Below are 461373 nucleotides of genomic sequence, written 5' to 3'. Positions count from 1 at the left end.
TAACCGCTCCTTTTCGAGGGTGAAGCGCTCTTTTTATCAGGATAACCGCTCCTTTTCGAGGGTGAAGCGCTCTTTTTATTAGGTCATGCCCCCTATCCAAAGAAATAGTTCATGTGTTTTTCTTAAGGTACTACGATTAATTCCATATCCAATAGCCAGCGATCAATGGCTTGCTTCGGATAATAGACTTTGTCTCCTACCTTCACATGAGGGATTTCGCTTATGTAACTATTTGATCCATCTGGCACTTCTGTTAATTTTAGCACTTCCACTACACTGATTCCTAAATAATCAGCAGCCTCTTCTTGTGACAAAAGCTGGTGTCGCACGGATTCCTTTGGCTGCTCTTTTAAACTAGTGGCGATGAGCCAGCTTCCTATTAAAAACGACACGGCTAAGGAGAAAATCGCCATTGCTATGCTATATTGTTTCAATTCTATCCTCCCTTTCTCATCAAATTTTACCATTAATTCAATAAAAAAAGATGCTCTATAAGCCTTTAAAGACTTGTAGAGCATCTTTCTATTCATAAATGATTATTTTTGGATAAATTGTTGTGTCCAGTAGTTACCTGATTTCACATAACCTACACCGATGTGTGTAAATTTACCGTTTAAAATGTTCGCACGGTGTCCTGGTGAATCCATCCATGCTTGTACTACTTCTTGTGGTGAACGTTGACCTTGAGCAATGTTTTCACCTGCAGCTTTATAAGCGATGCCTAAAGCTTTCATACGATCAAATGGTGAACCAAATGTTGGGCTCGTATGTGAGAAATAGTTTTTACTTTGCATATCTTGTGATTTTTCACGAGCTGCAAGCCATTAATTTTGCATCTGTTTGAAGTGGTGATAAACCAGCTTTTGTACGCTCAGCGTTTGTTAATTTTACTACTTCTTGTTCAAATGCGTTCACATCTGAAGTTGTTGTTGATGGTGTTGAAGTAGTTGGTGGTGTTGCTGGCTTTTCATTTTGTGATGATTGATTATTATTTGGCTTTGTTGGTGTTGTATTATTTGTTGTTGGCGTCTCATTAGATGGTGTAGATGCCTGTGGAAGCTTAATCGTCCACTTATGATTATTGTTTGACCATTTATAATAATAAACATTACAGTTTGTTGATTGCTGTACGGAATTCCCCTCTGTTGTATTGGCAGCAGCAGAAGCTATTTGAATTGGAGCTGCTAAAAGAAATGTTGCACAAATTGCAGTTAGTGTTTTTTTCATGTTTGCAATTCCTCCTTCTCTGCCACTAATCGTAAGGGATGATTTTCATTAAAATCTTACCAACATCTGCTAACTGCACCAACGAAGAAGAAAATGCGCGAAAAACCACGTTTTTTTTGCGTTATTTTTTAGCAGGTTTCACCAATCTATGAAATACTTACGTTTGAAAGAGGGTTGACACCCCTCCTAAACTCGTAAATATTTTAGAAAATAAACAGCTAATATGAATAAAAAATGTATGTTTTATACACTCATTTTTTAACCGCCTTGCTTCATTTTTCTCTTTGCATCACCCTAGAGATGGCTAGTGTCGTAGCCTAATATTACAATCGTGTTACAAAATCGTTACATTCCGTTTACATAAAAATAAAACAACCTGTGTAAAGCTACACGGGTTGTTCCGGTGCAAAATTCACAGGTTGCTTTATTCTTCAATTGGTCCCAATAACAGGTAAAGAAACGACATTCTCTCCAATAATAACAAGTTTTGCTGGCATTTTTAGATATTCTGGGAGCCATTGCACCATTCCATAAGCATATTGGAACAACATTGGGTTTTTGATGCCCTTAATTGGTACATAGCCTTTCATACGATAAATCGTTTCAGGTAATGCACGCACCCAATCTTCAAACTGCTCCTGTGTAAATTCCTGATCTGTGAAATCTATTAAGCGAGAGCCTAGCTGCATTGAGGCTATTGGTGCTTTAACTATATCTGCTTTATCGACCTGTGTCGTTGCCTTCAGCCCCTCTAATAAGCTGAGTGGTACACGTCCATTTGTTGTTTGCAGTATAAAGGCATGGGGGTTTAAGCCCTGCAGTTCATAGACCACCTGACCTTGCTCTGCCTCTGTTAATAAGTCTGTTTTATTTGCTAATAATAGATGTGCATGGCGAATTTGCTCTAGAAATAAAGAGCGCACTTGAGGTGTTAACGTATCACGGTGTAGCCAGAGCTTAGAATCCGCCACCGTAATAATACCTTTCACATTGAGCTGATCTGCAAAAAGCGGTGAAAAAACGGCATCCAAAGCTTCTACAGGATGTGCTGCACCTGTTGTTTCGATAATGAGCACATCAAAATCACTATCTAATAGAAGAGATTGAATTTGTGCCTCTGTTTTTTCAGCACCTGAACAGCAAATACAGCCCTCTAGCATCTCCTTGAGCGGGATATCTTTTTCCACTGCCTGTGAGTCAAATGGTAGCTTCCCGAGCTCATTCATAATAACAGCAGGCTTTAAATTCTTTTCTTTTAGCTGGCGAATGACATCTGTCAGCATGGATGTTTTGCCACTCCCTAAAAAGCCACTAAATAGGTACACATCTTTCATGTTAGCTCCTCCTATAAAAAAAGCTGTCGCAGATGCCGTGAAAGACAACTGTTGCGACAGCTACATTGTTAGTTTGTTGTTTCCTCTGTTTTTTCGGCTGTTCCTACAAGAAGCTCTTTCGCTTTTAGTAACTGAGGATCATCAGCTTTCATTTTTGCACGTAACGCATCCATTAATGCATACGTTGTATTACCTGTTAGAATGCCTGTTTCTTCAAGGTTGTTCGCTGCTTGTAGTTTTTCAACTGCCTGTGCGGTATTGTCATCAAAGATCCCATCTACTTCACCAGGCTCATACCCTAGCACCTGAAGCATCTCCTCTGCTGCTTTCACAGATTCAGATTGTAGGCCTGTCTTCATTTCTAAAGAGGCATTCAAGTATGGTAAAGAGGCATAGGATGGATACGCAACTTTGACATCAGGCACAATTCCTTTTTCATTAATCCAGTTGCCCTTCGGTGTTAACCATTTACCTGTCGTAAATTTCAAATTAGAGCCGTCTTTTAATGGTGTAACATTTTGGACAGTTCCTTTACCGAATGAGGTTTCACCAACAACTTTAGCACCAACTGACTCTTTTAATGCTCCTGCCAAAATCTCAGAGGCTGAAGCACTGCCACTATCAACTAGTACCGTAATCGGTAGGTTATATTTTTTACCTGCAATGGCATTTGTAATTTGAGGCTCCGCATCTTTTTCTTGTACCTGCACAATCGCCTTTCCTTCTGGTACAAAGAAATTAGAGATATCGACTGCAGCCTTTAGGTAGCCACCAGGATTTTGACGTAAATCTAATACAATGCCCTTCATTCTTTTGCCTTCATACTCAGTAAGGATTTTTTCAAGCTCTTGGGCAGTTTGTTCACTAAATGATGTAACTTGAATATGGGCAATATTGCCATCCAGCATTTCACCATAAACGGTTTCGACTGGGATGTCATCACGAACAATCGTCATTTGAATAGGTTCCGTATTTTCGCCACGTTTTACCGTTAATTTTACGGGTGTTCCTTTTTCGCCACGAATGAGTGCAACTGCCTCTGTTGCACTTAAGCCCTGAATACTTTTCCCATCAACTGTTAAGATAATATCTTTTGGTAATAAGCCTGCCTTTTCAGCAGGAGAATTTTTGATAGGTGACACAACTGTAATATAACCATTACGTTCTTGGATTTCTGCACCAATTCCTTGGAAGCTCGAAGATAAGCCAGAATTAAATTGATCCGCTTCTTCCTTTACCATGAAATCGGAATAAGGATCGCCTAATGCATCAAACATACCATTGATCGCACCATCGACCACTTTTTCATCGTCAATATCTTGGTAATAGTTATTTTTCAGTAAATCAAATGCTTCATATAATTTTGTAAATTCCTCTCGTTCAATCGGAACTTTCACTTCTACTACTTTCTTATCACCAAAGGTTAACGCAAATATTGTTAAACCTGCCGTAATAAGAATTGTAAAGAACATTAGCATGATAAATTTAAACGGTTTCAGTTGTATAAATTGTCCTGCTGGCTTTATTTCAGCTGGAGTCGGCTCCTGCTGCTGTTCTGTACTTTCTTTTTTCTGTTCATCCATCTTGATTGTCACCACTCTCATTTACACTAACTTGTTGTCACACTACTACCATCTTAACAGGTTATCCAGAAGACGAAAAGAAAAAGACTGTCAAAATTTCATGACAGACCTTGTCCGATCATGCTTCATTCTAACTAGCATTCCAACACCTATTCAGCCATCATACTACTAAGTTTAGGCATATTATGGTACTGCCTTTTAATTTTACTCATTTCCTAGTAGCAGTCAACAAAAAACTCAAAGAATCATAGAAATGCTATAAGAATATAACGTGCCAGTGTCCAAAAAAGTTGCATCCTATCAGGAATTATTCATGAGTTTTTGCAGTTTTTTATATACGGAATGCACGGTTAATCATAGCCTTTTGTTTTTTTCTTGCTTCATAAACAAAAGCTGCCCTTCCCCTCTAACAGCTCACTATTCATTTCAATCAGCTCTATATGTTGTGTCAATGCTAGTCCCCCCATCCGTTGATTGTACTAATTTTACCATTTTAAGTGAATCATTCAACGATCATCGGAATCGCCTTTTCACTTGTTGTCGCATATGATGCAAGTAATGACAAATGTAAGGAGGAAGAATAATGGGGAGAAATAATAAACCGAGCCAAGGCAATGAATCCATAGAAATTTATGCGGCTAAGCTAGCCTATATTGGCACAGCCATTTCAACATTAGGGGATGGTTTACAAACCATTGCAGCGGGACTCGCATTAGAAGCGCTCCAAAACGCGAACAATGATTCTTCTCAACCTAATAATGGCAATGGAAATGGGAATCAAACAGTTAAAATAGATAATATGCAGAAACAAATTGATTATTTAATTGCTGAGCTTAAAGAAATCAAAAAAATGCTTAAATAACCTTTACATAAAGAAAAGTGTTGAAGACGTTTCAGCTTCAACACTACTGTTTTTTTTCCATTTTCTTATGTGTCCTTTGGATTTCCAATAATTCAGAAACTGTCACAAACTGATAGCCCTGTTTTTCAAGCTCTGGTATGATTTGTTGCATTGCCTGAACCGTTTGTGCTCGATTTCCCCACCGTCATGAAATAGGACAATATTACCTGCCTTCACACCTTTTAAAACCGTATTCACGATGCGATGAACACCAGGGCTTTTCCAGTCAAGCGTATCTAAATGCCAAGACCACATAACAACCTTATAGCCTTTTTTTGAAATTGCATCAATCATCGCATCTGTATATTGTCCTTCAACTGGTCTAAATAATGTTGGCTGATAGCCTGTAATCCCTGCAATCACTTCATCTGTTTGCTGTATTTCTTTCATTAAATTGGTAACATTTGTTCTTAAAGGGTGTGTATAAGTATGATTGGCCAATTCATGTCCTTCGTCATACATTCTTGTAATCAGCTCAGGATTTTTTTCTGCATTTTGACCGACAATAAAAAAGGTTGCTTTTGCATTATACTTGTCTAAAACATCAAGAATTTCCGCTGTATATTTACGATGTGGCCCATCATCAAAAGTTAAGGCAATGATTTTTTCATCTGTCTGAATTTCCCAAAGAATTTGACCTGCTTCCTCATAATACTTTCTTCCTTTATTTTCAGAAGAACTCACTTTTACATAAAAAAGCGACACCGTGATTAGACTAAGTGGTAGTAAAAGCAATAAAAACTTTTTCAAATTTTCACGTCCCCAAATAATTATTTTCGTACTTTATTATTTGAGGATTTCCTAAAAAAATGCTTATGTTTCGCATTCATTCATTAAAAATTTGATGATGGATATGATGGGCCAGATGTTGCATATACTCCTCTATCAACCATCTCAACGTTGTTTGTTGTTGATTCAACACACATGGTTGGGCCAATGTCTCTTCAGCAAGGTGGTCCAGTACATACATGATTTTTTTATTGATGCTTGTCCACAACATTAAAATATCTTCTATTGGTAATTCCTGATAGCCCTGTAACGCGACCCATTGTACTTGGTCGTATGTAGTCACTACATAGGGTGAAGCTTCATACTGCATTTGAAGAAATCGTTCGAGATTGACAATAGCCGAATCACATAAATGACCAATTACTTCTTTTTGGACCATTTATTTGGAGCAGGTCGTTGTGTTATTTCCGCTTCCAACATCACACGAAATACTTCTGGTACTTTTATAAGCCAATAATGTAATTGTTCAACTGTCTTTTGCATGAAGGTCACTCCCTTCGGAAACAATTGTTACGTAATATTCTAATAATGCAATCACTGCCTGCACCCGCTTATGTTCGATTTCAATTTTAAAGGAAATCCATATAATGGCGACATTAAAACTCAAGACGGCTAATGCAACGATTTGGACAAGTGACATGCCGATCATGAGCTTGCTATTCATGGTTGTAGCTAGCAATGTTAGCACGGATAAAATAACACCACTCATGGTAATAAACATGGGCTTCATGCGGATTATCTCATTTGCCTGTACCTTTAACAAATGGACAATAAATCGCAGCTCTTGCCTTGTATATTGTTGTTGAAGGATAACAAAATAGGACTGATATACATCCTCATCAAGCTGTTTATGCAATATATTTTTATGCATCTTCTGCACAAATTGATCACAGAAATCATGCGCCAACGCTTGCTCTGGCTGTAGCTGTTCTTCTTTGTGTTCTATAAAAGCGACCCTCAAACCTCCTCATCCTCTCATATTAAAACTTTCACTCCATTTATTATATGAAGGAAAGAGAGCCGTGTAGTACGAATTGAAGCAAAGTCGTTTATTTTTGAGTGTCTTTTCGCCGTCCTCTACTTAATCCAAAAATAGCTGTTGCGAAAACAAAAACCGCCGTACAGAGCCACATAGTTAGCCCATTCCAAGTGCCTTTAGCAATCGTAAAATTCACCAATAGCGTTATTTGCATGATACAAATGGCGATATAAAGCATAAATGTGTAATTCAACCAAGAACCTCCATTTTTCTAAGATCCAAAAGCGAATACAAGATCCGTCTCACAAACTATTTCTCCATCTACCAGTGCAATCCCTCTGCCTTTCCCGACAGCGCCCTTCACACGCGTAATCTCCACCTCTAGATGTAGCTGATCACCAGGCTTTACTTGCTTTTTAAAGCGACAATGATCAATTCCTGCCAATAAACCTAATCTTCCCTCATTCCCAGCCTTTGTCAGCATAATCACTGCACTAACCTGTGCTAATGCTTCAACAATTAGCACACCTGGCATCACAGGATACTGTGGAAAATGACCTTTAAAAAACGCTTCATTAATCGTTACATTTTTCAGCCCCACTGCTCGCTTGCCCTCTTCTAACTCCACAATACGGTCTACCAAAAGAAATGGATAACGGTGTGGCAAAATAGCTTGTAATTGTTGACTTGTTAACATATGAATTCCTCCAACGTATTTTTATAATCTTATTCTAACACTAAATATTAGTACTAGGTAATAAAATTTCATTAGTATTATTCATTAGTTTTCTGAATTATTTTTCATTATTTTTTCAATATTTCTTTATCGACAGCCACACAATAGCTAGAATATAATATTCCATGCATTCACCCTAGAATGATTAGTTTATTAGAATAGGATGGTTTCGCATGTTATCTTTTATCGCAATAGTTCTTTTATTATTCTTAATTCCAGGTCCTGCAGTAATTATTACCATTACACAAACATTAAAAAGCGGAAAAAAGAATGGTGTTTATACAGCTTTAGGTATCGGTCTTGGTGACTTGGTTCATACATTAGCGGCTGTTTTAGGTCTCTCTGCTATTTTAATGAAATCAGCCACTGCCTTTGAAGTGGTGAAATATATTGGTGTGGCATACCTTGTTTACTTAGGCATTCAGATGCTCCTCACAAAGCCAAAGAAAATTGAGCAACCGACTGTCGAACAAAGTCCTGCTAGTACTTCATTCCGTCAAGGCTTTTTAGCAGAAATCCTCAATCCAAAGACGGCACTGTTTTTCCTTGCCTTCCTACCGCAATTTGTTCAGCATAACGAGCAATCTGTCACAAGCCAATTGCTAACACTCGGTATAACATTTGTCGTGATGAGTGCTTTATATACAATCCTACTCGCAGTTATTACAAGCTTCATTGGTGAAAAAATCTTTACAAAAACAAGCGGTAGCTCACACTGGCTCGAAAAGACAGTTGGCTTCGTTTATATCGGTCTCGGTGTGCGTTTAGCATTACAGACACAAAGTAGATAATTTGGAGAAGAACACAAAAAGTGTTCTTCTTTTTTTGCAGGAAAATGGAGGATTATAGCCAATAATATTAAAAAGGAGGGTTACATGTGAATCAACGTCAAGAAAATTTATTTCAGCAGCTAGCCAATTATCGTGGCGAGCTGCTTCACTTACTGGAGCATGTGTCAGAAGAAAAAGCGAACATCATCCCAGCTGGATTTCATAATAATATTCGCTGGAATATGGGTCATGTTTATCTCGATCAATATTTATGGATAGAGGCATTAACAAAAGAAAAGAATACAGAACTAGAAGCTCTCAAGAAATGGTTTGGGTTTGGTACATCGCCAAGGCATTTTGACGATGAAACGCCATCCTTTGAGGAGTTAAAAATGTATTTGGCTCAGCAGCCTGCCCAATTAAAGGAGCAGTATGGTCACCGATTGTCAGAGGAATTCCGTCCTATTGATATGGGTATGCAAACCATTGAACAAGTACTGTTACGCACCATCTTTCATGAAGGGATGCATTTACAAGCAATTTTAACCATTCATCGATGCCTAAACGAAGCAACAGACCGAGTTTGATACTGGGTCTGTTGCTTACTTGTTTATTGATAATTTTCAAGATAGTTGCCTTTTTCAAAAATTTCTTTCGGACTTAAAGCAGTCCACTCCTCTATCGATACATCGGGATGCAAATCAAGATAGGATTTTACCATTTTATATCCCTCACTATACCCATATTGATAGGGTAGATCATTTCCACCTCTAATTATATCTAATGCACGATTCAGATCAGGCTTATCCAAATCTGCTGCAACATCTGCCCAGTAGACTTTGTTGTAATCTAAATCAACTCGCGTAAAGTTCAAATCAGGATAAACTAATTTTTCAAACATCACAGCCCTTCCTTCAAATATGAGATGATCTAGCACTTTATCTTCACCACGTGGGCGGTTTTCAGTTGCAACACTATGATGATATTCATGAGCGATAATGGCCCTGATAGATTCATCGGTATAATATTTATTATAGAGGGCTGTTATTTTACCTGCACCTATCGTTACCATATTCGCGTTAACATCTGTGGCTGGAAACACACATACCGTTGTTTCATTATTAGTTGGAAGAAATTCAGAAGATTTGAATAGACCCTCTTTGATACTCTTTTCAGTTGCTTCCCTATCAATTTTTTCGCTTAATAATTGATTTTCTTTCAATTGTTTGGGCGTGATATTCAACACCGTCTCAGCCATATTTATATATTCACCATTCTCAAAACATGCACTATAAACAGGATCAATGACCTCTTCTCGATAGATGTCCAATGGCGAACGATCTGGGTCACTTTCTACCTTTTCTGTATAGTTTTGAAAAAGCTCATAAGCATGAATTATTTTAAATGGTTGCTTTGTTTCAGGATGTTCGAATGAAACTGTGATACTTTCTACATCTGGTTTCTCATGAGAAGGCTTTTCTGTTTGTGCACAGGCACTAAGCATGAAACATAACATTATTAATACGATAAAACCCTTTACATAATTCATCCTTTTCATCCATCCTTTTCATCAATAAATATTTTAACCATGCTAAAGTCATTAACGATATGCCCTGTCGCTCGACTGTTTGTGTTTGCATGATTTAGTATCCTTTCCGTTCAAAAATGGGCTCGCTAGAAGACTAGCATCCGTGCAAATATGCGTAAGACCAAGCTTTTTTGCATGCGCTTCTATTTCCTGTCCCTGAAAGTCCTTATGTACATAAAGGCTGATCCTAATAGCCTCCATTGTCATATCCCCAAAGCCAACAATTTGATGATGCGCCCTTGCGACATAGGTCTTATTACGGTCTTATTATTTCTTAAAGACTGTTGCCAAGCCGCTACATTAACTGGCTGAATTGCTAACGGTGCCCAAGCATCCAATTGTGTCTGCGAATTATCTTGAGCGTTTACATTATGTACGGTTTCGTAAAATAATTGCAAAATTTCTTCTAAATCATCGTCATAATAGTTTGTAAAATCGAGCATTTATACACCACCTCTTCTCACAATCAATTATACCAATGATAGTATATTTATGTAAAATTATAGTAAGCTTATAGATCAAAGTAATCTATAAGCTTTTGTTCTACTGTTTCGGTGTATTGGCTGTCAGCGGATTCGCATTGGCAACTAATTGTACAGGCGTCGTTGTTTGTTGAAAGCTATCCTTCTGTCCTTGATTGGATTTCCCGTAGCCTTTCATCACAGCAAATAATGCCGCACCAACAATGCCCCATGTCAAAAACTTCATTCAATAACCTCCTTTCAGCGTTAGTATTCGAGAACAAATACAGATTATACGCTGTCAAAAAGTAGCTATTAGCGATGGCGACTTTGTGTCATTATACATCTGATAATTAAAACGGTTATTGAATTTAGAGAAAAAATAGTAAGATTTTTATTATATATTGAAGAATATTATGGTAAAATTTCCGATGGTGGTAAATGTTAAAATATAAGGAGGTTATATACCATGAAAAAATTTTTTACAGGGCTATTTTTAACATCTACATTATTTGTAGCAACACCTGCTGATGCAGCAACTCCACAAATCAAAATCGACGATGTTGTGGTAAAATCTGATACAGCACCTGAGCAAAAAAACAATCGAACAATGGTGCCATTACGTGTGATCAGTGAAAATCTTGGTGCACAAGTTCATTGGCAGGATTCACAAATCACCCTTTCAATGGATCAAGCAACCGTTAAATTGAATCTTAATAACCGAACAGTCATTAAAAATGGTGAAAAAGAGCAATTGGATGTACAACCATACATGAAAAACAATCGTACCTATGTACCAATCCGCTTTATTGCTGAAACATTTGGCAGTCAAGTGCATTACAATGAAGGCACAGTGAATATTACGACTGAACCACTGCTAATTGAAGATGAAAAAATTAAGGTACTACGCTATGAATACCATATGACAATGGGTGGTGTCGTTCAGGACATCAAGGGCAATGCCTATCACCAAGCACTTTTCAAAATTTTCCAAGAAAAGAAAGGCGACAAAGTAGAGGCTCCGAAAGATTATTATTGGCACCTCAATCTAGAATCTCCTGGATCTTATTATAAGCTTGGTCAATTTGATTTTATGAGCCATGATCATAACAGTGTCAAACAATATGATATCTATACATTAAATAAACCTTTCCCAGAGGAACTATTACAAGGCTATCCTGAGTATTTACTCCATGATTTCGATGGCGATAACTGGTATATTTTCTCTGAGCAAGCAGTAAAGTCAATACAGCAGCTGATTAATAGTGCATATAATAATGGCTTTAGCAAAATAATTAGTAATACGGTCGCTTAAAAGATTTTTTAATGGCAGCTATACGCAACATATTCTGTAAAAAAATGTGCAAAATATTCATATCAACAATTGATTGATGGAGGTTTGCCTCATGCAGAAATTCCTGTCATTTAGTATAGCGCTACTATTCCTTTTATCTGCTTGTTCGTCGGAAGAAGCTCCGCCCAGCGAGGAAGCAGAAGCCAAAGAACAGACCGTAAATGCACAGCCAAAGGAAAATCTAAACGTTTTGAACGATGATAAAGGTTTGGTAATGGCTGAGTAATGAGAAAAGCGTGTTTTGATATTTTTTATCAAAACACGCTTTTCTACACTATCTTTGTATAATCTGAATAAGGTTGCCACATGTATCATTAAAAACTGCTATTGTGACTTCTCCCGCTTTTGTCGGCTTAAGTGTAAATTCAACGCCTTTCTCCTGTAAACGACTATACTCCTTTTCTAAATCAGCAACTCCAAACATTGTTGCTGGAATGCCTTCAGCGAAGATATTCCTTTGATAGTCCTTTGCTGCAGGATGCTCATCTGGCTCGAGTAATAACTCAGTGCCCTCTAAATCATCAGGCGACACAAGCGTTAGCCATCTATATTTTCCTACTGGGACATCCTCCTTTTTTACAAACCCTAGCTTTTCCGTATAAAATGCTAGTGCCTTTTCCTGATCTTGTACAAAGATACTGTTGACAATAATATTCAATTGCTTTTCCTCCTTTTGAGCGTTTAAGAAGCATCCTTCACACGTAAGCTTTACTCTACCCATCCTTTCAGTAAATCTTTAAGTGGTTCCTTATTGAAGAGAATGACTCGATATTTTCCCTGCCGCTGTGATAGGACGAGTCCAGCACTTTCCAATACAGAGAGATGCTTAGCAATCCCCTGCCTCGAAATTGAAAGTTCATGTTTCATTAGAAGACGCACAGTCAATTCATACAACGTCATCTCATCACACTCAGCCAGTTCATCTAATATCAGTCTCCGAGTCGAGTCCCCTAGTGCTTTAAAAACAGCGTCTGTATCCCAATTCATAGCTTGAGTATAGGCAACTCTATGGTTGTGTGTCAACTATAAGCAACTTATTGGTTGTATGTTTTTTGCGCGTGTGATCTCTTTATTTGAAGCAGAGCTAATCTCTCGTGATTTGGGTTCTACTCATTTAGAGCGGAGTTCTACTCATTTAGAGCGGCTACTATCCTTTTTCAAGCGCTTCTCTACTCATTTGGAGCGGCTGCTATCCTTTTTCGAGCGCTTCTCTACTCATTTAGAGCGGCTGCTATCCCTTTTTCGAGCGCTTCTCTACTCATTTGGAGCGGCTGCTATCCTTTTTCGAGCGCTTCTCTACTCATTTGGAGCGGCTGCTATCCTTTTTCGAGCGCTTCTCTACTCATTTGGAGCGGCTGCTATCCTTTCATGAGTAAAAAAACAGCAAGCCTGAGTTACCTTACTCAGGCTTGCTGTTTTCTTCGATCGGTAACACTGTAGAATATTTAATTTCCCGTAAGGATAAATTCGTTTGAATTCTAGAAACGCCAAGCTTATTTAATTTTCGGATGAATTGGTCTAAGTCTTGGCGGTCTCGAATGACGACCTTTAACAAATAATCATAGGCACCTGTTAAGCAATGACATTCCAAAATTTCGGACATTGTTTTCAAGCGGTTTTCTAATTCCTCTATTTGCTTTTCCTGATGAATATTCGTGCTCATAAAAATATAGCACAATAAATCAAATCCTAGTTTTTCCTGATTTAAAATCGCAACTTGTTGATCAATATAGCCTTCATTTTCTAGACGTTTCACTCTTGTATGAGTTGCTGGTGGGGACAAATTCACCCGTCTAGCTAGTTCCGCATTGCTAATCTGAACCTCTCGCTGCAAAATCGCTAAGATTTGCAGATCCACATTATCTAATCCTTTATTTTTTATATCCTCCATTGTTTTCTCCTCTTTTGATTATTTTTAGACAAGGAAGTTTTTAACACGATTTCAAAACATTATTTTGATATCTGTTAAATAACTTTCGATTATTTCGAATTTATTTAATTACACAAAATATTATACTGACAAATCACTTATAGTGCTATGATTCTTATTATACATAGAAGTAAAAGGAGTGTACCTATACTGTGGTTAAATTTTATATGGGCTTAATGCTTGTCACGAGCTTACTTTGGGGAGGCAATTTTGTTGTGGCTAAGACGCTAGTGGCTCATGCCTCACCGATGACCTTAACGTTGGTCAGATGGCTGATCGCGGTGATCGTCCTGCTACCGTTCGTTTGGTGGAAAGAGAAGAAATTGGTTCCTGCTAAGGCCGCTCTTGTGCCATTATTCCTCATGGGCATTACAGGTGTTGCCTTGTTTAATATATTTCAATTTTTAGCGTTGGAGCGGACAACATCCACGAATGCTGGTCTTATTTCTACAATGAATACCATGTCCATCGCCCTCTTTTCCTTCGCCTTTCTGAAAGAAAAAATAAATGGCTTGCAGCTTCTGGCCATGGTACTCTCTTTCATTGGTGTTTTTCTTGTTCTTTCAAAAGGAGATTGGCAGCTGTTATGGCACTTCCAATTGAATACAGGAGATTTATGGATGATGGCAGCCGTTTGCGTATGGGGACTTTATTCTGTATGTAGTAAGTGGGCTATGCAAACAACCTCTCCATTAATGGCGACATTGTATGCAGGTTTGTTTGGGGTGCTCATCCTAGTCCCATTCACAATCAATGATTTTACCTTCTCTGAAATCGACTCTACTTTCATTCTTTCGCTTTTTTATACAGGGGTCATCTCTACAGTAGTTTGTATGGTATTTTGGAATATAGGCGTTCAACAATTAGGTGCTACAACCTCTGGTATTTTTCTAAACTTTAACCCCATTTTTACAGCATTGCTCGCCTTTTTATTTGTCGGTGAACAGCTAAGCTGGCTGCAAGGCATTGGGGGTATCATCGTGATTTTGGGATGCTACTTATTCACACATTTTAAAACGAAGACGCCTCAGGTTGTGCTCTAAGTCAGCGTGTGATGTTGGAAATCAAAATCTCGTAAATCCATTTGGCAGGGCATGCTTCCCAAACTTTTAGAATAAGTCATTCAGAAAAACTAGTGAAGGCAACGCCACAGGAAGTGGTTATTTTTAATGACGGACCTTTTTAATAGATGGCTGAAAGAAGCAAAGTAGTTTTCTAATCCCTGACCCAATGCTCTCAGTACAAAAAAACACATTATTCGCTTTTGCCTATTTCACCTCCTAGGTCAGCGCCAATAATAACTAACGTATGTTCTGTGAACGCAACCATTGTACCAATCGCACATCTACAAAATCTGAACAATCAATAAATAGATGAGATTAGCCCTAGACTACAGGTATAATGAAAGAAAAATCAAAATTGATTGGAGATGCCATGAATATTCGATTAGAAAAATTAACACAGGGTGATTATGAAAACTTATATGCATTTGAGGTTAAAAATAGGGCCTATTTTGAAAAAACAGTACCAAGTCGAGGGGATGACTATTACCTATTACCAAATTTTATAAGAAAAAATGACATGCTTTTAGAGGAACAGGCACAACAGCAATGCTATTTCTATCTAATAAAAAATGAACTTGAGGAAATTGTAGGAAGGATCAATGTAATCGATATTGATAAGGATCAACGTTTAGGTCATATCGGTTATCGAGTGGGAAAAGAATATAATGGGAAAGGGGTTGCCCATACAGCCTTACAATTAGTATTAGACCTTATGCGCCAGCAAGGCATGCTCATCCTTGAGGCTCAAACAACGACGAACAATATAGCCTCTCAGAAAGTATTAGAAAAAAACGGCTTTAAACAATTGGATAGAAGCGGTGAATCATTTGAAATGAATGGTCAAAACTTCACTTTTACTTATTACCGGTGGATTAATTCCTAGGATGATCTGATAAACCGTATTATCAGATCATCCAATATAAAAGAATGTGTCTAGTCTAATGAAACACCTTTAATCGCTGTTTTCAATTTCTCTAAACTCTTAATCATTTGCAGTAAAGAATGATATTCAGCTGCATTCAAGTGGTCACCATGCACTGTTATGTATCTTTTTATGCTACTTTCCATCGTTTGAATTTCTAGCATAGCATTATCTTGAAGGTCAGGTTCTAGTTGTCTACTCTTCTTTGTATTTTGTTGGTTTCGATTTTGGGGCACTGCGGTTTGATAGCTCCTTTAACATATCGTATACCTCCACAGATATACATATTTTGCATGACAAATCACTAATAACGAAGGGTAATTAGTATAATAGTTACCCTTTTACTCCTTTCTAATTGTAAAAATACAATTATTGAAGCCTATTCTATAATATAGCACTCTACAAATTCTATACAACGCAAAAAAATCAAAATGAGCACCCAGCCATCTTGATTTTTTGCATGTGGAAGCCAATAACTTTCACACCTTTTGTGGTGGAATAATGCCTGTTACAAGTAAAATAAAGAATACCAATCCAATAAGGAAAAATATCAGTGACGCTATAAATACGGGTCCAAGTTTAACTTTGAACCGTTCTCGCTCATGAATGATCCCTGTTTGCGCACTCACTTGGGATGCATAAAGCCTCGACATCGCTCCACCGCTACTCGAAAAGTAAAACGTTCCTAAGGTAAAGGCAATGCCCGTGAAAAACATCACTTCAATAAATCGCACAGAGAACATGGTGGCAACCCAATACGTCAACGATATTTCTACAATCCATGCAATGATGATAATAATAATGTGTTTCCGCGGCATTAAAGGAGCTCCCTTCCTTTTTCTTCAGCTACTTCTACGTATCTTTTTAGAAAAAGTTTCATTTTTCTAACTATATTGTCTATAAGACTTATTTGTTCTTAGAGATTATCAATCAATTGTGTTAATTGTTGTTGAGTGAGTTCGCCTTTCACGCTGTGCTGTAATTTCCCTTCTTCGTCAAAGATAAAGGTACTAGGATAATTCATCACTTCAAACGATTTCTGTAGTACTCCCTCTTCGTCTAGAAAGATAGGAAATGATAAATCATAGGTATCCTTAAATGCTGCCGCCTTTGCATAGCTATCATAGGCTGTAGCATTGATGGCTAGTAGCTCGACATCCTTTGATTTTTGTTGATAGAATGCCTCTAGTTCAGGTGCTTCCTGTTGACAAGGTCCACACCAGGACGCCCAGAAATTCACTACTAAAATTTTGCCCTTATATGCTTCAAACGTTGTGGCGGATTGATCTAGCTTTGTTAAAGCAGTTTCATAATTAATTTGTTTGGTCCCATCCTCCAAAACAGTCATAGAGGGTGTAAGAGATGCTTGAAAAAAAACATTTTTTAATGCCACACCAATAAAAATTGCAATGATAAGGGCTGAGATAATGAAACTTATTTTTTTACGATTCATACTACTTCTCCTTTTAAAATATACAAATATTTGTATATTTTACCACACTATCAACTAACAGGATATAAACTTTTTCTAAAAAATAGCCCCTACTCTAAAAGTAAGGGCTACTCTTTCTTACGTGAAAGATGTTTTATTTTTATAGGCAATCACACTTACGAGAAGTAGCATACTAGCTGAAAGGAAAAAAACAACTCGTATCCCATACCATTCTGACAACATGCCCATCATTAAAGATGAAAGGCCGAATACCCCTGTCACAATGACATTCAACGATGTATACACCGTTGGTAATTTCTCCTTTGAAACACTTGTTTGAATGATGGTTTGCTGTGGAATGTTTTTTAATTGCCCACATAAGCCAATCAGCAAAGAACAGAGTAAAGCCATAAATGATGTGATACTAACCGCAAAGAATAGTGTAAAAATAGCGGACAACAGCGCTCCTCCACTTATGAACATAGCTTTCTTACGCTCAATAAATTTGGTCCATTTTAAACAAATCATACTCCCTAAAATCATGCCGATAAAAAAAATGCCGTTGAGATAACCCCACCATTGAGAAGAAGCCTGCAATGCTTCTTCTACAAAAACAAGTAAAATCGCTGCGACCCACACTGCACCTGCCATCGATTCCAGTAAATCCATACGTGCAGCAATTTTTAGTACAGGCGTTTGATGGATGGTTTGCCACCCTTCCATAATTAACACCCATTTCTTTGTTTGTGGACGTTCCATACGTGCCACATCTGGTAGAAGTTTTAAAAGCAATGTTGCGATGAAAAAAAGGACGACAACACCCCATATAAGCTGTGATGGTGTAAAGAGAAGAAGCAAGGAACTGCCAACAAACCAAGAACCCACCTGAATGGATTGGATAACCGTTTCAGCAATACTATTTGCTCGTAATAAATCCTTTTCTTCCACATAATGAGGCACCAAGGATTGACGAATAGGATTGGCACAACCATCCAAGAACGCAACCATCGCAATCAGTAAAAACACAAAGCCAAACATCGGCTGATCTCCTATCAATTCTACATACAAGGCAAGACCCAAAAGGACAGCTGTTTTAAAGCCCTGAGAAATAGTTAACAATTGATTCAACGACACTTTCGCCGTAATAAGAGGTGTTAGCAGACTGGAAATCAACATACAAGTAGTAATAATAAATGGTACAAAGGAAGTAGCAATCGCCGAGTTGGTTAAACGATAAATTATACTAATCACGCTTACTATATAGAGAATATCACCAATATCCGCTAAAGATTGACCTGTCAATAAAAGTGAAAAAGATCGGTTTTTAAACACGTTTTATCCCCCAAAATTAAGATTTTATTTTTTCTTGGGAGATTTTTAAATTGGACGAACCTGCATGTCTGAACTCCTTTTTACGCCTAGTTGAAAAAACGATGGGGGATTTCATTTTTTTCAATTTCTATGCGTGATTTTAATTAAATTTCAAGAACATTCTAAAGTATTTTTCTTATTTTAGCATTACTTCCACTTTGTTGCCAGCACGCAAAAAGACCAGGTGTTCTCAAAAAAATTTGAGACCTGGTCTTTTTGTGAAAAGTGAAACCTACTAATTTGCTTTAGTGTTTTGTATTCTACTAATACAGTAGTCGTACCAGCTTTACAAAGGTTACACATTTTTGAAGAAAATTTAGGAAAACTTATTTTTCTCGTTGATAGATTTCCGGTTAATGTCTGGTTGTATGGAGCAACTTGCGACAAACGCTTTTGCTTCATCTAGTAAGGTTTTTATAACACTCACATTTTACTTACAATATAATGCTACGGACAATAAATTAAGCTATCCTATTATTTTACAAACAGTTTTGATATTTCTTCAGGTGGGTATGGTTTGGTTAAGTATTTTTTAATTTGAAATTGGTCCACCATTTCTTTTACCTCATCTAATGCTGAGGATATAATAATTGGTATCTCTTTTGTATGCTCTCTTTCTCTTAGTGCACGGACTAAATCCCAGCCGCTCATTTCTTCGCCAAGCATTATGTCAATCACAATACCAAGTAAAGGTGTATTGAGTGTATCTTCAAAAGCTTTTTTGGATCATGATGATGAATCACGGTAAAGCCCTTGCTTTTTAGCTCTTCAGACAACAGTAGAGCTAAGCTTAAGTCATCCTCGACAATCATCATGTTTAAGCCATTGCTATCCTCCATTACATCCTCTTCATCGAAGGTGACAGTGTTATTTGCAAGTGGTAAAGTAAAGTACACAATAGTACCTTGTCCCTCTTCTGACTCTATCCATATTTCTCCCTCATGCTTTAAGATGATTTCTCTACAAATGGAAAGACCCAGTCCAGTCCCTCCTATTTTACGTCTTAAACTATTATCGATTCGTTTGAATTTTTGGAACAACTGAGCAATATCCTGTTTAGATATGCCAATGCCCTCATCTTTTATACTCACTTGGATACTATTATTTTTGTTTTCTAACAAAATCTCCACATCCCCTCCTTGTGGAGAAAATTTAATCGCATTTCCTATTAAATTAATAAATAATTGAACGAGTCTATCTTGATCTGCATTGACATAGACCTCTCTTGCCTTATCAATTAGATGGACATTATGCTTTTGCTCATGTCGGAAGCGATTGACAATTTCAAAGGCTATTTCATTTAATTGTAATGTCTCCATGTTATATTGCTGCTTGCCTGACTCCATTCGCTGTAAATCCAAGAAGTCATTTATAAGATTGGTTAGTCGTACCGCTTCTCTATGGATTGTATCGATATACTTATTTTGCCGTTCGGGTTTTATATTTTTTGTTAACAGAAGCTCTGTAAAGCCAAGTACACTCGATAAAGGGGTTCGCAGTTCATGACTTACCGTACTCACCAATTCGGATTTCATTTGATCTACTTCATATTCTCTTGTAATATCACGATGCACAAAAATTGTGCCTACTTTTTCCTGCCCATCAAAAAGACAAGTTGCATATACCTCGACAAAGATTTCATGTTCAGCCGTCATACAATAGCGGTATTTTCGTGTATCCTCAAAGCTCTCCATAATAGATGCCTCTATAAATTCAATTAATTCATCTGGTTGGGCACTACATTTTTGAAAATGCTGTAGCCAATCCTCTTTAGGGATACTTGTTTCTGTTGTCAAGTTAAAGAAGTTGACAATACCACATAGCGCTCTATTGATAAGAATGGTATCGCCTGTAACAGAAACTAACTGGATACCTTCGTTGACATTATCAATAATCGTTTGATTTAACGTCCTCGATTTTTCTACCTCTTCATACATAAGAATGCGTTCAAATGCGATGGACACACGATTTAATAGTCCATTTAAACTATCTATATCCCGATCATTATGGGGATGCCCCTCTCGTGTGGCCATTAATATAGCGACTAGCTCTCGTTTAGAATTAAACACGGAAGAATACAAGTCATAGGCATAATAAGACTCTTGTGCAATTCCTTTTTCATTTGCTGTCAATTGACGTTTAATAACAAAGGATTTTTCCTGCTTTAATCTTGCTTGTTTATCCATGTCAAAATTTTCAACTAGGGCTGCAGCAGATTGGTGTGATAAACCTTTTGTCGCATACACATTGCCCTCCATCCAATAAAGCACACTCGTATCATATTGATAAATGTCGTTTAAATAATTATGGAGATTATCGATTAGTTTCTGTTTATTTAACGTAAACGTCAGTACATGATTTAATTGATTATACTTTTCTAAATAATTTAATGAATTTTGTAATTGTAATTGATTTTCTTGAAGCTCGTCCTGCTGCGCTAAAAGCTCCTCATTTTGGGTTGTCAGTACCTCTTCCTTATCCTGAATAGAGAGTATCATTTTAAGAAATGAGTTCGCTAAAATGCCTAACTCATCTTCCTTTTGTACAAGATTACCTAAATCAATAGATTTCCCTGACGCCAAAGCGTTTGTCGCAAGTGTTAATTGTTCAATTGGTCGAATCATATTATTCAGCACTCTTCGTAAAATGACGCCAACAAAGAGTAAAATGAGACCGCTGATCATTAACGAAATAAAAGTGAATAATTGCCCCTGCTCCACTGTCTTGCTAAAAATTTGGTTTAAGGAGTGGTCTGTTTTTTTCTTATAGGATTTTGTATAGGTAATAAATTTATTGACAAGGTCATTTGCTCCGCCATTCGAAAGCTCTCTCAAAGCCTCATAATCCCCCATCTTCGCAAAGCTTAACGCTTTTGGGAGAGTAACTGTTTTATAATTATAATGAAAATCAACTAGCTCATTATAGAGCCCTCGTTCTTCGTCCGTTAAATCCAGTTGCGAAAACTGCTGTAATAGAACTTCGAAATTCTCCAAATTTTCATACAATAGCTTTAATTCCTGCTCATTTTGAAAGGCATAGTAGCCCCTTGCTCGAAAAAATATGCCATTAAAATTTTCTTCCAATTCATCCACAAGCATTGATTTTTCATACATTTGCTCTCTCTTCTGCTGTAAGGCATTTTGACTTGCATTGACTACGACAAGAAAAGCAGCAATGATGATTAAAAAGCTAACAACTAGAAAAAGCAGCATTTTAAAGAATTGGCTTCGTATACTTTTATTCAGCAAGGATGTCGACTTAATCATTTAAGATGTCCTCCACCAAATTCATTAGCTTAATGGGACTAAACGGTTTGGACATAAAGTAATCTGCCCCTAAATCAAATACCTTTTGACGATCACTTTCTTGTGATTTAGCTGTCAGCATGAGAATAGGCATCGACATTTTAATCTCTTGTGGGAGAAGCTCGATCACCTCAATTCCTGTTAAATTCGGCATCATATAGTCGAGTATCATTAAATCATAGGAGCTTTCCATCATTTTTTTAAGGGCTTCTTCGCCATCCTCTGCCTCATCAATATCAAATTCTAAATCTTCTAAGGTTTCACGTATTAACATGCGTAATATTTCTTCATCATCCACTACTAAAATTCTAGCCATCCTGTCTTTTCTCCCTTTCCCATTAAAGAAACATCTGATGAATTAAACGAATAATGCGTTCCGATACTTCAACCACATTAAACGGCTTCACAATATAATCGTCCGCCCCATTAATGAAAGCCTTCATGACGTATTCTTCCCCCACACGTGAAGTTAGCATGGAGACGATTACATTACTTGAAGCATGTTGCTCTCTTATCTTACTTAGCACCTCGATGCCGTCCATTTTCGGCAATATCCAATCTAATAAGATAATGTATTTGCACTCAGGGTCATACCAATTGGCTTCCAGAAAACTAATGCCATCAGGGTATGCCAGTGTTTCAATCATATAATCCTCATTTTCCTCCAAATGCTTAAAATGATTGGTAATCAGATCACGAATAATATACACATCATCAATGACAACGATCTTGATTTTCACCTTTCTTTTCTCCACAGCAGCTATGTTATCAAAGATGATCGTTTGATTTCTCCCTAATTGTTTGGCCGTATATAGTGCTTGATCTGCCTCTTCTAGCATCTTTTTAGGATGTAAATTGGTAGAAGTTGCTTCTGCGATTCCACTAGAAAATGTAACATGGAAGCTAGTTCCATTTGCTGTAAATATCTTTTTCTCCATGGAGGTACGAAGTTTTTCAATAAAAATAAATGCCTCTTTTTTAGTAGTACGGGGCATTAAAATCACAAATTCTTCTCCACCAAAGCGACAAGCAATTGCTTCAGCTCCTTTTAGCTCCTTCACCAATGAAGCGAAACCCTTCAGCACCTCATCACCTACTAGGTGACCATATGTATCATTTACTTTTTTAAAATAATCTAAATCGATAATCGCAATTGAAAAATGTTCTTTGTTTTGCTGATGGTGTTTAATGAAAAGCTTTATTTGCGATTCCATAAATTTACGATTATAAATTTGGGTTAATTCGTCAATGACAATAGCCTGCTCTAATTCTCTTTTATAGGCTAAGCGATTGGAAACATAAGCAACTAATAGCTCTTCATCAATGGGCTTTGCCATAAAATCCATAGCACCCATCTCCAATGTGCGAACGCGATTTTCTTTACTATCATTACTACTAATCACTGTCACAAACATGAGCTCTTTTTCGTCTTTTTAATATTGTCTAAAATAGAAAAGCCATTAAAATCTGGAAGCATGATATCTAGAAATACGATGGATGGTTGCAATTCATAAATTAACGCTAATCCTCGTTTACCATTATGAGCTGCAATGACAGAGTAGCCCTTTTTCTCTAAAACATTTTTTAAATAGGAAATAAATACCACATCATCATCTATTATCAGAATAAAATCTTGTTTTGCTGGATTTTTAATGATGGTTGTAGGATGTTCTATATGTTGAGCCATTGAATCATTTTCTTGATAAAAATGAACGCTTTCAATAAACGGAGCAAGGTACTTTTTCCATTCTGATTTGGTCCATTGCTTGTTACGGTCTTCATTCAAAAGCTCTAGCTTTTCACTAGCAATCGAAGTTAATTCATGTAAACCGATTGATCCAGCGGTGCCTTTTAATGTATGTAAAAATGAATAGAGTTCGTCTTCTCTAACAAAGTCACTATTATCCCATTTTTGTAAATTTTCACATATACGTGTATAAACCATTCGGTGATATTTAGCTGTTTCCATCCTCTTTCTCTCCAATCAATCATACTTCTATAAATTATAACTTACTATTTTGTAAAAACCACGGCAGATTTTGAACGTTTATTGTAATGAATTCCTTACGCTAAGCCCCCTTTAGTTGGTTTTAAAAGAAAGGGTTCCAACTTTCCTCTTTTCGATTGACTTATAGAAGCGTTTAATGCTAAATTTACTAAATCAGTAATTTACTAAATTACTAAATTAGAAATGATAAGGAGTACGGATACATGAAAATTCCAACACATTTAAAACATAAACCTGTCATCGTGGCAGAAAATTATGCCAATATTGATGGGCGCACGGCTTATCAAACCGATGCACAAGGACTTTCCCTTGGTCTGGCACAATGGAATGATCGAGGAAAGGTTGATATTTCTGCCAAGGTTTGGCGGCATACAGGTGGCAAGTGGTCTCGCCAATCAGAAGAACTTCCCCTACACCGCGTGCTTGATCTCGCTATTTTAGTGTGTGAAACGGAACTTTATTTTAAGGAGGCTTATCGTCATGAGCATTTATATGATGAAGAAAACCCTGTGATTAATCGTGTAGGCTTACAGGGAGATGCCATGACAGTGGAAGTTTGTACAGAAAATGAACAGATTAAAGAGGATATCCAGCTTTTTCAGCAAGCACTTACTAATGATGGTGAGCTAATTGGAGAACGCCTACGCACACTTTCAAGAATCTTAAAAGAAATGGGTTATTAAAACTCAAGAGGAACTTAATTATGAACGAACAAATGTTACAGGATGATCAACAGCTACGCAAAGCTTTTTTTAATTTCTTAATTCCCGTGATGCTAGCAAATGTGCTGCAATCTGTCGGCCAGGTATTTGCTATGTTTATCGTCGGACGCAATTTAGGGGTCGATGCCCTAGCAGCCATTTCGGCATTTTTTCCATTTTTCTTCTTTTTAATGGCCTTTGCAATTGGCATTGGTTCAGGAAGTTCTATTTTAGTCGGTCAAACATTTGGGGCTGGTAATCATGCCAAAATGAAAGAGGTTGTTGGTGTAACACTCGCCTTTACAACCATTTTATCCATTGCTGTCGCGATTTTTGGTGGCTTTTTCATTGAATGGATATTACGCTTTATGCAGACACCTGCGAATATTTTAGACATGAGTATTAGTTATGCCCAAATACTTTTCTTCACGTTACCGATTATGTTTTGGTATTTGGTGTATACAACCTTTATGCGAGGAGTCGGTGATTCCAAAACCCCATTTTTATTTTTAGTAATTAGTGTCGTGTTAAATATCGTCTTCCTACCACCTTTAGTATTTGGATGGTTGGGGTTGCCTGCGTTCGGCTTAAATGGGGCTGCCTATGCTTCCGTGTTATCAAACCTGGTGACAATGATCCTGTTGTTAGCCTATTTGCATAAAACAAAGCATTTACTACGTTTTGATAAAACGATCTTACAGCATTTTAAATTAAAGAAAGATATTTTAACGTCCTTATTAAAGCTAGCCATTCCAGCCAGTATTAGCATGGTTGCCATTTCAGTGGCCGAAATTGCCGTTATTGGCTTTGTGAATGGCTATGGTTCGGATGCTACTGCCGCTTATGGCGTTGTCAATCAGGTAGCTAGCTATGCTCAAGTCCCAGCTATGAGTATTGCCATTGCTACATCTGTCTTTGTAGCACAGGCGTTAGGGGCTAATTCCACAGAGATGATTAAAAAAATCCGACAAATGGGTGTGCGAATTAATTATTTTCTAGGTGGCGCGATCATCCTCATTATGTATCTGTTTGCAGAGCCTATTTTGGCTTTCTTTATCGATTCACATGAGACTGTGCTTATTGCCAAGAATTATTTATATATTGCCTTTTGGAGCTATTTAATTTTTGGACACACACAAACTGTTTCTGCTACAATGCGTGCCACTGGTGTCGTATTATGGCCAACCATCTTCTTAGTCATTACGATTTGGGTTGTGCAGGTACCATTAGCGTTCCTATTATCTCACCATACATCACTAGAACTAAATGGCGTTTGGTTAGCCTATCCAATCACCTTCTGCGTCCACTTCATTATGCAATATGCATACTTCAAGCTAGGCTGGCAAAAACGAACATTAAAAGCTATGCTGAGCGAATAAAATCGAAGAGGGTATGCCATGTGCGAGCCCTCTTTTTATTATGACAACAAAATAACCAGGCACTCAAAATTGAGCCCTGGTCATTTTGTGAAAAGTGAATGTTACTACTTGCTTTAGTTCTTTTGTATTCTACTAATAGAGTAGTCGTTTCACATTGAAAAAGGTTACAACAAGTTTCAAATTTTTTCTCGCTTTTTCTAATAGGAATAATTACCAAAACAAAAAACTGTTACCTCGAATATAAATCTCCTTCTAAACCGTAACTAGATGTTTAATTCTCCTTGCAAGACTGTAACTGCTGCGCCTGCAATCAATACCTTGTTGTGATGAGGGGTCACATAGAGTACACCACCACGTTTAGAAAGTTGTTTGCTGACAAGCTGTTGTTTAGATAATTTCTCACACCAATAAGGGCCTAGTGCACCATGACTTGAACCATTTACATGATCCTCGTCAATACCTTGTGCTGGAGAAAAAAGCGAGATACGATATCAATGCCTTCTTCCTTCGACTGACTAGTTAGACAAATTCCTCGAACAGAAAACTGCTTCATCGCAAAAAAGTCAGGTTCAAACTGTGCAATTTGATCTTCATTGCCTACTTCCACGATATAATCCAATTCGGTCCTCCCTACAAAGATGGGCTTACATCCTAACCAGTCCTCCAATGCTGAAGGACATTCCATTTCAGCAATTGGATACGTTTTGATGGCGATTTCCACTCGTTCATGTTGCCACTTGGCATGTAAAGGACCACTTGCTGTATGAAATGTAATTGTGTGCTCCTTTGGCACAATTCCTTGCTGCCAAAGCACAAAGGCACTAGCAAGGGTGCCGTGACCACAAATGGGTATTTCCTTATTTGGCGTAAACCATTTCAGCGAAAAATCAACCTGTTTTTTTTCAATAAAGGCTGTTGTCGGGACAGGTATCTCCTGTGCAATTTTTTGCATGGTCTCCTCAGAAATAGCTTCATCTAATAGACATATTGCTGCAGGATTTCCTTTATATAGCTCATTCGTAAATGTATTAATTAGACAATATGAAATACTAGTCACCGTTCTCCCCTCCTTGCCTCATCATACCTGAAAATCGGCTCATTGGATATGATTTTCCAAATACCATTTCCTCAGCAAGCACTTTATAAAAAAGCCATCTTTTGTCTAAGCTAACACTATAAAATACAACTAAAGAGCAATTCGAGTGGAGAAACCATGAAAACTTATTTCAACTTTTTATTGATCATCGGATTGACGACCTTACTCGCTGGATGCTGGGATATTACGGAGCCACAAAGAATGTACTATATAAATGCAGTAGGTGTAGACTACGAAAACGACGAGTATATTGTCTATTTACAAGTGATTAATTTCGCTGATGTCGCGAAATCTATACAACCTAGCGCATCGGTGGCGCCTGCAGAAGTAGGACGTGCCACTGGTAAAACAATAGAAGAGGCCATTTACAAATTATATCGCTCCTCAGATCAGGAAATTTTTTGGGGACATATGCGATATATGATTTTTTCAGAGCAAGCTATGGAAAATGAACACATTATTCCTGTCATCGATACATTCATACGTTTTCGCGATACTAGGTATCAAATCTGGGTGTATTGTACAAAAAACCCAGTAGAAGACATACTGCTTGTCACACCTATCTTAAGAAATTCGTTATCCTCATCAAAATTAAGTAACCCAATCAACCCAACAGAACAAGAAACATTTATTGAACCAAAGGACTTAAGAGATGTTGTCATTGGTTTAAATGAGCCAAGCTATGAAGTAACAATTCCTTATGTGTCCATTAAAGACGATTGGGAAACAGATGAGGAGCAAGTAGAGGAAACCTACTTTTCAGGGGTTGGTGTCCTGTCGAAAGATGGCTTTAAGGGGTTCGTGCAAGACACTGCGGCTCGTGGCAGCCAATGGATGCATAACTATACAAATCGTGGAGAGATTACCTTTCAATTAAACACAGGTGACCAGGAAGAACTAACGGTGAGTATTGAGAAAATACATGTCGATGTGGAACCACTTGTTAAACAAGAGGTTGTTACATTTGAAGTCAAATTGAGAATCAATGCGACCATCAATGGTTTTAAAGGAAAAGTAACCGAACAAGAGCTGAAAGAGCTTATTGTAAAAGAAGTGAAAAAGGAAATCCAGGAAACCTATAAAGAAGGTCTAAAATTAGATGTGGATATCTATCGATTGTCAGAATATCTCTACCGCGATAACGTCAAGGCTTGGAAAAAGCTTGAGAAAGATGGAAAAATCCCTTTATCAGAGGATTCAATTAGCAAAATTGATGTGGATGTAGCCAAAATCAATCCAGGTCGAAAAACTTTTACAGAAACCATCAAAAAATGACCAGATGTCCTTATAGGAATCTGGTCTCCCTATTATTTAATAAGTGAGTATATATAAGTATCATGGGGCACATTATGTTGATGCATATATTTTTTTAATAAGCCTTCTTGTTCGAAGCCTATTTTCTGCAATAGTAGATTGGAAGCTTCATTTTCTTTAAATACAATGGCTCCAATTCGTACTAAATCCATTTCTTCAAAACCATAGGAAATAGCTCGTTTGACAGCTTCCTGAGCATAGCCATTTCCCCAATATTCAGGCAAAAGGGCGTAGCTGATTTCCGCTCTTCGATGCTCTATTGACCACTCTTGAAAGCCGATTGTACCAATAATTCCTTCATGATCCTTTAATGCAATGCCCCATTTAATACCACGTTTTTCGGCAAAATTGTTTGCAAAATTTCGAATGATTTGCTGCACTTGACCTAAGCTCGTTAAGGGCTGTTGTCCATAATGGCGCAAAACTTCAGGATTCGAAAAGCACGCAAGTAGAGCTTGTCCATCAGAACTCGTCAATTCCCTTAACACTAATCGTTCAGTATGTAATATTGGAAACATCATATACCTCTTTTATCGTAGATTTATGAATCAAATTTTACATTTATCCACTGGCTATTGCAATCTCTATTTCCATTTGGTGCTACTTTATTAAAAGGACAAAGCTAGTTGCCCTGCCCCTTTTGTGCGTGTTAGTTTGCTTGTGCACCCCAACAGAGTAAGTCTACCATAGCTATCTATACATTCTCTCAACAAATCCTCAATGATTTCTCAATAAACTACTGCATAAAATTTCCCTATATGTCCACAATAAATTGTCAATGCGAGGTGAACGGAATGGAACACTTTCCACTCATACATACAAATTTTTTGGATGCCGTCGTTGCAGTCCCTGTAGTTAAGATTATTACGCAACTAATTAAGAAAATGTGTCATATAAAGCTTTTTGGGTTCTGACCATTGTACTAGTTGTCGGCTTATTCATTTCTATTTTCATCAGCCACCGACATAATCTTCTTGCAGGACTATTCATGGGCTGGTTTTATGGCTATGCAGCAATTGGAAGTTATGCTTCCTTAAAAACTTCTTATCTTACCTATAAGCAAAATAAACGAAGAAAGCAGAAGTATACTGCTCCTTAATGGTAACTATTGCACCTTCATACACGAGAGTTTATACTACATTTTAACAAAAACACTTAATAAATTTCATACTTGTTAAGTTGCCTTTTGACAAACAATAAATTGGAGAGGAGGAAAAAATATTTCTGAACAAGATCTTACACCTGAAGAAATCGATGCTATTTTATCTAGTCAGAAAAAATTTAATCGCCCTGCAAGCCAATTAGATATACAAAATATGACGACAGCAATCACTCTTGAACTAGAAAAAGAAACAAAAGCTGAAAAACCTAATGAACAAATAATCCAACAATTAAAGCAATTGCTAGAAAATTATACTACTTACACTGTCTATATTAATGATAATTCAGCCGACAGCATTTTCTATTCTTTTTACCCAAAGAAAAAAAGTTTAGTTACTGAAAATATCAACGACATTCAATTTCTTATAATTCGCCCATGAATGTGCCCCCTAGGAAACGGAGGAAAATCAACGTGTCTAAATTCATTACGTTTTCCTTTAATACGAAATATACCGATCAAATTCAGGAAACATTTTCATTTGAACAATTAGGGATTAATGAGCAATTACCTAGCGATGAAATAAACTATGTGATCGTCTCAACCTTTCCTTTAGCACCTTTTTAGAAGAAGATGAATGACCGTTGTATCACCTTTTACTTTAGAATATCTTTACTTGTTCTCGCAAAGTGGTAATGAACACGCGAATTTGTTCCATCGTCACAATAATACATAATGCAGGCCCACATTCTCTTGCACCATAATGATTCTTTTCATAAGCATCTAGTACAAACATTAATTTATAACGTTGCTCTGCTTCCTCCCTCTCCTCTTCAGGAATTTGAAAGATACCGTATCCAGGAAAAAAATATTCGCCATAATGAGGGATATGATAGATGCATAGGCCAGGATCATGCGGCTCCAGCATACTTAAATAAGCAGGCTCCAATTGTGTTATGTCTTCTAATAATTGAAGGAAATCTCTTTTTAAACAGTAAATCTCAGTATTTATCGCTGGGAAAGCTGGCCCAAAGCGAAATTCAATACGAAACTTTACACTTTCCTCATTCACCATTAAAATATCTAGCTCTACCTCACAACTCGGCTGACTCGAATAATCTTTTAAAATTGCCACTATACCGCCCCTTACACTTGCTTAATCGTCGTTCTCTCTACAATATACTACGAAACTATTATTTTACCAAATAAATGAAATTATTCACATTTATGTATGGTATAATAGATTTTATTCATTTTTGGGAGGTGAAGGTGTTGAAAAGATATTTGGTGACAAGCATTTTAGTAGGAGCCATCTTCCTGACAGGCTGTGAAAAGAATGACAAAGCAGCCTCAACACTATCTACATCAGTAGATGAACAAATAATCACAACGGAATCTGTCAGGGTACCTGTTCCATTAGTCTTAACGCTAGCGCAGAAAGAATACTACTATAAAGAATATTCGGCAATTGTCAATAAACTAAATGAAGAGTATGGGACAGGCTTTAAGCTAGATCCCATCACATCATTCTCAGCAAATTATTGGCTAGAATTGAAAGATTTTGAAGACATGTTAAAAGGTAGAATAGACACTTCTTATGTCGTGGTCGATAATAAGGAAGTTTTTTCTCCAGTTAAAGTACCGAAATTCGTTGAATTACATATGGGGGCACATCGAACAATGATTCGAGTGGATGGTTCATTTGACACCCAACTAAGCATGGACATTCCTGGGGGAAGACAGTTATTTTCGGTTATGCATTCCTTGTCTTCTACAATTGAACAGGGTAAAGGCTACTGGACGCAAATGGGGTATGACCCTTCCATTAAAGATCAAGGCAGTGCTTACAATATTGCGATCGGTGGCTACTATTCATATAATGGTGTATCCTCACCTCATATTATTGAGATCGAGTATTATTGTAATATACATGGTGGCATTACTTAATAACTAGCAATAGGCTTGTCTGTAATCTTTTTCACAGACAAGCCCTATTCTTTTATAGGGTAGCCTCTATTCCTTTCATCATATCAAAAGCTCCCTTAGATTTATTGGAACATACGACAACTTTAATGGAAGAAGCAGGATAATAGGCTGAATGGAAGCACACGCCAGGATCATACCCCATTACATGGTATTTCAGTATTGCTTGTTCACTATTCTTCTTAATCCATACACCATAGCCATAACTATCATTTTCATTGAGTTCAACATGTGGCATTAATAGCTGATTCGTTAAATCTTCATTTAAAAGTTCAAAATTCATCAGTGCACTCCAGAACTTTGCCATATCCTTCCCCGTTACGAATGCACCCCCATCAGAACCCCCTTTACAGGTAAAGAATAGATATTTGTTTTCCAGGTTCCATCTGGGTTGTCTATGTACCCTAATGCTGTATTAGCTGGCAAAGAATCTAACGAAAAATAGCCTGATTCCGTCATATGCACCCGATCGAATAGATGTTGTTGAATGTAATCGGAAAAATCCATACCAGTTGCATGCTCTACAATTAACCCTAATACAATATATCCTGCATTATTATAGTGAAATCGCTCACCAGCTTTATATTTCATTGGACGATTCTGAAATAATGGTAAGAAATCTCGCAATGTTCGAAGCTGGTACATCGGATTTTCAACCCATAACGCTTCAAAATTCTCCATTTCTTCCTCATCAAAATAATCGGGTATTCCTGACGTATGTGTTAGCAGATGAGCGATGGTTACTTGCTCATCGAAGTACTTAAAATGTTCAGGCAGACAATCGCATAATTTTGTGTCAAATGCAAGCTTCCCTTTTTCAATAAGCTGACAAATAGCGACTGCAGTAAAAATTTTACAGCCAGATGCAATGCCAAAACGAGTTTTGGCATGATTGTCGATTTGTTCTGAGCGATTCGCATAGCCAAAACTTTGGCTAACTAAGGCAACCTTCTCCTGATTTTCCACTAGCACCGTTCCTGAAAAATTAACCTTCTCTTGTATGTCGATTAGAATATTTTGTAATTTTGTGTGCATAGGTATTCTCCTGATTTTCTTAAAATTACTAAATAATAGCTTTTTTATTTTAACCATATCGTTTTGAACATATTTTTACAAGTCTATTTAGTTTCAATCCTGAAGATCCGCATAATCATGTAACGGAAGGAAACAATAAGAAAAAAAGGATGTGTCGCTGTGGAATTTTTTCATAGTCAAGAATCACTTACTGCTATTCAATGGATTCTGCGAGCCATTGTCGCTTTTTTCTTCCTACTTTTCGCAACAAAAATTATGGGACAGCGCTCTATTTCTCAGTTAAGAATGCTGGATTTTGCAATGGCTATCACACTTGGGAATATTATCGCACATCCCTTATCTGATGAAGGTTTAGGAATGAAGGGTTCCATGATTACCATGACCGTTTTAGTTGTGCTTTACCTCATCGGTGTTTTTTTGAGCCTAAAATGGGTTGCCTTTCGTCATTTGATAGACTCCCCGCCGATTCCCCTGATTAAAAATGGGCAAATTATTAGCGCCAATTTACAAAAGGCTAGAATATCTGTAGATTTACTTTTATCGGAGTTAAGAAAAGAAAAAATTGAAGAGGTTCAAAATGTAGCACTAGCATTATGGGAACCAGACGGATCGATCTCTAGTTTTTTGCACACACCCTACCAAACACCAACACGAGCAGATATGAATTTACAGCCCGAACCCTTTTTTCTTCCCACTGTTCTTATTAAAGAGGGAAAAATTGATTACCATGAGCTTAGCAAGACTAAGCATTCTGAGCAATGGTTGATGAGTCAACTAAAAACAATCTATAACCTAGAAATAAAAGATGTCCTTCTTGCCACAATGGACCAAAAGGACAATTTGCATGTTTTTAGATACTAATTAAAAATAATTGCCAACATAAAAAGCATTAGGCTCTATTTTTAATCCCAATATTGAAGAATAAATTCAAGTCAAGTCGTCTTTGTAACGTATCCTTTGTCTTTAGATGCAAAGAGCTTACGCTGGATATACCATTCCATCACGATTAAATTTGGCACCCAACATAGCCAAGCGATAGAGGCATAACTATACTGAAAATTATCAAAGCCAAATAATACCGTAAACAAAGGTAGCCAGATTCGCAATGTCACAGCTGCAAAGGTTAAAGCATAATTTCTTAGCATCCATTTCTGATGGCCTTGGATATTTCTTTTTTTAATATGGACCAGCGCCTGAAACATGGTGAAGAGCCACCCTATGGATAATAAAGCAAAGCCTAGCTGTGCTACCCATCCTCCTGTTGCGTTCAGTGCTAAATAAAGTCCTGCCAAGCCACCAAACAAAATACTAACCATATATATATTGCCTAGTAGTCTATGGCGTTTCACATTTTTCTCTCGTAACTTTGATGACAACGTAAAAGGACCGATGACGAGAGCTAATATACCGAATACAATATGTATATAGAGCACAATATACCAAAATGAATGCAATGTAGCATTAAGCATAAGCTTTAATTGTACAAATCCAGCCTTCTGTGCATCGAATAGTAAATATTGAACAATTGAATAGCCCGCTATGAACAATGCCAAGCCACATATTATCCACCACAATTTTTGTTTCATTTTTATAGCTCCTTTCAATGTTAGCGTACCATTCAAATCTCCTATCTTTTAACACAGATAAATAAGAGGGCGGAAAAAGCACATAAGTGGACGTTTATCGACAGTACAACGAATTAACCATTAGGTAGTGTAGGTTAATAGACAGCCAAAACGTTCCACTCCAGGGTATTTTTCTCCTAAACTTGTAATATGAAAGCCGTTATTTTTATAAAAAATCACTGCGTCCTGATCTGTTTCTGCGTAAATAGAAGAAAATACATGATGTTCTTCCACATATCGTATCATCTCACGGCCAATGCCTTTTCCCCGATAAGCGGGCGATACGGCTATATGTTTAATTTCACACTGATTTGCCTCTCTTTTAACAATTCCTATACAACCAACAATGTCTTGTTCAAAGGTATAGCCATACAATAATCTTTCTGGACATGCAATGTACAATGAATATTCCTTCTCCACTTTCTTTTCGGAAGTGGCATAGGATAATAATGTTTTCACTTCGGGATGAATTTTGCTTGAATGGATCATTTTCATGGAATTCTACCTTTCTGGGCATCGTCTCAACTTACTAATAATACCTTTAAATTACTATAATTGTAAATAAAGCATTCGTATTATCATTTAAAAATCCCATAATATACCTAAAAATTATCTCTTATGTTATGATGGTTTAAAAATTGAGGAGGGAGTACCTTGCTGGTTAAAGGCTATAAATTTAGTTTACCTCGCTTTTATTGGCTATTGTTCATACCTATCTTTTTGGGGACGAGTTACAAAGCATTATTTTTTGATTGGCATATACAAAAATATACTTTTCATGAGCTAGAAGATTTCGGTCGTTATATAATAATACTAGCTACAAGCTTCATAGAGGCCTTTTTCTATCTACTTATTTTTCGATTGATTGTCTATTTGCTTCAACACGTTTTTCAAAAGTTTACTAGGAATCATAGCGAATGAGCTGGAGAAAGAATTGTGTTTGCGCCGTTGAAAGAATATCCATTGCAGCTAACAGAAGGTATGCTGTTGGCATAATCTTTTATGAAGCAGAAGAAAGAGGTATTATTTTTCCATTGCCATTCAATTTGGACAAAAAAGGGCAGCCAGCTACTCGGCAACCCCTATTTCTCTTCCCACCTCAATTAGTGTTCATGCTAGGATTATGTTGATTCCACGAAATAATTTCCACATCGTCTACGTTGACATTGCCTAAGCTAAAGAGATGCGGAATATACGCAAAAAGCCCAAAGTTCTTCCCTTTTTCGTTCTCCGTTTGGAAATAGTCTACAGTTGCTGATGGTAGCTCTTCTAGTTCTCTATAATCAGGTAATGACAGTAGTTTTATATCCTCTGCAGCAATGGCCCCTGCTGGCCCTTTATAGTGTTCCTTAGAATACAGGTACATCGCATTACGATTAGCCGCTAGTTTTTGGATTGGAATTTGGTAAAACATTAGACTTTCTTTCGTTGCAATACCTAGCTCTGTTAATGCCTTATATAGATGACTAGGATGGATTGGTAGGAAATGAACAACATCATTCCACAAGCAATTTAATTGAGGAATTTCTTTCATGAATAATTTCGGCCTCTCTGGATGATCAAAATATTTTTTCGAATATCGTTCATATAAATGTGGATACATTGCCCCTAACCTATTTAATGGCATGAGCTCCTGACCCACCATTTCCCTTGGAACCATATGATAAACATATCTCTGCATGACAAGCACCTCCACCTAACTAATTCTTCATACATTTGGAAATTCCTGTTACAATCATTGTATAAATAGAAAGTAGGTGCAAGATGGAATTACTAGTTATCATTCTTATTTTTGCGGGGATTTTTGCTATATATGATTCCATTAGACGAGTTAACAAAACTATTTTGGAGCAAACGGAGGAACTAAAGAAATTACGAGAGGCGCTGAAAGGTAAGGATAAAAATTAGAGGGGCTAATACTTTTGCTTTGGATAATCCATCGAATTAGCAATATCAATCAGGACTTCAGCCGTCACTTGATCTGCCACATCTCGATCAATACTAAAGACATATTGCCAATTGTCTCTTTCAAATACAAGTAAATGAAAACCAATTCGTGGATTTTCAATATAGGCTGCCTCACTGCCATTTTTCAGCTTAAATACATCCGTTTTATATTTTTCAAATGACATTTTATGTTGAACTGGTCGAACCTTGATTTTGAAATGATTTTGTGGCAATTGATCACTGATCATTACCACCTCCAGCTGATCATTCATTTCTCCTTCCAAATCACTAAACCTTCCAAAGTGATGCGTAAAGCTGATTGGCGGTACTCGTAGGGGTAGCTTCAGCTCTTTATTATAGTGGTGTTCGAACTCTTTTACGGCTATTTCTACTGTTTTATAGCCGATTTCAGGAAGAAATTCTTCAAGAGGTTGTGGCGAATCACTGTCCTTTGCAGAAACCAAATAAAAAGGGGAAACATACGCAAATAAAGATAGTCCAATAAGAATACGCTTGTTCATATTAACGCTCCTCTATCCTGTTTGAGTATAGATTAACCTTCTGAATCAAAATTATGCTGGCACTGATCACTATCATGGCATAGTCTTATCGTTAAAAATGGACGTAAAATAGCGAAGTGTCGGTACTACTTTATTCGCGTGTAGCATCTTTTCAAGCTCTAGCTTTGTGACCCATTGAACAGCTGTCACTTCCTCCTCTTGAAGCATGGTGTCACAAATTTCAAAGCTTTGTTCAAATAACCAAACATCGTAAAAATCATTGAAACAATCACGACGCTCACTCTTTACTAATTGTCCATTAGTCCTCAATAATGATATCCCGATTTCCTCTTCCACCTCCCGAATAGCCCCGTCCAAACTACTTTCACCCGCGACTATAGAGCCTCCCGGACATTCCCATAAATGAGGATAATGTTTATTGGGATGTCTTTTTGTTAGAAGGAATTTTCCCTTGTTATTGCAAATCCATACGTGCACAACGATATGGTAATCTTCAGCTGCTAATTTTGTCCCACGTACATGATGCTTATTTGTTTTTTTGCGATTTTTATCATAAATATCCCAGACTTCCATTGAGCACCTCATTTCTGAATTTGAACAAGCACATACTGCTTCGTCCACATTTCCGTCGTCACAATGGAACGTTCATCATTTTTTTCGAAAAATAGACCGCTCCCCTCTTTTTCAAGAAATGCCCATCCTTCATTAGCCATCATTTGCTGAATGTCCTCGTCTACCTTCTGTATGCCCCTAGCTGAGAGGGCTGTGAGGTACCAAGTTGCCTTCTTATCATTGGAGAGCGCCACTAAATCGAAGGAGGATGCATTTAATTTTTGTATGGCTTCCTTTGGTGTAAGGGAATCGATTGGCAAAGGAGGATATAATAATTTATTGCTATCAATAAAGACCGCACTTACTACGAAAAGAGCTGCTATTAGTAAACCTATTTTTTTCAAAGCTCACTCTCCTCCTTGTCTGGTTAAGAATCGGCTGCTAAAATTTATCTGTAAAAGAGAGCTTCTATTTTAAAGCGGTCATACGTTTATTTTTTTCATTGCTATTCAAGCTTTTAATAATGAAGAAAAGTTATAGAAAGCGTTTAAAACATCTTCCCCTAATGGATCAGCAAATGCTTGATTTTCAAATGGGAAGATGCCTTCATTCTCTAACTGCTCCAAATATTTTTTGAAGCCTTGATCTATAGCCTCCATATACCCCCTAAGAGAAAATTGATAATTAAAGATTCTTTCGATAGGATAATGACTTTTATGTTCAATTAATATGTATTCACCATCGCAGGAAAAAATATAGTAATCATAGTTTCCGTGACAATCTATCATTACTTCATTTGTATTACCTTGATAAAAACGGGTGAGCGTGGAGAAAAATTGCGGGATGGCTATAAAGGCTAAACCAGATCTAAAACTAAAAAGTTGTTCATCATTTGACACATCAAATTGAATATCTCCACTCTCTAAATTAATTTTAATCGTACACATATACTTATTTTTCAAAAATATACCCCCTCTATAAACCTATACATTTCATATTTTACCTTATTAAGTAAATAAACTATAGAAGATGTTATCATTCTGTTTATAAAGATTTAATAGGAGGTGATAAATTTCATCATTAGAAAGGCAACTATAAAGATGCGAAAGGTATTGGAAAAGTACATGTTGATAGTTGGTGAACAACCTATAAGCATATTGTACCAGCAAAATATTAAAGTAAATTATCCTACGAACAAAAAACGCAATGTTGGACACAACAAATTGCCGACAAAACGAAGTATGTCCTAGTAGCTGAAAATGAATTAGGCGACATTATTGGCTTCACATCTGCAAGTAAAAGAGACTCAACACCTACCCTATTCCAATTATGTAGAAACGCTCTATCTTTTAGAAGACTATCACGGAAAAGGGATAGGAAAACAATTGCTGAAGGAAATCTTTCATTACTTTCATCAAAAAAACTACCAAACTATATTTGTTGAAGTCTTAGCTATAGAATAAAACACGTTATTTTTATGAACATTATGGGGCGTAGCTTATAAAAAGCTTGGAAATTACAATTGGTGGGAAAGTGTTAGAAGAGTTAGTGTACGAATGGAAAGATATCGAAGAAGCTATAGAAAAACTAGTGTAATAAAATTGATTTTTCTAGTCAAAGTAAATAAGGAAAATGTTTTCAGAGATGATTGACAAATATATGTAATTATCTTTCAACAACAAAGGCCATTCATCACAAGTGACTTTTAATTGTATACTTACTATACGGCTCGTATGCTTCCTCTTGCGAAAACTACTAGGTGACAGATGTACATATTTGCTGAACGTTTTTCCCAATTACGAGCCGCCTGCGAATCCTGTTTTCAAAGCAATATCCTGCAACTTGTCATTTGTGCCAAGTAGCATATGCTTTGCTTGAGCAATTCGAATTTGATTAACATATTCTGCATAGCTCCAACCTGTTTCCTTCTTAAACAATGAGGAGAAATAGCTTTCGTTAAAACCAGTGAGGTTGGCCATAAAAGAGCGAGTTAGCGGTGCTTCAAAATGTTGTTTCATATAGGTAACTGCCTGTTGAATCGCTTAATCATGTGTCACAAAACTGATATCGATATTCTTTCTTTCAAAAATCGTATCAAGCAACTCATGCAGTAGCAAATGGAGCTTAGGAGTGGCATTTACCTTTTGTGTTTGCTGAAACTGCTCCAACAAATTTTTCAGCAGTCCTTCTGTATATCGAGGAAATTCCATAACCTGTCTATACCCTGGCAAATGGGCTGTATCAGCCACATAGAGCAGCGTGTTTTGCTCATCCATGAATAAATTCCACTGCTTTACAACAAACCGTATAGCCTCGCAAAACTCTGCTAAAGGGCTGCTTCGGTTTGTTGTAAGTTCCTTCGTAATTGAAACAATTGAGCTTATCTTGCAGCCTACTGTAGCTGAAGTAAACCTTATTTCCTTATTTACCATTTTACTTCCAACTAATACTTTGCTATGTTATGATTTCTTTATAGAGGGTTATTTGGAGGTTATTATATGCGACATTATTTAGTTTACGCTCTATTACTAATGATGATTTTTATTGCAACGCTTAACTCTTGGGGTGATACATCTAAAACAGTATGGTATGTAATTGCATCTATAAGCATTACCTGTTTAATGCTAATGAAAACAATTGAGCGAAAAAAACACTAATTAATAGGCCTATTATTGCCTGCGGTATTAGTAAATCTCAACTTTTATCTACTTACCACCTCTGTACTAACTCATACACCTTACTATGTTACGATAGAGTTTTCAGCTAACCAGGAAAAAAGGTAGTTCTTTTTAGAGAGGATACTTCATGATGAATAGATTAAAAGCAGTAGGATTTGTTTTATGAATACTTATAATTCAGGAGATATTTTAATTAGTGCTTTCTCGATTTTCTGGTTACTATTTTCTCTAGTTCCAATTGTTTTTTCCTTTGGTTTGCTATCCGTACAACTAAGCAATAAAAAAGGCAATCCAGATAATTAGAGGAAATCAATAAAAAATTAAAACGTACATAAGAGATTTCATCAACCATTCGACACTTGAAACAATTTCCCGTCATGCATCAAACTAGGTACTTGTGCTTAAAATTACGCACAAGTCCATTTGTAAATGCCACGTCAATCACTTCGAAAACCTCTAGCATGTCTCTCACAACGTTCCATTTAATCATTCATTAAATTCATATGGCTTGTTTGTGAAAGTTTGACGGGACACTAAAAAAGCCCATTAGGCTCTGATTTATTCAGTCACCTAACAGGCAATTCGTGTAAAGGTTTGTCCTTTGATATTAAATCCAAACCATAAATCCTTGATACGCTTAGTCTTGAATCGCTGCGTCTAAAGCTACCACGATCATGTCATTGAATGTTGTTTGACGTTCTTCAGCAGTCGTTACTTCACCTGTGATGATATGGTCACTTACTGTTAGAACAGCAAGTGCTTTACGGCCGAATTTTGCCGCTAATGTGTAAAGAGCTGCTGATTCCATTTCTACCGCTAGTACGCCGTATTGAGCTAATTTTTCGTTTTGGTGCTCATCTGAGTAGAATAAATCTGCTGTGAAGATATTCCCTACTTGTAAGTTAAGACCTGCATCCTTACCTGCATTGTATGCTTTTAATAAAAGATCAAAGTCAGCGATTGGTGCGAAATCAATAGCACCACCCCAAATGATTTGGTTCATACGTGTATCAGATGTTGCTCCTTGTGCTAAAATCACGTCACGTACTTTTACATCTTTTTGAATTGCACCACAAGTACCTACACGGATTAATTTTTGAACATCATATTCTTGCATTAATTCTGTTGCATAGATTGAAATAGATGGCACACCCATACCAGTTCCTTGTACAGAAATACGTTTTCCTTTATACGTACCAGTGTATCCAAACATATTACGTACTTCGTTGTAGCAAATTACATCTTCTAAAAATGTTTCCGCAATGTATTTTGCACGTAATGGATCTCCTGGAAGTAAAATTGTGTCAGCGATTTCACCTTTTTTTGCATTAATATGAATACTCATACTGCAATCCCTCTTTTCTGTCAGTTATCACTATAAATAATACTGTGTTTCTGTCATTTACGCAATGCTAGACGTCTAGCAACTACAAAATTATTTATAGTTTTCGTACAATTATGCTTGTTCCTCATAAAGTGACCACAAAGTATCAAAGGTCTGGATTGTTAAGTTTTCCGTTGCATAGGTTTCTATATAGTCGGACAACTCATTAAAGTCTGTGCTCTGCTTTGGAAAATTATGCTCATGAAACACTTCCTCTGCAAAGCGTACTTTAGGGTCAGACCAATCGCCACCTCGAAAGGTTAGGACATATAAATAAAAACTTTTCTTCATCGAACAAATTCCCCTTTTTACGCATTGGCTTTTCGCTAGTGTATCAAAAAAAATTGTATTCGTCATAAATTCCACTACTACTATATTTTATCCACTTATGATTTTAGAACTATTTTCATAGTCTATCCTGACTTTTGTCATAGTTATTTTATCTGAAAAATTTTAATTTTTAGAAATAAAGATAGAAAAATCTAGCAAAATAAGATAAAATTGAAATCGATTATTTAAAAAATAGGAAGGTGATGGCGATGAAAAAGACTAAAAAAACCCATGGTACAGCGAAAAAACGCCCGTCTCTCTTTACTTTTAGCTTTTTTAAGAAGAGGAAAGCTTCTACACAAGGGGAAACTGGGAAAAATCCCCTCCTATTAAAGAAAAACGACAACGTTTTTACCATTTAATTCGGGGTAAAGTGCTTATTATGTTTGCACTTCTTATTGTAATTAACGGTATTATGGGTATATTGTCCTATGTTAATATACAAAACTTGCAGCACCAAATGGAAGATTTCACAAAGAAAAATGTGCAGGAGCAACTAACGGTGAATCAACTTGCCTATGAGATTGCTAGACTGACCAATTTAGAGCAATCGTATTTAATTACGGGTAACGGCATTTATTCTACTTCTTATCATTTAAAAATAGATACCATTAATAAAAAGCTAGCCGCTTTGAAAGATCAATTTCAAGATCGACAAGTGGAACTCGGTCATATGCAAGCTATCGAGCAATATTATAAAAATTACCTTGATTATTCAGATAAAGTCATGACAATGCGTGATGAGCTCGGTCTTGAGCAGGCTCGTAAACTGATGATGGGTGCTACTGGGGAAACAATGAAAACGCATATCGATCAAAACATTGAGACCATTAATACTGTCATGGACGATTCCAATAAAACAAAATTAGACAAGCTTAACCAGCAGGTAAATATTTCTATCACTACATTCTTTCTCGTTTCAATCGTTGGCTTTTTAGCGATTGTAATTTTTGGCTTTATGCTATTTAAATCATTAAAACGTAATACACAGGCGATTAATGACTCTATCCTTGATATTGCGCAAGCAGGAGGCGATTTGACAAGACGTGTAAATGTACGTAATCGTGATGAATTTTCGATTATTGCAGCCTCGACAAATACGTTAATTGAGTCGATTTCTAACTTAATTCGACGCGTAAGTGAGTTGGCGGATCATGTATCAAGCAGCAGTCAGGAGCTAATGTCCTTAGCAGATGAAAATGCGCGTACCATTCAGGATATTGCGGATGCGACAGCAGATATTGCGAGTGATAGTGACAATACAATTTCCAGTATGAATAGTGCGCAGCAAAAAATGAGCGACTTAGAGCATTCAATGCATCAATTAAATGAGCAAGCGAGTGCTGTCCATCGTGCCTCTATCGCCATGCAGCAAGCAGCCGATGAGGGTAGCCGCTCTGTTGAGCAATCATCACTCGTCATGCAATCCATTGAAGAAACAATGGCTTCTACAACATCTACTGTGGAGGCGTTGGGTCGTAAATCTGCGGATATTACGTCCATTATTGGTACGATCACGGCCATTTCTGAGCAAACGAATCTCCTCGCTTTAAATGCGGCGATTGAAGCGGCAAGGGCTGGCGAGCATGGACGAGGCTTTGCTGTCGTAGCCGATGAAGTTCGCAAACTAGCAGAGCAATCCCAAAGTGCAGCGAAAGAGGTGACAACGATTGTCACATCCATCCAAGATGAGGTCACATCCATCATTGCTCAAAATCACGAGGGTGTGACAACGGTCATCCGAGGCGTTGAAGTAACAAACGAAACAAATCAATCCTTAGCCAATATTTTATCGCATACCGAAGAAACAACGTCCATCATCGCGGCCATGGTGGATAAAATTGCAACAACGCTTGAAAATAGCAATGCGGTGGCAAGTGACTTCATTCATGTCAATGCCTACGCAGAACAATCCGCGGCCAACACCGTGACATCTGCGGCAGCAGCCACACAAGGCTCCGCATCCATGCAGGAAATCAACGCCGCAGCCACTGAGCTTGCCCAACAAGCAGATAGCCTACGCAACCTCGTGAGCGAGTTTAAAGTTTAAGCGAACTGAAAGAGAGGGAGAACCAATTTTTTATTGGTTCTCCCTTGACTTTGCGGGGCTATCCCTCACTTTGAGCATTCTATCCCCTACTTTTTCAGGTTTATCCTCCACTTTCAGATTTCTATCCAATTATTTGAGAGCTATCCCCCTAATTTGCGGGGGCTATGCGCCACTTTTAGATTTCTATCCTTCTAAACTGCTGTGTCATGACCACAAAAAAACCTAGCAAGGAGCTACCTTGCTAGGTTTTTACTATTTAAATAGTGCTAGGTATTCGCCATAGCCTTCTTTTTCTAAATCTTCTTTTGCGATAAATCGAAGCGCTGCTGAGTTAATGCAGTAGCGTAAGCCGCCTTGCTCACTTGGGCCGTCTGGGAAAACATGTCCTAGATGCGAATCCGCTTCTTTACTGCGTACCTCCACACGACGCATACCGTGAGATGTATCGAAATGCTCGGTTACCTGTTCTTTTTCAATCGGCTTTGTGAAAGCTGGCCAGCCACAGCCTGAATTGTATTTATCGAGTGAGCTGAATAAAGGCTTGCCAGACACAATGTCTACGTAGATGCCTTCTGCAAAATGGTCATCAAATTCATTACGGAATGGTGGCTCTGTGCCATTTTCCTGTGTTACATAGTATTGCATCTCTGTTAATTCTTTTAAACGTTGTTCCTTATTCATGTTTGTTCCCCCAGTGTTGCTCCTGAAACGCTCGACGACCTGATCCAATCGAATAGCGCTCATAGTGCATTGGATTTTTCTTATAATACTGTTGATGATAATCCTCAGCCGTATAAAACGTAGTGGCAGGTAAGATTTTTACCATAATTGGTTTATCAAATTTGCCAGACGCTTGTAAATCCGACTTTGAACGTTCAGCTAGCTCACGCTGTTCTTCGTTATGATAAAAAATAGCCGTTGTGTAGGATTCTCCACGGTCGTAAAATTGCCCGCCTGCATCTGTTGGGTCAATTAAAGTCCAATAAATCGCAAGTAGCTGCTCGTAGCTATATAACTCATCATCAAATTTGATTTGTACAGCTTCCACATGCCCTGTTGTTTCCGAGCAAACCTGTTCATAGGTAGGATTTTCAACATGTCCACCTGTATAGCCTGAGATTACGGAATCAATCCCAGGTGTTTCGTCAAAAGGCTTGACCATACACCAAAAACAGCCTCCCGCAAATGTTGCATATTGCTTTGCCATTCATTTCACTCCTTATTCACCAGGAACAATAATTTCCAATAAGATTTTATCCTTTGGTAAGTCCAACTCTTTAGCACGTACACGTGAACCAGAGGCAATGTTAATACGCGATAAATCAATATATATTTCTGCTTTATTCGGATTCACGGTAATCCAAGAGGGAAATTCCACCGAATCGCGCATGATTTTCATTGTCGTTTCTGGTGGAATGTTTAATAACCCTACATTCATGCCTGTCTGTTTTAAAATAATATTTCCCTTGTCATCCACAATGGGGTCAAAATTCATGGAAATAGGGATTTCCGTATAAAATACCGTTAGTGTGCTACGTAATTGAATATCATCCCCAATTGTGAAATCCAGTGGTAAAGGAGAGCCTTTCGCTGCATCCTTTAGGTATTTTTTTGATATCGATTCTAATTCCTTTGTTGTGGTTTGCACCACGAGTACATTCCCTTTGCTTTCACTTTCACCTGCTGAACTCTTCGCAACATGGACATCATCCACTGGTCTAGTTGCTAAAAAAACGACGAGGAGGATTGCAAAAAGCACTGTGCCCGCTAAGGCGAAAAACGCGACTTTCCATTTATTCATTTTGTCACTCCTCGAAGCCTATTGCCTTGTTAATCTTTTTTCCATACCACACTGCTCCATTGCTGCTAGTATACGCTCTGTCATTTTTTCATACCCCTTTGCATTCGGGTGAAAAAAGTCTGTATGATAGACGAGCTCTTCATTTGAATCAAACAAATCTTCTACTGATACGTAACAAGCATTGGAATCCTTGCTGGCTACTTCCTCAATCACATTATTCCATTCTGTGATAATCGTATCAAATTCATTCGCCTCATTGGTTACAATCGAAAAAGGATTGTAAAAACCAATGAGTAATAAGGGCACTGTCGGATTTTTAGCACGAATGCCTTCTACGATTTTGCTGTAACGTTCCTTGTATGCCAATAATTCCTTATCAAAAGCATCACGTTTCAGGTTAAATAAATCCTGCCTGACGACCTTCATGACATCATTGCCACCCATTGTTAAGGAAATTAGCTGGGCTTCTTGCAGCTCTTCATCATAATGCCCTTTTTTCACTAATTTTAGTAGCTGATCACTGCGTCTACCACGTTTGCCCCGATTATCAACCTCTACATCCGAAATCGAAGGCCATGCGAGCAATGAATCTGCTAATCTTCCAACATAACCGTCTTGACTATACTCATCACCGACACCATCTGTCAACGAATCTCCCAGTGCCAAGTAATGTAGTTGCTTTGCTTGTTCTTCATCAATTTGCGATAAATCCTCTGCTGATGGCTCAAAAAAATGTTCAAAAATTTGCGTCAACATATTCTTAGATGTTTTTTCCTCATCTTCTGTTTGTTGCTCATCCTGCGGTATATCTTGCTCCGTTCCTGCTTGCTCACCTTCAGGTTCTGCTTGCGGATTCGGTTCATCGATTGATATTGCACAACCACTTAGTACTAAGACGGTCAAACATGACAACATAAATCGCCAAATGTCCATTTGACCACCTTCCATCCCTTTCTATTACTTCTATTATAGAATAGTTCATGTCGCAATGAAAAGTGACTTACCCTTAGTTCTCCATAATTTTGTGCTCTTGCCAAATTTCCTCACTCAATAATGATAAATAATTAGGAAGATTTCTGATTATTTTTGGTGGCACCATGATCACTGTTTGATTGAAGCTGCTCTTCTTTGGTGGAAAACGCTCACAATTTGATTGGAGCCGCTCTTTTTTGTTAGCAAAGTGATCACATTTTTATTGAGGACGCTCATAGTTAGTCGAAAACTGCTCATCCCTCTTGTCAAAGTTGCTAGGAGAAGCACGCATAAAAAAAGCCACTACATTTACTTATGTAGTAGCTCCTTCTTATTATTCTGCAAAATAAATAAAACCAATTGCTCCTGGACCTGTGTGTGTCGAGATGATTGGAGATGTAAAGGCAATTTCAACATCGTTAAAGCCGGTTTCTTCGATCAGCGCTTTTAATGGGTTACCCATCGTTACTAGGCCATCTGCATGGGAAATGCCGACTGCCTTCACTGTTTTTCCAGCTGTATCTGCTTGGAATTGTTTAAATAAAAAATTGACTACTTGTTTATGACTACGTACCTTTGACACAGGATTGTATACGCCACCTTCAAGGTTGGCAATGACTTTGATGTTTAGGAGAGAACCGATAAAGCCTTTTCCTTTACCAATTCGACCGCCTTTGATTAAGTTTTCGAGCGTGTCTACAATAACGTATAAATGTGTATTGTCTCGTACCTTTTCTAAACGTGCCACGATATCCTCCACAGTGGCGCCTTCATCTCGCATACGGATTGCCTCTCGTAGTTGGATAGCTAAACCAATCGCGATAAAGCGTGAGTCAATGACTGTCACATCAGCATCTGTCATTTGTGCTGCTTGACGGGCTGATTCTACCGTTCCACTCATACCGCCAGTCATATGGATGGAGATAATTTGATCGCCATCTTTACCGAGCTCATCATATAATTCTTTAAACTTACCTGGTGCTGGTTGTGAACTTTTCGGTAAATTTTTTGCATTTTTCATTAAGCCTAAAAAAGATTGTGGCTCTAAGTCCACTCCATCTGTATATGTTTGACCATCAATTTGAATCGTTAAGGGCACGATATGTATGCCATGTTGTGCTACTTCTTCTTTTGTTAAATCACAAGTTGAGTCCGTTACTATATGAATTCGTCTCACTTCGACACATCCTTTTACTTCATTAAAATTTATTATATAGACTAATGAATCATTATGTAAACATGACATTTGTCATTAGGCAAAGCTCTGTCCTAGCTCGCATGTAAACGCTACCTTGGATACTATAGCGTTTTCACCTACCTCCTGTCTATCAATGCCCCTCAAAGAATATGACAGGCTTATGACATTTTTGATATGAACTATATGACAAATGTAAATGTTCATCTATAAATTATTGGGGTATAGTAAATGTATGAACGAAAGGAGTGTTTCAAATGGTTGATTCATTTGACTATAAATCATGGAGGGAAGAGCTGTGGAATGCCATAACACACGGTATTGGTTTCATTGCTAGTATTCCGGCACTGGTTGTTCTACTGTTAGCAGCCGTACAAACAGGAAATGCCCTACATATTACAACCTTCAGCATTTTCGGTGCGTCTGTCATCATTCTGTTTTTAATGTCTACATTACTACACAGTATGCCAGAAAAATATAAACACTTTTTCGCTATTTTGGACCATTCGTCCATTTATATTTTAATTGCCGGCACCTATACGCCGTTTTTATTAATTGCCGTTGGTGGTACCCTTGGATTGACGCTACTATGTATTATTTGGTCGTTGGCTGTGCTTGGTGTGTTGTTTAAATGTTTCTTTATTAATCGCTTTGAAGTACTTTCCTTAATTTTTTATATTGGCATGGGCTGGTTAATTATATTTGCCATTAAGCCCGTTTATCTGTATTTAGGTTTACATGGCTTTGCTTTACTGTTAGCAGGCGGGCTATTTTATACGATTGGAGCCATCTTTTATGCATGGCGCTCTCTGCCCTTTAATCATGCGATATGGCATCTCTTTGTACTAGCGGGCTGTGCGTCTATGTATGCCTGTGTGTACTTCTATTTATAAAAAAATCGCTCCCATCATATGGAGCGATTTTTTATGTATTCTCTTAAAAACATAATGCCTTCCCTTACCTCTTTTTCATTCTCTTCATGATTCAATTGATTTCGAGCATGAAGTAAAACTGGCCTTAAGGATTCCACGGATCGCCCAAATGCATGCATCCACTCATAGCGTGGCACCATCCAAGTATGGAAGTGATGGGTCGTATCTTCATTGTAAAAATAATAAACGTATTCTATGTCCAATACTTCCCTTTGAGCCTTTCTGATTGTTGTTAAGAGGTTGATATAGTCCATTTTTTCATCATCGTTTAATTCATCAAAGCAATGAATGTGACGCTTGGAGGCTAAAATGACTAATCCCTTGATAGGATACGCTACATCTTGGTGAGCGTGAAAATAATCTGTTTCAATCACTACTCCTCCATTGGGTGCTACCTGTCCACTAGTGATGGCACAGCTCAAACAATCAACATGTGCAATTTCTCCACTCGATAAGGTTATTTTACGCATCAATATTCCCCCTACTTACAGAAGAAGGACGGTCCTACAAAACCGTACTTCTCTCGCTGTTATTTTCGTTCAAATATTTGATATTGGAATGTATAGCCTTCTGGGGCTGTTTCAGGCTCCTCTGAAGAGACTTGAACAAAATCTTGCTCATAGCTCGGGAAATAGGTGTCTCCCTGAAAGGCGTGATTAATTTTTGTGATATACAAGCGATCAGCTATCTCCATCACTAAACGGAAAATTTGCTCGCCGCCAATAATCATCACCTCAGGTACATCTCCAGCTAGCGCTAATGCTTCTTCCAAGCTCGTCACAGTTTCAATGCCTTCTGCCTGATAGTTTTCATCACGTGTAATGACAATGTTGCGTCGCCCTGGAAGTGGTCGACCGATGGATTGAAATGTTTTACGTCCCATAATCATAGGCTTGCCCATTGTTTTTTGTTTAAAATACTGCAGATCCCCAGGTAAATGCCAAGGCATCCCATTGTTATATCCGATGACGTGATTGTCATCATGTGCCACAATTAAAGAAATCATACTGTCCCTCCAAATACTTTCGTCCCTTTTATTATAAACATAATGCGCTTATTTCACCTATTTTTAAATAAATAAACATTTGTTACACCTAAATCCTATTAAAATTATATGAATAGTTTATAATAAGAATAACAAACCTCTCAATAAAGGAATGATGAAGATGATAACTTTAAGAAAAGAAGCTGTTCAATATCTAGAAACTCAGCGTGCTGGTACACCTTATTACAAAGTTTCACCGCAGGAAGCGAGAGCCATGCGGATGGTTACACAATGGCAATCTGCACACAAACCGAAGCTAGCATCCATTGAGGATCACAAAATTACAGTGCGAGATGGCGAACAAATTACAGTTCGGCTTTATACGCCTGTACTCGGTAAAACATTACCTGTTATTGTTTATTATCATGGTGGAGGCTGGGTCTATGGCAATCTAGAATCTGTTGATGCAGGCTGCCAGCTATTAGCAGACCAGGCACAGGCGATTGTGGTATCAGTGGATTACCGCTTAGCACCTGAATATCCTTTCCCAATACCCTTACATGATGCCTACGATAGCTTAGTGTGGGTGCACGATCATATGGAAGCCTTAGGTGGCGATGCAAGTCGATTATCAGTTGCTGGGGACAGTGCTGGCGGAAATTTGGCTACTGTGGTTGCATACTTAGCTACTGCACTAGAGGGACCATCGTTACACGCTCAAACACTCATCTATCCTGTTACAAATGTCGATTTTTCAACAGTATCTTATCTGGCATATGGTGAAGATTACGGCTTAGATACACAAGCCATGCAGTGGTTCTCTCATCACTATACAGAGGAAGCAAACTTCACAAATCCACTTGTGTCCCCTCTTCAGCTAGAGGAAGTCCGTAACATGCCGAAAACGTTTATTATAGCTGCAGAGGCAGATGTACTCTTTGATGAGGGTCTAAGCTATGCACAGAAGTTAAAGGCTGCTGGTGTGGTAGTGGAACATATTACAATGCCAGGTTTAATCCATAGTTATTTCAGTAAAATGAATTATTTTGAAGACGCAACGATTGAAACCGTGACAAAAATTGCGCAATTCCTGAAATAAGTTTGGCTATCCCGTGCAAACAGTGCGATAATAGAGCAAAACGTTTTTTAAAGGATGACACTATGACACAAACAATAGCTCTACAAATACAACAGCCCTTTTCTGATCAATTAAAAAAAGGCTTCCCACTTATTTCAAAAGATGCGGTTGATGCACGACGTTTACCTGCTGAGCAAGGAACACTCAAGCTCATGGATCACCATAACCGTTTTATTGGAACAGGTTACTATGGCGTCCAAAACAAAGGGATTGGCTGGGTACTAACGACCGATCCGAATGAAACAATCGATAAAGCTTTTTTTATAAAAAAATTCAAAAAAGCCATCGACAATCGTGCTGCATTTTTTAGCAATGAAAACACAACAGCCTTTCGTGTGTTTAATGGTGAAGGAGATGGCATTGGCGGTCTCACGATTGATTTTTTTAACAGTTACTATATGGTAAGCTGGTATAGTGAGGGCATTTACTCATTTAAAGAAGTGGTGTATGAGGCGCTTGCTGAGACAGTGGACTACCAAGCTATTTATGAGAAAAAACGCTTTGATACCAAAGGACAGTATATCGAGCAGGATGATTTTGTGATGGGCACGCCAGGAGAATTTCCTATCATGGTGAAGGAAAATGGTATGACCTATGCTGTGCATTTAAACGATGGCGCGATGACAGGGATTTTTCTCGATCAGCGTGAGGTACGATTGGCTATTCGTGAGCGTTATGCCAACAATACAGATATGCTGAATACATTTTCCTATACAGGAGCATTTTCTGTGGCAGCCGCTCTAGGAGGAGCCATCAAGACAACGAGTGTAGATGTGGCAAAGCGTAGTCTAGCCAAAACGATTGAGCAATTTAGTGTCAATCATATTGATTATGAGGCTCAGGATATAAAAGTCATGGATGTCTTCCATTATTTTAAATACGCACAGCGTCATGCTTTACAGTTTGACCTTGTCATATTAGACCCACCTAGCTTTGCACGTACGAAGCAAATGACCTTTTCAACGGCAAAGGACTACCCTAAATTACTAAAGGACACGATTGCCATTACCGCTAAAAACGGCATCATTGTGGCTTCCACAAATAATGCCAGCTTCGGCATGAAAAAGTTCAAAGGCTTTATCGACCAAGCCTTTAAAGAGACTCATACACGCTATAAAATCGTTGAGGAATATGGTTTACCAAAAGATTTCCGTGTACCACGTGAATACCCTGAATTTAATTATCTGAAGGTCGTGTTCATCCAGAAAATCGACTAACCAATCGAGAATCACACCATGCTGTGATTCTTTTTTCTGTATCATTAAATAACGGTTCTTATACAACAATTTATTTATATAATTATAAAGCAAGTAGAGAAGATGTTTGGTACCTTTATAATAAAGGTGAACAAATCCTTTACCATGAGATTTTTCAAAAGATTGAATCGTTATAAACAATCATACAGGGCTTTTCTATTAAAAGTAGCCTAAGAAGATATTCTCTTCTTAGGCCACCCTATTATAGATATTTTACAAACCAATCACGAATATATTCAAGTCGATTAATTCGCAATGTGGGCTTTCCACTTCTTGACAGTTCATGATTCGCCTCAGGGAAACGCACGAATTTTGTTTGTTTTTTACGATACTTTAAGGCGATAAACAATTGCTCTGCCTGCTCAATTGGACAACGATAGTCTTTTTCACCATGTAAAATCAATAATGGTGTCTCCACTTTGTCTACATACTTCAGCGGCGAATGATGCCATAGCTTCTCTATATCATCGAGTCCTGCTTGAATTTGCCAGTCTGTAAAGTAATAGCCGATATCACTGACACCAGCAAAGCTAATCCAGTTCGAAATGGAGCGCTGCGTCACAGCTGCTTTAAAGCGATTTGTATGGCCCACAATCCAGTTAGTCATAAAACCACCGTAGCTTCCACCAGTTACTCCTAGACGATCCTGATCAATAAAATCATAGTGCTCCAGAGCGTAGTCTACCGCTGCCATTAAGTCCGCATAATCATTACCACCATAATCGCCACGTACTGCATCAACAAATTTTTGGCCATAGCCATGACTACCACGCGGATTAGTGTAAAGCACTGCAAAACCTTGTGCAGCAAGGATTTGGAATTCATTAAAGTAGGTATTGCCATACATTGCATGTGGACCACCGTGGATTTCAAGAATGAGAGGATACTTCTTCCCTGCTTCATAGCCAACTGGCTTCATAATCCAGCCATTGACCTTCCAGCCTTCTGCACCTTCAAATTCTATACTCTCTGGAACAGCTAATGTTTTGGTCTTTAAAAATTCTTCATTAATGGACGTCAACTGTTCTGTGTCACCCGTTTTTAGGTTCACATAAAACAGATCGCCTGGATTGGTCGTTGTGCTAATAGCCACAATAGCCTGATCGTTTTGCGCATCAAGTGAGAAGCCATAAACATATTGATCATCATGGATAGCTGGGTAAATTTCGCCATCTACATTTCCGTAATAGATCGCCGCATTGCCGTGATCTGTGACTTGGAAGTAGAAGCTATGATTATCATTCATCCATTGCACACGTGGTGACGCTACACCTTGCAGGAAATCACCGATGACAAAATCACCGACAGGCGCATCAAATTCACTTGTTACACAGTTTAGTAGTTTTTGCTCCATGTCATAAATCCAAAGCTTCGCTTGTGTGGCATTTTCAAATTCACGTTCTCCTCCTACAAAAGAAAGATAGCGACTATTCGGAGACCAAGCCGTTTGGTAATATGCTCCCGAACCTTCTGTTAGCTTGTGACTCTGTTTCGTTTCAAACTCCAATAAATAGATATCCACATTGAATGAGAAATCTAAATCCTCCGCTTTATCTGCTAAATACGTAAGGTATTTGCCATCTGGCGACCAAGTACCCAGATGGAAGTACTCTTTGCCTTCTGTCACTTGTTCTAGCTCTCCTGATTCCACATTGACAATGGCAATATGGGTAAACTGTTCCATATCAATAAATCCACCAGCATCCGATTTGTGTTTCATTTTCTCGATTTCTAGTGGCTTTAGATCTTTATCCTTTTTCTTCTCATCCTCCGCTTTATCTAGGATGGTTTCATCTTTCCCTAGCACGACTGAAAAAGCAATTTTCTTGCCACATGGTGACCAGACAGGGGATGTCGCTCCATTTTTACAATGTGTCACCTGTTTTGCCTCTCCACCTGCTTTCGAAAGAACATAAATTTGTGACTTACCTGTTCTCGTTGACAAAAATGCAATTTGACTGCCATCTGGTGACCAAACAGGGGAACTCGTTCTATCTTCACAAAATGTCCATTGCTGTGGTGTTTTGTCCTTCAAGTTTATGTAAAACAAATTCGATATATAGTCATTTTTCTTCTCGTCCATACGAGTCTCTACATAAACTACCTCTGTCCCATCTGGTGAAAGCTGTGGATCTGCTACTGATTTTAAGCGATAAAGATCTTCTGGTTGAATCCCTTGTTTCGATGTCATGTTCTTGCTCCTTTGTATTGTAATTTTCTGTGCCTTACTACAATACTTCGACACCCTAAGTAATATTCCTGCTATTTAATTGAATTTTTTACTAGTTCCCAATATTCTGCGGACTTTGTTCTGCAATAAAATTTGTAAAAGGGCTCATTTGGGCGAGCATGCTCCTTATATAGGTTGATCAGGTGCAGTAAAAAATCTTCAATTTGTGTGACGTCTACCCTCTTAGCGAATAACGTACCAGCCTGTGCCTTTGCTCCCATCGGTACTGCCCCTAAATAGACATCAAAGCTTTCTTGATGGTAAACGAGTCCAATATCATCATAGACTGCATTGTAGCAAGCTGATGCACAGCCATTAATATTGACACGCACTCTTGCAGGTACCTTCATCCCCGCTATGGCATGATAGAGCTGTTCGGTTATCGGCGCAGCCTCCATTTTCTCCCCATCACAAAAATCGCAGGCCTTCATGGCCATGATTGGACCAGAGGGAGCAACATAGAGACCTGCTTCCTGTAAGGCTTGCACCGCTTCTGTGGCATCGCACGTTGGTATGGATACGAGTATACTATAGGAAGCAGAATATTTTATCGCCCCCTTTTCGCCAGCAATTTCGGCTATTTTTTGAAGTTGTGCAGGCGTATAATGCTTATTAATAATGCCAGGGCTAACGGCTAGACGGGTAAACTCACCATGACGGTTCAGTGTCTCAAATGTTTGATCAGGTACATTTTTTTGAAATGCATTCATTTTTATCGCTCCTTATAAAAAAGGAGCTAGCAAAACGCTAGCTCGAATGGATTAAAAGTTTTCAGGATAGAAGCCCTTGGCTAAAATTTCAATGGCCTCTGCTGCACGAACCCCTTCAGACGCTGCTGAAAGTGGCAGGATGACAAAGCGCTCATTTTTGACCGCTTCCATCTCCTTCAATGCTGGATCATTTTTTAAGAATTGGATCTTTTGGTCTGCCGTTGTTTCACCGTAATCAATCACGACAACTACCTCTGGGTTGCGGTCTACTGCATCTTCCTTCGACACAGTTGTCCATCCTGATTCCACATCACCAAAGATATTTTGACCACCCGCGATTGTCACCAGCTCATTCATAAAGTTTTGACCAGCTGTAAATACATCCTTTTCACCGCTATCAAACACAAGAACACGTAATTTTTCGCTATCTTTTGGTAATTTAGCTTGTACTGCCTCTACATCTTTCGTCATTTGCTCAATTAAAGCTTCGCCACGATCCTCAATACGGAAAATCTTCGCGATATGGCGAATATCAGTGAAAATATCCTCTAATGTTGGCTTTGTCATGTTGGAAGCCGTATGTAAATACGTATGGATGCCTAATTCTTCAAGCTCTTCTGGTGTGCCTACACCCTTTTCGCCAAAGCCACTTTTCCAGCCTGCATATAGGAAATCTGCCTCGGCATCAATGACTTGCTCCTTCGTTGGGTATTGATCGGAAAGCACAGGGACTTTGTCGTATGCCTCTTGCAGTGGCTCATAGATTTTATCATCTAAGTAAGCTGTCCCTACCATAGAATCCTCTAAGCCAAGTGCTAGCATAATTTCTGTCACATGCTGATTTAAGCTAATCGCTTTTGTTGGTGCTTCCGTATATGTTTGACTTGTGTCATTGTTTTCAATGGTTACTTCGGCTGCCGCCTCAGATGGCTCAACCTTTTCACCTTGTGCTGCTGATTCCGTTTTGTCTTTTGCATTACAAGCCCCTAAAACAGCGACCAAGGCAATGATCATCATTAGCCATATACTTTTCCATTTCTTCATGTCCTTTTCTCCTTTGTTGTTAAAATATAGAAAGAAATCAGAGATTTCTTTACTACCCAGGTGTTTGGAAGGGCATAAAAAAACCCTCTTGTCGCCAAGAGAGTAGCATAGTGAAATAACGGTATATTACCTGTATCACTATCCCCATCCTCGTGGTTCTTAGTCAAAAAATACATACTGGCAGGTATCCTGGCTTAGGTTCATCATCTATACGCCTTCCCATAGTTTCACTACAGTGGCATGCTGTATAGACTCCCCATTTACAGTTGCGGGACAGCATCGGAATTGCACCGATTTCCCTTTTAAGCAAATGACAAATGCCATTTGCACCAATACGTTCTATAATGGTCAATACTATTGATAGACTAGCAGAAGAATATTTATCGCGCAATCAGTAGTATGACACTAAAAGTATAATCATCATTATATTAGCACTATTTCGACATAAAGACGAACTATTTTACAAGAAATATAGAAGCTAGTATTCTGTTACAATAAAAAGATAGCATTCTATAGAAACGAGGATTTCTTATGTACAAAACAATTGGTGTACTTGCGCACGTGGATGCAGGGAAAACGACCTTTTCTGAGCAAGTACTTTTTCATACAAATAGTATCCAAGCCCGTGGTCGAGTTGATCATCAGGATACCTTTCTTGATAATCACGAGCTGGAGCGCAGACGAGGCATTACGATATTTGCCGAGCAGGGGCGTATGAGCATTGGCGATGATACATACACATTGATTGATACGCCAGGGCATGTCGATTTCTCCCCTGAGATGGAGCGTGCCATTCGTGTGATGGATTATGCCATTATGATCATTAGCGCTGTCGAAGGGATACAAGGCCATACAGAAACAGTATGGCAACTTTTACGTCAATACCATGTCCCTACCTTCTTCTTTATCAACAAAATAGATCGTGAGGGTGCCAATGTGGAGGCTGTCATCAGCCAGCTTCGCAAAGATTGCTCACAGCATATATTGTTCATCGATGAGCCATTGCGAGCAGACTATGTATCAAATAGCATCATGGAATGGCTAGCGGAGCGCGACGAAAAATTGCTTGATGCCTTTCTGAATGAGTCATTGGAGCATGAACAGTGTCTTGCTCAGTTACAGGGAATGATTAAAAATGAATGTGCCTTCCCTTGCTTTGCTGGCTCTGCCTTAAAGGATGAGGGCATTCAGGAATTTCTTGACCAGCTCCCGCTGTTAACGAGTACCGATTTTGACAAGGTTGCCCCGTTTGAGGGAGAGGTTTTTAAAATTCGTCATGATGGTCACCAGCGTTTAACCTTTATGAAGGCGGTCAAGGGTTCATTGCATGTGCGGGATGAATTTTCATTTAGCGAAGTAACAGAAAAAGTAACTGAAATTCGCCTTTATAACGGCAGTCGCTATGAGACCGTTCAACAGGTAGAGGCGGGAGAAATTTTCGCTGTCAAAGGGCTGAGCCAGGCAAACATTGGGGATCGAATCGGTACAACGATGCTATCCCAGCCCTATGAGCTTGTCCCAACCTTACAGGCAAAGGTTCAATATGAGGGCGATCAGCATATCAAGGAAGTGCTCCAATTTTTCCGTTTACTCGAAGCAGAAGAGCCATCCTTGCGTGTGGTCTGGCAGGAAAAATTTCAGGAAATCCATGTGCATATTATGGGTGTCATTCAATTAGAGGTCCTGACAGAGGTATTCATGACGCGTTTTTCAATAGCTGTCTCCTTTGGTGAGCCGCAAATTTTATATATGGAAACCATTGCGACCCCCGTAACAGGCTATGGTCATTTCGAGCCCCTCAAGCATTATGCCGAAGTTCATTTATTAATGGAGCCAAATCCACGTGGAACAGGTAATACCTTCAGCAATGCCTGTCATGCAGATCATTTATCTTTAGGCAATCAGCGCCTTGTTGAAAAGCATCTGTTTGAGCGTGACCATCATGGGCTACTGACAGGCTTCCCTGTAACAGATATTCATTTTACACTTCTAACAGGTCGCGGGCATAATGAACATACATCGGGGGGAGATTTCCGCGAAGCCAGTTTCCGTGCACTGCGTCAGGGGCTGGAGCAGGCACAAAATGTCCTACTTGAACCCTATTATCGCTTTAAAATGAAGGCTTCAAACGACTTTATCGGCCGTATGATGAATGATATTCAGCAAGCAGCAGGCACATTCGATGACCCGATTTTATCCGAAACGGATGTTATCCTAACAGGTCGTGCGCCTGTTGCCACTTTAATGAGCTACAGTACAACCTTTGCCGCCTATACAAATGGGAAAGGTGCACTCACTCTCCAATTTGATGGCTATGATGTGTGCCATAATACAGAGGATGTGATTGCACAGATTGGCTACGATAAAAATGCAGACCCTGAGTATAGTTCCTCTAGTATCTTTTGTGCAAAGGGCAAAGGATATTCGGTTCCATGGCAAGAAGCACAGGCAGCCATGCATTGCCTGTAGGATGGGGTGATTTTGTTCGCGTGAAGGCATTACTTGCTTTCGCGGGTATTCTTCGCACTAGCGCGGGTATTTCACTTGCTTCCGCAGGTATTCGTCGCACTAGCGCGGGTATTTTTCCTGCTTTCGCGGATATTCCTAGCGCAAGATCAAACCAAGCCCTCCAAAAATGGAGGGCTTGGTTTTATAGTGCACCGACAGCCTTCTTTGTTGGTTTGTCTATCAAATAAGCGGGTTCAACTATCACGTAGTCATGCTTGTTCGTAAAATCAATCAGTACCTTACCTGGCTGACTTTTTAATAGTTGTAGATGATCAATTAATTGCAGTAAAAGCTCGTGACCGTTGCCACGTGGATGCCAGTTGAAATGATAATCATTTAACGCTTGCACTGCTTCAATAAATTGTGCATATTCCTGCTGTACAAATGCGATGAGTTTGTCATGGTGAGGTGCTAAATCGTGTAAATACGTTTCGTAAAAGCGTATAACAATCGAGCATAATAAGTCATTGACACGAGCGGCACTTAAAACAGGCTTTGGCGCCAATGAGAGACGGTCAAGGTTGGGCTTTGCGCGTGTAGAATCAATGCGTGTAATTAAGTGATACGCTTCTCCATTGACCTCATAGACAATCGGATTGGTCGGCATGTACATCATAAAACTATTCGTCTTTGTTTTCAGTTCATCTGCTATGGCTGCTTTCGCTAAAAGATGACCGTCCACATCCCCATTTTGTATCCAAATAATTTCTTTATTATATAAAATTTGCTCAAAGAAGCGATCATTGCGAATCAGCTTCGTTGCTAATAATTGATCGATCAGAGACTCGACCACCATTCTTGTTTTCGCTTTCTTAGCAACTTCTGTGCGTGGTTGCTTACAAATGTTCAGATCTTCAAAAGGCGTTTCCAACATTGTCGTTACATGAATATTTGTCATATGTGCATCCCCTTTGCGTACATATTTTCAAAACAAAAAGGACTCCTACTTTTGAGGAAATCCTTCATTTTATCTTCTTTCATCACACAATGGCAAACAAACCCTAAGTATATGTGAATGAGTTCGATTGTGAACCCTTTCATTTACTATGGGCGTTTGACGTACTGTGACGAACAGAGCATTCTGTTTTGTCAACATGCCACCTCCTATTCCTCGTAGGTTTATGGTGTGTACTCGTAACAGGCAGGTATCCTGACTCATGATCATCGCTTCTTTTCCCCTTCCCGTCCAAAGACAGTGGATACTGAAAAGTCGCTCACATTTACAGTTGCGGGACAGTGTCGGATTCACACCGACTTCCCTTTTAAGCGTTATCAAGAGATAAACGCACCTATTATTTATTAATATTAAATTGTAATTTAACACACTAATACATGTAGAGTAGATATTCTTTTTGTATTTCTGGTTTAAATTGTAATATGTATTCTAGTATTTGTCAAAAGACAAAAAAAGGGCTAACCCAAATTAATGAGATAACCCTATTAATTATACTAATTTACGCAAACCTGACCTCCATAATTGGTCGGTGAGGTCAATTTGCAAGGTTATCATTTGGACAAACTGTAAGGCAAAAATTAACCCTTGTGGGGATCTGCGTACTCGATTTGAGTACGGAGTTTATCTATGCGATTGTTTAGGTTTGAATGAAATATTGTGTCCATCAGATTTTAAGGATATATACACTGGATAGATTGGATGAGAAAAATAAAGGCTGTATTCTCAAAGATTGTTGCTGTAAAACGAAAAAGGCAGATTTAATCTACAATACGTGTAGATTAAATTCTACCTTATTGTTTTTTATTTAGTGAATCGAAATTTAACTAAAGCACTCAATTAGTCTAAGTATAATTCTTCACAAAGTTCGTTCGTTCCTTCCATCCATCAAGAATTAAAGGTAATATAACTCATCAAAATTATGAAGAAAAGTAACGTTTCAAGATTAACTAGAAAATTATTGGCTTTTACCTTTGAAAATAACTTGACTCGCTTTACTAAACTTGTATCCAGTACTATAAATAAATAATAAAAAATTAGTAAACTGGATAAAAACATAATACTTGCCATTAATATTTCTCCACCATTCCAGAAAGTAATTCCTAAAAATAATGCCCAAATACTTTTGAAAACATTTGCCAATCCTTCGAAAGGATTAGATAATGTTGCCATCATATACTCTCCTTGTTTATCTGTAATTGATTTATTACCATTATGTTTTACTATATATGTAATATGACCTGTTTGAAGTGTCATTGTAATCACTAGCAAAATTAAATAAACTAAGCCAAATATTGTCCCCACTTGTAGAAGTTCCGAATTTAATAATTGATACAAAGTCAATGGCAAAGGAAACCACATTGCATACATCAAAGCCATTAAGTTATGTATCAAAGCAAACTCGTTATTTTTAACCAACTTTTGAAATGTAAAAACAATAATTAAAAAAATCACTATTCCTATCCAACCCAAAATTATTGTAGAAATTAACATAAGTTCCCCCTAGACTTAGTTGATTTTTAATGTTTTTGTTAACTTGTTTCTTTACTTTAATACTTAAAAATAAGATATACCAATTTTAAATAAATTTTACATTTAAAACGAACAAAAATCCATTTTGCTTGTTCTACTAAACTGCGACGTTAGCTCAATAACAACAACCTTTACGAAAACAACCAAAATAAAATGGACTACTCAATTAAGAGCAGTCCTAGTTTATTCTTATTTATTTATTCTTTTAACTTCTTCGTATAGGTCATGTTTAAACTTAGCATCTTTCATATCTCGCTTATATTGCTCCCAATCATCTACCTCTTGTTTATTACCATGATTGCGGTAACACATTTCCTCGTCATACAGCAGCCCATCTCGGGATAATTCCTTACAATTAGTCACTTGGATATACTGTTTTGCTGTAAAGTAACCTACAAAGATAAAACCGATTAGACAAACAATAATAGTTACTTTCATTTGATTAGATACTTTCAGTTTCTCCACACCTTTCTCTATAATATATTATATATGGAAACATAATCCTATAATAGAAGAAAATAACCATATCTAATCACCTGATAAGTAGAGTACACATTCTACTATTTTTCACGAGATTGCATTTCGCAATTGAGAAAGGGTCTATACATTGTATATATACTTTTCTCCACCTGAGTGTGAGATGTTTCAATTCCTACTTAGTCAAACAATTGATAAGCAAAAGCCCGTAGTCTTACAGGCATCAGAGGATGGAAAGAATATATACAAACGCTTCGGGTTTAAAGAAGTCGGAGAAATGATTGTCTTTGAATAAGACTTCGGCAAGGCGTTCTTATTCACGCTTATCAGTATTTTCGAGCCTACCGTAATCATGAAGCCGACTTAAAATCCCTTACGCCGTCCTCTTCTGGCACGACAAAAAAGCCTCGCATATTTGCGGGCTTTTGGTTGTGCACATGTACTATTAGCACCTTCATTACGTCCCCAACACATACTGTGCTAAGACGCTTTGCACCTTATAAATATTTGTCGCCTTATTGAAGTTTTTTTGAATCGGTAATGAACTGCCAGACACCCATATTTTGAGCTCTGCATCTAAATCAAATGTTCCAGCTGTTTCTACTGAAAAATGCACGATATTTTTATAGGGAATAGAATGATACTCCGTTTTCTTGCCAGTCACTCCTTGCTTATCGATGAGGATCAATCGTTTATTGGTAAAAATAAACGTGTCTCTAATAATTTTATAGGCGTTCTTGACTGTCTCATTTGGAATTAATAAATCATGGACCTCCTCCTGTAGTTTTTCTAAATTCACCTCACTTGCATTGCCGATCAATCCATCAAATAAGCCCACTATCTGTCCCCTTTCGCTCTCGTTTATTTAATGTATTACAAAGAAGTGAGAGCTACGACAGGAAATGGTGGTATTATTTTGCCTATTGAGGGTGAGTGGTTGCGAATAATGATAGTTGCTTTAGTGTCTCTACTAGCCGTTGTTTTACTAGGATGTAATGAAAAACCAGATGATGATTTAGCTAAGGTCAGCATTTCTAATCGTGCTGAATTTGGCAAGATAAACCGTGATTTTAGTAAAAAATATCAGGATGAAGAATTACTTACACTATTCCAACAAGCCATTGCAACAGCTGTCAAAAACGAGGGTACCGTCAATATGGCTTCACCAGAACATAATGTACAAATAGTGGACAAGGCAGGAAACAAATATGGCTAGCATCATTGGTTAGGTGATAAAGGTCAAAACAGTAGTTTGATGCATGTCGAGGATACGCATACGATCTACACACTATCTGAGGAGTTCACTGGGAAACTAATTGCGCTGGTTCGACCATAAAAACACTTTCCATGTATTCTAGGAAAGTGTTTTTATGGTCCATCATTTCTACTTTGTGGCTTTTCGTAGTATTGATGAAGATGCTTATTTTAGGCTTAAAAAACCTAGAAAAATACTTTTCATTGCCTAAACCTGAAACTGGTTAGTTAACTTTTGTAAGTTATCCGCTTGGACACTTAAATCCTGTGTGACATGATTAACTGCTTGCATTGAGGCTGTTTGCTCGTCCATTGAATGTAACACAGCTTCTGTATAATTCGATAGCTTGCCCATGCCAGCTGCTATGGTTGTCACAGTGGATGCTACTTCATTGGCGCTACTTGAAAGCTGCTCAGCTGTCGTCGAAATATCCTCAAGCTGACTTGTCATCTGACTAACATGCTGTGAAATCGTGCCAAATGATTTTGTCGCTTCGTCAATGACATAAACTCCTTGTTGAACATTTTTCAAATCATCTTCTACTGATGAGGCTACTTGTTTTGTATCACTTTCTATTCCTACAACTAAATCTACAATTTGCGTAGCAGAGTGCTTGGATTGTTCTGCTAATTGACGCACTTCCTCAGCTACAACGGCGAAGCCTTTACCATGCTCTCCAGCACGCGCTGCTTCTATGGCCGCATTTAATGCTAGTAGATTTGTTTGATCTGTAATGGCCGTAATCATATCTGTCATTGATTTAATATCTGACATTTTAAGGGATAATTGCTGCATCAATCCACTTGTTTTTTCTGTTGAAGAGGAAATAAATTGCATTTGCTCTTTTGCCACATGTAAAATATTTGCACCATTTCCTGCTATCTCGCTAGCATCTTTCGCATGCACAAACACATCTTGTGTGGCTACTGTAATTCGCTCAATTCCATCAACGGTTTCTTGCATAGATTTAGCACTATCATTAGCCGATTGTGCTGCTTGCTTCAAGCCCTCAGAAGTCTTATCCATTTGTTGATCTACTTCTTCCACAGCAAGCGTAATTTCATTCGTACTCGCAGATAATTCCTCGATGCTTGCTGATAAATCTGTAGAGCTGTGCGCAATTTTTTGTGTCATTGTTCGTAACTGTTCCTGCATCTCTAAAAAGGATTTTGCTAGTTGAGAAATTTCACTATTGTCACGAACCTCAATGACAACTGTATCTAATTGGCCTGCCGTAATTGCTTGTGCAGCCTCTGTAATTTGTTTGATAGGCTGTATCACTTTGTAGTGGACATACACTGTGTAAGATAGTGTAATAGCGATTCCTACAATTGTTAACACGGTAGAAAACCAATCTAATGTTGTTACATTGGCTAAATCGATAAATAAAATAACGATCATTAAAACATTTAAAGCGGAAAAGCCAAGTAAACTCTTTTTTCGTAAACTCATTCCAAATTCCCCCAACTAAAATATGTATTCCATACCATTATTATAGTTGAATAATCCTAAAACACATAAGGATACGCTCTATTTTTATATGAGGAAAGGTCTACAAAAAAAAGACTATAGACAGCTTTTTAGGGCATGTCTACAGTCCATCATTGCTCGTTTTATTTTAATTTCATGATACTTGAACCCGCAATACCTGGGTGTGTCATTTCATATGGATCTAAAATTAAGTCTAATTGTTCTTTTGTTAGGACGCCTTCTTCAATACAAAGCTCACGAATTGAACGACCTGTTAGAATGGCTTCACGTGCTAGACGAGCAGCTACTTCATAACCGATGTGAGGGTTTACTGCTGTTAGCACCCCTACGCTTTTTTCTACATATTCTTTCATGCGCTCTTCATTTGCCTCAATATCTTTTAAGCAGTTTTCTGTAAACGCACGGAAAACATTATTCATAATGCTAATGGATTGGATTAGGTTGAACACTAATACAGGCTCCATTACGTTTAATTCTAATTGGCCAGCTTCCGATGCAAGAGAAATCGTATGGTCATTCCCAATTACTTGGAAGGCTACTTGGTTCAGCACCTCAGGCATAACTGGGTTGACCTTACCTGGCATAATTGAAGAACCTGGTTGACGAGCTGGTAACAGGATTTCTCCTAAGCCTGCGCGAGGACCAGAAGCCATTAAACGCAAGTCATTAGCAATTTTAGACATATTAATCATACAGATTTTTAAAGCGCCTGATACTTCTGTATAGGCATCTGTATTTTGTGTGGCATCCACTAAATGCGTTGCACCCTTTAATGGTAAACCAGAAATTTCAGCAAGATGCTCATCAACAGATTTAATGTAGTCTGGGAAGGCATTTAAGCCTGTTCCGACAGCCGTTGCACCCATGTTCACATCATATAAATTTGGACGTGTTTGACGAATGCGTACGATGTCACGATTGATCACGCGGCAATAAGCTTCAAACTCTTGTCCTAAGCGGATTGGCACGGCATCCTGTAAATGCGTACGACCCATTTTAATGACATGAGCAAATTGCTCTGCTTTTTGATGGAAAACGGATTGCATATAATCCATTGTTACTAATAATTCATCTATTAAATTTAACACAGCGATATGAATAGCTGTTGGGAAAGCATCATTTGTTGATTGTGACATATTGACATGACTGTTTGGGCTTACTGTGTGATAGTCACCTTTTTCTTTCCCTAAAATTTCTAGGGCACGGTTAGCGATGACTTCATTGGCATTCATATTAATGGAAGTACCTGCTCCACCTTGAATTGGGTCTACGATAAATTCAGCATCCCATTTGCCATCAATCACTTCTTGTGCTGCTTCGACAATTGCCTCACCAATTTCTTTTGATAATAGGTGTACTTCCATATTACTTAATGCAGCTGCCTTCTTCACAATCCCCATTGCTTTAATAAGTGAAGAGTGAATTGTGTAGCCTGTAATCGGGAAGTTTTCCGTAGCACGTAGTGTTTGAATTCCGTAATACGCCTCTGCTGGTAATACGCGCTCACCTAAAAAATCTTTTTCTATTCGTTGTGTTGACATTATTGTCGTCTCCTTTTATGTAATACTCACACTTGATAGTAGCTAATAAAAGTCGTATTGTAAACAGTCATTTTTCTGTAAACGAAAAAAATCCTTCAAAAAAGCAAAAAAATCACAAAAAACCGAGCGCATTTTATCTTGATTCAGCAAATGTTTTGTGCAATGAAAGCCAATGTAAGGTCCTTATGATTTGCTCATAGTATTTGCTCAAAATTCCACTGAAATAGAAGAACACCGTCAAAAGCGCCACGTCCTGTGGCATTGACGGTGTGACCAACTTCGTGTTGCCCCAAAGCCTCCGGCGAATGTCACAGATTTTGCAGAGGAGCTTTTCGAGCAAGCTCGAAAAAATCTGGATGCAATTACGCCGAGGCGAAATTGATAGAAACGCTCAGTTGCATATTATTTATTCGACGTTACTGTGAAACGGCTATTAACGTGCTGTGGGTTTTCTAATTCATCGACGACAGCCACTGCGTAATCGGCATAGCTGACATAGCTTTCCCCCGCATCATTTACTAGTAAGTGGTCGACTCCTGCTGTATAGCGCCCTGTACGTGGTCCTTCTGGATCGAAAAATGCAGATGGACTAATAAATGTCCAAGTAATGGATGATTGTTGTAAATCCAAGAGGTTTTGTCCTTGATTTTGTGCCGTTGCTAAATACATGGCTGGGAAATCTGGTGTATCCATCACACGCACTTTTTTCTCTTGGTCCACAAATAGACTACCCGCTCCGCCTACAACCACTAATTTTGTAGGAATACCTTGGAAAATCGAGATCAAATGACGACCAGCTTTGACATGTAAATCTTCTTGTCCAGCTGGAGCACCGAATGCATTGACAACGACATCGAAGCCTTTTACATCATCTTGCGTCACATCAAACACATCTTTTTCAATTACTGGAATAGTAGCTGTCACTTTTGCTGCTGAACGAACGATGGCTGTGACCTCATGACCACGTTGTATCGCTTCCTCTATTATTTTTTGTCCTGCTTTCCCTGTTGCACCAATTACGGCCATTTTCATGATTTGTTCCTCCTAAGGTTTAGTTGTAACTATTTTAGTTACAGGTTAGATACAAGAAGACCATCTTCGTCTAAGTACGAAGCTGATCTAGCACACCCTGTAGCGTCTGTGCTTGTAATTGCTCTTTTATTGCCAGCCAAACAGATGTATAGACACCCTCCAATGTATGCTGGATTTTTTGACCTACTGCACACGCTGGATTTGGCTCATCATGAATGGCAAATAGCTGTTCTGGCCCATCAATTGCCTGATAAATAGCTAACAGTGTTAAATCCTTTGGCTCTACTAATAGCTCATAGCCAGCCATGCCAGAATGAGAAGAAAGTAAGCCTGCTTTTTTTAGCACACCAATCATTCTTCTTACGACTACTGGATTGGTATTCACACTTCCAGCTATAAAATCGGACGAAAGGAGACTTTTATCAGATGTTGTAGCAATGAGCGAAAGAATATGGATCGCCACCGAAAATCGACTGTTCACCATATATATCACCACCTGTTGTAACTATTATAGTTACAGGTGCAGAAAAAAGTCAAGCACTGTCACCTGTATATATTGTTTCCCGATATGCTGTTGCTAATGTATCGCTTATATTTTTTTTACGTAAATGACTAATTCCTGTCGTATTTGACCGTTGTCCTCATAAAAATCTAAATTATGAAATTCATATTTAAAGTGACCTACAGGAAATGTCACACTTTCTCCTTGTGCTGCTGCCAAAATGCCTGCTACATCTTGTGACACCATATGTAGCAGCTCTTCCCCAGAATAAGAATCGATAAAAATAACGTTCATAAAAAACACCTCCATAGTCATTATAGCTTAGGGGGCGCTTACATTTATAGTGTATCTTTATAACCTTTCAAGCGAATCTCTTCAATGATTTGCATCATTTCTTGAATTTGCTGCTGTGACAATTCGATCTTGTTACAAGAATATGCATGTTGCACAGAACCCATGCTTTGTTCTGGCTCTCTTTGCTGTCGATCATATTCATCTACTAGAAGCACCATTGTATTTTTCACAACTATCACCCCTACAATATAATGAACTATTCCTATTATACCAAATAATGCTAATTATACCATAATAACTATAATGATTTTTTTCATCCAGTCATCCAACTACTTACCTATTTAACAAAAAGTTAGACCTAGCTATTCGTTTGAAAAAACAGCAACCAAAATGGCTGCTGTTAGCATTATACGGCAATCGGTGCTTTAATCGCAGGATGTGGATCATATCCTTCAATCGATAAATCCTCAAGCTCTATATCAAAGATGGATGCTTTATTGGGATTGATGTGCAATGTTGGTAGGTTTCTTGGCTCACGTGATAGCTGTTCTTTCACTTGCTCCACATGATTCGCATAAATATGCGCATCTCCAATGCTATGAATAAATTCGCCAACCTCTAGGCCACACTCATGTGCGATCAAATGTGTTAATAAGGCGTAAGACGCAATATTGAATGGACAGCCTAATAATGTATCAAGGCTTCTTTGCATTAACTGGCAGCTTAATTTACCATCTGCTACATAAAATTGGAACATCACATGGCACGGTGGTAATGCAGCTTTACTGCCCTTTGCGCCCGCATTAATGACATCCTCAGGATTCCATGCATTGACAATGATACGGCGTGAATCAGGTTGATGCTTAATTTGATGAATAACATCCTGTAGCTGATCAAGGCTTTCGCCATCAGAGGTTGTCCAATGGCGCCATTGTTTGCCATAGACATTTCCGAGATCTCCATATTGCTGTGCAAAGTCATCATCTGTTAAGACACGTTCACAAAATGAGGCAAGCTCCTTTTGATACAATGCGTTAAATGACTCGTCTACTAAACAGCGTCGACCAAAATCTGTCATATCAGGGCCTGTATACTCATCAGATTCCACCCATTTTTTAAATGCCCATTCATCCCAGATGTGGTTGTTATGCTGCAATAGGTAACGGATATTGGTATCCCCTTTAATGAACCATAATAATTCACTTGCTACAAGCTTAAAGGGCACACGCTTTGTCGTTAGAAGAGGAAAACCTTTGCTTAAATCAAAACGCATTTGATACCCAAAGACACTGTATGTACCTGTCCCCGTTCGATCCTCTTTCTTTGTGCCATTTTCTAATATATGTTGTAGTAAATTTAAGTACGCGAATTCTGGATGCGTCATTTTTCTTCAACAGCTCCTTCAAGTTTGCTGTTGATCATTATACCATTTCACAACGAATTATTGTTGAGCTCCCTTGAAATTTCACTCTCTGTTGTGACGAAAAAAGTGGGCAGCAAGATGATATTTAATAAAACAGGTCCAACGATCACTAATAAATCAATGCCAGGACTAAAGTATAATCCAAATGCTGTAATTAGACCCGATAAAACAAGGAACACGATTTGTGCGACAATAATCAAGATCGGCACCAATTGATACAGGTAATTGAGTTTACGGAACTGATGCATATTGTCTGGATTTTCAATGATTTTCCTTTTTAACCGTCTGGATAAAATAAGACAAGCAAGCAGTTGGATAGCCATAAAGCAAAAATAAATGACACTGTATACAAGCAACTGACTTTTTTGAATGGTGCCATCAAAATGGCCAACTCTTTGGTTTAATAACTCTTGGACTGCTCCCTCATAGACATATTCACGTTCACTTAAAAAAGTAAAGGGCTCCATAAAGCCAAGCGCTGTCCAATCCTTTGTATTGACAGTCCACTTGGATAATTTACTTGCTAAAATACGCAATTGAATAGGATCTTGCTCGCCAAACATCCCTACTAGATGACGATAGGGTATGGCTACTTTTAGCTGACCATCCTGCTTTTCTTGAAATAAATCCTGAATATAAAAGGTATAGGCAACATCGGATTTATTGGCCTCATAACGAGTCTCTCCAATTTTCCAATGATTAGCTAAGGAAGCTTGAATGCCGTTTTTCATTTCTGTATAGGGCATATCCTTATGTAAGTGCTTCGGAATCTTATAGACAAAATGATGATCACTGCCTATGAGACCAATTTCTACCTCGACTTTATCCTGATTCACCGTTTTGGCCTTCGTGGTCAATGGAATGGTGATCATAGCGATGAGAAAAAAAAGTAAAAGTGTTAAAATGCCTTTTTTCACGCAGAAGTCCCCCTATTCGTCACTAATGATTAAATTTACCCTATCATAGCCATGTCCGAAAACACTATTTCGTTATTCCGAAAAAACAATAGTGGTTTTCCGAAACTCGTTATTTCGGTATTCCAAATTTATCAATAATTAGCGATAATATATAGGAGATTATGATCATAAGTAAATTCGAGGTTTTACAATGAAAAAATGGACATATTGTATTTTTCTTACATACCTAATACTCGGTATTTATGTGTTAGGTATTACTATCAAAACACCCTTTGTTAGTCTCACTCTCGATACAACAAACGGTCAGCCTGTTTTTGTGGATAGCTATTACCCTCTATGGGCAGAGCAAAAAAATATTGAAAAAGGGGATATTATTGTGGCTATCGATGGGCAGCCAGCCATGGAGAATCGCTACGTTCAACAGCAAATGATCGTTAGAAGCGCCAATGCAATAACGATCCAAAAGGCTGATAAGAGTATTCAAACCATTACTGTCAAACATCGGGACATACCAGAAGAATTATATCTGCAAATTTTGTTCCCCATCTTTTATTTTTTCCTAGCTTTTGGAGTCGCACTTTATGTTTGGCGACGCAATCAAAATAATCTTTCAACGTTTTTATTGATCCTATTTTTATTAACTTGTTCGACTGCCTATATCAGTACTGGCGCATCAGCTAGAGGAAATATGATTGGGATGTTTGTCATTAGTAGCTGTATTATTTTATGCATGGTTCTCTTTATTCACTTTTTACAACACTTTTTCAAATACCTGCAAATCAAGTGGACCTATCCTCACAGCAAATGGCTGTACTTTTTAATACTTATCATTTTACTGGAGGAAGTGGTGCCAACATTACGTGAGATAATACCTATCTTGAACTTGAGCTTATTTGCTGTCCTAGTGCTCTATGCAATTTTTATTTTAGTAACGAGTTACTTACGTACAAAATTGGCCAAAATTCGTTTAATTGCGCTTGCCTTTATCGTGCCGTTTTTACCCTTTTTATTATTCTTCGTTACACCTGAAATATTAGGACATAAGCCGATATTACACGCTGAAATCGCCGCATTGTTTTTATTATTTATTCCGTTCTCTTTTCTGTTCATTCAGGTGAACGAACGATTATTCGATATTGAATACCAATTATCACGATTACGCTATTATTCAACGCTAGCCTTTTTCAGTGCGCTTCTGTTGACAGCAGGGATTGCCCTGTTATTTATGGGGGAGCTATCCATCGTGCATGTCACAAGTATTTTTTTACTTGTCTTTATGGTGATCATTGCGAGCTTTTATATAAAAGAACGCATTGATTTTAAGTATCGGAAAATTATCTTCTCTTCTACTGGAAATTATGTACATAATTTATATGCAGCCGTTCAGCGCATGGGCAAAGCAAAAAACCAACAAGAATTATTGGATCGTTTTAAATATGAAATCACCGAGAAGCTTGGAACAACAGCGTTTCATATCTGTACAATAACAGACGATTCTCCACAGCAAGTAAGCTACTATCCGCAATTATTGTTACATGATGCTGGTGAGGAAAAGATTATGTTAGAAATACGCCATGCTCTGCAAAAGGAAGAGCTACTTTGGTTAGAATTGCTTGCACTGTATGTGTCGATGTTTATCAATAACTTACAGCAAATTGAGGATTTAGTGCGTGAAATTCAGCATATGAAAAATACCAGTGATACACCGCTTCCTTGGCTCGATAAATTGCTATGGAATATTATTGAGAAGGAAAAGAGTATTTTAGCACAGGAATTACATGACACCATTTTGCAGGAGCAGCTTCATTTAGCCAGAGAGCTTGATGTCCTAGCTGGCTCCCCTACTATTCAAAAGGAGACCGTGCTAGCTATACGCGAGCAGCTATTAAATGCAACGAAGGACTTACGAGAATATTGCGAGAACTTAAGTCCCCCACTATTGGATACCTTTGGTTTACAAATGGCATTAAAAAAACTCATTCAAAAGGTAAAAATAAGGGCTGATTTTTTATTAAGCGCACAAATTGATCGTGTAGAATTTCAGGATGTCACCCTGCATCTCGTAGTCTATCGTCTCGTTCAAGAGCTGTTAAATAATGCAATCAAGCATGCCGAAGCAACAGAGGTTTCGCTTCAATTACAAGTGATTCCTCAAGGCTTTATCCTTCGATACGATGATAATGGTATAGGCTGCGACATTGACGATTTAATACAGTCCTCTGCATCAATGGGCATTAATGGCATTCGTGAACGTGTCCGTGCTTTTAATGGTGACATTACGATTCAATCGAGCCTTAACGAGGGCATGCATATTTATATACAAATACAAGAGGACGGGGATTCATATGATGAACATACTTATTATAGATGACCATCCTGTCGTTTTAGATGGTACGAAAACATTGTTGCAAGATTTAGCCAATGTTCAAATCGAAACAGAACAGGATAGCGCAGCCGTTTTATCAAGAATGGATACAGATACCTTTCAGTTGTTTCTCATTGATATCAATATGAAGCCAATCAACGGTATTCAATTATCAGAGATGATTAAGAAAAAACAAGCTGATGCTTTGATTATACTTTACACAGGCTACGAACTTTCCGATTATTATGAGCTATTGATTGAGAAAAAAATTGACGGTCTATTATCAAAGCTGGCGACAAAGGAGCAAGTGATTCAAACCATTCAAGCAGCCATAAGGGGTGAGATTTTACTTGCAGCCGATTTCTTAGACTTTGTTCAGCAACGCACGAACCTGCCGAATGTGCAGCAGGAGGTTCTACTGAGCGATAAGGAACAGGAAATACTACAGCTCGTTGCCCAAGGCTGTACAAATAAAGCCATCGCCTCTGCAATAGGTGTCACCCAGCGTACGGTGGAGAACTATTTATCCAAGCTATTCGTCAAGCTGAATGTAGAGTCGCGGGCAGAGGCTGTCATCGTTGCTAAGGAAAAAGCATGGATTAAATAATGAGGAAATAGCGTTTCTTTACTATTAGATTACAAATGTAAATTTTTCCTTACTAAAAACGGAATTTACTGGATATACAAACAATTCTGTACTATAATAAGGGTAATAATTACATTACTTCATTGCGATGATTAAAAACACGTATTCAAAAGTAATACGAGCTTTTGAATATGTTTTTTATATGTGATAGAAGCAATTGATTGTTGAATTTTTTTGGGAGGGTGTTTACATGACACAAGGTACAGTAAAATGGTTTAACGCAGAAAAAGGTTTTGGCTTCATCGCAGTTGAAGGTGGCAATGATGTATTCGTACATTTCTCTGCTATCCAATCTGATGGCTTCAAAACTTTAGAAGAGGGCCAAAAAGTTGAATTCGGCGTAGAAGAAGGCAGCCGTGGACCTCAAGCAACGAATGTAGTGAAACTATAATCTTCACTTAACATAGACGTGCATATAAAAAGAGACATTCTTAAATGGATGTCTCTTTTTCCTTTTCAGGATTTATAAATCCGAGTTACTCCTCGTTATACCTTTACGATGATCCTATCAACTTGCGCAGGTAGCCCCTCCGTATGATCCATTCCATCCTGACTAATATAAATGAATTTGATAATACTTTTTTGGGCGTCCACGCGTGGTGGACGTGTTGCTTGGTAATTCGTGTGCTAAATTTTTTTCATGGAGCTGCTTTAAAATGCGGTTTGCAGAGCGTACAGTAATGCCGAGATGTGTGCTGAGCAGTTCCCCACTGACGATCGTTGTCGTTAGTTTTTCCAGCATCGCTTCTATTTTTTGTAATTGTAATAAGGGAATATCATATGTCGTACTTAAATTTTTTAAATGCTGTTGTTTTTCATCGTCAAACTGTAGCATCGTTCCATATAGTAAAGGCCCGATTTCTCGTGAATTTTCAATAATGTATCCCTGTGTTTCCTTTGAAGAGCAGAGGGTTGCGGCTTTTTTAGCAAACTCCTGACTTTCAATTAGAGAGTCACCAATTCCCCACCCTATTCTGACAGGAAACGATAGCTTCTCATTTAAAAAATCAACTAAATGACAATGTGAATAACGATTCGTTGTACTTAAAAATTGCTTATACGTCGTGATAATTGCAATAAAGGATGCCTCACGATGGACGATAAATGAGCTAGCATACAGTTGTTTGAAATCTAATATCGTTTTATATAGGGCAATTTGCCGATATTCTAGGTCTTCTATATTCGATTTATCAATCGGAATTAAAATATGCACTACCACTACTTTATTTTGGTTAAGCTGTCGAATTTGCAGTTGATTGAGAAAATGATCTAATGTTAATTGCATGGCATATGGAGACGGATAAAAAGCAATAAATGGTATATTTTGATCTGCTAAGCGCTCACGTATTTCTGCAATGCGGGTAAAGCTCAAATCAACCTTGTTTTCCTTATGCAATTGTATGTGCCATTCAGCAGCTTTATCGACAATATCGTTACTTGCGTACTCGCTCATCGTTTGGCTAAAAAGATAAGGTTTTTTTCCAATCGACCATTCATGAATGCCCAAATAGCCGTTTTCTTCATAGCAAAAGTCGATGGCAATGCGATTCATAGCAATCTTTTTTTCATAAAAAAGCTCCGTAACGGTACGGTAAAAATCACGCTCTGAAATATCAAAATAATGCATGGGTACCGTTGCTTCTTGAAAATGCTTTTGTGCATAGAAATATGGAATTTGCCCGCTAAAAAGTGCTCCATCTCCCCTTCCAAATACTTTTCTAAAAGCTCCTTCAAATGTTCAAAATCAGTATAAGCATAGTAATGAAATTCACAAAAAGAGGGTTTAATTTTTTCAAGCTGCTGAACCCATGAAAGTGAGCGTTTAGCGGTAAAAACATTAATTTTATACATACATATAGCTCCTTAATAAAAAATAAATATTGAAAATAGTCAGAAAATATGGTTTCTTTGTATAAAGGACATAGATTTTCAGTGTCTTAAAATAAAGACATTGGATTTTTAAAGGTTAAGTCTAATAAAGTATAAAAGGAGATGAAATTTATGCAAGGGAATTCACAAACAATTAAGAAAAAATCTTGGATTGATAACATGTTAGATAAAATCGAGCGTGCAGGTAATAAGCTACCAGACCCGATCACGTTATTTATTATTCTAGCAGGTGTAGTACTAGTTTTATCATGGGTTTTATCCATGCTGGGTATTTCAGCAGTTCAACCTGGGACCGAAGATGTCATTCAAGTAAAAAATCTGCTAAGTCAAGAAGGGCTTATCTTAATATTAACGCAGATGGTTTCAACATTTACAGGCTTCGCTCCATTAGGGCTAGTAATCGTGACAATGATTGGTATTGGTTTAGCTGAGCAAACAGGTTTAATTTCAGCTGTCATGAAGAAAATTGTGATGTCAGCACCTACAAAATTAATTGTACCTTTTATCATTTTTACAGGTTTAGTTGGTAACTTAGCTGCTGACGCGGCATTTATCATTTTACCACCAATTGCTGCCATGATTTTTATGAGTATTGGTCGAAATCCATTAGCAGGCTTAATTATTACATATGCGGCTGTAGCGGGGGCTTCAGTGCGAACATATTAATTAGCTCTCTAGATGTATTATTATTGGGGATTACAGAATCAGCAGCACAAATAGCAGATCCAGCGTACGCTGGTCGCGCAACGATGAACTACTATTTCTTAATTGCTTCGACGTTTTTATTAGTCATTATTGGTACGTGGGTTGCAAAGAAGTTTACAGAGCCTCGCTTTGGTTCGTTCCATGGTGAAATTGAAAAGCTAGAGCCATTGACAGCTTTAGAAAAGAGAGGTTTAAAATGGGCTGGAATCGTAACGCTAGTTTATATTTTAGTCATTGCTTTTACAGTCATACCATCGAACGGTCTTTTACGTGATCCTGCAACAGGTGGCTTTTTAAACTCACCTTTCATGGCAGGCATTGTCCCTATCATGTTATTCTTCTTCCTATTACCAGGCCTTGCCTATGGGATTGCAGCGAAGGAGGTTAAAAACGATAAGGAAGTTGCAGAGAAAATCTTTAAATCCATTGCAGATATGGCACCATTTATAGTATTAGCATTTGCCGCTTCACAAATGATTGCCTTTTTCAATTGGAGCAATATTGGTTCTATTTTAGCCATTAAAGGTGCAGAGCTTTTACAGGCATTAAATTTTACAGGTTTACCAATGATGATAGGTTTTGTTTTAATTTGTGCCTTTGTCAACTTATTAATCGCCAGTGCTTCTGCAAAATGGGCTTTACTTGCACCAATTTTCGTACCAATGTTCTTATACTTGGGCTATTCCCCAGCGGTTACACAAATGGCCTATCGTGTAGGGGATTCGATTACAAATCCAATTACCCCTATGTTACCGTATTTCGCGATTTTACTATCATTTGCAAAGCGCTATGATAAAAATATCGGAATTGGTACGCTTATATCTTCTTTATTGCCGTTCTCGGTGTTTTTCGCAATCGGTTGGATTATCCTCTTCGCCATTTGGTTCCTATTCGGTTTACCGCTTGGTCCTGGAGATTATATTTACTTAAAATAAGGAGTGTTAGTGAATGACAACTTTACAACAACAGTTAGCAGATTTATTAAAACATTATGAAGAAGAGACAATACAGCTTCGTCGTCATTTTCATGAAAATCCTGAGCTTTCCTTTGAGGAAGTAGAAACACCAAAAACCATTGCTGCCTTTCATCGCGCGTTAGGTCATGAGGTTCGTGAAGGTGTAGGTGGCAATGGAGTTGTGGCAAAGCTAATTGGTGGGAAACCAGGGAAAACAGTTGCGTTGCGTGCAGACTTTGATGCTTTAGCCATTACGGAAGAAACTGGCTTACCTTTCCAATCAAAAATTAAAGGGCGTATGCATGCTTGTGGCCATGATGGACACACAGCTTCACTATTAATCTTAGCGAAGGCGTTTAACCAAATGAAGAATGATTTAGAAGGAACAATCGTCTTTATTCATCAACATGCTGAGGAGCTTGCGCCAGGTGGAGCTATTTCGATGATTAGAGATGGCTGCTTAGAAGGTGTAGATGTTATTTTTGGGACACATTTATGGGCACCAACTGATCTTGGTAAAGTGCAAACAGCTAAAGGACCATTAATGGCTGCAGCAGATGGTATCTATATAACGATAAAAGGCAAGGGTGGCCACGGTTCAAACCCAAGTGACACCAAGGATTCCATTGTCCTTGCAGCTCAGTTTATTACAAATTTACAGCAGCTTGTGGCACGTCGCATCAACCCATTACGTCCAGCAGTAGTATCAATTGGGCATATTGAGGCATTAAATCCTTTCAACGTCATTGCTGATCAAGTGTACATGAAGGGTACGGTACGCACTTTTCACGAGGAGGAGCGTAGTTTGTTAGAGCATGAAATCGAAGAGCTTCTAAAGGCAACTTGTTATTTAACAAAAGCCGATTACGAGTATGAGTATGTGCGAGGCTATCCGCCTGTTGTAAACCATGAAGAAGAGACTGAGCATATAATGGCGTCCGCAGAGAAAATTGCAGATGTTGAGACGGTTGAAATAGTTGATCCGAATATGGGCGGTGAGGACTTTGCCTATTTCTTAGAGGAAATCCCCGGTGCGTTTTTCTTCACAGGGGCAAAAAATCCTGATTGGGAGGAAGTCTATCCACACCATCACCCGAAATTTGATATCGACGAGCGCTCATTACGAATTGCCGCCAACGTTTTAGGTCAAGCAACGCTAGACTATTTCTCAAAAAATAATTAATAAAAAGCATTACGAAGTGCTCAATGCATTTCGTAATGCTTTTTTCGGTTGAATATTTTAATAAGAAGAAAAGGATGGCCAAAGCTAAGAGGTTCTCTCACTCGTTGGAGCGATTCACTCATCAGTTTGAGCACTTTTCAGTTATTTTGGAGCTGCTTCCTTGCTGGGTTGAGCGCTTTCTCCTCACTTTGGAGCGGGTTCCTGAATAGTTTGAGCGCTTTCTCCTCACTTTGGAGCGGTCACCTGACTAGTTTGAGCGTTTTCCTCTCACTTTGGAGCGGGCTCCTTCTCACTCAGGATCACTTTGGAGTCACGAATCCCCCTTTTAGCTAGGCATAGGAGTGTAAGCCGGCAATGACTAGATTGACAAATACTTGGTTAAACACAATAATGCCGAAGCCGATAATGGCCAACCAGGCTGTTTTTTCCCCTTCCCAGCCTTTGGATAGGCGGAAATGGAGGAAGGCAGCGTAGAATAAAAAGGTAATTAATGCCCACACCTCTTTCGGGTCCCAGCCCCAATAGCGACTCCAGGCAATTTGCGCCCAAATCATGGCGAATAGCAGGCCACCTAATGCAAATAATGGGAAGCCGATAACAACAGCCCGATAGGAAATTTCATCCATTAATTGTGGCTGTACGCGGCTTGTCCATGGCTTTAATAAGGCACTCACTGATTTTCTTGTGATGAATCGAATGACACCATATAAAATAGTCCCCACGATAAATGCCCAGACAATCGAGTTTAATTTCTTGGCATCTATTTTATTTGTGATTTCCACACCACCGATTGCTTCGCCCTTTTCGGTGACGGCTCCTTTACTTACAATCAGGGGCATCATGGAGTAAGTAGCTTTTTCCTGCTGTCCCTGTGCATTATCGAATTGTACCTGCACCTCTTCTGTGGCAAGGCTGAAAAAAGTAGATACGCCGATAAAGCCAATGACAACCACCAAACAATACAATACAAACTCAAGCCCATATGTACTGATAGATTTTTTGGAAACATCCAGCGTTCTTAATAAATAAATTAAACCTGTAGCAAAGGATACAGATAAAATGGCACTAGAAAAGGCCACAGTCATGACATGAATCGTTAACCAGTGACTTTGTAATGATGGAACAAGCGGCGATACTTCCTTCGCAAAAACGCTTCCATAACCAAGGATGATTAAGGATACAGGAATAGTGAATAAGCCAACCACGATTTGCTTATATAAGAAATGGATAATTAAGTAACTTCCTGTAAGCATGATGCCAAAGAACGTCATAAATTCATACATATTACTGACAGGCGCATGGTCAACCGCCACCCATCTGACAACAAAGTACACGAGCTGTAGGGCAAAGGCTATATAAGTGAGCAATAGGCCTAGCTTACCGAATGTTTTTCTCTTTGATTTGACTGCTAGCCCTAATGGCACAATAGCAATGAGTAGTAGAATAAAGGCAATAAATAAGGCATTGCTACTAATGGATAATAAACTTTCTTGATTCAATAGAATCCCTCCAACGTCTCTTTTTCGGAATATGCTTCCAAATACTAAGAACGTTATAGCGTGTGAGAAGTGCCATGTTTTCCCTTTAAATATATTTATTTTTTCGAATTGTTACATTTTTATGACATAGAAATGAGGATGTGCTTGGTAGGATCAATCATTATGTAGAGGGAACGATAAAATACCCCATTAAATGGAAAACGACTGTATCAAAAAATGGTATGCCTCTATCTACATCTTACAAAAAATTGTAATAAAAGTCTATTTCTTTTTCTATCTACATGGGACAATAATGATGCGCACAAATGACATAACGTTATGTTTCATAAACTGGAGGCTTTTAATGAAACAAAATATTTATGATAATCCGATATTTTTTCATCACTACAAGACATTGAGACAAAAAGAAACTAATTATAACCGTCTTTTGGAGCAGCCCACGATGAAGGCTTTACTTCCACCTTTGACAAATTTACAGGTACTCGATATTGGCTGTGGTATGGGGGATTTCGCCAAGTATTGTATCGACCATCAAGCCAAGCACGTAACCGCATTAGATGTTTCGAGCAATATGCTGTCCGTCGCTAAACAGGAGCATGCCCACCCACAAATTGACTATCAGCTACAGGCAATAGAGGATTATGAAGCTCCTTCGGCTAGCTTTGATTGTATAACCAGCTCCCTATCTCTTCATTATGTCAAAGATTTCGATGCGGTCATTGGTCAAATTGCTCACATGCTTCGTCCTAACGGTGTAATTATTTTCTCGGTGGAGCATCCTATTGCTACAGCTCGTCATACAACGGATGATAATTGGGTATATGACGACAATCTTCAACGTCTACATTACGCTGTGGATCATTATCAGGAAGAAGGCTTGCGTGAGCAAACATGGTTGGTGGATGGTGTTGTTAAATATCATCGCACCATAGCGACGCTGGTCAATACATTGATTGCTCATGGATTAACGATTGATAGTATTGTAGAACCAATTCCAAGCACAGCAGCCATTCAACAGCTTCCTTCTATTGAAAAGGAGCTACGCAGGCCATCCTTTTTATTCATCAAAGCGAAAAAATAAACGAAAGCCTCACCCTATGTTTGTGGTGAGGCTTGTTTCATATAAATAATTTCTGGGTCTCCCTCATCCAAATTGTCGATAAAACCGCTTTTGACAAAGCCTAGGTTATGAAAAAGCTGGTGCATACGCCTATTGGACTGATTTGTAGAGGAGAAAACCTTTGCTGTTTTAGCCATTTGGATATAAGCGATCATTAAGGCAGAAGCGATCCCCTGTCTGCGCTCGGATGGCTTGACAATGACTAAGGAAATAAAGCTATAGCCAAAAAAGTCATTGCTAAATAACAAAAACCCCCCAACGGTATCGGTGGATTGGTATAGCAAACAGCGTTTCTCTTTAATAGCTTGCTGAATTTCTTCCACTCTGGATGAATCTCCAATCACTTCTTGATCGATTGTACAAAGCGCCTGTAAATGCTCCATTCTTGCTTCAATTACATTGTGGCTCAATTTTCAGCCTCCTTCATATAATAGCTCATCACCTTTAGCTCATCTCGAAGTCCCATTGCCTGTCTGCCTTCATCGACAAAGCCACATCGCTTATAAAGTTCTTGAGCAGCTCTATTTGGTACATTGACCCCAAGCACCAGCTCATTGATGTATGGGAAATGCTTGCGAACAAAGTCAGGCAATAATTGGAGTGCTGTCTTGGCATAGCCTTTGCCCTGCTCATAAAAATCAGTGGAAAAGGAACGGATTAATAGCGCCTGTTCATTGGAGGAGTAAGGCATCACCCCTTCTTTTTCATGTAAGACAAAGAACGTGACTAGCTTGTTACTGTCCATTGCTAAAATGGCATGCCGACTATTATCCTGCTTAGCAAGTGCAATGCTTTCTTTTGGAGACTTTGTATAGCGTAGCTGCTCTTTAGTTAGCGTGTATTGTTCTACTAAATTTTGTGCTTTGTCCTCATAGAACATGAGCTGCATAGTCACTCGAATTCCTCCTCGTAAATAGCGGTGAATTCATAGTCTCCCTCTATAAGTTGCTGTAAATAATCCTCAAACGAAGCTGCAATCACCTCAAAGCTATCAGGATCATGTACATAACGAACCACCTGGCCAACTTGTCCCGCTTCATTTGGCGTAAAATCAATATATAGGCTTGATGTTCCCCCATTATTCATACAATCTGCAAAGCAGAGCCGTTCATTTAACGGGACATGCATATTAATCTTTTCATCTACTTCCACATACGCTAAAAATTCCTGATAGCGCTCATAAATTGTTTCACGTTTGTCATGATAATCTTTCACGATTTGCTCCACCGACTTTAAATAATATGGATAATCCCCTAAATCAGAGCCTAGCACTAGAACACAGATCGTTTCTTGCCCATGCTGACAATAATATGTACCATTGACATCCTGTAATAGCTCCACCAAAACTTGTGGGCAGTTCGGAAATACTTCTAACAAGGCCTGAATTTGTGCCTCTGAAGCACCAAAAGCCTGTTGTAATTGTTGCTGCTCTTCTTGTGGTAAGTATTGTAATAAATTCGCAAAATATGTTGTGCGCATCTTAATCCCTCTCTCTCTTTAACTATGACATATTTTAGCATAATTTCTTCCATTCTCTTAGTCCCTCATGCTACTATGGAAGTATGCACAAAAAAGGGGTGGGTTTATGAGTGTGAAAGATGCAGTAGACGTGAAAATATTACCAACAATCGTAGGGTTGTAACGCTACTTGCAGCCCTTATACAAGGGAGAATATAATAATGGAAAACTATTTGACAACATTTTTAACAGGGCAATCGATCACTTTACAGCAAATGACTGCTGCTGACCTAGAGGCTTTTATAGCAATCGAAAGCGAATTCACCTCTTTACTACTTGCTAATGATGAGATTCCCTTTCCACAAACTGTAGAGGATCACACCGCTTTCTTTAACAGTATCAGCGGAAAGAAGGAGGAATACTTTTTCGGTATCTATGAAAAAGCGTCACATCAGTTAATAGGCTCCTGTGGCGTTTATGCAGTGAATTGGCAAAATAGCACTTGCTCAGTGGGCATTTCAATTGGGAAAGAGTGGCACGGCAAGGGCTATGGCACGGATGCAATGAAAACGCTTATTGATTTTATCTTCCAATATATAGCTATTCAGAAAATCAAGCTTCAGGTTTTTAGCTTTAATCCAGCAGCTATTCGCTCCTATGAAAAATGTGGCTTCACAAAAGAAGGCATTTTACGCCAAGAAATCTTCCGCTTCGGTACATTCCATGACGTAGTTTTATTTGGCCTCTTACGCTCGGAATGGGAGAGGAACTAACTAAATAGCACAACAGAGATACTATGATCGCTGTAGTATCTCTTTTTTTGTTCAGTCCTCTTGCCACACGCGTGTTACTTCCTGTAAGGATAGACCTTGAAAGGCTAATCGATAGATATCTGGCATACTTAACGTTTGCCAAAATGCATAATCGTACTGGGCATCAAAATATTGCATCATCAATGCCATGATATTACCATGTGTACCGATAACGACAGACTCCTCTTGATGAGTAAGAAGGATGCGCTGCAAACTTGGAATGGCACGAGCCATCGCCTGTTGATTGGACTCTCCACCTGCCCATGCAAAGCTTGGCTCCTGCCACACCCGTTGCACTGCTGCATGAAAATCCTCCAGCTTCCCAGTAGCAAGTTGTCTTTCTTTTAAAGCATCTATCGTTTGGATGGGTAAATGACGCGCCTGTGCAATCCCCTCCACTGTTTGAATGGCTCTTCGATAGGGACTAGCATAAACGGCATCGATTCGATAATGCTTCAAAAGATTTGTGACACGCTCTGCATCCCTTTGTCCCTGAGCAGATAGTGGACGATGATATTCATCCTCTGAATAATGAGCATGTGCGTGTCTAACAAAATAAATTTCAGTCATCTGTTTCTCCTCTTTAATATTAACTAAATGAATCTACCAAATTTCCTCTTGCTATTGCAGGGTGTATGTTTTGCTGTAGCGCTGACTCCCAACGGAAATTTCCAGTTGAACGACCTGTAAATCAGGGGTGCTCGATTCATTAATAGCTATTCGATCATAAAATCTATAAGAAAATACGTAATTGAATCCGTTAAGTATTGCTTAAACAATTCTTTTGTGGGGAAATGCATCATGGCTATCAGTCATTGCAAATCATGAGGTTCCTCCACTAAATCAAACATAATGAGCAGTATTTCCTCTATTTGAAGAGGTTTGTAAAAGACGAATCTTACCGGCCTTTAAGAAAGCTTAATAGGTCTCTCTTTTTCCAAAGATAAATTCGCTTCATCACCTCTTCTCTTACCCATTATTCCATTAATTTCAAAAATTCTCAACATTTCACCATAGACAATGAAATGTCCCCATTTCTAAACAACAAAAAAGGGAATTTGCTAAAATGTGACAAGATATGAATTCCGCGCTTAATTATCGGAAAATTCAATCTCCAATCACAACTTTTTTCTTAGTATAAAAGACTTAATACCGCTCTGTTTTCCCCTTAATATTTTCTAAAACAAAGAATGTGAATAACCCTATCCAGCGCATGAATAGGGTTTTAAGTCATGTATTAAATTCTATAAAAGGGGAATTACACAGTAATTTTTATCTATAATACATAAAAAATTTCAATCAATCTAAATAGTATGAAGTACCTTATCTATGACTAAATTACGAATTTGAGAAACGATACACAATATGACATTTTTTTTAATATAAGTGATATACAATGAAAAAGTTGAATCGAGGTCATAAAAATTTATTTCAAGAATATGGATAAAAAATTAGGAGGAAAATATCTTGGTTAACTTATTACTTAAACAATTCTTGAAGGCGGAAATTGAGATCAAACGAAGAATTATGTATAAAAAAGCAAAGGATCTTGGTTTCACCCACCCTATTGTAGTAGATTACAGTCAAGAATTGGATGTCTTACTTAATAGATATTTAAAACAAGCACAAGCTTCCTAATCATAACGAGGCATATAATAGAAGAAAGTATAGATATGATAAAGCCAGGCCATGTTTTATTGGCTGGTTTTATCAGGGATGATACATGCATTCACCTAGCCATTTCTCAGAATGTATAGAGAATGAAAAAGTAGGCGATGTTTTTGATAAGAAAACATTTGGAGGTTGAATGATGCACGTATTCATCTTAACTTTTATGGTTGTTTCCAAAATATTAATGCCACCTCAACATTCAGTAGACCATACAACACCCACACTTTGCACACCAACTGAAATAAATACACTATATCAATATCCAAACAACCAATTTCAATCGTTTCGTGATGAGGACAAATTTTATCAGCAGCTTAATCGTGCGATTTATGAGGAATATACCAATGCTTCATTGAATATTCGTCAAAAGATGGCTTTTAAAGATGTAGCAAATGCGACAAAACGTTTTTATTTACAAACAGATGGTAAACAGGAAACAATAGACCTCTCTCAACATACTTTTATTCATCCCAATCGACAAGTTTATTTTTTAGCATCCTTTCAGCACAATACCGATGAATCCTATCGCAAATTTCTTGTCATCGACGCTGAAACACAAGAAGTAATACTGGGACATTCGCATTTTCAAGAAAGTTCCAAGCACCTTTAATTCATTATATGCACACCATGTAGATTCTAGTAGTCATTTCAAAAAAATAGAAGTAAAAATTTCTTAACATTTAAAAAGCTTGCGATGAATGACGAACATGCATCGCAAGCTTTCTTTACTTGAATTAAGCTAAACTTTTTTGTTGAATGGCTGCTGTGACTTCTACTATTAATTGCTGTAGTGACTTATCAGTGGAATTTTGCTGACCATGTCTGCGAACAGCTACAGTTTGGTTGGCAACCTCACGATCACCGATAACCACAATATATGGTATTTTTTGCAATTGGGCTTCTCGTATCTTTTTGCCGAGCTTTTCTTGGCGATCATCTAATTGCACACGGATTTCTGCCTGTTGTAAAGCTTCAACAACTTGCTTGGCATAGCCTTGATGTGCCTCTGCTACCCCAATCACTTGGACTTGCTGTGGTGCCAGCCAAGTTGGAAATGCTCCGCCAAAATGCTCGATTAAAATACCTAAGAAGCGATCAATTGAGCCAAACACTGCACGATGGATGACAACAGGTCTCACCCTTTCATTGTGCTCATTAATATACGTTAAATCAAATTTCTCTGGTAGCTGGAAATCAAGCTGAACCGTTGCGCATTGATGACTGCGCTGAATCGCATCTTTAATATGGATGTCAATTTTCGGTCCATAGAAAGCCCCGTCCCCTGCATTAATTGTATAGGCAATGCCTAAATTGTTTAGGACATTTTCAAGTGCTGCTTCTGCTTGATCCCACAGTGCCAAATCACCCATATAATCATCTGGTCGTGTCGATAATTCAATCGTATACGCAAATCCAAAGACGTTGTACACTTCATCTATAATCTTTAAGGCCAGTGCAATTTCATCCTCAATTTGCTGCGGTGTGGCAAAAATATGGGCATCATCCTGACAAAAAGTTCGTACACGTAACAGACCATTCAAGGCACCACTAAACTCATGTCGGTGCACTTGCCCAAATTCTGCCATACGTATTGGTAAATCTCGATAGGAATGTAAGGCATTTTTGAAAATCAGCATATGCCCAGGACAGTTCATCGGCTTTAAGGCAAAGCTTTGGTCATCTACCTGTGTAAAATACATATTGTCCTTATAATGATCCCAGTGACCTGACTGCTCCCATAAGCGTTGGTTCATCATCAGCGGTGTTCGTACTTCCCTATAATCATATTTTGCTTGTAAATGTCGCAAATACGATTCTAGTTCATTGCGTAAAATTTGACCATTGGCTAAATAGAAGGGCATGCCAGGTGCTTCCTCTGAAAACATAAATAACGATAACTCTTTTCCTAGCTTACGATGATTCCGTTTTTCTGCTTCCTCCAAAAGACAAAATGATCGTGAAGTTCTTCCTTTGTCGCAAAGGCAACGCCATAAATACGCTGAAGCATTTGATTATTGCTATCGCCTCGCCAGTAAGCGCCTGACACATGCATTAATTTAAAATGCTGTAATTTGCCTGTAGACAGGACATGTGGACCACGACATAAATCATAAAACTCTCCCTGCTCATAAATCGTAACTAGCTCATCTGCAGGAATTGCCTCCAACAGTTCGAGCTTTAACGCATCATGGGCGAATAATCGCTTCGCTTCTTCACGTGAAACCTCGCGTCTATGAACCGGTATATTTTCTTGAACAATTTGTTTCATTTTCTTTTCAATTTGCTGCAAATCACTCGGTGTCAGTGTATCGGCAATATCTATATCATAATAAAAGCCATTTTCAATGACTGGTCCTACCCCAAATTGTGCATGTGGGTAAAGTCGTTTAATTGCCTGAGCGAATAAATGGGCCGTAGAATGGCGAATGACCTCGATCCCTTCCTTGGAGCTTGCATCGTACAATGTAATTTGTGCATCTTCCATAATCGGGCGCGTCAAATCAATGATGGTTCCATTAGCACTCCCTGCGACTGCCTTTTTGCGAAGCTCTGGACGAGTCGCTTGTGCAATATCGGTTAGTGTCACACCTTTTGTAAATGCTTGTTGTTGGCCATCTGGAAATTGAATGTGAATACGTTGATTTGACATGTTCTCTACTCCTTTTTAATAATAAAATCAATTACACCTTGGCATAATTGTGTAGATAAAAAAAACACATATCCGTCCCTACTAAGGGACGAGTATGTGTTGTTTACCCGTGGTTCCACCCAAATTCCCACTAGTTTATAAGCTAGTGGCTCATTGAATTTGCAGTAACGCCGCAAAAAACGGTGCAAGTTTCCAAGCACGGCTCCAAGGTAGTAAGATGGGATTACGACATTAGGAAGCTTGCAGCCAAGGCCTCCCTCTCTAAAAATGGTTAATCGCATCTCTTGTCCTTATCATTGCCCATTTCATTTTGTATGAAATTGTTAATTACTATAACGAATAGTGAATTCTTTGTCAAACCCTAAAAATGAAAAAATTTAGCGACGGACTTGCAATGGACGTTCTGGACGTTGTACACAGTAGTGACAATTCGGGTCATCACATGCCGCCTCTTGCCACTCATTACACATCGCACAAAAATAACTATCGAACGTGTCATCATAGATGATGGAATTTTGACAACTCGGGCATTGTTGATTCTTTTGAATCGTACCGCTGATCTCTAGCACATCAATAATCACTATATCTTCGCGCTGTTCAATTCGCATTTTATTATTACCTCCTAATAATTTTTCACTTCTAAGGTCTCATCTTCAGATTGCCATTCTACATGGATCATTGGCTTTGTTTCTCGTTTAAAGATTTTCTCACTTTCTTTTTTTGTGAAGGAATAATAGCCATCTTTATTTAACTGAACATCACTTAAATTTTGGGATTCTTTTGTCCCCTCAATCGTAATTTCTAAAGGCCCCAAATCATCATCATCTCCCAGATAAAATAAGCGTAAGCCCACCTCACCATTACTATGATAGATGGCTTTCCAATGCTCACTTTTGGCGATATAATGTATCTCCTGCTTGGGGCTTTGACAAGCTGTCAATAGGATGATGAGGACAAGTGAAAACATCCATTTTCTCATTAAATATCCCCCTAACCTTGTATGGTGACAGCCCATCCTGTCGGCTTTTCTTCAAAGGCATCCTCGTATTCTGTAAAAACAAAGTGAAGTCCCCTTAAATCATCTGGCAAGGGTGGTGTCACCACATACGTACTGCTTTCATGTCCATTTGAGCCACCTGTACCTTTACTTCGGCATTCATAGGACGCATCAATGTATAGACCAAAATGATTTCGTTGTAATTTTTGCTGAATCGTTAGCTGAGGTTCTTGCTGCTCATCCCAATCGATTAATAATTGTACTACACTTGCATTGTCATATTGACGAACATAAGAAACCGTATACAAACGCTCTCCCTTTTCTACCGTTTTCAATATAGGGATATAGTGACGGAAGCCTGATGGTTCTACCTTTGAAGTATAGTATTTTTCTGATTTAATCAACTGGAAGAACAACGCTAAAAAAGTATCATCGAAACCATATTGCTGTGCCCATTTCGAAATGGTATCATCCGAAGGCAAGCCTGGAGTATGAGCAGCTTGCTCTTTTCGTTGCTGCAAAAGTGCACATATTTGCTCATCTATTGTGACAAGCCTTGAATCATTGTATTTGCTATGTTGTTCGGACATCTATATCCTCCTTCCTCCTGCAAGTCCTTCTTCTTTCTATACGTTATTTTCCTCAATTGGTTCCATAAACAGCCTATTTTTACTTGTAAATACCAAAAAAAGCTATCCAAAACATTGGATAGCTAGTTCGCTAGCATATCATTGTGCCAGCTAGCGGAGTCTGATAATTGATATGTAACCATATTGGCTGTCACAGCGAGAATAACACCCGCTCGGGACATATGAGAGGTATTTGGCTTTTCCAATACAAGGACCACGTAGCCCTCTCCACGTCCTTGCTCATCAAGCGCATTCGTCGCATTGATTTCAAAGGTGGAATACGTTTGCTCATTCGTCGCATACAGAAGTCGTTCTTCATCATACACGCCATGTTCTTTTAAATTATAGCTGACAGGCATCCACCCTTCAGACCATTCAATACTGCCTATCATTTCTCGTTTCCTTCTGGCAAGACGTCCAATGGAATACCTAAAATATATCTTCATAATCGCTTGATTGTCTTCATTTTTCCCTTCACAAGTGGCTGTCACTTCAAGCATAATATCATTTTTCGAAAGCTTTTTCATAAACACTAAAGCCACAGTGATAACACAGATAAATAGTACTATACCCAAGATGATAAATGCCATTAGGTCCCTCCTAGTATCACAATTGCTGTTAATACAATATTACCATGTTCTAGGAGAGATAGGAGCTTTTCACCAAACAATCTTAGGAATTGACACAGGCATAAAGGATAAGACAAAAAGCGATTATTTATTGGCTTGAAGCTCAACTGTAAGCGTAAAAGGTATTTTTAAGTATTCATAGTGTATCGTTACTTTCTGGTTGTTAGACGCTTGAACTTGAACAGCATAATGCTGCGGCTGCTCACCAATAGCTTGTTGATTTATGTATCTTTGAGGTACGATCGTTCGCTGTGCTAATTTATGAAAAGATAGTTGATCATTTCCCTCTAGCTTTGTTTCCGCCTCAAACGGTTCTGACTTACTTATTACAAGCTTCGCGCTATCAGAAGGCTGATCATTCACCAGTATTTGCTTCAGCTTAATTTCACGCAACCCTGTATTTTCAAGTGCGATGATTTTGATTGCTTCATTGCCTTGTTTGCTGGTATAGCTTTGAATAACAAGTGGTGGATTGCTCTTAAGATAAATCATAAAGATTGCTCCGACCACAAGCACACTCAGTAGTAAAATAAATAGTATTTTTTTCATACTTTCCCTCTCTTTCCTCCTCACCAGTATAGCAAAAACAACCTGACTTATTGACAGTCAAGTTGTTTTTGTAAACGTATTTCATCTCGTATTGGAATACCATCATTACCAATGAGCGGGATAGAAGGTTTATAGGCTCTTGCTTTTTCAACTGCATTACGTAGTATTTCTATTAAACAATAGCCACGTTTTTGATAGAATTTTAATGCATGTAAATTATCGTTTGTTGTAATAAGTGATATGCTTGTACAGCCCTGCTCCATTGCTGCTTGCTCTAGCGCATTCACAAGAGCAGAACCGATGCCTTTCCCCTCAACCGTACTATCTAAAGAAATGATTTCACCGTCCTCTTTTCGCACGATATAGGTGATTAAACCGATCATCATTTGTTGCTCATTCATAAAAGCAAAGCCCGCTAAATCACTACAGTCATAAATGCCACTGGAAATGACCATCTCCGTTGAACCCCAATGCTCCTGAAAAAATTCTCTTACAGTTTGTTTTGGTACTTCATGTATGGCAATAATCGTCATGTTATAAACTCCTTCTTAAATGGAAATATGAAAAACCCCTGCAATCGCTTTTTGTATGCCTAAAAATACAGCCCAGGACAGCACACCAAGACCAATAGCTAGTACAATATGTACGGAGGATTTCATCGCCATGTAAATCACAAATAGCATGCACATCGTTGCAGGCAAGCCAACGATAACGCCTACTGTAAAGCGTTGAATATGCTCACTCGACTCACTTTGCACGGTCAGCCAAATAATGCTTAAAATACTCACCAATGGCAACGCAGCAATAATGCCTCCATAGGTAGGGAATCGACGTGCAACCTCTGTCACAACGCCAATGATGGCTGCTGAACTCAAAATTTTAAAGAATGTATACATTATTTTGCCACCTCACTTAGACGTCGAAACGCCTGTAGAATGGCTTGCTGCTCCTGCTCAGTTAGCTGATTAAGGGCTTGCTGTAGCTTATCATCATCTAGCTCCGAGTTTTTCTTCAACACTTGTAGCCCTTCTGCTGTCAAATGTAGCATGACCTTACGCTGATCGTCACTTGCACGCTCCTTCATCACCCAGCCATGACGCTCTAGCTTTTTCACATGCTCTGATGCCGTATTAGGAGAAATATTTAGTAACCCTGCAATATCACGCACCGTCACTTCCGCTTCCTTTTGAATCATTTGCAAAATACGCACACTTTGATGGGAAATAACATCTTCATGGGTTGTATGTAGATGATAGAATATCGTTGTAAAATAATCATTTATATCTTTAATCATTGTAATAGCTCCTTTAATATATCGTTACACACGATTATATCGTATATCACGATATATTAAAAGCTACCTCGTTAAAGTTTATATTTTCAGATTTCGATAACCATCACTACTCACCCCTCCCAAAAATTCTATCTATTTTTCATAAACATCTATCTTTCTACGCTTCTTGCTAAATCGTATCAATGGGTACTTGTGAACACTTACGTTCTACAGTACTATTACTCTATTCTGAATTTAATTGAGGGCATCCTATGTTATACTTTCTCTATTTTTTAGTAGGTGGCACAAAATATGAAAGAAGATACCTTTCATACTGTTCTTCAAAACACGGTATTTGGAGCGGTTGGCATGCTATTATTTACTGCGCTCCCCTTCCTCCTGACAGGCTGGTTTAAACCAAGCATTTCTGTTATGAGCGCGCTCGCTATCTATGCCCTATTTATGCTTTCTGCAAATATATTTTATCCATGTTTGCCTAAAGAAAAGGAGCTGCCTTTTGACAGCTCCTCAATGATTGCCTACCCTTTGATTATTTTCACATAAACACCCTGCTCAAATCTTTCCAAAGCACAGACATTCATTCCTTGAACTTGGTTAGATACCTCGCTCGTCTTCCATAGTCGCTGTTGATGATAAATAGCTGGATCGATGAGTCGTACTTTATTACGAAAATGAATGTCATGATTCTCTTGTTCTTCTCTTACCTCTACATTTTCATGTAATTGTTGTAAAAGAGCTTGAACGTCTCGATCATGTGAATCCTTCACCAGCTGCAATACCTCATGATCAGTCTTTAGGAAATCTTCAAGCGTTAGAATTTGTTTTGCTAGCGACAGTTTTAATACATTCGCTAACGAACTAGTCGCATAGATATTTAAAGGGTGCAAGAAAAAATCTAACACTTCCTGATAATAAATTTTTACAAACCATTCTGCACATTCAATCGTTTTAACACACAATTTCCCCTGAAAAACGAATAAGTCCTGTAAAAATTTTTGGATATCTTCCAAGGCTAAATTTCCATAAAAATACATATCTCTTAATGTATAATCTATACGATCCGCACACAATGCTGGAGCAGGTTGTTCAAGTAACGACCATCTGGATGTATCAAGTATGTTCTCTACCTCGTAGCCATATTTTTCAAGAATCGCAGGTATCGAAGACTGTTTGATAACATCCATGAATATTGCTTCATGATAATCTTCCGCCTCATTTTCAAGGACCACATCCACAACATGGGAAAAAGCGGTATGGGACACATCATGTAATAAACCTGCCACCTGCTCCTGCAATGAACCGCCAAACTGTCGAATAAGCAGCATGACACCTACAGAATGCTCAAATCTTGAAATAGTCCACCTGCTATTTACTAGAAAGCCTGCCCCAGCCTGATGAATTTCCTTTAAGCGTTGAACTGGCTTACTTACAATCAATTCCTCTAACAAACCATCTATTTCGAACTCCCCATATACGGGATCACTAATCAGCATTTATATTCTTCCGACTAATCACAAAAACTCCACCACAATGCGATAGTGGGTAAAAGGTTAACTCACAAATTTCCTGTAAGGCGACCTTTAGCTCCTCATGGACAAAGTAAAATTCATCCTCATCCCAGTATCCCTTGCTATCTTGACGACATTGCTCCAGCTGCTCTCTTGTCTGGAAAGCTACATCGCCAATTAAAATTTTCCCTGTTGGTGATAGGTGCTGTAATAATTGTGTGATATACAAAGCCTTTTGCTCATCTGTAAAATGATGGAGCGCATACGTACTAATAATCGCATCATAGGGCTGCTGCAATAGCTCCTGTGGCAAGCCATTCATTAAATCCCACTCCATTAAGTGAGCCTCTGGCATTTTTTCCTTGGCAATGGCAATCATGTTCGCTGAAAAATCAAAGCCATAAATTGAATGCCCATGTTCATAAAGCTTCGCCGTTAATATCCCTGTACCAAAGCCAATATCTAAAACAGTGGAAGCAGGAACAGCCATCACTTCATTGAAAATTTTATTTAAAATCGCTTTATAGCCTGCAAATGGATATTGATCCTTTTCCTCACTGTGTTGAACCGTTTGATCATATCCTTCGGCCCATAAATCAAAACCTTGTTTATTTAATAGCATAGTGCCTCCTACAATGTATAAATTCTCCAAGCATTCATTAATTTACGTTCAGTCATCTGTTTCATCATAAATCCCCCTTCATTAACCAATTCAGTCCATTATACCAATTTATTACCTTTCCAACAATTCAGAAAATAAACAGTGCTTTATCATTTATCAAATTGTCAAAAGCTGTTTTAATAACGATATTTATTTAAATTACAATAAACATTTTGGATAATGTTTCAATAAAAATTCCCAAAACATTACCACACTCCACTTTCTACGATATAATAATTATATTGGGTAGTTAAAATATAAAAAGGCGATGACTTAATGCAAGGTACAAACAAAAAGGCGTTGTTATGGATTAGCATTATAATGAGCGTATTGTCCATCTTCTTTGCATCTTATGATTCTAACAAATTTGGAGCCCCATTCCCCTTTATAAGTTACATCGGTGAGTATGAGTTATCATCCGCAATTGCTTTATTTACTAAAAATGGCATTACTCAAATTCACTTTAATATACTTTATTTCTTTATAAATGTTACACTAATTTACTTTATCCTTTTTTACGGTAGAAATATAATTAATTCATTAAAATCAATTAAACAATCCTAATTCTTATACATCAAGATTACAAAAATTAGCCTAACAAAAGAAAAATGAATAGTATCCTACATATAATGAAGATGGAAATGATTGATTATAGACAAATAATTTCGTCTAATAAATTTGATGAACCTTTGCATCTTATCCCATTGTAAAGGGAGTAAATTTCAAAACAATTCAAGAGCAATTAGGGCAATCACATGTTACTATATCTATAGACACTTATAATTTTTAACAAATTAATGTAAATTGGTTGTCTGTTTAATTCAACCTATTATAAAATCCATATAAATCAACCTTTCCTTTAAAGGAGGGATCTAAATGATCGCATTCACTTGTAATGCATGCTCTAGAACGACTTCTTTAGGTCAAAGAGGTCAATATTAAGTTATAAACTAACAGAAATTGAATGATCTCTTTAGGCCAAAAAGTAATCAAATAGCCTAATAAACAGGAGAGATTTCAAATGGAACAACAAACAATTCAGCCGTTTTTAACGGTTGCCAACTATCATTTACTAGAACAGCAATTAAATAAAATTTTACATGCACTGACAACAACAAAGGATAAAAACGTTATCCTAGCAGTACGTGGCCTTGTTGATACGGAGGTAACAACAAAATTAGCATTATCAGAAGCAGAAACAATGCTGATTGACCAGCTTTTTGCTGTCACAGATCGTGCACAAGGTGATGCATTTTTAGAGCAATTAAAACCATATGTCATCCCGTTCAAGCCGGTGACCGCTAGTACGCTTAAAGCCATATTTAAAAAGGAAAAGAAGCTCAAGCTACCAAATCTAGAAGCACTCGATTTTCAGCAAATTTGTTATCTTGCTTGGGATGATGCTGGCACACATCGAAAATATGTTGTCCTTGAGCAAAATGGGCAGCTAAAAGGGATCAAAGGGATATTTGCTAATAACACGGTTCGCGGCATTTGTGCTATCTGTAATCGCCATTCAGATGTAGGCTTATTTACTACGTCCATTAAAGGACAGGTGGTAGGCACGTTTACCAACCACAGTAATTACATTTGTGCAGATAGTCAAACATGCAATGAACATGTTACGGATATGAACAGAACACTGGAATTTTTCGAGCGTATAACTCAAAAATAAATGAACGAAGGCAGAAATGTTGTGCAAGCAACATTTCTGCCTTTAAACTTTATTTAAAAGGTCAATTTTAGGGTATAGAGAAATGTTATCAGTTGGGATTACGATCAATAAATTTCTCTATTTCATCCGCTAATCCGTAGACAAGATGGAAATAGTGTTTTTCCGTCATGACACCCTTTTTTCGCCATTTTTGCATTTCTTCTTAATGAAATTGATAAAAATAGCCTTCTACATCTCTTCTAGCAATTCCTTTTTTCTCCGCCATCTCTGCAATAGAAAGACTTTTCCCCCACTCTTGGTCGTATTCCTGCACTGTCATGCCCAAAAATTTACTTATAGCTTCATAATCATATTTGACATGGTATACAAGAATACCTTCCTTATTTTCTTCAGCATATACGGTTGTAAAAAATAAGAAAACTACGATAAATAAAAGCATATACACTTTATTGCCATTTTTCATTTTGGAACCCCCATACTTTTTGAGGTTAATGTTTGTGGTTCTCGTCATTACTATATGAATGAAAACGTGGAAGTCATGAAGCTTTTATGCCAAGGAATGCTGTAATACCAGGTCTTGTCGTTAGTTATGTAATACAAAATGGAGCATGATACTATTCACGCAAATTTTCAATTCTACGTTCTTATCCATCGATAACGCTTGTCTAAAATCAATTAAGTCCTTTTCCTCTACATGAATCATTTTCGCGACACTATCCGTGGAAAACATGTATTCCTTGATGAGATCATTCAAAAGCAATGCGGCTCTTTCCCTTGCATCAAAGCCTTCAAAGCCAGCACATAACATAGCTATTTTTCGTTCAATCTTATCCAGCTGCTCCGTCGTAATGCTTCCCTTGTTATTCAATAAACTATCTAGCTCCTTCATTGGTAAATCAAATATTTTTGCAAGTTGCTGATGATTGAAACTAAATTTTTCAGCCACTTCTTGAATTTGCTGTTTCAGATAATCGTATCGGGAAATATTCGTGACAAAAGATACTTCTGCCCTATCCTTCAATTTTTTCACAGTCATAACCCTCTTTTCACAATTAATTATTCAAAATGAAACTATATTAAAAATCAGGACGCCATAAAAGTGGCAGTATTAATAAAAAAAACGGAAATCATAATGAAAGTGGTAGTGCTTTTAGGGGATAAAGACTTAATAACCCTCCCTAGAATTTTAGCCAACGAATTCAAAAGAAAAAACCAACTTTATGATAAAAAGCTGGTCTAGTCATTCAATCATTTATTGTGCCTTGCTGTTTTTCATCTTCATATAGAGCCAGAAAAGATTGGCTATTTCTTCAGCTTCATATTTATAAATTGTTTCAGCAAAAGAAGCACGAAATGGCTGTAACATGATCTCTAAAACACTCATGCGGGGTGTTTCTCTCTTCATTTCATCCAAAAGCAAGCTAGAAAGTTCGAGTGATTTTTGTGGAAGTTCGATTGTCGAGATTTTTTTACAAAATTTCTCTAATTTCTCTTGTATTTGTTCACTGGTGATGGACTTATAGGCTAAATCCTTTTCTAACAAAAACATTTCCTGTGGTTCTAATAAAATTTCTCCACTCTTAATCATTTCTGGGAGAAAACTTTCTACATATTTCAATGACCGAGTAACCACTTTTTTTAGATCTATCGTCATATTAGTAGCCAAATTCCAATAAAAAGATAAATATTGGAATGTGCCAAAAAAGACGACCGCACACTCATAATAATAGTGCTTTCCTTCTTCTCCATAAATATCATAGAATCTGTTTTTTAACCAGGTAATTTCATGAAAGCGATGTTCCGCAAGAATTTCTTGCAACTCTTCATCATGCAAAAAGGAGATTTCTCGAAATAAAGGCATTAAATTATATTTTTCTTTAATTTTTAATGTGGCGATTAATTGTTCAATTAAAACGTCAACATCATCTTTTTTCTTACCAACTAAAATTTCCTCTTTTAAAACATTTCGTTCTTGGCGATTTTGCTCTAATACGGCTTTCAGACATTCATTTTTAGATGAAAAATAATTATAAAATGTACCTTTCGAAATATTTGCCTTATCTAAAATATCCTGAACCGATGTATGCTGATACCCTTTTTCAGTAAATAATTGTAATGTTGATTCGATAACGATTTGTTTACGATCTTTCATACATTTCTCCAATCTCTAAACACAATAACGAACTGACTACAATTATACTAGGAAAACTAGATTTCTTAAACTATGTAAATTTGATGCAAGAGTCCTCATTCTGTAGTGCCAGTCCAAATCGGTTAGGTTTTTCTAAAATGTATGGATAGTAAAAAGCCTTCTGCACAGACTACTTTTCAGGAGGTGATATTTAATGGCGAATAATAACAACAACCAAAATTTCAACTCAAAAATTCCTAATGCAGCTCCAAACGCAATGAATTCAATGAATGTTGAATTCGGGAATGAGACTGATGTTAATCAAATCAGACAGCAAATTCAACAAGCTGAGGCTAAAAAGCAACAGGCTTCTGGTTCTATGAACGCAATGAAATCAATGAATGTTGAATTTGGGAATGAAACTGATGTTAACCAAATCAAACAGCAAATTCAACAAGCTGAAGCTAAAAAGCAACAGGCTTCTGGTTCTATGAACGCAATGAAATCAATGAATGTTGAATTTGGGAATGAAACTGATGTTAACCAAATCAGACAACAAATTCAACAAGCTGAAGCTAACAAAAAATTTGCTTCTGGTAAATTTGCAAACGAAAATAATTCAAAATAGCTTTCATTCAACATCCGCAGCCGGCATCCTTGCCGGTTTTTTGTTTCTCGGAAAATTTTAGTTGATTCCTTCAAGATAAAATTCTCGCTTTAGATGTTGATTCAAGTAAACCGAATTTACATACATCTACAATGATTCGATTGAAGTTATATCAATTTGTTTTTTTAAAAAATTTTTTGCTTCTTCTATTTGCTCCTTTGGTAGAGTCCGCAGTAATTCTTCTTCTAACCATGCTATTGTTTTGCTTCTTAAATAATTACGCATGTGTTCTTCCGCTTCCAGCATGACACTATTGATCGTACAGTTCGTTTGACTTGAACAAGATTCACACTTTTGTTTTTTATTTTGATAAGCAAAATTCGCTTTAATATTCTTACACTGAAATATCGGCTCTTCACCTTCAACAGCTCGCACAACATCCCAAAATGTAATATCCTCAGGCTTTCTATTGAGTCGATAACCCCCTTTTACGCCAGATACCGAGCTAACGATGCCTTCCTTGGACAATTTCCCTAAAACTTTTGAAAGATAGGTCTCCGATAATCCTTGAAATTCTGATAAATCCTTTATTCCTATACTTTCATTTTTCGGTACATCAATTAAATAAACAAGACTGTGTAGGGCATATTCAACCATCACACTATATTTCATTATTCCACCCTCTTAAAACATTTTGCTTACCATGATAGTAACACATTTTAGCAATACATAAATGAATCAGTTTGACAAACGAAAATGAAAAGTGTATATTGTAGACAAAGTTAATCAACGATTAAATTAATCGACGATTAGTAACAACTTTATTTAACCGGAGGATTTTTATGCGTAAACTACTTGTGATAAATGCACACCCTGAAGTGGAATCCAAGACATCTTTGAGCCTTCAAGTATTGGACCATTTTCTAGGGACATACAAAGAAAATAAACAGAATGATGAAGTAATTGAGCAAATTAATCTATATGAAGATGTTGTTCCGATGATAGATAAAGTTGTTTTAAGTGGCTGGGAACATTCTCGAAATGGAGATCCTTTGACACACGGAGAAAATGAAGTTTTGAAACGCATGAATGAAATTTTAGTTCAATTTAAAAGTGCAAATAAATACCTAATCGTGATGCCTTTGCATAATTTTAATATTCCTTCAAAGCTAAAGGATTATATGGATAACATTCTAATTGCGCGTGAAACATTCAAATATACGGAAAATGGTTCTGTGGGCTTATTAAACGATGGAAGGAGATGATTATCATACAGGCAAGTGGTTCAATTTATACAAATGACGATTGGTATACCGAAGTGGAGTATTCTTACAAATACCTTAAATCAATGTTTGCCTTTCTTGGCATGGAAGATGTTAATATTCTTCGTGTTCAAGGAACAGCCTTATTGAATACAGAAGATGTCTTACAAAATGCACTTTATCTAGCGGATCAATTATCAGTTGAATTAGCTAATAAATAATGGAGGGATTCACAATGACACAACGTATGAATTATTATGAAGTTGCACCAGATGCTATGAAGATAATGATGGAAATGGAAAAATACACTAAAAAAAGTAGTATTGAGAGAAAGCTTCGTGAGCTAATTAAAATTAGAGCTTCTCAAATTAATGGCTGTGCCTATTGCATCAATATGCACACTGCTGATGCTAAGAAAATGGGAGAGACTGAACAGCGTTTATACTGCATTAGCGCTTGGAGAGAATGTACTTTTTATTCAGATGCTGAAAAAGTAGCATTAGAATTAACGGAACATATTACGCTTATTCCAGATAAACGCGTTCCTGATGAATTATATAAACGTGTTCGCAAGCATTTTGATGAAAAGGCTTATGTCGATTTGGTTATCTTGATTAATCAAATTAACAGTTGGAATCGAATTTCTATTGCTATGGGCAATGTTGCGGAATAATAAATGGCTGCCTTAACAGGTAGCTATTTTTCTTATAGTAGTTTGATATCAATTTGAGTCGTACTTTCATCTGTCAGTCCCCCCTATCTCCCTTTAACAAAATGTAACTTTAGGAAATAAAAAAATTTCCCGGGTAAGCGCAAGAAAAGACAAATTCGATCCTACATTCCTCCATCAAACGACTGATTTCTTCATTATCTTGCTTTTAAAAATACTAACAGAAGGAATTATGGGGTAGTTTCCCTGTTCAATAATTATTTCCTGTTGAGTAGGTTCATCTTGAATACCTTCAATACTAAGTAATCCGTGATATTCCCCATCATCTCAAAATTTCGGGGTACATGCTTTCCGTTACCTCCCCCTCTCAGTATTGCGTTTTCACACAAACTCCTTAAAAAAAGTCTTTTTCTTTAAATATTAAAAAACCATACCTTGTTAGATGCGACTCTCTGAATTAATTACTTCGTCGTAAACTCTACAGGAAATATCTCAAGGGAGAATTTACATTTATAGGGGGTACATTAATTTTAAGTCCTGAAGATGCAGAAATGTTACTAGCTGAAATACCAATGCATATTAAATAAATAACCCAGCTTGAATTATTACTGTACATAAAAAAAACTCAAACAAAAATGGTTTGAGTTTTTTTTGGTGTATGTGAATCTTTTAATTTAATTAAATATTTTAGGTGTGTAACTTTTTCTCCAAGTCTCATATTTCGTTAGAATTTCGTTATTATTACCGCAATGTTATAAGCTGAGGTTTAAAAAGTACGCAGAGTTGAAGAGTGGTTGGAGTAGTAGCTACACAGTTTATATCATTACTTTCACTTGAACAAAACAAAAATGTGCATCAAATGGCATAAGCTAAATACTATTATTTTATGTCAACAATTATTCTCGCTACTCTATATTCACCTTCTATCTCTATCGCCATATTGCTATCAATATCATTCGTAATTTCCACTTCCCTTATTTTAAATATATTTGTTCCGATATTTAGTCTGTAACCCTCTTCGTGTTTTGTAGGTAAATCTGTTGTTTGTTCTTTTATTTCTCCGATTTTTTCTTCTATTTCATCATTTGGGATAGGTTCATTAGTAACAATATAATTATGACCATTCCAATTAAATACAGGGAAAGAAATATTGTCTTGATTTCGTTCATTGCACCCTGTTAACAGAAGAAAAGTAACTAAAAATAATAAATTTGGTCTTTTTATCATATTTGTTCCTCCATCAAAAAAGATGATGGTATTAACCACATTTCTTTTGAATCTTTTTATTTTTTAGTATTTTCATATTACCCTATCTACACCAAAAACAGCTGACGATTCCATCTACTATAATCTGCATGAATATGATAACCAGCAGAAGCAGATTGGGCTGCACTTACTGATACAAAGCCATATGATACACTTACTCCAAATGAAACAGATTTTGTTACACTAAAATAGTATCACTATTTACAACCCTTTCACTGAATCAATATATGTTAGGGCTATCATTTATCATTCAGCCCTGTTATTGAATATTACCCCTATCCCAAATATTGGGTTTGTGATAACATATATCTGAATCTTTTAACTTTGAAAATATGAAAGGAAGTGTAATAACCAGAGATGAAAAAGATATTGAAACCTTTGATTAGTGGTATTGTCATTGGTGCCCTCTCTCTAACTATAAATATAGATAAAAATGTATTAGCTAATGATATTGCAAATACATGTAAGTATGATTCGGCATCTAAGGTCAACCCTGATTATTCAACAATGAACTGTTTGTTAACCGAAACAGCACTGAGTTATAATGTTCCTCCTGAAATTGTGAAGGCAATAGCGGAAGGTGAAAGTGGAAATTGGCGTCATTTCGATATGAATGGTAAAGCGATTGTGACAGCTGATAATGGAATTGGCATTATGCAAATTACAAATCAAGCTGGCTACAATCAAGATAGACTAAAAAGCGATATTGTCTATAATATTCGAGCTGGTGTTGAGACTCTGGATGATATGTTTAAGCGGAAGGATTTGCCTAGCATCAACGGAGGGGAAAAAGATGTATTAGAACATTGGTACTTCGCTATCATGGCTTATAACGGTACTAAGCCAGTAAATAGTCCTTTTGTCCAAGCGACTGGTAAAAGAAATGCAAATGCCTATCAAGAAAGAATTCTCCAAATTATTGAGAAATTAGAATTAATAGACTTAACAGAGCTGCCTTTTAAACGCGAACATTTTCAATATGACTCTAACAGCAGGGAAAATATTAAATTTTCAGCGATGAACTATGATTTTGATTTACCATTAACAAAATCAAAGTACTTTTTTAAAACAAATCAAAAAGTTAGTGCAACAACTAATGTAACAGTTAGAACAAGACCTACTACGGATAGTCCTTCTATGGGTACTTTACGTAAAGGCGAAATTGTTACCATTACGGGCCCTTTTGAATATGAAGCAGTATCAACGAAGAAAAACCATTTTGTTTGGTATCCTGTGAAAAGAAATGATGGGACAGAGGGTTATGTAGCATCAAGTTATTTAAACTACTCAGCTTCAACGCCAACACCTACAACTCCAGTAGGTAGTATAAATATATCAAAGTTCGCTGATTACAAGGCAGACCAGTACTGGGCAGAGGATTTTCAATGGGCAGTCAACAAAGGTCTTATCAGCGGTTATCAAAACGTATACAACCCTGCCACAAAGAAATACGAAAACTTACTGAAACCAAACACAAATTTAACAGAAAATCAGATGTTATCTGTACTTTTCCGTTACTTTAAGTCAGATGAATTAGCTTCAACAAAACCTAGTTCTTCATGGAGTGCAGATGTAAACTATCAACTAGCGAGTAAGTATGCTCTACCAACGCTTGGTGGTAATTCAGCATCTAAACAGGTATATGCAGTCAAAGATATCACACGTGGTAATTTTGCTCGTATCCTAGCATCTATGCATTATGGAAAAACAGTATCTCAGCCAGAAGCCATCCAGTTTCTACGTGAATTCGACTTAACAACTACTAAAACGGATGCAGAGTTTAAACCAAATGATTCTCTCACAAGAGCGCACGCAGTGGCATTCTTCCACCGTTATGAGCAAATATTCAATAAATAAATTGCTATATAAGTGAAAGAGGCGGGGACAAAAAGAAAAAATACTAGACCAAGATACATTTGGTCTAGTATTTTTTTGATTTAGGAAGGAGTATTTAACTCAGTGAGGCAGAAAAATTAATATCCATTTTCGCTATTTTTCAAAATAATCGAGTTCTGTCCCAGCCTCTTCTTTTATATGGTTGTCTAAATGGTGCTATAAAGCCCTATGTGGATTACAGGAGAGGCTGTGAAAGCATAACAAAGGGACTTGCATATAGGATAATCAATCATAAACACAAGTCCTGTTCATATTGAAGGAAAGCACCCGTTAACTTATGGATATTGTTTCACATACTCCATGAAAGCCGTCCTTTTTATAGAGAAACGGCTCTTTAGAATTATTTATTTCTTCAAACGATTTAATTTCTCAGAAACATTAAATCTTCTCTTATATGATGGATCAAAAATTTTTCTAGTTGAGTCTTTAGTACTTGGCATAGCGAAGCACGACATCATTGCCAGCAGTTGCTATTTGTACATCACTGAAATATTCATCTACATTAGTCTATCCTATGACCCGTTTCTATTACTGAAACAGCTGTCGCTGACATCACGTGTTGTAGGATCAACAACAAGCCCAAGTAAAATCAAAAACTTAAAATGCTATTAAAAATAGCAGTGGCTTGTTCGCTAACTGCTTCAGGTAAACTGTATCCAAATGCTATTGCTACTTGTTGAACAAGTAATAACAAAAATGCGAAAAGAGATACTAAAAATGATTTGTTTTTTAAACGTACTTGATTTTCATCTATTTATCCTCCAAAGATAGAATTTTGCAATGCTATAAACACAATCCCCACAAATCCACTTATTGCTACAGCTAAGGAGTAGCATTTAATTTTGTCACTATTTTTCTCCATCTTTTCAACAGATTTTTAAATTTGCTTAACACTGTTGCTTGTGTCATAGACAATGGATTTGATATTTTTCATATTATTTTCAAGTTCAACAATTCGTCTTTCATGATCTGTAATAGATACAGCTTGTTGAAAGTCATTCATTTTTTCGTTCACCGCCCGCACCTCTGCCCATCAAAATAGCCACGTCCAGCACGTGGCATTACTAACGACATAAAGAAACCCCACCTAAGTTGGTGAGGTCAAAATAAAATTAGATTAATTATTGCTTCCAAATATTACTGAAATATCTTCTACGTTACCTGCAATTGTTGAAGCGAATATTACATAACTTTCCAAAGAAGTTACAATATAATTCGCCACCTGGCCATTTAATTCTATTGCTATCTTTGATGCTACATTATCTGTACTATCTCCTGCTGATACGTTTACATTATATGAGTTACTATTTACATTAACTGTAATAGTTCCATTTACATCAGCACCATGAGTAATTGTCATCTCTAATTTTTCAGTTATTCCATTAGTGCCCCCTGATAATGTTAAATAGCCATTTGATGCAACGTCATTACCGTTACCAGAAACTGTTACATCGACAATACTTGATGCATTTGCATCACCTTCAACAGCTTGTTTAACTTCGTTGTTTGTTGAGACAATTTCATACTGAGTTGGTCCAGGACCAATGCGATTTGAATTTGTCTCTAAACCTATTGACACACTGTTTGGCGACCATTCATATACGTTAACCTGTAAGGGGTTACTAATTCCATTATTACCATGAGAAATAGTAATATTATTTCCAGCTGTTCCAGTATCTTTTGCAGTATAAGTAATACCTCCTATAGTTCCTGAAGCTTTTGTACCTTCAATACTCCCCTGTGTAATTGTTCCAATAGTTATAGTTACTCCCGTATTAATTGTTGGTGGTGGCGTGTTATTATCACCTGATGGCGGAGTCACTGGTGGAATGGTAGGCGGTGGCGTGTCGGCACCTGGTATAGGATTAACTTCAACCGGGGGTTTATCATCCACTGGTGGTTGATTGTCCGTTGTTGGTAATGTTACAACCTGATCATCATTATCACGATAATTGCCATCACCATTTCCGTCATCCTCGAATCGATGTGCAGCATGGGCATAGTTAGTAATTAGATCTGTTCTTTTTGTTCCAGTTGGAATTTCTAATTTTGAAATTTTCGTACCTTCTTTTACAACTATTCTTGCATCTTGATTATTAATGATTAATCTTTTTATGTTCCCTGTCGTATTAACAGCTACATCCTTAGATGAGATTACAACATCAGTAATATTACCTTCGCCAACTAATACGACTTTATTTTGTGCAATTACTTCTAAAGTTTGAACTTCTACATTAATTTCAACAGTTTCAGCACCGTCCACAATAAGTAATTTCTTTATTATTACACTAGAATCAGCATTGATGATCGTATTAGTCTTAATCACAAGTTCTTCTACGATTTCACCAGGTTCATATGTAATAACTTCTGGTAGTGGTTCACTAAAGTCTGATGCGAATGACAATGGTGAATGAAGAATAAAAAAGATTGCCATCAGACTTATTAGACTTAATATTTTCGCTAGTAATGTTTTCATAATACACCTAATCCTTTTATACTATTTCATAACAGGAAGATTTTATCATAATAAATTCCGGAAGTATACATAATCTAAAACAAAATAACTAATTAGTAGAAATAATATTAATCTTGGAAAAATGCGTTGCTGTCACTTGTTCTAATTCATTAAGCACCCTCAATTGAGAGTGCTCAATGTAGCTATTGATATCAGCTATCACTATAATTCATTTGATAAATCTAAGGAAATCAAAAAATGAAGAATTTGGGGTACATGCTTTTTCCTACCTCCCCTCTCTCTATTTTGTTAAAAATCAACAACTTAATGAACTACAACAAACACTTATATATCAACGTTTTACAATAAAAAAACACCCGTATTCAATACGAGTGTTTCGGGTATTCTATGACAACCACTTTGGTGGTGTGTTTTTTTCCCAATAGATATCGCCAAGGTTGTTGTGTGCCATGAAGTTGTCCTCGACACTGTGGTAATGGAAGTTGTAGTAGTAGCCTTCCTGCGGTCTTTTTTCTGTGCGCACATGGAAGCGAATTAAATCTGTGCCAGTTTCATTGTTGATGACATTGAAAATTTTCTCACCGTAATTACCGCTTGGCCTTTCAGAGATAGTTAAAGATGCAGCAGTTTGATCATCAAGATTAGCCACTGTCATTGCAATGGCTTCCTCCATTTTCGGGAAGATGATGCTGTCGAATTCATTGCTAATTTTTGGACCAATTTTTGTGCCAAATTTTATGTACGATTGTTCTCTAGCTGCATCTACGAGTAAGGCATTATAATCAATTGCTTCCTCTTGTATCTGTAGCTGCTCGTCACTGCTATCATCATGCTCAGCAGCTAAAGCAGTGCTTGTCCCTGATGAGGGGCCGATGGATGCACGGTTCGAAGGATTTTGATCAAATGCTTCCCAAATCTCATGTGTAGGCGTTATTAAACCAAATGTTAAAAACGCAACCATGATGACTATACTTTTCTTAACCCACGTTTTCATTTATTGTCACCTACTCTTTATGTACAAATTGGTAATTCTCCTATTATTATATACGTTCTCGCCATTAAAAGGTTTCATATTTCTATAATTCATTGTACAATATTTATGAATAATGTGTCGTTTTTTTAAAGGAGGTACAAAGCATGAGCATCGCAATGGGTATTGGTCTTTTATTAATGTTAGGTTACTTATCATCTTTATGTTTCACGGACTAATTTTTATATTTTGTAATATGTACCCTACAAAGCCCTAAAAGCCTGTTATATGCAGCTTTTGGGGTTTTTCATTTTTTCTTTACATTGCATAGTAACGCAAAATAATGCACAGTTGGGGCTCGTTTTGGGACTATGTTGGGGATAATATAATATTAATAATTTTTGGCAGCGTGTAAGCAATTTTCAATTTTGGTATTAACTCAATTTTTCGAAAAATTTGCTAATCTAAAATTTTATAATTTCGGTGAAGTTAAGCAAATAAGGTTTTTTGTATTTATTAATAAATCAAATAACCTATTGCATGGTGCTACCATTCATAAAATGTATTGAGATACGATTTTAAAAGCTAGTATATTAAACTATGATGGTGAACCAAAAATTACTTTTCATGATTTACGTCATACCCATGCAACAATTTTATTAACAGCGACCAGAACTTAAAAGGTATTGCTCAGCGCTTAGAGAATACACCAGCAATGATTTATGAAATTTACGGCCATGTAATGAAAGAATTAGAAGAACAATCAGTGGAGGTTTTCAGTAGAAGTTTGGAATGCGGAACTGGTGTTGCTTTGAAATAAAGTTTGAGCAAAAATACTCTGAAACCCCTTATTTTACGTTAAAGTAAGAAGAATCCCTTTTGAAAAAAGATTAATCAAAAGGGATTTTTCTTTAGCAGTTTTAAGTTAGGTTGTTATAAAAAAGTTTGATATTTTCTACCTGTTTTGCTCAACAATCTTGCCCGATTGGTAAATATCAAGCCTTTTACTTAGCTGATCATTAAAAACCAGCCCTCTTATGTGCCACTTTTTATATCAAAAATTATCAGTTGAATAATTAACTATTACGCTTACAGTCCCATTGGTTTTCGCACCTCAGAATTCAGAAAGAGCTACTTTTTTGTTAATCTTTTAACACTAATTAATAGCTACACATTTCACAAAAGCCGATGCGTGTTGGCACACTCGGCTTTATTTGTTTTCTGTATCTTATCAATCCTTCTTTTTCTAGTTCTGATAGTACTCTAAAGCTTTTACAGTTTGCTCGCGATATCCTCCACCATCATAAAAAAAGAACAATGTTCCCTCCCTGTACTCCTTTTAATACAGTATCAACAATTTTATTTACACATGGGTTTTTCCAATCTAATGTGGTGCCAAGACCACATCACTACTTTATAACCCTCTTTTACAACTGCTTTTATCATCGCATCTGTATACTGTCCCTCAACATCAGTTATATTTTAAATAAAATTACTTTCTGCCTATGCTGTTATACAATTGGGTACTTAAATAATAACTGAGTTTCATTAATAGAAATACTCACTTATTCCATTTGTGAATATTGGAAGGGATTTAGTCACTAGCTCTTCTGCTGAAATAGGTCTTCCATTATTATTCCACGTGTATGTTGCTCCGTAGATCCCCCAACTTAGTATAGTAGATAGGGTTGCTACAAATTGTTTATCTCCAATTAAAAAGGTATTTTTAGTTTCTTTTAACACAAGATCAGCTATTAGCTTCTGTAACTCTTCTTTAATTTTACTTTCTATAATTGTTCCTAAAGAATTATAACCTTTATGGCATAAGTCGCTTAACTCTTTATGGTGATCACACATAGCTAGGAAAATGTTTGCAAGGACTTCCTCATTGAATCCACTGTGATTATTAATTCTTTTTTTTAATTTGTCTGTAAAAGTATTGGTGATTGTAGAATGTAACAACTCAAATTTATCTTCAAAGTGCGCATAAAATGTAGCGCGGTTAATAGTAGCTTTTTCAGCGATATCGCGTACCGTTATTTGGTTGAAGTCTTTTTCGCTAGTTAATGAAATAAATGCGTCTACTATCAATTGTCTTGTGCGAAGTATTCTCGGATCATTTTTTTCCATATCGTTTTTCTTCTCCTTATTGGGCTACATAATGATGTTTAAAAACGACAATATTACAGAAGTGTTGTGTAAACAACTTATTAGCCATTTTGATGGTTGTTAATACTTCTATTTCATAATATCATAACTTAAACAACCAGTGTTGCCTAAATTACAAGTGTTGTTTTTCAAACCCAAAATGGTTGTGTTTTGTTTAAATCGCAGACGGAATAAATAATACATTAATCAATTTAGGCGAGAAAACTTTAAAAATAAGGAGGTTCAAAAGATGAAAGTAGAGATTTGGTCAGATTTTGTATGCCCGTTTTGTTATATGGGCAAACATAACTTTGAAATAGGGTTAGAACAGTTTGAACATAAAGAAAAAGTAGAAGTAGTATTTCGTAGTTTTCAATTAGATCCATATGCGAAAAAAAACACAGGTATGGATATCCATCAAGTTTCATCTTCCAAGCATGGTATCCCATATGAAAAAGCAAAAGAAAGGAATAATAAGTTGAAACAGCATGCGAAAAAGGTGGGGTTAGATTATCAATTAGATACAATGATTCCTACGAATTCATATGATGCACTTCGACTTTCGTATTATGCAAAAGAGAATGGGAAGATGGAGGAATATATGGATCGAATTATGAAGGCTCACTTCACGGATTCACTAGATATCGGTGACCCATCAACACTTGCCCAACTTGCAAATGAGTTAGGTCTTAATGCCAACGAAACTTTGAATGTTTTAGCAAATGATAAATATAGCGAGAAAATTGCAGCTGATAAAGCCGAAGGAATAAAAATTGGGGTTCAAGGCGTTCCCCTTTTCGTGGTGGATAACAAATATGCCATCTCAGGTGCGCAATCTAACCAAGTATTTTTAGAAACATTACAACAGGTTTGGAAAGAAGATTACGCGAATAATAAAGCTGAAGAGCAATTAGAGCCATCACTTGATAATTATTGTTCAGATGGAACATGTTCAAAATAAAGTTAAGAATAAAATCATTTTTATTTTGCTAAAGATCAAAAGGCGATCACATAAGGTAGTATTCAATAATGATAAAAATTTTTTGAAAAATTTGGAACTATGGAGGAATAAAACTATGAAAAATATTGTAATTGTTGGTGCAGGACCTGGATTAGGAATGTCTATTGCTAAAAAATTCGGACAAAATGGATTTCGTGTGGCGCTTATTGCCCGAAATGAAGAAAAGTTAAACCAACTGGTTAATGAATTAGAAGTTATAGGAGTTGAAGCAGTAGCATATCAAGCAGATATATTAAATAAAGCAGAAATTGGTTTAGCATTTGCAAAGATCAAAGAAAATTACGGATTTATTGATGTGCTTGAATATAGCCCTACTCCGAGTATCGATACAGTAGCAAATGCTTTGGAAGTAACGGAAGAAAATGCATTTTACCAATTTCAATTCAATGTTATGGGTGCAATATCAAGTATTCGAGAAGTCCTTCCAGATATGTTGGATAAACAAGAAGGTGCTTTGTTATTTACGACGGGTGCTGCCGCAATGAATCCAGTACCAATGATGGGTAATGTCGGAATTGCTGTTTCTGGCCTTCGAAATTATATATTAAATTTGAGCAATGAATTAAGGGACAAGGGTATTTATGCTGGGCATGTTTCGATTGGTATCTGGATGCAGCCAAATTCAGGAGTACAAGACAAAATCGCTGACATTTGGTATGACATGTATACCAAAAGAGATCGAGTTGAAGAATTAGTTACTGATGATCATGTGTCATAAAAGAGCCTTTAAGAATAAATTGACACGAATTTTGGTATAGAAATTAGATGCATTTTATTTAGGAACATAATACGCTCGAGGTGGTAGGAAAGGAATGAACATAACTATTTTTGGGGCAAGTGGGGCAATCGGTCATCTCCTAATGGAAATTGCATTAGACAACGGAGATCTTGTTACTGCTTATGTTAGAAATACTAAGAAGATCAAGATAAATCATTCGAATTTACGGCTTGTAAGAGGGGAACTCTCGGACACACCAGCCATTGAAACTGCAGTTGCAGAAGCTGATGTTGTAATTAGCACAATGGGGCCCCCGAATGATATATCTCGAAAGCTTAAAGGTACGCCAATTGCCGACGGACATGACCGGATTATCATAGCAATGAAGAAGTTCAACAAAAGGAGATTTATTACTCTAGCAACACCGGCCTTACAATCGAAAGATGATAAGAAAAACTTATCGACAGTTTTGCCAAGAATATTGGCAAAACTCTTCTTACCAAACGGTTATGCTGAAATGAAGAAGATGGAAAGGATTATTAAGCAATCCAACTTAGATTGGACTGTTGTAAGAATTATTAATCCTAATATAAAACACAATGGGCAACTTTATGGTTATTCGATTGGATATCAATCGGCTAAACTGTCTGTCTCTAGAGAGAATGTAGCAAAATTTATATATTCCACTATTGGACAAGGCACGTTAATAAGAAAAATGCCCATTGTTTATAATAATTAATCTATCTTTTAACGGTAACCTCTTGCGGATATCATACCCGAAGAGGTTACTTTTTATCAAATTTTATTAATGATCCATCTTTATTTTAAATAATCGAACTTTGTTTTAAATAATCAATCTTTTTTATAACTCTACAATATGCAGCTCTTTTTTCTTTATTGAACTAACGAAGCAGTTTAATTCAAATAATCACAAATGAAACTTTAAATGGAAATTAACGACTTATTATGGAAAGAAGGATACTTAAGAGGTTAAAATACTATTTCTTTTCAGTAGTAATAGTTTTTTTGTCAGGTTGCTCCAATGCTATTAACAAATCATCAGCAGATTGTTTTTTTGGATACCAATACCACATTTAGTTAACACTTCCATTTGTGAATAATTCCGTTGAATGTAGTCCTCCACAGCCGCTAACTTTAACTCTTTTGAATAGAATTTACATGAAGTCGCTTCTTGTAATCTTTCACGTCCACCTGCCTCAAATTTCATTTTCCATCTATGAAAAGTTTGATGATCTAATGAAAATCTTTCACACAATTCATTTATAGAATAGTGACCTTCTTCGAACAATTGAAGGATATGTAGTTTCAACTCGAGTGAATGTTTGCTTTGCCCCATAAAAAATACCCCTTAAATAAACAGATTTTATTTTTTAATCTGTCTACCTATTATATGCTATTCCGCATTTTCTTTAGACAAAGAGAAAAATGCCTAAAACTAATTTTCATAAGGTTTCAAGCACATAAGTAATGTAATAAATGGGTTGAGTGAAAATAATGGAAGAAATTCAATTTTAAATCAGATTTTAGCTATCAATATAGTTTTTTAATCCAATGAGAATTTGTATAAATAACTTGCTAAAGGGAAGACTTTTTAAAGAAAATTATGGAGGTGCGAATTACGTGTTTGAGAAAAAATTAGCACTTCATGAAACCATGGAATTTCATGAAGTCATTAACTTTATGACAACTAGTTTACTTAAATCGAAGCTGAGTCAAGGTGTGGTCTTTGATGATGATTTAAGAGCGTTATTGGACAAAAATGTAAAATTATCTACCCCGGCACTCACTGCTATGGTTAAGCTCTACTCAAAATCGGAATTGGAATATTAGGAGGACAATTGTATGCAAGACTATTTAGATCCTATAAATTCAGTTGGGATGCCTGAACTAACTGATTCGGGGCTTGCTCTTGAGTTTTTACTTACAACCAAAACGGGTATTCGGAATCTTTCAATTGCCTTAACAGAAACAGCTTCTCCTGCTCTTCAGAAAATCTTGAGAACTCAGCTGGATGTCATGGTCGATTTATATTTCGAAATTTCTGAACTGATGGTAAAAAAAGAATGGTTGAAGCCTTATGATCTTGCAGGTCAAAAGGAACTGGATATTAAATCTGCAGAAAATGCGATTAATATTGCCCAGTTGGATTTATTCCCTAAAGATATGAATCGAAAAGGAATGTTCCCTACCCCACCGAAAAAATAAACGAAAATGAGGGATTTTTTTAATGAAAGCTGTCACTTTTCAAGGTGTAAAAAATGTTGAGGTTAAAGAAGTACAAGACCCTAAAATAAAAAAAGCCGATGATATTATTGTTCGTTTAACCACAACTGCCATTTGCGGATCAGACTTGCATTTGATTCATGGTATGATTCCGAATCTTGGACAAGATTATGTCATTGGTCATGAACCAATGGGTATTGTAGAAGAAGTTGGAAAAGATGTGACGAAGGTTAAAAAGGGTGACCGGATTGTCATTCCTTTTAATATTGCATGCGGGGAATGCTGGTACTGCAATCATGATCTGGAAAGTCAATGTGATAATGCAAACGATAATGGCGAAATGGGTGCCTACTTTGGTTATTCAGACACAACAGGCGGTTTTCCAGGAGGACAGGCAGAGTTTATGCGGGTGCCCTATGCCAATTTTATCCCTTTCAAAATTCCAGAGAAATCAGAAGTACCTGATGAAAGTCTTGTTCTCCTTGCCGATGCCGCCTCTACTGCTTTTTGGAGTGTAGATAATGCTGGTGTGAAGAAAGGAGATACTGTTATTATTCTTGGCTGCGGACCTGTTGGACTGCTAGCACAAAAATTTGCTTGGTTGAAAGGAGCAGAAAGAGTAATTGCAGTTGACTACATCGGGTATCGTCTGAAACATGCAAAGAAGACAAATAACGTCGAAATCGTTAATTTTGAAGACCATGAAAATTGTGGTGAATACTTGAAAGAGATTACCAAGGGCGGTGCAGACGTTGTCATTGATTGCGTAGGGATGAGCGGAAAAATGACGCCTCTAGAATTTCTTGCAAGTGGGATAAAACTTCAAGGTGGTGCTATGGGAGCCCTTGTCACGGCCAGTCAAGCTGTACGTAAAGGAGGAACAATCCAAATTACCGGTGTATACGGCGGTCGATACAACGCCTTCCCACTCGGAGATATATTCCAACGCAATGTAGCGATTCGTACTGGACAAGCCCCAGTTGTTCATATCATGCCTCATGTCTATAACTTAATGGCTGAAGGAAAAGTGAATGTCGGTGATATCATTACACATGTTCTCCCTCTTGAAAAAGCAAAACATGCATATGAAATATTCGATACAAAGCAAGAAGGTTGCATTAAAGTGGTTTTAAAACCCTAAATAGAAGAGTTTAGGTACTTTTGTCTCTGTATTGCAAAAGTACCTTAAAGTCTTTTACCTGTATCCATTATCTTTAAAGTTTTTCTACATATTTTTGCTTTGTTGTAGAAGTTTAGATTCCCCTGTCCGTTCCCATTCTTCCACTGTCTCATATGCCTCTACTGGAGAATATCCTTTACCTACTAGAACTCCCATAAGAATAAATTCCTGAAGAATGTGTGTTGGATTTACTCCTCTTTGAACATCCTCTAATCCTTCATTTACCAAGAATTCCGTGTACCGCACCCATTCATCTGGAGTCTTGCCAGAAATAACTGTATTTCCATTACTATTATTTTTATCCTTTTCACTAGCCATTGCTACAGCTTTAGTAGGGTGAACGGTTCCAAACGGATGGTTAGGCGGAGCATAGATAGAATAAAGTTTTAGTGGAACACTACCTATATTTGTTAAATTATGCCATGTTCCAGCAGGGATAAAAATAGCAAAATCATCATGGACATTTCTTTTAAAGGTTAAATTATCTTTACTCTTGCCCATTTGAGTTACCCCTTGACCCTGCTCTATACGCAAGAATTGATCCACATTAGGATGCATTTCTAATCCAATATCTTCTCCGGGATTTAGACTCATTAATGTTAGCTGTAAATGCTTTCCTGTCCATAAAGCTGTACGATACGTATTGTTTTGCTTTGACGCCTCGTTAATATTAATAACAAATGGGTTAGCTCCATAATCTTTTAACATTATTTCATTAGAAGCATGACCATAAGGGTATGTCCAGTAATTCGGGTATTCCATATAATGATGGATTGATATATTTCCATAATAAGGGATTTGGTGTGGATACCCGTTAGATTGATAATACATTTAATTCATTCCCTTCACAGATTCATCATATTATCATATGCAATTGTTTTAGAAACGTCTTTCATTAAAAATTAGTTTTATGTATATCCAAAAAAACAAGAAATTTTGTCAAAGTAGCAATGATTACTGTTAAAGAAAATTTCCCCATATATCTATTAAATTTTTTAGGTTTTTTGCATTGTTGAAGATTTTAGAATACCCTGTACTTTCTCATTCCTCGACTGTCTCATATGCTTTTTCAAGAGAATAGCCTTCTCAGCCCTCATTATATATGAATGCTTTTTAAAAGTGTTAGGCTAAAAAACAAACATATTGACTAGCTAACCGTATACTAGCTTAGAAAGAGGAATGGAGGCAATCTAATATGCAAGATGGTAGCGGTCCGATGGGAATGAATTTAACTAGTGACACTCATCTAATAGAAGACGTTTCAAGAGCAATTAATTTAGAAGTTCATGCTTATAATTTTTATCAAAGATTAATTCAATTAACTCCCAATGAACAGTTCAGACAGATTATTTTAAGAATACAGCACGATGAAATAAAGCATTATCATTGGTTCACAATGATTTTAAGGATGATGGGTGGACAAGAACCACAAATTACGTTTGGGGAAATACCAAGAGATTTTAAAGAAGGTGTCCAAAAAGCGATTCAAAATGAATTAGAGGCTTCTGCTTATTATCAGGATATTGCATCAAAAGCAACAACTCATTATGTTCAAATGCACTTTATACATTCCTCACATGATGAACAACGACATGCAACTTGGTTACAAAATATATTGATGATGGACAATATGAAAATGAATAATTCAAGTTCAGGAGAAATTCTAGAAGGTTTAAAGGTAGCTGAAAATCCCGCTTTCCCAATAGGAAGTAAAGCTATTATAAATGCTGAACATATGCCTAACATGAAAGGAGCTGAAGCTACAATCATAGGTGCTTATGATACAACTGTGTATATGGTAGATTATATTTCTACTACAGGAGAAATGGTTAAAAATCATAAGTGGTTAGTAGAAAGTGAACTATCACCAAAATAATTCGGTATTATTTTACTGATTGTACAGAAAACTTAATAATTGATAAAAAACCCTCCTCAAAAAGAAGGACTTTAATCAATTATTGAGCCAACTTTCTATACATTTCCGCACATTTGCAACAAATTTTTGCATATTCTTGGCAATATGCATATTGAAATTTTCAACAATGCTATGCACATGATTCACAAATTTCTGTACATATGTTGCAAAATTTGCTTAGTAATAGCACTATTACAAGACATTAACGCCACCGCTTGTAAACAAATCTCTGTACAATCATTTAACCTTTCCAAGCAATTAATAATCAACAACAATATTCAAAATATCTTCAATAGATAATTAGCCAAGAGTCGTAGTCCTCTTGGCTTTTATTATTTATTTTAAAAAAAATATAACTTTATCAATTGTTTGTCGTATACTCTTGGAGCTTTTTACACAAGTTAATTCACATCTTTTAGAGTCTGCCTTTATAAAAAATAGAATGCATATGGAAGAGTTAACAATGATGTTACGCGAACAAGCTATTTTCTCTGTACAAGATGTACAATATGCATTACTTGAGATAGATGGTAAACTCAGTGTTTTACCAAAAACTTCTGAACAGGTTGCGACAAAACAGGGTGTCAAGGCAGATATCTCACAAGCCTACCTACAAACATTTTGGATTTGATAGAACTTATCTCTTTTATTTATCCGTCCATAGAACTTTGTAAAAATATGCAAGTTCAGCTCCTTCAATACCCGGGGGTAGTTCCCCATTTCTGCCTCTACCAGAATATAGTTCGTTTTTAGTAGTGCCTAGCCACGCTGTTAAATAAATAGGTTTATTTTTTTCTAAAGTCATTTTTTCGTCAATTAGTAAGCTGAAAGATGAAGTTGTCATGTTATTCGAATAAAATGTTGTGGCAAGCCCAGAAGGTATACCATTTAACAGTTTTAAAGAATGGTCTTCGTCCCTACTGTCACTTATTCCAAAAGAAATAAGGCTATCATTATATTTTGTCTCGAGTTCACCCCAAGTCTTTAGTAACTCCTCTTTAAACTTCCCATTTTCAAACACTTCCACTGAAAATTGCAAATCATCATCTTCTTTCAAAGTGCCATTCAACTTGAAAAAATTAATTTGCTCTACACCTGTTTTACTGATGAGTAAGGTTTCTTTTTCACTCATGTTGTAGGGCTCAATGGTTATTTTAGTATCTGATGGGGATTTTTCCTTTTCAACTCCTGCACATCCAATTAAAAACAACAAGGTGAACATTATTAACAAGCTGTAACCTGTAAAGTACCGCATTTTCGCCCTCCCATTTACGAGTGTTTCATTAAATTATTTCAAATTATACCCATTTTTGCAATAAGCATTACTACCTTCAATGACCCTATAGCAAAAAAACAACTACTCTCTACATGAGTGTTATAATTGAAATTAAAGTTGTCCTGTCCTAGCTTTCGCTTAGCTGAGCGTATATCGATGGTAGGTAATAGCTCGAAGAATATTTCCATCAAAAATTATATCATTTAATCTTTTTAACTCATTGAACAATAATACTTTTTCTAACAGTTATAGATGCATCAAGCATTTATTTAAAAAGAACAGTATCCAAATACCTTTGCTGTTGCTTTGGCTTCTGCTTATATCTTTGATAAAGCTCCTGATGTGTAGGATAGGGTGACAAGTTTACATTAAGTTTTTATGATTAAATAAAAATAAAAACATCTTACGCATTCTGTAGGGATTCCTTTAAAAAAATAAACTAATAAGTGCTAAAATAGCAGGTCCACCTTGTTTTAATAGAATCGATTTAGAGCTTGTTAAGCTACCATACAAAGCGACAATAATTACAAAGATTAAAAAAATGGCGACCATTTCCGTTTGCTGATGTGACAAAAATAATCCATACAATAAGGCGATCGCAATCAGACCATTATAAACGCCTTGATTTTTGAAAAGAACTTGAACATTTCCATTTTCTAACGCTACTTCAGACAGATTAAATGTTCTTGCTGTTCTTTTAGAAGTAGTAGCAAACGTTTCTAAATACATAATATACAAATGCTCAGCTGCTACGACTAAGCTTAAAATAAAAGTTAATGAAGACATCCTATTCACTCCTAAAAAATCTTTAAAAAAGCAATGTCCTCACGTGTATCAAGGACATTGCTTGAAATTATTTATTAAAGCGAACAATGCGGTCTATTGGTAGGCGTGAAGAACCATATGCTGGGGCTGCCGCTTCACCAATGGCTAATAATAAAGTAGGAATTTCATTTGCTGATAATTCCATGTATTCAGCGAATTTTGCTTTATCAAACCCACCCATCGGAACGGTATCATAGCCCATTTCCTTCGCTAATAGCATGATTTGCATCGATACTAAGCCAGCATCAAAATGTACGATATTTTCTAATGTTTTTGTTGGTGCTGAACCATACATTGTCAGCGCATCTTGTGCAAGCTTATTGGCAATTGGTTCTGGCATATAGCCCAGCTCCACATTTTTTGCATAGATTTCCTCAGCATTTACATACATCTCTATATCACCAATGACAGCAATAATAGCAGAGGCTGTTTCGATTTGCTCTTGATTAAATGAAAAGAAGTTAATATTCTTCTGAATTTCCTTATCATCAATCACAAGAAAGCGCCATGGCTGCATATTACTTGAAGAAGGTGCTGAAGTAGCATCCTGCAACAGCTGCATGATTGTTTCACGCGGAATTTTAGTCTCTGCATTGTATTTACGAACAGATTTACGCATTTGCATAATTTGTTTTAATGATGTAGTTGATAACATGTAGTTTCCCTCTTTTCACAATTTAAACTGCTTTTATTGTTACATTAATATTGCCCATTGTGGCTTTTGAATATGGGCACACCGTATGTGTGACCTCTAATAATTCCTGTGCTTCCTCCACTGCTAGTCCTTCAATATGCCCTTCGATTTCCACTGCAAGCACATAGTCAAAAGAAGCTTGCTCCATTAATTTCACTGTTACTTTAATTGTTGATGCATTTTTTAGTTTCTTTTGGCGTTTAATTAAATCTAATGCACTATTAAAACAAGCACTATAGCCAGCTGCAAATAATTGTTCTGGGTTTGTCACATCGGCTAATTTGGAGCCTGGTGGTGCAATTTTTAACGATAAAGATTGATCTTCTGCATAGGATGTGCCACTACGGCCACCTTCATTAATCATTGTAGTTGCGTATAATTCTTTCATAACTGAAAACCCCTTATCTTTTGTTATTAATTAAATTGTATACAATTTAATTTCCACAAATTGAATTGTACACAATTTAATTGCGTTTGACAAGTAGGAACTTTATTTTTAATATAAATGGTAGAAGAAGAACTTTAAGAGGGGATTTTTATGCCTAATCATTTAGATAATCAGCTGTGCTTTCTTTTGTATGCAACATCAAAGGAAATCACTCGGCAATATACATTATTATTGAAGCCTTACGATCTTACTTATACAGGCTATATCACTTTATTAGCTTTAGAGGAAAACGAACAGATAACGGTGAAAGAATTGGGCCAACGTTTATTTTTAGATTCAGGAACATTAACACCGTTGTTAAAAAAATTAGAGGCAAAGAATTACATTTGTCGTGAGCGTTCTAAGGAGGACGAACGATTAATGAAAATATATTTAACTAAGGAAGGCGTAGATGTAAGAAGGAAACTACCTGAAGTGTCCCGCCAAGTGATGAAGCAATCTAATATCTCGGAGCAGCAATTTGTACAACTGAAAAATGTACTTCAAGATATCGTTTACAACGACTGGAAAATAAAAGATGAAAACTAACGCATAGCTATTCCATTAATAGGATTAGTCTCCCCATCAGCAAACCTAATAAAGTAGACCTGTCAGTGCAAATAAGAAGGTTGGAGCTACATCGGCTTTCTTTTTTGTTTTCTCTCCCTCATCTCTTCAAATTGTTAATAATCATGTGACTATAGTTGAGGTGTTTGGATGAAAACAAGGACAAATAAACATAAATGCCCCCATCGAAAACGTTTGGAAATTACTTGATGGCTCTTTAGCTGATATGCAGAAGATTATGCCACAGGTAATTGAAAACAAGCCTGTAAAAGTAACGGAAGAAGTGGTTGGCAGTTATTTATCGCCAAAAATATAAAGAAGGAAAACGTATCGAAGCGTATGAATTCGAATACACCTGATAAAAAAATATTGAAAGTACTCGCTAATATGTTTGAAATTACGGCTTACTATGACTTAAACAAAATAAATGAAACAGTGACTTCCTTTACTTATACCGTAACAAATAATGCGTTAAAATGGTTCGTCAAATTATTTTTATTGTTTGCATCGGACAAAGAAGTCGTACAATTTTTAGAACGGGTCAAAACAGTTGCTGAAGCGCAAGATTAGCACCTAAAAAATAACCGTAGAACTCCCATGAGGTGAGCTTCTACGGTTTATTTATTACTAAAAGTCTGAACCTGTAATTTCTTTTAACTTACCGTTTTCTTTAATCTTTTTAAGGCCTTCATTTAACTTATCTAAAAGCTCTTTGTTTCCCTTTTGGACCATGAAACCATAGTATTCTTTTTCGAAGGAATCATCTTTAATTACTTTGATTTTGTCATTTGGATGTGCCTTGATATATTCATAAACAACTGAATTATCTCCAATCGCCGCTTCTACGTTGCCATTCAGCATCTCTTGAATAGCAATTGGTTGATTTTCGAAAGCAAAAATGTTGGGACTAGATTCACCCTGTAGCTTTTTGGCAGCCATATGACCAGTTGCATTAATTTGTACTGAAATCTTTTTGTCTTTTAATTCATCCAATGATTGGATCTTTGAATCTTCTTTCACCACGATTAATAATTGAGATTCGTAATACGGCTCAGTAAAATCAAATGTTTCCTTACGCTCGTCCGTAATGGTAATCCCTGCACCACCAATATCTGTTTCACCATTTTTAATTGTTTGGAATACAGGCTCCCAACCAATACTTTCCCACTTCACTTCAAAATCCATTTCATCCGCGATTGCTTGTAGCACATCCACATCAATCCCTACAATATTCCCTTTATCATCAAGAGAAACGATAGGTGCAAATGTAGCCTCAGTACCTACCTTATAAACTTTTTTACTATCTCCATCACCTGATGATGTATTGTCTTTCGAGCCGCAACCCGCTAAAACTAGCGTGAAAGCTGCCATAATTGTAAGCAACACCATTAAATTTCTTTTCATAGCCCATCCCCCTAGTATGATATTTTTTCCATAATGCGTATTATTTTTCGCAATTCGGAAATGTAAGACTATTACGTAAATTATAGTGACAATATTCTCTTTAGACAATACTTTTTTGTATAAAAATAATCATTTCTTTATAAATAGTATTATTCAATCTCGTTTTTAGGATAAAAAGGAATAAATAGTTAATCGGAAGATATAAAAAAAGAATCTCCCTTAGGAAATTCTTTTTTGAGTATCTAAATCTTTATCGTATTGGATGTTCAAAATTCCAATTTGTATAAATGGCAGCAGCCTGAACTGGGTTTGAGGAGGTATCTTCTGTATAGCCGCCAATTAAATTACCTACTCTAAAAGTAGGCTCAAATAGCTGTTCCTCCTTCGGTGGTGCTGTCGGTCCATCTATTCCTATTTTGGTTTTGTCTGTCACGACTACTTTCATACCGTTATCCAATGTAAAGCTCAGCCCATCTGCTCCGACTTCTGTAATGGTCCCTTCGATATTTACTAGCGCACTTGCCGCAGGAGCTGAATGGTCCGCAACAATTCTCTCCGTCAAATCAATTGGTGTGTCATGATTTATATTTACCATAGCAAGGACAGCAATCACTGCACAGGCTACTAAGCTTCCAACACTAATTCTTACTTTTTTCATAAAGGACCTCTTTTCATATTCCATCATCTCTTCCTGCATTTTACGCTTAAATTCCTCAGAAGCATGAATCTGCTTCATCACATTCTTATAAGCATTCACCATACTTTGCTCCCCTCTTCTAGAATCGTTTTCAGCTTCATTCGTGCCCTTCTGAGCTTTGAGCCTACTGTATTTACGTTGATCTCTAATAAATCAGCCATCTCTGCTGTTGTATAGCCCTCGTAATAATGTAAATAAACAATGACTCTCTCTTCTGGAGGAAGCTCAAAAATTTCAGTAAGAACCATCTGCTCCTCCTTGGCAATAAAGGCCATTTCGTCTGTAATGGGTATCGTCTTCTTCACCCGTGGAGACTTAAAATAATCCTTGCACTTATTGAATGTCACCTTTATGAGCCAAGCCTTTAAATGTGCTTCATGAGCGAAGGGCTTGTTCTGCCTCATCAGTGTCATATAAACCTCCTGCACAATGTCCTCTGCCTCAGCCATATTTTTGGTCTGTTGCACAGCAATTCGTATAAGGGTGTCACTATATGTTTGAACAATTTCTTGCACACTTAAGCCAGCAAACTTTATCATATTTTTCACCTAACCTCCTTCATGACATAATACGATTCAACTTTATCTATTCGTGCAACAGATACACTTTAGCCTACATTTTAATAAAAAGAAGAGACCCTTCATGGGACATACAAATGTATTCCCCTAATAAATTACTGAATAATAGCCATGCAAAAACCCGCAAACCGTAGATGATTTGCGGGTCCCTCTCCTCATTGCCATACTCGATTGTTCCATTGCTTGAAAAATTCGTCCTCAGCCAAAATAGCTTCATAAATAGGGATAAAGAATTGTTTCAGAATCCCTGACATCTCGAGTGTAGAAGTTAGCTCGATTGTAAAATGATGTCGATCAAATAAGTCCACAATATATGCCTGCAATCTTCGTCCTTCAATAGTTTGCGTTTGTAACAATTGTTGTACTTCATTTATTGTTTTTTCAGTCTTTTCTAATGCTGGGTACTGGTAAATTTCGATAAATTTTTGTGCAAGCACGAATTCTGTTGGATATGTATAAACCACCGCAGCCTTATTGTCTAGCAAGCTCGGAAAAATAATAGTCTTTGGTGTTATTCGCAATCTTTCTTTAAAGGTAATCCTTACTTCTATGTATACTGTCATTTTGCCCAATGTAGCTGGTATGCTTAGTTGAATATTGTCATTCGATACGGACGATTTGATCTGCTGTGCATTCCATTCAATACCATCCGCTGGTATTGCTAGTGAGCAAATTTCATTAAAGGCCTGTTTCACTATATCGTGTTGATGAACGCTTGCTTGCGCTGTCAGCGTGACTTCTTTGGAATGGTTCACCAAACCATTTGTTAAAGCAAATAAAAGTAGATCCCCATCTAGATAAAATTGATCTTCATAGGAGGATACAGATAGACGATAAAGCAGTCTTTCTTGGCAATAGCGTGATACTAGCTGATCCATACTGTCTTGCCGTGTAACCATTTCTTCTAATTGTGTCACGACATTCGTCGATAGTGTGTCGATATTTCCCATTGACATCCCTCACCTTTTTGATTTTTCTGATTTTTTATGCAGAATTTAGATTTTTACCAAAATTCATGCTTTTATTATCACTTATTTATGGAAGAGAGTAAACGGTAATGTATACCAAAAAGGCCTGTCATGGTTGAACATGACAGGCTTTAAAATTAGACAAGGGGCAGCCTCGCTGTTGCGAAACTACCCCTTTAGTATTTATAGGTAACATTCTCGTAAATTGTAAAAGTCTCAACCCAATCGTCTGGGGAATATTATCTTGAAACCAAATTCGTTTCATCACCGCGGTAAAATTCCACTGTGTGCCTTCTAACTTAAGCAACGCAAACCCTACCATCTTTTGCGTCCTTGCAGCCCCAAAGCATGCGCCAGTGTGAATAAGTATCTACAAAAACAAAAAGCAGAATGCCAGATTACGGAAATATGCTACCTAAAATAGCACATTTTTTATTATAGCACAACAAATTTAATATGTAAAATTAAATATATGGAACATAATTTTATGTATTTTTCTACTTCAATTATATAGCTTAATATGCTTATAAAGCTTCGCTGAAGATTAGTTCGTAATTTAGTTCCCAAATGTTTAACTTCAAATAATACCAATTAACTACAAGACTAAAGTTGTGTTTTTTTACAATATATAGTATATTTTAAATATTGTATAATATACTAATATTTGGGGGTTAAAAACTTGCTACATATCATACCAAATGATCTTCCTACCTTAACTAAGGGTGAGCGCAGTATACTTAATAAAATTAAAAATCTATATAAAGCACAAAAAAGCGATGCCTACCTCTACATTCAACCCAAAATTAAAAATCTTATTCCAGATTTTATTTTGATTGATTGTTTAAGAGGTGTAAGTATTTTGGAAGTGAAGGATTGGAGTATTGAATACCTAGCATCTTGGACTCGTCTAGAATTTAAAAATATCCAAGGTGAGAAATTAGAAAATCCTGTATTTAAAGCTGGTCAATACTATAAGTCGCTAGAAGGTTTATTCTCAATGGATGATAGATTATACAACGCGCAAGGTGAACTCGATGTGAAGTTCTCTTCCTATGCTATTTTACCTCATCTAAAAAGAGCTGCCTTTGAAGAAAATCACTTAGCAGATGTTTTTGATCAAAAACCTGCCAACTATCTACTTTCAGAGGATTTTAACATTTTAGAAATATCAGACCTATTTTCAGAGATTAAGCCTGTGAGTCCTCAATTTTTAAAGATAATTAGAACCATTATTTTCCCAGAAATTCAAATATTATCTACAAACGAAAATTACACTCAGGAATTAATTACTGCATTAGATGCCGAGCAAGAACGGTTTGCCAAAAATATCTCATATGGTCATTACATGGTAACAGGTGTTCCTGGCAGTGGAAAAACAGTTATGCTTTTAGCAAGAGCTATTCATTTACTTAGAGAAAACCCCGATTGGAATATTCGTATTCTGACATACAATAGAAGCTTAGCCACAAAACTAGAGCAAAAAGTTAATAGCTTAGCAGAAAATTTATCATTTTTAGATATACATGTTGAGAATATGGAAATTAGTACCTTTCATAAATTTGCACTAGATGTAGCTCATGTCCCTATTCCCAAATTATCTGGTGATGAACAGCAAAAATGGTGGGACTATGATTTACCAAGTTTGTCCTTGGAAAAAGCAAAACCAAAATATGATGCAATTTTAATTGATGAATACCAAGATTTTTTAGACGATTGGATTCGTTTAGCCGTTCAAAGCTGTAAGCCTTTTAAAACTTTTGATAGTAAAAAAGAAGAAAAAAACAGCATTAATTTATTTTTAGCTGGTGATCGCTTACAAAGTCTCTACCGTTCAACAGATACACCTTGGACAGAAATTGACCCTATTTTAGACATGCGCGGCAGAAGTAAATTACTAAAAAAAGCCTATCGTTCTGCCAATGAACACATTGATTTAGCTCTGCAATTTTTAAGTGTAGATGATAAATTAAAGGCTGAGGTAGAGAAGTTTTATTGCCCCATGAAGGAAATTGAGTATGAGAATTCGGTCGAAAATGGCATTGGTACGATTGAAGGAGAACTTGAAGAAGTAGCTATAAAGATTGAGGAATTGATTTATAAAGTTGGCTACACTCCAAACGATATAATGGTACTCTGTAAAGATTGGTATAGAGCCCAGGCTTTTTTCAAAACACTTCCAAAAGTACTGCAAGCAAAAGCCGAACTAATAAAGAAAAAAGCATCGACTGAGCAGAAAATTATTGTGACTACTTATCAATCAGCTAAAGGATTAGAAGCTCCAATTGTATTTTTATTAGATACAGATAGATTCATCTCTACTTCTGTAAAGGAAGAGGCATTGAAATACCGAAAAACCATGTATGTAGGTATTACAAGAGCCTCTGAGCAATTGTACATTCACGCTGAAAATTTCCATAAAGAATCCTATGCAAAGGAAATAAAGGGATTGCTTCAACAAACAATACCTGTTCTTTAAATTGAGTAATCTTAAAAAACTGGAATTTTCGAGAAAAAATTATATAAATGAACATTAGAATTTTGTTTACAAAAGCTCAAGGAATTATGAATAGCAAAAATCAGTATGTTAGGATATTTCTCCTAACATACTGTACTATTTTTTCGTACTAGCCATTTATTAATTAGATTTTGTTCAGACCTCTAACACACCATAATGAAATTTTGCAGTTATCCGTTCATGCTGCTGAAAGCCATAGGTCGCAAACCACTCTGAGCGAAAATGTGCCTTTAACACCACACGCTTTTTCGCTACACGTTTGGCTTCATGAACCCATTCATCGGTTAATGTGACATGCTCCCCTGCTAGCCGTAGTGCCTGAAAATTATTGGCCTCTTCAATAACCTTCTCAAACATCGGGTCCAAATAAACCACATCAAATGCATTGTCTGGTAAGGTGTTTAAATAGCGAACAGCCTCTGACTGTATTACCTCGATGTGTCGCATACAGGCAGTTAACGGTAGCTCGGATGTATCATAGGTTTGCATCCCCTGTCTAACAATAAACGCTACATTTGGATTTGCTTCCAGTCCCACAACACGACCTGCTTCACCCACTGTATAAGCCGCTAACATGGCATCTGCCGCTAAACCTAACGTACAATCCAACACCGAATCCCCCACTTGAAGCTGTGCCGCTTCCAAAAAAGGCTCTGCCTCACCACGGGCCACACGCTTTAATCGAAACGCCGCAGAATTGGGGTGAAAGAAAAACGGCTCCTGCGTCCCATAGGCATAATACTCGAAGCGATTCTTCCCAGCGACCATCACATGTGCCTGCAACTCCTGCGAAATTTTACGAACAGAGCGCTTGTTCCGTGGCTCAAACGTACCACCTAATTCTTGACACGCAAAAGCAGCGAGCGCCATCGATACATCATCTGGTCTGCCCGCTGTCGTCACAATCGTTTTTAGTTCTCGCATGTTTGCTCTAACACGCCAGTTAAATGAGAGACAATCTGCTCCACAGGGAATCCCTCAATTTGTTCACGTGGGATAAAGTAAGCCAACTCCCCATCCTTTAAAATCGCCATAGATGGTGAGCTAGGTGGCACATCCTCAAAATAACCACGCATCGCCGCAGTCGCCTCTGGATCCTGCCCCGCAAACACCGTCACAAGATGATCTGGCTTCACCGCTGCAATTGCCTCACGCGCCGCTGGACGAGCAAGCCCTGCCGCACAACCACAAACCGAGTTAATCACCACTAACGATGTTCCCTTCGTCTCCGCCATAAATTCATTCACCGCATCCGCAGTCGTTAGCTCCGTAAAACCAGCCTCCACAAGCTCCTCACGCATCGGCTTCACAACCTGCTTCATATATTCATCATAAGCGTTCATGCTTTTACCCTCTTTCATATGTATTCGCAAACCTTATTATAGCAAGGTTTTGTGTGAATGTACAAAGACATGCTTTTCGCCTGATTTCGTGGGTTTTCGGGAGGAATGTGACTTTTTTCGTGATTTTGGTGACTTTTTTGTGTAACGGATAGTGGCTTTACATTTTATCACGTATTAGTTTATGGAAATAATTACATATATGAATTAGAGCAATACATTGTTAAGATTTTAAAGGTCTAACATTCTAAGGGGAAATTTCCAGAAGTGAAATTAAGGCGAGTTAAATGACGTTCGCATCGTTTGGATTATTATGTATACCCATTTTTTATCTTTATCATTACCTGCGTGACCAATTTATTGATTTTTTGTGCGACTAGTCCATTAGGGCTTTTTATCGGTGTTATGGCAACTGATACCGGAGAAATCCCTATAGCTTCATTCATTTTAGGATTTTTATTCATTACTGGTTTACCATTACTTTTCTTCATTTGGTCACTAAGAGATTTTCTGATTTTATGTAAAAAGTAAGAGAGACAGTAAGTAGAAACATAAAAAAGCCCATTACCAATTAAGTTAACGAGCATCTACTGTTAAGCGCTACGATGTGCAATTATAATCTTCAAACCTTCAAAATCACTATCCGTCAATGTACCAGCATCAAATTTATCTGGATGTGATTTATCGATAAGCTTTTTGTCCACTGCTTGCTTAAGGTAATCAAAAGCTGCAGCTTTGAGTATTTCATTCGTAAATCCCATTGTATCATCATCCTTCACTATCGATTTAGCTGTATTGTCCTCCACAATTAATTACACTTGGTATTTGCTATAGTGGGAATAATCACTTGTCCTTCAATTTTATATTCTTTTGGCATAATCCAAGTTGGTTTAACTTCAAAATGTGGACGATCAATGTTCGCTGTCCAATCTCCACCCCATGTAATACTAAGCTTTATTGCAATAGCACCGACTCGACTTAGTGTTGTCACATCATATAAAGAGTGTGGGGGCAAACTGCGATATCCCATGCTAATCATGACTTATGGTTTCTGTCCATGGTCCAAGTAACAATCTGCCCTGCATCCTCTCAACGTTTTCTTAATTAAAATCAGTTTCAAATGCCTTAACCAGTTGTTCCCATTGTTTTACAACTGAACTCCAATTTTGCTCAGGGAAGCTGTTAGCAGTATAGTTAGACAAACTCAATGCTTCTCCAACCCTTAAAATATATTCTGTATCCGCTTTTCCCCATTTTTCTACCTCAAATAAATCACTTTTTGGCAAAGGTTCTAAAAAATTGTATATGCTCAGTAGCATCTTTTTTTCTTTATCATTCAACACACTACTTGCGAAATTATTAGTTATTACCGAATCAACTAAAAGACCTTTTACCTTATCTAGCTGAATCATTACAATTTGAGGGTCCTGAAAATCATTTTCTTTTTGATTGTTTATTGCTAAATTTAATTCATATAATTTGAGGTTTAGGTTATAAATGAAGTATTCTTGTTTCCTCGAATTATTTTCTATAAACGTCACTACAAAAAATAAATTCAATAGTAAGCTAATGGGTAACAAAATTAATAACGCTTTATAAATCTTTGTTTTATTAATTATATCAACTCCTATATCTTATTTATTTTTAAACGACTAATTGACATATATTTTTAATTAAATAAATTAATACTTTTCGGAAATGTAAATAATTACAAATTATAATAATTTCTAAGGGGTAGGCACAGCATGTGTTGTTTTTCACCGATGCAGAGAATTAACTTTTGTTCTCTGAGACGACCACTAGAAATGGAATAGAACAAATATAAAATTTCTATTCTATCTCTTTTTAGTGTGAACATAAAATTATAGCTAAAGAAACCAACCATAATAACAATAGATATGCCAAGAGTAAAATATTCGTATTGACAAAATCTATTTCAAATTTATTTATTACCCTTGTAGTTATTGATGTAAGAATTGATGAAAAGACTATCTTTATATAATTTCCCATCATTGTTTCTATTTCAAGCTTTTCAATATAATAGATTACCGTAAACCACTTTCAAACGAATGAAAGTCACTAGAAAAGGACACGTCCATAGACGCATCCTTTAGCTTGTAAAATTAGTTCTATTGGAAATTAAAAGTCCATGTCATCGAACCAGTTTTATTGTTAATATCTGTGTAATCAAATGTTATCTGCGCTTCCCCAATACCATTTTTCTCTACATTTAAAAAAACATGTCCAGAAGGATTTGGACCCGTGATCGTTGCAGTGGCAATATTGTCATCATTGCTTCTCGGATTACTGAAAATGACAGTTGAATTGTTTTCCCCTGTTATGGCAACCGTCAAATTCACAATAGTTGACATGGCATAAGATCCACCAATTGTCCCCCCATCAACATATGGTGGTGAAATATTAACTCTTGGTGTATCTGGAATTGTTACCGTTACGGGTGCTGACTTGTAAGCCACTACTCTAGTATTATTATCCACTATTTTATAGTTTACCGTTACATCACCAGCTGTAACACCTCTTATAGCCCCTGTACTTTGCTGAATTATCGCAGCTCCTGTACCATTTGTTACAGTCCAGATGATGGATTGTCCGACTCCTGAAGGCGTGAAATTAGTTGCTGCTGAGCCCCAGCCAATAACTGAATAAGGTGCTGGCACCATGGGTATTGCAGCTACTGCTGCTTGTGGATGAACTGTCACAGTTGTCGTACCTTTTTCAATTACTACGCCATTAGCATCCATTCCTACATACGTAATAACTGAGCTACCTGCACTTATAGCTGTTACTTGGCCAGTTGTAGCATTCACTGTCGCTACACTTGTTGGTTCAGCTACAAAACTTTTGTTTGTTGCTGTTGCAGATAAGCCTGCTCCTACTGAAGCTGTTATCACTTCGTCCATTTGCAGTACTTGCGAATATGTTGGGCTTTTTGCTGTTGCCTCATCATATACAGTGAGACTCACAGAATTCATTTTACCATTACTACTAGTATACGAAATGGTTGTTGTGCCCGGTGTGTGAGCAGTAATTTCACCTGTACTAGAATGAACTGTTGCAACACTAGTATTGCTTGATGACCACATTATGGTGCCTGATTCGGTTGTTTCTGCTGTTCTACTAGTAGTCTCTCCCATTTGTAAAACAGATGATGACGTTCCTACGCCAGTAATCGCTGCACCATTGCTATGGGTCACTGCGAAAGTAACTGAAGCTGTTTTTAATCCATCTACCGTTGTTGCTGTTATGGTCACAGTCCCTATACCAGTCGCTATTACTTTCCCCTGTCCGTTAACAGTTGCAACGTTCAGATCTGATGAAGACCATCTCACAAGTTTATTTGTCGCATTTGCAGGTACAACCGTTACTGTTAGTGTCTTTGTTTCACCAATTTGAAGATTTTCTATTACCTCATTCAATGTAATCCCGACTACAGGAATTACACTTGGTGTTGGTGTAGGATCTGGGGTTGGGGTTGGCTCTGGTTTTGGCACCGGTTTTGGCTCTGGCTTTGGTTCTGGCTTTGGTTCTGGCTTTGGTTCTGGCTTTGGTTCTGGCTTTGGTTCTGGTTCTGGTGTTACTTTATCAATCTGCTTTAAAAACCGAGACGCAACAAGGGCAACTTGTTGTCTTTCAGCTATTGCTTGTGGATTGAAACGATTTAATGTATCGCCTGTCATTAGGTTTGATGTTACTGCAAAACCTACCGCATCCCTTGCCCAAGCAGAAATTTTATGTTGGTCATCAAAAGTAAGCTGCTCGCCAAGGCCAATAGATTCGCCACCTAATGCTCTAGCAAATAGAGTAGCCATTTCTTGACGTGTTAAACCTGAGCCAACCCCGAACTTCCCATCACCTGTCCCATTTATTAATCCAGCTTTAACTGCTGCTTCGATAGCTGGATAAGCATAATGAGTTGTTGGAATATCGGTAAATGTTGGAGTACTTGGAGAGTTAGTTAGATTCAAATTCAGTGCTTTCGCTAAAATTATAGCAAAATCTTGTCTTGTAATTGCTGATGTTGGTCTAAATTCACCATCTGGATAACCATTTATAATGCCTTTTTCCACTAACTCGTTGATAGCATTTTTTGCATAGGAATTCTCAATATCAGAGAAATCAACTGCAGCAAAGGTGACTGTATTTACTGAAAGAAATGAAACGACAAAACTTGATAAAAATACTATACTAATTATAATATTTTTCAAAATAACACTCCTTAGTTTAGTTTGGAATAAGTACTTTCATCTTCAATTATTAATTTTTATAGCCATTTAATGTCGTTTCTATTAACAAACGTTAATAGTACTGTTAATTATTAACAGCATAGAATTATTCTTTGTTTTTGCAGCAGACTTCTCATTTTACTTAGAGCTCTATCATCACAAATTACTTGTTAAATTGTATCCCTCCTATCAACAAACTCATCTAGTTTTAACAGGTCTTCTACAATAAATATTCTTTACCTATTACTTTTTTTCCTTCTGTAATTCAATCCATCCGTTAAATATATATTAATTACAAAATAAACAGTAATTAACGCTTACTTTCATATTCAATATATGCTTATTCGGCAGTGGTAGATATGATAGTTTATATCCAACTGACTTAATACTGTGTTCTTGATAATATGTCTCAACGTTTTTTCAATGCTTACAGGTGCCATCATCTGGTCTGATTAAACTTGAAAATCAATTACTAAAAAAAGTAAATATACTAAATCTTTTCAAGTTCAGTACGATAACAACTATGGAACTAAAAATGTGAATGGGAAGGTGACAATTTATCATGATGACGACAAAATTTTCTAATATGCAATATTTAATGTCACGTAGATCCTCGTCTAAGTATTATGGGTTGACGCGACAAATGAACAAGGAAGTTAAAGCTACATCAAAAGAGGATCAAGAAAAAATAAATAATGTAAATAAAATTCTTGAAGAAAGTAAAACTTCTAAATTATCTACCAAACAAATTGATACGTTAAAAAGTGCTGTAAAGCAAGGTTTATTAGGATCTAGTTCTAATCATTTAAGCCCATTAGGTATGTATAACTATAAAAAAACAATCGCAAGTTCGAATTCAAACTTACATTCAACTTTAAGAGCTTATCGAAGTTCTATCTAGTATGTATTAGCAAAACACCCTTTAACCAATTAGAGGGTGTTTGTCTTGTAAGGCTGGTTTCATATCATGGTATTCAAATAACCAAAGTCGAGCATCATGTATGCTTTTAAATCTTATCCCCTTTTAAACGTCCACTATATAAAAAGGATCACTTTCCTATCAGTGACCCTTTCAACGATTATTTAAAATTCTGTGGTTTTAACACCTTAAATGAAGCAACTTCCCCGCAGTTTTTACAAAAAGTCATTTGGAGTGGTGACCCTACCGCCATAATTGCGCCAATAGGTCTTATATTGCCTTGGCTTGTAGTACCTCCCACCTGTCCAGTCGTAAATTTATCTCGACCACAAACCTTGCACACTAATTTTTCATTCTCCATCTTATCACCTCATTATGTAATTTATGTAAATTATAGCATAAAACCTTTAGTATGAGCGACGAGCGGTCTGCCCCATCAAATGATTAGCATTAAGTCATATTCTTATTATTCATTTTGTTAATTCTTGTAGAGTTCATGCTGATGACATCAACAGTATAAAAAAATGCCATGCAAATTTCAACTGAATACCATACAAATATAGGGCCATTATATAAGTTGAAAGTGATTGATGAAAATGGCTGGAAGAACTTGATCGATGTATGGTATTACGAAAATTAACAGTGGCTGCTTCCCTTAAATCAAGACAAAGCTTTGAACGGACACATAGATTGAAAATATAGATACCCCCATTAGGAACCAACCATAAACTGTTCGCTGTTTTTGAAATTCTTGAATCCCTAAAGTGAACATGAAAAGGCCTAAGAACAATATCATGAGGTAATTCAATTGGAAATCACGTGTGATTAGTCCGTAAACTGCGAGAGATATGCCTGTGATGGAAAAAATAATTTTTAAACAATTTAACATAATTCTCCACCTCCCCTTTTAGTTTATCATACACTAAATAAAGGTTATAGCTAACTAGAAAGACATTGGCCTAACTATATTTCCATAGAAAAAGGCATATGCTCATCCGCAGATCGGCATATGCCTTTATTTTTTAAACTCTTAACGATCCACGGAAGCCTCTTGCAGCGTAGTAGGATTCTGCTCCATTGTGGTACATAAAGACCATGTCATAGCGACGGTCGCAGAAGATGGCACCGCCTAGTTTGCGAATGTTGTCAGGTGTTTGTACCCAGCTTGATGTTTTTAAATCGAACTTGCCAAGCTCCTGTAGCTGGCGATATTGCTCCTCTGTTAACAGCTCAATGCCCATTTCCTTGGCAACATCCATTGCCGTATTTTCAGGCTTATGATTTTTTCTAGATTCCCATGCTTCACGGTCATAACATAAACTTCTGCGACCTTTAGGACTTTCCGCAGAACAATCATAGAAAATGAACTCATCCGTGTTTGCATCATAGCCTACTACATCTGGTTCACCACCTGTTGCCTCCATTTCGTGGAGCGACCATAGTTTCTCCCTATTATCCTCTAGCTTAGCTTGGACATTTGCCCAATCAAGCCCTTCATGACGAGATGTATTTTTCTCGAAGCGAACTTGCAAAGTATTGATTAGTTCCTCGGTTTGCTCTTGTGATAATTCCTTCGTTGACATTGTTGTCTTCCCCCTCACTTATTTAAATAACAAGCCTTCTTCTTTCAATGATGATCTCATAATCGGTAAGGAGGCTGGTCCAATACCATGCAATTTTAAGATATCCTTTTCCGTGTACATAGATAGTTTTTCCAACGTATCAATACCTGCGTGCACTAATGCATTTCTTGCAGGTGAACTTAGTTTGGAAAGGAAGCCACTGTTAGGTTTATTTTCCCGATCACAGGTAGGGCCGCTTGGACAATCTGTGCTTTTGTAAAATCGATGTCCATTTTCACAAACTTTTAATCTTTTTTCTGCCAATGTCATCCCTCCAAACCTTATGCTTTTGTCCATTTTACCATATTTCAATCTAGGGGATTGCTAGGGAAACTTAGAATGCCTCTATTTGTTGATCTGTTAAGTTTTGTGCACCGAGGTATTGAACTTTCGGTACCCCATCCATATATTTCACCACAGCATATCTTTGTATCCCTGGTTTTAGCCAAATCCGTGCTTCCTTAGGCCAACTTGCAAAATCCTGCGCAAACATTTCCTCTGATGTAATGTTTGTATCCTTTGAGAGCGAGTATTCAGTATGATTAAATTCATTATCTAAGATGGTCACATAGTATAAATCGTCTCTGACTTTATAGACATCTTGAAAATGGCGGTCAATCGCATCAAAATAAAAACCAGTTGGATAGATATAAAACTTGCCTGCTTCATAAGACATAATGGACTGGCTATCTCTGGAAGGGAAATTCATCTTCTCGATATCTAAGTCAACGCCAAATGTTTCTTTGTATTTTTCTTTGACGGAGGCCCCATCAAAAACCATTTCACTCATGTCTGAATACTCATGGTCAAGATTGGCCTTTTGAATAACATCTAACACTAAAGATTGGACGACACGTTTGTCTTGATGATGGATGCGTCTCACTGTATTAAATTCACCTAAGGCACCGATGATTTCTTCCCTTTTCTTCTTTTCTAGCAATGCTTCTTGCCCAACTATACTATTTACGCTCGGTAAGAGGGCAGCAAGGACTGTGCCAACATTGCTAGCTGGGCTAGTATAATCGAAACCATATTTTTTCTCGGAAAAATTACTAATCAGTATGGAACGTTCCTCTCCAGTATATGGGGCAAAAGCTGTGTCATATGTGGCTTGATCTGTTACTTCACCATCTAAAAAATAATCGATACCCACTGCATTGTTATTATCAATTGTATAGCCAGTAATAACTAACTCCATTGCTGAGTTAGATGGCTCCTTGGCATAAATCCATATCTTGTCCACCGTAGTGCCTTGACTTGTTTGATTGGAGAACATTTTGATGAATGTTCGACCATCCTGACCTTTGACTAAAGACACATTCATATCACAGGCTGAGCAGACCAATTGATCAACTTCACTTGAAAAAGATAGAATAGCGCTTTCGCCATTCGCATTTCCCGTCCAAACTTCTTGGATATAATTATCCTTATTTCGATGTGTATATGCAGATAATGGATAGTCTACTCCTTCATGAAGGCATAAACCTCCTGAACCCCATCATTATCAAAATCGATTAATTCCGAATATAAAACGCCCTGGTTATACTCATTTTCAGCAAATGTTTGCATATCGTATGTATAGCCTATTGTCTCAACGGCCTCAGATAATTTCTCATATAATTGACGATCTACCAACTGCTTTTCCTGTGCTAACTTAGAAGCTGCTTCTTGTTCAACGCTAGCCTCGACCCCAGTCTCCTCCTTGGATTGATTTGAACATCCGCACATCAATACCATGAGGAATAATAACAACCAACTTTTTTTCATATTAACATTCAACCTTTCAACACTATGTAATATCTATGTAAATTTTCTACATTTACTACTTTATACCAACATAAGGGTGCTGTAAGTAATAAAGTTTTGATATACCCATTTGCTAAAAATGATTTAATCCAAACTCTCTATATGGAATTGCTGAACCTTTTGTGGCTCTTTAGGGGAAAATCTCACTTAAAATCGTAATGCTTCCCTTTATCAAAATTAAATAGTTCCGCTTTTGTAAAGTGACAATTTTAACCCTTCTAAATAAGAATAACCCCGTTCCAAGTTAGGACGGGGTTAACAGTAATTTGCTTTCTTGTTTCATCAATAGCACTTGTCAGCTTAAGTAGTAAACTTCACAAGCTCTAGCCTTCTCATGAGATTGATCATTTCCTTCTAATTTTCTGCGTTTTAGCACATAGAAAGGTCTTGTAAATTCCGTTATTTATATTTATTTAAAATTTCTGCGGGAATATGACAATAATCATTTGGACATCTGGTTAATCTATCCTGATGCTCCTCTGCACTTCTGACATAGTTTGTTAGGGGCAACACTTCAACCATTATAAGCTTGTAATCATTTCTCTCTCTTAGAAATGCTCTCGCCTCTTTTAAATGCTCAGGATTTTCACTATATACGCCTGTTCTATATTTTTCGCCAACATCCTGTCCTTGTCTATTCAAACTGTAAGGATCAATGATTTCGAATAAATAGCCCATTAAATCCCTAATGGATACAACTGTTGGATCAAACCCCGTTTTTACACATTCAGCGTATCCATCATAATCGCCCTCAAGCGTACGACTTGTTCCATTCGCTCTTCCTGCTTCTGTAAACGTAACTCCTGGTAACGTTTTTATAAAAGCTTGTACGCCCCATAAACATCCACCAGCCAAATATACTACTCCCATCATGCCCCTCCTTTTTTGTCTAATACAGATCAATTTTATTATGAACCCATTCATAAAGGAAGGCACTCATCACATTCTTTACTAATGGATAAAAACTATTAAACCTTAGATAAATGTAACGAATCGAATATACCAAAAGGATTTTTTCACAATATGTTTGCGCTGTAGAGTATCAGTTTAAAAAGATGTAACTACTTTTTAACATGTATTACTTTGTAGCCAATAAATAAGATGAAAAACCAAACTGGTGCGACATATAGGGCAACACGCATATCTGGAATAAACGCCATTAACACAATCACCATTAATAAAAATACAATAGCAATATACGTAGAAAGTGGGTAAAGCGGAATTTTGAATTTCAGTTTGGCTACTTCCTCTTTCGTTTTTGACTTCCTAAATTTCAATTGTGCTAATAAAATAATCATCCAGCTTGTAATAACTGCAACCGTCGCAACAGCAGAAATATAGATGAACACTTTTTCAGGTACTACATAATTTAAGACAACCGCGATTAATAACACAGCAGAAGAAAATAAAATCCCTCGACTTGGACTACCATTTTTGCTTACTGTTCTAAAATATTCTGGACCATTTTTTTGTACAGATAGGTTGTGTAGCATACGTCCTGAACCGTATAAGCCACTATTAAATGCAGACATTGCTGCTGTAATGACAACAAAGTTAATAATGTGAGCTGCAGCAGGGATACCAACGTAATCGAAAATTTGAACGAACGGGCTACCTTCTGAACCAACTTCGTTCCAAGGATAAATAACCATCATAACGCCTAGCGCCCCAATGTAGAAAATTAAAATACGCCAAACGATGTTGTTAATGGCTGATGGAATAGACTTGCTAGGATTTTTTGCTTCTCCTGCAGAAATACCCACTAATTCAACCCCACCGAATGAGAACATAACTAATACGAGTGACATTAAAATACCATGGAAACCGTTTGGCATGAAGCCACCATGTGCCCATAAATTATCAAAGCCAATTGCTTCACCGTGGTTGCCGACACCGAAGAAAATAATGGCTAGTCCTAGAACAATCATACCGATAATTGCCACAACTTTAATCATCGCAAACCAGAATTCGAATTCTCCATATGCTTTTACATTTGCTAAGTTTACAAGCGTCATCATCACAAGTACCACAAGGGCAGTTACCCATTGTGGAATATCTGGAAACCAGTAGTTAATATATACACCGACCACTGTTAATTCTGCCATGCCCACGACAATCCACATGAACCAATATGTCCAACCAGATAAGAACCCAGCAAAGCGTCCTAAATATTTATTCGCGTACATACTGAATGAGCCTGATACAGGTTCCGCTACTGCCATTTCACCTAATGCACGCATAATGGTGAAAATAACTAACCCGCCAATTAAATAAGCTAGTAAAATAGATGGTCCCGCCATTTGAATGGTTGAACTAGAGCCATAAAATAAACCGACCCCAATGGACCCGCCAAGTGCAATTAATTGCATATGACGCGTGCTTAATTCCCGCTTTAGTTGTGAATCTTGATGATTATCTTTCATAATGCTTACCCCATACGTTTAGATTTTCAAATACTTGTCAAAAAAGGAATAAAAAAAACGCCCCTTTGGATTAACCAAAAGGACGATTCAACTCGTGTTACCACCTTTAATTTATAAGCAATTCACATTACTTACCTTAAGAAGTACGGTCATTTGACGATACTCTCGCACATGATTACGGGTGCTTACCGGCGTAGCCTACTTAGAATAATCCTTTCGGTACACAGCTCCAAGATGAATTCTCAATTGTTTTACATGCACCTCTCATCGACCGGTAACTTTCTGTTCGTAAAAATAATTGATACTACTTCTTTTCATAGCCTTTGTTCTATACAAATATTTTTGAATTGTTTTTCATTTTACAGAAAAAAAATAGTTTGTCAATATAATTTTAAAAAATTCTTCATAAACCGCATAAATTACAAATGACAATAATAGCTAATTTCTAAACAGCACTATGTTCTTCAAGTAATACCCCTGTTAGTTTAAGAAAAATATGACGTTCATTTAATAAGCGAGCCTGATAACTCTGTGTTATTCTTTCCCACTAAACTCCCATATATTTAAACCCTCGGAAGCTTCTGGTGCTTCAAAAAATTTAGTAACTTCAATAAACGTCGCTTCCGTGTCAAAAGCTGCTCTTTCGGGTTGTTCATTACGCCTTTGCGCAATTTGAACCAAGCATTGCTGGTTATTTAAATTAAGGAAAATTAGTTGATGGTTTGCATTGACCTCTGACGCTATATCCAAAAACCATTTTCGCTGTTTTTGAGTATTACCTGGAAAATCCATTACTACATCCGTACCAACACTCAATATGTTTTGGACATGCTTTTTCACCATCGGCTTGAGCTGTGCTGATAATTTTAGATAGTCCTCAAATGATGTGATCTGATTGGGATAAAGAGAGGAAAGCCACTCATCCTCAGATAAAAGGACCGCATTTTTTTCTTTAGCCAATTGTTTTGATTTTGTTGATTTTCCTGCCCCCATTTTTCCACAGAAAAAGTATAGAGTCCCCACTTGTTTCATATTTTTATTCCTCCGCACTTTTTTATTACCCTTGTAAAACTATAATTTTTGCAACAAGAAAAACGGATTCTACAATCATCCGTTCTTTGTCATTTCTTATAGTAACTCTAACACAATATTTGAGAATACATTAGCTGATATGTTTTTACTAAGATCCTATTCCAAGTGTTATGACGTCATCAAAAGCGTTCCATCGTTAAATCAGTATTTACTGAAACAGCAGCTTTATTACCTTTAGCAGCTGAAATCATTAAAGTGGATGGTTTAGATCTTTCGGTTTCCCCTGCAATATATACATTTTTTTGAGTTGTTCTACCAACACCATCTGTTATCACTTTTCCATCTTCATCAATATCACAGCCAAGCTTCTCAGCAAACTGATTGGGGCGATAATAAGATGGGGCAACAAATCCACCCGACCTTATAATGGTTGCTCCTGTTTGAAACTCTATTTTTTGTAAGTACCCATCCTTACCGATGAGGTCTTTTATCTTCTCTGGTATAATTTTGATATTGTGTTTTTGTAACTCCATTTTACCTTCTTTAGATAAGTGAGCTCCATTCGTTAATACAACCAAATCCTGTGACCAATTATAAATTAACTTGGTCAAATGCAGTACATGCTCTTCTTGTTCTGCCAACACCACTAATGGCTTATCCTTTTGCTCCCAGCCATCACAATACGGACAACTAAATAGACTTTTCCCATAAAACTTTCTTATACTTGGTATAGTAAATATTTCTTGAACACCGGTGGCGAGTATGATTTTTTCTGAAACAAATTCCTGACTAGTAGATGTTTTGACAGTAAATCGCTCATTACCTATACCCTTTATTATTTCAGTAACTGTAGCATTAATATAGGACACAGACGGGTAATTCTCCAACTCTTTTAACGCTATATCTTTAAACGCTTGTGGTTTTATCCCATCACGCGTAATAAATCCATGTGACGCTTGTGTCACTCTATTCCTATTTGTCCCATCATCCATTAATGCAATATTTCTCCTAGCTCTTCCTAAAGTTAAGCCAGCACTTAACCCAGAAGGACCTCCGCCTATAATGATACAATCAAGAACAGTCATTTTTACCTCCGCATTGATTTGGTTTTCTTTTGAAATTGTAATGCATTAGAGAACTACATTATTTCCTACATCATGGATTTCCATTCTTTACACACTAATAACGCGGAGTTTTTGTTTATTTTATATTAAAAAAGACGCATTCCTGTTTAAAGAAATGCGCACAATTAGATAAATTTGATAATAGTTGTTCCATAACTTCTGAGTCTTTCGGGTATGTATGAATAAATTTCGAAATTACCTTGCAATTCTTCCAAGGTAATTTCTTCATCTGGGTCTTGATATTAAATATCCCCACCTGTTATTTCACATAAAAAATATTGTGTTGTTAGTTTATATTATTTGATAATTTTTAGCGCTGTTCCTTATTGCAAAATCTCGCCCGATTCTTGAACAATTTAAAACCGTTAATTTCTGTTTCAGACGTACTCATTCTGGAGGGTGTGCGGTGAACCAACCCGTTTGCGTTGCTCCTCCCGTAGTCGCCGTTTTCCAACCCAATCAACTTTGAATCTGCTTCTTCATTTTGTTGGATATTCATATTCTTTTGGTTGCCTGCAAGACTTCTTTAACATAGGCAATACTGCCCCAAAACTTTGATAATTTTTTCTTGCTCAGTCAATGTTAAGCCATGGTTTTGGTCACTTGCCTCTACATTACTTTGAATAAACAAATCTATCTCCCAAAAACATACGGGACAAATATAAGCAAGGGCCTCGCCATTATTCGGAATTGTAATAAACTCGCAGCAAGGGCATGGTGAATTTCCAACTACTATATCAGATTCAATGTCATGTTCGCAGTTAGTTGTATCATCGTAGTTTATGCTTGGTAAGTATTGATTTGTCTTATTTTCTTCGTTTTTCATTTTTGATAGACCTCCAACAAAAATTGGTTAAAGCCTTCAAATACTCTTTACCTAAGTTCTGGAAGAACAATCTTTCACTTTTCATTTTGATAAAATACTATGATTGTAATCTCTTATTACTGAGCATTCAGTTAGCCATCAACGAAGGGCAAAATTAGCATGTCTCCATAGACAATGGAAGATGATTGAGTCCCTTCATGGAAGTTTAATTTCGTTATTTGTGAGTTAAAGGTGTTTCTGGTCTATTAGAGCAATATTTACAAGTAGGGTCACTACATTTTGATTCAGTCCAACTATTACAATTAGGACAAAAATAAGAATCAAAATCATCGTAATATACTAAATTATAGTTGCATTTAGAACATTTATCTTGTTTAATTTCACCATAAAATTCAAAATCATCTATCATCACTTTGCCATAGCCTTCTGTTATTTTCATAAATAACCTCCTTGAAACAATTTAATCGATAATTGTATAATTAATAACCATTCTAACATATATTATCCAAATATTTTTCAAATATATTACATTAATTTCCAACAATCTGTTTCGTTATTTGAATAAAAAAAACGTGCGAAAATTTTTGAATTATTGATAAAATTAAACCATTAATCTATTGGAGGACATAATGAACACGAAACAATTAAATGAGCAATTTTATGCGAATGGAGAACTTGTTGGTACTGTCAATCATTGCATCTGTGAGGATTGTATTTTTTATGCGGAGCAAATTATGAAAAATAATATGCTTATCGAGTTTTTACATAGTAATGGCCTTGATCCACGAAAAGCTAATGAAGTTTGGTGTTACATGGAGAAAGATGGGTATAAACATTACACGATTGATTTTTTTGAAGTGTACGCAGATAAGGAAGAAACGCATACTGTTGGCAACGCAAAAATCACATTTTACGTGAACATCTACGCTGAAAAAGAGCAGCTTCCATACGGATGCACAATAGATGCTATTTTTAAAATGTAGTGTAACTGAAAAAATCTCCAAAGCGTCGTTTTCGAACCTTTCGTTAAAGAATGTTCCTCAACAATCTGGCCCGTTTGTTGAACGCAAGTCAAACAAAGCTCTTCAAACTAAACTACCATTGGTCTTCAAGTCAAGACTCTGTTAGTTGAAGCGTATTCAGGACATGGCATTACTTTATTATTTTTTCTCCTGTTAAAATTTTATAGAGATTTTCTGTATCTCGCTTTGCTAATTCCACATATTTATCGCTGTCCGTAACAATTTCTAAATTTTCACCATTTTGGCTAACCCAAAGCGAATAATAGGCTATTTAGTTTTCGCTACTGTTCTTAAATAAAAATTGAAATTGGTAGTCCGCATATAGCGTGCCATTTCTACTTTTTTATTTATCCAATTAGCATTTTTCACTATATCAATCGCTTTTTCCACTTGTTTTTTTGATTGAATTCTTTAAAGTCTTCAAAATATTTTCTTCACCACTTCGTTTTTGTACAGTTATTTTTTGCCCAACCATTTCATTCAAACAACCCGAAGTAACTAACAAAACAGCTAGTAGAGAAAAAAATAATATTATATTTTTCAACATATGGCCTCCTCATATGCTAGTAACGATGTAAACTTTCTATAAAGGCCTCTGATTCCTCAGCTATTCGCTCATAGTCAATACTATGAACATAATGTGAAGAATCTAACTCAATTAATTTACCTTTATCAATCCTATTAATAAAGTCATTTTGAATTCCATTCCACTTTTGATTGTCAAAACCAGTCCCCTCACCATTCGATGAAAACAAAAGTATAGGAATGTTCGGGATTCCCACTTTTTTGACTTTTTGTGCATTTGCTTTTATATGATCTATTTCATTAACCATATCTTTAGTCAATGTTCTTCGATAAAAAATTACTTTATACAACTCTTTCTCTTCGTCTGTTAAATTCCCATATTTTATTGCGTCACTTTCTGATAGTTTTGGAATCCATCTGATCAAACCAGTCTTAGCAGTAAAAGCACCTAATCGAACGAGGAACATATTGATAGATATTTCTTCATATACAGCAGGAACAGCCATATCTAATCCAATAATAGCTTTAATTTCATCAGGGTAGTCTTGCGCCCATTTCAAGGCTTCAATGCCAGACATCGAATGAGGGAATAAAATATATGGACCTTCAATTTCTGATTTAAAAAGTGCCTCTTTTGTTTCAGCTAGAATTGTATCAATATCTCGGTCAATATCTGTGACTTCGCTAAATCCATAACCTGCCTTTTCAACAACAACAATTTTATATTTATCGCTTAACAAAGTATAAAGAGATTTAAAATCTAATGCAGGTGAGCTCGTACCACCACCAGACATAAAAACAAGGGTATCTTCTCCTTTTCCTTCTGTATAAACGTGCATTTGATGACCATTAACTTCTACAAGTTGCCCAGTTGGAACAAATCGTCCCTCTTCTTTTGATAATTGTATTTTATGATTAATAAAGCTCAAAGTAAGAATCAACACCAATAATGAAATAATAATTGTAAATATAATTAACATAATGCGTTTAAATCCTCTTTTCATATTTCTCACCTATATTCTTCATTTTATAGCAAATTTGCTCTCTCCTTTTTTAATATTTAACAGATAAATTCGCACCTATATTTTGACTATTTCACTGCCATCAATCGTTCCTGCATTTTATACACAATCAAGTTTCGGTCCTTTTACACACGTAATATTTCATAACTGCCTGAATGGTTAAAATGAAACTAATCAAAGTCGATAATAAAAGCTCCATTGCTTCATGCTGATTCCATATAAGCCCATATCGCATGAACAAATAAAAACCGCTTGCCAATGCTTGGCAGGCAAATAGACTTCCCCAGATCACTGCCTTTGACCTTTTATAAGCATTACTACCCCTTAAATACTTCATATACAAAAAACAAACAACACCTATACCTATAATAAACAGTGATGTCTGCGCAAAGGATGTTGTCACAGTCATCGGTTCTTCGTGTGGCATATCCACATAGAGAAGGTTTCCAAGGTGAATTATGTTAAAGCTCAATAGACAAATTAACACATATAAAAACAATAGCCATTCGGCAATTATTATGAACCATTTCATTATTGCCTCAACCATCCTAGTCTAATAACCTTGTATTCTTTATTTGCTAAATATCTACAAAAGGGACAATAATGATCTCTCGCTATAAAAATCGCACGGTACATTTCTGACCAGGGAATGGTATCTTCACAGCCATCACATTCTACATAAAGATCAGGTAGTAAACCCTTATCTAACAAGACATCCCACTGCGTGTTGGTTAATTGATCATGTCCATTTTTTATAACATCTATAATGATTGCCAATACTTCCCCATCATAAATTCTATTTGACTTCACTAATTCTGTTAAATAAGCCATACATTCAGTTGGTTCACTTATGATTTTTTGCTTTAGCTTTTCCCTTAGCATGTAACGCCCGCTTTCTTTTCTAACTTTACTTGCAAACCTAAAACACCACTCTCTAATTATGTAAAAAAATAAAAATTAAGTAAATGAAAAGCCTTCTTCTATAAAAGTAATTTACAAGTATGTTTTCAGCATTTTTTAGAACCATAGGGTAAATACCATTTCTCCTTTCTGCCAGCACACATATTATAGATTGTAGAAAGGAGGGATTTTCAGTGGGATACAACGGAAACGTAGGTAACATGAACAACAGCTGCTATTATGGCGGCGACTCTGGCGGTGGCGGCTATTACGGTTCAACATTCGTATTAATCGTCGTTCTATTCATTCTTTTAATTATTGTTGGCGCTTCTTTCATGTACTAATCATCCCAATTAGCACCTAACCTTTTACAGACCTTAAAGTTTGTAAGGTCATACTAGCTATTTTATAAGGGTCACTTTACCAGCCTAGTGACCCTTTTCCTTTTCAGACAATCGTGCGATAATCAAATCAGAAAAGGTAAATTTGAGGTGAATTCTACATGTTGAGAGTAATTAAAGCATTGCTAGGCATCGCATTGATTATGGTTGGCCCTTTGTTGATTGTCATTACGGTTGACGATACTGTATTTCTCAAAAATATATTATTAAGAATCATTGGTGGTCTGTGCGTTTTACTGGGCGTTCATTTATTACATAGACAGTTTCATCCGAATTCATACACAAGTAAACCCACGAGCTCCAAATAAAGAGCACTTGGGTTTACTTATTTAGAAAAATATTATTCCTTGGCAAAATATTTTGGGTCTATTTGAAGAAGAATTGTATTCATATCATAAAAATTTCCTGATTTAAATTTTTCCTCATGAGTAAACCCTTGTTGATTTTGAATAAATGCTAACCATTCCTTTTCTAACTCACTACTACTCTTTCCGTAAACTTCCTCTAATTTTTGCGCTAGTTCTTTCTCGTTGTATATATGTTCAAACTTTTCGAGTCCGTAGGTATCAATTAAGTATTTAACAAATGATGCCGCATGCGTGTAGCTCATCTCCATCATGACTCGATTCTGTTCTTCACTTGAAAGTGCTGGGCGAAAATAGACATCATCTTGATTTGGATCAATTAACTTACTAATGGGAATTAACTTATCTGAATCCAAATAATGCTTCATGTATTTTTCAAAGTATAATTTATTTTTTCCATATTGATCCTCCATATAACTCGCAAAACCCTCTTGTGTAAAATAGCCATGGTCTGATCCGAAATTGTTGCCATAGCCAAGTAAAGAATGGGTCATTTCATGGACTAGTGGATAGATATCTTCATTAACACCAGTTAGTTCGATTTTCGATGCAAACCCCCAGGAGAGACCGTCTTCCTTAAACCATACGTTAATGTGCTCAGATGGCGTGTAGGAAGTATGTATAGAATCCTTTATGTGGTCGTATGCTGTCACAATTTCATCCTTTATAGCCTCTACTTTATCTTGTGGAACACCAATCTCATTCTTAATCTCAAAGGTTATCTTGCCATCCTTTGTGACCACCATATTTTCATCGTTTCGCTCTTCCTGTATTTGTTCTTTAGGTTGAACGGTTTCCGCTGTACAGGCTGTTAGTAGCAATGTACAAAGAAGGATTGTGCCTCTCCATTTAGCCATAATTACCTCCTAAAAAAGTATTTTCCAGTTTATACGAAACTAAAAATCCAAAAGTTTCATTTTTAAAAGAAAAATAAGGAAAAATTAGACAAAATTATTTATAATGGTAGTAGACATGGCAAAAAGGAGGTCGCAATGAACAAAAGTACATGTATTCATTACAACCCACGCTATGGCTGGGATTTAAATAATGATGCAAATTTGGAAATGCGGTTATTCGCCAAAGCACAACGTAGACAAGTAACTATTCTGAGCTATGGATGTGACTTAGATCATCACACCATTAAAAAAATTGCACGGCACTACCTCACTAGGAAAAAATTTGACGAAGCCGAAGAAACATTAGAAATAAGATATGATACATATGATGCTAATTCAAGTAAACACGAAGAGAGTCAATACTATTGGAAAACCTATTTCATTAGTGAAAGAACATTAGCTGCTTTCCTACAAGCGCTACGTCGATTATCTGGTATACATATTCACTGTGAATTTAATGTGCGGGGACATTTTGAAGTAAACCTAAATGGTGTGGAATTTTCTACACGTGTATTAAAAGCCCTTGATTATCCATCTATGTATAAGGAAGATTTAATTGGACGCTATCTTTTATTTATTGATACAGAATCACCTGACAATGAAATAATACGTCATAAAATACACTTGCTCCCTAAAGAGCTGCAAAGTCTCTCTCTTCCTTAGACAGTTCACAGCTCCAATGGCAACTATTAGTAAAGGACTGGATAACAGCCATTCTTCGCTACGACGTGTAAATTTTAGCATATGCAAGATGATGGTCTATAAAACCAAGTATTATTATCATATAAATAGAATTAGTGTTAAGCGAATTCGTTTAACATGGGACGTAGATTTATGTTAGAAGTTATTTTAAATTTTTTATCGAATACCTATGTTGATCAAAATATAGCAAGGCAAAATGATTGGTTCCACACCATTTATTATGATGAACCGTATTGCAACTTATTTTTGCCAATCGACATGTCAGAAAATACCTTCAATTGTTTGTATAACCTATACTCGAACACCTTTATTTCGATCATACATACTTCATTCCATAAAGGTAACAATACAATGCATTAGGGAAAGATCACAAAGAGGTGTTTGGAAGAAAATGAAAAAGATTTTACTGTTTTTTATATTCTCCCTTGTACTAATTACTTCATTTCAAACAATACCCGCTTCAACAGCTGAACCAACACAGGATTCTAACGAGCTGAGATTGCAGGATATGCTCATGCTTTTGCTTACTCCTTATATTGAAGAAGATTTGACCAATTATTATTCAACGATTAGGAAGGATGTTTCCCCTCATATTACGCCATGGAAAATTGAAGTAATTGATACAAAAAGAAATCATTTCCGAGGCTTTAACATGCAAATTACATTTGAAATTGAACCTACGGATGGCGGACAATGGATTCCTATTGGAAGGGATCAAATGACCTATGAAATTTCTTCAGGACCAGATGTTAAATTGATTCATCACACGCATCTCAAAACGTATAAATATCCGCCTGAATAATACCTTCCCATTAAAATCATAGACTTGTCCCTTTATTTAATGTCGTGCGATTTTTTCATCTTTGGCAGATAAAAACACCCCGTCAAAGCTAGATTTTTTTGATGGGGTATTTCATCGTTATACTAAACTTTACTGTTGGTAAACTATCTATTTATTTTCTATCTCTTATTTCTTCTATTATTTCTATTATGCGATTGTTTTGCCTTTCAATCGATTTTAACTTTTTCTCTATTATGCTTGAAGAGAAAAACACAATTAGTACAATTGCTATTCCAATTAGTAAATCCATTTTAATTCCCCCACTGTTTATTTATGTAATTTCACTTCATCCTACGTAGATTTCAAAAGAAAAAGATGGCTCTATACGGAGGCCATCTTTAAGTAATGTATCCATGGTTGTGTACTAATAATGATAAACAACAATGAATTACCGAATTCGTGCCTTGCGGAAGCCGTCGAATATACTGATTGCCGCAGATACAACAAATATAATAATTATGCCGCCAATTAGCCATATTTCAAATTGCTTAGTAGATGTTGTAAATAATTTACTCATGTACGTGATACTTTCTTGGTTCATTAAATTCGGATTACTTACTATCACAATGAATACAACGGTTGCGAAAAGCTCCACAATTGTATTAAAGATTGCCACTTTCCTCGTCCATTGCCCTTTCAGTAGTTTATAGAGAGCTAACCCAATTTCGAGAGCAATGACAACGATTACAATGGGCCAATAACGAAGTAAAACATCCTGATTTAAAGCTGGCGTTACGAATTTGAGACCCTCTCCACCACCTTCATATATACCTAAAAGATGATTTGCATAAAAATATAGTGTTGCCCAAATGGCCGTCCACATTAAATAGCCAAATACTTCAAGCTTGGTAATTGCTTTTTTCTTCGGAATATAAATGACGGTTTTCAAATCCTCAGGAGTCCATTTTTTAAGACTTGCTGATAATGGATGCTGCTCTTTTCCTTTATCTGTTCGTTCCAAAATGACGAATACAAGTGTTAGCCAGAAAAAGACATGTATGCCTACTTCAATGATCCTCCATATTCCTTCACCCATCATATTGAGGACAGCATTCATAACTGCTTCTTCCCCACCAAATCCAATAAAATATTCAGCAATCATGGAGATGACCGCAATGACAGCGGCAATGGGAATAATCATTTTTAGTAGCGAGAGGTATACATCAAAATAGCGAGGGCCAATTAAATGCATTGGTTGATCACGATAACCGCTCGCTAACGCCGCTGGGTTCCCTAACTTTTCCAGCACTTCCTTTACATCATGCTCATTGTAATCATCAGGCAGCATATCCCCAATGGTTGATTGTAACTCAAGTGCAATATCCTCACGATTTTTTTCAGGCAGCCTCCGCGTGACTTCTTGAATATAAATTTCAGTCAGATTCATCTTTATCCTCATCTCCTTTTAGTAACTCATAAAGTTCTTTTGAATTATTAATCCATTCTCGTTTCAATTGCAAAAAGACGTCTAATCCATATTCACTTAATACATAATACTTGCGGGGTCTACTCTCAGAGGTTTCCCAGCTACTTGTCACTAACTCTTGTTTTTCTAAACGGCGAAGCAATGGATATAAGGTACTTTGATCGATGTTAATGCCCGAATCTTCTAATAATTGAACAAGTGAATATCCATACTGCGGTGTTCGTAATTGACTTAAAACTGCTAATGTCAGTGTTCCTCTCCTAAGTTCTGTCATTAATGAATTCAGTAACGTACTCATTTACTCACCTCAATTTCACTTACTATATGACATACACTGTATAACTTATACTATGTATCGTACACTATTATTGTTACAACAACAAGCAATTTTATTTTCCTTTATAGAAAAAAAGCTGTTTTTCAACACAGGAGTCTTTGTCTCTTTTACAGATACTTGCTTTCTACCAATTAAAAAGAAAGGGCAAAATTGATAGCAACCACGTTCCGTTAATTAAAGGTCCAATCACTGAATTATCGTCAAATTTCCAATACATAACATTTCAGACATTAGTCTGAAGACAATCATTGATGTTAGACGGTATATTGTATTTATACTTTTTAACTATAAAAGTATTAGGAGAAATCCTAGACAACCGTTACGTATAGAAAAAAATTACTACTAAAACGTTCAAGTATCTTAATTTATAAAAACTATACGTAATGTGTTTGTTAGTTTTGTACTTGAAAAATTACCAGCAGGTATACATCTTGTACAACGCAGCGTACAGTGATGTTTTTTTTATGCGATTTTTGCTATGAGCAAAACTGTATGTTCAGACCGATTAACTATTTATTAATAAGGAAATACAAATGTGTCGAGGTGACTTCTATGAAAGAGAAAATGCATTTTACAATTTTAAGTAACGATTCAACTGACGGAGATGGAGGTTACGGAGTAGGTACCCTTGATCTAAATAATGTAACGTCAATTATTATAGATTGTGAAAAAGAGCACGTGTTTATAGATTTAGACGCCTTACACGGACGAAGTAAAATTGAAAAAAAAGTTCGTTTTTCCCCTGACCTAGCCCATGCTAGCAGCGATTATTATCGTTACTGGATAGTTTGGGTAGCGATTCAGGTTAATCAAAATGGCCCCTATTATGCGGGATGTACCGCAAGTGAAGTACGGGTATCAAAGGAAGAACGTCGTATTAAGCTTGGCTATAAATCTTTGCCAGAGCAGGTAAATTTTTTAGATAAGGCACTGAAAGGGAAATTTCTTTTGCAGCATATGGATAGTCATTCAAAAAAGCTACTTTATCAGTTTTTATCTGAATTTAATGAAGCGTATTGGAAACACTCACCCGAAGAATTAAAACACCAGTTGTCTGTATAGGAGGATTTATAATGGCATTTGTAATTACAGAATTATGCAGGGATGAAAAAGCGGCTGTCTGTTTGGATGTCTGTCCAGTAAATTGCATTGTTATGACAGGTACCCAATATGTAATTGATCCAGATCTTTGCATTGATTGTGGCGCTTGTGAATTAGTTTGTCCAGTAGAAGCGATTTATTTTGAGGACGAGTTGCCTTCTGAATATCAGTCAGCTACACTGCTAGCACGAAATCATTTTCGAAATTAGCATTGTCTTTATCCCTTTAAATTGAATAGAAGCGAGAAAAAGTCGATTTTCTATATAATAAGAAATCGACTTTTTCGTATGGCTTACTTGATAATGCCGAATTTAGCCTAACTGGCGTTTAAATTGTTTAATGGCGAAAAAATAAGCAATGACCATGATGCCGATGCACCACATAAGAGCGAGCCAGATATCATTACTAACAGAGCCTTCATATAAGAGGGCACGAATTGCATTGACGATTGAGGTAACGGGCTGGTTCTCAGCAAACGCACGGATAATTGTAGGCATGGTTTCCGTGGGAACAAAGGCAGAACTGATAAAAGGTAGGAAAATCAGCGGGTATGAGTAAGCTGTTGCCCCCTCCATCGTGCCTGCTGCCAATCCAGGAATGACTGCCAACCATGTCAGTGCTAGCGTAAACAGCCCTAGTATGCCAGCTACCGCAAACCAATTCAAGAGATCCGTACTAGAACGGAAACCCATCAACAACGCAACAAGGATAACAACTACAACAGTAAGCGCGTTGGAAATAAGCGAGGCCAACACATGAGCCCACAATACAGACGAGCGCTTGATGGGCATGGCGATAAAACGTGCCATCAGCCCACTCTTTCTATCTGTAAACAACCGCGCGGAAGTGTAAGCGCAGCCCGATGCAATTGCCATCAGCAAGATTCCTGGCAATAAATAATTAACGTAGTTGGCTGTACCTGTGTCTATTGCGCCACCAAATACGTAGACAAATAGTAGCATCATGATAATTGGCGTAATCGCCACCGTGATTATTGTATCAGGACTGCGCATAATGTTACGCATTAAACGCCCTAGCAATACCCATGTTTTACTCTTCATTTAAATCTCCTCCTTTTTACCAATGATGGCGAGGAAAATGTCCTCCAGTGTTGGCTGCTTCTCAATGTACTCTACTTTCGCAGGTGGGAACATCTCTTTAAGTTCTAGAAGGGTGCCTGTCGTTATCATTTTTCCTTCATGTAGGATGGCAATACGATCCGCCAGTTGTTCGGCTTCCTCCAGGTACTGGGTCGTTAGCAAGATGGTCGTGCCACCATCGGCAAGCTCCTTGACTGTTTCCCAGACTTCCATTCGTGCTTCAGGATCAAGCCCTGTAGTTGGTTCGTCTAGAAATATAACTGCTGGCGTCCCAATCATGCTCATGGCAATGTCAAGTCGGCGCCGCATCCCGCCAGAGAAATTGTCTGCCCGACGATTGCCTGCATCTGTCAGGCTGAATCTTGCGAGTAGATTGTCTGCGGTTTGAGCGGGATTGGAAACCCCTCGCAACTTGGCAATCATGATCAGGTTTTCTCGCCCTGTGAGCGTACCGTCTAAAGTGGCGAACTGCCCTGTCAGGCTGATGCTCTGACGAACATGATCTGGTTGGTGCTGGACATCAAAACCACAAATCGCTACTTTGCCACCATCAGCCTTCATCAATGTGGAGAGAATATTGATTATCGTCGTCTTCCCTGCTCCATTTGAGCCTAACAATGCGAAAATTTCGCCACGCCGCACCTCAAAATCCACGCCCTTTAAAACTTCCTTTTCTTTAAAAGATTTATTTAACCCTTTTACAGAAATCGCACCTTCAATCATCCTTTTTCCTCCCTTTTTTTGCAGAGTAGATTGCCCTTCCTTAACTACTCAGTCTGACTGATAATCTGTATAACTTAGTACCACTTGAAATTAAAACTGAATAGCGAAGGCAACAATGAACAAGTAGCTATTCAGTCGGTATTACTGACCCATTTATTTTTTCCTAATCGATTTAAAATGCTTTGGTTTAAATCTTCACGATACTTGGCGATATAGGTTTTTGCGTTTGCCACTAGCTCATCAGCAAAAGACGCTACATCTTCGCCAGTGATTTCCAGCACTTTCCTGCCTTCTGCTGCCCCAGCCTCGAACAACTCGATCAATTCATATTGCATATGCAGCATATCCATCCCATTACCCACTGTGAAATTCCACATGTAGTTTTGAATTTTTTTAAACACAAATTGGTAATCCTCTGGTAGTTGTTCGACCCGTGCCATCATCATCTTGTACTCTTTTTTATCACCCATCATTTTTTTGAACAATTCGATCACGTTATTTTCCTCCTTTGTATTATCAAGCTAAAGATCAGACGCATTATCATATGAAACTAAAAAGACTTTAGAGCATTGATTTTTGACGAGATAAAATCCCACTTTTCCCAAAATAATTTTAGTTCGTCACGTCCAGCCTCATTAAGTGAGTAAAACTTGCGGGGTGGTCCCATATCTGATGGTTTCTTTTGAATATTCACCAGTTTTTTTCTCTAAACGCACGAGGATGGTGTAGACCGTCCCTTCCACGACTTCAGTGAACCCTAACTCGTTCAGGCGTCGGGTAATTTCGTATCCATAGGTTTCATGACGGCTAATGATTTCCAGTACGCAGCCTTCCAGGGACCCCTTCAGCATCTCTGTTAAATTTTCCATATGCAGAACCACCTCTATTTGCTTTACTATTCTGTACAACTTAGTACTTAGGTAAAATTTTTTCGCTTTCGAGAAGCTATTAAGTATTACTTATTACAACTACATAGTAACACCGAGTAGTTTGGGTGTCAATTACTTTTCTTATAAATTTTCTGATACCACTATTCAAGAAAGAAAAAAGAGCTGCCTACGCAACTCCATATTCTTTCATTAAAATTTCACAATCTTCTCAGGCGACTGACAGCAAATTTTTTATCTCATGTGATTGTAGATATAGGGAATTTAACTGTCTTAACCTTTTTAACTATTTACCTTCCTCATAGGCAAAGATGGTGTGAAATCCAGGATACCATCTTCTATTTTTCATGCTACTTAACGATTGCTAAAATATCCTTTGGCTCATAAAAAACGTAATCTGCCTCCTCAAAGCCAGTGGTGGATTTGGCTCCCCAATGGGCAAGGGCAAATTTAGCACCTGCCTGCTTTGCGCATTGAAAATCATAGATAGAATCACCGATATAGATGGCCTCTTCTGGTGCTACCTGTAATGCGTCCAGACATTTTAACAGCGGCTCTGGGTTTGGTTTATGCTTTTCCGTATCACTGGCACTTACAATATGTTGGAAATACTCACTTAACCCAAACGGCTCAAACTCATCCACTACCTCTTGCGCTGTTTTAGAAGTGACAATACCCAATTGTAGCGGCTTTGTTGTAAGGTGCTGAATAACTTCCTCTAGACTTTCGAAAACAGCCACTTCATGTGAAAAATCCAGCACAGCCGCAGACCATTTCTGATGCACAGCCTCTATGTCATCCACGTTGAGCCTCTGCAATGCATCTTTTCCTGGGATGCCTAAAGCAAATCGTAGCGCCTCAAACGGATAGTCCTGTTGTGTTTCTTCTCGTAAGGTTCTTTGCAATGACTGTAAAATCGCTTGCTCTGTATCCAAAATCGTTCCATCTACATCAAATATAATCGCTCTTAGCATGTATTCCCCTCCTAGTTAAAGCACGTTATTTACATATGTGCATAATTGCTGATACATTTCTTCTTCATAATCCTTCTGGCCTCTTATAAATTTCTCCTTTAAATTATAAAAACATATTTCAAGATATTCCTGATTATGATGCTGTTGAAAGGGTTTCCTATCCTTTACTGGACCTAAATCCTTAAAGTAGTTATTCTTTTTTTCGTAGGTTCGAATTTGATAACCCCGCTTCTTCATTTCATCCATGACTTTTTCTGTATACAAATACAAGTCTTCTTTCGGGTATTCGTATATATAATTAATCAGTATATGCTGATCCTCTTTCGCAAATATGCTATTTAGCTCTCTCCACTGCGACAGTAGTTGTCCCTTTGGTAGATACGCAATTAAATCTATATGCCATAACCTCATGTGCCTTCCCCTTTCTATTAATCAACCATTAATGTAAAATATTACTTACTATGATGCTAAAACTGACGGAGGGATAGTATGGAAATAAAAACTGCAACGCTCGATGAAATTCCACAAATTGAGCGTTTATACCAAAGCTTTTTTTGAGATGTCGATTCTTCAACCTAAATATATCAAACCTGCCAAACAAGATGCCAACTTTATCAGGTTTACGATCATTGAAGATGATTCAGATATTTTAATCGCAACATTCGAGAACGAAGTAGTAGGCTTTTTGCTTATTCAAGAAACAACGACCCCACCCTATACTTGCTTGGTTGAACACAAATATGCTTTTATTGTGGATGTGATTGTTGGCAATCATTACCAAAACAAAGGAATTGGCTCTGCTTTATTAGATGAAGCGAAAAAATGGGCAGCCTATCGTCACTTGGACTATTTGGAGTTAAATGTATTGACTGAAAATAAAGGCGCTAAATCCTTATATGAAAAACACGGGTTCAAGGATACGAACCAGACAATGCGCTTAGAATTTTAAGTATGTGATGAGAAAGAAGGGATTTCAATGGAAGAAATGAAAACCGTACAAAAGAAAGCCAACCTCGTCGTGCCTGTCTTTATTGGCATGGGATTAGGTGCGTTTATCGGTTTACATGCCTATATAAAGGATTGGCTGTAAAAAAATAGACAAAGCCCCTCAAACCGCTTTGTCTATTTTTCAGCTATAACACTATATTAGTTTACTTTCTTTCAGTAAATCATAAATGATTGTATCCTTTGTTTTATGAATACCCAATTTACCGATTTGCTTTAAGATAAATGGTGCATCAATATCTGTTAGTTTTTTACCATCCAGCAAACGAGCCGTCGATGCTAATAATGTGCGAACATCAAAGGCAGACGCAAACACCTCTGGCACACCTCGGTCAATCCTTAATAGTTGATAGACTGCCTCCATCGCCGTTCTTACGGAATATTCCGTAGTAAAGACAGTGTCTCTTGCTGTTTCACTGAAGTTGCCAATAAAGGCTAAATTAGCAGACCCTTCTGGCACAACAAGTGGACGATCACCCATTGCTCTTGGCATGAAATAAGAGGTGATGTAAGGCATATAGCATGGAATCGTATTGCAAGAATTTTGTGCAATGTCTGGAATTTCATCCACTGGTACACCCATATGGTATAACCACTCTTGTGCAATCTCAATGCCTGTACATTCCGTAATACTTTTTTTAATAAAATCACCTGGCTTGTTTGATAGTAAGCCATAAATCCAAACAACTAATTGGTCCTTTGGTTGATTTTTAAAGTGAGGTTGTCGGTTCAATGTATAGCTTAGCATCCAATTAGAATCGGTAGCTGTGACAATTCCTCCTGTTACGACCTTACCAGCGTATGGGTCCCTTTTACTGATTTTTTCAATATATGGAGCCACTCGATCATCTAATGTTGTCAGGGTAGCGGAAACAAACCAGCTTTCCTCTGGCAGATTATCGCAGAACTTTTCTGGTCGACCAAATTCTTCACCTTGGGCAGCGATATTTTTCCACAGGGACCAGCTGCCACCTAAATCTTTATTGATAGGGGCTGGCGTATTATTATCCCCGTATGTTGTACTTTCTGTAATACTACCATTTGTCACAAACACTAACTCATTTTCTGTTAGTTCAATATTCTTTTTCACACCGTCTTTTCTTAACACCAATGTATGAGCTACTTTTTTGTCTCCTACCCTATCAACTAAAACATTTTCTACTACCGTATTATATTGGAAATCAACATTATGACCTTCTAAATAGTTAATCATTGGAAGCACGAGCGATTCATACTGATTATACTTTGTAAATTTCAAGGCCGATAAATCTGGTAATCCGCCAATATGATGAATGAAGCGCATAATATAACGACGCATTTCCATCGCAGAATGCCATTTTTCAAACGCAAACATTGTGGACCAATAGAGCCAAAAATTCGATTCAAAAAATTCTTCAGAGAAAACATCTGTGATTTTTTTATCCTCTAATTGTTCCTCAGGCGTAAAGAATAATTTAATCATTTCTTCTGAGGATTTGTCTGATAAGGTGAACTTGCCATCATCCTCTAGTCTTTGGCCTCTATCCTTCATTAATCGACATTTTGAATAATTAGGATCCTCTTTATTGAGCCAGTAAAATTCATCTAAAACCGAAGCATTTTCTACTTCTAACGAAGGAATGGAACGGAATAAATCCCATAAGCATTCAAAATGATCTTCCATTTCTCGTCCACCGCGAATAATAAACCCTCTCGTTGGATTAAGTATGCCATCAAGACTTCCTCCTGAAATATCTAACTCTTCAAGAATATGAATGTTCTCACCTTTCATTTGGCCATCACGAATTAAAAAACATGCTGCTGACAGTGAGGCTAGACCTGAGCCAATCAGATAAGCAGATTTTTCATCGACTCCCTCAGGTTTTTTAGGACGTGCGAAAGCTTCATAGTTACCATTGCTGTAATACATATTACCGCCTCCTAATTTATTATTCTAATATAGAATATCATAGGTTATCGGCTAAATGGTAAAATGAGCTAATAATTAACAAAAAATTCAAATCCGATAATTGTTCGTTAATTTATCTCCCCTTCTCATTGGACAAAGCAAGTGCTTGTATTTTTATAAAAGAGAACCATACAGTAAATAATTGTTTTAATCCCCCTTAACTCTGGCCTTAAAAAGAAAAAACCACTCCAGTACGTTGATATTAGCTTTGCATAATTATTATCTCAATAAATCTTTTTTTAAACTTTATTCCCTTTTTTATGTTTAGCCAATTTTTCGAAACCCCGTTTAAAATTACCCGTAATTTTAGCTAACAATAGCTGGACTTCCTTTATCTGCCCCTCCACCTGCTGAATGTTTGCTAGTAGACGCTCAGCCTCTTTCTACTTGACGATTTTAATTTGCTTTCCTTCATAACGTGAATGGCTCCTCGTTTAGTCTATTACGTTTATCGATTTCACTCACAGCTTCATACCCAATTTCTTAATAAATCAATTAAAAATGAATCTTAGCTTACAACTTTTTCTATTTTCAATATATCATTATTAACATATATTATATAAATACGGTATTTTTAGTAACACTTCCAGCATAGTGATAAGGAGAGATGTATTTATATGGAATGGTTGAATGTACAAACACTTATTTGGTTGTTTCCTATTTTATTTATTATCCATGATTTTGAAGAAATTATTATGGTAGAGAAATGGTTACAAAATAATCGTCATAAGCTGTATGAAAGATTACCCCAAAAATAGCCGATAAAGTGGTAAAACAATTTTCAATGAGCACCGCACAATTTGCTGTTGCTGTATTATTTATCTTCTTGTTTGTCAGTCTCTCTACCATTCTGGCTAACTACTATTTTCTAAACGGAGTCGCATTTACTATTTATTTTTTCACAGCTGTCACACTTGTTTTCTTTATCCATGCTTTTACCCATATTGGACAATCGCTATTTTTTCGCTCTATCACACCAGGAGCGATAACATCAGCCATCATTATTATTCCCTATAGTATTATTTTATTTAAATCTTTGTTTACTAGTGGCATCCTTACTTGGCATATCGTTTTACTAAGCCTGCCTTTTGGTATACTATTTTTCCCAATTGTCTTTACTGCGCATTGGATAGGAAAAGAGTGATATAGATTCATGTTCATGAAAAGACAGAAAGGAGGCAGTAGAATGGCAAAAACTCCGATTTATTTAAAATTGATGATTGGGATTGGGATGCTTATTATTCTAGCCTTGTTGTACTTTTTAAAAGACCATCCTTATTACTTATGGGTTAGGTGGACAGGTAATATTTTATTGATCTTAGGCATTGTATGGATGCCGTTTACTAAAGAAATCGATAAAAAACATGTAAATTCTTAGCAGGAGTAAACCTTCTGCTTTTTTTACGGTAAATTTACCTACGATTATAATAAAGTGATAAAATCAGATAAAAAAGAAGGTCTTTGTATGTTAGAAAAACTAAATGTATTTCTCCAAAAATACATTGCGATCCTGACACCATTAAGTTTAATTGTAGGTGTATTCTTAGAAAGTATTGGACATCATTTATTATTCCTTGTCTCCTGGCTATTTGCCTTCATGACATTCTCAGGAAGCTTACATATGAAATTTAAAGATGTAAAAATTTTCATGAAGCACCCAGTACTCATTTTATCCTCCATCCTTTTTCTTCATCTCTTGATGCCTTTATGGGCATATTTCTTATCCACCGTTTTGTTTGATGACCATTTGTTGACTGTTGGTTTTGTCTTAGCGGTTGCACTCCCAACAGGCGTAACGAGTGTTATTTGGATCAATATTTGCAAAGGGAACTTACCGTTAGGCTTATCGATTATTTTAATTGATACCCTCCTTTCTCCCATCATCCTCCCCTTCATCCTCTATATCGTTTCGGGTGAAAAAATTGAGTTGGATGTGGCATCCCTGATTCTGAATTTACTATGGATGATTGTCTTACCCACGATTTTAGGTATCTTAGTGAATGAACTTTCGAAAGGAGCCATCCCCCAAAAAATCGGTAAAAAGCTTGCTCCTTTTTCAAAGCTATGTTTATTTGCGGTCATACTGATTAATAGCAGTGCCATTGCTCCCTACTTAAAGGATATCAACATGCATCTCTTCTTCGTGGTGCTTTTAGTGTTCTTGCTTGCAGTATCAGGCTATCTTTTTGCTTACCTCATAGGCCGATATCTGTTAAAAGACGGTCCACAAATGGCAACCTTTGTTTTTACTGGTGGCATGAGAAATATTGCAGTCGGTGTCATCGTAGCCACAACATACTTTCCAGGTAAAGTCGCCATGCCTGTTGTGTTCGGTATGCTGTTTCAACAGATACTAGCTTCCGTTTTTAGTAAGATGGTGAATCCGTTGTATAAACCAAATAAGAGCACCGTATAGACGGTGTTCTTATTTTAGGTTTGCACTTATACTAAATAGGAGGAGCTTTTATTTACATTTGAAGGGTGTGCTAATATGCCATACAATTTCCAACTTACCTCACCAAAAATACCTCCGAATCTTGACAAGGTAAATTTTCAGAATATTTTTTATGAGGAGGAACCCTATTTAACAAATTGCATGATTACGGATACCGTCATTGCTCACGAGGATGTTGAACGATTAATCGTCTCTAATGTTATCTTTAAAAATGTCACATTCATCGATTGTACCTTTCAAAAAATTGATTTAACGGACGTCATTTTTGAAAACTGTGATTTATCTAACACTAACTTAAGTGAAGGCATCATTCATAGAGTGGCCTTCAAAAACTGTAAATTATTAGGGTTGAATTTAACTGAAGCAAACCTCGGTAATGTTTCATTTGAAAATTGTCTTGCAAACTTATGCAATTTCCCCGAAGTGCGCTTTAAACAAGTGCTATTTGATAGCACCTCCCTGCAAGGTGCGAATTTTTATGATTGTTTACTAAATAAAGTAGCGTTTCAGGAAAGTGATCTAAATGATGTGGATTTCTCTCAAACTTCCTTAAAAGGAATAGACATCAGTACATGTAAATTTAAAAGACTTCAAGTAACTCCAGAAAGTTTAAATGGGTGTGAAGTCTCTACTGAACAAGCGATCGGTTTTGCTTCATTATTAGGATTGAAGGTTAAATACTAGTTTAAGGGCTTAAAAATTGAAGCGCTTATCCTTATGCTCGGATAGCGCTCAATTGTTGTAATTTGTAAAGCTTCTATTTTATCGTCTTTAGAATTTTATCCTTCCCTTTACAGGCTATCCCCCTAATTTGCTGGGCTATCCTTCACTTTAAGCGTTCTATCCGCTTCTTTTTCAGTTTTATCCTCCTCTTTTAGAATTCTATCCTGCTATTTGAGGGTTATCCCTCACTTTAAGCGTTCTATCCCCTTCTTTTTCAGTTCTATCCGACACTTTTAGAATTCTATCCTTCTATTTACAGGTTATCCTCCACTTTAAATGCAAGGCGTCCGATAATTTATGCTATCGGACGCCTTGTTTGTTCGTTATTAAATGAATATTATTATTCGACTGACAGCCTTTTATATAGCATTTCTATATGTTCTATTCCATCTTCTAAATAAACATCTGATGTCTTTTCAAATCCGAAGCCCTCATAGAATTTTAGCAAATATGCCTGCGCAGAAATGCGGATTGCGTCTTCTCCAATATCATCTAGAATGTAATCTATTGCTCTTTTAACCATTTCCAGAGCCAATCCCTTTTTTCTGTATGTTTGCTTTGTTAATACTCTTCCGATTGCTGCTTCTTGATATGCTATCCCTTTGGGTAGAATTCTTAAATACCCAACTACCTCTCCTTGGTCTTCACCAAATAAATGATAGGCATTTTCGTCTTTTGAATCGATATCCTGATAGACACACTCTTGCTCTACAACAAAAACTTCCGCACGAACCTTCAGTATTTCATATAGTTCTTTTACTGTTAACTCATCAAATTTTTTTATCTTCCAATCCACCTTTATATCCTCCTTATACTATTCAATTTAATAAAGTATAGCAAAAGTAGATATTAAAAGTGGATTATTGCATATTTATTCTCACCTTTTACAATGATTCATAATGTAAAAGATTAAACTACATATCTATCTAGAAATTTACTTGCGTCACTATTAAACTTCCATAGGATTCCGAATTCTAAATGATATGTTTTACATCTCTTCTATGAGCAGTTTTCGTTTGGCTAACATCACATCAATATGAAAAATCATTGCCACTCATTATCTCAGACCGTCAACTCATTTTCTAATTTTATATTCGTCACCTCTTGTAGAAGTCGTTGAAGGACAGCCGCAAAAATGGCGATAACCAATGAAGCAAAAATGATGAGGAGTCCCACTATTCCAAAAGGAGGATCCATTTTGTTTGTTATAAAATGAAAAAGTGGTGCACCTAATACATGCAAACCACTGATTATTATCGCACACCACTTTATGTACCTTAACGCTTTTACAGATAATTCCGAGAACGCTGTATTCGCATCAATGTATCGTAAAAGATTAAAAGCCTGATAGAGAGCAATGTAAAAAGGTACAGCCGATCCATACATCACAATGAAAATGAGATCGTTCATTGGGTAAAAATTCGGATATAAATTCGATGCGAAATGAGCCATTGGAGGTACAAAAAATATACATAGGGCAAAAATGACCATCCCAGCTAGAAGAATCATCACCTTTAAGAATGTTGTTAATCCTCGTTTACCATTCACATAAAGCACCTCACTTATTTTACGACACTACAAATTTAGCACAAAATTTATTGATTAACAATAAATAATAATTGTTTTCTATTATATTATTATTGTTATTTATATATTTGACATTCATTAAAAAAACAAAAAAATCGACCCATAATTAGTGGATCGACTCATATTTTTGATTTTATGTCTATTTTCTGCAGTAGAATAATTTTTTAATTCTTAGTCATAAGAAATGTTGTGGAGAGTTATACATGGACATGATGACTTTTGGTGGGATTCTTCTTTCGATAGATTTCTAATATAGTATAAATAACTAGTGCAAACAAAAGAGTATATAATCCAGACAAAATATTTGTATCTGGAATATAAACTTCCCATAATGAGTTGATTAATGCATGAAAAATAATACATAGAAAAATACTTCTCGTATATAAATATATGATTGTCATTAAAAATGATAATGCCAAAGCAATTAGAGTAAACCATAGAAAATTCATGCTCACTTGATTTGAACCAACTACAAACCATAACGGCAGATGCCAGATTGACCAAATCCCTCCCACAATGAGTGTACTTGTGAATGGTGACCATCTTTTTTGCAATGTAGGCTGTAAATACCCCCGCCACCCAATCTCTTCAAACCCTCCGCCGATAATCATAATTGGGAAGTTAATCAATACCAAATATAGGGGGTTCTCCATAGTTGCTCCTCCCCATAGAGTTGGCAAAAAACAAGCTACAAATGCAAATCCAATAGTAAATAAATACCATACTAATGGATGTCTAGGATTTTTACATTCCTAATAAACAGCTTAAACTCTTCCCTAGAGCTATACTTCTTTTTTAGCCAGATCTCACTAATACCAGGTGCGATACCACCGAGAATAAACATTAGTATTGATAATGTAGTTCCAAATTTAAGCAAATTGAATTGTGTTAAAATTGCTAAACTGCCCCAAAGACTCCATGACAAAGAAAATGTATAGAATAAGAATCTACCTACCTCTTTCCCCATATATCCTACCTCCTCATTTACAACCCAACAAAGCTTGAACAGATTTGCACAAAGTATTCATTAGTCTAGTCTCATCAATAAGTATTTGTTCATTTTGAAACATACCGTAACATTTATGTAAAACAACATCTCTTACAATTCCATCAATAGAAGCCATAATAAAAGTAAATAAATCTTCTATTGATACTTCAGGCTGAAAGATCCCTAAAGAAATACCTTTATGAATGGTATCAAGTATGCGCTTAATCAAGTATTGTCCACTCTCATTTTCAGTAATGTTGGGTAAAATTTTCTTTTGTCTATCTGGATTGTTCGCAAATAAGATTGTAAGTTCAAAATGTATTTTGCCAACTGTTGATAAGTTTTCTTTAATGTACCCCGAGAAAAGTAAATAATTTTTCTAACATCTCTTTAGGAGCTGCATTGTTTTCAATTATGGCATCTACATCTTTCTTATAGTCAGCATTTGCATTAGCTTGATTAATAATTTCAACAAGTATTTCATCTAAATCTGAATAATAGCGATAAATACCTCCTTGACTTACTCCAGATGCTCTAATAATATCTCTCATTGTAATTTCATAAAGTGGTTTATCTTTACAAACTGATAAAGCTGCTTCTAATATGACATTTCTCTTTCTTTTTACATAATCATGGCTGACTTTAGGCATAGTTACCTCCTTATACAATAAAAATGACAATAGTGTCATTTTTATTGTATAACTTGAATTATTTACCGTCAATAATTTATTTACTCACTTGTCTAATAGTTAAATTCAAAATTATCTATGTGTTAGAATTTTATAACTTTCCAAACTTTAGATGATAAAGATACTTAGCTATTCATGGACATCGATCCAAAACGGTGTACTCTAATGGAGACTGTTCTTTTGAAAAACCAAACTCTTGTACAAAATTGGTTACCAAGAACCCAATGTTTAAATCATTTGCTTTAACAGAGACGGAGCCTTACTACATTAGATTGTAGTAAAGCTCCATAAAGTTATTTAAAAAGCATTTGACTTTCCCCTGCACAGGAAACTGTATACTTGCATTAAGTTATTAGATTGGAGGTGATAGTTTGTTTAAAATCAGCGAATTTTCTAGGCTAAGCAAAGTATCTTTAAAAACATTGCGCTATTATGATCAGATTGGCATATTAAAGCCAAGAAAGGTGGACCATGATACTTGCTACCGATACTATTCAGCAGACCAGCTACTAGAGCTTAATCGAATCTTTCTCTATAAGGAATTGGGGTTTACCTTGCCACAGATTATACGCTTACTCCACGAAGATATTTCGTTAAAAGATATACAAGGGATGTTTAAGCTGAAAAAAGTGAGATTCAACATATTATTCAGACGGAACAGGCCAAGCTTGCACGAATTGAAGAACGTATGCAACTTTTAGAACGAGAGGGTCAGGTGGAATCAGATCAAGAAATCCGCATCAAGGCAGTGGATGCTCAGCAATTCCTTTCTTTGAAAGCACGCGGGAGAGAAGAAGATATTCCAGACCTGTTTCGTACATTTAATCAATTACTAACAAAGGAAATGCGCCAACTAGCTCAAAGTCCTCAGGTTGTTTTATGGAAAGAAATAGAGGAGAAAGAAGACGAATTTGAATTTGAAGTCGGCTATTTTTTAACCAAGGAACTTCCCTCATTCCATGATACATTTCAACTACGGACTCTTCCGTCTGAGCCGATGATGGCCACAATGACCTTTCGCTCAGATTCTAACTTTGCTTGTACAGCCTGTGTTGATTTAGCGAAATGGATTGTAGAAAATAACTATCAAGTCAAGGAAAACGAACCAGGTAGAGAAATCTATTTACCATTATCTACAACCCAGAACGTCCAATTAATGGAGATACAAATACCTATTATAAATAGCTGAAGGAAGCGTGAATTGAGTTGAAAAATAAGCTGATTATCTATGTTTTATCACTCGTTGTTTTTCTAATCGGAACCATTGAGTACATTATTACAGGCGTTATTGAAATGATTGCCGTAGATTTTGGCGTAACGATTTCAGAAGCTGGGTTATTAGTGACTTTATTTGCCCTGGCAGCAGCCATTTTCGCTCCAATTCTCATTGCGCTTACGATCAATATGGATCGCAAAAAGTTACTTATGACTACCGTTAGTTTGTTCATTATTAGTAACGGATTCATGTTTATCAGCTCTTCTTTTGAGTACGCACTAGGGATACGCATTATTCAAGGGGTTAGCGGAGGAATTGCTACAGTGGTAGCCATGGCAGTAGCTACTCGATTAGTTGAAAAAGAACGAAGAGGTCGTGCTATTGGCATAATTTTGATGGGCTTAAGCAGTTCGCTCGTGCTGGGTGTTCCAATTGGCACATTTTTTAGCGAATTATTTGGATGGAGAGTTTTGTTTATGTTGATCGGTCTATTAACCATTCTTCCACTGCTTATCATCTATAAAAAAATTCCAGTTATTAAGGAGGAAGAAGCTGTTACACTCAGGTCGCAGCTTTCGATTTTAAAAGATTCAAAAATTCTAACTGCCCTGGCTATTACTTTATTTTATGTCGGTGGCTACGCTACCCTATTTACTTATATTACGCCTTTCTTGCAAGCCACATCCCCTCTTTCTATGACCGAAATTAGTGGCATCCTATTTTTAGCTGGCATCTGTAGCTTTCTTGGCTCAAGAGTGGGCGGACAATTGGCTGATGCAAAGGGTTCGCGATTTACCATTTGTTTCGGATTGCTGTTACAAGCAGCAACGCTCCTCTTATTCGCACTAGCTGGTATCAATCTCTTTGTATTGATCTTGATTTTAATGATTTTTATGGTAGCAACTTGGAGTATTTCTCCTGCCCAGCAGCTCCTTCTTGTCACGCTGGTACCTCGAAATCCAGACATTGCCCTAAGCATAAATACCTCCTTTATCCAATTCGGTTTTGCCCTAGGGTCTGCATTAGGCGGGTTTGTCATCGGACATACCTCTGTCCTACATTTGAATTGGGTCGGTTTTGGTACTGTAAGCATGGCTTTATTCCTTGCCATCTGGCTATTCCAAAAATTGAATAGTAGAGTTGAAACCCCTATTATTACTAAAGTCAAATATTAATTTTTTTATCCTACCTTTATATTGAAAATGGCCTATTCAATATAAAGGTAGCTTTTCAAAATATGTACTCTTGATTAAATGTCCCTGTGGCAGCTTCCTCATCAATGCCATAGAGTCGGCAAAAGTTTCGGCTCTCTGCTGTATCAAGCGTAAACACATGAAATCCGCCTATATTATTTAAGGCATTAAAATCAGGCTTTAAAGCATACCGAGCATCCTTTGGTAGCTTTACATCCCAAAGACCTGTGCTAGAAGCTTGTGGTACTGGGCTGAAATTTTTATCTCCTATTTGACTTTTATCTATTTTAAAAAGGTTGCATAATCATCAAATGTTTTTCCTAGCTTAGGTTGATCGTTATCATCATGAATTTGACAGATAAACGATCATCCTTCTAAACAACAATAAAAATCATTTAAAATTCCTTTCTATAACGAAAAGGACTCGCACTTTTACTGACACAAAAGCACGAGTCCTTTTTGATGAAAGCTAGAGTTTTATACCCAGTCTCTATTTTTAAGATTGTTGCGTGAGCACGCCATCTTCCATACGATAAACATGGTCACAGAACTGTAGCATTCGTTCATCATGGGTGACCATTATGGCAGCTTTGTTACGTTCTTTTGCTTCTTTGGCAAGAAGCTTCACCACCTCAAGTGCCCGTTTAGAGTCAAGGCTAGCAGTTGGTTCATCGGCTAAAATCACTTTTGAGTTATTCATGAATGCGCGCGCAATGGCAACACGTTGACGCTCACCTCCTGATAATTCATTCGGCATTTTTTTAAGTTTATCACTTAAGCCAAGCTCTGTAAGTAGTTGCTTTGCAAACTCTTTATCATCTTTTGTCACTTTACCACCCATTTTTTTCACAAGTAGTAATTGATCAAGTACATTTAAGTAAGGTACTAAGTTTGATGTTTGTAAAATGAAACCAAGCTCTTTTAAACGGAAACTTGCTAATTGTTTTGCTGAAAGATCAACAATATTCCTGCCGTTAATTTCTACAGTACCCTCTGACATCTGTAATAGAGCGCCTGCAATGGAAAGTAGTGTACTTTTACCTGAACCTGATGGACCGATAATGGCTACTAGCTCCCCAGCTTCTACTTCAAGTGTTGCTTGTTTTAATGCTTGGACAGTGCTAGCGCCTTCTTTATAGCTTTTAGAAACATTTTGTAGTGATAATAGCGCCATTTATTCCACTCTCCCTAATGCTGTTAATGGATCGATTTTAACGATTTGACGTACAGAAACAATTGAACTTAATAATGCAATAATTAATAAAACAATCGCATAGGTAATGATTAATGTCGGTTCTAAGTCAAATGGCATTCCTTCTGGTAAAATTGTAGCCGTTAAGTAAGTAAGGACTATACCAATAACGATACCTAATACTGATAGAATCGCTACTTGTGCAACAATTGCTTTACCGATGAAACCATTGCTAGCGCCAATTGCTTTCATGACACCAAATTGTTGTGTCTTTTGCATTGTAATGACGTAGAAGAATACAGCGATAATGAATGCAGAGATAACGATACAAAAAGCAAGCATCATCATAATAGTGCCGTTTTCTTCTTTATAACCTGGCATACCGTTGATTGCTGTTTTCTTTGTAACTGTTTCAACACCTTTTACGGCTTTGTCGATAGTAGTTGGATCTTCTAAGTTGGGAGCCTTTAGGAAGAAGGCTTGTACAGCTTTGTCTGTATCATTGTCTGAGCCGGGAGCTGCATATTGATAATCACGCCAGTTTTCCATTACTGTGAAAATAGCAGGTAAGTGATTATAAGTTTCTCCTTTTACATAACCTACCACTTCTAATTTCATGTCAGAGTTTGCTACTAGTAAGATATCACCAATCTTGTAGCCTGCTTCTTTTAACGTATCGTTAATAACTACACCCTTTTGTTGTCGTATGATAATTTTTCACCTTCGATTACCTCTGGCATAAAAAATGCGTCTGGCTCAACGCCTAAAAATGCGACATCTTCCTTCGAATCGGCATCTTTTGACTTTGTTTTGCCGACTGCAATTGTAGAAGCGCCAAACGCAGCGACTTTATCTACATTGTTTTGCTTTTCTAAATCATCTTGTAGATTTTCTGACAGGATCGATTTTGCGAATGTAGCCCCTGCTGTTTCTTCATATACAACGTATTCTGCGTCGATATTTTTCAGTGTAGCGGCACTCAAAGTCGCTAAACCGTTGCCAAGTCCCGATAAAATGAACACGAGCCATGCGATTAAAATGATAATTGTCGTCATCATTACATAGCGGAACTTCGCATATTTTAATTCTTTTAATGCTAAAAACATGATGTAGCCTCCATATTAGAAATAGAATTTATATGAGCAAAGATTGTATCCTGCTAAATATGAATTCTTTCTCATTATACACAAAAGTTACACATGTGTAACTAAAATAAGTGACACATTTGTTACTTATTTTGAAATACCATGTAAAATAAGCAATTTGATCTCTTTTAAAAAGCTTTCTATAGGCATATTGAGATGGTTTGGCATATCAATTAATTGAAAAATGAAGCTAAGCAAAATAAAGTCGTTACGATCTTCTGCAATTATCCCCTCTTCCTTACCCTGCTTGATTACTTGTTGAAGTGGTATGTAAAGTCCACCATGCATGTTATTTAATACTTCCTTTTTTTGCTTCACAACTAGTGATACGTCATTAATCTGTGAGGTGAATCCTAAAATTTGATGTAGGTCGCGCATATCAAACATACGAACAAGTAAATCCTCAAGCTGTTGTTCAAATGATTGCGAAAAATTAACATTTGAAAGGTTCTCGATGCTTTTTTCCATTTGCCAAACCATAAATTGAATAATAAGTTCTTCTTTATTTGGATATTGTTTATAAATTGCGGCCCTTGATACGCCAATACTTTGTGCAAGCAAGCTCATTGTAAACCCTTGATATCCAACAGATAGCAAAAGCTGATGCGTATGATGCCAAAGGTCTTGTTCAGAAAATTTTTTATCTCGTCCCATATAATACCTCCAATATTCTACAATGCTAACATTGAGACAAAAAAAGCGAGTAACCTTTAAACATGCATGACGTTTGAGTAAATTGCGTTTTTGTTAGAGGTAATTACCATTCTATAGAAGGTGACGACTATTTCATTTTCCAATCCCAAAATTCTCCATAGGTACTTATAACGTAAGAAAGATAAAAGGAATGACTTTCTTTCACTAATCAACAATTTTAATAATAATCTTGGTCTTCCAGAATTTTTTAGGCAATGGATCGCAAACTTTTCTAAAAAATTCTATTTCAAATCATCTGTGGTAAAAATAGAAATATACTGGTATATTATAGGTTATATTCTATTTATTTCATGAAGGATGGTGTGTTGATGGATAAAACACTGGAAGATTTACAAAAGGAAATGATTGGTGAAGTAAAAAAGGGATTTCCCATTTTACTTTCTGGTGCGGTTGTCTTTTTACTTTTTACTCTAATGCCCTTAGTTTTACCAATTGAAGCTGTACATTTAAGTTGGATATTTGGCTTAGGTGCCATTTTCCCTATCGGTTTTGGTATTAGTAAAATTCTTGGGATTAATTTAAACGCTACTGGCAATCCTTTAGGGACGTTAGGAGGAATTGTTGCCGCTCCTCAAGCTTTTTACATACCTGTATTTATCATTGTGTATATGAACATACCTGAATACCTTCCCTTTACAATAGGTTTACTTGCAGGCTCTCATTTTCTGCCATACATATGGATTTATAAAAGTAAGGCTTATTTATTTGTGACTTTAGGCGTCTGCTTCTCTGCTTTGATTTTTGGTGGGTTCTTTGTCGATCAAGCCTTCACACTTGTACCTTTAGCCATTTCTATTGTGTATGGAATGGGCGTTCTTTTAATTCTAAGAGAACTTAAAGTCAATCCGATTTAATCACCTTCCTCTAGGTGATTTTTTTAATATTCCCGACCTCCTTCAACCTGAGAAATAAAGTATCCATTTCCTAGCCCGTACTTGTTCCTTTACAATAAACCTATTAATAAATGAAAGGATGTATAAATGTGCTATTTCCATATCGTAATGATCTTAGGAAAACGTTAATCCCTTACCTAAGCACACTTGATGAGGCATTTTGGTTTAAGACGTCTGATTTTTATCCAAATAATGTAGCATGGATTATTTCTCATTTATCAAGTAGCGAAGACTATTGGGTGAATGAAATTGGACTTAAAAATCCTTGTATATTAAACCTTCACGATGATTGTTCGCCTAAGGAAATACTAGATAGCTATATTCAAATTAGAAATTATACGGATGACATTCTACATACATTAGACGAATCGCAGCTCAATGAAATAGTCGAGGTGCCGAAGTTTACCGATGGTTGGACGCCACCTTCCGTCCCTACACTTAACTGGTTGTTTCATCATGTTTACTCACATGAAGCTTACCATGTTGGGCAAATCTCTGTTATCGCGCATCTTAGTGGATTGCCAAAGCCTTTATTTTAATAAAAGGCAAAGCAATGAAAGGAATAGCTTTTTCAATGGAGGAACAGTAGTGGGAAAAGGCGTTATTTCCGTAACTTATGGCGACAAACAACCACAGAGCTATCTATTGTAGACTTTGACGAAGAAGGTTGGTTTAATTTGTGGCACACTCACCTTGATTTTTACGGGTACGGCAATGATGGTTTAAAGATAAGAAGAGAGCACATCAAAGCACATATAGCCCTATATAACCGCTTATCAGAAAAGCTCTCGACATTCGGAAAACCTTATCAAATATGGATGGAGTTTGTAGTGGAGGATGCTGGTTTGGATTCAGTTAATATACTTACAGCTACATTTCCCACTAACAATAGTAAATGTAGATTGGAATTGCCCTGTCCCCAAATTCCTTAAGGATTTAATCAACCTGAATGAGTGGAATGTAGGGCACTATAAGCAGGTATCAACTAACAGCTATTTCATCCAGTCTAATTATAATGAAATAAAATTGTAAGGTCGGAAACCATTTGTGGGTTTCCGACCATTTCCTTTAATCCAGATATTCTTGAGCTAGTTGTTGATTTTTATAGATGGCCATACCCGTTTTCAATTTTCTAAAGCCCATTTTTGCATAAAACGGTTCATTCCCTGTTGTGGCGATTAACTGAATGCAGGATACCTCCCTTAACTGTGCGATCATATCCTCCAGCAGTAAACGAGCAATCCCTGTACCTTGATAAGCTTGATGCACAACCACATCGTAAATGGCGGCATTAAATACGCCATCTGACAAAGCTCTAGCAAAGCCCACTATTTTTCCATCTACCACGGCGAATACTTGATGTGTGCTTGCATCGAAAACTTGTTTGATAATCTGTTCATCATGTTTCCTCCACCCAACAGATTGATAGACTTCCTTTAATACTGGCAAATCCTTCTCTTCCATCTTGTATTGAAGTATTACCATTTTCATCCTCCCTCTTTTTGCTTTCATGAAATCTCCCTATGAAAACGATGTGTATTCTATTATACTAATAAAAAATGACTTGAGGATGGTGGGATAATTATGATGTTTGCTCCATTATTTGAACAGGACGTACCAGCACTTCTTCTTCCTTAACGGTAGAAGCGCTTTTTCTCCGTTAAGGGCATAGATATCTATGAAAACGGAGGAAAAAACATGAGAAATCTAGTAATCGGTGCCATCTTTTTATCGCTTGCTGCGAGTATTTGGGGTGCCATGTATGTAGTCGTTAAAGTAGTGGTGGAGGTTGTGCCACCATTAGAGCTTGTTTGGATGCGCTATTTAATTGCGGTGATTGCACTCGGTATCATTGGGATCATGATGAGGCAATCCTGGAAAATAGCTAAAAAAGATTGGCTGATCATTTTTCTTGTTGGCCTTATTGGGAACACGATTTCAATTGTGACACAGGAAATGGGCACAATGCTATCCACCGCGCAGATGGGAGCAATTATTACTGCTACAACCCCTGCTTTTATGGTTGTCTTCGCACGTTTGATTTTAAAAGAAAGTATTACGCTGAAAAAATGCTTGTCCATCGCTCTTGCCACGATTGGTGTTGGAATCATTGTAGGCAATGGTCAAATCGATGTGACACAGCAATTAGGCGGACTCTATTTACTGCTTGCTGCCTTAACGTGGGCATTGATGTCGGTATTAGTCAAAAAGATACCAAGCCATTACTCACAAATTGTTGTCACAACCTATACATCTATGATTGCCGTGATGCTGTTGACCCCTTTTGTCCTTCCAAGGCTAAAGAATTTAGATCTGGCAAGTGTTTTACAGCCGACCATTTCAGGGGGCTTGCTTTACTTAGGCATTATCTCAACAGCTGGTGGTTTTTTATTATGGAATAAAGGGCTTCAACTAATGAATGCGTCTAGTGGCGGCTTATTTTTCTTCTTTCAACCAATTGTTGGCACATTTTTAGGCTGGCTCTTATTGGGAGAGACGATTGGGCTTTCCTTTTGGATAGGCTCCCTATTAATTTTTAGTGGCGTTTTTATTGTCATTCGAGACGAATAAATCGAAGTGCGTTTCTATGTTAGATAGAGACGCACTTTTTATGTTGGCTCAGCTTATGGTCATTGAATGACATGTTGGCACATATATTGCCAATGCCTAAAGGAGTTGATATTCTGAACATCTTTTTAGATAACTTAAAGGATTTTACTTTATTAATTTTTTTACTTGCTAGTATGATCTATTGTCGACAGCTAAAATTAACGAGGTGGCAACGAAAATTATCGATTGGTGAATGGAGCATGTATATCCTGCTCTCGATTGCCCTTCCCCTTTATGCAATTCTTTATCTTGCTTTTCTTTTAGGTGCATAGGAAAATAAGACATCATAGGCTATTTTTGGAGGGATTTCATGTTTCAAACAATCGATCATTTTTTACAGTCTTGGGCATTTGAAGCCGCTGCTACGCAAAAATTACTTAATCACCTTACAGATGAATCGCTACATCAGGCAATCACTCCTGAAAACTGGACTTTAGGACGCGTTGCTTGGCACACGGTTACTGCAATTCGAATTATTACCTCGAATTCGAATTTAGCGTTTGAAGCCCCAGCAAAGGATTTTCCAGTTCCTACTTCTGCTCAGTTCATTGCAGATGGCTATCACCAAGCGAGTGAAGCCTTTGTGCAAGCGATACAATCGCAATGGACTGACAAGACAATGACTGAAACGATTGAATTTATTGGTCAACAAATGCCCAATGGTTCCCTGTTATTATTTTTACTACAGCATCAAAGTCATCATCGCGGTCAAATGACGGTTCTGATGCGTCAGGCTGGTTTAACTGTTCCAGGTATTTATGGTCCAGCGAAAGAGGAATGGGCTCAGTTTGGGTTGGAGGCTCCTCAAATGTAGCTAAGCTTGTGCCAAATTATAAAGAGGTTGTCTATTCTAAGACAACCTCTTTTAATTTATTGACTATAAAGATGCTAGCCAGTTATTAGTATCAGCGATGGTTGGGTTAGCGAGGTAATGTCCGCCTTCAATTTGCAATGTTTGGCCCGTCATAAATTTTGATTCGTCAGAGGCTAAAAATACAACTGCATGGCCAATATCATCCGCTTCTCCATGATATGGTAGCGCATTAAATTTCGCATAAATTGCCAGCATTTCTTCTGGCATATTGTTTTTCGCGGCTGGTGTTAAAATAAGACCTGGTGCAACCGCATTACAACGGATATGATCCTTCCCAAATTGTGTGGCAATGTTTCTTGTCATATTCACCACACCTGCTTTTGTTGCCCCATAGGCTGTTCGGATTTGGTCACTGGCGAACGCAGCCATAGAAGCCGTATTAATAATTGAGCCCCCGCCCGCTTTTTGCATATGTGGAATGGCAAAACGACTTCCTAGTAATATGGATTTTAAATTCACATTGACTAAGCGGTCCCACTCATCTAAATCAATATTTAATACATCTAAATCTTTCTTCAAGTTAGTTAGACCAACATTATTAAAGAGCACCGTTAATGAGCCGAATCGTTCTACAGTGAAGTTCACGGCCGCTTCAATGGAGGAAGCATCCCCTGCATCAAGGAAAACGGCTGCCGCCTCATACCCATCATTGACTAAATTTGCTGCTGCTTCTTTAGCACCCTCTACATTAAAATCAGCAATGACTACTTTTGCGCCCTCTTTTGCTAACAAGCTAGCTGCTGATAAACCAATACCAGATGCTCCACCTGTCACTAATGCCACTTTATTTTTTACTCGATTCATTTTCAATTCCTCCTTCAAATCACACGAAAAAGAGCAAATCAGCTCTCTTAACGTAAAATAGTTTAACATTAAACCATTTAATTTTAAACTAATATCCCTAAATGTGAACGCGTATATTTTCATCCTGAAACAAAATACTTCTATAAAGTGCTATTTAAATAAGGACGTGCAAGCAAATGCTAAAGAAAATTACTTTTTCACTATGTATTTTTTTAATTTACCAAACCATGGAACATGCAAGTGCGCAAACTAAGCCACCCACTTTTGAGGAAAAATTTGATGAAGCTGGCTATCAATCAGTAGAAGCTGCTGTGAAGGAATTTGAACAGCATTATAGTAAGGTTAAACTACCAACTGTTTTACCCCCGTTTTCCATCACACATAAGTTTGGTCGATTTTACAAAGATCATCAATATGGCATGAATGATTCACTTAACATTCTCTATGTTCATAACGAAATGAAACAGCATATTTTTAAAATGGATATTCGACCTATTCAACCAAAAGTGAGCTTTTCAGGAAAAGCATATACACTGCAAGATGGTAGTCAGGGAATTTATTTTGAGCACCTGCTTTTTAACTTCTTTGTCTTTGAAGAAAGCAATTTACAATATCTTCTCGGCATTTATAAAGATAGCACGAATCAGGAAACACCCAATCTTTTCGTACAAATAGCCAATTCGATAAAGTCAAATGAAGTCGCAACATCTATATATTTTCCTTCATCTATACAATGAATATGTTGTTATGCTATAATACTTTAGAAAACCTCAAAGGGTATCAACCAATTCTGAGCTACAGTGATGCATATCGCTGTAGTTTTTTCTATGCTATAATTTCCTTAAACTTACATTAAGAGGTGAGAATATGGAAACAAATACATATAGTTGTAAAGCCTGTGGCGGTCAATCTTTTCTGAAGGGAAATTAGATGGCTATGCTGCTTTAAGACCCGTGAATACTTTCTTTTCCTCAGGTTCACCCCTTATTTTCACTGTTTGTACGCAATGTGGAGAAATTGCCTCTATTAAAGCCACAAAACCTGAAAAGTTCAAGTAAAAAACAAGAGAGCATCATTTCAAAAAATGAAATTTGCTCTCTTGCTTTATGTTTCTTTCTTATTCTTCTTTCCCCATTGATACGGCTTTTTGGACCAATTCCACATCCAAACAAAGAAATAGATGAAGACCATTGTGATGACCATCATCGTCACATTTTCTCCCCATGCAATCGGCTCATGTTTCCTCCATTGATTCACCGTTCTAACAATGAAGTACAAAAAAGGATAAATAAAATAACCTACTTGATCCCGTCGCATCTAAACACGCCTCCTCTTAGAAAAGATGATTTTCCCTACTCACCAATCATCGTCGCAAGCTTCATCATCGTTTTCCAATTGCGAACTGTAGCAGGCACCTCTAGCTTATGCAGTTGTTGACTAAGCTTGGCATTGCGAATGCTATCGTAAAATAAAAGATAGACATCTCTCCCCTTGATAATGCAGCGCTCTTTTTCACTTACATACTGTAATAACTTAGCACCGTTCTCTTCAGTTGGAACTGTTGAAAGTAGTGCAACATGGAGACTTTCCCCTGTAGCTGTTGCACTTGCATCTGCTAAGTCTTGTTCTGAGAAAGGACAATTGTTCACAATAGAGCGGAATTCTTCAGCTGTACGGATGATCACTGTACTCGTAATAGTGAAGGTAGTTTGGATGGTCTCTTGAATTTGCTGTTGCAAAAGTTCTGCTGATTCACTCGATTCAAAAAGGATATTGCCACTTTGAATATAGGTCCGAATGTTTTGGAGCCCTAGTGGTTGCAGCGCGTCTCTCAATTCAGCCATTTTTAATTTATTGTGCCCACCTACATTAATACCTCTTAAAAGTGCTACGTATTTAGTCATTCACTTCCACCTTTCCTTTTATCTATAGTATAGCAATAATTAGGGAATAATAGGAAAAAACTGCATCCTTTCATGCAAGGTGCAGCTTGATTGGTTATACTAATTGGTGGATGTCGTCTATTAAACGATCCACATTTTCTTTGGTCGTAGCCCAGCTTGTGCAAAAGCGCACAACCGTATGAGTAGCATCGTATGCTTCCCAATGGGAGAAGGAATATTTTTCTTCCAGCGTTGGAAGTAGATGGTTTGGTAAAATTGGAAATTGCTGATTCGTTTTTGAATCATAACGCATTGTGAAGCCTTTATCGAGAAATGCCTGTCGTATCAGCATTGCCATATCTACCGCATGATGCGAAATATCCATATAGAGCGTATCTTCAAATAGCGTTTCGAACTGAATGCCTAATAATCGACCTTTGGCAAGCAGCCCCCTCTTTGCTTGATCATGTAGCGAAAATCCTTTTGATAAGCAGGATTCACGATGATGACTGCTTCGCCAAACAATGCACCCATTTTAGTGCCACCAATATAAAATACATCACAAAGCTTAGCGATGTCAGCGAGAGATAAATCACTGTCTTGTGCCACTAGCCCATAGCCTAAACGAGCACCATCGATAAACAGCGGTAAGTCACAGTCTCGGCAAACTTCATGTAAAGCTGTTAATTCTGCCTTACTATAGGTCGTGCCATTTTCCGTAGGATGAGATATGTACACTAAGCCTGGCTGCACCATATGCTCATGTGTGCTATCCAGCCAGTGCGCATCATAGCAGGCTTTCACCTGTGCCGCAGTTAGTTTGCCATCATCGCTAGGCAATGTCAGCACCTTATGACCCGTTGCCTCAATGGCTCCTGTTTCATGCACCGCAATATGCCCTGTACTCGCAGAAATGACGCCCTGATGAGGACGCAAAATAGACGCTATCACGGTTGTATTCGTTTGTGTACCACCAACTAAAAAGTGAATGTCTGACTGCTCCGCTGCAATCGCCTTTTTTATATAGGCTCTTGCTTTTTCGGAATGCTCGTCCATACCATACCCTGGAGATTGTTCTTCATTTGTTGCCACTAACCGCTGCAAAATTTGTGGATGGGAACCTTCTGCATAATCATTTTCGAATCGAATCATATCTACTACTACCTCCAAATTCTCTATCTATTACTCTATCTTACGCCTGTTGCTTCATTTTCGCTATATCTTAAAGACAGTAGTTGTTAGTTATGAGGTGATGAAATTTTAAATATGTACTTCGGAGGAGATCGATGCCCAGCAGATCTCATCCGCTTTGATCACGCTATAAACAATTTCCTCTTTGTTTGATTACTTTGAATCCTCTTTAGGGAGGTTCTACTACAGGGGAAGCAGGTTTCATCCTTTGTTAGATCACTTTGGATTCATTTTGGAGCAGATTCAACTTAGTTTGGATCACCTTGGACTCTCTTTAGAGCGGCTTCTCCTTAGTTTGGATCACCTTGGACTCTCTTTGGAGCGGCTTCTCCTTAGTTTGGATCACCTTGGACTCTCTTTGGAGCGGCTTCTCCTTAGTTTGGATCACCTTGGACTCTCTTTGGAGCGGCTTCTCCTTAGTTTGGATCACCTCAATCAATCTCTCAATAATTCAGAAGGGTCACTTTCATTCCCCGCCGGAGCCACAGGATGAGTCACTCGAAGTAGCACTAGAATCAGCACATTGTTGGCTGTCCTGGGAGGAAAGATATGCATCATTTGTTGAAAATTCGTTAGTGGAATGGATATGGTGGTTGTGCTCATTCGATTTCCTGTGATTTTTATTTGCATTACTGACGATGCCTATAACAACGACAACCCCAACAAATACGATAAATAAAATCATTTATTCCAGCTCCTTTCATTCATTCTATAAATTGTAACATTAAATCCACGATTGTTAGTAGAGATCTATGTAAACGTGGCAATAGATAAAATAACACCACAATCGAAAATGATTGTGGTGTTTACGTTATGATTGCGATTTGCGTGTGGCAGATTTTTTTGAACGATTTTCTTCGTTCGAATTTTTTTTTGCTCTTGTGTTAAAGCATTTTCTTCGCGCACATCTAAATCATCTGGACTTAAATCTGTCGCTAATTCCGCCAACTCTGACTGACGTTTATATTGCTTGCCCTTTGTCAAAATGATCACCTCCAAGTAGTATTACATTGCCCTATTTGGTTGGATCTATTCCCGCGACGGTATGAAATGATTATTTCTAGCTAAACTAATTGCACCATCTGCTGGTTCAAAAGATGGTGATAAACTTGTAAATCTTGCTCATATAAACGCTGATAGGTCGCTAGGCTATGCTGTTTGATATTGTCAAAGTCCTTTTCAGGAACTAAGCGATGTGTACGGTTAAGCATCCATGCATTTTCCCAAGCCGTTTGCTCAAATTGAATATTCATTTTATGTTCTTCAATCAGCATGGCTAGTAGTTGTTCCTGACGATATATTTCTTTTAAGGCATGTTGCTTTTTCATTGTAAAGATTTCTATTGTACGTGGAAGTGATGCCTGTAATGCTTCTCGATCCACTGCATGACCTAGCTCATGTAGGGTCATTGTTTTGACATAAATTTCAAGTGAAGTTGGAAGCATTAGTTCATTTCTTGCCTCTACTAATCGTTTCGCATCAAATCCTACATAATCCCCAATAAAGTTATAACTCATATTAATACCTGAATCGTCTTGTTTTATCTTAACCGTCATGTTCACAGTCTGCACGACGGATTGAATTACCTGAAATAGTTCTTTTTCTTTAAGTTGTGTCATTCTCTCTATCCTCATTTCCGCTAAAAACAAGTAGAAGCGGATTAAATATTATACTACAATTAGGAGAAATTCAACAAATTTATCCTGTGGATTGAGAGGAACTTAACAACAAAAAAGGCGCTTGTAGTTTAAAACTACAAACGCCCTGTGTGTGAAGGGTTTCGACCTATTTAAAAGTGATTAGTTATTATTGTTATTTCGACGATTTTGGTTGCCGTTGGAGTTGTTACTACGCTGTTTACTGCGTGCTTCTCCACCTTTACGTCCTATTTCTTCATAAAAATCGTCGTCGTGCTTTTCAGAAGTAGCTTCTCCGCCTTTGCGGCCAATTTCTTCATAAAATTCTTCGCCGTGGTTTTCAGCCGTAGCTTCTCCACCTTTGCGACCAATTTCTTGATAAAATTCATGTCCATGATTTTTAGACGTAGCCTCGCCGCCTTTACGTCCTATTTCTTCATAAAAATCACGGTCATGATTTCTGGAGGTAGCTTCTCCGCCTTTACGTCCCGCTTCTTCGACAGTCATGTTTTCATTGTTGTTTCTGTTGCGATTGTTTTGCTTGTTAGCCATTTCTATTCCTCCTAAATATTTTTTTGAGCTTTTTACTAGCTCGCTATTTATATTCCCAGTCAAAACACATCTAAACATATTTTTTTAAAAAATTGATTTTCTTATTGTAATAGAACACTGTTAGGAGCGGATTGTTAACAAACCCATCAATCATATACATGTACCCTTTCCAATATAATACTAATCTATAGTATGTCATCGATGATGAAAGAAGGGTGATGGAAACATGACGACGCTCACAAAGCCATCTATTGGTTTAACACAATTTACTGACTTCACAATGAAGGGAAGTGCAGCAAAAACAAAGTTTGTGAAGGATATAAAATATCAGGGAGAGTACCATCCAATAAAAGATTATTGGAAAGCCTTGCGTGATGGATTAAAAAAATACCATGAACATCGTTTTAATGATACCTATTTACTCGACCTCGTGGATAATGCCCTACCTGCACGCCAGAAAAATTACCAAGAAGCCGTTAAAGCCTATATAAAATTTGTAAAAAATAAAAACGTTCAGTGGTTTGAACCAGGTAAGGCGAATTGGTATTGCGACGATTTAATTGTGCGTTCCAATCCTGAGCTCGGTTTAATCATTGATGATGTACCCTATTTAATCAAGCTGTATTTTAAAGGAAAAAATGAGCGCATCGATAAACATAAATGTCGATCTGCCCTCACTCTTCTAAAAGACTCCACTATGCGATTGAACATCCAGACTCTGTTAAGCATGCTATTTTAAACGTGCAAAAAGGTCGCTTGATCACAGATGATGATTCAACGGACTATCATCAAATTGCCCTCGAATCGGATGCAGCTCAATTTATGTTTATTTGGAATAGGCTCTAGCTACTTGTAAATTGGTACTTCCTTCTCTATAAAGTGACTGACAAAAATATATTCAGATATGATATTTTATATTCTAATATGATATGCTTTTATTCCATTACAAAAAGACATTCTTTATAGGATAATAAAAATAATCTAGAAACCGAAAAAAGGAAGTGCTACTATGAATGCTGATTTAGTGATGCAAGAGCTAGAGGCTCTGGGCAAGGAACGGACGAAAAAAATGTATATGTCAAATGGCGCCCATGAGCCGTTATTTGGTGTGGCAACAGGTGCCATGAAGCCTATTGCGAAGAAAATTAAAATCGATCAAACTCTAGCAGAAGAGCTTTATGCTACTGGCAACTATGATGCAATGTACTTTGCTGGAATCATTGCAGATCCAAAAGCCATGACTGTGGAAGATTTTAATCGATGGATCGAGGCAGCTTATTTTTATATGCTGTCGGATTATGTAGTAGCGGTTACTTTAGCAGAGGCCCCAATTGCTCAGGAAGTGGCGGATGCGTGGATTGCCAGTGGTGAGGAATTGAAAATGTCTGCAGGCTGGAGCTGCTATTGCTGGCTATTAGGGAATCGCAAGGATAGCGAATTTTCCGAGAGCAAGCTAGCTCATATGCTGGAAATCGTGAAAAATACCATTCACGATGCACCTGAACGCACAAAATCGGCCATGAATAATTTTTTATACACAGTGGCTATTTCCTATTTGCCGCTCCACGAACAAGCAGTAGCAACCGCACAGGCGATTGGTCCTGTAGAAATGAAGCGAGACAACAAGAAAAGCACGCAGCTAAATGCTTATGAAACAATTCAAAAGGAAATAGAGCGAGGCAGAATTGGCTTTAAACGTAAATATGTAAGATGTTAATCATCGCACTTAAAAGGCATCTATCCTATAAGGATGGATGTCTTTTTAAATGAAAAATCAATGAATAATAATATATTTTTATTGAAAAACGATAAATTTTATTTTAAAATCAATATACCATTACCAGTGAGGTGTTTTGTATGAAACATAAAAAGGGGTCAACCATTTTCCTAAAGAGTGTGATTATGCTGCTAGGTATCCCTGTATTAGCTTTAGGGCTATTTTGGCTACCTGGGATAGCCAGTAGAGATGCAGCGGCACATCCCGAATCCTCCTATTTGTCTTATCTTTTTTTACTCTATGTGTATGCACTATGCATTCCCTATTACACGGCGTTGTATCAGGCCTATCGAATCTTAACGAACATCGACCAGCATAAAGCTTTCTCCAAATCATCTGTACGGGCTTTGAGAACGGTCAAAAATTGTGCTCTCACGATTGTAGCCGGCCTTGTGCTAGGTATTGCAACAATTATGATGATGTTTACTGGCAAGGAAGATATTACAGGAATTATTACGCTGACATTCATAAGCATCTTTGTAACCAGTACGATTGCAACCTTTGCAGCCGTTCTGCATCGACTACTCCAAAAAGCCATTGATCTCCAAAACGAAAATCAATTAACCATATAACAAAATGGCACTAACCATTCTTGACTGGTAGTGCCTTTTCATGTTTCGAAAGTATTTAAAACTAATTTCCTATAAAAACATATCAAAATTCTCTTTTTGATAGTATAATAATTACATATTTTGAGAATTGGAGGATTTATATGAAGAAATTGGTTTTACTGATGGCGATGCTTACATTATTTTTCACCACAGCCTCTATTGCGAGCGCACATCCAGGGCGTTTAGATAGCAACGGCGGTCACAACTGTTCTGACAAATCAAAGGCTAAAGGGCTTTGTTCTGGCTATCATTATCATAATGGCAATAGTGGCAATAATACAGGGTCTTCTTCAGGCGGTCAAAGTTATTCTACGCCAACACCTAAAGCAACGGTAGCGCCCGTATTAACGAAGGTTGCTGTCTATTTAAATGACGTGAAGCAAAATTATACACCTGGCGCTTATATGAAAAATGGCACAACCTTAGTGCCGATGAAGGCAATTTTTGAATCTCTTGGGGCAACGGTTAGCTATGATAATGCAACGAAAAAAGTAACGGCGACAAAGGACAGTAAAAAAATTGTGATTGGTGTGGGGAATAAAACGGCTTATGTTGATACAAATGGTTCTGCATCAACAATCACACTCAGCCATCCTGCTGAAATATATCAAGGTACAACAATGGTGCCTTTACGCTTTGTCAGTCAAGCACTTGGCGCAAATGTAACATTTGATGAGGCAGCACTGGTTGTTTATATCTCAACTAAATAATGGACAAGTCTTAAGCAGTATGCTCCTACAAGGTGCTGCTTTTTTATTGTTTCCTAAAGTTAAAATCATACTTCTTGTTGATTTTACCAGCAATCGTTTCTAGAAATAAAGCCACTGTCATATTCTCGACTTCATTTGTATACCATGCTAGCTTTGCACCATAGTTCTTTTTATTATAATTCACTTCTAATGGCCAGAAATTTTTTGTTTTATACGTATAATCAAATTTTACATAGAGTTGCTTACCATCGGGACATTCCATCACCACCTGGTATAATGGATTTTTTCTTTCTTGTTCAAATTTTACTTTTCTTATTTTGGTTAACATCAAAACCCCTCCTCTCTTCTACTACATTCGACAAAATTTTGAAAAAACCTTTATTTAATGAAAAAGGATAAAGCTCGTGATGACTAGGAGCTTTATCCTGCACAATTAGTTGGCTATAAATTTGTCGTAATAGCGTTTCAGCATGGTCGCCATTTGCTCTCTTGTTAAGGCGCCTGCTGGATTCATGTTCTTACTTCCGTCGCCTCGGATAATGCCTTGGCTAATAGCCCACTCCCAAGCCTCTTTATGGGCTGCCCCCACTTCTCTGCTTGTTTGTAAACTAGCTTTTTCAGCTAGTAAGCTTTTCAACGTCTCTATTTCTTGTTTTAGCTCATTATATTGTGACACTGTTAATCCCTCCTCAAGCCCATTTTTAATATCTTGCTGGAACTGTGCTTCTGTAATCCCCATACTTTTTAAATAGTCAAAAGGATCTTTGTGCGTAGTGCCTCCTAGATTTTCCGCAATCCATCGATGTGACTTAATGCCGTTGCCGCTACCATCTAAAACAGTTGGAACACCTGCCTCTATAGCAAGCTTACGTAACAGCCAAATATAAGCTGCATAGTCCTTTTTAAATTGTTCCTTGTCAGCAGTCCGTGCCAGTTCCACCTGGGCATAGCTATACGGATTTCCCTTTGGTCCACAGCCATATTGCACGCGATTGACTGGGGCTACTTGCACGATTCTTCCACCACCACCTACCCAGTGAGAAACAAAGGCATTGGCTTTATTTCGATTCATATAGGCGATTTCGTTTTCCAATGCATTTGGACCTGTATTGCTGCCATTACCTGATTCATGCGCCACAATGTATTTGACTGCCGTTAGCGTCAGATTCGGTAGCCCTGACATCATCTGTTTTTCAATAACATAACTCATATTGCACCATCCTTTCCTATTATTTTTTAGCGACTGACGCTATGTTATTTTTGTCTTTTTGTGTTTTTTTAGGGTAAGCAACAGATAATTAGAGGTTCCTTTTGAGGCTTATTAGCTTCTTTTCGCGCTCAAGGCTACTGCGATCGTTTCACCTCTCTTTCCTCGAAGCTATGAAGTGTGAATATCACAAGGACATCCACTTACTATTAGTAAATGCTCGCACAAAAGTGTTTTCTAGTTAGTTGTGCTCTTTTACTATTTTTTCATTATGATTTTATAACCGCTTTCCTCGATTCCAAGCATTGACAAAGTATTATTTCCTGTAGTATTTTAGATCTTCTAAAATATTGAAAGCGAGGAAAGAAAGTGTGCAGGCAATAGAGATTATTCGTCAATTACCAAGCTTAAACGGCTTTACACAGCTGGTGAAAATTAACAAAGGCTATTCACCTGATAGCAAATATCTGGTAACAGTTGGTGAAACACGCTATTTGGTGTGCTTGTCAGATCTAGCACATCATGACAAACGTGCAGTAGAGTTTTCCTTGCTCCAAGAGTTAGCAAAGCAGGGCGTAAGAACACATAAAGCCGTTGACTATAACTTGTTTCAGGAATACAACGTATCCACAATGGTCGTTAGCTTTTTAGAAGAAACACCAGCAGATGAAATTATTCAGGAACTTTCTGACTCTGAGCAATTCCACCTTGGTCTTGCGGCAGGGAAAGAATTGAAAAAAATACATCAAGTGAGCCCTCCGCAAATAATTCATTGGGAGACAACACAGCTCAAAAAGTTTTCTAGCTATTTGAAGGCATACCAACAAGATGCCTATCAACTTCCACAAGAAGCTAAACTATTACGCTTTATTGAAACGCACTTACCACTGTTAAAGCAACGCCCCATCACCCTGCTTCATGATGATTTTCATCTCGGTCACATTATTTGTAAAGGACATACTTACAATGGGGTGATAGATTTTAATGGCTATGATGTGGGTGATCCTTATCATGACTTTTATAATCTTGCCTTGTTTAGTAGACGACAAAGTATCCCCTATTGTATTGGGCAGATTGATGGCTATTTTTCATCTGCACCAGACGATATGTTTTGGCGGTTATATGCTCTCTATGCAGCCATGACTGTCTTTTCAACCATTGTTTGGACTCGTCACTATGACCCACGCTCCTTTGACGATGCGTTGGAAAGAATTTACATTATTTTACAGGACCATGATGACTTTTCATCAATTAAACCTTTATGGTATGTGGAGAATTTATTCACTCCGTAAGAGGGCTAATATTTTTTGTCGTTCTGCTGCAAAATCAATTGTTGGCTGAGATTTTGGTTCCTGATCGCCACGCTGCTGAAACCACTGCGGAATGATTTCCTGTCGTCTGGCTTTAGAATGTGATGACACTTGCTGCTTGCGGGCTTGAAAACGCTGCTGCTCGATAGCAATATCAGCAAGACTCTTTATGTTCTGATGGCGCCAATTTTGTAAGATGCTTTCTACATACCGCCAGCGTAAAACATTATGCTCCACCGCTAGCTTCATCGCATAGATGACCATGTCCTCTGAAAAAATAGTGAGCCAATGACGAATTTTACTAGCAATATAGGCTGTTTGTGTGCCAAAGCCTTGTTGCACATAAAAGTGGTAGGCAGTGTTAGTAGACTCCTTATCATCTTTATCTTTTAGTAATTGATTATTTAGTAAATTATTATTTAGTAGTGTGGGCTTTTCCGTCGATGGTACGACCGTTGACGAATTTCCCGTTGACGGTATAGCAGCACGTTTTGATGCTTCATAGACGAAAAATTCTACCCTACCGAACTTGCCGTCTTTTCCTCGTTCCTGTACTTTTTGAAGATAGCCCGCCTCTATGAGTTCATCCAAAATTTTGGCTGTCGCTTCCCGCCCACATTTACTACGTATTGCTAAATCTGCAAGACTAAATGACCAGTCATCTGGCAAAGACAGCATATAGGCAAGCAGACCCTTTGCTTTCCAGCTTAATTGCTCATCATTTAAAAATGCTTTATCCAAAACCACAAAATTCTCCTTTTTAGCTACTCGATAAATCATGACGCTCCCTCTTTCCATCTAATGTCCTTTCTAACTATATAAAGAAAATTTTTAAAAATGGGACATAAAAAAAAAGAACATGCCATGAAGCATGCCCTTTTAAGCAGATGAAATGAATTTTTTAGCGAATTCCTATTAAGACAAAGGCATTCCAATTCATGCTATAAAACGTTTTGATGACTTTGCCTACTTCAAGATTTAGATGGAAATATAATCATGATCTGTAAGGGTAATGAAAGCAGCAGAAACAAACAATTGCTTCTGCTTTTTTATTCATAAAGCTCTTTATAGACGATGACTTTTAAAGCGGCAATCTCTTCATCGGATAATTTGCCTTCCACCATTTGCAGAGCTTCTTCCTGCGTCATCGAGCCGTCCTGCAATTTAACACGCATGTCGTTCAAATCGGTAATGCCCACTTTTTGAATTAGGACTTTCGTTGCCTCTTCTTTTGTCGTAAACGGTAATGTACTGCTATCGACCGTTTTCGCCTCTTCCATATAGGCTTTTAATTGTGGGTCATTTTCAATGGTACTTTTGATGTTTTCCTTTTGTCCGCTATTTTCTAATTCTGTCGACAAGGTATCTACAATTTTTTCAGAGGCGAATTTTGTGCCGAAATGTAGCACACCATACCCCACTACACCAACGAATATAGCAATTACCACTAGAAATTTAATCAATCTCAACTACGCTCACTCCTTTATACACGTTCATCATACTATATGAAGCGGGTGTTGAGAAACAATTCTCCCTAGAAATTATGTAAAAAAACCCCATCTATGAAGATGAGGCTTATTTAACGTATTTCAAATACTTCCGCACAAATTCTACAATGTAGAGAACTTCCTCTTCTGTCATCGTTAGCAGCTTGCAAACACGCTGTAGTCTAGCAGGTAATGCTAATTGCTGACGCACCTGATGAATATACATATATTTACATTTTCGCGGATTTACTTTGTCTCGTATTTGCTTATATCGTAGATAAGCATAGCGGGCAAAGGCGTTGAGCATCTCCCGCTCCTGCTCATCACGCTCCCTTTTTTAGCAGCCTCATCAATGATATCCGTGTCAAATATCTGTGTACCATCTGTTAATTGCATAGTACCACCTCTCTATTGCAAATGTACTCCTCTCTATTAAATGCAACAAAAAAAGCCACACCTAGGGTAGATGTGACATTTTTTATGATTTTTATATGTAATGATTGATGGATAGAATTCTAAATGTGACGGATAGAATTCTATTTTTGACGGATACAATGTCTAATCTGACGGATACAATGTCTAATCTGACGGATACAATGTCTAATCTGACGGATACAACGCTTATTTTGATGGATAGGGTCGCTTAGATTGGATTGCTCATTCAAATCGGTGGATAGAATGCTATGTTTGACGGATACATTGCTCATTTCGATGGATAGGAACGCTTAGAAAGATTGCTCATTCAAATCAATGGTTTAATACAATGCTTATTCTGATTGTTGGCTACTAGTAGCTTCATAGATAATATGCAAAGATTGCTACAATAATGTTTGGTATGGCTAATAGTAAAGCGTTATTCATGAGGAGATTGCGTTCACTTCTATCTTCATTTGTTTCTGTTGCGAAATTGGCGCGCATTCTATCTCCGCTTGCTATGGCTCCTGACAATAACATGGCAGAAACGATGAAAATTCCACCGAGTAGCCCTGAAAGCAAATGGGCTTCCTCTGTACCCCATATGAGGATGGAGCATATCACACCTAGAATGGACAAGATGGTGCCAATGCCTATATACTTCATTTTCAGCCCCCCTTCGTTTATTATACGGCTAACCGCTCTTTTTCGTTTCAATAAACCCCTATTTACCTATACAAAATTTTTCCTTTTCCCGTAAAATAACTATAAAGAGGGAGGCTATGCAAATGAAAGACAAAATAAGTGCATTAACGAAAATGACCTTAGATGATTTAGTACATAATAGATATGAGAAACTTCAACAAGAGAAGATATTAACAGAGGATACTGCTATTTTTCTGCAGGAGGTTTTCGCCTTGCAAGGTACCTTAACATGGCCGCTGGATGAAGCTTCCGTTGCTATTGATGTGTATGAAATGGATGACCAAAGTTGCTTTACAACAGAAATTCGCTATTTATGGTTTGATGATGAAGAAAGTGCTGTGGTTCTTTTTTGCAAGGCCTATACAAATGCAGATCAAACGGAAATCACTGCTTTTATGATTGATACGGTTGATGCCTAGTATAGTATCCTCGCCAAACGTTCATAGTAAGTATGGTGTGAAACTCACGCCGAATCATACGACGGAGGGATCAATTTATGAATGGAATTCGTGAAGGTTTAATCCCCACTATACTTGGGTCAGCTGTTACAGCGGCAGGTTATGCAATGAAGCAAAAACATGGCTCTAACAAAATGGTAGCCAATACGATTTTTGGCTTTGGCTTAGCGCACATTGTGTTAGGTGCGATTGACCTGGTAGAGCATCGTCGTTAACGAGAGAAGGGCACGCTAGGTGCTCTTCTTTTTTTGTATTTTTTTCTATTAAATGCTAACATTGTCATAAAAGCTTAAGGAGTACAGTGATGGCGACAATAGAAGATTTTACAGCACTTGATATACGAATTGGCACGGTACTAGAGGCAGAGGAACTGCCAAAGGCTCGGGTTCCTGCGATTAAAATGAAAATTGATTTTGGTGAAGAGCTGGGTATTAAACAGTCTTCTGCACAAATTACGAAGCGTTACACACCCGAAGACATTATTGGGAAGCAAGTTGTGGCGATTGTGAATTTCCCACCACGTCGCGTTGCGGGTTTTAAGTCAGAGGTATTAGTGATTGGTGGTGTACCTGTGGAGGGTGATGTAATCCTGTTAACGCCCGATCAGCAGCTACCCAATGGAACGAAAATACAGTAAAAAGCCTCTCGCATTATGCAAGAGGCTTCTTTTTCTGAAGTGGTATCCAGATTTCACTTGTAAAGGTTGGTGAGGAAAAATCCGTGCTTGTATGGCGCACGATTTCTGGACCAGCAACCTGTTCATAGCCAGATGATGGGAACCACTCCGCATAAATGCGCCCCCATGTTTCCTGCAGTGTTTGTGGGAATGGTCCAACTGCTTCAAAGACAGCCCATGTACAAGCGGGTACTTCCAACTGTGAAAAATGGTGAGACGTTTCGGTTGTGGCTACGCCGATATAATGATCAAGCTCGCCCTTTTCCTCCATCCTGCTCTCGGAAAAGTTAGTGGAGGCTTGGATAATTCCCATTGGTTCTACATTCGCTAGCTTTTTTAGGTGCCCAATATCCTCCATTGTTAATGAACGTGCCATTTCAGTTATCGCTTGATTTTCTCCTTGAAAAACGATAGGTACTCTTTTCATAAGACCCACGATGTGAAACGCTTCTTTTTGTTCGAGTCGGTAATTCATTTCACAACCTCCTTGTATGGTAAGTTGGAAGGTCATTCGTGGAAACGCTTTTAGGTGCTGACCATTTTGCCTCGCCTCCGATGGCGTGATGCCATGCATTTGCTGAAAGGCTCTTGTAAATGCATCTGCAGAGCGATAGCCATAACGAATCGCGATATCGAGAATTCTCATAGATGAATCTGATAGTTCCAGTGCGGCAAGCGTTAGACGCCTACGACGAATATACTCGGACAGCGAGATGCCTGCCAGAAAGGAAAACATACGTTTAAAATGATATTCCGAGCAATAAGCTAATCTCGCAGCCTCTTGCACATCAATTTCCTCTGTTAGATTTGCCTCGATATACGCAATTGCCTCATTCAACCTTGTTAAAGAATCCACTTCTATCACCTTCCTTATCATTACTTTAGCAGGAATAGTAGCCCTCCATCCGACAATTGGTGCCCCATTTAGTCGCCTTCCAAAAAATAATCTATCGAACAGGCAGATAACTAGCTTTTAAAGCTACTTTCACATACATATAATAGTGTAAAGCTAATTTTAGCCTTACACCTCCTGACTTGATACTTAGGGTCACTGCTCGCACAGTGGCCCTATGAAAATAATAGATCATTGTGTCGCACCATAATTTCTGTTACAATATTTGTAAGAATTGTCTATTGAGCTGAAGGCAGTAACATGAATCGTCTTTTCCAGTGGTACAAGCATTTGCATACTCATTCCTATAATTATTTTAAAATCCTTTCATGATGAGGATGTTTTTCGCCATTCGTAAAAAAGCAAAATTTCTACTGCGTCTCATCCTATTGATTATTTTACTGTTTTTAGCTATAACTGCCATTGTGTATCAAGCGATAATGTCTATTATTTTTTTCAATCCTACTACTAGGCATGTTAGGTATGGCACTTTTTTTACATAGAAAAGATGAAGGAGAACAATAAATGGTGAATAGTAAGCTATTACTTCTAATATTAGGTTGGGTCAATGTGGTAGCTGCCCTTCTCCTATTCCAAGCTTTTAGTGGGCTCATGGCTATCTGTATGGGGATTGTACTTAAAAGGATTATCAAGCACCAACCCATGGGCTGGTCTTGATAGTAATTGGTATCTTGAGTACTGTTATAGGTTGGTTGCTCAATCACTTCTATATGTAAAAATGACCAAGAACCTAGATTCTTGGTCATTTTATAATTAGCGATAACTATTGTGTGTGGGTTCAAATAATGCTTCGTCGGCGTTTCGCACAAGTGAGAAATGATCCACATTATAATGGCCGTGCAGGATGTCGTTATGGTGTGCAACTGTATCTTCTGGTGATAAGTATTGGGAACCATTTGTTGAATGACCATCTCCCACCAATGTGACATCAAAGCCCTGAATAGTTGCTGCTCTAACTGCTGTATCCACGCAATGCTCGGTTTTGCAGCCCATCATCACCAAATGCTCTACCTTATTGGCCTGTAAATAATCGAGTAAGCCTGTCTTATAAAAAGCGTTCGTAGCCAGTTTATCAAAATAAACAGCGGTAGTCGGTACTTGGATCGCTTGATGTACCTGAAAGCCTTCCCCTTCTCCACCAGCTACATCCTGATCACGCACAAAGATAATATGTACCTCTGCCTCAATAGCTTTTTGAATAACGGCATTGATTGTTTTGAGCAATTCATCCTTGCGATAGACGGCTTGTTCATCCTGATTTCCCTCGATTAATTCTTGCTGTGTATCAATGACCACTAGTGCTTGCTTCAAAAGCATCTCTCCCTTATTGTTTGTTAACAATATTTTACCATTAATAGTTAATTCTGATATGCATTATTTTTTAACTTTTGAAACCGTCATGCCATCCCCAATGGCGCTTGGGTGTTGCCATAAACTAAATAATTTTCATAGTTATCCTTATCAGCATCAATGAAAAAGAAATCAAAACACTGTCCTGTTGCCACAAGCTTTTCAAGGCTTTCCAATGCAGGATCTGTCATATACGTTACCTGCTCAGCAAAGCCTGCCTTGGCAAAATTCTTGGCTGCCAGCTGTGCATATTTTTCCTTTGACTCTAGGGAGGTCACTTTGCCTTCCCCTTCCATTCCTCTCGCCAGACCAATTTCTAAAATAGCCTTTGACCTAGTAATCGATACAAGCATCGTCAACAGCTTTCCTGATGATCGAGACACAGAAATAGCAGGCATACCATTTTCGGCAATGGAGGACAGGACATCCTCTAATAGGGCATCGTACTGATAAAATACCTCATCTATATAATTTCATGTGTGTTATCTTCCTCTTGTAGACTGTCGTTGGTTACACTTTCTTGAATATCAAACAACTGGCTAAATTCTTGGATAACCAGATCGATTGCATCTAATCGACTAAAATTTGCTGAATGGATTGAAATTCTGGCTGTTCTAATTGCTGATTAATGATAGCCCGGTTCACATGCATCATTTCAAAAATGAAATCGCTTTGCCTTTTGCTCCTCGCTGTGGCGTCCTCCACGGTGATTTCCCTCTCTCATATGCTCTCTAAATCCAGATCCTTCATTTCTAAAACACCCCTTTTGTATACAAATTGCCAATTAAACATAATGCTTTCATGCTTCAACATATGTTAGACAATAGGGTAGACGTATCGAAATGGGGGTAAGATGAGTGAAAAGGGTTACAAAATATGTGTTGGGCATCGCGACATTATTGATACTGTCAGGCATATTTTTGATTGGGGCACAATCTCACTATAATCAGAAGGAAATTAAAATTGCCAGTAAGCTATGTCTTGAAAATGGCGGACAGCCTACTATCATACGCGATTATTTGGCTTTGAATTACTCCTTTTCCTGTCAGAAGAACTAAGGTAGTACATATTTGGATGGTGAACTGCGATGCTAGTAAATCGAGGAAATTTCATCTATCTGTCAGGCAAATGGCTAGCTAACAAGATTACTTTTACATACAAATAGTAGTGTAAAGCAAATCTAGCCTTTCCACAGCTCTCCTGTTTTGAGGTCACTTTCCTTGGAAGGTGGCCTTTTTGGCATGAAAAAAGACGTCATGTCGACGTCTTTAATGTTTGATCGATATCCTCAATCAACCTATCCACTTGTTCCTTTGTTATCTTGATGACATATAATTCTGTCGTTTCGATTCCATCAAGGCTTGTTAGGTGTTTAGGATATTGATAGTTATTTGATATCTCCTTGTCCATACAATCACCTCTTCAATAGATATATTCGACATAAAGTATAGCAAACCTTCTATAAAAAGGAAAATAACAGTATATTTTTTCACTAAAATAGCTATCATTTGGACGATTTAGGGTAAAAAAAGGTTAAAACGTTAAGTCCATTTAGACTATCCTTGTGTAAAAGTGATTATTGCTTACCAAATTTCGCAATTTTTTTGAGGTAGAATGACCCGGTGAAAACAATGATACCTCCATAGACTTTCAGCATCACATTTCTAACAGGCGCTTCTTCAATGGTTATACTGAGAAAGGCACACCAAGCGAAAATGATTACCATCCCGATGATGGCAAGAATATATTTCACCGTATCTCCCCTTTTCTAGTAGGCAAGTCCGACACGTGTTTTCATGAATTCCTCGCTAAAGATTTGTTGATAGGCAAAATCTGCTGTATCCGCTACAGAAATTTCGCTACCTCCCTCTGGCAAGAAGTTGCGTTCTGCTCGATAGTTTCCTGTCCAGGGTCCATCAGGTAAATAAGTAGGACAAACAATTGTCCAATCCATAGCAGATTGCTGTAACTGTTCGAATACACGCTGGTGCTCCTGTGCAGCAAAGGTCGATTTTCGTTTCGATTCCGTTGATTGGTAACGAAGAAGAGTCGGCGTTACACGACTTTGTAAGATCCCAGCTGTTCCAATCGTAATGATTCTTGTCACCTGTTGCTTTGTCATCGCTTCAAGAATCAATGGTAAGCTAGCCGATAATGTAGTGCCTCCATCTGTATTTAATGCACTCACCACCACATCGACATGATGCATTGCCTGCTCGATATCCTGCTTGTTTAAAACATCACCTTTTATTACACACAGCTGTTGGTGATGGTGCGGTAATTTATCAGGATTTCGAACTAAAAGGGTGACCTCATGCTGATCCTTTATTGCTAGTTCCACCAACTGGCTGCCGACACGTCCACTCGCGCCTAATATTAATATTTTCATTTCTTTCACCTCTTTTATCATTATATTACAATTCCCTTTATATGTAAAAAGTCACAGATCACAGTGCCTTCCCTCGACTATTCAAGCTCTATTAGTTGAACATCGACCATAAATAGATGCATATTATTCTTTTGGGCCAGCTCATCGATAATCGATTGAATTTCACTTTCTGTACTTACATCAATTTCTTCCCCATCGTGTAATTGAATAGTGATGACTTGATGCGCTGGAGAGTCTATTAGATAACCGACTGTACTATCAGGTGAGTAGCCTGCCGCTCGTATGGCCTGTAACACTTGTTTTGTAAAATTCGTAGCTTGTAATTTTTCGCCAAGCTCCTCTGCATAGGGAGTTGCTCTTTCAGGGCTCGGGGCTATAATAGAAGGCTCCTTTTGTGCCTTCCACAATGAAATCACAACCAGTAAGCACATGAATAAAAAGAAGATTTGCAGAACACTTTTCATACATTCGCTCCATTTCTCCATGAAATTTACAGGCGGAGGTCTAGCAATCTTTTGCCCTGAAATTGTTATTATTCTCACAGCTATGTATGGCTATTTCTCTCTTTAATTAGTAAAAAATAATTTTCTTCTTGTACAGAGGGCAAATTACCAAGAAGTTTTGTTTGTGGCTTCATAGATTAGAAATGTAAAGGTTAGCGCTACCATTACTAAAAAACTAACAAAAAGGGAGATTAAAAGATGCAGGATAGTAGATTTAGTCAAAATATGAATTGGAATCATAAAAAAGAAAAGTGCTGTGAACAATATGTAAAATGCTATTGTCATTTAGAAAAAAAATGTGAACACAAACAAGAAGAATGCAAATGCAAACAGAAGCATGAGCATTGCAAATGGGAACAGAAACACCAGCGATGTATGTGTCATGAAAAGGATGACCATTGTAAATGGGAACAGAAGAAGGATTCTTGCTCTTGCAAAAAAGAGGAGGAAGAGTACTACTACGAGATGGATTATTCCAAAGATCACAAGTGTAAAGGCTGTATTTGTCATCAATTAAGATGCTTATCTCCTGGCACTTTGGTAGATGTTATTTTAGCAGGTGGCGGTAGCTTTGTAGGAATTTTCTTCATCAGCTTAGATCCTAAAACTTGCTGTGCTACATTCTTAGAGGTAGATGCAGCAGCAGCAACACCACTTATCATTGATTGCCAGCAAATTATTGCCATTAGAAACGCGTAACTGTTCCATTATCCTATTTGACACCAATTCATATACCATAATCCTACCACTATAAGCACATTTAATCTTCTGCCAGGTTCGCGAAAACCATACCTGGCAGAATTCATATTTTTTCAGCTATTCATTGACAATGACTTTGACAATGGGCTCTAATTTTCCTCTATTCACATCGCCAAGATAATCAACATCCACTACGACAGCTCGTGGCTCAAAACGTTGGATACATTCAATGAGGCGTTTTGTGTTTATTTTCTTCATACGCTGGAAGGGTTTACGAATATCAGACCTTGTCACATATTCGCGGAGCGAACAAGGAATCGTAAACGTCGATAAAATAAATGCTACATTTTGTAATATACCTTCCACGCCTGTAGCATTACCATTAACATTACTTAAAGCCGTTACTTGATGTGTCATTCTATCAACCTTTCTTCTACGTTCATACGATTGGTACTTTGGAAAAAGAGCACTTTGTTATTTATGCTTGCTCATTAAAAATTATGAACGCTTTGTTTTTATGTACCCAATGTTATTTTTATTCAAACAACATTTTAGTTGATAGGTTGACCTACAGGCTTAGCGCATGATGGCATAGTAAATAACATACAGCCAGCTAAAACAGCCGTGGATAATTGCCCAAATGATGGAGTGATGCACACTCCATGAGATCGTAATCGCTAAAACCGAACCAAAGCCAATGCCATTTTTGACCACCGTTTTATGCTCCACTTTTCTCACCTTCCTTGTGCTTTTTAACTCTCCTTCTTGCTTTCGCAATCGGTTTCCCTCCTATCTTTTTCTATGTTTATGCATGAACGAACAAGGGCAATCTGAAAGAAAGGATGTGATATTATGACATTTTTCATGCTGATTGCCACGATTGGCATCCCCAGCCTTATGGTGTATCTTCAGCACAAATGGGCTAGCTTTCGATTTCTTTTCAACATACTAGGCATCATTGCTGCTATTCTGTTTAGCACGATTGCCGCTACAGCTATAACGAACATTATTCTTGAGGATGTGGTCTTTATGACAACGATTCATGCTGTGTTCTTAAACCCTGTCTTTCTGATTACAGGCGCATACGTTGGCTTATACCTGATTTATCGATTCATCATGATAACAATTCATGAAAGAGACAAGCCCTCCAAGCCCTCCACCCTTTAGTAGAAATCACAATAGACATGCCAAGTCTGGTTTGTTGGATTGTAGAAAAAATAAAAATTGCCATGATCCACAATGTTCAAACGTGCTTTTGCATCGGAGGCAATTTGAAGGACAAATGGCGCATCGTCACCAAAATCAACGCCACTTTGACAAAAGCTTGGATAGCCACCAATTTTATGGAACGGATAGAGGTCTTCCACGATATCCTCAAAATAGTCGAGCTGTTCTTCCTGCTCCAATGTCAGAATCTCTTCCTCCAATTGAGCAGGAATACCGCCCCCATCCCATGTTGGATAGTCATTTGTAATATGTTGCGGTAGGAGTGGAAACGCGCGAATTTGTTTATGCTGCCATTCGCGCTTCACCAAGCCTTCCAAAGTGGTGTACGTTCTAATATCAAAATAAGAACAAAGATCATCCTCCATGAGATGATCTAATAGACGTTCATCGACAAAGACTGTGACTAATTGAAAAGGCTTTAATGCCATCGGTACGTGGGGTAGGTCTTTTAGAAAGAACGTAGCGAGCGGCTGATAGCCAGATGTTGGCTGCTCTTCTGGTAAGGACCAGCCAACATAGCCAATCCAGCTTTCCAATAAATCATGCGTGGGTCGAATACCACCCGTTTGAAAAATCGTGGCCTGCTTGGCTAATTGAGCCCGAATTTGTTCAATTGCCATCCGCTAGCTCCTTTTGTCGACAGCAGCAATCCGTTGTATGGTCGTTTACCATGCCCACTGCCTGCATAAAGGAATAACATATTGTACTACCGATAAATTTAAAGCCATCTTTCTTCAATTGCTTGCTCATACGATCACTAACTTCTGTCGTCACAGGCACCTCTTTGATGGATGCCCACTCATTCATAACTGGTTTGTGATCTACAAAGCCCCAAATATAATCTGAGAATGAGCCATGCTTTTCCTGTATTTGGAGATATGCTTTAGCATTTGTCACCACGCTAGCTATTTTTAATTTATTGCGTACAATCCGTGTGTCTTGCTGCAATTCCTCTAGCTTGTCTGCTGTATAATGGATAATTTTTTCCACATCGAATTGATCAAATGCCTCACGATAGCCTTCACGCTTTTGGAGAATCGTCCACCAGCTCAAGCCAGCCTGTGCCCCCTCCAAGCAAAGCATCTCGAATAAATGCTGGTCATCATAGACCGGTACACCCCACTCCTTGTCATGGTATTCCACATATAAAGGCTCATCTAGCTTGACCCAATCACATCTTTTCATTTTTATACCCTCCATTTTATGTATCCTTTACTTAATAGCTGTAATGCAAAGCCATCCTTTACTTGATTTTTCCGTGACATAAACGGTTTGAAAACCGATACGTTCTAATAGTTGCTTCGTTGCCTCAGGTGTTTGATAGGCTTTCATATGATAGTTCATCTTGTAGAGCTCTGCTATGATAATAAATTTCCCACCGTTTTTCAGAACCCGCCATACTTCCTCTACATCCTGCTCCAAGGATGGCCAAAAATAGTGCGTTTGAAAGGCCGTAATCGCATCAAAAAACTGATCATCGTATGGAATGTTTGAAACACTTGCTTCTTTCACAAAGACCCTACCACTGGCAACATTTGCTTTATTCAATTTGATTGATTCCTTCACTGCCTGTGTGGAAAAATCTATCCCATATATTATACCATTTGGATTCAATTTGGATAAAATTTGGAGTGTTTTCCCACCACCACAACCTATGTCTAATACACGATCACCGTCATTGATAGCTCCTTGCCTAATGAACCATGCATTCATACCACGATGGGCAAAATTCATGATTTGTAGCATCGTTGAGCCAATCCATCCATTTGGCTTTTTCGCTTGTTCAATTAACGTTTGTAAGAGTGACATGATTGGATTCCCCCTTCAAGTAAGATTGTTAAAATAAAAATTAGAGCTTTAAAATAAAAACGCTTACTAGTTTGTACGTACTTCAAAACAATTTGTTTCATTTTTTACAAAGGAGGAAGATTTTATGATACAACAAGCAAAGCAGAGGGACGCTCATGCTGCTGCCTCATTAGCCTTACTGCTCTGGCCCAATCATACACTAGAGGAATTTACTGAAGAGATGACACAGCTGCTAAAGGAAGAAAACGCAGCTATTTTCCTTGCCTTTGATGATGACAAAGCAGTTGGATTTGCCCAATGCCAGTTAAGAACAGATTATGTAGAAGGCACCGACTCGAGTCCAGTCGGCTATTTAGAAGGCCTTTTCGTGAGGGAGGACTATCGCCAGCAGGGCTATGCAAGACTGCTTGTGGAGAAATGTGAGCAATGGGCAAAGCATAGGGGCTGTCTAGAGTTTGCCAGTGACTGTGAATGGGACAATGATGAAAGCCTAAGGGTTCATCTTCAGCTCGGTTTTACAGAAGCCAATCGCATCATTTGCTTCACAAAAAAATTATAAAAATGGCTGACAAAAAAATCACAGGCGTTGCAAACATAACACCTGTGATTTTTCGACATTTTTTTAGTTTAGATATGTATTGTTGGAAATATTTCGTTCGCGCTCATCTATGATTAAATGGATCATTAATGCGAGTTGTTGTTCGATTCGCATATTATTTAGATGTAAGATATCAGCAATCACATTCTTTTGCTTCTCTGCTAATTCCATCTCCTCTAGCATTAACATAATTTCTTCTTTTGTCAGCCCAAACATACTCATATCACCCCAATACTTTCTCTATTTATTATTGTAAAATCATTACTCCCATTTCATATTTAGCGAATTTTTATCTTATTTTGTGAACCATTTTTACTAATTATAGGTTTAAACATAGAAAATAATCAATCTATTATCCACATTTATTTAATATTTTTTTTACATTAAGTAAAAACTTTTATTATGTTTGTTATAACTTATACAAAGATTGTATAAGTTTTCCTGTGGAATATTTCAAAATATTGCAGTAATTGCAACAAGACATCTATACCATTATAAAAATATTCTTGCATTTTGTCGAATTATAGATTTTTTTTGCACAAATTATAATTAATATACAGCCCAAACGTATTCCTTTACCCATTTTTCACATATATAAAATATCAATACACGAATCCATAAAAAAAAGTAATTTCAAAATTGAAACTACTTGTCTTATTTGTATAATCGGCTTTTATATTATTTTTTTAATATCATGTTTCACTATTTTTATTTTCATGTCCTCAATTTGGGAAACCTTTGATGCTGTATCCTTCTGCCATGTCGCTGACTGTACATGTCCTTGCACAAATAATTGGCTGTTTTCCTGGACCACCGCTGGAGCCTTTACTGCAGCTATATCTGTATGACGCATTTCCAATAATGATTTATTGGACAACGCTAAAAATGGTCTAGCCGCCTTATCCACCCTACAATTTTCAATACGCCCCATTGATTGATCTGACCAAATCATGGCATAAGGGCTTTCTTGATCATCTTTAAAATAGCTATTAGCTATCTCAAAAATTGCATCAATGCACGTGATTCCGTTTCCTTCCATTTGTTCAAAGGTGCAATAGTGTGTAAATAATCGGGCATTGTTGATATAGATATGGTGGCTTTGCAGCTCTCGAATCGTTGTATGATGCATCATAATTTTGGCATGTTCATTACCATAAACACCACCTGATTGCCCAAATTGAATAATCGATTTCTGTAGCTTTAATCCACTAGCATCAACAATAATATGAAATTGCTGATGGTTTTGAATTTTACATTGGTTCATCGAAACATTTGCCTCATCCACAATGGTAAGCCCGACAGCCATGCCATTACGAACATGACATGTATGAAATTCCACCTTGCTATTTTCAATCAACACCTGTGCCTTGACATGCCGAGAAACTTGACAATCATAGAACTTGGCTTCGGTTTTTTCTCCAAGATACAGCCCATGACTTTGACCATCTGAAAAAATAGAATCAGATACCATTAGTTCACTGCGATGAACCACCATATTCGTATCAAGATGCTCTTTTATTTCACAGCCATCCATCCTGAAAGTCGTGCTATCAAACAATTGAATGCCTACCCCTTGCCCTTGGTGAACTAAACAATTGGTCATCGTCATCTCACTTGACGCAGCCATTACTTGTGCCTTGTCATGCCCATGAATTTCACAGTCCTCCATTGTCAGCTTGACATGACGAATCGCAAAAATACCATGCTTCTTCCCTTCCAACAGCATACAATTCGTCAGGCTTAGCTCACAGTTTTGAGCGATAATCTGTGCCTTCCTATGATGCTCAAATGTCGTGTCGACTAGAATAACACTAGAGCCATTCGCCACACGCAAACCAAAATGATTCAGTGGCGTTGCAAGCACTGCACAATTTTTCATCAGCAAACTACCATAGCTCACCATCATCTGCGTTCGAATCAATTGCTCCTCAATCACACAATTCTCAAGCTGTAAATCGCCTTTCACATACAGCCCCTGCCCTTGCCGGAACCGTAAATTACGCATCGCGACAGGTGTTTGATAGCGAATAAATACGCCACCCTTGATGGTCACATTGCCAACCCCATACAACGTCAGCCGCTTGGCAATATCCAAGCTTTCCTCATAAATCCCATCCCGAATTTCAATCATATCCCCAGGCGCCGCCTCTTCAATCGCCTGCCCGATACTTTGATAACGATGCATAATACTCCTCTTCACCACAAGTACAGCCATTTACACACTCCTAACCAAAAAATGTTCGTACCCTATTTATATACCGAACATGCTTGTGCTTATTCAATTTTGTGTAAAATTGCTGGAATATGCAGGCGTTTATTTGGAATGTTTGACGGTTTAATGAAAGTGGGGAAAAATGCAAAAAAACCAACAACAACCGAATCCCCCCGTGATATGCTCCCTATTAGGTAGACAGATGAAAAAATAAAATCTGTTTATCTAAGGAGTATTTTTTATGGGGCGAAGCAAACATTCACTCGAGTTGAAACTATATATCCTTCAATTGTTCGAAGAAGGTCACTATTCTATCAATGAATTGTGTGAAAGGTTTTCAATAGATCATCAAACTTTTCATAGATGGAAAATGAAATTTGAGGCAGGTGGACGTGAAGGATTACAAGAAGCTACTTCATGTAAGTTCTATTCAAAAGAGTTAAAATTAGCGGCTGTGGAGGACTACATTCAACGAAATTATTCACAGATGGAGGTGTTGGCGAAATACGAGATTAGCAGTACCTCCGTTTTAAAAAGCTGGGTAAAAAAGTATACTAGTCATAGTGAAATAAAAGATTCAGGTAAAGGAATGAGTCAAGCTATGACCGAAGGAAGAAAGACAACTTTTGAAGAACGTATTGAGATTGTCGAGTACTGTTTGAAGCACCAGAAAAATTATCAGTTGGCAGCGCATACCTATGGTGTTTCGTATCAACAGGTATATCAATGGACGAAGAAATTTGAAACGAATGGTGAAGAGGGATTACGTGATCGTCGTGGTCGCACAAAAGATGAAGTCGAATTAACCGTTGAGGAGAAATTGAAATTAGAGATTCAACGTATTGAACGTGAAAATGAACGTTTACGTGCAGAAAATTTATTTTTAAAAAAGTTAGAGGAAATCGAAAGGAGGCATCGTTAAGCCAAATACGTCTACAGCAACGCTATTTAGCGATTCAAGATTTACATCGAGAGGAAGAACTTTCGATTCTTTTACTATGTGAAATAGCTGATGTTTCGCGTGCAGCTTACTATAAGTGGTTAAGTCGCAAGCCTTCTAACAGAGAAGTTGAAAATGAAGCCATTTTAAAGGACATTCATCTCCTTTACCAACAAGTAGATGGTATTTACGGCTATCGTCGTACAACGTTGACAATCAATCGTCAGCGAAAAGAAAATAATCAAACGATGGTTAACGAAAAGCGTATTTATCGTTTAATGCAGATTAGTGGATTGAAGTCTGTTATTCGTAGAAAGCGCAAGCCTTATCGTAAATCCCCAGCACATCATGTGGCGGAGAACGTATTAAATAGAGCATTTACATCGAAAAAGCCCAATGAAAAATGGTGTACAGATGTCACAGAGTTTAAGTATGGAAATGGGAAAAAAGCTTATTTAAGTGCAATTATCGATTTATATGATGGTTCAATTGTGAGTTATGTGTTAGGTCATTCGAATAATAATTCCCTTGTTTTCAAAACAATAAAATTAGCTATTCAATCATTACAATCAGGCGAACAGCCCTTAATACATAGTGATCGAGGTTTTCAATATACATCAAAGGAATTTAAGCGAATTGTGGAAACTGCCAATATGACACAGAGTATGTCCCGTATTGGTCGATGTATTGATAACGGACCAATTGAATCATTTTGGGGCACATTGAAGTGTGAGAAATATTATTTACATAAGTACGATTCATATGAAGAGTTAAAACTAGCGATTGATGATTATATTCATTTTTATAATTACGATCGTTATCAGAAAAGGTTAAGCGGCTTGAGTCCGTTAGAATTCAGGACTCAAGCCGCTTAATACATTTTTTATTATTTCCACTGTCTACTTGACGGGGTGCAGTTCACCGGTCATTGCTGGTTTATTTCATTTACATTATTTCTTGCGTTTCACAAATACAATAACAAAAATAGCGGCTAGTGCTGCTAGGATGGCGATCATCCATACTGTGTTTGAGTTGGATGTTGTGTCATCTGCTGCGGCTGCTTGTTGCTCTTCTCTTGGTGTAGCGTTCGAAGACTCCATTTCTTTGGCATCCTCTTTCACCACTTGTGCAGTGCTAATTTGTACATATTGTAGTGTTGCTTCATTCGAGGCGGATGTTTCATGTTCGTGGCTATCGCCATGGCCTTCTGCATGATCCCCGTGGCTTTCCTCTTGCCCACCGTCATGACCATGATGGTGATCCGCTGCTGTTGTAAAAATAGAACGTTCTAGCTGTTGCCCTACCCAGCTTTTGGCATCTGTTGAATCGGCAAAGATGCGAGGGTGTCCTGACAGCATGTATGTTTTACCGTCGATGATGATTCCTGTTTGGTCACCTGTGACAACGTCTTCAATCGTACCCGTTGGTCCTTCTGCAAAGCCGCCCATTTGAATAAGCGTATGTCCGCCCATATCAAATGTAAGGTGCTCTGTTAAGAATGCAATGTATTCTTCTTTCGACATGGTTGCGTCAGGATTGGTTAGCTCAAGTTTATGATGAAAAAGTGCTGTATTTATTTCCTTGTACGTAATATCTCCCTCTAGAGAAGACACGTAATCCTCTTTTTGAGCTGCTTGTGCTAGCTCATCCACTGTTGCTCCGTCAAGGCCGAAAAAGCCACCTACCCAGCCTGCAAAGTCCTTGCGTGAGAGATTGTCTGTTGGGTTTAAGGCCATATCTTTGCCATTGTACCCAAGAAGCCCAATACTGTGTAGTACCATAATGTCTTGAATATTGGCGGCTGTTTCAGGGACATCCGTGAATAGTGTACTTTTATCCATCGTATGGGCGTAGGCAACGGGTGCCATGAATAAAGTACTCATCAATAATAAAAGTAAATATTTTCTCAAAATGATTCCACCTTCCAATGCCTTAGTATACAGATGAAATGTGAGGAAGTTTGAAATCAAGCACAATTTTCTATAGTTTGAATCGACGAATGAGGCCATTTAATTGTTCGGCCATTTCTGCTAAATGCTCGGCACTATGTTTAATTTCCTCCATAGAGCTTGCAGCCTGTTCAATGGTCGCCGATGTTTCCTGAATGCCTGCCGCTGACTGTTCAGAGACAGCCGCAATATCATCGACAGATTGGTGAATCGTAACAGTATAGTGAACTACCCCGTGCAAATCTGATGACATCCCATCAATGCTTGCTGCAATGGCATCTATCGCATCTGCAATACGATAGAATGTTGTATTGGTCGTGGCAATTTGCGCTGTGCCTTTTTCTACTTCCCCATAGCCTTGCTCTAATGAGGAGGTCACTGTCCTCGAATCATCCTGAATGGCTCCTACAATGGCTGTAATATCATCAACGGAGAAGGCCACCTGCTCGGCTAATGTGCGAACCTCGTCGGCTACCACCGCAAAGCCCTTTCCTTGTTCCCCAGCTCGGGCTGCTTCAATCGCTGCGTTCAGTGCTAATAAATTTGTCTGTGCCGCAATATTTTGAATGACCGCTACAAGCTTAGAAATTTCTTGTGTTTGTTTACTGAAACCAGTTACCTGATCCACCGCGTTCTTTACCATCTGCTGAATCGCTTCCATTTGCTTTGTGGAAGAGGTCATTGCATCTCTACCTTCTTCTGTTAAAGCTTTGACTTCCTGCGAATATAGTTGAACGTCTTTACTGCCGTCATGAATAGTCGTTACTTTGACAGCAAAGTCGTTTATGGAGGAAGCGACATCTGCTGCATGGTTTGCCTGTCGTTCTGTACCGCTGGCGATTTCTGTTACAGTATGGGCAACTTGTTCTGTACCTGTTTTTACCTCTGTGGTTGACTGCAAAAGCTCCTCACTATGAGCCGCTACCTCATCCGACACTGTTTGAATATGTTTCAAGAGTCGATTTAAAATATCTGCCATTGTGTTGGTCGCTTCCATCAACTGGCCCACTTCATCCTTTGATTGAATAGGTAAAGGGGGCTCGCTTAAATCCCCCTTCGTCATTCGTTGCATACGTTCTGTTAATGTAATAATGGGTCTTGAAATACCACGAGCACTTAATAGCTCAATTATCACTGCTAGAAGAACAATCACCACACCTACGATAATGGCAATTCGCTGTTTCTGTTCCCCAGCGGCAACACTGTCTTTCCCTACTTCATTAATGGCTAGTTTTCGTTGCTCAGCTAAGCCTTCGTAGCCTTCACGAATAGACGTGGCTGTGTCATCCATTTTTGTGAGGTTTTGAGTAGCCAGATTGGTGTTCCCTTGGTCATATACCGCAAATACCTCTTGTTCAATATAACGGTTCCATTCTTTAGACATCTCCGCAAATTGTCCGAATTCGCCTGAGGAAGATAATGCTGATCGTTTTTCTTCGTTGCTTAGTTCCTTTGCAACATTATCCTGAAATATCTCTTTATACTTTTCTCTACCAGAAAGCACATAGCCTCTAGCTGCCGCTATTCTTAAATCAATGGACTGTGCCTGCTCGTAATCGATGATTAATAGTTGTAATTCTTGCTGTACAATTTGCTCTGTCGCATCATTGCTTTGCTTGATGGCAAAGTAATTGTAAACAATGTATCCCATCACGATTGCAATCACAATGCTAAAGGAAAAAACAATGCGTCTACTAATTGTTTTGAACTTCATTTGCAAAAACCCCTTATTTTCCTAATCTATTCCATCATTAAAAATCTACCATTTAATAAGGGCGATTAGCGGTTTTAGGAATTTTTTCTATATTTCCAGAAATAACTTGGTCAATATAATGTTTTTTATAGCATCTTTTATCTTACGCCTTTAGCACTATTCTTAATCCCAGCCATTAAACATTACATCGCCAATGGTTTGGCTATTAAAATAAGAGACGTATTTCCATTCTGTAGTAGATAGACTATGTAACGCCTCATCCTTTATTAGTAATGTTGTAAGTGTCTCCGCTTCCAAGCATTTTCGCATAGGAAAATATTTATGCAGGTGAGGCTTGGATAAAAAGGTAAAGCTACTCTCCTCCTGCTTGGCAAAGGCGATGTACGGCATCAAACGATGATGAAGAATCGTCAGTGTTTCTCCATCGATTTCAATCAATGCCTGCATATAGACAAAGGGCGTTTGATCGATAAATTGCCGTACCTTCGCTCGTTGTTCGCTTGTCACTAAATGGTACACCATCGACTGAAACATGCGCATGTCCTGCTCAATTAAATGCGCTGCATCGAAACCAGAAATTCCTTTTGTTAAACGCAAGCCATCCATCACTCCTTGTTATTTGCCTCTATATAGGACCTTCTCGTTCGGATGAGGCATTTCCTGCCAATCTATGCATTTCTTTTAATGTGATAATCAATTTGTAAAAAGGGAATACCAAATAACGTCATCTGATGGCGTGCTGACAATGTCTTGTCATCTACCGCAGAAATTTGAAAATGCTCCTGTAAGGGTAGCCTCATTACATTTTTTCCTATCGCCAAATAAATTCCTGCATCTCCATCATGGCGACTTGTTAGGTGTAGCTGACCATTTTCTTCATAGGCATACAAAATGCCAACCATTGTTGAGAACGGGAGTGGTAAGGCTATATTCATATAGGTCGTTTCGTCGCTTGTGTGCTTCGAATAAATCGCGACAAAAACGGTTTGCTGTTGAATTGTCCGAATCCATGCACGTGGAGACGGACGGCTATCTTGTGCAGAATCAACCTGAACAATGCTACCCGTCATTTCAATTTGCTTACTGGAAAAGGGTAAATTGAGCTGTTGGAGAAAACGCCCCATGCCTTGATACAGAAAGGCAAAAGGTCGAAACCAAGTCTTCCATTGCACCGTCGAAAACAGACGATAGGTCGTTGTATGCTCATAAAAATGTGGAATGACAGGCGGTAGCTTTGCTGTATCGACAAAGTCCTGTAAGGCATCGACCAAGCCAGGGTGTGGTATATTCTCGTGATGTAGCTTTCCGCGAATTTGGCTTACAGGGAACTCAAACGGACGCTGTGTTGTTGGGGGGACAGCCATTAGCCAGGCGATGACCCCTAAAGCCCCAAAGAAAACACCATTGATCACACCATGGAATTGAAGCATTTCTGGAATGCCGATGGAAACGTTTCCGCTGACACGACTGTAAACATACAGACAAGACCCAAGAATTGTCAGACAGAGCGCTCCATAGGAAATCCTCAGCAATAGCCCCTGTCCAAAAGGAAGCTTTGTTTTGAGCGCTACGAAAAACAAGCCGTAAATGGCGAAAATATAAAGAGCAACGGCAATGATTTCGATGAGAACGGAAAAGGCAATACCTATCGCAACAAGGATTGGTCCTGCTAGCAATATCATCACCATGACACGATACCCATTACTATCATGTAATCGAACTAAAAGTCCTACGGAAATGGGTAATAAACAAGCTGAATAATGAAAGTGAATCGCTGTTAACCACGTTATTAATGGTGAAAAACCCGTATCCATGTTGGCGACATAGGCGAAAAACCACAAACCACCAAGAGCTAGGTAGAAAAGCCCCATGTCGATAGCAAACTCCGCAATATTCGTAAAGCCTCGTTGTAAAAATCTTTTCACGCCTTGTATGGCAATATAGAAGGTATACAGTAAATACATGCCTGCCAAAACATTAGCCAATAAGCCATCCGTTGACCAATGCAGCAGTGTAACGGCTAGCATCATCCCAATAATGATGGCTTTGCCCGCTTTTGTAACATCGACAACCATTGAAACCATGGTGGGAACGAAAATCAGTTGAGCAACTGTTAGTAACCATAAGTAATTGGGTTGTCCACTAAGCACAAAGCAAATCACCGTGAACAAAATCCCTAGTAAAAAAATAAAATTACTTCGATTGTTGCGTAAATTCACCAGCATACATCATGAGCCTCCCTATGAATGGATTATGGATGGAGACATGAATGGTAAAGACATTTTTCGATTCATCAAAGCCTTCCTCTACAAGGACTCGACCCTCTAACAGTCGAGGCATCGGGCATTCGAAACGCGAGAGGACAAAGCGCTGCTTACCTGACCGAATGACTAATGTCCCCTCTCGTGTCACCGTAAAGTGCAAATCGGAATAAAAAAGCGCGGGTATGCCTAAATAATCTTTCACAATTTTTTGGATTGGATCAAGGGTCATCCTTGCATCAAAATGCCTGGTTTTCTGCGGGAAATAAAAGGTACGCTCCCATAGCACCTCTAGTTCTCCACTTGGCAGGGCTCTGCATGTATTCGAAATGGTAAAGGGGATATCCTCCCCTGACTCTGGGAACAAAAATCGCGTTTTCGCAGCCAGTGTATAGAAGGGACGCATCCATTTAGCACCAGATTTTATTTGATGCATCACGCCCTGAGCAAAAAATGGTTCATCTATTGGTAACGCATAACGCTGCTGTAGCATCGGATGAAGTCTCGCAAAATCATCCCCTAATATTGTTTGATAGATCGTCATCCTTGTTATCCTCGCTTTCTTTTGCAACTTTTAGCACTTGGTACATCCTTACTTAAGCTAAATCCGACAATTGACAACACCCATAAAGCGCTATTAAAGGTAAGTGGATTAAAGGGTGCTTGTATACTTGTCGGGTCCGCAACAATAGCAGCTATCGTCAAGAGCGGAAAAATGATAATTTGCATGCCAAAGAGCCAGCGTTTTCCTCGCGGGTAAAGCCAACATAAAGCAAAGAGAATTTCCGCAACCCCTATCCACATAACTAGCTGATCTGCATGGTTTAGGAATGAAGCCGTCATCTTTAATTCCTGCGGATGTAAATGGATAATCTTCGGTACAAGACCATGATAGAACCAGACAAAGCAAAAGAATAGACGCATGAGCATCGTTAAAAAGAATCGTCTATACTGTGCGGCAGGATTTTCTCCTTTTTCTAGCCATCTTTTTAAAACATCAAAGCTGAGTGCCGTCGCCCACCCCATTAATGGACGAAAAAATAAATCAAAGAATACGCCAAGCTTGCCGTAGCGTGTGTCATAATCATATTGGGTCAGAAATGTCAGCCCCTGTTGATACGGGATATATTGCCAATAGCCCTTTCCCTCCGCTATGGGTGAGCGCTTTTGAGGCGTACCAAAATGCAGTGAGGATGTTCGCGTGCCATTTTCTTTATGATGCTCCCCTTGCTTTCTCCCCAGCCGCTTACCTGTAAGCCTGGCATGACCTTCGTTTCATAGGTAAAACGCTGTGGCTCTTCAGGTGCTTTTTTCGGACTATATGTAATGGATGTAAAACGTAAATCCCATTGTTCATGCAGCTGAGGATTTTGTGTATAATCCCATGCTTTCTCTATAGGAGCCTGAATGTCTATCTCGACATAAATAGGTTTTCTGCTCATAAACTCACTCCTTTTTTTGATGAAGCCACTATCATTATAGCAGTAAATTGATAACCTTCTATTAAATGGGTATGCAAATTACGTTTCTCAATAAAAATAAAAAACTTGAATCGAAATGATGACTTGAGTCTAATGGTATCGTTAGTACTATTAGTTTTAACGAGAATACGAGGCTTTATTGATGATGGTATACCCATGTCCTATGTCTTCTTCACATTAGGCATCATGAGCATGCCTTTATGTACTACACTCATTCACTCTCTAGAGGTTATGGGAGGAGCGGACAAAGCTAGAAATTTAAATAACAACAGCCCCTCTATTTAATAGAAGGGCTGTTGTCTTTCGTGTTCAAAATTAAGCTTTTGAAGGGTCCTTTCATAAAATGTTATGGTTTTTGACAAGCAAAATTATAGCCGCCGATTTTTCTAGCCTCTGTCGCATTGGTTTGTCCATTTACACCAGCATCATCTCGGAGTCAATGATTGGATTGCCTCCTGTGCAAAGCATTTGTTCATATAATTCATTTTTTCTTTATGTGTCAAGTATCGGTCCCAGAAGAAATAGCCTATGAAAGAAACCAAACCAATTCCTGCAAGCCATGCTATAACAGCATATGGTGTTACTTCTCCATCTTCATTTTCTTTATAAATAATTGTGCCTTCATAATTGTCCATGTCTAGCCCAAAGGTTAAAAGTTTATGATGAACCTCATTAGGAGATAGTGATTCAAGAGATTCGTAATAATTTAATTCTTCATCTGTGAAATGATATAATTTCTGAGCTGCTTCTTCATCAAACTCTAATGTTTGTGTAGCCAAGTTATAGTAGATGGATTCGGCTAAAACACTTTCTTTACGTCCATATTCATCAGCATTCGCAAAATTCGGAAAAATTGTAGCAACAATCAACGTAACAATCAAACTGCAAATAAAAAATTGAAGCTTCTTCATCACAATGAACCTCCTTGTTTTAATTTGTTTATGGTAAAATATTACATTAATGGATAATGTAACATTATCTTTATTATACATATAATCCAGATAAATGTATAATATATAAAGAAAGTGAGGTGTTTTTTTGTATTTCTCAAATATACAATTATTAATGCTTGTATTTGCTTTTGTTATTGCGATTTTCAGTGTGATTAAAGTGTATCAAAAAAAAAAGAGTATTTGATTAAACACAGAGAATTAGAGGTGGAATACGAAAGAATCCAACTGGAGAAACAAAAACAAAAGATTCTTTAATTTAGTATGAAACTTACTATATAAAAAGTGCACCTCGTCATTAGATTTTCCCTAACGATTGGGTGCACCTATTTTTTCCTAAATTGCTCTAGCTACTTATCTATTGATACTGACAATGATTTGTAATAGTTTATCGAACTTGGGCAAGCTTTATAGTAAAAATGCCTTCGTTGGATAACCCACTGACCGAAATCCTCTGATAGGCTTCAATCATTAACTACATCCTGCCACCAGTCGTCTACCTGATAGTGTAATAACTGTTCGGGGTGAGTCCCATGCCCGCGATATAAGGGCGCATAGCAAGTATAGCCTTGGTTATGTAGTGCAGTGGCTACTTTCTTCATATCTCTTGTATGCCTCGTAAAAGAATGTAAAAGTAATAGGGCATGCTCATTTCCCTGTAAATAAATTTCTTTTGCTGGTAGTATGTTTAGCACATCATCAAGCCCCTCATCTAACTTCATTTAAGCCCCAACAAACAGCACAGCCTGTCCGATCGCAATAAAAAAGGCTTCCTCCTGGATGGGACTACTGTCTTCAATTTCTAGTGTAATATAAAAATGCGTCTCACAGAAAGTCGCTTGCCAGCGGGCGATGGGCTGCTCATTCACAGTAAAAACAGACCAGCCCTCCATTTCCTTGTTGAGCTTGATCTGCTGTTCGCCATCGGTAATGACTAAATCAGGAATCATGATTTGCCAGCCATCGTAGGCAATCATATAGTCTTTCCCTGTCACCAAATCCTTACCACGAAAATGCACACGTCCGCGACGGGATACTTTTTTACACGTAAAAAGTTGTTGACCGTTGCGATCATTGACATCAAAGCGAACAAAATAACGATAGTCCATTGTGCGGTCAAATGCTTTTTTTAGAGCATTGGAATACACGCGTTGAACAGTGGACGATACCTCCCCCGCTTCATTTAAAATAGTAACGGTCTCTGTTGACTCGATGGCTGCTGGTTGCTTGTATGTATAGGTCTTCAATCTATTCGCTCCTTTAAAACAATTGCTTTCTTAAAGCTACCATAAAATAAGCGCCAAATACAAAGGATGTATTTGACGCCCCTATTATTGTACGGGTACTTCTACTGTAAATGGTTGGAAGTTCACTTCTTTATAGGCTGATGGATTGAATGGAAGATGTGTTTCTTTGCCATCAGCATCTATTTGAACGCTCCCACCCCCTGTTGGAATAGCAACATAAGGCGTAATGGTTAATTTTCCAACGTGTTGTGCTATTGGATCAAAGGCTTTCGTACTGCTTAATATCCACACCCCATCATCAAATTGCGCTTTTCCACCGCCCGAATGAGAGGCGATCTCCCTGCCTTGCCCATCTGTTATGAAAAATTCTATAGATGCTGGTGGGTTATCGAGGATTCCATTCATCTTTGCTTCATAGTCAAGGGAGATCCCCGATGGACTGAAGGAGATGTTGGATATATCAAGCTCAATGCCTTCAACCTCCTGTCGATGATTCACAGGAACATGGACAATCTCTGTAATCTTTTCAATCGGGGTCGAAAACGTCCATTTTTCTCCCTTTTCGCCTGCTAATATTAAGCCCAATTGAAAGAAATCTGGCATTTCCTCAACCTGTTTGACATCAAACGTCGCAATACCTGTCCGAACCGTAGGACTTAACCTCTGTTCAGAATAGCTACCTGAGCTGACAGTTGGTTGGGCGCCATTAATGGTAAATTCCAAACCTGCTCCAAAATATAGTTCACTCAATTCCTGCTCAGATTGCATCGTTACCCCAACCGTTATTCGAGAATCATCATAAAGCACCTCATCTACTGTGACCGAAATCCCATTGATGGTTTGTGTTTCGCCAACAGCTTTGGTTAGTCCCTGTTCACTGGCTTGTTTTAGCCCAGGCAAGCCTGAGTCATTGAATACGGAACCGATAATTGGTAGCTTGGACAATGTGCTCGCAAATGTTGGTGATACATAGGCTGTGCCAATGGTTAAACTAAAAACGGCAACAGTACTGGCAATAAATACGAATGGTTTACGCTTGCTTCTTCTTTTCATTTGAATTGGTTTACCTTGTGCTTGTTGAATACCTTGTGCAATCGCTGCTCGTACCTCATCCCGTGGAAATTCAGGTAGGGTCACTGACTTTTTCATTGAACATTGCACTCCTTTCTAATTGTCGTTTTAGCTGTTTTTTACCACGATGCAAATAGGTTTTGATGGTGTTCTCAGGCTTTTTCATCATGTCTGAAATTTCTTTAATAGGTAAATCGTGATAATAAAATAAAAGGAGCGCCATCTGCTGGGAATGGTTTAATTGTTGGATAGCTTCTGCTAAATCAATAGGATTCCCTATGACCTGCTCCTGATCATGCAACCGCTCTAATAATTCCCTCTCCTCATAGGGAATCATTTTCTTGCCCTTTTTCAGCAAACGATAGCATTCATGAATTAAAATGCGGAACAGCCATGTCGAGAAAAATGCTGGATTTTTTAGTTGATGAACGGTTAAATAGGCTTTACATGCCGCTTCTTGAATAGCATCTAGCGCATCCTCTTTTTGACCAACATACGATAACGCCGTGTAATATAGTTTTTCTTCCTCTAGCACAAGTAGCTGTTCAAAGGCTTCCTTCTGCCCCGCAATCGCTTGTTTAACGATAGATAAATCATGTTCCATGCTTGTTTCCCCTCCTTCCATACTTAGAGTCTTTTATCCAAGCAAAAGGTTTCACTTTTATTTATTTTTTGGCCATACAAAAAGAGACTACTTCAATGAAAGTAGCCTACTCCATTTTCTATCGATCTAACTTAAAGGTAATTTCCCCGATGCCCAATTCCGAATTGACCTCTAGCACGACATCCGCCTTGTCGTAAGCTTCGTTGACATAGACACCATTCCCTTTTGACATAAGACCCTCCACATTAGACGAGCCAATGCCTTTTTCCGTCGTTAGTTTCACGCCAACCTTTGAAGGTAAAATAACTGTTGTTTGACCGACACCTGTTTCAATAGTTGTTGTAAAGCTCTTTTTCCAGTCGCCACCTAGATTAACCGTTAGATCACCGACACCCGCTTCAATATCGAGTTTTTCCAGCTGAAGACCCTGTAAATCGAGGTTGGCAAGAGAGGCACCCGTTTCTACAGTCAGATCCATTGGGATGCTGTCGTTTAGTTGAATCGCCCACGTGTTTTTAATATTCGAGAGCCCTAGCTTTGTGGAGCCCTTATGCTTGATTTCCACTTCTCCTGTATCACCATGTACAGCATAGTCAACCTGAGGGGCTAGCTTTTTTACATTATATTCTGCGTTGCCCTCAACCCATTCCTTTGCACCACTAGATACATTCATTTCGCCAACACCTAAATCAATGTCTACCTCTAATGCTTTCGCTTTATCCTTTTCCACCAAAATGGCTTCCTCTCGCATTTTATTTGGAATAAAGGAAAAGCACCCCGATAATACCAATGCTGACGTGCCCATCACGACACCTAAACCAACTAATTTTTTCACTATTATTTCCTCCCGCCGTATAATCTACCAATAATTTCATTATATAGGAGAAGGGAAATTAAAATACGACCCTACGCTTGAATTTCATCTAAGACCTAAGACGTAGAGAGGCTTACTGATAAGGAATGTCATGCCCCTCCAGCAATGCCTTTAAATTCGCAAGAGAGGCATCATAGCCTGACGAATTAAAGCTCACCGTAGTGCCATTACCCTGTTCGGCTAGCGTAATAGCAATTAATGTTTCAGGAACTTCTAGATAGAAGGAAAATTCCTCATTTTTCTTCACTTGCTGAATCGTTAGCTCCATCGGCAGTTTTTCAGAAAGCTGATTATGTGCGTTTGGCATTAAAGTAAATGTCATTTTTTCTCCAGCTGCTAGAATAGGAATGTCCCATGTGGAGCCTGGTGCGTACCATCGGGAGAGGGATTGCTCCTCTGTAATCGCTTGCCATACTTTATCAATCTTTGCCTCAATCCAAATCGAACTGGTCATTCGCAGCAACCTCCATTTCCTCTTTTCCATTATTTTACCGAACTTTCAGGAGTTATACTACTTTGGGATGTTCTGTATAAGTGAAATGCCCCCAGTATGACCATCACAGCGATGACATCCAAAGCGAGCTGATAGCTGGAAAAAACAGCAACCAATAATCCATAAACTGTTGGTGCCAAAACAATAAAGAACTGATTAATCGTTAACGCTGCACTAACTGTCAGTCCTACTGCTTGCGAATCGGATTGTTCCGTGACACAGGTGATATATATGGAATACCAGCCAAGCGCTAAAAACCCAAATACACTGCAAAAAATAATCATGAGGCCCTTACTATGTATGACAAAGGGCAAACAGCCAACCATCAGAAATGTAGCGACCATGACGAGCACTAATAAAGGCTCTCGTTTTTGAGCGAAATAATGATCACTCATCCAAGCAAGTACAATTCTGCCAAGCATCCCACCAAGTAAAATCAGACTTAAATAGCGCCCTGCCTCGGTTAATGTATACCCACCTTCATGATGTAAATAGCTCATAAAGTGAGCAATAATAATCATTTGGAGGGACATCATGACCATGCCCACAAAAAATAAAGGATAGAGCGCTCGATTGTGCCGAATAGCACGCATTTTCTCTTTAAAAGGAATGAGAGGTGCCGTAGCGGTGTCATGCTGTTTTGGCTCTTTGTAAAGCAATAAAAATAATAGTCCCCCACCAACCGCCATCAAGCCCTGTGCTAAATGGACAGAGGAAAGATGATGATGTTGATACAAATAGGTCAACACAGTGGAAGCCAATGCACCACCAATTGGAATACCTGTTTGGCGAATCCCTATAGCCAGTCCTCGATGCTTATTAGGAAACCATTTCACAATAGCAGTACTGCCACCTGTTTGCGCACTGCCATACCATATCCCCACAACTATTAATACGAGAAGCAATGTCGTATAATGATTCACGGGTATTAGCAATAAGGCTGACAGGCCCAGTAATATCGAGCCCCATCCAATAATCTGCTTTTCTCCCTTCTTATCCATGAGATAGCCGAATAGCAGCATGGAGAAAATTGGCCCAATATTGACGGCTGAAACAATTAGCCCTGTTTGGAAGGACGTTAAGTGCCACTCCATTTGATAAAAAGAGGCAACTGGCCCCATTCCGTAGGTCACAAAGGTTGCGGCTGTCTGCGAAAGTGTAGCCACAAGCAAAATGACCCATCGATAATATGTATGCATAATAACCCTCCATCAGGTTACTGCTTTTGCAGTCTACCTTTTCATTATCTAGAGTGTACGTGGACAGCTAGCGTACGTAAAATGGAGGAAAATGATAGCGGCTATTAAAAAAATCTATAGGTATGTGAGGAACAACATGAACATTGAAGAAATTGCCTTAAAAATGGAGCTTTTAGAGAGGCAAAACTTGAGTAAATCGGCTGAAATCACCAATTATACACAATCTGCCTTAACAGCAAAGGTGAAAAAAATGGAGCGTGAAATTGGGCAGGACGTCTTTAAACGAACACCCCAAGGCTTAAAGCTGACAGAGGTAGGTCAACATTATTTACAGTTTTTAAAGAAAGTTGCCGAGCAGTATGAAGACTTTTTACATACCATCGGCCCTGCACAAACGAGTATTTTGGTTGGTACATCTCATACAACCATTAAAATTTATGGTCCATCCATCATGAACGCACTGCAAACTAGTCGAAGTCCGATAGATGTTGATTTCACTGTGGAATCAAGTACAGCCTTAAATCACAAAGTTCATCTGGCGGAAATAGATTGCGCATTAACAAGTAATCCAATCAAGCATTATAGCGATCTACACTATGATGTACTAGCCACAGAGACATTTGAAGTTATCTCAAGCACCGCTCCTATCATCGACTTTGAACAACGAACACCTGTCACATTGCTTGTGTTAAGTAAGGGCTGCATGTATACCCATGCATTAGCACAATGGCTCACTGACAAGCAGGTACCTTTTACGATGAAGGAGATTAAATCGGTTAGTAGTATTTTAGATTTTCTTGAAATCGAGCACACATTGGCTGTATTAAATACCAAATTACTAGCACTTTATCCTTGTCCTGACCTGCATTTTTATGATTTAGACGGGCTTCACAATGCGATCGAAACAGTTTATATCTATAAAAAAGATGACAGTAAGCAGCCCTTCATCCTGCAATTAAAACAGGTCATTGAATCCTTGCTTGAGCAGAATTAGCTCAATAAACCTATTTTGTGCTAATATTCTAAAAACCCTATATTATTCACACGGACTACACTATAATAGGTTTGTCATTATTAATCTTGTAAATTCTTAGGAGTACATCATGTTTTATTACATCTCGTTATTTTTTGCAGTATTTGCATTATCTACCTCAGCAATCTTTGTTAAGCTAGCTGATGCACCACCAGCGATTACGGCCTTTTATCGACTATTTTTTGCGATGCTAGTGCTTCTTCCATTTTTATTGGCAAAGAAGGACTTGCGGCAGGAGCTTGCTAGCCTATCGAAAAAGCAGTGGGGACTTGGCATTTTATCAGGCTTATTTTTGTCCTGTCATTATGTGTTATGGTTTGAATCATTAAACTACACCTCTGTGGCTAGTTCAACCGTCATTGTGACTCTACAGCCACTATTCTCTTTAGTAGGCAGCTATTTTTTATTTAAAGAGCGATTTTCAAAAGGAGCGATTTTGGGCTGCTTCGTAGCGATCATCGGCTGCTTCATTATTGGCTGGCAAGATTTCCAGATTAGTGGACAAGCCCTTTATGGCGATATTCTTGCCTTTATTGCGGCAGGTATTATTACAGCCTACTTTTTTATTGGGCAATCAGTGCGCAAGGATTTATCGCTCATTCCCTATTCCATTATCGGCTATGGCAGTAGCTCGATCTTTTTAGCCGTTTATGCCCTCTTTATGAAAGAATCGTTTTTCGATTATTCAGCCTCCACCTGGTGGTCCCTTGTAGGGCTGGCTGTCATTGCAACGATTTTCGGACAAACCATTTTTAATTGGCTGTTGAAATGGTTAAGTACAACGGTAATTTCCATGAGTATTTTAGGCGAAACAATCGGCACCTGTATATTAGCTTATTTTATTTTAGATGAGATAATTTCCGTTCAACAGGGGATCGGTATTTTGGTCATTTTACTAGGACTTGCCCTGTTCTTACTACAGCAACGAAAATCAGTGTAAAAGAAAAAACAACGGCAAAGGCTGCCGTTGTTTTTTATTGGTGTGTAAAGTAGAAGGTCGTGCCATTCTTGTTTGATTGTAAGGAAGCTTCGATGTTTAGTGTTTTAGCAATATCCTGAATGATTTTAAGTCCAAGTCCGCCATGCTCATTCTCAGGTGTAAAGCCAATACCATCATCACACATGACAACTTCCCCGTCCTTAATCGTCACCTCTAGCTTGGATGCTTGGGCATGCTTTAATGTATTTTGAAAGACATTATCGAATAAACGCTGTAGCCACAATTCATTGCTAAGCCAAGTTGCTTGTAAATCATCATGCTGAAAATGCAGCGTAATATTCTGCATGCGATATAGATACTGCCATTTCTTTATCATCATTTGGAACAATGGAACAAGTTGAACCTCCTCCTGCATGACATAGGACTGTTCACTCGTATCAAAGGACTGTAACTGAAATGCATTTGTTAAATTCGTGATATATTGAATTTGTGCATGTAAGGATTCCACCAATTTGGGCTGCCCCTGTAGCTGATCCTCTAGATAAAACAGCTGCAAGCGGATAGCCGTTAACGGCGTATGGATGTCATGTCGCAACTTTTGTAGCAGCTCTTTTTGAAGCTCCTGCTGCTGGGCAAGCTCTAATTCTCGGTAAGTTGTACGCTCAATTAAGAGATTGACAGATTGGCTAAGCTGCCCGATTTCATCCTCACTTTTTATCGTTAACGTGTCAGGTATTCGCTCATTACTCGCTAGTTCTCGTATTGTTTTATTAAGTAGTGTAATTTTGGATAGTAAAGAATGAATCGATGTGGAAAATAGCCATGCGAGCATTCCTAAAGCTAGCACAAACGCAATCAGCATCACAGGATAGGCATAGGACTCATGAAACGGAATACCCTCATTTTTCATTTTAAAGGCCTTGTCATACAAAATTGACATGGCCACACTAATGCCTAATAGTACAACCGGCACACTCCCAATGGCTACAAATAATAAAGTACGGTATTTTGTTTTTAATGTCATTTTTTATTATAGGTATTTAAACGATACCCTTCTCCATAAATATTTTGCACAATAGTGCCTGCTGGGTCCTGTAGCTTTGTTCGAATTTTTTTAATATGGACATTCAAAATATTATGATTGCGTTCATCGAGCGGCCAAAGATAATCGAAAAAGTGTTCCTTTGTTAACACTCTGTCTCGATTGTCAAATAAATAAAAGAAAATTTTTCGCTCGATTGCTGTCAGGGCGATTTCATCATGGATACTACGATGAAATACTTGACGGCGCTCCCCATCGATCAATAAATGCTGAATTTGCGTAAATGTACCATACTGTTGTGCTAGCATTTTTTGCATTCTTAGCAACAGCTCTCGCGGATCAAATGGCTTTGTCAGGTAATCCTCTCCGACCATCAACCCCTCTAGCTTACTTTCAATATCATTACGTGCTGATAGAAAAATGATTGGAATATTTAAGCCTAATCGTTTAATATTTTTGCTTAATTGATAGCCATCCTCTCCTGGCAGCATAATATCCATTATGACTAAATCCACCTGCTGAATCAGCGCCATCATATCCTTGCCATCTGTTTTCCAGATTGCCTCATAGCCCTCACGCTTCACTATTTTTTGCAGTAGATCACCAATCATGTGATCGTCTTCTATAATTAAGATTCTAAATCCTTTCATACTTATCGACCTTTCTCATCACCCGTTGTTTTCATAAATTCCATTGCCAGTTGATAGATTGCATCTGGCTGATAGAGATAAATACTATGTGTCCCACTGACCTCCTTCACCTGTGCATTAGTGAATTGCTTTGCAAAGTCGGCATAATCCTGTCGGTTTTGCTTCGTATATTTCGAATGTTTATTTTCTTCCGCAATCGCATCAATCAGTAAGATAGGCGTGTCTTGCGGCTTTTTGAGCTGTTCTGATTGTAAACTATTTTCGTAGACCTGTAACAGCTCATTTTGCATATCCTCATTAAAAAATTGCTTAAAGGACAATGCCTGATAGATTTCCTTTTCCTGTGCTGTTAAAAAGGACATGTTCAATATTTGCGGATTATAGACCTGAGATGGCATAAGTCGATGTAAGCCCAGCTTAGTAGCGAGATGCATTCCCCTTACCATCCAACGATCGACCGACCCCATTTTATGCTTTACATATTGACTAGGTAAGCCAATGTCCAGAGCGATGATGCTCTTTACTTCCTCTGGGTATTTTTGCGCCCAGTAAATGGCCTCTAGTCCAGAAATGGAATGTGGCACAAGAATATAGGGCGGTTCAAGCCCACTTTGCAGAAGTGCCTGTCGTGTTCGCGCTACAATAGTATCGATTCCTCTATCATCATGGGCTACGTCGCTATAGCCATAGCCAGCTCGATCCACTACCGCAATTTGATGATGCTGTGAAAACTTACGATACAGCCCTTTTAGCTCATATACGGGCGCTGCGATACCTGAGCCAGCCATAAAAACATAGGTATCCTCGCCAGCCCCCTCCTGATAAACATGGATGTTTTGTCCATCTACATTGTTTAATGTGCCGTTAGGTTGTAAAATAGCTGACTCCTTCTGTATTAAGCTATAGTGATATATACAAACGATCACCATTCCGAGCACAATCAATGCCCCCATATAGACAATTATTTTCTTTGCTTTCTTTTTCATACGTATCTCCTCTTTTCGTTGATACTTGCAAGGATACACGGTAAAAATAAATTTCTACTAAACTTTTGGAGAAAATAGATAAGTTTCATACAAAACGAGGCTGGGACAAAAAGAAAAAATGTTAGACCAAGATATAATTGGTCTAACATTTTTTTGATTTAGGAAGGCATATTTAACTGCTTGAAGTGGAAAAGTTAATATTCATTTTTATTGTTTTTCAATATAATCAAGTTATGTCCCAGCCTCTCTCTTGATTAAGCATCTGGATAGGTTTTTCGTAAAAAATCGATGGTTTGTTGAATAAGGGCTTTTAAGATGTCTTCATTCACATCAGCAAGCTTATTAATATAAACACAGGCCTTTCCTGTTGTATGTTTACCAAATTGTTGTAATAGTTGCTCCCGTTCATCCCCTGGGGCAAAATATAAGCTAATTTTCGCTTTGCGAGGGGAATAGGCAGCTAGTGGGGCATCCCCTTCATGGCCTGTTTGATATTTGTAATGATATTTACCAAAGCCTATAATGCTCGGTCCCCACATTTTGGCTTCATAGCCTGTGACCTCTGTAAAGATGTCCAATAATCGATAGGCGTCTTCTCGCTTTTTTGGATGGTCTACACTTTCAATAAATTCAATGACACTTACATCGGTTTCTTTGGTCTTTAATTCATACATGTCAATCCCTCGCCTTCCGGAAGATGTCCCTTTATTATTCCCTATTCTACCTGCTCTAACAATAGTTTGTGTTGAAGATGACGATAGATCCCCTGCTGCTGCATCAGCTCTTGATGATTGCCCTGCTCGACAATTTCTCCCTGCTGAATCACGAGGATTTGATCGGCATTTTCGATTGTTTTGAGTCGATGGGCAATGACAAAGCTTGTGCGTCCCTGCATTAAATGCTGTAAGCCTTTTTGAATATCCACCTCTGTTTGGGTATCCACGCTTGATGTCGCTTCATCCAAAATTAAAATATCTGCATTCTCTAATATCGCACGCGCGATCGCAATAAGCTGACGCTGCCCCTGACTTAAATTGGCTCCCCCTGCCTGTACGGGCGTTTCGTATTGAGCTGGTAAATATTTAATAAAATGATGGGCATTCGCAATTTTTGCCGCTTCCACAACCTCTTCATCTGTTGCATCTAGCTTACCAAAGCGAATATTGTCACGAATCGTTCCCGAGAACAAATAGGTGTCCTGTAAAACCACACCAACTCTTTGGCGAATCGTCTCCATCTGATAGTGCTCGATATTATGCCCATCAATCAAAATCTCACCTTGATCGACGTCATAAAAACGTGTTAATAAATTGATAATCGTTGTTTTGCCTGAGCCTGTTGGGCCAACTAGAGCAAATGTCTCCCCTGCCTTGGCATGGAAGTCAATGTTTTTTAACACAGGCTTATTTGACTCATAGCTAAATGATACTTGCTTAAAAACAACATCCCCCTTAAGCGATGCCGTCTTGATGGCATTAGGCTTATCGGCTACCTCAGAGGGTTCATCTAGTATCTCAAAAACACGCTCTGCCCCAGCAATAGCAGATTGGAAGGTGTTTAATAGATTAGATAGCTGATTAAGCGGACGGAAAAATTGCCGAGTATAGGTCACAAAGGCGGCAATAATCCCCACTGTAACAATACTCTTCACTGCTATAAAGGCACCTGTTCCGATGACGACAGCAAGGCCTAAATTATTCATAAAGTTATTAATCGGACCTAGTAAGCCAGAGGTAATTTCTGCTCGTTGGGCGGAGTTTCGTAGATTTTCGTTTTGCTGATGGAACGTATCAATCGTTTGCTGTTCCTTACCAAAAAGCGTAAGTACCTCCGAACCTGTAATCATTTCCTCAATATAGCCGTTCAGCTTCCCAAGATCCCGTTGCCGTGCAGCATAATTTTTACTGCTGCGTTTAATGATTTGCTTGGTTGTGAAAACGATCAGCGGAATAATAATCAATGTCACGATTGCCAATGGCCAGCTTAATGTAAACATGGCGATACTGACACCAATTACAGTTAAAATGGACGACACGATTTGCGTAACACTTTGCGCAAGTGCGGTATTTAAATTATCAATATCGTTGGTCACACGGCTCATTAGATCCCCAAGGGCCCGCTGATCAAAGAAACGTAATGTCAGCGTCTGAAGCTTTTGAAATAGTTCCAATCGCAAAGTCCGAATGGTTTTCATCGCCACATGAATCATGACATAGGTTTGCAGCCATGTCAGAATAGATGCCACTGTAAAAATAACAGCTAACACAATACCTAAACGAATCGTTCCATTAATATCTTTTTTCATAATGTAATCATCAATAATATGTCCGATCATATAGGGACCTGCAAGGCTTAAAAAGGTCGAGGCTATGACAAAAAAGATAGAGAAAAACAGCCCTACTTTTTGTTGCTTAACATAGTGCCATACACGCGACAATGTCTCCCTTTGATTTTTCGCCTTCTCAGCTGGTCCCCCCATACGCGGTCCACGTCCAAAATTCATTTGCTTTGATTGACCTTGACTCATCCTTGTTCACCAGCCTTTTGCTGTGACGCATAAATTGCTTGATAATGCGCATTTGATTGTAGAAGCTGCTGATGGGTTCCTTGCCCAACAATGTCGCCATCCTCTAGTACCAAAATAACATCTGCCTGCTGAATGGAGGCAATTTTCGACGCTACGATGAATGTCGTAGTGTCTTGATAATAGGTGGCAATAGCTCGTTGCACATGTTGTTCCGATGCACTATCGAGCGCTGACGTTGTATCATCCAGCACCAAAATGGCAGGCTTTCGAATCAACGCACGACTTAATGCAAGGCGCTGCTTCTGTCCACCTGAAAGATTCGTAGCACCCTGTGACAATTCATGCGCTAAGCCCTTATCAAGTCGCTCTACAAATTCACTGGCACAGGCGGCCTCTAATGCCTGCTGTATGTCCTCTGCTGTGGCATCATCCTTACCGAGACGAATATTTTTTTCAATCGGCCCAGAAAACAATAATGCTTTCTGTGAGGTAAATCCGATATGCTCACGTAGGGTTGCGAGTGAGTAGGATGTTAGCGGTTTTCCGTCTATGCGGATTTCGCCACCAGAGGGATCAACTAAGCGAGGTAATAGCTTCACCAGCGTCGATTTACCACTACCTGTTTTCCCAATAATACCGACCGTTTGCCCTGGTTTTACCGAAAATGAAATCTTTTTGAGGACATCCTCAGCTGTTTCATAGTAACGATAGCTCACCTGATCAAAGTCAATGGCCCCTTTTATTGGATCTGTCAGCGTATGTTCCGCTTCCTTAACAGCAATCTCTTTGTTTAACACGTCCACAATGCGTTCTCCTGAAGGCAAGGCTCGCGCGATTTGCATCAGCACCATACTAGAGGACATCAGTCCATTTAAAATAATCGTTAAATAGTTGATAAATGCAAGAATAACGCCCACTTGCAGCGTACCCGCGTCTACCTTAATGGCTCCAAGCCAAAGCGCGGCTACAATCCCTAGATTGACAACAAACATCGTAAAGGGTACAAGCACGCCGACAATTTGCTCAGCTGTAATAAAACGTTTCGTCAACGCCTCATTTAATTCTCCAAACTGTGCTACCTGCTGTGTTTCACGGCGAAAGGCTTTAACTACACGAATACCCGCCAAATTTTCCTGTAGCTTCGTATTGACGGCATCAATGGCCTCCTGAACACGACGATACAATACACCCGAATACCTCGTAAAAAAGTACATCGCTATAACCAATAATGGGACGATAATGAGCAATATGGAAAAAAGCTCACGTGCTGTGACAAACACAATAATCACTGCGCCGATAAAGAGCAAAGGTCCACGCACAAAAATACGCAGCGTCATCATAAAGGCACGCTGAATACTTTCCACATCACTCGTTAAAATCGTAATCAGCTTCCCCGTTGTAAAAGCATCTCGCTCCTTGGCTGAGTAAGTCATCATCTTCTCATAAAGAGCCTGTCGAATATCCGAGGCAAAATGAATCGCCGCCTTCGAGCTATAATACGAGCAACCAACCCCACCAATAAGCCCGAGCACTGCACTGCCAAGCATCCACACAAACATAGTCAATACGTATCCATTATCTCCATTGGCAATCCCCGTATCAATCATATGCTGCATGATGGTCGGCTGAATTAAATCCATCGTCACCTCCAGCACCATCAATAGCGGTGCAATCAGCGTGAAAAATTTATAAGGCCCCAAATATTGCCCTAATTGTTTAACTGCCTGCATACATTCGTCTCCGTTCTATTTAAATCCCATTCGTTCCTCATTATAACTGAAAATCATTCCCATTTGATAAATAATTTTTCGGGTCTCGTAATATTCTGGACTGGACTGGTTGGGGGGAGATTTGTGAGAAGAAGCGGCTTTTGGAGGGGGTGACTCTTTTATTGAGCGGGGTTCTCACATTTTGGAGCGGCTTTTCCCTGCTTAGGAGCGGCTTCCTCACATTTTGGAGCGGCTTTTCCCTGCTTAGGAGCGGCTTTCTTCCACTTTGGAGCGGGGTTCCCCTGCTTAGGAGCGACTTTCTTCCACTTTGGAGCGGGGTTCCCCTGCTTAAGAGCGGTTTCCATATACTTTGGAGCGGCTTTTCCCTGCTTAGGAGCGACTTCCTCACCTTTCAGAGCGGGCATTTCCCTTACAAGCAACAGCCAGCTACTTTAGATTCAGCGTCATCCTGTTAATTAAGTAAGGAACCACCCAGAGCAAGGATTATATCGAAGTAAAATAACACTCGCTCTGGATTATCTGGACCTGTCCCAAGAAACAATCATTTTCTCAAAACAAGCCCCATCACTTTTCAGAAATGTGTAGTTTCTCAAAATTTCGCAGGAAAATTTTTTGTGCCTGTGACTCATTGTCTGCAGCAATTCCTAGCAAAATGACCGTACAGGGGCCTGCTGATTTTGCACCATCAAGGGCGCATTCCACATGTCGCTCCCCAAACAGACGGGAAAATTCTCCTTGTAGCCCCCTTGATCCGACTGGCCATACTTGCTGAACAATTTCTGCCTGCCATGCCTTGAAAATAGGCAGCAACTGCGCCACATCTTTAGGCTGTGCCAACACCTCTTCGCCTACAAGCGGCAGGCCATAGGTGTACCAGCTAAGCTGATCGTGATCAAATGCTCGACGCTGCTGGATTTCTCCAAGCATTGTAACAGCTAAGCCTGACTGTAATGTGGGCATATTGGATTCCGTACTCCCGCAATGGCTGGACATGTAAGATCTGCCTCTGCAAACACTTGCTGTATACCTTTTTCATAGCGAGACCATGCGGCATCTCCAGAAAAATTCGCAAGTAGAACTTGAACAGGTAATGCCTGTGCCGCCAGCTGTTCTAAAAAGGTCACACGTGCTGTCATATAGGCCGTCAGTTGATCGGGTGCTGACACTACATCTTGCGGTTTTTGTCCAATGGCTGCGGCATTATCCATTGTTGCAATGAACGTGCCAACTTTCATCGCATTTCTCACTGTACACGACCTTCCTTACGCACAAAAACCTTTGACAGAATGGGCATAACTACCGCGACAATAATTAAATTGATCACCGTTGCCATCAGAATACTGCCTAAAGCACCCCAGAAAAATGCTGGACTAATAATAAAGTAGAATGGGAGTGGCGCTACAATCCCGTTTAATACTAAGGCAACAGGCCATTTCCAAAAGTGCATGCCTTTTTTATGCATCACCCCAAAGACCCATACGACAATCAACATTTCTACCGCGATAATGATATGTAATGGTCCTAATGGGAAGCCAGATGTTAATGCCGTAATAAAATGCCCGATCAATCCAGCAATCCCTGCTAAGATGGGAGATAGAAAGACAACACCTAAAAAGGCAGGAGCCGAATCCAGTGCAGCCGTTGAAATAAACGTTGGAACCTTAATCATTGCCCCTACTGCACAGATGGCCGCTACCATTGCTGTCAAAACCAATTTTCTTAATTTTTGTCGTTCCATTTCATTCCCTCTTTTCTGTTGAATGTCTACTTTACTTCAATGGCTCAGCTATTCCATACCAAATCCGTACAACTTGCTTCGCTTCCTTGAACAAAGCTTGGTATAGACGACCACAGGTATCGCGTAACTGTCGGGCTTGTTTTTCCATTGGCACAACTCCACGCCCCATATCCGTCACAATAAGTGCGAGTGTACATTGCTGCTCAAGCTCTTGTAAGGTTGCTAGCACCTTTTGTACGATTTGTTCATCTTCCTCCAAATTTTGTGTCACAAGCCATTTTTCTAAGTTCTTTAGGACAAGAACATCACAGACGGGCGCTACCTCAGGTAGTTCACCAGCAATCATAACCATCTGTTGCTGTTCATACAAGCGCCTCACATAGTCGGTTTTGCCGTTATAGGCACCTCCGATAAAGACATGCATCGTGCTCCCTCCTCCCAAGCCTTTCTTGTAAATGTTAAAGCAAATTGTTTATCATGTGGCACCTGATAGGACCAAAAAGGCTGTTCTGTTGGCGCAAACGCAACAAGTAAGGCACGAATGACCCCACCATGAACCACTAAATAATAGCTATCCTCATTTTTCGGTATATAATGAAATCCATCTACAACACGTTTCATAAAATCATCGAATGCCTCACCCTGTGGAGGGGGTGTACGGATTGGATCATCTATCCATGCCCGATAGTGAGCATCCATTTTTAGCTCCTCATAGGTTTTCCCTTCGAATGCACCAAAGTTCGTCTCTCGAAGGGATGCTTCTGCCTGGTAGCTAGCATTGGGAAAATAATGAGCAGCCGTTTGTCGGCAGCGCTGTAGATCACTGCCATATACCTTTTTAACATTTGCATCCACAACAGCAAGCTTGGCTGTATCTGCTAATGGTGCGTCCGTCCAACCAAGATAACGCTTTTCAAGATTCTCTTTTGTAGGCGCATGCCGCATTAAGCACACAGTAACAATGTCACCCATAGCACTACCTCCATTCCTTCAATGGAGGCACCCAGTAAATCGCCAGATACTCCACCAAAATTACGCAACGTAAATTGTCGAAAAATAAAAAGGGCAATGGCTAAAACGACGACTAAGACAACAGGAAGAAGTAAAAACTGCGTGCTGATAAAAACAACCGTCATTGCCAATATGAGCGACAACAGCATGATCGCTTTTAATCGAGTAGCATTGATATGAGACTTAAAAAAATAAGCAAGACCTTTTTCCTTTGAGCAATGGAGTGACATAAAATAAAAGCTCATGCCCACCCTTGTTAGAAAAGGGACGAATAGTACCATCCACAAGGCGAACCTCTGCTGCACGAAAAGCTCATGTAAAATAACAAATTTCCCCATCAATAAAAACACCACAGCCAATACTCCGAACGCTCCCACACGAGGGTCATCTAAAATCTCCAATCGTTTTTCTCGATCTCGATAGGAAAAATAGGCATCGCCCATATCAATAAAGCCGTCTAAGTGCAAACCACCTGTCCATAAAGCAAATAGCCCTATCACAGTGAAAGCTAGCATCACTTCACTGCTTGCTGTCCACTGCATAAGACTATAAAGCACGGCTGCCACCGTTGTTCCCATTAAAGCACCTATCCATGGTAAGCAAGCAAACATGCCTGTGATGGTGGACCTCGTTAACGGAAGCTCTTTATGTACTGGCAATACCGTAAAAAATTGAAATGCCAGTAGGAGGCTATGCCAAAAATTTTTCATCCTCTTGCCTTCCTTCTTAATTATTTCCATCTCTTTACAATGCCATAGTTCATTTCGTAGGCCTCTTGTGCCATAGAAACCAACCATTGATGGAATTGTCCGAGCGTTCGTCGGTATAATTCTACTTCATCACTAGCATAAGGAGGTTCATCAAACAGTTCATTGGATACCACAAAAAAGTCAAATCCTTCTTCAGTAGTGACAAGATCGCTTGCTTGACGGTCTGTAGCTTATTAGCTAAACACCCAGGCTGTTGTAAACAGGGTGTCCCCTTGTCATAGCCTTCGTAAAAAGCATTGGTCAGCCACGTTGTCACGCAATCCCACAGCACCACATCTCCCTCCTGAAGTGTCTCAAATACTTCTGAAATTGCATAGGGAGCCTCCACCGTCAGCCACTGAATAGGCTGTGCCTGGCGATCTGCCTGATGCCGTAAGATTCTTTTTCCATTTCACGATCTAAGGCAATACCCGAAGCCAAATAGAGCAAGCGTTTCGCTGTACATGCCTGCGCCTCATAATACTGAAGCGCTGCTTGCTCTGCAAAATGGGATTTACCACTACGTACACCACCTGTAATAAAAATAAGCGGCATGTAGGACACCTCCTATTGTAAATGCTGTAGATTACCAATATCCTTCACAAGCCATTGTTGACCTTGCCGTTCAATCACTGTCACACTTGTCCCATGAATGTACGGGGCTGCCCACAGCTCACTAATGCTGCGTTGTAAAATAGCATTGATAATGCATTTAATCGTTACGGCGTGGGAGACAATGAGGATCGTTTCATTCTGATGTTGGGCTGCTATTTTTTTTAATGTAAACATCGCTCTTTCTGTTACGGATCCAAAGCTTTCTGTATGACTCGCCACAAACTGCGCAGGGTAGTTCGTATATAGCTCATAATCGAGCTTATGTATCGCCAGTATATCGTCGATTGTCTGCCCCTGCCATTTCCCTAAATAGATCTCCCGTAAATCATCTTCATAGGCAATAGGCAGCTTGCGATTGGCCATCAAAATATCCATCGTCTCTCTTGCACGACCACTTGAACTACAATAAGCAGCGGTAAAAGGAATCTGTTGCAGATGCTTGTGAAGTTTTTCAGCCGCTGCTCTACCGTTTTCCGTTAATGGAGAATCCAGCCACCCCTGTAGTCGATGCCCCTGATTCCATTGTGTTTCCCCATGTCTTACTAGATAAAAAGTTGTCACTTTTCTCTCCCCTTACTTACGTTAAACCACGCTTGTAGACAATTATGTAAAGCTGTCATGGCTGCAATGTCTTTGATGCCAATACGGAACCACTCACCCTGCAAACCTTGAAAGTTTTTTGTGTGACGCAGCACAACACCCTGTGCAAGACAATAGGTGAAAAAGGCATCCGCTTGCTGTGTTTTCGGTAAGGAGAAGCACACATAATTCGTCACACTATTGGTTACTTGGCAGCCATTGTCCTGTAAGTAACGATGCAGCCATTCCCTTTGTGCTGCGGCATCGGTAATTGCCTGCTGACAATAGTGCTGCTCGTCTAAACAGCTTGCCCCAATTACAAGCGCAAAGGCATTTAAATTCCAATGCGGCAGCATATCTTTTAAGGCGCCCACAATAGTAGCATGTGCAACCATATACCCAAGTCGTAAACCTGGGATCGCATACATTTTAGTCATCGAACGAACGACAATAACATGTGGGTTTTGTGCACTAAACGGAATCAGCGAATGCGCCTCATCTACCCAATCCATAAATGCCTCATCGATCACAAGCTCACAGTTAACGATTGCTCCGTGTGCCATTAAGGCGAGTAAATCTTCCTTATTTGGCAGTACGCCAGTCGGATTATTAGGTGTACAAAGATAAACAGCATCAGCTGTCATCATTTCCTGCTGTAGCTGCTCTAATGGCAATGTGTAATCGATAAAATCCGTCACGACAATAGGAACAATCGTAGCACCTGCTGCACGCAATGTTCGCTCATACTCTGAAAAAGTAGGATGCACAATGATCACACGCTTATTGGCATAGCGTCTTGCTAGTACACTAAAAAGCTCTGAAGCCCCATTGCCTAGTAAAATCGTATTCTTCGCTACTTGATGAAAAGCAGCGACCTTTGTTAAAAAAGGTTCTCCATCTGGATCTGGATAGCGCTGAATTAGTGGATAGAAAGTACGCCAACGTGCCTCTACAAAGGCTGGTGGTCCTGCCGCATTGACATTTTCGCTGAAATCATACACCACCTCAGGCATCGTTAAGCCTAATTGCTGATAAACATTATGCGGATTTGCTCCGTGATTAGGTAACTGCATAAATTAACACCTCCACTGCTAACATAACAAGCGCAAACAGCACTGTGGCAATACGCATATGAATAATGGACGTTGCAATATGCTCTTTCGTTAATGGCACTAATTTTTCCCCCATAATTGCTCGATGAGAGACAACGCCCTGATACGTATTTTTCCCTCCTAGCTGTACACCAAGCTGCACTGCAGTCGCTGCCTCTAAATAGCCACTATTTGGACTAGGATGCTTCTTAGCGTCCTGTACCCAACGCTTTAAGCGCTTGCCAAGCGAACGATCTGTTTCATTTTTCGTACCAAGCACGAGCAGTAAGCCTGTAATGCGACTTGGAATAAAATTCAGTACATCATCAAGTTTGGCTGAAAACATACCAAAGTCTTTATATTTTTCATTTTTATAGCCCACCATCGAATCCAATGTATTGACAGCCTTATAGCCCCATAAACCAATTGCCCCAAATAAAAAGGCATAAAAGAGTGGAGCTGTCACACCATCACTTGTATTCTCAGAAACCGTTTCTACCACACCACGCACGATTTCACCCTCACCTAGTTTATCGGTATCACGTCCGACAATCCAAGACAGCTTAACACGTGCTTCGGCAAAATCCCCTTTGACAAGCGGCTCATAGACAGCCATCGCCGCCTCCTTCAAGCTACGCTGTGCCAGTCCGATACCAATCAGAAGACCCTCTACAAGAATGCCGAAAATGATACTCACCTGATAGCTTAGTAATAGAATCAGCGTCACCACAAACATGGTCGTGCCAACAACAGCAAGTGCCATCACCGTGCCACGTAGCTTGCGCCATTTGCCCTTATTCCATAAGGCTGTTTGCGATTGAATCAAGTGTCCAATCCAGCGTACTGGATGAGGAAGCTTCGGAGGGTCCCCTACTACTAAATCAAAAATTAGCCCTATGATGCAGGCAATCACAATAGCAATCATTTAGACCTCGCCTCTTTATCTTTTTTGTATTTCCTAACCGCCTCACACATCGTTTCATAAACACCATAGCCAATGACCTTGCCCAGCATGGTGATGGGACCTGCATATTGATGAAAGTCCCCTTCTTCTGTCGAGGCAATAAGTAAGCTATCAGTAGATGTACCTGTGGCTTGTGTGCCTGTCGTTGGATCTGTAACACCTTCATCTACTAAAGCCTTGACCTTGGCTTCTGTAGTTGAAATCATTGCCTGAAAAAGTGCTTCATCAGACAGCTTGCCATTAATCAGCACCCAAGTATTAATGGTGCCTGCATGGTACTGCTCCTCTCGATGAAAAGCACGGGTAATATCCACCGCATTGCCAAGCCCAGCGGTAATCATAATGACAAGGTGGATTCCCTCATATGTAAAGTCACGAATAGTCGCAAACTTGGCTTGGACAGCCGTCATCATAGCCACTGTATTGTCATGCGGGAAGTGCTGTGCCTGCAAAAACTGCAGCAATTCCTGATGTGGCTGTCGTTCATCATAGGTAATAGGCACCGTTCGATTCATCAGATGCGTATAATGACCAAAGCCTGGGTTATGCATGGCTGAGGATACAACCTTCATGGCTGAAGCTGTTTGAAGGGCAACATAATCGTCAAAAATATGAATGCAATCCTTAGTAAGTATAGGCAATCAATCGCCTCCTCGCGATAAAGTTATGACGGAACATAAAAAAACAAATTCTTACAAAGAAGAATTTGTACGGTCGATTCTTTATTAAAATTTGAACCTTCTGAACATTTGTACAGAATAACAACTTCATAATACTCAAATTATTTATTTTCTTTGAAATTGTATCACAACTTTGGCTATTGTCACAATTCCATTTTCAAAGTGTTATTGCTGCTTTTGTTTGAGATTCTTAAAGCGGATAACAGAGCCGACGATAATAAAGACCCACCCAATGCCTATGTAAACAATTTTCATTGTTTTTGTCGATGACGGTAAAATATCCATAATCGTTAAACAGACAAAAAGTATCCCGATGATTGAAAAAAGCATACCAATTGTTAAATTTTTCACAAATAACCCTCCCAACTATGTACGCCCTCGATTTTACCGTATTCTCAGCAAAAAGAAAACACTAATCCAAGCAAGAAACACTTGGATTAGTGATGATTGTGTCATTATGCTTTTGCATGGGCAAAAAACTCTTCATATAATGCTTGTAAAATGCGGTTTTCATATTCCTGAAGGACACCAAACACGAGGCTCACTTCAGAAGAACCTTGATTAATCATTTCAATATTTGCGCCAGTTTTTGAAATCGCTGTGGCAGCACGGGCAGCTAATCCTGTGTTATGACGCATCCCTTCGCCCACAATCACGATCATGGAAAAACCGTGACGCATTTCTACATACTCTGCATGTAGCTCTTCTTTCACACGACTAAGAATGCGTGCTTCATTTTCTGGTGTTAGTTGATTCGAACGCATGATGACAGAAATATCGTCTAAACCAGATGGTGTGTGTTCATAAGAAATATTCTCATCTTCTAAAATTTGGAGTAGCTTACGTCCAAAGCCTACCTCACGATTCATCAAATATTTAGAGACATATAAAGTTGAAAAGCCACTGTCTGCCGAAATCCCTGTAACTGGACGACCTGTTGCAGGACGGCTTGGTACAATACGTGTACCTGGGGCTGTTGGATTATTTGTATTTTTTATGTTAACGGGCACCCCAATCTTGTAGACAGGCATTAACGCTTCATCATGGAACACTGAAAAGCCTGCATATGATAATTCGCGCATTTCGCGATACGTAATTTCTTTAATTTCCACTGGATCGTTGACGACTTTCGGATTCGCGGAGAACACACAATCCACATCCGTAAAGTTTTCATACAGCTCCGCTTCAACGGCTGCTGCTAAAATGGAGCCTGTAATATCAGAGCCACCGCGGTCAAATGTTCGCAATACGCCCGCTTTAGTGTAACCGAAGAACCCTGGGAACACAATAATTTCTTTTGTGTCTTTTAAAGGGGCTAAATTAGCATACGCTTCAGGTAATGCAAAGGTTCTTTCTGGTAAATCATTAACCACTAAACCTTCTTTAGGACTGACATAGCGTGCGGGCATACCAATGGCATTAAAGTAAGCTGCAATAAGCTTGGCGTTATTATCTTCACCTGCTGCTTTAATACTATCGATGAATAATTCCACATTTGTTTTGTCACCTTGTACACGTTCACGTAAATCTTCTGCGATTACGTCACAAATGGCATTATCTAGCCCCAAACCATCAGCAATCGCTCTAAAACGATCCACAACAGTTTGCAATTTTTCCTCTGTATTCTCTTGTTGTAACGCTGCATTTGCTAATTGTATTAATAGGTCTGTTACTTTTATATCGTCACCAGAACGTTTCCCTGGTGCTGAAACGGCAACAATCTTACGCGCCGGATTAGATTTTACAATGTTTGCTACTTTTTGTATTTGTTCTGCACTTGCTACAGATGTTCCACCAAATTTACACACGATCATATCTATCAAATCCTAACTTTTTCAAATTAATTGTATTCCTCCACAAAACAATTGACTGTACACAGTGTACAAATTATCGTTTCCTACGTCAATACAATTTAAAAAATTCACGCAATTTTTCGAGAAATATGGACAATTTTCGTACTGTTTGATTTATTATACGGATTTCACATGAAATAGTTAAGGTTTTTGTGAATTTTTTTTCGTGACGTTGACATAATCGTGAAATTTCTCATTTTGACTTTCTTCTATATAATGAAGAAAACGCTTTCTCCATTTATGATATGCACAAATATCCACTATGTTTGTGCTATTTTTGTATGTATCGTTGATTCCTTCAGCAAGGCTTTTTCTTTTATTTATGAGGGTTCTCTCTCGTATCGAGGGGTTATTGATCAATCGCGGGTATTTGCCTCTCTACCGCGTGTTTTTCCCTTCGATTCGCGGGTATTCATTTCTCTACCGCGTGTATCTTCACTCGATTCGCGGGTATTCACCCTCATCTGCATAAAAAAAACTAGGCTCACGTCGAGTGATGCCTAGTTTTGATACTGCTATTGGATTAAATGGCTGTCCAGCCGCCGTCGATTACGAGCTCTGCGCCTGTCATGAAGCGGGATTCGTCTGATGCTAGGAACACTACGCCATAAGCTACATCTTCAGGTTCACCGAAGTATGGTAATTGTGTGTAAGCTTGATAGTATGGCAATGCACCACCCTCCTCCATCGTAGGCGCTGTCATTGGTGTTACAATAATGCCTGGATGAACAGAATTCACACGAATTTTATCTTTACCATACTCGATCGCAGCCGATTTAGAAAGCACACGAAGCGCACCTTTTGCTGCTGTATAAGGGCTTGTACCAGCCATTCCCACGATTCCACCGATCGAAGAAATATTGATAATTGAACCACCGCCAGCTTTTTGCATTTGAGGAATCACATATTTCATGCCAATGATACAGCCATTCAGGTTAATATCCATAATTTTATTCCATTCAGCCATTTCCATGTCAGCAATCGTTTTTGGTGATGACACCCCTGCATTGTTGACGAGGATATCCACTTTGCCATATGCCTTTACAGCCTCCGCAATCACTGCTTTCCACTCATCCTCAGAAGTAACATTATGTTGAAGACCAATAATGTCCCCACCATTTTCTTTAATTTCTTTTACTAAATTATTCAAGGGCTCGATTTGTACATCTGTTGCGATGACCTTTGCGCCTTCTTGTGCAAATAGTTTTGCCTCAGAAGCACCCATTCCCATTGCTGCTCCTGTAATAATTGCTACTTTCCCATTTAAACGACCCATCATAAAACTCCCTTTCTTCTATATAAATGAACAATTCGTGAACACGTTAACAACTAGTTGTATTATCGACACGGTGTCGTTAATATGATTATAACGCGCAATTGAAAAAGGGCAAACAACACCACAGCCCATCATGACGCTTTCACAACACTTGCAATCGGACTGTTGTTTAAATAGAAAATTTAATACAAGGAGCTTCAAAATGTCGAAAAAAATGGACCCTCGCGTCATCAGAACGCGCCAATTATTAAGAGATGCACTAGTGGCATTAATTGATGAACAAGGCTATGAAAAGATTACGGTACAAGATATTACACAACAAAATGATATGCCCTATACCCCCAAATTTATGGCGACCCAGTTAATGCGTATTACCATTAAAGGCCCTTATATTGACAACCCTTTTGAAAGATAAGAGCACTTAATTCACGCTCAAACGAATTTTCAATTAACAGAAAAAGGTAATCACAACACATATGTGATTACCTTTTTCGTTCCCATTTGTCTCGGCCTCGGAAGTTATCGTATTTTCATGTTTAACTCTCTAGTAGGGTTATAGAGTTGTAACCATTTATCCGCTTCACTGACCATCCACGTTCCAAATTCATTTAAAAACAACAACAAAACGTTCGTATCGATTATGGGCGTTATTGCATATTCAAGTGCCCTTCTCATGTCGCTTTCCTTGTCAGGGAAATATTCCGAGAACCGTTTATAGGCGGGGTATAAATCCCTTGTATAGGTGTTTTCCTTCGTTATGACAAGTGCAAGTCCTGCTCTTACTATAATTTTCATAATCCACTTGCAACAATCTTTAATATCCTCTATATCCGCATTATCTTGAAGGTCATCACAGGCATTTTTTATTTGCCCCTGCAAATGAATAAGGTGGTCATTCGCTAAAGCCTCGTCCACCTTATATCTTGGTAATCGAGGTATTAAATCCTCTCCAAACACACATATACTATGGGTTTGGAGGATGAAACTAATGATTGAAAAAGATGTCGTATTTAAAATAGCTTCTTTGCCAAATACACTTAGCTCAATCCCATCTACACAATGATGGTTTTGAGTTAATGCTTGTTCTACTTCTTTTATTCGCTTTACCTGCTGTTTTTTAGGCTTTTGCTTCGTAACCGCTATGGTGTCTAAATCAGCTACTCCTTCAATACCTATACCCTTTGGAATTGATCCCCTTAGATAAATGCTATGTAAGTCATCTTGGAGAATTGTGCGATAGGTATGAATCACATCGTTGATGACAGCAAGAAAAATAGAGTTGATTTTATTCCAATCTGCATGATTAATTATGTATCCATCACTATCCGTCACACATAAGCTACCAATTTCTTTTATAGTCGTCATTACATCGCTCCTTTTAGGTGACTGATTTGCTTAAAAGTAGGATAGCATGTACTATATCAAACACGCTATCCAGCTTCCATGTTGGAAGTCCTTTGAAACTAGCAGCATTTACTTTTCATTAAACTCAAATTCAATTTTTCCTTCTACCAAACGTAGGGCTGCATTAAATGGTTTGCCATTCTTTGATTTAAAGCCTTTCATCAAAGCAGTTTTGCCACTCTTACATAAGTCATGAATGTTTTTTTCCGTTAGTTTTTTTCCTAATAGCCTTTGTGGGAACGTTTGCTTACAACCATTTTTATAATTCGAACAACTGTAAAAGCTTTTACGCAAGCCTATTTTCCCTTCCTTGCATGCTGGACAGATGGCAATATCTTTTACCACGGCTGGTTTAAACTGCTCTGCTTCAATTGTCAGTGCCTCTAATTGTTTAGGCACTTCCGCTATTAATTGATGAATAAACTTGCCTATGCTTTCAATAAAATGCTTGGCAGAGCCTTCCCCCTTACCAATTTTATGTAAGTAAATTTCCCATTTAGCCGTCATGGAAGGGCTTGACAGTAATGTCCCTTCAATTGCCTGACATAAAAGCTGTCCTTTCGGTGTAATGCTCACGATATTTTTTCGTACTTCAATAAATCCATGCTTCTTAATCGTCTCGATAATGCCACTCCGAGTTGCTTCCGTCCCAATCCCTTCAATCGATTTCAGCACCTCGATTTCCTCTTCATCCTCAACCGATTTACCACAGGTTTTCATCATCGTAATGAGTTGGCCTTCTGTATAGGGCTTCGGAGGTGTTGTCGTGCCTTCTAAAATAGCAATCTTACTTTGTACCAGCTCATCTTGGAAGACAACAGGTAAAGACTCCTCACGCGCCTGCACCTCTGTCTCATTTGAAAATAATTCTTTCCAGCCTTTGACAAGCTCTGTTTTCCCTACTGTTTTAAACTCTACATTTTTGACATTCGTGATAATCGTTTTTTCATCGTATTCATAATCCTGATGAAACATAGCGAGTGTCGTATTGAGGATTTCAAAATAAATATTTCGTTCATCAGCATTCATGGATTGCAACGCTTTGGCCGTCGGTATTTTTTTCGTTGGAATAATTGCATAGTGCTCCCCAACATTGGCACTGTCGACATAGCGCTTGTTCTTCCCTCGATTGATCGGCTGAAATGCTTTTCCCACAAGCTGCTGATAGTTTCCTAATGATTCATTTAAATAGAGAAACTCATTATGTGTAATGAGCTGTGAATCGGTACGTGGGTAAGAAACGAGCTTTTTCTCATAAAGTGATTGCGTAAGTTTCAACACATGCGATGGACTGTATTTCCAACGTTTATTGGCAGCCGCTTGTAATGTTGATAGCGCATGTAGTTTAGGTGGTGCCATCCGCTTCGTTTTGTTCGTGACACTTGTAATGAGACCTGTATCATGCGGTTCAATCCCATGCTGTTGCAATAACTGCACTGCCTCTGCACGCTCTTTTGTCTTTAGCTTCGCCTTCCCTTTATACACACCATGTTGAGCTTTAAATACCCCTTCGATTTCATAAAATTTTTCAGGCTTGAACTGTTCAATTTCCTGCTGTCTTTTATAAATTAAATAGACGGTTGGCGATTGTACTCGTCCGATGGAGATACTGCCCTTAAAGCCCTTTTTCTGCAACAGTAGCGTATAGAGGCGACTACAGTTCATACCTACTAACCAATCGCTAATTTGACGCGTTTTGGCTTCTTGGTACATCAGCAAATCACGCTCATTACCTTGCATATGATTAAAACCTTTTCGGATTTCCTCCACTTCTAATGAATTGATCCATAATCGTTTAACTGGCTTATTTACTTTTGTCATTTTCAAAAGGGAGTAGAAGATATTTGAACCCTCACGTTCACTATCACAGCAGTTATAAATCGTTGTTACTTGGGGATCACTAAAGATTTTTTTGACTGCATTGAATTGTGGATACATTTTAGAGACCACTTTATCTTCAAATTTTTGCGGAATGATCGGTAATGAAGCAAGCGACCACTTCTCCCATTCCTTGTGATATTCTTTCGGCTCCTTTAATTCAACAAGATGACCAACCGCCCAGGTAATAACTGCACCATGAGGAAAAGTAGAACAAGGTTCCAGTTCAATAAAGGTTTTCTCTTTTTGCTTCACTTTAAAGGCGTCTGCATATGCTCTTGCTTGAGATGGTTTCTCTGCTAATATCGCAATTTTCCCCATTAATCATCACATCTTCTTTACAATATATTAGTAGCTTTTTCTATAAAAACATAAAACTCAACTAATCAGATTAGTTGAGTTGATGGTGAATACCTTACTACTATTTTACTTTAAACCATATAAAATAGCACTTACTAAAATCTTTGACCACTTTTAAAGCAAATTATAAAGAATCAAAAATTTTCTTTACCCATTCAAGATACGCTCGCATATAGTATTCCTGCTTAAAGCCATGATTCTGACCCTCTGCTACTATCACAGTCACATCCGCGTCTGCGTTTCGTGCAGATTGGATATATTCCTGTGGACCTTTTACCCCAATTGCTAAATCCTTTGTCCCATAAGCTATAAACTGAGGTATATGAGCTGTCCTGAAATGCGTAGATAAATCTGTCTGCTGCAAGAGCTCTTCCCGCTTTTCTGGATTTCTGACATCTTCATCATTAAAAGAAGCAAAGAGCATGGGCACATTATAGCGATACGTCAATGCAGGGTAAATCATTGCAGCGGATGCTACTTGATCATCAACAGCATCAATGGCATCAGGCTGATAACTAGCAGGAAACAGATTTTCTCCCTGAATGAGGTTAATAAAGCTACCCGTTTGATAACCTCCAGCACTAAAACCTATCAAACCAATTCGATCTGGATGGAGACCATAATCATTGGCATGGTAACGTAGATAACGGACAGCACGTTGAACATCTAGCTGTGGAATAGGCCACTCATAGGGATTGGAACGATAGTGAAGAACGAATGCATTAATACCTGCTTTATTTAATGATGCAGCTATTTCCTTTCCTTCCGCTGTTCCTCCATCCATTTCCTTAAAGCCATAACCACCACCTGGCATAATAATGACGGCACTGTCACTGTTCGCGACCGTATAAGGAATCAGATAGGGCTCATCTTCATAGGTTGATTTTTCATAACCCCCTTCAATTTCATGGATATAGGTAAAGGTATCAATGGCCACTTCATTGTCTTTATAGTCTTCTCCCACGATGCCAGTGGAAAATTTGAATGTCGCCAAAAGTCTGTTAGGATTGCCCTTAATATTCATATCATCTAGCTTACTTCCCGAATGATTACCTGCCACTTCTTCTCCCCAAATCTCCACCTTGTCTTCAATATCCGCAACTGGCTTGCCTGGTTTATTTCCTAATGGATTAATCACAAGAATAGCGTATCCAATCCCCATAAACAAAGTCAGTATAACTAGAAGGATTCCTGCTATCTTGGCTATTTTCTTCGCTATCCTCATCATCATAACCTCCATTAAATTTACTTATGTATCGTTTACTATTTATTATCTCGGGTAAAGGATTATTAACCTTTAGCTCATTCTTTAGCAAATAACGATTGAAGATCTTGTATAGCATCAATACAGTGTTGTATTCTTGAATTTTCTAATGGATTAAAATGACCTTACTAAAGAAATGTCTGAAGACCAAAAATTTTTAAAAAACTGCATACGTACCTTGCGTAAACTATATTATTAAAACACAACAATAATTTTTTCTAAATATGGGGTAGGTATTGTAAAAAAAGGAGGGATACGATGTTTGATGAAGCTGCATATTTTATTTTTAGAGCGCTGTTAATTTTAACGGTTTTGGTTGTGGTGGTAGGAATCCCACTTGGTGAAATATTGATTAGAAAAAAATAAAACTGCATCTAAATGGATGCAGTTTTTGATTTTTATCCTACTTTGTGTCGATAATAGATTTTGGAATTGTTGAAATAATGAACTATATAGAAGTCTTAGAATGGATTTTCACCTTTTATAAAAGGGATAAAAACTACATAAATTGAACCAATAAAAATGAGCCAAAAGAGTACGGATGTACGTCGCTGTTTAAAGATATTACTTTCCTGAAAAATAAAAATACCGACAATCAACGAGTATAAGACGAATAAAATATACGATAATCCAAACCAGTTTACCCATACGTCACCTGTAAATTGAATTCCAAAATTCTCGTATATAGGTCTTAAAATATAAGTTGTAAAAAGTAAACCAATCGATAGAATTACAATGATTTCGAGTAAACTAAGTACAACTTTCTTCCATTCATCCAAATAAATTACCTCATTTCTTCTGACAACATGAAAATATAAATCTGCGTAATGGTACAAACAAAGTTGCAATTTTGTTTAAGTAGAAAAAGGCTCTACTCCTTATTAAAGTAATTCCGTTAAAACAATAGTAAAACACTATCATCCACCTTATGGAACTGTATTACTCATAACCGTCACAAAGCCGTTCATCGAGGCATTATCAATTAATTGAAGTATGCCTAGTCTTGCGGTATCACTGTATGCATACCAATGATTTGCAGTAGTATCATGCACCAATACTCCGCCTAAGTTCCCTGTTGAAAAATAAATATCAAACCGTTTGATACTGTTCGAGTCTTGGTCTAAAAAATCAAATTGCGCATTTTTATCATAGTCCCCTACTGGAATGGGATGAGTATCCCAAGGATTATAAGTAGGTGCTTCGACTTTACTTCCATTATTTTTTATAAAAGTATTATAAATAGCTTCGTTATAACCATTCCCATTAATTTGCTGTATGACTCCGCCTAATGTCATATGATATTCGTATTGCAAAGCTTTTACTTTTATACCATTAATAAAGAGAGGCTGTGTCTCAACTGTTACTGTACCGTTATTGTAAGTGACATTGCTGCCAAATGTTTCGGCAATAAAACGCATCGGAACAAAAGTACGATTATTTTTCATGTATGGCTCTACATCAAGCAGTTCAATTTTACCGTTTTTCACCACTTGATTACGATTAAGCTTTAGTATGACCTGCATATCGTTTTTAGTAAGGGTAATTTGAGCATCCGTCCAAGTAACATTTGCCCCTAAATTTTCGCTAATTACACGTAAAGGAACCATTGTCCGATTATTTTTAACTTCGGGGTTTACATCGGATGCAATGGTAACACCGTCAACTTTTATTTGAAAATCGGCTGCATATGTAGGTGATGAAGTCATGATTAAAATCAATGCAAGAAAAATTCCTGAGAACACTTTTTTCAACTTTAAACACTCCTTTTTTAAAACTCACTATTCTCCCAAAAAATACATTTCACTAAATATTTTACCATAAAAATCCACATATATCGTTAAACTATTCTACTCTTTATTCAATCTACATGACCTATTAAAAGAAGACGCGTTTCGAAATAAACGCGTCCGATTGTTAGATAAGGATACTGATGAAAATTATCCAATAACGCTTTAGGAAGGTTTTTGCCTTCATGCGTAAATTGATGTTCTTTCTAAAAAGCTAATAAATTCCTCTACTAAAGGCTGGCTGCCAAATTCCTTGGGCATTTTTTTCCATACTTAGCTCTATTGGTCCTTCAAGTGAAATAAATTTTATAACCCCTGTTGTATCTGTTTGCTGCTCAAACTCTGCATGTTCTAACCCCGCAAAGAGATTTGCGATAATAAGGCGATTTATTTCCTTTGTAAACAACTCCTGTCGTACGATTTTCGTTTTCTCATAATATCTTTGAACACTTTCTGTTTCATCGTTCCTATTTGTTGTGAACAATGCTTCATATGTTTCATAATCTTTTTCCATATCACTCATTAAAAACATTTTAGTAATCGCTTGGGGTGTCATATTTTTTAACTTTTCAATATTATAATCCTCTTTAAAGGCATTAAAAACTTGCTGCTCCTGTTCAGTCAATTCAAATGTTAGCTCAAAATTTTGGAAGCCTACGACCTTACCTACTAATTGCCCCTCACTAATTTTCATAATCGTATGGCCTTCGTCACTGTCATAAACAACCATTTCTTTTTCTTTCGCAGAAATCGATTTGTCATTGAATGGCGCTGGTCTTGTTCCAAAGTTATGAAAAAAGTAAGGGTTTTTCAATGGGTCATTGATATCCTCTTTTTTTATTTGCTCATTTAATCCATGAACTTTTAATGGGGTATCATCTACTAAAATTTGCCCTTGCTTCATTGTTACATGATCATTACCTAATCCTAATACAGTTGAAACGACAAGCCCATCCGTTCCATAAAAGGCAATATAATCTCCATACGTAATGGGGGCTTCCTTATCGATAATCATTGGCAAAAAATGCAGCATCCATTGTTCCCCAAGTAGATGAGCATATTGCGGTTGAATGATGTCTAAAGAAGAAACATCATCGACAATCGGTAATAGCTCAGTTTGCTGACTTGCGGTTTGTAGGTTATTCTTTTGAGAAAACTCAACGAATAGCATTAACCCAATAATGAAACAGGCTGCAATAGATACGGTGACAACCTGCCAGTTGAACTTTCTTTTTATGGGTTTCTTTTGCAATATACGGTGCTTGATGTCGTTTGTAAATGGGGCATCTTGTCGCAATTCTTCTTTTAGCTTGTTTTTAAATTCCTTCATAAAATATTGCCTCCAGTTCCTGATTTGTTTTCAACAATTCTCTCGCTCGACGAATCCTTGTACGAACGGTGTTTTGTGAGACATTTAATAAACTAGCAATTTCAGAAACATCAAATTCTTCATAGTAAAACAGTACAATGACTTCCCTATAATGAAGTGGTAATGCAAAGACAATTTGCTTTAAGGTTACAAAATCCTCAGTTGCTATATATGTTTGCTCAACTGAGGGTTCAGTTCTGCCTAGTGGTAAAAGTTTTGAAATAAATGATTTTCTCTTTTGTTTACGTAGTTCATCGTGACAGCAATTAATAGCGATACGGGTTAAATACGTTTTCAATGAAGCATCTTTTCTAAAATCGTCTTTACGTAATAAGTACTTCATGAGTACGTCCTGTGTAATCTCCTCTGCAAGCTGAAAATCCTTCATATATAAATAGCTAAGATGATACAAATATTCACCATATTGTTCTACGATTTTTTCCAACAACAACTCACCTCGTTTCAATCCTACTACTTAGACGCTCGTTTTCTAAAAAATTGTTCAATCTCCTGGAAATATTTTAGAGTAGCCTTTTTATCAAGGTTACAGAAGTATGTAATACACTCCTATGGTCATTTAGATGATGCAGCAGTGCCTATATTTGATAATGGCCCTTTTCATGAAGAAAGACGCTTTCCTATTATTTCAGAAAAGCGTCCGAGAAGATCGTTATTCAACTATAACTATAGTTCGTTCAAGAAGGACTGTTCTTTTTTTGATTGGTTAAATAAATCTATTCTTTCTTTTATACTTTCGTTCTTGCTAATATCCCACCATTCAACCACCACATAAATCTCATTTATATCTTCAAGTGTAATAAAGTCACCATTTTTATTGATGTATGGCCCTGCAATAGCACCAGTTGTATATTCTGCTATATTCGTCTCACCAGTAGCTGAACCAGTATGAACTACCGAATCATCACTCTCGATAACCACATGCGTTTCAAAGTGGAAGAAATCTGTCATATACGTATTGACGTTTTTCATTTTTAAGGTGCCAAATCCTGCTTTAAAGTCTTCTGGTGTGATAACAATTTCATATCCTGTTAGATTCCAGCTTTCACTTTCACCCATCAATAATAAATAATAAGTATTACCACTTTTTTGAGCATTGCAGCCAGATAGTACAAAGAACGACAACATCAAATAAATGCAAGGTACTAAACCTTTTATATGCTTCTTCATTCCATCCCCCTTTGACAAATTTTCGCATAAATATTAAATTCCCAAAAAGAATGCTATTCAACTCTTTAAAAGAAAAAGACACGTTCCTATATATTAACGCGCCCTTTTCTGGAATAAAAAATGAGTTACTCAATATTCATATACTTTTGTAGGCAACTTGAACGATTTGTTGTTCACCATTCTTCTCAAAAATATCATAATTTTCCATCCCTATTTTTTCCGCAACTTTTTGGGATGGGATATTTTTTAAGGTCGTGTATGAAAATATTTCGGAATAGCCCAGAACATTCCATGCATATTCCTTACAAGCACACGCCGCTTCTGTGGCATACCCTTTATTCCAATACGCTTTAATAATGTGAAACCCGATTTCAGGTAACCATACACCGTCAATGTTCTGCATGGTTATTCCACAATCACCGATAAATTTATGCCCATCTTTTAAAATAACTGCCCATAGTCCGTAATTATATTGCCTATAATTTTTCTCATTCCATCTGATCCAATTTTTAACCTCTTCTTGATTAAAGGGATGAGGATAATATTGCATAGACTCTGGGTCGGAAAGCACTTTTGATAATTCATGATGATCGTCCATTTTTAACGCTCTAAGATATAATCGTTCCGTCTCGATTATCTGCAAAATGCCCACCCTTTGCTTTTAATTTATTTTGCCACAAAATATCACGCATTCCTTTTTAGAAATGCGCAGTACCTGTTTTTAAGCACATTTGAAGCTAAAAGTTACCCAAAGTAATGATGAAAACACCAAACAACAAGAAACAGACTTACGATCCCCCAAGCAGTGGTACTCCATATCCACCAAACTACAGATTTAGCTTTTGATGAATTTTCCTCTTCTTCCATATTCAATTTTATAAAAGCGACCTTACTTTCCATATCTTTTTTCATAGAGGCGAGCACAACAAATCCAATTATTATGAAACCAATAGTTATCCAAAGTAGTAGGTCCACCAATACACTCCTTTATATAATTGAATTTCACCACAATTTATTATAATAATTAGATTCTACAAAGATAACAATAAACCCATTGTTCTTTAATGAAGAGAGCATTACTTATTAGCGAAATATGCTCCCTCTTAAAACACTGGAATCTACTATCCTACTTTTTGTTCTGTCGGTATACAATAAAAGTAAGTCCATTTAATATAAATGTAAAAATGAGAAGAACTGCTGTGGCTATCACGACTGCATGTGTCGTGTCCATGAGTGCCGTCCAATCCTCAATTTTTACTAAATGATAATTATAGAACATCTGAAAACTAATTGAAATAGCACAGGCACTGATGCTGAGAACAGTAAGGATGCCCCAATTAGAATGTTCATGTTTTTTATTTCCCATGAGATAAATAACTGGAAGTATCCAAGCGATTAGTCCTAGTAAGAGACTGCCAATATTAAGCCAACCAATCATAACGAATCCCTCTTTCTATTTTGTATTGCTGTTTAACAATACATAACGGTAAATTGTAGGAAAGGTTTCAAATAACTGTATTATTCAACAATATTGCCCTTTAAAAGAAAAAGACACGTTGATTAATAAACGCGCCCATTGCCGAAAACTATTATTCAATTAAAACTACCATTATAAACTTTATCTTTTCGCTTCACTTTTATTTGCGTAAATATTTTCACTATTAATATACCAACTATTCCACCAAGCATATTACATAATAAGTAGATACCATCTAGAGAACCAATGTTCCTAGGAACTAAACTAAACGACCCTAATAGTAGACGTAAAAGCTCTATTCCTAAACAACACAATATCACTATAAAAATGGCTTTATTTCTATTGTTAAAATGGAAAAGAACGAATAAAAATATCCCTAAAGGAAGTAATAATAAAAAATTATAAACTATAGCTGAATAGCTCCACAAATACATACTGAAGTGGATACCATCAAAAATTCCAAACCAATCATTAGCTGTAATAAAACTCCTACTTTTGTCTGCTGGATTTAGAGGTAAAAGTGTTATTCCCCCTACTTTAATTTGAAGTAAACATAGTAAATAGAAGAGAAAGCTATATAAAGTAACGCGTCTTTGATTAGGCTTGATTTCCTTTCTAAAGTAATCAAGAAATACATCTATAAAAATATAGACCAACAACACTAAAAATCCGAAAGGAACAATATTATATAGAACATAGTTTGTATGCAAGTAAACACCTCCTAAATTTTGTAACAACTATCATTTTACTTATTTTAACAATGTTAGTCAAAACCATTTTTCCATTTAGATGCTTTTAATGTCATATATAAAAAAATACCCCTATAGACCACCATATCTATAGGGAAAAAACGGTACGATATTATATGAAGTTTAGTAGGTTACCTCGGAATCTTTTCGCTTTGGCGTAAGTGCCGTAAAAAGTGCAATTAAATTAGGAGGAATACTAAATAATAAAAACAGCCAGTTTGTCGTCAGGATCGAGATGATCGTGAATACAATAATGGACGTCATGAAGACGAATAGGCCCACCTTCACACGCGAGGGCTGTAACGGGGCTGCACTGGACATATTGATGGTCAAAATAATCCCAATGATTCCCCAACTCGCTACGTGTGTTAATAAAAGGATACCTAAAACCATAGCAGTGCTTAATTCTATTCCAAAATTGAGTAACGTAAAGAAAACATACAGCGCTCCTAATGTCACATACCAAGAATAGGATCTGGCCTTTTGCCAAATATGATAGTACAGCTCGTCTAAACCACTGTTTTTTCTAGCTTTCTTTCGTCCTAGCCACCATCCAAGGAGTCCACCAATCACTCCCATACAAACCAATCATACCCCAGATATTAATCTCCATCATTCATTCTCCTCCTCTTCAAATATAAACACCTCTTCAATTGTGCTATTGAACGCTTTGGAAATGTTGTAGGCAAGTTCTAAGGATGGATTGAATTTTCCAGATTCAATAGCAATGATCGATTGCCGTGAAACGCCAACTTGTTTCGACAATTCTTCCTGTGTAATCTTCTTCAATTTTCGTAATTCTCGAATTCTGTTTTTCATAATGCCTCCTTTATAAATGTAAAGCAAACTATACATTTAATATTAAGTAAAGTTTACTTTACATCACTACATATGTCAAGCACACTTTACAATTTAATTTTAAATTAGAAAATGTCTAGGAGACATAACACCAAGATTCAAAAGATCATTAAAAGCTAAACAATGTCGATCTATTACTATGTACTATTTTTGGAAGATTTGATAAATTAAAAGTAAGGAATGTTTTGAGCGTTACAAAAAGGAGGTTATCCAAATGAGTAAAAAAGAACTCTTGCAAAATGGAGTCAATCAGGTGTTTTACGAAGAGGAATGGTACCCACCGTTATCAGACGCATTAAAGAATCTCACTGCTGTGCAAGCTAGTTGGCAACCAGAAGGTAATGCTGCTAATACGATTTGGGAAAACGTAAACCATTTATTAATCTTTAAAGAGCGCTTACTTTCTCGCTTACATAAAGATGAGACATTTGTTGCTCCACAAAATAATGATGAAACGTTTGTCCAAGGAGAAGCCCATGATGAAGATGCTTGGCAAGAAACAGTGAAACGAACACTTCACGTACATGATGCCTTAAAATCTTCATTAGCATCCCTTCAAGAAGAGGCATTAGATCAACCTAGTCCCGCTCTTCCAGTTTGGCAACAATATCTAAATATCCTTTTGCACGACGCTTACCATACAGGACAAATTGTTCAACTTCGTAAACTACAAGGTTCATGGCCAGCTAAGCGCTCCTACTTATAAACGATGATTCCAATTGGTGATTGAAAAGCAGATGCCCCCTAAAGTTAGAGACAAACTACTAACTGCAGGGGGCATATCATTTAGTTCGTTTTCATTATCAATCTTAAGCTGTTTATCTACCATACTCAGATCACTGATGTCGAGAGAGGTTTTATTAAGTTTACAAGTCTATCGGCTTACCACCTGTCACTCCATAAATCTGACCCGTGATATAACTTCCTTCATCGGAGGCAAGCAGAACATACACTGGTGCAAGCTCTACTGGCTGTCCCGCACGGCCAAGGGGCGTATTTTGGCCAAACTCAGGCATCTCTCCTTCCAATTTTCCATTATCCAACTGCAATGGCGTCCAAATTGGTCCTGGTGCAACACCATTGACACGCACCCCTTTCGAAGCAAAATAGGAGGACAGGGATACCATAAAGTTGCTTATTGCACCTTTTGTCGCAGCATAATCCATTAAAGATGAGGATGGATCGAAAGATTGAACCGATGTGGTGGTGATAATTGCACTTCCTGGTTCCAAATGTTCTTCAGCAGCTTTTACGGTCTCGAACATGCTGATGATGTTTACTTTGAAAGTATCTTGCACTTGTTTAATCGTTAAGTCACTTAGGGAGGGCTGTGCGATCTGTTGCGCAGCATTTAATACAAGAATGTCCAATCCACCAAAGGCTTCCACGGTTTTTGTAACAATCTCTGTCGCTGCGTTATCTTCTCGTAAGTCATACGGTAGCAGCAATGCTTTTCTTCCTGCTTTTTCGATTAATTCTTTAACGACGTTGGCATCTTCCTCTTCACCAGGGAAGAATTGGATGGCTACATTGGCTCCTTCACGTGCATAGGCAATAGCGGCAGCACGGCCAATCCCAGAATCGCCTCCTGTAATTAACGCATTACGCCCTTCTAGACGATTGTATCCTTTATATGATTCTTCTCCGCAGTCAGGTTTGGGGATCATTCCATGCTGTAGCGCTGGCGTGTTCTGTTCTTGATTTGGGAATTTTTCAGTATGAAATTTTTTACGTGGATCGGTTAGATGTGGGTTTCCCATCAACTATCATCTCCTATTTTGAATATTTAGTGACAAACACTTTGTTTGCTTGCACTATTTAAATCCTGTTACATTTTGTTGAATACCCTTTGAACATTTACTTTAAACAGTTTCAGAACTTATGATTGAGTCATTTACTCTTCTTACAAAAGAAAAAACACCCTATGGAAGCGAGCAGACTAGTCCAATGCTGAAATGGATAGTTTGAACACTTACATTGAGTGTTTTAAGTACCTCTATAAAGTAGGTGATGAAAGATATTTAATAACGCTTTGTATGTTTAAATTAACGCCTCAATTGCTTGAGCTACTTGTTCTTCGGTTAAATTGTGGCGCACGATATAGCGGTTGCGCGCATGCTTTGTACATTCAATGGTACAGCCACCTAAATGCTTTGCTTCATTTTCTTCTGATGCGATAATTTGCTTGTTACATTCAGGATTTGCACAGTTAATGTAACGTTCACAAGGTTCACCGTCATAGTGATCACGACCGACAATCACATGCTCTACTTGATTGATTGGCACTGTTAAACGCTCATCGAAAACGTACATTTGCCCATCCCATAATTGACCTTTTGCAACAGGATCTTTTCCATATGTTGCCACACCACCATGTAATTGACCAACATTGCCAAAGCCTTCACGTTTCATCCAACCTGAAAACTTCTCACAACGAATACCACCCGTGCAATAGGTTAAAACATTTTTCCCTTCGAATAGCTCACGGTTTGCACGGACCCATTCTGGTGTATCACGGAAATTTTTTACCTCTGGTCGAATCGCGCCACGAAAATGGCCGACATCGTATTCATACGTGTTACGCACATCTAATACTACTGTATTTTCATCTTGCATTTCAGCAAGGAATTGTTCTGGTGACAGGTAGCGACCTGTTAATTCATGTGGGTTGACGTCTTCTTCTAAGCCTAAGTTGACTAACTCAGGACGTGGGCGAACGTGCATTTTTTTGAATGCATGTCCTTCTGCCGCATCCATTTTAAAGACAATGCCTTCAAATAATGGGTCTGCTTGCATGTTTGCCATGTATTGCTCTGTTTGCTCAATCGTCCCCGAAACAGTCCCGTTAATACCCTCATTGGCTACTAAAATACGACCTTTTAAACCGATTTCTTTACACATTGCTAAGTGCGTTTCTGAAAACACCGCTGGGTCTTCAATCTTCGTGTAATGGTAATATAATAAAACTTGATAATTCATTGTTTTCCACCTATCATTTCAATATTTGCAGGATATTCCTGATAGTGTCTTTTACGACCTATTAACCATAAAGGATAATCCGTTAATATGCTATCGGTAATTAGACTGAAATGAGTAGAAATATTTTTCCATATTCCGCTAGATGAAAAAAGACACATTCATTAGTTAAACAAATTTTATATTTTTCTTCACCGCATTTTCTACTAAAGCGTAGAGGAAACCCGCAATCCCAAAAATAAGCATGGAATTGACAATACTTACATTATATTCTTCTATAAATCGCGAATCATAGATGATTGTTAAAGAAAAAGCCCCTATTGCCCCACCAAATAAAGTAAAGGGAACCACTTTGAACAGCCCATTTTTCATAAAACGATTCACAATAAATGTTAGCGGTAAAAACGAAATCGGATAGAGAATAAAAGCAAAAGAACCCATTAAGAACATATAACCAACGCCTAAATCACGAAATCCCGTCATATATTCTGATGTTCTGATTTTTCTTCCTTCTAAAACTTCTAAGCCAAATCCTGCTAAGGCAAACAGCACTATAAAAGGTATCCACATGATGAAACAATGATAAAAAATTTTCATTCTAATCCATCCTCTTATGATTTTTATACTTTTAGTACAATTAAACCTCATACTAGATCAAACGAAAATTGTGGAAGAAAGTTACAATATTTCTAACCCGTCAAAAGATCAAAAAAAGCATATTTTAGAGATTGATACGCCTAAAATATGCCCTTCTAATTTCTTCTATTTAAAACACAATCCCAATAATGATCGCGGATAGTACACTTACAAGTGAGGCACCGTATAGCAATTTTAATCCAAAGCGTGCCACCACGTTGCCCTGCTTTTCATTTAACCCTTTTACTGCACCTACGATAGTACCAATCGAGCCAACGTTAGCAAAGGATATGAGGAAAGCAGAGACAATGGCTGCTGTACGCTCACTGAAGCTATCTTGCTTGGATTTTAACGAAGTCCAGCATGGCAACGAATTCATATTTGAATTCGTTATCCCTATTCTCACCCCATCCATCATTCACAAAAAGGAACATACACCGGTAGCTGTATGTCCCTTTTCGCCTTTATTTCATATACGTATTCAAAACTTTTTCGATGTCCGTGTTAAGCTTGTTGATATCGACTGCTGGCACGGGCTGATTGACAAGCTGATATTTTTCTTTTAGTTTTAGGATTCTTTGGACACTTTCATTTATGCGATCCTCTGTTATTTCCCCATTGCTGACGGCTACCTTCACCGCTTCTACCGCTGCTGTAATATTGGCATATTCATGAGCGATTAAAATAATATCACTACCAGCCTTGATCGAATCAACAGCTGCTTGCCCGATCGCATAATGATTCGTGATGGCTTTCATCGTCATATCATCAGTCATCACAACACCATCAAAGCCCAGCTGCTTTCTTAGCATACCCGTGATAATTTCCTTCGACATTGAGGAAGGATACTGTGGATCAATTTTTGGCAATAAAATATGTGCGACCATGACGACATCTGCACCATTGTTAATGGCCTCTTTAAATGGGACAAGCTCTAGCTGATTCAAATCGTTCAAGCTTTTTGCCACCTTTGGCAATTCTAAGTGAGAGTCCACAGATGTGTCACCATGCCCAGGGAAATGCTTCACGACAGGAATAACCTGCTCCGACTCCAGACCCTTCATTGTTTGAATGCCCAATTTGCTGACGATAGCTGGATCATTGGAAAACGAACGATCCCCGATAATTGGATTATTCGGATTGCTATTGACATCTAATACAGGCGCAAAGTCCAGATTGAAGCCAAATGCCTTTAATTGCTCCCCTAATAATTGGCCTACTTCAAATGAAAACTTGGATTGGTTAATGTCCCCAATTTTTTGGTTCGTTGGGAAATTGTTTAAAGCGCCTGGTAATCTGACTACTTTTCCCCCTCTTGGTCGGTGCCAAGGAATAGTGGTAGCTGATTATTCGAATTGGCAGCCATTAAGTCATTCATCAATGTGACTGTTTGCTGGGGTGTTTCAAGATTATTGCCATAAAGGATCAAACCACCTACTTTAGCCTTTTGAATAAGGCTTGTTGTCTCCGGCTGAAGCGTCGTGCCTGAAACACCTGCAAACATCATTTGACCGATTTTCTCGTCCAATGTCATTTGTTCCAGCCTATCTGGCGCTTGTGGCTTAAGTTCCGTATAGACTGATATATGATGAACGGCAGGATTGGCATCACTGTCAGTCGGTTTGGGTAAAATCCACTTTAATTGATAGCTGGCATTTACTTGGTAGACAAGAATAATTTGATTGGTTGATGGATCCTGATAGTAACGAACTTCATCAGGTTCACCCAACTTATTTTTAATATCTGCTAAACGAATGCTTTTGATATTCTCTTTCGATGAACGGATATCGAAGGCCTGTGAACCTCGATAACCAATCGTCACATCCTCATAATCTTCATATTGTCCATTGGCGGATTCAGTGACCTGCTGCGGTTCTCCCCATTGCTCACGAACCGCTTGTTGTTCTGTATCTCCTGCTGCAAATGGCACATCAGGTACTTTTCCTTCTCGTGCTAATTGAGCAATCTCCTGTATGAGAACCTCAATATTCTCTGAACCACCTTCCTGTTCAGACGCATCCTCTTGAACGGGCGTTGTCTCAGGATTTCTAGTCGGTTGTGTGACTGGTCTCATTTTCATGCCGATAAAAAAGGCTAGACCCATTAACATCAGCACAAGAACTAGCAGCACACCACGTCTTCTTTTATGCATGTAAAAACCTCCTTCACCAAGCCATTTGGCGACATCGAAACAAATCTATCAACTAACGTTATCATAACTGTCAACTGAATTCAAAACTCACGCTGCGAACAGAATCGCAGCCTTCAATAGAAAATATTATCGTAAGCTAGCAAAAATGCAAAAGAAGATGTTAAAATATTCACATAAAGGGGGATATAACACATGGGGAAATTAAGTAAAAGAAATATATTGTGGATTGTGCCAATCGGTATCTTAGCGGTATTTTGGTACTTCTATGGTCCACAAAAGGATATTACCGACAATGAATATATTACATACGTAAAAAACTATTCCTATGAAAATAGTACAAAAACTTTGGAGAGTGCCTTTGCCTCTGCCTGTGAAAATCCATATTGGGTCTATTTTGAAACACAAAAGGGACAGGATGTTGTAGAGTTTGAGGGTGATTGCACGGTTAACAATGAAGTAGCCAAGGTCAATGTACAGTTTCTTGTAGACAACGACATCACAAGTGTTCAATCAGGTGCAATGCTTGTCGATAGTAAAATGCAGGAAGAAGCAGACCGCGATAAATTTTTGCTAGCACTTGCTAAATAATGAGGGTTTGCTCTAGGAAAGCGGATAAAATGTGCAAAGTAGTGGATAGCAATCCTAAAGTGACGGATAGAAAGGTAAAAGTGGCGGATAGATCCTGTAAATTGACGGATATAGCTCTGTGAAAGCAGAGTAATATTTTGATGCTGCAATCGAATAAAAATGGAGAGGGTTGATCCTCTCCAGAAGGTGGTTATTATTTTTTCTTAGCGATCCAAATCGTCCATCGATCCTTTTCCATGATGGAACCTTCTGTTGTGATCGCATTCCTTATATCCTCAAGAAGGGTCGATAATTGGTTGTCATTCAATTCATGTAATAGACTACGCCCAACCCTGCCCTGTAAATCAGCCAATAATTGCTCCTTATTGGCATAGACCTGTCTCGTCTCCCATAGTTTTAACTCACTCATTTCTTGAAAGCCTACTTCTTGTAAGCTTTCTGTCACCAACTGACTAGTGTGTCTGCGCTCTACTTCCTTTTGAATAAGCGAAGGAAAACTTTCAAAGAAATAGCCCCTTATATGATGAGCATCCCCTGGAAGTATGCAATCCTCTGGGGTGCGATCCTGTACGATAAAATAACCGCCTTGCTGTAAAAGCCGAAATGCCTCTTGAAAGCATGCTTTGACATCTTGTATATGATGAATTAAGGCTCGTTCAAGCACGATATCAAAAGTATCCCCTGCAAGCCCTGTATTGACAGCATTCCCTTGGACAAATGTGATTTGCGGATATGCTCGACAATTTTCTTTCGCTCCGTCTAGCATGGCTAGTGAAAAGTCTACACCTGTTACAGATGCCACCCCCATGTCGACAAGTGCCTTGGCATAAATTCCTCCGCCACAGCCGATATCTACTGCCTTTCCCATACGATGAAAAGGAATATGTTTCGCTAACGCTGCCTTCCATGAGCTATCTGCCTGTCTTGTTGTATAAGACGTACGATGTTGCTGATTGTGGAAATCAATCCCCATTCTCTTCACCCTCCCCTTTTATTTTAGTGTACTAGTAGATCAACCATAAGAAAAATCTATAATTATTATGAAAATACATAAGATTACCTTATCAAACGAAAAACCCATGCAAGGAAATGCATGGGTTGAACTTCCATTAACTATTTCTAGTAGGATGGGTGGACTTTAATATGGTCCGTTCAATTATTCTAATTTCGTTATTTAGTTTTGTAATCGCCGCTTCAATTTGTTGATACCGCTCCATTCGCTTGACCTTCTCAGTTGGAATGGAATCCTTTAAAGCAGCCTGTCCTGCGTATAAGCTTGACAGTAAATCTAGCTTTTGAAAATAAGCTGTGCTATATTGCTCCATAACACCCAGCCCCTCATCTGTTACTTTTTTACACGAACTTATGAATTGTTGTTCATATAAGAACTATAACCGAAAAAAGCAGCCTCAAAACTCGATCTAAATTATTATTTATTATCCATTTCCAAGTAAATGATTATTCTATAAAAGCGCTAAAGCTACGTTAATCATCTTTTTTTAACAAAGAATAGATAAATGTATCATGTGCTTGTCCCTTTTGATACATATAGTCCCTCAATATGCCTTCCTGTTGGAATCCAAGCTGAATTAAAAGCTTGGAAGATGCCTCATTCTCTAAAAAAACAATGGCTCCAATCCTGTTTAAGTTCATATCCCCAAAACCATATGCAATTACTTTCTGCACAGCTTCTTTTGTATAACCCTGCCGCCAGTAATCAGGATGAATTTCATAGCCAATTTCTGCTCGTTGATGTGCCGCCGACCATAAATGGAAGCCAACTGTACCAATCACTTCATTCGAATCTTTTCGTTCAATTCCCCAACGAATCCCGCGCTTTTCTTCAAAGGTTTTGGCAAATTGCCTGATTAATTGCTCGGCCTGCTTTAAGTCGGCAAAAGGCTCCTGCCCATAATAGCGTGTTAAAGCCTCATTGGAAAAGCAACGAAAAATTGCAGGAACGTCCTCCTCTGTGAGTTCTCTTAACCTAAGTCTTGCTGTCTCTAATTCTGGAAACATGCTGTTCCCCTCCTCTACCATCCATATCATTCTCTACTCTTCCTTCAAAATCCTTTTTTGACAATACAAACGTGCAAACCCAAAGTAGGCTTGCACGTTTGATTACCCAAAAGCTTGTGCTGCTAGAGCAAATAATGTTTGATTTCTTGTAGGTATTTTTTTGGCGTTACGGATCATGATTGGTGGTGTTGCAGCCATCGTAAAACCACTTTGTTGTAAAATTGGACCAAGCTCCATTTGAACAGATGGACAGTCGATACGTAATTTCCCCTGATAGCCCTTAGCCAATTCATTGATAATATCATGCGCTATTTCTTTACTTGGCGCAACGATTGGTCCTAAAAGAAGATAAATCGGCCCCGCGATCGTTAAGCCATAGCCAATCATTTGATTGTCCTGATTTTTCACAACAACACAGCGCTGTGACTGCTGTATTCTTTTACGCAGAAAGATTCTTCTACTATCCCCAAAGGCTGCTGCGTCAAGCTTGGCAAGCTGTTCAAAATCCTGCTCTTGAAATTCTTTGATGGTGCCTAAAAAATCGGATTCTCTTGTCGTCTCAACAAATTTGTCTGCCAAATATTTATGTACATGCTCAACAGTCGTGAAGCCCATCTTTTGATATAAAGGTTGTCCTTCTTTTGTAGCTACGAGCATAATCGCTGTTTTCACTGAAACACTATCGATACAGGCTTGTGTAACGATTCTACCTAAGCCAAAACCTCTGCATTGCTCATGCACAATCACCATACCAATGGAAGCTACATTTGTATCGTAGGGAATAATGGCTGCACAGGAAACAATTTTCCCTTCCCTATTTTTATGTCCAACTATTCTACCTGCTGCCATAATCGTTTCAATTTCGTAGGCATCGTAATCCCATCCAACGGAAGCTGATAGCTCGATTAATCCCTGAATATCGGTAGAAGTAAATAAAGTTAGCTCAAAATTCAATTAGATACACCCTCTGTCATCCAAATTTAAAAGAACGTTTGTTCCATTTTACAAAATCCCCCTTCCATGTACAAGCAATATCTCTTAGCTTTAGCAATTATTACTATATAAGTATTGTAAAATAGCCTATAATAGTTGCTAGACTATGCACTCCTACTTCAAGCATATAAAGGTGATTTCAACATGACATCCTATGAACGTATTCTTATAATGGTCCCGCCGTTTCCCTAGCTACGCAATCTACTTGTATCTAACAAAGTAGAATTTTGCTTGTAGGAGGGCAATATGTTGAAAAAACAGGCAGTACCATCTTTATTATTAATGATTGTTCTTGTGGCTTTTCCACAAATTAGTGAAACAATATACACACCATCACTTCCGGACATTGCCTCTGCACTTGGTGTAGCCAATAGCTCTGTCCAATTAACATTAAGTATCTATTTTATTGGCTTTGCATTCGGCGTTTTCTGCTGGGGATGGATTTCTGATTTGATTGGCCGTAGACCTGCCATGCTAGGCGGTTTAATTTTTTATGGAATAGGTAGCCTACTCTGCTTTTATGCAGAGACAATTCCTTTTCTATTAGCAAGTCGATTGCTCCAAGCATTCGGCGCTGCCACTGGCTCCATTATTACGCAAACCATTTTGCGTGAAAGTGTGACGGGAAGTCAACGCCATGCAATGTTTGCTCAAATTTCAGCCGTCATTGCCTTTACCCCAGCGGTAGGGCCGTTGATTGGTGGTTGGGTGGATCAAGCACTAGGCTTTCGAGCCGTGTTTTTTGTCCTTGTCATCATGAGTATTTTGTTATTTATCTATGCTTATTGCAGACTTCCAGAAACAACCAATCCTGCAACAAGACAAAGAACTGCGATTTTGCCTGTCGTCAAACGCATTTTCGCTTCACCCATCGTGCTTGTCTATGGTCTACTAATTGGAGGCATCAATGGTATTCTATTTAGCTACTATGCCGAAGCACCCTTTATATTCATTGAGCATTTCCGACTGTCACCTGGCCTGTACGGATTTCTTGGCATTATCGTTGCCCTTGCTTCCATAATAGGGGCTATGATTTCAAAGCGACTCGTCATCAGCCATCCGCCACAAAAAATCATTCATGTTGGCTGTTTGGTAATGCTTGGTGGCACTTTGCTTTTGACCATCGTCTGTACGCTACCATTGCACGCGAGCATGATGGCCATTAGTATGCTGATTACTATTTTTATAACACTGCTAGGCTCGGGCATTGCACTTCCTAATTGCTTAAGTTTAGCGTTAGTAGATTTTCAGGATGTCATTGGCACAGCAGGCGCTATCTTTAGTCTCGGCTATTACTTACTCGTCAGTGCCATCACATCTGGTATGAGCTTACTGCATAACGGTTCTTTACTGACAATGCCACTCTATTTCTTAGGTCTATCCTTGATGATGTGGCTTTGCGGGAGAAAGTTTATTCGATAATGGAAGAAAGCGGGCTTCCAATCGCTATTGCTTTTAGATAGATGAAAGACTAGAACAAAACCTCTTCTCCGAATAGAAAAAGTGGGTGAAATTTTACTCTTCGTAAAATTTCACCCACTTTGATTATAGGATTGCCTAGCTCTAACTTTTTCCACTGGCACCTATTGAATTTTCTCACTCAAACTGTAAATGCTACTGACAAAGATTGAACTATGTCAGTAGGCATCGGGCAGTGATCTAACTATCTCCTGATGCATAAAACTGATATAATAGATATACCATTAAAGTGAGGGGTGTTATTTATGAAAGAAAATTCATCCTTAGAACGTAAAAAGCAAGTGCAATTCGCAGTTGGTATGGCGGCCATTGACGGTGGAAAACCGAGCGCATTTACACAGAACCTCTTAAACCAATATGAAAATGGTCAAGTATCATCCAGCCAATTGAAACAAGCGATTGTTGAAAAATATACAAGGGTTTCACAGTAGTTTATGGACCCATATATTTATCCTAATACAAATGTCTTAATCAACAAATTAAATATTCGAGATGAACAACAATTGATTGACGTTGAAGCACAACTGTTAATCGCTGGGATTATAGATATTTCTTCTATCACGCAGGATATTGACTTCCAAAAATATAAAAGTCTCCAAACGATTCATCACTTCCTTTTTCATGAGCTATATTCATGGGCAGGAGAATTCCGAACAGTCAATATTTATAAAAGTGAACATGTTTTAAATGGATTATCTGTTGCTTATAGTGATAAAGATCACATTGTATCTGATTTAAAAACTATTTTCAGTTGGTCTAAATCTAAGCAATGGAAGTATTCTAATCCTCGCCTTGTAGAGGACTTTTCTTCATTTATGACAAAACTTTGGCGTGTTCATCCTTTCCGAGAAGGAAATACGCGAACGGTATCGATTTTCATGAAGCTTTTTGCTGAAGCAAATAGGCTAGACTTCAATGCTCAATTACTCTCACAGCATTATTTACGAAATGCACTAGTTCTTACCGCAGTAGAAGAAGCTCCGGAACCACAATATTTATTGAAGATGATGACAGATGCACTGGATGTAGCTGATTTCAATAAATTTAAGGTTGACGATGAAACGTCTAGTAATTATCAATTAATTGGGCATTATGATGTTTCCAAATATAAAGAAAAGCCCTTTGAAACGGATTAAGGAATGATTTATTTACCGTTTAAGTATGTTTTAGTTATTTAACACACTAAAAAGGATGGTGATTTGTAATGGAATCATCATCCTTTTTATATTTATTTCACAAAAGGTATCAATTCATTCATTTAAAACCTTTTACTCTTAGAAAAATCACCTCCCAATTGAAATTTAGTTTTTAACCCCATATTCAATCGAAGGTGTTTTTTTATTTGTCTATACTGTTGAGGTCAGTCCTCAACATCAAGTTTCCACTTTTTATACACCTACTAGTTTTTCCTAGCTATTTCTCTATCCTTGAAAATAATAATCCAACACTTCCTGAGGGGTATGAAAAACTTTGTTGCTTTGCGTTTTATAAAGAAATTTGGGATTCGTACAGGCTTTCTCTAGACTTTTTGCTTGCTTTAGCTTATCCGTCATTTGCTCAATAATATCTGTGTAGCCATCGAGCTGGTTTGAAATTTTCGGTAGCATCGTTGGTGAGATATCGAGTACAATAGAGACTTGATCCTCAGCATAACTATTTAAATTGATAAAAAAGCATTCTTCCAAATGCTTTGAATGTTTATCTACATTAATGACAGCCTCTTGATAATTGGCGATTAACCCTGTTGATGTATTCGTAATTGTAAAGCCTTTCTGTGTCAAATGCTGTTCAACCAGCTTTAAAAACTGCTCGACCTCTGCATCTAGCTTTGGTGTAACATTGGATTGAATTAGATCATTACATTTTTGATAAATGGTATCTATTTCAGTCTGTTTTTCGACAAGTAATTTAAAATTAGACATTGAATACACGCTTCATCTCCCTTTTTACTAAGGTAGACATTCATAAAGCGTTTTAGTCATGATCACGAAAAATAACAATTAAAAGGAGAAGTCGATGATTAGAAATTCTGTCAAAGCCATCATCATCATGGATGGGAAACTATTGCTAACAAAAAATCAAGATGTCGAGGGCTACTTTTACCTTTGCCCAGGTGGTGGGCAGGAGCATGGAGAGACCTTTCACAAGACATTGCAAAGGGAATGCCTTGAGGAAATTGGCTCCTCCGTTCACATTGGAGAGCTGTTATTTATCCGTGAATACATCGGACAAAATCATGAGCATGCCGCCTTTGACGCTGATGTACATCAGGTAGAATATTATTTCCTCTGTCAGGTAAATGCGCAAACTTGTCAACCAACCAATCCAGATAGTTTTCAAATTGGAACCCAATGGATACCGATTGAAAAGCTTCATACATATAGACTTTACCCCAAAGCGCTTATCCAACCGTTACAGCAGTTTATACGAGGACAGCAAACAACAATCTATTTGGGCGATGTCAATTAAAACAGGCTGTCTATTTCCTTAGACAGCCTATTGTTAAGGAAGCACTTTCACCATCGTATAGTAGCTACTGCCTGGTGGATAATCTTTAATTTCTCCCACTACTTGATAGCCATGAGCCTCATAAAAGGAACGCGCTTGAAACTCGTAGGTTGTCAGTAGGGCTTTTGTTGCCCCCATGTCCTTGGCTACTAACTCTGCCTGAGCTAAGAGTTTTGTACCCATTCCCTTTCCACGATATTCTTCACTAAACCAAAATTTATGTATTTCTACCCATCCCCAGTAGACTTCAGCTGTTATACCACCTATCCATTGCTGCTGCTGATCTGTGACGATTAACTGTAAAGGAAGAACCGCATCCTTCTTTCTACTTTCACGATGATGAGGAGATTGCTCATTATTATAGGCACGAATTTTTCGCTTAAAAAATTCGTAAAATCCTCATGCTGTTCCCGTAAAACCTCTACTTGATATTCCATCTCGCTCCTCCTATTCCTGATAACGCTTTATCAGCTTGTCTTGATGAGCTGCAAATATTTTTTCTAATGGAATATCGTACTGATTAGCAATCACGATAAGATTTCCTAGGACATCCCCTAGCTCTTCAATTAGCTCCTGCTTATTTTCTTCAAAGGATTGTGTTTTTTCATCTGGTCGATCTCTACCAATCTCGATTGCTCGAATCGCCCTTGCTACCTCACCTGTTTCTTCTGCCAAGAAGCCAATACGTGTAAAAATATTAAGCTCTGACCAGCCACGTGCTTCATAGTAATCCTTTACCCAGCGTTGAAAGTCATTTAGTTCCAATTCTACTTCCTCCATTTCCTTCCTCTTCAAAATAAATTATACTATAAAAGAATTCGATCAGATATGGAGGAAATCAGCTATGAAAAGTATTGCCGTATTTTGTGGATCCAGTCTAGGGGCTTCCGACGCTTATCGTCAAGGAGCGATTTTACTAGGAAAAGAATTAGCTAAAAGACAAATTACGCTTATTTATGGTGGTGCTTCTGTAGGCATCATGGCAACAGTAGCGAATACAGTGCTAGAAGAAGGCGGCAAGGTTATTGGGGTGATTCCGACATTATTAGAAGAACGTGAAATTGCGCATCAACAGCTGACAGAGCTGATTGTTGTAAAGACGATGCATGAACGTAAAAGTAAAATGATGGAATTAGCAGATGGCTTTATTGCCCTTCCTGGTGGACCTGGAACATTAGAGGAATTTTTTGAAGTATTTACGTGGAATCAAATCGGTCTGCTTCAAAAACCTTGTGCTATTTTCAATATGGAACGCTATTTTGATTTATTAATATCATTCTTTGACCATATGCAAAATGAGCAATTTTTAAAAGCACAATATCGTGAGGCACTTATTGTTGATGAGGACGCAGCAGCCCTATTAGATAAATGCGAAAGCTTTGTTCCTCCAGCTGTGAAAACCTATGAATTAAGCAAATAATAACGTGGTGAGGTTGGACCTAATTGGACTAACCTCACCTTTTTCTTACCTAATCCCCAATACTATCCTACGTTACTATGCAAAACAAAAGATGGATCCGGTCGTTCAGATTACTAGAGATTTGGCTACTATGATTTCATAAGTCCGCCTTCTTTTCCCTCTTTTTCACTGCTACCACAGCAATCAATACCATCCCAAGCTTCACCACCCCAATAATGGCATACAGACTAAACGAAAGAATCGCTGGGAATAAGACGAACCACCACGACCATGTAATCACTTCTGTTAGCTTTAATACGACAAAGACAATAGTCAACACCTCTGCAATGCCCATCTTTTCACCACCTTACTGCCCATTCTTGACTATATAGGAACCATATACCTTACGATAAGGAACATCGCAGGAAACATTTTCACTATTTTTTCTAAATCATACAACAGGAGACAGTAAGATGACGAATATTTTTGTAAAAAGCGAGTTTGCCCCTTTAAAACGAGTTGTCATGGCGCAATCGGAATTTGCTTTTCCAGCTAAGGAGGCTCCACCAGATGATGAATTTTTAACAGAAGAAACTTTAGCTCTTTATGCAAGCGTTGATACACTCGGTAAAAATTTTAATGAGGTATTCCCAGAAAGACAGCAGCAAGGGGAATTGGAACAAGCAATTTTAAACAAAGTATTAGAAAAATAGAACTAGGGGTTCCCTTCGATTCCCACATAGACGCAACGAAATTTTGCCCGTACGCAATCTTTTAGTACAGGAAGCAAACGAAAATCAATGTTTCTATGTCTCCATTCCAAAGCCTGATATGGCAGATGGTTTTGATTCTGAAGCTGGCCCCTTTTTAGAGGGCGGCGATGTGTTAGTGTTAGATAAAACGATTTTCGTCGGAAATTCAGGACTAGCCTCCAATAAAAATGGTGTGCAATGGTTGCGTAATTTAGCAAGTAACTTTGATTATACGGTGGTTGAAGTGCCACTTCATCCAACCATTCTTCATCTTGACTGTGCGCTTAGCCTCGTTAGAGAGGGTCTAATGATTGTCTGCAAGGAAGCACTCATTGATGGTATTCCCGAACAGCTAAGAGATTGGGATAAAATTCACGTTTCCCTAGAGGATGCCGCAAAACTTGCTACTAACGGTTTACCTATTAATGAAAAAGTCTATATTACAGACAAAGAATTTACATGGATTGGCGAGCAGTTAGCGAAGAGAGGTATCACCGTAGAATCTGTTGATTTTACGATTTCTCGAAGCTTAGGCGGTTCTTTTAGATGTAGTACACAACCCCTATTACGCACGGATCTCTAGCAATTATCTCTCCCACTAAAAAATAGTATGAATAATGAGCAACCTGAAATGGCACATTACTTGTAGGAGGTGGACAAGAAATGTCTAGAATTATTGGTGTGGAACAATCATTAACGAATATCGAGGATGCTTTAAAAGCACAAGGCTATGAAGTCATCCAGCTTCGCAATGAAGAGGATGCGAAAAAATGTGATGCTTGTATTATTACAGGTCAGGATCGTGATGTCATGGGAATGAGTGATCCAGTTATGGAAGGTCCTGTGATTGATGCGGATGGACTATCGGCAAACGAGGTCGTTGAACGCGTCCAAAAATATTTCCACTAAAAACATTTGTGCTGTCTCTACGTCATTTTGACGAGAGCAGCACTTCCTACATAAATGGTCTCTACTTATAATACCTTGCATTCTTGTACAAACTAATATACACGAACTTCAAAAAGTAGGGAGATATATGAGCCAAAAACAGATTGCAATTGTTATTTTAATGCTGACGACTACACTACTGCTTTCAGGCTGTTGGGATGTAACAGAGCCACAACGAATGTATTACGTACAAGGTGTGGGGGTTGACTATAAGGATAATGAATATACAGCATACTTACAAATTATCAACTTTGCTAACGTAGCGAAAACAGAATCAGCTAACCCTAATGCAGCACCTACCGAAATTGGTCAAGCCAAGGGTAAGACAATAGAAGAAGCCATTTACAAATTGTATCGTTCAATGGACCAAGAAGTATTTTGGGGACATATGACCTTTCTTCTCTTCTCAGAGAGTGCTATGAAAGATGAACATGCGATTGCGGTTATTGATACTTTTCTACGCTTTCGAGAGACAAGATATCATATTTGGGTTTACTGTACCCAAGATCCTATTGAGGATGTTTTATTAGTTTCTCCATTGTTAGAGAAATCACCAACTGCCGCCAAATTAAGTAATCCTAAAAATACAGCGAAGCAGGAGTCATTTGTAGAGCCTGTTACTTTAAGACAGCTCGTCATTGGCTTAAATGAGCCCAACCACGAAATGAAAATTCCTTATGTAACCGTCAACGAAAACTGGGAGACAATGGATGGCCCCAAAAAAGAAACCTTTTTTGCTGGCGTTGGTATTCTTTCAAAGGATAGTTTTAAAGGCTATATTAAAGGCAAATCTGCACGTGGAATAGAGTGGATGAATGATGAAACAAAGCAAGGAGAAATCACCGTCGAATTAGAAAATAATGAAAAAAGTGATTACTTAACCGTCGATATTAAAAAGCTAGATGTTAAAGTCAAGCCAATTGTGAAAGGTAATGATGTAAAGTTTGAAGTAAATTTAAAGTTCGATACGATTTTAAATGGTTTTAAAGGGAAGCTGACACCCAATCAGGTAAGAAAAAAGTAGAAAAAGCCGTCAAGGAAGAAATCCTAACTACCTTTGAAGAAGGACTAAAAATAGATGCGGATATCTTTCGCCTATCCGAATATCTCTATCGTAGTAATGTAAAGGCTTGGAAGAGATTAGAGAAGGATGGCAAAATTCCTTTAAGCAAAGATTCCATTAGCAAAATCGATATTCATATTAATAAAGTAAGCCCTGGCCGTAAAACATTTGCAGAAACGATTACTGAATAATAGGTAGAGACCATCCAAAATGGCATGGTCTCTTTCTTATGGCCATCTTGTCATGCTCTATTAATGGAAAAGATTTAGGAAACTTTTAACAGACAGGAAATCAAGACGATGATAAAAAGGTTTGGAGGAATATTTTTGGCGAACAAAGAAGCTATATTATGTAAAATAACGGTAGATCGAAGCCTTGTGCTAGAATTAAACAATTGGAATGGGACAATCATTAAACCTCCAAACCTCTAGAGAGTATTAAATTTGGCAAGTTTATTAGGGCTAAAGATCCAATACGTTTTTTAGTTCAAAGAAAAATGGACCAGCACTTGAGACTGGTCCTTCTTCCTCTATTAATGGTTTGTTTTCTTATTAAGAATGTAATCCCGGTAGACTAACAGAGCGACAAGAAGGAAGCTTAGGCTAACAAGTCGGAAAATCATTTCTACACTTATCCACTCAGCTAAAATCCCTAAGATAAATGCGCTCATACCGACCCCAACATCAAAGCTGGAAAGAAAAGTGGCATTGGCTGCACCACTTTTGGCTTCACTTACTTTTTGAACAGCCCAAGTTTGTAGGCACGGCATAATGGTGCCATAGCCTGTACCAAATAAAATCGCAGCGAAAATCAAAGTGAAATTATTTGTAGTATAGGATAACACGATTAATGATAGAAAACCGAAAATCGCTGACACAATAATGATCGACCATGGTCCATGCTTATCAAAACATTTTCCTGTAAATGGGCGTATTAACGTGGAAACAAGTGCGTTGATAAGAAAGAATAGAAAAATATGCTTTAATCCCTTTTGTTCACCAAAAAGAACTAAGAATGTAATAATCGCGCCAAAACCAAGCGTCGTCACAACAGTCAATAATGCCTGAAACCTCACTTCTTTTTCAAATATCGCTTCCATAAATCGAAATGGCTGCTTGTCATTTTGAGTAGGTGCCGTGGCATGCACAAAGGAAAGCATTATGATCGCAAATAGACTTAGTAAGGCTGACGACCAAATCAGCGTGTGAAAAGAAAAAGTACTGTAAATAAGGATCCCGAGACTTGGTGCAACAATCGCTCCCACGGTTGTGGATACCGAGAAATAGCCCATCCCCTCTCCTAATCGAGCTTTAGGGATACTATCTACAGCCATTGTACTATTGGCTGTCGTGGATACACCCCACGCTGTTCCATGGAAAAGTCGAAGTAATAGGAAAATCCAAATCGTGTGAAGCAATGGATACAGCATTGTAATTATTAGTAATGCTATACTTGCCACAATCGCTAGTTTTTTCCGCTTATGATCCATTAAATAGTACCCTACAAAAGGTCTTATCGTAATGGCACCTAGTGTAAATACCGTCGTCACCAAGCCTACTTGCATCGGATTGGCGTTTATGCTTAATAAATAGGCTGGTAAAATAGGTAATAGCATTTCAAATCCTATAAAAATGAAAAAATTACTTATAAATAGAAAAAGAAATGATGAAGTAAAAATTGGTTGTTTTTTCATAGTTAATTCCTCGCTTCTAATTATTTTTCTAAATTAGAAGCGCTTGGAACACTGCAACATTCCTTAATTGTTTTAGTTTTTTTAGCAATTAGCTCACCCTCTCTCAGTTTTATCACAACAAAAAAGACGCCATAAAACCGGCGTCTACCAATTACTTTGTATGGTTAAAAAGTCATTTTTCACACATGACTAACAAAGGCAAAAAGCTTCCGGTTACTACCTTCACTATGCTGTTTTCTTAAAAAACCATAGACTGGTCCCTTTGAGCCTAAATCATCTAATTGTAAAAATGTCTTTACCTCAATCGCCGTTCTTCTGAAAATCGTTTCCATGACTTTTCGCCTCCTCTCTCAAGATCAATTCATAGCTTACTATAATTTAATACAACTTTACCATAAAAGCAAATGCAACGTTGAAACTATGTATTAGACGCAAAATATTTTCCACGCATCGACTATTTATAAAGTTCTTTCCTTGTCACCGTCAATTAATTGAACATGCATCTTGGAGGAGCTACCTCCCTCTATATGATTAGGAACATCTGTTAAATCAAGTATTTCCTTTAGATGAATAGCTTTTTCACGATTGGCCTCGATGGTCACATGATATGGCCCTGCTATATTCATCAGTGAATTCATCCGCTTATCGCCTTTAAAAAAATCCGTATCGATAAATTGTAAATCAAAGGACACAGCTTCATTGCTTCGATTATGTAGAACAATGGTACATTCCCCATTCATTAAGTCTTTTCCCACCATATCAAACCGACATTCTCCATCCCCTTTGTATGAAATGGCCATAATGCCACTAGCAAAGGTTTCTTGGTATGCCATGATGAGCAAATGGGGTAAAAAAGAATAGAGTAATACTACCATGACAAATATTCGAAAATGATATTTGTTTATGCTCCTAAGTAGTAAAATCATAGCAATTATAAATAAAATCGAGCCAAAGATGCCAAGTAACACATATCCATCTTGTGTTTCGATAGGAATTGACATGAAGGTAGTATGTGCCATCATCGCTTCATTGTAAGGATACGGAAAAAACAGACACATACAAATACCCAACATAACGATTGACCCTATAAACGTCTTTTTATTGTTTATCATATGCTGCCTCCTTTCTAAGGTAATCCACAATATGCACATACCAAATTTACCATATTTCCCCTAAATAAGAAATGAAGCCTATGAAAAACTTCTATTTTAAAAATAGTCAATCCGTCTGTAGGCTGAGATGTAGCACCGTCTATCGGACATTTCCAAATTTAAGTTAAATTGTTATAATTAAGCTCCTAGAGGGAATTACAAGAAGAAAGAGGTGTTCATATTGGGTATGAAAATATTCTGGTGGGCTGTAAATATTGTATGGTTATTGATCTTTTCCGGCATCGCCGTATTTATTGGGGCAAGAAATGTTGATGGTGCAGGGATTGTGCAAACACCTGAAGTGAAAATGGTGTCATTCATTATTCTGGGCATCATGTTTCTAATCGTTGTGCTTGTGCAATTAATTTTTCTTTCCTTTATTAAAAAAAGCACGAAAGCTCATTTTACGAAAATTTCTTAAAAAGAAGCGAGAGGCTATTTTAGCACTCGCTTCTTTTTCACCTTGATACACATAACTCCCTAAAATTACAGCCACGACAATGCCATTTTTCTTGTGTTTGTTCAAAGTCCTCGATGTCTACGGGCTAAAAGTTAGATTTTTGGCCTAACTTATGGGTGCTGTACATTTGAAATGTGGTTTTAGTATTTATTCATCAAAAAAATCACCTTTGAAAAAAGGTTTAATTCCAACTTCTCTATATAAATATTTTATTGGATGACAATCATCGACCAGATTTTTGTTGGGAATTAAAATTTTCTCCCTAAGTTCTTGAAATACTTCCGGATTAATTTCTGGAAACCATTCTTCATAAATCATATGTTTATCCTTTTCTATCAAAATTAAATACACAACAATAATCTCAAACATATAAGGAAATTCTTGTTTAATATTTTGATAGTTATCTAACAATGAAGTTATATAATCCTCAAAATTAAAAAATTTTGTTCCTTTTTCATTGTTGTATTTTAAACGTTCCTTTTCAGGTTTAAAGACAAAAGTAGACTTATTAAACCAGTTGCCTAACATGCATGTAAAAATTAATAATGCATATTTTTTAGTTTCTTTATCATCATCATTAAAATATTTAAAATACTCATCATAAATATAATTTTTGGCAGTGGTAAAATACCCAATTTCAATCCCAGAAATAGTTTGTTTCACATTTTGTATAATTTTATTTTCCATACCATAGTCACTTTCTTTTGAAATTTCCATAATGGTTATCCATCAAAACCTGCTGCTATAAATCTTGCCTGGAGAAGAATTATTGAAAAGTACAGTTTACCAAAGTTGGATTTTCACGCTTTACGACATTCATATGCCTCATTTATGGTCAGTCGGAATGTAAATTTTAAGATTATACAGGAGCAACTAGGTCACTCTGATATAAAAATGACAATCAATACATATAGTCATTTTAACCAAAAAGAATAAAAATGAAGTAAGCGACCATTTCGATGACTTTTTGGTCACTTGCTCAATGTTTCATCATATTTCTGCGCACATAACTCCCTAAAATTACAGCCACGACAATGCCATTTTTCTTGGGTTTGTTCAAAGTCCTCGATGTCTACGGGCTCGTTGGAAAAAATATCAGCCTGATACTTTTTCATTTCTAAAACGCTGCGCTGAAACGTATACAAAATATTCTCCATATCGATGTCTGTAAAACTATATTTCTTGCGCTTGCCTGTTAATAAATATTCATTATAGACCTCGATTTGCGCTAGAGACACACGGTATTTTTGCTGAACATAGTAAGCGTAGAGGGCTAATTGCTGACGGTCATCATCAGATTCTCCACCGGTCTTCCAGTCAACAATAATCCATTTATCCCTCAATTCATCATAATAATGAAAGTCCATAACAACAAATACCTGGACATCTTCTATTTTCATGGAGCGGAATTGCTCTGGTTCTCCGATACGGAGAGAGCCTTTTTGTGAGGTAATTTGCTGAAATGTTTCACTCATCAAAAAATGATTAAAGACAAGTCGTAAACGTTCTTTATAGTCTTGCACCAGCTCAGGAGAAAGGGTGCCATGATAATAGATTTCCTGCATCATATAATACTTATTCGGTTTTTGCCTCCAAAATTCAAGACGACGAGTGGAGTCAATAAAGGCTGCATTCAGCTGTCCGCGCCCCAATTGAATTAGCTCCTCTACAGTTGGAGCTTTTCCTGTTTGTAAATAATCATTAATGGCCTGCTCAATGTATCGATGGACAATTTGCCCAAATAAAATAGGCATCGATTGCAGCTTTTTTAAGCGATACACCTGTTGATGATATGGCTCCACATTGTAACTGAGCCACCCGTTATGTGAAAAGTAATATTCATAGCCGTATTTGCGGGCGCAGCTTGTCAATGTTTTATGACGCGATAGCGACCACGAAAAGGTTGGATAGGGTGAAATTTCAAACAGGACAATCACCTCCTAAAACTGATGGATGAAATCATAAACAAGCTGTATGATCAGCACAATCGTTACAATGCGCAGTAAAAGCTTTACCTGATGTGCTTTCACTTTTCTGGCTAGCACAAGCCCAATCTGTGCACCAATCGTCGAGCCAATCATTAAAATAAGTGTTAAGGGCCATTCGATTTTCCCTGTAGCAATATAGGTAATCGCTGCTCCTGAGCACATTGCAAATACCCCTACCCGTGATAGCCCGACTGCTTTAATATAGGAAATTTTCTCATGTGCATATGTATAAAGCGCCAATGTACTACTGCCAGGACCAAACATACCGTCATAAAAGCCAACCCCAAGAAGGATCGGACCGTTTTTTCGATTCATCGTAAAACGTTCCTTGTCGCCAAAATCAGCTCCACCCATAAAGGACATGACAAGCGCAAAGCCAAGTAAAATAATAGCAATGAACGTCAATGATTGACTACTCATGAATGAAGCGAAAAGTCCCCCCAATGTACCTCCGATTAAAGAGACAAGTAACACCGAACGCATTTCATTCCATGCTAATTCCTTACGTTGATAAATTGTATAAAAGCTTGAAAAAGCACTCACCATATTGGACACTTTATTTGCGCCAATAGCAGAATGGACGGGTACTCCCATTAGCATCATCGTTGGCAAGGTAATTAAGCCACCACCCCCAACTAACGTACCAATGACATTCCCAATGATGCCAATTAGTAAAAACAATAAGTATTCCATAATATCCTTCTTTCTCTAGCACAAAAAGCAAACATTCTATGATACAGTATAACAGATTGTTATTATCAATGATGATGGAAATGAGGAGCAAGGATGCATATACAACAAAAAACACCCACACCACGCTTTTGTCACCAGCTAACTGTTATTGTGGCGACTATTTTTTTAGCTGGTATTACAGCTACACTTATTCAATATGGCAAGCTCCCAGCCACAATTCCTGTCTTGCAAAGCTTTACGAGTGACCATGCCCAATTCGGTCCAAAAATCGCTATTTTTTATTTACCCTTTGTCGCTCTTATGCTCTTTCTACTTTTACACTATTTAGAGATAAAGGCCGCTTATCCTGTGATGCGTAAAAATAAAGCACCGCTATCCCATAGACAGCGACAAAATGGCATCCTAACGTTTTGTCTCATCAAAAATAGTATTCTATTGTATTTTACCTACTCCCTGTTCAATGATCTTACGGTGGCTTTAGGACGCGAACGTATTTTACAACAATGGCATGCTTACCTATTTTTACTGCTGTTATTTGGCATCTTCATGATGGGTATTGTGCGAGGCATTTTGTTGGATAAAAAAAGTTAATGTAAAAAAAGAGAGCATGTTTTAACAATGAACATGCTCTTCTTAGACTAATTATTATTCAATGGATGTCATTAATTCATAAAAATATTTTTTCTCCTGCGTCTCATAAAGCTTAAACCAAGCATGTAATGTTTCTGGTGTAAAAACATCGAGCAGCCTCAAAACATGGTAGGCAAAATTCAGCGGTGCAATGCCAGATGCCGTTACTAAATTCCCCTCAGTTACGGCTGGCTTCTGTTTAAAATATTCATCCCCCATATAATGTGGACAAAGCATCTTCAAGTATTCGAGATCGTTGCTCGTATGTTGTCTTGTATCAAGCAAACCAAGCTTTGCGAGACCGAACGTTGCACCACAAATTGCAGCTATGAAAACTTCTTCGTTCAACGCTTTTGAGACTTTATTCAATACAGGATCATGAATAGATTCTAGCCATGTATTGCCTCCTGGAAGAATCAAGACATCCATGCTATTCAAGTGACATTCAGCAACGGCAATAGTTGGAAGTATGGTGATGCCACCCATTGTCATAACAGGACTTCTATCAATCCCTACAGTTATCACCTCTAAAGGCTCTAGCCCCTTTTTAAAATACCTACCTGTATTTAATTCTGCCATTAAATACCCTATCTCCCAATCTGCCATCGTATCAAATACATAAAGATACACTTTTCTTGTCTGCATAATAAACACTCCTTTTATTGAAACTATGCTTAGTATAAAAAAACTTTACTGACATTCTCCGTCAGTAAAGTTTTCATTTCCATAAAAATGTATGAGCTCATATAGAACGTCAATTATCTTTTGCTTTAGACTTATGGGTTCTACTACTTGGATTGATTTTCCATAGGGAAAAAGTAAATAGGGTACATATGTATGGAGTGCTTCCTCATCTACTAAAAATATTGCGTTCTTATTGGTGCGTTCTTTGAGGTGATACTTTAAAAACCAATGCTGACTGATCGCATCCACAGCACTTGTCTTTCCACAAATGATGAAGGGCACAAGCTTCTGTTTATGTTCATCTTGGGGAAAAAGGCTATCCATAAAAAAATCACTGGCAGAGAAAGATTGTGGTCGTTGGAAGGGGATGACGGTTTGATGCAGACTGCTAATTCGGCCTACTTTAAAAGTACGGATTTCATTTCTTACATGACAAAATGCAACGATATACCAGTTTTGATTCCAATAAACCAAACCATATGGATTAACCACCCTACACTTAGATTGCTCTTCATTATTAGTATGGTATTCCATTTCTATAGAGGTTTCCTTTACTATACTCTCTTCTAATTTTTTTAATAGTGGCTCCAATGAGGTTTCTGTTGGACCGATTATCTCGAAACCTTGTAAATGCTGTTGAATCATTTTTTCTTGCTCCTGATTTGAATACATTGTAAGCTTTGCTGTTGCACTGTTTAATGCCTCATCTAAAAAATAACCAGCTTCTTTTGCAAAAATAGAAGCATGAAGTAATGCCGCTTTCTCATCAACATCAAAAATAAGAGGACTTTTAATAAAATTATTCAACAGGGTATATCCCCCATGATGACCTGTTTCAGCTATAATTGGCACACCACTGGCAGAAAGTGAGTTAATATAGCGGTAAACGGATCTGATATTTATCTCTAATTTTTCAGCAATTTCTTTCGCAGTAATTTTCCTACCTGAATTCAACATCCATAAAATCTGCATCATATGATCTATTTTAGACAAACATTTCCACCTCATTGAATTTATGATTTCTGACACAAAATCAGGCTACCTGATACTATTATCAAGTAGCCCTTCGATTATGCCTTTACCAATTCATCTTCCATTTGCTTAAAATTATGTATTAAAGCGTATTTCTGTATGCCACGTGCTTGTTGGATGCTGTCATCTGCGAATTGGCGGAACTTAGCCTGATCCTTTATTGTATAGGCATAGATGGCTTCAATTGCAGGTTGCATCCACGGCTGTGTTAGTTTATCACTTCTCATATCGGCTGATCGACCTTCAAGCGCAGCGATATAGCATAGTGCATAGCTAGTTAAAGGCTCCTTATCAATTTGTCTTGCGGCTGCTTTAGCAGCTCCAAGATTCTCCTCCATAATCGCCTTAATAAAGAGGTAATTGTACTTAATAGCTGGCTGCTTATAATGATGGATGATGACATCGATTGCCTGAATCTGTTCCTCTTTTGTCCCGTAAGCTGATGCATAGAGAGCAGCAAATATAGGCTCTTTTCGATGATTTTTTACCCATTGATCTACCTGCTCCATATTGTTTGTGCGATATAAAATATGTATATGGCGATAAATCATCCCTACCGCAATTAATGCAAATATTCCAAGTGAGATGGATAGACGAACACCCGCTAAGGACAGCGTCAATGCCAATAAAATAATAGCTAAATAAAAGAATGTTAATTTAACAATTTTCATATTACCTCCTACTGTAATTTCCTACGCATTTTACGAGAAAAGATATAACCTGCCCCTATAAAAAAGATAAGAGCCATCACTTTCATAATAGGAATAATAAACAGCTTGCTAATAACGACTACAACGAGGATATAATAGACAACCATCGCCAGTAAAAATAATGTCAGCTTATTCACGAGGTTCCCTACTTTCCTTTAGTGCCGCCTCAATCGCTGCTAAAGCTTTTGGACCCATTCCATGAAGATGAGCTAATGTAGAAAGCTCAACTCTTTCTAGCTGCTTCAATTCTGTATAGCCCGCGGCATGTAATGCGCGAATTGCTGGTTTTGCTACTCCCTTAGGCCACTCTGTCATGCTTGCACGTCCCTTCACGAAAAAATCTTCTCTGCCCTATTATGCAAGTGACAGCAAAGAAATGCAAATAAGTCAAAATATAAACATATACAAGCACGCCGCTATGAAATTTACGATACTATGGATACTCCAGCTAGCAATAATAGAGCCCCCAGCAATTCGTTCATTCACCCAGCCCATCACATAGCCAGCAAGCGCTGTTGTAAGCACAACTAATAAGATTACATGAAGCGGAAGCACCGACCATAGCATGGCCCCATGAACACAGCCAAAAACAAAACTTTGCACGACATTACCTACTTGAAAGCCAAAAGTCTTCATTACTCTCTTTAATAAAAAGCCGCGAAATAATAGCTCCTCTGATAAACCTGTTTGAATAATGGCATAGAAAAGCGCTGGAATGACTGCCGTCGCTCCAAGTCCCACGAATTGATTCGCTGCTAGTAAGGAGCGATCAATATAGAAAAAGATTAGCGCAAAGCTCGGTACGAACAGCGCGAAAATGGAGAGTACAATGTACATGGCATACCTTCCCTTGTGCAACACAATTGGCTTTTGCAATCCTATCCACGTTAAAAAGGTCTGTTTTTTTCTCGCTGTGCAAAGCCACCAAATAAATGGAATCACTGAAAATAACATCACTTGCAAAATGGCACTAATTAAACTATTCATCATCTTATTTCCCCTCCTGTTTACTACAAGCATAGAAGAAAGCACCATTATTTTCAATAGTAATTTAATGATAAACATTAAATTATTTATCTTTATTATTAATTTTTAAATGCTTTACATAAAAACTGCTGTCTACGGAGGTCTCCTTTGTCTTTTCAGTTATTTTCATTTATACTCTATTACAGACATTGAAGGTCTGTAATAGAGACATTAAAACACTGGAGGCTATCACAATGGGTACATTATCTACACATTTATTAGAAAAGGCACGAACTTATGAGCAAAGCACGCGGATATCAGTGCCTGCCTATGACACATTATTTGCCGTGACACAAGCCTATTTCCGCATGCATTTATGGGAACAAGAAGCTTCCCTACTTGTTGTAGGAGCTGGTGGGGGCAACGAGCTTTCTGCATGGGGACCAACAAACCCTAAATGGAAGTTCACTGGGGTTGACCTATCTGAGGAAATGCTCCAAATCGCACAACATAAAGCCGTACAACTCGATATTGAAAGTCGCGTTCAGCTACTACAAGGAACAATCGAGCGCTTGCCACAATCAACACCGAAATTCGATGCAGCAAGCTGTATCCTCGTTCTTCATTTTATTGAAGATCGACAGGAAAAACTTCATCTACTGCAAAACATTCACAAGCAATTAAAACCTGGAATGCCCTTTGTCCTCGCATGTGCCTACGGAGATCGAGAAAGTGACGAACTACAAGATCGCATCAAAATATGGCAAAGCTACTTTTTAGATGCCGGCTATACAAAAGAAAAGGTAGATAGCATGGGCAAGGGCATCATGAATATTTCCTTCCTCTCCGATCAAGAAATCCAACAGCTATTAAGTGAAGCGGGCTTTCAAAACATTACCCGCTTTTTCTCCTCAGGTCTCTTCGCAGGATGGATGAGCCACGCCTAAACACAAAGCCCCCTCCATTACACAATAAATGGTGGGGGCTGAAGTTTAGATATAAAAGGGCATTGAGCGTGCTCTTCTTCTGATGGATCACTTTCTCCTCATGTTTGAGCGGGTTCTCCTTCAGTTGGATCACTTTTCCTCATGTTTGAGCGGGTTCTCCTTCAGTTGGATCACTTTTCCTCATGTTTGAGCGGGTTCTCCTTCTGATGGATCACTTTCTCCTCACATTTGAGCGGGCTCTCCACCAACTCCCATCACATCGAAAAAAATCACCAATAAATACTGTAATAATAAACAGTTTCATCAACCGTCATGCCCATTTTTTCATAGAGCTTCTGTGCTTGGACATTATCTCTGGCGGTTTCAAGCATCATGTAACGAGCACCTTCCTGCTGACAATAGGCATAGCATTGCTCCATCAACGACTGTGCTATACCTTGTTTTCTGGCTTGTTCCGCCACAAATAAATCATTTAAGAGAAACGCTCGTTTCATAGCTACAGATGAAAAGACTGGAAACAATTGTGCAAATCCAACTGGCTTCTCCTCCAAATATGCCAGAAAAATAATAGACTCTCCTCCCATCACTCGCTCCTGTATAAACTGCTCGGCTTGCTGTAAATCAGATGATTGTCCATAAAATTCACGATAGGCATTAAATAATGGGACTACTTCTCCTATCGTTTCCTGTGTCACCTTACAAATTTTCATGTTATGCTCTCCATTTCCTTTTGATTGTCCTTCTAGTATGATGGTAGTAAATAATCTGACATTTCAAAAGAAACAGTTCCAAACATTTTAACATGTCAAGGTGGTGCCTTATGGACGATTTTATCTTTCTATTAACAGAAAAGGAGGCAAAATATAAGCAAGTGTATCAGCAAATTAAAGTACTTATTACGCAAGGTACACTTCAAACAGATGATTCCCTGCCCTCCATACGAAAACTTGCAGAAACTTTACAGGTCAGTCGTAATACTACATTAACCGCTTATGAACAGCTTGTCGCAGAAGGATACATACGTGGGGAGGGACGAAAAGGCTATTTCGTCAATGCACTAGAGCAGGTTTTTCTAAAGGAGCAGGAACAGCCCCCTATGACACAGCCAAAAAAGAAGGTTGCATCCTATCTTGTAGATTTTCGCGCAGGGGCTGTCGATCAGCAACATTTTCCCATGAAAACATGGCGCCAAATTGCCAATCAAGTATTACAGGAATCAACCTGTTACGAATATGGAGAACTGTTTGGAGAATCAGTGCTAAAGGAGCAGCTTGTGCCGTATTTACTACAAGCAAGAGGGGTTTATACAACGAGCGACAATATCATTATCGGTAGTAGCACACAGCAAATGCTCTTGTATCTTGGCTTTTTACTAAAAGATTCTTTTCCAAGCATTCTTTTGGAAGACCCTGGCTATGACGGTGCACGTGAAGCCTTCCAGTTACATCACTTCGAAATAGAGTCACTACCTGTAATGGAAACAGGAGCTCAACTTGATATACTCCAAAGCTGTCAATCACGCTTAATGTATGTCACCCCGTCACATCATTTCCCATACGGAGTGTCCATGTCTATTCAGCAGCGACAGACCTTAATACAATGGGCTCAACAAGTCGATGGTTATATTCTAGAGGATGATTATGATGGAGAGTTTCGCTATACGCAACAGCCATTTCCTGCCCTGGCCTCCATCGACTCATCAAGGGTAATCTATCTCGGCACCTTCTCAAAATCGTTTTTACCAGGTGTGCGTTTAAGCTATATGGTGCTACCAAATGCACTTGTTCAGCCATATAAAGAGCGTTTTGCTCACTTTGAACAAAATGCTTCGTCCCTCCATCAACGCACAATGGCCCAATTTATGGCGCAGGGAGAATGGACACGCCATATTAAACGAATGCGTTTGACCTATAAACAAAAAATGCAGCACCTTGTACAGGAGCTACAACGACATTTTGGGCAGCAAATATCCGTGTTAGGCGAGCAATCAGGCCTCTATGTATTAGTGAAAATAAAGTCTCCACTTTCCGAGCAGCAGCTAATCCAACGAGCGGCGACTTACGGTGTGAAGGTTTATCCGACAAGCCCCTTTTTTATCCATCAAACAAATAAGGAACCAATGCTGCAATTAGGCTTTAGTAAATTAGCGTTGGAAGAAATCAAGCTGGGGATTGAGCTGTTAAAAGAGGCGTGGCAGCCATAACCGTCAACGTTATGGCTTTAACCCCCATACCTCTTAAAAATAATCAATAAATGTTGGGATACCCACTGGTAAAACCGCCTCAAGCAATGCAATTTCCTCTGCACGTCCCTGTAATCGTTCAATTTTTTCTAAATAGGTTGGACGTTTGTAGCCTAACAGCATGGTAGCCAGTGTTTGCACTGTTAAATGCACAGCATTCGCGTTCAACGTCTCACTTACCTTCTGCACAGCAAGGTTTCCATCTTTCATTTTGATGATGTAGGTACCATTATTCCATGCCACAGTGCGATCACTGACAGCTAGCTGAAGCTCGAAATCCTGACCGATAAATGGATAGCGCAGTAAAAATTCTTTGACATCGACGATTCTTGCCATGAAATAAGGTGATACCTTTTGAATGATCTCGCTGTCCTCTAATAAAAAGGCTACCGCTTCATTTCCGGTTGTTTTCCCATAGACATTGTAGACCATCGAGCTGTGAGCCGAGACGAAATTCCATAAACCTTTACGAGCCTCTTCCTGCATATAGACGATTTCATCAATGTAATAATTTTCCTCCATAATACGATAGAACATATAGCCCTGCGCCACATCTTCTTCATCATAGTAGACCGCTGCCTGAAGGTTCACATCACTATCTATAAATTTCTCCTCCCAGAAATCCTCCTGAAATTTCTCGTTCCAGGCAATACTATTGCGCACCATTACGCCATGCGTTTTCTGTGCATAGCGTGCGTAGATATCCACCACATCCTCATGCTTCGGATCAACTCGGCGAATTTTCCCATTAAGACCAGCATAATGAGGAAGCTGTGTATCCTTCACTTGAAATTCCACAATATCACTCATAATTTCCCATCCCTTTTTGCGGTAATAAGGAATAGAATATGGAAATAAATAGGATATATACTGTCCTTCATTTCGCATACTTTGCAGACTTTCAATTATCAAACTCTCCATTAAGCCATGTCCTGAATATTCAGGGTATGTCCCAACTGCTGTGATGCCACCCATTTCATAAATCTTACCATGCACATTCACCTCAAAAGGCAAACTTAATATTTGCGATACAAGCTGTGAACCATCAAACCACCCGATGGCATGCCCTTCATTAAATTGCCTACTCTTCGCATTCACAAAGCGACGATCCTTGTGAATGGACATTGACATTTGAAAGACATAATTCAGTAAATCAATGGACTGTGCCATTTCATCTAATCGGATTTCTCGCATGATTAAGCCTTTTCGTTGATTCATGATTCTCTCTCCTCATCAAATAACTCTCTTAATATAGACTGTGGCGCATCTAAAAAACGTTTGGTCACGATGTAATGTATGGTATCCTCATAGCGAATGGATTCAATTTCTCCTTGATCAAAACTATAAATCGTTGCATTGGGATAGCCAAGCAAAATGGGTGAGTGTGTAGCAATAATAAATTGTGCCTCATGCTCAAGGTCCTTCATTATTTTCAGCAAACTCAGCTGCCTCGTTGGAGACAATGCCGCCTCAGGCTCATCCAATAAATAAATGGCTTTACCCTTAAAGCGATTCATAAATAACGCAAGAAAGGATTCACCATGAGATTGGTGGTGTAGAGATTTCCCACCAAAAGCGTTGTATCTCCTTGGATCTTCTATCAAATCAATATGGCTGGCAAATTGATAAAATGTTTCTGATCGAAGAAAAAACCCATTCGATATTTTCGGCAGCCACGACAAACGGATATATTCCCCCAATGAAGATTCCGCCTTATGTACTTCATATAAATTTTGACGACCGCCGCCAGCCGTATTGAAATCGCAGCGATCGGCAATCGCCTCCAGTAATGTTGATTTCCCCGAACCATTTTCCCCAACAAAGAACGTGACATTCGTCGGGAACTCCAGCTCATGCAAATCCTGCAAGCTTGGAATATTAAAAGGATACTCCTGTTTATTGGGAATCGTATCCTGTAACATCTTACATGATTTTAAATACATTTCATTTCCTCCTTACTCTTATTATAGCGAACATCCCCCAAGCTGAAACGTAATCCACCCACCTGTTTGATTGAAATGTAACTTTTTTATGTAGCCACCCGAGCCAGCCAAACATAAATAGCCTAAAACAGCTGACGAAGTCCCTACCATTTTCACAACTCGCTATGAGATATTTCCCGAGAAATAAATAAAAAACATGTCGAAAGTTGTAATTCTTACCTGTAGTATCATGTCATATTTTTGATTTTTTTATAAAATAACTGGACATTGACCTCCTCTCTAACTGACTGAGTGAATGATTTCCCCGCAACATGCAGTAGTGCTTCCATAGCAATTTTATTTCGCTGTGGCTTGCTAAATGATTGTTTCTAATAAGTGGGGTGCCTCTCTTTAAGATCACCTAGACTTCCTTTCTGAGGGGATATTTTGGATCACTTTCATTACCTAAATTGATCCGATTCAAAAAAAGGCTCAATACCCATTTCTTTTAGCAATAATTCCCAATTACTTCTTTTATCTGCCAAATGTTGTTTAGGTATTAAAATTTCTTCTCTTAATCGCTGAAACAAATTCGGGTTATGCTCTGGAAACCATTCTTCATAACTGATCCCTTGATTTAATTCTATTTTTATTAAAAACAAAACAATCTCTTCAAACATATAAGGAAATTCTTTCTCTATCTGCTCATGATGTGCTAACAGTGCATAAAGATAATCTTTAAAACGATAAAATCGCTTCTGGTCTAATGGATTTGAGCTCCATTTCTTATTTTCCTCCCACTCTTGAATTGGCTGAAATATCTGAAGAGAACCTGTTTCCCAAGTACCCAGCATACAAGTAAATGCAGCTATAGCGTACTTTCTCGTTTCATAATCTGGATCTCCAAAATATTTATAGTATTCCTCCCGATACTTACCAAAATTTCCGCTAGTATGATAACCTCCAATAGCAAAACCCTCCAACCCTCGTTTTGCTTGTTCGATGATATTATTTGTCATTCTTCTTTCTCGCCCCTTTTTCTAAATTTTTTTGTCATGGTAGTCTAATAACAATAACCTATCATAAAATTTCCATAGTTATTTTAACATAAATATCCAACAAAAAAATCAACTCACCTCTTAATCAATCTATCGAGGTAAGTTGATCTAAAATTAAACTTCATCAAAATAAATCAGCCTTCTTCACAATGATCAATTTATTTAACTATATTTTTTAGAAACTACAAACTCAGTAATTGGCATAGTAATCCAAGCAAGTCCTATGACAATAACAAGTGGAATATTCTTAATATCATTTAAAGCGGTTACTCTTTCTGAGATCACTAAAACAATAACCATAAATAACAGTAAAAGATAGTAACTAATTTTTGAACTAACAAGTGTTATATGTTTTTCTAATTCATCTTTTTTTCCTTCATTTACTCCGTTCATTTCTCCCCAAGTAATGGACTGAAATAAAAGACCTATTCCTAAGAATACAAAGAAAATTGTCGCTGCACCAATCATTTCTTTCGTGATCCATTCATATACACCGTAACTACCAATAGAAACAATAATAACTAAAGAACCGATTAAACTTACCTTTTTTGTAATCGTCACTTTTTCTCATTCCTTCCATATGTAAAAATAAATAATTCTTCTATAGGAGCACTTAAAATATAGGACAAAGTAAAAGCCAATTCCAAACTTGGATCATATTTATTATTTTCAATGGCATTAATGGTCTGCCTTGTCACATTGCATAACTCCGCTAATTTACCTTGTGAGAGGTTATTTTTTTCTCGATATACCCTTATTTTATTTTTCATTTCTAACACCACTCCGCTCCTAGCTTGTAAAAGATTTTTTACACCATAATATTAAGGTAGGACAAATAAGGTGCAAACATATTTTACACCCAATTATTTTATTAGCTCTTATCACATAGTTTTTTGTTATTTACTATGTCGTGAACCAAAATACTTCAGGTTTAAAAAACTGTACACCTAGAGACCCCTTTCAATTTTTAATTATCTTAAGCATCTATTCGTTGTTCTTCATTTTTTGATCACCACCTCCAAAGTTCTAACTATTATCCCTTGCTCATAAATTGAGTAACAATCAAAAGTCAGAAGGAGAATCGCGATGTTTGTGACTCATTATTACGAAAACAAGACGTCCGTTTTAAGTCAATTGCTCGTCAAGCTACCTACTGTGGAAGAAGATATTCGCATTAAAGGGCGTAAGGCAAAGGTATTGGAGGTACTACAAGTTGATGACAACAATTTTCATGTGAAGATATTGTTCGAAAAAATCCCTAAAAAGCAGCCTCTTAAAGAGCTTGGAAAGAAAAAGAGATAATCGACTAAAACATGGTTTATTCCCTTAAATTTCGGGAATAAAATAAGTAATGAGTGCGAATCATTCACTTTAAATTTCTTCAAGCTAAACCGTTGACTTTTTAATTGATAACAATTATCATTATCAATAGATTATTTCTTTCTCCAAATTGCTTCATTCAGAATCCCCCTCTTTTTTGAATAAGCATGTATCAAACGGATATTCTTACATCAGACTAAGAGTATCCGTTTTTATCTGTACATGAGGAGAACTTTACATACTAAAGGAGCTGTTTTGACATGGATTATCGTATTGAAAAAGATACTATGGGTGAAATTAAAGTACCTGCTAATAAAATTTGGGGCGCGCAAACACAGCGCAGTAAAGAAAATTTCCAAATTGGTACGGAACAAATGCCAATCGAGCTTGTGCAAGCTATGACGATCCTAAAGAAAAGTGCGGCCATTGCGAATAATAAATTAGGCAAACTTTCTGATATTAAAACAAATGCCATCGTGCAGGCTGCAGATGAAATTTTAAATGGTCAATGGGACGATCAATTCCCTCTTGTGGTTTGGCAGACTGGTAGTGGTACACAATCCAATATGAATGTGAACGAAGTCATTGCTCACCGTGCGAATCAACTATTAAAGGATGCTGGTGAAGCGGACCGTATTCATCCTAATGATGATGTCAATAAATCACAAAGCTCTAATGATACATTCCCAACAGCATTGCATATTGCGGCTGTTTTAAAAGTGGAAGATTATTTATTACCAAGACTACGTTTACTAAAAGCAACTTTGGAAGATAAAGCCGCTCAATTTAAGGACATTATTAAAATTGGTCGTACGCATTTACAGGATGCGACACCTCTTACATTAGGTCAAGAGATTAGCGGTTGGGCAGCCATGCTCGCAAAATCAGAGCATATGATTATCCATAATATTGACTATATGAAGGAGCTTGCAATTGGTGGAACAGCGGTCGGTACAGGAATCAATGCTCACCCTGAATTTGGTGATCGTGTGGCTGAGGAAATTAGTGTGCTAACAGGCAAACAATTCACATCGGCTGCAAATAAATTCCATGCCTTAACAAGTCATGATGAAGCTGTTGTAGCACATGGTGCATTAAAAGCTTTAGCGGCTGATTTAATGAAAATTGCCAATGACGTTCGCTGGTTAGCAAGTGGCCCTCGTTCAGGTATTGGGGAAATTACGATCCCAGAAAACGAACCAGGCTCTTCCATTATGCCAGGTAAAGTAAACCCTACCCAAAGTGAAGCAATGACAATGGTTGTCACGCAAGTAGTTGGAAATGACGCAACGATTGCCTTTGCCGCTTCTCAAGGTAACTTTGAATTAAACGTCTTTAAACCAGTCATCATTTACAACTTCTTACAATCAACTCGCCTATTAGCAGACACAATGAAATCATTTAACGACCATTGTGCAGTAGGCATTGAGCCAAACAAAGAAGTACTCGATCATAATTTACAAAATTCATTAATGCTTGTAACAGCATTAAATCCATATATTGGCTATGAAAACGCAGCAAAAATCGCAAAACAGGCCCACAAAGAAGGCACGACCTTAAAGGCAGCAGCCATCGCAAGCGGATTACTTACAGAAGAACAGTTCGATGAATATGTAGACCCAGCAACAATGATTTATCCGAACGTAAAATAGAAGAATGCACGTTGACTATGCAATTGATATATCATCATCTCTGATAATATCCCCTATTTTGAGCAACAAGTGTATTTTACAACATGTTAGTGTGGCTAATAAAAATACGGCTAGCGTATGTATAGGAATGCGTGAGTAAAAAAGATTGAGGCTAATCGCTTCAATCTTTTTTTCTTTATAACCCAGAACCCCTTTGAAGCTTTTTAGTCTTTAGCGTTATTTGCCTTTTCCTATAAACAATCAGACCAATAATAGAAAGAAGTAAAAGTACACTACTAGCAATTAAAAAGAATAAAGATAAACCTCTCTTTTCTCCCCAGTTGTTAAATGCTTGTGAGAAACCTATAAAAACCATTAAAAAAGATAGTACTAATTGAGGTTTTGAAACTTCTTTAAACAATAAGATACCTCCCTTTTTATTCACTTAATAATTTGAGGTGTTAAATGTAAATTAGGGCTGATTAAAACTGCAACGTGTGTAAAGTAACGCGTGAGTAAGGCTATTTAATTTATCTAGTTTCTATAAAAGTAAAAATGCTAGAATTTTGTTATAACCTTCTGGCGTATATGTATGATTTTTACGTTAGGTCAATGTTAGCTTATTTTGAATAGCAACCTAAACGAACGTTTACACCTCAAAAAAAAAAAAAAGCATATCATAATTTGGAATATGCCTTCATATTTAAATTCAAACTCTTTTAAGAAATTTATGATTGGATATGTGACTTTTAATAAATCAATCATACATAAACAAATTAAGACCACCCATCACGGATTGGCTTTTTTAAAAACGCCTCAGTTTACTATGAAAGATTATTTTTATTACTTATAAAGGAAATTTGTTCAGCTGATATAATAAAATCAATTAAATCCATCGTTTCATTTTGTAGCAAAACGTGAAATTCATATTTGTCATTCACTTTATATATTTCCTCATACAGCCACCATGCATCTTCTAACAAATTATCTTGTTTGATAATATTAAAATTTTTAAATATGACCTCATCTATATTTGTATAACTCCCGTTGTTATCAAGGAGTAAATTTAAGGATTTATCATTCTTGATTGATTTTATAATTTTGCAATCATGGAAGCTAAAATCCCCATCAATTTCTATATCCAGTAATGCTGAGTTTTCTTTTATATATCTTTTATAATCTTCAATTACTGTAGTTACAATTCTTTTATTTTCCTCGCAAAGTTGAGTTACAGCATTTATTACATTACGAGTTGCCTTATCTAAAGCAAACACCCTTATATCTGCAATCTGTTTTACTATTGTTTTTGGTAATTGCTTTTTTAAATACATAAGATTATGTATGAAAATATCATGGAATTGTTCTATTCCCTTCTCTTTATTAAAAGGTTCATAGTGATTATCTTCATCTCTGTTTGCTGTTTCATTAAATTTTAATATTAAATTAGCTTCTTCCTGTAAAGTAAGCCAACTATTTAATTCAAAGTCGTAAAGCTGTTGAAAATATTCTTCTGAGAATGTTTCAGCTTGCTTTTCTTCCTCTAAATGCAGATGAAGATTATTTTTTTGACACAGTTTATGCCATTCTTTAGTAAAATATTTCATTTTATTACCCTCGTCTCTCTAAGTAGATAAATTTTCCATTAACCTACCTCGCTAGCTTAATAATCTAATTAAACCCTAACTTGGCGATCCTGTAGTAAAAAACCACATGGTCAATAAAATCAACCAAATTATTACAATGCCAATAACTAAACGCTTCATACACAAGCCCCTCTCAGATCTTACTTCCACTAATCTGCTTTGTAATGTAATAATACCTCTTAACTCTTTCATTTGGATAACTATTTCCATTTATCACTCCAACCAATTAGCATGGATGAAAGCAAAATTAACAGACATGAATCCCGATAGGATATCGAATCTATGCCAAACAGCTTCCTAATGAAAATAATTGTATCTATCCTATGCAGTCACTTCATCGGAGAGTGGTTTATTCTTCCACCTATGTAATCCATCCTCCATTACAGATGCTTATAACAAATTAAAATTCTCTCAGCTTATCTCGTCCAGCTTTACATTAAACGACAATTCATCGTCAATTAGATTAAACGTATTAGCATTATCCTGTTTAGATAATATAGAGATATAATCATAGTAGTTTGGTAATATTTCAAAATCAGCATTTAAATACTCTCGTATTAATTGATCATCTTGAAACTTTGAAATATCCCCTATTAACAAATCATGTTTTATTAATTCTTTAGTATTGTTAGTAAAATCAGATACTACGTATGATAGAATATTGTTCTCATATTGCAATTTTTCAGAAGCACCTGAATAATTTAATAAAGATATCAGTGTTGCATTATTAAAATTTTGTTGATCAATTAAAGATGAAACCTTCATTAAATAAATAGATTCAAGGTGGTCATGATAAGGATTTTCAATATCTACATTTTTATACATTGATTGTTTTTCAAAGGGTCTAATTCTCCCGGTTTTTAACAGCAAAAAGTGATTATGATTGCTTAGATAGATGTTTTTGGAAGTATCTAATCTTAGTAAATTATCTCCGTTTGGAAGTAAAGGATTTAATTGTTTTATCTCTCCTGTTGAAGTGTCTACTAAAAAAATACATTGATAAAAAGGATGTCCATAGTTCATTTCTCTTTTCGTAATAAAATACAACAAATATTGATGATTAAGGTAAATTAACTTGGAATAATAGCTTTCATCCTTAAGTTCTTCAGAAGAAAAATAATTGTATAAATTTAATGTTACCGCATTTATTTGACTGAATGTTTGAAGATTAATTCTATGAAAATTTATGCTATTTTTATCTTTTAGACTAAAACAAAATTCATTATTCACAGTATCCAAAGCAAACTCGTCATAGCGGGTGTCTAAGCGTTGTTTGTTTTTGATCGTGCCGTTTTTTAAATGAATCACACATTGCGCAATACTATCATTTTCTACTAAAATGGCCTCAAACTCTTCTTTAATTTCATTTGTAGGAATTAGTTGTTTATTATTCAAAAATATTCCTCCTGATATTTTTCTTTATAGTAAATAAATCTATTTTACTTTTACTCCTTACCAGCCTCTGAATAAAGAAGTTTTTCGAGTTCGTCCACCTTGCTCCCGTCTAATTGGTGTGTGAGCCCATATGTTTCACCCTTGCCATCGTTATTGATGATTACGTTGAGATCGTGAAGTAATTCAGTGAAATACGTAAAACACTTAGTTAATTCTCCATAGAACTCAGCTGTATCAAGACCTTGCTGTTTCTCTACCGATATCACATAATCCAGATGTCCCATCAAAATCTGCAGTACATTTAAATTTTCAAAATCCTTTTGAAGGTCTTCCCTTGAACCCTAAAATAAATCATTTCCTTCGTGAGACGATCTGCCCTTAGATAATATTCGTCTACGTCTGTTGTTTTGTTAATATCTTGGGCATGATAGGCAATCCATGCTTCCAACGTTGGTTCAATTCCATAGTTATTGAAGCCTTCTGGGGTTGAAACATCCTTCCAGATTTTCGAAGGGTTTACTGTTGTTACTTGTTTGATTTTTGTTACTTCTGTTTTTACCTTTTCGCCTTTCGTTTCTTCGATACAACCTGTTAACAATCCACTAATCAATAGTCCTGTCAATACAACTTTTATGAGCTTCATCTCTCTCACTCCTTAGAAGGTTATCCATTACTTATAACAATACCTTACATTAGTTAATTTTATAATATTTTCCATTTAATAAATACGTGAAATATGGCTGATTTTCTATGTATCTCGCAGTAAAAAAAGCCACCCCTCATAATGAGTGCGACTTTTCTAACCACCTAAAATTCACTTTTCAATAGGGAAAAGATAGCGAGATCCACATACTTCCCTTTTTCAAATTCATGTTGCCTCAAAAGGCCCTCTTGAGAAAAGTTTAATTTTTCCAATAGTTTGATAGATGCTATGTTTTCTGGTTCTATTTTTGCTTCGATTTTATTGATTCCCATGGATGTAAAGGCAAAGTGGATGATCATGCTTAAAGCCTCTTGCATCACACCCTTCCCCCAATAGTCAGGGTTTAAATCATAGCCAATTTCTATACGATTATGCTCTTTTTCATAATTCAAATAGCCACATGTGCCAATCACCTTGTTGGTCTGAATTTCCTCGATTACCCATCTTAACCCTTTTTGTTCTTTAAAAATTTTCTCATACCAATTGATTTCATCAATAGCATCTTCAACTGAAGCAAACAATGGTAATGGCAGGTACTTCACTACATTTTCATTAGAATAAAGACTTAAAATATCTTGGGCATCATCCATTATCCCTTTTCGTAAAATAAAACGTTTTGTTTCCAATTGAGGAAAAACCGTAAATTCGAATTGTGTATGCATACTACCCTTTTTCACCATTTATTAGCATTTTACTATTGAATAATAACACAAAAACCTCTCATACTCTCTTTCTATTGCTATTACAAATCCTTCGTTATTATAGTAAATTGATTACAACCAAATAGCACCAACTCCGTCTAATAATTGAAAGGGTGTGGAAGATGCTTGAACATGTGAGAACATCAATAGAAGTTAGCAGTGAATGTAGTAAGGAGGAGAGGCTTGAATGGTTGATGAAGGCATACGGAGATGACATAGCACGTCTTGCCTTTACGTATATAAAGCACAAGCAGCTTTCGGAAGATATTGCGCAAGAAGTGTTTATAAAGTGCTATGAGCATTTAGATAATTTCAGGAATGAATCTTCCTATAAAACATGGTTATATCGAATTACTGTCAATCTATGTAAAGATAAATTAAAAAGCTGGTCTTATAGAAATATTGTTCTGACAGAATTTTTCTCAAAAATTAAGAGTACTAGTAAATCTCCTGAGCTGGAATTAGTCGGACAGGAGGATAAACGATTACTTTCTGAAAAGATTCTTGCTCTACCAATACGGTACAGAGAACTTATTATTTTATATTATTATGAAGAGCTGTCCTATAACCAAATAGCTGATTTGTTAGATTTGCGTTTACAAACCATTAAGTCTCGACTTCATAGGGCTCGCCTTTTGCTCAAAAAATCAATGGAGGGGTGCAAGATAAATGAATGATATGTTTAAAAATATAGGCAAGGCATTGGATGACACGGCATTCAAGGACATTCATTTTAATGAGAAACATAAAGAAAAAGTAAGGCAGAGGCTTCGAAAAGGTCACAAGAAACAACCCCAATTTCAATCCATTTTCAATCATTTGTTACCTATAGCTGTCATTGGTTTTTTTCTTATAGGGGCTAGCTATTTTATGGTCACGGAGCTGACAGAACAACCAGTTGCTAAGGGAGACCGTTCACACGAACCTACAATGGAAACTACTCTTTATCATCCCCCGATCCAAGAAGAATTTTATGGGGATATGACGAAAGAGGAAGTCGTGAGTAAATTATTAAATTCGATCGATTATTTTCACTCTGCAGCTGGAAAATTTGAAGAACATAAAATTTCTCAAGACGGTTCCACTAGAACATTAGGTGTTACTTATAAAGTAAGTACCAAAAAAGAAATTGGAGGCTATGAAAAAATAATCGCTTTAGATGATAACACGACGGGAATCAAGAACGATACACAGGAGTATTATTATAACAACAGAAAGAGCTGGTTAAAATATACAGCACTTAATGGACAAAAAGTTTCTACAGTTAGTGAAACGAAACAGAAATCAAAACGAGACATAGTTACTCCTGAGCAAGCTTTTAGTATTGACTTGAAATATCCGCCTATTTCATCTAATAAATTGAGAGAAAGACCTTCATTTGGAAGTTCAAGTATGTCGTTGTTCGCTTATGAGAAAGCAGCTAGTTATTTAAGAAATATGGAACATTGGGAGATTGAAAAACAAAATGAAGCGTTGTTAGGTCATAATACAATCGTATTAGCTGGGAAAATGGATGAAACGGTGACAAATAGTGAAAATTTAAAAGGCACGACAGAAGCGTTTCGTTTTTGGGTGGATAAAGATACTGGCATTCTCGTTAAAAGTGAAACATATGACCAAAATGGTGAGCTGACAAGCTATGTTCATCCAGAAAGGCTTGAAGTGAATGTGCCGATTGATCCACAAGAATTTATTCCAGACTTAGAGGGCTATCAGCTTCCTAGCAAACAGAAAAAAGATTGAGGCTTATTGCTTCAATCTTTTTTCTGTTTGAAGGTTTTAGTTTCTCAACATCATCAAACATTTCTCATCGATTTCTACCTCATCTACTGGCAGTTGGTCTAACCAAAGTTCGAATTTTTTCTCATGGTCCTCCCCTTCTTCTCCTATCCAGCAAATATAGATTTCGCAATAATCTCCTTTGGGAAGGAAATTCTTTAGAAAGTCACAAACATGAAGAAAAGTTTTTTTGGCTTTTTCATAGTTATGTGGGGAAGACACTTTATTCTCGTTATGCATTTGCCAAATGGGCTCTCCCTTTGTTTCGATTTCATATACATAGGGTGTTGTAAAATGCTTTGCCTGTACAATTTGGCGATTCTCTTCTACTGAGAAAAAATAAATTATGTCAACTTCATTTTCTGTATAGTCATCCTGTATTTCAACTGGAAAATTGAAGCCTATATAGGTTGCCATACTCATATTTTGCTCCTCCTATTAAAAAAACCCTGTAAATGTACAGGGTGTCAGCAACGTAGCTGTTGATAGTGTAAATAGACACGCTTTTGGGTTCGTGCTTCGATGAAATTTCCTTGCATCACCATTTCTTGGGCCACGCTTTGAAGAAATTGCTTGAAGGAAAAAGGCTTCGAGCGACGGGCTGTTCGCCTCTTTTTGTGAGGCTTGCTACCGTAGTTGGTCTACCGTGATGGCTGTTGCTTTGATGGTTTGGTATTGCGGCGGTGTTTTTGGTTCAATATAGAGCGTTGTATAATACGCATCCGCAATGACAATCACGTAAATAATGAATAGTAATCGTTTTGTTCAATGGTTCAAAAAAATCATTTCTCCCTTTTTTATAGCTGATAATGAAAACTTGTCTACTTATCATACGAGCAATTGATCAAAAGGTTTCAAAAATATTTAAAGGGAGACAAATTTCTGTCTCCCTCACGCCTCTAAGCTTCTGCCACCATCATTTTCCCAGCGATCAATGTCCCAGTGATCCTCATCTTTTCTCTCCTGATACCCATTGCATTCAATGGAACGAATGACATTTTGTCCCTCACCCTTTTCAAGCGTTCTTCTCTAGTTTATGAAGGGAAAGGGGTTTTCGTTCATCGTAAATAGGCTTAATTTTAAAGCCTAAGGCAATCGCAGCCCCAATACAGCTAAAAAGACAGCCTAGAATTAAATAAATACTAAGTGTTGATTCGCCAATGACAACTGAAGCAAAACCGCCAATTACGGGGAATAACGCAACCATATAGCCACTTTTTGCCCCGCCTATTCGTTCGACTAGTTTTAAGTAAAATAACCATGCGAGGAAGGATGCGATAAGCGTTAAGTACAAGAGAGCCGATAAGTAGGTAAAAGATTTAGGTATCACGACTGTTTGTCCCTGTAGCCAAACAATGGCACACATGACTGCACTGCCCAATGCAAAACCAATGGCATTGGCATAAACGGGGTTTATTTGATGCTTGGCATTTCGGGCAGAGCTTGCATCTCCGATGGCTGTCAGGACAGTCCCTACGAAGGCAATCAAAACTCCTTTTAACTCGATATTATGTAAAGCTGGATAAATCAGCACCCCCACGCCGATGACACCTAAAATGCCGCCAATTAAAACACGACGATGCAATGGCTCCTTGAGAAATATCCGTAGAGCGATGGGTGTTAGTATGACTTTTAATGAAAAAATTAATGTGACAATCGCAGCCGAGCTCCATATCGTCGCATAATACAGTGCTAAATAGCTGAATGCAAAATTACAAACGCCAAAAACGATGATAAACGGTACATCGCGCTGTTGTGGTTTACCCTGTGGTTTCAAGAACCAAGCAAGGATGAAAAATAAAAGGGCTGTCATGACTAAACGATAGGTTAAAGATAATTCTAAACTGACTGGCGTTCCTTAAATTTTGACTGCAATAAAATTAAGACCCCAGACAATTAAACAAAAGATATACATAAAATTTGTCATACTGTTTCAAATTCCTTCTACGTTGCTATTCCTGCCATCTTCCCATAATGATCGTATGATAGAACATACCATCTGCAAGGCATTTATCATTTTTCAGAATGCCTTCCACTAAAAAGCCCATTTTTTTATAGAGCTGTATCGCTTTTTCATTGGTTTCTAACACTTCTAGTGCTATTTTGCGAACACCATTGGCATCTGCCCAATCAATGGATTCTTGCAGCAAGGCTTTTCCGATGCCATAGCCCCAAAACTCTTTACTGACACCAACACCAAATGTTACTTTATGGGCAAGCCTTTTGAGTGGAGAGCCCTCACACCTTGAGAATCCAACGATCCGATCATCGACAACCGCTACTAAACATAGATTTTTGGGGCTTTCGCTATCCTGTTGAATAAGCCGCTCAAAGCCTGCTCGATCAATCAACGCCTCGCCCTGTTCACGATCGAAGTTTTCCGTTTCACCGTCTAATTGCAAGCGTAAATCTGATAAGGCTTGGGCATCTTCGCGTCGGGCACAGCGAATTGTATAGGATAGCTCTTTTATCTGGAGCTCTTTCTGATCAATCAGCATATTCGAATCCTCCAATTGACTGAATCCGCACAAAACGATTATGCCAAATGGATTCGTGATGTTGAATAATTTGTGGTGCTGCCAGTACATTACTATCTAAGGTGCTATGTGCATCTTCTATTAAAACATTATGCTGGTAGCCATGACTAAAAGCACTACGGATTGTTGTATCAAGACAAAACTCTGTTTGAGCACCCGCGAAAATCAATTGGTCGATGTGATGCGCTTGTAAATAAGCTGCAAGCTCCGTTTGATAGAAAGCGTCCCACGTTGTTTTTTGAATCACTTGATCCTCCGCCTGTCTAAGTAATCCATGATAGAGTTCCCAGCCTGGTTGACCTAATGCAAAATCCACATCATCTGCGTCTGTATGCTGAATAAAAATAACGGGTACTTCGTTGCGCCGTGCCCATGTAATGGAGGCATTAATATTTTTGATAATAGCTTCACTGTTCCAAAGATTTTGCTGGCTATCTAGAAAGAAAGCCTCTTGTATATCGATAATGATGAGTGCTTGTTTCATCGTGTCCTCCTTTGTGCATCAGTAGTAACATTTTTAATTGTACAGAAAACAATCTTCCATTAAAAGAAAATTTTGAACAACAAAAAGCACCTTTACAACATCGTAAGGTGCCTCAACTATGTACGGTACCATCTAATACATGTCACTATTAGATGGTGTCATGCGCTTGCATCATTTGATATAGGCTAATGTTTGATAAACTTGGTGAACCGAATGATTAAATGCTTGCTGTTCCTCTTCGTTTAAATGCAATTCAATTACACTTTCAATACCAGCTCCCCTAAAACAACGGGGACACCGATGCAGGCATTGTTTACTTGATATTCGCCCTGTAAATACGTAATGATGGGCAATACTTTCCGTTGATCCTTCACAATCGCTTCAATCATTTGGACAATGGCGGCGGCTGGGGCATAGTAAGCACTGCCATTGCCAAGTAGGGCGACAATTTCGCCTCCACCTTTTCGCGTTCGCTCCACTAATTGCTCAATCTGTGCTTGTGGCATTAATTTTTCTAGTGGTATTCCTCCGACATACGTATAGCGAACGAGTGGCACCATTTCATCGCCATGCCCACCCAAGACGAAGCTCGATATATCCTCGACAGCGAGCTGAAGAGCCTGTGCGATAAAGGTATTAAAGCGCGCTGTATCTAAAACACCTGATTGTCCCATGACACGATTTTTGGGAAAACCTGTAGTTTTCAGACAAACATAGGTCATGGCATCAACAGGGTTACTTAAGACGATAATATAGCTAGTTGGCGCATAACGTTTGATCTGTTCGCTTACCGTGCGGATGATTGCCGCATTTGTATGAATTAAATCCTGTCGTGTCATGCCAGGCTTTCTTGCAATACCTGCCGTGATAACCACAATATCAGCATGAGCTATTTCCTCATACTTTGAAGTAGCCGTCACCTGTACGTTAAATCTTTCTATGGGTCCAGTTTGGAGAATATCTAGCGCCTTCCCTTTCGCAGCATTTTCGAAATCTGGTAAATCGATAAGCACAATATCCCCGATCTGTTTCTGTGCGACCATTAACGCTACGGTTGCACCTGTATGTCCAGCGCCAATGATGGCGATTTTGGGTCGCCTAAAGCTCATCTGCCTCTCCCTCCTAACGACATAGATTCATTGCTAAAGATCGCCGATTACTTATCTGCCTGCTCATCCTCGACAAGTTTTGTTTGCTGAGGCTTCTGGCGAGCGCTTGTTTTTTTGGCTGCTGTCTCCGTCGCTTTTGTCGCTTGTTTTTCATCAATAATCGCTGTGAATACTTCATTGGCTGCTCGTGGAATTACATGTGCGCTTAGTAGCTTGCTCGTTCGCGTTGTTGCCGCTTTGCCAGCCTCAACCGCAGCCTGTACTGCACCCACATCTCCCTCGACAATAATGGTTACGATACCACCGTCTACTAGCTCCTGTTTCACTAATTGGACATTGGCTGCTTTTAGCATAGCGTCCGCAGCCTCAATGGAGCCAATCAAGCCATACGTTTCGATCATTCCTATCGCTTCTGTCACTGTGTTCACCTCACGATTCATCTGTGCCATCTATAATGCCAACAACAATGGCATCAATTGGACAAATACTGGTCGTAGAAAAACTTCGTACGGCAGCACTGCCCATTGTTAAAATGACATTATCCCCAACACCTGCACCTATACGATCTGCAGCAACAATTTGTTCATCACTCAGTTGACCATCCAGCTTTATTGGCTGGATAATGAGTAATTTCAATCCCTGTAGCCCTTCCTCTTTACGTGTTGCCCAGATATTTCCGACCACTGTTCCTATCCGCATGCATCCTCATCCTTTTTCGTGAAACTGAAGTTCAATTTCTAATTTTTCCACGGCCTCCTTCGCCAGTGCCGTCAACCTTGCCTCTTTGGGGACTATCACTGTCTCACCTTGATAACGGCTTACATCATTTGCCGTTATAATCTTGTGTTTAATTTCAATTGGAGGACGGACGAAGTTATTGTAAGGCTCTCCTGCCATCTTACCTGTTATAATTGAACCTGTTTCGCCCTGTTGGATGAAGCCTGCGTTTGCTTCATCTGTATCTATATGCATTTCTAATTGATAGTGATCAGCCACACGAATTTTCACTTGCTCAAAGGTAATGGGACGTCGCCCTTGCACCTTAACGGAGACATATTGACCGTTTTGAACACCTAACTGCTGTGCATCAGCAGGTGCCATATGAATATGTGCTTGTGCGATAATGACCCCTTCTTGTAAAATCAAACTTCCCCTAGGTCCTACCAGGATACAGCTAGCTGAGCCAGCAATTTCACCCGATTCACGCAAAGGTGGTTGAATTCCTAGGGCAATCGCATCAGTATGACTAATTTCAATTTGTGTGAAGGTGCGAGCTGGACCTAATACACGTACATTTTGGATGCTTCCTTTTGGTCCCACCACCTGTAGCGTTTCATGTGCTGCAAACTGGCCGGGTTGAGCTAACATTTTTTTCACACTTAACGTAGCACCTTTCCCAAATAGCTGCTCGACATGCTCTTGTTGTAAATGAATATGCCTTGCAGAGATACCTATAGGAATTTCATATGATGTAGGAGCTGCTTCTTTTTTAGGTAGTAATTCGGCTATGACATCATTAACAATTTGCGTTATTGCTTGTTCATTCATATAGCCACCTCACTCATTATTACACTTTTAAAATCGCTTCCAATTCTGCATGTGGTCGTGGAATCACATGTACAGATAATAGCTCTCCAACACGTTGTGCTGCTGCGGCTCCTGCATCTGTTGCGGCTTTCACAGCCCCTACATCCCCGCGAACAAGTACCGTGACAATACCGCCACCCACATGGACTTTACCAACAATATTCACATTGGCAGCCTTGACCATTGCATCGGCTGCTTCAATAGAGCCCACTAAGCCCTTTGTTTCAATCATTCCTAATGCGCCTAAATTCATCTCGTATCCCTCCTTCTCTTAAAATGCCTCTGCATCTTCAGGCAATGTTTGGCCACCATCAATAATGATCGATTGACCCGTAATAAAGCCTGCCTCCTTACTACTTAGGAACAATGCAGCATACGCTATATCCTCCACACGACCAAGGCTACCAAAAGGAATCGCCTTCGCCATCTTTTGTAGATAGGATTCACCAAGACCATCTAAGCCTTCTGTTGCAATATTTCCTGGCAACACGGCATTGACCGTAATATTATAAGGGGCTAATTCAAGAGCCGCAGTCCGCATAAAACCTAATTGAGCTGCCTTACTTGCGGCATAATGTGTCCATCCAGCATAGCCAGTCACCGGACCCGTTATCGATGAGGTAATAATGACCCTGCCAGCATTCGCTTTCTTTAAATGGGGCACGCAAGCTTTGACAGCAAACATCGTTCCTCTGGCATTGACATTTAATACCTGATCCCAATGGTCAGTGGTCATGTCCTCTAGTTTCATGGAGGGAAAAATACCAGCATTGGCACATAAAATATCGATGGAACCAAAGGAGCTAGCAACCTCCGTAGCCATGCTTTCAACAGATTCATAGTTTTCAACATCAACAGTGGCAGCAGAAGCTGAGAATCCTTGCGCTTGTAATTGATTTGCTACTTCTGTGGCAGCTTCAATACCTCTTGCTGCAATCACCACATGAGCACCCTGTTCCGCAAATACGGTAGCAATCCCCTTCCCAATTCCTTTACTACCACCAGTAACTATGACAACCTTCCCCGTTAAATCGACCTTCAACTCGTTCCTCCACCTTTCCTTTTCTTCATTTTAAGTACTTGGCTTTTTCGCAATTTCTGTTACTAATCCATTCACCGCAATATCTGGCCTTAAAATAGTCGAAGAGGCAATCCATTGGTTGGCTGCTTTAGCTAGTTGTGTACCAATGGCTATCGCTTCCTGAATGGCCGCTGTGTCCCCTTCAATGGCAATGGTTACTAGAGCCAAATCGATGGTTTCTTGTCGAAGTATTCGAATATCCGCTGCTTTGAGCATAGCATCTGCGATTCGTATGGAAATCGCAAGTCCTCTTGTCTCCACAATACCAATCGATTTCATCATGTAACAACACTCCTGCTAATATCTTTGTATCGTCATCCCTTTTTCCTGGATCATTTCTTGTGCTAGTGCTGTAAGTTTTGTGTGGGCAGGCAGTGTCAGCTGTTGCCCCTTGTACGATTGAAGCATCTCTGCTGTCAAATAGTTTGCCACTATAGTCGAACGAATAGGTTCCTCTTGCTGCTTTAAAAATCGAATAAGCTGTGCAAATAACTGAATGTCACAGCCAAACTCCTTTAGGCGCTCTATATGATGCAACAACATTTTCATGTAAGGATTCGGTTCCTTTGCTGTGACAACAGCAGATAATTTTTCATTAGGAATTAAAATTGCTGTTCGATTGTTCACCAGCAACTCAGACAGATACAAGGCTGCCGGTGTAGTAGGCAAGCCTTGGGCACTGCTGACGATAAATGTTTGATCCACTTCGAGAAAAACAATAGCATCGTAGAATAGCTGAGTGGGACTGATGGTATCATTTGCCTGCCACTCCTCAACATGGCAATAGCTTTGTAATACGCCCACCTGTTTCTCAGAAATGGTCGTATGAGAATGGACAAGCAAAAGTCTTTTATGCTTTTTTTCCATCATCGATGTGACTACTTCTTCGATGATTCTCTGTAATTCTTTTATATCCATACCTGTCACTCCATTTTGATAAGCTTGCCAATTGAATACTGTTGAAGAGCGGCTGCATTCGCCTCATCTGTATCTACATGCATCTCAAGAACGAATGCTGGTGAAACGCGTATGACCACATTCATTAATCGTAGTTGACGTACATCCCCACAGATTTCCACCGTCACGATTTCCTTATCTTGGACATTGAAGGCAATAGCATCGGATATATCCATGTGTATATGTGCTTGTGCAATAATCAATCCTTGCTTTTTATGGAGAGTTCCATGAGGCCCAATCAATGTAATCGATTCAGATTTTTCTAAGTCGCCTGACATACGAATCGGTGGTGTTACGCCAAGCTTGATGGCATCCGTTTGACTGATTTCGATTTGGGTTGCAGTGCGAAATGGGCCTAAAACCCGAACCTTGTCAATTTGACCTTTGGGTCCCTTTAGCGTTAGGACATGCTGTGATGCAAATTGACCTGGCTGGGAAAGATCCTTCCAGCTCTGTAACGCTGCCTCTCTACCAAATAAATAATAGAAATCCTCCTCATTAACATGACAATGACGGGCAGAAATCGCAATCGGGATACTTTGATTCGTAACAACAGCAGCATGTACTTGCTTGTTTTTCATCACACCTCACTTTTCACTTAGGTAAAATTGCGTATAATTCCGAATGAGGGCGTGGAATAACATGTACCGATAATAGCTCACCTACTCGACGTGCGGCCTCAGAGCCTGCATCCGTCGCTGCCTTGACTGCCCCGACATCACCTGTCACCAGCACCGTCACAATACCGCCACCAACATGTACTTTCCCTACAATATTGACGTTTGCTGCCTTTACCATGGCATCTGCCGCCTCAATTGATCCGATTAAGCCTCTTGTTTCAATCATGCCTAAAGCTCCATTTATCTCTACGCTCATTTCCTTTTCCTCCTCTAATTACTTAGCTTTGTGAGTACTTCCTCTACAATCTTTTCAATGGTTAGCCTGTCAATAGATACCCCTTCAATTGCTTGCATCGGTAGAGGCTGTATATTTTGTGGATGCCGTGGGGGAGGAATCGTTAGTGCCTTCACACCATAGGCCACTCTTTTTTTATTTAATAAATGATGTGCAGAAATATTATCACTCGTAATATTTCCCCCATAGGCCCCACAGCCCAATGTAAAGGAAGGCGTTAAACTTGTCGTACCGCCTGCTGCCCCAACAGATGCTAAAGTATTGACTACTATTCTGGACACGGGCATTTGAGCGGCAAACTGCTTAACAAAATGTTCGTCCTGTGCATGAATAGCCAAGCTATGTCCTCTTCCTCCAACGTCAAGCAAGCGACGGCAAATCTTTACGGCTTCTTCCTGCGAGCGAGCCGTATAAAGACCTAAGATAGGAGAAAGCTTTTCCATGGAAAATGGATACTCCTTCCCAATCTCCTGTTCCTCCGCCACTAATACACGTGTATGTCGAGGGACATCAATATTGGCCATTTGGGCAATTACGGTTGCTGGCTTCCCAACAATTTGGCTATTTAATGTACGAGCTACTGGTGAAATTACCTTTGCTAATTTTTCCTTGTCCTGCCCGCTAAGAAGGATGGCCCCATTTTCTGCTAAAGCAGCCATCACCTGCGCTTTTACCTCCTGATGCACGACAATAGCTTGCTCTGTGGCACAGATAGTACTATTATCAAAAGATTTACTATCGATAATTTGTTTCATTGCCTCGTTCACATTTGCTGTGCGATCAATATAGACAGGAACATTCCCAGGGCCAACACCATAGGCTGGTTTCCCTGAGCTGTAGGCAGCTTTGACAAGCCCTGCTCCACCAGTTGCTAAAATGAGCTGTACATCACGATGATGCATAAGTTCCTCTGTTCCTTTTAATGTTGGATGGCTAATCCATTGAATAAGTCCCTCTGGTGCTCCTGCCTGAACGGCTGCCTGCTGACAAATTTTCAATGCCTCAATGGTGCAGTTGACTGCTGTTGGATGAGGACTAAAGACAATGGCATTTTGCGCCTTTAAGGCAATTAGCGTTTTAAAAATGGCTGTAGCAGTCGGGTTTGTGACAGGTGTAACTGCCGCAATAACACCGAATGGATAAACAATTTCCACCTGCCTTGCTACCCTATCCTCGTGTATAATGCCTATTGTCTTTTCATGCCGAATGGCTTCATAGACACCTTGAGAAGCCAGTTCATTTTTTATTTTTTTATGTTCAATAATGCCCATCTTTGTTTCCGTAACAGCTAATACGGCTAGATTTTCTGCCTGTTTATACGCAGCTTGGGCAATGACCTCGACAATTCGATCGACCTGCTCTTGCGTAAAGCTGGCATACATTTTTTGCGCAATCGAAGCGGCTGCTATACCGTCTCTTGCCTCTTGTATCGAAACCAAATCTTGATCGCTCACCATATGACGAACCTCCCGTCATGTAAATTTTTTTAGGGCAATTAAGTCGCTCGAATTAGCTACAGAGACAGTGCCTGATGATTGCTGGTGCAGACTTTGCCAATGCTGTAATTCATGCGTAGATAATGCTTCATAGGAAGGGACAGTTGATTGCTGCATCTGATGGTGATTTTCTTTTATTAATCGAAATGATTGCCATTCCTGTAATTCTTCATTTGTTAATATTTTAGAAGCTAGTTCAGGCTGAGAGCCTTGCGATAGTTTTTCCAATACCAATTCAGTAATCTTGGCAATTAGCTGATTGTCCATATGCTCACTCCTTTTCGATTAGCATGGTGAGAACAGATTCGTCATACGCTTCAATGATTGTGGTTGCATCAGGTAAATAATCCTTTGGGTATGTGGCTACAGGAATAATGCCAATTGAAAAACACATGCCAGCATTTTTAGCAAAGAGCATATCTGCATTCGAATCGCCAATCATCACAGCTTTCTCAAGTGGTACTTGAAATTGTTCCTTTGCCACATATGCTAAGTCTGGGAAGGGCTTACTGGATGTAGCTTGGTCACTGCCTAGAACGAATTCAAACAAAGCTAATAACTCTAGCTGTTGTAAATGTGATTTGGCTCGTGCCGTTTGATCAGCTGTAATCACTCCTAATTTCATCCCTTGATTTTTTAAGGTTATTAAAAGATTACGAATACCAGGTAATGCCTGTACCTCGCTATTTTCCTGCTGTGATGTGGCTAAGTTGGAAGCTGCTCTCGCCAGTGTTACCCCTTTGCTCCATGGGATTCCCTGCTGATAGAGTAAAAATGCCACGATCGTCTCAGCTTCTTGTATACTTCCAATGGCTAGAGGACTCGTTGGGTCAATCGTTGCTCCATTGTCGTTAACCCCTATGTTTCTTAAAAAGGTTTGTAAGGAAAAACAGATTTTTAAGTCTGAATTTTCAGTTAAATTGACATATAAATTTTTTGCCCAGGCAATCCATAAAGAATCCATTTCAATGATTGTTCCATCCTTATCAAAAATGACCCATTCCACTTTTGTCATAGGAAAACCCATCCCTTTATTTATTCTCGTATAGCCTCTATTGGCGATACTGGTGCTTGCACCTCTACCTGCACCTTAGCGTCCTTCGCAAAGCGTTCCTCTGGTGCATCCTCATTAATATGGTGTCTTGCCCACACCCAATAATAGACCGTTGCCACAGCAAAAACAGCCAAACAAACGATGAAAAAAGTCAAATTTGCAAAGAAGCTCGCAAAGATAGCAATGACGGCTAGCACAAGTGAGACAATAGGCGTAAAGGGATACAGTGGTGTCTTAAAGGTACGCACTAAATGAGGTTCTTTTTTACGCAAAATCAGCACCGATAAATTCATCGTAATATACGATACTAATGCCCCAAATGTAGAAATTAAAATTAAATCATCTGGATTAAATAAAATGACTAACACTAACCCGATAAAGCCTGGCAAAATAATGGCCATATATGGTGTCTGACGCTTTTTATGCATCTTCGATAACATGCTTGGCAAATAGCCTGCACGTGATAAAGCATAGACCTGACGAGAGTAGGCCAAAATCACACCTGAAAAGCTTGCAATTAGTCCTACTAAGCCTACAGATGCTAAAATCTGCGCCAACCAATACGTATTTCCAAACACAGCGGCAATCGCTGCTGGCAATGGATCTTCAGCAACCGTCATAACATCGATGCCAGCTAGCCCAATGGCAACAGTTGTTGTCAAAATGGATAAAATCAGCAAGGTCACCATACCTGAAATTAACCCCTTTGGCATGTCCTTCTGTACATCTCTCGTCTCCTCCGATAACATAGGCAACATCTCGATTGCTAGGAATAGCCACATCGCATAGGGCAATGCTGACCAGATACCTTTAAATCCACCTGGTATAAGATCACCACTCTCAGGGAATAAATGGCCTACATTAATTTGCGGCAATCCAACGAAATACATTAATACTAATAACCCTAACGCGATAAAGACAAGCACCATTTCAATTGTGGCATATTCCTTAATGCCAATAATGTGAACACCCATGAACAGAGCATACATAAAGGCAGCTGCCACAACTGTCGGTACGGCTGGAAATAAAAAGCTAATATAACCCCCAATACCAATCGCAATAATTGGTGCGGCAATGACATATTGCAGCACGACACCAACCCCTGTAATAAAACCGATATAACGACCCATCGCCCGTCGAGCAAAGGAGTAAGGGCCTCCTGCATAAGGTAACATCGTCGATAATTCAGAAATACCTAAGGTCATCGTTAAATACATAATCGCCATAAATAATGTGGCAATGAGCATTCCTAAAAAACCAGATTGACTTAAACCAAAATTCCAGCCAAAGTAGTTACCAGAAATCACAATGCCGACGCCAATTGTCCATAAATGGATGGGTGTAAGGGCTTTCTTTAATACGATGATTTCATCCTTTTTCGAAGACATGTTATTCGCCACCTTTTATCGTTATTTAGTTGTTACAGTCTTGATACTTTTCTACATAGGCTTTCACTAAATCATCACTCTGAAGCGTGTAATTTTCACCAAGTAAGCGCGTTGTCTCATTATCTCGACTTCCAATCCACGAAATAAGCTGTAGTCTTCTCATTAATATAAAAGTTGGGATCATCTCTTTTTCTTCGTCTGTTAATAATCGAATTTTGCAGTAGCCCTTAACCCATGAAGCGATCAACTCATCAAGATACGGCATATGCTCAATAAAGCTCACCGATGTGGCTAAATCATATAAAAACCACCCAAAACCACAATCATCAAAATCAATCACTTTAATTTCATCCCCATAGATGAGTAAATTAGCTAAGCGTAGATCCGCATGGATAAGGCCAAATCTTGTTTTATCTTTCCCAAATGCCTCAAGCTTCTTTTGAATGATATGTGATGCTTCCTCATATAAAGCGATTCGTGCAGGGGTCATTCCAAGTCCATCCTGCCATCTCGCCCATTTCGGAGATTGACCTAGAATCGTATCATAATCCCATGTCATGCGCTGAAAGGCTTGGTAATAATCATGCTGCTCGATTGTATGTTTATGGAACATGGCTGTTATTTCGCCTAATGTTTCAAATTGCTGAATTAAATCATCTTCATTATTCTCATCAGGAGCAGTGCCCTCCAAAAATGTAAATAATGTGCTATAATATATCGTGTCATTATACGAATGAGCATGTACGTAGTCACCGTCATCTGCTCGCATCGGTAATGATACATCAATAGGAGATTGCTCATGGAGCGAGTTTAACCAGGCAATCTCCGCTTCGATTTCCTCTTTTTTATGGTAATTTGGTCGGCTGATCCTCAGAATATATTTTTTGCCCTGCACATCTTCTACGAGATACGTTGCATTTTCGGAATAATCAATCATTTTACAAGATGCTTCTAGTAAACAACTAAACTCCTTTAATGCATCATTTGCTGCTTGATGAAAGTTGGAAAGGACCAATTCTAAATCTATGAAATCCATTTGACCCATCTAGAAAACCCCTGTTTACTAAATTGACAAGCTTTCTTTCCTTTAATAGCGTGCAAATTTTACAAGCTGCGCTGCTTCTTTAATGCCCGCCTCACATTTTTCAAGCAATTCATCACAGTACGCTTTATCACATAATAGCCCTGGCTTAAATTGCAACACACGTGTATCCAGCATTGAATAAATAGCCCATACCCCATGTTTGTACAAGGAGCTCATCACATATTTAGCCCCTTCAGGATGATTAAACTCTAGGCCCATAACAACGCCAAGCTGACGAATGCCCACAAAGAAATCTGGATATTGTTGTTGAATACGCTCTAAGCCACTTCGTAGATAACGAGCAACATATTCTACATTCTTTACTACTTCAGGACGTTGGGAGATTTCTAATACTTTCATCGCCACTACACAACCTAGTTCTGCTCCACCAAATGTAGAAATATGAGCTAGTCCATCTTCTTCCATCCAGCCGCCTGCTCGTTCATTGACCACTGTAGCTGCAATTGGATAAATACCGCCACTTAGACCCTTTGCTGTCACCAGAATATCTGGTTTCACACCATAGTGCTCAATACCCCACAGTTTACCTGTTCTCATTAAGCCTGTTTGCACCTCATCTGCAATATATAATGTCCCGTATCGTTCACAAAGTGATTTGACATCAGCCAAGTAATTAGCAGTGGGCAAGGGGAACCCATATGTCGCAGGGATGGTCTCGATAATTACGCTAGCTACATCCCCTCTAGCAAGCTCACGTTCCATTGCCGCAAGATCATTGAATGGCACGTGCACAAATTCATGTGGACTGCCCTCACTTAAAAACGGTTTTGAATAGCGTTCATTGCCAAGCGAAACTGCAAGACCTGTGTGCCCATGATATCCATTTTTAATGGAAATCGTTTTCTTACGTTTTGTAGCATAACGCGCACACTTTAGGGCAACATCAATTGCTTCACTTCCACCACTAGAGAAAATAGAATATGTTAAGCCTTCTGGTGTGCAGGCTGCTAATTTTTCAGCTAACTGTGCACGTGCAGTAGATGGAAAATGATGATTGCCAATATCAAAATAATTGGTTCCTTCCACTAATGCAGCAATGACTTCTGGATTACGATGGCCAAGGTTATACGTTCCGCCATTGAGATGCGCATTCATTAATTTTTTGCCATCCACATCGTAAAAATAATAGCCCTCTCGTTTCCCGATAACGACATCGACACCATCGATTTGCCACTGTTTCGTTTTTCCTGGATTCCACCAGTCAATTGATTTTTGTAAGGTTGCCTGTTTATTTGCAAAATAGTCCATAGTTTCCACCTTCCTATACATTGACGTCATCCAACATTTCACCTGCAATGAATAACTCCACTTTTTTCTGCTGTAATCGTTCCTGCCATTGTGTGGAGCTCTTTTGATCTGTAATCACCATCGAAACGTCCTCTAAATGACAAATATGCGCAAATGTAGAGACACCAAATTTCGTATGGTCCGCTAAAATAATCGTATTTTCTGCCCGCTCTATTAATTTCTTTGAAATCGCTGCGCCCGTAATATCATAGTCGGTAATACCATCAGCTAACGAAATCCCACCTGCAGCAACAAAAGCTTTATTTGCCTTTAGTTGATTAAAAAATAAATCAGCTAATGGACCTCCCATAAATTTTTGTCGATGTTCATATTCTCCTCCCGCAAAGAGCACCTTCCCTTGAAAGCATTCTGCGGCTAATGATAAAACTGGGAGTGAATTGGTGACGACAATGACGTTGGGCTTATCACCTAAATAACGAACGATTTCATAGGCTGTTGTACCATGACCGATAAAAATAACATCACCGTCTTCCACAATACTTGCAGCAGCCTTACAAATCCTTCTCTTCTCTATATTGTTAAGTGACGTTTTCTGTTCAAAGGTCCTCTCATACTTTTCCTTTGCCTTCACAGCCCCCCCATAGACTTTGTGTAGAAGCCCTTCTTTCTCCAATCGATCCATATCTCTACGTATAGTCTCGCCTGAAACATTTAATAGCTGCTCTGCATCACTTACCTTTACTTTTCCTTCTAAATCTAAAATATCTAAAATCACTTTTTTACGTTCCTCAAACGAAAGAGACATACATCATCACTCCAAACACAAAGTTAAATCCAACAAAATCCACAAATCCAACACTTTATTTCTGTATTTATGTGGATTTGTTTTGAATTTTAAATAATAGTTCGATAATTGTCAATACTCAGGATTTTATTTTACGTATGATTTTTTCTCTCTAAAGCCACTTATTTCTCATAAGTGTAAAATGAATACTCCACAAAAAACCAATTTCAGTTGTCTCATAATGCTCTCTAAACCTTTTTCAAAATATTTTTCTACAACTATTTTTTCTCATAAAAAATCCCCCTTCATGGTAGAAACCATAAAGGGGGATGACGAGATTATTTTGTTAATTCTTCAACAAATTCAACAGGTACATATGTTTTGCCGGATTCTAATAAAGCAGGGGCTACTTTAAATTGGCGAAGCGCTTTATTATAACCATATTCTTTTTGACCTCGCGTAATTGTATACGAAAGGGCTCCTTTTGAAACAATGGCACCTTTTGGCGTTACTTCCACCTTAAAGCCTAGCTTTTCAGCGATTAAGCGTAGCGGCACCATTTTAGTCCCATCTACTTCGTAAAAGTCTTTATTGATAATTTCTTGAACCGCTGAATCAACTGGAGCTGGTTCTGGTGTTGGAACTGGATCCACTTCAACAGGTTCTTCCTTCTCAATCGTATCTAATACGATCACTTTTGATGGCGGTGTTTGAGCAGGGATGCTCATTGTTGCGATTGTGTAGAACACCACTAAATGCTGCTCTTTTAAATCGTCCACTTTCACATCTTTACCAGTAGCACTTGCTAGCTTCGTGTCTTCCCCAACATTTAACTTAAGGTTATTTTCAGTATCCACTAAATCTTTATTGAAGAAATCCACTTCCACGCTACCCATTTCTTCTGTTTCTACAATGATTACTTCTGGGTTGTATTGTGGTGGATAAATCGCAAGCATCGGCTTCTTGGCATAAGAGTAAGCTGAGACCTTATTTCCTTTTTGAAGCTTGGCTTCTTTTCCCATATTGTCGAAAACTAATGAGTCTTTATTGGCAATCACAATATTTGTATTGTCACCATCCACCACTGTATAGTATGTGGCATTTTCACGTACTTCTACGTTTTCAACAGTACCTGTCACTTTAATAAAAATAGGCTGCACTTGTTGCACTGAAGTTTCTGCGTTAATCACAGTAGGTTCCCCTTCGTTCGCTGATGCAGTTGGAGCTCCAATCGCGCCCCCTAATAATAATGCTGACATAGCAAATGGTACGACCTTCGTCATTTTCATACAAAAAGCATCTCCTTCATTTTCCCGAATTCAATAAAGTAGTCGTATACACAAGAAAAAGGTTACAAACTGTCTCCATTTTTATGGCTAGAGCTTTGCTTTCGCGGGTATCTACCTTCTCTCCGCGGATATTCGCTTCTTCGCGATTTTATTCTACCCCCATCAAAAGATAAATCTCAGCCGATTCAGGATGCGTTGTAAGAAATATTGGTTTTCGCTTTGCTGAGTTCTTAGCTCGCGGGCGACGTCAGGATGGTCGGTGATGACGCCGCTGACATTTTTTTCGATGAAGGTTTGCAGGGAGCGATCGTCATTGAGTGTCCAAACAAATAAATCGGTCGGATGTTGCTTCAATTCTTCGATAAGCTGCTCCGTTACCCAGGATTCCTCCAGTGCGATAAAATCAACATTTTCCTCCATTGGTCCAATATTGAGTGCATAAACAATACCGACACGCAAATTCGGCACCAATTTTTTTAATTGCGTCATTTTTTGTCCATCGGCGGATTGCACATAGTAGGAATCTAGCACCTTGTATTTTCGTAGCTTCTCTACTAATTTAGGTAAAACATCTTCCGTTTCCTGACCATGTACCTTTAATTCGATTAGTAGCGCCACATCTAACGCTTTGGCAATTTCAATACAATCATCTAATGAAGCAATTTTATCGCTAAAGCCATTTTGATGAATGGTTAACGTTTTTAGTTCGCTCAGGGTCATATTCGCAATGACACCATTTTTACCTGCTAACCTTCGTAATGTTCGATCATGGAAGACAACGAATTCCCCATCCACAGTTTGTTGAATGTCGATTTCAATTAAATCTGCCCCCGCATTGGCTGCACTCACCAATCCACTAATTGTATTTTCTACATTACCTGCTACATAGCCGCGGTGGGCAATAATTTTGGTATCTGGTGCATAGACACTTTTCTCTAAGGAATTGATATTCATCATACTTAATACGAGAAACACAATGCCACTGATCAACAGCAATGGCTTATAGCGCCGCTTCCGATGTGTAGTAGCGCTGATTTTACCCATCACTGGCGTATTATACGTGATGGCGACCATAACTTGTGAAAACATCGCCTGTAATAAACTAAATAGCACCACAAAGACCATTTCTAAAAAGGCTAGTGTCAGCCCAGCCGTAATCAAGGCTGCACTTGGCATTAAACGTTCAATTAAATAGAGTGGAAACGTAGCGACCACTGTTATACCAAGCATCATCAACAGATGACCTGTTAAAAGCATAGCTAGTAGCACGACTAGTTCAAATAATCCACGCTTGGAAAATCGCCAGCTTTGCTTAAAAGAACGCAAAATTGAGATGTTCGGCTGGATTGTAAAGATAGGTAACGTTAAGATACTTCGAATGCCTATCATCACAATGATGCTTGCCACCACAGCATATGCTAGCCTACCCGCTCGACTACTCATGATTTCTTCAGTTAGAAAAGGTGGTAGGGAGATGGATTGAGTCAATGTAAGGGGTAGCATAAAGGAAGCTAGTGGCATTAATAGCGCTAGATAGACGATGAGAAATAAAACTTGCACACTAAAAAAATAAACAACCTTGCGATTTAATTGTTGCCATAAAGGAAGAAATCGGTAGCGAAGTCCTCGTTGCTGATGAAAGGCCATGAGAAATAGAAAGCCCATCTCATAATATACAAATAATAAAAACAGCAAAATTAATAGACAAATCATTATCATCACAAAGGGATGCGTCACAAAGCTTTGCCAATTTTGCTCAGTAATATGTGTAAACCCAGTTACTCGTAGCATGAGCTTCAAGACGATAGAGGTTACAGGGATCATTAATAAAAACTGAAAGATTCTAATTAATGCGAAAACCTGTACATAATCGAATCGATAAACATAAATATTATGGACAGCCTGTCGCATTACTTGTCCTGCCTTGTGCACATACTCACCCCTATCATGCTGTTAAAATCGCTCACTACTAACGTATGTTTTGACTGCTATGGCCCATTCCTCAAAGCCAATAAAATAGCACTCCTCTACACCAAAGTAGGCGTCAATTTTTGTATTAATCGTGACATTCACCATTTTTTTGAAACTTTTTAGCATGTCACCCTGTATATAACTAGATACCCACTACAGAAAGGAGCGCAAACATGAAATTCAACCTTGGTGATATCATTAGTACAACCGTTCTTTTATGTATGTTTCTAGCAATCTTTTTCGTGATGATCCATATGATCAAAAAAATGAAATCCACTGCCCCTGTGTCTCCTCCACCAACCATGCAACAGCAAGTAGAGGACTTATCAAAACGTGTGTCGACCTTAGAACAACAAGTAAAACAACTAGCTGACAAACAATAGTCCCATAAAAAAATCGCTGTGAAGGATAACCTTCTCAGCGATTTTCATATACTATCTGACCATTCACAACCGTGCATGCGACTTGAATGTGTGGAAGCTGCTCCATCTCTACTGTAAAAACGTCCTCTTGTAAAATCGTAAAGTCTGCTGCAAAGCCTTCTGCAATTTTGCCACGCATAAATTGCTGTCCAATTATTTCAGCCGCCCCTACTGTGTACAAACGGACTGCCTCAAATCGGGAAATTTTCTCATGAGGGTTATAGCCATCATGTGTCTCCCCAAAATTTCTTCTAGTGACAGCCGCATATATACCATACAACGGGTTTGGCACTTCAATCGGAGCATCACTGCCGCCTGCGACAATCAGCCCTGTGTCAAGAAGCGACTTTAAAGGATGTAAGCCCTGTGCGCGCTCCTCCCCAAGTCTCGATAGCTCTGCTTGGTATTCTCCCTGTACAAACTGCGGCTGCATATCCACTGCCACTGGTAATGCAGCTAGCTTGGCTAATAGTTCCTCATCGACTAAGCTACAGTGAATCACGCGATCAAGCTGACCTTCCTGAGGAGGATATGCCGTAAAAACGTCTAAAATCGTGTCTATTGCTAAATCGCCAATGGCATGCACGGCAACGGTTTGTCCATATTGACGTGCCAGCTGAACATAGCTTGTTAATTGCTCAGTTGTATGAATAAGCATCCCTGCATTGTACGAATCATCACAGTAAGGCTGACGTAGTGCAGCCGTACGACCTCCAAAGGCTCCATCAATAAAAATTTTCATCGCACCAAACTCCAAAAATGGTGAGGAAGCTAAATCCATCTTCGCAACATCTTCAAAGACTGTATGATGCTGTAATAAATGCACCTTAAAGGATTGCTGTGCCTCTACTATTTTGCGATAAGCCTGAATCGGCTGGCCTGGCGGTCCATAATAGCTTAAATCCTCTGAATGTCCCCCTACTAAACCATAGGATTGCAATGAGGTCACCGCCTTTATCAGTGCATCCTCAATATACGCAGGTGTAATATGTGGCATCTGGTTAACAATTAAATACAATGCTGCATCCTTTAGTATCCCTGTGAGCTGACCATCTACTTTGTCAATGACACCCCCTCTGGCGAAGGAGTCTTATTTGTAATTCCTGCAAAAGCGAGTGCCTTGGAATTGGCTAGGATCAAATGATGACAGCTCCGTTTAATGATTAAATGAGCATCTCCAAGGGCATCTAGCTCCGCTAAGGTCGGGAAAATGGGCTCTTCAAATTGGTTTTCGTTTAGTCCAATCGCAATGACCCATTCATGTGCTGACGCCTCAGCCATTTGCTCCTGAAGTTTCACAAGCAACGCCTCTTTACTCGTAACTGCCGATACATCAAGATGCTTGAGCTTTTCCCCGTAGCCAATAATATGTAAATGACTGTCGACAAAGCCTGGATACATGATATTGCCCTCTAAATGTTGGATAGAAGCAGCTAGTGGCGACAAGCTCTCCACTGAGCCTGTCGCCACAATTTTTCCATCTTCAACAAGGACTGCATCCACTGTTTCACCAACCTGAGCCATCGTGTAAATCTTACCACCTGTCCATAATGTTGCCAAAACAATTCCTCCCATGTCCTATGCTATTGCTTCAATTAAGTGCGCTCTTTCTAAGCGACGACGAACAATTACACCAATCCATGCTGCAAGTACCGCTTTGACAATACCTACCACGATAAATGGTGCAACACCACCCATAAAGGCAGCTGTCCATGTATAATCTGCTACAATTTTTAACCACACTGTCCCAAACGCTAATGTAACAATCATCCCAATGATATTCGCAATAATAGCTTGAGTAAATGTAATACCAAATTTATCTAAGTATAAGCCCATAATAATAGCTGTGGCAAGGAAGCCTACAATATATCCACCTGTTGGACCAACTAAAATCCCAAGTCCACCTGACATACCGCTAAATACAGGTAAACCTGCTGCCCCTAGTAAAATATATAATAGAACAGATAACGTGCCTAATCTTGTCCCTAAAATCGTCACGATGATGCCAACTGCTAACGTTTGACCTGTAATCGGGATAAGTGGTAGTGGGATTGTTACCTGTGCTAAAACTGCGATTATTGCTGCCCCAAATGCTGCTAACACATATTGATATGTACTTCCTTTTTCAATGTAAAAAGCCTCCCCTTGTGCGTTAACTAATAATAAAAATAAGTTAACACAAAGATAAAGCAAATGAAAACCATTGTCAATCTATTTTAGAATAAAAAAAGAAATTGCTAGATTAGCCTAGCAATTTCCTGCCGAAATCATTACCATAAAGGTTCATTCATCGGATCTTTCTCTTGTAGCTTAAACACATATGGCGCAATTTGATAATGGTAAAAGAACATGCCCACTAAAAAGAAAATGAGACCAATAACAAAATGATGGAAAACATGCTGCAACATAATCAGCAACGGCACTGGCATCGTCATTACACCACTGATTTGCATGGATTTTTTTGTGCGGTATTGTTTTTGTCCACAATGAGGGCACACAATTTCACTATTTTTGCGATATAATTTACGTGCATCCTTCTCAGACCAACTCTCCCCACATTCAATACAAACAGGTAAACCATATCCCTTTTTCAATAGATAGCGTTTGACAATAATGGTCGCCCCTATAAAAATGCTCAATAAAATAAAGCCTCTTACATAATCCGAAGCAAAAAGTGACCACCAATGCCAAGTATCCGACTGTAGGCTAGCCGCCTGATGGCTTGAACTCTGTTGCCCCTTCTGCTGTGTCAAGATATAGCTAAAACCGATAACAAAAATAGTAAAGGTTGCGAATACGATACGATACGTCCATTGATTACCTGCTTTGCGTTGAACTTTTCGTTGTGCTTTCTCCGCGATTACTTGTTTGCGCTGCTGTGAAAGCTTGACATCTTGTAGCTCCTTTAATAGTTCCTCTTTAAATTGATTCATGGCGTAGCACCTCCCAATCAAAGTCACCCATTGCTGTTGCTAATTGTTTACGAGCTCGCTGTAATCTTGTGCGAATCGTTGCTTCTGGACAGTGTACAAGCTGTGCAATTTCCACTGTCGACATCTCCTCAAAATAATACAAAATCAAGACCTCTCGATAGGCAACTGATAATGTAAACAATGCCTCCACCAGCTCTTTTTTTACAGTTTTCTCTAGTATCTCCTTTTCAGGTGTCATAGCCGTTGTGCGTCCCGTGATCTTTTCAAACAATGTCAGTCGTTTACTTTTCCAACTTCGTAAATAATCGTGACTTCGATTAACCGTCATTTTCACTAGATATGTACGTAAGGATGCTTCCTGACGAAACTGTCCCTGCTTTTGATAAAAGGCGATGAACACATCCTGCACGATGTCCTCCGCCGTTGCCTTATTTTTCACATAGAGATAGGCGACCTTAAGTAAGTAATCACCGTGCTCCTCGATTATCTGTTCAATAGCCATCATTGCCCTCACCTACTTCCTACACTACTGACGGATGCCATAACGAATGCGATTCATTTTATCAAAAAAAAATCCGTAATTTTTAAATCATTACGGATTTCTTCAAGCTAAATACCTATTTTTTGCATAGAAGAGACAACTTTGACCATTCGATCGTCTAAATCGGCGCCTGTGAATCGAGGCAATCTCAGTTCATTCACGATAGCGCCATCAGACATAAAAAGGATACGCTCTGTTCTTGCGGCAATTTTTGGGTCATGGGTCACAAGCATCACCGTTGTGCCTTCACTATTGATGGAGGCTAATAAATCCATGATTTCCTGAGCAGACGTTGAATTCAATGCGCCTGTGGGCTCATCTCCAAAGATCACTTGCGGGTTGCTAATCAAGGCGCGGCAAATGCCTGCCCGTTGAAGCTGCCCACCAGAAACCTGTGTAATATCTCGCTTTGCCAAGTCTGCAATCCCCATTTTGTTCATAATCTGTAGTGCCCTTTCTGTCAAGGCCCTCACATTTTTTCGCTCATCACGCATCGCAGGTAACAGGATATTATCAAGGATATTTAAGCTTTTTAGAAAGGTCGGCTGCTGAAAGACAAAGCCCATTTTCGTTCTACGCAAATCAGCCAGTTCTTTGTCACTTAATGTCGTTAAATCCATTCCATCAAAGATGACCTGACCTTGATCAATACTGTCCATCCCGCTAAGGGCATACAACAATGTCGATTTACCACAGCCTGATGGGCCCATAATGGAGATAAACTCTCCTTGATTGATTGCAACTGATACATCCAGTAAAACGGGATGCTGTTCTTTGCCTACCTGAAACGTCTTTGCTATTTGCTCACCACTTACTATATTCATAGGTTCTACTCCTTTATATGCTCAATAATTTTTACCTGCCCTGCCCTTGACGTACCAATTAGCGTAGCTAGCAGTACAACGCTTGTAAGCGCTAGTGGGCAAAAAACATAAGCTGCTAGTGGATTAATCATAAAATCAAATGATGCCGCCCCGAATGAGGCAATGACCGTACTAGTTAAATATTCACCTAACGTGTTTGCGAGCAACGTCCCCATCGAGATGGCAAGCAGTAATACAAAAATCGAACGTGCTGCATATTGTGTAGCTATATCGACATTCGTGAATCCTAATGCCTTCATAATAGCGATGGGTGCTTGATCCTTCGCAATCAGCATATTTATAAATAATAATGTCACGAGCACACACAGCAATAAGGCAATGACGAGTGCTGCACGAGCTGCCTTTTCGATGGCATGAATCGTCGTGCCAAAAGTTTGATGAATATAATCATCAATACCTGACACCTTGGCAAACGAGAAGGTTTTTGCATATTCCGCCCGTTTATCTGCAACAAGCGATGGATTAGCCATCGTACTATAGATGACACTCCACATGCTATCCGTAGACTGGTCAGAGAAAGCTGCCTTAGCAGTCTTGCCGCCATTGGTAATATCTGAATAAATACCGCTGACCCTCAAATTTTTCTTCTCTCCATTAATGACTACTGCTAAACTATCGCCAACCTTTTTTTGAAGCTCCTCTGCATTGAGCACCGAAAGTGCCACTTCATTAGGAGCGACTGGAGCCTCTCCGTGTGCATATTCTAAGGGGAATATCGTATGGTCACCCAGCTCTATTTTTAGGTTTTGCGCTGTTCCGTCCTCGGCAATCGTTGTGAATTTTTTTGTTGTCAAAACAGTATAATTCTTAATGGCTGTGTCATGCTCAAGCATATCCTTCACCGCTGCCACCTGTTGTTCATTTTGCTTGCCTTGTGGGATATCAATTCGGATGTCACTGTTCCCAATACCCATATACGTAATAAAGCTTTTAGCTGCAATTGTGTTGTGTAAGTTTTGAGGCACGATAATAATAAATGTTGCCAATACTAATACTGCGAGCATTGTCGCATAAAGTGTTTTTCGTGATAATACATCCTTCATGCCAAGAAAAAGATTGATCGGTAGTCTTTTATTGGCGCTAAGGTTCAATAATTTTGTATGCTGCACTTTTCCTTGTGTTGTGCCAAAACGCATCGCCTGCGTGGCTGATAGCTTGCGAAACTGTTTGAGTACCGATCGTACATAGCCCATAATCACAAAAAATACGAGCAACAATCCCAGACCCGTGAACAACCAAATGAGTGAAACTTTGTCCGTTTCTCCCATGAACAGACGGATATTTTCTAATAGAATATCTCGAAGGAAGAAGGAACAGGCAAAACCGAGCATACAACCAATCACAGCTATAACGCCATATTTGGCTAGATACATTTTCTGTATATCTGCCACTCGTAGGCCAATTGCTTTCATCACACCGATTTCTCTATAATCCTCTTCTATTTTAGTGAGCAATGTAAATCGAATACACATAAAAGCAATAGCGACTACAAGGACACTGATGAGTAAGATAACAGCAATCATAAGTCCATCTGATATGGCATTCAGCATTTGAAAAAGCTTATAAGTAATGGTTGGTCCGTTTGCTTCTAGCCCTGCACTTGTATAGGCCTCTTCAAACTTCTTTAAATCCGCCAAATTTTTCAAACGAAACTCAATTAAATATTCAACTGTTCCCGCTTCCTGGATTGCTGCATAATCTTGTTCACTGACAAGAAAGCGTTTGGAGGAAGCCAGCATAGAGTTCATCTGTGAATCCCTTAGAAATCCAGCTATTGTAAAGGTTTGATCATGAACGATGACAGTATCCCCCAAGTCAGCGATGCCGTCCTTCCAATAGCTTACAGGTACATAAATATCACCATTTGCCACTTCAATCACATGACCATCAAGATCAAGTAAATAATCAAATTTCTCACTTTGTGTGCTGAAACCATTGTCCTGCACACTATGTGCCAAGGTGGTACCCGCAATATTGATCTTCGTGCCCTCCACATTTAGAAATTCATTCATTTGATATTCATCTACATATTTATTTTGCTCTGCAAATTCAGTCAGCCGCACTTGATCGATTTCCCCTGCATGCATCTGAAGAAAATGAGACGTTTCTGCTTGTTTCATCAGCGTGTCAATTGCACTTGTCAAATGGACAATAAGTATTGCTGATAGTGTGACAAGTAAAGCTGCTACCGCCACAAATAGCATGGTCATACCTGTAATTAGCTTGCTATTTGCCATATCATTTCGAACAATTTTCCAATACATAAGTCACCTCTTTGTATATTGTTAACCGCCATCAAACCTAACAAGACCTAAAAAACTTAGTTCGTACTGCCTTCTTCCTTATCTCCAAACATTTGCATCATATACAATAAGCTACCATTCTCCACCCCTAGCATTCTTTCAATATTAAAAATCAATGCCGGAATACGGGCAGCTCTTTCCTCATCTGTCATCAAGACGAGATCATCATCGAATACCGTATTGGTATAAGCAATAATCATTTCCATACACTCATAGGGATAAGGCGTTTGGTAAATACCTTGCTCAATGCCCTCACGAATAATGGCAGTGAGGATTGGTGGTACTTGATTGATGACCACTTGCTGTATTTTACGGTGCATCAAAGCATTTTGCGGCCTATGAACATGCTCCATCATTTCCTGTCCACCCTGTTCATTTTGCATATTCAATGCCATGACAACGCGCAATATCCGCTCATTTACAGCTATAGTCTTGTCTGCTGCAACGTTTTTCGCCTTTGCTAGCATCGTGCTTGTATAACGCTCAATGAGCGCATCCATAATATCTTCCTTAGATTTAAAATGATAATAGAGAGTGCCTCGAGCAATGCCTACTTTTTCCAAAATATTACTCGTACTAGTGCCATCAAATCCCTTCTGTGCAAATAATTCATCCGCAGCATCTAATATTTCATTTCTGCGTTCTTCCGCTTTTTTTATTTCCCTCATAAGACACCTCCTTATAATCGACCGACTGCCTGTCGATATATCTATTCTTTATCCTAGCATAGGATGACTTCATTTGGCAATAATTTCTACAAAAAAAGAATCTGCTTTACGCAGATCCTTATTTTTGTAGTTCCTCGTTCTTCCGATATTCCAAAATATCGCCAGGCTGGCAATCCAATGCCTCACAAATAGCCTCTAATGTTGAAAAGCGGATGGCTTTGGCCTTGCCGTTTTTTAAAATCGAAAGGTTCGCCATCGTGATGCCAACTTTTTCTGAAAGCTCTGTAACACTCATTTTTCGTTTCGCCAGCATTACATCAATGTTAATGATCATTGCCATAGTATTCACCTCAAACCGTTAGATCATTTTCTGATTTGATATCGATGGCATTTTTTAGAAGCTTTTGCAGCACAGCAGCAAAGACTGCCACGACAAAGGAAGCAAAAATAATGACCATTCCAATAAGTATAAGACCTGGGGCATCGTCTACTTCCGCAGCATAGTATATCAGTGGCATGCCAACCACGTAAACACTACTAATAAGAATTGCACAATATTTGATCTTAATTAAAGCTTTCACTGACAGCTCTGAAAATGCGATGTTTTGGTCAATATAGCTTAATAGCTTGATCGTTGTAAATAGCGCAACAAAATAAGCAATAGCCGTTGCATAGACGCCAATTAAAGCAACAATGGTTAGAATGGGAGAATGCTCCACTGTATTTAAAGCAACATGAGGCACCACCCATACACATAAGGCAAGAACGGGTATACCTATTAGAAAAACAGCTATCTTTAAAAAGAGCGTTTCTCGTTTCATCTTACGCACCTCTTTTATTTATTATCCTGTTTAATTTACCACATAATTTATCGTTTTTCAATAAATTTTTATTCCAATTCAAGATTTAATAAGATATCCATTATTTGGTTTACTTTGCTTTTTATTGTGCTATAATCAATCCAACCATTGAAAAGGGGGTATTCGATGATTTATTCGCCAACCGAAAAGACGATAGAAACGACACGTTTAATACTTCGACTCTTTACACAAGCAGATGCACAAGAAGTAAGTGTTTTATGTAACAATTATGCGATCTATAAAAGCACATTGAGTTTACCCTATCCTTATACATTAGAATGTGCATTATCATGGATTTCCACACATCAACAAAACTTTGAGGAAAATAGAAGTTACGAATTTGCGATAACAGACAAACAAAGTGGACAATTATATGGAGCGATAGGACTGTCAAATCAATCCCAACATCAAAGAGGAGAAATCGCTTATTGGATTGGAGAGCCCTATTGGGGTAATGGCTACGGAACAGAAGCTGCTCAAGCGATTATTGAATTTGCCTTTCAGGAGAAACAGTATCATCGTATTTATGCCCGGTATTTCCAATCTAATCCTGCCTCAGGGAAAATTATGGAGAAATGTGGCATGCACTATGAGGGAACATTAAAGGATCATATTTATAAAAACGGTACTTTTGAAGATATTGTGTTTTATGGCTTGCTTAATCCATCACACTAGCAACACTTTTACGAAAGAGGCACTTTCCGAGTAGATATGCCTCTCTCTCTTTTAAATACCATTTCCCACATCGCAATAATGATTATAGTGCGTAATTTGGTTGCGGCCGTTACGCTTTGACTTATAGAGCGCTTCATCCGCATGCTTGATAAGCTCCTCTACTTTCTGAATTTTGCCATGATCATTCGTACTGACACCAATACTAAATTCCAACTGAACAGTTTGATTATTCACTGTTAGTGATAGTGCCGTTAAGGTTTGATACAGGTTGTCAGCCAATGTTTGTACTGATTCACCTTCCTTTACTTGACTCAACACAATGAATTCATCCCCTCCAAAGCGAGCAACAATAGACTCAAAGGGCTGAAAATAGTCCTGTAAAGTTTTGGCTGTATTCGTCAAAGCATCATCGCCAAATAAATGGCCATTCATGTCATTGATTTCTTTAAAATGGTCTAAATCCACCATCATCAAGGCCAATTGCTGATGATTTTCAGCCGCCTTTTCGACCATCTTTTTGGCCTGTTCATCAAAATAGCGACGATTGTAAATATTCGTCAGAGGATCAATATAGGCATTTTTTTCAAACTGCTTCTTATGATCGTTATATTCCATTTCAAACAATACATGTGAATAGTTTTCACGCTGGATTTCTAACAAAATATTAATATATTCCTTTTGTATCGCACATAATACAATTTTATTGCCTTGCTCCTCAATGAGCTTCACTAAAGAATTATAAATTAGTTGAAGTAGAGAGAGGTCATTGTTTTGTAAAGCATAATGCTTTGTCTTTTGATATAAATCGATGGCCTCACTTATACGTCCCTGTCTTTCACACAGAAAGGCATAGGCATTGAGGACCTCAAGTTGTACTTTCGAATAGGGTGGATGATGAATCGTTGCCATTAATTCTTGTAATATCGTATTAGCTTCTTCAAATTCTTCAAGCCAAATAAGTGCCACAGCTAGATTTGTCTTTGGATGGATAATCCCTGTATAAGGCTCTTTATGCTTCATTTCAAACGCATTCGCATAATATAAACTCTTTAAGGCAAATTCCTTAGCTGTCCGATAGCTTCCCATGGATATTTCAAGGTCGCTTAGGTTATTATAGATTTTCCCCATGCTCTCCACGTGCTGGATTGCTTCAGCAATTTTTAAGCCTTTCAACATCAACTCTTCTGATTTCTTTAAATGACCAAATGTTCCCCAATAAATGGCTGCTAAATTGTAATATTGAATTAAATCAATATCGTTGCCATGTTGAAAAGTTAACTCACGATATTGTTCAAGGACACTTATAGAAAGCTGTAAATCACCCGTTTGAAAATAACTGGCACAGCTATAACGTAATAGAAGGATAGCCTTATCATACATTTCAAGCTTTATGGCACTTTCAATTGCGGCACTACTTATTTCTATATATTCTAAAAAACGATCCGCGTTATATAACTCATTAAGCGTAATCCATAGTTCTTCAAATTCTTGTGCGTTCATTCCGCCCCTCCTTTTCTTCATCCTTACTTCTTTAATACTACCTTCGCCCTTAAAATATTACAATTCTTTGGACTCATTTATTTTTTTAACATTAAGTAATTCAGCCTAATAATAAAAATCACTGTGTATTTTATCCTACATTCAATTAAAGGTTATTTTAACATGGTACTTTCACTATAATTTTCCCTAAATAAAAAACAAGCCTCTTTCAAGAGACTTGTTAAGATTCTTCTATGCCTAGGATGGCTATTAATTCCTTCGCTCTATTGGCACTAAGGTGAATTTCTCCGCTACCAGCCTTTTGGAGATAAATTGAACCACCATAGCCCTTCCACATTTCAATACGGACGCCTTCTACTTCAAATGAATATTCGGGTGGTCTTTTCATATAATTTGCGGGCTGCCAAGGGATATCCTGTAAAAACTGAGCAACCTCTTTATTATTTTCTAGCTCAAGCCTTTTTATATTGATTGGCTCTAGTTTTTCCAGTTTAGATAATAAACCATATTTTCTGACGACCCCGTTTTCCTCCATACTGCCTGTTCCCATAGAAGTTAAAGTAATATAATCCCCCTGCTTGACAGGAAAATCATCCAGCACAGGATACCAATTGGCCTGCTCATATTTTTCAGCAAGCTGTTCTTCCGTCATATGATCAAGGTCCTCAGGAATCACTCCTTCAATAAATAAGAAAACATTCGATTCAACCTTTGCAACTGTTCCGACCATTGAAGAGCCATGTGAACTAGCCCGTAATATGATGTTATGCTCATTTTGAAAGGCTGTTGCCTGCTCAGTATAATGCGCTTGGAAATATCGATTGGCATCAATATTGGCTACTTCTTGGTAAGCATAAAAAGTTGGATACTTTTCTTTATAGAGGGCATATAGCTTTGTTCTTGTTGTATACATTGGCAAAAGGGGCTCAAGATATGTTTCAACATACTGTTTCGGTGCTAATCCTTGAAATAGTGCTTCGTATTCAGATGCTTGATAAAGCATTTCCAACTGTTCTACCTGCTTCTTGCTCTCCACATCTAGCTCTGCCTTTGAATAATCAATCCCTAATGATTTCGCAAAATAGTAGGCAGCAACGAGCTTCTCATACGCTAGATAGGCTTCCTCTTTATAAAATTCCTGCTCTTTTCCTGGCCACATTAGCCGATTAATACGTTCGAAATGCTCAAGCTGTCTTTCATGAAATAATGAGGATGTTTGCTCTGTTTCGTTTGTAAGAAGCTGCACCATCATAAACCCAACCATACAAAGTGTCAGTACAATGGTTAATAGGGTGAAACGAAAAGGCTTCCTTCTATTGATAGACTGTTGTAGTACATGTTTTTTGACTCGTTCTTTGCTTGCTGTCATATCACCAGCGACTTTGAGTAATTCCTTCTGTATCTCATTCATGTCTAAGCACCTCCCATTCCTCCTGCTTCAGATGAGGCTTTAATGCTTCTCTTGCCCGCTTCAGTCTTGTTTTCACCGTATTCTCTGCAATGCCAAGTAGCTGGGCAATATCACGAATCTTCATTTCTTCAAAATAATAAAGGATAATGGGCTCCCGATAGGTAAGTGAAAGCTTTAAAATAGCTGCCCCAATGTGAGACCGTTCCTCTGCTGCCACGAGCGCATCTCGTTGTCTATTCCCCTGAACAGGAAATATTTTTTCTTGTAATAGTAATTTCTTATAATGCCAGCTTTTTAAATAATCCTTGCTTTGATTAATCGTTAGAGTGGATAAATACGCACGCAACTGCCCACGTTCTTCATAGCCACGCTGAGAAAATTTAATAAAGACCTCTTGCACAATATCCTCTGCGGTTTGTCGGTTCTTCACATAAAAATAGGCGAGACGTAATAAATGTGCTGCATGTTCTTCGATCATTTCCTCAAGTATGCCGTCCACCTCCCCTTCTTACACTATAAACGACTGCCACTGAATGACCGTTTCATTTTTTTAACTTTTTTCCTCAAGCATCTTGACCTTGGAGCATACTCCAATGTTAGGATGAATTTAGGAGGTACTTACATGAAAATTAAACAATTCGCTGAGAAATTTCAATTAACAACGGATACCGTTCGCTATTATGAAAAAGAAGGACTCTTAAAACCGCAAAAACAAGACAATGGCTACCGTGTGTATGATGCCATGTGTGAACATACAATGAAGTTTATTATCGTTTTACGTCAGCTAGGCTTTACGCTCCAAGAAATTAAACATTTACTGACACTCGAACAAAAGCCTATTTCAACAGCATGTAATGAAGAAACGGTACAGCTATTTTCCACAAAGATTGCCCAGATTGAGCAGCAACTACAATTCTACCAGCATGCGCTTCATTCGCTACAACTGACAAAAATGTTAATGGCTGACGGACAATACGAAGAAAACCAAGAAAAAATTTCCTTACTCATAGAGGATATGTATCAAAATTTACTGGAAGGTCGTGGTTAAATGTCACTACGTAAAATCATCTCAATAGAATATATCCTTGCTTTCATCATCACAGTTTCTTTCTATGGTCATCTAAATTTTCCATGGCTTTATTTTATTGTGTTTTTATTGCTACCAGACATTACAATGGTTGGCTATCTCCTCAATACAAAAATAGGCGCTCTTTTCTATAATATGGGACATAGCTTTGTGCTACCTGCCATGTTGATGGTGATTGGTTTACTAACGACTACACCAGTACTCCTGATGGCTGCCCTGATTTGGCTCGCACATATTTTCTTAGATCGCGCACTTGGCTATGGTTTAAAATATGAGGACGCTTTTAAGAAGACACATTTACAGCAAATTGCGTAATGAGGAGGAAAGTATGGCTATCCATTTAACACTACGATTTTTAGTAGAAATGGGGGTTCTACTCGCTATTGGAAACTGGGTGCCTATATAGAAACAAATCCCCTAATTAAATGCTTTCTTGGAGTGGGATTACCATTATTCATCATCGGAATATGGAGTATTTTTGGCTCTCCAAAAGCAAGAGTGCCCTTGAATCCCTTTACGCATGAACTAGTAGAAGCTGCTCTCTTTACGCTAGCTGTTCTTGCTTTGTATGAAACAGGCAGAACACTCATTGCTAGTGTGTTTGCAAGCATGGTCATTTTCAGTCAACTAGTCTCCTTTCACTTGCATCAAAAAACCATCTAAAAAAACAGCCGCCCTGCACAAACAGGCGGCCGATTTTAGCGAATTAAACTAATGATAGTATGCGGTTCATGTTTTATATCGTCATATTTATTGACCATATCCAACACGATAGCTCCATCCTGTGTTATAGCATACACCCAGACGGCATGAGGATTTTGTTCTACATAATCCTTCCATGTAAATACTTCTGTAATTTTCGTTTGACGAAGTTGTGCCCCTTGCTCGATCAGTTCATTGAGCTGATGAATATCATGTTGTGCATCGACAAGAAGCTGTCCCCCGTACTTCCGTGAGTAATTTTTTGGGTCTGTAGTATGTAAAGCCGTTTGAAAAATATTGAGACGCCCTAATTCTGGAACAAAGTCTGCACAAACAAGGACATTATAGGCGTCCTGCTTTGTCGCTACAATTAGTTGATCATAGGGAGTTAAATCAACATAAAATTCTGTATGCTCGCTTAGAATATCACCTGTTTCTGTCTTAATACCATTTTGTCGAGCAGCAGATAAATCTTCCCATGCACGATCCATCATCAACACATCAATCCCGTTATTTTGCAGGGACGTTGCGAGCTGTGTTGTAAATGGAGAAGCGCCTACAATCACAATACCTTTCCCTGTGGAAGCTTGTAGATCTAATTTTTTAGCAAGCCAGCCAATGCTAAAGCCATGAGCAACCACTGTCGCAAAAACAAGTGCTAATGTGAGCGCTGTTAATAATTGTGCACTTTGAAAACCTACGTCTTGTAGTGCCGTTGTAAAGTAACCTGAAACGGTTAATGCCACAATCCCTCTCGGTGCAATCCACCCAATTAAGGCCCGTTCTTCCAATGTTAAGCCCGTATTAATGGTCGCAATCCAAATCGATAACGGTCGAACAATAAACATCATCGCTAGTACGAATAGTAGCATACGCCAATCAATGATTTGCCATAACGTATCGATGGTTAAGGACGACGTCAGCATGATAAAGACACTTGAAATTAAAATAACCGAAATATTTTCTTTAAAATGCAACAGCTCATGATGACTTGTTAAATGCATATTGGCCATCACAAGCCCCATCACTGTCACAGCCAATAAGCCCGTTTCGTGCATGATGGCATCGCTTAGGGCAAAAACAAGTAAAATAGTAGCGAGTAACAAAGGTGATTTCAAAAACTCTGGAATCAAACCACGCTCCAAGCATTGTCCCATTCCATAACCGACGCCCCCTCCTAACAGGGCGGCTAAAAAGGCGGAAACAAAGAAAACGGTAAGTGATGTCCCACCTTCTAAATGATATATGCCCAAAACGACCTGATACGCAAATAGCGCTAACAACGCGCCAAATGGATCTACAACGATGCCTTCCCATTTTAAGATAGCTGCTGGTCGCTCCTTCAATTTTGCCTGTCTCAATAAAGGCAAAATAACGGTTGGACCTGTCACAATAAATAATCCACCAATGACAAAAGAGACTGGCCATGATAGCCCAGCAACAAAATGCGCCGCAGTAGAGCCTGCAATCCAAGCGATGGCTGCCCCTACTGTGGAAATACGCAATATAGACTTCTTAAAGCCACGTATTTCTCGAAAATCAAGGCTTAAACTTCCTTCAAATAATATTACGGCAACGGCCAGAGAAATAATGGTATGAAAAATAGGGCCAAATGTCTCTTTTGGCGACACTAACCCTGTAAACGGACCAATAATGAGCCCAGCGATACTCATAATGACAATGGCAGGCATGCGAAATCGCCATGCTAACCACTGTGAAAACAAACCGATAAAAATAATAAAAGGTAACTGAAATAGTAAATTGTCAAACATATGTACCACCTACAATATCCTAGGATGAATGTATATTCCCTCATTTTAGAATGACTAAACCTGTTACCTTACATTATGTACGTATTGTGCCAAAATTATCACTTTACCTCATCATGATCATGAACGTAATCACATTATAAAGAGCTGGTGCAACCAAAGCGAAAGCTAAACACACCACTGCTGCCCATTTTGTATTCTTAATATCACGGTCATCGTCTGTCTTGAGATGATGAAAATAAGTTAATGTGAAATAAAAGCATAAAATCATAAACAAGGGGAAAATGAGTTGTTGAGCAAAGCCATGTAGAAATGTAGCCATTGACGAAACCTCCTATTAGTATCCTCTTTATATAAATATTGTAATCTATGACCTATATTTCTACCATAAAAAAAGCAGGATCACCACTCGGATCCTGCTCCTAATTATTTAGATGAATCTTTTTAACAATGATTCATATAGACCCACCATTAATAATCCAATTACTATTGGAATGAGGGATGTAAAACTGAAATAAAAGCCTACGTCCTGATATTGTCCCGTAAAATGAAATTGTAGCCAAGACACCTCATATGTTTCCCCTACCCCATACAGGAAAATAGTGGTAAATAAAAATAGTGCCAGACATTTTAGTCCTTGCGCTTTTTTCATAGTATCACCTCATTGTATAACGGTCATTTGTTGCGCATAGCTTAAAAGATCCTCAACTGTTAATGCTGGATTTTGCCCAACCATACTATATTGGTAGCCGTTTTCTTGCCAAGCAAGGGAACGGAAATTTTCACCATCCATAACTGTGCCTTTTTGTCCACGAATATCGATTTCTTTTTCATTTAGAATGGGACCAATATCTGCAACGCTAGCATCTGCTTTAAAAATCGTAACAAAAAAAGCTAACTCTCCGTCTATGCTATAATCAAAAGAGTATTCTGGTCGATCCTCTATCCCTTTAACCATGGATATGTTGTCTAAGGTAAGACCATTTACTTCTGGCACTAATAAAAACTTTTCAAGCTGCTGCTTTACGTCGTCCAAAGAAATGGATGCTGAAGTGTCCTGTCCGCTAATTTCCTGAATCGTTACATCCTTTGGTAGATCTAGTGTAAATTGTTGAGCATCTATTTTTTCACCAAAATTAAGCTTAGAATACTCAGTGATCATATGAGTCCCTGCACTATCTGTCTTCATTTTTAAAGTCAGCCAAGTTTTTTTGTCAATCCATGCTTCGATATCTCCAAATAACGATTCCGTTTTCTTCGTTTTTCCGACGATTTTATACGTATCTCTACCTGCAACCTTCTCTTCCCCTGCTATCTTGATATCATGTGTATCTTTAACCATATTAAAAATAAGCTGTACCTGATCTTTAGGTGATTGCAAGCCGTCTAATTCGTGTTGTGAATAATCCATTGTGTAAGCCGTCTTTTCAGTGACATCATAGCTAATGACTTTAGCGTCATTTTTGACTGTGATAACATGTTCTCCATTATCACCTGTCATTTCTATCCGTCTATTGCTATCCTTTACCCATTCCTTCACTTGAGCTTTACCACCTAGCTCTCCCATATCTAACGTATATTCGCCATAATAAGTGAGTGGCTCTTTCGATTCTTGAAGGGCTTGGTCGATAATTTCCTGAGGTGTATAAGATGCCTCTGAATTACAGCCCACTAAACTAAATGTCATCACAGCAATTAAGCCTGCTGCTTGGCAAGATTTTTTCCAATTCATCATTCTTTTACTCCTTTATAAGGTGGTAGCCAGCAAATTACCGCTGTTCCAATGTTCTCTCTAGAAAGCAATTCGACAGTGCCACCATGTTTTTCAATAATTTGTTTTGTAATATTTAAGCCTAGTCCTGTTCCTCGTTCACCAGCCTTTGATCTCGCATAATCTGCTTGATACATAGGCTCGAATAATTTTACAATGTCCTGCTGTGGTATACCTCTTCCGTGATTTTGTACAATTATATACATACCCTCTTGTTTGTTTAAAGCCGACTTCAAGAAGTCAAAGCCCCATTTGGGATCATTTCCAGCATTGACTGCCGCTAAGCAGATTGTTGTCCCCTTTTCCCCATAACGCCATGCATTGCTTAATAAATTATCAATGACACGCTGAAGTTGTTTAGGATGCACAGCATAGAGCCCATCTACGGCACAGAAGACTTTTAATGTAAATCCTTCTTCCTCACATAAAGGTTCATAGTCAGACAGGGCCATGTCAAAAAATTCTTCTCCATCCACAGCAATGAGCTCTAATGTATAGTTCGTTGATTGAAGTAATGTAAACATCATTAAATCCTCTAGCATATGCTTCATCCGATCTGCCTTCGTAACGATGACCTGCTGATATTCTGCCTCCTGCTGTTCTGACAAGCCTTTATTTTGTAAAGATTCCGCATAGGCTTGGATGGCTGTAAGGGGTGTTTTCAAATCATGGGAAATACTTGCAATCATCATTTCTTTTTGCTGTTGTTCCGCTTTTAAAGAAGCCCGAGTCTTTTCAATTTCATCCTGCATCGCCTCAAATGTTTTGGCGAGTGCCCCAATCTCATCTTTTCTTACGCTTAGATTTGATTTAACTTGCTGACCTTTCGCAAAATTACGCATTTGCTGCATCAGTTCACGTAATGGCCGATTCAGTTTCCGATGAAGCAACAAGATGACAGTTAAATAAATGATAAAAAATAACAGGATCGTGCTTGCGATGACGAGCCACGAACGCTTTTCTACACCCTTTACCCAATCTGTTCGTAGTAATTGAATTTCATAGATGCCAAGCAAATCACCTTTTAGATATACAGGCTCCTTGTATGTAAAGGCGTTATATGCTTGCTGTAAATCATATAAACCATTTAACATGCGCTCTTTCCCTACATAGCCCGTTAGCAAGGGGTTGGAGGAATATAAAACATAGCCAGATTTCGTATAGAGGGTAATCGCCAGCTGCTCATTGGTAAGTTCCTCTATTTCCTCAAAATCGGCATTTTTTTGATAAAGCACTGGATTGTCAAGGACGTCTTTTACCTGATTTAGCTCTGTCCACTTGTCAAAATACTCCGCCACATTTTTATCTTGGTAATAAGCATTAATCCACACATAAAGGCTATAAGCCCCTACTATGGGTAATACCATTACAATAAAAAACATAATTAGTAACCACGCTTTTATTTTCATAATGGTTCACCAATAAAACGGTAGCCCTTACCCCACACAGTTTGAATGAAATTTGGGTTTTTCACAGAATCCTTGAGCTTTTCTCGCAAAGCCTTAATATGCACTGTGACAGTATGAGTGTCCTCTAACGTTGCTTGCTGCCAAATATGCTGATACAGTTCTTCTTTTGTAAAGGTTTGACTCGGATTTTTAGCTAGCAGCCTAACAAGAGCAAACTCCTTTTGAGTTAATGCAATTTCTTGCTGATAAACACATACTATTTCTCGTTGCCAATCTATTGTTAATCCATTCGCATAGGCAGTATGCTCTTCTATCACGTCTTGCTTGTGGTAGCGTCGCCATCGTCTAAGATGAGAGGCAACTCGTGCCTTTAATTCTTCTAAGCTAAATGGTTTAGCGATATAATCGTCTGCCCCCTGCAAGCCCTCCACCTTATCCGCATCTTCCTTGCGGGCACTCATCATTAGGATCGGCACATCACTCTCCCAACGGATATTTTGAGAAACCGTTAACCCATCCATTTCTGGCAGCATCCAATCCACTAGCACTAAATCGAAAGGTTGCGTTTGAAAATCTGCCAGTCCCTCAAGGCCCGTAGTAGCCCATGTCACATAATAGCCCTCCTGCTCCAGCGTATCCTTCACAATGCGTCCAATCGCTGTATCATCCTCAATCAGTAGTAACTTTTCCTTCATCATTTTCCTCCTGTATTCACCTTACTACGGAAAAAACGATTTTCTCCGAACTTTATACTTTCTTTATAATTACCTTAGAGCGTATCCGCACTTTACACAAGGGGAGGAGGCTACCGATTTCATCGAAGCAGTTTTTCTTCCTGCCCGGGCTATCCGCCACTTTTGTGGGGCTATCCTTCACTTTGCCGCTCCTATCCGCTACATCCTTCATTTTTATCCTATCACCCGCATCCATTTTCCAGCACCAAAAAAAGGAATGCACTATGATTGTGCATTCCTTAGCGAACTAGAAAAATAAACTTAAAATATAGTAAATCAATGCTGCCATGACAGCAGAGATTGGCATCGTGATGACCCATGTTGTAACGATTTTTCGTGCCATCCCCCATTTTACTCCTTTAACACGGTGTGCTGTTCCGACACCCATGATGGATGAAGAAATAACATGTGTTGTAGAAACTGGTAAATGGATTAAAGTGGCTCCAAAGATAATCGATGCAGAAGCTAAGTCTGCCGCTACCCCATTTACTGGGCGGATTTTCATGATTTTACCGCCAACGGTTTTGATAATTTTATAACCTCCGACAGATGTACCAAGACCCATCGCAGTTGCTGCAGCAAAACGTACCCAGAAAGGAATATCATCTCCTTGGTGTAGGCCGCCCGCGATTAACGCAAGGGTAATAATCCCCATCGCCTTCTGCGCATCATTTGTCCCGTGTGTAAAGGATTGTAAGGCTGCTGTCCCAATTTGCATTGTACGGAAGCCTTTATTCGTGCGATATAAATTCATATCTTTAAAGATGACCTTTAATAATGTCATCATCAGGAAACCAGCTGCGAATGCTAGTAATGGTGAAAAAATAAGTGCTTGAAGAATTTTAATAAACCCAGCATAGTTCAAAATATCAAATCCTGCTGCGGCAATAGCTGCCCCTGCAACAGAACCAATCAATGTATGAGAAGAACTTGATGGAATCCCAAAATACCATGTTAATAAATTCCATGTAATGGCAGATAATAACGCTGCTAAAATCACAACAGAACCTGTAATATCGCCATCATAGGCATTTAAAGAAAATGGGTCCACAATATCTTTTGTTAAGGCTTTGGCTACCCCAACGAATGTAATCGCTCCGACGAAGTTCATTACCGCTGCCATATAAACCGCAGTACGTGGCTTTAAGGCACGGGTAGATACAGAAGTAGCAATCGCATTTGCTGTATCATGGAAGCCGTTAATAAAGTCGAACACAAGTGCGAAAATAACGACTAATATGGTGATTAATAAGATCGTATCCATTTCGTACACTCCATCTTATGCATTACGCATAATTATTGTTTCAATTGTGTTTGCTACTGTTTGACAGCTGTCCGCAATGTCTTCAAATTGCTCATAAATATCCTTGAAAACAATCAAACGCATTGGGTCTTTTTCTTGGATGAATAATTGCTTCATTGAAGAACGGAAAATTTCATCACATTCACGTTCATTGTCCTTAATTTGAATAGCATGTTTACGCATTTCCACAAGCTTTTTACTATTTAACAGTTCCATGGCTTGTACCATTTCATCTGTACTCTTCGCAATATATGTGAGGAATTGGCGCATTGGCTCTGTTACTTCTGTTAGGTTGTACATATTGAAGTGCGCAATACAGCCTTCCATTCCATCAATTACATCATCTAATTTATTGGCTAAGGCTAAAATATCTTCACGCTCAATTGGCGTCATAAAAGATTTATTCAGCATAACAATTAGCTCATGGATTAATTTATCGCCACTTGTTTCGTATTGCTTCATTGTATCTGCGATTTCTTTTAGTGCATCTATATCTTGAATACGTGCATTATGAGCATAGTAAATACCCTCATTCACGTTTTTCGCGATTTTTAATAGTGATTGAAAAAATGGATCTTGCTTGTTTGAGTTGAACATCCTGTTCCTCCTGTTGAAAAAATATTGTCGATTTCTGAACCATCATAACAAAACATTTACACAATTCAACAAAATTTTAAACACTTAGCTGTTGATTTTACAAAACTGTAATATAAAATTTGCCACATTTATTTTCAAGCTATTTTCCAAGTTGCAAACGTTGGAAATCAAATATTAAAAATCACGATTTTTTCTTTAAAAACGCCCATTTTTTCTTTTATTTTTATAAAAATACTTGAAATAAACTTTTTCCTGCTTATTTGTTTACCTTGTGAAATGTTAAGGAATTGTAAACAAAATTTACATGAAAATGTTGGAATTTCATTGTGATTTTTTGACTTTCGCAGTACGCTATGTTAAAACGCGATGAAGAAAGATGGGAGCATATTTATGGATATTGATTTACTTTCACTCACAATATTATTACTACTTGCTTTTATCGCCTCTTTTTTAAATGCGATTGTTGGAGGTGGTGGGCTCATCTCCTTACCTGCATTAATGGCTGTTGGTTTACCTCCAAGTACAGCTATTGCCACAAATAAACTAGCCAATACCATTAGTAATGGTACAAGTATGCTAACTTTTTTACGTGCAGGTAAAGTAGACTTCAAGAAAATTGGAAAAATCCTCCCCTTTATCTTTGTAGGATCTTTACTCGGTGCCTTTACTGTCCATCTTGTATCCCCTGCTATTTTAAAACCACTTATGCTTGTTATGCTCGTCCTTGTAGCTGCTTATACAATGTTTAAAAAAGATTGGGGACAGCAATATCAAGAGCGTGTACTTAGCACAGCTAAAAATTTAGCCTTTATAGGTGCATTTGCGGCTATTGGCTTTTACGATGGCTTTTTTGGACCAGGTACGGGTTCATTTTTTATTTTTATTCTATTAATGATGGGCTATGATTTCCTCCAAGCTGCTGGTAATGCAAAAGCTTTTAATTTTACCTCAAATTTAGCGGCATTAATCATGTTTTTAGTTTTAGGAGAAGTTCATTTTCTATATGGTTTTTCGATGGGCTTTGTCATGATCTTTGGGGCAATTCTTGGATCCAAATTTGCGCTGAAGCGTGGAACGAACATGATGCGTGTCATTTTTATTGTCATGACATGTTTATTGATTTTGAAAAATGCTTGGGATTATCTCTTCTAAGACCACCAATTTTCAGTCAATTGACAAAAAATATTAGCGTGCTATAATACTTTTGGGCTTCACCGCATTGAAGCGCAGAAGTATGTATTAGGAGGATTCACATGTTTCGAATAGAAGCAAAGAGTAACCCTCGATTTCTTGAGGCAAGCTTTATCACTATTTTAATTATTGCCATAATGGCTTATAGTATTGGCTATTTAAAGGCTACGCCACATATCCCGATTTTTCTTGTGATTGCCATTTTACTCGCTTATGGACTACTGAAAAAAGTACCCTTTCGCGATCTTGAAGGTGGTATGATTGCGGGTGCTAGCGCTGGACTTGGCGCCGTTTTTATTTTCTTTTTTATCGGCATTTTAATTTCAAGCTGGATTATGGGCGGAACGATCCCAACCCTTATCTATTATGGCTTTTTAACTGTTTCGCCAAATTTTTTCTTTGCCATCGTGTTTTTAATTTGTAGTATCGTTGGTATTTCTATTGGAAGCTCCCTGACAACTGTCGCGACGGTTGGTGTGGCATTTATGGGCATTGCCGGTGCCATGGATATCTCGCTAACCATTACTGCTGGAGCGATTGTTTCTGGGGCCTTCTTTGGTGATAAAATGTCACCCTTATCCGATACAACCAATCTTGCTTCTGGTACAGTTGGTGTAGACCTTTTTGAGCATATTAAAAATATGGGCTGGACAACCATTCCTGCTTTTCTTATCTCCTTTGTAATCTATGCTATTATTTCGCCAACAGGAGCTGCTACATCCTTTGAGACTGTGGAACAATTTAAAGAAGGTTTATTGTCTACAGGACTTATTCATTGGTATACATTATTGCCAATTGTTGTTCTCGTTATCATGACTTTTTATAAGGCACCAGCAGTCATTACATTGGCTGTTGTATCCATTATTGGAGTAGGTCTTGGCTCTCTACTTGACCCAGTTCCCGCTTCAGATATCTTCAAGATTCTGTTTGATGGCTATGTCTCTCAAACTGGTAATAAAGATGTAGACGCCTTGCTCACTCGTGGTGGGATGAATAGTATGCTATTTACAATCGCGCTTGTTCTACTTGCTTTAACAATGGGTGGCCTTTTATTCACATTAGGCATTATTCAAAGCATTTTAGCGAAGGTACAAAGTTTATTTAAAAGTGCTGGATCGGTTATTACCGGTGCTGCGATCACTGGCATCGGTGTCAATACATTGATCGGTGAACAGTACTTATCCATTCTATTAACTGGTGAGGCCTTTAAGGCTCAATTTGCAAAGGTTGGTCTTGCACCAAAAAACCTTTCACGCGTCATGGAGGATGCAGGTACGGTCGTCAACCCACTTGTGCCTTGGAGTGTTTGTGGTATTTTTATCGCAAGTGTCCTCGGTATTTCCACATTGGATTACCTACCGTTCACCTTCTTCTGTTTACTTGGACCAATTCTTACGATCTTGTTTGGCTGGAGTGGCAAAACATTAACAAAGCTTTAACCATAACAAAAGGTAGCTGAAAAAACATCAGCTACCTTTTAATTTTACTCAAAAATTTTATGGACTTCATTTTTCATCGAATCGGAAATTTGATAGCGTGTAAAGCTAGCTGTTATAGAGAAAGCTATCATTCCAATTTGGAATCAAAATTCATGATTTTTCGCATTTCTGATGGTTGTCCTCCTTTGCTATGCTCTACTAAAGGAGATGAAATAGGATGACAACAAAAACAAAATGGAATGCTCATTTATATGATGAAAAGCATGATTTCGTGTCAAAATTGGGTACAAGCTTAGTCGATCTACTAGCGCCGCAGAAAAATGAACATATTTTAGATGTGGGTTGTGGTACAGGAGATTTGGCTAATGACATATCAGCACTTGGAGCTTCTGTGCTCGGAGTTGATGCGTCGGCTACGATGATTTTAGCTGCTCAGCAAAAATATCCTGCCATAAATTTCCAAACAATGGAAGCTACAGCGATGCATTTTTCTCAGCAATTTGATGCCGTTTTCTCCAATGCCGCACTTCATTGGATGAAGGAACCTGATGTAGTTATCGAAAACGTCTATGGCGCACTGAAGAACGATGGACGCTTTGTTGCTGAAATGGGTGGACAAGGCAATATTGCATCCATCGTTTGGGCCCTGCAAAAAAGTATGGAATCTTTACAATTTCCCTATATCGACCACTATTTCCCTTGGTATTTTCCAAGCGTCGAGGAATATCAATCAAAATTAGAAAATGCAGGCTTTGAGGTCGAGAATATCACACTCTATAAACGTCCTACACCACTTCAAGGGCAGGATGGGCTTCGCAACTGGTTGGTCATGTTTAGTGAAAATCTTCTACAACACTTAAAGGCGGATGAGAAAGAACAGGTTTATACGACATGTGAGGAATTATTAAAGCCAACGTGTTTTCAACAGAATGAATGGGTCATTGATTATTATCGTCTGAGCTTTATTGCTCGTAAAAATTAGATTAAAAAAGGTTACTATTCTGTTGTAGTAACCTTTTTTCCATGCTAAGAGCGAGGCAGCAATATCACAATGACGCCTATTAAGCATATCCCTGCGCCAATAAAGTCTAAATGATCGGGCTTTTTGCCATCAATGCCCCACCCCCATAAAATAGACAACACGATGAATACTCCACCATAGGCTGCATAAACTCTGCCAAAGGTAGGAAAGGACTGGAATGTTGCAACAACACCGTACAGAGCAAGTGCAATACCGCCAAAAATACCCCAATAAAAAGGTTTGCCCTCTCGTAACCAAAGCCAAATTAAATAGCCCCCACCTATTTCACCAATTCCCGCAAGCATAAATAATAATATAGCGATCATACTGTAACTCTCTTTCTCGTTTTGACTCTATTATACATGTCTTACATGCCCCAATATGTAATAGTGTCCGTTATTCCGATTAAAATTAATAGGATACCTGCTGTCATTTGAATAGCCCTTCCCATCTTCATACTTTTTCGTAGGATAAGGCGTTTGGCATCAAAGACATAGATCAACAGAAGCATGATGATAAGCGGTACAGCGGTCGCTACGCCAAAAATACTAGGTAAAAGCAACCCATAGGAAGTGCTCGCCACAAGGGGCATTAACCACACAAAGAATAAAACAAACATAGTGGGACAAAAGGCAATAGAAAAACTAGCACCCATTAAGAACGAGCCGATTTTCCCCTCTTTTACTACAGGCGGCAGCAGCAATGTTAAGCGTTGTAAAAAGGTTAATTTGAATAAACCGATTAGCACCAACCCTGTTAGTAGCATTATCGGCCCCATAGCCTGACGAAAGATTGGAAAATAAACGGTCATCTTTGTTTCAAATGATTGTCCAAAAAGCCAAGCACAAAAGCCAAGCGCACTAAAAACAACCACTTTCCCCACAATAAAAAACATAATTTCTTGCCAATTACTGCTCTTTTGAAGTGTTCGATTGCCATAAAATGTAATGGCACTCATATTACCTGTTAACTGACATGGAGCAAAGGCGCCTATTAAGCCAAGAAGAATGGCCATCATCAGGGCAGAATGCTCATAGCCTTGTACAAATTGCGTAAGCGGTTCACTAATCAACTGACTAATGCTGGACAATACACTATACACCTAAACACCCTCTATCTATTATTTCTACTAAAATAGTATAAAGGTACATTATGAAAAAACCGTGCAGAAAACGGCTTTACTCATACACGCTATTACACGCTACTAAAAAATCATCATAATCAGCTGAGACATACTTTGTAAGCAAGTAAGTATCCGATACAATATGAGAAAATTCTTTTACTGAATAGCTATGTAGAAGATGTTGCTGGCAATCCGCTTCAATCACACTCTTAGGCAGCAAGGCAATACCAAGACCATGCTTGACGAAATGCTTGATCACCTCTGTTTGATTAATATGCATTGTTTGATGGCTGGTAAATTGCTGTAGCACCTGTTGTACTTCCTGCCAATAGGGCGCATATTCATGTGTGAGAAGTGTTTCCTGCCGTAAAGAGTGAAAGCATCTAATTCCTTTTTACCAATAGGAGCAATTAAATGCAATGGTTCTTGTGCGAGCATCACCGTGTGAAGCTCACGAGTTGAGGTTAATTTGGATAAGCCAATATCGATTACACCCGTAAATACCGCTTCCCCGATTTCATTGGATTTTAAAAGTTCTATCACTACCTGAGTAGTTGGCTTTCGGTGCTGGAATGCTGTGATAATAGCTGGTAATGTTGAATTCGCTATTTGCGGAGCAACGCCAAGCGTAAGCTTAGCGGTGTAGCCTTTTACGAAGGAATCCATTTGTTGTAGCCCCTCATCTAAAGCGGACAGGATTTTTTGTGCCTGCTGACTAAAATAAGCACCCTGCCGATTTAACGTAACCTGTTTGCTCTGTCGATCAAATAACGGGGTTTGCAATGCCCTTTCTAAATGCTGGATATGCTTCGTTACAGTCGATTGTGTAATAAATCGTTTTTCAGCCGTTTCTCGAAAGTTTTCTGTTTGTGCTGCCACGATAAATGTGCGTAGCCACTCTGTTTCCATCGCCATCCCTCTTTCGTTTTCAACTAGTATAACGAAAAATTTGTAAGTCTTGAAACCTTTTTTCATCATAAGCGTATGTATAGCTAACGATGTCAGTAGGAGGAATGAAAAATGTCTTTTTTTCATAAAGCATTAGCAAGTATTGGTATAGGTTCAGCAACAGTGGATACAAGATTGGAGAAGGATACTTATCGTGCTGGAGAGGTCATGCAGGGGGAAATCATTGTGCGAGGCGGTCAAGTTGAGCAACAGGTCGACACGATTTACCTATCCGTCAATACGACGTATATCCGTGAGTCGAATGATCACAAACATACAGAGGTTGCCACACTACAGAAGGTCAAAGTAACAGAGCCTTTCACACTGGGCGCAGGCGAGGAAAAAGTTTTCCCAATTTCATTAACATTGCCATTTGAAACACCGATTAGTGCAGGTAAAACACAGGTATGGATTCAAACGGGCCTTGATATTAAAAATGCGGTCGATCCGAGTGATAAGGATTATATTCGTGTCGAGCCAACAGCACTAGCAGGTCATATATTAGATGCGATTCGTGGATTAGGTTTCCGTTTACGTGAAGCTGAATGTGAACAAGCTCCTTCACGCTTCCGAGGCTACTATCCATTTGTCCAAGAATTTGAATTTGTACCCACTGGACAATATAGAAGCCATTTAGATGAGCTTGAATTAGTTTTCCTTTCTCAATCCAACCATTCTGCAGAGATTTTAATGCAAATTGATCGCAAAGTAAAAGGCATTGGTAGCTTTTTTGCTGAAGCATTAGATATGGATGAAAGCTATGTTCGCACAACGGTTACGATGCATGACCTACCGACACTGCAAGCAAAGCTTCAGCAAATCATTTCAAAACACGCCTAATGGACTAACAAAGTAGTTGAAGCCTAACTTCAGCTACTTTTTTATGATCAAATAGGAGGGTGAAAAAGATGGTGATGAAAGCAGCATTATTTGATTTAGACGGAACATTATTAAATAGAGATGCATCTGTGGAACTCTTCATTGAGCAGCAATATGAGCGATTAAAGGCGGTATTAGGTAGTATTTCAAAAGAACAGTATATAACTCGCTTTATCCAACTAGATAAGCGAGGCTACGTTTGGAAGGACCATGTCTACCAGCAATTAGTAAAAGAATTTCATCTTGCTCATATTACGTGGGAAGAGCTTCTTCAAGATTACCTAAACGAATTTAAATATAGCTGTGTCCCTTTTCCTAACGTTATCCCTATGCTAGAACAATTGAAAAGGGATCAGTTGGCTTTAGGCATGATTACGAATGGCTATGGGCATTTTCAGATGGACACTATAAAGGCATTAGCAATTGAACATTATTTTGATGTCATTTTAGTTTCTGAATGGGCAGGAATGAAAAAACCCGATCCTCAACTGTTTTTAAATGCCATCGAAAAGCTGAATGTCCTTCCTCATGAATGTGTTTTTATCGGCGACCATCCTGTGAATGATGTCAAAGGTGCTCAACATGTGGGAATGAAGGGCATTTGGAAAAAGGATAAACAATGGGACGATGTTGAAGCGGATGCCATCGTGGAGGATTTATTAGAAATACCATTATTCATTAACTCTTTCAGCCAATAATGCTAAATAACCCATCTACTTGTTGGTAGATGGGTTATTGTTCTAATTTATTTTACAGCTTGCTTTACTTTTTCCAGCACTTCTTCAGCTGTCGCTAACTGTAATGCCTCTGTTGCTAAAGACTGCATCTCTGGGACAGATAATTGCTTTAGCAAGGCCCTCGTTTTTAGAATAGACGTAGCACTCATGGAGAACTCATCTAAGCCTAAGCCTAGCAAAAGTGGCACAGCATGCTCATCGCCAGCCATTTCTCCACACATTCCTACCCATTTCTGTTCTTGATGGGCAGCTTTAATGACCATTTGAATTAAACGTAAAATGGCTGGGTTATAGGGTTGGTATAAATAGGAAACTTTTTCATTCATCCGATCTGCCGCCATTGTATATTGAATTAAATCATTTGTGCCGATGGAGAAGAAATCCACTTCTTTTGCAAAAATATCTGCCATTACGGCTGTCGAAGGAATTTCAACCATCATCCCGACCTCTATGGAAGAGCCTACTGCAATACCTCCTGCTATCAGATTTTCTTTTTCCTCAAGCAAAATTTCTTTAGCCGCACGGAATTCTTGAATGGTCGCTATCATAGGAAACATAATTTTTAAGTTTCCGTAGACAGATGCTCGCAGTAGTGCACGCAATTGTGTGCGGAATAACTCCTGCTGGTCAAGACATAGACGAATGGCACGATGACCAAGGAATGGATTCATCTCTTCTTGCACAGGTAAATACGGCAGGTGCTTGTCGCCACCGATATCCAGTGTTCGAATAACAACTGGCTTGCCCTTCATACCTTCCAAGACTGTTTTATACGCTGTAAATTGTTCTTCCTCAGATGGCAAATTTTCTCGGCCCATATATAAAAACTCTGTTCGATATAAGCCAATTCCCTCTGCTCCATGACGCAATACCCCATCCAAATCACTTGGCGATCCAATATTAGCCGCTAGCTCAACATGCACGCCATCTTTAGATACGGTTTGCTCATTCACTAAAGTAGACCATTCCGCCTGCTGTGCCCGATAATTTTGTGCCTTTTCCTGATAGTCTGCAATCACTTCGGCACTTGGGTTCACTAGGACTTGACCCGTCAAACCGTCAACAATTAAATAATCGCCATCCTGAATTGTTGTCGTAGCAATCCCTGTTCCTACGACTGCTGGGATTTCTAAGCTACGAGCCATGATGGCTGAATGGGATGTACGCCCACCAATATCGGTAATAAAACCGAGAACAAAGTTGCGATCTAATTGGGCTGTCTCTGAAGGAGTCAAATCATTCGCTACGATAATTACCTGTTCGTTCATATTGCTTGGATTTGGAATATGTACACCGAGTAAGTGTGCTAATATGCGATTTGTCACATCTCTAATATCTGATGCTCGGGCACTCATGTATTCGTCATCCATACCTTCAAATAATGCCACAAACATAGAGGATACTTCATGCAATGCATACTCCGCATTCACCGCTTCGTCCGCAATTTTTTGATTGATAGGCCCAAGTAATTCGGGATCATGAACCACTAATAAATGTGCCTCAAAAATTGCGGCTTCTTCTGCACTAAATTTTTCGAATGTTTGCTGTCGAATGATAACTAGTTCTTGTTCTGCTTTGGCAAGAGCGGCTGCTAAACGTTGCTGCTCTGCCTCGATATCATGAATAGTTGTTTTAGCGAATGTTAAATCTGGTTGGACGAAACGATATGCCTTCGCAATGGCAATGCCGTCTGAAGCGGCAATACCAGTGAGTTGTGTCATTGTGCAAGCCCCATTTCCGTGATGAGTGTCGTTAGTGCTGCTAATGCTTGCTCTTCGTCTTCCCCCTCTACCACTAGTGTAAATTGTGAACCTTGCTTTAAGGCTAATCCCATCACACCTAAGATTGATTTCAAATTAGCGGCTTTTTCTTCTGTACGTATTTCTATAGATGAAGCAAACGGTGTTGCTTTTGCCACAAGCTGGCTCGCTGGTCGTGCATGAATACCTAAAGGATCGACTACTGTCAATTGTTGTGTTTTCATAATTTATTCTCCTCTTCTTGTAAGTCTGTTAAAATCATCACATTTGGATGTTTCGATAAAGCAGTTGCAGGTACGTCTTCTGTATAATCAGATGCCAGTAAACGCTCTAACACCTCACGCTTAGCTTCTCCCACTGCGAGTAACAAAATGCATTTTGCCCGCATAATCGATTGAATACCCATCGTGTAGGCCTGTGTTGGCACTTCGTCAATGGATGAAAAGAAACGCGCGTTAGCTTGACGAGTAGATTCTTCGAGTGTTACAAGATGTGTTAAAGAAGCAAATGACGTACCAGGCTCATTGAAGCCGATATGACCATTTTGACCGATACCAAGCAGTTGGAAATCTAAGGGATATTGTTGCAACAATCCTTCATAGCGAGCTGTTTCCATTAGAGGATCTACTGCTAATCCATCTGGTAAATACGATGCTAAAAATGGTTTTTGATTAAATAAATGTTTGTTCATATAATAGGCGTAGCTTTGCTTATGAGTTGCCTCAAGCCCAACATACTCATCCAAATTAAAGCTAATACAATGTGAAAAATCAATATCTGTTTTACAAATTTTAGCATATAGCGGTTCCATTGTTCCACCAGTAGCTAATCCGAACGTTGTGGCGCCATTATTTTTGGCTTCCGAAATAGTTGCTACTGCATATGAATATAAATCATCCATTGAGGAAAATCTTTTTACTTTCACCACATATCCTCCTTTGTACCCTAGAAATGAATACGCTGACCATACTGATCAATGAGTGCATCGTTATTATTTCCCCCTAAATTACTGCTACCAAACACTGGTACACGAGCGCCCTGTGCATGCATAAGCTCAATGATTTGAGCGAATAAAGCATTTAATAAAGTCGCACCTAACACCGTTGAAACAGGGGCATATTGCAATTGGTCAACGCTTAACACACCATCACCTAATGGCACATGCGTATTCAATACTTCATCTACTACTTGCTCTAAACGCTTTCCTGACGGATGGCGCGATGGCTGGTGCTGATATTCCAGTGATTGCAGTGAAATGGTCAAAGCGCCCGCTTCCTTTGCATAGATAGCCATATCAATGGGCGCTGGATTATTGGCAGAGGTCGAAATGATGATACAAACATCTCGGTCATCAAATTGCAGCTGATCCTTATAGGAGGCTAAAAAAGCCTGTTTTTTTTCATTTTGTGAGGATTGCCGTGCACCCTGATGTAGCATTAACGATTCTATGTGTATCGGTTTGACAGGCACTAAGCCACCTGCTCTGTAGTAACATTCCTGTGCTAATAGCATGGAATGACCAGAGCCAAAGAGCTGGATAATGCCCCCTTTGTAAGACGTTTAACAATTTGCTTGGCAATATGCATAAGCTGGTTGCTTTCCTGCTGTGCCATCATTGTTAAATATTGATTGACTTGTTGAAAATAGGTATTCATGTTCTATCACCTTTTCATTTCCATCGTTTCATGCCAGATGTTTGTACCTGATGCATATTAGTGACTATTGTCCGCTTGAATTTACATCATATAAGACCTTGCCCGCCTTAATCGTTTGATGGAGCCTTAGATGGTCATCTAAAATCACCGCGTCCGCATCATAGCCTTGTACAAGCTGACCCTTATTACCTAGCTTCAATTGCTCGGCAGCATTATAGCTGGACATTTTGACAAGCTCCTCCAGCGTACAATTCGTAATGTGATGCATATTCCGTACAGCCTGATCCATTTTTAAAATACTGCCTGCTAACGATCCATTTGACAAATGAGCACCTGCTTCTGTCACATGAACTGTTTGACCGCCTAAATCATATGCACCGTAGGGCATTCCCTTTGCGCGCATCGCATCGGTAATTAAAATAAGCCCGTCTGCTCCCTTTAAGCGGTAGGCCATTTCCACCGCACCTTCATGCATATGGATAAAGTCAACAATCAGTTCTGCCTTAATCGCATCTAGTAGCAGGACACCACCAACTACACCTGGATCTCGATGGTGGAATGGACGCATTTGGTTATATAAGTGTGTCCCCTGTGTGGCACCTAGTTGAGCGGCTTGTTGCATTTGCTCAAAGGTAGCATCCGAGTGACCAATTGAAACAATGACACCGCTAGCAGAAATACTTTGCACAGCTGCCATGCCATTCGGTTCTTCTGGTGCTAGCGTAATTTGCTTAATTTTATGGCCACTCAGTTGCTGCCATTTTGTCCATATATCCAAATCTAGCTCGACAATATATTCTAGAGGCTGTGCCCCTGCTCGCTGCTTCGAGACAAATGGCCCTTCGATATGAATACCCAGTACCTCTGCTTCATCTGGCTGTGGCTGGAACTGTGCCACATTTTCAATAGCTCGTTCAATGTTGTCATAGCTTTGTGTCATCGTTGTAGCTAAAAAGCTTGTCGTTCCTTCTTTTAAAAGGGATTGAGCCATCGTATGGAGCCCTTCATCAGAAGCATCCATCGTATCCATTTGAGCGGACCCATGAATGTGCAGATCAATAAATCCTGGCAATAAAAATTTCCCTGAACCATCAAGCTGTTCGACATTGTGGATATCAAGCTGAGGAGCAATTTGAGCAATTTTACCATCCTTCATCCATACATCTACCTGTTCTTCTCGTCCATTGCCATTTACTACTGTGATATTTCGAATGATTAAACTCAAGAAAAACATCTCCTTCTTGAACAAGGGCTGTCGAAAAGGCATCCGTGTGCAATAGCATTGCCTCTGTATACCTTCGCTAACAGCCCCATTAGTCGTTACTTCTTCATTGTAATAATATTCGTTGAGCCTGCTCGTTGATAGCCAGTCTTTTCAAGTGTTATCGCTTGCCCCATTAAGCTTGTGAAGACGACTGGTGTGATGACAGAAGGTACTTGACCTTCAATCTGTACAAGGTCTGCTTTTAATAACGCATCCCCACGCTTAACTTTTTGACCATCTGTCACGAACAGATCAAAACCATCACCATTTAGTTTGACCGTATCTAAGCCAACATGAATTAATACTTCAATGCCCGTATCAGATTTTAAGCCGATTGCATGCTTTGTTGGGAACACCATCACTACTTGACCATCGAATGGTGCATAGACTGCTCCATCTGTTGGACGAATCCCGAAACCTGGGCCCATCAAGCCTGCTGAAAATGCCTCATCAGGCACTTCTGTTAAAGGTAATAAATCGCCAGTCATTGGCATTTCGAAATCATGGAATGTCAACATGTCATTCTTCACTGTTTCTTCTAGGACAGGCTGTGCTGTTGGAAGTCCTGCATTGGCTGGTGCTGGATTGCCTTTTTTCAAACGTTCTTTTATGGCTTCAGCTAAAAACTCAACAGATGTCCCAATGATTACTTGGACATTGGTTTTACTGATACGCATAACACCTCTTGCACCTGTTTGCTTCAATGTTTTTTCATCGACGCTAGCAGAATCCTGTACTAATAAACGTAGGCGAGTTGTACAATAATCCACTTGCTTAATATTGTCTTTTCCACCTAATGCTTCAATTGTATAATATGCACGTAAATCGACATCATTAGCAATAGCATTTACTTCGCCATCCTCATCCTCATCGTCTTCACGTCCAGGTGTTTTTAAGTCTAATTTTTTGATTAAGAAATAGAATACTACAAAGTAAATCGCCCCAAAGCCTAAACCTAAAGGTAATAAGAGCAATGGTTTATCTGCCAGACCAAGGTTGAGTAAGTAGTCAATTAAGCCTGCGGAGAAGCCAAAGCCGTCACGGAATCCAACAAGATAGGCCACAGCCAATGAAATACCTGTTAATACCGCATGGATACCATAAAGAACTGGTGATAAGAACATAAAGGAAAATTCAATAGGCTCTGTAACACCCGTTAAAAAGGCTGTTAAAGCGATGGAAACGAACATCCCTCCAACGATTGGACGCTTTTCTTTTTTCGCCGCAAAATACATTGCTAGACAGGCTGCTGGTAAGCCAAACATCATGATTGGGAAGAAACCAGCTTGGAAATGTCCAGCTGATGTGTCTCCTGCTAGGAAGCGGTTGATATCTCCTTTCACGATTTCGCCTGCAGCATTTGTAAATTCACCGAAATCAAACCAAATAATTGTATTGATTACATGGTGGAGACCCACTGGAATTAATAGACGGTTGAAGAAGCCATACATCCCTACGCCAAGTGATCCTGCACCGATCATCCAATTGCCGACAGCATCAATGCCACCCTGAATTGGTCCCCAAACGATCGCTAAAATACTACCTAAAATGGCCATGGTGATGGACGTAATAATCGGTACAAAGCGCCGTCCACCGAAGAATGATAACCATTCTGGAAATTTCACATTATAATATTTGTTATATAATAAGCCTGCCGTAATACCGGCAATAATACCACCAAACACACCCATATTTAATTCTTCGTTAACAGTCCCTAAAACGGCGACTAAAACAAGATGCGCAATCGCACCCGCTAGAGCTGCGCCGCCACTACTATCATGTGCAAACCCCATCGCAATACCAATCGCAAAAATAATTGGTAAATTCCCTAGTATAGCATTACCAGAAGCGGCCATTATACTAGCAATGTACTGGATGGCTTCATTCGGTACGGCCCCAAGCATATCCGCTGAACCTAAACGCAATAGTAATGCTGCTGCTGGTAAAGTTGCGATTGGAAACATGAGCGACTTACCGATTTTTTGTAAGAAAGCAAACATTCATTATCCCCCTTTGGTATAGTTGTCTAGACCACTTTAGTAAAAAAAGCGTTTTCACTAAGTTGCTATTATTATAGGCGCAATTCAAAAAAAAATAAATACTTTTTTAATATTTCGTGATGTTAAACAAAAAAACCGCACCCTAATTCGAAATTAGGGCACAGTTCTTCTATAGCTTATGCCGTGACATCACGTTTCATAAAGGTTGAATAACTAATGACAAGGAAAACTACTGCGTAAATAGCAAGTACTGTTAATGAGAAGGGCAACGTCACATCAGCAATCACGGAGCCACCACCATGCTCATACTGTGTTAAATCAGAATGTGTGAGCCAAATATATTTGACGATGTCGTAGCGGCTTAAGAACATAACAATCATGCCGCCTGTAAAAGAAAGGAACATCGTTAAACCAATTGCTAAAGAGCTTGAACGGAATACTGAACCAATCAAAAAGGCAAATAATGTAGACATCACAAAATCGCCACCAGATAATAGGTAATGATAGGCTAAATCACTCCATACGGCCTTTTCAACGACCTGCCCATTGACCATTTCTAATTCCACACCTGTTCCCATGCCGAACAAGACTAAGCCGATAAGGGCACTTACCACAACATTCACCACATACAATAACAAACCAAAAAGAAATGTTGTCAGTAATTTAGACGTCAACACTTTTGCACGGGACATTGGGCGCGTTAAGAGCATTTTAATCGTCCCTGTTGAAAATTCGCTCGATACAATACTAGCTGCGGTAATGACTGTAAATAAAGTGACAAGCGTTAGCATACCGCTTGTAAAGGACATAAAGCTTGCAAGACTACTATCTTTTTGACTTGGTGCATCATTCGCTAAACGATATTCAGAAATAGCCATCTGCTCTTGAAAGTAAGCTTTATCTTCCTCCGTTAAATCTTCACCTGCTAGCGTCTCTTTATAGGATTGAATGGCCTCCTGCTCTATGTCTTTCCAGGAGCCTTCCGTCGGGGATTTTACTTCATAATATTTGGTGATTCCAGCAGGAACAAGAATGACAAGAATCAGCATGGCCACCATTGCCCATGTTCCTTTTTTATGCCATAATTTCATCCACTCATTTTGAATTAGCTTCAGCAATTTGTCCGCCTCCAGTCATTTCTAAGAATTGATCCTCTAATGTTTTTTGATGTGGCTGTACGGCAAATAATTGAATACCTGCTTGGACTAGTTGTGTAGTCATAGCCGGGACATCCTCTTTCTTCATTTCCACCACATAGCCCTGATTCTCTGCTACAAAGTTAAAGTCACGCTGTTCCAGATAAGCAGACACCTGCTCTTTTGGCTCTGCCTCCACATAATAAAACGATGAGCTTTCATTGTGAATATCGCGCAGATCAATCAGCTGCCCATTTTGAATCACGGCCACTCGATCACACATCAATTCAATTTCTGATAATAAGTGACTTGAGACAAAGACAGATACGCCCTCTTCTGAAGCAATCTTACGCAGGTACATACGAAACTCACGAATACCAGCAGGGTCTAAGCCATTCGTCGGTTCATCTAAAATCAAAAATTTCGGTCTGTGCAATAACGCCTGGGCTAATCCTAGTCGCTGTCTCATACCAAGTGAATACGTAGAGACCTTTTCATGTATACGATTTTCGAGCCCAACCTGTTGAATGACCTCCTGAATTCGTTCCTTCGTTACATTTTTATGCATACGTGCAAAATGTAGTAAATTTTTATAGCCTGACATAAATTTATACATTTCTGGATTTTCAACAATCACACCAACTTTACTAATGGCTTCCTCATAATGCTCCTTAAGTGAAAGCCCGTCGATGATGACATTGCCCTCTGTTGGATGCATAAGCCCTGTCATCATTCGGATCGTTGTTGTTTTCCCCGCTCCATTCGGTCCTAAAAACCCTGTAATTTGACCTGGATATAAATCAATGTTTAACTGTTGAATTAATTGCTTTCCTCGAATGGTTTTCGATAAATTTTGCAATTGTACAATTGGTTCTGTCATATTTTTCACCCTTTCTAATCTATTTCGCCTGAGCATTATGCAGTCTGGCACGACAACATTGCTTTATTGACGATTCTTTCTTCACCTTTAGCTGTCAATATTTTTTACTGAAGGCCGATAAAATCCTTTCATCCACTCAACTGCATCCTTATTAGCCACATCGCGTAATGTTTCCACGTTCTCATAGGCCATGATTGATCCTGCCTGCAATAAAATAATTTGATCTAAAATAGGCTCTACCTCATATAATTCATGTGTGGATAGCAAGATCGTTTGATTTTCGATGTCCGTAAATTGAATTAAGCCTTTAATCAGCTGCTCTCTGACAATAGGGTCTAGCCCAGCAAATGGTTCGTCCATGATATAATAAGGAACCTCTCGCCCAAGGGTGGCAGCCATTTTCATACGACCACGATTACCCTTTGATAATTGGCGTAGCTTTGTACGTGTATCTACCTGTAAAAATTGTGCGACGATACAGGCCTTATCATAGGAAAAATCTTCAAACTGCGAAGCATAATGCTGGAAAAGCTGTTCACCCGTGTAGTACTCAAAAAACAAATCTGTATCTGGTAAATAAGCAATTTTGTCAGCACTTCTACGTGTGACTGGTTCACCCTCTAGTGTGATCTCACCAGCAGTGGGTCGCAGTAAACCAGCTAAAACTTTCATAAGCGTAGATTTACCACTACCATTTTCCCCAACTAGTCCAATGATTTGTCCAATCGGAAAGGAAAAGGATAGATCCTGTAAAACTGGCTTTTTCTTATATTGAAAAGATACATTTAATAGCTGTAACATCCCTTCACCTCACGCTTTATTTTTCAAAACCACCAGCATTTCTTCCTTTGAAAAGCCTAATGCCTCAATCGATGTTAAAAAATTTTCAGCCAGCTGATTTTTCATCTCTTCCCGCAATAACTCAATGCGCTCCTCATTGCTCGTAATAAATGTACCCTGTCCTCGTTTGGTTTCCGTTATATTCATTGCCTCTAACTCCTTGTATACACGTTGCACCGTATTGACATTGACACCTGTTTCTACTGCATATTCTCGAACGGAGGGAAGTCGATCACCTAGCTGCAACTTCCCCTTCAAAATGTCTCCACAAATTCGATCGACAAGCTGGCTATAAATGGGTTTGTCACGCGAAAAATCCATCGTCATCGTAAAACCACCCTTTCAAGCCACTTCGATGCTGCTAAAAATAGCAGTAGTAGTAATAACGTAATGGCTACTTCCTCAACGACATAAATCGAGCCAAGCATCCATTCCATCGTCATTTCTTTCCCTGTTGGTAGATATTGTTCGATGCTTTGAAGCGAAACCTCTCCATGGAGGAAGATCGTTCGATACAGCTGACTCTCCGTTATCCGCACCCAACCAGCTGTGGTTACATAAAACGCAATCATTGTCAGCACAATCGAAAAACGACCTATTATGCGCTTTAATTGCAAATAAAAAGCTAAAAAGAATAAAAGAAGGATAAATAGCATTAATTGTAAAATAGTCAATATAATAACAACTATTACCAAAACCAATAAAATTTGTCCAGCGCTGGCAATCAGCTCATCCTTAATATTGAAAATGGCTATACTCGTAAAAAGGATAGTGAAGAGGACATATCCTACTAATGAGCAAACCAATTTTGCGCCGATAAGCTTTGTGATGGAGCTTGTTGAATGGAGCCAGCTCTCCTTTGCTTTAATATCCAATCGCATCGATGCCAAAAATTGTAAAACAGAATAAAATCCTCCTAGAAAAAGGACGAGCATCGTAAATACAAACTCTAGCTGATTTTCCTGTGCAAAGAGATCAACAAACCGATGTAACACATAGGGAACGATCCAAGATAGCATAAGTCCCATAAATATCCCTACTAGAAACCATGAGCGATAAAGTACCCACTCTTTTTTAAAAGTCCCGTAAAGCTTTTCAATCACAACACCTCGTGTCATAGTGTACTAGTCACATATTACACCATGACTTTTTCGTTGGCAAGTGGCAAATACAAGAAAAGGGAAATTTAGTTTGCACAACAATTATGCTTATTCTCAAAGAAGGTATTCACCTATTAAACACAGAATATATGGATAGCACGCTAACACTAAGCGTAAGGTGGTACTTGAATGGATAAAAGAGTTGTCTTTGATTTTGAAATTGAATTTACCAATGGTGGTGGCCTACAAGGGCAGGATTTTCGCCTTGATATTGATGGAGATGACATATCGGACGAAGAGCTAGCTAAGTATATTGTGGAAGATATGAGGTTGCTCATGGTTGGTAAGGTAACGATCCTAAACAAAAAAATTATGAATGAAAAACATAAACGAAAACCTCTTGATGAGCAAGAACGGATATGAAGCTCGTTGAAAGCGATACTATTTGATTTAGATGATACCTTACTTAATCGAGATCATGCTGTCGATAACCTGTTTTATATTATTTTGGAAAAATACTATGGTGCTATTCAGGGTATGCTCAAAAAGGACATGCTGGAAAAATTTAAGGAATACGATAAAAGAGACTATGGGATTGCCGATAAAACCAATGTTTTATCATCGTTTTTTGATGCGTTTCCATCAACTTTTCAATTGCCTCGCCATGACATGCAAGATTTTTGGGATCAGCAGTTTCCATATTGCTTTTCTATCGATCAACATACGTTGAATGTTCTCCAAACGATTAAGAGCAAGTACAAGTTAGAATTATCACAAACGGCTCTACACAGCGACAAAAGGCTAAAATCACACATACAGGTTTAGCTAGCTATTTTGATGTTATCCTTATTTCTGAGGAAGTAGGCTTAACTAAGCCTGACAAACGCATATTCGAATTAGCCTTAAATCAGCTTCATGTACAACCAGAAGAAGCCCTATTCGTTGGGGATGACCTAGAAAAGGATGTCGCTAGTTGTCAGCAAGCAAGGATGAAAGGGATATGGTTCAATCCTCATCGCCTCACGAATCCAACTGACATTAAACCTGATGCCGTGATTCATTCATTTGATCCATTAATAAAAGGAAGAGCCCTGTTTAACTAGGACTCTTCCTTTGACTGTTACACCATTTTCCCTACTACTTTTACCTTTAATCTGGTTGCATTTTCTGGATGATACGCGAGAGGTGTTTCTTCTACTTCCACTAGCTCAATGGTATCCTCAAGAGCACCTGCTAATACGGCTTGTTTCACAGCCTTGTTTTGTGCATCTTTTAAGGATTCCTCACGCGGTTCTTTGGAATAAATATAAATCTGCTCATATTGACCACTAATTTGTGCAATCGAGGCACCGATGGCATTCGCTACACCACCATATTCAGATTTTACTATTGTGGAAACGCCTCGAATTTTGTCTGGCACAATAATTCCACCACCTCCTACTAAGACTAGTGACACATCCTCTGAGGAAGTTTTCATCTTATCAATCGCCTGTTCTAGTAACGAAGAAATTTCTTCTTGAACAGCTTTGGCAAATGCTTCATCAATATGTGCAACTAACGTGCAATCGCCTACCTCTGCTAAGCCTAAACGGACAGCGATATCTGTTGTCGTTAAGGTCGAGCCACCGAAAACAAGGGCCTCCTCACTGATTTTATAGCCTACACTATCCGGCCCAACTGTAATTTTGTCACCATTCACACGAACAATACTACCCCCGCCCAGTCCGACTGAAATGATATCTGGCATCCTAAAGTTTGTCCGAATGTCCCCCACTTCAACTGCGACCGAGGATTCTCGCGGGAAACCATCCTGTAATACACCGATATCTGAAGTGGTACCTCCAACGTCCAATACCATAGTGTTTTGAATTTGGGATAAATACGATGCTCCACGGATACTATTGGTTGGTCCACAGGCAATTGTTAAAATTGGGAATTGCTTGGCGTAATCGATAGACATTAATGTACCGTCATTCTGGCATAGATAAACCTCTACATCAAAAATGCCTTCTGCTTGTAACGCCTGTATAAAGCCCTGTGTTGTTGTCTCAATCACCTTACATAATGCAGCATTCAGAATCGTAGCATTTTCACGTTCAATTAACCCGACTGAACCTATTAATGAGGAGCAGGAAATCGGGAATTCCTCACCATAGACTTCTTGAATCCATTCACGAACCTGCAATTCTTGATCATTTTTAATAGAGGAAAAGACACCAACAATTGCAATGGATTCCACTTGACTACGCCATTCCTCTAGTAGTTTTGTAATTTCCTGTTGATCAAGCGCACTTAATAATTGGCCGTCATATTCATAACCACCACGGGCAATGGCATAATGACCAGATAATTTATCAATCATATCCGCTGGCCAAGCTGTATAAGGGAGCACGGAAGCCGTCGCTGGATAACCTAGTCGAATGACACCCACCTTTGCAAGCTTTTTACGTTCCACAATGGCATTGGTGCATTGTGTTGTCCCTAACATCGCATGGGTAATTTTTGATTTATCGATATTTGCACCCTCTAGTAATTGTTGCAGTGACTTTTCAATTCCCGTTTTAATATCTAAGCTTGTAGGTGATTTCACACTGTAAATAAGCTGGCTATTATGGTCTAAAAGGATGGCATCTGTGTTTGTTCCACCTACATCGATTCCAATCTTATACATGCTCTGCTACCTCCTTTTTCACCAATTCCTCAATTGGCGTATACTCATATTCATAGCCAAAGTATTTGGGTCCAGCTGTTTCAATACCCTTTGCTGTACGCCATTTTTCATGTGCTGGTAAGCCAATCACACGCACACGTTTACCATATTTTAAGCTCTCTGTTGTAACAGGCAATAAGGTTTCATAATCCACCAAACAAATTAAGTCTGGTGTCATGGCTATAACCTGCTCGTTTTTCTCAGCTAATAAGTTTTCATTTTGGAAATGAACCTTCATTTGATCATTTTTATAAGATTCAATACCTTCAAGATTCATTTTACCTAGGTTAAAGCCACCTTTCGTTTCACGAATAACATCCACTATTTTTCCTTGGAAAAGCTCATATCCTTCCACAAGCTTTAAAAGGCTTTGTAGCTTATCGTTCACCTCTTGATCTTTCGAGGCAATAACTTCACCGATTTTTTCAGAAAGCGTCACTATATGATGAACACCGCTTTGTTTAATTTGTGCACCCGTTGTTGGGTAGAGGCTCACTAAGGAACTAGCGCCCATTTCTACTGTTGCTGTTCGGGCGATACGCTCGGTCCATTTATTATCAATCGTTTCAAAAATACCAATATTCCCTTTTTCATCGGTGATGGCCATTGGCGTTGCTGAAATCCCATCTAAGTGGAATGTCACCATTTGTAATTCTGGAAATGCACGCCCCATGCCATCACAATCAATCAATGGTAAGCCAAGTTGTGCAGCTACTACAATAGGAATCATCGAATTGACCCCACCTGCTTCCATTGGATAGGTGCCTGCAATTTTTTCTTTACCCAAATATTGCGCGAGCTTTTGGAAAACCTTAACAAACTCACCGCCACGTGGAAATTTTTCTACTAAAACCGATGGCGCCCCCATCATTGCGGCAGGAATGAAAAAATCATCATCCGCAATTTCATCCACTGAATACAACTTTACAGGGCCATTTTTTTCGATGGCAGAAAGCGCCATTAATTTTCCAATATAGGGATCTCCTCCCCCACCTGTTCCTAGAAATGCTGCCCCAATGGCAATATGTTCAATAGCTGCTTGATCTAAATATCTCATCTATGTTCCTCCAATATGACCGTTTTTTGTACAGATACACGATACCCAACATAATAAATCACGAATGAAATAATGATGCCAATCATCGGTTGGTTTGGTAGTGCTGGCAATGCAGGGAATAAGGAGAATACCACTGGCATACAGGCAATGACAGCTCCTACTAGCCAAGAAAATACACCTAATCGATTGACCCCTTCCACTTCATGCCAGCTATCTGCTTTGCCCTTATGAATGACCCAGTAGGAAGCAATCATCACCCCTGCAACAGGCGGAATCATCGCCGATAAAATTGACATGATGGGTGTAAAATAATTTAAAATCCCCACAACGGCTAAGATTGTGCCAATTGTACCCGCCACACCTATGGCTAATCGTTCTTTGTTTTTCGCAACATCAAATACATTAATTAAGGCAATTCCACCTGAAATTGCATTGACCAAGTTGGTTTTCCATGTTGCTAAAATCAGACCCACTCCACCAATAAAGGGTGTTGCGATATGCAGAAAGACTGCTGTAATATCACTTGTTTGATAGGCAATCGTTAAGACAGCTCCCACAGCAATCATTAGCACTCCTGCGGGAATAATCCCTAATGTAGCGGCTTTGAAAACGTCTGAACGTTTTTTGGAAAATTGCGAATAATCACCCGCTATAACAGCCCCTAATGCAAAGGACCCAATCGTTACAGCTAAACCATCCATAAAGTTCATATTGCCCTGTGGCTGATAATCGCGAATGAGTTGCAGTTGCTCACCAGTTAATATTTGGCCTAAACCGTACAGGCAAATGATGACGAGCAATGGTACGGCGATATAGCTTAAAATACGCAACACTTTCATCCCATAAAGTGCGGATACGACCATGACCATACCACTAATGAAGGAAGCGATTGGAATGGGTATATTCAAATGATAGATTGCTAATAAATTTGCTAAGGCTACGCCACACACATTGGCCTGAATGCCAAACCACCCTAAGCAAGCAATAGCTAAGATAATGGATAATATTGTACGAGAGCCCTTTTTACCAAACACCTGTCCTGCTATATGGACAGTGGGCTTTCCTAAATCACTGCTTTGCATGCCTTGCAAGATCATGATGATCACGACAATAGCATAGCCTACAAAAGCAACAGCCAGTGCCTTTGATAAACTCATATTGGTAATCAGTGCGTTACCGACTAATAAACTGGGAATACAAATCATGGCGCCAGCCCAAATAATGCCTAAGCTATACCAAGATTGACCTTTATTTTCATTTTGCATGTGACTCCTCCTTATTTGGTGATGGATTAATGTTTTTAATTATAGAAGATAGGTAAGAGTCGAGTCTTTTGCGCAAATGAAAAAAATAATCTGAAATTTTGTTCAAAATGACAAAATTTCAGATTATTCTAATCATTAATCAATCGATATAGCATGCAAGCCATATAGGCATCATAAAATTCCGAATACACGGTAACATCTGTGCCAATCAGCTCACTAATTTTTTTGATGCGGTATTTCACCGTGTTTTTATGGATATAGAGGAGCTCTGCACAGCGCTCCACACTAGCATTTGCATCTAATAAAAAGGTTATCAATGTCTGCAAGGAATCATGGTCGCGTAAAATGGGTTCAATTACAGACAAATATTCTTCAATCATTTCTTCGCCCTGCTTACTGACATCAATTGCCCTTTTCATGGAGCGCACTTCCGCTGCAGTAAACAATTTCCGCATCGGATAAATCGTATGGGCTTTGTCCCCCACCTGATTGACCAATTGATACATTTGACGAACAGACTTTGTATTTCTCATTTTAGGTGCATAAACAATTTCTGCGATTTGGGCGTCATACTGAGTCGTTTCACTATATTCAATGGCAATTTCAAACTCATGATGCTTATAAAAGCAATTGCCTACCAATACAATCATACAATGGTCAATGCATTGGATGACTCTTGTTTGATAATATTTGGACAGTTGCTCTTCTAATTCATCGCGAATTCTTTTTTCTTCTGCTAACTCATGGATGTAGACAAGCCACATCATTTGAATCGCGGAAACATCAATATGAAGGAGATTGGCTAATCTTCTCATTTTCTCCCCTCATCATTGATAATAGCTTTAACTAAGGCATATTCACTAACCTCATCATGCTTGTCTCCCCATAAATTTATAGCTACTTGCACAACCTCACTTACTTTTTCAATTGTCTTAGCAGGTAATTTTGTATTTTCTTTAATCAGAAATAAAAATAGCGGCTCACCATTTTTTTGGTGTACTCTTTTATAGTCTACGACACAGGCGACATCACTTCTTAGTAGCTCAAGCTTGCCTGCTTCTCTCTGAAAATTGGATTGGGAGCATTGTTCAATGACATTCGCTACATCTAATGATGAATTTCGTGGCCACATCACTTGGTTCACAATCTCAAAATGACTATTAGTGAGCACAATATTAGCCTTCAAACGATCTGAAAGCATTTTTAGTGTAATTTCAACACTTCTTAAATGCTCAGGTAGTAACGATACTTTTTCTAATGTCTCTTTGACAAAATGATCATTAACGCCTTGATTACTAACAATCGCTTCCATAACCTCATAAATAACCTCGTTATAGCGCAGTGAATAATCATTTCGCGGCATACAAATGATAATAAAGCCTTGCGCCTCCGCTAACGCAAGCACTTCCTGTGGAATATCAGGCAATACAATGCCGACATAATATAAAATAAGCCCCAGCTCTCCTAAATCATGTAAATGCTGAATCGTTTCACATTGCTGCTCCACACTATCTCGAATGGAGTAAAAAGAGCTAATGACAAGCTCCTCTGCATACCATTCCTCCTGTACACGGTTAATAATTTTCGAATAAAAATCAACATTCGATACCTCTAATACAGATAGAGATGATACGGTACGATGCAGATTATCTCGCCCTGTTAACACCTCTGCCCCTCGAAAAGATGGCAATTGTAATAATTCATTGACCGTTACCCCATGTTCCACCACCACTTTTCTTTACAACTCTTTTGAAGAAGAATACCATATCCCCTACTATCTTTCAAAATACAGTTTCTCTCTATTTTAACTGGTAGCTTGTTAGTGTTAAAATAGTAATTAAATGGATAAGATGAGAGAGGAAAATGAGGATGTCTAATCAGACAAAAAAAGAGACAACCGTTGGTACAAAAATCCGACATAGTCTACAGGCAGATTGTCAAAGCTGTTTTGGCTTGTGCTGTACCGCTTTAAATATTTTGGCTTCTAGTGATTTTGCGATCAATAAACCAGCAGGCACGCCATGTCCTAATTTGCAGGATAACTATAGCTGTCACATACATAGTCAGCTACGAGAGACTGGTTTTAAGGGCTGTACCGTTTTTGATTGCCTAGGCGCAGGTCAACAGGTTTCACAGGTGACATTTCATGGACAGGATTGGCGACAATCTCGTGAGCATGCGGACAAGATGTTTCATGTTTTTCCCATTATGGAACAGCTTTACGAAATGATTGCGTATGTGGCGGAGGCTTTGTCCTATCAGGTGGATAATATGCTTTATGAACAGCTTCTTGCTCAATTGAAGCACTTACAGCAGATCATAGCTCAGGATGCAGATACATTATTAGCCTTGGATATGGTAGCTAGTCGTATGCCGATCAATGCACTATTGCTCCAAACTAGCGAACAAATTCGCCAGCACAGTGTGAAGGGAAAGGCTTCTAGAAACTTGAATCAACGTGGGGCTGATTGGATGGGCAAAAATTTAAAAGGCAAGGATTTACGAGCGACTGATCTAAGGGGTTATTTAATCGCAGCAAATCTTCAAGATGCGAATTTACAAGGAGTAGATTTCATCGGAGCTGATTTACGAGATGCCAATTTACGCGGTGCTGATCTTTCAACAAGTCTGTTTCTAACCCAAATGCAAATCAACGCCGCGCAAGGGGATCGTTCGACTAAATTACCTTCTTACATAAAACGACCTGCTCATTGGCAATAAAAAAGGTAGATGGCGTTTTACGCTCATCTACCTTTTTCTTTAGGCTTGTTTCTTTTTATAGAGCACAGTAGCCGCCACTAACACGAGTAAAATAGACTGCCCTATGATTGTTTCCACTGTTGGATAGAAGCCAATCAAGCTAATAACAGGTAAGCCATCAACAATCGTTGTGGACAGATTATCTGTCAGCTGCAAAGTATGCAGACTGACCCCAATAATTTTAAAGGCTAGCACGTAAATTAAAATGGTTGCTACTGCGAAAAATTTGTGAATTGGAATTTTACCACTTGCTTTAAATAACACGACTGCAAGTACAGCCAGAATGAGTAGTGCAACCACAATCCCAAGAATAAACTGTGACGTTTCCATTTTTGGTGCAATCCCCGCATAAAAGACAAGCGTTTCTGCACCTTCACGGAAGACCGATAAAAAGCTAATCATAGCCATCGCAAAAATAGAGCCACTCGAAATGGCATTACCCATTTGTTTGGAAATATAGCGATTCCAGCTGACCACGCTTGATTTGCTATGTAGCCAGATACCAACACCGATCATCATCGCTGCAGCAACTAGCCCTACATACCCTTCCATTAACTCGCGATTCGTATCAATTGTTGCCGAATTTAAAATCGTCGACATAAGAATGGCTGCAATAGCAGACAATAGAACGCCGACAAACGCGCCGACATAAATCCATTTGCGCATCTTGTTCTGCCCTGATTTATTGAGGAATGACACTAAGGCTAAAATAATCAGTAATGCCTCTAGCCCTTCGCGTAATAAAATTAACGCAGCGTCCCAAATTGTGTAATCGGAATCCCCTTGAATCAGTTCAATCTCAGTGCGGAATGTATTTAATTGTTTGGTAATTGCTTGCTGATCGACGTTGGATTTTAATAGATCACTCGCGATCATCGGCATATCACTTTCAATTTTCGTATAAAGACTACTATTACGTGTGGAGATTTCAATTTCTACACTTGGCCAAATGGTAATAAACTCACGTATTTTATTTGAAGCTGCCTGGTAATCACCTGCATCCAGAAAATCATTGGCCTCATCTATATAGGCAATTAATGTAGCTAAAGAATACTCTCCCTCTACCACGTCGGCTGTTTCTTTGCCAGCTACAAAATCCTCAATCGTTTGCTTTAAATCATCGAATTGAGATTGCATAAGCGCTACATCAGGCTCCTCAGCAGAAATAGAGATACGAAGAAAAGCCATTTGTGTTTCGATTTGCCCGTACATTGCGATACTTTGTTCACGCACAGGTCGCTCATTTTTATTCCATTTACTATTAAAATCTTTGTAGGCTTCATCAATGGCCTGAATATCACCACTTGCTAATGCTTTTTCAAAGTCTGCCATGATCGGCTTAAATTTTTGCCCAAATTCTGCTCGCTGTGCCGCTTCATCCACTGGATTTTCAAGCTTTTCTAATGCACGCAATGCATTCGATAGTGCTGATAGCGCCTCTAAACGCTCATCCTTGGACGTTGCCTCAGTAGCCTGTGCAAGGATTTCATCCACCTTTGCTTTTGCCTCTTTCTGCTCTGAAGATACTTTAGCCCAATCAACAGCAAATTGTTCAAGTGCCTGCTTGGCCTCCGCCTCTTTATCCTGCTTTGTATTCATCAGTGCATCACTAATCGCAATATAGAGATGACTATAGGATTGCGCAGCTTGTACAGGTAAAGCTAAAGTCAGCATAAGGACAATCACGATACTACAGCGCGTTAAAAAGTGCTTCACCTAAATAACTCCCCTTTTGTACACCAGGGAAGCAAGCAAACACGGCACTGCCTCGATGGGTAATGTACTCATTCATTTTATCCATACGCCCTAAGCTATTTTGGATGGTTGTAAATTGGGCTGGGTCCTTTTGAAAAGAGATAAAGATTAGCCCTGCATCATGTGTCCCTGTATTTGACATCACGCCTGATGCATAGGAATAAGAGCGTCGCAAAATACGCGCACCTGATTTCCGCGCCAAATGGACATGTGATGTATCAGGCATAATATAATTGCCCTTATCATCCTTTGCCTCTACATCAAAATCATCGAATTCCTTTGTTTTGCCAAAAGGTGCCCCACTATCGCGGTAACGGCCAAATGTTGCCTCTTGATCTTTCAATGATGTACGATCCCACGTTTCAAGATGCATTTGAACCTTACGCGCAATTAAATAAGAGCCGCCCTTTAGCCAGCCTTTATCCACCCACACGACCTCCTTTAAGTCTTTTTCATCGGTAATAGCTGGGTTTACCGTACCATCCTTGAAGGCGAAGAGGTTTCGTGGTGTCCCTCCACTAGCTGGAAACGAGTTAAAGCCCGCCTGTGACCATTTTATTTCTACTTTACCTGAAGCAGCTCGTACTAAATTACGAACTGCATGGAAGGCCACCTGCGGATCATCTGCACAAGCCTGAATACACAAATCACCACCTGTGTATTCTTTTTGAAGCTGATCTTTAGGGAAATGTGGTAAATCCTTTAGCTCCGCTGGTTTTAAATGCTGGATGCCCAGTTTATCGAATAATGAAGGCCCGACACCAATGGTAATGGATAGATTAGATGCATCTAAGCCCTCTGCCTCTCCAGTATCCCCAGTTGGCACTCTTGTATTTGTCGATACATCGACCATGACTTCACCGTTCATTAAACGCACAACAAGGGGTGTCCATTGCTGGAACAACGCTTGTAGTTCCTTCTTTGATGTCACTAATACATCTAAAGAAGCAAAATAAATATTCGTCTGTACAGGTGTCACAATACCTGACTGATGCTTGCCATAGAAATTGACCTTATTGCTAGCCGTCTTGCTATCTGCTACTGGCTCAAAGACATCATAGCCCATTGCTTTCATGACACCACCCAAGCCAGAGGCACCGATGGCAACACCTGCCACACCGATACCTGTTAGCTTTAACATATCACGTCTAGAAATTTTTTTATTTATAAATTTTTCCTCGTTTGACGTTGTCATTGTTTATGTTCACTCCAAAATGATACCCATTTGACTTAATGGTTCTCCAAGCTGATTCACCGCTGCTGCAAGTGCTTTTGTATTTTCCTCCGTTAATTCTTCGTAAGATATATAGCCACCATCAGCCGTTGCATGCTGTGCTAATAAATCGTCCACTGCTTTGAATTTTTCATCAAGTGTTGCCACTAATGTGGCATCTTTTGCTTCTAATTTTGAGCGTAAAATCTCAAAGATTTTTTCTGCGCCTTCAATATTTGCTTTAAAATCATAAAGGTCTGTATGAGAGTAAATTTCTTCCTCACCTGTAATTTTAGATGTTGATACTTCATTTAATAAATCTACTGCACCTGTAATCATTAAGTCAGGTGTCACTTCCACTGTTTGCACAAGCGCATGCAATTCCTTCGCATCTGCAAGAAGCTGATCTGCTACAGCCTCATAACCTTTTGTTGTATTTTCTTCCCAAAGTGCATACTCAAGCTTATGGTAGCCTGACCATTCTTCCTCACCTTTACCTTCTTCCTGAATATCTGCTAAACGTCCGTCGATACGAGGGTCAAGATCACCGAAACTTTCCGCAATTGGCTCAGAACGTTCAAAAAACATACGTGCTGGCGCATACGCTGCCTTTGCCCCTTCAATATCGCCTGCTTTGAATAGGTTCACAAATTTCTCTGTGTCAAGTAAAAATTGATCCATTTGCTCTAACGCAAATTGTTGATAGGCTGATAGTTCAGAAGATAAATCCACCTCTTTTGAAGCTTGCTCCGCCTGTTCTGTTGCAGGCTTATCTTCTTTTTTACTTCTTCTGTATTGCCACAGCCAGCCATTAAAATGCCTCCTGCTACTAATACCGACAAAAATGATTTGTTTTTCATACTTCGTACCTACTTCCGAATTTGTTTTATATTGTGATGATAATGATTATCATCATCCATTGCAAGATATATTTTTGTAAATAGAAAAAAACGTCATTTTTCAGTTATTCTTTACGAACAACTAGAAAAAAGACGTTTTTTCTACAATATAATGATTCTAATCTACAAAATTTTTGCTTGTTTCAAATTTTCATATTTTCCATGTAAAAGGTAATAAAGCACAATCGACACTATAATAACAAAGACCATCGAAAAGAAAATCGAGCTGTAGCCCATAGATGGTACAAATAAGCCTAAGAAATAAGGCCCGACACCTAAGCCTAAATCATAAAAAATAAAATACGTAGATGTCGCAAGGCCTAAACGCTCATTTGGTGTTACTTTGATGGCAATTGCCTGTGCCACCGAGTTGAAGTTTCCATAGCCAATCCCGATACAAGCGGCAGCGATTAAAAAGGCAATCGTAGTGGTTGCTGAGCTAAAGGCATACATACCTATTGCAAACAACACTAAGCATGGATAGATAATTATATTCGCCCCTCTTGTATCAAGCAATTTCCCTGTAAATGGACGTGTAGCCAAAATGACAATGGCATAGATAATAAAGAAGTAGCTACCTGCTGATACTAAATCAAGCTCCTTTGCATAAAACGTCATAAACGACATCACACCTGAATAAGCAAAGCCAATCACAAGTGCCACAAAGGCAATCGGTACTGCGCGCATTTCAATAAAGTTCGTCACTTTAAAGCCTGCCTTTACAGCTGTATCCTTCGCTTTTTTCGGTGCATCTGGCACGGTCACAATGTAATACATAAAGAAACAAATAATCGCTAACACAGAATCAACTGCAAAAATCATACGATAATCTGCAAATAGCTGTGTTAATAATATGCCAACAAATGGGCCAATGGCTGTGGCTAAAATGGCGCTTAAGCTATAATAACCAATCCCTTCGCCACGACGCTCAGCTGGTAAAATTTGTGCAATAATGGTACCTGTTGCTGTACTTGCAATCCCTAGTGCAATCCCCTGTACTAAACGATTGATCATCAGCAGCGGTAAATTGCCTGCTATAAAATAAGACATTGTTGATAACATAAATAATAATAGTCCACAAAATAATGTTTTTTTGCTACCCCAGTCTCCAATAATACGCCCTGTCCCAAGACGACCTAATAGTGTCCCGATAATAAAAATACTCGATACAAGCCCCGCTGTACTTGTAGAGGCATTAAAATGCTCCACCGCATATGCTGCAATCGTAACCATTAATAAATAAAAGATTAACGTAATGGTAAAATTAATAAGTGAGACAATTAAAAAATCTTTTGTCCATAGTTTCTTTCTGGCTGCTTCCACGTTACTCTCTCCTATTGATTAATATTCATACAAATTCTTGCTAAAACCTGAGTCGCAATGTCAATATCTTGCTTTGGCACGCCTACCAAAGCCTGCTCAAAAAACGGATTTAGATGCGACTTTATTTCCAGCACAAGCTCTTCCCCATGCTTTGATAGGTGTACCAGCTTTTCACGCTTATCCTTGCCCGTCATCGTTTCCACATAGCCTAGCTCCACAAGTTTATGTACAAGCTTCGTGACACTTGGCTTCTCTATAGACATGAAATTCGCGATATCAACAAATGAATGTGGACCCTTATCATTCAAGAAACGAAGCACTGCCCACTGCGAGCTATATAACTGATAGGGTTCAAGCTGCACATTCAGCTGGTTAATAAACGGCCGATACATTAAGCGGTACTGATTAAAAAATTCCTGTTCAATTGTCACACTATCACTTCCTTTTATATTAGTTAGCCTAGCTAACTATATACCTAAAAACTCTATTTGTCTAGTAGGAAATAAGCGAAACACCGCTCTTGGGGGTGTGTACTGCTAGAGTGGGATAATTGCTGAGTGGTATCCTTCACTTTTATTGCTCTATCCGCTACTTTCCTTATTCTATCCGTCACTTTCAGCATTCTATCCACCTACTTCAAGTACCCTAACCCACTAGAACACTAAAAGCTACAATTCAGACCGCTTGAATTGTAGCTCTTAGTTCGTTATTCCTTAATCCAATATTTCCGATGCTTTTTGACACCCTCCGCTTTCAATGGGAGTTGTTGCAACAACTTGTATGCTAAATCGGGAGAGTCAATGCCAAAGAATTCGCGGAAGCTTCGATTGGTCAGCTGCTGCCCGATTAGTAACCTGTAGTCCTCTAATGTTCGAAGCAATGCATCATCATCCACCAATCCACAGCGTGGGCACGTCCATTTGTTATAGTGATATGATAATCGCTGCCCATTATCACATTGTGGACATAGCACACCTTTCACTATTTCCTTGAGCGGCACCTCTACCTCTTTTTTCAACTTTGTGTGCAGGGATAATAGAAGGTTGACTAATTGTAAAAGATCAACTCTTTCTCTAGGTTGATAATGCTCCATCCATTTTTGTAAATAAAATCGTAACCCTGCCACATGAAAGATAGGCAGCCCCTCAAATCCCTTTGTCAAAATACCATTTCTCGTTGCCAATACCACCGCATGCAAAACTGGTAAATCGATGCGTTCCTTCTGTAATAGCTTCTTCATCCATACTACATGCCGGTCTAGCTGAAGAAATGGATCTGTCATGCCTTCGACCGTATCATCTGCGGTCGTACGTGTTAATTGAGCGAACGAAGCATCGTATGAAAGTTTGCCTGTAATATTTTTGATTTCTAGAATGAGTACAAAATGAGGACAGAGAAAGATGGTGTCCATTTGATGGGTAGAACCGAAGTCATTCATTGTTTGAAAGTCATGAAGAAAATAGTGAGGGATTGGTAAGTCTAGTTCAAGCCATTTTGCATCAACGAGCTGTTCACCAGCGAGTCCTGCTTGTAGGCGCCTTAAATGCTCACAATATAATGTGTATTACTATGGGAAATAGGAAGTCTTTGTACAAGTGCCTCTAGCATCTTTTGCGTCTCTGATGTTTGACGTTCTAATAAAATCATCTAATCACCTCCTGCCATGATTATATAAAAAAAGAACCTCAATGAATGAGGTTCCTAAAAACTTGCTATATAGAATGCCTAAAATAAAAATTCCCCTATTTTCGCTAAAACAAAAGTCTTTTCTTTCTAGCATCACTCAATTTTGATTAGTACTTTTCTAGACACTCTTCCGCAATAAATACAGAAAATAAGGTGCGCCAATAAATGCAACAACAATCCCAGCAGGAACCGTTGCACTTGCAATAGCAACACGTCCAATGGTATCAGCGAGCATTAGCAAGCTTGCGCCAATGAATAGCGTCAGTGGTAAAAAGAATTGGTAGCGTGGACCAACGAGCTGTTTTGCAATATGGGGAGCCATCAAACCGATGAAGGCTACGCCCCCTGTTACGGATACAGCGGCAGCCGCTAGTGCAACCGCAACAATTAATAATCGGAAACGTTCTCGCCCAATGTTCATACCAAGACCGACTGCTGTTTGCTCCGTCATGGCTAAGACGTTTAACACGTTGGCTTTATAGAAAATGTAAGGGATGCCTAGTACAAGCCAAGGCATTAGCGCCCAGAAAAATGGCCAATCTGTGCCCCACACATTTCCGGCTAGCCATTGTGCAATAAATTGTACATCGCTCCGTTCAGCAGAGGAGATTAATACCATCATGACCCCGGATAAGGCTGATGCTACGCCTACCCCTACTAAAATAAACTGCACAGGATGGACACCCTTATTACGCTGATAAGAGAAAAAGTAAATACCCAGTGCTGTCACAAAGGCACTACAAAAGCCGACAATCGGTAAAATATAGGCAAAGTGAGGAAGGTCGCCATCTACTAACAAATAAAAGACAGTAATCCCAACACCTGCACCAGCACTGATACCTATAATTCCTGGGTCTGCTAAATCATTGCGGGTTACGCCCTGCAATACGGCCCCTGCCAGTGCTAATGCCATACCCGCAGCCGCTAGCACAAACATTCTAGGTAAACGGACTGAAAAGAGCACAAAGGACTCTTTAAAACTACCATCGCCCAGTAAGGTTGGAAGAATTCGGTCAATAGAAACCGAAGCAGCACCTAATGAAATCCCTAGAATAAAAATGAACAAGGTTACCACAAGCCATATGAGTAACCATTTACGTTGTTTTTTGCGACCTTCTTTAAACAAATTGACGTCCTCCCTTCCGCACTAATAATAGGAAGAATGGAAGACCTAAAATCGAAATAATAGCGACAACTGGCGTTTCATAAGGTGCGTTAATCATGCGCCCTGCAAAATCAGCCAACACCATAAACCAGCCACCAACAATGGCGCTCATCGGTAAGACAAAACGATAGTCTGTCCCAACAAACGCGCGGACAATATGCGGTACCATTAAGCCAACGAAAGCTAGATTTCCGACGAGGGCCACAGCAGAGCCTGCCAGAATAACTACAACGAACATCATTACACCCTTTACGAGCGTAGTATTTTGTCCGACACCTACTGCTACTTCCTCATTTAAGCTTAAAATCGTTAATTGACGACTAAAAGCAAATGAAAGCAGTAAGCCAATAATAATAACAGGTACGATCAATAATGCCTGCCATGTTGTGCCAATGAAACCGCCACTTGTCCACATGGATACATCCTTGGAAATTTGAAATAAAATGCCTGTCCCTTCAGCGATTGCCTGTAATAATGCTGTGACAGCTGCACCAGCTAAAACAAGCTTTAAAGGGGAAAAGCCTTTTTTAGTAGAGGCACCAATCCCATAAACTAACATCATTCCGATTCCCGCTCCAACAAAGCAGGCTAAAATTAACGTATAATACGAGAATTTAGGGATGAATGCCATTGTTAAAGCAAGGGCAGCATTTGCCCCTGCCGTTAAACCAAGCAGCCCTGGATCAGCTAATGGATTTCGTGTAACCCCTTGCATAATCGCCCCAGCGACAGCGAGGGCACTCCCAACAAAAATAGCTGCAATGATACGAGGAAATCGAATTTCACGTAAAATCGTGTAATGTTTACCTCCACTTTGTCCGACAATTGCTTGAAAGACATCTTGAATGCTTGTATTCGCTGCCCCTAAGCACAGCGAGATACTGGCAGTACCAATTAATACAAGCAATGCAAGCAATACCTGAAGCCAAAATGGAAGCTTTCGAAACTTTGTCATTCGCCTTCGCTACTCTCTACTAATTATTGTAAAAATTTCTCTTCAAAGAACTTCAGTTGATGTTCTAATGTGATAGGGTCATTGAAATAAAAGGCATTTGCATTCACTTCAAATAAATGACCATTTTTCACTGCTTCTAAATCTTTAAACCATGCTGCATCTGTAAAGGAATTATCTTGATCTTGGAACATACTAAAAATCACGTAGTCACCTGCATATTCCCCTAAAACTTCTTGAGAAATGGCATAGTAGCCAGGCTCTAACGCTGTTTCTTTTACTTTCTCAGGCATTTTCAAGCCCATTTCTTGATATAAAATCTCTGTTCCACGACCCCAGTTATCGCCATAAATATAGAACTGTTTATTAAAGTTCTCTGCTACTGTTACAGTCGCATCTTCACCGATTTTTTCTTTAATCTTTTTACCAGCTTCTGCTGCACGTGTTTTAAAATCTTCTACCCAAGCAGTTGCTTCTTTTTCTTTATTCACAACTTTACCGATTTCGATGAACTGCTGTAAATAGTCTACTTTACCATACGTAAATAATACAGTTGGCGCGATCTCTGCTAATTTATCAGCATTTTCAATACCATTTAAGCCAATAATTAAATCTGGTTCTAGCTCAAGAATTTTTTCAATATCTGTATTTTCAACTACGACAGCATCTTTAATTGCATCTTCAAAGTTGGGATTTTTTGCTGCCCATGCATCCACACCAACAACATTTACATCAAGCTGTAATAAGCTTCCTACAAAAGAAGATAGTACAACAACACGTTTCGGATTTGCTGGTACTTCTACAGGACCTGACTCTGATTGATATGTGATTGTTTCTGATGAAGCTTCCTCTTTTGAGCCCTCATCCGCCTTCTCTGTTTTTTCTTCCTTACTGCCACATGCTGCAAGTACTAGGACAAGCATCATAAACATTGGTAAAAGCCACTTTTTCATTGTTATTCTCCTTTTAAATGGTTTGTAATAAGTCATATGTAATGCACATTGGTTTGTTTGTTCGTGGATCTTTGCCAATAACTGCATCTATATTAAATACTTTTTTCAATACTTCTGGAACCATCACTTCTTCAGCCGTTCCGAATTTTACAAGCTCACCTTGTGAAAGCGCTACAATATAATCTGAAAAACGTGCCGCTTGATTTAAATCATGGAGGACCATGACAATTGTGCGCCCCTGTTCTTCATTCAGCTTGTAAAGTAGCTCTAAAACTTCTAGCTGATGAGCCATATCTAAATAAGTTGTTGGTTCATCTAAAAAGATAATGTCGGTTTCTTGGGCCAATGCCATCGCAATCCATACGCGCTGACGTTGTCCACCAGACAAAGCATCTACAGATTGTAAACGGAATTCTTCTGTTTTGGTTACCTGTAAAGCCCAGCCAATAACATCTTTATCTTTTTGTGATAAATTCCCGAAGCCCTTTTGATAAGGAAATCGACCGTAGGATACAAGCTCTTCCACTGTTAAACCATGTGCACTTTCTGGACTCTGTGGTAAGATTGCCAGCTCTTTTGCTAACTCTTTTGTTTTCATCTTGGAGATATTTTGACCATCTAATACGACCTGTCCACTCTCATGCTTTAAAATCCGTGTGATAGCCTTTAACAAGGTTGATTTTCCACAACCATTTGAACCAATGATTGTCGTGATTTTGCCATCAGGAATTTGCAGCGATAAGTCATGCACAATCGTTTTATTCTCATAACCAACACGAATCGATTCAACTTCTAAACGCAAATCGGACCCTCACTTTCTTTTTACTTCTTTCCATGCTATGATATTCAAAGTTAAAAATGATAATCATTATCACTAGAATTAGTCTAGTTATCTGATAAGATTTTGTCAATTACTTTTTTACTATTTGTTAAGGATGTGGCAATAAAAATGCAGCATGTGTATGATGTGACAATTATTGGCGGCGGTCCAGCTGGCTTATATAGTGCTTTTTATAGTGGTTTACGGGGTTTAAAAACAAAATTATTAGAAAGTCAACCACAGCTTGGCGGTAAAGTATTACTTTATCCTGAAAAGCTGATATGGGATATTGGGGGGCATCCTCCCGTCTTGGGCGAACAATTTGTTAAACAATTAATCGAGCAAGCTAAAACATTTGATCCTACTATTTTGACAGGTACAAAAGTGGATTTAATTGAACGTCACAATGATATTTTTGTGATACATACAGCAGCTGGTGAAAAGCATTATTCTAAAACGGTACTGTTAGCTGTAGGTGGCGGCATTATTAGCCCTCAAAAGCTAACACTTGAGGGCGCTGAAAAATATGAAATGGCCAATCTACATTACACTGTGCAATCATATAAACGTTTTGTCGATAAGGATATCATCATCTCAGGCGGTGGTAATGCAGCCATTGATTGGGCTGTTGAATTAAGTCCGATTGCCAAAAGCGTAACGGTTGTTTACCGCAAAGAGAATCTATCAGCTCACGAAGCCACTGTACAGGAAGCACTGGATGCAGGTGTGCGCATTGAGTGTAATACAACGATTACAAAGCTTTCCGCAAATACTGATAAAACGGCTATTCAATTAGTCACATGTGAGAATATGATAACGAAGCAAAGTTATACGCGTCAAATTGATGAGGTAATCGTCAGTCATGGCTATAATCGTGAGGCGTCTCTTGCATTTGATGAGGCCATTGCCATTCCAAAAAAGGATGATTATTATGTTGAAGGAAAAGCAACAGGTGAAACAGCACAGCCAGGTATTTTTGCAGCAGGTGATATTTTATCATTTGATGGAAAAATTAATTTGTTACTTGGCACTTTCCAAGATGCAGCCAATGCAGTCAATTCTATAAAAACGTATTTAGAACCAACTGCCTATCGTCATGGCATGGTGTCCTCACATAATGAGCTATTTAAAGAGAAAAATCGCTCTATTATCGAAAAGCAATTTGCACCAGCCCACTAAACCTAAATATAACCCTCTTAAGATCCTGATCTTAAGAGGGTTTCTGATTTTATCTAAATAAACTTAATAACGCTCCCATCTGTCTCAACATATTTACTCCATTTGTAATCGTCCCAGCATGCCCCATAATTGTATTTAAATGATCTGGTAAATTTCCTAATCTAGGACCTTGCTGTTGCTGATTGGGAGAATAGTATGGTTGCACCATCCTACCTCGAAAAGGTGGGCCAAAATATTGCCTATTGTTTGGCGGATATGGACCTCTTCTAGCATTCGGCTGAAAATATGGCATTTATACACCCCCTATCTGAAAGCTTCTAACTAGTATATGTGAAAATTTTTATAGCGAATTAGACTTTTGGAGAAGAGGTTAAAAATAATAAGGGAACCATACTAATTTCTCTGTCATACTATAAGAAAAAAGAAGGTGGTACTATTCAAGGCTCTCATTATCTTACCTTTTTAGCTAAGTTCGGGGTCGGAGGCGCACATCCTGGGGGCATTAATCTATCAAAGGCTGTCTTGCAAGCAGAGAATATCGAGCAAAACGCACATATTTTAGATGTGGGATGTGGTACAGGGCAAACGGCTGCTTATTTAGCATCTTCCTATCAAGCAAACGTCACAGGTCTCGATATTCAGCCCATCATGATAGAAAAGGCTCGTCAGCGTATGGATAAAGCGCGTCTACCTGTTAAACTTCTGCAAGGCTCTATTGAACAAACATCGTTAGCGAACGAGACATTTGACTTGATTCTAGCTGAGTCGGTTCTGGCTTTTGTTAATTTGCAGCAGGCTTTGCAGGAAATTTATCGTTTATTGAAAAAAGGTGGCCGCTTTATTGCTATCGAATTTACTATTCCTAAAACACTTCGTACCGAACTTGCAGACGACCTCCAACAATTTTACGGCTTTCAGTCTCTCCTCAGGAAAAAGGATTGGGTAAGACTACTGCAACAGGCTGGTTTTTATGATATCCATATACAAAAAAACAAATCCATCTCATCCAAGCCTGAATTTCAAGTTTCCACAGATCTAGAATCGGAATTCTATGAAATCATGGATCAGCATATTGCCATGAATGAAAAATACGAAGACATTTTAGACTATCGCATCTATACTTGTACAAAATAATGAGCCGGCAGCAAAAGCGTTGCTGGTTTTTTTGTGCTGTCACAGCATACTTTATGACACCTGTCATCAAGATTCTTTGACTGGTGTGAATAGGTTTTTTTTTGAGATTTTCTTATCCTTAAGGTAAGAAAACAAAGAAAGAGTGATCGAACTTATGCAAACACAACAAAGACTTCCCTTTATCGATATGTTAAGAGGCTTTGCCGTCTTAGGAACGCTTGGTACAAATATTTGGATATTTGCTTATCTTGGTGATTTATCGTATATCACCACAAGTGATTATTCTGGTTGGTGGTCCTTCAATGATTTTTTACGTATGGTTGTATTATTTTTCGTTAATGGCAAGCTGCTTGGATTGTTAACAATTATGTTCGGTGTAGGTCTACAATTAAAATATCAGCAAGCCTTACGTAGAGGTACAGCTTGGCCAGGAGTGTACCTGTGGACTATCGTTTTTTTAGGGTTAGAGGGGCTACTGCACTACACGCTTGTGATGGAGTATGATATTTTAATGAGTTATGCTGTTACAGCATTCATCGTCGCTTTTATTGTACGTTTGGGTGATAAGGTCATGACAGGAGCCTTTTATTTTTTTGGTGGCTTTCACATCCTATTGATTCTGCTTATTTTTATCAGTACCTTACAAGGAGCGGGTGTTTCCTTAAATGGCATGGCGTCCGTTACTGAGCTCTATGAACATGGTACATGGTTTGCACAGGTGCAGCATCGTCTCACAAACTTTTTATTTTATCGCTCAGAAGCTATATTTATTATCCCAATGAATGTCTTTTTATTTTTACTTGGCGTGAGGTTCATGCGTAATGGGGTATTTTCACCAACAGACAAAGGACGTCAAACTCGACAAAAGCTCTTTAAAATCGGTGTATTCATTGGCTTTCCTATCAATCTGCTTATTTTTATTCCTGGGGGGCTTTTTGATTTACCTGTTCGCTATCTTTGTGCCCCTATTCTATCCATTGGCTATATTGGAATTTTAGGTAAACTGGTAGAATATAAGAAGCTAGACTGGCTTTGGCAGCGCTTTGCTCATGTCGGTAAAATGTCTTTAAGCTGCTATGTCCTTCAAAACGTGCTTGCGTCGATTATTTTTTATGGCTGGGGGCTTGGCTTAGGTGGGCAAGTCAATAGCTTCTCTGTCATTGGTATTTGGCTATCTCTATCAATCTTACAACTTGTTATAGCATTTGCTTGGTTACAGCAATTTCAAATGGGCCCTATGGAATGGATTCGTAAAAAAGCCCTTCAAGCGATGACACAGCAATCAGCAACAAAGGATGGTGCTAGTAATAAAAATATATCCAAGAGAACAAATTAAGCATTATTTAATCATTGATGCAGCTTCTGTCATTTTCCTATTCGCACTAGTACTAGGGTCTCATTCCCTTCCCTTAGCTATGAAAATAACAGTGCTCCTTTTATACCTAATAGCCTTCTACATTGCTTTATGGCATCGAGATTGGAGGCTACTTGCTGCATCTCTAGTAGCCTTTGTCCTGATCACCTTACTTAGCATAATTGTCGATCCTTTTATGCTTATTTTTGGCTTTACCTTTGCCGATTTACTAGGACGGGCAAAATCAAAATGGCATATTGCCTGTGGAATTGTAGCCATCGCTGTCATGTTTTTGACGGTTTTGTACATGACAACCGACTCTCTTTTACCGAAGGAATCACAGGTACTAGTACCGGTTATGATGTTTCAACTAGTGCTCCCGATTCTCATTTATTTTGTGGAAAAGTCCAAAAATCTGCAAGCTGAACTGGCAGATGTAAATACTCAGCTTGTTCAGCAAGAGGAACGACAACGGATCGCTAGAGACCTTCATGATACAATTGGCCATACGCTCACAATGATTAAAGTAAAAACCGAACTAACGACCAAACTGATTGACCGAGATCCTTCAAGCGTGAAGCCTGAGCTACATGACATATTAGCCACTACCCGTACCGCCTTAAAACAAGTACGTGAGCTTGTGTCTGATATGAATTTTATTTCACTGCACACGGAGCTTATCCATTGCCAACAGCTTTTACAAAGCGCGAATATTACGACAACCCTTGACAATCATTGTCCTCAAATCGTACTTTCTAGTGTGGAGGAAACGATGCTTGCTCTATGTGTACGAGAGACGACTACGAATATTCTCAAGCATAGTCAGGCAAAAAAGTGCCATTTCACCATTCAATGTTGTGCTGGACACTATACACTTGTGATGAAAGACGATGGCATCGGTTTACAGTCACAAGGACGTGGGAATGGCATCCACTCCATAAAAGAAAGAATGCATATGCTGCAAGGCTATGCCCTGATTGAAAGTGACACACCAGTAGGCACCAGCGTCACACTTACTCTACCAATTCAAGATGGAAAGGAGCCTCTAACATGATACGTGTATTACTAGCAGAAGACCAACAAATGTTACGTGGTGCCCTAACTTCGCTACTAGCGTTTGAGCCTGATATTGAAGTCATAGCTGAGGTGGCGGATGGACAACAAGCATGGGAATTGATCCAGCAGGAGCCACCAGATATTTGCCTAGTCGATATTGAAATGCCCCATCTATCAGGGCTTGAGCTTGCTGAAAAGATTAAACAGGCCAACCTCCCTTGCAAGGTAATGATTGTGACAACCTTTGCACGCCCTGGCTATTTGCAGAAGGCAATGGATTGCGAGGTACACGGCTATCTATTGAAAGATGAACCCATTGATTATTTAATCGCTACTATACGAAAAATCATGCAGGGAGAAAAGGTGGTCAGCAAGGATTTAGCCGCCTCCTTATTTATGAAGGAGTCAAACCCTTTAAATGAACGAGAAATTGCGGTGCTTCAGCTAGTCAAAATAGGCTTGACCACAAACGAAATCAGTAAGCAATTATTTTTAACGAAGGGCACGATTCGCAACTATTTATCCACATCTATTCAAAAGCTACAAGTTGAATCTAGACAGCAAGCCGCACAGGTAGCAGGCGAAAAAGGCTGGCTATAAAAAATCTCGCCACAGCTGTGACGAGATTTTTACAATGGTAGCATAAGACACGTTCCTAGGTTTCAAATGACAGATTCATTATTAAGCAAAAGAACGTTTATTTTCCTTGTAGAACTAAATTGGTTGCTGTAGCCCAGTTGTTTAATGGGGTTACGGTATAGCTGACATTTGTTTTCAACGTACCACCATTCGTTAGATCAAAAATACCTATAGCACCTTTACGTGATGAATAACGATATTGTGCTTGCAATGTACTCCCATCACTGCCTTTTAACGCTACACTTCGGCCAGCAAGTAAATCAGATTGCGGATTGTTTCTTAATTGTAATTCAAAGGATTTTTCATCCATGGCCTTCACTGACTGCAGGCTGAGTGGCGCGATTTCGTTCGCTACAAAGCTCTTTACATCTATTTCCGCCCATTGTGCGTACACACGGTAAGTCACACCTGGTTTTAAAACTTTGCCAGCAGGGAGTCTAAATTGAGGAGCTTGTCTGCCATCAGCTGCTTGTGTAAATGGAACATAATTAGCTACAAATTCTTCTCCCTCACTTGTTTTCACTGTCACATAGCGATCACGTAATGAGGAAATAACATCAAAGCGTTTTCCGCTAGCATCTCGATTATGACGATCTAAGCTAAATGCTAAATCTCCTCGACTCGCGCGATAGGCTTCAATAATATTAGCATAATCTACTACGCCATCCTCCTGAAAGGATTCCAATGTGAATGTATCATTTGTGACTTGCTCCACATTGCGTACATATACCTTTTCATCTGTGCCATCAAAAACCTTATTGCGTTGCTCTTTATAGCTCAATGTATAGATAAAATCATCCTCTTGGAATGTTGTTGGTACAATATATGTACGCTTAGAGCCGGTCATTAAGCGTGGCACATTGACAATCTCTAAATCTCCATTAAACGTAAAATGTTTTTTTATAGCATCTAAATGATTGAGGTCTACATCAGCTGCTGCTAATGGCTGATTAAATGTTATTTGTAGGGTCATTGTATTTAATGGCTTGATGTTTGTAATTTTAGCTACTTGCTCGTTTTCCGCTGCTACTACTGCTTTATTGCTTGCCGCATCTGCATTTAATTGTTCGCCTATGGTGACTAGACCTGCTGATACTACGGATAAAGCTAATGCTGCTGGGACAATGCGTTTTCTTAATTTCATTTGTTGAACACTCCTTTTGGTGTTATTTGGTTTACAAAATTTATCATAAAGTCCATATCTAAACTACTAATAAATAAACTATTAAAAAAGAATTAAAAAATAGGAAAAAGAATTTAAGAACAAAAAAACTATAGAGAGCCATCTCTACAGTTTGAGTTATTTTGCGCCTGCTGCAAGTAGAATTTGTTCGATTTCTTTAAATCCTCGCTGTTTTGCATGTTGCAGTGGTGTCACGTTATTGTGTCACGTTATTTTGATCGGGAATATTTACATCAGCACCATGTTCAATTAGTCGTTGTATTACGCTTTGCTGTGTTGGATTGCCGTTATTTAAGACAATCGCCTCCATCAGGGCTGTCCAGCCTAAATGATTCACATGATTGACGTCAATATCGGTATTGCTCAATAGCTCCTCAATGACCTTCACATGACCGTGCTCTGCTGCTGGTATAAGTGCCGTTCCCCCATATCGATTTAAAATAGTCGGATCAGCACCAGCTTGAATGGTCATCTTTAAAATAGCCAGATAGCCCTCCGCACCTGCATAGAGAAATGGTGTATTTTGCTGATTATCCTGAATATTAACATCTGCACCTGCATCTATTATTAATTTCGCTGCCTCGATATCCTGATTATAGGTAGCTATCATCAAAGCTGTTCGATTATTTGAATCTTGTACGTTGATGTCCCCTTTTTGACTTAAAACATGTTGAAGTCTATCGATATCTCCCTTTTCAGCTGCCTTTAGCAACTCACTCGCCCAATCTGTTTGTATCACTTCACTCCCTCCTCTATCCTGTTGTATTGTATCCATTGTGGCACACCCTTGAAGCAAAAATGTTAATGCAATGATAACTGTCTGCCTTTTTTCAATATTTATACACCGCCTTTCTTTCCTCAGTGTAAGCGGTAATGCTAAATTGCCCATTAACGAATTCTTAAAAAAGTCTAAAAAAACTACCCCGCCACAAGGACGAGGTAGTTTTACTTAAACATTGAAGCGATAGCCTGCACCCCATACTGTTTCCAAAAACTTGGGATGCGCTGGCTCTCGTTCAATTTTTTCACGTAGCTTTCGTATATGAACAGTGACAGTCGAAACGTCTGCAGCTGATTCATAGCCCCAGTTTCGCTCATATAGCTGTTCCTTACTTAATACTTGATTGGGGTGTCTAACAAAAAAGACAAGTAAATCAAATTCCTTCGTTGTAAAGGCAATCTCCTCACCATTAACAAACACCTTTCTAGCCGAAGTATCGATTGTAATGCCATGAATGGACATCATATGATTTGTTTGTTGATGGCTCGCCAGACGCTCATATCTCGATAAATGGGCCTTGACCCTCGCTACTAATTCACTCGGACTAAATGGTTTTGTAATATAATCATCCGCTCCTAGTCCAAGACCACGAATTTTATCAATATCCTCCTTTTTAGCTGAAACAAATAAAATGGGAATATTGTGTACAGCTCGAATCTGTTTACAAATGTCAAAGCCACTTATGCCTGGGAGCATAATATCCAAGATGATTAAATCATAATTGCCTTTAAGTGCCTGCTGTAGCCCATCCTCTCCATGATGTTGGATATCTACTGTAAAGCCATTAATCTCTAAATAATCTCGTTGAAGCTCTGCTATGCTTACTTCGTCTTCAATTAGCAGAATTTTTTTCATGATGATTCACCTTCTCCTCAGCCTTTTTCAATGAAATGAATATGCTCGTCCCTTTCGCTAATTCACTCTTTGCCCAAATATCGCCACCCATTTCAACAACGATTTGCTTTGCAATGGCTAACCCTAAGCCACTGCCTCCTGTTTGCGAATTACGTGAAGGCTCCGCACGGTAAAATCGATCAAAAATATAGGGCAATGCGGCAGGATCAATGCCTGCACCATTATCTGTTACCTGAATAATCGCATCCTCTGCTCGCTCATGCAAGGAAATAATGATTTGCCTATACGGCTTATCCATATATTTTTCGCTATTACTTAAAAGGTTCGTCAGGACACGTCTTAATTTATCTCGGTCCACCATCGCCAAAAGCGGCGAGCCTGCTGATAGATATTGTAAATGAATGTCTCGTGCAATAAAATCAAAGCTTGCATCCTCTACATAATCATGCATATATTGCTGTAGATTGACGCTTTCTAATTGGAAGGGAATCTTTTTTAAGTCCAATTTAGAAAATAAGAATAGCTCATCAATTAATACATCCATATCCTTTGCCTTTGTATAGATAGTAGTTAAGTATTTATCCATTTTTTCCTCTGTATTTGCCACACCGTCTTTAATGCCCTCTACATAGCCGATAATGGAAGTCATCGGCGTTTTTAAATCATGGGAGATATTGGAGATGAGCTCCTTTCGATTTTCCTCGTATTGAAGCTGAAGCTGGATGGATTCTTTTAATTTGACTCTCATTTCCTCGAATGACCGATTCAGCTGACCAATTTCATCCTTCGAGTGGGTCGCAATCTCAAAATCCAAGTCGCCCGATTTAATTCGTTCTGCCCCTTCCTTTAATGCCGATATCGGTTTAATAATACTTCTTGAGACTAAATAATTTAAAAAGCCAATAATCATCATAAACAGGACAAATAAAATACCTAAAAGAATCGGTAACAGTTCCCTCGTTACCTCTGCATGGGAACTAACCTCTCTCAATACAAAAATACTGCCCTCTGTTTGATCTGGAAAATAAAAATCAAATTTGACATACGTATAAAAAGCTCGATTTATCATGATGGTGTCACGAGAATTAATATTGGTCTCTTCAAAGCTAGGTAAGCTTTGAAGCAATAATTGTTTATGCTCTTTCTGTGTTGAATACACGATTTGATGATCTTTTCGTACCACAATCTCTATCGAAGGCGCATTGATTTGTTCAAGCTGTTCGAGATCTAAAAGCTGCTGGGGACTTTTTTTAGCTAGTAATTTTAAATCTAGAAACGCATTTTCCTCTACTGTCGTCAAAGGCTTTTGGACATAAGATTTTTTATAAAAATGCTCAATCGCTTTGACATCACCTGTAATGGCAAAGGAAAAAAGAAAAACCGCTGCTAGTAATAGCGTGATGGCAATGATTATGACACCCACATATGATAGCAAAAACCTTGTTTTTATTGACATCTACATACCCCCATAAGCTGAAACTACTAGCAATGTACCATACAAATCTTAAAACTTTATAAAATCATGCTGAAAAATCTATAAACATTTTTATCGCTTCAGTATAGTATTGCGTTCCTATAAATGAAATAAACAAAAAAGATACGGCACAATCCCGCTGTGCCGTATCATCTTTGCTTTATTTAGTTTCTTGTGCTCTTAGCTTCTTCTTTGTTTGCCAACCTAAAATGATATATTCAATTAATGCCACAGCGATTAATGACGCACCAAATAGCGGCATCATAATCCCTAATATGACAAGGAAAATGATGAATGGCATGGATATTTTATGAGAAATTTGCGGTGGTGCAGACAGCTCCCCTTTTTTCTACGTAAAATCCAAGTGCGAATGCCCCACACGATTACGGCTAAAAAGGCTAAACAAACCACTAAGTTTAAAAGCTTATTCGGCCAGCCAAATAAATGCCCCTCATGTAATGGTATCCCCCACGTAAAGAATTTAGCTAATAGGCCATAATCGTCATAATTCACTTGATCGATAAACTTGCCACTATACTGATCAAAATACATTGTAGCTTCCGCTGTAGGTTTTACATCTAGCCCTGTTACACCAGAATTACTAGCCTTCGCCACTGTATAGACGCCCTCACCGTTTGACGGATAAATGATAGAGTAAGGCTTAGCAATGTTCATCGAATTGATTTCTTTTTCAAGCTGAGCAATCGTGATTTGGCTGTCGTTCGTATAACGGACAGCACCACCACCATGATGCTGTGCATGTTCCTCTTGTGAGGTCGGTGCCTCTAATTGACGAGTGGCCCACGGAATTTCAGAGACATCAGATGTTGGTGGCTTTTGTTGGAGTAATGGATACCCAAAAGTCGGATTTTCTGACGCTATATCTGCTAGCATGGAACCCTGAAAAGCAGACCATAATAGCCCAGTCGAAATGAACATCACCATTGGAATCGTAATGATTGTCCCAACAAGCGCATGCAATCTCTTACTTTTTTGCCTCTTATTCTCCGACTTGCCCTTCTTTAGGAGATTTCCTTTGAATGTCATATAAAGACCTGACAGTAATAAAAAGATCGTCCAGCAAGCTGCCAGCTCTACTAAATAGTTGACAAAGGTCCCACCAATAAAGAGAGAGCTATGCGTATTTCTCATAATATTTGAAAATGTATAATCGGCATCCTGACTACCAACCATTTGATTGTGATCATCTAAAAATACGTACTTTTGTTTAGCGCCATTTGATAAAGTTAAACGCGTATTATAAGGCTCCTCCAACATAATCACTTTTGTAGTAGAGTATCCTGCAAATGCCGCCTCCGCTTTTTCCACGGCCTCATCAATTGTTAAGACCTCTTCCTTATGGCTTTCACCAAAGAAATAATCGTCATATAATCGATTTTCTACATCTGTAAAAAACAAATAACCAATCCCACTTAATGTGAGAGACAGCAATAAAGGCGTAATAAAAAGTGCTGCGAAAAAATGCAACCGCCAAAACCTAGAATAAAGCAAATTTTTCATATTTGATCTCCAATCTCTCTATTTATAGCAGATTAATTATATAAATAAAAAGTGAAATATGAATGAAGTCCTAAAGGCAGTTTTATGACAAACAAATGTATTCCAATTGGTATTATGTTATTTACTCACAAAAATGGCTACTTCGTTTTTCGAAGTAGCCAAACATATTCTATCCTCTTAATTCTTTCAAAACATTGGCGTACGCTGCTAAAATAGATTGCTCATGTGAAGCATCGTGCCCAACATAATGTTCGACAAGCTCCTTTAAAGGTTTAGGCTCTAGCATAATTTCAAATTTGAATAAGCTTTCATAGTACTCAACAACTTGTGGATTCATGTGGACCGCTCCTTTAATTTTTTACATAAAAAAACATCTTTCTCTCATCAGAAAGATGTCTACTATGACAAATACACGACATAATACGGTGATTGCCAGATGGAAAGAAGCTTTCTAGTAAACATAGAAGCACCCTTTTTAGCAATCATCGTACTATGAGCATGCAGGAGAAATTCTCTAGTCACACTCAACACCCCCTATCCGCGTAGGTTTAACTTAAACAACATTGCTACGAATAGTTGAATAGAAGGTATGCTAAATAGTGTCCACAATACTTGATTATTATTAAATTTTATTGTAATGTGGTCGGTATTAAATGTCAAATTAAAAAGGACTACTCGATTAAGAGTAGCCCTATCAATTTATGTATTTCCTTCATTCCGAACAAAGTTTCTTTTGAGTTATTAGACAAATCGGTTTAAAACAAAACACCCTCTAATATCCTTCTTTTTGTAATCTTTCTGCTTCTTTGTATAAATCATGTTTGAACTTTGCGTCTTTCGCATCCCAATCAATTTCTTCGTTGTTATTACCACCTTTTAGAATACGGACACACGCCTTCTGGTCATACATAGGATTTTCGTCCCTTAGTTCATTACACTCCGTCATGTACTGATATTGCTTTATGGTATAGATGCCAATAAAGATAATTCCGATTAGACAAACAATAATATTGACCTTCATTTTATTAGATACTTTCAATCTACTTCATCCTCCTATGTCTTCATTATATATTGATTTTAGGATGAAGTTAACAATTTTTTCACCATCACCTTCCAGTGATGGAAACATAACACTTATATTCAATAATATCTATTTCTTTAGAAATACATTTTTTGTGGCTTCAAAAATACAGATTTTATTCCATCTGAAAAAATGGATTCAATTGTAACAGATAAACCATTTTCTCCTTTTTCATATTCAGCAATGTTAGTATTTTCAGTAGTTACAATTTGTTCTTCTAACATTGTACCTTCACCAAACATCGTTTCTTTATAAACTCTGAAACGATAACCTGCAAAACCTATGTATTTATTTTTATTAACTTCTACATTCCAAGTCACATCATAACTCATAAATGACTTTCCTACGTTTATAGTTCCAACATCAGTTGAAATACTTTCATCTGGTAGTTGTAACTCACCAGAGCCACCATCAGAACCGTCTTGTAAATGATACATCGAATCGTCTATATAATCTCCGAAGTTTGCAGGTGGATTGTAGATTTCATTATCATAATCATCTTTTTCTGTTTGGGTTGTTAAAGTACAAGTAATATCTAAAACACCTTTATTTGCAGTAGAAACACCTGTTATTTCATACGAACGTCTACCAAATACAATTCTTCCATTTATACTATTCGTTAATTCAATGACTTTTCTTGTCTTTACATTGTCTTGTATAAATACATGAATTTCGGAATTAACTGTAATTGTTTCTACTGTCCTTGAATATTCCATATTAAAATCAGATGTTTGTTGAATAATTGCAGGGCATTTAAGAAGATATCTGGTTTGAGGATTAGAAGTATATGATAAATTAAATATAATATCATGTTCTGCTTGTCTCATTAATGCTTTATACGATTCATATCGTGGTACGCCTACTTGTGTCATTATTATCCAATAAAGCGATTCATAATATACGATATCTCCACGAGACAAATTGTAATTTGTAGAGATGTATTTATCATTAAACTCATTAATATATCGTGTATTTGTAACTAAACCACGTTTTGGTTCACTATTCACATAAATGAATGAACTATTAATATCCAATAAAAACTGGAAATCGTCTTTATTAGTTTTGAATAAGTTGTATGGATTCAACTCATTTCCCCCTTTCCTTAACTTAATTAAATAGATTAAAAAAATTAGTAGGTGTAGCATCAGAATTTGGCATTTGACGCACTTTCATTTCTAATTGATTAATCCGATTTTGTAAGTGTTTAGCAAACTCTGACACTGTCATATCATCTTGTTTATAGTTTTTCATGAGGTGTGGTTGATTTGCTAATGAATTAAGTACAGACAATGCAGAAGCGTAGATTGCACGTTTGTTTGCAATCGAAGAAGCATTGTATTCCGAATATCTATCTAACCCTTCTTCTTGCAAATAAATATTTAATTCCTCATGTGGTAAATCTAATCCTACGATTTCCATTTGTAATCTTTCAATATTTAGCATAGTAAGATTCTCCTTTTCTAATGATTTATTATGTATTAAACATTCATATGAGTTACAAACAAATTTGTTAATATACTCTTGAATGTAATTAGGTACTTCTAATGATTGGTTATCAAGCAACCAAATACCCTCATATGTAAAAGTGAAATTATATGATTTCCAAGTTACATTATCAAAAAGAGTAAAGCCATTTAGTTTGTGATACTTGTTATCTATATCTGTATAGTGTTCAACGGTGACATCATATAATTTGATACTTTCAAATAAATGTTGAGCAATAAATGGATAGATTGCTTCGTACTGGTGAGTTGTCATTAATGGTCGTTTATTTTCAATTGGTCTAAGAAGCGGAAATGCCGTTAGTATCTTTTCCTTTAAAAATGCAATTGATTGTTTAGGAAGATTTATAGTTGTTTCTATCTTTTCAAACATTATGGGTACTCCTTTAAAATTTTCGGGTGTGTGTTGGGCAGTTGGCTAAAGGGGTATAAAGAAAAGATGGGGTAACGGCTTTATTTAGTTTCATACTGTTAAAACATCTAAAAACACTAATAAATACATACAAAAAAGGAACAATGAAATTAATCATTGCTCCTAGAAGTATCTCTATAATATAGGTTATGTATTACATTTAATAAAACCGAATCACCTTTAGTTAAATTTTCATTAGGTTAACATAATGCAGGTTATCGGAAGTAGATTCAATCATAATAAAATTCACTAGTTGAATAATTTATGCTATGTTTTTCAGCGTTAAAATTTTCTATTAACTACCTCGAATTATACAAGAAACCAAGCAAGTAATCAATATTGAAATAACAATTCAAACCACTTTAAGTATTTGAAAACTCTTTTAACATCACATACACATATTACTTAACAGAGTGTGTTGCGTTTAGCATATACCCTCACTTGATAAAAACCTATTTTATCAACGTTTTCAATTTACCGCTTTTGCTCTTATAAATGTCCTTTTCCTATACTCCTATTACTTTGTTTATATTTAATTCAACCTTATGTTAATCTGTTGTTATTACTTCTTCATCACTGTTACTTTCACTTGTTTGTCTGTTAATTCTATCTAACTCACGTTGACTATCACTTACCAATGGTGCAATATCCAAAATACTTTCAAGAGAAATAGCACCCATCTCATATAACTTAACGATGTTTTCAATTACATCTGTTTCATTAATCGGTCTAGCATAATGGAATACCATTTCCAATGACTCAATTGTATCTTCATCATATGATTTACCCATTCGATTTAAAAGTAATATAATCTTTTCAAACCGTTGCTCTAACCCCTCACGTAAATACTTCTCATTAATGCCTGCTTTCATATCTGCCAACTGATAAAGAATTTTCATAGATGTTTCTGATAAGTTACTGACATCTGCATTGTTTAAGGAAACAGCAGGCGTACTAGAGATATTAATTAACTCTTGCTTTAATGTCTTATATATTACTTCAAATGCTTGATGATTTAATTCATTACTCACCATCTTAAAATCTGCGCCATCATCTAAATTTAATCCTCCCCCTATTACATGAGGATTAAGTCCTTCACCAACTAATTGTTGACCTATTACAACAGGAATTGGATTATGATGTTTATAAAAACTATCACTAAATTTTGATAAAATATCTTCCATTGAATCAATGATATTAATGAAATCATCAAGGTCACTTTTACCAAAGATTAAATCCATTTCATTATCATTTCGATAGTGGATAGGTAAGCCACTAACATTTTTAAAAGTAGAAATTAATTTCAACTCTCCATTACCAACATTTGAATATTTCTCAACTCTGTTTTCATAATACACAATGTAGTAGTCCGATTCTAACGAAGTATAATACTCTACAAACGCTATCATTTCTAATTCATCATTGTAAATTGGGTATGCATTTTCTGGTTGAATTAACTTTGATTGAATATTTCCATACTTATTCATAAAGATGTATTCATAAGCATTTCCATATTTAACGATATGATTTAGAATATCAAAATCCACTTTGTTGTATTTTCCTTTTTTATAAACATTTTTGAAATCGGATACTATATCGTCTTTACCTGTTAATGTTAATGGATTCTTTAATAGATAAGTCGTTTCTAACTCAATAACTTTTTTGCCATATTGAAGAATTACTTTTCGGGGTTCGTATGGTGTTCCATTGTAGTTTTCTACTCCACGATTTAAGATTGCATGTTTACCATCCAAATATTCACGTTTACGAATCACATCTAAAATTCGTTTCTGATTAACGAAGTTATCTACTTCATCAATAAACCATTCTGTATTGCCATTATGGACAATTTTTATATATTCTTGTATATTCACTTTTCATTTTCCTTTCCAAAATAAAAAGCACCCTGTAAAGGATGCTTTGAATAAATGTATCTAATTTTTTCTTTCTTTAACTATAAGTGCTCCTGCAATAGTAATAATTGCACCTACCCCAAGTTGAAAAACCTTATTATTTTGTACATTATAGATTGTATCTTTCATTAATATAGTTCTTCTAATAGACCTTATTTCATTCATAATTTCTACTCTTTGGTTATCAGATATATTATCTTTCTCTAACATTTTATACAAAATCTTTTTTTCCTCAATTAAATCGTCTACAATTTTATTATATGATATATTTAGATTCTCCATATACTGTTTAGCAAGTTCTTGAAAATTCGGTATGTTTTTCAGCACACTTTCTAATGATTCTTTTGGTAACTTAGAGAAATTGTCGACTAATTTGGCAAATGTCTCATCCTGTATAATCTCATTAGGATTATTCATACCAATTTTATCTAAAATTTTGGAAAGTTTTATTTCACTTTTTTCTTCTTTGGATTTCATTACAATTCCCCTCAATTCCCCATATAGAAATGGAATACAATATTTATTCTAAATATACCATTTATTCGCTTTTTTTGCTTGTACTGCTAATGCAAGACCAATTACATTATCATCGTGGTTGCCTTCGCCCTTTTTGTTACCTGTCTTTCCATTACTTTCAATGAAAATTTGCATTTGCTCTAAAGTTTCTTTACAATGTATCAAAATTAAGTCGCATTCAAATTGTTCTTTTAAATCACTAATCATAATGCTTTTGCTTGTTTGGTCTGTGTTCCATCCTAGATAAAGCATCTTCTTTCCAGTTTGTTGATTGAAACGTTTATGTTTATATAAATTGAGGTACTTATATTCTTTTCTTAATCGTTCTAAAATAGGTGTTCCGTAGGAGTTTCTTTCAACTGCTAAAAAAGCGTAGTTGTACCACTTACCAATGGCATCAATTAATTTAGCAAATTCATAAACAGGTATCTTGTTATCATAGAAACTTAAAACTTGTTCACCATCTGAATTAATTAATGCAATAGTTGAGAAGTCGCCACCTACACCTGAAGAAGTATCAACACCACCGTAATATTTTTCCCCCGTAATTGGCAATTGATAAATCATTAGTGATTTACCCAAAAACCTCCTTAAGGTATCTGGAATATGTAATTTAATTTCTGAATAGGTTTTAGGTGTAGATATATATCTTAACCGTTCAATTATTTTAGATTGGTCAAATACACTTAATCCACTACTAATGAATGATTCCATTGGAGTTGATGGGAACTCTTGATAAAACTGTTGAATACTCATATCAAGTAACTTCCATCTACGCCACATCAATTGTTTTAGTGTTGCACCTTCTCTTATTAAAACTTCCTCTTCTGGCTCTAATTCATCTCTAGTAAGGCGTTTTCCTTTGTTACTATTTTTGTACCATTCTTCCGCTTCGTCATAATCATCCTTGAATTGCTTTGAGTATGAAGATGAGTAGAAAGGAAAAAAGAATGCTCTATATTTAGAGTTTCCTTTATATGCGTTCATGAAGAGTTTCTGGTAGTGGTTAAAACCATTTGAGGTTGTTTCAATAACTATCTTTGAGGTCTTAGATTTTGCCAATGCTTGTTCTGCTGATAGCAATATTTTTTCTTGATTTTCGTAAAATGCAAATTCTGACAACAGTATGTATTCGAATGTTGAGCCACGACCAACATCTTTACCTCCTGCTGTTGCAAGTGTAATAGACGAGCCGTTATCTAACTTTAATTTACCTCTATTGTTCTCAACATCTTTAGGAAACTTATATTTATCATGTGGTAAACTCCTGTACATATCTTTCAATTTTTCAAAGAGTAATGTTGAGGATTCTTGCTTATAAGATACAATCATGTAGTTTGTTCTTTCTCTTGTACATGCATAATATAAACATAACCCTAAAGATAAGGTTGAAAATCCAATTTGTCTTGCTTTAGAAATAATGTTAAAACGAATCATTTCATCAATAAAATATTCCTGTTGTTCGTTTAACGTAAATGGTACATAATCACCTGTATTAGTTGTAATTTTGACGAAGTTTTTCAACCAAAGAAAAGGATTTTGTTGAATCTTCTCTAACTTCTGTGCTGTAGTAAGTTTTTGCTTTACCATCTATTACAACTCCAATCCATCATCTTCTTCTGCTACATTTGCAACTGAAGAAGATGCCTTCACCATATTATTAATTTCTTTATTCAATTTTAAAAAAGTTGTGATTGCTTTATCATCACCTGTAATGGCTTTCTCTCTAACAGATGAATACATTTTATAAATGTCATCAATCATTTTTGATTGCAAATAAATAGCCACCAGATTAGCATATTCTGGTGACTTTTCCCATTCTAAAAATCCATTCATTGTTTTTCGATTAACAGATATTAGAAATTCTTTTTCTGTTTTTTGCTCAATGGTCTTATCAAATCGTGTATCTGGAAATTTATAGTGAAAGTACGCACGATTCTCTTTAGTAACTTTCTTTAATGCTTCTTTTAATGTCATTTTTTAACCTCCAATAAAGTACATATCTTAATCAAAGAAGATATGACTATCTACATTATTAATTTTTGGCTTATATGATGATGTAAAATCACTCTCATCCATTGATTCCATCAATGACTCCAGATGTTTATCCATCAACATCTTTTGTTGTTCATGATTTTGTTTTCTTTTTAAATAATCTTTTTCAAGGTTTTTCTTTAACCACGTTTGCCCTGCTTTTTCAAGGATTTCAAACTTCCTATTACCTGCTTCTTTCAAGATAGGGCAATCGGTTTCTTTCCACGCTTCGTAACCCTTCCACGTTAACTTTGTCTTGCTATCATTTAACTCCATTAACACTTCATCATCATGCATATATTTAATGTCGGTCACCTTTTCACGAAACTTTTCAAGATATGTCATATTGGTTGCCCTCTGGTCAGTACGTTCCATTTTACTTTTTACAGACACTTTTTTCTCTGGAATATATGTATTCGGCTCTTGCTTAACTTGACCATTTTCATCTTTGTACTTCACACCAGAAATCTTCACAACTGCTGTATTGTTAACGATTTCTCTTGCTGTTTTGTCAGTAACGTCTAATACTAATTCCCATTCTTTGTTTGCAATCTTGTAACCTTCTACTCCGCTTCTCCATAAAACATAAGCCACAACAATTAGTTTTTGGCCATCCTTCTCTGCTAGGTTATAGTCATCTCCATAAATTTCTGTGTAACCAAAGAATTTGAAAGAGTTAACTTTCCATTTTACAGATGCTTCTGCTTTCGTTTCTCTCATCTCTGCAACAATTGTGATTGTTAGAATACCTTTTGACATTTTTTCACTTGTACTTTCAATGGTGATATAACCTTTTGCTTCAAGAGATTCAAGGATTTTAACCATTTTACTTCTATCTCTTGATTCTTTTGAAGTCCACCAACCTAAATCATCAATCAACATATCAACTGTTGTTCTCGTAACCTCTGAATCTATTAAACCAACTTGCTTTGCAAACTGAATATGAATGTAAACCATTATCTCATCTGCTGTAAGATGAAATTTTGTACCGAAACCAAACGCCACGTTTGGAAGTTTTGCCTTTGTTTTTTTAGCCATTTTTAACATATGTATTTTCCTTCTTTCATTTACAATTGCACTATTTGTGCTTAAATTACTATTTATAAATTATCTAAGACCTAGTTATTGCTGTTTTTTGTGTACTCTGCTAACGCTATTTTTAATTCATCTGTTTTCTCAAATAACCAGAAACGTTTTTTTGTCTTGTGATGGAATGCGTTACAAATTGCTTCGATTCCTTTTTCTTCTCTTAGATACTCACTTAGATTAGTTGAGTAGCAGAAATAATATTCTTCTTTAATCATTTGTTTCTCCTAACGGGGTAAATTTATAAGTCAAACTTATCTTTCGTTTATTCGTTAATGCTAATGAAAATATCTCATTGTCATTCTTCTCTTCAATCTCTTCTTTTGAAAAATATTTATTCTTATAAAGATTTATTTCTGTACTAAAAAAACACTTTCTTAAATAAAAAGTGTTTTTAGAGTCAAGTCCAGACTCCTGTGTAAAATGCTATACAATGTTTTTACCATTTCTACTTATCAAAATTGATGTATTTTCTTGAAGAATAAATCCATTCATCATGTAGGTCCATAAGAACGGCTCCAATTAAGCGATTGGCTGATGTTTGATTGGGGAAGATGCGAATAATCTTTTCTCTTCTGCGTACTTCTTGATTCAGTCGTTCAATTAGATTGGTACTCTTTAGTCGATTGTGGGAATTTCCTTGTACGGTATATTGAAAGGCGTCTTCGAATCCATCATCCAATGATGCGCAAGCTTTTGAATATTTTGGTTGATCGATATAATCATGAATCAATCGATTTTTAGCCTCACGCGCTAAGTTAATATCTGTGAACTTAAAAATTCCTTTAACAGCTTCTCTGAAAGATTTTGAATTTTTTTAGGAATGGTGGTAAAGATATTTCTTAGGAAGTGAACTTGGCATCTTTGCCAACTTACGTTGGTGAAGGATTTTCTAATGGCAGAGACTAATCCTTTGTGCGCATCAGAAATAACGAGTTCCGTACCTTGTAAACCGCGTTCTTTTAGGTATTCAAAAAATGTTGTCCAGGTCTCTTCGCTTTCGCCACTTTGAATCATGAAGCCGATAATTTCACGGTCGCCATCTTTGGTTATTCCAATCGCTATATGACAGCTTTTTGAGAGTACTCGATTTTCTTCTCGTACTTTTATATAGAGTACATCGGTCATTAAGTAAGGATAATTTTTTTCTGATAATAAACGATTCTGCCACTCGTTAACCATAGGTTCTAGCTGTTCTGTTAAGCTAGAAACGAAGGACTTAGAGACGGATTTACCACAAAGTTCTTCCACAATTTTTGATACTTTACGAGTTGAAACGCCTGATACATACATTTCCAACATTGAAGCCATGAGGGCTTTTTCGTTTCGTTGATAACGTTCAAACACTGTGGGTGAAAAATGGCCATCACGTGTTCTGGGTACTTTTAATTCTAGCGTGCCTACACGTGTCGTAAAGCTGCGCTCATAATAGCCATTTCGTTGACTTTGTCGGTTTTCTGTTCGTTCATATTCTTTTGCTTGAATATATTCTGTTCGTTGATTTTCCATTAGTTGATTAAATACCGTTGTTAAAATATTTTTAGAAACGTCATCCTTTACAGAATATTCAATAATGCTTTGAATCTCTTCGCTTTTCAGTGTAAAATGTACTTGGGTCATGTAAAAGTCCTCCTGGGTATGTTTTTGTCGTTAAAAACATTGTACCGTAAAAGGACTGTTATATGGCCTTTTTACTTTTACACAATTATACGGACTTTATCGTTTTTAGGTAGTTCTATTTTCAGGTTTAATATTTCTGATATTGCTTCTATATTCATTATGTTCCCATCTCTATCTTTCTTAGGAATTAGAACACCATTTCTATCAAAACCAATTTTTAATGATGAATTATACTTCTTTTTTACTTTCACAAAATCTTTTAAGGTATATGTATTTTGAATATCAATCAATTCTTCAAAACCTAACTTTTCTAACCATCCATTTTGTACGCTTTTGAAATTTTCGTTATAATGTCCTAAATAACTAGAATCAATACTTAGTAATAATAGTTTCCCTTCGTCAGTTTCAGGAAGTGGTAAGTCAAATAATGACCACATTAATAAGGTTGTACTCATAGCATATTTTTCTGTGTAATTTTCTCTGCTAATATTTTCAATTACATTTGGATTTGCCGACAAAGTATTCACTCTATCATTCTTTGATAATCTTGTTACGTGATTATCGAACGTCATGCCGTTCTCTAATGCAATATCTACACCTACTGCTTTTCTATTATCATTATCCATTGAATAAAGATTATGAAAATCATAGAAATGCTTAATTTCCCATCCTTTAACATGCTTTAGAATACTCGCACCAACTAGACTATCTAAATCATCCGATAGACAAACCGTATAATCTCCATCTTCGAATACCCATGAAGGGAATTTATCTTTAAAATCTTTTAACATAATAAAGCGAAAGTGTTACTTCGCTCTTGAAACTGACACATCTAATAAAATATTTATAGATTGTGTTGAAAAAAATAATGTTAATATTCGTATATCCTTGTGTTTATGTACCAACACAAGAGATTAGTCATCTTTCACTATCTTCACATCCTTTGATTTACATTTATTTTTAATAAGAATCTATATAACTTTTATATTTTTCGACTTTTGCCTTATCCATATCACAATTACCTGTCTCATATTGGCTAATCAAAGATTGACTACAACCAATAAACTCTGCTATTTGACGTAATCTTATTTTCTTTTTTCGTCTTTGTAGTATGTACATATCTTTTATATCCATTAACCACACCCCACTTAAATTTTTAAATATCTAATAAAATAAATAAGGTAAGAGGAATATCCTCTCACCTTATTTCAAATTTTATTCAGTGTTACGCTTTTAAAGCATAAACAGCAACCGATTTCTTACTTGCTACTTCAAGTGTTGCTTCTGCAACTACTTGTCCTTTAATATTGTCGCCTGTTTTGCTAAGTTGTTCAAAAGTTGGTTTACGTAAGAAAGCAACTTTTACTGCATTAAGGTCAAACGCAACAATCTTATCGGCAGGAGCATGACGGTCAACTACAAATTGAATTTTCCCATAATTTGTAACGATACTTGATACAACAATTCCAAACTCATTTGTTACGTGTTGGTAGTTATAATTCCCTTTATAAAGTTCATCAATTTGCTCTTTAATATCAGCATTTACCAATGCATAAATATCTGCATTTTCATTACCTGCATCCCATAACTTACGAGCAAGTTGTTTTACTTCCGCTTCTGTAACCACATTTGCAGTTGCACCTGTGAGAGTATTTGAAGCATCAGCAAATTTTAATAGCCCATCCATTTTACGGACGCCCGAAACTGAGCCATCATCTTTCACACCATTAATTAGGCGTTTTTCAATCGCTACTTTAACTTCTGCTAAACGGTCATTGATTTCAGATGCAAATAAGTCACCAACTTTACCTGTTGCTTGTGCTGTACCAGATACAGAAGTTGATTTTAAGAAAATCTCCATAACATTATGTAATTCTGCACGAATACCATTTACGAAGTTTGTTGCTTCGCTACCTTCTGCAACTGAAACATCAGAGAAATCTAATGTTTTTTCTCTCCAAGTATGGATTTTACCTTGTCCGTCAACATATTGACCTTTACTCATTAGTAATGTCATTAGCGGAGTCGCTAATGGACTTACAACTGCGATTTCATCTGTAAGATGAATATTTTCTTGATTTGTTAATTTTGTAGAATCTAACATTTTTTCTTCCTCCTAATATTTTAAAAACTTAATTTTGCACCAATCATAGATTTTGCGTCTTTATTCTTTTTTGCAATTGAATAAGCATCAATAGGTTTATGATTGGTAGGTTGATATGAATTGGATAATTCCAACTTACCAACAGTTTCTTTTAATTTTGTGATTTGTTTATGTAATGAATCAGTATCATCCACTTCTGCTTTAATAAAATCAGCAAAAATTTCTAAACCTTCTTCTTTGAGAGTTTGATTAACCTCTCTTATCCAAATGGCTTCTAACTTCTGTTGAATATTAATTTCATTTTCTGTTAGTTCCTTTGGTTTATATTGAAGTAACTCATCAATCTGTGATTGAAGTGCATCAATATCTACTTGTGTATAAATTTTTTCTTCAACAACATCTTGTTTGTCTTCCGAATCTTCTGTATGTACATCTTTAACTTGCTCATCTGTTTGTTGAGTATCTTTAACAACATCTTCTACTTGTTCTTGTCCATCGATTTCTTCCATTTCGATTTACTCCTCTCATTTATTTTTTGTTATTTACCTTGGTTTCGATATGAGTTAGTCGAATATCCATCTTTTCCATAGTGTCTGTGATTTTATCTAACGCCTCACCTTGTCTTTCAATATGGTTAAGCAATCTATCTTCACGTTTTTTCGCTTCGCTTCGTGTGTCATAAAATAGCCATCCAAAAAGAAGAGCAAAGACACCGTTGTTAATTAGCATTTCACCAATAGAATTAAAATCTATATTGCTAACTGTCATCAATAAAATATCTAACATTTTAACTCACCACCTTAAACAAAACGGATATCGATTTTACTTCTCGCAAGAGTGGAATTGTTGTTATACATTCCACTAAATTCATAAATTAAGAAATTAGTTTCAAAATTAATTAGATTTTGTGGAATTGTGTAATCGTACAAATACTCACCCTCATTTTCTGTCTTATTATTAGAAGATAATGAAATAGTTGAAATCAACTCATATGAATTTTGGAAAGTAGGTTTATAAATTTTTAATTTAACATCTTCTGGTTCAATTGTTGTTCCATCAAAAGTTTTGAAATTAACTTTTAATCTAACTGTGTCACCTATGTAAGCCACAATATTCACCTCCGTTTTTGTGTTTAATTGATGAGAAGAAATTTCACCTTTAAATGTTGAAACGGCATTGCTATTTTCTTTCATATTTAAATCATTGGTAAAATAAGGAATAAAATCAACATCGTTAGCATTTTCAAATAGTTGCGTTAGAGTATCTAATTCAGTTGGTTTAATATTTGTGTAGACAATTGCTTGTCCTGTAAGTTTATTCATATAAGAAACGACACTATCAATTGATTTGATAATTTGCATTCTGTATGAATATGAATCTAGATTTTTCATACTCGAAGTAGTATTAATTTCTGCTCTTACTCCACTTATAAATTCTGCAAAAGCAATAGACCCACATGGGGTTGCATGTGAGCCAACTTGTATCGCTTTTTCAATTGGATGAATCAAATTGACCCACGCTGAATTATTCATCCTACTTGTATATGAATTGACCTTAACAGTGTGTTTTATGGCATTTGCTATAAATGATTTTGGTATTGGATAACCATCATTCATAGAGGAATCAATAACCCAATTCTTGTTAAAATCAAACAATAACAATTGAGATTGGTCTTTTATCTGAGTATCTGTGATTAGAATGCCACCTTGACTAGAAGCAACAGAATCTAAATAATAACTTTTTCTTACGTCTGCTGTATTTTGCCTTGCTGTAAATGCGCCATAACCACCTGTTTTAGCGTACATATTTCCTGCTAATGGATAGGAATAACATTGTTCAAATATCGAATTGTTACCATAACCTTGGTATACGCCAACATAACTATACGCTTTAACAACAACTCTTCTTATGCCTACATTTCTATAAGTTACAGGATTATTTGCGAAGCCAATTAATCCACCTGCATATGACCATTTTGAAGATGTTCCAGTTGGCGCATATGTTTGTGAAGATATTGTTCCAGATGTAAAAACATTTTCAATCAAACAGTTTGTGAATGATTCACCTGCCAATGCACCAACCTTCGCTTCACCCATAACATTGAAATTACTGATTTCGATGTTTTTAATTGTTGCATTCGAGATATGACCAAATAAGCCAACACCTATTGTTGTTGACTTATTTACATATAGACCAGAAATTCTTTTACCATTTCCATCTAACACGCCAGTAAATGATGCAATGGGGAATCTTGAATCATTAAAGGGTAATGAAATATCATTCATTAACTTAAAATAGACGCCTTCACCTTTATATGAGTAGATTTCTACAATGTCATTAACATTATGGATTTCATATGGATTTGTTTCTGTACCTGCTCCAATAAGTGCCATTTACAATCACCTACTGTACATTCGGTACTTCTAATGAATGTTCAACTGTTAATTCATCTATTTCTTGTGTTAATGTTGTGGTTTCGAAATCCGATACTGCTAATGCCGTACCTCCACTTGCAACATCAAAGATTGCTGATTTTGCAAATCTTTTAGGTAAGGAAATTTCTGAACCTTTAATTTTAATTTGTATTTTTAATGGATTTGTGTTTTCTGTATGTATCCAAGTAACTCTACTATCATCAATACCTAAACGTATGATTGCAGTACCTGTTTCATCTTGTAATTCAATGTAGTTCCAAGTTGCTTTAATATAATCTCTAATTTTGTGATACCCTGCATTACTAAATTCCGCCATCTCACTTCATTCCTTTCTCTTTCCATTCCGAAAATATAAGCAGACCCTCAAGTTCTTTATATAAAACTTCAATTTTTTCTTGTCTAAGGTCTATACGCTCTAATCGTTCATTTACTCGATTTAAAATTCGTTTATTCTCTGCTAAAACTAATTCAAATCCGTCTTCTTTTACACTGCCCATACCTTCAACTGTAAAGGTGTTATCGAGTGCCATGTCTTTCATTTACAATCACCTTTCGCTAAAAATTTCAAAAGAAAAAGAGTGTTGGTTAAACACTCTTTTAGAAATAAAAATATATTTAATTATTTGAGTACAATATTAAAGTAAATAATACCCCTCATATATTAGTGCTTAACTAGACGATTTTGTACCGCTTTTTAATGTATAAAACGAAAAATCATTCTTTAGTCCTACAATTTCCTTTGTCATTATATTATGTCGCTCTAAAAAAAATACCCTCTATCTATTAGTGGCTTTTGAAGGGTTTTTGTGTCACTTTTTGAGCCGAAAAGTAAAAAATCGTTCTTTAGTCCTACATACTTAGACAACCAGTTATTTGAACTGCTTTTTTTATTAACTCTACTGCTTAATTTTAGTCAATTCTACATTGGCTTGTTTATATAGTTCTACTGCAACTTCTAGATGTGCTAAAGATTCATCAATCAACTCAGTTTTACCTTCTATGATACCTTGTTCAAACAATTTAGAACCATTTCTATATTCTTCTATAGAACCCAACATTACAGCATGGTAATCCTTAAAAATATCTGGAGGCGTTAAAGATTGTAAATTATTAAAATTCGTTTCCATTGCTACTACTAATTCTTTCATTGTAGATAAAAATTCTCCATCCTTAACACTACTAGGGTCAGAATTTGCGCTTGTACTTAATCTTCCAATTATTTCAGTACCTAAAGAAATATTATCTGAAACCTCCGACATATACTTAGCATATTTATTTATATAATCTTCACTATTTACATCGACATTAAAATTATTGCTTGATGTTTCAACTTCTATATCGTCCGTATTACTGTTATTTGATACCTCAATACTTTCAGTTTCTTTATCATCTACACTTTTAGAATCCTTTTTATTATTAGAGTCACTACAACCTTCTAAAATACTCACTGTTACAGTTAACAAAAAGACAAACGTCAAAACACTTAATATCTTTTTAACTTTATACATTAGTTATTCTTCTCCATTTCTTTAGAGGTTTTATATTGTTTACCTATTATTAAAGTACCATTATTCTCTTTTATTAGGAATACTTTATTTTTATTGTTATTTTTATACAATTACTTGTAAAAGACGGGCGAAGCCCAACCGAACGTAGTGAGGTAGTGAGCGTTAGCGAAAAGAAAAATAGATGGAGCGAAGCGACTTATTTTATCTATTTTATTCGTTTCACTTTTATTCTTCTATACTCGGTAACTTGTGTCTTTTTTTCGGACATTAATTCCGAAAACCTTTGGAAAAAGTGTCCTGTTTTGACCCAAAAATTCCTAAAGGTAACGGAAAAAGTGTCCTTATATCGGACATTAATTCCAAAAGTAAGATTCTATATATCGAAATTATTCAAAGGATTATACTTCTCATTTTGTTCGTGTAATGCAGTTCCCCATAATGCTAGATACTTTTCTGTCATAGAAAGAGAAGAATGTCTAAGAATCTTCTGTAGTGTAAATACATCCATTCCATTAACTATACAACGGTGTGCAAAAGTATGTCTAAAAGTATGAGCAGAAAGTCGTACATCTTTGAAATTCATTACTTCTTGTAGTCGTTTAAATACACTTTTAGTTGCTTCATACGACATCTGAGTACCATTTCTATTAGCAAATATATAATCTGGTAAGTCGATAAAGTATCGGGTACAATACAATTTTAATTCTTCTAGTTCATTTAATACCCTTTTAGTCAATGGAACAGTTTCTTGTTTACGATTCTTACCAAAAACAACTAATTGATTTTCTATTACATCTGACCATTTTAAATTACGTAGTTCACCGATTCTAATTCCAGTTCCAAGTAAAGTAATGATAATCGCTGTATTTCGGTATGCTGTGTATTCATGGTCTTTACGTTTTAGCCTTCTGTAATACCTTAACATTTGGCGAATATGAACATCTGTAAATACTTCAATTCTTTCTTCTGTTTTCTGTTTAGTTATTTTAGAACAAGGATTCTTAGTAATATTTTCATTTTCAACTAAGTGATTAAAGAATGCTTTAAGATTTTTTAATTTGTTATTAATTGTTGAAGGTGCATTTCCTTTTTCTCTTTTACAATACACTAGATAACCCTTTATCGTACTTGCTGTAACGTCAGAAGCATCTAGTATGTCATTTTCCCTTAACCACGTCTGAAACTCTTTAAAAAATATTCTATAACCTTTTAAAGTTTCATCACTTAGATTCATCATTTCTCTTTCATCAATGAAATCTTGAATTGCAAATTTGATTAACATAAAAAAACCACCTTACAATAGATTTAATAATCTAAGCAAAGTGGTCACTATTTGCACACAATCCTAAACGAAGCACCCTTTTTAGCAATCATCGTACTATGAGCATGCAGGAGAAATTCTCTAGTCACACTCAACACCCCCTATCCGCGTAGGTTTTTTGGCTGTACTAGATAAAGGCAGGTCTCCTGGCTTATGTTCATCACACATTTCACCTTCCCATTACGACTCGTAACAGTGGCCTTTTGAAATGTGCTCCCATTTACAGTTGCGGGACAGCGTCGGCTTCACACCGATCTTCCCTTTTAAACAAATTAAAAAATCTAATTTGTACCTCTATCCTATTATTCCGTTTTTATTATTATACCATAGTATTAAATCTTAACAGAATAGAAATGTTGTGCTTTTAAGTTCCAAAGACTAAATTTGGAGCTCTATCCCTCTCTTTTGAGGTTTTATCCACTTAATTTGAAGCGCTATCCTCTAGTTTTGAAGTTCTATCCACCCGTTTAAATTCTATCCTGCAATTTGATGATTCTATCCACCAGTTTTAGAATCCTATCCTCCACTTTTGAAGTTCTATCCGCTAGTTTAAACTCTATCCTTCAATATGATCTTTTACAAATCTATCCTCTCCTCCATTTCAAATATCTAGGAATTACTCTATAATTAAGGAAAAAGGGGGCGGTTTGGGATGATTATGGGTTTACATCATGTGCAAATTACAATTCCGAAAGGCTGTGAGGAGCAAGGGAAGGATTTTTATTGTCATGTTTTAGGACTTCCAGAATTAGAGAAGCCTGACTCTCTTAAAGGACGCGGGGGATTTTGGTTACAGCTTGGTCAACAGGAAGTCCATGTAGGGACAGAGGATGGCTTCGATCGTTTGACCACAAAGGCGCATATTGCGTATCAAGTAGCGGATATTCAGTATTGGAGGAAGAAGCTCACAGCACATCAAATCAAGATACTCGATTCTGTGCCTATTCCTCATTACGAGCGTTTTGAATTCCGTGATCCCTTTGGTAATCGTGTAGAAATGATACAGAAAATCGTGTAGGCTGCCTCGTTTTGGGGCAGCTTTTTTCATGGAATTGTTCCATATTACATCTTACTGAAACATTTGTAATAAAACTGTAAATTCCTTTGATAAAGCCTTTTATAGCAAGTGTTGAAGCCCTCCCTTCAGTCACCCTGGTAACATTTACCGCCCAGAAGCCCTACTTTTTCATGCTACGATTATTTCCATGGCAAAGGTATACAGGAGAAATCCTACTAGATGCTTTAGGAGGTTACACAACATGAATAAACGATTTTTATCTACAACACTTGCATTAACAATTGGATTTAGTTCATTTGGAATGGTGCAAACAGCGATCCAGCCGATACAAGTAGAGGCTGCAACAACAAATGCTCAGAACAACGCACAGGCGGTAGCTGCAAAAGCAGACCAATTAATTCAGACTGGTAAAAGCTTAATGGGGCAAGCAACATACAGCAATTCGGTTTACAAGCCTACATACCCATACAAATTTTCTTGTGCTTCATTTTTAATGTACATCTTCGAGAAAAACGGGGTAGACCTTGGTACGTATAATGAAAATTATATGATTCAGCAAGGGACTTATGTAGCAAGAAACCAATTACAAAAAGGCGATTTAGTGTTCTTTAAAAGTAAAAAAACAGGAACTGACCCCGATCATGTCGGTATGTATATTGGCGACAATAAAATCATCCATATGGCTGATAGCAAACAAAATATAGTTATCTCTGATTTAAATAGTAAGCCATATTATACGGAAAACTATGTATCTGCACGTAGAGTATTACCTACTCTGCTATCTGCCAACCCTGCTACAAAAGGCGATAAAATTGTAGAGAATGCTCTATCCTATAAAAACAAAGTAACGATTAGTTCAACAACAAATGAGGCTAGCTTACGCTTTACAGCTCCAACTTTCGTTGATTTTATCTATCGTAAAAGTGGAGTGACACTAGGCGCAACGTCATTAAATCAATTAATGAACCAAGGATCCACTGTGGCACGTGCTAACTTGAAGAAAGGTGATCTAGTTTTCTTTAATAGTGTCAAAGGCTCTAAAACACCTTCACTTGTTGGGATTTACGCAGGAGATCACCGTATCATCATTCCTAATTCAGATGGTGTAATGACAAGAGTATTATTTGTAGATTACTATACTGAACATTATATTACAGCGAAGCGCGTTTTCTCTGATAGCACCTCTACGCCCAGCGTAAGTGCACCTTCAGCAAGTACATCTGCCGATAAAATTATTGCCACTGCTACTGGTTTAACAAGCAAAGCAAAATTCGGCTATACGTACAATGAGAGTGCACTGACTTTTACAAGTGCGGGTTTTACTTATTATGTCTTTAAAAAGCATGGTATTGATTTAAAAGATAAACTAGCAAGTAAACAGGCTTTAGTAGGGACACGTATTCAAAAATCACAACTACAAAAAGGGGATCTACTGTTCTTCTCTACGAATAATGGTGGACAAGAAATCACACAAACGGGTATCTATATAGGCAATAATCAATATATTAGTATGACAACGAATAATATTGTAAAACAAAACATGTCTTCAACGTGGGCACAAAAGAATTTTGTAACCGCTCGACGCGTCTTAAAATAAATGAGGATAGGGGTGTCTCAATCATGTTGAGACACCCTTTTTCTATGCGTTTTTCAGTTTATTGGCAAATTCAATCATGGATCTACTAGACATCGGTCCCTTAATTAAAACTATCGTGTCTGCATCAAGCTTTGGCTTCAATAATTCTAAAACGCCTGCTACCTCTTTAAACGTATGAACCTCTGCACTGGTTCCATCCTTTTGCGCTTGATCGGCAATCTTCTCTGCCCTTTTGCCGATGGTAATCAATGTATCGATCTTTCTTAGTGCTACCATGGAGCCGATTTCGCGATGATATTTTTCTTCAAAATTGCCTAATCGCTTTATATCCCCTAAAACTAGAATGACCTTTTTGTCTTTTCCTACCGTATCTAGCACTTTTAAGGCGGCCTCTACAGATGTTGGGTTATTTGTCCATGTATCATCAATAATCGTACTGTCACCAAGTCCTGTCGTAAATTCTAAATGTCTTGCCATCTGTTTAAATGTTCTGAGTCCTGCGATTGCCTGACGAATGGTCAGCCCCATTTCATGGCTAGCTGCAATCGCGGCTAAGGCATTATAGACCTGATGCTCACCATAGCCTGGGACAAACACATTGTATGTTTCATCCGCTACCTCTAAAACAAACTTCATGCCTGTATTGGCAAACTCCACTTTCGAAGCCTTGTAATCTGCCGTATCCTGTAAGCCAAACTTGATAATCTTCCCTTTAAATCTTTTCAATGAGATTTTTTTAGTATTGGCATCATCAGCATTGATGATTAACGTGCCATCCTCTTTAATGCCTTCCACAATTTCTGCCTTGGCCTTAATATAGCCCTCCAAATTGAGACAGCCATCTAGATGATGCACACCAATGTTTGTAATGATGCCAATAGTTGGTTGATAGATCATACATTGATGTTTAATATTCCCCGTATTCCCTAAGCCTAGTTCAAAGATAGCGGCTTGTGTTTTATCGTCAATGCCCGTTAAATAAGGTAATGATTGCCTTGGCTCGTTTTTACTGCTGACGGATGCTTGCACTTGCCAATGCTTACTAGCAATATGTTTTAACATCTCTTTTGTTGTTGTTTTCCCACAAGTTCCTGTTAAAGCCACAACGGGAATTTCAAAGAGCCCACGATAATACTCGATAAATGTCCAGTATGCCTGTGCAACACTTTTCACTTGTAAAACGGTTGTATTCTCCAGTGCATTTTTTAACTCTGTAGACGGTTTATCGGATATGATAAGAGACGGACCTTTCCGATCAATCTCTTGCCAGTTGATGTGATCGTTTCGACTAACAAACAGGAGCGAATGGCTCTTTGTTAAATCATGCCGATTATAATAGATCGCCTGCTTAACAGACCATTGTTCTGATCCGTGAATGAGCTTTCCCTGTAGGACATTCCTAAGTTTCTGCACACTAATGGATTGCAAGTGTACTACGCCTCCTCTCTTTATCGATCTTGTAGATGACTTATTTCTTCTCTTGATCTAGCGTGCTGCTTTTTGATCAATTACTATACCTTATTAGAAAGCTCCTCTATGTGGCACAGTCAATATCCTATATGGAAAGAAGCTAATCAGCAGGTGGTGGAGGCTTTAGCTTTAGCTCCGTTGCTAGTTTAGAGACCTGTTTGCTATACATATCTCCCTTTATGAGAATGATGGTATTTTCATCCACAATCTTCTGCAATAACGGATAGACTAGCGTACTATTTTTAAATGTGTAAACAGGCGCGCTAAATCCTAGCTTTACTGCGTGATCAGCCATAATCCTTGCGTGTTCTCCAATGGTAATCAGGACATCCACGCCAATACGTTGAATTAATTCACCCGCTTGTTCGTGAATAATGTAGCCCCAAGAACCTAAATCGGTAATCGTACCAATAACCGCAATCTTTTTCTTGCCGTCACCTAACTCATTCAACACCTTTAAGGCAGCCTCTAAGGAAGTGGTTGTAATACTCCATGTATCATCCAATAACATGGAATGATTAATGCCCTCAAAGAGTTGCAGCTGTTTTTTCAATTGACGGAATGATTGAAGCTGTTTTGCTGCGACTGGAATAGGCATCCCCATATCATGGACCGCGGCAATAGCAGCAAGAGCATTATAAACCTGATGCTCGCCAAACCCTGGTACAAGAATGTCATAGCTTTTTCTATCATGATGCAGGATAAATTTCATCCCTTTTTGATAGTAGTGGATATGGCTTGCTCGAAAATCACAGGAGTCATGCTTTCCTACCTTAATCAAACGCCCACGAAATCTCGAAACATCTATTTTTTTCGTATTCATATCTTCAGCATTGATAATTAATGTACCTTTTGGATGAATGATATCTACCATTTCTCCCTTTGCTTGAATATAGCCTTCTAATGTTTTGCAATAATTTAAATGATGGGCTCCGATATTCGTAATAATACCGATTGTCGGTTTGAAATATCTCCCTGCATTCATAACGTCTCCAGGTGAGCCTACTGCTGTTTCAAAAACGGCAGCCTCGGTATCATCCTCAATGCCCAGTAAATATTGCAAAGAAGCCGTTCTAGAATTGCTGCTCAATGTCGTCGCAGTCACTTTCCGATCAGCCGAAAGAATATGTTTAATCATCTCTTTTGTCGTTGTTTTACCTGATGTACCTGTAATCGCGACAATCGGAATATGAAACTGGCTGCGATAAAAATGAACAAATTTCCAATAGGCCTCTTCTGCATTCGCTACCTGTATCAGCATGACATGATCGGGAATGTCAGAAGGCCGATAAACTCTATCGGTCACTAGCACTAGAGGAGAAAGTGGCTCAAGACTTTTCCAATTAACAATACGTTTACTTGTAAAAAGGGCCGTATTGGATTTTTTCACTTGCTTTAATCGATAAGCCCCATGCTGAATCAGTGTATCCTCTGACCCGTGCACTAGATAGCCTGCCGTAATCATTGCTAAATTTTTCACCGAAAGAGGCTTCATATCTTTTCTCCCTCCTTTCTTTTCTAGTATATGTAACCTTTTAAAAGTTGCTTGGATGTAGACAAGATACATAACTAGAGGAAATCTATTTCATTGCATATATATAAAGGTGATTAAGTATCTAAGTACCAATAGAAGGAGTGATATACCTGAAAGCCATTGTATTTATCGGTACAAACAAATCTGGGTCTAGTCGTGAAGCAACAAGGGCAGCAGAAAAATTAGGCTACTTCACAGTACTTTTCACAAATAATGAAAAACAACTTGAACAGCGCAGAGCCTACCCCGACATCCATAAAATGATACTCATTGATACTTTTGATATCGAGAGCATGAAAGATGAAATTGAGAAACTAGGAAAAACTGGATTAAATATTAAAAGTATCGTTAGTTTTGTTGATCCATTTGTCCATATTGCTTCAACACTGTGTGATGAATTTTGTCAGAACTATACATCCTCCAGTGCGATTGAAACTATGGAGGATAAAGAAAAAACAAGAAATTTTTTACAAGATCAACCATACTCGCCAAAATTTTTGCTCATGAAACCGAACGAACCCATAGCTAAAAATTTGACCTTTCCATTAATCGTAAAATCTCCTAAATCAACAGGCTCAAAAGATGTCTTACTAGCAACGGATGCCGATCAGCTCAATAACCACCTCAAAGCACTACGCAGTAAAAATCCCTATGAAACCATCATGATTGAAGAATATCTAGATGGCCCTCAATATTTAGTAGAGGCGGTTGTTTATCAACGTCAACCACATGTCATTGGTATAATTGAGCAAGAAATTACGCAAGGAAAACGATTTATTATTACGGGTTATGGTGTTCTAGTGAAAGCCCCTAAAGACATCCAATCAGGCATCGAGGAGGTACTCCATTCCATCGTGAAAGCCTTTGATATTGAGAATGGAGCGCTTCATTTAGAACTTCGATTAACCCAAAATGGTTGGAAGCTTATCGAGATCAATCCTCGAATTTCAGGTGGCGCTATGAATAATATGCTACAAGCAGCTCTAGGTTTTAGTTTAGTAGAAGAGACATTGAAGATATTGCTAGGAGAACAGCCTAATCTGCAACCAAGACACAAAAAATTTGTTTATACAAAATATGTCATTGTGGAAAGTAGAGGAATATTAGAAAAGGTTATTGGCAAGGCAAGAGCGACAAGATCAACTGGCGTCGTTGAAGTATATGTCAAACCGAGAAGAGGCACTCTCCTCACCCCACCTTTATCAATGGGTCACCGTTATGCCTATGTCATTGCAGAGGGAGCAACCTTGAAGGAAGCAAGAAATCACGCAATCAATGCAGCGAAGGAAATAAAATTCATTTTGAGAGTTTGAAAAAAATATCCCGAATAATTGCCGCTTGCCAGTGGACAGTTACTCGGGCTTTTTTAATTTCATAAGTCGTAATCCATTATTCTTCTTTAAACGTTTGATCTAAAAATTTCACGGTTTCGAACATATTGGTTTTACTTGCACCCTTTACAAGAATGGTATCATGAGGCTTAACGAGCTTTTCAAGGAGGACATGCAATTGATCTTTATTAATAAAATGATGTACTCTGGATGGGTCCATACCCTTCGCGATGGCAGCATTACTCATTTCATCTGTCCTAAAGCCATAGGTAATAAATTCATCGATGCCTATGTCATATACGTATTCCCCAACCTTACGATACTCCTCTTCCCTCAAGACACCAAGTTCTCGCATTTGCCCAATAATGGCTACTTTTCGATTTGTCGCGATATTCGTCAGTACATCGAGCGCAGCACGAACCCCCTGCGGATGAGAGTGTACCGTATCATCAATAACCGTTATATCATCACGGCAATTATAAATCGTTAAGCGTCTTGGTGGTTTTTTGAAGTTGAGTCCAGCCTGAATATCAAGTGGACTAAATCCTAAAAGATCAGCCACTGCCACTGCATTCAATGCATTGTATACATGATGTTCTCCTAAAATAGGAATATATAATTCTATTTCTTGCCCATGCAGCTTCATTTTAAAGGACATGCCGACATCTTTATATTGCAAATCATATGCACGGTAATCCGCTTCTTTTTTAATGCCCACCGTGATGATTTTTCCTTTAAATTGTTGTGTCTCTAAGTATCTTGAATTGTCATCATCCTGATTGACAATGAGTAAGCCCTGTTGGTCCATGCCATGAATCAATTCCGATTTTGCCTTGGCAACACCCCTTACATCTCCATCAAAGTTCCCAACATGGGCTAAGCCTATATTCGTTACAATACTAATATTCGGCTGGATGATGCTACAGTGATTGGTAATAATGCCCGGGTAAGCCATACCATACTCTAATACAACGGCCTGATGTGAATCATTGATTTCTTCCTTATGCTTTTTCGTATGCTCTGTCGTATTCCAATAATCCTTTGATTCAAATACATTCCATTTTTTCGATAAGATGGAACCAACAAATGCCTTTGTTGTGGTTTTCCCTGCACTTCCTGTAATCGCAATAATAGGCAGGGTTTTCTTTGCCTCCACCTGCTTACTTTTTTGTTGGACAATTTTCTTTTTCAGAGGTTTTTGATTTTTGGCAAGATACATCGCATAACGGATGGAATGGATGACCACATCTAATTCCAAGTAAAAGGCAGGGGGACAGCCTGGTCGCCAATTGACCTCATACATCCAAATTTTTTGATGTTGATCTAAGCCCACATCAATGCCAATTTCATCAATAACCTCCCCAAATTTCGCCATTTGAATTTCATCCAGATGATGGGCCAGCGCTAGTGAAAAATGCTCAAGCATTCGCCGAATATTATAGGCCTCATCCTTAAACTCCTGCTCCAAAAAAGGATCTAAATAATTGGTATAACCACCATTATTAATATTCGGTATGATGGAGCCATTCGGTGCAATGCGTGGGTACACCGTTGTCACTACCCATTTACCTTCTCCATTTTTTTGAACATGCAGGCGGAAATCATAGACCTGACCAGATTTTGTAACAGATTGAATATACGGCTGCATAATAAAGGTGCCAGACGCAAGTTGCTCCTTTATCAATGAATCCAATTGTGGCTTTGTATAGGTTGTCGTGGTGCTATCCTTTCGCACCTCAAAATATTTGGCTCCCGCCTTCGTTATAAAATAAATACCCTTCCCTTTTCGTCCATCAATTGGCTTAAACACAACTCGTTTATAATAATTAACGAACTTATGAAATAAATCGGCATCCTTTACAATTTCAGAGGGAATCAAATACTGTTCAAATTCCTTCGCTTCCTTTAATCGTTTCATCACATTCCATTTGTTCCCGATTGAATAGGTTGTAAATGGAATCTCCTCTTTTAAACGGTCAATAATCTCCTTGGAGACAGATAATTTCTCAGGGCTTCCTGCATTATAGATAACATCAGGAAAGGGCATTGTTTTTCTTGCCATTGTCCATTCTCATAGACCTTTGCTCGAATAGAACGTTTGGCAAAATCCACACTTTTAGGTGTGAAATAGAAAAATGTTGCGCCTTCAACTTTCGCAACTGCTGCAAAGGCATAGGACTTGAGCACTGTTGTTGGATCAAGTCGATGATGCAGCATACCAATAATCGTCATAGCTAAACTTCCTTTCATTAGATTCTCTCTCTATTACATTCACTTTGTATCCCTTGCATATAGACAGATGCTCTAGCTTTAGTAGTTTAATATGGCACTACCATTTCGGCTCTATGATAAATTTCCCCTTCAACATATCTGGCTTTAAGAGCTGAATGGCCGATATACCACTGAGTTCAATAGATTTCTTTGTACTTGTTTTTTCTAACCTCACCACATCTGCAATCGAATTTGTATCGTTTCCTTCATAATCAAAAGCACGCAACAATGATACTGTGCCACGGCAACGCTCTCTATCAACAGCCTCAATACGGAAAAACTCTGTCTCAAATTGTTTCACTGTATCCAATAAGCTTAAATGAGCACCACTATGTGTAATTAAAAAAAATGGAATCGTATCACTCCCGACAATTTTAATAAGTAGCTGACCAAAATATTTAGAATGAAAATTCATCATAATATCCTGAAGATCCTTTAAATCACTTAAAGCTTCACATAAAAAGTGATTTCTTTTCTTATCACTATTCAATTCGTAGCCCCCTCTCTTAGTTTGACTATGCGATTTGATCCGTGTAAGTTGCCCTCTCGTTATCATATGTTGCGACAAAAAATATGGCGACTTCTTCCTAAAGAAACTAAAAAAACCTCCACCAATGAGGGGGAGGTTTTTGCAAAAGTTTACGTTGCAAAACATGCGAGGAGATCATGTATTGTATATTGTTCTAATGCAGTTACGGTATGGTGTTTTGTATTGAATGGTAATTGCTTGGTAATCTCGTTCGGAATGACCACTGTATAAAGCCCCGCTGCTACAGCGGCTTGTGCGCCATTCGGTGAATCCTCAATTGCCACGGCCTCATCAGCCTCTACTCCTAATTGTTCAAGCGCCTGCAAGTAAAGCTCTGGATCAGGCTTAACATTTGTCACCGTGTCAGCACTACAGAAGCAATCAAAGTATTGTCGGATACCCAGCCGATCCACATACAAATCAATCCACTGACGACTGGAGCTACTAGCAAGTCCAATCTTCAAACCCGCTCCCTTTGCCTGCTGTAGCAATGTTAAAATACCAGGTCTTAGCGTTTCCGTTTCCATCCATTGTGCATGGCGGTGCTGAATAGATGTTTGAAAAGCCTCCACATCCAGTTGTATGTGATGATGTGTAACAAGATATGTATAGGGATTAAAAGTTAGAAGATTGGTCCCAAGGCACTTAGCATAGGTTGCTAACGATAATTCAATACCATATTGTGCATAGGCATCCTTAAAAACGTTATACCATGCTGTTTCCGTATCAATGATAGTACCGTCAAAATCAAAAATTAGAGCTTTTATCATCAAATTCTCTCCATTCTATTGTTTTGCGCTGAATCAAGCCCAGGTTTTGGCCTGCTATCCGTCGATTTCCTAATCCTATGCATCAATTTAGACCCGCTATCCGCTACTTTCGCATTTCTATCCGCCTATCCTATCCACCACTTCTTCACCTTTATCCCCCTGATTCAACAATATAACGCCTCCAATAATGAGGGCAATACCGATCGCAGAATAAACAGTAAAAATATCGTGCCAAATGACAATGCCTACCAGAACGGTTAAGGCTGTGCCGACACCTGACCAGATAGCGTAGGCCAAGCTTAATGGCATGGTTTTTAAGCAGAGGGATAGGCTATAAAACGAAATACCATAGCCAATTGCTACCGCCAAGGATGGAACGAGGACAGTAAAGCCGTCTGAGAACTTCAACATGGTTGTTGCAAAGACCTCGCTTATAATCGATAGTGTTAAAAATAAATAGCCTTTCATCCTGTTCAGCCTCCTAATGACCACCAGCAAGATTGAGTACCACGACACCCAAGATAATGCATAGAATCCCTAATATCTTCTTGCGATTAAATCGTTCCTTATAAAGGACAACCCCCACAATAGCAGTTAACGCTGTCCCTAAACCTGCCCAAATTGCATAGGCTGTGCCAATAGGAATCACTTTTAATGTTAAGGCTAAACAATAAAACGCCGCTCCATAGCCTACTACTACGCCGATTGATGGTCCTATTCGTGTGAAGCCCTCAGTACGTTTGAGCATGGAACTGGCAAAAACCTCTGCTATGATAGCCAGAATTAAAAAACTAAAAGCCGTCATTCAAAAAATCCTTTCTGCTTTGCTTCTAGATGTCATCTTCTTCCTCTACATATTCCAATATGTCTCCTGGCTGGCAGCCCAAAGCTTTACAAATGGCATTTAATGTAGAAAAACGTACGGCTCTTACCTTGCCTGTTTTTAAATTAGAGAGATTGACAATCGATACATCCACCCTCTCTGCAAGTTCACTCAGCTGCATTTTACGATCCGCTAGCATACGATCTAATCGAATAATTATGGTCATGTTTTCACTTCCTAAGCTGTTGCATCATATTCATCCTGAAGGAATGCACCGTATCGGAAAATACGTGCAAAGATCCAAATCACCACACCACATAGTAAAAGAGTCCAGTGAATGCCTGTAAAATGATAGCTAATCCCCTTGATCAAACCCGTCTCTACAAATCGGGACTCCAATTGAAATTGTTGCATAATCAGATAGACGGTATATGTACGAAATGCATTCACTGTCAAGCTCAATACAATCACACAGTAGGCAATTCTCTCCATTTTTTTACTATTAGCGAGTGAAAATACAATACCTTTTGATAAATTACTTAAAATATTCCTTACTTGTACAATAATCATTAATAAAATAGCTATGTATATTGTAGCAATAAATAGAAAGGTCATGACATCTTTTTTTGAATAGTGAATGTCCCTTGTCACATGGTCTGCCAGCTTCATTTCCAATCCCTCTAACTGAACGGCAGCGGTCACACTGCCCTTTGTTAATAAATGATTCACTTGTTGCTCTGATACCACCATTGCTCCCACCATAAAAATCGCAAGCATCGTCAAGGCAAAAATCATCATCACCATGATGATGGTAAAAGCGGTACGAAGCCCCTTTGTCATCCATCGAAATTCTTTACTTTGAATTGTTTGCCCCATTATCAACCTCTCCCTCCCTTCTCTCTATTATACATCCCCTTTTATCTCTATCAATAATTTCTTAATGTTTATCATTAATAAATTATTGATAAAAATAAACCCTCTAAAGTTTAGAGGGTTTATTTTAGTAATCCTATTTTTACTAAATATTCTTTTGCTACTTCTGCTGCAAGCTTTCCTTCTACATTCACCTGATAATTCATTTCTCGCATTTCATCATCTGTAATGTGATCAGCTAGTTGATTTAACGCTTCTCCAATCTCTGGATAGTCAGTCAGCGTTTCTTTCCTTAGTAAAGGCGCTCCCTGGTATGGTGGGAATAATGCTTGATCATCCTCCAATACACGTAGCTTGTATTGACGAATTTCACTATCCGTTGAATAAGCATCAAGCAAATTAATATCACCTGATTGTATTGCCTGATAGCGAAGCTTGGGCTCCATCGTTGCAAGTGTCGTAAAGGCTATCCCATAGCGTTTTTGTATGCCCACATAGCCATCCTCACGGTCATTAAATTCTAATGTAAAGCCTGCTTTCACCTTCTGCTCTATTGGTTTGAGGTCAGAGATTTTTTGCAGTTGATAGCTCTCAGCCAGCTCCTCTGATACAGCGAGTGCATACGTATTGTTATAGCTCATAGGACTCAGCATGACCATATCGAATTGCTTCTGCATCCCCTCTTTTGCCTGAAGATAGACATCCTCTTGGTTATTATTAATGGCTTCTTCCTTTAAAAACTCCGAAATGGCGGTGCCTGTAAATTCAGGATAAATATCAATGCTGCCCGATTTCAATGCATTGAATACAAATGAAGTTTTACCAAGCCCTGGCTTTAATGTCACCGTTAAATCGGTCTCCTGCTCAATTAATAATTTATACATATTAATGAGAATCTCAGGCTCCGCACCAAGCTTTCCTGCAATGACAATTTCATCTTGCTGTTTACTGCTTAGAAGCGGGAAAAAAATCATTACCAGTGCCACTAAACTAATGAGACTTAATGTCGTTATGGTTTTTTTAAAGGACAGAGATTCTAATTTTTTAAGCGCCACATCAAAAATCAGGGCTAAAATAGCGGCGGGAATGGCTCCTATAAGAATGAGTGCCGTATTATTTCGGTCAATCCCAAGTAATATAATATCTCCTAAGCCTCCTGCACCAATTAAAGCGGCTAATGTTGCTGTCCCCACAATCAGCACCATTGCTGTGCGAATACCAGCCATCATAACAGGCATAGCAAGTGGTAGCTCTACCTTTACTAAACGCTTTGATCGATTCATTCCCATAGCTAATGCCGCTTCTTTCAGTGATGGGTCAACCTCATTGATGCCCGTATAGGTGTTTCGTAGAATAGGCAACAGCGCATAGACAACTAACGCAATAATTGCGGGAACTTTCCCAATACCGAATAAAGGAATTAATAAGCCGAGCAACGCTAAGGAAGGAATCGTTTGCAGCACAGCACTAATTCCAATAATACTCTCGGCTATTTTCTTTTTATTGGTTAAATAGATACCTAGGGGAATAGCGATGAGGACAGCAAAAAATAGCGCAATAAAAGAGATTTGGATATGCTCTAGTAATGCAGCCAGCAGCTGTGCCTTCCGTTCCTGAAATACATCTATCACATTAGCCACCATGCCCATGCCCTCTTTTCTTAGAATCCGCTGCTAAATAACGAAGCGTGGAAGCTCTTGTCACCATACCTATGAGTTTGCCATTCTCTTCGACACCTAACAAGTCATGCTCGGCTAATTTTTCAAGAATCATCGGAAATGGGGCATCAACAGGAATAGCATGCCCAAAGTCGTTTGTCACTGTGATTGGCTGTATCACATCATGGATCGTAAACAATTGATCCGTCTGCTTACCTCCAATAAACTGTTGGACAAAATCATTTACCGGATTTTGTAGCAATTGTTGTGGAGTGCCTATCTGAACAATTTCACCATCTTTCATAATACAGAGACGATCTCCTAATTTCAGTGCTTCCTGCATATCATGTGATACAAATACAATGGTTTTCTGGATGGTACGCTGCATCTCTAGTAGATCATCCTGTAGTTTGGAGCGACTAATAGGGTCTAGCGCACTAAATGGCTCATCCATTAAAATAATTTCTGGGTCAGCTGCCAAGGCACGAACAACGCCAACCCTTTGCTGTTCGCCTCCTGACAGCTCCTTTGGCTTCCGCTGACGATATTTCGCTGGCTCCAGCCCCACCAACGCTAATAGTTCGTCTACACGTTGATGGATTTTCGTTTTACTCCATTTCTTCAGTTCTGGTACAACCGCAATATTTTCCTCTATTGTCATATGCGGAAATAGGGCGATTTGCTGTAGTACATAGCCAATACTCCAACGTAGCTCATGGATATTATAATCGCTAATCCTTTTATCATTGATCCAGATGGTGCCTGCTGTTAGGGGGATTAATCGATTAATCATCTTCAACAAAGTAGTTTTGCCACATCCACTAGGGCCAATAATAACAAAGAATTCACCCTTTTTAATTTCTACATTTAGCGCTTTGACAGCTATTTGGTTGTTATCATATTGTTTTGAGACATTGTCAAATGTAATCATCTGTCATCTCCTTTAAAATGTGCTCATGAAATGCGTTCACTTTTTATATTTCACCAACAAAAATTATTTCAAACATTTGTAGATAGATGAAACTATTTCATTCTAAATACTTCGCCTTTAGGCACAAACGGTAGCTTGGCCCCCTGTGGTAGTACGAAGGCATGCTGTCTTTTAATGGCTAAACGATCACATTGTCCATCTGTAATAATCAGGATAGGACCATCCTTGGGAAAATCCTGTGCTGCTTCAAGTAGCTGTATACCAGGCTGTAACACTGTGCCTCCTCTACCTCTCACCTTCACTTTCGTTAATAGTTCTTCAGGTGCTAGATAGCCCGCATCATAGGCAACAGCATCACAAAATATAACGCGAACAAAGGGGACATCTCTAGCGATGCTATAGCTCGCTATTGTGCCGAGTGCTTTTCCTAGTAAGAGACGGTCCATGGAGCCTGATGTATCAATAAGGACTGCGAAAGTTCGTCCATCTTCCTCACCGCTTTGATGAATCCATCTTGGTCTAGCTATATCAGGTGTCGATGCTTGCCTTCTACTGGGGCGGGTATATGTTCTAACTTTCTCTATCGGTTGAAACATCCGATCAAACCATTTGGCTAATGCCACATCCCAGGCAATAGGAGGCTGTGCTAGGCTACGAATTTCCTCAATGAGCCCTTGTGGCAGATATCCTCTCTCTTGGGTCAAATGATAGCTTAACCCTTGACTCAATGCCCTTCTATAAAAAGCATCTAAATCCACACCTACCTTGCCTTCCCAAAAATCTGGTGGATTCGTTTCGATCATATCGCCTATGCCCTGCCCTCGAAAGGTTCTTAATTTGCGATACATCCTAATATCTGTAACAATACGATCATAAATAGATTCTGCTGAAAATCCTTTTAATGCTGGATCATATAGCCCGCCAAATGCTGGCATCTCGCCGATTTGCATATCGATGAGCCAGCCATTGATAACATAATCACAAGCAACATTCCATAAGTAGGGATCACGTCCTTGTCTGCGGGTAGCATGGCTTAAACCCGCATGCAGCAATTCGTGTGCCATTAGAAATCGCATTTCCTCATCGGTCATTCCCACAGCCGTATTCAAATAAATCTCCTTTGTTTCCACTGCAATGGCTGCGACCGAGATATCCATTCTTGTACAAATAAGTGGGTCTTCAATTATTGTAAAATCTGCTGCCAAAGCACCAAATAAGGGATAGGAGCTCATAAACCAAGCCTTTGCGCGTTGTGCTTGTGTTACCCTCGTTGTGCCTCCCAATGTGTTTTCTACCCCACCCGCTACTCGAATGGCACTTTGCACGGCTTTCGATAAACCTTCTGCAAATAATGCAGCGAAATCACTGTTCCCTCGATAAAGATAGCCTGTTTGATTTTGTGAAATCACAAAGTCCACTTGGCCTGGCATTGTACTATAGCCTTTCAAATCATCTGGTACACCTTCCCGTAATAATCTTTCATATAATTTTTCCTCAGAGCTAATGGCCTCAAAAAGAGGATTACTCATTTCCTTTGGTGCTTGACCAAATTTTAGCTCTGCTAAAAATTTTGTTATATAGCAGTCACAGGCAATATTCCACAGCTCCTGCTGCTCTTTTGGTTGATGATGATGTAAGCCAAGGTGTAGCAAGCAATGCGCTATCACATATGCCCATTCATTTGGCTGACCTTTTTTATCCTGATTCACATAAATAACACCTGCGCTTGTAACGTAAGCCCAATCCTTTTGAGGCATACTTTCGTACTGCATGTAAACAGCATGACACAACGCCTCGAAAAGGGGATGTGTACAGACAATGTCATGCCCACGTGCGATAGCTTTCTCATTTTTATGCTCCTGTTGTGATGCTTTCTTCTTTTTGGCCATAAGCTACCCTTCCTTTTTGGCTACTAAACGAGGTAAATCTCGGATAACCTCCAGCATAAACCAGGCAGGTAATGCTTCACCCTTTTGCTCTGATACAACCATCTGTGCAATTTCTAAGCTAATGGATGATAGGTCCTTGATCAAGTCTTTGGCTCGAAAGGCTAATTGCCGTTGATTGCCCTTCAATGTCGTATGCTCGTTCGGAAGCTCCTTCAGTAACTGAGCACGGAAGGATTGTGCCATGAAATAAAGCAAATCTCTTTCATCAGGTTGATCGGGCCAACGTAATTCTCCATGAATAATTTTAGCAAGATCATATTTACTCTGCACTTGCTTGATAAAGGCTTTAAATTGACTGGCAGTATGCGCGGATAGGCAGCTACTTGCTAATAGATCAATTGTTTGTTCTTGTAAGCTATTGCCATATGCATACAAACAATCACTTAACATATGCCATGAACGAGGCGTGGAGAAGGGTTCTTCTGTTTTCGGAGGTTCGCTCCATAAATGATCGGGACGCATTTGAATATACTCAATCACATATGGATGTATTTCATGTGTATAGGCCCATTCAAGCCAATCTTTGTGCGATGCCCTAAGCTGAACATGGACCATCCGATTGATTAATGCGGAGGACATCGGCTTAACAATCGCGTTATCCTCAGCCCGATTTCCTGCACCAATAACAATCGTACCCTCTGGCAATGTAAACTCTCCAATCCTGCGTTCATGAATAAGACTATAAAACGCTTTTTGTACTTCCTGTGAGCAAGCATTTAATTCATCTAAAAAAAGGCAATAAGGTTCATCGCGTGCAATCATTTTGGGTGGACAAAAAACACTGTAGCCATCCTTAATCTGCGGAACACCAATAATATCCTCAGGTGCTAGCTGACTGCCCAATAACGATACACAATGTAGCCCTAATTCACTAGCAAAGTTTTCAACAATCGCTGACTTCCCAATGCCAGGTGCTCCCCAAATAAAAACTGGTCTTATTGTCGCTACATTCAGTAGAAAATCATATAGTTGTTTTTGTGTCACATTAAAAATCGTATTCAATCAAAACGCCCTTTCAACTTATTGTTTTAAAGGTTAATAATACCATTTTCTATGAAATTATTCTTGTCTCTACCATTCTATGAAATTGACTGCCAATTACTAGCTGTGAGAAAATAATAAAAATTGTAGTAGAGAGGTCGTGACCTATGCATAATGGCTTTCAGTTTTTGGCGATTTCACAACTAGCAAAAAGGTTTCCAGCAGACTCTTGGTGGGCAAAGTTTTACAAGGATTTTAGTGAAGATGATCTAGTAGCGTACTATGAGGGGGATTTAACACTTCCCTCTCTTGATTTGGACTGGGATATGCCATTCCCACAACAGGACAAGACCATTCTCATTTTCATCAATGGTCATCTAACCGTAGACACCCTCTATAATTTAGAGACAGATGGGGCAATTGGACTGATAGTGATGGGCAATGTACTCGCTAAAAATATAGCTGTAGGTGGTCAGGAAATCTATGTGCACGGGCATCTGACAGTCGAGAATATATTATGTGGCTCCTACAACCATGGCGAAACGATCGTTAATGGCAATCTTCAGGCAGCAATATTGGTTCAGGATGATGAGTATCGCATCAACGTAAAGGGTCAGAAGTCGATTCCTTGTATCGTAAATATATGGCACGGAGATGGCGTTTTTCAGGAGCTCCCTATCCGTATTGAAGATGTATTAGTAGACGAGATATTTTTACCTGAGGATGAGGATGACATCGGCTTTTCCTTCACTTCACTCGTGGAAATTCTAAAACAAGGGTGTTCTGCACTCACTCAATTTACAAGCGTTCCTCAAAGGACAATAGCAGCTCCTATTTATTTCACGCACCATTCGATCAATGCGGAAAACATACTGAAACTGACTTCGTGTATTCTGATGACACCTGACAAACCTTCTTTCGATTTGACGGAACAGGATGTTTATTTTATGATCCAACGCGCACATACCAATGCTGATGGAGATGTACGCAATGATAGTATTTATATATTGACCTCGCAGTGTCATTATTTTATTTGGCTTAATGAGGATCAATCCGTCTCTCTCTTGACAAAAACACTAGATGAAGAAGCTGAATGGTGGGATATTACAGCATCTTCCCAGGAGGATTTAGTGGATTTACAACAGCACTGGCTGATGTTGTTAACCTGCATCAATGTAGCAGAACTTTACTTGCATAGTATCGAGGTGCGAGATGTACAACAAATTCTCCAGCATCCTGCGATTCTAGATTTAGACGATGAACATGATGGATTGTGGGATGGTTCCAAATGCTATAGCTTCCGTCAAACCTATTTGGATGATGAAGGCGATAGGATACATGCTCGCATTGAAATTATGACGCCTGATGAAGCGTATTATTTTTATACGCTCGAAAATCAATCCTATGTTGCTCGCCACTATCAGCCTCCTAACGTTCTTGGTCGACAAGAGCTATCTTATTTAAACACAACTCAATGGGAAGCGTCTGAGCGATATTTTGAGAGATTCAAACAATTTATGTCTCAGAATTTTAAGATAGATTTAGGAACTAATTAAGGCAAGAAACGTTCTATTAATGATGAAGTCTATTCAACTATACATCTCTTTCACTCTCTGTAATAATGAGAGATAGCTAAACTTTTAATAGAAGGGAGGGAGATGTGGTCACGACCAACATCCAGCTACAATGAAATACGTGCTAAACTTTTTTAAAGGACTTATGATTGCCGTTGTTGTTATTTGTATTTCGTTTTATATGGTGACACAGTTATTTAATACGACTGAAAGAGAAGAGTCTGTGGTTATTGATGATCGTCCAAGTGTGGAAGAGTTTATCGGTGAGATTGCAGAGACCGCACGAGATCTTGGTGCTGACAATGACTTATATGCATCCGTGATGATAGCCCAGGCGATTCTAGAAAGTGAGCATGGGCAAAGTGGACTTGGCTCTGCCCCTAATTATAATCTTTTTGGAATGAAAGGTAGCTACCAAAATAATTCCGTCACACTCGAAACCACAGAGGATGATGGGTCAGGCAACCTTTCTACCATCATGGCTGACTTCCGCAAATACCCTTCCTATGAAGCATCCATGCAGGATTATGTAAAATTAATGCGTAATGGCGTTTCATGGAATAAAGATTTTTACGCAGGCGTTTTCAAAAGCAACACAACTACCTATACAGATGCGACCAAGTTTTTAACAGGCTCCTATGCAACTGATTCGGCTTACAATGAAAAATTAAATACATTGATCGCAAAATATGACCTTCAACAATATGATAGTCCTGTAAAAGATAAGAAAACCATCACGGTGGCTGATGGCGATTCACTTATGAAGATTGCCGAAGCCTATAATGTGAAAGTGACATCACTTAAACAATGGAATCAGCTTCGAACAGAACGACTTGAAGCAGGCCAGCAACTCAATATTTATCATTATTAACACAAAACGTCCATGACTCATCTAGGAGTATGGACGTTTTTTCTCATGAAACTAATTCGTTTGTCAAAACGTCTTAGTGTAAAAATACGGAAAGGATAGGAACACAGTGAAGCGTACACAATTGCTCAGTCTTCTCGCCGTTAACCTTGTGCTATTGCCATTGATTCAGCTTAGCTACAACCTATATTTCATAACAAAAATAGCAGAGGGTTCCTTTTATCTTATTATTTTGCCCACTCTTATTATTTTATCGAACCTCTTACTATGTTGTAGTTGGCCAAGAGTAGCAGCTTCTATCCATTGGAGCTTTATCTATGCCGGACAGGCCACTTCTATAGCCTGTTATTTTGTGTGGCATTACGGGCAACTAGAGCCCTATCCAGATATGCCTCCAGGTGAAGCAGTCTTTGATTTATGCATGAGTACATTTTTAATTGGGCTATGGCAGTTCATCGTGTTAGTACTGGTCCATCTCAGTACATTTATCATCCTCAAAATGGGACTGACCTTTAAAAAAGCTTAACTAGTCCTTCTGTGAGTTATATAAAGTACCTACTGCTAGTATGGTCGTGGCCAAATCCTGTCGATAGAGGGGATGTTTGGCATCTAAACTATTAATCGTTACTTCATTCCCACCTAACGATGAATGGACATACAAATCATCGCCCATGTATAAAGCAATATGGCCTGGAAAATAGATTAAATCACCCATCTGCATTTGGTCTTGGTCTATGTTAACGATAGGGAAGCCCTCTACTATTCGGGCATCACGATAAATATAGACACCGTTTAACATATAGGCCATCGAACATAGACCAGAGCAATCAATACCTACTGGCGATTTGCCACCCCATCGATAAGGAGCCGTTAAATAGCTAAGCGCTGTGTCCACCACATTTTCTCGGAACTGCTTCTCTGATAATGACTGTACTGTTATTTTAGGCTGTAGCCATTTTGTTCGAACGTACCCTATTTGCCCTGCCACTAGCTGTACGGCTGACCATTCTTCAGGTACTGCATCGTCTGACATGACACGAATGGAAGAGCCTCTAACAAGCGTTAGCAGCTTTGTACTTTGAATACGTGGCTGCTGCAAAACATCTGCAAAGCTTTGACAGATTACATACTGTGCCTCTTGTTGCCATGTAGACGCAAGAGCCTCCTCTTGTAGTAAATCTGCCTTCTGACAATACCCCTCGTAACGATAGGCCGTTCGAATAGAAACCCATGCGTCATTGACATCCCTGATGATCTCGACGGTCATCCCATAAAGCACTTCATCGACTAATTCAGAAGCTTTATCTGGCATGGCATGCAGGCTAGCAATCATGGCTGTAACGATAGCCTTCATCCTTCTCCCCTTCCGCTTCACTAGCTGGTCATAGACAACTTTCGATAGACGACCAATGAGTTGGCGCGCCTGATCATTGTCCGTTACATTTGTTATAAAAACACCCATACTATAATCGACTGCATTCGTGTAAAATATCCCTACATCATGATCGATGGTATCCAGTCCGCCTGTTTTATGTGCCAGCCTCACATCATCTATTAGATAACGCTTTAGGGAGTCATGTACACGCTGACGGCTTAAAATATCAATGACTAGCTTATTGTAAGGAGGCGATAAAAGCTCTTGCTGATAGATACGTGTATAAAGATGCGCCATATCCCTTGCTGATGTGCGATTATCTACGCCCTTTGCTAGCCGATCCACATCCATCATTTTTCGCTGTAGCAATGTATCCTGTAAACCGATATGCTGAAAATAGTCATTCAAATATGCCATGCCAACTACATTGATTAAGACGTTCGTGGCTGTATTATCGCTTGTAATAATCATCCATACTAGCAGATCATAGAAAGTGCTTTGTGTAAGCCTTTGTTCACTAATCACACTAAAATCCACCCAATCAGCTGGTGAAATCATAAGCGTAGAATCAAGTGATAATTTGTTTTTCTCTATATGTGAGAGCAAGGCTAACAGAATCGGCACTTTGATTAAACTAGCACTTGAAAATGAAGCCTCTAGCTGATGACCAATGAGTAACTGATTCGTTGTTAAATTTTTAATAAACAAATGTACCTTGTAGGGCGATTCTTGAATAAGTGTCGTAATTCTCTGCTCCATAGACCACCTATCCAACTAAATGGATACGCTGATTGTCCGCATCCATCTTGATGGTTCTTCCTAAAGGAAGCGACATCGTTGGTAAACAATGACCACATGCCAAATCAGCAATAATAGGCTTCCCTAAAGGCATTAGAATTTCTTGAAAAATAGTTTGTAATGATAAGCTGTGTGCTGGCTTCTCGGGATTTTCAGGTTCGCAATTTGTCCAAGCGCCCAATAAAATGCCTGCCACGTCATCTAGCTTTCCTGCCAGTTTTAATTGTGTCAGCATACGATCCACCCGTTGCTCCGTTTCATCGATATCTTCTAAAAACAGAATCTTACCTCGTGTATCAATTTCATAGGGTGTGCCAAGTGAAGCTGTCACTAATGTTAAGTTGCCACCGATGAGTTGACCTGAAGCGCTCCCAGGAACCAGTGTGGACATGGGCTGGTGAGAAGGATTATTTAAGTAGTACGCCTTTCTTTCATTCTCCATAATCAGCTGAATGAACGACTGCCAAGTATAGTCATCCATCTCCTGTCTAATAAATTCTGTGGATGGCATCGGCGTATGATAGGTTACAAAGCCACATAGCTGATTAAAAGCTATATGTAGAGCGGTCACATCACTATAGCCAGCAAATACTTTTGGATTGGCACTTATCAAGTCAAAGTCTAATTGGGCTAGAATTTTCGTCGCTCCATAGCCCCCACGTATACAAAAAATGCCATCAATCATTGGATCACCAAACATACGATGAACATCTGCTACCCGTAAATCATCTGTGCCTGCTAAATAGCCATGTCTTGCGTGACAGGTCTCCCCAACGACTACATTGAGCCCTAGCTTTTCGATACTAGCAATAGCAGGTTGCAGCTTTTCGGGTGGCGTTGCTCCAGAAGCACTAATAAGACCAATTGTGTCACCCTTTTTCAATGCCTTTGGACAAATCATATCTTTTCCTCCCTTTTCAAAGAAGTACGATAATGGGCAAGTTCCTCTTCATTGGCTAAAATAAAATGACCTTCCTCTATTTCCACAAATGAGGGGGGATTTTCATCATAACGATGCTGTGACGGATCATACACTTCTACAACTTTCTCCCGCTCCTTATAGGGATTTGGCTCTGGTACTGCTGATAACAAAGCCCTTGTATAAGGATGTAGCGGATGAGCAAAAAGCTTTTCTGTTTCCGCTAGCTCTACAATCTTTCCCTTATAAATGACCGCCGTACGATCCGTAATAAAACGGACAATCGATAAATCATGGGCAATAAATAAATACGTTAAATGATTTCGCTGTTGAAGGCTTGCTAATAAATTTAATACTTGCGCTCGAATGGAGACGTCTAAGGCGGATATTGGCTCATCTGCAATGATAAACTCTGGCTCCATCACTAACGCGCGAGCAATACCAATACGTTGGCGTTGACCTCCTGAAAACTCATGTGGAAAGCGGCTTGAGAACTCTGGAAGTAGCCCAACGTTCAATAACGCATCGTGCACCTTTTGTTGCCGATCTGCCTCATCTTTATATTTTTTCGAAGGGTATAAGCCCTCTGAGACAATATAATCTACTTTTGCTCGTTCATTTAGAGATGCCATAGGGTCCTGGAATATCATTTGGATTTTTTGCGTAATTTCTCTATCCCAATCTTTAGGAATTTTCCCCTGAATACTTTTGCCATGGTACAAAATTTGTCCCTCTGTGACCTCATTGATGCGCATAATCGCTCGACCAATCGTTGTCTTCCCTGAGCCTGATTCACCTACAATGCCAAATGTTTCGCCTTTAAAAATTTGAAAGCTGACATCATCAATGGCTGTAAACTTATTTTTTCCTTTGCCAAAAACAACAGATAAATTTTTTACTTCTACAAGCACCTCTTTATCAGTCATTCGCATACTGCCTCCCCTCTGCAAAAAATGCTTGTAAGGCTGCTGGAGGCTCTACCTTTGGTGCAAGTGGGTCTAATAACCATGTACGAGCATAGTGGGTATCACTGACCTGAAAAAAAGGAGGTCGCTCGATAAAGTCAATTTTTAGTGCATATGGATTGCGTGGCGCAAAAGCATCACCTTTGATTTCTTGAAATAGATTAGGAGGCGTGCCCTTAATGGAATACAATTGTTCTCCCTTTGAGCCAAGTTGTGGTAAAGAGGAAATAAGCGCCCACGTATAAGGATGCTTACTATGAAAGAAAATTTCATGTGTTTTCCCAACCTCGATGACATCGCCCGCGTACATCACGGCAATACGGTCAGCCACTTTTGCGACTACGCCTAAATCATGCGTAATATAGACGATTGTTAAGCCGTATTTTTGCTGAAGACTTTTTAAGAGCTGTAAAATTTGTGCCTGAATGGTTACATCCAAAGCTGTCGTGGGCTCATCACATATTAAAATATTCGGCTTACAGGCAATCGCAATCGCAATAACAATACGTTGACGCATCCCTCCTGAAAATTCATGCGGATATTGCTTATAGCGCTTTTGCACATCGATAATGCCGACATCTGATAACAGTTTTAGTGTTTCCGCATAGGCTTCCTTGCCTCTTAAGCCCTGATGCATAACCACACATTCTTCAATTTGCTTTCCAATGGTTTTGAGCGGGTTTAACGATGTCATCGGATCCTGTGTCACCATCGCTATTTCCTTGCCACGAATCCCTAGCCATTCTTGCTCTGTTGTGAACTTGCCTAAATCCTGTGCATTGTAAATAATTTGTCCCTGCTTAATGCGACCATTTTTATCAAGCAAGCCCATAATGGATTTCATCAGCACGGATTTACCCGAACCTGATTCGCCCACAATGGCTAAACTTTCTCCTTGTAGAGGTCGAGTGAAATATCGCGAATCGCTGTTAAAACTCGACCACGTAGCGTAAACTGAATCACTAAATTTTGAATGCCTAATATGCGGGATTTTTTCAATGACACTCGCTTCCTCTCCTTATACATGGTTTTTCGGATCTGCTGCATCTGCAAAGGAATTACCAATAATATAAAATGCGATCGTAATAACGCTTAGTACAATACTTGGGAAAATAAGCTGATAACGTAGATCTGGTGACATCATAAGGACACGTCCTTCATTAATTAAATTTCCTAAGGATGGCTCACTGATCGGAAGCCCTAAGCCGATATACGTTAAAAAGACTTCGGCCCCAATTGCAAAGGGTATCGCTAAGCTCATGCGTAGCATAATGACAGAAATTAAATAAGGTAATAGATTTTTTAGGATAATACGATAATCAGGTGTGCCTAAGCACTTTGAGGCTAGATTGTATTCGCGGTCACGCAAAATAACAATTTGATTGCGGATAAACCTCGCCATTTCCACCCACCCCGTAATACACATGGCAATAATAATGGTTGAAATACTTGGCCGTAAGATATAGGACATTAAAATGAGCACAATGGTCGTGGGGATATTATCGACAACATTATAAAGCTGTGTTATAGGCGCTTCTAATTTCCTTGAAAAGCCCCACAGCGTACCGATTGTAATCCCCACAACTGCCTCCACTAAAGCTACAACACAGCCGATAAAGAGGGATGTCCGTGTGCCTGCCCAAATACGAGACCATAAATCCTGACCAATTGAATTCGTACCAAACCAAAATTCTGCATTAGGTACCATATTACGTGCCTGCATCCCCGTTTGTTCATCCAAGTAAATTTCAGTTGGTGATTTTTGCGCTGGTAAATAGGGTTGTAGAATCGTAAAGCCAACAATGATGATCACCCCAACTAATAAAAAAACGGCCAGTCGATTTTTCAAAAAGGATTGCCATGTAGACCGCCAATAAGAATAATTTGAATAGCCCGTTTCCTCCGCCTGCCTTGCATCTACTTCAGCAAATTCAAACAAGGTTTCACGCGATTTATTTGAAATATTATTGATTTCATCTGTATACATCCCCATTAACGCACACCCCCTCCCTTGCCTAATTTAATACGAGGGTCGACAAGTGCCATGGCAATATCCCCCAAAACAAGACCAATGATACCCAGGGAAGAGAACACTAACACTAGGCCTTGCACAATCGTATTATCCTGTCGCTGAATAGCATCCACAAGTAAGCCCCCCATCCCCGGAATGGAATACAACGACTCTATATAGATCGAGCCTGTTATCGTAAACAGAATCGTTGCAGGTAAATATTGTGCCATGGGAATAAAGGCATTACGTAATACATGCTTGAACATCAATGTCCGCTCCTTTACGCCCTTTGCCCTAGCTAGCTTAATATAGTCCTTGTTCAGTTCATCCACCATATAGCGTCGCATCCACATCGCGTAGGAGGCAGTTGGAGCCAATGCCATTGACGTAAGTGGAAGAATCCAAGTAACCGGCCTGTATTCATCAAACAGCATCGGTAATTGAAAGAGTTCTGTAATATACATTTGAATAACTAAGTAATAAACGGCTGCTGGGACTGCAACAACAAATACGATGTAGCCTGTCCCAAGTCGATCCAACCAACGTCCCTTACGATAGGCCATCATTATTCCTAACGGCACACCAATCAGGAGTGATAAAGCGACGGCTCCTAAACCAAAGAGCAGAGAATACGTGATTTTATCTGCAATAATCGTCACTACTGGGACATCGGTACGATAAGTCACTGATTTGCCCAAATCCCCCTGCATTAAATTCTTGTAAAAATTCCCCAGTTGGACGAGCATTGGGTCTCGCAAGCCTAGATTTGTTAAGTAAATTTCCTGCTGAGCAGGTGACATTTTATCGGCTGCCGCTCCTAAATAGCCTTCCTCTGGCATTAGCCGTAATAATGAAAAGACAATGGTGATGATAATAAAAAGGGTTAAAACGGATTGTAAGAGTCGTTTTCCTATATACTGCAACATCACGCCATCCTCCTTTGTCAAAAAGACGAAAGGAGATGCCGACTATTCTTTTCGGTATCTCCTTTTCATCTACGAAATTCTACTACTTTTCAGCATTGGCTAGTGCTTCCGCACGTTCTTGCTCCCATTCGGCAAGCGCTTTTTTAAATTCTTCATTACTCATCGGCTTTTCTAACACTTGCTGGCCTTTAAATTTCTCTGCCGTTACACCAAATGGCGAATATTGTGCCTCGAATGGATTTAATTTAGAAGCCATATAGCCACTACCACCAACTGAATAGGGAATAACAAAGGCTTCATCAATTAAAAATGCTTCTGCCTTCGCAAATAACTCATAGCGTTTGGCTGTGTCAATTGTTTCTTTCGCTTGATCTACAAGATTTTGATATGTTGTTTTTCCATTCGCCTCTTTATAGCCTTCTGCTAATTCTGGTTTATTGTAAGTACCATCTACTGTGAAAGGATCTGTATACGTAGATGGATCTGCAAAGTCAGGACCCCAGTTCGCCTCTAAGAGTGCAAATTTACCTGGACGACGTACCTCTGATAAGAAGCCTGTGGATGGACCAGCCTCTACAATAATGTCGACATAATCTGTCCCTAGTAGTTTTTCCATTTGCTGCTCGACTACTTGAGAGCGATTAGCCCAATCCGGCATACCAGCGTTATAAGGCATTAATACTTTCACAGGGAATGTAGCTTTACCCGCTAATGCCGTTTTTGCTTTTTCTTTATACTCCAGGGCCAGCTCTTTATTGAAGGAATCCTCATTGGAAATGGATGTAAGTGGTGCTAGTTGTGTATAATCCACGCCTTCCACATCAACAAAGTTTTTTGGTGTAATGGTATTGCTCAACAAATCTGCTGGATTATATGGCTCAACCGTTAGCATCGCGGACACACGATCAAGCGCATGGAATAAGGATTTGCGGAAATCTTTATTATTGACGGCGATTTTCCAGTTATCAGGCTCGTATTGTGCGTCAAACTGTGGGTTGAAGTTGAGTGCATAAAAGTAGGTATAGAAGTTATTTTGTGTTTGACGAACCTGAGATTTTTTCTTTTCATCTTTAAACCATTCATCAATGATAGAGGTAGGGATACTAGCCGAATCGATTTCGCCACGTAAAAACAGCTCAGGCGCCACAGTTGCCGCTTCTTTATTGTATTTATAGCGAATACGATCAATCAGCACCTTGTCTTTATCCCAGTACGTTTCATTTTTCACAAGAACGCGTTCATTTTGTGGCTCAAATTTATCTAAAATATAGGCACCGTTATAGAGGAAGTTTTCACGTGTTGTGCCAAAATCCTCTCCTTTTTCCGCAATGAACTTGCCATTTACAGGGAAGAAACAAACATAATTCAACATAGAAAGAAAATAGGGTGTCGGCGCCTCTAAAGTATATTCTACTGTATGTTCATCTAGCGCCTTTATGCCTACTTCCTTGAAATCGTTCATCTCGCCATTATAGAAGGCTTCCCCATTTTTCACCACCGTCGCAATCCAAGCTGTCGATGATTCATTTTTAGCATCAAGCACATAGTGTAAGCCATCCACAAAGTCTTGTGCTACAACAGCTGCATATTCCTTGCCCTCATGTGTTACCCATTTTGCGTCATCACGCAATTTGAATGTCCACACCGTAGCATCCTCATTCGAGGACCACTCTTTCGCTAATCCTGGCTGGACCACCCCATAGTTGTCATATTCAATGAGCCCATCCACCATATTCGCAGCCACCGCAAATTCATTTGTTTCTGACGTCTTTAAATAATTTAACGTTTTAATTTCCCCTGAATACACCACTCGATATTCTGATGCTTTTTCACTCGCTGACTTGTCATTACAGGCTACACAAAATAATACGACCAGACATACGAACAGCAACCAATATTTTCTCACAAGCATCCCCCTAGTCATCTTTTTATAATGAAAATCCTATTGGTAGGATGGATTGCACCTTCCCTAGGATCATTCAAACATAAGCTAGGTCTGTCTAAATCGACCATCTATCGATGAAATGAACAACGGTACATACTCGTTGTCACGGTTATGAGATTAAATTATCGGTTCTATCAACTATCAAACCACTCAGACAGCGTGTCCCACTGCTTTTTAATTATCCGTTTATGTGGGGTTAAACTAGATTAAGCGCTTTTCAGCTATATGTGAGCGGGTTCTTCGATTTTTTGATCACTTTTCACGTGATTATGAGCGGGTCTCTCAACCTTTTGATCACTTCTCCTGTCTTTGTGAGCGGGTCCACCACTTTTTTGATCACTTCTCACACTTTCAGGAGCGGGTCCCTCACCAAATGGATCACTTCTCACCTTTCAAGAAATAAAATCCTCACTTGATGTAAAAGCTCCCACTAGACCTTTCCATCATGTTAAAAATTGCAGGACACGCAGCACCTCATAAAAATCATGGGTCAAGAACTCCACGGTATTATGTGGTTTGAATTTGGCATTTGGATAAAATGAATTGCGATAGGCTCTTGTATGGTCACGATAAATAATCTCTACCATAAAGTGTTCTGGCAACGTTACCTGTAATGCGGCACGAGGGATCTTCATAGAAGACTCTACCAGTCGCTTGGTTTCCATTATGGTTAGTTGTGGACTGACACTAATCGTCGCATTGCCGATGCCTTCCTTTGTGGCAAACGTGACAATGTGTTCATTTATCGCCTGAATCTCTTCTGTCAACCCCACATCCCCACTTACGAAGGACACGGGCACATCGTGTAACGCTGCTGCATACGTATTGATCAGAAATTCGCTCGCATATTCGCCATTAATTTTGACATCTGCGTATGTGCAAAGCGTGTGGGCTAGTGGGTTACGCTCACTGCCACCCTTGCTGTGATAACCGATAAAAATAGCACGGTCAAAGCTTTGATCGAGACCTGCTACCATACACATAGGATCATATGTCCAGCCACGGATGACTTTACAGTTGATTGGTAAATTGGAAATGTCTAGATTGCGGGCTGAATCATGTGCGTCCTTTAATAAAATTTCAGTTGCTCCCCCTGCTATCGCTCCTTCAATGGCAGCTTCTACTTCTCGCGTCATTTGTCTTTGAAAAAACTGATAGTCAGGTGCGTTTAACTCGGTCTCACTCCACGAGGTTGTACCTGTAATCCCTTCAATATCTGCACTAATATAAACTTTCATAGAAATCGAAACTCCTTTACATTGTGATTTTGAATTGTTGCGTGTACTGCTCCGTAATGAGCTACCTGTGCATAAACACGTCTAGCCCATGCCACATTGCCATAATCGTAATGCCACCATTCCTCCGCATAGTTCGTAAATCCAGCACGTGTCATACAGTTATACAGCAAACGTCGGTGCTGACAGGCAAGCGGATTTTCTTGCGTATGCTGTTCAAAATAACGGGTCGCTGATTTTTCATTCATTTCATCAAACGCTGTCCCAAGATCGAGGGCTTTACCATGAACATCAGCCAGTGTTACATCGATGGCACCCCCTGTTAAATGGGGGCTAAATGGGCTGCATCTTTACTTGGAAATGCTACATATTTTTTGGTCGCCTGCATAATCTCTTGTGGTGTTAACTGCGGCATCCTTTTTGCTAATTGCTGAGAAAAATGGCTGAACAAATACTGCTGTACTTGAAATGGGCGATAGCCATCATAAAGTAATAAGCCATACTTTTGAGGTAATAATGTTAATACCTGTTGCAAACGCTCATAGACACCTTCTCTTACATAAATAACGCGTAAACTATTAGAAATCTGTTGCTGATAGTAGATTGGCTTCATAAATACCCTAGGATGAGCACCTGTAAGCTGGATAAGCGGCTCATTGTTTTCACATACAACTGGTGATGGCGAGGGGCTTCCATTTAGAGAGGGTGCTATTGGTTGAAAAAGATTAATAATAACCGAACCCCCCTTTAAATAGTTAGATAATTCAGTTTTTTAAGTTGAATATTATCACATCTCCCTATCATTGACTAGATAAAAAAAGAATAATTACAAAATAATGGATATATTCTTATAATGATACATATTCCAGCAATTGACGGGTCAAAAAAACACTTATATCCTCTAATTAAGAATTTTATTCATCTTATAGCTCGCTCATGCTAAAAAATTAACGAATCCTGTTTGGTTACCTAAAAAAAGCCATTGAACACATTTGCTGTTTCAATGGCTTTTTCTTTTATGCCTGATGAAAGGAGTAAGCTTGTACAGTATGACCATTGCGGCCAGTTGTTGTCTGTGCCTGCGATAACGAATTCAGTATCGCTTCCTCAGTCGCTTCCGCTGCGGCTGTAAACAGTTGATTCATGATGGGATGATCCTCACGAAGCTGAATTCTTGTCTCAATAAGCTGATCAGCGGTATGAGGAATACTATGTGCCGTCGTGAAGCCAATCACAATGTCACCACTACCATGTGAAAAATGACTGCCTGTCCGTCCTAAACCGATGCCACAGCGTTTAATGACACGTGTCAATTGTCGACTACTTAGTGGGGCATCTGTCGCAAGGACAATGATAATGGAGCCATCTGTTGGTGATAAGATAGATTGGTTTTGCGTAGTTGAGACTTTGTAATGCTCAGCTAAAAACTCCCACCTTGTCCAAAATTACTAAGAACTAGACAGCCTACTGTATAGTTCACTTCATTTGATTCTACTTTGACGATGCGAGAGGAAGAACCAATTCCTCCTTTATAACCGAAACACATCATCCCTTTTCCTGCACCAACAGCGCCTTCCTGTACCGTCTTTGTAGAGGCTTGACGAATGGCTTCTATGGCATGATCAGGTGTCACTGGACAAGCTCGAATCGAATTAAGATAACTATCATTACACTCGCCTACAACGAGATTAATGGTTCCTGTTGTCAGTCCAATGTCTTCATTCCTATCAAGCATATAGCTTAATGTACCTTGTGTAACAGCTGGTACGCCAAAAGTATTGGTTAACATAATGGGCGATTCCAGTACACCTAGTTCATTCACTTGCACAAGTCCCGTTGTTTTCCCAAAGCCATTTAGTACATAGCTTGCCGCTGTTACCTTTTGCTGAAATACATTGCCTCCATGCGGTAAAATGGCTGTAACGCCTGTACACGCATAGGCCCCATTCTGATCTAATGGCTCATCCAATGTCACATGTCCCACTTGGACTCCTTCTACATCGGTGATGCAGTTTTTCTGCCCAACTGGTAACATACCAATTTCAATGCCCAATTGTCTTACTTTTCCCTGCATATTATGCCTCCTCCTGAATCGCCATTAATACAGCAGCCTGTGCATGGATCGCCGTTGTATCAAACACCGGAATGCTGACATCCTCCTGCTGAATCAATAAGCCGATTTCTGTGCAGCCCAAAATTACCCCTTGTGCCCCCGCATGTACAAGCTCCTCGATCACTTGGCTATAGTACGTTTTAGATGCTGGTACAATGGTGCCAAGACACAATTCATCGTAAATAATTCGGTTTACTTCCATTCGGTCGTTGCTGTCAGGCACGATCACCTCTATGCCAAAGCTTTCTACCCTTGCCTTATAAAACGCTTGCTCCATTGTGTATTTTGTGCCAAGAAGCGCTATTTTCTGTAGCCCCGCTTCTTTGATTTGCTTAGCTGTCGCATCCGCAATATGTAAAATAGGAATGGTTATAGCAGGCTCGATAACATCAATGACCTTATGCATTGTATTGGTACAAATGATGACTAGGTCTGCACCTGCCCGCTCCAGTGCTTGTGCAGCTTGAGCTAGCACCTCACCTGCTTTGTCCCACTCACCGTTAGCTTGAAAATGCTCAATTTGCTGGAAATCTACACTAAACAAAATACATTTCGCAGAGTGTAAGCCCCCTAGTCTATGTTTAACCTGTTCATTGATAAGTCTGTAATATTCAGCAGATGACTCCCAGCTCATCCCTCCAATTAAGCCGATTGTTTTCATGTCTACACCACTCCTTTTTTTCTATTATTATACGCCTCTCTCACACAAAAATAAGAAAATTTTCCAAAAGCAATATATGACGCTTGGAAAATAATATATAAAAGGATTTTTCACAATTAATAAATTTGAAATATCAAAATTTTAGTATAATTCATTATATTAAAAAAAGTTGATTTTATATAAAAAAACAGTGTAGACTAAAGCGTATTGTGAAAGGAGGACAACTTATGGAATGGATCTCAACGATAGTTGATAGCGGAAATAATATTTTATGGACATATATCCTCATTATCTTACTTTTAGTAGCAGGATTATATTTTTCATTCGGTACGAAGTTTGTACAAATTCGTCTTTTTCCTGAAATGTTTCGTTTAATTGTAGAAAAAAGAGAGGGCGATTCGGGGGTTTCTCCGTTCCAGGCCTTTACCATTAGTGCTGCTTCACGTGTTGGCACAGGAAATATTACAGGGGTAGCCTTAGCCATTGGTGTAGGCGGACCTGGTGCAGTATTTTGGATGTGGATAATCGCAATTTTAGGGATGGCCACTGCCTTCATTGAAAGCACCTTAGCGCAGGTCTATAAAGTGAAGGATGGCGATACATTCCGTGGTGGACCCGCCTACTATATGGAGAAAGCGTTAGGTCAACGAAAGCTTGGCATTATTTTTAGTATTTTATTAACATTAAGCTTTGGCTTTATTTTTAATGCTGTGCAATCTAACACAATTGCCACTTCAGTCGGCGAAGCCTTCGATGTAAGTCCTAAGATTATTGGGGCTATACTTGTCGTTTTAACTGCCTTAATTATTTTTGGTGGTGTCCATCGTATTGTAAAGGTGACACAAGTTCTTGTCCCGGTTATGGCCATCTTTTATTTGCTTGTTGCTCTTTTTGTTGTGGTGACCAATTTATCGGAAATTCCCCATGTTTTTTCATTAATTTTCACTCATGCATTTGGCCTACAGGAAGCTGCTGGTGGTGCAATTGGTGCTGCAATCATGCAGGGTGTACGTCGCGGTTTATTTTCCAATGAAGCAGGGATGGGGAGTGTGCCGAATGCTGCGGCAACTGCTAATACTTCACATCCTGCTAAGCAAGGACTTGTACAAAGCTTAGGTGTCTTTTTTGATACGATTATGATTTGTACTGCCACTGCGTTTATCATTATTTTAGCGGGCTTATATGATAAAGGTGAGAGTGATGGTATTATTTTGACGCAAAATTCTTTAGCTGTACATGTTGGTGATTGGGCTCCTTATTTTATTGCCATCTCCATCATTTTCTTTGCTTTTAGTTCGATTATTGGTAATTATTATTATGGTGAATCCAATATTGAATTTATGGATGCCCATAAAGCTTGGATGTTTTGCTATCGAATTTTAGTGTTAGTTATGGTTATGTTCGGCTCCATCGCACAAGTACAGCTTGTATGGAATCTTGCTGACCTCTTTATGGGGCTGATGGCGCTTATCAATATCGCCATTATTATGATGCTCGGTAAAATTGCCTTCCTTGTGCTAGACGACTTTACTGAACAACGTAGAGCAGGCAAAAATCCTGTCTTCTATGCAAAATCAATCCCAACCTTAAAAAATACTGACTGTTGGGAAGAAGAAGATCGATAAAATACTGAACGCCACTTCTAAAATTGGAGTGGCGTTTTTTGATAAAAACGGTTGCTTTGCTCTACTAGTACGGCATTTATCAACACTTAACGCCACCCCAAATTTGGAGTGGCGTTGTGCTTTAATATTTAAACTGACTAATCAGTAGCTTTAATTCATCCGCCATATGCGCGAGTGCTTGCGCAGAGGCATTGATTTCCTCCATTGAGGCTAATTGCTCCTCTGTTGATGCCGCTACATCCTCAGACGCCGCTGCATTGCCTTTCGCGGAGAATGCCAAATCTTCGGTTACTGCTGCTACCTCTTGAACACCTGCAGACATCTGCTCAGAGGCTGAAGAAACCTCCTCCATTTTAGGGGTAATTTCATTCATACTTGTCATAATGACTTGGAATTTTGCAATGGCTTCATCGGAAATATGCAATCCACTTTGCACATCATCTGTAACCTTCGCCATAATACTGACAGATTGCTCCGTTTCATGCTGAATCCCTCGGATAAGCTCAAATATTTGTTTAGCTGATTCCTGTGATTGCTCTGCAAGCTTCCGTACTTCGTCTGCCACGACTGCAAAGCCTTTCCCATGCTCTCCTGCTCTTGCTGCTTCGATAGCGGCATTTAAAGCAAGTAAATTTGTTTGATCTGCAATGCTTGTAATCACATCTAAAATGGATGTAATTTGCTGAGAGCGTTCATGCAATGTCTGGATTTTCGCATTGGAGTCTGCTACGGATAAATGAATGGATTGCATTTGATCCTTTGTATTTTGGACAGCTTGTCCGCCTTCGTCCGCCTGTAATGTCGCATGCTGTGAAAGGTCCGTCACTGCCGAAGAGATTTCAGCAATATGCAGAATGGCAGTAGAAAGCTCATGTAAAGAAGCTGCATTTTTAGTGGCACTCATCGTTTGAGAATCAGCGCTTGTTGCAACATCCTGAATGGAAATCGCCACTTTTTCCGTTGCAATGCTTGTCTGATTGGCATTGGCAGTTAGTTCTTCTGCTGAAGAAGCAACCTCCTCTGCATTTTGTTCAATTTTTTGAATTAGTGTCCGTAAGCTTTCTTGCATATCATTAAAGGCTTGTCCTAATTGACCAATCTCATCTTTTGACGTAATCGTTACTATTTCCGTGAGATCCCCTTTGCTGATTGTAACAGCACTATCCTTTAAGGCTTTAATTGGTTTAATGACAGCCCTCATTACAAAATAAAAAATGATGGAACTGATGATAATTGCTGCTATAAGGACTAGAATCGTATGGTATAAAATTGAGGAAGCAGACTCATCAATTTCTTTAGCAAAAATCGTTCCTGTTATTTTCCAATTTGTCAGCTCATTTGTCGTATAGAATAATAGACGATCATCACCATTAAAGACATATTCATACGTACCTGATGGACTTTCGTACATTTCATCAAGGAAGCTTTCTTTCAGCTCCCCTCCCGCTTCAAGTGTAGGATGTGAAATGACCATCTTGTCCTCTCCAAAAATAGAAGGATACCCATTTTTTCCGATTCGAATTGAATCAGCAATTTTTTGAAGATCGGTTAATTTAATATCAATTGCCACAACCCCAGCCTGATCCTTCGTCTGCTTAGCAACTGTTACCACCATATCACCCGTCCCCGCATCCTTGTAAGGGTTGGTAATTAAGGTTTCTCCTTTTAAAGCTGTCGCCTCTTTATACCAATCTCGATCTAATGGATTATAGTCTGCACCATTCAATTTTGGCTCCTGTGTAAATCGACCGTCATTCATGCCAATATAAACACTCAATACATCAGCATTAAGCTTTGTATATTGCTGAAATTTAGCCACAATCGAAGCTTGTGCTTCTTCATATTGGCGCGCATCTATTTCACTACTAAATACATTAATATCACTCATTTTCTCACTAATCGTTTTGTCAATGAGCTTATTTAAAATGCCTACACTTTCATTGGCACTAAATAAAATTTCTTCTTCAATCGAGTCTTTTGCAGATAAATAAGACAAACTCCCAACAGATATGACAGGGATAAGTAATACTAGTGCAAATAGCGTATAAAGCTTGCCCTTAAAACTGCTAAATAGTTTCTTCATATATCAATCTCCTTTTGATTTTTTCAAAACCTCTCCCTCTCTTTATCTGCTTAACATTTCTCCCAAAGCTTTTATCGGACAAAAAAATTTTTTTCTAACTTTTTTACGATTTTCATATTATTCAGGCTTTACCGACAAATAAAAACCCCTGTAACTAGACAGGGGTCAATTGGATTTAGTATTTAAACGACTGAATGGATTCTTGCAGGTCTATCGCCATCTTTGCTAGATGGGTAGAGGCTGCTGCAACCTCCTCCATCGCTGCATTTTGTTCCTCTGAAGAGGCTGCAACACTTTGCACATGATGGCTTGATTTCATCGACACTTCACTAATATAGTCGATTTCCTGCACTAACTTTTCAATATCTTGATGGATTGTTTGAATCGCTGCCGTTACTAGCTCGGTCTGTGCTTGTACATCATTAATAGCATCATCAATTTGTATAAAATTATCCCTTGCCATATTAACCTTTTCACGACCTACATGGACAGAATCATTACTATTAACCATATCTTCCTCGATAACCCTCGTGCTATCTGTAATTTGGGCCACTACTTTTTCAATATCAACCGCAGCAAGATTTGACTCATCTGCTAACTTGCGGACTTCCTCTGCCACTACCGCAAAGCCTTTCCCATGCTCCCCGCTCCTTGCGGCTTCAATGGAAGCATTGATTGCTAGTAAATTAGTCTGTGTCGCTATACTCTTAATGACATTTACTGCTGATACAATCGCCGCTGTATTGTCATCTAAATCTTGCACACGTGTATTTAGCTCACTTGTGTTAGTAGAGATTTCATTCATTTGCGCTGTAACATCATGCACAGAAGAACGACCTGTTTGTGCCATATTTTTCGTGTTGACTGTTGCTTGATTCACGCTTTGTATGCTTGTAGAAATATCATTCATTTTCTTCAAAATATGCGCAGATAAATTTCGTACATCACCTGTTAATGTATCCTGCTGATCAATACCTTGTGCAATATCATGAATAGATTCTGTTACCACCTCTGTCGCCTGTGTAACCTCCATGCTACTTGCTGTTAGCTGTTCGGATGTTGCGGCAACTTGCTCAGAGGAATTTCCGACTTGTTTCATCATCAGTCGAAGCTTTTCTGACATACTATTGAAGGAATCTGCTAAGTGCGCAAACTCATCCTTGGTTTTAAATTGTAAATGCGTATGCAAATTCCCTTCAGAAAACTTATCCATTTCAACCACTGTTTGTTGAATATTTTTTGCGATCCGTCTACCGAATAGTGTTGCGATGATAATGCTTATAAGTAGAGAAATAGCCACTAGAATCATAATTTCGAGGCCACTTCTTTCTCCTTTTTGCTTGGTAGCCTCAATATGAGCCTGCATATCTTCTTGCTGAGCTGTTGCCATTGTTTTTCCAAAGACAACCAATTTCTGAGAGCCCTCACCTAAAATCGGTAAAGCCATTTGTTGTGCTTGCTGGTGATCCCCTCGTTGATAAAGAGGCACAATCTGTCCATCTATAGCCTTTTCCCAGTCGTCAAGCTGCGATAAAAATTGATCAAAATCTTGATTACTATCGCCTATTTCCTGAAGTCGATTAATGGACGTATGTAAGGTATTTCGGATTTCATGATGATTGTTGAGCATTTCTTCCTTGCCATATAACATATACCCACGAATAGCCGCATTCGCTCGTACGGTTTGGAACGAGATATCTTGATATAAATGGATTAATTCCGTATTGTCTTCGATTTCTGCTAATGTCTGATTATTATTATTCAAGTAGTACATAGCAATCCCTGAAATAAGCAGTAAAAAGATGAGGACAATACCAAAAGCAAATTGCAATTTCCGTTCCACAGTTAGTCTCATATGATTCCCTCTATTCTTCTATAATCCACTTGAGTATAGCCTACCTAAACCTATTAGCCTATAAAATCTATGTTTCTCCTCCTAAACTATCGCTAAAATTTAACAATAATGAGAATTTCGCATCTAAGCTATTGACAATAATATCCACTATTTCACTAGTTGAAATAGGAAGTAATCATTTGGAAACCATAGAGATAACACCAAAAGAGCGGAAGAAGCAGGAGCATTTTCAGGAAATGACCTCTTTTTTCTAAAAACTCTCGCATGCCTGAAGTCAGCATCATCGCACTCAGTAATAGTAAGCTATGTTGAGCCCCATAAATCTGCATAGAGAATGTGATAATAAGCGGTAAGATGGCTGGATAAATAGAATCTGCTAGTGATCTTTTATCCTTCGTATTGGAGGGCATGCTTTCTTTCTCTGTGGATTTAGTGGCTACTAGTTTCTTTGCAAGCATATAGACAAGCCCAAAAAATAAAATTGTATAAACAATAAATAATAGCCACGGTATTTTGCTTTCATTATTTAACAAATGAAAATAATCCTCAGCTTCTTGTGCTTGCAGTACATAATACCGTCCTGTTTTTTGATCCATTAGGAAGAATCGTTCATCCTCGACTATTACTTTCAAGGCCGTTTCCTTGCCATTATGGAAGCGTATGTATAAATCACTTACTGCTTCATGGTCTGCTGGTCGACTGCTAAGGTCCTTTTTAGTTTGTAATACTTGCTGAAGGCGATCTGTATCTTTCACCTCATAGCGGTCGACATAAAATACTTGCTTTAACGGATATAAATAGTGCTCTTTGCCATTACTTCCAGACAAATACCAAGCCTCTTTAATCGATTGAATAGGAGTATGCAGCGGCACTAGCTCCTCCCGCTGCCTTTCATTGTAAAGGAAGAGTAGTAGTGTGCTTATACTCAGAACCATGCCCAGAATAAGTGTATAAATATAACCACCCTTATACACTTTATCACCTCCTTTACCACTTTACATTTATAGTAATTATTGTCATATACGATTTACTACGCTAATAAGTTTCAGCTATACTAAAATAGAGGTGATGATGTATGAGTAGACCAGAATTATACGTACATTTAGTAGTCGGTCCTGATTGTGATTTTGAATCCATGGCCATTCGAGCGGCACTGGAATCCTTTGGTGCAGGTGTGACACTTGATTTAATTGGCAGACCAAATGATTTAATTGATATTTTATCTGGAAATGATCTTCCTCACAAAATGGATTATTTGCTATTGAACTTTCATGGCGATGAGGGGCGATTTTGTCTGCCTGAGCTAGGAGAAGAGGTATATGAAGAAAATGAACCAAGGAGTATCTATTTTGAACCTCAAGATGTCTTAACCTATTGTCAGCTACAGGGTGTCAAGGTCATTGCGGCAGGCTGTACATTAGGCTGGCAGCAGCTAGCGACAGCCTTTTTAGAGAGTGGCTGTCATTCCTACCTAGCACCTGATGATTATATTGAGGGTAATGCCAATCTCATGTTTCTAATTCACTTTTTCTATGAGATAATCACAAATCATAGAAGTCAGCAGGAGGCATTTGAACTCGCTCAAGCGACCGATCTAGAAACAGCCTTATACAAGCTCTATTTAGCAGAAAAAAGATCGTAGCACCTACTACTTGGCTACGATCTTTCTTCTTTAGCGTTGATGTTTATCTAGCATAGCTTCAGTAAAAGCTTGTGACTGTCCTTTAGGAATACTGAGTGTTTGCCAATCAGAGCCCTTTACCAATTTGGCGATATAAATGATTTGACCGACGTGCTGTGCATAGTGTGCCATTTGTCTTTCAATAGCATCAATGATCGCTAGCCGCTCCCCTCTAATCGTGACATGCCCCTGTAAATCGGATTCTGTTAAACTCGCCAAGGCCTCTAAAAACACCTGCCACCCCTTGTCCCAAGCTGAGATGATTGCTTCTTTGGTGTGAAGACTATCCTCAAACTCATCATCCCGATTTCTCGTTGGCTTTTCTCCATCTGTCGTTAAAAAATCTGTCCAGCGGGAAATCATATTCCCACTTACATGCTTTACAATCACTGCAATACTGTTGGATTCTTCATTGTATGCCCAGTGCAATTGTGCCTCTTCCATTTGGGCAAGCGTTTTATCCCCTAGCTCTTTCACACTTTGAAATCTTTTCTGAACAACTTGTAAATAGGTTTGTGCAATTGTCATAGTCGAACCTCCATCCCTCTTTTCTATCATTCTATTATAGCTCAATTGAAATGTCTCATGACTTATTCGCCAAGAATAAAATCTCTTGCAAGGATCGCCATTTTTTCTTGAACCTCCTGAGGGTTTCCATCAAGTTGATACCCGATATGATAGACATAGCCGTTATAGTAAGAATAAAACTCATTGGCTCTAGTAGTCATTTGAAAGATTCGCTTATCCGTCTCATCGTAATTATAATAAGTATATACATAACCTTGTTCTGGTGACATCTCCCGATAAAACAGGGGATTCATAAAATTTAAGCCTATATTCGAAACTTTCATCCCTAAAGTTTCTTCCATACTTTTCGACTTCACATAGCTCGCTAAGGGATTATACTTTACATTTGTCACGGTAAAATTAATAAATTGTAAATCCACCCCAGTGGAGGATTTTTCTTTATAGCTAAATTGAAATTGCGTTTGTTGGCTACCATCCTCCATTTTTGCTGAAATTGCATAGACCTCCTGAATATTTGGTTGAAATGGTAAATTTTCAGGATCAGTGAGATGAACGACATCCTCCAGTGATGTGGCTACTGATTGCATTGCCTCTAAACCTTGAAGTGGTGCATAATATTGGATATCTTTTGCCTGACTTAAATAATTAGCAAGTGGAAGAAAATTACTGAATGCTGTGTCTTTTCCCTCCACTTCTGTTTGAAATAAATCCGTGAATGTAGGTGTTTCTCCTTCATCCTGTGTCGCCAGCTCATCCATCGGTTTTGCGGCTTGCCAGGCAATGAATAATAAAATAGAGCAGGTAAGCATCATCGTAACGACACGATATGTCCACTTCGGCTTGGACATAACAGGCTCTTGCTGAATTTGTTGTCGAACCTTATGAATAATGGCTTTCTTATGTGCTGAAACATCTTGTAGTATCTGCATTGTATGCTTATCCATGGAAAAGCACCTCCCACTCAATATGTTGTAACTCTACTTTTAATAGCTCCTTTCCTTTCTTTAAACGTGATTTCACAGTACCTTCAGGAATCGCAAGTAACTCCGCAATCTCTTTAATCGTCATCTCCTCCAAGTAAAAATAGACAATTGCTTCTCGTGGCTTAAGTGGTAAGCTTAAAATAGCATCATCTAACAGCGCTTGTTCATCTTGACGAATCAGTTTGTCCTGCAATGTTGATTTTTGTTTGGTAAAAAATTTATGCTGAAATGTTATTTTTCTGTATGCCCAGCTTTTTAAATAATCCTTGCATTTATTGATTGTCATGCGAGCTAAATATGCCTTCATCTCTCCTCGTTCCTCATAGTGTTTTTGATGATAGAACTTAATAAACACATCCTGTACAATATCCTCGGCTATTTGTAAATCCTTTGTATAGTAATAAGCAATTCGAAACAATTGCTCCGTATGTATAGCCATTAACCGCTCGAATTTTTCATGATCAGACACGCCATCACCCTCCTTCTACACTATAAACGACTCCCAACCAGAAAAAGATTATTTTTCCAGATAGAAAAATAAAAAAAAACCGCCTCAACCATTTGAGACGGTTTACTGTTACTTTATAAATTTTCATCAATATATGTTTCGATATCAGAAGCTATCGTATCTATCGGTACATCTTCAATGTTTTCAGCATAGCCATTATACATTTTGACGAGGATACCATCTTTATCGACTAAGAAAAATTGATTACCATGAATGACTTGGTCACTGTTAGGGTCGTTTTTCACTAAAATCTTTGTATTTTTCACCGCAAATTGTTCGATATATTTCTGTGAATATCCTGTAAGAAGGTTCCATTTAGATTCATCTGGAACATTGTATTTACTAAGATAATCCGCTAACACATCTGGCTGATCAACGTCTGGATCTACTGAAAAGGCAACGATGTTATAGTCCTCTACTCCTTTTTCTGAAGCTTTTCTTGGACTTGTGCCATGTTTAATGACATGGGCGGGCAGATGGACACACAGTTTGTGAAAATATACATGCCAATCCAAGGCTTACCTTTTAAGCTTTCAAGCGAAACCGTTTCACCACGTTGATTAACATGTTCGAAATCGGGTATTTCTAGACTATAATCTGCTTTAAATTTTGAGTTTCCACATGCGCCTAGCACAGTTGCACAGGCTAACAGCAGCACTAGCCCTATTAATTTACGTTTCATGTCAACACTCTCCCTAACCTACACTATCCCCATCCTAACGTAGGTTGTAAGCGTTGACAAGAACTTCTAAGTGACAGCTTTCGTACATCTTTGTGAAATCCATTTCATTTTAATGAAACGAGCGCAGCATGTATCGCATCAAGCTTTACTTCGACGCGGTGCAATAAATAAAATGACACTAAAATCGGAAAACCGATATCGGATATCATGTTCAACCACTGTTCCATCCTTCTCCTCCTCTCTTCCGTTAAAAATGGTCTTTGCACTTCTCGTAGCAAAGACCATTGTTGAATTATTCTGTTACTACTTCAAATTCTGTTACTTGACGATCTACAATACGAGCCCCCTTGATGGCTGACAGTGCACCACCTTGCCCAGTAAACACATTTTTAGCCATAATCGTTGCCATAGCCTGTTGAATTTCAGTCACCGTGATATTCGGCTTGGGTGCATCAATCGAAAGGGTTGTCGTTTTCCCATCAGTTGTTACAAATTGTAATTCTAGAACTTGTGTCATTCTGTGATCCCTCCTTAAGATAAATCGTGTGTTTCCTGTTTCGCAATGCCAGCTAGTGACTGTGATGAAAGACTAGCAATGGCATAAGCAACAGCTAACAAATCGTCCGCGCTATGTGTGTTGTTAATATTTCGATACGATTTCGTTGTGAACGTAGGCTTATTATTCTCATCATAGCCATCCACATATTTGAGACGCAGTGTAGCATTTACAAAGTTAACGTTAGCCATGTAGCATCACCTCCCTTCTGCATACTATATAAAGGCGAATTGCTAAAAAAGGGACATTAAGGATGAATTTTTTTTCAGAAGCTTTTATAATAGAGTGAGAGAAGGCAAAGAGGTGAACGATTTGTTACAAGGTTGGTTTTTATGGTTTATTTTATTTTGGGTTGTCGTCCTCATTTCATTGATGGCTATTGGTGGATTCTTCATGTTCCGCAAATTTTTAAAGGCACTCCCAAAGCAGGATGGAAAATCAGATTTAGATTGGCAAGAATATTATTTAGATAAAACCGTTCACTTGTGGGGACAAGCTGAAAAAGAATTACTCTATGAACTCGTAAGCCCTGTACCTGAGCTTTTTAGACAAGTGGCTAAGGAAAAAATTGCAGGAAAAATTGGCGAGCTCGCATTAGAAGAAAAAGCAGCAGCCATTAACAATGACCTCATTATTCGCGGCTATATCCAAGCAACACCAAAACGCGATCACAAATTTTTACGCAAAAAATTAGAGCAAATGCAAATTGACATCTCCCCCTATGAACATCTATTCGAATGAGTAAACGCTGCACAAAGATTTGTGCAGCGTTTTTTACTTAGCTATGCGATATTGTCCTGACCTGTATTTTTAAGAAGCTATCCCTTACTTTGCTAGCTTTAACCTCTTTAGTTGGACCTCTGTCCATGCTTTGCTGCTCTATCCTCTACTTTTATGAGGCTATCCTGCACTTTGCTAGCTTTATCCTCTTCATTTGGACCTCTATCCATGCTTTGCTGCTCTATCCGCTACTTTTGAAGTTCTATCCGCCACTTTTATGAAGCTATCCTGCACTTTGCTAGTTTTATCCTCTTCATTTGGACTCCTATCCGCGCTTTGCTGCCCTATCCGCCACTTTTATGAGGCTATCCTGCACTTTGCTAGCTTTATCCTCTTCATTTGGACCTCTATCCATGCTTTGCTGCTCTATCCGCTACTTTTGAAGTTCTATCCGCCACTTTTATGAAGCTATCCTGCACTTTGCTAGTTTTATCCTCTTCATTTGGACTCCTATCCGCGCTTTGCTGCCCTATCCGCCACTTTTATGAGGCTATCCTGCACTTTGCTAGCTTTATCCTCTTCATTTGGACTCATCTCCGCGCTTTGCTGCTCTATCCGCTACTTTTGAGGTTCTATCCGCTACTTTTATGAAACTATCCTGCACTTTGCTAGCTTTATCCTCTTCATTTGGACCTCTAACCGCGCTTTGCTGCCCTATCCGCCACTTTTATGAGGCTATCCTGCACTTTGCTAGCTTTATCCTCTTCATTTGGACTCCTATCCGCGCTTTGCTGCTCTATCCGCTACTTTTGAAGTTCTATCCGCCACTTTTATGAGGCTATCCAGTTCCTCCCGCGCTTAAAAGCATAAAAAAACTACACCAGCTTCAGTACTAGTGTAGTTTTGGAATTGTTTTTTTGACACGTTTAAACTGGATGAGCATTGCGATACGCCAAGGTACTAACATGGCAAAGGCTAATATCCAGAACATACCTGCTAATTCACCGACATCGATGGAGCTACTTAGAATCATTTTCGCCACCACTCGGAATATTAACAATCCGATTAATATAAAAGCGAATGCTTTTGAACGTTTTAAATAAATATCTCGACCCTTTACTTCAAATTTAGAAGTAGCAATTAATATTGTCGAGAACACCATTCCTACAGCTGCCGCCTCTAAGATTTGCATTGGTGGTACACGGAATTGTTCAAATAAAAACATCAGTGCACCAGAGGACATCGCTATTGGTGGAATAATAATTTTCTTCTCATTTGTCGGCATTTTGGAAGCTCTCATTCGTATGACCATCACAAAGCTCCCCATAAGAATGGCCATAATGGTCGACCCTATAACATAATAGTGAGAAGGGATACTGCTTAACATAAAAAAATCCTCCTCTAATGTCTAATTAACAATTTTGTCCAAGTAATTGATCAGCAACAGCCTTTAATCGTTCTGGCTCGAAAGGCTTTGTAATAAAATCCTTTGCCCCACTCTCAATCGCTTCTACGATTAATTTTTGCTGACCTAATGCTGTTACCATAATGATTTTTGCATCTGGAAATTCTGGGATGATTTTTTTTACGGCTGCAATACCTGTCATAACGGGCATCGTTACATCCATTGTGACTAAATCTGGTTGTAACTCTCGATACATCGCCACAGCTTCCTTACCATTTACTGCCTTACCGACTACCTCATAACCCCATTCTGTAAACATATTACTGATTGCAACACGCATAAATAGCGTATCATCTACTACTAAAACTGTAGGCACATGTTCATCTCCCTCCACGTTAAAGTTCGGTATGCCTCTTTAGTTTAACAAATTAAAACCCTGTAAATCCACCGAAAATAGGCTGTAAAACGCGTGTAATATACGTTAAGCCATCAAAGAATAATAAAATCCCAACGGCAATCATGATGTACCCACCGATTTTTACAATTTTCTGGCTGTGTGTACGAATCCAAGTCATTCGTGAAATGAAGAAAGATAGCACGAAGAATGGAATGGCGAATCCTAAATAATACGCAAACATATAGCTAAAGCCCGCACCTGGGTTTGTACTTGCTAACATGATAATCGATGCAAGGATTGGTCCTGTACATGGTGTCCAACCTGCCGCAAAGGCAATACCAATTAAGACAGACCCAAAATAGCCAGATGGTCTATTTTTAAATTGGAACTTTCGATCCTTCATTAAGAAGTCTATCTGCAATAATCCCACAATCATTAAACCGAATACGACGATTAAAATAGCCCCAACCTGTCGTAATAATGTTTGATAATTCAGGAAGAATTCTGCTGCATATGAAGCACTTAGTCCAATAATGATAAAGATAATGGAAAAGCCTAGTAAAAAGAATAGTGTGTGGAAAATGGCACGTTTTTGTAGCATACCTTTTTCGGATTTTAGCTCATCTAATGTCATACCCGTTATGTACGATAAAAATGCTGGATATAGTGGAAGAGTACATGGTGAAATAAAACTTAAGAACCCTGCACCAAAAGCTAAAAATACGTTAATATCAGATCCCATATTTTTTATTCGCTCCTTACAGTTACTGCATCCATCGTACCAAAAAATAAAATAAAAAGCGCCCTTCTAGTTTGTGAACGTTTCATGGCAAAATGATGAGATTTTTGAGAAGTCCCATCAAGCTCCTTCTGCATTATGCGCTCCTGTTGATTTTCTGTCAACAAAATCCGCCAATCTTCCCCCTTTTCAAAAAGAGTATAGCTAATTTTTCTACCTTTTTCTTGACAGTGTCGATTGCTTGTCATTAATGTTGAAAGAAGCTTCTGTTTTTCATAGACACTATCACGCTCATGTTATAGTAAAAAACTATTTATTTTATACTCATCGTTTAAATCATCTGGATATAAAGTCATCAGATGACCTTATTATAGGTTTATTATTCTTTCCTCAAATTTCGACAGTCTTCTACTCTACACAAAGTGTTCATGTTAAACCATGAGTAAATGACTTATTTTCATGTATAATAATGATAGCAAATGAGCGAAAAAAAGAGGTGTAGCCCTTGGAATTAAGAAAGATTAGACCAAAAAAGATCTATGAAGAAGTATCCGAAATATTGCATGACAAAATACGAGCTGGTGTCCTAAAGCCAGGTGATCGACTTGACTCAGTTGAGCAGCTTGCCGAGCAATTACAAGTGAGTCGTTCCGCTGTACGGGAGGCATTATCTGCCTTAAAAGCAATGGGATTAATTGAAATCAAACAAGGCTCTGGAACGTTTGTCAAAAGTGTGCCAGCCCATCAGCTTGACTTTCCTTTATCCACAGCTATGTTAACGAATAGACAGGATATCGCTCATTTACTAGAAGTGCGCAAAATTATTGAGGTGGGAGCAGCAGGACGTGCAGCGCTCCAACGTACAGATCAGGATATTCTAGCAATGGTACAAATTTTAGAGGATATGAAGCAGGCACATGGTGATGGTGAGCTTGGGGAAAAAGTAGATTATCAATTTCACGCAGCTATTTCCAATGCCTCTCAAAATCCCCTACTCACTACAATTTTAGATCAAATTTCTGGTTTAATGATCGAAACGATCAAAGAGACACGGCGAATTTGGTTGTACTCACAAAAAACAACGAGCGAACAATTATATGATGAACATATGCAGATTTTCCTCGCGATTAAACAGCAAAATGAAGAGCTAGCCAAACATGCAATGGCATCCCATCTAAGCAACGTTGAAAAAGTGCTATTACAATATTTCGAAACAACAGAATCCAATTCATACTAAAAACTACCTAGTACACGCTAGGTAGTTTTTCTTTTCTGAAAATTCATAAAAAACGTTTTCACTTTTTCAAATTTGTTGTAAGATTAAATTATCGATAAGTCATCTGATGACCAGTTGTCTAAAAAGGAGCGATGAATATGAAAGTCACACTATTCGCCACTTGCTTAGTGGATATGTTTCAAGGGGATGTGGGAAAAGCAGTTGTGGAAGTATTAGAAAGACTAGGCTGTGATATCGACTTTCCAGAGGATCAAATTTGCTGTGGGCAGCCTGCTTACAATAGCGGCTATGTCGAAGAATCAAAAAATGCGATGAAAAAAATGATCACAGCCTTTGAGCATGCTGAATATGTAGTCTCTCCCTCTGGTTCCTGCGCTTATATGTTGAAGGAATATCAAGAAGTTTTTAAAGGAGACCCCATATGGGAGCCAAAAGCGCAAGCATTAGCAGCTAAAACCTATGAATTCACAGAGTTTATTGTCAACGTATTAATGATAGAAGATGTAGGAGCGTATCTAGAAGGTAAAGCTACTTATCATACGTCATGCCATATGACAAGATTTCTTGGTGTGAAAGAGGCACCCTTCCAATTATTAAAGAACGTCAAGGGCTTGCACTATGTGGATCTCCCTGGTAAGGATCGATGCTGTGGATTTGGCGGTACATTTTCAGTGAAAATGGGCAATATTTCTGGAGAAATGGTCAATGAAAAAGTACTGAACGTGGAAGAAACAGGCGCTGACATTTTAATAGGAGCTGACGCAGGCTGCTTATTGAATATCGGTGGTCGCATTCAACGTCAGGGTAAGCCAATTAAAGTGATGCATATTGCAGAAGTGTTAAATTGCCGATAAAAGGGGGAAATAAACATGGCCATGAAAACAAGTGATGATCGGTTTCAACAACGTGTCATGAAAGAGCTAGATAATCAGTTTATGCGTCGTGCGGTTTCGAGTGCCCAAGAACGTTTTCAAACACGCCGCCTTCAACAAGCAGAGGAATTAGGACATTGGGAAGAATGGCGTTCTCATGGTGAGGAAATTCGCAAGCATGTTTTAGCAAATCTTGATTATTACCTTTATCAATTAAGTGAAAATGTTGCCCAACGAGGTGGGCATGTGTTCTTTGCGCAAACTGCAAAGGAAGCAACCGACTATATTCAAAGCATTGCTATAAAGAAAAATGCTGCAAAAATTGTGAAATCCAAATCAATGGTGACAGAAGAAATTAACTTAAATACAGCTTTAGAAGCGCTTGGTTGTGAAGTGATTGAGACAGACCTAGGTGAATATATTTTGCAGGTGGCAGATCACGAGCCCCCTTCGCATATTGTGGCGCCAGCCTTGCATAAAAATAAGGAGCAAATTCGAGATGTTTTTAAGGAAAAACAAGGCTACAGTCAAACAGAAAAGCCAGAGGAACTTGCCCTTTATGTACGTGAAAAATTAAGACAGGAATATTTAACAGCCGATATTGGTATTACAGGCTGTAATTTTGCTATTGCTGAAAGTGGATCCATTACACTCGTTACGAATGAGGGCAATGCTGATTTAGTAACAGCGCTGCCAAAAACACAAATCACAGTTATGGGAATGGAAAGAATAGTTCCTACCTTTGAAGAAATGGAGGTCCTTGTTAGTTTATTAACAAGAAGTGCTGTCGGTCAAAAGCTAACGAGCTATATTACTACGTTAACAGGCGTAAAAGACGAAGAGGATACGGATGGACCCGATGAATTTCATTTAGTTATTGTCGATAATGGACGCTCGGCTATTTTAGGTAGTGAATTCCAGCCTATTTTACAATGCATTCGCTGTGCTGCCTGTGTCAATGCTTGCCCTGTCTATCGTCATGTTGGTGGGCATACGTATGGCTCTATCTACTCTGGACCTGTAGGTGTTGTACTCTCTCCACTTTTAGGAGGCTACGATGATTTTAAAGAACTGCCCTATGCTTCTACATTGTGCGGTGCTTGTACAGATGCATGCCCTGTTAAAATACCATTACATCAGCTCATTCATCGCCATCGACAGGTCATTGTTGAAAATGAGGGCAAGGCACCTATCTCTGAAAAGCTTTTAATGAAGGCATTTGGTCTAGGGGCTGCCTCCCCTACCCTTTATAAAATGGCGACAAGAATGGCTGCACCTGCCATGTCTCCATTTACCAAAAACAAGACTATTTCTAAAGGACCAGGCCCACTAAAAGCATGGACCGAGGCAAGGGATTTCCCTGCACCAAGTAAAGACAGCTTTAGAGACTGGATGAAGCATCGTACAAAAGGAGGCGGGCAATAATGACTGGTATGATTCAGCATCGAGAAACCTTTTTAGCAAATATTGCGCAGCAGCTCGGGCGTTCGCCTAAGACAGAACTTCCGAGACCAACTTGGCAGTATCAGCCACAGGATCGTGTGCTCAAAGATGCGACAAAGGATGAATTGGTAGAAATATTAATCAAGCAGTGCACCAACATCCATACCAATATTGTCATTTCTAGCACTGCCACACTTCCAGAGGATTTACAGGATGTTGTTGACAATTATGGAGGTCAGTCCGTTATTACATGGAAGGATAAACGGTTCCAAGACTACGGATTATCCGCACTTATGAACGAGCAATGGCCACGAGCCAATATTCAGCTTTATGAATGGGATTCACAGCAACCTGAGGAAAATATCCGTCAAGCTGAAAAAGCAAATATCGGGATAACCATTAGTGAAATGACGTTAGCAGAATCGGGAACTGCCGTGCTTTTTAGTAGCAAAGATAGAGGGAGAAGCATTAGCTTTTTACCTGAAAAGTCGATCATTATCATTCCTAAAAGTACAATTGTGCCTCGTATGACACAGGCAGCTCGTTGGATTAGTGAAAAAATCCGTCAGGGTGAAAAAATTGCTTCCTGTATCAACTTTGTTACGGGACCAAGTAACTCAGCCGATATCGAAATGATTCTTATCGTTGGTGTCCATGGCCCTATTCAAGCAACCTATATTGTCATTGAGGATCAGTAAAAGAACAGGCATGCATTTCACCGCATGCCTGTTCTTTTAAGTTGTGGTGTTCGCGACCCCTTCTGGGAGAGCTGCTTTTTCATAATACTCTGGATGTGCCTCTTTTAAAATAGATGAGCGCAGCATCACAAGTGAAATGATAATAATAATGACACTCGTTACTGGTAAAATAATAGTTGCTGGTAATGTATCATATAACATGCCATAGACTACCATACCAATCGGCATCATAGACATCGCCATCGTTTCCATTAGCCCAAAAACACGCCCACGATACTCTTCCGCAATGATTTTTTGCATATACACACCGATGGGCATATTTATTCCCATTTCAAAAATTGCGAAAATAAAGTAAATGATGAGATAGAAGATCACGATAGCTATATAAGAAAAATCAGTGACTAATGGGATGACTGCTAAGCCGACACTTCCCGCCAATAGTAATAAGCTGATTTTCGAAAAGCGTAAAGGTACCTTTACTTCAGGTCTTGTTGCGAAATAAAGGGATGCTAAGAGCATACCTAAAGCACCAGATGCTTCAATAAAGCCAAAGTGTGTGGATTCTATTTTTAGCAATTCAATAATGATGTACGTTCCTCCAACAGCGATGGCAGAAAAGAATAGATTGATCCATAATGCTACCCACATAATGGTCTTAATGACGTTTCGTTGCTTGATATAATGAAAACCACTTTTCAGCCCTTCCCACATCTTTTCTTTTTTCGTATCTTCCCCTCTTGTACTATAAAGGTTAAAGTCCATTGTTGCCTCTAAACAAAAGGCAATCGCATAGGCCACCATATTCACCATTAAAAACACATCCATATTAAAAAACCCATACATCATACCACCAATGACTGGTCCTCCAATTGCAGCTACGGACATTGACATTTGGTTAAATGACATCGCACGTTGTAATCGCTCTGGATTGACAAGTGTGGCAATAGCAGATGAAAACGTTACACCAGAAAAGGCCGAGCAAATAGTATTAAAAACAGTAGCTATGTATATAGCATAAACAGACATTTCTACTGTTTCTGTATAAAGCAGTAATCCCCCTACTGTCAAAATGGTTCCTGCCTGTGCTATTAATATTGTGCGTTTTTTTGAAAAATTATCTGCGACATAGCCTGCTAAGGGTGCCACAAGTGCGCGTGGTAATACTGAACAAATCATATTGGTAGCGAAACTCATTGCCGACCCAGTCATCGCTAAAATATACAAGCTAATACCGAATGCCATGACATTTGCTCCCAACATGGCAATCATTTTACTCGCCGTGAACGTCCATAAGTGATAGGTCGCCTTTTTCAATTTTTCCGCTTCATTCATCTAAACCCCTCCATTATTTAACTAAATTAAAAAGTTTAATTAGGTTAAACAAAATATACCATAACTCCCTCTTTTCACGCAAGCAAAAGTTTAATATAATTAAACAAAAGGAGGCGAGGCAGTGGACTCTTTAGGCACACGAATTCGCAAATTAAGGAAAGATCAAAAATTAACATTAGAGGCACTTGCCGGTGATCGTCTAACTAAAGGAATGTTAAGCCAAATAGAAAATGATAAGGCCAAGCCTTCCATGGAAAGCCTTGACTATATTGCTGAACGTTTAGGTGTAAAAGCTAGTGCATTACTGGAAGAAGTAACCCCATCCTCCATTCGCCAGCTATTAGAGCAGGTTGAAAGTTTATTTGCAGAAGTAAAACGTGGTGATGCTGATCATCATCAAGAAATTGTCGATTTAATTAAGCCGTCTGTGGAGAGCCTGCCTCAAAGCTATGAAGCTGGCCGTTTATTGTATATTTACGCAGATGCCCAGTATGAAGCAGGATTAACAACATGGGAAGCCCCGCTTCAGCAAGCCCGCACTATTTTTAAGGAGATTAATTTACTCAGTCATTGGTTCAAAACCTTTATCCTAGAGATGGCTATTTTAGCAGCAAAACGTCAATATACATTAGCTTACGATCGTATCCTACAGGCAAAGGAAATTATCGAACAAGAGGACTATCAGCTCGATTCTCGTGATGCCTTATTAATGACTTATTATACAAGTATTTTCCAACTTGCAATTGGTGAGCATGAGGAAGGGAAAAAACTAATTCAAGAGACGATTGCCAATGCTCATAAAAACCAACTGTTCTATCAGATTGATAATATGTACAGAATTGGTGCCTATTGTGCCATGATTGATCGTGATTTTGAACAAACCAATCATATGTTTATGAAACTGGAGCAATATCAGGCATTTGCTGAACGTGTTGAGGTTGATGCTTTTATCTTTGTATTGAAGGCACATTATTATAATAATTACAGCTATAATTATGAGCAGGCTCTGATCGAAATAGAACGTTTTTATCAGCTTAGACACGATGAGTATTTAGACAAGCTAGATCCAAATTTTTATTATGCTGAAAAAGGAAAATCCTTATATTTACTTGGACAATATGAGGAGGCGAAGGCTGCATTCGAACAATATAAACACAGACCGATCTATATTAGTCATCCATATGATATTTTAAGCTTGAATGAATGCTTTTCCTATAAAGCCCTTTGCTATGCCCATTTTGGTGAGCTAACAACAGCCTATGAAATTGCAAAAATGGCCTATACAGATTCACTGGATTTAGTGGATTTGCCCTATAAACGAAAAATTGAGGAAGTCTATCGAACAATTAAGGCACAGATTGATTCCATAACTTAATTAGTAAAGGGATTGCACGAGGCTGTGCAATCCCTTGTTTTTATTGCTGACGATCACTCTTTATTTGTTTATGGATCTTGCGTAACGCTTTTTTCGAACCACGTTCGATATCATGCTGAAGCTTCCGATCCTGATAGTCTACAAATAATGTCTCTAAATCATATCCTTCAGGGTATAATTCTGTTGCAGGTAATTCAAGGGCAAGCCGCTTTACATTCACCTCTAGTATTTGCCCCTGATAGAATACGCTGACATTATTGTACGGATTCATTTCTTCATATACCAATCCCACATCATCATAGTCCAATAATTTCACACGATCCCCTTTGGCAAATGTATACGCTGCTGCCAAGCTTTTTTTCTCTTCTTTAGGCTTTCGAATTTTACTATCCTGAACGAGCGTCAGCTGATATTCTTTATTATTTATATAATCCTTTGCTCTTTGTAAAACAGTTTCGCGGACATTCATTTTTTTAGAAATCCATAAGGCATTGCTTTCTCCAGAGGTGCCGATGAGTAATTGGTACAAAGGCTCTAATGTTTCAGCATGGAAGCGCATTGCCGCATTCATAAAATCAGGATGCATTTCAGAAAATCGTTTAATTTCACCATAATGTGTAGTTGCCACAGTTATACAGCCCATTTGATAAAATTCTTCTAATATCGCAATGGCTAGTGCAGCTCCTTCATTTGGTTCTGTTCCACTGCCAATTTCATCAAACAGTAAGAGTGTATGATTATTAGCAGCTCTCATAATATCTGAAAGATTTTTCATATGAGAAGAAAACGTACTAAGTGCATTCTCTATACTTTGATTATCGCCAATATCAACAAATATATGATCAAATACAGCCATTTCCGTTCCTTCGTCCGCTACAATATGGAAGCCCGACATCGTAGCTAATGTTAAAAGGCCAATGGTTTTCAACACAACTGTTTTCCCACCAGCGTTTGGACCTGTAATAATTAAGCTACGGTAGTCTTTTGCAATGGAAAATTGAAGGGGTACCGCATTTCCTGGTAGTAATGGATGCTTACCATTGATCAGCTGAATATAACCGTAATCATTTATACGCGGCTCCCTACCACCAATTTGTCTACTGAACTTCGCTTTGGCAAAAACCATATCGTACTGACTGATTAACTCCATGTTAATGGTGATTGCATGAAGATGTTCCATCAGTAGCCCTGATAAAGACGCTAAAATCTGATATTCCTCTACGGCTTCCTCAGCCTTTAAGGTAGCTAATTCTACATTTAATTTAGCGATAACACTTGGCTCCATAAAAACGGTTGCCCCTTTTGAGGAAATTTCAACGACCGTTCCCTGTACATGATTTTTATAGGTCGCCTTAATCGGAATCGTATAGCGATCATCCTTTTGACTAATAAAAAATTCCTGAATATACGGTTTATTGGCACTGTTATTTAAAAATTTCGTTAAACGTTCTTTAATTTTTTCCTCTGTCGTTTCCATATGATGTCGGATGCGTTTTAATTCACGACTAGCAGCCGAATCTACACGATTGGCTTTGATCGCAAAATTAATCTCCTCCTCCACGCTTTTAAATTCAGCCATAGAATGAGCGTAAGAGGAAAGAACAGGCGCAAAAAATGTCTTATCTAACATAAATTTTTTGATGTTGCGGCAGCCCCGTAAAAAATCGGAGATACTCACTAGCTCACTGGGATCTAGAAGCATCCCCTTCTCAAGCTTCGTCATGATATGCTCAATATTTGATACCCCTAAAAACGGAACATGCCCCTCTGCATCCAATATTGCACGAGCTTCTGTTGTTTCATTCAACCTATTTTTTACCACTGCTAAGTTTGAGCTGGGCATTAATTTATCTAAAAGCTGTTTTCCTAACCCGCTGACACAGTAGGATTTAACGATGTCCTTTAATTCATGATATTGTAATTTTTCAAGTGTAGTATTATTCATTTCTTTTTGCTCCTCATTGTTATGTTTTATCATACATGAAGATACCTACCCAATAAATAGATAGCAATGATGGTTTAAACAACATAAAAAAGCTGCGAGGAATCCCCACAGCTCTATCTTTAAAAGGCGCGTTTTCCTGGCATCACAAATAAAACTTCAGCTAATTGAAGTTTCATCCTATATGCCACGCTTAATAAAGTATTGTAGGTATCTACATAGGTTGTTGAAATAGGTCCATGACAAAATAAGGGGTGTTCATAACATGTATCCCCTGCTGTCGTCATCGCCACTATTTCATTCAATTTTTACCTAGTTAGAACCTACTGCACTCACAAAAAGCACCTCTCATTAATTGATCATTGTTATCTAATTATTGACATTTTACTATATGCTAACAGGAAAGTAAAGGTACCTACCTTCAAAAGGTTTCTCCTATTTTTGTCAAATCTATCAAAAAAGACTTTATTGTTAGCCTCATCCTACTCAGAGCACTTATAATGGCTACCATTATTAATTGGCTATTCTTTAGAAGGCAAAAGAATGAACTGAAAAATTCAGCAGCCATCGTAATCGTTCTCCCATTCGCTCTAGCGATTTTAATAGTTATATTTTTTACCATATTAGTGGATGAATTTTATCGATCTTTAAGATACGATTAAACAAAATAGCAGGCAATTCAGTAGCCCAATCCGATAAGGAATAAAAAAGTTTTGTGCATTACAAAGCGAAGTGGTAAAAGTTACATAAAAAAGACCTGTAGAAAAATCTACAAGTCTTTTACGAAACTGATTTATGATGGGCTTTTCTTGTTTCTATAATTTTCGAACCAGAGAATAAAAGTAAAGCTGCCCAAATAATGCTGAATGCAAGGAGCTCAACTTGACTAAATGGCTCTTTGTATAGCACGATGCCTAAAATCAAGACAATAGTTGGCGATACATATTGGATAAACCCTAGTAAATATAAAGGAATATTTTGTGCTCCCTTCGCAAATAAAATAAGCGGGACGGCTGTTACTAAACCACTAAAGATCATCAAAATATCTGTTTTAACATCGACATGTAAAAACGAGGCTTGATGTGTAGCGAAAAGATAGACATAATAGCCTAATGCAAAGGGTAAAATCAATAACGTTTCAATGGCTAGCCCTCTTGTAGCATCCAGTGTAATTTTCTTTTTTAGCACACCATAAATAGCGAAAGATAGCGCAATCAATAAAGCTACCCAAGGTACTGAGCCGTAATTGATTGTTAAAATAATCACCGCAATAAATGCAATCCCTGTCGCTACCCATTGTGCACGACTCAGCGATTCTTTAAAGAAAATCACCCCAAAAATTACAGACAAAAGCGGATTAATGTAATAGCCTAAGCTCGTTTCAATGAGATGATTATGCGTCACTGCCCAAATATATAAATACCAGTTCATTGAAATGACAAAGGACGCACCTGCAAGCTGCCAGAAATGCTTTTGATGTGACCATAAATATTTTAAATCTACTATGAGATCCTGACGCATTCTAAATACGATCACTGCCAGCACCGTAAAGACAAAGGACCAAATGACACGGGATAATAAAATCTCCATACTTGGTACATGCTCAAGTAATTTCCAATATAGAGGGAATGCTCCCCAAAAGGCATAGGCAAAAAAGGCAGCCAAAACCTTTTTTCTCATTTGACATGATATTAACGCTCCTACTCTTACTGAAATCGGTTAACGATTTCCTATAATCTTAAACTAGTTAAAGAATAGACTCATTATAGGACTTTGAGTAGCTGCTGTAAATGCCAAATTTCTAGTTCCTTTTAAAAGCTGTTAACCTTTCTGTTCCGACTCTAGCTCAGAAATATACTTGCGTACAGTACTATAGCTAATCTCTGGATTGATTTGGCGCTTGATGCGAATATGGATTTCTTTAATTCCAACCCCTTGCTCACGCATATCTCGAATCATCGACTTCAAGGGCCCTGTCAATGACTCTCTTGACATCGCTGTATATTTACTTAGTTCAATGAGAAGATCTGTATTTTGTTGACGGAGCACCTTCATCTCCTCCACCACACAATTATATTCAGTGACCTTTTTCTGCAAAACCGTGTTTTGCTGCTTTAACTTTTGTAGATCCTCTGTTAGCTGTGCATTTTGTTTTTTTAGCATTTTTCGTTCTCGTTCTATACCATTTTGCTTGTTATCTAAATCTTTATACATAGCATTATATAACTCTTCCATATGCAAAAGTTCTAGATAGCGATTTTGCGGTACAATCATTAAGCTATCTGTCGTGTATAGAGCTAGCGTTCCATCTTTAAAAGGCTCATACGACAATGTAGAGGGATTCATTTTATTTGCCATTTATTTTTCACTCCTCCACGAATAATTACATGTAATCGAATATCTTTGTGCATCTTTCCGCTTCCTTTTTCACTTGATAATCATTCTCATTTAATATTATCATAATCACTATTTTGCTTTTTGTCAAAGATCATTTCCCTTGTGTGGAAGGAGCCTCTATCTGCCTACCCTTTCCATAAAAAAAGCCTCTTGCAACAATAGCTGCAAGAAGCTTTAGCCTTACATTTTTTTCAGTTTCTCATATTCCAATTGCAAACGCTCAATACGTTTACGACCTTCTTCACGGTTTCTTGCTGTTTCTGCTTGAATTTGCTTCGTTTCTTGAATACCAGCCATAATTGTTTGCCATGTTGTTTCAATGGTTTCAATTTTAATACTTGGGCTACCAGCTTGACGAGCGATATTCACACTGTTCTTACTAATATTTTCAGCATTACGGACAAGCATTTCATTCGTACGGCGATCTAGTTCCACCATAGAATCAGAAATCAACTTTTGACGCTTCAATGTCACTGCGTGAATTAACCCCTGCTTAAAGATCGGAATCGTTGTGACAAAGGCAGAATTAATCTTGGCAATTAGATGATTGTTCCCTTGCTGCATTAAGCGAATTTGTGGAGCTGATTGGAATGATACTTGTTGCGCCATTTCTAAATCGTAGCGACGTTGCTCTAATAATTCTACAGCGCGAAGCATTGTTTCATATTCCATAGCGGCCAATTGATCACCACTTTGAGCCTTTTGTTCAAGTGCTGGTAAAGACGCACGAACCTCTTCTGTTTTCACTTCAATAGCTGCAACAAATTTACTTAATGATTGGAAGTAGTTTAGGTTTTGGTCATACAAATTTTCCAGGTCAATGGTATTACGCTTCATTTCCCCTTCATATTTTTGGATTTCACGGTAAATGACATCCACTTCTTTATTCATGCTGTCATATTTAGATAAGAACCTTTCCAATTGCTCTTTTCCTTTGTTAAAGAGCTTGGAGATGAAACCGCCCTTTTTCTCTTCCGCAAAGTCCTGTGGATCGAATTTATCCATAATTTTATTCAGGTTATTTAATAACACACTCGATTCTTCCAGCTTACTAGCTTTCATAGTTGCGAGCATTTTATCGGAAAAGGTTGAAATACCACTTGCTGTTTCTTTACCAAGCTCTAGCATGGCAATTTGATCTTTGACATCAATTTTTTGTGCAAGTGTATGAACCTCTGGATCTTGCTTTAACATTAGCTGATTTTGAGCGATTTGTGATAGCTCTTGCTCTGATACAAGTACTGGCTTTTGCTCAGTTGCCTGCTGTAAAAGTGGTTTTGGCTGTAATAAAGGATTTTCTGAAGCGAATGGGTCCTTGGATTTTAAAAGATCATTGTTGAATTCAGACATATGTTTTACCCCCTGCAATTTATCTCTACTAATTACTTACGATTACCATGTAAAAAAGTTTCATTTTCTATAGGATGAAAAAATACGAATCTGCTATACAATAGCCATTCTGGTGTAGCTTATATTGCAAACTATATTGGTTAGGGTGAGCACTATTAATAAAAATTTCCACTTCAGTGCAATAGTGAAGAATTTCTTCTATTTCTTTACTATTAGGGTACAGCTGTTGAAGCTTTTGAAAGAGCTGCACTTTTTCTTCGCTTGTTGCTAAACGCTGATTTGATGCTCGGTTCAGGACTGCTTCCACCTCTGATTTAGCTAACATCATCTCATCCCCTTTTATAAATTATAGCTTCTTTCTATCCAAAATTCGACTGATTCCGCAAATTCCTTTACATTGTTTGCTAGCAATGGCACCATGACACCAAAAAAGCAGCTACATTATCCATGTAGCTGCCAATATATTATGTTGTTACCTTTAATACCGTTTTAATTTTTTGAATGACGCCGCCAGAGCTATATGTCAATACACTACGTTTATAGAACGATAAACTAAATAGGTATACGACAACAATCGTTACGATTAAAATTCCTAATGAAAGTAATGGTACAATGCCACCGATATCTGTAGCGCCAATACGCATTGGCATAATCATGCCAGAAGTTAGTGGGATATAAGAAAATATTTTAATAATAATTGTATCTGGATTCCCCATGCCTGTCAGCATAACATAGAAGCCAATGATCGTAATAATCATCGCAGGCATTAATACTTGACCCGCCTCTTCTACTTTCGATACTAAAGAGCCAAATAATGCACCGATGATAAGATAAAGGATAACTGTTAACAGTAGGAATACGATAGCATAGATGACATAGCCAATGGACAATTCCTTGATAATGCTAGCAGCTGCATCCCAAACCATCCCACCTTTGATAAACTTCGCATAGATAAGGAACACGATCGCAATAATGCCCATCTGTGTTAAAGCAAGCAATAAAACTCCAGCAATTTTTGCTTTAAAATGTGTCCCAGGTTTGACACTAACTAAAAGCATTTCCATTGCGCGTGAGCCTTTTTCAGAAGCTATTTCAGTCGTAATCATCGATAAGAATGTAGAAATGAAGAAATAGATTAAAATCCCTACCGCATAGGAAACTACTAGCCCTGATTGCTTTTCTTCTTCACTTTTTCCACCGGCTGATTCCTCATTTAAGTTTTTCGTTGAAATTGTTGTTTGAGCTGCCATAATTTGTGCCGCTTGCTCAGATGAAAGTGATAATTGTTGTACGGCAAAGTGCTGTCCTGCATATTGTAATAAGGATGATAATGTAGATTGATCGTTTAATTTCAGTGGTGTGAACGTAGCAATTTCCGCATGTAATTGACTATTTTGATCGTTAATCGTCACAATCGCATCCAGCTTGCCGTCCTTTACTCTTTTTTCAAGGGTCGATACATCTTGCTCATCCTGAATAAAGTTCATATCTCCATTCGAGACAAATATACCACTTAGATCAGCAGAGGTTTCATTAATAATCGCGATTTGCTGTGCTTCATCATCACCTGTGAATAGTTCCTTAATTTCTGACCAGAAGACAGCCACTGACATGACAAGGACATATAAACAAGTCATTAAGATAAAGGATTTTGATTTAATTTTAGCTTTATATAATTGCTTCATTAATAAACTAAACTTCGACAACATGGCCACCTACCTTATCTTTAAAGATTTCATCTAATGATAAATAATCTAAGCTGAATTTTTCAATATACTTCCCATTGGATAGCTGCTCAAAGATACCTTGAGCAAAGCTTTCGTCTACTAATGTAAGCACTGTTTGCTCCTTCTCTACACGCACATCCTTGACACCCTCAAGTGCCAATAATTGTGTTGTTGACCAATCCGTACGAACTGCAAGCTTTGTTTTACCATATTGTTTCTTTAAATCTAGTAAGCTTCCAGAAAATAAAGAAACACCTCGTTTTAATAAACACAAATGATCACAAAGCTCCTCGACATTATCCATTTGGTGACTGGAGAACAAAATCGTCGTGCCTTGCTCTTTCAATAGTAAAATAGCATCCTTTAGTAAATCTTTGTTGACGGGATCTAGCCCACTGAACGGCTCATCTAAAATTAAAAACGCAGGTTTATGGATAAAACTTGCAATTAGCTGTACCTTTTGCTGATTCCCTTTTGACAATGTTTCTGCCTTATCTTTACGTTTTTCTTCCAATTCAAAACGTTGAATCCAAAAATCTATTTCCTTTTTCAGCTCTGCTCGCTTCATACCTCGTAGCTCACCAAAAAAGTAAAGCTGCTCCTCTACCTTCATTGTTGGGAAGATACCACGCTCCTCTGGTAAATAACCAAGGACATCTCGGTTAATGGCATTAACTGGCTTACCATCCCAAGTAATTGTCCCCGCCGTCGTCTCCTGTAAATCTAAAATCATTCGGAATGTCGTCGTTTTCCCTGCACCATTTTGACCAATTAGACCGAAAATTTCACCCTTTTCAATGGTAAAATTCAAATCATCCACAGCTGTAAAATCCTTATACTTCTTTGTAACATGCTGTAACTGTAACGTCATGTTGTCATCCTCCTTATCCTTCAAATATATGTAAGTCTTGTTTCAAGCCCTTTTTACGATTTCCATTTTTTACTATAGGAATGAATAGCAGTAAGGCTACAATCAAATTTATGCACCCCACGCTTGTGTTCATAGGTCCTGCAGCGAATTCCTGTAAACCTAGCGATAGATTGTAAATACCAATGATTAAATTTAACAGTAACACAAATATAAATATGCGATTCATGGATTTAATATAGTTTATTTTCGAGGAAGCATCTGAAAATATCTCAAAAGGCCCCTCCGATTTTGGTTTTCGATAATAGGCCCACCCACCAAACTTAGACACACACTCGATATTCATTTCATCTAAAAATTCAAAATAATCCTTCGACTTTCTATTAACAAATTCATTTCGATAAATATATTGACCTGGTGTCCCTTTTTCAAAAACAAAGTAGCCTACCACTGTCTTTTTAAGATTCCACCCCCGATCTGCCATGTCATTGACCCATCGTTCTTCCTTTTCGTAATCAATAAAAAAACGATACATTCTTTTTTTCATTTTGCATCACCCCTACTATAAAATCATGCTTCCTTTTTCATTATTTTCTGATTTCCCGGAAAATAATAGACGCTTCGTTAATCTGAAAATACATTTAATTCTCTCTTTAATCGATTGCGCATACGCATAAGCTTATAGAATGGGAGGGCAAATAATGCTACAACCACAAAATTCAGCGTATTTAACGTGAAACCAACCCAGTCTGTTGTTTGCTCCGAAAAATCGCCAATTAAACCGATCAGTCCAATGAACAAATTAAGTAGAATAAGAGAAAGTAAGAGCATCATCTTTTTTGACAGGTTACCAATTTTCGTTTTTTTATCTGTATACAGCTCAAATGGACCTTCCCGTGCTGCTTTTCTAAAAAATACAAAATTACCAGAACGGTCTACTTGCTCAATACCAGAGGTTTTAAGAAATTCGAGATATTCCTCTTCATAGTGCGTATCGAATCCCTCTAATTCATCATGGCGATAAACATAGTTATTTGGTTCTCCACGCTCAAACGTAAAGCGAATCCATGTAAATTTTTTCAAGTACCAGCCCTGACTAGCCATGTCATTGACCCACTTCTCTATTGCATAGGGATTAATCATCAATCGATATTTATGCATATTATTCAACTCCTCTCGTTATACGGATACCATTGTCAAAAAGTTCCCTTAATCTTAAAATTTCATATTCCACCATTGTTTTTCCAGTTTCGGTAATAACATATTCTTTCTTTCTGCCATCCCCACCGAGTGCCTCTATCCATCCTCGTTCCAACAATGTTTTAATCGCACCATATATGGTTCCTGCCCCTAAGCGCACTCTTCCATTGCTCATTTCTTCCACCAATTGCATAATGCCATAGCCATGCCTCGCCTCATATAATGCTAATAAAATATAATAAACGCCCTCTGTTAATGGCGGATGCTCCTGTGTCATACAAATCCTCCTTTATATCGTCCATCAATATATCGTCAGTCGATATACTAAAAATATATCAGCAGTCGATATAATTGTCAACGCTCATTCATAGTGTTGCAGTTCCTCGTACACTATGCTAGGATGTAAGTAATTACTTGCATGGAAGGAAGTATGTTTTTGACAACGAAAGGAACTGCACAACGAATTATCGAAGCTGCTCTACAATTGATTAGTGAAAAAGGCTATACAGCTGCAACTACCAAAACCATTGCAGAATTAGCAGGTGTCAATGAGGTCACTCTTTTCCGTCACTTTGGCAACAAACGTGGTTTATTAAAAGCCATTATTGAGCAATTTTCTTATTATCCGCTTCTACAGCAGGAGATCAATCAAAATGTAACGTGGGAATTAGAAAAGGATTTATTAAATTTCTCATTGAAGCATTTTCATTTTTTAATGTCGATAAAAGATTTTGTCATGATCGGCTTTAAGGAATCTATTCAATTTCCTGAAATTAGTGAGGAAATCGCCAATATCCCTCTCCTCATCAAAAAGGAGCTCATTCACTATTTTCAAGAGATGCATCGTCAGGGGAAAATAAGAGAAGTTGATTTTGAAGCAGCAGCATTATCGCTTATCGCTTTGAATTTTGGTCATTTTATGTCACGTGCTCAACTTGGAACAATCGTGTCTGACTTACCAACGGAAGAACTTTTACAAACTAGTGTTGCTATTTTTTCTAGGGGACTCGTTTCCTAGAAAAATTTTTCCAATCAATGCAAGTAAGTACTTACTTAATTTTAGGAGGAATAAAAAATGACAGGTTTACAAGCATTTTTACGAGTTCGCGAAACCTATATTGGCATTGTTGCAACCATTGCCTTTCAATTAATCTTCTTTACAATCTGGATGACTGCCTATGATGGTGTCAATGAAAGAGCTGAACAGTTAAGCATTGGCATTGTTGTGGAAGATTCTGTAATGGGGCAACAGGTAGCACATAACATCAAAGGCTCCATCCCCTTTGCAATGGAGGACTATTCTTCGATGAAGAAAGCTGAGAGCGCATTAAATGAACGAAAAATTAATATGATTATGCAGATTCCAGCCGATTTTACAAATCAAATCCAAGCAGGGAAAGAGGCTGAAATTATTTATGCGATTAATCAAGCCAATGCAAGTGTAGCGAAAAATATGATGGAGGGTGTTGCAAAGCAATTAACAGAAGAAATCAATCAAGCCCTTTATCCAATGCAGCAAAATCAAGCGGTTGCAGTCTTTGCTCAACAATTTGCTCAGCTTCCATTCGAGCAAGACACTGCCCAACAAATTACCACTTCTGTCAAAACGACTGTAATGAATGTCAAAGACCATCCCGTCGATGGTACAATTGTAAAAACCAATGATGTAAAGGGATTTGCTGCAAACTTCGTCCCATTTATGGTCATCATTTCCTCCTTTGTGGGAGCGATGGTCATGATTATGCAACACCAAGAAGCAGCACAGCTCGTTCAAGCAAGCCTATCAAAATGGCAATTGTTTCTCGCACGACAGCTACTCAATGTGGGCGTAGCCTTTACATTGCCATTCATAACAATTGGTTTGATGCACCTTTTTAATATCGATAGTCAAGAAAGCCTGTTGTCGATTTATCTCTTCCAATCTGTAATGTATCTTGCTTTCCTTAGCTTGGCCCAAGTATTTGTGATTGCCTTTGGGAATATGGGGATGATATTTAATATTTGTGCTCTCTCACTCCAATTAGTAACATCAGGTGTACTTGTTCCAAAAACCATGCTATCTGAAGGATACAAGCAGGTCGCTGCTATGCTACCTGCCACTTATGGAGCAGATGGCTACTACACGATCATCTTTGGTGGTAGTTCTGATAATCTCCTGCAAAACAGTAGCTCATTGGCCATCATCATCTTCGTGACACTAGCCATTGCTACGTTGATCGTCACATTTAAGCCAACAAATGATTTAATAGAAAAGAAAAGGTCTACAAGTTGATGTAGACCTTCTCTTTGAGGGGTTATCCGCTACTTCTTCTCTTCTATCCTTCAAATTCTGGCGTTCTATCCGCTACTTCTCTCTATCCTTCAATTCTAACGTTCTATCCACTGCTTCTTACTTTCTCACATTCTTTAAAATAGCTGCTAGCTGTTGATTTAACATGGTCACGCTATCGCTGAAATCGCCGCGATACCATTGAATGATGAGACCGATGATGGCGTTTGCTTGATAGGCGCTATAATAGTCGATCGATATATGATCCTCCATTTGATGTATGTGCTGTGTGGTAATATCTCGTTTTAGCAGAGAATAAATGCCATCAAAAAGCATGTAATAATAGGTCAGCGGGACATTTTTAGAAAAGACGATACGGTAAAACATTTTAAAGCGTTCGATATGATGAAAAATACGGATGGTATTGGGATCTAATTGATTTGTGTTCAATGTCGTGACCGCACGATAGGGTTCTTCATAGGATTGATATAAATCCGCCATTATCTCCTGAAAGTATTCTTCAAAGAGCCCCTCTTTTTGCTCGTAGTGTAAATAGAACGTTCCTCTATTGACCTTTGCTTCTCTACAAATTTCAGCAATGGAGATTTGCTCTAATGGCTT

At 38.3% G+C, this 461373-nt stretch carries 530 protein-coding genes, 29 pseudogenes, 3 riboswitches and 1 other annotated feature (1 of these 563 only partly in view); of the genes and pseudogenes, 145 read left to right on the top strand and 414 right to left on the bottom strand.

Going from position 1 to position 461373, the window contains the following annotated elements:
- Window positions 1-122: 122 nt before the first annotated feature.
- From NP781_RS09620 to NP781_RS09605, 4 genes and pseudogenes are all read right to left on the bottom strand, one after another.
- Window positions 123-434: a helix-turn-helix domain-containing protein gene (locus tag NP781_RS09620; RefSeq protein WP_257522125.1), complete on the bottom strand. Its 312-nt coding sequence runs from the start codon at window positions 432-434 to the stop codon at window positions 123-125.
- Window positions 435-536: 102 nt separating this feature from the next.
- A pseudogene (locus NP781_RS09615) lies at window positions 537-1227 on the bottom strand (CAP domain-containing protein).
- 431 nt (window positions 1228-1658) lie between these two features.
- Window positions 1659-2561 (bottom strand): CobW family GTP-binding protein, encoded by a 903-nt coding sequence (locus NP781_RS09610; protein WP_257522124.1) that lies wholly within the window; start codon window positions 2559-2561, stop codon window positions 1659-1661.
- 68 nt (window positions 2562-2629) lie between these two features.
- A complete protein-coding gene (locus NP781_RS09605) occupies window positions 2630-4144 on the bottom strand; it encodes a lmo1851 family serine protease (protein WP_257522123.1) in 1515 nt (504 codons plus the stop codon).
- Window positions 4145-4727: 583 nt separating this feature from the next.
- Here NP781_RS09605 and NP781_RS09600 point away from each other — a divergent pair.
- On the top strand, window positions 4728-5006 hold the full coding sequence (locus NP781_RS09600) for a translation initiation factor 2 (RefSeq protein WP_221682229.1): 279 nt from the start codon (window positions 4728-4730) through the stop codon (window positions 5004-5006).
- A 102-nt stretch (window positions 5007-5108) separates the two neighbouring features.
- Here the strand turns inward: NP781_RS09600 and NP781_RS09595 are convergent, their stop codons facing one another.
- From NP781_RS09595 to fabZ, 6 genes are all read right to left on the bottom strand, one after another.
- Window positions 5109-5795 (bottom strand): polysaccharide deacetylase family protein, encoded by a 687-nt coding sequence (locus tag NP781_RS09595; protein ID WP_373880543.1) that lies wholly within the window; start codon window positions 5793-5795, stop codon window positions 5109-5111.
- Window positions 5796-5871: 76 nt separating this feature from the next.
- Window positions 5872-6213: a DinB family protein gene (locus NP781_RS09590; RefSeq protein WP_257522122.1), complete on the bottom strand. Its 342-nt coding sequence runs from the start codon at window positions 6211-6213 to the stop codon at window positions 5872-5874.
- Complete coding sequence (locus tag NP781_RS09585; RefSeq protein WP_257522121.1) at window positions 6195-6317, bottom strand: hypothetical protein; 123 nt, start codon at window positions 6315-6317, stop codon at window positions 6195-6197. Before NP781_RS09585 ends, NP781_RS09590 begins: the two co-directional genes overlap by 19 nt.
- Window positions 6301-6795, bottom strand: coding sequence for a hydroxymyristoyl-ACP dehydratase (locus NP781_RS09580; protein WP_221682241.1), 495 nt, complete (start codon window positions 6793-6795; stop codon window positions 6301-6303). Before NP781_RS09580 ends, NP781_RS09585 begins: the two co-directional genes overlap by 17 nt.
- A gap of 88 nt (window positions 6796-6883) precedes the next feature.
- Entirely contained in the window at window positions 6884-7066 is a 183-nt protein-coding gene (locus NP781_RS09575; protein WP_221682243.1) for a hypothetical protein, read from the bottom strand.
- Window positions 7067-7084: 18 nt separating this feature from the next.
- Window positions 7085-7510 (bottom strand): 3-hydroxyacyl-ACP dehydratase FabZ, encoded by a 426-nt coding sequence (gene fabZ, locus NP781_RS09570; RefSeq protein ID WP_221682244.1) that lies wholly within the window; start codon window positions 7508-7510, stop codon window positions 7085-7087.
- A gap of 212 nt (window positions 7511-7722) precedes the next feature.
- On the opposite strand from fabZ, the gene NP781_RS09565 reads away from it, so the two are divergent.
- Together NP781_RS09565 and NP781_RS09560 are read left to right on the top strand one after the other, a co-directional pair.
- Window positions 7723-8340 (top strand): LysE family translocator, encoded by a 618-nt coding sequence (locus NP781_RS09565; RefSeq protein WP_257522120.1) that lies wholly within the window; start codon window positions 7723-7725, stop codon window positions 8338-8340.
- A gap of 86 nt (window positions 8341-8426) precedes the next feature.
- Window positions 8427-8906: a DinB family protein gene (locus NP781_RS09560; RefSeq protein WP_221682246.1), complete on the top strand. Its 480-nt coding sequence runs from the start codon at window positions 8427-8429 to the stop codon at window positions 8904-8906.
- 23 nt (window positions 8907-8929) lie between these two features.
- On the opposite strand, the gene NP781_RS09555 is transcribed toward NP781_RS09560, so the two are convergent.
- From NP781_RS09555 to NP781_RS09540, 4 genes are all read right to left on the bottom strand, one after another.
- On the bottom strand, window positions 8930-9868 hold the full coding sequence (locus tag NP781_RS09555) for a DUF2268 domain-containing putative Zn-dependent protease (protein ID WP_221682247.1): 939 nt from the start codon (window positions 9866-9868) through the stop codon (window positions 8930-8932).
- Window positions 9816-9959: a hypothetical protein gene (locus tag NP781_RS09550; protein WP_257522119.1), complete on the bottom strand. Its 144-nt coding sequence runs from the start codon at window positions 9957-9959 to the stop codon at window positions 9816-9818. Before NP781_RS09550 ends, NP781_RS09555 begins: the two co-directional genes overlap by 53 nt.
- A 151-nt stretch (window positions 9960-10110) precedes the next feature.
- Window positions 10111-10350, bottom strand: coding sequence for a hypothetical protein (locus NP781_RS09545; protein WP_255601598.1), 240 nt, complete (start codon window positions 10348-10350; stop codon window positions 10111-10113).
- A 100-nt stretch (window positions 10351-10450) separates the two neighbouring features.
- The gene (locus NP781_RS09540) at window positions 10451-10615 is read right to left on the bottom strand and encodes a hypothetical protein (protein ID WP_004230164.1); all 165 of its coding nucleotides are present in this window, start codon (window positions 10613-10615) and stop codon (window positions 10451-10453) included.
- Window positions 10616-10837: 222 nt separating this feature from the next.
- Between NP781_RS09540 and NP781_RS09535 the strand changes: the two genes are divergently transcribed.
- Both NP781_RS09535 and NP781_RS09530 read left to right on the top strand, forming a co-directional pair.
- Window positions 10838-11683, top strand: a complete 846-nt coding sequence (locus tag NP781_RS09535; protein WP_257522118.1) for a copper amine oxidase N-terminal domain-containing protein — start codon at window positions 10838-10840, stop codon at window positions 11681-11683.
- 91 nt (window positions 11684-11774) lie between these two features.
- The gene (locus NP781_RS09530; RefSeq protein ID WP_221682249.1) at window positions 11775-11948 is read left to right on the top strand and encodes a hypothetical protein; all 174 of its coding nucleotides are present in this window, start codon (window positions 11775-11777) and stop codon (window positions 11946-11948) included.
- A gap of 48 nt (window positions 11949-11996) precedes the next feature.
- On the opposite strand, the gene NP781_RS09525 is transcribed toward NP781_RS09530, so the two are convergent.
- From NP781_RS09525 to NP781_RS09515, 3 genes are all read right to left on the bottom strand, one after another.
- Complete coding sequence (locus NP781_RS09525; RefSeq protein WP_221682250.1) at window positions 11997-12380, bottom strand: VOC family protein; 384 nt, start codon at window positions 12378-12380, stop codon at window positions 11997-11999.
- Between the two features lie 50 nt (window positions 12381-12430).
- On the bottom strand, window positions 12431-12709 hold the full coding sequence (locus tag NP781_RS09520; protein WP_221682367.1) for an ArsR/SmtB family transcription factor: 279 nt from the start codon (window positions 12707-12709) through the stop codon (window positions 12431-12433).
- Window positions 12710-13121: 412 nt separating this feature from the next.
- Complete coding sequence (locus tag NP781_RS09515) at window positions 13122-13613, bottom strand: Lrp/AsnC family transcriptional regulator (protein ID WP_004230168.1); 492 nt, start codon at window positions 13611-13613, stop codon at window positions 13122-13124.
- A 206-nt stretch (window positions 13614-13819) separates the two neighbouring features.
- Between NP781_RS09515 and NP781_RS09510 the strand changes: the two genes are divergently transcribed.
- Together NP781_RS09510 and NP781_RS09505 are read left to right on the top strand one after the other, a co-directional pair.
- On the top strand, window positions 13820-14695 hold the full coding sequence (locus NP781_RS09510; RefSeq protein WP_255601658.1) for a DMT family transporter: 876 nt from the start codon (window positions 13820-13822) through the stop codon (window positions 14693-14695).
- 391 nt (window positions 14696-15086) lie between these two features.
- On the top strand, window positions 15087-15599 hold the full coding sequence (locus NP781_RS09505; RefSeq protein ID WP_257522517.1) for a GNAT family N-acetyltransferase: 513 nt from the start codon (window positions 15087-15089) through the stop codon (window positions 15597-15599).
- Window positions 15600-15649: 50 nt separating this feature from the next.
- On the opposite strand, the gene NP781_RS09500 is transcribed toward NP781_RS09505, so the two are convergent.
- The 9 genes from NP781_RS09500 to NP781_RS09460 all read right to left on the bottom strand — a co-directional run bounded on the left by NP781_RS09500 (window position 15650) and on the right by NP781_RS09460 (window position 23715).
- Window positions 15650-15874, bottom strand: a complete 225-nt coding sequence (locus NP781_RS09500; RefSeq protein ID WP_257522117.1) for a hypothetical protein — start codon at window positions 15872-15874, stop codon at window positions 15650-15652.
- Window positions 15875-16117: 243 nt separating this feature from the next.
- The gene (locus NP781_RS09495; protein ID WP_257522116.1) at window positions 16118-16456 is read right to left on the bottom strand and encodes a hypothetical protein; all 339 of its coding nucleotides are present in this window, start codon (window positions 16454-16456) and stop codon (window positions 16118-16120) included.
- Window positions 16457-16554: 98 nt separating this feature from the next.
- Window positions 16555-17091: a TlpA family protein disulfide reductase gene (locus tag NP781_RS09490; RefSeq protein ID WP_221682255.1), complete on the bottom strand. Its 537-nt coding sequence runs from the start codon at window positions 17089-17091 to the stop codon at window positions 16555-16557.
- 117 nt (window positions 17092-17208) lie between these two features.
- A complete protein-coding gene (locus NP781_RS09485) occupies window positions 17209-18402 on the bottom strand; it encodes an MFS transporter (RefSeq protein ID WP_257522115.1) in 1194 nt (397 codons plus the stop codon).
- Window positions 18403-18915: 513 nt separating this feature from the next.
- A complete protein-coding gene (locus NP781_RS09480; RefSeq protein WP_257522114.1) occupies window positions 18916-19107 on the bottom strand; it encodes a response regulator transcription factor in 192 nt (63 codons plus the stop codon).
- 8 nt (window positions 19108-19115) lie between these two features.
- Window positions 19116-21707 (bottom strand): ATP-binding protein, encoded by a 2592-nt coding sequence (locus tag NP781_RS09475; protein ID WP_257522113.1) that lies wholly within the window; start codon window positions 21705-21707, stop codon window positions 19116-19118.
- Complete coding sequence (locus NP781_RS09470) at window positions 21700-22062, bottom strand: response regulator transcription factor (RefSeq protein WP_048392951.1); 363 nt, start codon at window positions 22060-22062, stop codon at window positions 21700-21702. Before NP781_RS09470 ends, NP781_RS09475 begins: the two co-directional genes overlap by 8 nt.
- Before the next feature lie 22 nt (window positions 22063-22084).
- Window positions 22085-23155, bottom strand: a complete 1071-nt coding sequence (locus NP781_RS09465) for a diguanylate cyclase (RefSeq protein ID WP_257522112.1) — start codon at window positions 23153-23155, stop codon at window positions 22085-22087.
- Window positions 23152-23715, bottom strand: coding sequence for a response regulator (locus NP781_RS09460; protein WP_257522111.1), 564 nt, complete (start codon window positions 23713-23715; stop codon window positions 23152-23154). Before NP781_RS09460 ends, NP781_RS09465 begins: the two co-directional genes overlap by 4 nt.
- A gap of 242 nt (window positions 23716-23957) precedes the next feature.
- On the opposite strand from NP781_RS09460, the gene NP781_RS09455 reads away from it, so the two are divergent.
- Both NP781_RS09455 and NP781_RS09450 read left to right on the top strand, forming a co-directional pair.
- Window positions 23958-24437 carry a DUF6530 family protein gene (locus NP781_RS09455; RefSeq protein WP_004230188.1) on the top strand — a complete coding sequence of 160 codons (480 nt, stop codon included), beginning with the start codon at window positions 23958-23960 and terminating at the stop codon, window positions 24435-24437.
- A 20-nt stretch (window positions 24438-24457) separates the two neighbouring features.
- Complete coding sequence (locus tag NP781_RS09450; RefSeq protein ID WP_257522110.1) at window positions 24458-25834, top strand: MATE family efflux transporter; 1377 nt, start codon at window positions 24458-24460, stop codon at window positions 25832-25834.
- Window positions 25835-26097: 263 nt separating this feature from the next.
- Here NP781_RS09450 and NP781_RS09445 read toward each other — a convergent pair.
- Window positions 26098-26891 (bottom strand): annotated as a pseudogene (locus tag NP781_RS09445) (PhzF family phenazine biosynthesis protein).
- 156 nt (window positions 26892-27047) lie between these two features.
- On the opposite strand from NP781_RS09445, the gene NP781_RS09440 reads away from it, so the two are divergent.
- On the top strand, window positions 27048-28205 hold the full coding sequence (locus NP781_RS09440; RefSeq protein ID WP_257522109.1) for a Ger(x)C family spore germination protein: 1158 nt from the start codon (window positions 27048-27050) through the stop codon (window positions 28203-28205).
- Between the two features lie 32 nt (window positions 28206-28237).
- Here NP781_RS09440 and NP781_RS09435 read toward each other — a convergent pair whose 3' ends face one another.
- Window positions 28238-28762: a GNAT family N-acetyltransferase gene (locus NP781_RS09435; protein WP_257522108.1), complete on the bottom strand. Its 525-nt coding sequence runs from the start codon at window positions 28760-28762 to the stop codon at window positions 28238-28240.
- Window positions 28763-29038: 276 nt separating this feature from the next.
- On the opposite strand from NP781_RS09435, the pseudogene NP781_RS09430 reads away from it, so the two are divergent.
- The 3 genes and pseudogenes from NP781_RS09430 to NP781_RS09420 all read left to right on the top strand — a co-directional run bounded on the left by NP781_RS09430 (window position 29039) and on the right by NP781_RS09420 (window position 29970).
- Window positions 29039-29343, top strand: a pseudogene (locus NP781_RS09430) (hypothetical protein).
- Window positions 29344-29560: 217 nt separating this feature from the next.
- Window positions 29561-29785: a hypothetical protein gene (locus tag NP781_RS09425; protein ID WP_255601606.1), complete on the top strand. Its 225-nt coding sequence runs from the start codon at window positions 29561-29563 to the stop codon at window positions 29783-29785.
- 32 nt (window positions 29786-29817) lie between these two features.
- Entirely contained in the window at window positions 29818-29970 is a 153-nt protein-coding gene (locus tag NP781_RS09420; protein WP_257522107.1) for a hypothetical protein, read from the top strand.
- Between the two features lie 34 nt (window positions 29971-30004).
- On the opposite strand, the gene NP781_RS09415 is transcribed toward NP781_RS09420, so the two are convergent.
- Window positions 30005-30478: a hypothetical protein gene (locus tag NP781_RS09415; RefSeq protein ID WP_257522106.1), complete on the bottom strand. Its 474-nt coding sequence runs from the start codon at window positions 30476-30478 to the stop codon at window positions 30005-30007.
- A 134-nt stretch (window positions 30479-30612) separates the two neighbouring features.
- Here NP781_RS09415 and NP781_RS09410 point away from each other — a divergent pair, with 134 nt between their 5' ends.
- The gene (locus NP781_RS09410) at window positions 30613-31290 is read left to right on the top strand and encodes a hypothetical protein (RefSeq protein ID WP_257522105.1); all 678 of its coding nucleotides are present in this window, start codon (window positions 30613-30615) and stop codon (window positions 31288-31290) included.
- A 52-nt stretch (window positions 31291-31342) separates the two neighbouring features.
- Here the strand turns inward: NP781_RS09410 and NP781_RS09405 are convergent.
- A pseudogene (locus tag NP781_RS09405) lies at window positions 31343-32361 on the bottom strand (serine hydrolase domain-containing protein).
- Between the two features lie 159 nt (window positions 32362-32520).
- Between NP781_RS09405 and NP781_RS09400 the strand changes: the two are divergent.
- Window positions 32521-33222, top strand: coding sequence for a DUF421 domain-containing protein (locus tag NP781_RS09400; RefSeq protein WP_221682267.1), 702 nt, complete (start codon window positions 32521-32523; stop codon window positions 33220-33222).
- A 71-nt stretch (window positions 33223-33293) separates the two neighbouring features.
- Here NP781_RS09400 and NP781_RS09395 read toward each other — a convergent pair whose 3' ends face one another.
- The 3 genes from NP781_RS09395 to NP781_RS09385 form a co-directional block, all read right to left on the bottom strand.
- Window positions 33294-33947 (bottom strand): DUF2306 domain-containing protein, encoded by a 654-nt coding sequence (locus tag NP781_RS09395; RefSeq protein ID WP_257522104.1) that lies wholly within the window; start codon window positions 33945-33947, stop codon window positions 33294-33296.
- A gap of 120 nt (window positions 33948-34067) precedes the next feature.
- The gene (locus NP781_RS09390; RefSeq protein ID WP_221682269.1) at window positions 34068-34481 is read right to left on the bottom strand and encodes a GNAT family N-acetyltransferase; all 414 of its coding nucleotides are present in this window, start codon (window positions 34479-34481) and stop codon (window positions 34068-34070) included.
- 604 nt (window positions 34482-35085) lie between these two features.
- Window positions 35086-35667 carry a group-specific protein gene (locus tag NP781_RS09385; RefSeq protein ID WP_257522103.1) on the bottom strand — a complete coding sequence of 194 codons (582 nt, stop codon included), beginning with the start codon at window positions 35665-35667 and terminating at the stop codon, window positions 35086-35088.
- Window positions 35668-35750: 83 nt separating this feature from the next.
- Here NP781_RS09385 and NP781_RS09380 point away from each other — a divergent pair, with 83 nt between their 5' ends.
- On the top strand, window positions 35751-35894 hold the full coding sequence (locus tag NP781_RS09380; protein WP_221682271.1) for a hypothetical protein: 144 nt from the start codon (window positions 35751-35753) through the stop codon (window positions 35892-35894).
- Between the two features lie 5 nt (window positions 35895-35899).
- On the opposite strand, the gene NP781_RS09375 is transcribed toward NP781_RS09380, so the two are convergent.
- The 4 genes from NP781_RS09375 to NP781_RS09360 form a co-directional block, all read right to left on the bottom strand.
- Window positions 35900-36454 (bottom strand): hypothetical protein, encoded by a 555-nt coding sequence (locus NP781_RS09375; protein ID WP_221682272.1) that lies wholly within the window; start codon window positions 36452-36454, stop codon window positions 35900-35902.
- A 72-nt stretch (window positions 36455-36526) separates the two neighbouring features.
- Entirely contained in the window at window positions 36527-37027 is a 501-nt protein-coding gene (locus NP781_RS09370; protein WP_257522102.1) for an NUDIX hydrolase, read from the bottom strand.
- 8 nt (window positions 37028-37035) lie between these two features.
- Window positions 37036-37410 (bottom strand): hypothetical protein, encoded by a 375-nt coding sequence (locus tag NP781_RS09365; protein WP_221682274.1) that lies wholly within the window; start codon window positions 37408-37410, stop codon window positions 37036-37038.
- Window positions 37411-37515: 105 nt separating this feature from the next.
- On the bottom strand, window positions 37516-37968 hold the full coding sequence (locus NP781_RS09360; RefSeq protein ID WP_257522101.1) for a hypothetical protein: 453 nt from the start codon (window positions 37966-37968) through the stop codon (window positions 37516-37518).
- A gap of 315 nt (window positions 37969-38283) precedes the next feature.
- On the opposite strand from NP781_RS09360, the gene NP781_RS09355 reads away from it, so the two are divergent.
- Window positions 38284-38469 (top strand): GNAT family N-acetyltransferase, encoded by a 186-nt coding sequence (locus tag NP781_RS09355; RefSeq protein ID WP_257522100.1) that lies wholly within the window; start codon window positions 38284-38286, stop codon window positions 38467-38469.
- Window positions 38470-38802: 333 nt separating this feature from the next.
- Here the strand turns inward: NP781_RS09355 and NP781_RS09350 are convergent, their stop codons facing one another.
- Both NP781_RS09350 and NP781_RS09345 read right to left on the bottom strand, forming a co-directional pair.
- A complete protein-coding gene (locus tag NP781_RS09350) occupies window positions 38803-39024 on the bottom strand; it encodes a helix-turn-helix domain-containing protein (RefSeq protein ID WP_257522099.1) in 222 nt (73 codons plus the stop codon).
- Between the two features lie 24 nt (window positions 39025-39048).
- The gene (locus tag NP781_RS09345; RefSeq protein WP_221682277.1) at window positions 39049-39438 is read right to left on the bottom strand and encodes a hypothetical protein; all 390 of its coding nucleotides are present in this window, start codon (window positions 39436-39438) and stop codon (window positions 39049-39051) included.
- 66 nt (window positions 39439-39504) lie between these two features.
- On the opposite strand from NP781_RS09345, the gene NP781_RS09340 reads away from it, so the two are divergent.
- Window positions 39505-39663 (top strand): hypothetical protein, encoded by a 159-nt coding sequence (locus NP781_RS09340; RefSeq protein WP_202342117.1) that lies wholly within the window; start codon window positions 39505-39507, stop codon window positions 39661-39663.
- A gap of 658 nt (window positions 39664-40321) precedes the next feature.
- On the opposite strand, the gene deoD is transcribed toward NP781_RS09340, so the two are convergent.
- Entirely contained in the window at window positions 40322-41029 is a 708-nt protein-coding gene (deoD, locus tag NP781_RS09335; protein ID WP_048395686.1) for a purine-nucleoside phosphorylase, read from the bottom strand.
- A gap of 111 nt (window positions 41030-41140) precedes the next feature.
- Complete coding sequence (locus NP781_RS09330) at window positions 41141-41359, bottom strand: YozE family protein (RefSeq protein ID WP_257522098.1); 219 nt, start codon at window positions 41357-41359, stop codon at window positions 41141-41143.
- A 421-nt stretch (window positions 41360-41780) separates the two neighbouring features.
- Between NP781_RS09330 and NP781_RS09325 the strand changes: the two genes are divergently transcribed.
- Window positions 41781-43448 (top strand): methyl-accepting chemotaxis protein, encoded by a 1668-nt coding sequence (locus NP781_RS09325; protein WP_257522097.1) that lies wholly within the window; start codon window positions 41781-41783, stop codon window positions 43446-43448.
- 252 nt (window positions 43449-43700) lie between these two features.
- Here the strand turns inward: NP781_RS09325 and msrB are convergent, their stop codons facing one another.
- The 5 genes from msrB to NP781_RS09300 all read right to left on the bottom strand — a co-directional run bounded on the left by msrB (window position 43701) and on the right by NP781_RS09300 (window position 47398).
- On the bottom strand, window positions 43701-44129 hold the full coding sequence (msrB, locus tag NP781_RS09320; RefSeq protein WP_048395692.1) for a peptide-methionine (R)-S-oxide reductase MsrB: 429 nt from the start codon (window positions 44127-44129) through the stop codon (window positions 43701-43703).
- Window positions 44122-44655, bottom strand: a complete 534-nt coding sequence (msrA, locus tag NP781_RS09315) for a peptide-methionine (S)-S-oxide reductase MsrA (RefSeq protein WP_221682279.1) — start codon at window positions 44653-44655, stop codon at window positions 44122-44124. The genes msrB and msrA overlap by 8 nt, the downstream gene beginning before the upstream one ends.
- Before the next feature lie 12 nt (window positions 44656-44667).
- Window positions 44668-45249 carry a YpmS family protein gene (locus tag NP781_RS09310; protein WP_004230217.1) on the bottom strand — a complete coding sequence of 194 codons (582 nt, stop codon included), beginning with the start codon at window positions 45247-45249 and terminating at the stop codon, window positions 44668-44670.
- Window positions 45250-45267: 18 nt separating this feature from the next.
- A complete protein-coding gene (locus tag NP781_RS09305) occupies window positions 45268-46182 on the bottom strand; it encodes a GDSL-type esterase/lipase family protein (RefSeq protein ID WP_257522096.1) in 915 nt (304 codons plus the stop codon).
- 373 nt (window positions 46183-46555) lie between these two features.
- On the bottom strand, window positions 46556-47398 hold the full coding sequence (locus NP781_RS09300) for a DegV family protein (RefSeq protein ID WP_202342112.1): 843 nt from the start codon (window positions 47396-47398) through the stop codon (window positions 46556-46558).
- A gap of 275 nt (window positions 47399-47673) precedes the next feature.
- Here NP781_RS09300 and NP781_RS09295 point away from each other — a divergent pair, with 275 nt between their 5' ends.
- Window positions 47674-48309, top strand: a complete 636-nt coding sequence (locus NP781_RS09295; RefSeq protein ID WP_016993322.1) for a PAQR family membrane homeostasis protein TrhA — start codon at window positions 47674-47676, stop codon at window positions 48307-48309.
- A gap of 14 nt (window positions 48310-48323) precedes the next feature.
- Here NP781_RS09295 and NP781_RS09290 read toward each other — a convergent pair whose 3' ends face one another.
- Window positions 48324-48818 (bottom strand): HIT family protein, encoded by a 495-nt coding sequence (locus tag NP781_RS09290; RefSeq protein ID WP_257522095.1) that lies wholly within the window; start codon window positions 48816-48818, stop codon window positions 48324-48326.
- A gap of 59 nt (window positions 48819-48877) precedes the next feature.
- On the bottom strand, window positions 48878-49354 hold the full coding sequence (locus NP781_RS09285) for a dihydrofolate reductase (protein WP_221682282.1): 477 nt from the start codon (window positions 49352-49354) through the stop codon (window positions 48878-48880).
- A 160-nt stretch (window positions 49355-49514) separates the two neighbouring features.
- Here NP781_RS09285 and NP781_RS09280 point away from each other — a divergent pair, with 160 nt between their 5' ends.
- On the top strand, window positions 49515-50432 hold the full coding sequence (locus NP781_RS09280; RefSeq protein WP_257522094.1) for an alpha/beta hydrolase: 918 nt from the start codon (window positions 49515-49517) through the stop codon (window positions 50430-50432).
- A gap of 62 nt (window positions 50433-50494) precedes the next feature.
- Complete coding sequence (locus tag NP781_RS09275) at window positions 50495-51688, top strand: class I SAM-dependent rRNA methyltransferase (RefSeq protein WP_257522093.1); 1194 nt, start codon at window positions 50495-50497, stop codon at window positions 51686-51688.
- Window positions 51689-51929: 241 nt separating this feature from the next.
- Here the strand turns inward: NP781_RS09275 and NP781_RS09270 are convergent, their stop codons facing one another.
- The 3 genes from NP781_RS09270 to NP781_RS09260 all read right to left on the bottom strand — a co-directional run bounded on the left by NP781_RS09270 (window position 51930) and on the right by NP781_RS09260 (window position 55711).
- Window positions 51930-53918, bottom strand: a complete 1989-nt coding sequence (locus NP781_RS09270) for a S9 family peptidase (RefSeq protein ID WP_257522092.1) — start codon at window positions 53916-53918, stop codon at window positions 51930-51932.
- A 71-nt stretch (window positions 53919-53989) separates the two neighbouring features.
- On the bottom strand, window positions 53990-54667 hold the full coding sequence (locus tag NP781_RS09265; RefSeq protein WP_257522091.1) for a precorrin-3B methylase: 678 nt from the start codon (window positions 54665-54667) through the stop codon (window positions 53990-53992).
- Between the two features lie 51 nt (window positions 54668-54718).
- Complete coding sequence (locus tag NP781_RS09260; protein WP_221682287.1) at window positions 54719-55711, bottom strand: ABC transporter substrate-binding protein; 993 nt, start codon at window positions 55709-55711, stop codon at window positions 54719-54721.
- Window positions 55712-55872: 161 nt separating this feature from the next.
- Window positions 55873-56060, bottom strand: a riboswitch (cobalamin riboswitch).
- 182 nt (window positions 56061-56242) lie between these two features.
- Between NP781_RS09260 and NP781_RS09255 the strand changes: the two genes are divergently transcribed.
- Window positions 56243-58180, top strand: a complete 1938-nt coding sequence (locus tag NP781_RS09255; RefSeq protein WP_257522090.1) for an elongation factor G — start codon at window positions 56243-56245, stop codon at window positions 58178-58180.
- Between the two features lie 181 nt (window positions 58181-58361).
- Here the strand turns inward: NP781_RS09255 and NP781_RS09250 are convergent, their stop codons facing one another.
- The 3 genes from NP781_RS09250 to NP781_RS09240 all read right to left on the bottom strand — a co-directional run bounded on the left by NP781_RS09250 (window position 58362) and on the right by NP781_RS09240 (window position 61169).
- The gene (locus NP781_RS09250; protein ID WP_257522089.1) at window positions 58362-59117 is read right to left on the bottom strand and encodes a hypothetical protein; all 756 of its coding nucleotides are present in this window, start codon (window positions 59115-59117) and stop codon (window positions 58362-58364) included.
- A 224-nt stretch (window positions 59118-59341) separates the two neighbouring features.
- A riboswitch (cobalamin riboswitch) is annotated at window positions 59342-59527 on the bottom strand.
- Window positions 59528-60059: 532 nt separating this feature from the next.
- Window positions 60060-60665 carry a hypothetical protein gene (locus NP781_RS09245; RefSeq protein ID WP_004230232.1) on the bottom strand — a complete coding sequence of 202 codons (606 nt, stop codon included), beginning with the start codon at window positions 60663-60665 and terminating at the stop codon, window positions 60060-60062.
- 228 nt (window positions 60666-60893) lie between these two features.
- Window positions 60894-61169, bottom strand: a complete 276-nt coding sequence (locus tag NP781_RS09240) for a hypothetical protein (RefSeq protein WP_009371280.1) — start codon at window positions 61167-61169, stop codon at window positions 60894-60896.
- Between the two features lie 172 nt (window positions 61170-61341).
- On the opposite strand from NP781_RS09240, the pseudogene NP781_RS09235 reads away from it, so the two are divergent.
- A pseudogene (locus NP781_RS09235) lies at window positions 61342-61476 on the top strand (acetyltransferase); the annotation flags it as partial.
- 162 nt (window positions 61477-61638) lie between these two features.
- Here NP781_RS09235 and NP781_RS09230 read toward each other — a convergent pair.
- A complete protein-coding gene (locus NP781_RS09230) occupies window positions 61639-62019 on the bottom strand; it encodes a PH domain-containing protein (protein ID WP_221682291.1) in 381 nt (126 codons plus the stop codon).
- Window positions 62020-62097: 78 nt separating this feature from the next.
- Here NP781_RS09230 and NP781_RS09225 point away from each other — a divergent pair, with 78 nt between their 5' ends.
- On the top strand, window positions 62098-62397 hold the full coding sequence (locus NP781_RS09225) for a hypothetical protein (RefSeq protein ID WP_257522088.1): 300 nt from the start codon (window positions 62098-62100) through the stop codon (window positions 62395-62397).
- A 246-nt stretch (window positions 62398-62643) separates the two neighbouring features.
- On the opposite strand, the gene NP781_RS09220 is transcribed toward NP781_RS09225, so the two are convergent.
- From NP781_RS09220 to NP781_RS09185, 8 genes are all read right to left on the bottom strand, one after another.
- A complete protein-coding gene (locus tag NP781_RS09220) occupies window positions 62644-63888 on the bottom strand; it encodes a methyl-accepting chemotaxis protein (protein ID WP_221682292.1) in 1245 nt (414 codons plus the stop codon).
- Between the two features lie 161 nt (window positions 63889-64049).
- Complete coding sequence (aspA, locus tag NP781_RS09215; RefSeq protein ID WP_004230240.1) at window positions 64050-65468, bottom strand: aspartate ammonia-lyase; 1419 nt, start codon at window positions 65466-65468, stop codon at window positions 64050-64052.
- Window positions 65469-65870: 402 nt separating this feature from the next.
- A complete protein-coding gene (locus tag NP781_RS09210) occupies window positions 65871-66500 on the bottom strand; it encodes an NAD(P)-dependent oxidoreductase (RefSeq protein ID WP_221682293.1) in 630 nt (209 codons plus the stop codon).
- A gap of 70 nt (window positions 66501-66570) precedes the next feature.
- A complete protein-coding gene (locus NP781_RS09205) occupies window positions 66571-66984 on the bottom strand; it encodes an Rrf2 family transcriptional regulator (RefSeq protein ID WP_221682294.1) in 414 nt (137 codons plus the stop codon).
- Window positions 66985-67089: 105 nt separating this feature from the next.
- The gene (locus tag NP781_RS09200) at window positions 67090-67296 is read right to left on the bottom strand and encodes a hypothetical protein (protein WP_036080672.1); all 207 of its coding nucleotides are present in this window, start codon (window positions 67294-67296) and stop codon (window positions 67090-67092) included.
- Window positions 67297-67340: 44 nt separating this feature from the next.
- Complete coding sequence (locus NP781_RS09195) at window positions 67341-67526, bottom strand: hypothetical protein (RefSeq protein ID WP_221682295.1); 186 nt, start codon at window positions 67524-67526, stop codon at window positions 67341-67343.
- 176 nt (window positions 67527-67702) lie between these two features.
- Window positions 67703-68680, bottom strand: coding sequence for a thymidylate synthase (locus NP781_RS09190; RefSeq protein ID WP_257522087.1), 978 nt, complete (start codon window positions 68678-68680; stop codon window positions 67703-67705).
- A gap of 47 nt (window positions 68681-68727) precedes the next feature.
- Window positions 68728-69636, bottom strand: coding sequence for a hypothetical protein (locus NP781_RS09185; protein WP_221682297.1), 909 nt, complete (start codon window positions 69634-69636; stop codon window positions 68728-68730).
- A gap of 190 nt (window positions 69637-69826) precedes the next feature.
- Between NP781_RS09185 and NP781_RS09180 the strand changes: the two genes are divergently transcribed.
- The 3 genes from NP781_RS09180 (at window position 69827) to NP781_RS09170 (ending at window position 73038) form a co-directional block, all read left to right on the top strand.
- Window positions 69827-72007 (top strand): ATP-binding protein, encoded by a 2181-nt coding sequence (locus NP781_RS09180; RefSeq protein ID WP_257522086.1) that lies wholly within the window; start codon window positions 69827-69829, stop codon window positions 72005-72007.
- Window positions 71982-72608 (top strand): response regulator transcription factor, encoded by a 627-nt coding sequence (locus NP781_RS09175; RefSeq protein WP_221682299.1) that lies wholly within the window; start codon window positions 71982-71984, stop codon window positions 72606-72608. Before NP781_RS09180 ends, NP781_RS09175 begins: the two co-directional genes overlap by 26 nt.
- A 229-nt stretch (window positions 72609-72837) precedes the next feature.
- Window positions 72838-73038 (top strand): cold-shock protein, encoded by a 201-nt coding sequence (locus tag NP781_RS09170; RefSeq protein WP_004230248.1) that lies wholly within the window; start codon window positions 72838-72840, stop codon window positions 73036-73038.
- A gap of 162 nt (window positions 73039-73200) precedes the next feature.
- Here the strand turns inward: NP781_RS09170 and NP781_RS09165 are convergent, their stop codons facing one another.
- Complete coding sequence (locus tag NP781_RS09165) at window positions 73201-74274, bottom strand: hypothetical protein (RefSeq protein WP_257522085.1); 1074 nt, start codon at window positions 74272-74274, stop codon at window positions 73201-73203.
- Between the two features lie 374 nt (window positions 74275-74648).
- Here NP781_RS09165 and NP781_RS09160 point away from each other — a divergent pair.
- Together NP781_RS09160 and NP781_RS09155 are read left to right on the top strand one after the other, a co-directional pair.
- A pseudogene (locus NP781_RS09160) lies at window positions 74649-76177 on the top strand (AbgT family transporter).
- Window positions 76178-76190: 13 nt separating this feature from the next.
- Window positions 76191-77381: an amidohydrolase gene (locus tag NP781_RS09155; protein WP_221682302.1), complete on the top strand. Its 1191-nt coding sequence runs from the start codon at window positions 76191-76193 to the stop codon at window positions 77379-77381.
- Between the two features lie 329 nt (window positions 77382-77710).
- Here the strand turns inward: NP781_RS09155 and ccsB are convergent, their stop codons facing one another.
- Window positions 77711-78880: a c-type cytochrome biogenesis protein CcsB gene (ccsB, locus tag NP781_RS09150; protein WP_112118749.1), complete on the bottom strand. Its 1170-nt coding sequence runs from the start codon at window positions 78878-78880 to the stop codon at window positions 77711-77713.
- A gap of 343 nt (window positions 78881-79223) precedes the next feature.
- Between ccsB and NP781_RS09145 the strand changes: the two genes are divergently transcribed.
- Window positions 79224-79961, top strand: coding sequence for a class I SAM-dependent methyltransferase (locus tag NP781_RS09145; protein ID WP_257522084.1), 738 nt, complete (start codon window positions 79224-79226; stop codon window positions 79959-79961).
- Between the two features lie 14 nt (window positions 79962-79975).
- Here NP781_RS09145 and NP781_RS09140 read toward each other — a convergent pair whose 3' ends face one another.
- Genes NP781_RS09140 through NP781_RS09130 form a run of 3 tightly spaced genes read right to left on the bottom strand, consistent with a single transcriptional unit; the run spans window position 79976 to window position 81479 of the window.
- Window positions 79976-80410 carry a GNAT family N-acetyltransferase gene (locus tag NP781_RS09140; protein ID WP_221682304.1) on the bottom strand — a complete coding sequence of 145 codons (435 nt, stop codon included), beginning with the start codon at window positions 80408-80410 and terminating at the stop codon, window positions 79976-79978.
- Window positions 80407-80889 carry a GNAT family N-acetyltransferase gene (locus NP781_RS09135; RefSeq protein WP_373880552.1) on the bottom strand — a complete coding sequence of 161 codons (483 nt, stop codon included), beginning with the start codon at window positions 80887-80889 and terminating at the stop codon, window positions 80407-80409. Before NP781_RS09135 ends, NP781_RS09140 begins: the two co-directional genes overlap by 4 nt.
- A gap of 2 nt (window positions 80890-80891) precedes the next feature.
- The gene (locus tag NP781_RS09130) at window positions 80892-81479 is read right to left on the bottom strand and encodes an SMI1/KNR4 family protein (RefSeq protein WP_221682306.1); all 588 of its coding nucleotides are present in this window, start codon (window positions 81477-81479) and stop codon (window positions 80892-80894) included.
- A gap of 200 nt (window positions 81480-81679) precedes the next feature.
- On the opposite strand from NP781_RS09130, the gene NP781_RS09125 reads away from it, so the two are divergent.
- Entirely contained in the window at window positions 81680-82231 is a 552-nt protein-coding gene (locus NP781_RS09125) for a GNAT family N-acetyltransferase (RefSeq protein ID WP_221682307.1), read from the top strand.
- Window positions 82232-82282: 51 nt separating this feature from the next.
- Here the strand turns inward: NP781_RS09125 and NP781_RS09120 are convergent, their stop codons facing one another.
- Window positions 82283-82840, bottom strand: coding sequence for a histidine phosphatase family protein (locus NP781_RS09120; RefSeq protein WP_257522082.1), 558 nt, complete (start codon window positions 82838-82840; stop codon window positions 82283-82285).
- Between the two features lie 897 nt (window positions 82841-83737).
- Between NP781_RS09120 and NP781_RS09115 the strand changes: the two genes are divergently transcribed.
- Both NP781_RS09115 and NP781_RS09110 read left to right on the top strand, forming a co-directional pair.
- Entirely contained in the window at window positions 83738-83908 is a 171-nt protein-coding gene (locus tag NP781_RS09115) for an aspartyl-phosphate phosphatase Spo0E family protein (RefSeq protein ID WP_004230265.1), read from the top strand.
- 172 nt (window positions 83909-84080) lie between these two features.
- Entirely contained in the window at window positions 84081-84551 is a 471-nt protein-coding gene (locus NP781_RS09110) for a hypothetical protein (protein WP_257522081.1), read from the top strand.
- A gap of 124 nt (window positions 84552-84675) precedes the next feature.
- Here the strand turns inward: NP781_RS09110 and thrS are convergent.
- The 9 genes and pseudogenes from thrS to NP781_RS09065 all read right to left on the bottom strand — a co-directional run bounded on the left by thrS (window position 84676) and on the right by NP781_RS09065 (window position 90689).
- Window positions 84676-86591, bottom strand: a pseudogene (gene thrS, locus NP781_RS09105) (threonine--tRNA ligase).
- A gap of 377 nt (window positions 86592-86968) precedes the next feature.
- On the bottom strand, window positions 86969-87199 hold the full coding sequence (locus NP781_RS09100; protein WP_257522080.1) for a hypothetical protein: 231 nt from the start codon (window positions 87197-87199) through the stop codon (window positions 86969-86971).
- A gap of 14 nt (window positions 87200-87213) precedes the next feature.
- Window positions 87214-87570, bottom strand: coding sequence for a hypothetical protein (locus NP781_RS09095; protein WP_257522078.1), 357 nt, complete (start codon window positions 87568-87570; stop codon window positions 87214-87216).
- An 11-nt stretch (window positions 87571-87581) separates the two neighbouring features.
- The gene (locus NP781_RS09090) at window positions 87582-88178 is read right to left on the bottom strand and encodes a hypothetical protein (protein WP_257522077.1); all 597 of its coding nucleotides are present in this window, start codon (window positions 88176-88178) and stop codon (window positions 87582-87584) included.
- Between the two features lie 122 nt (window positions 88179-88300).
- Window positions 88301-88807 carry a hypothetical protein gene (locus NP781_RS09085; RefSeq protein WP_257522076.1) on the bottom strand — a complete coding sequence of 169 codons (507 nt, stop codon included), beginning with the start codon at window positions 88805-88807 and terminating at the stop codon, window positions 88301-88303.
- 123 nt (window positions 88808-88930) lie between these two features.
- A complete protein-coding gene (locus tag NP781_RS09080; RefSeq protein ID WP_257522075.1) occupies window positions 88931-89395 on the bottom strand; it encodes a hypothetical protein in 465 nt (154 codons plus the stop codon).
- A gap of 47 nt (window positions 89396-89442) precedes the next feature.
- A complete protein-coding gene (locus tag NP781_RS09075; RefSeq protein ID WP_257522074.1) occupies window positions 89443-89928 on the bottom strand; it encodes a GNAT family N-acetyltransferase in 486 nt (161 codons plus the stop codon).
- A gap of 15 nt (window positions 89929-89943) precedes the next feature.
- Window positions 89944-90291, bottom strand: coding sequence for a DUF3147 family protein (locus NP781_RS09070; RefSeq protein ID WP_016993931.1), 348 nt, complete (start codon window positions 90289-90291; stop codon window positions 89944-89946).
- A complete protein-coding gene (locus NP781_RS09065) occupies window positions 90291-90689 on the bottom strand; it encodes a MarR family winged helix-turn-helix transcriptional regulator (RefSeq protein WP_131520412.1) in 399 nt (132 codons plus the stop codon). The genes NP781_RS09070 and NP781_RS09065 overlap by 1 nt, the downstream gene beginning before the upstream one ends.
- A gap of 291 nt (window positions 90690-90980) precedes the next feature.
- Here NP781_RS09065 and NP781_RS09060 point away from each other — a divergent pair, with 291 nt between their 5' ends.
- Window positions 90981-91232, top strand: coding sequence for a hypothetical protein (locus tag NP781_RS09060; protein WP_257522073.1), 252 nt, complete (start codon window positions 90981-90983; stop codon window positions 91230-91232).
- Here the strand turns inward: NP781_RS09060 and NP781_RS09055 are convergent.
- Both NP781_RS09055 and NP781_RS09050 read right to left on the bottom strand, forming a co-directional pair.
- Window positions 91208-92182, bottom strand: a complete 975-nt coding sequence (locus tag NP781_RS09055; protein WP_257522072.1) for an HD domain-containing protein — start codon at window positions 92180-92182, stop codon at window positions 91208-91210. The two genes, NP781_RS09060 and NP781_RS09055, sit on opposite strands and share 25 nt — an antisense overlap.
- Window positions 92172-92819 (bottom strand): class I SAM-dependent methyltransferase, encoded by a 648-nt coding sequence (locus tag NP781_RS09050; RefSeq protein ID WP_257522071.1) that lies wholly within the window; start codon window positions 92817-92819, stop codon window positions 92172-92174. The genes NP781_RS09055 and NP781_RS09050 overlap by 11 nt, the downstream gene beginning before the upstream one ends.
- A gap of 1060 nt (window positions 92820-93879) precedes the next feature.
- Between NP781_RS09050 and NP781_RS09045 the strand changes: the two genes are divergently transcribed.
- Complete coding sequence (locus NP781_RS09045) at window positions 93880-94533, top strand: FusB/FusC family EF-G-binding protein (RefSeq protein WP_221682322.1); 654 nt, start codon at window positions 93880-93882, stop codon at window positions 94531-94533.
- 202 nt (window positions 94534-94735) lie between these two features.
- Here NP781_RS09045 and NP781_RS09040 read toward each other — a convergent pair whose 3' ends face one another.
- Together NP781_RS09040 and NP781_RS09035 are read right to left on the bottom strand one after the other, a co-directional pair.
- Window positions 94736-94996, bottom strand: coding sequence for a hypothetical protein (locus tag NP781_RS09040; RefSeq protein ID WP_257522070.1), 261 nt, complete (start codon window positions 94994-94996; stop codon window positions 94736-94738).
- A 120-nt stretch (window positions 94997-95116) separates the two neighbouring features.
- Window positions 95117-95569 carry an HTH domain-containing protein gene (locus NP781_RS09035; RefSeq protein ID WP_257522068.1) on the bottom strand — a complete coding sequence of 151 codons (453 nt, stop codon included), beginning with the start codon at window positions 95567-95569 and terminating at the stop codon, window positions 95117-95119.
- Window positions 95570-95632: 63 nt separating this feature from the next.
- On the opposite strand from NP781_RS09035, the gene NP781_RS09030 reads away from it, so the two are divergent.
- Window positions 95633-95773 carry a hypothetical protein gene (locus NP781_RS09030; RefSeq protein WP_221682324.1) on the top strand — a complete coding sequence of 47 codons (141 nt, stop codon included), beginning with the start codon at window positions 95633-95635 and terminating at the stop codon, window positions 95771-95773.
- A 12-nt stretch (window positions 95774-95785) separates the two neighbouring features.
- On the opposite strand, the gene NP781_RS09025 is transcribed toward NP781_RS09030, so the two are convergent.
- Complete coding sequence (locus tag NP781_RS09025) at window positions 95786-96685, bottom strand: TetR/AcrR family transcriptional regulator (RefSeq protein WP_221682325.1); 900 nt, start codon at window positions 96683-96685, stop codon at window positions 95786-95788.
- Between the two features lie 193 nt (window positions 96686-96878).
- Between NP781_RS09025 and NP781_RS09020 the strand changes: the two genes are divergently transcribed.
- Entirely contained in the window at window positions 96879-97292 is a 414-nt protein-coding gene (locus NP781_RS09020; RefSeq protein ID WP_257522067.1) for a gamma-type small acid-soluble spore protein, read from the top strand.
- 126 nt (window positions 97293-97418) lie between these two features.
- Here the strand turns inward: NP781_RS09020 and NP781_RS09015 are convergent, their stop codons facing one another.
- Entirely contained in the window at window positions 97419-97943 is a 525-nt protein-coding gene (locus tag NP781_RS09015) for an RrF2 family transcriptional regulator (protein WP_257522066.1), read from the bottom strand.
- Between the two features lie 170 nt (window positions 97944-98113).
- Between NP781_RS09015 and NP781_RS09010 the strand changes: the two are divergent.
- A pseudogene (locus NP781_RS09010) lies at window positions 98114-98754 on the top strand (FMN-dependent NADH-azoreductase).
- A gap of 14 nt (window positions 98755-98768) precedes the next feature.
- A complete protein-coding gene (locus NP781_RS09005; protein WP_257522065.1) occupies window positions 98769-99206 on the top strand; it encodes a carboxymuconolactone decarboxylase family protein in 438 nt (145 codons plus the stop codon).
- 876 nt (window positions 99207-100082) lie between these two features.
- Here the strand turns inward: NP781_RS09005 and NP781_RS09000 are convergent.
- Window positions 100083-100430, bottom strand: coding sequence for a hypothetical protein (locus NP781_RS09000; RefSeq protein ID WP_257522064.1), 348 nt, complete (start codon window positions 100428-100430; stop codon window positions 100083-100085).
- Window positions 100431-100826: 396 nt separating this feature from the next.
- Here NP781_RS09000 and NP781_RS08995 point away from each other — a divergent pair, with 396 nt between their 5' ends.
- Window positions 100827-102326, top strand: coding sequence for an SH3 domain-containing protein (locus NP781_RS08995; protein WP_257522063.1), 1500 nt, complete (start codon window positions 100827-100829; stop codon window positions 102324-102326).
- Between the two features lie 628 nt (window positions 102327-102954).
- Here the strand turns inward: NP781_RS08995 and NP781_RS08990 are convergent.
- The 5 genes from NP781_RS08990 to NP781_RS08960 form a co-directional block, all read right to left on the bottom strand.
- Window positions 102955-103059, bottom strand: a complete 105-nt coding sequence (locus NP781_RS08990) for a hypothetical protein (RefSeq protein WP_257522062.1) — start codon at window positions 103057-103059, stop codon at window positions 102955-102957.
- A gap of 183 nt (window positions 103060-103242) precedes the next feature.
- Window positions 103243-103380 carry a hypothetical protein gene (locus tag NP781_RS08985; RefSeq protein WP_257522061.1) on the bottom strand — a complete coding sequence of 46 codons (138 nt, stop codon included), beginning with the start codon at window positions 103378-103380 and terminating at the stop codon, window positions 103243-103245.
- A 102-nt stretch (window positions 103381-103482) separates the two neighbouring features.
- On the bottom strand, window positions 103483-104841 hold the full coding sequence (locus NP781_RS08980) for a hypothetical protein (protein WP_257522060.1): 1359 nt from the start codon (window positions 104839-104841) through the stop codon (window positions 103483-103485).
- 385 nt (window positions 104842-105226) lie between these two features.
- A complete protein-coding gene (locus NP781_RS08975; protein ID WP_036080766.1) occupies window positions 105227-105835 on the bottom strand; it encodes a YpjP family protein in 609 nt (202 codons plus the stop codon).
- Window positions 105836-107359: 1524 nt separating this feature from the next.
- Window positions 107360-107941: a TetR/AcrR family transcriptional regulator gene (locus NP781_RS08960; RefSeq protein ID WP_257522059.1), complete on the bottom strand. Its 582-nt coding sequence runs from the start codon at window positions 107939-107941 to the stop codon at window positions 107360-107362.
- A gap of 268 nt (window positions 107942-108209) precedes the next feature.
- Here NP781_RS08960 and NP781_RS08955 point away from each other — a divergent pair, with 268 nt between their 5' ends.
- From NP781_RS08955 to NP781_RS08945, 3 genes are all read left to right on the top strand, one after another.
- Window positions 108210-108920, top strand: a complete 711-nt coding sequence (locus NP781_RS08955) for a DsbA family oxidoreductase (protein WP_221679836.1) — start codon at window positions 108210-108212, stop codon at window positions 108918-108920.
- A 115-nt stretch (window positions 108921-109035) separates the two neighbouring features.
- Window positions 109036-109698, top strand: a complete 663-nt coding sequence (locus tag NP781_RS08950; protein WP_221679838.1) for an SDR family NAD(P)-dependent oxidoreductase — start codon at window positions 109036-109038, stop codon at window positions 109696-109698.
- A gap of 94 nt (window positions 109699-109792) precedes the next feature.
- Window positions 109793-110437 carry an NAD(P)-dependent oxidoreductase gene (locus NP781_RS08945; protein WP_221679840.1) on the top strand — a complete coding sequence of 215 codons (645 nt, stop codon included), beginning with the start codon at window positions 109793-109795 and terminating at the stop codon, window positions 110435-110437.
- Window positions 110438-110746: 309 nt separating this feature from the next.
- Here NP781_RS08945 and NP781_RS08940 read toward each other — a convergent pair whose 3' ends face one another.
- A complete protein-coding gene (locus NP781_RS08940) occupies window positions 110747-111055 on the bottom strand; it encodes a helix-turn-helix domain-containing protein (protein WP_257522058.1) in 309 nt (102 codons plus the stop codon).
- Window positions 111056-111339: 284 nt separating this feature from the next.
- Between NP781_RS08940 and NP781_RS08935 the strand changes: the two genes are divergently transcribed.
- From NP781_RS08935 to NP781_RS08925, 3 genes are read left to right on the top strand one after another with little or no spacing between them, the layout of a single operon-like run.
- Complete coding sequence (locus NP781_RS08935; RefSeq protein WP_016993944.1) at window positions 111340-111549, top strand: hypothetical protein; 210 nt, start codon at window positions 111340-111342, stop codon at window positions 111547-111549.
- 12 nt (window positions 111550-111561) lie between these two features.
- Window positions 111562-111924: a spore coat protein gene (locus NP781_RS08930; protein WP_257522057.1), complete on the top strand. Its 363-nt coding sequence runs from the start codon at window positions 111562-111564 to the stop codon at window positions 111922-111924.
- 22 nt (window positions 111925-111946) lie between these two features.
- Window positions 111947-113083 (top strand): zinc-dependent alcohol dehydrogenase, encoded by a 1137-nt coding sequence (locus tag NP781_RS08925; RefSeq protein WP_257522056.1) that lies wholly within the window; start codon window positions 111947-111949, stop codon window positions 113081-113083.
- A gap of 84 nt (window positions 113084-113167) precedes the next feature.
- Here NP781_RS08925 and NP781_RS08920 read toward each other — a convergent pair whose 3' ends face one another.
- Entirely contained in the window at window positions 113168-113953 is a 786-nt protein-coding gene (locus NP781_RS08920; RefSeq protein ID WP_257522055.1) for a cupin domain-containing protein, read from the bottom strand.
- A gap of 364 nt (window positions 113954-114317) precedes the next feature.
- Between NP781_RS08920 and NP781_RS08915 the strand changes: the two genes are divergently transcribed.
- Together NP781_RS08915 and NP781_RS08910 are read left to right on the top strand one after the other, a co-directional pair.
- Window positions 114318-114998: a DUF1541 domain-containing protein gene (locus NP781_RS08915; RefSeq protein WP_257522054.1), complete on the top strand. Its 681-nt coding sequence runs from the start codon at window positions 114318-114320 to the stop codon at window positions 114996-114998.
- A 502-nt stretch (window positions 114999-115500) separates the two neighbouring features.
- On the top strand, window positions 115501-115668 hold the full coding sequence (locus NP781_RS08910) for a YetF domain-containing protein (protein ID WP_255600576.1): 168 nt from the start codon (window positions 115501-115503) through the stop codon (window positions 115666-115668).
- 15 nt (window positions 115669-115683) lie between these two features.
- Here the strand turns inward: NP781_RS08910 and NP781_RS08905 are convergent, their stop codons facing one another.
- The 4 genes from NP781_RS08905 to NP781_RS08890 all read right to left on the bottom strand — a co-directional run bounded on the left by NP781_RS08905 (window position 115684) and on the right by NP781_RS08890 (window position 118220).
- Complete coding sequence (locus tag NP781_RS08905) at window positions 115684-116292, bottom strand: hypothetical protein (protein WP_257522053.1); 609 nt, start codon at window positions 116290-116292, stop codon at window positions 115684-115686.
- Between the two features lie 447 nt (window positions 116293-116739).
- The gene (locus NP781_RS08900) at window positions 116740-117099 is read right to left on the bottom strand and encodes a DUF1304 domain-containing protein (RefSeq protein ID WP_221679849.1); all 360 of its coding nucleotides are present in this window, start codon (window positions 117097-117099) and stop codon (window positions 116740-116742) included.
- A 67-nt stretch (window positions 117100-117166) separates the two neighbouring features.
- A complete protein-coding gene (locus NP781_RS08895; protein WP_257522052.1) occupies window positions 117167-117793 on the bottom strand; it encodes a nitroreductase family protein in 627 nt (208 codons plus the stop codon).
- 22 nt (window positions 117794-117815) lie between these two features.
- Complete coding sequence (locus NP781_RS08890; protein ID WP_004228436.1) at window positions 117816-118220, bottom strand: Ohr family peroxiredoxin; 405 nt, start codon at window positions 118218-118220, stop codon at window positions 117816-117818.
- A 150-nt stretch (window positions 118221-118370) separates the two neighbouring features.
- Between NP781_RS08890 and NP781_RS08885 the strand changes: the two genes are divergently transcribed.
- Both NP781_RS08885 and NP781_RS25515 read left to right on the top strand, forming a co-directional pair.
- A complete protein-coding gene (locus tag NP781_RS08885) occupies window positions 118371-118808 on the top strand; it encodes a MarR family winged helix-turn-helix transcriptional regulator (protein WP_054549302.1) in 438 nt (145 codons plus the stop codon).
- 357 nt (window positions 118809-119165) lie between these two features.
- Entirely contained in the window at window positions 119166-119396 is a 231-nt protein-coding gene (locus NP781_RS25515; protein WP_306831351.1) for a hypothetical protein, read from the top strand.
- A gap of 57 nt (window positions 119397-119453) precedes the next feature.
- Here the strand turns inward: NP781_RS25515 and NP781_RS08875 are convergent, their stop codons facing one another.
- The 4 genes from NP781_RS08875 to NP781_RS08860 form a co-directional block, all read right to left on the bottom strand.
- Window positions 119454-120230, bottom strand: coding sequence for a basic amino acid ABC transporter substrate-binding protein (locus NP781_RS08875; RefSeq protein ID WP_004228443.1), 777 nt, complete (start codon window positions 120228-120230; stop codon window positions 119454-119456).
- Between the two features lie 250 nt (window positions 120231-120480).
- Complete coding sequence (locus NP781_RS08870) at window positions 120481-120990, bottom strand: hypothetical protein (protein ID WP_257522051.1); 510 nt, start codon at window positions 120988-120990, stop codon at window positions 120481-120483.
- Window positions 120984-121466 (bottom strand): RNA polymerase sigma factor, encoded by a 483-nt coding sequence (locus NP781_RS08865; RefSeq protein ID WP_257522516.1) that lies wholly within the window; start codon window positions 121464-121466, stop codon window positions 120984-120986. The genes NP781_RS08870 and NP781_RS08865 overlap by 7 nt, the downstream gene beginning before the upstream one ends.
- A gap of 194 nt (window positions 121467-121660) precedes the next feature.
- On the bottom strand, window positions 121661-122455 hold the full coding sequence (locus tag NP781_RS08860; protein ID WP_257522050.1) for a nucleotidyl transferase AbiEii/AbiGii toxin family protein: 795 nt from the start codon (window positions 122453-122455) through the stop codon (window positions 121661-121663).
- Between the two features lie 697 nt (window positions 122456-123152).
- On the opposite strand from NP781_RS08860, the gene NP781_RS08855 reads away from it, so the two are divergent.
- The gene (locus tag NP781_RS08855; RefSeq protein WP_257522049.1) at window positions 123153-124949 is read left to right on the top strand and encodes a UvrD-helicase domain-containing protein; all 1797 of its coding nucleotides are present in this window, start codon (window positions 123153-123155) and stop codon (window positions 124947-124949) included.
- A 174-nt stretch (window positions 124950-125123) separates the two neighbouring features.
- On the opposite strand, the gene NP781_RS08850 is transcribed toward NP781_RS08855, so the two are convergent.
- The 6 genes from NP781_RS08850 to NP781_RS08825 form a co-directional block, all read right to left on the bottom strand.
- Window positions 125124-125912: a class I SAM-dependent methyltransferase gene (locus NP781_RS08850; RefSeq protein ID WP_257522048.1), complete on the bottom strand. Its 789-nt coding sequence runs from the start codon at window positions 125910-125912 to the stop codon at window positions 125124-125126.
- Window positions 125900-126331 carry a BrxA/BrxB family bacilliredoxin gene (locus NP781_RS08845; RefSeq protein ID WP_004228455.1) on the bottom strand — a complete coding sequence of 144 codons (432 nt, stop codon included), beginning with the start codon at window positions 126329-126331 and terminating at the stop codon, window positions 125900-125902. The genes NP781_RS08850 and NP781_RS08845 overlap by 13 nt, the downstream gene beginning before the upstream one ends.
- A gap of 590 nt (window positions 126332-126921) precedes the next feature.
- The gene (locus NP781_RS08840; protein WP_257522047.1) at window positions 126922-127134 is read right to left on the bottom strand and encodes a hypothetical protein; all 213 of its coding nucleotides are present in this window, start codon (window positions 127132-127134) and stop codon (window positions 126922-126924) included.
- 2 nt (window positions 127135-127136) lie between these two features.
- Window positions 127137-127343, bottom strand: coding sequence for a M15 family metallopeptidase (locus tag NP781_RS08835; RefSeq protein ID WP_257522046.1), 207 nt, complete (start codon window positions 127341-127343; stop codon window positions 127137-127139).
- A gap of 85 nt (window positions 127344-127428) precedes the next feature.
- On the bottom strand, window positions 127429-127887 hold the full coding sequence (locus tag NP781_RS08830; RefSeq protein WP_257522045.1) for a hypothetical protein: 459 nt from the start codon (window positions 127885-127887) through the stop codon (window positions 127429-127431).
- A gap of 570 nt (window positions 127888-128457) precedes the next feature.
- Window positions 128458-130554, bottom strand: a complete 2097-nt coding sequence (locus NP781_RS08825; RefSeq protein WP_257522044.1) for an S-layer homology domain-containing protein — start codon at window positions 130552-130554, stop codon at window positions 128458-128460.
- A gap of 661 nt (window positions 130555-131215) precedes the next feature.
- Here NP781_RS08825 and NP781_RS08820 point away from each other — a divergent pair.
- Window positions 131216-131473 (top strand): hypothetical protein, encoded by a 258-nt coding sequence (locus tag NP781_RS08820; protein ID WP_257522043.1) that lies wholly within the window; start codon window positions 131216-131218, stop codon window positions 131471-131473.
- Between the two features lie 178 nt (window positions 131474-131651).
- Here the strand turns inward: NP781_RS08820 and NP781_RS08815 are convergent, their stop codons facing one another.
- The 12 genes from NP781_RS08815 to NP781_RS08760 all read right to left on the bottom strand — a co-directional run bounded on the left by NP781_RS08815 (window position 131652) and on the right by NP781_RS08760 (window position 140763).
- Entirely contained in the window at window positions 131652-131852 is a 201-nt protein-coding gene (locus tag NP781_RS08815; RefSeq protein WP_257522042.1) for a hypothetical protein, read from the bottom strand.
- A 294-nt stretch (window positions 131853-132146) separates the two neighbouring features.
- Window positions 132147-132263, bottom strand: a complete 117-nt coding sequence (locus NP781_RS25615) for a DUF3953 domain-containing protein (protein WP_232735592.1) — start codon at window positions 132261-132263, stop codon at window positions 132147-132149.
- A gap of 250 nt (window positions 132264-132513) precedes the next feature.
- Entirely contained in the window at window positions 132514-133074 is a 561-nt protein-coding gene (locus NP781_RS08805; RefSeq protein ID WP_257522041.1) for a DUF4256 domain-containing protein, read from the bottom strand.
- 18 nt (window positions 133075-133092) lie between these two features.
- On the bottom strand, window positions 133093-133383 hold the full coding sequence (locus tag NP781_RS08800; protein WP_257522040.1) for an RNA polymerase alpha subunit C-terminal domain-containing protein: 291 nt from the start codon (window positions 133381-133383) through the stop codon (window positions 133093-133095).
- A gap of 64 nt (window positions 133384-133447) precedes the next feature.
- Window positions 133448-134431, bottom strand: a complete 984-nt coding sequence (locus NP781_RS08795) for a hypothetical protein (RefSeq protein ID WP_257522039.1) — start codon at window positions 134429-134431, stop codon at window positions 133448-133450.
- A gap of 143 nt (window positions 134432-134574) precedes the next feature.
- Window positions 134575-134880: a hypothetical protein gene (locus NP781_RS08790; protein WP_257522038.1), complete on the bottom strand. Its 306-nt coding sequence runs from the start codon at window positions 134878-134880 to the stop codon at window positions 134575-134577.
- Between the two features lie 438 nt (window positions 134881-135318).
- Entirely contained in the window at window positions 135319-135789 is a 471-nt protein-coding gene (locus NP781_RS08785; protein ID WP_257522037.1) for a peptide-methionine (S)-S-oxide reductase, read from the bottom strand.
- A 191-nt stretch (window positions 135790-135980) separates the two neighbouring features.
- Window positions 135981-137342 carry an amino acid permease gene (locus NP781_RS08780; RefSeq protein ID WP_221679865.1) on the bottom strand — a complete coding sequence of 454 codons (1362 nt, stop codon included), beginning with the start codon at window positions 137340-137342 and terminating at the stop codon, window positions 135981-135983.
- Between the two features lie 75 nt (window positions 137343-137417).
- Window positions 137418-137669 (bottom strand) — a binding site (T-box leader).
- Between the two features lie 207 nt (window positions 137670-137876).
- The gene (locus NP781_RS08775) at window positions 137877-138374 is read right to left on the bottom strand and encodes a P-loop nucleotide/nucleoside kinase family protein (RefSeq protein WP_221679867.1); all 498 of its coding nucleotides are present in this window, start codon (window positions 138372-138374) and stop codon (window positions 137877-137879) included.
- Between the two features lie 179 nt (window positions 138375-138553).
- Window positions 138554-139459 carry an NAD(P)/FAD-dependent oxidoreductase gene (locus NP781_RS08770; protein ID WP_257522036.1) on the bottom strand — a complete coding sequence of 302 codons (906 nt, stop codon included), beginning with the start codon at window positions 139457-139459 and terminating at the stop codon, window positions 138554-138556.
- 565 nt (window positions 139460-140024) lie between these two features.
- A complete protein-coding gene (locus NP781_RS08765) occupies window positions 140025-140324 on the bottom strand; it encodes a CPCC family cysteine-rich protein (protein WP_257522035.1) in 300 nt (99 codons plus the stop codon).
- Between the two features lie 214 nt (window positions 140325-140538).
- Entirely contained in the window at window positions 140539-140763 is a 225-nt protein-coding gene (locus NP781_RS08760; RefSeq protein ID WP_004228499.1) for a toprim domain-containing protein, read from the bottom strand.
- A gap of 190 nt (window positions 140764-140953) precedes the next feature.
- Between NP781_RS08760 and NP781_RS08755 the strand changes: the two genes are divergently transcribed.
- Window positions 140954-141307 carry a hypothetical protein gene (locus NP781_RS08755; protein WP_221679871.1) on the top strand — a complete coding sequence of 118 codons (354 nt, stop codon included), beginning with the start codon at window positions 140954-140956 and terminating at the stop codon, window positions 141305-141307.
- A 412-nt stretch (window positions 141308-141719) separates the two neighbouring features.
- On the opposite strand, the gene NP781_RS08750 is transcribed toward NP781_RS08755, so the two are convergent.
- The 4 genes from NP781_RS08750 to NP781_RS08735 form a co-directional block, all read right to left on the bottom strand.
- Entirely contained in the window at window positions 141720-141890 is a 171-nt protein-coding gene (locus NP781_RS08750; protein ID WP_221679873.1) for a hypothetical protein, read from the bottom strand.
- 19 nt (window positions 141891-141909) lie between these two features.
- Entirely contained in the window at window positions 141910-142875 is a 966-nt protein-coding gene (locus NP781_RS08745) for an alpha/beta hydrolase (RefSeq protein ID WP_257522034.1), read from the bottom strand.
- 127 nt (window positions 142876-143002) lie between these two features.
- On the bottom strand, window positions 143003-143425 hold the full coding sequence (locus NP781_RS08740; protein ID WP_257522033.1) for a hypothetical protein: 423 nt from the start codon (window positions 143423-143425) through the stop codon (window positions 143003-143005).
- Window positions 143425-143775 carry a hypothetical protein gene (locus NP781_RS08735; protein ID WP_221679877.1) on the bottom strand — a complete coding sequence of 117 codons (351 nt, stop codon included), beginning with the start codon at window positions 143773-143775 and terminating at the stop codon, window positions 143425-143427. Before NP781_RS08735 ends, NP781_RS08740 begins: the two co-directional genes overlap by 1 nt.
- A 239-nt stretch (window positions 143776-144014) precedes the next feature.
- On the opposite strand from NP781_RS08735, the gene NP781_RS08730 reads away from it, so the two are divergent.
- The gene (locus tag NP781_RS08730; protein WP_081456919.1) at window positions 144015-144137 is read left to right on the top strand and encodes a YjcZ family sporulation protein; all 123 of its coding nucleotides are present in this window, start codon (window positions 144015-144017) and stop codon (window positions 144135-144137) included.
- Between the two features lie 397 nt (window positions 144138-144534).
- Here the strand turns inward: NP781_RS08730 and NP781_RS08725 are convergent, their stop codons facing one another.
- The gene (locus tag NP781_RS08725) at window positions 144535-145416 is read right to left on the bottom strand and encodes a gluzincin family metallopeptidase (protein WP_221679879.1); all 882 of its coding nucleotides are present in this window, start codon (window positions 145414-145416) and stop codon (window positions 144535-144537) included.
- A 135-nt stretch (window positions 145417-145551) separates the two neighbouring features.
- Between NP781_RS08725 and NP781_RS08720 the strand changes: the two genes are divergently transcribed.
- On the top strand, window positions 145552-146118 hold the full coding sequence (locus NP781_RS08720; protein ID WP_257522032.1) for a hypothetical protein: 567 nt from the start codon (window positions 145552-145554) through the stop codon (window positions 146116-146118).
- Between the two features lie 430 nt (window positions 146119-146548).
- A complete protein-coding gene (locus tag NP781_RS08715; protein ID WP_221679883.1) occupies window positions 146549-146959 on the top strand; it encodes a DUF3888 domain-containing protein in 411 nt (136 codons plus the stop codon).
- Window positions 146960-147110: 151 nt separating this feature from the next.
- On the opposite strand, the gene NP781_RS08710 is transcribed toward NP781_RS08715, so the two are convergent.
- The 3 genes from NP781_RS08710 to NP781_RS08700 all read right to left on the bottom strand — a co-directional run bounded on the left by NP781_RS08710 (window position 147111) and on the right by NP781_RS08700 (window position 148722).
- Window positions 147111-147248, bottom strand: coding sequence for a hypothetical protein (locus NP781_RS08710; RefSeq protein WP_221679885.1), 138 nt, complete (start codon window positions 147246-147248; stop codon window positions 147111-147113).
- 138 nt (window positions 147249-147386) lie between these two features.
- Entirely contained in the window at window positions 147387-148385 is a 999-nt protein-coding gene (locus NP781_RS08705) for an HAAS signaling domain-containing protein (RefSeq protein ID WP_257522031.1), read from the bottom strand.
- Window positions 148372-148722 carry a PadR family transcriptional regulator gene (locus NP781_RS08700; protein WP_016994532.1) on the bottom strand — a complete coding sequence of 117 codons (351 nt, stop codon included), beginning with the start codon at window positions 148720-148722 and terminating at the stop codon, window positions 148372-148374. Before NP781_RS08700 ends, NP781_RS08705 begins: the two co-directional genes overlap by 14 nt.
- A gap of 591 nt (window positions 148723-149313) precedes the next feature.
- On the opposite strand from NP781_RS08700, the gene NP781_RS08695 reads away from it, so the two are divergent.
- The gene (locus NP781_RS08695; RefSeq protein WP_221679889.1) at window positions 149314-149823 is read left to right on the top strand and encodes a YwhD family protein; all 510 of its coding nucleotides are present in this window, start codon (window positions 149314-149316) and stop codon (window positions 149821-149823) included.
- A gap of 11 nt (window positions 149824-149834) precedes the next feature.
- On the top strand, window positions 149835-150071 hold the full coding sequence (locus NP781_RS08690) for a DUF362 domain-containing protein (protein ID WP_221679891.1): 237 nt from the start codon (window positions 149835-149837) through the stop codon (window positions 150069-150071).
- 102 nt (window positions 150072-150173) lie between these two features.
- On the opposite strand, the gene NP781_RS08685 is transcribed toward NP781_RS08690, so the two are convergent.
- From NP781_RS08685 to NP781_RS08660, 6 genes and pseudogenes are all read right to left on the bottom strand, one after another.
- The gene (locus tag NP781_RS08685; RefSeq protein WP_257522030.1) at window positions 150174-150923 is read right to left on the bottom strand and encodes an ABC transporter permease; all 750 of its coding nucleotides are present in this window, start codon (window positions 150921-150923) and stop codon (window positions 150174-150176) included.
- Window positions 150924-151685, bottom strand: a complete 762-nt coding sequence (locus tag NP781_RS08680; protein WP_221679893.1) for an ABC transporter ATP-binding protein — start codon at window positions 151683-151685, stop codon at window positions 150924-150926.
- Window positions 151686-151816: 131 nt separating this feature from the next.
- The gene (locus NP781_RS08675; RefSeq protein WP_257522029.1) at window positions 151817-152179 is read right to left on the bottom strand and encodes a DUF1048 domain-containing protein; all 363 of its coding nucleotides are present in this window, start codon (window positions 152177-152179) and stop codon (window positions 151817-151819) included.
- Between the two features lie 56 nt (window positions 152180-152235).
- Window positions 152236-152554, bottom strand: a pseudogene (locus tag NP781_RS08670) (PadR family transcriptional regulator).
- Window positions 152555-152922: 368 nt separating this feature from the next.
- A complete protein-coding gene (locus NP781_RS08665) occupies window positions 152923-153546 on the bottom strand; it encodes an HAD family hydrolase (RefSeq protein ID WP_257522028.1) in 624 nt (207 codons plus the stop codon).
- Between the two features lie 15 nt (window positions 153547-153561).
- The gene (locus NP781_RS08660; RefSeq protein ID WP_257522027.1) at window positions 153562-153957 is read right to left on the bottom strand and encodes a pyrimidine dimer DNA glycosylase/endonuclease V; all 396 of its coding nucleotides are present in this window, start codon (window positions 153955-153957) and stop codon (window positions 153562-153564) included.
- Window positions 153958-154105: 148 nt separating this feature from the next.
- Here NP781_RS08660 and NP781_RS08655 point away from each other — a divergent pair, with 148 nt between their 5' ends.
- Entirely contained in the window at window positions 154106-154495 is a 390-nt protein-coding gene (locus NP781_RS08655; protein WP_257522026.1) for a GNAT family N-acetyltransferase, read from the top strand.
- A 192-nt stretch (window positions 154496-154687) separates the two neighbouring features.
- Here the strand turns inward: NP781_RS08655 and NP781_RS08650 are convergent, their stop codons facing one another.
- The gene (locus NP781_RS08650; protein ID WP_221679896.1) at window positions 154688-156460 is read right to left on the bottom strand and encodes an oleate hydratase; all 1773 of its coding nucleotides are present in this window, start codon (window positions 156458-156460) and stop codon (window positions 154688-154690) included.
- Window positions 156461-157116: 656 nt separating this feature from the next.
- On the opposite strand from NP781_RS08650, the gene NP781_RS08645 reads away from it, so the two are divergent.
- The 5 genes from NP781_RS08645 (at window position 157117) to NP781_RS08625 (ending at window position 159638) form a co-directional block, all read left to right on the top strand.
- A complete protein-coding gene (locus NP781_RS08645; protein WP_257522025.1) occupies window positions 157117-157257 on the top strand; it encodes an HXXEE domain-containing protein in 141 nt (46 codons plus the stop codon).
- Between the two features lie 26 nt (window positions 157258-157283).
- Entirely contained in the window at window positions 157284-157643 is a 360-nt protein-coding gene (locus NP781_RS08640) for an HXXEE domain-containing protein (protein ID WP_257522024.1), read from the top strand.
- Between the two features lie 42 nt (window positions 157644-157685).
- Window positions 157686-157877 carry a hypothetical protein gene (locus NP781_RS08635; protein ID WP_257522023.1) on the top strand — a complete coding sequence of 64 codons (192 nt, stop codon included), beginning with the start codon at window positions 157686-157688 and terminating at the stop codon, window positions 157875-157877.
- Window positions 157878-157964: 87 nt separating this feature from the next.
- Window positions 157965-158915 carry a bile acid:sodium symporter family protein gene (locus NP781_RS08630; RefSeq protein WP_257522022.1) on the top strand — a complete coding sequence of 317 codons (951 nt, stop codon included), beginning with the start codon at window positions 157965-157967 and terminating at the stop codon, window positions 158913-158915.
- Window positions 158916-158990: 75 nt separating this feature from the next.
- Window positions 158991-159638 (top strand): pentapeptide repeat-containing protein, encoded by a 648-nt coding sequence (locus NP781_RS08625; protein WP_257522021.1) that lies wholly within the window; start codon window positions 158991-158993, stop codon window positions 159636-159638.
- Window positions 159639-160017: 379 nt separating this feature from the next.
- Here the strand turns inward: NP781_RS08625 and NP781_RS08620 are convergent, their stop codons facing one another.
- The 6 genes from NP781_RS08620 to NP781_RS08600 form a co-directional block, all read right to left on the bottom strand.
- Window positions 160018-160473 carry a GNAT family N-acetyltransferase gene (locus tag NP781_RS08620; protein ID WP_221683038.1) on the bottom strand — a complete coding sequence of 152 codons (456 nt, stop codon included), beginning with the start codon at window positions 160471-160473 and terminating at the stop codon, window positions 160018-160020.
- A 266-nt stretch (window positions 160474-160739) separates the two neighbouring features.
- Entirely contained in the window at window positions 160740-161225 is a 486-nt protein-coding gene (locus NP781_RS08615) for a DUF2975 domain-containing protein (protein ID WP_257522020.1), read from the bottom strand.
- A gap of 236 nt (window positions 161226-161461) precedes the next feature.
- Window positions 161462-161917, bottom strand: a complete 456-nt coding sequence (locus NP781_RS25505; protein WP_306831298.1) for a CPBP family intramembrane glutamic endopeptidase — start codon at window positions 161915-161917, stop codon at window positions 161462-161464.
- A gap of 71 nt (window positions 161918-161988) precedes the next feature.
- On the bottom strand, window positions 161989-162231 hold the full coding sequence (locus NP781_RS25500) for a hypothetical protein (protein ID WP_306831295.1): 243 nt from the start codon (window positions 162229-162231) through the stop codon (window positions 161989-161991).
- Window positions 162232-162244: 13 nt separating this feature from the next.
- The gene (locus NP781_RS08605; protein WP_257522019.1) at window positions 162245-162481 is read right to left on the bottom strand and encodes a hypothetical protein; all 237 of its coding nucleotides are present in this window, start codon (window positions 162479-162481) and stop codon (window positions 162245-162247) included.
- Window positions 162482-162599: 118 nt separating this feature from the next.
- Window positions 162600-162902: a TetR/AcrR family transcriptional regulator gene (locus tag NP781_RS08600; RefSeq protein ID WP_257522018.1), complete on the bottom strand. Its 303-nt coding sequence runs from the start codon at window positions 162900-162902 to the stop codon at window positions 162600-162602.
- 410 nt (window positions 162903-163312) lie between these two features.
- On the opposite strand from NP781_RS08600, the pseudogene NP781_RS08595 reads away from it, so the two are divergent.
- Window positions 163313-164130, top strand: a pseudogene (locus NP781_RS08595) (MerR family transcriptional regulator).
- Between the two features lie 17 nt (window positions 164131-164147).
- Complete coding sequence (locus tag NP781_RS08590) at window positions 164148-165332, top strand: MFS transporter (protein WP_257522017.1); 1185 nt, start codon at window positions 164148-164150, stop codon at window positions 165330-165332.
- Window positions 165333-165846: 514 nt separating this feature from the next.
- Here NP781_RS08590 and NP781_RS08585 read toward each other — a convergent pair.
- The 4 genes from NP781_RS08585 to NP781_RS08570 form a co-directional block, all read right to left on the bottom strand.
- A complete protein-coding gene (locus tag NP781_RS08585) occupies window positions 165847-166524 on the bottom strand; it encodes an ABC transporter ATP-binding protein (protein WP_221683042.1) in 678 nt (225 codons plus the stop codon).
- Window positions 166525-167160: an ABC transporter permease gene (locus tag NP781_RS08580; RefSeq protein ID WP_257522016.1), complete on the bottom strand. Its 636-nt coding sequence runs from the start codon at window positions 167158-167160 to the stop codon at window positions 166525-166527. It lies immediately after the preceding gene.
- 68 nt (window positions 167161-167228) lie between these two features.
- Complete coding sequence (locus tag NP781_RS08575) at window positions 167229-167648, bottom strand: ABC transporter permease (RefSeq protein WP_257522015.1); 420 nt, start codon at window positions 167646-167648, stop codon at window positions 167229-167231.
- A 126-nt stretch (window positions 167649-167774) separates the two neighbouring features.
- A complete protein-coding gene (locus NP781_RS08570) occupies window positions 167775-168341 on the bottom strand; it encodes a TetR/AcrR family transcriptional regulator (RefSeq protein ID WP_221683044.1) in 567 nt (188 codons plus the stop codon).
- 368 nt (window positions 168342-168709) lie between these two features.
- Between NP781_RS08570 and NP781_RS08565 the strand changes: the two genes are divergently transcribed.
- Both NP781_RS08565 and NP781_RS08560 read left to right on the top strand, forming a co-directional pair.
- Window positions 168710-169255: a DUF7010 family protein gene (locus NP781_RS08565; protein WP_221683045.1), complete on the top strand. Its 546-nt coding sequence runs from the start codon at window positions 168710-168712 to the stop codon at window positions 169253-169255.
- 128 nt (window positions 169256-169383) lie between these two features.
- Window positions 169384-169833: a DinB family protein gene (locus NP781_RS08560; RefSeq protein WP_257522014.1), complete on the top strand. Its 450-nt coding sequence runs from the start codon at window positions 169384-169386 to the stop codon at window positions 169831-169833.
- 529 nt (window positions 169834-170362) lie between these two features.
- On the opposite strand, the gene NP781_RS08555 is transcribed toward NP781_RS08560, so the two are convergent.
- Window positions 170363-170779, bottom strand: coding sequence for a GNAT family N-acetyltransferase (locus NP781_RS08555; protein ID WP_221683046.1), 417 nt, complete (start codon window positions 170777-170779; stop codon window positions 170363-170365).
- A gap of 213 nt (window positions 170780-170992) precedes the next feature.
- Here NP781_RS08555 and NP781_RS08550 point away from each other — a divergent pair, with 213 nt between their 5' ends.
- The 3 genes from NP781_RS08550 (at window position 170993) to NP781_RS08540 (ending at window position 172718) form a co-directional block, all read left to right on the top strand.
- Window positions 170993-171865 (top strand): DMT family transporter, encoded by an 873-nt coding sequence (locus tag NP781_RS08550; RefSeq protein WP_257522013.1) that lies wholly within the window; start codon window positions 170993-170995, stop codon window positions 171863-171865.
- Window positions 171866-171957: 92 nt separating this feature from the next.
- Complete coding sequence (locus tag NP781_RS08545; RefSeq protein ID WP_257522515.1) at window positions 171958-172176, top strand: hypothetical protein; 219 nt, start codon at window positions 171958-171960, stop codon at window positions 172174-172176.
- A gap of 38 nt (window positions 172177-172214) precedes the next feature.
- Window positions 172215-172718: a DinB family protein gene (locus NP781_RS08540; RefSeq protein WP_257522012.1), complete on the top strand. Its 504-nt coding sequence runs from the start codon at window positions 172215-172217 to the stop codon at window positions 172716-172718.
- A 63-nt stretch (window positions 172719-172781) separates the two neighbouring features.
- Here the strand turns inward: NP781_RS08540 and NP781_RS08535 are convergent, their stop codons facing one another.
- Window positions 172782-173582 carry an SDR family NAD(P)-dependent oxidoreductase gene (locus NP781_RS08535; protein ID WP_257522011.1) on the bottom strand — a complete coding sequence of 267 codons (801 nt, stop codon included), beginning with the start codon at window positions 173580-173582 and terminating at the stop codon, window positions 172782-172784.
- A gap of 176 nt (window positions 173583-173758) precedes the next feature.
- Between NP781_RS08535 and NP781_RS08530 the strand changes: the two genes are divergently transcribed.
- A complete protein-coding gene (locus tag NP781_RS08530) occupies window positions 173759-174319 on the top strand; it encodes a carbon monoxide dehydrogenase (RefSeq protein ID WP_221683049.1) in 561 nt (186 codons plus the stop codon).
- 367 nt (window positions 174320-174686) lie between these two features.
- On the opposite strand, the gene NP781_RS08525 is transcribed toward NP781_RS08530, so the two are convergent.
- From NP781_RS08525 to NP781_RS08500, 6 genes and pseudogenes are all read right to left on the bottom strand, one after another.
- Complete coding sequence (locus tag NP781_RS08525) at window positions 174687-174899, bottom strand: hypothetical protein (RefSeq protein ID WP_221683050.1); 213 nt, start codon at window positions 174897-174899, stop codon at window positions 174687-174689.
- 35 nt (window positions 174900-174934) lie between these two features.
- Window positions 174935-175486 carry a DUF1697 domain-containing protein gene (locus tag NP781_RS08520; protein ID WP_257522010.1) on the bottom strand — a complete coding sequence of 184 codons (552 nt, stop codon included), beginning with the start codon at window positions 175484-175486 and terminating at the stop codon, window positions 174935-174937.
- 94 nt (window positions 175487-175580) lie between these two features.
- A pseudogene (locus NP781_RS08515) lies at window positions 175581-176617 on the bottom strand (low specificity L-threonine aldolase).
- A 789-nt stretch (window positions 176618-177406) separates the two neighbouring features.
- Window positions 177407-177640, bottom strand: a complete 234-nt coding sequence (locus NP781_RS08510) for a hypothetical protein (protein ID WP_257522009.1) — start codon at window positions 177638-177640, stop codon at window positions 177407-177409.
- 80 nt (window positions 177641-177720) lie between these two features.
- Window positions 177721-178275: an integrase gene (locus tag NP781_RS08505; protein WP_257522008.1), complete on the bottom strand. Its 555-nt coding sequence runs from the start codon at window positions 178273-178275 to the stop codon at window positions 177721-177723.
- Window positions 178276-178455: 180 nt separating this feature from the next.
- Complete coding sequence (locus NP781_RS08500; RefSeq protein ID WP_066038479.1) at window positions 178456-178845, bottom strand: KGG domain-containing protein; 390 nt, start codon at window positions 178843-178845, stop codon at window positions 178456-178458.
- 226 nt (window positions 178846-179071) lie between these two features.
- Between NP781_RS08500 and NP781_RS08495 the strand changes: the two are divergent.
- The 4 genes and pseudogenes from NP781_RS08495 to NP781_RS08480 all read left to right on the top strand — a co-directional run bounded on the left by NP781_RS08495 (window position 179072) and on the right by NP781_RS08480 (window position 181943).
- Window positions 179072-179691: pseudogene (locus NP781_RS08495) on the top strand (hypothetical protein).
- Window positions 179692-179854: 163 nt separating this feature from the next.
- Window positions 179855-180562 carry a DNA alkylation repair protein gene (locus tag NP781_RS08490; RefSeq protein WP_257522007.1) on the top strand — a complete coding sequence of 236 codons (708 nt, stop codon included), beginning with the start codon at window positions 179855-179857 and terminating at the stop codon, window positions 180560-180562.
- Between the two features lie 140 nt (window positions 180563-180702).
- Window positions 180703-181194 (top strand): DUF2975 domain-containing protein, encoded by a 492-nt coding sequence (locus NP781_RS08485; protein ID WP_257522006.1) that lies wholly within the window; start codon window positions 180703-180705, stop codon window positions 181192-181194.
- Between the two features lie 140 nt (window positions 181195-181334).
- On the top strand, window positions 181335-181943 hold the full coding sequence (locus NP781_RS08480) for a copper amine oxidase N-terminal domain-containing protein (protein ID WP_257522005.1): 609 nt from the start codon (window positions 181335-181337) through the stop codon (window positions 181941-181943).
- A 43-nt stretch (window positions 181944-181986) separates the two neighbouring features.
- Here NP781_RS08480 and NP781_RS08475 read toward each other — a convergent pair whose 3' ends face one another.
- On the bottom strand, window positions 181987-182271 hold the full coding sequence (locus tag NP781_RS08475; protein WP_004228621.1) for a hypothetical protein: 285 nt from the start codon (window positions 182269-182271) through the stop codon (window positions 181987-181989).
- Between the two features lie 105 nt (window positions 182272-182376).
- Window positions 182377-183153 carry an N-acetylmuramoyl-L-alanine amidase gene (locus tag NP781_RS08470; RefSeq protein WP_221683058.1) on the bottom strand — a complete coding sequence of 259 codons (777 nt, stop codon included), beginning with the start codon at window positions 183151-183153 and terminating at the stop codon, window positions 182377-182379.
- Window positions 183154-183521: 368 nt separating this feature from the next.
- On the opposite strand from NP781_RS08470, the gene NP781_RS08465 reads away from it, so the two are divergent.
- Window positions 183522-184442 (top strand): phosphotransferase family protein, encoded by a 921-nt coding sequence (locus tag NP781_RS08465; protein ID WP_257522004.1) that lies wholly within the window; start codon window positions 183522-183524, stop codon window positions 184440-184442.
- Here NP781_RS08465 and NP781_RS08460 read toward each other — a convergent pair.
- The 4 genes from NP781_RS08460 to NP781_RS08445 form a co-directional block, all read right to left on the bottom strand.
- Complete coding sequence (locus NP781_RS08460; protein ID WP_257522003.1) at window positions 184428-185240, bottom strand: DnaD domain protein; 813 nt, start codon at window positions 185238-185240, stop codon at window positions 184428-184430. The genes NP781_RS08465 and NP781_RS08460 overlap by 15 nt on opposite strands.
- Before the next feature lie 269 nt (window positions 185241-185509).
- Window positions 185510-185929, bottom strand: coding sequence for a hypothetical protein (locus tag NP781_RS08455; protein ID WP_221683061.1), 420 nt, complete (start codon window positions 185927-185929; stop codon window positions 185510-185512).
- A 106-nt stretch (window positions 185930-186035) separates the two neighbouring features.
- Window positions 186036-186254 carry a hypothetical protein gene (locus NP781_RS08450; protein ID WP_257522002.1) on the bottom strand — a complete coding sequence of 73 codons (219 nt, stop codon included), beginning with the start codon at window positions 186252-186254 and terminating at the stop codon, window positions 186036-186038.
- Window positions 186255-186742: 488 nt separating this feature from the next.
- Entirely contained in the window at window positions 186743-187027 is a 285-nt protein-coding gene (locus NP781_RS08445; RefSeq protein WP_004228636.1) for a DUF5316 family protein, read from the bottom strand.
- A 122-nt stretch (window positions 187028-187149) separates the two neighbouring features.
- Here NP781_RS08445 and NP781_RS08440 point away from each other — a divergent pair, with 122 nt between their 5' ends.
- From NP781_RS08440 to csaA, 3 genes are all read left to right on the top strand, one after another.
- Window positions 187150-187485, top strand: coding sequence for a DUF7668 domain-containing protein (locus NP781_RS08440; RefSeq protein ID WP_257522001.1), 336 nt, complete (start codon window positions 187150-187152; stop codon window positions 187483-187485).
- Window positions 187486-187562: 77 nt separating this feature from the next.
- Window positions 187563-187739, top strand: coding sequence for a hypothetical protein (locus NP781_RS08435; RefSeq protein WP_004228639.1), 177 nt, complete (start codon window positions 187563-187565; stop codon window positions 187737-187739).
- An 89-nt stretch (window positions 187740-187828) separates the two neighbouring features.
- The gene (gene csaA, locus NP781_RS08430; protein ID WP_257522000.1) at window positions 187829-188161 is read left to right on the top strand and encodes a chaperone CsaA; all 333 of its coding nucleotides are present in this window, start codon (window positions 187829-187831) and stop codon (window positions 188159-188161) included.
- A 13-nt stretch (window positions 188162-188174) separates the two neighbouring features.
- Here the strand turns inward: csaA and NP781_RS08425 are convergent, their stop codons facing one another.
- Window positions 188175-189056 carry an AraC family transcriptional regulator gene (locus NP781_RS08425; protein ID WP_257521999.1) on the bottom strand — a complete coding sequence of 294 codons (882 nt, stop codon included), beginning with the start codon at window positions 189054-189056 and terminating at the stop codon, window positions 188175-188177.
- A gap of 561 nt (window positions 189057-189617) precedes the next feature.
- Between NP781_RS08425 and NP781_RS08420 the strand changes: the two genes are divergently transcribed.
- On the top strand, window positions 189618-189770 hold the full coding sequence (locus NP781_RS08420) for a hypothetical protein (protein ID WP_257521998.1): 153 nt from the start codon (window positions 189618-189620) through the stop codon (window positions 189768-189770).
- Between the two features lie 96 nt (window positions 189771-189866).
- Here the strand turns inward: NP781_RS08420 and NP781_RS08415 are convergent, their stop codons facing one another.
- The 3 genes and pseudogenes from NP781_RS08415 to NP781_RS08405 all read right to left on the bottom strand — a co-directional run bounded on the left by NP781_RS08415 (window position 189867) and on the right by NP781_RS08405 (window position 191168).
- Window positions 189867-190424, bottom strand: a complete 558-nt coding sequence (locus NP781_RS08415; RefSeq protein WP_257521997.1) for an isochorismatase family protein — start codon at window positions 190422-190424, stop codon at window positions 189867-189869.
- Between the two features lie 119 nt (window positions 190425-190543).
- Window positions 190544-190930, bottom strand: a pseudogene (locus tag NP781_RS08410) (O-methyltransferase); the annotation flags it as partial.
- Between the two features lie 103 nt (window positions 190931-191033).
- The gene (locus NP781_RS08405; RefSeq protein WP_257521996.1) at window positions 191034-191168 is read right to left on the bottom strand and encodes a hypothetical protein; all 135 of its coding nucleotides are present in this window, start codon (window positions 191166-191168) and stop codon (window positions 191034-191036) included.
- Between the two features lie 152 nt (window positions 191169-191320).
- On the opposite strand from NP781_RS08405, the gene NP781_RS08400 reads away from it, so the two are divergent.
- A complete protein-coding gene (locus tag NP781_RS08400; RefSeq protein ID WP_221683070.1) occupies window positions 191321-191521 on the top strand; it encodes a hypothetical protein in 201 nt (66 codons plus the stop codon).
- 196 nt (window positions 191522-191717) lie between these two features.
- Here NP781_RS08400 and NP781_RS08395 read toward each other — a convergent pair whose 3' ends face one another.
- From NP781_RS08395 to NP781_RS08380, 4 genes are all read right to left on the bottom strand, one after another.
- Window positions 191718-191873: a hypothetical protein gene (locus NP781_RS08395; protein WP_016993988.1), complete on the bottom strand. Its 156-nt coding sequence runs from the start codon at window positions 191871-191873 to the stop codon at window positions 191718-191720.
- Window positions 191874-192039: 166 nt separating this feature from the next.
- A complete protein-coding gene (locus NP781_RS08390) occupies window positions 192040-192216 on the bottom strand; it encodes a hypothetical protein (RefSeq protein ID WP_221683071.1) in 177 nt (58 codons plus the stop codon).
- A gap of 15 nt (window positions 192217-192231) precedes the next feature.
- Window positions 192232-192873 (bottom strand): NAD(P)-dependent oxidoreductase, encoded by a 642-nt coding sequence (locus NP781_RS08385; RefSeq protein ID WP_369354727.1) that lies wholly within the window; start codon window positions 192871-192873, stop codon window positions 192232-192234.
- 56 nt (window positions 192874-192929) lie between these two features.
- On the bottom strand, window positions 192930-193316 hold the full coding sequence (locus NP781_RS08380) for a hypothetical protein (RefSeq protein ID WP_221683073.1): 387 nt from the start codon (window positions 193314-193316) through the stop codon (window positions 192930-192932).
- Window positions 193317-193820: 504 nt separating this feature from the next.
- On the opposite strand from NP781_RS08380, the gene NP781_RS08375 reads away from it, so the two are divergent.
- Window positions 193821-194054: a hypothetical protein gene (locus NP781_RS08375; RefSeq protein ID WP_225340918.1), complete on the top strand. Its 234-nt coding sequence runs from the start codon at window positions 193821-193823 to the stop codon at window positions 194052-194054.
- A 117-nt stretch (window positions 194055-194171) separates the two neighbouring features.
- On the opposite strand, the gene NP781_RS08370 is transcribed toward NP781_RS08375, so the two are convergent.
- Both NP781_RS08370 and NP781_RS08365 read right to left on the bottom strand, forming a co-directional pair.
- Window positions 194172-194471 carry a hypothetical protein gene (locus tag NP781_RS08370; RefSeq protein ID WP_257521995.1) on the bottom strand — a complete coding sequence of 100 codons (300 nt, stop codon included), beginning with the start codon at window positions 194469-194471 and terminating at the stop codon, window positions 194172-194174.
- A 159-nt stretch (window positions 194472-194630) separates the two neighbouring features.
- Complete coding sequence (locus NP781_RS08365; RefSeq protein ID WP_257521994.1) at window positions 194631-194831, bottom strand: hypothetical protein; 201 nt, start codon at window positions 194829-194831, stop codon at window positions 194631-194633.
- Between the two features lie 75 nt (window positions 194832-194906).
- Here NP781_RS08365 and NP781_RS08360 point away from each other — a divergent pair, with 75 nt between their 5' ends.
- On the top strand, window positions 194907-195221 hold the full coding sequence (locus NP781_RS08360) for a transposase (RefSeq protein WP_257521993.1): 315 nt from the start codon (window positions 194907-194909) through the stop codon (window positions 195219-195221).
- On the opposite strand, the gene NP781_RS08355 is transcribed toward NP781_RS08360, so the two are convergent.
- The 3 genes from NP781_RS08355 to NP781_RS08345 are packed head-to-tail and all read right to left on the bottom strand — an operon-like array spanning window position 195218 to window position 197090.
- On the bottom strand, window positions 195218-195901 hold the full coding sequence (locus NP781_RS08355; protein ID WP_257521992.1) for a DUF1963 domain-containing protein: 684 nt from the start codon (window positions 195899-195901) through the stop codon (window positions 195218-195220). The genes NP781_RS08360 and NP781_RS08355 overlap by 4 nt on opposite strands.
- Window positions 195891-196466 (bottom strand): DNA-3-methyladenine glycosylase I, encoded by a 576-nt coding sequence (locus NP781_RS08350; RefSeq protein WP_257521991.1) that lies wholly within the window; start codon window positions 196464-196466, stop codon window positions 195891-195893. Before NP781_RS08350 ends, NP781_RS08355 begins: the two co-directional genes overlap by 11 nt.
- 27 nt (window positions 196467-196493) lie before the next feature.
- Window positions 196494-197090: a class I SAM-dependent methyltransferase gene (locus tag NP781_RS08345; RefSeq protein WP_221683079.1), complete on the bottom strand. Its 597-nt coding sequence runs from the start codon at window positions 197088-197090 to the stop codon at window positions 196494-196496.
- A 124-nt stretch (window positions 197091-197214) separates the two neighbouring features.
- Here NP781_RS08345 and aac(6') point away from each other — a divergent pair, with 124 nt between their 5' ends.
- Entirely contained in the window at window positions 197215-197649 is a 435-nt protein-coding gene (gene aac(6'), locus NP781_RS08340) for an aminoglycoside 6'-N-acetyltransferase (RefSeq protein WP_221683080.1), read from the top strand.
- A gap of 63 nt (window positions 197650-197712) precedes the next feature.
- Here aac(6') and NP781_RS08335 read toward each other — a convergent pair whose 3' ends face one another.
- Both NP781_RS08335 and NP781_RS08330 read right to left on the bottom strand, forming a co-directional pair.
- Complete coding sequence (locus NP781_RS08335; protein WP_004228683.1) at window positions 197713-197904, bottom strand: hypothetical protein; 192 nt, start codon at window positions 197902-197904, stop codon at window positions 197713-197715.
- 457 nt (window positions 197905-198361) lie between these two features.
- On the bottom strand, window positions 198362-199903 hold the full coding sequence (locus NP781_RS08330; protein WP_257521990.1) for a right-handed parallel beta-helix repeat-containing protein: 1542 nt from the start codon (window positions 199901-199903) through the stop codon (window positions 198362-198364).
- 238 nt (window positions 199904-200141) lie between these two features.
- Between NP781_RS08330 and NP781_RS08325 the strand changes: the two genes are divergently transcribed.
- Window positions 200142-201715 (top strand): IS3 family transposase gene (locus NP781_RS08325; RefSeq protein WP_257521339.1). Its coding sequence is split into 2 segments (ribosomal slippage): window positions 200142-200784 and window positions 200784-201715, totalling 1575 coding nucleotides; the frame shifts between segments, so codons are not numbered across the junction.
- Between the two features lie 75 nt (window positions 201716-201790).
- Here the strand turns inward: NP781_RS08325 and NP781_RS08320 are convergent.
- From NP781_RS08320 to NP781_RS08255, 14 genes and pseudogenes are all read right to left on the bottom strand, one after another.
- Window positions 201791-202750 carry a hypothetical protein gene (locus tag NP781_RS08320; RefSeq protein WP_257521989.1) on the bottom strand — a complete coding sequence of 320 codons (960 nt, stop codon included), beginning with the start codon at window positions 202748-202750 and terminating at the stop codon, window positions 201791-201793.
- Window positions 202751-202820: 70 nt separating this feature from the next.
- Window positions 202821-204503, bottom strand: a complete 1683-nt coding sequence (locus NP781_RS08315) for a methyl-accepting chemotaxis protein (protein ID WP_257521988.1) — start codon at window positions 204501-204503, stop codon at window positions 202821-202823.
- A gap of 162 nt (window positions 204504-204665) precedes the next feature.
- Window positions 204666-205109, bottom strand: coding sequence for a hypothetical protein (locus NP781_RS08310; protein ID WP_221683088.1), 444 nt, complete (start codon window positions 205107-205109; stop codon window positions 204666-204668).
- A 62-nt stretch (window positions 205110-205171) separates the two neighbouring features.
- On the bottom strand, window positions 205172-206728 hold the full coding sequence (locus NP781_RS08305) for a YndJ family protein (RefSeq protein ID WP_257521987.1): 1557 nt from the start codon (window positions 206726-206728) through the stop codon (window positions 205172-205174).
- Window positions 206697-207308, bottom strand: a complete 612-nt coding sequence (locus NP781_RS08300) for a DUF4166 domain-containing protein (protein WP_257521986.1) — start codon at window positions 207306-207308, stop codon at window positions 206697-206699. Before NP781_RS08300 ends, NP781_RS08305 begins: the two co-directional genes overlap by 32 nt.
- Window positions 207309-207313: 5 nt before the next feature.
- Window positions 207314-208206, bottom strand: a pseudogene (locus tag NP781_RS08295) (DoxX-like family protein).
- A gap of 464 nt (window positions 208207-208670) precedes the next feature.
- A complete protein-coding gene (locus NP781_RS08290; protein ID WP_257521985.1) occupies window positions 208671-209156 on the bottom strand; it encodes a hypothetical protein in 486 nt (161 codons plus the stop codon).
- 503 nt (window positions 209157-209659) lie between these two features.
- Window positions 209660-209917 carry an alpha/beta hydrolase gene (locus tag NP781_RS08285; protein WP_257521984.1) on the bottom strand — a complete coding sequence of 86 codons (258 nt, stop codon included), beginning with the start codon at window positions 209915-209917 and terminating at the stop codon, window positions 209660-209662.
- Window positions 209918-210442 carry a tubby C-terminal domain-like protein gene (locus tag NP781_RS08280; RefSeq protein WP_257521983.1) on the bottom strand — a complete coding sequence of 175 codons (525 nt, stop codon included), beginning with the start codon at window positions 210440-210442 and terminating at the stop codon, window positions 209918-209920.
- An 84-nt stretch (window positions 210443-210526) separates the two neighbouring features.
- Complete coding sequence (locus NP781_RS08275; RefSeq protein WP_257521982.1) at window positions 210527-211591, bottom strand: DUF4179 domain-containing protein; 1065 nt, start codon at window positions 211589-211591, stop codon at window positions 210527-210529.
- Window positions 211566-212117 (bottom strand): sigma-70 family RNA polymerase sigma factor, encoded by a 552-nt coding sequence (locus tag NP781_RS08270; RefSeq protein ID WP_131519938.1) that lies wholly within the window; start codon window positions 212115-212117, stop codon window positions 211566-211568. Before NP781_RS08270 ends, NP781_RS08275 begins: the two co-directional genes overlap by 26 nt.
- A gap of 118 nt (window positions 212118-212235) precedes the next feature.
- Window positions 212236-212952 carry a toast rack family protein gene (locus tag NP781_RS08265; protein ID WP_257521981.1) on the bottom strand — a complete coding sequence of 239 codons (717 nt, stop codon included), beginning with the start codon at window positions 212950-212952 and terminating at the stop codon, window positions 212236-212238.
- A 112-nt stretch (window positions 212953-213064) separates the two neighbouring features.
- A complete protein-coding gene (locus tag NP781_RS08260) occupies window positions 213065-213445 on the bottom strand; it encodes an SRPBCC domain-containing protein (RefSeq protein ID WP_257521980.1) in 381 nt (126 codons plus the stop codon).
- 29 nt (window positions 213446-213474) lie between these two features.
- Window positions 213475-214683: an MFS transporter gene (locus tag NP781_RS08255; protein ID WP_257521979.1), complete on the bottom strand. Its 1209-nt coding sequence runs from the start codon at window positions 214681-214683 to the stop codon at window positions 213475-213477.
- Window positions 214684-214819: 136 nt separating this feature from the next.
- Between NP781_RS08255 and NP781_RS08250 the strand changes: the two genes are divergently transcribed.
- Window positions 214820-215677: a LysR family transcriptional regulator gene (locus tag NP781_RS08250; protein ID WP_221683099.1), complete on the top strand. Its 858-nt coding sequence runs from the start codon at window positions 214820-214822 to the stop codon at window positions 215675-215677.
- A gap of 109 nt (window positions 215678-215786) precedes the next feature.
- Complete coding sequence (locus NP781_RS08245) at window positions 215787-216656, top strand: DMT family transporter (protein ID WP_221683100.1); 870 nt, start codon at window positions 215787-215789, stop codon at window positions 216654-216656.
- 34 nt (window positions 216657-216690) lie between these two features.
- On the opposite strand, the gene NP781_RS08240 is transcribed toward NP781_RS08245, so the two are convergent.
- The 21 genes and pseudogenes from NP781_RS08240 to NP781_RS08140 all read right to left on the bottom strand — a co-directional run bounded on the left by NP781_RS08240 (window position 216691) and on the right by NP781_RS08140 (window position 234147).
- Complete coding sequence (locus tag NP781_RS08240; RefSeq protein ID WP_257521978.1) at window positions 216691-217680, bottom strand: sensor histidine kinase; 990 nt, start codon at window positions 217678-217680, stop codon at window positions 216691-216693.
- A complete protein-coding gene (locus NP781_RS08235; RefSeq protein WP_004228754.1) occupies window positions 217677-218348 on the bottom strand; it encodes a response regulator transcription factor in 672 nt (223 codons plus the stop codon). Before NP781_RS08235 ends, NP781_RS08240 begins: the two co-directional genes overlap by 4 nt.
- A 2-nt stretch (window positions 218349-218350) precedes the next feature.
- Complete coding sequence (locus NP781_RS08230) at window positions 218351-219334, bottom strand: alpha/beta hydrolase (RefSeq protein ID WP_257521977.1); 984 nt, start codon at window positions 219332-219334, stop codon at window positions 218351-218353.
- Window positions 219335-219588: 254 nt separating this feature from the next.
- Window positions 219589-220008 (bottom strand): DUF1801 domain-containing protein, encoded by a 420-nt coding sequence (locus NP781_RS08225; protein ID WP_004228761.1) that lies wholly within the window; start codon window positions 220006-220008, stop codon window positions 219589-219591.
- A 41-nt stretch (window positions 220009-220049) separates the two neighbouring features.
- Window positions 220050-221861, bottom strand: coding sequence for an ABC transporter ATP-binding protein (locus NP781_RS08220; protein WP_257521976.1), 1812 nt, complete (start codon window positions 221859-221861; stop codon window positions 220050-220052).
- Complete coding sequence (locus tag NP781_RS08215) at window positions 221858-223591, bottom strand: ABC transporter ATP-binding protein (protein WP_257521975.1); 1734 nt, start codon at window positions 223589-223591, stop codon at window positions 221858-221860. Before NP781_RS08215 ends, NP781_RS08220 begins: the two co-directional genes overlap by 4 nt.
- A gap of 564 nt (window positions 223592-224155) precedes the next feature.
- The gene (locus NP781_RS08210; protein WP_257521974.1) at window positions 224156-224584 is read right to left on the bottom strand and encodes a hypothetical protein; all 429 of its coding nucleotides are present in this window, start codon (window positions 224582-224584) and stop codon (window positions 224156-224158) included.
- A complete protein-coding gene (locus NP781_RS08205) occupies window positions 224527-224838 on the bottom strand; it encodes a hypothetical protein (protein ID WP_257521973.1) in 312 nt (103 codons plus the stop codon). The genes NP781_RS08210 and NP781_RS08205 overlap by 58 nt, the downstream gene beginning before the upstream one ends.
- Window positions 224835-225329, bottom strand: coding sequence for an ECF transporter S component (locus NP781_RS08200; protein WP_257521972.1), 495 nt, complete (start codon window positions 225327-225329; stop codon window positions 224835-224837). The genes NP781_RS08205 and NP781_RS08200 overlap by 4 nt, the downstream gene beginning before the upstream one ends.
- A gap of 31 nt (window positions 225330-225360) precedes the next feature.
- The gene (locus NP781_RS08195; protein WP_221683108.1) at window positions 225361-225753 is read right to left on the bottom strand and encodes a bifunctional adenosylcobinamide kinase/adenosylcobinamide-phosphate guanylyltransferase; all 393 of its coding nucleotides are present in this window, start codon (window positions 225751-225753) and stop codon (window positions 225361-225363) included.
- A complete protein-coding gene (locus NP781_RS08190; RefSeq protein ID WP_257521971.1) occupies window positions 225705-226301 on the bottom strand; it encodes a histidine phosphatase family protein in 597 nt (198 codons plus the stop codon). Before NP781_RS08190 ends, NP781_RS08195 begins: the two co-directional genes overlap by 49 nt.
- The gene (gene cobS / locus NP781_RS08185; RefSeq protein WP_257521970.1) at window positions 226274-227050 is read right to left on the bottom strand and encodes an adenosylcobinamide-GDP ribazoletransferase; all 777 of its coding nucleotides are present in this window, start codon (window positions 227048-227050) and stop codon (window positions 226274-226276) included. The genes NP781_RS08190 and cobS overlap by 28 nt, the downstream gene beginning before the upstream one ends.
- Window positions 227051-227070: 20 nt before the next feature.
- On the bottom strand, window positions 227071-227223 hold the full coding sequence (locus tag NP781_RS08180; RefSeq protein WP_257522581.1) for a P-loop NTPase family protein: 153 nt from the start codon (window positions 227221-227223) through the stop codon (window positions 227071-227073).
- A pseudogene (locus NP781_RS08175) lies at window positions 227172-227644 on the bottom strand (bifunctional adenosylcobinamide kinase/adenosylcobinamide-phosphate guanylyltransferase). The gene NP781_RS08180 and the pseudogene NP781_RS08175 overlap by 52 nt, the downstream one beginning before the upstream one ends.
- Before the next feature lie 12 nt (window positions 227645-227656).
- Complete coding sequence (locus NP781_RS08170; RefSeq protein WP_257521969.1) at window positions 227657-228265, bottom strand: histidine phosphatase family protein; 609 nt, start codon at window positions 228263-228265, stop codon at window positions 227657-227659.
- Window positions 228262-229356, bottom strand: coding sequence for a pyridoxal phosphate-dependent aminotransferase (locus tag NP781_RS08165; RefSeq protein ID WP_257521968.1), 1095 nt, complete (start codon window positions 229354-229356; stop codon window positions 228262-228264). Before NP781_RS08165 ends, NP781_RS08170 begins: the two co-directional genes overlap by 4 nt.
- Window positions 229343-230299 (bottom strand): adenosylcobinamide-phosphate synthase CbiB, encoded by a 957-nt coding sequence (gene cbiB, locus NP781_RS08160; protein ID WP_257521967.1) that lies wholly within the window; start codon window positions 230297-230299, stop codon window positions 229343-229345. Before cbiB ends, NP781_RS08165 begins: the two co-directional genes overlap by 14 nt.
- On the bottom strand, window positions 230296-230979 hold the full coding sequence (locus NP781_RS08155; protein ID WP_257521966.1) for an adenosylcobinamide amidohydrolase: 684 nt from the start codon (window positions 230977-230979) through the stop codon (window positions 230296-230298). The genes cbiB and NP781_RS08155 overlap by 4 nt, the downstream gene beginning before the upstream one ends.
- Window positions 230980-231183: 204 nt before the next feature.
- Window positions 231184-231369, bottom strand: coding sequence for a hypothetical protein (locus NP781_RS08150; RefSeq protein ID WP_048390624.1), 186 nt, complete (start codon window positions 231367-231369; stop codon window positions 231184-231186).
- Between the two features lie 104 nt (window positions 231370-231473).
- Window positions 231474-232832 (bottom strand): aspartate kinase, encoded by a 1359-nt coding sequence (locus tag NP781_RS08145; protein ID WP_221683116.1) that lies wholly within the window; start codon window positions 232830-232832, stop codon window positions 231474-231476.
- Between the two features lie 562 nt (window positions 232833-233394).
- Window positions 233395-234147 carry a glucose 1-dehydrogenase gene (locus NP781_RS08140; RefSeq protein WP_221683117.1) on the bottom strand — a complete coding sequence of 251 codons (753 nt, stop codon included), beginning with the start codon at window positions 234145-234147 and terminating at the stop codon, window positions 233395-233397.
- A 202-nt stretch (window positions 234148-234349) separates the two neighbouring features.
- Here NP781_RS08140 and NP781_RS08135 point away from each other — a divergent pair, with 202 nt between their 5' ends.
- Window positions 234350-234562, top strand: coding sequence for a TetR/AcrR family transcriptional regulator (locus NP781_RS08135; protein ID WP_257521965.1), 213 nt, complete (start codon window positions 234350-234352; stop codon window positions 234560-234562).
- A gap of 104 nt (window positions 234563-234666) precedes the next feature.
- Here NP781_RS08135 and NP781_RS08130 read toward each other — a convergent pair whose 3' ends face one another.
- From NP781_RS08130 to NP781_RS08065, 14 genes are all read right to left on the bottom strand, one after another.
- Entirely contained in the window at window positions 234667-235512 is an 846-nt protein-coding gene (locus NP781_RS08130; RefSeq protein WP_221683119.1) for a nucleotidyltransferase, read from the bottom strand.
- A gap of 108 nt (window positions 235513-235620) precedes the next feature.
- Window positions 235621-237750, bottom strand: coding sequence for a type IA DNA topoisomerase (topB, locus tag NP781_RS08125; protein WP_257521964.1), 2130 nt, complete (start codon window positions 237748-237750; stop codon window positions 235621-235623).
- Between the two features lie 163 nt (window positions 237751-237913).
- Window positions 237914-239014 (bottom strand): alpha/beta hydrolase, encoded by a 1101-nt coding sequence (locus NP781_RS08120; protein ID WP_257521963.1) that lies wholly within the window; start codon window positions 239012-239014, stop codon window positions 237914-237916.
- A gap of 500 nt (window positions 239015-239514) precedes the next feature.
- Window positions 239515-239832, bottom strand: a complete 318-nt coding sequence (locus NP781_RS08115) for a hypothetical protein (protein WP_237900487.1) — start codon at window positions 239830-239832, stop codon at window positions 239515-239517.
- 147 nt (window positions 239833-239979) lie between these two features.
- The gene (locus tag NP781_RS08110) at window positions 239980-240804 is read right to left on the bottom strand and encodes a copper amine oxidase N-terminal domain-containing protein (protein ID WP_257521962.1); all 825 of its coding nucleotides are present in this window, start codon (window positions 240802-240804) and stop codon (window positions 239980-239982) included.
- A 250-nt stretch (window positions 240805-241054) separates the two neighbouring features.
- Window positions 241055-242170 carry a hypothetical protein gene (locus NP781_RS08105; protein WP_257521961.1) on the bottom strand — a complete coding sequence of 372 codons (1116 nt, stop codon included), beginning with the start codon at window positions 242168-242170 and terminating at the stop codon, window positions 241055-241057.
- Window positions 242157-242654, bottom strand: a complete 498-nt coding sequence (locus NP781_RS08100) for an RNA polymerase sigma factor (protein WP_257521960.1) — start codon at window positions 242652-242654, stop codon at window positions 242157-242159. Before NP781_RS08100 ends, NP781_RS08105 begins: the two co-directional genes overlap by 14 nt.
- Window positions 242655-242893: 239 nt before the next feature.
- Window positions 242894-243397, bottom strand: a complete 504-nt coding sequence (locus NP781_RS08095) for a hypothetical protein (protein ID WP_257521959.1) — start codon at window positions 243395-243397, stop codon at window positions 242894-242896.
- 136 nt (window positions 243398-243533) lie between these two features.
- Window positions 243534-244040 carry a GNAT family N-acetyltransferase gene (locus NP781_RS08090; RefSeq protein ID WP_306831196.1) on the bottom strand — a complete coding sequence of 169 codons (507 nt, stop codon included), beginning with the start codon at window positions 244038-244040 and terminating at the stop codon, window positions 243534-243536.
- 101 nt (window positions 244041-244141) lie between these two features.
- Entirely contained in the window at window positions 244142-244372 is a 231-nt protein-coding gene (locus tag NP781_RS08085) for a hypothetical protein (protein WP_257521957.1), read from the bottom strand.
- 151 nt (window positions 244373-244523) lie between these two features.
- Window positions 244524-244835 carry a hypothetical protein gene (locus tag NP781_RS08080; protein ID WP_257521956.1) on the bottom strand — a complete coding sequence of 104 codons (312 nt, stop codon included), beginning with the start codon at window positions 244833-244835 and terminating at the stop codon, window positions 244524-244526.
- A gap of 155 nt (window positions 244836-244990) precedes the next feature.
- Complete coding sequence (locus NP781_RS08075; protein WP_257521955.1) at window positions 244991-245584, bottom strand: VanZ family protein; 594 nt, start codon at window positions 245582-245584, stop codon at window positions 244991-244993.
- Between the two features lie 162 nt (window positions 245585-245746).
- Window positions 245747-246202: a hypothetical protein gene (locus NP781_RS08070; protein ID WP_257521954.1), complete on the bottom strand. Its 456-nt coding sequence runs from the start codon at window positions 246200-246202 to the stop codon at window positions 245747-245749.
- A gap of 33 nt (window positions 246203-246235) precedes the next feature.
- Entirely contained in the window at window positions 246236-246442 is a 207-nt protein-coding gene (locus NP781_RS08065) for a helix-turn-helix transcriptional regulator (RefSeq protein ID WP_004228831.1), read from the bottom strand.
- 253 nt (window positions 246443-246695) lie between these two features.
- Here NP781_RS08065 and NP781_RS08060 point away from each other — a divergent pair, with 253 nt between their 5' ends.
- The gene (locus NP781_RS08060) at window positions 246696-247187 is read left to right on the top strand and encodes a DinB family protein (RefSeq protein WP_257521953.1); all 492 of its coding nucleotides are present in this window, start codon (window positions 246696-246698) and stop codon (window positions 247185-247187) included.
- Window positions 247188-247347: 160 nt separating this feature from the next.
- On the opposite strand, the gene NP781_RS08055 is transcribed toward NP781_RS08060, so the two are convergent.
- The 5 genes and pseudogenes from NP781_RS08055 to nagZ form a co-directional block, all read right to left on the bottom strand.
- Window positions 247348-248241: an SDR family oxidoreductase gene (locus tag NP781_RS08055; protein WP_257521952.1), complete on the bottom strand. Its 894-nt coding sequence runs from the start codon at window positions 248239-248241 to the stop codon at window positions 247348-247350.
- A 280-nt stretch (window positions 248242-248521) separates the two neighbouring features.
- Window positions 248522-249460, bottom strand: a complete 939-nt coding sequence (locus NP781_RS08050; protein ID WP_221683130.1) for an oxygen-dependent tRNA uridine(34) hydroxylase TrhO — start codon at window positions 249458-249460, stop codon at window positions 248522-248524.
- A gap of 165 nt (window positions 249461-249625) precedes the next feature.
- Window positions 249626-250054 carry a hypothetical protein gene (locus NP781_RS08045; RefSeq protein WP_257521951.1) on the bottom strand — a complete coding sequence of 143 codons (429 nt, stop codon included), beginning with the start codon at window positions 250052-250054 and terminating at the stop codon, window positions 249626-249628.
- Window positions 250055-250223: 169 nt separating this feature from the next.
- Window positions 250224-250424: pseudogene (locus tag NP781_RS08040) on the bottom strand (nucleoside transporter C-terminal domain-containing protein); the annotation flags it as partial.
- Between the two features lie 133 nt (window positions 250425-250557).
- Window positions 250558-252245: pseudogene (gene nagZ, locus NP781_RS08035) on the bottom strand (beta-N-acetylhexosaminidase).
- A gap of 192 nt (window positions 252246-252437) precedes the next feature.
- On the opposite strand from nagZ, the gene NP781_RS08030 reads away from it, so the two are divergent.
- The gene (locus tag NP781_RS08030) at window positions 252438-252833 is read left to right on the top strand and encodes a glucosamine 6-phosphate synthetase (RefSeq protein WP_257521950.1); all 396 of its coding nucleotides are present in this window, start codon (window positions 252438-252440) and stop codon (window positions 252831-252833) included.
- Between the two features lie 193 nt (window positions 252834-253026).
- On the opposite strand, the gene NP781_RS08025 is transcribed toward NP781_RS08030, so the two are convergent.
- From NP781_RS08025 to NP781_RS08010, 4 genes are all read right to left on the bottom strand, one after another.
- On the bottom strand, window positions 253027-253806 hold the full coding sequence (locus NP781_RS08025; protein ID WP_257521949.1) for a class I SAM-dependent methyltransferase: 780 nt from the start codon (window positions 253804-253806) through the stop codon (window positions 253027-253029).
- A gap of 136 nt (window positions 253807-253942) precedes the next feature.
- Entirely contained in the window at window positions 253943-254158 is a 216-nt protein-coding gene (locus NP781_RS08020) for a hypothetical protein (protein ID WP_221683205.1), read from the bottom strand.
- Between the two features lie 160 nt (window positions 254159-254318).
- A complete protein-coding gene (locus NP781_RS08015; RefSeq protein WP_257521948.1) occupies window positions 254319-254852 on the bottom strand; it encodes a GNAT family N-acetyltransferase in 534 nt (177 codons plus the stop codon).
- Between the two features lie 102 nt (window positions 254853-254954).
- On the bottom strand, window positions 254955-255806 hold the full coding sequence (locus tag NP781_RS08010) for a GNAT family N-acetyltransferase (protein ID WP_257521947.1): 852 nt from the start codon (window positions 255804-255806) through the stop codon (window positions 254955-254957).
- A gap of 288 nt (window positions 255807-256094) precedes the next feature.
- On the opposite strand from NP781_RS08010, the gene NP781_RS08005 reads away from it, so the two are divergent.
- The 3 genes from NP781_RS08005 to NP781_RS07995 all read left to right on the top strand — a co-directional run bounded on the left by NP781_RS08005 (window position 256095) and on the right by NP781_RS07995 (window position 258460).
- Window positions 256095-257267, top strand: a complete 1173-nt coding sequence (locus NP781_RS08005; RefSeq protein WP_221683216.1) for a multidrug effflux MFS transporter — start codon at window positions 256095-256097, stop codon at window positions 257265-257267.
- A gap of 302 nt (window positions 257268-257569) precedes the next feature.
- Window positions 257570-257755, top strand: coding sequence for an antitoxin VbhA family protein (locus NP781_RS08000; RefSeq protein ID WP_221683202.1), 186 nt, complete (start codon window positions 257570-257572; stop codon window positions 257753-257755).
- A 3-nt stretch (window positions 257756-257758) separates the two neighbouring features.
- Window positions 257759-258460 carry a Fic/DOC family protein gene (locus tag NP781_RS07995; protein ID WP_257521946.1) on the top strand — a complete coding sequence of 234 codons (702 nt, stop codon included), beginning with the start codon at window positions 257759-257761 and terminating at the stop codon, window positions 258458-258460.
- Window positions 258461-258745: 285 nt separating this feature from the next.
- On the opposite strand, the gene NP781_RS07990 is transcribed toward NP781_RS07995, so the two are convergent.
- Window positions 258746-259246, bottom strand: a complete 501-nt coding sequence (locus NP781_RS07990; RefSeq protein ID WP_257522514.1) for a hypothetical protein — start codon at window positions 259244-259246, stop codon at window positions 258746-258748.
- A 94-nt stretch (window positions 259247-259340) separates the two neighbouring features.
- On the opposite strand from NP781_RS07990, the gene NP781_RS07985 reads away from it, so the two are divergent.
- Window positions 259341-259793 (top strand): NUDIX domain-containing protein, encoded by a 453-nt coding sequence (locus NP781_RS07985; RefSeq protein WP_257521945.1) that lies wholly within the window; start codon window positions 259341-259343, stop codon window positions 259791-259793.
- A 33-nt stretch (window positions 259794-259826) separates the two neighbouring features.
- Here NP781_RS07985 and NP781_RS07980 read toward each other — a convergent pair whose 3' ends face one another.
- Genes NP781_RS07980 through NP781_RS07970 form a run of 3 tightly spaced genes read right to left on the bottom strand, consistent with a single transcriptional unit; the run spans window position 259827 to window position 260612 of the window.
- Window positions 259827-260090, bottom strand: coding sequence for a GNAT family N-acetyltransferase (locus tag NP781_RS07980; protein ID WP_373880551.1), 264 nt, complete (start codon window positions 260088-260090; stop codon window positions 259827-259829).
- A 35-nt stretch (window positions 260091-260125) separates the two neighbouring features.
- Window positions 260126-260269, bottom strand: coding sequence for a hypothetical protein (locus NP781_RS07975; RefSeq protein ID WP_257521944.1), 144 nt, complete (start codon window positions 260267-260269; stop codon window positions 260126-260128).
- Window positions 260270-260279: 10 nt separating this feature from the next.
- On the bottom strand, window positions 260280-260612 hold the full coding sequence (locus NP781_RS07970; RefSeq protein WP_370635396.1) for a MazG nucleotide pyrophosphohydrolase domain-containing protein: 333 nt from the start codon (window positions 260610-260612) through the stop codon (window positions 260280-260282).
- 64 nt (window positions 260613-260676) lie between these two features.
- Between NP781_RS07970 and NP781_RS07965 the strand changes: the two genes are divergently transcribed.
- Window positions 260677-261252, top strand: coding sequence for an LOG family protein (locus NP781_RS07965; RefSeq protein WP_009371001.1), 576 nt, complete (start codon window positions 260677-260679; stop codon window positions 261250-261252).
- 136 nt (window positions 261253-261388) lie between these two features.
- On the opposite strand, the gene NP781_RS07960 is transcribed toward NP781_RS07965, so the two are convergent.
- A complete protein-coding gene (locus NP781_RS07960; protein ID WP_221683196.1) occupies window positions 261389-261586 on the bottom strand; it encodes a transmembrane Fragile-X-F protein in 198 nt (65 codons plus the stop codon).
- A gap of 118 nt (window positions 261587-261704) precedes the next feature.
- Between NP781_RS07960 and NP781_RS07955 the strand changes: the two genes are divergently transcribed.
- The 5 genes from NP781_RS07955 (at window position 261705) to NP781_RS07935 (ending at window position 264185) form a co-directional block, all read left to right on the top strand.
- Window positions 261705-261944, top strand: coding sequence for a hypothetical protein (locus NP781_RS07955; protein WP_255601731.1), 240 nt, complete (start codon window positions 261705-261707; stop codon window positions 261942-261944).
- 43 nt (window positions 261945-261987) lie between these two features.
- Window positions 261988-262566 (top strand): dimethylarginine dimethylaminohydrolase family protein, encoded by a 579-nt coding sequence (locus NP781_RS07950; RefSeq protein WP_255601730.1) that lies wholly within the window; start codon window positions 261988-261990, stop codon window positions 262564-262566.
- Between the two features lie 80 nt (window positions 262567-262646).
- Window positions 262647-262892: a YkuS family protein gene (locus tag NP781_RS07945; protein WP_257521943.1), complete on the top strand. Its 246-nt coding sequence runs from the start codon at window positions 262647-262649 to the stop codon at window positions 262890-262892.
- 127 nt (window positions 262893-263019) lie between these two features.
- Window positions 263020-263955, top strand: coding sequence for a Ger(x)C family spore germination protein (locus tag NP781_RS07940; RefSeq protein WP_257521942.1), 936 nt, complete (start codon window positions 263020-263022; stop codon window positions 263953-263955).
- 20 nt (window positions 263956-263975) lie between these two features.
- A complete protein-coding gene (locus NP781_RS07935) occupies window positions 263976-264185 on the top strand; it encodes a hypothetical protein (RefSeq protein ID WP_257522512.1) in 210 nt (69 codons plus the stop codon).
- A 341-nt stretch (window positions 264186-264526) separates the two neighbouring features.
- On the opposite strand, the gene NP781_RS07930 is transcribed toward NP781_RS07935, so the two are convergent.
- The 3 genes from NP781_RS07930 to NP781_RS07920 all read right to left on the bottom strand — a co-directional run bounded on the left by NP781_RS07930 (window position 264527) and on the right by NP781_RS07920 (window position 266799).
- Complete coding sequence (locus NP781_RS07930) at window positions 264527-265687, bottom strand: MFS transporter (protein ID WP_257521941.1); 1161 nt, start codon at window positions 265685-265687, stop codon at window positions 264527-264529.
- Between the two features lie 179 nt (window positions 265688-265866).
- Window positions 265867-266019 (bottom strand): hypothetical protein, encoded by a 153-nt coding sequence (locus tag NP781_RS07925; RefSeq protein WP_257521940.1) that lies wholly within the window; start codon window positions 266017-266019, stop codon window positions 265867-265869.
- 126 nt (window positions 266020-266145) lie between these two features.
- Window positions 266146-266799, bottom strand: a complete 654-nt coding sequence (locus NP781_RS07920; RefSeq protein WP_257521939.1) for a hypothetical protein — start codon at window positions 266797-266799, stop codon at window positions 266146-266148.
- 226 nt (window positions 266800-267025) lie between these two features.
- Between NP781_RS07920 and NP781_RS07915 the strand changes: the two genes are divergently transcribed.
- Complete coding sequence (locus tag NP781_RS07915; RefSeq protein ID WP_257522511.1) at window positions 267026-267259, top strand: DUF3923 family protein; 234 nt, start codon at window positions 267026-267028, stop codon at window positions 267257-267259.
- A gap of 186 nt (window positions 267260-267445) precedes the next feature.
- Here NP781_RS07915 and NP781_RS07910 read toward each other — a convergent pair whose 3' ends face one another.
- The gene (locus NP781_RS07910; RefSeq protein WP_257521938.1) at window positions 267446-268015 is read right to left on the bottom strand and encodes a hypothetical protein; all 570 of its coding nucleotides are present in this window, start codon (window positions 268013-268015) and stop codon (window positions 267446-267448) included.
- A gap of 27 nt (window positions 268016-268042) precedes the next feature.
- On the opposite strand from NP781_RS07910, the gene NP781_RS25610 reads away from it, so the two are divergent.
- Window positions 268043-268234, top strand: coding sequence for a tyrosine-type recombinase/integrase (locus tag NP781_RS25610; RefSeq protein WP_373880550.1), 192 nt, complete (start codon window positions 268043-268045; stop codon window positions 268232-268234).
- 35 nt (window positions 268235-268269) lie between these two features.
- On the opposite strand, the gene NP781_RS07905 is transcribed toward NP781_RS25610, so the two are convergent.
- Both NP781_RS07905 and NP781_RS07900 read right to left on the bottom strand, forming a co-directional pair.
- Complete coding sequence (locus NP781_RS07905) at window positions 268270-269226, bottom strand: PD-(D/E)XK nuclease family protein (protein ID WP_306832342.1); 957 nt, start codon at window positions 269224-269226, stop codon at window positions 268270-268272.
- Window positions 269227-269238: 12 nt separating this feature from the next.
- A complete protein-coding gene (locus NP781_RS07900) occupies window positions 269239-269979 on the bottom strand; it encodes a sulfite exporter TauE/SafE family protein (RefSeq protein WP_257521936.1) in 741 nt (246 codons plus the stop codon).
- 93 nt (window positions 269980-270072) lie between these two features.
- Here NP781_RS07900 and NP781_RS07895 point away from each other — a divergent pair, with 93 nt between their 5' ends.
- Window positions 270073-270570, top strand: coding sequence for a DUF1648 domain-containing protein (locus NP781_RS07895; RefSeq protein WP_257521935.1), 498 nt, complete (start codon window positions 270073-270075; stop codon window positions 270568-270570).
- A 54-nt stretch (window positions 270571-270624) separates the two neighbouring features.
- Here the strand turns inward: NP781_RS07895 and NP781_RS07890 are convergent, their stop codons facing one another.
- The 6 genes from NP781_RS07890 to NP781_RS07865 all read right to left on the bottom strand — a co-directional run bounded on the left by NP781_RS07890 (window position 270625) and on the right by NP781_RS07865 (window position 274025).
- Window positions 270625-271254, bottom strand: coding sequence for a type 1 glutamine amidotransferase family protein (locus NP781_RS07890; protein ID WP_221683189.1), 630 nt, complete (start codon window positions 271252-271254; stop codon window positions 270625-270627).
- A gap of 45 nt (window positions 271255-271299) precedes the next feature.
- The gene (locus NP781_RS07885; protein ID WP_221683188.1) at window positions 271300-272286 is read right to left on the bottom strand and encodes a helix-turn-helix transcriptional regulator; all 987 of its coding nucleotides are present in this window, start codon (window positions 272284-272286) and stop codon (window positions 271300-271302) included.
- Window positions 272287-272363: 77 nt separating this feature from the next.
- Window positions 272364-272996 (bottom strand): hypothetical protein, encoded by a 633-nt coding sequence (locus NP781_RS07880; protein ID WP_257521934.1) that lies wholly within the window; start codon window positions 272994-272996, stop codon window positions 272364-272366.
- A gap of 8 nt (window positions 272997-273004) precedes the next feature.
- Entirely contained in the window at window positions 273005-273172 is a 168-nt protein-coding gene (locus tag NP781_RS07875; protein WP_016993359.1) for a hypothetical protein, read from the bottom strand.
- Window positions 273165-273350, bottom strand: coding sequence for a helix-hairpin-helix domain-containing protein (locus NP781_RS07870; RefSeq protein WP_202341883.1), 186 nt, complete (start codon window positions 273348-273350; stop codon window positions 273165-273167). The genes NP781_RS07875 and NP781_RS07870 overlap by 8 nt, the downstream gene beginning before the upstream one ends.
- 72 nt (window positions 273351-273422) lie before the next feature.
- A complete protein-coding gene (locus NP781_RS07865) occupies window positions 273423-274025 on the bottom strand; it encodes a CPBP family intramembrane glutamic endopeptidase (protein WP_257521933.1) in 603 nt (200 codons plus the stop codon).
- 230 nt (window positions 274026-274255) lie between these two features.
- Here NP781_RS07865 and NP781_RS07860 point away from each other — a divergent pair, with 230 nt between their 5' ends.
- Window positions 274256-274948 carry a class I SAM-dependent methyltransferase gene (locus NP781_RS07860; protein WP_221683185.1) on the top strand — a complete coding sequence of 231 codons (693 nt, stop codon included), beginning with the start codon at window positions 274256-274258 and terminating at the stop codon, window positions 274946-274948.
- Window positions 274949-275217: 269 nt separating this feature from the next.
- Here the strand turns inward: NP781_RS07860 and NP781_RS07855 are convergent, their stop codons facing one another.
- Complete coding sequence (locus tag NP781_RS07855) at window positions 275218-275658, bottom strand: GNAT family N-acetyltransferase (protein WP_257521932.1); 441 nt, start codon at window positions 275656-275658, stop codon at window positions 275218-275220.
- Window positions 275659-275768: 110 nt separating this feature from the next.
- On the opposite strand from NP781_RS07855, the gene NP781_RS07850 reads away from it, so the two are divergent.
- Window positions 275769-277151: a MocR-like pyridoxine biosynthesis transcription factor PdxR gene (locus tag NP781_RS07850; RefSeq protein ID WP_221683183.1), complete on the top strand. Its 1383-nt coding sequence runs from the start codon at window positions 275769-275771 to the stop codon at window positions 277149-277151.
- A gap of 33 nt (window positions 277152-277184) precedes the next feature.
- Here NP781_RS07850 and eis read toward each other — a convergent pair whose 3' ends face one another.
- The 5 genes from eis to NP781_RS07825 form a co-directional block, all read right to left on the bottom strand.
- Window positions 277185-278408, bottom strand: coding sequence for a GNAT family N-acetyltransferase (gene eis / locus NP781_RS07845; RefSeq protein ID WP_257521931.1), 1224 nt, complete (start codon window positions 278406-278408; stop codon window positions 277185-277187).
- Window positions 278405-279133: an AAA family ATPase gene (locus NP781_RS07840; RefSeq protein WP_202341877.1), complete on the bottom strand. Its 729-nt coding sequence runs from the start codon at window positions 279131-279133 to the stop codon at window positions 278405-278407. Before NP781_RS07840 ends, eis begins: the two co-directional genes overlap by 4 nt.
- 440 nt (window positions 279134-279573) lie before the next feature.
- Window positions 279574-280131, bottom strand: coding sequence for a hypothetical protein (locus tag NP781_RS07835; protein ID WP_221683181.1), 558 nt, complete (start codon window positions 280129-280131; stop codon window positions 279574-279576).
- Window positions 280132-280332: 201 nt separating this feature from the next.
- Window positions 280333-280731 (bottom strand): hypothetical protein, encoded by a 399-nt coding sequence (locus tag NP781_RS07830; protein WP_221683180.1) that lies wholly within the window; start codon window positions 280729-280731, stop codon window positions 280333-280335.
- A complete protein-coding gene (locus NP781_RS07825; protein ID WP_221683212.1) occupies window positions 280728-280940 on the bottom strand; it encodes a helix-turn-helix transcriptional regulator in 213 nt (70 codons plus the stop codon). Before NP781_RS07825 ends, NP781_RS07830 begins: the two co-directional genes overlap by 4 nt.
- Window positions 280941-281256: 316 nt before the next feature.
- Here NP781_RS07825 and NP781_RS07820 point away from each other — a divergent pair, with 316 nt between their 5' ends.
- Both NP781_RS07820 and fumC read left to right on the top strand, forming a co-directional pair.
- The gene (locus NP781_RS07820) at window positions 281257-281472 is read left to right on the top strand and encodes a hypothetical protein (protein ID WP_004228943.1); all 216 of its coding nucleotides are present in this window, start codon (window positions 281257-281259) and stop codon (window positions 281470-281472) included.
- A 278-nt stretch (window positions 281473-281750) separates the two neighbouring features.
- The gene (gene fumC / locus NP781_RS07815) at window positions 281751-283142 is read left to right on the top strand and encodes a class II fumarate hydratase (protein WP_257521930.1); all 1392 of its coding nucleotides are present in this window, start codon (window positions 281751-281753) and stop codon (window positions 283140-283142) included.
- A gap of 175 nt (window positions 283143-283317) precedes the next feature.
- Here fumC and NP781_RS07810 read toward each other — a convergent pair whose 3' ends face one another.
- The 6 genes from NP781_RS07810 to NP781_RS07785 all read right to left on the bottom strand — a co-directional run bounded on the left by NP781_RS07810 (window position 283318) and on the right by NP781_RS07785 (window position 287524).
- A complete protein-coding gene (locus tag NP781_RS07810; protein WP_257521929.1) occupies window positions 283318-283542 on the bottom strand; it encodes a hypothetical protein in 225 nt (74 codons plus the stop codon).
- A 403-nt stretch (window positions 283543-283945) separates the two neighbouring features.
- Entirely contained in the window at window positions 283946-284725 is a 780-nt protein-coding gene (locus NP781_RS07805; RefSeq protein ID WP_257521928.1) for a DUF4085 family protein, read from the bottom strand.
- Window positions 284726-285175: 450 nt separating this feature from the next.
- Complete coding sequence (locus NP781_RS07800; RefSeq protein ID WP_221683176.1) at window positions 285176-286159, bottom strand: hypothetical protein; 984 nt, start codon at window positions 286157-286159, stop codon at window positions 285176-285178.
- Window positions 286160-286209: 50 nt separating this feature from the next.
- The gene (locus NP781_RS07795) at window positions 286210-286425 is read right to left on the bottom strand and encodes a hypothetical protein (protein WP_257521927.1); all 216 of its coding nucleotides are present in this window, start codon (window positions 286423-286425) and stop codon (window positions 286210-286212) included.
- 35 nt (window positions 286426-286460) lie between these two features.
- Window positions 286461-286802, bottom strand: coding sequence for a hypothetical protein (locus NP781_RS07790; RefSeq protein ID WP_257521926.1), 342 nt, complete (start codon window positions 286800-286802; stop codon window positions 286461-286463).
- Window positions 286803-286966: 164 nt separating this feature from the next.
- Entirely contained in the window at window positions 286967-287524 is a 558-nt protein-coding gene (locus NP781_RS07785; protein ID WP_221683174.1) for a GNAT family N-acetyltransferase, read from the bottom strand.
- Between the two features lie 161 nt (window positions 287525-287685).
- Here NP781_RS07785 and NP781_RS07780 point away from each other — a divergent pair, with 161 nt between their 5' ends.
- Both NP781_RS07780 and NP781_RS07775 read left to right on the top strand, forming a co-directional pair.
- Window positions 287686-288240 (top strand): sigma-70 family RNA polymerase sigma factor, encoded by a 555-nt coding sequence (locus NP781_RS07780; RefSeq protein ID WP_004228968.1) that lies wholly within the window; start codon window positions 287686-287688, stop codon window positions 288238-288240.
- Window positions 288233-289306, top strand: coding sequence for a hypothetical protein (locus NP781_RS07775; protein WP_257521925.1), 1074 nt, complete (start codon window positions 288233-288235; stop codon window positions 289304-289306). The genes NP781_RS07780 and NP781_RS07775 overlap by 8 nt, the downstream gene beginning before the upstream one ends.
- 36 nt (window positions 289307-289342) lie before the next feature.
- Here the strand turns inward: NP781_RS07775 and NP781_RS07770 are convergent, their stop codons facing one another.
- The 23 genes and pseudogenes from NP781_RS07770 to NP781_RS07660 form a co-directional block, all read right to left on the bottom strand.
- Window positions 289343-289765 carry a hypothetical protein gene (locus tag NP781_RS07770; protein ID WP_257521924.1) on the bottom strand — a complete coding sequence of 141 codons (423 nt, stop codon included), beginning with the start codon at window positions 289763-289765 and terminating at the stop codon, window positions 289343-289345.
- A gap of 592 nt (window positions 289766-290357) precedes the next feature.
- Window positions 290358-291269 (bottom strand): annotated as a pseudogene (locus tag NP781_RS07765) (DMT family transporter).
- Between the two features lie 25 nt (window positions 291270-291294).
- A complete protein-coding gene (locus NP781_RS07760; RefSeq protein WP_221683170.1) occupies window positions 291295-291840 on the bottom strand; it encodes a GNAT family N-acetyltransferase in 546 nt (181 codons plus the stop codon).
- Window positions 291830-292363, bottom strand: a complete 534-nt coding sequence (locus tag NP781_RS07755) for a cysteine hydrolase family protein (protein WP_257521923.1) — start codon at window positions 292361-292363, stop codon at window positions 291830-291832. The genes NP781_RS07760 and NP781_RS07755 overlap by 11 nt, the downstream gene beginning before the upstream one ends.
- A gap of 171 nt (window positions 292364-292534) precedes the next feature.
- Window positions 292535-293472 (bottom strand): annotated as a pseudogene (gene mdh / locus NP781_RS07750) (malate dehydrogenase).
- A gap of 47 nt (window positions 293473-293519) precedes the next feature.
- Window positions 293520-293912, bottom strand: a complete 393-nt coding sequence (locus NP781_RS07745) for a BMC domain-containing protein (RefSeq protein ID WP_221683211.1) — start codon at window positions 293910-293912, stop codon at window positions 293520-293522.
- A complete protein-coding gene (locus tag NP781_RS07740; RefSeq protein ID WP_004228986.1) occupies window positions 293902-294171 on the bottom strand; it encodes a EutN/CcmL family microcompartment protein in 270 nt (89 codons plus the stop codon). Before NP781_RS07740 ends, NP781_RS07745 begins: the two co-directional genes overlap by 11 nt.
- Window positions 294172-294177: 6 nt before the next feature.
- Entirely contained in the window at window positions 294178-295020 is an 843-nt protein-coding gene (gene pduL / locus NP781_RS07735) for a phosphate propanoyltransferase (RefSeq protein WP_257521921.1), read from the bottom strand.
- Between the two features lie 19 nt (window positions 295021-295039).
- Window positions 295040-295312 (bottom strand): BMC domain-containing protein, encoded by a 273-nt coding sequence (locus NP781_RS07730; RefSeq protein ID WP_221683166.1) that lies wholly within the window; start codon window positions 295310-295312, stop codon window positions 295040-295042.
- 18 nt (window positions 295313-295330) lie between these two features.
- Window positions 295331-296101, bottom strand: coding sequence for a 3-oxoacyl-ACP reductase FabG (gene fabG, locus NP781_RS07725; RefSeq protein WP_221683165.1), 771 nt, complete (start codon window positions 296099-296101; stop codon window positions 295331-295333).
- A 30-nt stretch (window positions 296102-296131) separates the two neighbouring features.
- Window positions 296132-296422, bottom strand: a complete 291-nt coding sequence (locus NP781_RS07720; RefSeq protein WP_048390435.1) for a BMC domain-containing protein — start codon at window positions 296420-296422, stop codon at window positions 296132-296134.
- Between the two features lie 15 nt (window positions 296423-296437).
- Complete coding sequence (locus tag NP781_RS07715) at window positions 296438-297058, bottom strand: hypothetical protein (RefSeq protein ID WP_221683164.1); 621 nt, start codon at window positions 297056-297058, stop codon at window positions 296438-296440.
- 5 nt (window positions 297059-297063) lie between these two features.
- Window positions 297064-297678 carry a phosphate propanoyltransferase gene (gene pduL, locus NP781_RS07710; RefSeq protein WP_221683163.1) on the bottom strand — a complete coding sequence of 205 codons (615 nt, stop codon included), beginning with the start codon at window positions 297676-297678 and terminating at the stop codon, window positions 297064-297066.
- Between the two features lie 13 nt (window positions 297679-297691).
- The gene (locus NP781_RS07705) at window positions 297692-297973 is read right to left on the bottom strand and encodes a BMC domain-containing protein (RefSeq protein ID WP_004229005.1); all 282 of its coding nucleotides are present in this window, start codon (window positions 297971-297973) and stop codon (window positions 297692-297694) included.
- Window positions 297974-297987: 14 nt separating this feature from the next.
- Window positions 297988-299469, bottom strand: a complete 1482-nt coding sequence (locus NP781_RS07700; RefSeq protein WP_257521920.1) for an aldehyde dehydrogenase family protein — start codon at window positions 299467-299469, stop codon at window positions 297988-297990.
- Between the two features lie 15 nt (window positions 299470-299484).
- Window positions 299485-299775, bottom strand: a complete 291-nt coding sequence (locus NP781_RS07695) for a hypothetical protein (RefSeq protein WP_221683161.1) — start codon at window positions 299773-299775, stop codon at window positions 299485-299487.
- Window positions 299776-299779: 4 nt separating this feature from the next.
- Complete coding sequence (locus tag NP781_RS07690) at window positions 299780-300523, bottom strand: HAD-IA family hydrolase (RefSeq protein WP_221683160.1); 744 nt, start codon at window positions 300521-300523, stop codon at window positions 299780-299782.
- Window positions 300524-300543: 20 nt separating this feature from the next.
- Entirely contained in the window at window positions 300544-301950 is a 1407-nt protein-coding gene (gene eat / locus NP781_RS07685) for an ethanolamine permease (protein WP_221683159.1), read from the bottom strand.
- 25 nt (window positions 301951-301975) lie between these two features.
- Window positions 301976-302995, bottom strand: a complete 1020-nt coding sequence (locus NP781_RS07680; RefSeq protein ID WP_257521919.1) for a phosphotransferase enzyme family protein — start codon at window positions 302993-302995, stop codon at window positions 301976-301978.
- 42 nt (window positions 302996-303037) lie between these two features.
- Window positions 303038-304303, bottom strand: coding sequence for a class-III pyridoxal-phosphate-dependent aminotransferase (locus NP781_RS07675; protein ID WP_202341857.1), 1266 nt, complete (start codon window positions 304301-304303; stop codon window positions 303038-303040).
- Between the two features lie 13 nt (window positions 304304-304316).
- Window positions 304317-305108: a DeoR/GlpR family DNA-binding transcription regulator gene (locus NP781_RS07670; RefSeq protein ID WP_004229022.1), complete on the bottom strand. Its 792-nt coding sequence runs from the start codon at window positions 305106-305108 to the stop codon at window positions 304317-304319.
- A 317-nt stretch (window positions 305109-305425) separates the two neighbouring features.
- Window positions 305426-306376, bottom strand: coding sequence for a stalk domain-containing protein (locus tag NP781_RS07665; protein ID WP_221683157.1), 951 nt, complete (start codon window positions 306374-306376; stop codon window positions 305426-305428).
- Between the two features lie 162 nt (window positions 306377-306538).
- A complete protein-coding gene (locus NP781_RS07660) occupies window positions 306539-308308 on the bottom strand; it encodes a glycerophosphoryl diester phosphodiesterase membrane domain-containing protein (RefSeq protein ID WP_221683156.1) in 1770 nt (589 codons plus the stop codon).
- A 212-nt stretch (window positions 308309-308520) separates the two neighbouring features.
- On the opposite strand from NP781_RS07660, the gene NP781_RS07655 reads away from it, so the two are divergent.
- Entirely contained in the window at window positions 308521-308730 is a 210-nt protein-coding gene (locus NP781_RS07655) for a hypothetical protein (protein WP_004229027.1), read from the top strand.
- 34 nt (window positions 308731-308764) lie between these two features.
- Here NP781_RS07655 and NP781_RS07650 read toward each other — a convergent pair.
- From NP781_RS07650 to NP781_RS07605, 9 genes and pseudogenes are all read right to left on the bottom strand, one after another.
- Window positions 308765-310170 (bottom strand): annotated as a pseudogene (locus tag NP781_RS07650) (amidohydrolase).
- 177 nt (window positions 310171-310347) lie between these two features.
- Entirely contained in the window at window positions 310348-310899 is a 552-nt protein-coding gene (locus tag NP781_RS07640; RefSeq protein ID WP_257522510.1) for a biotin transporter BioY, read from the bottom strand.
- 140 nt (window positions 310900-311039) lie between these two features.
- Window positions 311040-311702 carry a TIGR04104 family putative zinc finger protein gene (locus tag NP781_RS07635; RefSeq protein ID WP_221683154.1) on the bottom strand — a complete coding sequence of 221 codons (663 nt, stop codon included), beginning with the start codon at window positions 311700-311702 and terminating at the stop codon, window positions 311040-311042.
- A complete protein-coding gene (locus NP781_RS07630; RefSeq protein WP_221683153.1) occupies window positions 311689-312207 on the bottom strand; it encodes a sigma-70 family RNA polymerase sigma factor in 519 nt (172 codons plus the stop codon). The genes NP781_RS07635 and NP781_RS07630 overlap by 14 nt, the downstream gene beginning before the upstream one ends.
- Window positions 312208-312311: 104 nt before the next feature.
- Window positions 312312-313067: an ABC transporter ATP-binding protein gene (locus NP781_RS07625; RefSeq protein WP_221683152.1), complete on the bottom strand. Its 756-nt coding sequence runs from the start codon at window positions 313065-313067 to the stop codon at window positions 312312-312314.
- A gap of 5 nt (window positions 313068-313072) precedes the next feature.
- Window positions 313073-315391 (bottom strand): ABC transporter permease, encoded by a 2319-nt coding sequence (locus NP781_RS07620; protein WP_221683151.1) that lies wholly within the window; start codon window positions 315389-315391, stop codon window positions 313073-313075.
- A gap of 56 nt (window positions 315392-315447) precedes the next feature.
- Window positions 315448-316098, bottom strand: coding sequence for a TetR/AcrR family transcriptional regulator (locus NP781_RS07615; protein ID WP_257521916.1), 651 nt, complete (start codon window positions 316096-316098; stop codon window positions 315448-315450).
- A gap of 118 nt (window positions 316099-316216) precedes the next feature.
- Window positions 316217-316438, bottom strand: coding sequence for a helix-turn-helix domain-containing protein (locus tag NP781_RS07610; protein WP_004229042.1), 222 nt, complete (start codon window positions 316436-316438; stop codon window positions 316217-316219).
- A 10-nt stretch (window positions 316439-316448) separates the two neighbouring features.
- Window positions 316449-316919, bottom strand: coding sequence for a DUF2975 domain-containing protein (locus NP781_RS07605; RefSeq protein ID WP_221683150.1), 471 nt, complete (start codon window positions 316917-316919; stop codon window positions 316449-316451).
- Window positions 316920-317084: 165 nt separating this feature from the next.
- Here NP781_RS07605 and NP781_RS07600 point away from each other — a divergent pair, with 165 nt between their 5' ends.
- Entirely contained in the window at window positions 317085-317633 is a 549-nt protein-coding gene (locus NP781_RS07600) for a GNAT family N-acetyltransferase (RefSeq protein WP_257521915.1), read from the top strand.
- Window positions 317634-317684: 51 nt separating this feature from the next.
- On the opposite strand, the gene NP781_RS07595 is transcribed toward NP781_RS07600, so the two are convergent.
- The 3 genes from NP781_RS07595 to NP781_RS07585 all read right to left on the bottom strand — a co-directional run bounded on the left by NP781_RS07595 (window position 317685) and on the right by NP781_RS07585 (window position 321043).
- Window positions 317685-319133 carry a tetratricopeptide repeat-containing diguanylate cyclase gene (locus NP781_RS07595; RefSeq protein WP_221683148.1) on the bottom strand — a complete coding sequence of 483 codons (1449 nt, stop codon included), beginning with the start codon at window positions 319131-319133 and terminating at the stop codon, window positions 317685-317687.
- A 220-nt stretch (window positions 319134-319353) separates the two neighbouring features.
- Window positions 319354-320544, bottom strand: a complete 1191-nt coding sequence (locus NP781_RS07590; RefSeq protein WP_257521914.1) for a hypothetical protein — start codon at window positions 320542-320544, stop codon at window positions 319354-319356.
- Complete coding sequence (locus NP781_RS07585) at window positions 320537-321043, bottom strand: sigma-70 family RNA polymerase sigma factor (RefSeq protein WP_221683146.1); 507 nt, start codon at window positions 321041-321043, stop codon at window positions 320537-320539. Before NP781_RS07585 ends, NP781_RS07590 begins: the two co-directional genes overlap by 8 nt.
- Before the next feature lie 123 nt (window positions 321044-321166).
- Here NP781_RS07585 and NP781_RS07580 point away from each other — a divergent pair, with 123 nt between their 5' ends.
- From NP781_RS07580 to NP781_RS07570, 3 genes are all read left to right on the top strand, one after another.
- Complete coding sequence (locus tag NP781_RS07580; protein WP_257521913.1) at window positions 321167-321592, top strand: MerR family transcriptional regulator; 426 nt, start codon at window positions 321167-321169, stop codon at window positions 321590-321592.
- Complete coding sequence (locus tag NP781_RS07575; RefSeq protein WP_257521912.1) at window positions 321593-321946, top strand: DUF4260 domain-containing protein; 354 nt, start codon at window positions 321593-321595, stop codon at window positions 321944-321946.
- Window positions 321947-322069: 123 nt separating this feature from the next.
- A complete protein-coding gene (locus NP781_RS07570) occupies window positions 322070-322294 on the top strand; it encodes a YrdB family protein (RefSeq protein ID WP_257521911.1) in 225 nt (74 codons plus the stop codon).
- Between the two features lie 35 nt (window positions 322295-322329).
- Here NP781_RS07570 and NP781_RS07565 read toward each other — a convergent pair whose 3' ends face one another.
- From NP781_RS07565 to NP781_RS07530, 8 genes are all read right to left on the bottom strand, one after another.
- Entirely contained in the window at window positions 322330-324105 is a 1776-nt protein-coding gene (locus tag NP781_RS07565; RefSeq protein WP_257521910.1) for a cation:proton antiporter, read from the bottom strand.
- Between the two features lie 103 nt (window positions 324106-324208).
- Window positions 324209-324424 carry a hypothetical protein gene (locus NP781_RS07560; RefSeq protein WP_257521909.1) on the bottom strand — a complete coding sequence of 72 codons (216 nt, stop codon included), beginning with the start codon at window positions 324422-324424 and terminating at the stop codon, window positions 324209-324211.
- 108 nt (window positions 324425-324532) lie between these two features.
- Window positions 324533-324754, bottom strand: coding sequence for a hypothetical protein (locus tag NP781_RS07555; RefSeq protein ID WP_221683140.1), 222 nt, complete (start codon window positions 324752-324754; stop codon window positions 324533-324535).
- Window positions 324755-324763: 9 nt separating this feature from the next.
- Window positions 324764-325837: a LolA family protein gene (locus NP781_RS07550; protein WP_257521908.1), complete on the bottom strand. Its 1074-nt coding sequence runs from the start codon at window positions 325835-325837 to the stop codon at window positions 324764-324766.
- A complete protein-coding gene (locus NP781_RS07545; protein ID WP_257521907.1) occupies window positions 325834-327282 on the bottom strand; it encodes a HAMP domain-containing sensor histidine kinase in 1449 nt (482 codons plus the stop codon). The genes NP781_RS07550 and NP781_RS07545 overlap by 4 nt, the downstream gene beginning before the upstream one ends.
- Window positions 327279-327977, bottom strand: coding sequence for a response regulator transcription factor (locus tag NP781_RS07540; protein WP_257521906.1), 699 nt, complete (start codon window positions 327975-327977; stop codon window positions 327279-327281). Before NP781_RS07540 ends, NP781_RS07545 begins: the two co-directional genes overlap by 4 nt.
- A gap of 286 nt (window positions 327978-328263) precedes the next feature.
- Window positions 328264-329280 carry an inorganic phosphate transporter gene (locus NP781_RS07535; RefSeq protein ID WP_004229076.1) on the bottom strand — a complete coding sequence of 339 codons (1017 nt, stop codon included), beginning with the start codon at window positions 329278-329280 and terminating at the stop codon, window positions 328264-328266.
- A 15-nt stretch (window positions 329281-329295) separates the two neighbouring features.
- The gene (locus NP781_RS07530) at window positions 329296-329916 is read right to left on the bottom strand and encodes a DUF47 domain-containing protein (protein WP_004229078.1); all 621 of its coding nucleotides are present in this window, start codon (window positions 329914-329916) and stop codon (window positions 329296-329298) included.
- 390 nt (window positions 329917-330306) lie between these two features.
- On the opposite strand from NP781_RS07530, the gene NP781_RS07525 reads away from it, so the two are divergent.
- From NP781_RS07525 to NP781_RS07515, 3 genes are all read left to right on the top strand, one after another.
- Window positions 330307-331068 (top strand): sulfite exporter TauE/SafE family protein, encoded by a 762-nt coding sequence (locus NP781_RS07525; protein WP_221683136.1) that lies wholly within the window; start codon window positions 330307-330309, stop codon window positions 331066-331068.
- Window positions 331069-331169: 101 nt separating this feature from the next.
- On the top strand, window positions 331170-332546 hold the full coding sequence (gene nhaC / locus NP781_RS07520; protein WP_257521905.1) for a Na+/H+ antiporter NhaC: 1377 nt from the start codon (window positions 331170-331172) through the stop codon (window positions 332544-332546).
- Window positions 332547-332763: 217 nt separating this feature from the next.
- Window positions 332764-333528, top strand: a complete 765-nt coding sequence (locus tag NP781_RS07515) for a class I SAM-dependent methyltransferase (RefSeq protein WP_257521904.1) — start codon at window positions 332764-332766, stop codon at window positions 333526-333528.
- A gap of 44 nt (window positions 333529-333572) precedes the next feature.
- Here the strand turns inward: NP781_RS07515 and NP781_RS07510 are convergent, their stop codons facing one another.
- From NP781_RS07510 to NP781_RS07495, 4 genes and pseudogenes are all read right to left on the bottom strand, one after another.
- Entirely contained in the window at window positions 333573-333893 is a 321-nt protein-coding gene (locus tag NP781_RS07510) for a YnfA family protein (RefSeq protein ID WP_257521903.1), read from the bottom strand.
- Window positions 333894-333934: 41 nt separating this feature from the next.
- Window positions 333935-334669: an urease accessory protein UreH domain-containing protein gene (locus tag NP781_RS07505; protein ID WP_257521902.1), complete on the bottom strand. Its 735-nt coding sequence runs from the start codon at window positions 334667-334669 to the stop codon at window positions 333935-333937.
- Between the two features lie 76 nt (window positions 334670-334745).
- The gene (locus NP781_RS07500) at window positions 334746-335078 is read right to left on the bottom strand and encodes a LysR substrate-binding domain-containing protein (RefSeq protein WP_257522509.1); all 333 of its coding nucleotides are present in this window, start codon (window positions 335076-335078) and stop codon (window positions 334746-334748) included.
- A 74-nt stretch (window positions 335079-335152) separates the two neighbouring features.
- Window positions 335153-335599, bottom strand: a pseudogene (locus NP781_RS07495) (LysR family transcriptional regulator); the annotation flags it as partial.
- Window positions 335600-335710: 111 nt separating this feature from the next.
- On the opposite strand from NP781_RS07495, the gene NP781_RS07490 reads away from it, so the two are divergent.
- Together NP781_RS07490 and NP781_RS07485 are read left to right on the top strand one after the other, a co-directional pair.
- Window positions 335711-336478: a sporulation protein gene (locus NP781_RS07490; protein ID WP_257521901.1), complete on the top strand. Its 768-nt coding sequence runs from the start codon at window positions 335711-335713 to the stop codon at window positions 336476-336478.
- A 71-nt stretch (window positions 336479-336549) separates the two neighbouring features.
- Window positions 336550-337215: an HAD family hydrolase gene (locus NP781_RS07485; RefSeq protein ID WP_257522508.1), complete on the top strand. Its 666-nt coding sequence runs from the start codon at window positions 336550-336552 to the stop codon at window positions 337213-337215.
- Window positions 337216-337262: 47 nt separating this feature from the next.
- Here the strand turns inward: NP781_RS07485 and ptsP are convergent, their stop codons facing one another.
- The 12 genes from ptsP to NP781_RS07425 form a co-directional block, all read right to left on the bottom strand.
- Window positions 337263-338975 (bottom strand): phosphoenolpyruvate--protein phosphotransferase, encoded by a 1713-nt coding sequence (gene ptsP / locus NP781_RS07480; protein ID WP_257521900.1) that lies wholly within the window; start codon window positions 338973-338975, stop codon window positions 337263-337265.
- Complete coding sequence (locus tag NP781_RS07475) at window positions 338972-339238, bottom strand: HPr family phosphocarrier protein (RefSeq protein WP_221680860.1); 267 nt, start codon at window positions 339236-339238, stop codon at window positions 338972-338974. The genes ptsP and NP781_RS07475 overlap by 4 nt, the downstream gene beginning before the upstream one ends.
- Complete coding sequence (locus NP781_RS07470) at window positions 339235-339939, bottom strand: glucosamine-6-phosphate deaminase (RefSeq protein ID WP_257521899.1); 705 nt, start codon at window positions 339937-339939, stop codon at window positions 339235-339237. The genes NP781_RS07475 and NP781_RS07470 overlap by 4 nt, the downstream gene beginning before the upstream one ends.
- 20 nt (window positions 339940-339959) lie before the next feature.
- Entirely contained in the window at window positions 339960-340526 is a 567-nt protein-coding gene (locus NP781_RS07465) for a sugar isomerase domain-containing protein (RefSeq protein ID WP_257521898.1), read from the bottom strand.
- On the bottom strand, window positions 340517-340669 hold the full coding sequence (locus NP781_RS25605) for a hypothetical protein (protein WP_257521897.1): 153 nt from the start codon (window positions 340667-340669) through the stop codon (window positions 340517-340519). The genes NP781_RS07465 and NP781_RS25605 overlap by 10 nt, the downstream gene beginning before the upstream one ends.
- 64 nt (window positions 340670-340733) lie before the next feature.
- Window positions 340734-341894: an N-acetylglucosamine-6-phosphate deacetylase gene (gene nagA, locus NP781_RS07455; RefSeq protein WP_373880542.1), complete on the bottom strand. Its 1161-nt coding sequence runs from the start codon at window positions 341892-341894 to the stop codon at window positions 340734-340736.
- 95 nt (window positions 341895-341989) lie between these two features.
- Window positions 341990-343933 carry an N-acetylglucosamine-specific PTS transporter subunit IIBC gene (nagE, locus tag NP781_RS07450; protein WP_221680856.1) on the bottom strand — a complete coding sequence of 648 codons (1944 nt, stop codon included), beginning with the start codon at window positions 343931-343933 and terminating at the stop codon, window positions 341990-341992.
- Window positions 343934-344109: 176 nt separating this feature from the next.
- Window positions 344110-345051, bottom strand: coding sequence for an ABC transporter permease (locus tag NP781_RS07445; protein ID WP_257521895.1), 942 nt, complete (start codon window positions 345049-345051; stop codon window positions 344110-344112).
- Window positions 345029-345949, bottom strand: a complete 921-nt coding sequence (locus tag NP781_RS07440) for an ABC transporter ATP-binding protein (protein ID WP_004229316.1) — start codon at window positions 345947-345949, stop codon at window positions 345029-345031. Before NP781_RS07440 ends, NP781_RS07445 begins: the two co-directional genes overlap by 23 nt.
- A gap of 87 nt (window positions 345950-346036) precedes the next feature.
- Window positions 346037-346750 (bottom strand): ABC transporter ATP-binding protein, encoded by a 714-nt coding sequence (locus NP781_RS07435; protein ID WP_221680854.1) that lies wholly within the window; start codon window positions 346748-346750, stop codon window positions 346037-346039.
- Window positions 346751-346759: 9 nt separating this feature from the next.
- Window positions 346760-347116: a GntR family transcriptional regulator gene (locus NP781_RS07430; protein ID WP_004229320.1), complete on the bottom strand. Its 357-nt coding sequence runs from the start codon at window positions 347114-347116 to the stop codon at window positions 346760-346762.
- On the bottom strand, window positions 347113-347907 hold the full coding sequence (locus NP781_RS07425) for a hypothetical protein (protein ID WP_257521894.1): 795 nt from the start codon (window positions 347905-347907) through the stop codon (window positions 347113-347115). Before NP781_RS07425 ends, NP781_RS07430 begins: the two co-directional genes overlap by 4 nt.
- A gap of 171 nt (window positions 347908-348078) precedes the next feature.
- Between NP781_RS07425 and NP781_RS07420 the strand changes: the two genes are divergently transcribed.
- Together NP781_RS07420 and NP781_RS07415 are read left to right on the top strand one after the other, a co-directional pair.
- Window positions 348079-348312, top strand: a complete 234-nt coding sequence (locus tag NP781_RS07420) for a cyclase (RefSeq protein ID WP_221680852.1) — start codon at window positions 348079-348081, stop codon at window positions 348310-348312.
- A 6-nt stretch (window positions 348313-348318) separates the two neighbouring features.
- Window positions 348319-348992, top strand: a pseudogene (locus tag NP781_RS07415) (HAD family hydrolase).
- Between the two features lie 17 nt (window positions 348993-349009).
- On the opposite strand, the gene NP781_RS07410 reads toward NP781_RS07415, so the two are convergent.
- The 5 genes from NP781_RS07410 to NP781_RS07390 form a co-directional block, all read right to left on the bottom strand.
- Window positions 349010-350560 (bottom strand): hydantoinase/oxoprolinase family protein, encoded by a 1551-nt coding sequence (locus tag NP781_RS07410; protein ID WP_257521893.1) that lies wholly within the window; start codon window positions 350558-350560, stop codon window positions 349010-349012.
- On the bottom strand, window positions 350553-351656 hold the full coding sequence (locus NP781_RS07405) for an S-methyl thiohydantoin desulfurase family protein (RefSeq protein WP_221680849.1): 1104 nt from the start codon (window positions 351654-351656) through the stop codon (window positions 350553-350555). Before NP781_RS07405 ends, NP781_RS07410 begins: the two co-directional genes overlap by 8 nt.
- Window positions 351653-352921, bottom strand: coding sequence for a cytosine permease (locus tag NP781_RS07400; protein WP_221680848.1), 1269 nt, complete (start codon window positions 352919-352921; stop codon window positions 351653-351655). Before NP781_RS07400 ends, NP781_RS07405 begins: the two co-directional genes overlap by 4 nt.
- Before the next feature lie 128 nt (window positions 352922-353049).
- Complete coding sequence (locus tag NP781_RS07395; RefSeq protein ID WP_257521892.1) at window positions 353050-353736, bottom strand: helix-turn-helix domain-containing protein; 687 nt, start codon at window positions 353734-353736, stop codon at window positions 353050-353052.
- Window positions 353733-354653 carry a PucR family transcriptional regulator ligand-binding domain-containing protein gene (locus tag NP781_RS07390; protein ID WP_257521891.1) on the bottom strand — a complete coding sequence of 307 codons (921 nt, stop codon included), beginning with the start codon at window positions 354651-354653 and terminating at the stop codon, window positions 353733-353735. The genes NP781_RS07395 and NP781_RS07390 overlap by 4 nt, the downstream gene beginning before the upstream one ends.
- Before the next feature lie 137 nt (window positions 354654-354790).
- Between NP781_RS07390 and NP781_RS07385 the strand changes: the two genes are divergently transcribed.
- Complete coding sequence (locus NP781_RS07385) at window positions 354791-355642, top strand: pentapeptide repeat-containing protein (protein ID WP_257521890.1); 852 nt, start codon at window positions 354791-354793, stop codon at window positions 355640-355642.
- Window positions 355643-355681: 39 nt separating this feature from the next.
- Here NP781_RS07385 and NP781_RS07380 read toward each other — a convergent pair whose 3' ends face one another.
- The 10 genes and pseudogenes from NP781_RS07380 to NP781_RS07335 form a co-directional block, all read right to left on the bottom strand.
- Entirely contained in the window at window positions 355682-357397 is a 1716-nt protein-coding gene (locus NP781_RS07380) for an FTR1 family iron permease (RefSeq protein WP_257521889.1), read from the bottom strand.
- A complete protein-coding gene (gene efeB / locus NP781_RS07375) occupies window positions 357372-358631 on the bottom strand; it encodes an iron uptake transporter deferrochelatase/peroxidase subunit (protein ID WP_257521888.1) in 1260 nt (419 codons plus the stop codon). The genes NP781_RS07380 and efeB overlap by 26 nt, the downstream gene beginning before the upstream one ends.
- Before the next feature lie 9 nt (window positions 358632-358640).
- Window positions 358641-359509: pseudogene (gene efeO, locus NP781_RS07370) on the bottom strand (iron uptake system protein EfeO).
- 162 nt (window positions 359510-359671) lie between these two features.
- On the bottom strand, window positions 359672-360871 hold the full coding sequence (locus NP781_RS07365; RefSeq protein ID WP_257521887.1) for an MFS transporter: 1200 nt from the start codon (window positions 360869-360871) through the stop codon (window positions 359672-359674).
- Window positions 360872-360882: 11 nt separating this feature from the next.
- The gene (locus tag NP781_RS07360) at window positions 360883-361302 is read right to left on the bottom strand and encodes a MarR family winged helix-turn-helix transcriptional regulator (RefSeq protein WP_257521886.1); all 420 of its coding nucleotides are present in this window, start codon (window positions 361300-361302) and stop codon (window positions 360883-360885) included.
- 275 nt (window positions 361303-361577) lie between these two features.
- A complete protein-coding gene (locus NP781_RS07355; protein WP_257522507.1) occupies window positions 361578-362342 on the bottom strand; it encodes an NERD domain-containing protein in 765 nt (254 codons plus the stop codon).
- 333 nt (window positions 362343-362675) lie between these two features.
- Entirely contained in the window at window positions 362676-363683 is a 1008-nt protein-coding gene (locus tag NP781_RS07350) for a FecCD family ABC transporter permease (protein WP_257521885.1), read from the bottom strand.
- Window positions 363676-364677 (bottom strand): FecCD family ABC transporter permease, encoded by a 1002-nt coding sequence (locus tag NP781_RS07345; protein ID WP_048390305.1) that lies wholly within the window; start codon window positions 364675-364677, stop codon window positions 363676-363678. Before NP781_RS07345 ends, NP781_RS07350 begins: the two co-directional genes overlap by 8 nt.
- A 23-nt stretch (window positions 364678-364700) precedes the next feature.
- Window positions 364701-365627: an iron-hydroxamate ABC transporter substrate-binding protein gene (locus NP781_RS07340; RefSeq protein WP_004229355.1), complete on the bottom strand. Its 927-nt coding sequence runs from the start codon at window positions 365625-365627 to the stop codon at window positions 364701-364703.
- A gap of 13 nt (window positions 365628-365640) precedes the next feature.
- Entirely contained in the window at window positions 365641-366429 is a 789-nt protein-coding gene (locus tag NP781_RS07335) for an ABC transporter ATP-binding protein (protein ID WP_004229357.1), read from the bottom strand.
- A 147-nt stretch (window positions 366430-366576) separates the two neighbouring features.
- Between NP781_RS07335 and NP781_RS07330 the strand changes: the two genes are divergently transcribed.
- Window positions 366577-367626, top strand: coding sequence for an NAD(P)/FAD-dependent oxidoreductase (locus NP781_RS07330; protein WP_221680839.1), 1050 nt, complete (start codon window positions 366577-366579; stop codon window positions 367624-367626).
- 49 nt (window positions 367627-367675) lie between these two features.
- On the opposite strand, the gene NP781_RS07325 is transcribed toward NP781_RS07330, so the two are convergent.
- Complete coding sequence (locus NP781_RS07325) at window positions 367676-367918, bottom strand: hypothetical protein (RefSeq protein WP_004229360.1); 243 nt, start codon at window positions 367916-367918, stop codon at window positions 367676-367678.
- A gap of 230 nt (window positions 367919-368148) precedes the next feature.
- Here NP781_RS07325 and NP781_RS07320 point away from each other — a divergent pair, with 230 nt between their 5' ends.
- From NP781_RS07320 to NP781_RS07305, 4 genes are all read left to right on the top strand, one after another.
- Window positions 368149-368760: a class I SAM-dependent methyltransferase gene (locus tag NP781_RS07320; RefSeq protein WP_221680838.1), complete on the top strand. Its 612-nt coding sequence runs from the start codon at window positions 368149-368151 to the stop codon at window positions 368758-368760.
- Window positions 368761-368914: 154 nt separating this feature from the next.
- Window positions 368915-370096, top strand: a complete 1182-nt coding sequence (locus NP781_RS07315) for a DUF418 domain-containing protein (RefSeq protein WP_257521884.1) — start codon at window positions 368915-368917, stop codon at window positions 370094-370096.
- The gene (locus NP781_RS07310) at window positions 370056-371168 is read left to right on the top strand and encodes a sensor histidine kinase (protein WP_257521883.1); all 1113 of its coding nucleotides are present in this window, start codon (window positions 370056-370058) and stop codon (window positions 371166-371168) included. Before NP781_RS07315 ends, NP781_RS07310 begins: the two co-directional genes overlap by 41 nt.
- On the top strand, window positions 371165-371770 hold the full coding sequence (locus NP781_RS07305) for a response regulator transcription factor (RefSeq protein WP_257521882.1): 606 nt from the start codon (window positions 371165-371167) through the stop codon (window positions 371768-371770). Before NP781_RS07310 ends, NP781_RS07305 begins: the two co-directional genes overlap by 4 nt.
- 97 nt (window positions 371771-371867) lie before the next feature.
- Here NP781_RS07305 and NP781_RS07300 read toward each other — a convergent pair whose 3' ends face one another.
- From NP781_RS07300 to NP781_RS07170, 27 genes and pseudogenes are all read right to left on the bottom strand, one after another.
- A complete protein-coding gene (locus NP781_RS07300) occupies window positions 371868-372953 on the bottom strand; it encodes a hypothetical protein (protein ID WP_257521881.1) in 1086 nt (361 codons plus the stop codon).
- Window positions 372954-373109: 156 nt separating this feature from the next.
- Window positions 373110-373827 (bottom strand): annotated as a pseudogene (locus tag NP781_RS07295) (ankyrin repeat domain-containing protein).
- 114 nt (window positions 373828-373941) lie between these two features.
- Window positions 373942-374628, bottom strand: coding sequence for a response regulator transcription factor (locus tag NP781_RS07290; RefSeq protein WP_112117822.1), 687 nt, complete (start codon window positions 374626-374628; stop codon window positions 373942-373944).
- Window positions 374606-376084, bottom strand: a complete 1479-nt coding sequence (locus tag NP781_RS07285) for a sensor histidine kinase (RefSeq protein WP_257521880.1) — start codon at window positions 376082-376084, stop codon at window positions 374606-374608. Before NP781_RS07285 ends, NP781_RS07290 begins: the two co-directional genes overlap by 23 nt.
- Window positions 376085-376262: 178 nt before the next feature.
- Window positions 376263-377623: pseudogene (locus NP781_RS07280) on the bottom strand (PepSY-associated TM helix domain-containing protein).
- Window positions 377624-377792: 169 nt separating this feature from the next.
- Window positions 377793-377960, bottom strand: a complete 168-nt coding sequence (locus NP781_RS07275) for a hypothetical protein (RefSeq protein ID WP_257521879.1) — start codon at window positions 377958-377960, stop codon at window positions 377793-377795.
- A gap of 62 nt (window positions 377961-378022) precedes the next feature.
- Entirely contained in the window at window positions 378023-378145 is a 123-nt protein-coding gene (locus tag NP781_RS07270) for a hypothetical protein (protein WP_257521878.1), read from the bottom strand.
- A gap of 250 nt (window positions 378146-378395) precedes the next feature.
- Window positions 378396-378662: a hypothetical protein gene (locus NP781_RS07265; RefSeq protein WP_257521877.1), complete on the bottom strand. Its 267-nt coding sequence runs from the start codon at window positions 378660-378662 to the stop codon at window positions 378396-378398.
- Between the two features lie 119 nt (window positions 378663-378781).
- The gene (locus NP781_RS07260) at window positions 378782-379789 is read right to left on the bottom strand and encodes a hypothetical protein (RefSeq protein WP_257521876.1); all 1008 of its coding nucleotides are present in this window, start codon (window positions 379787-379789) and stop codon (window positions 378782-378784) included.
- 22 nt (window positions 379790-379811) lie between these two features.
- The gene (locus tag NP781_RS07255; protein ID WP_257521875.1) at window positions 379812-380579 is read right to left on the bottom strand and encodes a glutathionylspermidine synthase; all 768 of its coding nucleotides are present in this window, start codon (window positions 380577-380579) and stop codon (window positions 379812-379814) included.
- Between the two features lie 587 nt (window positions 380580-381166).
- Window positions 381167-382492, bottom strand: a complete 1326-nt coding sequence (locus NP781_RS07250) for a phage portal protein (protein ID WP_257521874.1) — start codon at window positions 382490-382492, stop codon at window positions 381167-381169.
- Between the two features lie 60 nt (window positions 382493-382552).
- On the bottom strand, window positions 382553-383008 hold the full coding sequence (locus NP781_RS07245; protein ID WP_257521873.1) for a hypothetical protein: 456 nt from the start codon (window positions 383006-383008) through the stop codon (window positions 382553-382555).
- Between the two features lie 48 nt (window positions 383009-383056).
- The gene (locus NP781_RS07240) at window positions 383057-384637 is read right to left on the bottom strand and encodes a terminase large subunit domain-containing protein (protein ID WP_257521872.1); all 1581 of its coding nucleotides are present in this window, start codon (window positions 384635-384637) and stop codon (window positions 383057-383059) included.
- Window positions 384638-384640: 3 nt separating this feature from the next.
- Window positions 384641-385024 (bottom strand): hypothetical protein, encoded by a 384-nt coding sequence (locus NP781_RS07235; protein ID WP_257521871.1) that lies wholly within the window; start codon window positions 385022-385024, stop codon window positions 384641-384643.
- A 27-nt stretch (window positions 385025-385051) separates the two neighbouring features.
- The gene (locus NP781_RS07230; protein ID WP_257521870.1) at window positions 385052-386128 is read right to left on the bottom strand and encodes a hypothetical protein; all 1077 of its coding nucleotides are present in this window, start codon (window positions 386126-386128) and stop codon (window positions 385052-385054) included.
- 71 nt (window positions 386129-386199) lie between these two features.
- Window positions 386200-386385 (bottom strand): hypothetical protein, encoded by a 186-nt coding sequence (locus NP781_RS07225; protein WP_257521869.1) that lies wholly within the window; start codon window positions 386383-386385, stop codon window positions 386200-386202.
- Window positions 386386-386615: 230 nt separating this feature from the next.
- Window positions 386616-387787: pseudogene (locus tag NP781_RS07220) on the bottom strand (IS256-like element IS256 family transposase).
- Between the two features lie 77 nt (window positions 387788-387864).
- On the bottom strand, window positions 387865-388578 hold the full coding sequence (locus tag NP781_RS07215; RefSeq protein WP_257521868.1) for a hypothetical protein: 714 nt from the start codon (window positions 388576-388578) through the stop codon (window positions 387865-387867).
- A 169-nt stretch (window positions 388579-388747) separates the two neighbouring features.
- Window positions 388748-388921: a helix-turn-helix domain-containing protein gene (locus NP781_RS07210; RefSeq protein WP_257521867.1), complete on the bottom strand. Its 174-nt coding sequence runs from the start codon at window positions 388919-388921 to the stop codon at window positions 388748-388750.
- 91 nt (window positions 388922-389012) lie between these two features.
- Window positions 389013-389891 (bottom strand): DUF5309 domain-containing protein, encoded by an 879-nt coding sequence (locus NP781_RS07205; RefSeq protein WP_257521866.1) that lies wholly within the window; start codon window positions 389889-389891, stop codon window positions 389013-389015.
- Window positions 389892-389911: 20 nt separating this feature from the next.
- Window positions 389912-390400 (bottom strand): xanthine phosphoribosyltransferase, encoded by a 489-nt coding sequence (locus NP781_RS07200; RefSeq protein WP_257521865.1) that lies wholly within the window; start codon window positions 390398-390400, stop codon window positions 389912-389914.
- Window positions 390401-390419: 19 nt separating this feature from the next.
- Window positions 390420-390677 carry a BhlA/UviB family holin-like peptide gene (locus NP781_RS07195; protein WP_257521864.1) on the bottom strand — a complete coding sequence of 86 codons (258 nt, stop codon included), beginning with the start codon at window positions 390675-390677 and terminating at the stop codon, window positions 390420-390422.
- A gap of 14 nt (window positions 390678-390691) precedes the next feature.
- Window positions 390692-392284 carry a M26 family metallopeptidase gene (locus tag NP781_RS07190; protein ID WP_257521863.1) on the bottom strand — a complete coding sequence of 531 codons (1593 nt, stop codon included), beginning with the start codon at window positions 392282-392284 and terminating at the stop codon, window positions 390692-390694.
- Between the two features lie 10 nt (window positions 392285-392294).
- A complete protein-coding gene (locus NP781_RS07185; RefSeq protein ID WP_257521862.1) occupies window positions 392295-392642 on the bottom strand; it encodes a hypothetical protein in 348 nt (115 codons plus the stop codon).
- Between the two features lies 1 nt (window position 392643).
- Window positions 392644-392865 (bottom strand): hypothetical protein, encoded by a 222-nt coding sequence (locus NP781_RS07180; RefSeq protein ID WP_257521861.1) that lies wholly within the window; start codon window positions 392863-392865, stop codon window positions 392644-392646.
- 357 nt (window positions 392866-393222) lie between these two features.
- The gene (locus NP781_RS07175) at window positions 393223-393834 is read right to left on the bottom strand and encodes a hypothetical protein (RefSeq protein ID WP_257521860.1); all 612 of its coding nucleotides are present in this window, start codon (window positions 393832-393834) and stop codon (window positions 393223-393225) included.
- A gap of 373 nt (window positions 393835-394207) precedes the next feature.
- Window positions 394208-395116, bottom strand: coding sequence for a tyrosine-type recombinase/integrase (locus tag NP781_RS07170; protein ID WP_257521859.1), 909 nt, complete (start codon window positions 395114-395116; stop codon window positions 394208-394210).
- A 157-nt stretch (window positions 395117-395273) separates the two neighbouring features.
- A riboswitch (cobalamin riboswitch) is annotated at window positions 395274-395466 on the bottom strand.
- A 341-nt stretch (window positions 395467-395807) separates the two neighbouring features.
- On the opposite strand from NP781_RS07170, the gene NP781_RS07165 reads away from it, so the two are divergent.
- Both NP781_RS07165 and NP781_RS07160 read left to right on the top strand, forming a co-directional pair.
- The gene (locus NP781_RS07165) at window positions 395808-396173 is read left to right on the top strand and encodes a VOC family protein (protein ID WP_221680829.1); all 366 of its coding nucleotides are present in this window, start codon (window positions 395808-395810) and stop codon (window positions 396171-396173) included.
- A gap of 241 nt (window positions 396174-396414) precedes the next feature.
- Window positions 396415-397770 carry a C40 family peptidase gene (locus tag NP781_RS07160; RefSeq protein ID WP_257521858.1) on the top strand — a complete coding sequence of 452 codons (1356 nt, stop codon included), beginning with the start codon at window positions 396415-396417 and terminating at the stop codon, window positions 397768-397770.
- A gap of 42 nt (window positions 397771-397812) precedes the next feature.
- Here NP781_RS07160 and murF read toward each other — a convergent pair whose 3' ends face one another.
- Complete coding sequence (gene murF / locus NP781_RS07155; protein WP_257521857.1) at window positions 397813-399198, bottom strand: UDP-N-acetylmuramoyl-tripeptide--D-alanyl-D-alanine ligase; 1386 nt, start codon at window positions 399196-399198, stop codon at window positions 397813-397815.
- 142 nt (window positions 399199-399340) lie between these two features.
- Window positions 399341-400735, bottom strand: coding sequence for a Mur ligase family protein (locus tag NP781_RS07150; protein WP_257521856.1), 1395 nt, complete (start codon window positions 400733-400735; stop codon window positions 399341-399343).
- Window positions 400736-400884: 149 nt separating this feature from the next.
- On the opposite strand from NP781_RS07150, the gene NP781_RS07145 reads away from it, so the two are divergent.
- The gene (locus tag NP781_RS07145; protein WP_373880549.1) at window positions 400885-402087 is read left to right on the top strand and encodes an ATP-grasp domain-containing protein; all 1203 of its coding nucleotides are present in this window, start codon (window positions 400885-400887) and stop codon (window positions 402085-402087) included.
- Between the two features lie 76 nt (window positions 402088-402163).
- Here the strand turns inward: NP781_RS07145 and NP781_RS07140 are convergent, their stop codons facing one another.
- From NP781_RS07140 to NP781_RS07085, 12 genes are all read right to left on the bottom strand, one after another.
- Entirely contained in the window at window positions 402164-404167 is a 2004-nt protein-coding gene (locus tag NP781_RS07140) for a YheC/YheD family protein (protein ID WP_257521854.1), read from the bottom strand.
- A complete protein-coding gene (locus NP781_RS07135) occupies window positions 404074-404355 on the bottom strand; it encodes a hypothetical protein (RefSeq protein WP_257521853.1) in 282 nt (93 codons plus the stop codon). Before NP781_RS07135 ends, NP781_RS07140 begins: the two co-directional genes overlap by 94 nt.
- Before the next feature lie 79 nt (window positions 404356-404434).
- Window positions 404435-404866 carry a hypothetical protein gene (locus tag NP781_RS07130; RefSeq protein ID WP_036081468.1) on the bottom strand — a complete coding sequence of 144 codons (432 nt, stop codon included), beginning with the start codon at window positions 404864-404866 and terminating at the stop codon, window positions 404435-404437.
- A 149-nt stretch (window positions 404867-405015) separates the two neighbouring features.
- A complete protein-coding gene (locus NP781_RS07125) occupies window positions 405016-405675 on the bottom strand; it encodes an HAD family hydrolase (RefSeq protein WP_257521852.1) in 660 nt (219 codons plus the stop codon).
- Window positions 405676-405792: 117 nt separating this feature from the next.
- The gene (locus NP781_RS07120; RefSeq protein WP_257521851.1) at window positions 405793-406143 is read right to left on the bottom strand and encodes a DMT family transporter; all 351 of its coding nucleotides are present in this window, start codon (window positions 406141-406143) and stop codon (window positions 405793-405795) included.
- Window positions 406144-406156: 13 nt separating this feature from the next.
- Window positions 406157-406480 carry a DMT family transporter gene (locus NP781_RS07115; protein WP_221680823.1) on the bottom strand — a complete coding sequence of 108 codons (324 nt, stop codon included), beginning with the start codon at window positions 406478-406480 and terminating at the stop codon, window positions 406157-406159.
- Between the two features lie 25 nt (window positions 406481-406505).
- A complete protein-coding gene (locus NP781_RS07110; protein WP_004229412.1) occupies window positions 406506-406724 on the bottom strand; it encodes a helix-turn-helix domain-containing protein in 219 nt (72 codons plus the stop codon).
- Window positions 406725-406735: 11 nt separating this feature from the next.
- Window positions 406736-407374, bottom strand: coding sequence for a DUF2975 domain-containing protein (locus NP781_RS07105; RefSeq protein WP_257521850.1), 639 nt, complete (start codon window positions 407372-407374; stop codon window positions 406736-406738).
- Window positions 407375-407493: 119 nt separating this feature from the next.
- On the bottom strand, window positions 407494-409014 hold the full coding sequence (gene opuFB / locus NP781_RS07100; protein ID WP_255601022.1) for an osmoprotectant update ABC transporter permease/substrate-binding subunit OpuFB: 1521 nt from the start codon (window positions 409012-409014) through the stop codon (window positions 407494-407496).
- Window positions 409004-409960, bottom strand: a complete 957-nt coding sequence (locus tag NP781_RS07095; protein WP_221680821.1) for an ABC transporter ATP-binding protein — start codon at window positions 409958-409960, stop codon at window positions 409004-409006. The genes opuFB and NP781_RS07095 overlap by 11 nt, the downstream gene beginning before the upstream one ends.
- Before the next feature lie 92 nt (window positions 409961-410052).
- Entirely contained in the window at window positions 410053-411849 is a 1797-nt protein-coding gene (locus NP781_RS07090; protein WP_221680820.1) for a vWA domain-containing protein, read from the bottom strand.
- A gap of 3 nt (window positions 411850-411852) precedes the next feature.
- Complete coding sequence (locus tag NP781_RS07085; protein WP_257521849.1) at window positions 411853-412911, bottom strand: AAA family ATPase; 1059 nt, start codon at window positions 412909-412911, stop codon at window positions 411853-411855.
- A gap of 146 nt (window positions 412912-413057) precedes the next feature.
- Between NP781_RS07085 and NP781_RS07080 the strand changes: the two genes are divergently transcribed.
- From NP781_RS07080 to NP781_RS07070, 3 genes are all read left to right on the top strand, one after another.
- A complete protein-coding gene (locus NP781_RS07080; protein ID WP_257521848.1) occupies window positions 413058-414446 on the top strand; it encodes a hypothetical protein in 1389 nt (462 codons plus the stop codon).
- A gap of 163 nt (window positions 414447-414609) precedes the next feature.
- On the top strand, window positions 414610-415335 hold the full coding sequence (locus NP781_RS07075; RefSeq protein ID WP_237900279.1) for a glucosaminidase domain-containing protein: 726 nt from the start codon (window positions 414610-414612) through the stop codon (window positions 415333-415335).
- 106 nt (window positions 415336-415441) lie between these two features.
- Entirely contained in the window at window positions 415442-415858 is a 417-nt protein-coding gene (locus NP781_RS07070; RefSeq protein WP_221680817.1) for a hypothetical protein, read from the top strand.
- On the opposite strand, the gene NP781_RS07065 is transcribed toward NP781_RS07070, so the two are convergent.
- The 12 genes and pseudogenes from NP781_RS07065 to NP781_RS07010 all read right to left on the bottom strand — a co-directional run bounded on the left by NP781_RS07065 (window position 415859) and on the right by NP781_RS07010 (window position 428280).
- On the bottom strand, window positions 415859-417466 hold the full coding sequence (locus tag NP781_RS07065) for a serine hydrolase (RefSeq protein ID WP_257521847.1): 1608 nt from the start codon (window positions 417464-417466) through the stop codon (window positions 415859-415861).
- Between the two features lie 7 nt (window positions 417467-417473).
- Window positions 417474-418406, bottom strand: coding sequence for a S66 peptidase family protein (locus tag NP781_RS07060; protein WP_257521846.1), 933 nt, complete (start codon window positions 418404-418406; stop codon window positions 417474-417476).
- Complete coding sequence (locus NP781_RS07055) at window positions 418403-419350, bottom strand: ATP-binding cassette domain-containing protein (protein WP_257521845.1); 948 nt, start codon at window positions 419348-419350, stop codon at window positions 418403-418405. Before NP781_RS07055 ends, NP781_RS07060 begins: the two co-directional genes overlap by 4 nt.
- Window positions 419343-420415, bottom strand: a pseudogene (locus tag NP781_RS07050) (ABC transporter ATP-binding protein). The gene NP781_RS07055 and the pseudogene NP781_RS07050 overlap by 8 nt, the downstream one beginning before the upstream one ends.
- A complete protein-coding gene (locus NP781_RS07045) occupies window positions 420408-421382 on the bottom strand; it encodes an ABC transporter permease (protein WP_257521844.1) in 975 nt (324 codons plus the stop codon). Before NP781_RS07045 ends, NP781_RS07050 begins: the two are co-directional and overlap by 8 nt.
- A complete protein-coding gene (locus tag NP781_RS07040; protein ID WP_221680810.1) occupies window positions 421382-422326 on the bottom strand; it encodes an ABC transporter permease in 945 nt (314 codons plus the stop codon). Before NP781_RS07040 ends, NP781_RS07045 begins: the two co-directional genes overlap by 1 nt.
- A gap of 82 nt (window positions 422327-422408) precedes the next feature.
- On the bottom strand, window positions 422409-424238 hold the full coding sequence (locus NP781_RS07035; protein WP_257521843.1) for a peptide ABC transporter substrate-binding protein: 1830 nt from the start codon (window positions 424236-424238) through the stop codon (window positions 422409-422411).
- Between the two features lie 476 nt (window positions 424239-424714).
- Window positions 424715-425509 carry a M55 family metallopeptidase gene (locus tag NP781_RS07030; protein ID WP_004229439.1) on the bottom strand — a complete coding sequence of 265 codons (795 nt, stop codon included), beginning with the start codon at window positions 425507-425509 and terminating at the stop codon, window positions 424715-424717.
- Window positions 425506-425805 (bottom strand): M15 family metallopeptidase, encoded by a 300-nt coding sequence (locus NP781_RS07025; protein ID WP_257522506.1) that lies wholly within the window; start codon window positions 425803-425805, stop codon window positions 425506-425508. Before NP781_RS07025 ends, NP781_RS07030 begins: the two co-directional genes overlap by 4 nt.
- Before the next feature lie 23 nt (window positions 425806-425828).
- A complete protein-coding gene (locus NP781_RS07020) occupies window positions 425829-426119 on the bottom strand; it encodes a M15 family metallopeptidase domain-containing protein (protein ID WP_257521842.1) in 291 nt (96 codons plus the stop codon).
- A 403-nt stretch (window positions 426120-426522) separates the two neighbouring features.
- Window positions 426523-427580: pseudogene (locus NP781_RS07015) on the bottom strand (P1 family peptidase).
- A 1-nt stretch (window position 427581) separates the two neighbouring features.
- On the bottom strand, window positions 427582-428280 hold the full coding sequence (locus tag NP781_RS07010; RefSeq protein ID WP_257521841.1) for an aspartate/glutamate racemase family protein: 699 nt from the start codon (window positions 428278-428280) through the stop codon (window positions 427582-427584).
- 227 nt (window positions 428281-428507) lie between these two features.
- Here NP781_RS07010 and NP781_RS07005 point away from each other — a divergent pair, with 227 nt between their 5' ends.
- Window positions 428508-429905 (top strand): alanine/glycine:cation symporter family protein, encoded by a 1398-nt coding sequence (locus NP781_RS07005; RefSeq protein WP_221680804.1) that lies wholly within the window; start codon window positions 428508-428510, stop codon window positions 429903-429905.
- 121 nt (window positions 429906-430026) lie between these two features.
- Here NP781_RS07005 and NP781_RS07000 read toward each other — a convergent pair whose 3' ends face one another.
- The 3 genes from NP781_RS07000 to NP781_RS06990 form a co-directional block, all read right to left on the bottom strand.
- Window positions 430027-431988, bottom strand: a complete 1962-nt coding sequence (locus NP781_RS07000) for a methyl-accepting chemotaxis protein (protein ID WP_257521840.1) — start codon at window positions 431986-431988, stop codon at window positions 430027-430029.
- Window positions 431989-432163: 175 nt separating this feature from the next.
- Window positions 432164-433843: a methyl-accepting chemotaxis protein gene (locus NP781_RS06995; RefSeq protein ID WP_257521839.1), complete on the bottom strand. Its 1680-nt coding sequence runs from the start codon at window positions 433841-433843 to the stop codon at window positions 432164-432166.
- 155 nt (window positions 433844-433998) lie between these two features.
- Entirely contained in the window at window positions 433999-434817 is an 819-nt protein-coding gene (locus NP781_RS06990) for a hypothetical protein (RefSeq protein WP_257521838.1), read from the bottom strand.
- Window positions 434818-434918: 101 nt separating this feature from the next.
- Here NP781_RS06990 and NP781_RS06985 point away from each other — a divergent pair, with 101 nt between their 5' ends.
- Window positions 434919-435485, top strand: a complete 567-nt coding sequence (locus NP781_RS06985) for a hypothetical protein (RefSeq protein ID WP_054550850.1) — start codon at window positions 434919-434921, stop codon at window positions 435483-435485.
- Between the two features lie 30 nt (window positions 435486-435515).
- Here the strand turns inward: NP781_RS06985 and NP781_RS06980 are convergent, their stop codons facing one another.
- From NP781_RS06980 to NP781_RS06950, 7 genes and pseudogenes are all read right to left on the bottom strand, one after another.
- Window positions 435516-436052 carry a DUF1572 domain-containing protein gene (locus tag NP781_RS06980; RefSeq protein WP_257521837.1) on the bottom strand — a complete coding sequence of 179 codons (537 nt, stop codon included), beginning with the start codon at window positions 436050-436052 and terminating at the stop codon, window positions 435516-435518.
- A gap of 62 nt (window positions 436053-436114) precedes the next feature.
- Entirely contained in the window at window positions 436115-436996 is an 882-nt protein-coding gene (locus NP781_RS06975; protein ID WP_257521836.1) for a hypothetical protein, read from the bottom strand.
- The gene (locus NP781_RS06970) at window positions 436989-437504 is read right to left on the bottom strand and encodes a sigma-70 family RNA polymerase sigma factor (protein WP_221680797.1); all 516 of its coding nucleotides are present in this window, start codon (window positions 437502-437504) and stop codon (window positions 436989-436991) included. Before NP781_RS06970 ends, NP781_RS06975 begins: the two co-directional genes overlap by 8 nt.
- A 113-nt stretch (window positions 437505-437617) precedes the next feature.
- Window positions 437618-438225, bottom strand: a pseudogene (locus NP781_RS06965) (SCO family protein).
- A gap of 104 nt (window positions 438226-438329) precedes the next feature.
- Entirely contained in the window at window positions 438330-438452 is a 123-nt protein-coding gene (locus NP781_RS06960) for a YvrJ family protein (RefSeq protein ID WP_004229459.1), read from the bottom strand.
- 65 nt (window positions 438453-438517) lie between these two features.
- Window positions 438518-438742, bottom strand: a complete 225-nt coding sequence (locus tag NP781_RS06955; RefSeq protein ID WP_257521835.1) for a DUF2922 domain-containing protein — start codon at window positions 438740-438742, stop codon at window positions 438518-438520.
- Between the two features lie 14 nt (window positions 438743-438756).
- Entirely contained in the window at window positions 438757-438972 is a 216-nt protein-coding gene (locus NP781_RS06950) for a DUF1659 domain-containing protein (protein ID WP_221680794.1), read from the bottom strand.
- Window positions 438973-439093: 121 nt separating this feature from the next.
- Here NP781_RS06950 and NP781_RS06945 point away from each other — a divergent pair, with 121 nt between their 5' ends.
- A complete protein-coding gene (locus NP781_RS06945; protein ID WP_004229468.1) occupies window positions 439094-439522 on the top strand; it encodes a DUF2621 domain-containing protein in 429 nt (142 codons plus the stop codon).
- 871 nt (window positions 439523-440393) lie between these two features.
- Here NP781_RS06945 and NP781_RS06940 read toward each other — a convergent pair.
- Genes NP781_RS06940 through NP781_RS06925 form a run of 4 tightly spaced genes read right to left on the bottom strand, consistent with a single transcriptional unit; the run spans window position 440394 to window position 442179 of the window.
- On the bottom strand, window positions 440394-440888 hold the full coding sequence (locus tag NP781_RS06940) for a CcdC family protein (protein WP_004229470.1): 495 nt from the start codon (window positions 440886-440888) through the stop codon (window positions 440394-440396).
- Between the two features lie 25 nt (window positions 440889-440913).
- Window positions 440914-441300 carry a response regulator gene (locus NP781_RS06935; RefSeq protein ID WP_004229473.1) on the bottom strand — a complete coding sequence of 129 codons (387 nt, stop codon included), beginning with the start codon at window positions 441298-441300 and terminating at the stop codon, window positions 440914-440916.
- A 34-nt stretch (window positions 441301-441334) separates the two neighbouring features.
- On the bottom strand, window positions 441335-442045 hold the full coding sequence (locus NP781_RS06930) for a cytochrome c biogenesis CcdA family protein (RefSeq protein ID WP_016995208.1): 711 nt from the start codon (window positions 442043-442045) through the stop codon (window positions 441335-441337).
- A gap of 5 nt (window positions 442046-442050) precedes the next feature.
- On the bottom strand, window positions 442051-442179 hold the full coding sequence (locus tag NP781_RS06925; RefSeq protein WP_257521834.1) for a hypothetical protein: 129 nt from the start codon (window positions 442177-442179) through the stop codon (window positions 442051-442053).
- A 368-nt stretch (window positions 442180-442547) separates the two neighbouring features.
- On the opposite strand from NP781_RS06925, the gene NP781_RS06920 reads away from it, so the two are divergent.
- The 4 genes from NP781_RS06920 to NP781_RS06905 all read left to right on the top strand — a co-directional run bounded on the left by NP781_RS06920 (window position 442548) and on the right by NP781_RS06905 (window position 446292).
- Complete coding sequence (locus NP781_RS06920; RefSeq protein WP_306830962.1) at window positions 442548-443279, top strand: FadR/GntR family transcriptional regulator; 732 nt, start codon at window positions 442548-442550, stop codon at window positions 443277-443279.
- A 137-nt stretch (window positions 443280-443416) separates the two neighbouring features.
- A complete protein-coding gene (locus NP781_RS06915; protein ID WP_257521833.1) occupies window positions 443417-444133 on the top strand; it encodes a (Fe-S)-binding protein in 717 nt (238 codons plus the stop codon).
- A 15-nt stretch (window positions 444134-444148) separates the two neighbouring features.
- On the top strand, window positions 444149-445576 hold the full coding sequence (locus NP781_RS06910; RefSeq protein ID WP_257521832.1) for a LutB/LldF family L-lactate oxidation iron-sulfur protein: 1428 nt from the start codon (window positions 444149-444151) through the stop codon (window positions 445574-445576).
- Complete coding sequence (locus tag NP781_RS06905) at window positions 445576-446292, top strand: LutC/YkgG family protein (RefSeq protein WP_221680790.1); 717 nt, start codon at window positions 445576-445578, stop codon at window positions 446290-446292. The genes NP781_RS06910 and NP781_RS06905 overlap by 1 nt, the downstream gene beginning before the upstream one ends.
- A gap of 36 nt (window positions 446293-446328) precedes the next feature.
- Here NP781_RS06905 and NP781_RS06900 read toward each other — a convergent pair whose 3' ends face one another.
- Complete coding sequence (locus NP781_RS06900; RefSeq protein WP_257521831.1) at window positions 446329-447624, bottom strand: MFS transporter; 1296 nt, start codon at window positions 447622-447624, stop codon at window positions 446329-446331.
- A 121-nt stretch (window positions 447625-447745) separates the two neighbouring features.
- Here NP781_RS06900 and NP781_RS06895 point away from each other — a divergent pair, with 121 nt between their 5' ends.
- A complete protein-coding gene (locus tag NP781_RS06895; protein ID WP_221680788.1) occupies window positions 447746-448999 on the top strand; it encodes a helix-turn-helix domain-containing protein in 1254 nt (417 codons plus the stop codon).
- A 40-nt stretch (window positions 449000-449039) separates the two neighbouring features.
- Here the strand turns inward: NP781_RS06895 and NP781_RS06890 are convergent, their stop codons facing one another.
- The 11 genes from NP781_RS06890 to NP781_RS06840 form a co-directional block, all read right to left on the bottom strand.
- Window positions 449040-450944, bottom strand: a complete 1905-nt coding sequence (locus tag NP781_RS06890) for an endonuclease MutS2 (protein WP_221680787.1) — start codon at window positions 450942-450944, stop codon at window positions 449040-449042.
- Between the two features lie 119 nt (window positions 450945-451063).
- A complete protein-coding gene (locus tag NP781_RS06885; RefSeq protein ID WP_257521830.1) occupies window positions 451064-451246 on the bottom strand; it encodes a hypothetical protein in 183 nt (60 codons plus the stop codon).
- 475 nt (window positions 451247-451721) lie between these two features.
- Window positions 451722-452606 carry an EamA family transporter RarD gene (gene rarD, locus NP781_RS06880; protein ID WP_373880541.1) on the bottom strand — a complete coding sequence of 295 codons (885 nt, stop codon included), beginning with the start codon at window positions 452604-452606 and terminating at the stop codon, window positions 451722-451724.
- Window positions 452607-452762: 156 nt separating this feature from the next.
- The gene (locus tag NP781_RS06875) at window positions 452763-453299 is read right to left on the bottom strand and encodes a hypothetical protein (protein ID WP_257521828.1); all 537 of its coding nucleotides are present in this window, start codon (window positions 453297-453299) and stop codon (window positions 452763-452765) included.
- Between the two features lie 219 nt (window positions 453300-453518).
- Window positions 453519-454688 carry a toxic anion resistance protein gene (locus tag NP781_RS06870; RefSeq protein ID WP_221680784.1) on the bottom strand — a complete coding sequence of 390 codons (1170 nt, stop codon included), beginning with the start codon at window positions 454686-454688 and terminating at the stop codon, window positions 453519-453521.
- A 67-nt stretch (window positions 454689-454755) separates the two neighbouring features.
- On the bottom strand, window positions 454756-455013 hold the full coding sequence (locus NP781_RS06865) for a hypothetical protein (protein ID WP_257521827.1): 258 nt from the start codon (window positions 455011-455013) through the stop codon (window positions 454756-454758).
- A 139-nt stretch (window positions 455014-455152) separates the two neighbouring features.
- Window positions 455153-456397 carry an ABC transporter permease gene (locus NP781_RS06860; RefSeq protein ID WP_257521826.1) on the bottom strand — a complete coding sequence of 415 codons (1245 nt, stop codon included), beginning with the start codon at window positions 456395-456397 and terminating at the stop codon, window positions 455153-455155.
- The gene (locus NP781_RS06855; RefSeq protein WP_257521825.1) at window positions 456381-457286 is read right to left on the bottom strand and encodes an ABC transporter ATP-binding protein; all 906 of its coding nucleotides are present in this window, start codon (window positions 457284-457286) and stop codon (window positions 456381-456383) included. Before NP781_RS06855 ends, NP781_RS06860 begins: the two co-directional genes overlap by 17 nt.
- A gap of 13 nt (window positions 457287-457299) precedes the next feature.
- Window positions 457300-457830 (bottom strand): DUF2812 domain-containing protein, encoded by a 531-nt coding sequence (locus NP781_RS06850; protein ID WP_257521824.1) that lies wholly within the window; start codon window positions 457828-457830, stop codon window positions 457300-457302.
- A 77-nt stretch (window positions 457831-457907) separates the two neighbouring features.
- A complete protein-coding gene (locus NP781_RS06845) occupies window positions 457908-458444 on the bottom strand; it encodes a DUF2812 domain-containing protein (RefSeq protein ID WP_257521823.1) in 537 nt (178 codons plus the stop codon).
- A 1-nt stretch (window position 458445) separates the two neighbouring features.
- A complete protein-coding gene (locus NP781_RS06840; RefSeq protein ID WP_257521822.1) occupies window positions 458446-458760 on the bottom strand; it encodes a PadR family transcriptional regulator in 315 nt (104 codons plus the stop codon).
- A gap of 153 nt (window positions 458761-458913) precedes the next feature.
- Here NP781_RS06840 and NP781_RS06835 point away from each other — a divergent pair, with 153 nt between their 5' ends.
- Together NP781_RS06835 and NP781_RS06830 are read left to right on the top strand one after the other, a co-directional pair.
- Window positions 458914-459501, top strand: a complete 588-nt coding sequence (locus NP781_RS06835; protein ID WP_009374223.1) for a TetR/AcrR family transcriptional regulator — start codon at window positions 458914-458916, stop codon at window positions 459499-459501.
- 57 nt (window positions 459502-459558) lie between these two features.
- A complete protein-coding gene (locus NP781_RS06830) occupies window positions 459559-460755 on the top strand; it encodes a YhgE/Pip domain-containing protein (protein ID WP_257521821.1) in 1197 nt (398 codons plus the stop codon).
- Between the two features lie 117 nt (window positions 460756-460872).
- On the opposite strand, the gene NP781_RS06825 is transcribed toward NP781_RS06830, so the two are convergent.
- Window positions 460873-461373: the 3' portion of a TetR/AcrR family transcriptional regulator gene (locus NP781_RS06825; protein WP_257521820.1), read on the bottom strand. It continues 75 nt past the right edge of the window; the window shows 501 of its 576 coding nt (coding positions 76-576); the start codon falls outside the window, past its right edge — the gene reads right to left on this strand; the stop codon is at window positions 460873-460875.

This window comes from Lysinibacillus sp. FN11, assembly GCF_024628845.1.
Taxonomy (GTDB): domain Bacteria; phylum Bacillota; class Bacilli; order Bacillales_A; family Planococcaceae; genus Lysinibacillus; species Lysinibacillus capsici.
This window is presented reverse-complemented; position numbering and strand designations above follow the sequence as displayed.

Coding starts and splice junctions, on each gene's coding strand:
- NP781_RS09610 (WP_257522124.1), bottom strand. CDS start 2,561: ATGAAAGATGTGTACCTATTTAGTGGCTTTTTAGGGAGTGGCAAAACA.
- NP781_RS09605 (WP_257522123.1), bottom strand. CDS start 4,144: ATGGATGAACAGAAAAAAGAAAGTACAGAACAGCAGCAGGAGCCGACT.
- NP781_RS09600 (WP_221682229.1), top strand. CDS start 4,728: ATGGGGAGAAATAATAAACCGAGCCAAGGCAATGAATCCATAGAAATT.
- NP781_RS09590 (WP_257522122.1), bottom strand. CDS start 6,213: ATGGTCCAAAAAGAAGTAATTGGTCATTTATGTGATTCGGCTATTGTC.
- NP781_RS09585 (WP_257522121.1), bottom strand. CDS start 6,317: ATGCAAAAGACAGTTGAACAATTACATTATTGGCTTATAAAAGTACCA.
- fabZ (WP_221682244.1), bottom strand. CDS start 7,510: ATGTTAACAAGTCAACAATTACAAGCTATTTTGCCACACCGTTATCCA.
- NP781_RS09565 (WP_257522120.1), top strand. CDS start 7,723: ATGTTATCTTTTATCGCAATAGTTCTTTTATTATTCTTAATTCCAGGT.
- NP781_RS09555 (WP_221682247.1), bottom strand. CDS start 9,868: ATGAATTATGTAAAGGGTTTTATCGTATTAATAATGTTATGTTTCATG.
- NP781_RS09550 (WP_257522119.1), bottom strand. CDS start 9,959: ATGCAAACACAAACAGTCGAGCGACAGGGCATATCGTTAATGACTTTA.
- NP781_RS09545 (WP_255601598.1), bottom strand. CDS start 10,350: ATGCTCGATTTTACAAACTATTATGACGATGATTTAGAAGAAATTTTG.
- NP781_RS09540 (WP_004230164.1), bottom strand. CDS start 10,615: ATGAAGTTTTTGACATGGGGCATTGTTGGTGCGGCATTATTTGCTGTG.
- NP781_RS09535 (WP_257522118.1), top strand. CDS start 10,838: ATGAAAAAATTTTTTACAGGGCTATTTTTAACATCTACATTATTTGTA.
- NP781_RS09530 (WP_221682249.1), top strand. CDS start 11,775: ATGCAGAAATTCCTGTCATTTAGTATAGCGCTACTATTCCTTTTATCT.
- NP781_RS09520 (WP_221682367.1), bottom strand. CDS start 12,709: ATGAATTGGGATACAGACGCTGTTTTTAAAGCACTAGGGGACTCGACT.
- NP781_RS09515 (WP_004230168.1), bottom strand. CDS start 13,613: ATGGAGGATATAAAAAATAAAGGATTAGATAATGTGGATCTGCAAATC.
- NP781_RS09510 (WP_255601658.1), top strand. CDS start 13,820: ATGGGCTTAATGCTTGTCACGAGCTTACTTTGGGGAGGCAATTTTGTT.
- NP781_RS09505 (WP_257522517.1), top strand. CDS start 15,087: ATGAATATTCGATTAGAAAAATTAACACAGGGTGATTATGAAAACTTA.
- NP781_RS09495 (WP_257522116.1), bottom strand. CDS start 16,456: ATGCCGCGGAAACACATTATTATTATCATCATTGCATGGATTGTAGAA.
- NP781_RS09490 (WP_221682255.1), bottom strand. CDS start 17,091: ATGAATCGTAAAAAAATAAGTTTCATTATCTCAGCCCTTATCATTGCA.
- NP781_RS09480 (WP_257522114.1), bottom strand. CDS start 19,107: ATGCTTGGCGAAGAAATGAGCGGCTGGGATTTAGTCCGTGCACTAAGA.
- NP781_RS09475 (WP_257522113.1), bottom strand. CDS start 21,707: ATGATTAAGTCGACATCCTTGCTGAATAAAAGTATACGAAGCCAATTC.
- NP781_RS09470 (WP_048392951.1), bottom strand. CDS start 22,062: ATGGCTAGAATTTTAGTAGTGGATGATGAAGAAATATTACGCATGTTA.
- NP781_RS09460 (WP_257522111.1), bottom strand. CDS start 23,715: ATGGAAACAGCTAAATATCACCGAATGGTTTATACACGTATATGTGAA.
- NP781_RS09455 (WP_004230188.1), top strand. CDS start 23,958: ATGAAAATTCCAACACATTTAAAACATAAACCTGTCATCGTGGCAGAA.
- NP781_RS09450 (WP_257522110.1), top strand. CDS start 24,458: ATGAACGAACAAATGTTACAGGATGATCAACAGCTACGCAAAGCTTTT.
- NP781_RS09440 (WP_257522109.1), top strand. CDS start 27,048: ATGAAAACTTATTTCAACTTTTTATTGATCATCGGATTGACGACCTTA.
- NP781_RS09435 (WP_257522108.1), bottom strand. CDS start 28,762: ATGTTTCCAATATTACATACTGAACGATTAGTGTTAAGGGAATTGACG.
- NP781_RS09425 (WP_255601606.1), top strand. CDS start 29,561: ATGACGACAGCAATCACTCTTGAACTAGAAAAAGAAACAAAAGCTGAA.
- NP781_RS09395 (WP_257522104.1), bottom strand. CDS start 33,947: ATGAAACAAAAATTGTGGTGGATAATATGTGGCTTGGCATTGTTCATA.
- NP781_RS09390 (WP_221682269.1), bottom strand. CDS start 34,481: ATGAAAATGATCCATTCAAGCAAAATTCATCCCGAAGTGAAAACATTA.
- NP781_RS09385 (WP_257522103.1), bottom strand. CDS start 35,667: ATGCAGAGATATGTTTATCATATGGTTCCAAGGGAAATGGTGGGTCAG.
- NP781_RS09380 (WP_221682271.1), top strand. CDS start 35,751: ATGGAATTACTAGTTATCATTCTTATTTTTGCGGGGATTTTTGCTATA.
- NP781_RS09375 (WP_221682272.1), bottom strand. CDS start 36,454: ATGAACAAGCGTATTCTTATTGGACTATCTTTATTTGCGTATGTTTCC.
- NP781_RS09370 (WP_257522102.1), bottom strand. CDS start 37,027: ATGGAAGTCTGGGATATTTATGATAAAAATCGCAAAAAAACAAATAAG.
- NP781_RS09350 (WP_257522099.1), bottom strand. CDS start 39,024: ATGAAACAACATTTTGAAGCACCGCTAACTCGCTCTTTTATGGCCAAC.
- NP781_RS09345 (WP_221682277.1), bottom strand. CDS start 39,438: ATGGTAAATAAGGAAATAAGGTTTACTTCAGCTACAGTAGGCTGCAAG.
- NP781_RS09340 (WP_202342117.1), top strand. CDS start 39,505: ATGCGACATTATTTAGTTTACGCTCTATTACTAATGATGATTTTTATT.
- deoD (WP_048395686.1), bottom strand. CDS start 41,029: ATGAGTATTCATATTAATGCAAAAAAAGGTGAAATCGCTGACACAATT.
- NP781_RS09330 (WP_257522098.1), bottom strand. CDS start 41,359: ATGAAGAAAAGTTTTTATTTATATGTCCTAACCTTTCGAGGTGGCGAT.
- NP781_RS09325 (WP_257522097.1), top strand. CDS start 41,781: ATGTTTGCACTTCTTATTGTAATTAACGGTATTATGGGTATATTGTCC.
- msrB (WP_048395692.1), bottom strand. CDS start 44,129: ATGAATAAGGAACAACGTTTAAAAGAATTAACAGAGATGCAATACTAT.
- msrA (WP_221682279.1), bottom strand. CDS start 44,655: ATGGCAAAGCAATATGCAACATTTGCGGGAGGCTGTTTTTGGTGTATG.
- NP781_RS09310 (WP_004230217.1), bottom strand. CDS start 45,249: ATGAATAAATGGAAAGTCGCGTTTTTCGCCTTAGCGGGCACAGTGCTT.
- NP781_RS09305 (WP_257522096.1), bottom strand. CDS start 46,182: ATGGACATTTGGCGATTTATGTTGTCATGTTTGACCGTCTTAGTACTA.
- NP781_RS09295 (WP_016993322.1), top strand. CDS start 47,674: ATGGTTGATTCATTTGACTATAAATCATGGAGGGAAGAGCTGTGGAAT.
- NP781_RS09290 (WP_257522095.1), bottom strand. CDS start 48,818: ATGCGTAAAATAACCTTATCGAGTGGAGAAATTGCACATGTTGATTGT.
- NP781_RS09285 (WP_221682282.1), bottom strand. CDS start 49,354: ATGATTTCTTTAATTGTGGCACATGATGACAATCACGTCATCGGATAT.
- NP781_RS09280 (WP_257522094.1), top strand. CDS start 49,515: ATGATAACTTTAAGAAAAGAAGCTGTTCAATATCTAGAAACTCAGCGT.
- NP781_RS09275 (WP_257522093.1), top strand. CDS start 50,495: ATGACACAAACAATAGCTCTACAAATACAACAGCCCTTTTCTGATCAA.
- NP781_RS09270 (WP_257522092.1), bottom strand. CDS start 53,918: ATGACATCGAAACAAGGGATTCAACCAGAAGATCTTTATCGCTTAAAA.
- NP781_RS09265 (WP_257522091.1), bottom strand. CDS start 54,667: ATGAATGCATTTCAAAAAAATGTACCTGATCAAACATTTGAGACACTG.
- NP781_RS09260 (WP_221682287.1), bottom strand. CDS start 55,711: ATGAAGAAATGGAAAAGTATATGGCTAATGATGATCATTGCCTTGGTC.
- NP781_RS09255 (WP_257522090.1), top strand. CDS start 56,243: ATGTACAAAACAATTGGTGTACTTGCGCACGTGGATGCAGGGAAAACG.
- NP781_RS09250 (WP_257522089.1), bottom strand. CDS start 59,117: ATGACAAATATTCATGTAACGACAATGTTGGAAACGCCTTTTGAAGAT.
- NP781_RS09245 (WP_004230232.1), bottom strand. CDS start 60,665: ATGTTAATTTCTACAATAATTTTGGGTTGGATAGGAATAGTGATTTTT.
- NP781_RS09220 (WP_221682292.1), bottom strand. CDS start 63,888: ATGAGTTTACGAAAAAAGAGTTTACTTGGCTTTTCCGCTTTAAATGTT.
- aspA (WP_004230240.1), bottom strand. CDS start 65,468: ATGTCAACACAACGAATAGAAAAAGATTTTTTAGGTGAGCGCGTATTA.
- NP781_RS09210 (WP_221682293.1), bottom strand. CDS start 66,500: ATGAAAATGGCCGTAATTGGTGCAACAGGGAAAGCAGGACAAAAAATA.
- NP781_RS09205 (WP_221682294.1), bottom strand. CDS start 66,984: ATGGTGAACAGTCGATTTTCGGTGGCGATCCATATTCTTTCGCTCATT.
- NP781_RS09200 (WP_036080672.1), bottom strand. CDS start 67,296: ATGAACGTTATTTTTATCGATTCTTATTCTGGGGAAGAGCTGCTACAT.
- NP781_RS09190 (WP_257522087.1), bottom strand. CDS start 68,680: ATGACGCATCCAGAATTCGCGTACTTAAATTTACTACAACATATATTA.
- NP781_RS09180 (WP_257522086.1), top strand. CDS start 69,827: ATGAAAAAATGGACATATTGTATTTTTCTTACATACCTAATACTCGGT.
- NP781_RS09175 (WP_221682299.1), top strand. CDS start 71,982: ATGATGAACATACTTATTATAGATGACCATCCTGTCGTTTTAGATGGT.
- NP781_RS09170 (WP_004230248.1), top strand. CDS start 72,838: ATGACACAAGGTACAGTAAAATGGTTTAACGCAGAAAAAGGTTTTGGC.
- NP781_RS09165 (WP_257522085.1), bottom strand. CDS start 74,274: ATGCATTATTTTGATATTTCAGAGCGTGATTTTTACCGTACCGTTACG.
- NP781_RS09155 (WP_221682302.1), top strand. CDS start 76,191: ATGACAACTTTACAACAACAGTTAGCAGATTTATTAAAACATTATGAA.
- NP781_RS09145 (WP_257522084.1), top strand. CDS start 79,224: ATGAAACAAAATATTTATGATAATCCGATATTTTTTCATCACTACAAG.
- NP781_RS09135 (WP_373880552.1), bottom strand. CDS start 80,889: ATGCAGCTCATGTTCTATGAGGACAAAGCACAAAATTTAGTAGAACAA.
- NP781_RS09130 (WP_221682306.1), bottom strand. CDS start 81,479: ATGCGCACAACATATTTTGCGAATTTATTACAATACTTACCACAAGAA.
- NP781_RS09125 (WP_221682307.1), top strand. CDS start 81,680: ATGGAAAACTATTTGACAACATTTTTAACAGGGCAATCGATCACTTTA.
- NP781_RS09120 (WP_257522082.1), bottom strand. CDS start 82,840: ATGACTGAAATTTATTTTGTTAGACACGCACATGCTCATTATTCAGAG.
- NP781_RS09110 (WP_257522081.1), top strand. CDS start 84,081: ATGCACGTATTCATCTTAACTTTTATGGTTGTTTCCAAAATATTAATG.
- NP781_RS09100 (WP_257522080.1), bottom strand. CDS start 87,199: ATGCGAATTGAACAGCGCGAAGATATAGTGATTATTGATGTGCTAGAG.
- NP781_RS09095 (WP_257522078.1), bottom strand. CDS start 87,570: ATGAGAAAATGGATGTTTTCACTTGTCCTCATCATCCTATTGACAGCT.
- NP781_RS09090 (WP_257522077.1), bottom strand. CDS start 88,178: ATGTCCGAACAACATAGCAAATACAATGATTCAAGGCTTGTCACAATA.
- NP781_RS09085 (WP_257522076.1), bottom strand. CDS start 88,807: ATGGCATTTATCATCTTGGGTATAGTACTATTTATCTGTGTTATCACT.
- NP781_RS09080 (WP_257522075.1), bottom strand. CDS start 89,395: ATGAAAAAAATACTATTTATTTTACTACTGAGTGTGCTTGTGGTCGGA.
- NP781_RS09075 (WP_257522074.1), bottom strand. CDS start 89,928: ATGACGATTATTGCCATACATGAAGTACCAAAACAAACTGTAAGAGAA.
- NP781_RS09070 (WP_016993931.1), bottom strand. CDS start 90,291: ATGTATACATTCTTTAAAATTTTGAGTTCAGCAGCCATCATTGGCGTT.
- NP781_RS09065 (WP_131520412.1), bottom strand. CDS start 90,689: ATGATTAAAGATATAAATGATTATTTTACAACGATATTCTATCATCTA.
- NP781_RS09060 (WP_257522073.1), top strand. CDS start 90,981: ATGAAAGAAGATACCTTTCATACTGTTCTTCAAAACACGGTATTTGGA.
- NP781_RS09055 (WP_257522072.1), bottom strand. CDS start 92,182: ATGCTGATTAGTGATCCCGTATATGGGGAGTTCGAAATAGATGGTTTG.
- NP781_RS09050 (WP_257522071.1), bottom strand. CDS start 92,819: ATGCTATTAAATAAACAAGGTTTTGATTTATGGGCCGAAGGATATGAT.
- NP781_RS09045 (WP_221682322.1), top strand. CDS start 93,880: ATGGAACAACAAACAATTCAGCCGTTTTTAACGGTTGCCAACTATCAT.
- NP781_RS09040 (WP_257522070.1), bottom strand. CDS start 94,996: ATGAAAAATGGCAATAAAGTGTATATGCTTTTATTTATCGTAGTTTTC.
- NP781_RS09035 (WP_257522068.1), bottom strand. CDS start 95,569: ATGACTGTGAAAAAATTGAAGGATAGGGCAGAAGTATCTTTTGTCACG.
- NP781_RS09025 (WP_221682325.1), bottom strand. CDS start 96,685: ATGAAAGATCGTAAACAAATCGTTATCGAATCAACATTACAATTATTT.
- NP781_RS09020 (WP_257522067.1), top strand. CDS start 96,879: ATGGCGAATAATAACAACAACCAAAATTTCAACTCAAAAATTCCTAAT.
- NP781_RS09015 (WP_257522066.1), bottom strand. CDS start 97,943: ATGAAATATAGTGTGATGGTTGAATATGCCCTACACAGTCTTGTTTAT.
- NP781_RS09005 (WP_257522065.1), top strand. CDS start 98,769: ATGACACAACGTATGAATTATTATGAAGTTGCACCAGATGCTATGAAG.
- NP781_RS09000 (WP_257522064.1), bottom strand. CDS start 100,430: ATGATAAAAAGACCAAATTTATTATTTTTAGTTACTTTTCTTCTGTTA.
- NP781_RS08995 (WP_257522063.1), top strand. CDS start 100,827: ATGAAAAAGATATTGAAACCTTTGATTAGTGGTATTGTCATTGGTGCC.
- NP781_RS08980 (WP_257522060.1), bottom strand. CDS start 104,841: ATGAAAACATTACTAGCGAAAATATTAAGTCTAATAAGTCTGATGGCA.
- NP781_RS08975 (WP_036080766.1), bottom strand. CDS start 105,835: ATGAAAACGTGGGTTAAGAAAAGTATAGTCATCATGGTTGCGTTTTTA.
- NP781_RS08960 (WP_257522059.1), bottom strand. CDS start 107,941: ATGGAAAAAAATGATCCGAGAATACTTCGCACAAGACAATTGATAGTA.
- NP781_RS08955 (WP_221679836.1), top strand. CDS start 108,210: ATGAAAGTAGAGATTTGGTCAGATTTTGTATGCCCGTTTTGTTATATG.
- NP781_RS08950 (WP_221679838.1), top strand. CDS start 109,036: ATGAAAAATATTGTAATTGTTGGTGCAGGACCTGGATTAGGAATGTCT.
- NP781_RS08945 (WP_221679840.1), top strand. CDS start 109,793: ATGAACATAACTATTTTTGGGGCAAGTGGGGCAATCGGTCATCTCCTA.
- NP781_RS08940 (WP_257522058.1), bottom strand. CDS start 111,055: ATGGGGCAAAGCAAACATTCACTCGAGTTGAAACTACATATCCTTCAA.
- NP781_RS08930 (WP_257522057.1), top strand. CDS start 111,562: ATGCAAGACTATTTAGATCCTATAAATTCAGTTGGGATGCCTGAACTA.
- NP781_RS08925 (WP_257522056.1), top strand. CDS start 111,947: ATGAAAGCTGTCACTTTTCAAGGTGTAAAAAATGTTGAGGTTAAAGAA.
- NP781_RS08920 (WP_257522055.1), bottom strand. CDS start 113,953: ATGTATTATCAATCTAACGGGTATCCACACCAAATCCCTTATTATGGA.
- NP781_RS08915 (WP_257522054.1), top strand. CDS start 114,318: ATGCAAGATGGTAGCGGTCCGATGGGAATGAATTTAACTAGTGACACT.
- NP781_RS08910 (WP_255600576.1), top strand. CDS start 115,501: ATGATGTTACGCGAACAAGCTATTTTCTCTGTACAAGATGTACAATAT.
- NP781_RS08905 (WP_257522053.1), bottom strand. CDS start 116,292: ATGCGGTACTTTACAGGTTACAGCTTGTTAATAATGTTCACCTTGTTG.
- NP781_RS08900 (WP_221679849.1), bottom strand. CDS start 117,099: ATGTCTTCATTAACTTTTATTTTAAGCTTAGTCGTAGCAGCTGAGCAT.
- NP781_RS08895 (WP_257522052.1), bottom strand. CDS start 117,793: ATGTTATCAACTACATCATTAAAACAAATTATGCAAATGCGTAAATCT.
- NP781_RS08890 (WP_004228436.1), bottom strand. CDS start 118,220: ATGAAAGAATTATACGCAACTACAATGATTAATGAAGGTGGCCGTAGT.
- NP781_RS08885 (WP_054549302.1), top strand. CDS start 118,371: ATGCCTAATCATTTAGATAATCAGCTGTGCTTTCTTTTGTATGCAACA.
- NP781_RS25515 (WP_306831351.1), top strand. CDS start 119,166: ATGAATTCGAATACACCTGATAAAAAAATATTGAAAGTACTCGCTAAT.
- NP781_RS08875 (WP_004228443.1), bottom strand. CDS start 120,230: ATGAAAAGAAATTTAATGGTGTTGCTTACAATTATGGCAGCTTTCACG.
- NP781_RS08870 (WP_257522051.1), bottom strand. CDS start 120,990: ATGGTGAATGCTTATAAGAATGTGATGAAGCAGATTCATGCTTCTGAG.
- NP781_RS08865 (WP_257522516.1), bottom strand. CDS start 121,466: ATGATAAAGTTTGCTGGCTTAAGTGTGCAAGAAATTGTTCAAACATAT.
- NP781_RS08860 (WP_257522050.1), bottom strand. CDS start 122,455: ATGGGAAATATCGACACACTATCGACGAATGTCGTGACACAATTAGAA.
- NP781_RS08850 (WP_257522048.1), bottom strand. CDS start 125,912: ATGCGAGAACTAAAAACGATTGTGACGACAGCGGGCAGACCAGATGAT.
- NP781_RS08845 (WP_004228455.1), bottom strand. CDS start 126,331: ATGAACGCTTATGATGAATATATGAAGCAGGTTGTGAAGCCGATGCGT.
- NP781_RS08820 (WP_257522043.1), top strand. CDS start 131,216: ATGAACAAGGAAGTTAAAGCTACATCAAAAGAGGATCAAGAAAAAATA.
- NP781_RS08815 (WP_257522042.1), bottom strand. CDS start 131,852: ATGGAGAATGAAAAATTAGTGTGCAAGGTTTGTGGTCGAGATAAATTT.
- NP781_RS25615 (WP_232735592.1), bottom strand. CDS start 132,263: ATGTTCACTTTAGGGATTCAAGAATTTCAAAAACAGCGAACAGTTTAT.
- NP781_RS08805 (WP_257522041.1), bottom strand. CDS start 133,074: ATGTCAACGAAGGAATTATCACAAGAGCAAACCGAGGAACTAATCAAT.
- NP781_RS08800 (WP_257522040.1), bottom strand. CDS start 133,383: ATGACATTGGCAGAAAAAAGATTAAAAGTTTGTGAAAATGGACATCGA.
- NP781_RS08790 (WP_257522038.1), bottom strand. CDS start 134,880: ATGAAAAAAAGTTGGTTGTTATTATTCCTCATGGTATTGATGTGCGGA.
- NP781_RS08785 (WP_257522037.1), bottom strand. CDS start 135,789: ATGGGAGTAGTATATTTGGCTGGTGGATGTTTATGGGGCGTACAAGCT.
- NP781_RS08780 (WP_221679865.1), bottom strand. CDS start 137,342: ATGAAAGATAATCATCAAGATTCACAACTAAAGCGGGAATTAAGCACG.
- NP781_RS08775 (WP_221679867.1), bottom strand. CDS start 138,374: ATGAAACAAGTGGGGACTCTATACTTTTTCTGTGGAAAAATGGGGGCA.
- NP781_RS08770 (WP_257522036.1), bottom strand. CDS start 139,459: ATGACTGTTCTTGATTGTATCATTATAGGCGGAGGTCCTTCTGGGTTA.
- NP781_RS08765 (WP_257522035.1), bottom strand. CDS start 140,324: ATGAAAAACGAAGAAAATAAGACAAATCAATACTTACCAAGCATAAAC.
- NP781_RS08760 (WP_004228499.1), bottom strand. CDS start 140,763: ATGAAAATAACAGAAGGCTATGGCAAAGTGATGATAGATGATTTTGAA.
- NP781_RS08755 (WP_221679871.1), top strand. CDS start 140,954: ATGAACACGAAACAATTAAATGAGCAATTTTATGCGAATGGAGAACTT.
- NP781_RS08745 (WP_257522034.1), bottom strand. CDS start 142,875: ATGAAAAGAGGATTTAAACGCATTATGTTAATTATATTTACAATTATT.
- NP781_RS08740 (WP_257522033.1), bottom strand. CDS start 143,425: ATGAAATGGTTCATAATAATTGCCGAATGGCTATTGTTTTTATATGTG.
- NP781_RS08735 (WP_221679877.1), bottom strand. CDS start 143,775: ATGCTAAGGGAAAAGCTAAAGCAAAAAATCATAAGTGAACCAACTGAA.
- NP781_RS08730 (WP_081456919.1), top strand. CDS start 144,015: ATGAACAACAGCTGCTATTATGGCGGCGACTCTGGCGGTGGCGGCTAT.
- NP781_RS08725 (WP_221679879.1), bottom strand. CDS start 145,416: ATGGCTAAATGGAGAGGCACAATCCTTCTTTGTACATTGCTACTAACA.
- NP781_RS08720 (WP_257522032.1), top strand. CDS start 145,552: ATGAACAAAAGTACATGTATTCATTACAACCCACGCTATGGCTGGGAT.
- NP781_RS08715 (WP_221679883.1), top strand. CDS start 146,549: ATGAAAAAGATTTTACTGTTTTTTATATTCTCCCTTGTACTAATTACT.
- NP781_RS08710 (WP_221679885.1), bottom strand. CDS start 147,248: ATGGATTTACTAATTGGAATAGCAATTGTACTAATTGTGTTTTTCTCT.
- NP781_RS08705 (WP_257522031.1), bottom strand. CDS start 148,385: ATGAATCTGACTGAAATTTATATTCAAGAAGTCACGCGGAGGCTGCCT.
- NP781_RS08700 (WP_016994532.1), bottom strand. CDS start 148,722: ATGAGTACGTTACTGAATTCATTAATGACAGAACTTAGGAGAGGAACA.
- NP781_RS08695 (WP_221679889.1), top strand. CDS start 149,314: ATGAAAGAGAAAATGCATTTTACAATTTTAAGTAACGATTCAACTGAC.
- NP781_RS08690 (WP_221679891.1), top strand. CDS start 149,835: ATGGCATTTGTAATTACAGAATTATGCAGGGATGAAAAAGCGGCTGTC.
- NP781_RS08685 (WP_257522030.1), bottom strand. CDS start 150,923: ATGAAGAGTAAAACATGGGTATTGCTAGGGCGTTTAATGCGTAACATT.
- NP781_RS08680 (WP_221679893.1), bottom strand. CDS start 151,685: ATGATTGAAGGTGCGATTTCTGTAAAAGGGTTAAATAAATCTTTTAAA.
- NP781_RS08665 (WP_257522028.1), bottom strand. CDS start 153,546: ATGCTAAGAGCGATTATATTTGATGTAGATGGAACGATTTTGGATACA.
- NP781_RS08660 (WP_257522027.1), bottom strand. CDS start 153,957: ATGAGGTTATGGCATATAGATTTAATTGCGTATCTACCAAAGGGACAA.
- NP781_RS08655 (WP_257522026.1), top strand. CDS start 154,106: ATGTCGATTCTTCAACCTAAATATATCAAACCTGCCAAACAAGATGCC.
- NP781_RS08650 (WP_221679896.1), bottom strand. CDS start 156,460: ATGTATTACAGCAATGGTAACTATGAAGCTTTCGCACGTCCTAAAAAA.
- NP781_RS08645 (WP_257522025.1), top strand. CDS start 157,117: ATGGAATGGTTGAATGTACAAACACTTATTTGGTTGTTTCCTATTTTA.
- NP781_RS08640 (WP_257522024.1), top strand. CDS start 157,284: ATGAGCACCGCACAATTTGCTGTTGCTGTATTATTTATCTTCTTGTTT.
- NP781_RS08635 (WP_257522023.1), top strand. CDS start 157,686: ATGGCAAAAACTCCGATTTATTTAAAATTGATGATTGGGATTGGGATG.
- NP781_RS08630 (WP_257522022.1), top strand. CDS start 157,965: ATGTTAGAAAAACTAAATGTATTTCTCCAAAAATACATTGCGATCCTG.
- NP781_RS08625 (WP_257522021.1), top strand. CDS start 158,991: ATGCCATACAATTTCCAACTTACCTCACCAAAAATACCTCCGAATCTT.
- NP781_RS25505 (WP_306831298.1), bottom strand. CDS start 161,917: ATGGAGAACCCCCTATATTTGGTATTGATTAACTTCCCAATTATGATT.
- NP781_RS25500 (WP_306831295.1), bottom strand. CDS start 162,231: ATGGGGAAAGAGGTAGGTAGATTCTTATTCTATACATTTTCTTTGTCA.
- NP781_RS08600 (WP_257522018.1), bottom strand. CDS start 162,902: ATGCCTAAAGTCAGCCATGATTATGTAAAAAGAAAGAGAAATGTCATA.
- NP781_RS08585 (WP_221683042.1), bottom strand. CDS start 166,524: ATGGCGCTATTATCACTACAAAATGTTTCTAAAAGCTATAAAGAAGGC.
- NP781_RS08580 (WP_257522016.1), bottom strand. CDS start 167,160: ATGAAATTAGAAGTGGTAGGTTATGTAAAAGGAGAAACTTATAATCAC.
- NP781_RS08575 (WP_257522015.1), bottom strand. CDS start 167,648: ATGTTTTTAGCATTAAAAGAATTAAAATATGCGAAGTTCCGCTATGTA.
- NP781_RS08570 (WP_221683044.1), bottom strand. CDS start 168,341: ATGGGACGAGATAAAAAATTTTCTGAACAAGACCTTTGGCATCATACG.
- NP781_RS08565 (WP_221683045.1), top strand. CDS start 168,710: ATGGATAAAACACTGGAAGATTTACAAAAGGAAATGATTGGTGAAGTA.
- NP781_RS08555 (WP_221683046.1), bottom strand. CDS start 170,779: ATGGTAATACTTCAATACAAGATGGAAGAGAAGGATTTGCCAGTATTA.
- NP781_RS08550 (WP_257522013.1), top strand. CDS start 170,993: ATGAGAAATCTAGTAATCGGTGCCATCTTTTTATCGCTTGCTGCGAGT.
- NP781_RS08545 (WP_257522515.1), top strand. CDS start 171,958: ATGCCTAAAGGAGTTGATATTCTGAACATCTTTTTAGATAACTTAAAG.
- NP781_RS08540 (WP_257522012.1), top strand. CDS start 172,215: ATGTTTCAAACAATCGATCATTTTTTACAGTCTTGGGCATTTGAAGCC.
- NP781_RS08535 (WP_257522011.1), bottom strand. CDS start 173,582: ATGAATCGAGTAAAAAATAAAGTGGCATTAGTGACAGGTGGAGCATCT.
- NP781_RS08530 (WP_221683049.1), top strand. CDS start 173,759: ATGCTAAAGAAAATTACTTTTTCACTATGTATTTTTTTAATTTACCAA.
- NP781_RS08525 (WP_221683050.1), bottom strand. CDS start 174,899: ATGCGACGGGATCAAGTAGGTTATTTTATTTATCCTTTTTTGTACTTC.
- NP781_RS08520 (WP_257522010.1), bottom strand. CDS start 175,486: ATGACTAAATACGTAGCACTTTTAAGAGGTATTAATGTAGGTGGGCAC.
- NP781_RS08505 (WP_257522008.1), bottom strand. CDS start 178,275: ATGACACAACTTAAAGAAAAAGAACTATTTCAGGTAATTCAATCCGTC.
- NP781_RS08500 (WP_066038479.1), bottom strand. CDS start 178,845: ATGGCTAACAAGCAAAACAATCGCAACAGAAACAACAATGAAAACATG.
- NP781_RS08490 (WP_257522007.1), top strand. CDS start 179,855: ATGAATGCTGATTTAGTGATGCAAGAGCTAGAGGCTCTGGGCAAGGAA.
- NP781_RS08485 (WP_257522006.1), top strand. CDS start 180,703: ATGAAACATAAAAAGGGGTCAACCATTTTCCTAAAGAGTGTGATTATG.
- NP781_RS08480 (WP_257522005.1), top strand. CDS start 181,335: ATGAAGAAATTGGTTTTACTGATGGCGATGCTTACATTATTTTTCACC.
- NP781_RS08475 (WP_004228621.1), bottom strand. CDS start 182,271: ATGTTAACCAAAATAAGAAAAGTAAAATTTGAACAAGAAAGAAAAAAT.
- NP781_RS08470 (WP_221683058.1), bottom strand. CDS start 183,153: ATGAGTTATGTTATTGAAAAACAGATGATGTCAGGGCTACCGAATCTG.
- NP781_RS08460 (WP_257522003.1), bottom strand. CDS start 185,240: ATGATTTATCGAGTAGCTAAAAAGGAGAATTTTGTGGTTTTGGATAAA.
- NP781_RS08450 (WP_257522002.1), bottom strand. CDS start 186,254: ATGCTCAACGCCTTTGCCCGCTATGCTTATCTACGATATAAGCAAATA.
- NP781_RS08445 (WP_004228636.1), bottom strand. CDS start 187,027: ATGAAGTATATAGGCATTGGCACCATCTTGTCCATTCTAGGTGTGATA.
- NP781_RS08440 (WP_257522001.1), top strand. CDS start 187,150: ATGAAAGACAAAATAAGTGCATTAACGAAAATGACCTTAGATGATTTA.
- NP781_RS08435 (WP_004228639.1), top strand. CDS start 187,563: ATGAATGGAATTCGTGAAGGTTTAATCCCCACTATACTTGGGTCAGCT.
- csaA (WP_257522000.1), top strand. CDS start 187,829: ATGGCGACAATAGAAGATTTTACAGCACTTGATATACGAATTGGCACG.
- NP781_RS08420 (WP_257521998.1), top strand. CDS start 189,618: ATGGTGAATAGTAAGCTATTACTTCTAATATTAGGTTGGGTCAATGTG.
- NP781_RS08395 (WP_016993988.1), bottom strand. CDS start 191,873: ATGGACAAGGAGATATCAAATAACTATCAATATCCTAAACACCTAACA.
- NP781_RS08385 (WP_369354727.1), bottom strand. CDS start 192,873: ATGATAAAAGAGGTGAAAGAAATGAAAATATTAATATTAGGCGCGAGT.
- NP781_RS08380 (WP_221683073.1), bottom strand. CDS start 193,316: ATGAAAAGTGTTCTGCAAATCTTCTTTTTATTCATGTGCTTACTGGTT.
- NP781_RS08375 (WP_225340918.1), top strand. CDS start 193,821: ATGGATTATTCCAAAGATCACAAGTGTAAAGGCTGTATTTGTCATCAA.
- NP781_RS08370 (WP_257521995.1), bottom strand. CDS start 194,471: ATGACACATCAAGTAACGGCTTTAAGTAATGTTAATGGTAATGCTACA.
- NP781_RS08360 (WP_257521993.1), top strand. CDS start 194,907: ATGACATTTTTCATGCTGATTGCCACGATTGGCATCCCCAGCCTTATG.
- NP781_RS08355 (WP_257521992.1), bottom strand. CDS start 195,901: ATGGCAATTGAACAAATTCGGGCTCAATTAGCCAAGCAGGCCACGATT.
- NP781_RS08350 (WP_257521991.1), bottom strand. CDS start 196,466: ATGAAAAGATGTGATTGGGTCAAGCTAGATGAGCCTTTATATGTGGAA.
- NP781_RS08345 (WP_221683079.1), bottom strand. CDS start 197,090: ATGTCACTCTTACAAACGTTAATTGAACAAGCGAAAAAGCCAAATGGA.
- NP781_RS08335 (WP_004228683.1), bottom strand. CDS start 197,904: ATGTTTGGGCTGACAAAAGAAGAAATTATGTTAATGCTAGAGGAGATG.
- NP781_RS08330 (WP_257521990.1), bottom strand. CDS start 199,903: ATGGCTGTACTTGTGGTGAAGAGGAGTATTATGCATCGTTATCAAAGT.
- NP781_RS08315 (WP_257521988.1), bottom strand. CDS start 204,503: ATGAAGTTCAAAACAATTAGTAGACGCATTGTTTTTTCCTTTAGCATT.
- NP781_RS08310 (WP_221683088.1), bottom strand. CDS start 205,109: ATGGATGGCTTGCGTTTAACAAAAGGAATTTCTGGTTTCGATGCAGCG.
- NP781_RS08305 (WP_257521987.1), bottom strand. CDS start 206,728: ATGCTGGTGAATTTACGCAACAATCGAAGTAATTTTATTTTTTTACTA.
- NP781_RS08300 (WP_257521986.1), bottom strand. CDS start 207,308: ATGACGATCTATCAAACAATATTAGGGGATGATTTTGCGAGACTTCAT.
- NP781_RS08290 (WP_257521985.1), bottom strand. CDS start 209,156: ATGAAGAAGCTTCAATTTTTTATTTGCAGTTTGATTGTTACGTTGATT.
- NP781_RS08285 (WP_257521984.1), bottom strand. CDS start 209,917: ATGAAGTTAGATGAGGGGCTTGATGATGTGCTAAACATACTACCAGCA.
- NP781_RS08275 (WP_257521982.1), bottom strand. CDS start 211,591: ATGAAAAAGTCAGTGACCCTACCTGAATTTCCACGGGATGAGGTACGA.
- NP781_RS08270 (WP_131519938.1), bottom strand. CDS start 212,117: ATGGAACATGATTTATCTATCGTTAAACAAGCGATTGCGGGGCAGAAG.
- NP781_RS08260 (WP_257521980.1), bottom strand. CDS start 213,445: ATGACCAGTTCGATTTGGATTGAGGCAAAGATTGATAAAGTATGGCAA.
- NP781_RS08255 (WP_257521979.1), bottom strand. CDS start 214,683: ATGCATACATATTATCGATGGGTCATTTTGCTTGTGGCTACACTTTCG.
- NP781_RS08250 (WP_221683099.1), top strand. CDS start 214,820: ATGAACATTGAAGAAATTGCCTTAAAAATGGAGCTTTTAGAGAGGCAA.
- NP781_RS08245 (WP_221683100.1), top strand. CDS start 215,787: ATGTTTTATTACATCTCGTTATTTTTTGCAGTATTTGCATTATCTACC.
- NP781_RS08240 (WP_257521978.1), bottom strand. CDS start 217,680: ATGACATTAAAAACAAAATACCGTACTTTATTATTTGTAGCCATTGGG.
- NP781_RS08235 (WP_004228754.1), bottom strand. CDS start 218,348: ATGAAAGGATTTAGAATCTTAATTATAGAAGACGATCACATGATTGGT.
- NP781_RS08230 (WP_257521977.1), bottom strand. CDS start 219,334: ATGAAAAAGAAAGCAAAGAAAATAATTGTCTATATGGGGGCATTGATT.
- NP781_RS08225 (WP_004228761.1), bottom strand. CDS start 220,008: ATGTATGAATTAAAGACCAAAGAAACCGATGTAAGTGTCATTGAATTT.
- NP781_RS08220 (WP_257521976.1), bottom strand. CDS start 221,861: ATGAGTCAAGGTCAATCAAAGCAAATGAATTTTGGACGTGGACCGCGT.
- NP781_RS08215 (WP_257521975.1), bottom strand. CDS start 223,591: ATGCAGGCAGTTAAACAATTAGGGCAATATTTGGGGCCTTATAAATTT.
- NP781_RS08210 (WP_257521974.1), bottom strand. CDS start 224,584: ATGTCCAGCCATTGCGGGAGTACGGAATCCAATATGCCCACATTACAG.
- NP781_RS08200 (WP_257521972.1), bottom strand. CDS start 225,329: ATGGAACGACAAAAATTAAGAAAATTGGTTTTGACAGCAATGGTAGCG.
- NP781_RS08195 (WP_221683108.1), bottom strand. CDS start 225,753: ATGCATGTCTTTATCGGAGGTGCCTATAACGGCAAAACCGACTATGTG.
- NP781_RS08190 (WP_257521971.1), bottom strand. CDS start 226,301: ATGGGTGACATTGTTACTGTGTGCTTAATGCGGCATGCGCCTACAAAA.
- cobS (WP_257521970.1), bottom strand. CDS start 227,050: ATGAAAAATTTTTGGCATAGCCTCCTACTGGCATTTCAATTTTTTACG.
- NP781_RS08165 (WP_257521968.1), bottom strand. CDS start 229,356: ATGCAGTTACCTAATCACGGAGCAAATCCGCATAATGTTTATCAGCAA.
- cbiB (WP_257521967.1), bottom strand. CDS start 230,299: ATGATTGCTATTGTGATTGCCTGCATCATAGGGCTAATTTTTGATTTA.
- NP781_RS08145 (WP_221683116.1), bottom strand. CDS start 232,832: ATGATCGTGTGTAAATTTGGTGGAACATCTGTAGCAAGTGCAGAACAA.
- NP781_RS08140 (WP_221683117.1), bottom strand. CDS start 234,147: ATGGGTCGTTTAAATGGGAAAGTAGCAATTATTACAGGAGCAGCAATG.
- NP781_RS08135 (WP_257521965.1), top strand. CDS start 234,350: ATGTCGAAAAAAATGGACCCTCGCGTCATCAGAACGCGCCAATTATTA.
- NP781_RS08130 (WP_221683119.1), bottom strand. CDS start 235,512: ATGACGACTATAAAAGAAATTGGTAGCTTATGTGTGACGGATAGTGAT.
- topB (WP_257521964.1), bottom strand. CDS start 237,750: ATGGGGAAAATTGCGATATTAGCAGAGAAACCATCTCAAGCAAGAGCA.
- NP781_RS08120 (WP_257521963.1), bottom strand. CDS start 239,014: ATGAGGATAGCGAAGAAAATAGCCAAGATAGCAGGAATCCTTCTAGTT.
- NP781_RS08105 (WP_257521961.1), bottom strand. CDS start 242,170: ATGAAGGAATTTAAAAACAAGCTAAAAGAAGAATTGCGACAAGATGCC.
- NP781_RS08095 (WP_257521959.1), bottom strand. CDS start 243,397: ATGAAGAAGCATATAAAAGGTTTAGTACCTTGCATTTATTTGATGTTG.
- NP781_RS08080 (WP_257521956.1), bottom strand. CDS start 244,835: ATGATTGGTTGGCTTAATATTGGCAGTCTCTTACTAGGACTAATCGCT.
- NP781_RS08070 (WP_257521954.1), bottom strand. CDS start 246,202: ATGGGAGTGATTGGTGGACTCCTTGGATGGTGGCTAGGACGAAAGAAA.
- NP781_RS08065 (WP_004228831.1), bottom strand. CDS start 246,442: ATGAAAAACAGAATTCGAGAATTACGAAAATTGAAGAAGATTACACAG.
- NP781_RS08060 (WP_257521953.1), top strand. CDS start 246,696: ATGAGTAAAAAAGAACTCTTGCAAAATGGAGTCAATCAGGTGTTTTAC.
- NP781_RS08055 (WP_257521952.1), bottom strand. CDS start 248,241: ATGGGAAACCCACATCTAACCGATCCACGTAAAAAATTTCATACTGAA.
- NP781_RS08050 (WP_221683130.1), bottom strand. CDS start 249,460: ATGAATTATCAAGTTTTATTATATTACCATTACACGAAGATTGAAGAC.
- NP781_RS08045 (WP_257521951.1), bottom strand. CDS start 250,054: ATGAAAATTTTTTATCATTGTTTCATCATGTGGATACCTTTTATAGTG.
- NP781_RS08030 (WP_257521950.1), top strand. CDS start 252,438: ATGGGGAAATTAAGTAAAAGAAATATATTGTGGATTGTGCCAATCGGT.
- NP781_RS08025 (WP_257521949.1), bottom strand. CDS start 253,806: ATGGGGATTGATTTCCACAATCAGCAACATCGTACGTCTTATACAACA.
- NP781_RS08020 (WP_221683205.1), bottom strand. CDS start 254,158: ATGGAGCAATATAGCACAGCTTATTTTCAAAAGCTAGATTTACTGTCA.
- NP781_RS08015 (WP_257521948.1), bottom strand. CDS start 254,852: ATGTTTCCAGAATTAGAGACAGCAAGACTTAGGTTAAGAGAACTCACA.
- NP781_RS08000 (WP_221683202.1), top strand. CDS start 257,570: ATGAAAGAAAATTCATCCTTAGAACGTAAAAAGCAAGTGCAATTCGCA.
- NP781_RS07995 (WP_257521946.1), top strand. CDS start 257,759: ATGGACCCATATATTTATCCTAATACAAATGTCTTAATCAACAAATTA.
- NP781_RS07990 (WP_257522514.1), bottom strand. CDS start 259,246: ATGTCTAATTTTAAATTACTTGTCGAAAAACAGACTGAAATAGATACC.
- NP781_RS07985 (WP_257521945.1), top strand. CDS start 259,341: ATGATTAGAAATTCTGTCAAAGCCATCATCATCATGGATGGGAAACTA.
- NP781_RS07975 (WP_257521944.1), bottom strand. CDS start 260,269: ATGGAATATCAAGTAGAGGTTTTACGGGAACAGCATGAGGATTTTACG.
- NP781_RS07970 (WP_370635396.1), bottom strand. CDS start 260,612: ATGGAGGAAGTAGAATTGGAACTAAATGACTTTCAACGCTGGGTAAAG.
- NP781_RS07965 (WP_009371001.1), top strand. CDS start 260,677: ATGAAAAGTATTGCCGTATTTTGTGGATCCAGTCTAGGGGCTTCCGAC.
- NP781_RS07960 (WP_221683196.1), bottom strand. CDS start 261,586: ATGGGCATTGCAGAGGTGTTGACTATTGTCTTTGTCGTATTAAAGCTA.
- NP781_RS07955 (WP_255601731.1), top strand. CDS start 261,705: ATGACGAATATTTTTGTAAAAAGCGAGTTTGCCCCTTTAAAACGAGTT.
- NP781_RS07945 (WP_257521943.1), top strand. CDS start 262,647: ATGTCTAGAATTATTGGTGTGGAACAATCATTAACGAATATCGAGGAT.
- NP781_RS07940 (WP_257521942.1), top strand. CDS start 263,020: ATGAGCCAAAAACAGATTGCAATTGTTATTTTAATGCTGACGACTACA.
- NP781_RS07930 (WP_257521941.1), bottom strand. CDS start 265,687: ATGAAAAAACAACCAATTTTTACTTCATCATTTCTTTTTCTATTTATA.
- NP781_RS07925 (WP_257521940.1), bottom strand. CDS start 266,019: ATGGAAACGATTTTCAGAAGAACGGCGATTGAGGTAAAGACATTTTTA.
- NP781_RS07920 (WP_257521939.1), bottom strand. CDS start 266,799: ATGATAAACAATAAAAAGACGTTTATAGGGTCAATCGTTATGTTGGGT.
- NP781_RS07915 (WP_257522511.1), top strand. CDS start 267,026: ATGAAAATATTCTGGTGGGCTGTAAATATTGTATGGTTATTGATCTTT.
- NP781_RS07910 (WP_257521938.1), bottom strand. CDS start 268,015: ATGGAAATTTCAAAAGAAAGTGACTATGGTATGGAAAATAAAATTATA.
- NP781_RS07900 (WP_257521936.1), bottom strand. CDS start 269,979: ATGGAATACTTATTGTTTTTACTAATTGGCATCATTGGGAATGTCATT.
- NP781_RS07895 (WP_257521935.1), top strand. CDS start 270,073: ATGCATATACAACAAAAAACACCCACACCACGCTTTTGTCACCAGCTA.
- NP781_RS07890 (WP_221683189.1), bottom strand. CDS start 271,254: ATGCAGACAAGAAAAGTGTATCTTTATGTATTTGATACGATGGCAGAT.
- NP781_RS07880 (WP_257521934.1), bottom strand. CDS start 272,996: ATGAAAATTGTTAAATTAACATTCTTTTATTTAGCTATTATTTTATTG.
- NP781_RS07870 (WP_202341883.1), bottom strand. CDS start 273,350: ATGACAGAGTGGCCTAAGGGAGTAGCAAAACCAGCAATTCGCGCATTA.
- NP781_RS07865 (WP_257521933.1), bottom strand. CDS start 274,025: ATGATGAATAGTTTAATTAGTGCCATTTTGCAAGTGATGTTATTTTCA.
- NP781_RS07860 (WP_221683185.1), top strand. CDS start 274,256: ATGGGTACATTATCTACACATTTATTAGAAAAGGCACGAACTTATGAG.
- NP781_RS07855 (WP_257521932.1), bottom strand. CDS start 275,658: ATGAAAATTTGTAAGGTGACACAGGAAACGATAGGAGAAGTAGTCCCA.
- NP781_RS07850 (WP_221683183.1), top strand. CDS start 275,769: ATGGACGATTTTATCTTTCTATTAACAGAAAAGGAGGCAAAATATAAG.
- eis (WP_257521931.1), bottom strand. CDS start 278,408: ATGAATCAACGAAAAGGCTTAATCATGCGAGAAATCCGATTAGATGAA.
- NP781_RS07840 (WP_202341877.1), bottom strand. CDS start 279,133: ATGTATTTAAAATCATGTAAGATGTTACAGGATACGATTCCCAATAAA.
- NP781_RS07835 (WP_221683181.1), bottom strand. CDS start 280,131: ATGACAAATAATATCATCGAACAAGCAAAACGAGGGTTGGAGGGTTTT.
- NP781_RS07825 (WP_221683212.1), bottom strand. CDS start 280,940: ATGAAAAATAAAATAAGGGTATATCGAGAAAAAAATAACCTCTCACAA.
- NP781_RS07820 (WP_004228943.1), top strand. CDS start 281,257: ATGTTTGTGACTCATTATTACGAAAACAAGACGTCCGTTTTAAGTCAA.
- fumC (WP_257521930.1), top strand. CDS start 281,751: ATGGATTATCGTATTGAAAAAGATACTATGGGTGAAATTAAAGTACCT.
- NP781_RS07805 (WP_257521928.1), bottom strand. CDS start 284,725: ATGAAATATTTTACTAAAGAATGGCATAAACTGTGTCAAAAAAATAAT.
- NP781_RS07790 (WP_257521926.1), bottom strand. CDS start 286,802: ATGAAGCTCATAAAAGTTGTATTGACAGGACTATTGATTAGTGGATTG.
- NP781_RS07785 (WP_221683174.1), bottom strand. CDS start 287,524: ATGCATACACAATTCGAATTTACGGTTTTTCCTCAATTGGAAACAAAA.
- NP781_RS07780 (WP_004228968.1), top strand. CDS start 287,686: ATGCTTGAACATGTGAGAACATCAATAGAAGTTAGCAGTGAATGTAGT.
- NP781_RS07775 (WP_257521925.1), top strand. CDS start 288,233: ATGAATGATATGTTTAAAAATATAGGCAAGGCATTGGATGACACGGCA.
- NP781_RS07770 (WP_257521924.1), bottom strand. CDS start 289,765: ATGAGTATGGCAACCTATATAGGCTTCAATTTTCCAGTTGAAATACAG.
- NP781_RS07760 (WP_221683170.1), bottom strand. CDS start 291,840: ATGCTGATTGATCAGAAAGAGCTCCAGATAAAAGAGCTATCCTATACA.
- NP781_RS07755 (WP_257521923.1), bottom strand. CDS start 292,363: ATGAAACAAGCACTCATCATTATCGATATACAAGAGGCTTTCTTTCTA.
- NP781_RS07745 (WP_221683211.1), bottom strand. CDS start 293,912: ATGAATCGTGAGGTGAACACAGTGACAGAAGCGATAGGAATGATCGAA.
- NP781_RS07740 (WP_004228986.1), bottom strand. CDS start 294,171: ATGCGGATAGGAACAGTGGTCGGAAATATCTGGGCAACACGTAAAGAG.
- pduL (WP_257521921.1), bottom strand. CDS start 295,020: ATGAATGAACAAGCAATAACGCAAATTGTTAATGATGTCATAGCCGAA.
- NP781_RS07730 (WP_221683166.1), bottom strand. CDS start 295,312: ATGAATTTAGGCGCATTAGGAATGATTGAAACAAAGGGCTTAGTGGGC.
- NP781_RS07720 (WP_048390435.1), bottom strand. CDS start 296,422: ATGATGAAATCGATTGGTATTGTGGAGACAAGAGGACTTGCGATTTCC.
- NP781_RS07715 (WP_221683164.1), bottom strand. CDS start 297,058: ATGGATATAAAAGAATTACAGAGAATCATCGAAGAAGTAGTCACATCG.
- pduL (WP_221683163.1), bottom strand. CDS start 297,678: ATGAAAAACAAGCAAGTACATGCTGCTGTTGTTACGAATCAAAGTATC.
- NP781_RS07705 (WP_004229005.1), bottom strand. CDS start 297,973: ATGAGCGTAGAGATAAATGGAGCTTTAGGCATGATTGAAACAAGAGGC.
- NP781_RS07700 (WP_257521920.1), bottom strand. CDS start 299,469: ATGGTGAGCGATCAAGATTTGGTTTCGATACAAGAGGCAAGAGACGGT.
- NP781_RS07695 (WP_221683161.1), bottom strand. CDS start 299,775: ATGGACAATCAGCTAATTGCCAAGATTACTGAATTGGTATTGGAAAAA.
- NP781_RS07690 (WP_221683160.1), bottom strand. CDS start 300,523: ATGACAAAAGTGGAATGGGTCATTTTTGATAAGGATGGAACAATCATT.
- eat (WP_221683159.1), bottom strand. CDS start 301,950: ATGTCTTCGAAAAAGGATGAAATCATCGTATTAAAGAAAGCCCTTACA.
- NP781_RS07680 (WP_257521919.1), bottom strand. CDS start 302,995: ATGGGTCAAATGGATTTCATAGATTTAGAATTGGTCCTTTCCAACTTT.
- NP781_RS07675 (WP_202341857.1), bottom strand. CDS start 304,303: ATGGACTATTTTGCAAATAAACAGGCAACCTTACAAAAATCAATTGAC.
- NP781_RS07670 (WP_004229022.1), bottom strand. CDS start 305,108: ATGTCTCTTTCGTTTGAGGAACGTAAAAAAGTGATTTTAGATATTTTA.
- NP781_RS07665 (WP_221683157.1), bottom strand. CDS start 306,376: ATGAAAATGACGAAGGTCGTACCATTTGCTATGTCAGCATTATTATTA.
- NP781_RS07655 (WP_004229027.1), top strand. CDS start 308,521: ATGAAATTCAACCTTGGTGATATCATTAGTACAACCGTTCTTTTATGT.
- NP781_RS07635 (WP_221683154.1), bottom strand. CDS start 311,702: ATGAATCAATTTAAAGAGGAACTATTAAAGGAGCTACAAGATGTCAAG.
- NP781_RS07630 (WP_221683153.1), bottom strand. CDS start 312,207: ATGATGGCTATTGAACAGATAATCGAGGAGCACGGTGATTACTTACTT.
- NP781_RS07625 (WP_221683152.1), bottom strand. CDS start 313,067: ATGAATATAGTAAGTGGTGAGCAAATAGCAAAGACGTTTCAGGTAGGC.
- NP781_RS07620 (WP_221683151.1), bottom strand. CDS start 315,391: ATGTATTGGAAAATTGTTCGAAATGATATGGCAAATAGCAAGCTAATT.
- NP781_RS07615 (WP_257521916.1), bottom strand. CDS start 316,098: ATGAGGGAAATAAAAAAAGCGGAAGAACGCAGAAATGAAATATTAGAT.
- NP781_RS07610 (WP_004229042.1), bottom strand. CDS start 316,438: ATGGCAATGATCATTAACATTGATGTAATGCTGGCGAAACGAAAAATG.
- NP781_RS07605 (WP_221683150.1), bottom strand. CDS start 316,919: ATGAAACGAGAAACGCTCTTTTTAAAGATAGCTGTTTTTCTAATAGGT.
- NP781_RS07600 (WP_257521915.1), top strand. CDS start 317,085: ATGATTTATTCGCCAACCGAAAAGACGATAGAAACGACACGTTTAATA.
- NP781_RS07595 (WP_221683148.1), bottom strand. CDS start 319,133: ATGAACGCACAAGAATTTGAAGAACTATGGATTACGCTTAATGAGTTA.
- NP781_RS07590 (WP_257521914.1), bottom strand. CDS start 320,544: ATGAATGAGATACAGAAGGAATTACTCAAAGTCGCTGGTGATATGACA.
- NP781_RS07580 (WP_257521913.1), top strand. CDS start 321,167: ATGAAAATTAAACAATTCGCTGAGAAATTTCAATTAACAACGGATACC.
- NP781_RS07575 (WP_257521912.1), top strand. CDS start 321,593: ATGTCACTACGTAAAATCATCTCAATAGAATATATCCTTGCTTTCATC.
- NP781_RS07565 (WP_257521910.1), bottom strand. CDS start 324,105: ATGTTTGACAATTTACTATTTCAGTTACCTTTTATTATTTTTATCGGT.
- NP781_RS07560 (WP_257521909.1), bottom strand. CDS start 324,424: ATGGCTACATTTCTACATGGCTTTGCTCAACAACTCATTTTCCCCTTG.
- NP781_RS07555 (WP_221683140.1), bottom strand. CDS start 324,754: ATGAAAAAAGCGCAAGGACTAAAATGTCTGGCACTATTTTTATTTACC.
- NP781_RS07550 (WP_257521908.1), bottom strand. CDS start 325,837: ATGATGAATTGGAAAAAATCTTGCCAAGCAGCAGGCTTAATTGCTGTG.
- NP781_RS07545 (WP_257521907.1), bottom strand. CDS start 327,282: ATGAAAATAAAAGCGTGGTTACTAATTATGTTTTTTATTGTAATGGTA.
- NP781_RS07540 (WP_257521906.1), bottom strand. CDS start 327,977: ATGAAGGAAAAGTTACTACTGATTGAGGATGATACAGCGATTGGACGC.
- NP781_RS07535 (WP_004229076.1), bottom strand. CDS start 329,280: ATGGATACGATCTTATTAATCACCATATTAGTCGTTATTTTCGCACTT.
- NP781_RS07530 (WP_004229078.1), bottom strand. CDS start 329,916: ATGTTCAACTCAAACAAGCAAGATCCATTTTTTCAATCACTATTAAAA.
- NP781_RS07525 (WP_221683136.1), top strand. CDS start 330,307: ATGGATATTGATTTACTTTCACTCACAATATTATTACTACTTGCTTTT.
- nhaC (WP_257521905.1), top strand. CDS start 331,170: ATGTTTCGAATAGAAGCAAAGAGTAACCCTCGATTTCTTGAGGCAAGC.
- NP781_RS07515 (WP_257521904.1), top strand. CDS start 332,764: ATGACAACAAAAACAAAATGGAATGCTCATTTATATGATGAAAAGCAT.
- NP781_RS07510 (WP_257521903.1), bottom strand. CDS start 333,893: ATGATCGCTATATTATTATTTATGCTTGCGGGAATTGGTGAAATAGGT.
- NP781_RS07490 (WP_257521901.1), top strand. CDS start 335,711: ATGTCTTTTTTTCATAAAGCATTAGCAAGTATTGGTATAGGTTCAGCA.
- ptsP (WP_257521900.1), bottom strand. CDS start 338,975: ATGACACAACTCACTGGTATTGCCGCTTCAGACGGCATTGCCATTGCG.
- NP781_RS07475 (WP_221680860.1), bottom strand. CDS start 339,238: ATGAAAACACAACAATTGACAGTAGTCGATCCTTTAGGTATTCATGCA.
- NP781_RS07465 (WP_257521898.1), bottom strand. CDS start 340,526: ATGCTATTAGCACAGGAATGTTACTACAGAGCAGGTGGCTTAGTGCCT.
- NP781_RS25605 (WP_257521897.1), bottom strand. CDS start 340,669: ATGAATACCTATTTTCAACAAGTCAATCAATATTTAACAATGATGGCA.
- nagE (WP_221680856.1), bottom strand. CDS start 343,933: ATGTTTGCTTTCTTACAAAAAATCGGTAAGTCGCTCATGTTTCCAATC.
- NP781_RS07440 (WP_004229316.1), bottom strand. CDS start 345,949: ATGACAGAACCAATTGTACAATTGCAAAATTTATCGAAAACCATTCGA.
- NP781_RS07435 (WP_221680854.1), bottom strand. CDS start 346,750: ATGTTACAGCTATTAAATGTATCTTTTCAATATAAGAAAAAGCCAGTT.
- NP781_RS07430 (WP_004229320.1), bottom strand. CDS start 347,116: ATGACGATGGATTTTTCGCGTGACAAACCCATTTATAGCCAGCTTGTC.
- NP781_RS07425 (WP_257521894.1), bottom strand. CDS start 347,907: ATGACACGAGGTGTTGTGATTGAAAAGCTTTACGGGACTTTTAAAAAA.
- NP781_RS07420 (WP_221680852.1), top strand. CDS start 348,079: ATGGATAAAAGAGTTGTCTTTGATTTTGAAATTGAATTTACCAATGGT.
- NP781_RS07410 (WP_257521893.1), bottom strand. CDS start 350,560: ATGTATAAGATTGGAATCGATGTAGGTGGAACAAACACAGATGCCATC.
- NP781_RS07405 (WP_221680849.1), bottom strand. CDS start 351,656: ATGAGATATTTAGATCAAGCAGCTATTGAACATATTGCCATTGGGGCA.
- NP781_RS07400 (WP_221680848.1), bottom strand. CDS start 352,921: ATGCAAAATGAAAATAAAGGTCAATCTTGGTATAGCTTAGGCATTATT.
- NP781_RS07395 (WP_257521892.1), bottom strand. CDS start 353,736: ATGAGAAGATTAGCCAATCTCCTTCATATTGATGTTTCCGCGATTCAA.
- NP781_RS07385 (WP_257521890.1), top strand. CDS start 354,791: ATGTCTAATCAGACAAAAAAAGAGACAACCGTTGGTACAAAAATCCGA.
- efeB (WP_257521888.1), bottom strand. CDS start 358,631: ATGACAACGTCAAACGAGGAAAAATTTATAAATAAAAAAATTTCTAGA.
- NP781_RS07345 (WP_048390305.1), bottom strand. CDS start 364,677: ATGACAAAGTTTCGAAAGCTTCCATTTTGGCTTCAGGTATTGCTTGCA.
- NP781_RS07340 (WP_004229355.1), bottom strand. CDS start 365,627: ATGAAAAAGTGGCTTTTACCAATGTTTATGATGCTTGTCCTAGTACTT.
- NP781_RS07330 (WP_221680839.1), top strand. CDS start 366,577: ATGCAGCATGTGTATGATGTGACAATTATTGGCGGCGGTCCAGCTGGC.
- NP781_RS07325 (WP_004229360.1), bottom strand. CDS start 367,918: ATGCCATATTTTCAGCCGAATGCTAGAAGAGGTCCATATCCGCCAAAC.
- NP781_RS07315 (WP_257521884.1), top strand. CDS start 368,915: ATGCAAACACAACAAAGACTTCCCTTTATCGATATGTTAAGAGGCTTT.
- NP781_RS07310 (WP_257521883.1), top strand. CDS start 370,056: ATGGTGCTAGTAATAAAAATATATCCAAGAGAACAAATTAAGCATTAT.
- NP781_RS07305 (WP_257521882.1), top strand. CDS start 371,165: ATGATACGTGTATTACTAGCAGAAGACCAACAAATGTTACGTGGTGCC.
- NP781_RS07300 (WP_257521881.1), bottom strand. CDS start 372,953: ATGAAATTAAGAAAACGCATTGTCCCAGCAGCATTAGCTTTATCCGTA.
- NP781_RS07290 (WP_112117822.1), bottom strand. CDS start 374,628: ATGAAAAAAATTCTGCTAATTGAAGACGAAGTAAGCATAGCAGAGCTT.
- NP781_RS07285 (WP_257521880.1), bottom strand. CDS start 376,084: ATGTCAATAAAAACAAGGTTTTTGCTATCATATGTGGGTGTCATAATC.
- NP781_RS07275 (WP_257521879.1), bottom strand. CDS start 377,960: ATGAATCCACAAGTTGTTGAGTACTATGAAAGCTTATTCAAATTTGAA.
- NP781_RS07255 (WP_257521875.1), bottom strand. CDS start 380,579: ATGTTTGAAAAGATAGAAACAACTATAAATCTTCCTAAACAATCAATT.
- NP781_RS07245 (WP_257521873.1), bottom strand. CDS start 383,008: ATGAAATCCAAAGAAGAAAAAAGTGAAATAAAACTTTCCAAAATTTTA.
- NP781_RS07240 (WP_257521872.1), bottom strand. CDS start 384,637: ATGGTAAAGCAAAAACTTACTACAGCACAGAAGTTAGAGAAGATTCAA.
- NP781_RS07235 (WP_257521871.1), bottom strand. CDS start 385,024: ATGACATTAAAAGAAGCATTAAAGAAAGTTACTAAAGAGAATCGTGCG.
- NP781_RS07230 (WP_257521870.1), bottom strand. CDS start 386,128: ATGTTAAAAATGGCTAAAAAAACAAAGGCAAAACTTCCAAACGTGGCG.
- NP781_RS07225 (WP_257521869.1), bottom strand. CDS start 386,385: ATGATTAAAGAAGAATATTATTTCTGCTACTCAACTAATCTAAGTGAG.
- NP781_RS07215 (WP_257521868.1), bottom strand. CDS start 388,578: ATGTTAAAAGATTTTAAAGATAAATTCCCTTCATGGGTATTCGAAGAT.
- NP781_RS07210 (WP_257521867.1), bottom strand. CDS start 388,921: ATGGATATAAAAGATATGTACATACTACAAAGACGAAAAAAGAAAATA.
- NP781_RS07205 (WP_257521866.1), bottom strand. CDS start 389,891: ATGTTAGATTCTACAAAATTAACAAATCAAGAAAATATTCATCTTACA.
- NP781_RS07200 (WP_257521865.1), bottom strand. CDS start 390,400: ATGGAAGAAATCGATGGACAAGAACAAGTAGAAGATGTTGTTAAAGAT.
- NP781_RS07195 (WP_257521864.1), bottom strand. CDS start 390,677: ATGTTAGATATTTTATTGATGACAGTTAGCAATATAGATTTTAATTCT.
- NP781_RS07190 (WP_257521863.1), bottom strand. CDS start 392,284: ATGGCACTTATTGGAGCAGGTACAGAAACAAATCCATATGAAATCCAT.
- NP781_RS07185 (WP_257521862.1), bottom strand. CDS start 392,642: ATGGCGGAATTTAGTAATGCAGGGTATCACAAAATTAGAGATTATATT.
- NP781_RS07180 (WP_257521861.1), bottom strand. CDS start 392,865: ATGAAAGACATGGCACTCGATAACACCTTTACAGTTGAAGGTATGGGC.
- NP781_RS07175 (WP_257521860.1), bottom strand. CDS start 393,834: ATGTATAAAGTTAAAAAGATATTAAGTGTTTTGACGTTTGTCTTTTTG.
- NP781_RS07170 (WP_257521859.1), bottom strand. CDS start 395,116: ATGTTAATCAAATTTGCAATTCAAGATTTCATTGATGAAAGAGAAATG.
- NP781_RS07165 (WP_221680829.1), top strand. CDS start 395,808: ATGATTATGGGTTTACATCATGTGCAAATTACAATTCCGAAAGGCTGT.
- NP781_RS07160 (WP_257521858.1), top strand. CDS start 396,415: ATGAATAAACGATTTTTATCTACAACACTTGCATTAACAATTGGATTT.
- NP781_RS07150 (WP_257521856.1), bottom strand. CDS start 400,735: ATGAAGCCTCTTTCGGTGAAAAATTTAGCAATGATTACGGCAGGCTAT.
- NP781_RS07140 (WP_257521854.1), bottom strand. CDS start 404,167: ATGGCAAGAAAAACAATGCCCTTTCCTGATGTTATCTATAATGCAGGA.
- NP781_RS07135 (WP_257521853.1), bottom strand. CDS start 404,355: ATGAAAGGAAGTTTAGCTATGACGATTATTGGTATGCTGCATCATCGA.
- NP781_RS07125 (WP_257521852.1), bottom strand. CDS start 405,675: ATGATAAAAGCTCTAATTTTTGATTTTGACGGTACTATCATTGATACG.
- NP781_RS07120 (WP_257521851.1), bottom strand. CDS start 406,143: ATGAAAGGCTATTTATTTTTAACACTATCGATTATAAGCGAGGTCTTT.
- NP781_RS07115 (WP_221680823.1), bottom strand. CDS start 406,480: ATGACGGCTTTTAGTTTTTTAATTCTGGCTATCATAGCAGAGGTTTTT.
- NP781_RS07110 (WP_004229412.1), bottom strand. CDS start 406,724: ATGACCATAATTATTCGATTAGATCGTATGCTAGCGGATCGTAAAATG.
- NP781_RS07105 (WP_257521850.1), bottom strand. CDS start 407,374: ATGGGGCAAACAATTCAAAGTAAAGAATTTCGATGGATGACAAAGGGG.
- opuFB (WP_255601022.1), bottom strand. CDS start 409,014: ATGGTGGCTAATGTGATAGATGTATTTCAGGAACGGAAGGCACAGCTG.
- NP781_RS07095 (WP_221680821.1), bottom strand. CDS start 409,960: ATGATTACATTTGACAATGTCTCAAAACAATATGATAACAACCAAATA.
- NP781_RS07090 (WP_221680820.1), bottom strand. CDS start 411,849: ATGGCCAAAAAGAAGAAAGCATCACAACAGGAGCATAAAAATGAGAAA.
- NP781_RS07080 (WP_257521848.1), top strand. CDS start 413,058: ATGCATAATGGCTTTCAGTTTTTGGCGATTTCACAACTAGCAAAAAGG.
- NP781_RS07075 (WP_237900279.1), top strand. CDS start 414,610: ATGATTGCCGTTGTTGTTATTTGTATTTCGTTTTATATGGTGACACAG.
- NP781_RS07065 (WP_257521847.1), bottom strand. CDS start 417,466: ATGGAGCAGAGAATTACGACACTTATTCAAGAATCGCCCTACAAGGTA.
- NP781_RS07060 (WP_257521846.1), bottom strand. CDS start 418,406: ATGATTTGTCCAAAGGCATTGAAAAAGGGTGACACAATTGGTCTTATT.
- NP781_RS07055 (WP_257521845.1), bottom strand. CDS start 419,350: ATGACTGATAAAGAGGTGCTTGTAGAAGTAAAAAATTTATCTGTTGTT.
- NP781_RS07045 (WP_257521844.1), bottom strand. CDS start 421,382: ATGGGGATGTATACAGATGAAATCAATAATATTTCAAATAAATCGCGT.
- NP781_RS07040 (WP_221680810.1), bottom strand. CDS start 422,326: ATGTTGCAGTATATAGGAAAACGACTCTTACAATCCGTTTTAACCCTT.
- NP781_RS07035 (WP_257521843.1), bottom strand. CDS start 424,238: ATGCTTGTGAGAAAATATTGGTTGCTGTTCGTATGTCTGGTCGTATTA.
- NP781_RS07030 (WP_004229439.1), bottom strand. CDS start 425,509: ATGAAAGTTTATATTAGTGCAGATATTGAAGGGATTACAGGTACAACC.
- NP781_RS07020 (WP_257521842.1), bottom strand. CDS start 426,119: ATGAAGCCAATCTACTATCAGCAACAGATTTCTAATAGTTTACGCGTT.
- NP781_RS07010 (WP_257521841.1), bottom strand. CDS start 428,280: ATGAAAACAATCGGCTTAATTGGAGGGATGAGCTGGGAGTCATCTGCT.
- NP781_RS07005 (WP_221680804.1), top strand. CDS start 428,508: ATGGAATGGATCTCAACGATAGTTGATAGCGGAAATAATATTTTATGG.
- NP781_RS07000 (WP_257521840.1), bottom strand. CDS start 431,988: ATGAAGAAACTATTTAGCAGTTTTAAGGGCAAGCTTTATACGCTATTT.
- NP781_RS06995 (WP_257521839.1), bottom strand. CDS start 433,843: ATGAGACTAACTGTGGAACGGAAATTGCAATTTGCTTTTGGTATTGTC.
- NP781_RS06985 (WP_054550850.1), top strand. CDS start 434,919: ATGAGTAGACCAGAATTATACGTACATTTAGTAGTCGGTCCTGATTGT.
- NP781_RS06980 (WP_257521837.1), bottom strand. CDS start 436,052: ATGACAATTGCACAAACCTATTTACAAGTTGTTCAGAAAAGATTTCAA.
- NP781_RS06975 (WP_257521836.1), bottom strand. CDS start 436,996: ATGGATAAGCATACAATGCAGATACTACAAGATGTTTCAGCACATAAG.
- NP781_RS06960 (WP_004229459.1), bottom strand. CDS start 438,452: ATGGAACAGTGGTTGAACATGATATCCGATATCGGTTTTCCGATTTTA.
- NP781_RS06955 (WP_257521835.1), bottom strand. CDS start 438,742: ATGACACAAGTTCTAGAATTACAATTTGTAACAACTGATGGGAAAACG.
- NP781_RS06950 (WP_221680794.1), bottom strand. CDS start 438,972: ATGGCTAACGTTAACTTTGTAAATGCTACACTGCGTCTCAAATATGTG.
- NP781_RS06940 (WP_004229470.1), bottom strand. CDS start 440,888: ATGTTAAGCAGTATCCCTTCTCACTATTATGTTATAGGGTCGACCATT.
- NP781_RS06930 (WP_016995208.1), bottom strand. CDS start 442,045: ATGGGATCTGATATTAACGTATTTTTAGCTTTTGGTGCAGGGTTCTTA.
- NP781_RS06925 (WP_257521834.1), bottom strand. CDS start 442,179: ATGCAGAAGGAGCTTGATGGGACTTCTCAAAAATCTCATCATTTTGCC.
- NP781_RS06915 (WP_257521833.1), top strand. CDS start 443,417: ATGAAAGTCACACTATTCGCCACTTGCTTAGTGGATATGTTTCAAGGG.
- NP781_RS06910 (WP_257521832.1), top strand. CDS start 444,149: ATGGCCATGAAAACAAGTGATGATCGGTTTCAACAACGTGTCATGAAA.
- NP781_RS06905 (WP_221680790.1), top strand. CDS start 445,576: ATGACTGGTATGATTCAGCATCGAGAAACCTTTTTAGCAAATATTGCG.
- NP781_RS06900 (WP_257521831.1), bottom strand. CDS start 447,624: ATGAATGAAGCGGAAAAATTGAAAAAGGCGACCTATCACTTATGGACG.
- NP781_RS06890 (WP_221680787.1), bottom strand. CDS start 450,944: ATGAATAATACTACACTTGAAAAATTACAATATCATGAATTAAAGGAC.
- NP781_RS06875 (WP_257521828.1), bottom strand. CDS start 453,299: ATGGCAAATAAAATGAATCCCTCTACATTGTCGTATGAGCCTTTTAAA.
- NP781_RS06870 (WP_221680784.1), bottom strand. CDS start 454,688: ATGTCTGAATTCAACAATGATCTTTTAAAATCCAAGGACCCATTCGCT.
- NP781_RS06865 (WP_257521827.1), bottom strand. CDS start 455,013: ATGTTAGCTAAATCAGAGGTGGAAGCAGTCCTGAACCGAGCATCAAAT.
- NP781_RS06860 (WP_257521826.1), bottom strand. CDS start 456,397: ATGTTGTCGAAGTTTAGTTTATTAATGAAGCAATTATATAAAGCTAAA.
- NP781_RS06855 (WP_257521825.1), bottom strand. CDS start 457,286: ATGACGTTACAGTTACAGCATGTTACAAAGAAGTATAAGGATTTTACA.
- NP781_RS06850 (WP_257521824.1), bottom strand. CDS start 457,830: ATGAAAAAAAGAATGTATCGTTTTTTTATTGATTACGAAAAGGAAGAA.
- NP781_RS06845 (WP_257521823.1), bottom strand. CDS start 458,444: ATGCATAAATATCGATTGATGATTAATCCCTATGCAATAGAGAAGTGG.
- NP781_RS06840 (WP_257521822.1), bottom strand. CDS start 458,760: ATGACACAGGAGCATCCGCCATTAACAGAGGGCGTTTATTATATTTTA.
- NP781_RS06835 (WP_009374223.1), top strand. CDS start 458,914: ATGTTTTTGACAACGAAAGGAACTGCACAACGAATTATCGAAGCTGCT.
- NP781_RS06830 (WP_257521821.1), top strand. CDS start 459,559: ATGACAGGTTTACAAGCATTTTTACGAGTTCGCGAAACCTATATTGGC.